Source organism: Gilvimarinus polysaccharolyticus (assembly GCF_001187555.1).
Classification (GTDB): domain Bacteria; phylum Pseudomonadota; class Gammaproteobacteria; order Pseudomonadales; family Cellvibrionaceae; genus Gilvimarinus; species Gilvimarinus polysaccharolyticus.
In genome coordinates this window covers 1,165,559-1,495,725 of record NZ_LFIJ01000002.1, presented here as the reverse complement: position 1 = coordinate 1,495,725, position 330,167 = coordinate 1,165,559, and the positions used below count along the sequence as shown (strand labels likewise).

Sequence of the window (330,167 nt, the reverse complement as noted above, 5' to 3'; positions counted from 1 at the left end):
GCGCCCTCAACACTAGGGACTAAAAATACAACTAAAGGTAGATCAATCTTCCGTTTCGATTTTAATGGTACGAATCATCGACTGACCGCGACGGTAAAAACGAATGGGGACGAGCTTGTTGGCCTCTAACTTTTTAACGACGGCTCGATATTCAGCCAAATCCTGCACTTCGTTATAACCCAGCTGAACAATCACATCACCGGGGCGTAGACCCGTGGCTGCCGCCGCCGAGTTAGGCTCTACTTGGCGCACTAAAACTCCACCTTGTAAGTTTTCACGATCACGATACGATTCGCTGAGGGGTTCTAGCTTTAAACCTAACCGATCGAGACCCGCGGCACCACTGGAGCCACCCACGCTTGCTAGGGTGCTCGGGTCAGCTTCGCGCTCACCCAAGACCACCTCAAGTGTTTTTTGCTTACCGCCACGCATCACCGTTAGCTCAATCTCTTTACCTGGCGCCATCCGCCCAACAAGTTGCGGTAAAATCCCAGAATCGAGCACCTCGACGCCATCAAACGCCACAATAATATCGCTGGGTTTAAGGCCTGCACTCTGAGCTGGGCTATCTGGCTCAACATCATTAACCAGCGCACCAATCGGTTTAGACAAGCCAAAAGATATAGCCACATCGCGACTCACATCGGTAATGGCAACACCCAGCCAGCCGCGCTGCACACTGCCTTTATCCATAAGCTGTGCCACCACCTCAGAGGCAACATCGGCGGGAATAGAAAATGATAGGCCATTGGAGCCGCCCGAGCGGCTGTAGATTTGTGAGTTTATCCCCACAACATCGCCTTTTAAATTAAACAAAGGGCCACCCGAATTGCCGGGATTGATCGCCACATCGGTCTGGATGAAAGGTACATACTGGCTGTCGTTAGCATGAATAGAACGCCCCATCGCGCTCACAATGCCGGCACTGGCCGAGTAATCGAGGCCGAACGGAGAGCCAATCGCCACCACCCATTGGCCCACTTTTAAATCATCATTTTTTGCCAAGCTCAAAATAGGCAAATCTTTAGCGTCTATTTTGAGCAGCGCCAAATCCGACAGCGGATCGACGCCGATAACCTCCGCCACCAATTCGCGCTGATCAAACAAACGCACATTGATTTCATCGGCCGCATCAACCACATGATTATTGGTTAGAATGTAACCATCAGCACTAATAATAAAACCAGACCCCATCGACTGAGATTGACGCTCGCGAGGGTTAGGCTGAGGAAACAAATGCCGGTAAGCCTCGGGCAAATCTTGCAACTGGCCGATGCTTGGATTGCCACTACTGACTGTTTTACTGGTGGTGATCTTCACCACCGCCGGCGCGCTTTTTTCAATTAAATCGGTAAAGTCTGGCAGCATCGCGGCACGCGCCGTTAACGCCAACATAGACATCACCAATACGCCCATCAATGTACGAACACTTAACACTGCTTTGTGCATTTAAACATCACCTCTGTATCTTACAATTACGACGCGCAACCAATTAAACGGTCGATTAACATAGCGGCGTTTGGACACAGTAGGAAAGCGAAAATTCCGAAGGTTTATAAAAATTTACACGCAAGCACATAAGCGGCAGGCAATCACCACGATGCCTGCAACTGAATTTAGCAAGAGTAGAGGGTGCTATTAAGATTGCGTCTCAGCGGCTGCGGGATCGTTGGATGAGGGAGAGATATTGTCGCCGCGCGCCTCGAGCGATTGCTCTTTAGGTTCAAATCGGTCGATCCGTAGCGTTACACGACGATTCTCGGCCCGTCCTGCGGCCGAACGATTAGATGCAACTGGATAGCGTTCACCGTGCCAACGCACTTGAATCAAATCTTCTGCGACGCCACGGGTTTTAAGGTAAGCCGCCACAAACTCTGCACGCTGCTTAGACAGCTCGAGGTTATCGGCACGCAACCCTTGGCCGTCAGTATGGCCATCAATAACCACCGTAGTGACATGCTGATCGGCCAGTACATACTGAATAACGTTATCCAATAACGGCTGCTGGTCTGGCTCAAACTCCGACATACCACCAGTAAACACCACACTACTGCGGTTTATTTGATCGTAGTTTACCGGCAACAAACCACCCAAACATTGCTGAAACTCAGTAAACGCCAGCCTAAACCGAATCGGCTCGAGCACCACACTAACCGGCGTGGAATCTGCGTACCAAGCGTGGTGTGAAAACAATAATTGCTGACCATTTTGCAGCTCGCCAATCAGCCTTTGTGAGGCTTGCCAATCCATACGAATTGGCTCGGCACCAGACACAACCGGCACCGAACCTAATCGGCGCTGTGCCGCACTCCCCTGCCATCGCGGTGCCTGCACCAATAACTGAGCCTCACCTTCGGCAAACTGGCGATTCTGCTCGTGCAAATAAAAACGCTGCGGCTCGCCAGCGCGACGCATAAATACCGCCTCGCCGTAACGATTAAGGGGCTGGTACAATTTACAGGCAAACACGCTGGCATCCACCTGCCAGCGGCTCAGCTCCATCGGCGCCTCAAAGGTGATCGCCCGCGCAGGACTGGCGCTGGCACAAATCGCGAGCAGCGCAAAAGGCGCGACAAAATACTGTCGGATTTTACGTGACCTAATCATACGCACTACCATCAATTACTTACCCCGATCGTCATCTCGACAGACACACAGCCAATTAGTCTCTATTGACGTCAGCTGTAAAGGTTCTGTTAGGGGTATCGGCTTAAGACGGCTGCGCTTTAGCGGCATTTTTGCTAGGATGCGAGCCTTTACAAACAAAAGCTCACACCATGACCCAAGAACTGACGATTACCCGCCCCGACGACTGGCACATACACCTACGCGATGGTGACGCATTAATGCGCACCGTACCCGATGCCGCGCGCCAATTTGCTCGCAGCATCGTAATGCCCAACTTAGTGCCGCCGGTCATGAACGCCGCCCAAGCGCTAGCGTATCGCGACAGAATTATGACGCAGGTGCCCGCAGGCCTTCAATTTGAGCCTCTTATGGTGCTGTATCTAACCGACAACACCAGCGCCACCGACATCAGCGCTGCACGCGCAGCGGGCGTTGTAGCGGGTAAACTTTACCCCGCTGGCGCCACCACCAACTCTGATTCTGGCGTCACCGATCTTGCACACCTGTATCCGGCGCTAGAGGCGATGCAACGCGAAGGCATGCACTTACTAATACATGGCGAGGTCACCGACTCGAGCATTGATATTTTTGACCGCGAAAAAATCTTCCTTGAGCGCTCGCTGGCCAAGCTGGTGACAGACTTCCCGGCTCTGAATATTATCTTAGAGCACATCACCACCGCCGATGCGGCCGAGTTTGTACAAAGTGCACCCGCTAACGTCGCCGCCACGATTACCGCCCACCACTTGCTCTACAACCGCAATCATATGTTGGCCGGTGGCATCAGGCCGCATTACTATTGCTTGCCCATTTTAAAGCGTCAAAGCCATCAACAAGCACTTATGGCTGCAGCGACCAGCGGTAACCCCAAGTTTTTTCTGGGTACCGACTCAGCCCCGCACGCCAAAAATAAAAAAGAAGCCGCTTGCGGTTGTGCCGGCAGCTACACAGCTTACAGCGCCATTGAGCTTTACGCCGAGGCTTTCGATGCAGCCGGTGCGCTCGAAAAACTAGAAGGGTTTGCCAGTCACTTTGGTCCAGACTTCTATGGCCTGCCACGCAATCAGGGCACAATAACCCTGATCAAGCAGCCTTGGCAGCTGCCCAGCTCACTGTCGTATTTAAACGAAACTATAGTTCCTTTATGCGCCGGAGAAACTCTTAACTGGCAAGTGAAACGCAACACCTAAAAGATTAGCTGCAATACCGTACCCAACTTAATCGAGCCCAATTTAAGGAATTTAAGTGAACCCCACACCTCCCGAGTTTGACCGAGATACCAGCTCCCCTATGGCCCAGCGTTTTCGCGGGTTCTTGCCTGTCGTGGTCGACGTGGAAACCGGTGGCTTTAATAGCGGGCGCGATGCACTGCTAGAAGTCGCTGCGGTCACCTTAAAAATGGACGAAAACGGTCTGCTATTACCAGATGAAACGCTGGAATATCACATTGAGCCTTTTGATGGCGCCAACATAGAGCAATCGGCGCTGGACTTTACCGGCATCGACCTAGACAGCCCTGACCGATTTGCCGATCCAGAACCCATGGCGATGATCGAACTATTACAGGGAGTAAGACGCGCGGTAAAAGAACAAGGCTGTACCCGCGCGGTAATGGTGGGCCACAACGCCCATTTTGACCTAGGGTTTATCAATGCGGCGATCTATCGCTGCGACATCAAACGCAATCCGTTTCACCCATTTTCGTGCTTTGATACAGCCACCCTGTCAGGGCTCGCCTTTGGCCATACCGTACTGGCCAAAACTTGCCAACTAGCAGGTATCGACTTCAACAATAGCGAGGCCCACTCGGCCGCTTACGACGCCGAGAAAACCGCTGAGTTGTTTTGCCAGATCGTCAATCGCTGGCAAGCGCTAGGCGGCTGGACGCCGCCGGAGCTATAAGGCTGGCCTTATTAAAGACCAGAGCGTTACAGCAATTGCACCTTCGGCAGTTCTGGCGCGGCAACTGCACCACTCTCGGCCGGAGCAATAACGTCGGCCTCACCGCGCGCCAGTAGTTTGCCGTCTTGATTGTGCACCTCGCAATCGAGCACCACTAAGCGAATGCGCGCTTTTAGCTCTTTTACTGTTAGTGTCACCACGGCGGTATCACCTACCTTAACGGGCTGCTTAAATTGTAACTGCTGCGCGCGATACACCGAACCCGGCCCCGGTAATTGCGTGGCAATCGCCGCCGACACCAGCGCACCCAACCACATACCGTGGCCTATAGGCTCACCAAAAACGGTTTCGGCCGCATACTCTGCATCTAAATGTACTGGGTTCACATCACCACTAACGACAGCAAACAGGTGAATAGTCTCTGCATTTAAACGGCGCTCAAACTGCGCTTGCTGCCCTAAAACAAGCTCATTAAAACCGGTCGAAATCAATTGTGGCATTAGCTGGCTCCTAAAAAGTCATTAAAAAGTCTATTGTATCGCAACCGAGCTTGCGCACCGCTATTCACGCGCCGACCAACTTGCTATGCTTGGCCCACTGACGGCGCGCTATTAATGAGTGCTTATCAATCACACAGAACAGTAAGATTAAGGGAAACAGCAGGAGACCCCATGTCCAAGCAGCAAATAATGTTTGTAGTAGTGGATCCCAACGACGAGCAACACGTCGCTCTGGAGCGTGTAGCGCTAACATCACAGCTGCAAGAGGTTAAACCTTTTGTCCATGTGTTTGTTGCCGTTGATGGCAATGCCGTTGACACTCGCGCGTATAATGCCAACCTAGTCCGCGATCAAGGCTGGTTTGATGAACAAATTCATAGCGTGCTCGATAACGCCGGCCTGAAACACCGAATCGAAGTTTCTTGGTCATCCGAGTGGCAAGAATCAATTATGCAGTCGGCCAAACGCGCCAATGCCGATTTGATTTATCTACCAGTGCACGCCAACACCAGCAATCGCCGCTTCTTCTTTACCGAATCAAAATGGGAGCTGCTCAAAGGTGCTGCCTGCCCAGTTGTACTGATTCGTCCTAGCGCTCACGCCGAGCGTAAAAAGATTCTAGCGGCCGTTAACTTCCAAGCGGTACGTGCAGTACAGATCGAACTGAACGAAAAAATCCTGGCTTCTGCACGTCATTTTTGCAAAGTTTATGGCGCTGAGCTTCACGTTGTAAACGGCTATATGGACTCCCTCAACTACCCTGACCGTGGCCGCTTAGCCAAAGAGACCGGTGTCCCCACCGATCGCATTCACGTAGACAACGGCTACACCTCCGATGTAGTTGCCAAAGTGGCTGAGTCTATTAACGCCGACTTAGTCATAATGGGTACGTTAGGCCAAAACGGCATGACAAAGACCCGGCGCGGCAACACCGCCGAGCGTCTTATTGATGCACTGGATACCGATGTTATGGTACTTAACCACGGTTAACAGGCACGTGACGTTAGCAAAACACAAAAAAGCCCAGCTTGATGCTGGGCTTTTTTGTGTTTCTTAGAACCTCAAACGCTGATATTTAAGCGGCCAACACCTCACGAACAAATGCCTCAATCTCAGCGTCTTGGCAATTCGCAAAAAAGCACTGCTGGAATCGCTCGCCTGTCACTGCTGTTTTAACCAACTCTGAATCGATGGCTTTTAATCCATCTAACAAACTTTTGCCGGTGGCGGCTTTAATCCCGTTTAAAATACCGGCATTTGCCACTTGCGACTCACGCCGCTCGGCGGGGTAACCTTGCCCCGTCAGCCCCGAGAAAGCCTTCTCAAAAATATAACGCACGTTAAGCTCGGCGCCCCAGCCAAAGCCTTTAGCAAATGGCAATGCTAACGCATTGCCATTATTAATTTGGGCAAATAAATAAGCGTCGGCCGGATCAATACAGTAACCACAACACACCCCAGGATACGCATTCAGCGACATCAAAGCGCCTTGGCCGGTGCCACAACCACTAACCACAAAATCTACCGCCTTTGAGTTAAGCAACAAGCTGGCGATAATACCCAAGTGAATATAGGTCAGGCGGTGATCGTTGTCACCCGACATACCAACGTTAAACACACTGTGGTTTTGCTCGGCCGCCACGGCCTCTAGTTCTTTAAGAATAATAGGATTTTTAGCCGCTTGGCTAAACTCGTTCATTAATGCGATTTTCATGGGATAACTCTACTGTCGATAAGATTCTGTGATTAATACCGGAACTAAACTCGGCGGCTTTACCAATAATTAACATTGCGCCAAAAAAACATTCTAATGGCCTTACCAATTTAGGTCAACGCCACAACCACAACGATCCTGCAACCACAAAATCTCCGCTGCCTACGTCTGACTCAAGCTAGCGCGCAGAAATAATCTCAATAATTTGCAAGTCAGACCAAAAACGGCCGATAATAGCCCCAAGAGTCGACCCTAATGTGGTGTAAGCAGCAGCAAAAGTGTTCTGCCTCCATGTTAAAAATAGGTAAATATTCTTATGAAACAAGTACTTGTAGGTGCCAAGATTTTTACTGGCACAAAATTTTTAAATAATCAGGTATTGGTTATCGACGGCGACAAACTGATTTTTACGCCCGAAAATGACAACGTTGTCCACAATGCCGAAGTTATCGACCTTGATGGCGGCATCTTGGCGCCCGGCTTTATTGACTTGCAAGTCAACGGCGGCGGCGGCGCCTTCTTTACCAATGATACCAGTATAACGGCGCTGCAAACCATGCTCGATGGCCACCGCCCAACGGGCACTACCAGCATGCTACCCACCCTAATCAGCGACACCCGAGCGACTCACCAAGCTGGCGTTAAAGCCGTAGCCGATGCGGTAGCCTCGGGTATGAGCGGAGTATTAGGCATTCATATTGAAGGCCCGTTCTTTGATATGGAAAAACGCGGCGCGCACAACGCACGTTATATTCGAGAAATGGAACCCGAAGACACCCAATGGCTTACCGAGATAAGCCGCGACTTTACAACCATGCTGACCTTGGCGCCCGAGCACACGCACACCGGGCAAATTAAAGTCTTGGTAGATGCCGGCCTGACCGTCTGCGCCGGTCACACCAACGCCCGTTACGAGCAGGTAATCGCCGGTATCAAAGAGGGCCTTAGCGGTTTTACTCATCTGTACAACGCCATGCGACCACTGGTGGGCCGTGATCCGGGGGTTGTGGGCGCCGCGCTTGAAAGCGACAACACCTGGTGCGGGATTATTTGCGACAACCACCATGTACACCCAGGTGCCGTCCGTACCGCATTAAAAGCCAAATCCAAAGGAAAACTGTATTTAGTCACCGACGCTATGTCGACCGTGGGCAGCCAGCAAAAATCGTTCTCTATTTACGGCGAAACCATTTTTGAAAAGGACGGTGCTCTGGTGAACGCCGAAGGCCGTCTAGCGGGCAGCGCTATAGGCATGATCGATGCTGTGCGTATTTGCCATACCGACGTCGGAGTTGAATTGGATGAATGCCTGCGTATGGCGTCGCTCTACCCTGCGCAATACTTAAAATTAGATAACAAACTAGGTCAGATCGCCACTGGCTGGCGCGCCGACCTAGTCCACTTTGACAGTGACTTTCAGGTACGTAATACCTGGGTTGCCGGCCAACATCAATCTCATACCTCCGTGGAGTCAGCATGAAAGTTGTCATATTAAACGATGCGGCAGCAGTGGCCGCTTACGGCGCCGATATTTTTAGCAAACAACTCAAACAAAAACCCAACTCTGTACTGGGCCTAGCCACAGGGTCAACCCCCATCGCCCTTTACCAAGAGCTTATTGCGCGCAACAAAAGCAACAAACTTTCATTTGCCCAAGCACGGAGCTTTAATTTAGATGAGTATTGGGGGCTCGCCGAAGATCATCCGCAAAGCTATCGTCACTTTATGAACATCAACTTGTTTGATCATATTGATATCGACAAAACCAACACCCAAGTGCCGCCGGGCAATGCCAAAGACCCACGCGCAGCGTGCGAACAATACGAGCGCGACATCATCAACGCCGGCGGCATTGACGTGCAACTTTTGGGTATCGGCCGCAATGGTCACATTGGCTTTAATGAGCCCTCGTCATCGTTAGCCTCGCGCACACGAATCAAAACCTTAACCAAAGAAACCACAGATGATAACTCACGCTTTTTTGCCGCCGGTGAGTTTCAACCCCAGCTTTCTGTCACCACCGGTATTGGCACCATTTTAGAATCAAAGAAAATCGTTTTATTGGCCACTGGCGCGTCCAAAGCTGAGGCGATCAAAGCCTGTGTAGAGGGCCCAATAACCGCCTCATGTCCTGCATCTGCACTGCAAATGCACCAAGATGCCGTTATCATTATTGATGAGGCCGCCGCCACACAGCTTAGCGATATCGATTTTTATAAACACATCGAGGCCGAAAACCAAAAACTTGAAAAAATGCTCGAAGCCCTCGAATAACACGCCAAGTAGCAACGTCCGTCTGCCGGCGTTGCTACTTATGCTCTTACAGCCATAAACATAGCACTACCCCCCAAGAACAATAATAGCGATGTCTATGACTCTTCCGGCGGCCAATCAACCTGCATTGCCGTTTTTGCCATGCTTTTTTATCAACAGCTAGCGGGGTAAAGCGTCTATTAACCGATGCTAAACAGTTATCTTTATGGGGTCGTAATATCCACAACCTACAACAATAAAGTATGTAACAATAATACCTATGACAGCCATTATTATCAGCCACCCCGCTTGCCTAGAGCACCTTATGCCCGAAGGACACCCCGAGTGCCCCCAACGGCTAGAGGCCATTCATAACCAACTGCTAAGCAGTGGGCTAGAGTTTGTGCTAACAGAGCGCGAGGCCACCGAGGTAACCGACGCACAACTGGCTCGTGTCCACGATACACAATACCTACAAAAACTTAATAGCCAACTACCTACCGAGGGCATTGCCAATTTAGGCGATGATATTTTTTTAAGCCCGTTAAGTTTAGTAGCGGCGCGCTACGCTGCCGGCAGCGGTGTGCAAGGCGTAGATCTAGTGATGCAAGGCACCACCAAAGTTGTGTTTTGCAACGTCCGGCCACCTGGCCACCATGCCGAGCGCGCACGGGGGATGGGCTTTTGCTTGTACAACAATATTGCAATCGCCGCTTGCCATGCACTGGATGCCTACGGGCTAAGGCGGGTTGCCATCGTCGATTTTGACGTTCACCACGGCAACGGCACCCAAGATGTATTTCTAAATGAGCCCCGCGTATTATTTTGCTCCAGCTTTCAGCACCCGTTTTACCCAGATACCGACATTGATGTAAAACGCTCAAACATCGTGAACGTCCCCCTACCCGCCACCACTAAAGGCCCAGAGTTTCAGCAAGCCATTAGTGACCACTGGCTGCCGGCACTAGAAGATTTCGCCCCTGAGTTAATTCTAGTATCAGCGGGGTTCGACGCGCATTTACTGGATGATATGTCGTCAATCAGTTTAACCGAGCAAGACTACCAATGGGTCAGCGAACAACTGCGCGCTTACGTAGACGAGCACCAACAATGTCGCGGCATCGTCTCGATGCTGGAAGGTGGGTACGATTTACCCGCCCTGGGGCGCAGCGTAGTAGCCCATGTTAAGGCGATGGCAAAGCTTTAGTGCGGCGCGCTATCAACCTGCACGGCACATGCTTTTCATAGCCATTTGGCTCGGTAACGTCTCAACCGCGCTATCGACTACGCCCTAAATGCCTCGGAGGACAGAGTCCACGCCACTTACATTTGTGTGTATCTGGCTTTCAAAAAGCTGTAAGTCTGCTATCGTTAGTGTGCAGTAGCTGTATACCGCTCATTATACGACTGCTATGGTTAACGGCGCCAAATGTAATCAACTGCCGTCCTCCTTAGGAGTTTGCAAAACGCAGGAAAGACCGATGTCTGAGCTTAAAAGAATCTTGTACGTTGAAGACGATCCAGACATTCGTGAAATTGCTATTCTTGCACTGGAGGATGTTGGCGGCCTAACGCTTAAAGCGTGCGAATCTGGCGAGCGGGCCTTACAAGAAATAGAAGGGTTTAACCCTCAAGTGATTTTACTGGACGTCATGATGCCAGAGATGGACGGCCCCAGCACATTATTCACGATGAGAGAACAAAGGCCTATTACCTGACTCTGTGTTAGTTTTATTTATGACCGCAAAAGTACAGCCTGAAGAGTTACACCGCTATAAAGCTCTAGGGGTTACACAGGTAATTGCAAAACCCTTTGACCCGATGACCCTAGCGGAGCAAGTAAGAGCCTTATGGGACGCATTCCGTGTTTGATTCTGCAGGCTATCACCCACTGATCGAGCTGTATATCACTCTACCTGCCTGATCTGGTTACCCCTAACTAACAATGCATCATACCGCGCTAAAAATGATAGGGAATTGAGTGATTGCAGGCATCGTTTAATAGCGCTTAAAAATAAGGCCGAGAAGTTTAAATGAAAACGCCCGCACATCCGATATATAAAGCACCGCGCCCACAAACCTTAAACGACTCCGGTTTACTCAGCCGCAGTGCGCTATTTTTTTATTCAGTTACAGGTTGCTAAATCATGAACAATGATTCTGACTCACTCACGCAACCTAATAAAACCTACTCCTATAAGCGCTTACTCTTTAGCCGTCGCGGCATTCCCGCCCTGCTCAGCTTTTTACTGGGTTTATTTTTCACCGGGCTAGCCACCTTTAGTTTGTATAAGCAGAATCAAACTAATGCGCAAAATCAATTTAACATTCATGTTGAACAAATCCTAAGCTCTATCGATAAACGTCTGCAGGATCATGAGCTGATTTTGCTCGGTGCCGCGGGTCTTATGAAGGTACAACAGAATGTTAGTCGCCAACAATGGCACGATTACGTGCAAGGCTTATTACTAACCCAACGCTACCCAGGAATACAGGGCGTCGGTTACGCTGAAATCTTCCCGGCCAGTGAGCTTGCCGTTCATGAAAAATCAATTCAAGCAGAAGGCTTTACTGACTATGCAATTAAACCAAAAGGCGAGCGCGAAACCTACTCGGGCATCAAATATCTTGAACCCTTTTCAGGGAGAAACCTAGCCGCTTTTGGTTACGACATGTACTCCAACCCCATCAGGCGCGATGCGATGCGGCGTGCGACGGAAGAGAATACAACCGCTATTAGCGGAAAAGTCAAACTCGTCCAGGAAACTCATGGTAAAGAACAAGCCGGTTTTTTAATGTATGTGCCCATTTACACTAAAAAATCTGCGCTTAACACCGCAAAACAACGTTGGCAGGCCATTGAAGGATATGTTTACAGCCCTTACCGAATGGATGATTTAATGGCAGGCATTTTCAATCGGGAGCATATGCTAATTGATTTTCAAGTGTTTGATGGAGAACCAAACGACGATGAAACACTTATGTATGAAAGCGGCTTGGCAAATAATAACCAGAAGTACAACCCTTTTATAGCACAGCGACAACTCGCAACCTATGGCCGCAACTGGACAATTAACGTTATTGCTCAGGACGGATTTCAAGCTCAATTTGATGGCCCACAAAAGTGGTTAGTACCTATATTAGGCGGCGGTATCAGCTTTTCTATTTTCATCATGATGTTGGTATTAACGGGGCGTAGGGAAAGCGCACAGCACCTAGCTAACCGAATGATAGAGCAATATACACATGCCCAAGAACATTTTGACCAACAGTTAAGCGATGTTTTTTCTGCCGCCTCTGAAGTAGCAATTATTGCGACAGATACCCAAGGCACAATCACCTTGTTTAACTCTGGTGCCGAACGACTGCTGGGGTACAAAGCCTGCGAATTAGTGGGTAACGCCACTCCTGCCATACTTCATGTCCCAGCCGAGATGGACGCAAGATCCGAAGAGCTGTCGGCACAGCTGGGGGAACCCATCTCTGGGTTTGATGTATTTATAACCGTTCCTGTTCGCGAAGGGTCCGAAAGCCGCGAATGGCATTATGTGACGAGTAAAGGGCAGAAAATAGCCGTTTCATTAACCACCACTGTAATTCGAAATGATTCGAATGAAATTACTGGGTTTCTGGGCATTGCTCAAGATATCAGTGAACGAAAACGTATGGAGAAAATGAAAAATGAATTTATCTCTACCGTAAGCCATGAACTGCGCACACCGTTGACATCAGTATCCGGCGCTCTTGGTTTGGTTCTGGGCGGGCACATGGGAGAAATACCGGATAAAGCAGAGAAAATTCTCACAACCGCACACCGAAACAGCAAAAGATTGGCTCTTCTTATCAACGACCTGCTGGACATCGAAAAAATCTCCGCCGGCGAATTACACTTTGATATGCAACTACAACCCATTGATCCAATTCTCGAGCAAGCATTGGAAGAAAATATAACTTATGGCGTAGAGCGCCGCGTAAGCATTACCCTCACCAATAAACTTCCCAATGCCCAAGTACAGGTTGACGGGCTAAGACTAAAGCAGGTAATGGCAAACCTTCTGTCTAATGCCATTAAGTTTTCTCCCGATGGCGGCTCGGTAACCATTGAGGCGCAGGCTGATGAGGAGCACTTAATCGTCAGTGTTAGCGATCAAGGCTGTGGTATTCCTGAAAACTTTCAGCACAAGATTTTTCAAAAATTTGCGCAAGCGGACAGCTCCGATACGCGAAAAAAAGGCGGTACAGGATTGGGGCTGGCAATCAGCCGAGAACTGATCGAACGCATGAAAGGCAGCATTGGTTTTGAATCAACCGAGGGCAAAGGTTGTCGATTTTTCTTTCAGCTTCCTCTGGTAAAAACAGCTGGGCCAAACAGCGAAAAAGAAACCCCTAAAACGGATGCCCTAGACAACACAACACACAGAATTCTTATTGTAGAAGATGACGCGGATGTGGCCAGCCTGTTAAAAATTATGCTGGAAGATGCCGGCTACCAAGCCGACATCTGTCACCGCGGCGCAGAAGCGCTGGAGGCGTTAAAAGCTCGTCATTACGATTTGATTAGTCTTGACTTGATGTTACCCGATATCAGTGGGATCGACATTATTCGGCACGTAAAAGAACAGGCCGATACCGCCGACATCCCCATTGTGGTCATTTCCGCAAGAATGGGACAAGGTCGGTTGGAGCTTAATAGCGAAACAGACAATATAGAATGGCTAGCCAAACCCGTTGACCACGAAAGATTAATAAACATGGTAAAACGCCACTTACCGGGGCATGAACACCCAAAAATACTGCATATTGAAGATGATGCAGACTTCCATGCAGCGATCAGAACAATAGCGACCGATCACATGGCTCTAGATCTGGCCCCGACATTAGAAGATGCCAGATCCTTACTAACGCAACATTCCTATGACGCAGTATTGTTGGATATTGGCCTGCCTGATGGCGAGGGCTGGGACCTGATCCCCACCATTAAAAGCGAGCAACCTGATGCGATCATCATAGTACTGACGGATACAGATGTCAGCGGCAATGCGCACCACGACGTTGAAGCGGTATTAATGAAGACACGGATAACAACCAAACAGCTGATAGACCTCATTCACAACCGCCTTAATTCACACCCGAAACGCATCAGCCGACCACCAGAGTAGTCGTACCGTATCGTCACAACGAGCTACTCACGCGCATACTTACGCCGATGTTACGCGCGGTAGTGTTTTTTCTTGTTATGCATCATTCCGCTTTAGCTAAAGTCTTGAGCATGGCTTCTACCTGCCTTTTTGAAGCAAAAAGAACTTCAGTCGGTTCGTTTCTAACTGCAGCGTTAACGTTGAGGTATATCGCGCCATAATCGATAACCATAGACGGCTCCCCATAAAGCTTACTCATGCTTTCAATTACCTCATCTTTTTCTTCAATTGGTATTAATATCCAGATCAAGTCCAATTGATCATCTTGGAAGACGAGTTCAACTTTTCTTGGTTTTCCAGCGTATAAAAGCCCAATACAGTCGATTTGCATCTGGCTTCTCTTAGCTAAGGGCGCGGTAATAGGTATGATTTCTCTTTGAGTAATCTTCTCGCATTCGCTCAGGGCTTTCTTTTTTATAGCCTCAAAGTTTTCCCCTAACTTAAAGGCTTCAGGTTTTGCAACGGAATATCGACTCGTAGAACAACCGGCTGAAAGCAATGAAAATAGAATAAAAATTAAAATTGATTTGTTCATCATAGGCCCTATAAATTAGTAGTTATATGCATAAAGAAAAGTTCACCGACAGTTTTTAAGCTGTGATTTTGTGTAATATTTTTGCGCAACAAAATCAAAAAACAGCAACTTAAAAACCATCTAGTCACGCAGTGGCGATATTGCACGACTTGCTACAAACGACGAAGCTTCTTAACAACTGACACACCCGTATCGCAGGTGACACTATGTTGGTTTATTACCGTGCATTCTTGATTTATAGCTCCCTCAACCAAAACAATATTGCTTTTGATTGTGTAATTTATTATTGGCATAGACATACTTTTTCCTTCCATACCTTGAAAAGCCACACTGAAAACATATACTTGGGCTGGCATTATAGCTCCACAAGCAGAATATTCTTCGCTTTGCCAGCGCCCCAATAAAAACGTTTTACTAATATTAGATTCTTGTGCGTATTTAGAACCACTTTTAGCTGAAGAGATAAGTTCAGATTGCTCCCTTGCCGGCGCTTTAGATCCATAATGAACGGATCCATTTTCGCTTGTCCATTTATGAACTTCATTAGCAAATATCGATATTGAAAAGATAGAAAGTGTTAACACCACAATAAATTTTATATTAGTATTATTTTTTTGTAACGCCTAAAGCAGCCGCGTATTTATGCGTCGGCTGCCTTTTTTGTTATAGGGTAACACACGATATGCTGTAGGCTAGTTATCGCAATAATCTGCCAATAAGGATTTTAGATACTTGCCCGTTTTCTAGGCGAACGAGAGTCCAACGCCCCAGAAATACGCGTCAGAACAACAGCCAACGCAACAATCAGCGCCCCAATCCAGGGGGTATCCATTAGCGACATATCCTCGACCACTAAACCTCCTATCAACGAGCCTAACGCGATACCGACGTTAAAGGCGGCAATATTCAAACCTGAGGCCACATCCACTGCATTGGGTGTGTACTTCTGAGCTAGCTGTACCACGTACACCTGCAAGCCGGGCACATTACCGAAGGCGAAAGCTCCCCAAACAAGTATCGTCAGCACGGCCAATATTGGATTGCTCGCCGTAAAGGTAAAGGCCAATAACACCAGCGTTAGAGCACTAAAAATTATGGTTAGAGCTTTTATCGGGCCTTGGGAGTCAGCAAGCTTGCCACCCCAGATATTACCGGCTGCAACAGAGACACCATATACCAGCAGTACCAGCGCAATTGCATTAGAGCTAAAGCCGCTCACCTGCTCCAGAATCGGTGCAAGATAAGTAAAGGCCGTAAAGGTACCGCCGTAGCCTAGTGCGGTGATGAGGTAGACTAACAACAGACGCGGCTCCATCAATACCTGAAGTTGTTCACGCAGTTTTGCAGGTGCGGATTGCTTTAGGTTCTTCGGGACCAACAAGGCGCTGCCAATAAACGCGATTAAACCCAGCAAGGAGACGACTAAAAAAGTCGCGCGCCAGCCAAAGTTCTGACCAATCAAGGTACCTAGGGGCACACCGGTTACCAAGGCTACAGTAAGCCCGGTAAACATAATGGCGATGGCACTGGCTTCCTTGTCCTTGCTCACTAAGCTCGTGGCAATAGTTGAGCCGATGGCGAAGAAGACCCCATGGGCTAAGCCGGTAAGGATTCTGGCAATTATCAAGCTTTCGTAACTCGGTGCCTGCCAAGCGAAGAGATTGCCAACCACAAAAAGCGCCATCAAACTTAGCAGCACCGCTTTACGCGGCCAGCGGCCGGTTAAGGCTGTGAGCACAGGGGCGCCAATAGCAACTCCCAGGGCATAGAGGCTCACCAGCAGGCCAGCCGATGGTAGAGATACACCCAGATCCTGGGCGATAGTCGGCACTAATCCGACGATTACGAACTCGGTAGTACCTATTGCAAATGCACTCAGGGTGAGTGCCCATAAAGCTAATGGCATGACATAACTCCTATATTGATTTGCGGTGGAGTATGCGGGAAGGTATTATTGCAAAAAACAACCCAATATAGAAAACACTATTACATTTATGACAAATATATCCAAAACAGATGACCTGGTCATTCTGCTGGCTGTCTTCGATCTCGGTGGCTTCACAGCAGCAGCCAAAACCCTCAACCACCCGGTTGCCAAAATCACCCGAGCCATTCAGCGGCTCGAGCAACGGCTCGATACCAACCTATTCAATCGCACCACGCGAAAAGTGGAACCCACTGAGGAATGTTTGGATTTTGTGCGGCAGGTGCGCGAGGGTCTGAAACACTTGGAGCAGGCGGAGGAAACGCTGCAATTGCAAAAACGTGCGCCGTCTGGTTGGTTGCGGGTAGATGCCGCTAGCCCATTTATGCTGCATCAAATAGCCCCCTTAATGGCAGAGTTCCAACAGCTGTATCCTCTCGTTAAATTGGAGCTGGTATCGAACGATAATGTTATCAACTTGATCGAGAAACGGACCGATGTAGCTATCCGGATTGGCAAGCTCGACGACTCCAACCTGCACGCCACCAAATTGGGCCGCAGCCCTATGCGCCTGATGGCTAGTCCCAATTACCTAAAGACGTACGGCACGCCTCAGTCCGTAAATGATCTGCAGCATCACCAGCTGATCGGCTTTTCTCGAGGTAGCTCCCTGAACAAATGGCCACTATCAGAACCGCTGGAGATAAACCCATCGATCGCTGCCAGTAGTGGGGAAACGCTGCTTCAACTGTGTCTGGGTGGCCACGGTATAGCGTTAATCTCAAATTTTATGATTGGTGAGTATTTAAAGAATGGAGCACTGATTGAAGTACTGCCTGGTGTCGTTGAGCAGAGCAGTTCACGTCATGATGTGCACGCGGTGTTTTATCGCAACACCGCCCTGTCAAAACGCATTTCAGTATTTATTGAGTTTTTAAAAACACGTTTGAGCCTATGAACTTGCAGGTAACAAAGCATAGGCCAAAATAGACGATCAAGAGTTTGGAAGGATTTCTTGATAAAACTTAGGGGCTGAGCATGTTGGCGTCTTATCACGAAGCGGCCTGAAACAGTTCGAACAATTAGCGTATTGCTTGCCCATTTTTATTAATTTTTTACAAAACAACAGTGTTTTCGGCCAAGACTTCAAAGTCCTTTGGGTATTTAGTGGCCCCCCACGGCCCTATAACGTTTGTAGCAGTTACGCGGGCTTTTTCGCGTCGACTGCCTGCGTTTGTTATGTGGATTCGTAGTTACTTTCATATTCTTCAGCGTAATCTAATAGTTTTTTTATTTCGTTAATCAGCTCTTCCCAGCTATCCACAAACAACCGCTCGCTGCCAACAGTTAGACCATACGCAACTGGATAATTTCCATTCAAGGCTTCATCGACGGCTAACTCGATAAAAGCTAGCTTACCCATCGGGTTCATAAAGTGTGACATGTAATCGTTGGTACTCTTGTGTAACTTCCACAATCTCTTTAAAACTTTACTTCTTCGCATATGCAAAGAACTTATTTCATTTTCGACAATAGTAGAATTGGCTTCAATTTTTAGATCAGCCAAACTAGTCAATGTAAGGTTTGAGTTTTTTGCTGCCCTAATTGCCCCAGATTGGAATCCAATTTCTGAGAGAAGAAAACCTCTATCAGCTCCCACATCTTGAACAATACTATAAAGGGCCATTACCTTTTCTTTCGGGATATTATGCTTCCAGTTCTTACACTCGATAACCCTTTTCACACTGATTCCATGTAGATCACCTGTAACTAGTACATCTATTTCGTGAAAACCACGTACACCAGAAACCTTAGCTTCAACTTCAGTATGAAAGCCAAGTCTATTAAAGAATTCTGATGCTTGAATTTGGTATTCTTTCCAGCTAATTGTCATTAGTAGTATTGATCACATAACGCCTAAAGCATTTGCGTTCGCCTTTTGCGCGTCAAATGCCTTTACTTGTTACATTTTGATAGTTGAAAATCAAACGATCTAGCGCTTCTGGTTTTAGATCTCTCGAAGATGCAGGGCCTTCGCCATATCTAGTTGAATATATCTTCAGCGCAGAGTAAAGATACTGAAGGTCATCAAATGATGGCCAGTTATAGCCTAGTTTTCTTGCGCTATATTCTGCACGTTGACATTCTGATATATGCTCATCGACTTCATCAAGGAAGATTTTTTGTTCTTTTGTAATAATGGCAATCCAATCACCTCCCTTTAATCCTTGATTAATAATTTCTCCAATATCGTTTTTTGCAAAAACAATTACCTCATGATGTAAATCTATACATGATTTCCCAAGCTTTTCTTCTACTCGATCTATTTCTTCGCGATATATAGAGTCAGAGTCATAATCTAAAAAAAGAGGAATAGCGTAAGTTATGACTACGAAAGCGCCTAAAGAAAAGAATATCCCAGACAAAAATGCCACAAACGCATATCTAAGATATTTCATAATTCTTCCTTAAAAATGTAACGCCCAGCACAGTGGTTCAAAAATCTGGCGTTTTTTTGTTCGGACCTTTGCACAAAAAGTGACAGGTTTTTTTGAGTCCAATGCTGCTTCTGGTTATATTTCATTACCCCAATTTCTCTCGATTATTGTGTCTTTAGTGATGTGATAATAATCATCACATGCATTCACTAGCCGATCAGATGCAGATTGAAAGGTACTAACAATTGCAGTCTTGCAACCAAAATCTTCGACACGTTTAATTGCAAAAACAAAATCAGTATCATTTGAAAATACCACTGCATATTGGCAGTTCTTGGTCGCAGCATGGTATACCAAGTCTGCAACTAATAGTGCATCTACCCCTTTTTCTTTGATAGACCCATTACCTCTCAACACAGAATGCCCAAGAACAACTCTGCAATTATCAAAAGCGTTTACACCATGAATTTCTTTAGCTTTAGCGAGTTTATCTTCTGACGTATAAAAATAGACCCGAAGTACTTGCCTAGCCCCACATGCAGTAACAGCTATTTTGTAAAAATCATTAACTTTAATTTTCTCATCATGCAACCGATTTAGTAGGTTAGAACCATCTATGAATACAATTGCTTTCTCGAATGCCTGTGGAGGATATGGCTGAGGAAAAGCAGGGCTATCTGCATTTGAAATCACTAATTAACTCTCCTTGAAATATAACGCTGCCAACATGCGCAGCTTTTTTGTGAAGGCGAAGCCGTAACGAAAAAGTTGTCGCAATGCTTGGCCTTGTTATTTGCGGGCACGGAAAATAAAGCGCTTCTGAGGTCACGAAGAAGCTGCATTAATCCGTGAACGGAACTGGAGAAAACGCGGAATGAAAGGAGTATTGATGACTCTTTCTTTACCTTAAGACTAAGTGCCTGTCCTCTGATGCAAACCACGGACTTGCACAGCGGCAGGCACTTAGTCTTAAGGTCTAAAACAGAGTAATAGGCTGTCAATTCAATTTCCAATATTTTTTCCTAATGTTGATTAGCACACTTATGCTGTTTTTATATACAGCACTATTAAAATCTTGTGCTAAGCTTAGTTTACCAACCGCGTTTTATCTGGCAAATAACAGCTAATTCATGCGACTCAGTCGCACTTTGTCCCGGCACCCTATCCCCAGTAGAGATTGGATGAGGATAGACATGGAGATTGTTAAAAACAAAAGGGAATTAGACATGTTTTGACAGCTCCTTGTCTGGGGAAAGTGCGACTGAATTTAATTTAGAGCTTAATCTAATCTTTTTTATCCCACCGCGCAAGCTCTGCTAAACTATTGAATTGTTTAGAAATAGATTATCTCGCCAAGATTATTAGCCCACTTTATTCAAGGGTTTCCCCTGAGTAATGGGTAAAAGGCCAATCGCACGATGATGTAAAGTTAATACGGCTGTACAAAAACCAAAGCTTTTGTTATCTGCACGCTATTCGTTTTGCGAAAATTCATACCGCATGGTCACAATGCCCTCTTCGCGATCATGCCGCACGGTAAAGCCGACAGCGCGAGCAAGCCCAGCCATACCACGGTTTTGCGGCATGGTTTCACCTGTCAAATAACTCAATCCGCGTTGGCGGCAGTAATCGAGTAATTTATTTAATAACCGCTTACCCAACCCTTGGCCTTTCATATCCGCGCGGACTATAACGGCAAACTCGCCTTCGATATTTTCGGGGTCCGTTAGTACTCGGGTGACGCCTAAGGTTTCCCACTCGCCATTGTCTTTTTGCGCGCTGGCGATAAAAGCCATTTCGCGGTCGTAGTCAATTTGTGTTTGTCGCGCCAGCTGTTCATGACCAAGCTTTGGCAACTCGCTAAAGTAACGGTTGTAACGGTCGAGCCCGGTGAGTTGTAAATCAAACTCACGGTGAGTGCTTTCATCTTCGGGGCGAATGGGGCGCAATAAGACCTCACGCCCAGAGGTTAATGTGTAGTGCTCCTCTAGCTCTTTAGGGTATGGGCGAATAACCAGGTTGCGGGTTTCGGGGTCGCCCAAGGTGACGTTAATATCCAGCACTGTCAGCTCACTACCGGAGGCTAATACGGGGTTAATATCCAGCTCGATGATCGCGGGGTTGTCGATAATCATTTGGTTTATTTTAGTTAACAACACCGCCAGTGCCTGACGATCAAGTGGCTGTTGCAGTTGCCTGTCACGCAATTTACCCTCGGCCAGGGCCTGAATCACTAAGTAGCGCGCCAGTGCCATATTCAGCGGCGGCAAACCGACTACCGCGTGACGCTCGGTGTCCAGCTCTGTGCCGCCTTCACCCAATAAAATGACCGGGCCAAATACCGGATCGTTTTTAACGCTAATACGCAGCTCGTGGGCACCGGCGCGGCGCGCCATATTCTGTAAAGTAAAACCATCGAGTTTGGCATTGGGATACGTATCGCGGACGCGAGCCAGCATGTTGGCGGCGGTTAACGCCACCTCATCGGCCGAGTGTAAATTGAGTACCACTCCGCCCACATCCGATTTGTGTGGAATATCCCGCGAGATAATTTTTATCGCAACTGGGTAGCCAAGCTCATCGGCCTGTCTTGCAGCTTCATCAACATCAGCTGCAATCAGTGTTGTCAGAGTGTTAATACTGTAGGCCGCTAATAAATCAGCTGCTTGTTGCGTGTTGAGATAATCAAGTTGCGACGCTCGGGCATCGTCGATGATCTGCCTTGCACCAAGGTAATCATCGGCAATACCGGCGGGAATTGACTCGGGGGTTTCCATTAATAGTTTTTGGTTGCGGCGGTACTGCACCATGTGCATAAACGCCCCCACGGCCCCCTCGGGGGTGCGAAACGAGGCAATGCCTGCCTTAGAGAATCGCTCGCGAGCGGTTAACGATGCGTTTTCACCCATCCAGGCGACCAGTAAATTGGGGACACGAGCGCTGCGCCGTTTAACCGTTTGAATCACCTTAGCGGCGTAGGTGTCGCCGCGCACCAATGCTGACGGGCTGTGCAATACCAATAAATTATCCACCTCGGGCGCGTCTAACAAAATCTCTAGTGCGTTTTGATACAGCTCGGGCGAGGCATCGCCCAGTAAATTAACCGGATTATTCGCATGCCCACCCAGTGGCACCACTGCACGTAATTTGGCTTGCGTGTCTTCCGACAATGTTTCTAGTCGGCCGCCATCGTTAATTAGCGTATCGACCGCCATCAAACTTGGCCCCACGCCATTGGTCAATATGGCCAGTCGCTCGCCTTTAATGGGTTTGCCATGGGCTAAGGTTTCTACTGCGGCAAACAGCTCGCGTAGCTCACCCACTCGCAACATGCCGGCACGTTTAAACGCTGCATCGTAAACGCCATCGGCGCCGATATCGGCACGCCGCGCTGCGGTTGCCGTTTCTAAGCTTTCTAGCGCGTGACCGGTTTTAATCACCAGAATCGGTTTATTTTTAGAGGCGGCACGTGCCGCCGACATAAACAGACGCCCCTGCCGAATGGATTCTACGTACAACAAAATGGCCGAGGTTTTGCCATCTTGACCTAAAAAATCTAACAACTCAGCGTAGCTCACATCGGCGGCATCACCCAGCGCAATAAAGTGTGAAAAGCCAATTTGGCGGCGCTCGGCCCAGTCGAGAATGGTGGTACAAACAGATGACGACTGCGAGACAAAGGCAATTTTTCCCGGTAGCGCACCGATATGCGCGTAGCTGGCGTTAAGACCAATGGCCGGCACAATGAGCCCCAAACTATTAGGCCCTAAAATACGCATTTGCCAGTGGCGGGCGTTATCGAGCATTTGCTGTTGCAGGCTGTTGCCATCTGTTTGCGAGACATGCAAACCCGCGGCAATGACTATCGCATTGCGACAGCCCTTTTCGCCCAGCTCATTAATAACCGCAGGCACTCGGTCGGCCCGCGTACAAATAATGGCTAAATCGGGAACCGCCGGCAGCGCGGCAATAGACGGATAAGCCAACACGCCATTAACGGACTGGTACTTGGGGTTAACCGGCATAATGGGGCCCGAGAACTCGGCCCGCAGCAGGTTGCGCATTACCGCATTACCCGGTCGATTGGGTCGGTTAGAGGCGCCGATAACGGCAACAGAATTGGGACGCAGTAACTGCTTGATATGATTTTGACTCATACCACGATAGTAGCCTAAGGCGTCGCTAGAGTCATTGCCAGACGACAAAAAAACGTCCCGTTAACGGGACGCTTTACGTTGATTTGTGGACACAGTCGCCGACGTGCCCACTTTAACTGAATTATTAATACAATCTGTAAATTGGCCGCGTACTAATGCGTCGATCTTACGAGCGGCCCTCTTGGTACTCAGGCAAGTTGTCGATCGCGTCCTTGCCCATCGGTGTATTCCAGACAACCTTATTACCAACAAGCTGAAGGCTCTCGGCACCGATCAATACCTCTTTGTCGCCCACACCTAAAATGCCGCCCACACTTACCACTACCTCGGTCACCCGACCATTTTTGGTGAGTACTTTATCAATCTCGCCAATTTCATCGCCATTGCGGTTTACCACCTCTAAGCCGCCAAGTTGTTCCGGCGCTACTTGGGTCGCCTCGCTGATACTTACGGTCGAATCCGCCTGTGCTTTAGCTTTTCGTTTTGTTGTTCGTTCGGCCAAATAAGGATCTGCACTGGTGTGGTTTTCAGCACCAGCGCGCACCTGTGTCTCGCTTTGCATTTGCCGCTGTTGCGCGCTGCTTTTCATTTGCGCGATGTACTGGTCTAGCAATGAGCCCAACAGTTGCTCGTATTCCGGCGGGTTTAAGCCGCCGCTGTTATTAGCGTCATAACGGCTTACCACTTGCTCATCGGTCCAGCCGTTTTTGTCTAGCTGTTGCTGAAAATAACTGCCCAACTCTTCAGCATGCAGCTCACCACTGGCATCAACGTCAACCTCGTTAAAGGTGGGCGCGTGCAGCACTTGGCTGGCTCGCTGATCTTTATCGGCCAGCTTAGCTCCACTCTCGGCCAACACCAAAGGAGATGCCGATAGCAGCCCCGCCAGCACTAAAGCCAATGGGGTATGGGGTAAAAAATTACTGACCATATTGCGTTTTATTTTGATGCTCATAATTTTATCCTCTGTACTGTGGTGTGTTTATCTTGCAAACCAACGTATCCCGCGTTATTTAAAAACGACGCACTCGACTGCGCCACTGCTTCACGAGAATCATGGGGTGATTAAAAAGTAAACTGTAAATTGGCACTGGCGTAGTCGACATCCATGTTGATATCACGACGTTGCAGCACATCTACTTCATCTCGTGAAATATCAAAATTAAAACGTTCGTATTCAATTTTAAAATCTAAATGTTCGGTCAATTGGAATTTAGTACCCACACCCCAAAAGGTTTCATCGCCATCATAATTGTCGGTAGCCTCGGCGACCTCTAGGTCCAACCGCGCATCGGCGTCCCACCACATCTGGCCACCCTTGGCATACACTGAAAATCTCTGTGTAATGGGCGCCTCAAGTACCAAGCCTAAAGTTACCCCTGTAGGGTCAAGCTCAACTTGGCCGTTACGCGCCTTATCAAAATCGATATAGGCGGTTTCAACACCGATGTATTCGTTAAACTTAACCAAAGCAAAAGCTTTTTTTGCGGCTTCGTCTTCATTAAAATCTTCATCTTTAAGTTTAGTTACGCCGTAGCCACCACCGACTGAAAACTCTGGCTGTAAGCGCCAACCATTTCCACCATCCGACTGCGCTAATACTCCAACTGCCGTAGAAGAACAAACACAAAACAGAACTGCTGATGAAATTTTCTTAACCATGATATCTCTCCGCTAGATTGAGTTGGCCATAAGTTATGGTAGCGGGTGTATCGCAACAGTCGTGCCAAACTTTAGTTAAGGTTTAATTTAACAACTGGTTCACAGTTTTTATCACAATCTCGACGAATAGCTTTAACCGGGTCACAGAGTTTTTTTGCAGATTAAAAACAGCATTATCGGCACGTAATAATTACAAGATAAATAGCGGCTTTACACATAAATAGCCTCCATTTTTTTGTAAATTATTCATGCACTGCATCTATTTCTATAGCAGCGGCGTCTTAGTCGCCATGATTGCCATCTAGCGACAATCACAACAACTAACATGTAAAGATATAAAACCGCCGAAACACAAGGACAGCAACATGAACCGTTTACTCGCAGGCCTAGGTCAATATGCGTTAGCCGCCGCACTACTGATTACAGTACAAACAAACGCTGCAGAAAAGCCCAGCACCCGGATATCACTACAAGGCATCAGCCATTTACACCTCCATGGCAACATCGAGGTTGACCTGCGACAATCTGACGAGGACAGCGCGTATATTTTGGTAGAAAAAGGTAAGCTTGAAGACGTAACAATAAAAACAGACGACGATAAACTATGGCTAGGCAATCGTGCTCGTGGCTTTTGGTCGTGGTTTAAAAACGATAACTCTAGTGTGGTTAAAGTTGAGATTAACATCTCTACACTCAACAGCATTAATGCCAACGGCAGCGTAGCTATTGCCAGCGGTGATATTACCAGCGGCCCATTAACCCTAGACTTAAGCGGTGCAAGCCAAGTTACCACGGGGGCTTTGATAGCGGACTACCTGCAACTGGACGTCTCGGGAGCCGCTAGCTTTACCGCAGCCTCGGTACAGGCCAAAACACTAATATTAGATGCATCGGGGGCATCACACACCAGCATTACCAACGGCGGCACAGTGAACACACTAACGCTGGATATCTCGGGAGCGAGTCATTATGACGGCGCCAGCGTTACTGCCGTGATCGTTAACGCTGAGATATCTGGTGCATCACAGGCAAAAGTTAAAGCCAGCCAAGAGTTGTCAGCCGACATCAGCGGTGCATCATCACTGGAATATAGCGGTGAGCCAACCGTACAACTAAACACCTCGGGGGCCAGTAACATTAAAAAGCTCTGAGTTTTTAAGGCTCGATTAGGTATGGCGGCATTGCTCGAAAACCTTTTTTAAGTGAATAATCGCGTCGTTTAACGGCCATTCGGTTATCGCCATACCTGTAGGCACACCAAGCCCAACCTCCAAGCTGCCACCAAATACAACCCGCACCAGCAGCGCGACGTGCTGCGCACTAGGCGCCTTTAAAACAGTGATCAAAGCTCAAGCAATTGGCGCGAACTTACCATCCGAAACAGCAATGCTATAATCTGCCAAAATGACATTAGTGTTTTGGTTTAGTGCGGAATTAAAACCTAGGTTAGAGTCAATCCAAACAACCAGGTCGATCGGTAACAACATATGACAACCATCATATATAACCACCAGAGCTTAGAGGTTAGCCCTGGCGAAAGTGCGCTAGATACATTATTGAGTGCCGGTGTAAATATACCGTACAGTTGCCGTGTTGGGGTGTGCCAATCCTGCTTAATAACGCTTAAGCAAGGCAATATCTCTAGCGATACCCAAGCAGGGCTTAGCGCCGAACAAAAAGCACAAGGGCTGCTGTTAAGTTGCCGCTGCTACCCCACAGAAACCATCACCCTCGAGCATTACGACCCAAGCGCAAACGGTATTAGTGCACGGTTGATCGACAAACAATTGCTTAATAACTCTGTGCTGGAGCTAACACTTGATGTCGCCTTGAAGTACCAAGCGGGGCAACACACCAACCTCTGGCGCAGCCAAGCCATAGCACGCTGCTACTCTTTAGCCAGCATACCCAGCGACCCTTACGTAAAGTTTCATATCGCCTTACAACCCAACGGACAATTCAGTCAATGGGCGAACGATTCGCTACAAGTAGGCGACCAACTCACCCTGCAACAACCTACCGGCGACTGTTACTTTCAGGCAGATCACGCCAACCAGCCGTTATTATTGGTTGGCACCGGCACCGGTATTGCGCCACTGCAAGCAATCGTTCGAGCAGCTCTGCACGCCGAGCACCAAGGTGCTATTAACCTTATTGTTGGCGCGCGCAACAGCGACGACTTATACTTTAGCGAGCAACTAAAGCAACTTGAGCAACAACACGCCAACGTGCAGTGCACCCAGCTGGTACAAAAGGTAGGCCAGAAAAACGCCGCTCACTGTCAGCAAGGCGACATCTACGCCCACTTAAAACAACATTTTAATGAACTTAATGCCTACCAAGTATATCTGTGTGGTGCCGAATCTTTCGTCCGCAAACTGCGTAAACAATGTTTCTTTGCCGGCGCAAGGCCCTGTAACGTTCACATCGATGCATTTATAGCGGCTAATTAATATTTTCGGGCGTTTACTGACCAGCCAAGCACCGCACAAAACTATCGCGTCTAAGGCTCAAATTAGGTACACTTTGGGCCCTAATTTAAACATAGAATAATATCGACTACGCAGTCGACGCACTCGTCGTCACAGCCATTAGTCGGCAATAATCACCTTAAACGATACGTAGATAACGACATGAAACCGACTATCAAAGATGTCGCAAAACTGGCTGGAGTTTCGTTTAAAACCGTATCCAGAGTTATTAATAACGAAGGAACCGTAGGTAAAGAGCTTCAAGAAAAAGTCTGGATAGCTGTTAAACAACTAAATTATCGCCCTAACCTATCGGCCTGCGTGGCGCAGCTTCATCCATCGGTTTTATTTACGACAACCCTAACAGTAACTACGTTATTGATATGCAGCGCGGTATTCTTGACGAATGCGGAAAACAAGGTTACGAGCTGGTCATTCACCCTTGCGATGCATCCAGCCGAACGATTATTCAAGAAATTCTAGAGATGATCGACCGCAGCCGTGTGGGCGGCTTGGTGCTAACACCACCGATATCCGAAAACGCTGAAATTCTTAAGGCGATCTCGGAGCGCAAGGTAAAATTTGTGCGTATTCTATCCGGCTCACAAGCGCCCGATACAACGTCACCCTGCGTATTTATTGACGATCATAATGCCGCTTATGCCATTACCGAGCACTTAATTAACTTGGGGCATAAAAATATCGCATTTCTCGGTGGCGATGAAGAGCACAAATCTAGTGGCGAGCGACTGGCAGGCTTTAACGCCGCCATGAAGAGCCACAACATAAAACCCAACCGTAAATTTATTATACCCGGCAGTTATTCATTTGAATCTGGTGTTGAGCGCACCAGCAAGCTATTAGCCAGCAAGCAGGCTCACCCCACGGCAATATTCGCCTGTAACGATGAAATAGCGGCAGGAACTTTATTTGCAGCACGAATTGCCGGCATTGATGTTCCCACCGAGCTGTCTATTGCCGGTTTTGAGGACAGCCCATTCTCTCGTCAAGCATGGCCAAACCTCACCACCGCCGCTCAGCCCACCAGTACCATTGCACAAAAGGCCACCGCGCTACTGATAAAAACAATCAAGCAACCCGCCAATGCCAACAAAGCACTGCCAAGCGAAGGTTACCATCCAAAACTGATTGTGCGAGAATCAACCTGCGCCGCACCAACATCGTAGATCATTTATTTTAATCACAAAAAAAACCGGCTATTGCCGGTTTTTTTAAGTTTGTACACTTATCGCCAAAGCACTCTTTACTATAAAGCTATGACGATATTTTTACGATCAAGCCACCAAGCAATACACCACAACACCGCCACATGGATTAACGCAAACACCAGTGATGCATTGTAGTTAGACATCCAGCGCGCCAAGAACTCAAAAAAGTACTGATACGATGACCCACCGTTAATGCTAAATAGGTAATAACTTTTAGCCCACACAATACTTAAAATATAAATAAATAGCGGGTTTTTGCCTAGCATCGTAAAGGCATTAAATACAGGCCTAACAACACTCAACCTCTCTAACTGTACCAACAGCAACAATACAGCTATTGCCGCGCCAGAACTGAGTAGCACAAACGGGCTGCTCCAAAGCGATTTATTAATAGGAAAGACTGGATGCCACAATAGCGCTGCTACAATAGCCGCAACTGACATAAGCGCTAACACTATTTGTGCTCGATGCTTATTATCACTCGCCACCAAAATACGCGCAGCTTCAAAGCCAAAAATAACATTAACCACCGCTGGCAAAGTGCTTAGTAAACCTTCAGGGTCAAACGCCATACCTTTGCCTTGCCACAAATGATCAGCGCCCAACACAAGTAAGTCTAGCTGCCGTACTAAATTATCGGCCACGGTATAGGGCTCGGGCACAAGATTGAGCAATAAATAATATCCAAGCAATAAAAAAGCAGAAACCAGCAGACGATAAACACCCGGCAGCCAGATAATAAAAGCGGCCAAACCATAAGCCAAGGCAATGCGTTGCAGTACGCCTAAAATTCTTAAATGATCGAGATCGCCAGTAAAAGGGTAGGCATTTAGCAGTAGCCCTATAACAAACAAGAGCAGGGTGCGGCGCAAAATTTTAACCGATCGGACGCTATAACTAACGCCTTGGCTGGCACGGTTAGAAAAATACATTGCCGAGCCAACAATAAACAAAAAGAAGGGAAATATAAAATCTGTGGGCGTGGCGCCATGCCAGTCGGCGTGTAGAAAAGGTGTATACACATAAGACCAAGAGCCTGGCGTATTCACCAAAACCATTAAGGCCAACGTTAGGCCTCGCATGACATCTAAAGAGATAAATCGTTGCTTAGCCATAACCTGCCCTCAATAAGCTATATTTTTTATGGGTGTGCTATTGGGCGACTGAACCCACTAAAGCGGCAAACTGAGTGCGCGCATAACGCACAGCACCAAACTCTGGCTGCCGTAATGGTACTGACATACGCTGGGCAATATCTTTATCCATCCAGTCAACAATCCGTTGCGATACACCACCTAACATCGACATACGCGGAGGATTGCTAGACCACAGACGTCGCGCCATCGCCGTCAAATAATCAGCGCCTTCACGAATAATCCGCAAAGCAACTTCGTCGCCCTGCTCGGCGGCGGCAAATACTAACGGCGCAAGTTTGGCGTAATCACTCGACTTTGCCCCGTTTAAGCGTTCGACAATCATAATGCCACGCGCCTGTAATTGCTCGGCAACGAGTTCCGTCATGATGGTTTTAGTACCCAACTCATCGGAGTCGAGTAGCACAGCTTTAATACATTCTAAGCCAATCCAAGCACCACTGCCGGCATCACCGCAAGGAAAACCGTGTGCACCTAAAATAAGCGATTGACCATCCACATGCGCAAATCCACATGAGCCAGTACCCGAAACAATAACGGCACCATCATCTTGCTCGTGAGCGGCAATGCAGGCGATGTGTAAATCGGTCGTTAAAAACTGAGCTTTAAAAGGGTGCTCCCACTGCTGAACGATTTGAAACAGGCTGGGAAGATTAACACCCGCCAAGCCTAGCCCAGCCACTAACTTAGATTTTGTATCGGGCGGTAAACCGGCATTGCTTATCGCGCTATCGGCGGCGTTAGCAATAGACTCTAGTGCCCGCGCGACACCATGGTAAGGGTTGGCGGGACCGCCATTGCCGACACCTAGTGTTTCTCCAGACTCATTAACAATAACCGCGCGGCACTTAGTGCCTCCGCCATCTATGCCTAGGTACAAGTTGTCGTTAACAACAGACTGTTGCCCCATGTAATACTCCGCTATGTTTTCTGTATCGGACGATAACCGGCGTTACGAGACAAGCAATAGTATGCCAGCCGCCAGTTAAATTTAAATTTCAATAGAGCTTACGCCCTTAAGCTATCTCCATAAGTTTTTACAGCTACTCAGTATAATTTTCTGTAAAAAAGGTGGTTGATGGCATCGAGCCATCAACCACAAGGAGAGCCATGATAGATGATACTTACGGTCCTTTCGTATCGCATGATGCAATCCCTAGCATCATGATTTAGCGAGCCTGACCAAAATGCCCATAATGAACAAACTCAACTAAATTTTTACCCTTGCTGCAGGCGGTACACACCGCCCAACAAAACACTAAGGGTTACCTGCTGTCGCCGGTTACAAGCTTACTCGCCCACAAAGACAACGTTGTCTATATGCTACACATTAGGCGCGAAGGACAACGTTGTCAATCATTTTGGCCAAAAAAATCTAACCCAGGCGAAATCAATAACCTCATGCGCTTATGCCCCACACCATTTTTAAGAAAAATTAGGCTAAATAAGCTATAAGTAAGCGTAATAATCGATATTTACGTTATTAATTTGCCCTGCTGGCGGATCAAGCCATCGCGCTAAGTACCGCCTACACGACATAACACACCACACAAACCAAGCGACAGACAATAAATCCGCCACCATTAAGCGTCACAACACCAGCGCCGTCTCTGACGGACACAGTAATAACGTTCCCTGCTGGGCTTTATTGCCAGCTTCAAGACAAAATATATTTGTCCCTCTTGCCAAGTACACACACCAAGCTCCGAGTTTATATTTATACAAGTTATCGGTGACTGCTAACGGTTTAAAGGCTACCGTCAATTGTCACTATTGAAACGGGTTAAGTGAATCCATGTCGTTTAATGATGCTCAGTTCTGCTACACTCTCGCATCGATAAAGTAGCGAACAAAGAGCTGATTATGTGGTTTAAAAATTTACGAGTCTTTCGTCTAGCCGAGCCTTTTACAACAACCGCCGAAGCCCTAGACGAAGCACTGCAAAGCAATAGCTTTGCCCCCTGTGGCAAGATGGACATGTCCCGTTACGGCTGGGTATCGCCACTGGGCCCCGACGGTCAAACCCTAACCCATGCCGCCAATGGCTATATCGCTATTACGGCAAAAAAGCAGGAAAAAATTATCCCGGCGGGAGTTATCAAAGAACAGTTAGACGAAAAAGTCCGCGCTATTCGCGCTGAAGAGGGCCGCCCCATTGGGCGTAAAGAGCGTGACAGCATGAAGGATGAGATCATTTTCACCCTACTGCCTCAAGCCTTTACCAAATCGAGTATCGACTTTGCCTACATCGACACCCGCAACGATCTGATTGTTGTTAATGCCTCAAGTGCCAACCGCGCCGAAGATATGCTCAGCGCTCTGCGTGAGGCTTTGGGCAGTTTACGGCTAGTGCCACTGAACCCCAAAGATCCAGCCATTCAAGTTATGACCCACTGGGTGCGCACGCACGAGCTGGCCAAAGATTTTGAACTGGGCGATGAGTGCGAACTTAACGCCAGTAACGATGAACGCGTGATTCGCTGTAAAAAACTCGATCTCCACGACGACCAAGTTCGCCAACATTTAGAAACTGGCATGTTTGTCAGTAAACTTGCAGTGCAGTGGAAAGAAGCCATCAGTTGTATTATTGATGATCAATTCACGTTTAAGCGTATTAAGTTTGCCGATGAGCTGCTTGAGCGTGCAGGTGATCGAGCGCCCGAAACGTTAGCCGAGCAATTTGATGCCGAATTCGCCATTATGACGCTTGAATTATCAGCGTTTATTCGTGCCGCCATCGACGCTTTTGGCGGCGAGAGCAACGAGACACTGGCAAGCGATACTGCGGCAATTTAATATACCGCTCTGCACTGATCTCACGCCAAAAATTAAGTAGGAGGCATTTTGAAACTTTACGGTAGCTACACCTCGCCTTTTGTTCGCCACTGTCGCATTGCGCTATTAGAGTCAGGGCTTGATTTTGAGCTGATCGAAACCGACAACAAAGCCAGTGCCCAACAATCACCCACGCAAAAAGTGCCGTTTTTACAAGATGGCGATACAGTCCTTACCGACTCTACCGCCATTATAAAATACATTCGAGAAAAATCCGGCCAACCTTATCTTGCCGACATTACCGAATACGATGCTTTTTGCCTGGTTAACACCTCGATGGATGCCTGCGTTAATTTATTTTTCTTAGAGCGCGACGGCATCAACGTGGAGCAAAGTAGCTATTTACAGCGTCAGCGCACCCGAGTCGACTCCACCTTGGCCGAACTTGATCAAATGCCGCTGCCCAAGCATTCACCTTACGGCGATATGGCACTACGTTTGGCTTGCTACTTGGCCTGGGGGTTATATCGCGGGCGTATATCGCTTGCCGCCTACCCCAACCTTGCTGTGTTTTTAGAGCACGCCAACCAGTACCCGGCTTTTGCTCAAACGGCGCCTCCGCCGCTGTAACATAAGCGCCTCTTTTAAACGCGCCAGAACTCTGATTAAAACAACGTTAAAGGTAGCACCGTGAATACAAAATCCGCTCGCACAACCAACACTATTGAACGTATTGTTATCGCCGGCGGCGGCACCGCAGGCTGGATGGCAGCGGCGGCACTATCGCATCACTTCGAGGTACTAACGCAACAAGGTAGCCTACCCCTCGCGCCACAGATTACCCTTGTGGAATCCGAAGCAATCGGCACTGTTGGTGTTGGCGAAGCAACCATCCCCAGTATTCGCGCCTTTAATCACTCTTTGGGGATAGACGAGCTAGAGTTTATTAAAAAAACTCACGCCACATTTAAACTTGGTATCGAGTTTCGTGACTGGCGACAACCAAACTCAACGCTTTTTCACCCTTTTGCCGATTACGGCATGCCATTAAAGGGCGTCGATTTTTATCATTATCTAAATCGCTTAAAGCTCGAAGGCGAAGCGATAGACCCGTCCGACTACTCTTTTTCTGCTCAGCTCGCCAAGCAGGGTCGCTTTGCCCAGCCTCACCCTAATCCGCCAACACCACTGGCCGATTACGGTTACGCCTACCATTTTGATGCCGGTCGCTACGCATTATTTTTACGTGAGTACGCCGAACAACGTGGCGTTATAAGACTCGAAGGGAAAATTGAACACGTCCAACTCGACCAGAGCAACGGTCATATTGAATCGATACGGCTGGATAACGGCAAGAAAATTCAAGGTGATTTATTTCTCGATTGTTCCGGGTTTCGCGGCTTACTTATCGAGCAATCGCTAAAAACCGGATACGACGACTGGCGGCAATGGCTACCTTGCGATCGTGCGATTGCCATACAAACCGAAAAAAATGGCGATCCAACCCCTTACACCCTGACCATTGCCCGAGATTCTGGCTGGCAGTGGCGCATTCCATTACAGCACCGCACCGGCAACGGTTACGTTTACTCAAGCGCCTTTTGCAACACCGATACAGCCCGAGAAACACTGCTACAAGGCTTAGACGGCGCGCCCATTAAAGAGCCTCGTTCCTTTGAGTTTGTCACTGGCACCCGCAAGAAAGTTTGGCATAAAAACTGTTACGCATTAGGGCTGGCCTCGGGGTTTTTAGAGCCATTAGAATCCACCAGCATTAGCCTTATACAAACCGGAATCAGCCGGTTACTAACGTTTTTTCCGCACCATGGCTACTGTCAAAGTAATATAGACGAAGTGAACAGGCAGCATCGTCACGAGTTTGAACGAATTCGAGACTTTATTATTTTGCATTACAAAATCACTCGCCGTTCTGACACCGAGTTCTGGCGGCACTGCCAAAACATGGCGGTACCCGATACCCTACGGCACAAGATGGAGCTTTATAAGAGCCGTGGTTATATTATGGCGCAATCGCCCGAGGCGTTTGAGCCCGATAGTTGGGCGGCTATTTATATGGGATTTCATTACGATGCCAACGATTACGATCGCCGCGCCGATGCCATTGAGCTTGGCGACCTAAAGCAACAACTGAAAAAAATACGCGACACTATTCATAATGCCGCCAGCCAGCCCACCTCGCACGCCGAGTTTATTGCCCGTCACTGTGCGGCCGAAGATTAACCCTCGGACGGGGCGGCAGTTAGCATGGTTACTACGGCGCTGCCGCCGCGCAATTTTGAGCAATAAAATCATCGTGACTTTGCACCGATGCCACGGCAGATGCGACCGATTGGCGCATCTCGCCCAAGGCCTTTTGTAAATACTCAGGGTTCATCTTGGTTACCCGCTGATCATACTGCTCGGGCAAATACTGAAACCCATCATAAATCGCCACCCAGCTCGGGCCGCCAAACATCTCAATAGGGTAACGGATCAAATCGCCTTGCGAGCGAAACGCTGCCACTTTTTTCCGCAGCATTTCTGGCAGCTCCATCTCGCGGCAATAACGCCAAAGCTCGCCGTCCTCTCGCTGATTTAACTTGTAGTGCAAAATAATAAAATCTCTGACTCGCTCATATTCCTGCGCCGTTAAATCGTTAAAATTATCAACCGCAGCGGCGGTATACCACGGCCGTTGAAACACTCGCCGAATTTTTTCAATCGCGGTTTCTATGAGCGCGATACTGGTAGACTCCAGCGGCTCTAAAAAACCCGAGGCTAGCCCTACCGCGATACAGTTTTTATTCCAAGCCAGTTTGCGTCGGCCGGGGGTAAATTTAAAGCGGCGCGGCTCGTGTAATAGCTCATCGGTTATATTACTTTTAAGTGTTGCTATCGCTTCATCTTCGCTGATATAGCGGCTGCAAAACACATGGCCATTACCCGCCCTGTGTTGCAGCGGAATACGCCACTGCCAGCCTGCCTGATGAGCGCGAGTCACCGTATAAGAGGGCGCACTGCCGGCTCTGGTGCTCTGCACCGCCACCGCACTGTCGCACTGCAGCCACTCGCTCCAATCATGGTAGCCGGTATGCAATGCCTGCTCGATAAGTAACCCCTTAAAACCCGAGCAATCAATAAATAAATCGCCGTTAATAACACGGCCATCATCTAAAACTAATGAGTCGATACCTTCCTCGCCGCAGTTAACTCCGTCAATTTTGGCATCTATACAGGTGACTCCATGGCTTTCGGCATACTCGCGCATTAATTTGGCAAACAGCCCGGCATCAAAATGCAGCGCCCAATCATAAACCGACAGCTCTGACGGCGGATTAACAGAAGGCTCAATAAACTTGTTGTTTTTGGCCAAATTAACCCCCAGTGAGTAGTCGGCCAAAGCACTGGTATCGCCCAACGATTTAAGGTGTAACCAGTAATGATGAAAATCAATACCGTTGGCTTTTTGGCCAAACAGACCAAAGGGGTGAATAAAGCTATGCCCCTGTTTATACCAATCTTGAAACTGAATACCCAGCTTACAAGTCGCCTGAGTCGCTTTCATAACGGCCATATCATCAAGGCCGAGCTCAGCATAAAAGCGCCGCAAGGTAGGTATCGTCGCCTCGCCTACACCAACGGTGCCAATAGCCGAAGACTCGACTACCGTAATGGCAACCTTAGTTTTACGAAAATGCTTACTTAAACTGGCGGCTGTCATCCAGCCGGCCGTGCCGCCACCCACAATTACAATATTACTGACATTGTGTACCGTCACAGTACCCACCTTATTGTTCATTAATCGTCATTAAAGCACTTACACAAGCTCATCATATACCGATATGTGAATATAAAAAAACCGCCGCAAAAACCTTACGGCCTTAACGACGGTTTTAATGTGCGAGACACCCTAACCGAGCGCTCGCAACATACTACAGCTTGTTCCAGTACTTAGAAGTTTACCCGAGCACCCAGTGCCCAACGAGCTTCGTAGATGTTTTGGAAAGCTTTTTGCTCAGCAAACTCAACATACGTTTGTTGGAACTCTTCGGTAATGTTCGAGCCGTTAAGGTACACAGCAACATTATCGGTAACATCCCAAGTAACGTTCAGATCAAGTTGACCGTAATCGTCTTGATACAAGCTCTGCATGCCAGTCACTGGGCTACCAGCGGAAATCAGACGTGGCGAGCGGAAGTTGTATGCCAAACGAGCTGACAAGTACTCATTCTCGAACCAACCAACCACGTTGTAGGTATCTTCAGAGTTGTTGACGAATGGCAACTCTTCGCCACCTAAACCAACAGCATCTTGCGAGCTTTCAGACAAGGTGTAGTTAACATCGAAGCCAAAGTTTGACATAAAACCATCGGTAATATCAGCAAAGGCAACTTTAGCCGCTAGCTCAACACCTTGCACTTCGCCACCAGTACCTTGTACTTGCGCTGAGAAAGGCCAAGGACCACGGAAGATACCATCGGCATCTGGCTCGTCAATCATGACGGTACCGCCAGTAACAAAGCTATCAATGTCGATGTTAAAGATTGCTGCACTCAACGCAGAGGCATTACCTACATACCACTCGGCCGATATTTCCATGTTGCTAGCACGAGTAGGATCAAGCTCAGGGTTACCGTTTAGAGCACCGCCGTTGACACGCATGCAACCACATTCTTCATTAAATACACGACCGGTAGACTTAGCACCACCCCAAGTCAGTAGATCTAAAGGCTGCATAGTTTCGCCATAAGCAAAACGCACTTTTAAATCTTCTGTAATGTCGTAGGCCAAGTTTAATGCCGGCAACACATCAGTGTAGTTGCGGGTGGTGTATACATCGCCCACATCATAGCTAACACCCGAGTGAGGTACGCTTTCACCAGTAACGTTTTGAACGATGCTCAACTCAGTTTCAACAACTTTCACACCTAAGCTACCGCTAAAATCACCTGCTTCGAAGTTAGCCTGTGCAAAATAGCTAAACTCATCTAAGCCAACACTGTAGCTTTGGCCTGGTTGACCAAACTTAGTTTGCTCGCCAAATACTTTTTCTTGATACGCAAGTGTGTCATCAAAGGCGCTAGGGTCTGCAACCCACACACCAGGAATACCTGATACACCACCAAAGTCATCCATAAATATGACGTCGTTATACTGGTCTAAGCGAATTGGCGGAACTAAGCTGTAATTTACAAACTCGCCATCAACCATCTCACCTTGTGGCAAATCAGGGTTACACTCTGACGTACCGGCAAACTGATCGTTCGCTTTCCACTGGGCAGAACAGCCAGTATCGGCAAAGTTAGCGAAGTAAGAGAAGACATTGTGATCAACCTTGCGTTCGCTTTGACGCATCCCAAAATCGATGCTGCTGATAAACGGAGTGTCATCAAACTGATAGTTCCAACGAGTACTGAAAGTGTTTAGCTCGCCATCATCATCAGAGTTGTTTTCCGATGAGATTGCACCTACACGATACGTATCGATGTTCGCCATGTAATCAGCAACAGACATTTGGCCTTGGCCGCCATCAACTATTTGATCGAAGCCGCCAAATACTGGATGTTCGCCAGAGGCATCGTACGAGATACGCCAGTCAGTGCCGGTCATGCCATCGGGAGAGTACTGGACAAAACAACCGCCATTGTCACCGCGACTGGTTCCTGGAATCACTCCATATTCGTCACAGTACTGAGATTGCAACAAACCACCAGGGCCAGTTACAAGACTGCCCTGATCAACGTTCATCATATCGCCTTCGATATAACCGTGACGCATGGATGCTGTTGCATTGGCGCGAGTTACACGAACCTGACCGGTAAGCGGGCCACCGTTATCAAAGTTTAACTCAACATTCATGTTCTCAGATTCTTCGGTGTTACGGTTAACCTGAGTAAATGACTGAACGCGGTACGGAAGCACCTCAAAGCTGTTAACTGTTTGCCAGTCGTTACCGGCTTCATCAACAAAGCTATTTTCACCAAAGTCTGCAGCGTAAGCGTAATCGGTGAATGTCTGCCAACGGTTGTTGTGTGAGAAGCCCATGCGACGGTTAAAGCGATCTTGCTTGCTGTAAAAATAATCAGCAACCAGCTCAACACTATCGGTTAATTGCGCTTGGAACGATACATTAATACCATCGCGGTTACGCTCTTCTTCTTTATTAAACGCAGCAAAACCCTGTGGCACTAAATGGTAGACATCAGCGTCTTGTGCAGGAGCACTCCAAGTGTGGTTATTATTGGTCGCACCAATACCACCGTTTTCTGATGTATCAAAATAGCCGTTGTAGTCGGTTGCCAAGTTTTTCTCGGTGGTTACCGCACTAACAACAATGCCCCAATTTTCGGCGTTATAGCCAATCAAACCACTAATGGTAGGATCGTACTCTTCACTGATAGAACCGTGATCAACTTCCGCTTGGCCGGCAAAGGTCCAACCCTCATCTAAATCGAAAGGACGGCGAGTTTTTAGATCAACAGTACCTGCTATGCCCAGTGAGCTTAAATCTGCACGAGCAGACTTGTAGACATCCGCGCCAGTGAATAGCTGTGAAGGTAGATCACCGAAATCAGCACCAGAAGAGTCAATAGTGGTAGCGCTAAGGAATGTTTCGCCATTCAAGGTAGTGGCAACATTGCCTAAACCACGAATCTGAACTGGACCACCTTCACCGGCGGTACGCTCAACCTGGATACCAGGAATACGTTGTAACGAGTCTGAGATAGTAACATCTGGAAGCTTACCGATATCTTCTGCAGAGATGGAATCCACCACCGATGCGGCATCGCGCTTAGTGTTAACCGCATTTTGTTGCGATGCGTAAACACCTGTAACCAGTACTTCTTCTAACATCGGCTCGGATTCTTGAGCATTAACATAAGCCGAGGCCAGTACGCACGATGCAATACTCGTAACCAGCAACTTCCGCTTAAACTTATTTTTTTTAGTATCCATATTGGAACTCCTCATATGTGGCAATAACTTATTTGTTGTTTCAGGCAAAATAACGCAACACTACAGCACCAGCCGAACAAACCAGCGTGTACTCGGGTGTAACCTCCGGACGCTTACAACCCTATGTTTTTTCTAATTTTGTAGCGTTACTTTTATAACGCGAGTCGTTTCCCCCTTTAAAATAAAGTTGTCGATAGACAGGCATTAAAGCTGGCGTATCAATATGACGTAAGGTAAGCCAACCTATGTTTGTTAGGCATACCCGCATATCACAAGTGTAGTTTTACCGCCCTTGGGACAACGTTGTCAATAGCACAAAAACAATGTTTTTTACGGCCAACCCTTATGGTCAAACAAACCATAATTGACAATAGTCTTACAAAACAGCAAGTTAGAAGCCAAAAAACAGTATTAACCAATGAAAAAATTTAACTTTCTTTTGCTCGGTAAAAAACACCTGACAACGTTGCTTAAAGTAACTAAAGCCCCCCGCCGACGGCAAGTATTACCGCCGGCTACGTTCTAGTTTCAGCTTGGTTTAATCGGTTGTGGTAATACGACTGGTATAAGCTCCTGCACGGGTGCGCAGTTCGAGCTTTGAAGCCTTAACCTCAACGGCGTTATAGTAGGGTAGCCATGGTGAATCAGCATCAGTGCGATACTCCACCCTCAGCCCAGGCCAAGCACTGCTGGCGTGTAACTTACCCTGTTTAAGCAGCGCGCCGGGCGGCGGCAAATGAGCATTAACATCGGCATGCTGCATTCGCGGCAACTCTTTAAGCACCAAGGTTTGACTAAAGTCGGCAAAGGCTCGGTTACGTGCCGCTAGATTGGGGTTACTGCCCTCCCAGCTTGCTTTATGCCAAGCTCGCTCGGCCACCGCCATGACTCGCGGGTAAATCATCGCCTCGAGCTGTTCGGCCGTCCTAATCGTCTCGCTCCATACCTGCCCTTGCATACCTAAAATATTGTCAGGCGTTTGCAGCTTGGGCAGCTCACGCCCGACTAGGGCCTCTAGATCACGGATAGGATCACCATTGCGGGTGAAATCGGCATTGGCGTAAAGATTGTCCGGCATAAAACCAAACACTTTAGCGACACTGGTGGCGCGTGCCGCCCAGTAATAACCGCGCTCGTCAGGGTGCACTTCGTAGGGATGATCGAAATACAGGTGGGTCGCCTGCGACATCACTACCTGATAACCATTATTGGCCAGTCGATAGGCCCGATCGGCCACACCCCACTCCCAAATATTATCCCAAGCGTTGGCGATAACCTCTTTATTAACAAACTGTGAGCGGTTGAAGGTGTTAGTGGCGTCGTACATTAAGCCATCCTCCCAGCCTCCTAACGACAAGCCTCGCGCATTAGCCAAACTGGATACCCGGCTGACAAAATACGGTTTTAAATCCGCCGGGCCTGACACACCCTGTTCACTGGCAAACAGCGCATCACACACGGGCGAAGCGCTCCAAGAGCCCTTGCCTACCTCGTCACCCCCCATATGGAAAATATCGAGTTTTAAACCAGCATCGCGGTACATTTGCTGTAACTCGTAGATAACTTTATCGACAAATGTGTAGGTTGACTCTAAACACACATTGATAGAGTTATCGGTGTAACTTTGCACCGTTATATAGTTTGACGCATCATCTGGATCAGCCAACAAATAACGTCGTGCCTCGGCCTCATCGCCCTGCTCCATTAGCCGAGCATAACGTGCATCCATAGATTTAACCGCCGCCCGAGCATGCCCCGGCATATCGATCTCGGGGATAATCTCTATATGTCTGATCGCGGCAAACTTAAGAATCTCGACAAAATCAGCGCGGGTAAAATAACCGTTACCCGAGCCAGTGGAGTGGGGGCCGGTGCCCAGCTGAGTAAGCAAGCACTCACGTTCGGCCAAATCAAAACAACGCTTAGCGCCTATGTCGGTCAGCTCAGGCAAGCCTGGAATCTGCAAACGCCAACCTTCATCTTCGGTTAAGTGCATGTGCAACTTGTTGAGTTTGTAGCGCGCCATCTGCTCGATTAGCCGCAGTGTTACCGCCTTGCCGTGAAAGTTGCGCCCCATGTCGTAGTGCATACCGCGCCAATGGGCACGCGGTGTATCGGCGATACGCAAACGCGGTAAGGTTATCGCCTCGTTTGGCTTTGGCGGCAACAACCCCAGCAAGCTCTGTACCCCATAAAACGCGCCGGCATTGTCTCGACCGTTAACCACAATACGCTGCTTATCGATGCTTAGGTTGTAGCTCTCGGCTCCTGTAGGTAGTACTAACTTACGCTCGTCCGGCAAACCCACGGCCATCACAATAACTCGGGTATCATCAGCGCTAGAACTAAGATCCGTACTTGGGCTTGCCTCTAATGCCAAGCCCGCTACATCCGCCAATTGGGCTTTAAGGTATTGCGCTTCGCTTTTTAAACGCCCGGCATAAACAATGCGCCAGGTCGTGTCCAGCTGAGCCTCTCCGCGCTGATAATCCACCATTTTAGGGGTGGGAATAACCCGCTTTAAGGCATCTACGGCACTGCCGGTTGCGGCAGGTAGAGCTTGATTGGCTTGATAGCGACTCGCGGCCGTAGCAACCAAAAACTTATCGTCGGCATTACGCATTTGCTGTTCAGGTTGGGTTATCGGGTCGACAAAGTCGCTAAACACCTCGGTGTCTGTATTGCTAAACACCTCGGGTTGCAAGCCTTTAACCACCACAAACGTGCGCGGCATAAAATCGCTATAGCTCACCATATGGGCGGCGGGGGTATAAACAACGTTTAACGTATTACCGGCCTTAAGGCCAATAAACTGGGCGGTAGGTATAACGCGATGCAAATCGCCCTGCACATGCTCAATGGCAATACCCTCGCCTGCGGTAGCCGTCACTTGGCGCACTGAGTGAAAATAAATCGACCAGTCAGATTCACCCGCAGGCAGATATTGTTCTGAGTCATTAATAACACTTAAGCGTATTTGCGTGCCTTTAGCACCGGTATTGCTCAGCACACTAAAGCGCACTTTCGCCTGGCTGGCAAAACTGTGCAGCGACTGTTGAGTAAAAGTCGCGGCCGCAGCGGTAGCGCCATAGAGGCACAACAGCCCCATCAGTAGGTATTTCATTGTTATATCCCCAACTAGATTCACTTAATATCTTGAGCGGCATGTGATTGCATCCGTCAAATGACAACGTTGTCTAGACTACACCAATAAACGCCACTGTCCAGCAGCATCACAAAACATAGTCGAGGTTAGAGTTTCTTTACATATAAACGCTTGCAGGCGCCATACTCATAAAGCGGGAATTTACAAAGGAAGATGACAACACAGAGATAAGATAAAAATACACAAACACTCTAAAAATATCTTAAAAAACACACTGATTGAGAGTAACAACAGAGTTAACACCGTGGGGAATTATAACTAGAACTACATCAATAAAGACAAAGCAAGGTACGGGCACCTTGCTTTGTCTATCGCACCGATTACAAAGGCTCGTTTGCGAAAAACTCTGACAACGCCACTCCCGGATCAGGTTGGCGCATAAAAGCTTCGCCGACCAAAAAGGCATTCACGTTTTGCGCACGCATTGCACTAACATCAGCGGGTGCCAAAATACCACTTTCGGTTACCACTAAACGATCGTCGCCAATATGGGGCAATAAGTCGTAAGTGGTTTGCAGGCTAACCTCAAAGGTATGGAGATTACGGTTATTGATGCCAATCAAACGGTTGGGCAATGCCAGCGCCAGCTCCAGCTCGGCGGCATCGTGCACCTCCACCAATACATCTAAACCTAAACTCAAAGCAAAATCGTTCAGCTCACGCAAACGCTCAACGCTTAAAGCCGACACAATCAGCAAGACGCAATCGGCGCCCATGGCGCGCGCTTCCAGCACTTGGTATTCATCGACAATAAAATCTTTGCGAATCACTGGCAGTGACACTGCCGCGCGGGCTTGACGCAGGTAGTCATCACTACCCTGAAAAAAATCCACATCGGTCAACACCGACAAACAAGCCGCGCCGCCGCGCTGGTAACTGCGAGCTAAATCGGCGGGGACAAAGTCTTCGCGAATCACGCCTTTACTGGGCGAGGCCTTTTTGATCTCAGCGATTACGCCCGACTCTCCGGCCGCGACTTTGCGCTCTAGCGCCTGCACAAAGCCCCGTACTGGGTCGGCATCTTTAGCTTGCTGCTCAAGCTGCGCCACACTAACAACGGCTTTGCGCTCGGCTATCTCTTGCCATTTACGAGAGATAATTTTTTTTAATACAGTGGGCGTATCAGTCATCGCCTTGCCTCCTATTAAGGGCCCTTATTTAAGAGCCCCTGTCTTATATCAAGCTTATTAAAAGCATTCAGTAAAAGCGACCAACTCGCGCAGTTTTTCACCCGCAAGCCCAGAGCCGAGAGTGTCTTGAGCTCGGGCTATCCCCTCCGCTAAAGTATCGGCAAGGCCACTGACATAAATAGCGGCGCCAGCATTCAGAGCGATAATATCTGAGGCTTTGTGGGCTAAATCATTGTGCTCGTTAGCGAGCGCGGCCTGAATAAGCGCCAGCGACGTTTGCGCATCGTCAACCGTTAAGCCAATCAAGCTTTGGCTGGCGATACCAAAATCTTCGGGCTTAATGGTGTACTCGGTAATGCTGCCATTTTTTAGCTCGGCCACATGGGTCTCGCGAGACAGACTTATCTCATCTAAACCATCGGCCGCGTGCACCACCATAACGTGCTCGCTGCCTAAACGCTGCAGTACTTCGGCCATGGGGCGGCAAAGTTTATCGCTAAACACACCGATCACTTGACGCTTAACCCCGGCGGGGTTGGTCATGGGGCCCAGCATGTTAAAGATCGTCCTAAGGCCCAGCTCTTTGCGCGGGCCAATGGCGTGTTTCATGGCGCTGTGATGAGCTGGCGCAAACATAAAGCCCACCCCCAACTCGGTGACACAACGGCCAACTTGCTCGGGTGTTATATTCAGGTTAATGCCCGCAGCCTCGAGTACATCGGCGCTGCCGGTCGAGCTTGAGACCGAGCGATTGCCATGTTTTGCCACATAGCCACCGGCGGCGGCCACGACAAAAGCGCTGGCCGTTGAGACATTAAATAAATTGGCGCCATCGCCACCGGTGCCACAGGTATCGACCAAGTGATCGACATCTATCTCGACGCCAGACGCCAGCTCGCGCATGACCATTGCGGCACCGGTAATTTCATCAATGGTTTCGCCCTTCATACGCAGGCCCAGCAATAAGGCGCCTATTTGCGCCTCGGTAGCAACACCGGTCATTACCTCGCGCATTACCGCGATCATCTCATCGGTGCTTAGGTCTATTTGCTCTACTATTCGCGCCAGCGCGGTTTTAGTATCCACGATATTCTCCTCGTTATTAATGCGCAGCGCCCGTATTAGCTGGGCCCGTTATAAATGTTTGCAGCAATTGATGCCCCTGCTGGGTTTTAACCGATTCGGGGTGAAACTGCACCCCTTGCACTGTGCCGCTACTGTTCTGCAAACCCATGACTTCGAGTGTTTGGCCCGGCCTATAAGTGCCTTCCGTCCAGGCGGTAACACGCAATGAGCTAGGTAAAGTATCCGGATCTACCACCAGTGAGTGATAGCGAGTGACTTCCAGCGGGTTACTTAAACCATGAAACACACCAGCATCAGAATGCCCCACCTTAGCCGTTTTACCGTGCATAACGCGGGCGGCATGAACAACACGCGCACCAAATACGCGGGCAATACACTGGTGCCCCAAGCAAACGCCAAGAATAGGAATTTTACCAGAAAAAGCGCCGATAACGGGCATAGACACCCCAGCATCTTCTGGCCGACCAGGGCCGGGCGATATCACAATATGGGAAGGCGCTAATGCGTCAATATCGGCCACGGTGATGGCATCGTTACGGCGCACTAACACCTCGCAATCTAGATCCTCAAAATAATGCACAAGGTTGTAAGTAAACGAGTCGTAATTATCAATCATTAACAGCATAGCGCAGGTAAACCGCCGGCAAATGGCCCAAAAGTGGGCCGAATGCTAGGCCTTAGCTCTAATAATATCAATAGGCTCGGGCGGCTGTGGTACGCCGCCTACGTCAAACGCCGTTAATACAAACGCCACTAAGGCGCGTTATTAGGTGAGTTGTCGGTTTTAATATCCAGTTGTGGTGCAGGTGAACCGTCAGATTTAACATCGGCTGAGGTAGCGGTATTGCTCGAGGCAAAAGTATCACTCACGTAACTGGCGGCCTTTTGCGACATCTCGCGAAACTTATCAGAGGCGCTGCTGAGTTTTTCGTCCCACTCGGGGTTGGGCGTTTGCCCCTCAATGGTTTTAAAGTACACCTCGATCATCGCGGTTACAGCCAAGGGCTCAAGCAAGGCCGCTTTGATGCTCCAAGCCAGCAATGCAGCGCTTAAGAATGACCAAACACCCACAGACCCTGGAAACAAGGTGGCGATAGCCGCCACCGGCGCCAATATGAGTAAAAAGATGACAAACGCCGATATGTACATAAACAGCATCAAGAATATGGCATTCTTTAGCATTACCTTATAGTTTTGCGCATACAAAATCAGGGCATCTTTACTGGACTGCCAAGGGTTATCACTAGCTACCTTAATGTTGTAAGCCAACATCACCTCATCGACGTAAGTTAATGAGGTGTTAATCACTCGATTAACCAAGCCCGCCAACTGTTGCAGCGCTGGTATTGGAATCATTCTAGAGATCGACATCACCATCCGGTTAAGCATACGCAAAATGCCTTTAATCAGCTGGTCTACGCCAAATAATACGGACGCCTCTTTAAAACGCTCTTTAACCACTTGTTGGCCATGATCTATTTGCCCGCGACCGGCCGGCAACTCACGTCCCTGCAGTAATTCGACCAACACCGCAATATGGCCCGCCTTGATCAAATACAGCAAATACTCCCGCGCCCAATACAAAATTCCGCTAACAATCGCAAAACCCAGCGCGCCACCAATAAAAGCGCCGCCACCATCACCGTCGCCAATAGCGGTGACGCCGTAGCCAATGCCAGCGCCAATACCGGTAATTAAGATATACCCCAGCGCAATCCCCACATACACCAACAAACGCAACACGATAAACGGTAGCGTGCGGCCCATAAGCCTGACGGCATTCATTAAACTAAAGTCCCACATAGAATGTTCCTTATTATTGTTTGACGTTAAAAGCAAAACTCTCGCCATAGTACGATAATCAGCCTAAGACGCTGGTGCAACTGCAATAATGCTTCTTGCGCCAGATGACAAACTTTTTTACTACAACCCCCTAATCGCTTACGTTATCATGACGCACAGCTTGTAAGACCCAACTCACAGACAGAGACGCATCATCAAATCCATGAAAATTATTGTTACCGGCGGCGCCGGATTTATCGGCTCTGCCGTGATTCGCCACTTGATTAACGACACCGAACATCACGTTATCAATTTGGACAAACTCACCTACGCGGGCAACCTCGCCTCTTTGAATGAAGTCGCCAATAATAGTCGCTATCAATTTGTGCAAATGGATATTTGCGATGCCAGCGCTATTGCCGATATTTTGCGCGAGCAACAACCCGACGCAATTATGCATTTGGCCGCAGAGAGCCACGTGGATCGCTCTATCGACCACGCCGGTGAGTTTATGCAAACCAATATTTTAGGCACATTTAATTTACTCGAGCAGGCGCGTCGTTATTGGGACGCTTTATCCGGTGATAAAAAAGCCAACTTTCGCTTTCATCACGTCTCGACCGATGAAGTGTATGGCGACTTAGAAGGCACAACCGATCTCTTTACCGAGACGACCTCTTACGCCCCAAGCTCGCCGTATTCGGCCAGTAAAGCCAGCTCCGATCACTTAGCCCGCGCTTGGCTGCGCACCTACGGCTTACCGGTATTAATCACCAATTGCTCCAATAACTACGGCCCGTGTCACTTTCCAGAAAAACTCATCCCGCACATGATTCTCAATGCACTGGCCGGCAAACCATTGCCTATTTACGGCGATGGCAACCAAATACGCGATTGGCTATACGTAGAAGATCACGCCCGTGCCTTGGTGCGCGTTATTACTCAAGGTAAAGTGGGCGAAACCTACAATATTGGCGGCCACAATGAAGTGCGCAACATAGAGGTAGTAAAACTTTTATGTGAGCTATTAGAAGAACTGGCAAGCGCTCGTAAACCTGCCGACGTTAAACGCTTTGAAGATTTAATCACCTACGTAAAAGATCGTCCGGGCCACGATGTACGCTACGCCATTGACGCCAGCAAAATCGCTCGCGAACTAAACTGGACCCCGCAAGAGACTTTTAGTAGCGGCCTGCGTAAAACCGTACTGTGGTATCTAAACAATGAGGCTTGGTGGCAAAACGTGTTAAGCGGCGCCTACCAGTTAGAACGCATAGGAGCAAAAACATGAAAGGCATAATCTTAGCCGGCGGAAGCGGCACACGTTTATACCCAATTACCCAAGGGGTTTCTAAACAACTGATCCCCGTGTACGACAAGCCAATGATCTACTACCCGCTGTCTATTTTAATGTTGGCGGGTATTCGTCATATTCTCATCATTACCACACCTGAGGACCAGCCCAGCTTTAAAAGGTTGCTGGGTGATGGGGCAAGCTTAGGCTTAACGTTTGAATATATTGTTCAACCCTCTCCCGACGGGCTGGCACAAGCGTTTATTTTAGGCGAAGAATTTATTGGCAATGACTCTGTCTGTTTGGTACTGGGCGACAATATTTATTACGGCCACCATTTAAGCGAAACTTTGGCTCACGCTGTGACTAACGCCGACAACAACCAAGCCACCGTATTTGGCTATCACGTACACGATCCAGAACGTTATGGCGTGGTAGATTTTGACACAAACGGCCATGCCATTAGTATCGAAGAGAAGCCGCAAAAGCCCAAATCAAATTTTGCTGTTACTGGCTTATATTTTTACCCCAACGACGTTGTCGCCAAAGCCAAACAAGTTCAGCCATCAGATCGAGGCGAGCTAGAAATCACCAGCATCAATCAGATGTACCTAGATAGTGACCGACTTAAAGTCGAGCTAATGGGGCGCGGCTATGCATGGCTCGATACCGGCACCCACGAGAGCTTGCTCGAGGCAGCGCAATTTATAGAAACCATTGAAAAACGCCAAGGTTTAAAAATTGCCTGCATAGAAGAGATCGCCTACGAGCTGGGCTATATAAGCAAACAAGATTTACACGATCTCGCCGCACCGCTGGCAAAAAATCAGTACGGCCAATACTTACTAACCCGCGCCGCCGAGGACACTCCAAGATGAAACTGACCCGCCAGGCAATAGCCGATGTTATTTTAATCGAGCCCGCCGTACACGGCGATGAGCGCGGCTATTTTTTTGAATCCTTTCGCAAAGATCAACTCGAACAAACGTTAGGTCATAGTGTTAACTTCAACCAAGATAACGAATCACTATCGTCGCGCGGCGTATTACGTGGCTTACATTATCAGCTGCCACCTCACGCACAAAGTAAACTAGTACGGGTTATAAGTGGCGAGGTTATAGATATAGCTGTTGATATTCGCGTCGGCAGCCCGACCTTTGGCCAACATGTAAAAGCGCATTTAAGTGGCAGTAATAAACATCAATTATTTGTACCCCGGGGCTTTGCTCACGGTTTTGTTGTGCTTAGCGAGCAAGCAATATTTGCCTACAAAGTAGATAACCATTACGCCCCCGAGCACGACTGCGGCATTCATTATAACGACGCCGCACTAGGCATTAACTGGCAGCTAAACACCAGCCAGCTTGTCACCTCGGCCAAAGATGCCCAACAGCCAACATTATTAACACGACAACAAACCGCCCCTGACACGTTATTTGAGTACGGTAAAAATTATTATGCCTAAGCGTCTGTGTATTTTAGTCACCGGTGCCAATGGCCAACTAGGGAGTGAGCTGGCACAACTGAGCAAACAGTATAATGCTATAGATTGGCACTTTGCCGATCGAGCCGCGCTGGATTTAACCGACCGAACCGCTATCGCGCGACAGCTAAACGAGCTACAGCCCAACATTATTATTAATTGTGGCGCTTACACCGCAGTCGATAAAGCCGAATCGGAGCCAGAACTTGCCGATGCAATCAATCACTTAGCGGTGGCACAGTTAGCCCAAAGCGCAAAAAATATTGCCGCCAGTCTTATTCACGTATCCACTGATTACGTATTTAACGGCAAGCAATATCACCCCTACCGCGAAGCTGACAGCGCAGATCCGCAAAGCGTTTACGGCCATACCAAGCTCGCTGGCGAGCAAGCATTTGCCGCAAGCGGTGCGGCTGGCATTATTGTTCGCACCAGCTGGGTTTACTCTGCATTTGGCAATAACTTTGTCACCACCATGAGCCGCTTAGGCCGCGAGCGCACAAGTTTAAACGTTGTTAGCGATCAAATTGGCAGCCCCACCTGGGCGCGCGATCTAGCCCAAGCGCTTATTGATATACTCCTCAGCGGTAAACTGGCAGACAAGCGTGCCGAGATTTATCACTACAGCAATGAAGGCGTATGCAGCTGGTACGATTTTGCCTGGAGCATCATGCAACAGCAAACACTTGATTGCGCACTGACCCCCATCACCACCGAGCAGTATCCAACGCCGGCGCAGCGCCCTCATATGAGTTTATTATGGAAGGCTAAAATCAAACAAGATTTTGACCTAACCATCCCCCACTGGCTATCCTCTTTGCAAAAAGCACTGCCAGAATTTTTAGGGTAATTAAGCATGACCATTAGCGTCTGCATGGCCACTCACAATGGTGAAGCATTTATTGTCAGCCAGCTCGACAGCATTTTAGCCGAGCTGGCGCTCGAGGATGAGCTCATTATTGTTGATGACGACTCTGCAGATAACACCGTCAGTATTATTCGAGCGCAGCAAGATGGCCGTATTAAACTCCAGCAAAATGCCCAATGCTTGGGCCATGTCGCGAGCTTTGCCAAAGCAATCTCTCAAGCTAAAGGCACAGTGATTGTCTTAGCTGATCAAGATGATGTGTGGCCAGAAAAACGCTTAGCACCCATCAAAGCGGCGCTTAACTCACCGACTTGCTTAGTTGTCGCCGGTAATTTTTCTGATATAGACCAGCATGGAAAAACAATACACCCACCCCAAAAGCGCCGTCTATATGCATCTGACAGCGGCCGTTATACAGCTAATCTCTGGGGGATATTACAGGGAACAAGACCTTACTACGGCTGCGCTATGGCTTTTCGTCAAGAATTGAAGCGGCAGATTCTACCAATCCCATCGTATGTAGAATCGCATGATTTATGGATAGCAATGGCCGGCAATATCGATCAAGCAATGACTCATTTAGACAACGATGTACTCGTTAAGCGACAACACGCAAGCAATGTATCAACGCCAACACGCCGTCCTTGGTACAAAATAGCCAAGAGTCGGCTGGGCATGTTAGCCGCACTAGCAACCCTAAGTTTACGAAAACGAAAACTTAGGCGCGAATATGATTAAACGCGCGCTTACGGGCAAGCCATGCGTAACGTAATGTCAACAACAAGGCTTTAATAGGCGAAAAGCCTTCACGTTGATGATAAATCTTCCAAAAATATGGCAATACTTTTAGCTTATTGGCCGAAACAGAATTAGCGCTAACGGTATAGATCGTCAAACTATCCGGCACCCCCAGCACCGAACACCCCGCTCGCGTAAGCTCCAGCCACAGCGCGTAATCCTCGTGCCCCACTAGCGGAAACAAGCGCTCCTCCAACACGGCAGTATCAATCATGACACTCGAGCACACTAACGTGTTTTGTTTTAACAATGATTTATAGCTTGCCTGTAATGGCGGTGTACGCACATAAGCTTTGCTCTGCGTAGCGCACACTACTTTTGTACCAGTGCAACTTATAGCCGCTTGCGAGTGCTGCATCGCGGCCAATTGCAGCTCAAGTTTATTAGCCTCCCAAGCATCGTCGGCATCGAGAAAGGCAATAAAATCGCCGCGCGCTCGTGCTAATGCCGCATTACGAGGCGCCGCAGGTGAGCCGCTATTGCTCGGCAACTGGATTAAATTGATTCGCGCATCTTGACCGGCATAGCTTGTTGCCTGCGCTACTGTCGCATCGGTCGAGGCATCATCCACCAGCCACAACTCCCAGTGAGGGTAACTCTGAGCTTGTACCGAGGCAATGGCTCGAGCTATTGTCTCCTGCGCATTAAACACTGGCATAACGATACTCACCATAGGTGAACTCGATAATTCAGCGTTACAAGCTGCAGCTTCGCTCATCGTTTAATTTAAAATACGTTGCACAGCAGGTGTCATTGCCTGAGGTGAAAAGTGAGCCTCAAGATTATTAATTCCGCCCCGCGACAAAATCCCCCAAAGCTCGGCATCTTGATACACTTTGGCAATCGCCTCGGCAAACTCTCGCGGGTCTTCAGCCACCAAAACGTCCTCTCCTGGTACCGTATGCATACCTTCTACCGCACAATTGGTAGCAACTACGGGGATTCCGTAGTTCATCGCTTCATTTACCTTGCCCTTAACGCCGGCACCGTAACGCAGCGGTGCAATAGACACACGAGCGCTCTGCAACTGAGGCTCTATATCTTCGACAAAGCCACGCATAATTAAATTATCCGACCCCAACGCCTTTATATCATCTGGCATATGGCTACCGATTACCGAGGTTTTAACCCCTGGCAGCAACTGCTCAATATGCGGCAACACCTCTTTAGCGTACCATTGCACCGCATCAATATTAGGTGGGTGACGAAATCCCCCGACAAACAAAATACCCTCTCGCTGCTCGTAGCCTGGACGCTCGGGCGAGTGAGAATGGATATTTGATACGATATCCACTGTCGCGGTAGGCGCGATTTCAGCCAGCAAGGTTTTTTCAAACTCGGACACCACCAGAGTAATGTCGCAATTATTAATAAGCTCTAGCTCTTTACGTTTTGTGATCGCAGATTGAGCCTTAAGCGCCGCATCACCCGACACTTCAAACTCGCGCTCCTCACGAACAAAATGTAAATCAACCGTATCAAAAATAAGCCGTGCTTGGGCCGCACAGGCACGGGCTAATGCCACATACTGCGAGGCTATATAGTGACGACTAATTAAAATGGCTTTCAAGCCGGCGCCGCGTTTATGTAATACTTTTCGTACCGAGCCCGCCCACTGGTTGTGTAACACCTCAATACCCGCCGCCTGTAGTTCATCAACCGGCTTTTTTCGGTACTCTAGGTTATCAGCAACAAAAGTAACGTGATAGCCTTCGGCTTTAATCAGCTTTAACAAATTCAACATTCGAATCGAGCCGGAATCTTGATCGGGCGTGATCATACAGGCTTCAATCACTAACACATTACCACGAGTGGTACGGTGCGCTTCGTTATCCGGATCAATGGCATTTTCAGCGTGATTCGCCAACACGTTCTGCCAGCGGTCAAAAAACTTTTTACTGTTAATAACCTGATACGCTTTGATCCCGCTGGTCTCATCACGGCCGTGACTAACACCTTCTAAATGATAAATTTCGGCACTGGGCTGATACAGAACACGCAGACCTTTATCACGTATACGAAACGCCAAATCAGTATCTTCATAATAGGCAGGGGCATAATAAGTATCAAAACCACCTAGCTGCAAAAACACCTCGCGCTTAATGGCGAGGGCCGCACCAGAGCAATAATCAACATCTCGGACATAATTAAATCGTGGGTCTTGCGCGTTTTGATCCCGACCATAATTCCAGCCGCTACCATCACGCCAAATAATACCGCCGGCCTCTTGCAAACTACCATCACGGTTTAATAATTTCGCCCCCACCAAACCAACATTGTCATGTTCGCTAAAGGTTGCCAACAACCGATCAAATGCACCCGGCGCTACCACTGTATCGTTATTCAACAATACCAAATACTCACCGCAGGCAAACTCGGCACCCGAGTTCATATTGCCAACAAAACCTTGATTTTCAGCAGCTGTCCAAATACGAATTCCCGTCACCATTGCCAATGCTTGCACTGCAGGTTCGGGCGAACAATCGTCGGCGACAACCACTTCAAAAGGTACGCTAGGCGGGTTCTCGGCGATACTCTTTAGACAAGCATAGGTGGTTTCATGTTGACCATATACCGGAATCACTATCGACAATACAGGCTGTTGTGAGCCCTTAAGCGTGAGCGGGGCCAACGTTATAGGCTGCTCGCTTAATAACTCCGGGTTAACATTTATTGCCGCTTGATGGCTTTGAGCTTCGGATTGAGCAATGGCCGATGCTGCTTCATGCCTTACACGCCCAAATAATCCACGCCACTGGCCTCTGCGGATTAAATTAAACAGCCTTGCATAAGAGGCCGGCCGTATAATGTGACGCGCCAACCGAGCACACACATAAGGCACCTTAATTAAACCGCGTTTTAATACTCGCAGTGGCCGAGTAATACGCCAAGAAAAACTGTTCAACAGCGCGTCACGCTCGCCAATCAACTCATTTACTTGGCCCTGTAAATTCGCAATTAGCTGCTCACTGCGATCAATATGGTCTTGTGCGTTGCGAGCTTGGTTTTGCAACTCCCTGATATTATCTTTAGCCTTGGCAAGGTTACCTTCACTCAACGCCAAGCTTTGCTCGGCACGCTTTTCGTAGGCGAGGCGCTCCTTGTGAAACTCATCAGCCAACAGTACCTGCCCTTCATGTAGCTGGCGTAGTGCGCGCATACTAGCCACTTCCGTCTCATCGTCCGGCAGTAGTGACAAACGGCGCTCCACCTCGCGCATTACGCCGCGATGATGAGTACGGCTAGCAAAATGCAATAACGATTTTATTGGGCGATCAAGCGGTAACGGTGCTTCGGGTAAAGCTCGGATACTGTCGAGTAAAGCCCGAGTGTCCACTTCAGCATTACCCGAGGCTTTAGCAACACTTTGTATGTACCAACTGACGTACTCGTCAATATTGTCATGGACTACACGTGTGGGCTCGGCACTGGCGGCGGTAGCGGCCGACAATGCCTGCAACCAAGTTTCACTGCTGGCATTTGGGGCAATAAGTCGGGCATGGGCAACACCAGCCAAGCGCTCTGTTAAGGCACCAATGTCAGAGGCAACAATAGCAACATCGCAAGCCAGCGCATGTGACAATGTAAAACAAAACGTTTCTGGTACTTGAGCAGGAAACCAAATGACATCGGGTTTTTGCTCGGCAATGAGTCGCGGTAAATCTTGCTCGGCATAATCCCCGGTCATGTTTAACGGCGCATCGACTGGATCTGTGGAAAAACCAATTAATTGAAAACTCAACGTTGGCATCTCAGTGGCCGCTAACGTTGCCACTTGCTCAACCACCTGCAAGCCTTTCTCGGGCGAGAGCGACCCTAACAACAACACTTTTTTTACATGAGGCGCCGCAATTACTCGCTGCGGATGGGCTTGATCGCAATATTGGGCGCTAGGGAAAACTCTTTTGATAGCATTTTTTATACTACTCGACGGCGCAATGATACGATCCGCACGCTCCACGATAGGCGCCATCAAGGCTTGCCACTCATCGTCTGCGACAGGCCAACTCGGGCCATCACATACAGCACCGCCATCCACTTGATGGTAGCGCGGTGAGATCAAATAATAATCGTGCAGAGTAATATCAAGCGGTAATGCCAAAGCTTCTATTAGCGCAATAACATCCGCGCTCCAACCGTGTACATGATGTAAATGTATCCGATCAAACTGAAATTGACGCAGCAGCGTAAGCCAGACCTTAATGCCGTCAGCATCAAAGCCACCCATTTTTACGGTAATCTCCTCTGCTGTATCCGAGATCAAACTAAGCTCTACGACCCCATCGCCACAACCGCGTAACACCATTACTCTGGCCGGCACAATGCTCCGCAACAGCGATACATGCTGCTCTACCCCACCGCCCCAAGCGTGAGTTATAAAAAGTAGCTTACTGCTTTTATCGCGAGCAAAGTCATCCAGTGCTTGGGCTGCTTTAGGGCTCAGCTCTACTGGGTTAACGGGTATTGATACGTCTTTCATTGATTTCTCTATCGTTAATAATTCTTGCTCGGCGGCTCTAATACGCCTGAGCGCTTGCGCTGCCGCACTGTCGGCACTCTTGATTACAGCATCAAGCCGGTCACGTAAAAATTTAACCGGATCAAGCGCCACAAACTCTTGCACTTGAGTAAAAAAATCTGGGTAGCGGCTATTGATTACAGCCTCTGCCGTTTCAGTCAGCTGAGCCTTGTCGTCGGCAAAACTCACACTTCCCTGATGAAACACAAAACAGTCGGCAGCCAATAAATGTACCCACCCGGCGTTACTGGCCTTAATGCAAAAATCGTTTTCCTCACCATAGCCCCGACCAAAGGCTGCCTCGTCGAACAAGCCAATCTCGTCCAAGCACTGCCGGCGAATATACATGCAAAAACCCACAGCGGTGGGCAACTCAACTGTTAAGCCTGGGTTTGCCGCTTGGCAATAGCGCTGCATATCGGCAACATCGCAGCCAGGCAACATTGGGTTATCATGACAAAAAAGAGGATAAGAACAGATAGTCGCATTATTAGAAAAAGGCGTTACAGTCGCAGCGAGGGAGTTGGCGAGCGCCGCAGCTTGGATTACTTCAAGCCAACCGAGGGCCACTAAGGTATCGCTATTAAGCAAAACAACATCGCGCCCCGCGGATAATGCCATCGCCCGATTAACACTGCCAACAAAACCCAGATTAACCGTATTGTGCAATACGCTAACCCGATCAATATTAGCCCATTCGTCAAAGCATGCCGACAACCGTGGCTCGGGCGAGGCATCATTAACCACAATAATATTGGCGTGCTCAGGCAATGCCGCTAACGCCGCCGCGACACAATCACATGTTGACTCGTAGCCACGGTAAACAGGGATAATGATACTAACGGTTGGGATTACATCCATAGTCGTTACCGAGCTTTTATCGGCTGGTATCTGTTCGCGCACACCGTGGTGACCTTCACTTCAACATAACCATTAAACAACATCGGCAAAACTACCTTTGGTTTTTCTAAAAAACCACAAGCCTAACGCAAATGTCAACAAGGCTACCAACATCGATGTGGTAAACATCTCTAACGTTGGCAGCGAGTGAAACGCCACAACCCCTCTTACCGCCTCGACGTAATAAGTTAAGGGATTAACAGCCAACACTATTTGAAACTGTTCCGGCACATAGTTGGTAGGAAAAAAGATAGGGCAGGTAAATAGAAACACCGTAGAAATAAAACCAATAATGTGCGTTAGATCTTTAAAAAAAACGCCCAGAACGCTCACAAGCCAAGCGACACCAGTACAAAACAATAAATACTGTAATAACAGAACGGGTAAAAATATGACGTGCCACGTCACGTGCCCGCCCATAAAGCCAGATACCAGTAAAAGAACCACAAATGAAACTAAAAAATGGAACAATGCCGATACCGACACAACCCCACCAAAAATAGTGAGAGGAAACACCACCTTCTTTACATAGTTAGCATTATCACGAACTACCGATGTAGACCGAGTTAATATATCTGAGAACATCATGTGTACTATTAAGCCGCAAAATAACAGCACAATAAAACTAGCTTCCGCATCCCCTTGCGCAGGCCAACGGGCTTGAAAGATAACGCCAAAAACAAAACCATACACAACCATCAAAAGCAAAGGGTTAATGGCTGACCAAAAAAGCCCCAACAATGAGCCTTTATAGCGCGCAGAAATGTCGCGTTTAACCATCATCGAAAATAAACTTGTATAACGGCTCAAAGCCGAAACGGTATCATTAGCAAAAAACATTAGTTCACCACATCCAATGTAAACCCAACCACCGGTGTACCAAACAACCCATGGATAATATGACTTGATTGACAACTAAACACCAAAGCATCATGAATCCAACAATGCTGAACGTGATTGGACTGGGTTCCCGATGCGATACCTAACGATATTACATATTCACCCTGGGCTAAATACGGCATTAAAAATTTCAATTTTGCAACGTATCGGTTATCACCAGAAACACTGTACCCGTCCGGCTTAAACAACAAACTATTATCGCCAAATAATACTTGGCCACGCTTATCTTTAAGCAAAAAGCCCACAATGAAATTATTTAGATCGGCCTGAACACTCATAACCACTTCAAGCTCAACTACCGCACCGCCAAACACAACTGATAGTTTTCGCCCATGTTCATCGCGCAAACAGGTATCAGCCACCTTTACCTGGCCTGTACCAAAGGACTCCGCAGCCGTGTCAAATGGGGCGATCTCTATATCATTTCTATATTTTGTACTTTTAAGCAGCTCTTCTCGCGGGTCATACCAAGCCTCTAATGCTTGCTCATATTCGACCACGTCAACAGAATCCACCTTAATGTCACCTTGAATCTCCCCATAAAGAAACTCCAAGTAAGTCTCGGTCACTTGTTTGGCACTACCTTCCAGCATAACCTTGCCTTCATGTAACCACAGCGCTTTATCACACAACTGTGAAACGGCTCCCGAGTCGTGACTAACAAAAATGATTGACCCTGTTTTTTTAAACTCGGCCAAAAAACGCATACACTTTTGAGAAAAAAGCGCATCACCAACTGCCAACGCCTCATCAATAACTAATACATCAGCATCAACATGAGCAATAATTGAGAAGGCCAATCGAACAAACATACCACTGGAATAAACCCGTACAGGGCGATCAATAAATTCACCTATTTCTGCAAACGCAATCATATTCTCGATACGCGCATCAACTTCACGTCGAGTCAGCCCATATATAGCAGCATTAAGGTAAATATTTTCGCGCCCAGTAAAATCCGGATTAAAACCCGCGCCCAACTCAAGCAACGCCGCCACTCTGCCTCGAACGTCTACGTAGCCTTCAGATGGTTTTAATGTCCCGCAAATAATCTGCAGTAAGGTAGATTTACCCGCGCCATTACGGCCAACGATTCCAAGGGTTTCGCCCGCATCAAGGCTCACAGAGACATTATCTAAGGCGCAAAAAACTTGAGCAGTACGATTGTAAGTTGGCACTAATAGCGACAACAGTCGCTTAAATGGCTGATCAATTAAGAGGTATTTTTTAGAAACCGAGTTTACTGTTAAAACAGAATTCATTGACTTTGCTCATATGGACAGGTGCTCTAAGCGAGCACCTGTTGCGCCACGGGATATCCGTATCCACAAATCGAATTACACTTACTAATATTCAGTTGATTGATAAGAATCAAACCATCAACCCTGTGATACATTTACTTAAGGTAAAGCCACCACTTGTCATCAATAGAAATCCACTTTTCAGTCAATTGAGAAGCAATTTCACCACTCGCGTATGCCGATTTATAACGAATATCAATCGTTACATTACACACACTTTCGTCGCACTGAACATTATTCACCTTGGCAAAAGTCCAGCCACTCGCGCCCAAATAGCTAGATTTATAACGATTCAAAGGGAAAGATGATCTATAGCCCGGCGTCGTGAATTTATACGCTTTTTCGTAGTCGCCCATCATCAACGCATCTACCCGTGTCTGAGCTCGGTCTGACACAGCCAGCTCTGGCGTCTTAGTAAGATTAGACGCACAACCCACAAGCATTAAGATTCCTAGAGAAGATAAACCTACTTTCAACATAACAATATAACCTTCAAATTTAAAAATTAGGATCAACTAACTTACTGCTATCAAGAGACCGCTGAAACGCTTCTAGCCCCTTCATGCGCCTGCGCATCTCTTTGGTCACATCCCGAATATCTTGATCTGTTTTCATCACATGTGGGGTAATAATAACCAACAACTCTGTACGACGCTCATTCGACGTATTACTACCAAACAAAGAGCCAATGATTGGTAAATCCTGAAAGAAAGGCAGCCCTGTCTTACCTTCGGTTTCATTATCGCTAATCAACCCACCCAGTACTACCGCCTCTCCAGAACGTACCGCAACGCGGCTCTCAATATTGCGTTCATAAAAACTCGCCTGCCCTGTTCCTTCATCAACAGACCCAATATCAGTCACCGACTGCAGTAAATCCATCGTCACTAACCCTCCGGCATTTACCGAAGGGGTAACATCAAGTTTCACACCTGTATCACGATAGCTGATTGAGTTTGAAACTCCGCCCCCCTCCAACAACGTGGAGCTGCTCCGGATTGGCTGTTGTGTACCCACATGTATAGAGGCTGAGTGATTATCCAGTACCATAATTGAGGGCGTGGATAACACTTTAACCAAACTCTTAGTAGACTCTGCTTTTAACAGGGCCTGCACTTGTTCCAGTGGATTAGAAAAAGCATAGCCAAAAGCAGGGGTGCCTCCTTCACTATCAACCCCCAAACCTACGTAACCATCACCAGTCCAGCCGCCACCAAGAACGTTATCAAAATACCACTCCAGACCATAGCTCAGCTCTCCGGTCAAAGAGACTTCTAAGATACTAGCCTCAATTAAAATTTGTGAGGGCATAACATCCAGTTGCTTTAAGGCGCGCTCTATTTTTCGATACTCGGCACCCTTGGCGTAAATCAACAAAGTATTATTAACTTCATCGGCTACAATGCGCAGATCATCGGCCAGGGAATAGCTAGATGCACCTGAACGACTGGAGCCACTAGAACGCTGGCTGTTACTGCTTGTTGTAGATGAGTTATCACCCGACGACAAATTGCTCGAGGTTAGACCGGGAGCCACACCAGAGTTTCCTCGGTTTGATGAACTGCTCCCTCCTCCCGATCCGCCAAATACATTACTAATCAGTTGAGCTAAGTGGTCTGCATCACCATTTTGTACTGAGTAAACAAATAATTGTGGCTCAGTACTTTGAGTTGGCGCTCGATCTAAACGTTCGATCCAAGTTTGCACTTGGCTCAATAATTCTTTGCGTGGCGTAACCACCATAACGGCACTTAATGACTCTAACGGCACAGTGCGAATCAAGCCACTTAACGGGCTTGATTTTTCATCGCCGGAGGTAGCCATTAAGGTTGCCAATGCCGCCTCAACTTCTTCGAGCGAGGTAAATTCGATAGGAAACACACCCACCGACATGCCGGCCAAATAATTAACATCAAAGGTTTGAATAATATCCAGCCAACCATTTAACTGAGTACTGCCGCCACCTAAAATCAATAAATTACGTATCGTATCAATCCGTACAAAGGCGCTTTCAGGGGCAACTGGCTGTAAAATTTCAGCCATTTGCGCCGCACCGATATACTGCAACGGTATAATCACATTGCTATATCCTGGCTGTAACGAGGCGCTATTTTGAAACAACGGATTAGCCGCTTTAAAGTCCTTGCTAGCGGTAACCAAGTATCGACCATCGGCCCGTTTAACCAAGGCAGCGCCGTTAGCATCTAACATACTCTCTAAAATAATCAACAACTCTTGGCGCGCTACAGGAGCTTGAGTGCGCAATGTGACAACACCCGGAATTTCACCTTCAACGACGTACTCTTGCGCCAAAATATCGCCCAAAATTCCGTGCACGACATCCTCTAGTGGAGTGCTTGCAAAATTTAAGGTGACGCCTTTACCGTCCAGCTCAACAACTGCCGTACGCTTAGGCATATCAATGGTTTTTCCCGTGCCTTGGTACACGCTTACCGGTGAGTCGCTTGGCTTGTTGTCAACTGCACTTTCTACCGCACCAAAAACCTCAGGTTTCGAGTTATTGCTGTCGAGCGTGTCCTGTAACTCTTGAGCACTCTCAGCAGTGTGCGGCGTATCGTCAACCTGCCACTGCGCGCAAGAGGTAAGCAAAGTACAAACTCCTACACACGCCAGATAGCGCCATGATTTGGACCGGACTAGCTGAACTGATTTAAATGCAGTTATCATTGTTTCTCCGATAAATTTTGCTGTTTACCCTGCCATTTAGCAGGTAACGGCTCGCGATGGTTAAGGCTAATTTCCTTAACACTAGGCTGTTCTTGCGATTCGTCCCCCTCAAAAATAAACGTTGCACTAGAGGGCGACACTCCCACTAATCGCCAATCTTGATACAGGCCATCTACCACCACTCGGTGGACATCGCCTTTTTTAATTTTAAGCACTACGCTGGACGTTAATCCTGCGGCAAAAACTCCCACCAACTCGGCGTTATCCAGCGCATCATTTACGCGTTTTGGTGCAGCTTCTGGCATTGGCTCGGCGGCACCCACATAAGGTTTACGTTCGGCCCAAAATAACGGCCGCTGGGATACTATGGCGCTATTAACCGGAGCGCTAGAGCTTAATTGCGCTGGATTTAACTGTGTCAGCTCGGGCAATTCTGTTTTAATATGCACCGGACGCTGCATAAACAACAAAACAACAAGCCCAAAAACACACACCAATACGACTAACGTCAATGTCGCGCGCTTTATTTTTTGTAACAGCATAGTGTTGGCCCCTTTAACCCGAAACTTGCATAAAGCTGCTTAACACAACAGTGACACTTAGCTCTTGCCCTTCATCAAGCTTGCGTCTCCGCCGAGGCTTAACCTCTATACTATCAATCACGACAATGGGGTTTTGATCGGCCAACATAATCAGAATATCTGTCAAGGATGTTACCCCACCCGACGCAGTCAAACGCACTCGGATACGCGTAAACTCCGTTTGTTTTACCGCGGGTAAAACTTGGCTACCACTAACAGTTAAACCGGCCTCAACAAACAACTCGCGCATACTTTGTTGCATATTGTTCGCCAAAGCACCTGGTTCCGATTGGTCAGAATACGTTAATTGCCCCAACGTATCGGCTGCCGCTTGCGCTGCTGTTGCAATATCTTGTTCGGTGGCAACCAAACCTTTTAAGCGAGCAATTTGCGGCACTAAACGCGACTTGTTTTGCTGCAACTGATAAGCCGACGCTAACAAACTAACACCCACAATACCGGTCACAGTAACGACCAGCGCCAAAGCACTAACAACCAACCACTGTGACGGATTAAAGCCTGACAAGTTAAATCGATTATTGGCGCTCATGGCTGCTCCGTTTGACTAAGAGGCAGTTGTAGTTCAAGGCGAAAACGCTCGACACCGTCGTTCCCCACTTTACGGATAGCCGACAAAGGCTTAACACCGTTAAAATACGTATTGGCGGTTAACTGCTGAATCAGAGCCGCCGCATCATTAGCGTAGCCATCTATGGTTACTTTGTTGCCCGCCTGCTCGTAGCTACCCAGCCAATTATCATCACCTAAACTCGTCGTTAATACCGCCAAAGGCGCCAAGGGTTTAGCGGCTATATTAACTTCTGTCTGGAGTATATTAATGCGAGTGTTATTGTCGGCCAACTGTGTACGCAACTGCATCGCATTGCGCGCCTCTAGCCGGCTTTGTTGTAGCTCTGTCTCTATTTTATTTAACCGATAACTTTGATACATCCAAGGTAGCGCCAACAATACCGCCACCGCCACCAGTGCCACCGCACTATAAATACTCAACCGGGTTAAGCGTTGTAGGTAGCGAGCGTTGCGCTGCGGCTCGGCAAAGCCTTCTAAAATAATTATTTTATCCTGGCTCTCGGCCCAAATTTCGTAATCGTTGGAGGCAATATCGGGATTCACGCTATGCAGCAAGCTCATGACCCCAGCGCGGCTCGCCAGCGCTAAAGACAACGCTACGGTTTTACCCCCGGCGTCATCTACCCGCTGACCAACAGCCGTATCATCGGCCAGAAATGGACTGGCGGCGGTTACCTCGGCGGCTACAATTTGGGGCAAGTTGGCAAGCGCCGCACGCGGCAAGGTTAAATGACGTGTTAATACATGGGTATCGGGCAACACCACCGCTTGGCACTTATCTGCGTCAGCTAATAACGGCGCAGCCGCGTCCGCTTGCCAGCGATGCGCCAGCACCGGCTCGTCTAATTTTTGCCTGATGGGGGAGTGATAGGTCCAAAACACATCGCGCCAGACACGACCCAACAGCCCGCCTAGCTGACTTAAATCAAACCCAAAAAGTTCCCACTGATTTTTACTGGACAATACCATCACTCTCAAAACGTAGCTGTGTTACCCGAAACGCCCGATAACGCCGGCCTAATTTACCATCGGCAGATACCCAAACACTGCGCTGCAATACCGAGCCGTCATCTAGTGCAATGCGCACATCCACGCGCGCGGCACTGGGCAGCTGTAGGCGTAAATCAACCTCTGCTGACGAATCCTGTGATGGCGCGGATGCTGCAGCCCAGACAGTATCTTCAAGCGCTGTTTGCAGTTCGGCCGATGCATACTGAGCGTTAAAACCGCCATTATTGCAACCGGCACACACGACCCATTTAAGCCGCTCAAAAATCTCACGGGTTAAGCCCGGAACCGCCATAATGTCTTCTAAAACATAGACTTCCTGCGCCACTTGCCGACGCCGTTCTTGCGTCTCGGCCGAGGTTCGCCACTCTATCACAGAATCACTTAAAGCCCGAGTTTCGGAGGCCTCAAGGTTAGCCGCCGCAAACGCTTGAGCCAACAACTCAGGGCCGGCACTTAGCACATCAACCAAACCACTGACCGGTATCACACGCACAGTGGTGTCATAGTCATCAAAGCGCAACTCACCCTGCAATGTCGAGGCGAGCCCCGGTGCCTTTTGCACCAAACCGCCGGCCACCAACAGTGCCACGCCATCACCCACCGCGCCCGCCTGAGCCTGCATTAAATACAATCTAACGCCACTCACCTCGGCCCGCGACAATCCCATTAACCCCGCCACCAACAAACTTAACGCGGCGATAAACCACAGCAACATGGCTAAGGCGACACCTCTTTGGCGGCCTCGCAGTCTCATGGCAAACTCTGGTTCATAGCAACAATAATAACGGGCCAATAGCGCCCAGCGACTTTCAGTTGCAACCGAACATGCGAGGGCATCCCCGAGTCCGGCCTACTCTCAAGACCATCCCAGTCGGCAACCCAATCGTCATAAGCATTAACGCGATACGCCACCGCAAACTCCTCGACATCGCTCAACAATACATAGCTTAGATCGCTGTCAGTCCATTCCGCCAACTGTAGGCCCGGCTGGTACTGAGCCATCAATTGCCCCTCTTGCAGCGCTAAACGCAAAGACCACAAGCCCCCCGCACGACCACTAATTGCCAGCGGCGCAACAAATTGCAGGTAGCTTTCATTGCCGTAAAAATACACCCCAGACGGCACTCCAAGCTCCAGCATAGTGACAGGCTTGGCGTCGCTTAAAGCTTGGCGCAAATAATTCGACACCAATTGCATTTGCGAGGAAGCCTCAGCTTTTTGCTCTAAACGCGCCTGCGTATTAGCCAATGTACGCATAGCTGTAACCGTCGCCAACACAATCAACGACAATATAGCGATAGAAACCACAAGTTCGATTAGCGTAAAACCGCGAGTTTTAGAAGTCACCGGACGGCGCCTCTACCGCTACCACAGAAGGCAGGTGAACCTCTCGAGGGCGTTCGTCGCCCCAGCGCACCCAAACATCTATTTTATGCAGTGCGGTTTGCTCATCATTTGGCCCCGACACAGGCTCTGATTTTACCTGCCAGTAATAACCATCATCGGTGCTGCCCTGCTGCGCTACACCTTCGGCAGGCACCGCGCTGTAATTAGCCAATAATGATTGCGCCATAGAAACCGCGTAGGCGTAATCCTCGGTGGTGCTAATGCTGCGAGTAGCGCCGCCGGCTGCCTGATACAACATACCAAGCGAGACCCCCAAAATAGCAATCGCCACCACCATTTCTAACAGTGAAAACCCACGCTGCCTAGTCCGGCCAATCACAACGCGCTCTCCAACTGCCCATCTACCGACTGCTCCACCCGGCCCAACAACCAACCTACATGCAATCGCACCCAGCGGTTATTACGACCAATATTTACCGTTCCACCGGTAGAGCTGCCATCACTGTAAAAACGGATCACGGCGGTGTCGGAATCAAGCATTAGCTCTTGTGCGGCCTCCACCTCTAGCGTGACAAAATCGGGTAAATCGCGGCTTTCACCATTGCCATAGCCGATGCGCTTTTCACGAGGGTTAATAGATACTTGCGCCGCTTGACCGCTGATCATCGCTTTATAACGCGCCGCCTCCAGCGCGCGGCGCACATCACGCACCGCCTCGCGGTATTGCATAGATTGATACATTTTATGCGAGGCAGGCACAGACACCGCCAGCAATAGCCCAGCTATACTAAACACAATAAGTAACTCTAACAGGGTAAAACCCCGCAGTTTAGCGCCTGGTGCGGCAACCATATAGTCAGCTTACCGAGTTTGCCAATTACCAATATCGGCGTTATCGCCCTCACCACCGGGGCGACCATCAGCCCCGTATGACAACACATCAAACTGACCATGCTCACCCGGAAACTTATACTGATAGTCATTCTTCCAAGGGTCTTGCGGCAACTCATCGCGACGCAAATAAGAGCCATTCCAACCCGCCACACTACCGGGATCTTTTACCAGCGCCTCTAGGCCCTGCTCGGTAGTTGGGAACTTACCGGTATCTAGCATGTAAATTTCTAGCGCCTGCTCAAAGTCGCGAATTTGCACTCCAGCGGTATCGGTTTTGGCGCCGCCCAACTGGTTAAGCACCTTAGGTCCCACCAAGCCCGCCAGCAGACCAATAATAGCCAACACCACTAACAGCTCTACCAAGGTAAAGCCCATTTGCTGTTTCTTGCTCATATATCTACCCTTCCAAAAACTCACTACATGGCCAAATCATTGACCGACAAAATACCCATTAAAATAGCAACAATAATAAACCCGATCATACCGCCCATAGCTAAAATCAAAATAGGCTCTAGCAGAGTCAAACTGCGCTTAACCCCTGCGGACACTTCATCATCATAGACCCGCGCCAGCTCTAGCAGCATAGAGCCTAGCTGACCCGACTCTTCACCTACGCGCACCATTTGCACCATCATCGGTGAAAAATCACCGCTCTCGGCCAAAGCCTGCGAGACTCGGCCGCCACGCTTTACCGCTGGAGCTAATGTTTCTAATGAGGCGCGCACCACACCGTTAGACACAGTACGGGTAGCAATATTAATAGCTTGGAGCACTGAGACCCCACTTTCGAGCAAAGTTCCAAGAGTGCGAGCAAAGCGCGCCACCTGATATTTAAATACCACTTTGCCAAACACCGGTAATTTTAACAGACGAGCATCCAGCACGGCTTTGCCTCGCGGTGTTTTTAGCCAGCGGCGCAACATGTAAACCGCAAGTCCTCCCAGCAAAATCAAATAAATTCCATTGTTTTTTATCGCCTCACCGCCGGCAATAACCAGTTCGGTTACAAGCGGTAAAGACTCACCCATATCGGCAAACAGCATCTCAAACTGCGGCACCACAAAGCCCAGCATAACCAGCACAGAAATCAGCGACACCACAGCCAAAATCGCCGGATAAATCAGCGCCGACACCACACTTGAGCGAACCTGCTTGGCGTTTTCTAGCTGCGCGGCTAGGCGAGACAAAATAGCGGCCAAATTACCACTGGCCTCGCCCGAGCGAATCATGCTGACGTAAAAGTCATCAAACAATTCGGGCTTGTCGGCCAGCGCAGCACTAAAGCCTTTACCGCCTTTTACCGTAGCTAAAATATCCTCAAACACCCCCTTTGCGGCGACGCCCTCAGACATATCAATTAATACTTTTAAGGCTTTATCGATGGGCAAACCAGCACGTAACAACACCGCCAGCTCATTGGTAAAAGACAACACTTGATTTTGCCCAAACGCCCGCCCGCCGCTGGTCGCGGCCGCTGCTGTGGTCAGCGAAATAACCACTAAGCCTTGGCTGCGCAGACGACTATTGGCTGCAAGCTCCGAGGTCGCCTCAACGACACCTTCGGCAAGGCTACCGTCACGCTTGGCCGCTTTATAAGTATATTCAGGCATAAGCTAACAACACCGTTACACATCGCGTAAAAAAGCTATGCATAGTAGCAAAATGAATGGGGCTATCTCCAACCGGGCCAAAACCGCGACTAAATGGCCTCGGCAGTCTCGGTTTGATCTTGAGTGACACGCAACACCTCGTCTAGCGACGAAACACCCGCCGCCACTTTACACAGGCCGTCTTCATACAAAGTACGCATCCCGCTCCGACGTGCCGTGGCGTGCAGCTCGGTGGCATCAGCGCCCGCCTGTACCGCTTTATGCATTGCGCCGTCCATCACAAACAACTCATGGATCGCGGTACGACCTTTATAACCACTGTGCTTACACTCCGTGCAGCCACCAGCGCGGTATAGGGTTTGCTGATCTTTGGGCATAAAAGCTTGTAAACCAATACGTTGCGCCTCTCCAGGCTCCAACGTGTAAGCAACCTTACAATGGCTGCATAAGGTTCTAACCAAGCGCTGGGCTAACACGCCGTTTACCGACGAGGTAATGAGGTAGCGCTCTATGCCCATATCCTCTAGTCGAGTAATGGCACCCGCCGCCGTATTGGTGTGCAAGGTAGATAACACCAAATGCCCCGTAAGCGCAGACTGTACGGCAATTTGTGCGGTCTCGCCATCGCGCATCTCACCAATCATAATAATGTCGGGGTCTTGACGTAAGATGGCGCGCAAAGAGCGGGCAAAGGTAAGCTCAATTTGCGCCTGCACCTGTATTTGGTTTACGCCATCTAATTGGTATTCGACCGGATCTTCTACGGTAATAATTTTTAATTCGCTAGCGTCTAGTGTCGCCAGCGAAGCATACAACGTGGTGGTTTTACCCGAGCCGGTTGGCCCAGTTACCAGCAACACGCCGTGCGGACGGTTAAGCAATGCTTGGTATCGTACTAGCGTATCATCGGCAAAGCCCATGCTTTGCAGGCTAAGCTGAATACTGTCGCGATCTAGCACCCGCATCACGATACTCTCACCGTGTACCGTGGGGATGGTAGACACCCGCAAGTCAAGCTCGTGGCCTTTAACCCGCATCATAATACGGCCATCTTGCGGCAAGCGCCGCTCGGCAATATTCATGTGGCTTAATAATTTAATCCGCGAGGCAATTGCGGGGGCCAGACGAGAGTCGGGCGTATCCGGGGCATCTTGAATTACACCATCAACCCGATACCGCAAATGCAGTTTATCGTCAAACGGCTCGACATGAATATCGGACGCGCCCACATCCAAAGCGTGATGAATAATTTGGTTCACCAAACGAATCACCGGAGCTTCACTGGCGATATCTTTTAGGTGCTCAACAAACTCTTGATCACTCTCAGCGTGGACGGTATCTAGCTCAGTATCTTCTGCATCATTGGCAACGGCTAAATGCCGCTCTAACGCCGCCGCCACATCGGCCTCTAGCCCCAAATGCACAACGGCAGGGCGGCCTAATGCCAACTCTAAGGCTTTTTGTAAATACGGATCTTGCGGCACCGCCGAGGCAAACTCGGGCAACGCCCCAGCGCTCAGAGGCACCACACCATTACCCAACAAAAAGGCATCGGCAAGCTCGGCGATTACCACCGGCTCTGGGGGGTAATCGGCAGCCAACAACAAACGCCGCTGCAGCTGGCCGGCCAGCGCCGCCATTACATCCGGCTCAGACACCAAGCCAAGCTTAACCAACACTTGCCCCAGATAACCGCCCATTTCCGCCTGAGCTAAAAGAGCACGCTCTAAATCTCTAGCGGCAAGCTTGTTGCCGGCCAGTAAAAGCTCACCAAGTTTCACAAACACCTACCTTACTTGGCCGGCTCTTGCACTGGTGGGTTAGCCGGGCTCAGACCATACTTTTGGTAAAATTTATTTAGCTCAGTCACATCGCGCTCGGCTTTAAGTGTTTCGTGCCGCAACAAACCCAACATAGTGGCTATCGTTTGCTTTGCAACCTTGTTTTGCATCTCTTGAATGAGCTCTTCGCTCACCCGCTCAAACGGTTGCTTTTTGCCGGCAAACTTTTTATTAAGCTTAATAATGTGGTAGCCAAATTGAGTTTTCACCGGCTCACTAATATCACCTGGCTCGGCAAGTTCAAAGGCAACAGCGGCAAACTCTGGCACCATTTTGCTGGCATTAAAAATGCCAAGCTCGCCGGCCGATTGAGCAGAGCCGGTATCGTCAGAATACTCTTGCGCCAAAGTATTAAAATCATCCCCGGCCGCCAACCTTTGCTGTATCAGCTTAACCTGCGCCAGAGCCTCTTCTTCGCTGCGGGTATTGGTCGCGATAAGAATGTGAGCGGCATCTATCCGGTCAGGGCTAACAAATCTTTCGGATTCGGCAATATAAGTTTCGCGCGCTAACGCCTCCCAATCACCGCCTTCAATAGCCTCGGCAATTACGGCTTTTTGCAACGCTTCGGTATACATCCGGTCGGTTTGGTACTTTAACTGCCAGGCCAACTGAGCGGCATCTGGGCCTTTTTGTTCTTGCTGAGCGCGGGCAGACAAACTTCTTACCATTAATAAGTTGCGTAGGTATTGTTCGATATTCCCTGGCTGCCCCAACGCTTTGGCGATATCTTCACCCGGCATATTAAGCGCTACATAGCGCTCCACATCATCGGCGGTGACGGTAATATCACCCAAGCGCACCAACACGGCCGCTTCATCTGCGGCGGTTTCTGCCGATGCAAAACCAGACCCTAAAGCCAGTAATAGCGCGGACATTACCCATACTTTTTTCACAAACAAAACATTCACCTTTACTTTATTAAGACAAAAAAATGGCACAAGCCAAAGCTTGCGCCATTTATACAACAACTTTCTACAATAGTTCTATCGCAAACTTACCAACCGCCAAGATTCTGCACGATAGTCTCGCAATAACTGGTATTGGTACAGCTGGTTGTATCGTTTGGGCTATAGGCAATATTAAAGTAATACTGCGTATCAGGCTCTAACTGACAGGCGGTTCTTAGTGACCGCTGCACCCAGAGCAAGGTATGATCTTGGCCAACACTTGCGCATCGGCTTTGGCCACCCAACGGTGCGCCACCCGGACATTCTGAGATCCACATTTCCCGCGTATGCTCAACCGTCGCGGTAGTGCCGCCCATATTGACCGTGCCGTTATCGACCGTATTATTTGTTGTGGTAAATGCTGCCGACCAAACCGTTGGGCGCCGGGGCAAGTAAAACTCGATAATACTACCGCCCTGGCCAAATGCCGCCACTGCAGGGTGAGTGGAGATCTCTACCCCATTTGGCACGGTACAGTTGCCAACATTTACAGCGCCGCCCACCAAGGTAACGCTAGTGGTGTCACCGCCACCGTTGACGCCGTTGGTGCCAGTGTAAGTATTTGAGTTAACCGTTATAACAGCCGTACCCGAGCTATTGCCGCTGCGGTTTAAAGTGGCCTGCCAAGTATCGGCATCTATTTGGTTAAAGCCGGTTAAGGTATGGCTGGTTGGGCTAACGCCCACATCGGTTTGGCTAAAGCCCGTTACCGCACGACTAAACTGAAAGGTAACCGTAGCGGAAGTGACGCCATCGCCCAAAGAGCTAGGGCTACTGGTAATGTTTAAGGTGGGGGGTGTTAAATCTGGAGCATCGGCTTCACAAACGCCATTGGTTAGCGTGGTATCGGTGCCACAGGTAACGGGGGCCGGAGCCTCACAAACACCTGACGTTAAGGTGGTATTGGCGCCACAGGTAACAGTGGGAACACCTACACAAAAACCATTGACCAGCGTAGTTGTAGCACCATCGCACTGAATAGTCCCGTCAGACCCCGGAAACGTGCCCTCCGTGTAAGTAGCATTCGTAATTGTAATTGCTCCGTTTGCACCGTTAACCTCCATTCCGCCGTAAGAGTACACCACAGGATCTGGGGTTACCCCGCCAGATTCAGGAAACACAATGCTCACGTTGGCGGCCATAGCACCAACAGATACACCGGCAACACCTAGCACTAACGCTAATTTTTTAAAGTTTTTCATACTACCCTCATTACAAAGTTTACAAATTCTTGTGGTCAATAACTTGGCGCTTTAGCGCAGATTGACCTTGCCTGTGCACTTGTTGCACAGCGCGCGCCAGCTTGGCGCCCTAATACTGTTTGGTTGGCTTTATTATATGCAGCCCGCTGTAAATTGCTATTACCTATTAGGCGCTTTCTACAACCACTTGTCAATTTTACACACAATGTTTAACAAACGTGCGATCGCCTGCACAGCCCTGACCATACCGAGGGTAGATACACACAAAACTAAACGGGCGAAACTAACAGGCAAAAAAAAACGCGACCCTAAGGCCGCGTTTTTTATCACGATAACAACAACCTATGGAACGGTGATGTCACGTGTGTAGCTGTGCTCAACCAACCATGCGTAGTTAGCTAAGGTGCCGCCTTCCATGCTGCCGTTGATGAACTTTTGTACAGCAAAACCAGTGATTGGCAAGCCAACAAAAGTAGTCTCAAAGCCAGGAGCTTCGTCATCTACTAACTGACGGGTAGCGCCGCCACCATCTACACTGAAGTCCAGACGTGCCCAACCGTTCTCAAAGCCAAGATCTGGCACACCGTAACGGATACGGGTAGAAGGATGTACAGCTGACGCATCACCAAAGGTCAGTACGTTTACTTCGGTACAGATAGCGAAATCATCTGGACCAGCAGCAGCTGGTGGGCGTGGAGAGAAGTCAATATCGCCAGTCAGTTCAGTTACCGCTTCTTCACGATCCCAACCTTCCAGAGACAATACTTCACAAGCCGCGCCGCCTGCCCATGCTTCGGTGAACGGAGCAACAGGAGCACCAGCACCGTTTACGTAGTTGCGCTTGGTAGGCATGGTGATAACCCAATCGGTATCAGCGTTAACAGCCATGTCCAATACGAAATCGTTAGACAGAGTGTCGTGCATAAATACAGAAGATACTGCATCCCAGCCGTCAGCGAACAAAGAGTCAACTACTTGGTTGCCGTCGATGATCTGAGCAACTGTATAAGCAGAACCCATTGAAGGCAGAACAGTACCTGGGTTGGTGTGCTGTGAGTTGTAAACACCGTCTACTTGAGCTGCACCAAAGAACTGATCCAACGCTTTAGCGTTGTAAGCAGAGCCTGAACCTTCAGCTGGGTTGATCAGTACGCCGTAACCGTAAAGGCCACCTAAGCGGTACAGAGTGTCGTGATCTGCTTGCTCAGCAAAACCCACACTTGCATCAGCCAACCAAACGCCAGTACCCGTTACGTCTGCTGGATTTTCAAAGTTAGCGCTAGTAGCGCTAGGGGTTACACCATTCGCCAACCAGTTAGCACGGATGTTGTCACAACCTGCTGGCTTACCGTTAGAATCGTGAATGATGTCTTCTTGCATATCGGTATCAATGATAGCACCCATCTCGATGATCTCGATGTAACCTTCACGAGTACGAGTTAGATCCTGAGTACCGCCATCACCTTGTAAGCTTCCAGATGGATCTGATGGATCAGGGCTTGTGCCAGCAGTGTACTGGAAGTCACGAAACTCGATACCGTCAGCGCCTGCGCCGGTAGCATCTGGACGCTGGATGTAAGGAACGGTACAAGAGTTATCACGAGTGATAATTTTTGCGCCAGTCTCGCCTACAGGAACGATTGCACCAGTCCACACATCGTGCGGAGACAGGTACAAGTTGAAATCGAGCACCTCTTGGCTGTTTTCGCCTTCAAGGAAACGTACTTTAACTGCCTTGTAGTAGTCGGTAGTGTTAGTAACGTTAACGTAGGTGTTTTGGCCGCTCTCTACAGTGTAGAAAGGATAAACCAGAGTTTCACCCAGACCGTCAGTGTTAAGGTAAACAGCTTGGGCTGTACTTGCTACACCGGCCAGTCCAGCCAGCATTGCCAAAGGTAGAAGTTTTTTCTTCATTGTCTAGCTCCTAGATTTACAAAGTATTGTATTGTTTTCTGTTTAGTAGGCTACTCAGCAGCCTTACAAACTCGATTTACCACCAGCACATGACCGGCCAGATGCTCTACGAACACCCAATCGCGCTCTAACTTACCACAGCACTCATACCTAAACAACTGGATATAAGTGCATTTTATCCGCTCATCGGGGGCAAGCCTGTGTCAGCATAAAAAGTTTGACTGCCGTCACATACACAAAGAGTTCTTTGCGCTGAACTGAGCCTACCTTTCATCGACGACCGCAGTTTACCCGTTGCCAGCAGCTTAGGGAAGCCCCGTTATGCACTTTTTTATAAGTAACATTAATAAGCCGCGTCAAGCACTTGGGCCGCTAACTCCAAGCAATATCTAATCCAACATTATCGCGGTAGATTTATGCGCCACCGGTTTGCCCGCCAATAGCTTGCAGTATTACTGATGGCTATTGTTTGCGGGTAACAGCCGCTTAATCGCGCCACGTGAATTGCATCAAGCTAACTGCACCAAACTGGCGCGGCGATAATTTACCCGTTATTAACGCTGGCAGCAATGGCGCAACGCAACTGATCTATAATATCGGCGTAATTTTCGGCGTTAAATATCTCAGAGCCCACCACAAAGGTGTCGGCGCCCGCAGCCGCTATTTGGGCTATGTTGTTCACCTTCACTCCACCATCCACCTGCAAGCGTAGGTCGGCGTTGCCGCAAGCGTCTATCATTTGTCGGGCTCGGCGTATTTTGTCCATTACATAAGCAATAAAAGCCTGCCCGCCAAAGCCTGGGTTAACCGACATAAGCAACAGCATGTCTAGCTCTGCCAGCACCTCGGATACACATGTGAGCGGGGTGGCAGGGTTAAGCACTAAGCCCACCTGGCAGCCCAGCTCTTTAACACGGTTGATCGAGCGATCTAGATGCTTCACTGACTCGGGATGAAAGCTAATACGGGTAGCCCCCGCTTTGGCAAAGTCCTCTATCAGCGGCTCCGCCTGAGCCACCATCAAGTGCACATCTATCGGGGCGTTTATGCCATAGTTACGCAATGCTTGGCACACCAGAGGGCCAACCGTCATGTTGGGTACAAACTGGTGATCCATCACATCTAGGTGCAACCAATCGCCGCCCGCACTTAATACCTGACTGGCTTCATCGCCCAAACGGGCAAAATCCGCGCTTAATATAGAAGGCGCAATAATTGGTGATTGTTTAGCCACAGTTAAACCTCTGTTAATGGTGACTGCCCCGCAGCGCAGCACTCTAAGTATTTACACGGCACCCGCTAACAGTGCTGGCGTATACCGCACGGTAAGCTAGTATACAATTTGCCGTCAGAAGGGGAACCCAAGGCACCCTTTAATTAAATTTTTGCGTGACGATAGTATATTTTTTGGTTGCGGCGGGGACGTCTCGCCACTGCCAAGGGCATGGGCATGGGCATGGGCATGGGCATGGGCATGGGCATGGGCATGGGCATGGGCACAAAAATGATCCGGCGCGCACCACAAGAGCGCAAGGCTCACCATGCAGTCATAATTCAGCGCAATTTAAAGCAAGGCCCTTTAATTCAATTGCCGCAACCGCTCGGGCGTACCGACATCGCTCCACGCCCCGCTATAAACTTGCGCGGTAAGCTGCTGCTTTTGCAGTGCGTGATTAAATACCTCGGCAAGCCCAAAGCAGTCTCGCCGCTTAGGGTAATTAAGCACCAAACTTGGATGCAGTACGCTAATGCCTGCAAAGGTGTGACCAGGCTCTTTGGCCTCTCGCGTTAACAAGTGCCCCGCTGCACTTATGGCAAAATCGCCCACAGGCTTGAAATCGGGGTTGGGCACCAACACCAAGCGCCCTAGAGCGCCCTTTGCTAATGGTGCCGCTAACAGCTGAGCAAAATCAAAGTCGGTAAAAATATCGGCGTTAAGCAGCACAAAAGGGGCTTTACCCAAAAGTTCGGCTGCATGCACTATAGCGCCACCGGTTTCTAGCGGTTCGGGCTCTTGCGAGTAAACCACTTGCACCCCCCAAGCCGTACCATCGCCAACAAACGCTTTAATTTGGTCGCCACGGTAGGCGAGATTAATAACAACCTGAGTAATACCCGCGCGGGCCAGCGCCTCTAGATGGTAGGCAATAAGTGGTTTGCCGCGCACCGGAATTAACGGCTTGGGCAAGGTGTCGGTGAGCGGACGCATACGCTTACCCAACCCCGCCGCTAAAATCATGGCTTTCATGTTAGGCCCCTTACGGTTATGTCGTACGCAGCTTGCGGCTGATACCAAGGCTGCGTTTTACAAGCCGGCGTGATGCGGGCGGCGAACCAAGCGGCAAACTCTTGTAGCCCTGGGTAGCAGGCGGCAACCTCTTGCACGTAGGCCATAACGCGGGGTAAATCTTTTAGGTAGCTCGATTTACCATCGCGCAAGTGCAACCGAGCAAAAATACCCAGTACCTTTATATGGCGCTGCAACCCCATCCAATCGAAATCTTGCAGGTAATCGGCGGCGGCAATAGCCGGCATGATGCCGGCATCTATGGCCATGTCGCCATAGGCCAGCGCCCAGCGGCGCACGGCGGCGGCAGGCAAGCGCACATAGCAATCGCGCAGCAACGATACCGCATCGTAGGTTAACGGGCCGATTACGGCATCTTGAAAGTCAATAACACCCAAGCTGGCGTCGGCCTTTATCAGTAAGTTGCGCGAGTGGTAATCGCGGTGCATCACCACCTGGGGCTGCTGTAGGGCGCGCGCAATTAATTGCTCGAAGGTGGCCTCGAGCATAGTTTGCTCGGTCGCGCTCAGTGTTAAACCTAGCAATGGCCCCACAAACCAATCATTAAACAAGGCCAGCTCGCGCGCCATAAAGGCTTGGTCAAATAACGGCAGCGACGCGGTATCAGCCGGCGCTTGGGCAATAGCGAGCAAAGTAAATAATGCCTCGCCGTACAGAGTTAGAGCGTTATCGCTGTTTAACGCGCCGCCAAACTCTTGTTGACCAAGGTTTTGCACTAACATAAAACCTTGCTGGGCATCGGCTGCGTGTATATCCGGCACCACCACTCCGGCATTACGCAACAGTTTGGCCACGGCTACAAATTGCGCGGTATTCTCAGTAGCGGGCGGCGCATCTACCGCCAATAATGTGGGGGCAGCACTCATAGCGTAGTAACACCTAAAGCCTGCATCGCCCGCACAGCGGGTTAATGTTATGGGGCATTGCAGCACCTCACTTACCCACTGCTGCAACGCGTTTTGTCGTGCCTGCTTATGACTCAACCTACCGCCCTCTTATTGTTGTTAATGACGCTGTCAATTTACCATTACCAAACGACGATTACCGAGGCTTTTTAACAGCGTTAAAAAAATGCTTACATACTGACCAATACGATAGGTGCTGTAAGGCTCATCGGTTAATTCGGTTTCCCTCTGTATGGCTTAATGCAGTAGAATGACCGGCTTAACCGTAGGGCTTGGCGGCCCAAATCCCGCGCGCAGACTAAGCGCGCCTTCTAAAGATTGTAGATACCCTTAATGGCTGTTTTAAACCATCATATTTGCCACTCTTTGCAAGGCGCCGCCACACTGCCCCACAAGGTACGGCCCAGTAAGACATATACCAGTCAAGCGCTGCCCGGCCAAAAGTCGCAAACTAAAATATTACTGCCTATAAAGGAAGCAACATTTACGCTGCTGGCGTTAACGGTGCTCACTCACAGTGGCGCACATGCCGACACAGAACCACAAGATACCTACCCACGCGACGGACAACAACCCGAACAACAATCGCGTATTGACTGGATGCCGCGCGAGCAATTGAGCGAGCAACAGCGCCAAGCACTGCCGGCCGGCTGCTGCGGTGCGTATGTTAGCCCTTACACCGCCGCTGCCGATGCGCCCCCCATAGAACAAACCGATATTGAAGCAAGTGCCGACAAAACCTCGGCCAGTGGCGGCAAGACGATTACCCTTGAGGGTGACGTCGAGCTGCGCCAAGGCGTGCGGATGTTGCGCACGCAACGGGCCGAGCTAAACAACCAAACCGGCGAACTATTGCTCGATGGCGGAGTAACCATAAGAGAAGACGGCCTGCTTATTTTGGCCGAGCGCGCGCAAATGCAACGCGATAGTGGCGATGCCAAGGTGACTAACGCTGAGTTTGTGATTCACCAAACCCGCTTACACGGCCATGCCGGCACTTTAGAAAAGTTTGGCGACCGGCTGCTACGTTTAGCCGATGGCAGCTTTACCACCTGTGAGCCCGACCATGAGTTTTGGCGCATGGAGGCCGCAGAGATTGCCATTCACTCGGATCAAAGCTACGGCACAGCTAAGCATGCACGGCTACTCATTAAAGGCGTGCCAGTATTTTACATGCCTTATATGGCGTTTCCGGTAGGCGACGAGCGCAAAAGCGGATTGTTGTTTCCCTCTATAGGTAGCGGCTCGCGCAACGGCCTTGAGGTTGCCCAACCTATTTATTGGAATATCGCGCCGCAAATGGATGCCACTATCACGCCGCGTATTATGGAAAAACGCGGCACCTTGTGGGATGCCGATGTTAGGCACTTAACGTCTTATTTTGACACCCAAGTATCGGGCGGCTTTTTAGCCAGTGATGACGGCGGCTACGATAAGCAGGCCGAGCGCGCCATTGCCTTAGGCGAAAAAACAGTAGCCGAGGCCTACCCACACTTGGGCAAAGATCGCTGGCTGATCAATCTAGAGCAAACCGGCGGCAAACGCAGCCGGCTAAAAACCCAAATAGATTACACCGACATCAGCGATGTCGATTATGTGCGCGATGTCACCAGCAGTGATATCGATGTATCGCGTCAATCACGCATTAGTAAGTTTGGCGAGATTAGCTACAGTGGCGACACTTGGGTGGTGGGTGCCAGTGCCCAAGAGGTTCGTTACTTAAATGAATCCACCCAAGAGCCTTACAAACAGGTGCCGCAGTTATTTGCCCAAAGCAATCTTCGCTTTGGCGACTGGCAAATCGACCTTGATAACCAATTTACCCGCTTTGATATTAGCGAATACTATAACCTCGCAACCGATCAGCTTGTCGTGGGCGACCGCTTAAACACCGATTACGGTATAACGTGGGACAAGCGCTGGCAGTGGGGCTTTGTTAAGCCACGCGTAGGTGTTAAAAGCCTGAGCTATCAGTTACAGCAGGCCGATTACGATCCAGATGGCAGCATTCCAGATGCCGCTATATTTGACGATTCGCCATCACTGCTGGTGCCACAAGCAAGTGTAGATATGGGGCTGTTTTTTGAGCGCTTTGGCAACCTTGGCGGCGCTGATTTTATCCAAACACTAGAGCCGCGACTGTTTTATTTTTACAGCGATTATGAAGATCACTCGGCGCTCTACTCCCCGCTTAACTCAAGCAATAAGTACCTTGAGTTTGACACTAAATACGTTAACTTTGATTACAACCAACTGTTTAGAACCACGCGGTTTTCCGGCTACGACCGAATCGATGACGCCAATCAGTTAAGCGTCGGCTTTACCAGCCGGTTTATCTCGCCGGCAACCGGCGTTGAGCACCTAGAGATAAGTGTGGGCCAGATCTACCGCTTTACACCACCGCGGGTTACCTTAGACCCTGCGCTGCAGCCCAGCACCGAAGTTTATCGGCAATCGGAGTTTGCCGGCCGCATTGCCGCCCGCGCAGGTAATTACCTGCAAGTGAGTGGCGATGTATTGTACGATCAACACCAAAACGAGGTGTCTAACGCTGGCACGACTATCGAGTACGCCGATGACGCAAACCGCCTAATCAGCCTGACGTACACTTACAAGAGTCGCGCCAGCGCACAAACCACTGTCGACCCGACTGAGCTCAGCCGCAACCAGCTGGATGTAGGTGCGTTTGTACCCGTTAGTAATAGCTGGAGTATTATTGCCCGCAGCAATTACGATTTAGCCTACCAGCAGGAACTCGACACCTTTGCTGGGTTCGAATACAGCGATTGTTGTTATCGGGTACGCTTGTTATGGCGCAAATGGCTTAACTCCGATTACAACGACGGCACCATTTTAGGTGATGTAGAAGATATTGATTACGACAAAGGCTTTTTTGTCGACATTCAGCTTAAAGGGCTGGCAAGCATTAGCGAGCGCGTCGGTAACCTACTGGATAAAACCATTCTGGGCTACCAAGAGCGCGAACAAAACTTACGATAAACAAACAGTGACCCCTATGATAAAGACCCGTTTAGCAACCCCACTGCTCCACCTGATTGGCGCTTTTAGTCTATGCAGCGCATTGGTTGCGCAAGCAGAGACCGAGATTTTAGACCGCGTGATTGTCGTGGTCGATAATGGCGTGGTATTACAAAGCGAGTTTGACGAGCGCAAAAACTCTGTTCTGCAACGACTAGAGGGGCAGTACGACCAACTGCCTCCGGCCGAGGTGCTTAACCAGCAAATTTTAGATCAGCTAATCTTAGAACAGCTGCAACTAGAAGAGGCCGGCCGCTACGGGATGGAGATCTCAGATCAGCAACTGAACCAGACCCTGCAACAGGTGATGAGCAACAACGGTTTTAGCACCCTAGACGAACTGGCGAGCGATCTTGTAAAGCAAGGTATGTCGCTCGATCAACTGCGCGAGAAACTCAACCGCGATTTACTGATCAACCAAGTGCAACAAGGCGTGGTTAATAATCGTATTCGTGTTACCGAGCAAGAAATTAACAATTTCTTGGCCTCTAGCGATGGTAAGTTTGCCACCTCACCCGATTATCACTTAGGTCATATTTTAATTAGCGTAGCATCGTCCGCCAGCCCTGACGAAGTGAAAAAAGCCGAAACCAAAGTCAACGATATTTACCAACAACTGTTGGCGGGTGAAGACTTTAGCAAAATGGCAATTGCCAACTCTAACGATCAAACCGCGCTAGAGGGCGGAGATTTAGGCTGGCGTAAACTGGCGCAACTGCCCGAGTTATTTAGCGATGTGGTGGGCGAGCTAAAAATCGGCGATGTATCAAAACCTATTCGCTCGGGCGCGGGGTTTCATTTACTTAAAAATATCGAGCAGCGCGGCGGCGGCGAGCAGCTGGTGCAACAAACCAAAGCCCGCCATATTTTAATTAAGATTTCCGAAATCATGGATGACGATACCGCCAAAGAAAAGCTGTTAAAAATAAAAGCTGAAATTGAAGATGGCGCCGATTTTGCCGAGCTGGCTCGCGAGAACTCCGAAGATATTGGCTCTATGCTTGAGGGCGGCGACCTTGGCTGGGCCAACCCCGGCATGTTTGTGCCCGCCTTTGAAAGCGCCATGGCAACGACTGAAATCGATGAAATTACCGAGCCATTTAAAAGCCAGTTTGGCTGGCATATTTTGCAGGTTACCGACCGGCGCCAAGAGGACATGAGCGATTTGGTGATCCGCAATAAAGCGGCACAAATGATGCGCGATCGGCGCTTTGATGAGGAGCTGCAAGTGTGGCTGCTAGAGCTGCGCGAAAACGCCTATCTTGATATTAAAGAACTCGACAGCGACGCTTAATGACTCACGCTATTGCACGTATTGCCGTCACGCCGGGCGAACCGGCGGGCATTGGCCCAGACCTTTTAGTGGCATTAAGCCAAACGGCTAGCCGCGCTGAACTGGTGGTAATTGCCGACCCTACTCTGCTAAAACAGCGCGCCGGTATACTGGGCCTTCAAGTTAACATTATTACTGTTAACGCCGATGACGCGGCCCGCTTGCCTGCCGCCGGTACGCTGCATGTTTTAGCCGTGCCACTTGCCGCCAACGCGGTTGCTGGCGAGCTTAATAAAGACAACGCCCACTACGTATTAAACACCCTTGATGCTGCTATAGATGGCTGCACTGCCGGCCACTTTGATGCCTTAGTTACAGGCCCCGTGCACAAGGGCATTATTAACGATGCCGGAGTAACCTTTAGCGGCCACACCGAATACCTTGCCCAGCGTACCCAGACACCACGGGTGGTCATGATGCTGGCCACAGAAGGGTTAAGAGTCGCGCTGGCAACTACTCACATTCCCTTAAGAGCGGTAGCCGATGCGATTACTCCAGCGCTGTTGCGCGAGATTATTAGCATTACCGTGCACGACCTTAAGGTAAAGTTTGGCATTGCCCAACCACGTATTTTGGTGTGTGGTTTAAACCCGCACGCCGGCGAAAGCGGCCACTTAGGCACCGAGGAGATAGACACTATCGAACCGCTGTTAGCCAACATGCGCAACGAAGGCTACGACTTAATAGGCCCTCTGCCGGCCGATACGCTTTTTACGCCGAAGTATTTAACCGGCGCCGATGCGGTACTGGCGATGTACCACGATCAAGGCCTACCGGTACTTAAATACCAAGGCTTTGGCAAAGCCGTTAATATTACTTTGGGCTTGCCTATTATTCGGACATCGGTGGATCACGGTACCGCACTTGATTTAGCCGGCACCGGCAAAGTCGATCCGGGCAGCTTGCTGACCGCCATTGATTACGCCCAAACCATGATTCACGCGCGGCGCGAGGCCGATCTATGAAGCACTCTTTTACCCCCGGCTCGCCCCATCGCGCGCGCAAACGTTTTGGCCAAAACTTTTTGGTCGATCACGGTGTAATTCATCGTATTGCCAGTGCTATTCGCCCGCGCCCAGGTGAGACTCTGGTTGAGATTGGCCCCGGCCAAGGTGCGCTTACCGAGCCGCTGGTGGCCAGTGCCGAGACACTGCATGTGATCGAGCTGGACCGTGATTTAGTGCCTTGGTTGCGCGTACGGTTTGAGAAGTTTCCGGGGTTTACCCTGCATCAAGCCGACGCCTTGAAGTTTGATTTTGCAAGCCTAGGCAGTGCCGATAAGCCTCTGCGTATTGTCGGGAACTTGCCTTACAATATTTCCACGCCGCTGATTTTTCACTTAATTAGCTTTGCCGAGCAAGTGCAGGACATGCACTTTATGTTGCAAAAAGAAGTGGTCAAACGGCTAGCGGCCAGCCCCGGCGAAAAAGCTTTTGGGCGGTTATCGGTGATGGTGCAATATTACTGCCGTGTCGAGCCCTTGTTTGATGTGCCGCCGGGATCGTTTGACCCAGCGCCTAAAGTCGACTCGGCCATTGTGCGCATCACCCCTTACCGCCAGCTGCCTCACACGGTGGGCAATATCAAAACCTTAGAAAAGCTTGTGACGGCGGCCTTTGGACAACGTCGTAAGACATTACGCAACGCGTTAAAAACTTTACTGGATGTAGCCGATATGGAAGGCTTGCCAGTTGATATATCTAAGCGTGCCGAACAATTAACCATGGCCGAGTTTATCGCCTTAAGCGACGCGGTAGATGAGCGTATCCCCGCTGCGGAAAACAACCTAAATGACTGATAGCACCACTGACATTGCAAGTAATATTGCCATAACCGTTGACACTGGGTTTCTTGCCGAACAATCGTTGCCGCAACAGCAGCGCTTTGTGTTTTGCTACACAATTACGATTTACAACCACGGCCAACAAGCAGCGCAACTGCTAAGCCGGCACTGGATTATTACCGACACTGATAATCAGGTACAAGAGGTGCAAGGCTTAGGCGTGATTGGCAAGCAACCGAATATCGCGGCTGGTGACAGCTACACTTATAGTAGCGGCGCAATACTGGCAACCCCCGCCGGCATTATGGAAGGCAGCTACGAGTTTCGCCAAGCTGACGGAGAAAAATTTAACGCACCAATCCCCGCTTTTGCGTTGGTGCAGCCCAGCGCTTTGCACTAGTATTTTTATGAGCACGCTACGAACCATTAATCACAATACGGCACGACTGTCATGAGCACCTACGCCATAGGCGACATACAAGGCTGCTTTGAACCCTTGCAACGATTACTGGATAAGATTCATTTTGATCCGGCGCACGACCGTTTGTGGATTGCTGGCGACTTGGTGAACCGCGGGCCTGGCTCGCTTGCCACGCTGCGTTATTTATACTCTTTAGGCGATGCCGTTAGTGCGGTATTGGGTAATCACGACCTGCACTTTATTGCCGTGGCCTACGGTCACAAACGCCAAAGTAATTGCGACACATTAAACTCATTATTAAAAGCCCGCGATTGCGACCAGTTGATCGATTGGCTGCGCCACTGCAAACTATTGCACCACGATCCTGGCCTTAACTACACCATGGTGCATGCTGGCATTCCGCCCATATGGACTTTAGAGCAGGCAACGGCCCATGCCCGAGAAGTTGAGGCGGTACTGCAAAGCGATTACATTAATAATTTTTTAGCTGAGATGTACGGCAACAAACCTAGCGTGTGGAAAAACAAACTGATTGGTAATGCTCGGCTGCGCTTAATTACTAATTATTTTACCCGAATGCGCTTTTGCACGGCCGATGGCGAGCTTGAGCTAGATAACAAAACCGCCACCAGTGGCAGTGGTAAGTTTTTACCTTGGTTTGCGCATAAACAGCACGCCTGTCGTAAGCACAAAATTGTATTTGGTCACTGGGCTGCATTAGAGGGACAGGCCAGCGCGGCTAATGTAGTGGCACTGGATACCGGTTGCGTTTGGGGCGGCCGTTTAACCGCATTGCGCTTAGATGACGGCAAGCTGTTTCGTACGCGCTGCCATAAAAACGGCGCTTAATATACTAATCACTGCCATCGGTGACTACGCAATTTCGACCGGCATCTTTCGCTTGGTATAACGCATCATCAGCGGCCTTAAATAATTGCTCTACGCTTTGGCTGCCGGATAATGTGGATACGCCAAAACTAGCCGTAACCGTTAACCCTCCGTCAAACTTATGCTCGGCAATCAACACGCGTAGTTTATCAGCAATATACCGCGCATAATTTATCCGCGTATTACGACACACCAACACGAACTCTTCACCGCCCCAGCGCGCAAACAAATCTGTCGAGCGTATATGCTCTTTAACCAAAGCTGAAATACCAGCCAAAATATTATCACCAACGCCGTGACCATACTGATCATTAATGCTTTTAAAGTAGTCGATATCCATCATCACAATCGACAAGGGCTGGCCACTGTGGCGCCACTCCCAAAGACCATCTTTTATGGCCGCTTCGATACCTTCTCGGTTAAACGCTCCGGTCAGTGAATCCGTCTTGGCTTTAGCCTCCAGCTCTCGCGAGCGGCTATCCAACAGTTCATTCACATCAATAAGTTCTAGTTCACGCCTTTTGCGCTCGCGCACCTCACCGCTTAACTCTAATACGCGATAGCCGAGAAACAACAGTATCAACACAGCCCAGACAATAATAATAGCCAAGTACCAATCGGCGGCATCAAATCGTTGGCCAACTAACTCAACCCGACGCAGAACAAAGTGGTGCTCGCCGGGTAAGTGCTCAGATCCCGTCTGCACATCAAAGCTGACGACGTTGCTAAACTCGGGGTGACTTAACTGGGGCGAAATATTTTTTTCACGAGCCCACCAATTGGCTACAAAAAAGTCATCAAAACTAAATTCGTAGTAATCCTGGCCTTGGCTGTAGGGGAATTCGATCTGGTTATATTTAGTGGTGGTATCGTCATTAACAATACTGTAAAGGCTATTAAAATTGCGTAAAAAAATTCGGACGTTGTTATTTGGGCCTTGGTAATCGAGCCAAATTTTAACACGCTTATAATTGCTTAAATCGATGCCTTGAGTATGGCTGCCAACCAATCGAACCTCAAAGCCACAATATGGATACTGAAACTGGGGACGTAAATCACAACGCCACTCATAACGCCCACCCTCGGTCGAAACAATCTCAGCTTGGGTATTGCCCCCCGATAGGACATCGCTATACAGCCGGTGATCAAACCCTTGTGCGGGATCAAGAACGAAGGTTTCCTGCAAAACCCATTTTTGACCGACGATCGCCAATGCTGTCAACGCAACCAATACCAGTAAAGCTTTTTCAAATCGCAGTTTGGTAGGCATAACGACTCCCCGAACAAAAGTTGCAGTGCATCACCTAGTATTAAATCCGCTTAGGTCGCGTAGATAAGGTCTGCATTACTATTATCATGCTTGGCTTTAACATAACGTACAAAAGCATCACCAGCAAGGAAAAATGTGCCATCACTGCGGTGGGGAGGTTTTAATGGGAGGGAATAAGCGGGCATGAGGCGACCAAGCCGCCTCATGAATGTATCGAATTATTACTATCCGAGATTGGGCTTTATTTAATAACCCAACTCCAGCAGGTCATCACAACCCAACTCATCCTTAAGGCGGCGACGCTCTAACCGGTCCTCGAGTTGACGTCGAAGGGTCAGTTGCCGTAGACCAGCCTCTTTTGCGGTAGCCATGGGCGAGTCAGAATCTAAGTCATCATCTAGCAAGGTATCATCTTGGTGAGCCACGGACATAAGTGTTTCCTCGTGAAAATAGCACCATCGCAAACAAACATTAATGAGTTAAATAACAATGTCTTGCCACACATTAGGAGCCAAGTTAAGCCATCATTATTCTCACAACCGGTATTTATCACAATTTTTTAACATCTCCTAGCTTTTTTCTTAACGGCCCTCAGGGATTGATTTGTACACTAATGGTTTTTAGCAAGCCGGTAGAATCACTCAAGCACGGCAACGACCTTAACTGCTATAGTTAACTATCAACGCTTAATTTTTAGCGCTTATATTTCGACGAATAAAGGATAGTAGTAACGCATGACCGATACGCACAAGAGATCTATTGGCTGGCGCGAATGGGTACATTTACCCGATTTCGGTGACATTAATATTAAAGCCAAAGTTGACACAGGCGCCAAGACTTCGGCGCTGCACGCTTTTTTTGTTGAGCCTTTCGAGCGTGACGGCGAGATATGGGTGCGGTTTGGCCTACATCCGGTGCAAAAGTCCAATGAAACAGAGCTTATTTGTGAATCTCGAGTACACGATCAGCGCGAAGTTACTGATTCCGGCGGCCACAAAGAAGTGCGCTATGTTATAGAAACAGCACTGGCCATAGGTGACCAAACGATACTCACCGAGATGACACTGACTAACCGAGACACCATGACCTTTAGGATGCTGCTTGGGCGTAACTCGTTAAACGGCAACTTCACCGTCGACCCGCAAGAATCATTTTTGTGTGGCGGCGACAAGCAACAAGCCCCTTAATTCGTGCATTGGCACCGTTTAAACGTGCCGCCACACATAAATATTCATTAGGACTCTAAATGAAAATTGCTATTTTATCTCGCAACCCTAAGCTTTACTCTACCCGCCGTTTAGTAGAGGCTTGCCAAGCTCGCGGGCACGACCCTCACGTTATTGATATTTTAAAATGCTATATGGATATCACACCGTCTAAGCCTGCCATCTGGTATCGCGGTCAAGAGATTGAAGGTTTTGATGCGATTATTCCACGCATTGGCGCATCGGTAACGCACTATGGTTTAGCCGTTATTCGTCAATTTGAAATGATGGGCGTGTATTGTCTTACTGAATCAGTCGCACTGGGCCGCTCGCGCGACAAATTACGTGCATTGCAATTATTGTCGCGTAAAGGTGTGGGCATGCCACGCACTAGTTTTGCGCACGATGTTCATAACACCAAAGAGCTGATTAAGTTAGTCGGTGGTGCGCCGCTGGTGGTTAAATTATGTGAGGGCACCCAAGGCCGAGGCGTGGTATTAGCCGAAACCGCTAAGGCGGCCGAAAGTGTGATCGAAGCGTTTCGTGTATTGCGCGCCGAATTTTTAGTGCAAGAGTTTATTAAAGAGGCCGGCGGCAGTGATATTCGCTGCTTAGTGATCGGCAATAAGATCATCGCCGCAATGCAGCGCACCGCTCCCGAAGGCGAGTTTCGCTCTAACCTACACCGTGGCGGCAGCGCGCAACTGGTTAAACTGCAACCCAATGAGCGCAGTACAGCCCTTAAAGCGGCGCAAACAATGGGGCTAAAAGTTGCGGGTGTCGATATTTTGCGCTCATCACGTGGGCCTTTGATTATGGAGGTAAATTCATCCCCAGGACTTGAAGGTATCGAGGGCGCCACCGGCAAAGATGTCGCCAATGAGATTATTAAATACATCGAAGAAAATGCTCGTCCGCACGCAAACCGCACAAAAGGTAAGGGTTAACTTTAAATGGCGTTAAATAAAACCGTTACGATAGGCGGTGAACAGGTTTTACCGGGGCAAACCAAGAGTATTGATATTCCGTTGGCCGCCATGTACACCCACACCGATGTAGGCCTTACGGTGCATGTTATTAATGGTAAACGTCCTGGACCGTGCCTGCTGTTAACCGCAGCGGTGCACGGCGATGAAATTAATGGCGTCGAGATTATTCGCCAAGTCTTAGGCAGCAAACAGATCAGTAAACTACGCGGTACGCTGCTGGCAATACCGGTGGTTAATGTGCATGGCTTTCTTAACCAGTCGCGCTATTTACCCGACGGCCGTGACCTTAACCGCAGCTTTCCCGGCAACCTAAAGGGCTCGCTTGCTGGGCGTGTTGCGCACACGTTGATAAATAAGATTCTGTGTCACGCCAGTCACTGTATCGATTTGCATACAGGTGCGCGGCACCGCACTAATTTGCCACAAATTCGTACCGACCTAAGTCAACCTGAAACACAAGAGTTGGCGCTGGCATTTGGCTCGCCGGTTATTTTAGATGCGCAACTGCGCGAGGGCTCGTTACGTCAAGCGGCCGCTGAGCGAGACATACCCTTTTTACTGTACGAGGCGGGCGAAGCGCTGCGCTTTGATGAGTTTAGTATTCGCGCCGGCACCCGTGGTGTGATTAATATTATGCGAGCACTAAACATGTTGCCTCACACGGCAAAGCCCGCCAAGCGTGCGCCAGTGGTGACCATCGCCGATGACAGCCGCTGGGTACGGGCACCTAACAGTGGCGTTATGCGCACCATGGTAAGGCTTGGCGCCCGAGTGAAAAAAGGCACGGTGCTGGCGTACATTTCTGATCCGATTGGTCTGGGGCAAGAGACGGTTATTGCTCCGGCTGAGTCGATTGTGATCGGCTTAACCAATTTACCACTGGTGCATGAGGGAGAGGCGTTATTTCACTTGGCGAATTACAGCAAAAAAATTCATCAGGTGGCCAACCAAGTGGCAACATTCCACGATACTTTTGGCAGTATCAGTGATGATGAAGAACCCTTTTTTATTGGCCAAGATGAATCACTTGAGGACTAACCACGGTCTGGCGGTGGTTTTAAAACTTTTGCGATGAGCTTGCGAAGTGTCTAGGCCAGTTAACTAGCCGATACTTAAGCTCGGCTCTTGAGCGACACCACATTAGCCGTAAACGAAAACTCGCCACTGGCGGTAAAGTGTTGTGCAAAGTTTTCGCTCGGCATCGGCTTGGCGTACAAGTAACCCTGAGCTTGTTCACAACCTTGTTCGCGCAGCCAATCGGCCTGCTCTACTTTCTCGACGCCTTCGGCAATCACAATAAGTTGCATGTTGTGTCCTAGCGCAATAATAGATTTAGCAATGGCCGCGTCATTGATACCTAGAGGTAAGTCGTGGATAAAACTACTGTCAATTTTAAGCTTGTCGATAGGAAACCGCTTTAAGTACGCCAATGATGAATAGCCTGTACCAAAATCATCTATCGCCAGAGATAACCCCATTTGATGCAACTGATTAAGCAGATTAATCGCTTCGCCGGCATGTTCCATGGCACAGCTTTCGGTTATCTCAAGCTCTAGGTATTCGGCAGGCAAGCCGGTCTCGGCTAAAATGGTTGCGACAATACCGGGAAAATCACGCTGCCGAAATTGTCTGGTGGATAAATTAACCGCCATTTGCGGCACCTGCTGGCCGGCGTCTAACCAAGCCTTTTGCTGTAGGCATGCCGCGCGCAATACCCATTCACCAAGCGGCACAATCAAGCCGGTCTCTTCTGCTAGCGGAATAAAATGCGCCGGTGAGACTAACCCGCGCTCGGGGTGCTGCCAGCGAACCAACGCCTCCACCCCTGTTAATTTTCCAGTATTAAAATCAATCTGAGGCTGGTAGTGCAGCGTTAATTGCTCAAGCTCTATGGCGCGGCGCAAGTCGTTTTCTAGCATCAAATAATTAACTGCTGTGGCGCTCATACCGGCGGCGTAAAACTGGCAATTATTTTTTCCTGCCTCTTTGGCTTTGTACATCGCGATATCGGCATTTTTTAACAACTCGTCGGTCGCCTCACCGTCCTCGGGGTATACGCTAATACCAATACTGGCAGTGATGGATATATCGTGACCGGAAACCTCAATTGGCCGCGCCAACTGTGCCAATAATTTATTGGCGACAAATCTGACATCCTCGATGTCGTTTACGCCTTCAAGTACTACAACAAACTCATCACCACCCAATCTGGCAACGGTGTCCATGTCTCGCACGCCTTCGTCCAAGCGTCCGGCTATGGTTTTTAATAAAATGTCACCGGCATCATGACCTAAACTATCGTTAACAATTTTAAAACGATCAATATCCAGTAACAGCAACGCCAACTTACTGCCAGCGCGAGCTGAACGCACCAGACCGTGAGAGATTCTATCGTAAAAAAGCGCACGGTTTGGCAACGAGGTCAGAGCATCGTGATACGCCATATAATTAAACCGTGACTGCTGTTCGAACAAAGCATTCTCGGCCAACTTACGATCGGATACATCTGTGCAAATAGTACAAAGACCAAAAATTTCGTCGTCGCGATCACTCAGCGGAAACTTCACCATTAAATAGGTGTGTACGCTGCCGTCTTTATGGGGCAAATCTATTTCTGTCTCTTGGGCTTGACCATCATCTAGCCCTGCGGCTTCTATATTTTTTAACGACTCTACCAACTGCTCGGGATAAATATCTTGGGCTTTTTTTCCCACTAACGAGTCTTCGCCAATATTGGCTAGCTGTTTGTAATGTTCACTGGCCATCACCACATTGCCATTTAAATCTTTGACCGCGATTAAAGCCGGCGAGTAGCGCAAAATAGCATTTAGGTAGGTTTCGTTGGCCCATAAGGCACGCTCGAGATGATTATTATGCTCAGACTGTTGAGCTAAGCTGCGCATATCGGCAATTTGTCGCACCATTAGTGAGCTAATCAACCAAACCGGCTCAAGCGCATTAATACACTGACGCAAAGCTTGCTCGTCGCCGGCACACTCTAAATAAAATGCTGCCAATGGCGCGTCTATGGCCTCTACGGGAACCAGCGCACAGCTAATGTTGGCATTATTAACGTCGTACTGGCATTGCTGTAGGGAAAAACTTTTGGTTATAAAATCGATAGGGAAGTTATTTAATTGTGTCAGAGCAGTATTAACAAAGTGCGTGGATGGCGTTTGGTTATTGGGGCTAAGGGCCACTGAGTCGATTTGTAATTGGCTGCCATCTTCAACCACCAATGCTGCTCGAACGATATCTGAGCGCGCGGCAATAAGCCCGACCAGCCGTTGAGAGATTTGCTTGTGATTGAGCCGCTTAAAAAGCGTCTGATACTTTCTGATCAGCTCAATGGCACTCAGTTTTTGTTGCATACAATCCCACGAATAAGGTAATGACTTGCACAACGCTAAAATGCCGTGGTCTTAAGCTGATAACACCCTTAGCCACATTAATGCATCTCATATTATATAACTAGAAGTTAGGCCCATATTACTAGCTGTAAGTTATTAGAATATAAGCACTAATGCAAGCACTGCCGTCAGCCATGCGCTACAAACCCGAGCCCGACTTGCCCGCCCAGTAAGATCGGCCATAAAAGCTACAACTTTTATAAGATACTAGTCGACGGCCAACAGAGATTCCAGCGCGGCCAACAAAACATCGGTTTGCTCATCAGTGCCCACACTGATACGTAAATAATCACTGATCCGAGCTTGTTTAAAGTAACGCACTAAAATCTTTTTCTCGCGCAACTGTGCGGCCATTGCCTCGGCGGTAACACTGGCCGGAGGCTTGGCAAAGATAAAGTTGGCCTGCGACGGCAACACACTAAACCCTAGCGCCAGCAAGGCATCGGCCATACGATTGCGGGTAGCCACTACTTTGCCACAGCACTCGTGAAAATAGTCATCATCTTGTATCGCAGCGGTAGCCGCGCGCTGCGCCAGACGATCAAGCGGGTACGAATTAAACGAATTCTTAACGCGCTCAAGGCCCTCGATTAGGTCGCGCTGCCCCAGCGCAAAACCAACCCGCAAACCGGCCAATGCACGCGATTTAGAAAACGTTTGCACCACCAACAAGTTATCGTAATGCGGTACTAAGCTGGCTGCCGTTTGGCCACCGAAGTCAATATAGGCCTCATCGACCACCACCAACGTATTGGGGCGCGCCCGTAGTAACGCTTCGATTTCCGTCAGCGCTAACCCCATACCGGTAGGCGCATTAGGATTGGGGAAAATAACACCAGCGGCCTCGCCATGATAATCCTCAAGAGCCAAACTAAAGTCAGCGCGCAGTGGGATTTTTTGCGCAGGGACACCAAACAACTGACAATAAACCGGATAAAAGCTGTAACTAATGTCGGGGTATAGCAATGTGCCTCGGCCCTGAAAAAACGCCATAAACAGCTGTGCCAGAACTTCATCGGAACCATTGCCGACAAAAACTTGGTTTGCCTCTAGCTGATAGTAATCGGCTACGGCTTGGCTCAGCTCTGTAGCACTTGGGTCAGGGTATAGACGCAGCTGATCAATAGCGTCACGATCTATCGTTTTAGCTACCTGCGGCGATGGCGGGTACGGACTTTCATTAGTGTTGAGTTTGATAAGCCCCGTTATTTTGGGCTGTTCACCCGGCACATAGGGCTCTACCTGACGAACAACATCGCTCCAGAACTTAGACATTACTGCTCCGCGTTTAAAAAATGCAATTATATCAGAGCCTTTGACTTGCGACTCTTTAATAAATGAATAGCCCCTATAGATGACTGTTTGAGCCGCCATATTCACCCTGATAAAACTTGGCGGCTCAATTTTACGGGAACTTACAAAGAACAAAAGTTAACCTGAGACATCCTTGCCTCTGTATGCATTGGCGAATGTGTTAGCACTAAAATCCATAGGTCATTGAGTTTTAAGCAATTGCCGTCTTTATTTACACTTATCGGCTAACGGATCAAAAAGTTAACAAGTAACCGTTATACGCATGGAATCGATGTTAACGACGCATGCCATATAGCCCTCTCACCACTGCTTATTTACTCGAATTTAACATCCCCCAAGCTAAGCGGTAACCGACTAAGGAAAAGCTAATAGCTATCCAGTTATTAACACCCAATAAAAAAGGCGAACCAACCGGTTCACCTTTTTTCACAACAAACAGCAGTGATGCAATAAATTAGCCCACAAACGTCCGTGCGTTTCTAAACAACCGCAACCAAGCGCCATCTTCTTGCCAATCATCTGGATGCCAAGAGTTACTTACTGTGCGGAATACTCGCTCGGGGTGAGGCATCATAATGGTCGCGCGTCCATCTTTACTGGTCACACTGGTAATGCCACTGGGCGAACCATTGGGGTTGGCTGGGTACTGGGAGGCAATGTTTAGGTTGTTGTCCATAAAGCGCATCGACACCAAACCGCTAGTGTCGCAACCAGTTAGAGCCGCACTATCGGCAAACTCGGCGCGGCCTTCACCGTGGGCGATTGCCACTGGCAAGTGTGAACCGGCCATGCCTTTAAACAGCACAGAGGGCGACTCTTGTATTTGTACTAACGAGAAGCGCGCTTCAAATTGCTCGGACAAGTTACGCACAAAACGCGGCCAGTGTTCGGCGCCGGGGATCAGATCTTTTAGATTGGACATCATCTGACAACCGTTACAAACACCTAAACTAAAGGTGTCGTTGCGATGAAAGAAATGTTCAAACTGATCGCGCACCTGTGAGTTAAACAACACAGTTTTAGCCCAGCCCTCACCGGCGCCCAAGACATCACCGTAAGAGAAGCCACCACAACTAACCAGCCCCTTAAAACTCTCGAGGTTGGCACGGCCGGCTAGTAAATCGCTCATATGTACATCAACTGCACTAAAACCTGCGCGGTCAAACGCCGCAGCCATTTCGACATGACCATTCACGCCCTGCTCGCGCAGTACCGCAATACGCGGCTTACTACCGGTGTTAACAAATGGTGCGGCGACATCTTCATTAACATCAAAGCTAAGCTTAACTGACAACCCCGGATCGTTGGCCATCAATGCGTCAAACTCTTGCTGTGCGCACTCGGGATTATCCCGCAGCGATTGCATTTGGTAGCTGGTTTCGCTCCATAAACTTTGCAAAATCACGCGGGATTGATCAAACAACAGCTCATCGGCTTGCGAGATACGCAGCCAATCTTCGTCGTTAAGCGTACCCACATTATGAGTGCAGGCGGCAAGACCGGCTGCCGCATACAAAGCTTTAACCTGCTCGGTGTGCTCGCGCTTAACCTGCAGCACAGCGCCTAGCTCCTCGTTGAACAGTGCCGTTAACGGACAGTCACCCAGACCGTTAATGTCGATATCAATACCGCAGTGACCGGCAAACGCCATCTCGGCTAACGTGGTAAATAAACCACCGTCCGAGCGGTCGTGATAGGCCAGCACCCAGCCTTCGGCCAAGGCTTTTTGGGTCGCCGTAAAAAAGCCTTTTAGTTGCGCGGCATCATCTACATCCGGTGGAGTCTCGCCCAAACTGTTGTAAGTTTGCGCCAAAATTGAGCCGCCCAAACGGTTTTTACCGGCGCCTAAATCGATTAACAATAAATCGCTCGGGCCTTTATCGGTACGCAGCTGAGGGGTCACCGCTAAACGCACATCGGTAACGGGAGTAAAAGCGGTAATTACCAGCGACAGGGGCGCTGTCACGGCTTTATCTTTACCATTTTCTTGCCACGCGGTGCGCATCGACATAGAGTCTTTACCCACTGGGATAGTAATACCCAGTGCCGGGCACAGCTCCATTCCCACAGCTTCAACGGTGCGATAAAGTTTTTCGTCTTCGCCTTTATGGCCTGCGGCACACATCCAGTTAGCCGACAATTTAATGTCTTTAATATCGGCGATAGGCGCACAGGCAATATTGGTAAGTGCCTCGCCAATGGCCATACGACCAGAGGCCGGGCCATCCAGCAGCGCCAGCGGCGTGCGCTCGCCAATGCTCATGGCTTCGCCTTTGGTGGAATCGTAGCTCACGGTGGTGATGGCGCAATCGGCCACTGGCACCTGCCAAGGGCCGACCATTTGGTCGCGCGCGACTTGTCCGGTAACCGAGCGGTCGCCAATGGTGATCAAAAAGCTTTTACTGGCAACACTTGGGTGCTTCAGTACACGCTCAGCCGCTTCGTTAATATGAATATCGGCGGTGGCGAATGAATCGGTGGTGGGCGTGTAACGGCTCGCCTCGCGATGCATTTTAGGGGCTTTGCCAAACAGCAGCGACATGGGCAAATCAACCGGCTTGGCATCAAAGTGGGTGTCGTTAACCACCAATTGTTGCTCGCTGGTAGCCTCACCCACAACGGCGTAAGGGCAGCGCTCGCGCTCGCATAAAGATTCAAAGCGGGCGAGATCTTCGGGTTTGATGGCTAACACGTAGCGTTCTTGCGACTCGTTACACCAGATCGCCAGCGGGCTCATGCTCGGCTCGTCGTTAGGCACATTGCGCAACTCAAATGTGCCGCCACCGCAATCGCCATCTTTAACCAACTCAGGGAAGGCGTTAGACAAACCACCGGCGCCCACGTCGTGAATAAAGGCAATGGGATTTTGCTCGCCCTGCTGCCAGCAGCGGTCGATCACCTCTTGGCAACGGCGCTCGATCTCGGGGTTTTGACGCTGCACTGAGGCAAAGTCTAAATCTTCTGATGAACTGCCAGAGTCCATCGACGAAGCCGCACCACCGCCCAAGCCAATTAGCATCGCCGGTCCACCTAGCACAACAAGCTTACAACCGGCTTCAAACGGCGGTTTGTCGACGTGATCGGTGCGAATGTTGCCGTAACCACCGGCCAACATAATGGGCTTGTGGTAACCGCGACGTTCACCGTCGTGATCTTCTTCAAAGGTGCGGAAATAACCACAGATATTAGGCCGGCCAAATTCGTTGTTAAACGCCGCACCACCAATGGGACCTTCCAGCATGATGTCCAAGGCACTGCAAATGCGCTCGGGCTTGCCGTAAGCTTGCTCCCACGGCTGAATATAAGACGGGATGTTTAAGTTAGATACAGCAAAACCGGTCAAGCCCACTTTCGGCTTAGAGCCACGCCCGACCGCGCCCTCATCGCGAATCTCACCACCAGCACCGGTGCCGGCACCCGAGAACGGTGAGATAGCCGTGGGGTGGTTGTGAGTTTCAACCTTCATTAATAAGTTGACCTGCTCCGATGAGTAACGGTATTCGCAGGTCTCTGGGTCGGGGTAAAAGCGTCCGGCTACGGGGCCGGCCACTACCGCAGCGTTATCTGAGTAAGCGGATAAGACGTTCTCGCCGCCCAGCTCATTAGTGTTTTTAATCATTTTAAACAGGCTGAGCGGTTGCTCTTCCCCGTCTAGGGTCCAAGAGGCGTTAAATATTTTGTGTCGGCAGTGCTCGGAGTTGGCCTGCGCAAACATCATCAATTCAACGTCGACCGGATTGCGGCCCAACGCTTGAAAGTTTTCGACCAAGTAATCGATTTCGTCTTCCGCCAGCGCTAAACCCAACTCGCGATTGGCTTTAACCAGTGCGTCGCGGCCACCGCCGAGAATATCGACACTAGCTTGCGGGGCCGGCTCGGCATGATCAAACAAACCACCGGCCGCCTCTAGGCTGGTGAACACCGCCTCGACCATACGGTCGTGTAGCAACGCTTTAATGGCGACGCGCTCGGCATCGTTAAAGTCGCCCTGTACGTGATAACTCACCCCGCGCTCCAGGCGGTTCACCTCAAACAAGCCACTATTGCGAGCGATGTCTGTGGCTTTAGACGACCAAGGCGATATGGTGCCTAAGCGTGGCAACACCAAGAACAAGACTCCTTCATGGGAGACCTCATCCATGCGAGGACCATAGGTTAACAGCTGTGCCAGCACTTGCTGGTCGCGCTCACTCAAAGGTGCCGAGAGATCAGCAAAATGGGTAAACTCGGCCGCGACCGAGGTAACACCGGGCGCTGCGGCCTGCAAATTGGCGAGCAACTTTTGTGTGCGAAACGGTGAAAGTGCCGGGGCACCAGGCAATATGAGCATAGTAGGCTGCAACCTCAAGCTTGCGGGGTTGGGATTAAATGTCTTACCACCTAATACTGCGAGTTGGGTTAACCCACTACTTCGCAAAGCACCAAATTTAGGCGGTACTGAGAGGGCCGGTATTGTACTGCAATTGATCACCCTTAGCAGCACTCGGGTGGCAAATATTGACCAATTCAGGCGCACACCGCACAATGACCTAAAGCGCACGCCAAATGGACGTCAGCGCAAATGCAGACTATTATTTAACCAAGCAAGGAGGCCGCTTTATACGACATGCGGGTGGCACATCACATTCAGAATCGTTAAAATCGCGCGAAATTTGTGCGGCTGACTTGCTCTAGGGGGCTCCCCCAGATCGCGGCACCGACCACAGACCGGCCACGCCGGAGAGGTAGGCCTTAATGTTGAGCAAACTCGGACAATATGTACGGCGATTGCCAAAGCGCTTCTCGATCAAGCGCACATTGTTTAGCGTACTGCTAATAGCAGTTTGCGCTACCATTACATCTAGTCGCCCACCCACAACCCTAGAGCAAGTACTCACTAACGGCACATTGGTTGCCATCTCTCGCAACGGTCCCACCACCTACTACGAAGGCCTAGATGGCACCACCGGCTTTGAGTACGCTTTACTGCAAGGCTTTGCCGATTCACTCGGGGTAACTTTAGAGATTCGCGAGCAAGAAAGCCTCAGCGTCATGCTCGATATGGTGGCAGCGGGCGATGCCCAACTGGCGGCGGCGGGCCTTACTATTACCCCGCAGCGACAAGCCCGCGTGCACTTTACCGCCCCCTACCTAGAGGTAACCCAGCAACTCATTTACAACCGCGGCGAAAATAAGCCCGAGTCTATCGAAGATGTTATCGGCGGCGACTTGCTGCTGATGACCGGCTCCTCTCATGTCGAGCGCTTGCAGCAATTAAAGGCAGACCATCCAGAGCTTGAGTGGCGCGAAGAATCCAATCTAGAAATGATCGACCTGCTGGAAATGGTCCACCGAGGCGAGGTAGATTACGCTATTGTCGACTCCAACGCTTATCACATTAACGCCCAAACCTTCCCGCGGGCACGACTCGCCTTCGATGTTGGCGAGCCCGATGCACTTGGTTGGGCTTTTCCGCAGCGAACCGACACCAGCCTGTACGACCGAGCTCAAGCTTACTTAACCGATATTAAAAAAAGCGGTACGCTCGACACGCTGATCGCCGAATTTTTTAGTAATGACGACCCAGTCAGTACCGGCGGCGCCTTACTCTTTACCCATCGCTTAGAGAATCGCCTGCCGCAGTGGCAAGAGCTGATACAAAAAGTAGCCGATGAAGTTGGGCTTAGCTGGCAACTATTGGCGGCTGTGAGCTATCAAGAATCGCACTGGGACTCAAAAGCCCGCTCGCACACTGGGGTACGAGGATTGATGATGCTGACTCGTGCTACGGCCAAAGAGCTTGGCGTCAAAAATCGCCTCGACCCAGAACAAAGTATGCGCGGCGGCGCCACCTATCTTAAAAGTTTATACGACCGCTTACCCGAACGGATCCAAGAACCCGACCGTACGCTGCTGGCGCTAGCGGCCTATAACACCGGCATGGGCCACTTAGAGGATGCGCGAGTACTGACTCAGCGCCACGGCGACAACGCCGACCTATGGCAAGATGTTGAAAAATACCTGCCACTACTGGCGAAACGTAAATACTACCGAACGGTTAAGCACGGCTACGCTCGCGGCTGGGAGCCGGTGCATTACGTTAATAATATATTGCGTTTTCGCGACATCATTGTTTGGCATGACCAACAAGAACAGCGCCGTTTGGCGATGGCCACTAGCACCGAAGAAGACACCGACGAAAGCACGGACGAACAAAAAACGCGGAACGATAACGGCATCATGCCCATGTCGGTACTTTAATGCGGACAGAGCGTATCTAAAGTTAAACCAAACAAAACCTCATGCCTATAAACTCAAAAAAATATTAAAACCGACAGGAGCTAAGAATGATCACCTACCTCTACTGGGGCGCAATTATTGCGTTGGCAATGATATTGCTGATCGGGCTGGGGAAATACAATTTTTGGAAGGCGGCATTACTCTGCTCGCTTGCGGTGCTGTTAGTCGGTTGGGCGGCCTACTATTTTCATTTTCAGCAAGTGTTTGTCAAAAAGTATGGCGGTGTAATGAGCATTACCGTTCCAGACGGGCAGCTGCACATTGCCGCCACATGGAAAGACGAAAACCTATGGATAGAAAACTACGACCCAAAAACCAACAGCTGCCACTTTAACGAGTATTCAAAAGGTAACGTACTGCAAGGTAAAGTGACTATTAAAAACTGCAATCCGCTGCGAACCAACAACAGCTCTCAGGCTCCAATAACCGCGGCTGGCAACAAATTGCAATAAAATCACTCCCCAGCGTTATTAGAGCCTTCACGCAGCTGTTTTTTCTCATGCCGGCGGCGCTTAAAAAAATCACTTAACTGTTGCTGGCACGCTTCGCGCTCGACACCACCGGTAATTTGAATCGAGTGATTGAAATACGGCGCATCCAACAACTGCGCCTGGCTCACAATAACACCCGCTTTAGGCTCGGTGGTGCCGTACACTAATCGCCCGACTCGCGCATGCACCATTGCACCGACACACATCGTGCACGGCTCTAGCGTCACGTACAAAGTACAATCGGTAAGACGATAATTGCCCAGTTTGCGAGCCGCATCGCGCAGCGCCATTAACTCGGCATGGGCGGTAGGGTCACAACCACCAATAGGACGATTGTAACCTCGACCAACGACCTGCCCTTGCCGTACCACTACCGCGCCAACCGGCACTTCATTATTATCGGCAGCTTGAGCGGCAAGCTCACGGGCTTCGCGCATCCACTGTATATCTTCGTTACTGGCCGCAACCTGAACGCTGCCACCATGAGCCAAACGATCCGTCTCTGCCACACTCATCGGCGCCACAAACGCAAAACGCGCAACCGTTTCGCCATCGCACTCGATTGTTTCAGTAAACATAGACAGCGGCCTTACCCACCAAGAAAAATCGCCGTACAAACAGCGGTATACCACTAAGGGCTCGCGGGTTTCACTGTGGGTTGCAATACGGTAAACGTAGTACTCGCCACCTTTGTAGTGACGATATAAGCCTGAGGGGATTTGCATAGAAAGCGTCCAAACACTTAAACATATTATAGTATCGCTAATTTAAGCATCTGTGAAATCAAGTTTGATAAGCGCCAAGCCTAATATTCAAACTAAAGCCGATAAAAGTCTTAAAAACAGTATCGGCTATCACTCAAAAACGGTTTAAACCTTATTTACATTCGCTGCATAAGCATAAAACTCATTAATCCATTGTCGCTGCGGGGTTAACGACTCGGCCAATGACGTCATTGCTTGAAAATGCTCCGCCACTTTAACCTTAACAAACTCATCGTATTCGGCGTTATTTTCGAGTGCTTTGGTAGGGTAGTTCATACCATATAAAATAGCCAAAAAGCTTTCGCGCTGAAAAAACTCTATATCTGCTGAAAAATCGTAATGTGTTGGTATAAAGTTTTTCCAAAGCAACAGCCTCTCGCGAAGCAAGTCAGACATTTTAGTAGGTGCAGTACAGTCTCGCCAAAAAGCACTATCTTGGCGATCAGAAATTAGATAGTGCAGTTGTACAAAATCAATAACTCTTTCCCAAATGTATTCAACTCGCCGGTTTACTTGCTGGGCACGAGCCTCCAAATGATCTCGATGATCTGGTAGAAGTTTAGCTATCAAAGACGCACAATAATCAGTAATAACAATCGAGGTGGACTCTAACGGCTCGACAAAGCCTTGAGCCAAACCAAGTGACGTGCAATTTTTTAACCAGAACTTCTCTCTATAGCCGGTCTTTAGAGGTATCTTTCTAACTTTGCTCTGACAAAAGTTAGCGCCATGATAAAGCTCAAACTCTGCCATGGCTTGTTGCTCTGTCATGTGGGCTGAAGAATACACAAACCCAGTACCTCGTCGTGTTGTTAGCGGAATATCCCAAATCCATCCTGCCGTGTGTGCTGTAGCTGTTGTGTAAGGCGCTATTTCATCATCCGAACTTGTGGCAACCTGTAAAACCAATGCTTGATCTGGAGCAATCTGATCACTTTTATCAACCAACCCAACACCCAGTGCTTTCTCCATAAGTAAGGCACTAAACCCACTACAATCAACAAAAAAATCAAACCCTTCCGTCTCGCCATCATCATAATTTAAAGACTCAATAAAGCCATTGTCATCGAGATTAGCAGACAACACCGTTTTTTGTTTGTATAAAACATCAAACCTACGCTTTGCATTGTCGGCCAACAATTCAGAAAACTTTTTAGCGTCAAAGTGATAGGCGTAATTAACCACGCCCTGATAAGGCGGAGAGTTACGTAATTTTGGGCATAGATTGCCCTCTGCGGCCAGATACGTCTTAGCTAACTCAGAAAACTCATAAAATGAACCAGTCGGTTTATTAGACAGCCAATAATCAGTGGCATCAACACCTAAAGGATATGGCGCATCAAAAGGATGGTAGTAAAAATTATCTTTTTTAGGTGCCATCCAGTTTACAAACTTAATGCCCATCTTAAACGTAGCATCGCAACGCAATAATAATTCGGCTTCACTAACCCCAAGCTTTTCTAGGCTTTTTCTAATGACGGCAACGGTTCCCTCACCAACGCCAATGGTAGGAACATCTTTAGATTCTACCACCGTAACACTAAAACCCTCCCTCGCGCTAAGCTCAAGTCCCAAATGATTTGCCGCCAGCCAGCCCGCTGTGCCACCGCCCACAATCGCCACTTTTTTTATTTTCATATCAGTAACATCTCTTGCATGCAAATTTACAGCGTACCGTCAAAGAAAAAACGTAAAATAATAAAAAGCGCGCAGCATTTCTGCTGCGCGCTTTATCAACCATTTTACTAGCACGCTTTACTAAAAGGTTGCTCTAAGGCTTAACGCATAACGACGGTCGGTCATGAAGTTAAGCGCCTCAGTTTTATCACCTTCTTGGTTCAACTGATAGCGAGTTTCAGTCTCGGTACCCAACAAGTTGCTGGCCTCGATGCCCACTTTCCAGTTGTCATTGATAGTGTAATAAAAACTGGAATCCATCATGCCTTGTGGCTTGGCGTAAGCAGGTACAAACTCCTCAGACTCACGCAAGGTCAACAAGTACTCCGAACGCCAAGTGTATGCCAAGCGGAACGATACATCTCCGTACTCATACATACCCACGACATTCAAGTTCTCATCAGAATAACCTTGCAGAGGCAAATCACTAAACACACGGAAGGAGTTGCGGCTATCATTAAGCCGGCTACCGTCTTCTAAGAAGCCAAGGCCACCCGAGCCAACTACAGGCTCATTGGGATCTTCCAAACCTTGCTGGTCGATGTAGGTAAAGTTAAATTGCATACCTAAACCGCTTAGAGCACCCGGCAAGAAATCGTAGAACTGCGAGTAAGAGAACTCCACACCACGAATAGTGCCCGAGCCAGTATTATCTGGGCCATAAGCAGAAACATCATAGTCTACACCGCCGTTTTCGACAGGCAGATCAAACTGCTTATTGCGGATAATATTATCCAACTCTTTGTGAAACAGGCCAACCGTTAAGGAACCCGCAGGGGCGAAATACCACTCGGCAGTCAAATCCAAGTTGGTTGACTCTTCAGGCTCCAGATAAGGGTTACTCGCATACGCTGTATAATTAACACCATCAAGAGCGACAACCGGGTTGGTTATATCGTCCTGAGGCGAGTCTGGGTCTTGCAAGCGTCTGGTGTAGTCCACGCTCAAAACGGTAATATTTCGTGTGTCGACCAAGCTTGGAAAGTACAACCCTTGCGATGCCGCAAAACGTACTACCACGTCTTCAGCCACACCAAAACTTAAGTTTAAGCTTGGCAGTACTGTGTCGTAATCGGTGCCTTGAACTGTACTCAGCGCAGACTCACCCGTGGCGATGTCATACAATGCAGGGTAATCGTTCTGCATTACATCATTGAGTGAGGTGCCTGGTTCGCCTCGAGTTTGCAGACTAGGATGCACAAACGCACCGGTAGACTCCAGCTCGTAACTTACATAACGTAAACCTACGTTACCTTTAATGGGCACGGCTAGGTCATCAAACTCAAAATCACCACGCACATAAAACTCGGTACGTTGCTCGTTAGACGAGCTGATATTATGAGCTGCAAATGGCCCGTCTACCCGATTAGGCTTGTCGGTATAAGGCACATAAACACCGTCACAAACACCACCATTAGCCGCGCTGCTGGTGGCATTGTGCCAACCATCGGCACAGCCTTGGCGCAGTGAATCGGCATAGTTTTTAACAAGCTCTGCATCAGGGAACAAGAAGCTGTTAACCGGCCCTTGCAACACTTCACCATCGTAATAACCAGAGAAATCAACAGCCTCAAACAACTCAGGACTTAGATACGATGAAGCGGCCACGCGGTCTGCTTCGATCCAAGGTGTACCGATAGCAGACCAACCTTCGTAGTTGGTATCGCGAACGGTTAAGTCTTTATCTGAGAAGTAAACACCGGCTTTAATACCGGTAAATACGCCATCAAACTGATAATCAACGTCAATTTTAAAACTATCGGCTTTGGCGGTATTATGCTGCTCTTGCTCCATACCCGAACCTAAGAACAGGTTTGGCTCAACTCCTACAAGCGCATTGCCGTCTGCGTCTCTGGCCCAACCAGGGCTCTGAACTGCATCACTCAAGTATTCAACGGTAGGACGATCGCCACGTAAATCAACAAAGTAAGGCGATACATTGGCAACAGGACCACCCCGAGTCTGCGCGGAGATGCCGTAGTTATGGACGATTTGCTCTGAGTCTACGTGTTGGTAATCCAGCCCAACCGTTAAACGATCGGTTGGCGTCAGCGTCACATTAAGGGAGGTGTCTTCAACCGTATTTTCGTTGTAGTTCCAACGAGTACGATAGTTCATAGGCACTTCAATGTTATTACCCAACGCAACACCTGAGGTTAAAAAACCATCTTCATCAAAGGTGCGTGGATAACCATTTTCGGCATCATCTACCCAATCATGTGAGCTTGCCATAAAGCCTTTAAAGCCCTGCGCTGCCTGGCCAATTTGGCGCTCTGTGTACTCAAGAGAAGCTTTAGAGTTGATGTGCTCTAAGGTCGCCACAATGGTTTCATCATTGTTGGCGTACTGCAAAGAGGTAGTAAAACCTGTACGCTCACGATCATTGTCCGCGGTGCTCATGTGAATTGCCGCAGGGGTATATAGTGAAGTACCTTCTAATTGGCCTTCAATCGCTGAGCCTTCATACGGTGAAACATGAGCATCCTCTGGAGGGATAACATTAGCGGTAGGCCCCGTACAACTAGCGTCCCACTGCCAAGCGTTATTGCCATTATAGTCCATACATGGGCTATCCCACTGGCCAACCACTTTACCAGGCTGACCGACAAGCCCACCCCAATGATCCCAACTTGCAGGCGGAGTCGTGTCTACACCACGCTCGTGGAAATTACCCAAACCAACACCATCACCTCGGGTTTTGTACTCTGAGAAAGCGCCGGAGATCAAGAAGCCAAACTTACCCGCATCGGTTTCCCAGCTATCTGAAAACAACGCTGAAAACGAAGGCGTAGTTTCTTCACGATAATCACCGTAGCTTGCCTTGGCCGAAAACGACAACAACTGCTCATCGGAATCAAAAGGTTTGCGAGTAATTAGGTTAACCGTACCGGCTATACCACCAGAGATAAGATCGGCCGTTTGGTTTTTAACAACCTCTACCGCGCCTAACAACTCGGCTGGAAAGTCTTCATAACTTAAACCACCCCAAGGGTTAGCGCTAAAGGCGTCACGACCGTTAATTTCTGAGCGCACACGATCGAGACCACGTACCAACACCCCTGTCCCCTCATCCGCGTAGTGCTTAGGGTCGCTGGAAGAGGCAAACCGTTCAATCGTTACACCGGGAATTCGCTGCAGCGCTTCGGTCACACTTTTATCGGGCAGAGCGCCAATATCAGAGGCGGTAATAACGTCTTTAACCGTATCTGCAAAACGCTTAATATCCTGCGCGTTTTCAATGCTTACGCGCATACCACGAACCACGACTTCTTCTAGGACCTCTACAGAGTCTGCGCTCTGATCCTGCGCCATCGCGGGTAACGCCACTCCGGCTGTTGCTGCACAGACTGCAATACTGAGTAATTTTTTATGAAATTGCATAGCCACCTAACCTCTATTTATATTATTTTTGTTGATGGACCGAAACACTCACTGCACTTGCGCTGTTAGCCTACTAATGAATACCGCTTACCCTAGCTAAAATTCGCACCGCGCTCCGTCCGTAAAGTACGCCAAGAATGTTAGTAAATATCACACTTTTAGACAAGCTAAGATAGAAGTTTTACTCACCCAGGACAACGTTGTCAAGCGTATGTAAATAACTCGAGACTCTGCCACCGCTACAGCCTTTAAAGCTGATCGATTATTGGCTTTACTTTCAATTGGTTAGGGCTATTTTGCAGACTTGATCGATTTGCCGTGAGGATTGTTGGCAGCCGTTATAAAGCCGCCCGGTTTAAGGCAAATACAGAAGGATCGCTCTTTGAATTTAAGGCGAATAAGTTATGGCTATCTCTGTTTACACAACACCGTCTTGACGCAGCTGAGCTATAGCGGCGGGAGTTAACCCCAGTAAATCCTGTAAAACAGCAGCGGTATGGCTACCCACCTCAGCTCCGGGCCAGTCGGTACGCCCCGGGGTATCGGTCAACCTTGGCACGATGGCAGGGATATCCAGCGCCTTACCATTAACTTCTACCCGCTCAAACATTCCACGGGCTTTAAAGTGCTCGTCGGTAAACATATCGGCAACGCTATAAATAGGACCAGACGGTACACGGGCCGCTTCTAGCTCGGCCAACACTGCAGCGCTGTCTTTGCCCGCACACCAGCTCGCCAAGGCACGGTCGATCTCCTCTTCGCACTTAACCCTTCCGGCGTTATCGACCATACGCGGATCAGCCGCCATATCAGGACGCCCGGCGGCCGTCATTAAACGCTGAAAAATCGAATCTCCGTTACCGCCAATAACGACATACTTGCCATCGAAACAGCGATAGGTATTGGTAGGGACAATGCCGGTAACGGTACTGCCCGAGGGCTCGCGCACGATACCTGCCCCAGAGTATTCGGGAATGACTCCCTCCATTAAATTAAACATAGACTCATACAGTGCTACGTCGACCACCTGACCGACTTCAGCGTTGCTGCGTTTGCGTCCAAGCAATGCCAACACCACACCAAAGGCCGCATGCAATCCGGCGATAGAATCACCAATACTTAAGTTGGGCCTCACTGGTGCATCACCGGGGTGGCCATTCACGTAACGAAAACCACTAACCCCCTCACACACCGAGGCAAACCCAGGCTTGGCCGCGTAAGGGCCCGTTTGGCCATAGCCGGATATGCGCGTGTACACCAACGCAGGATTTAGTGCTTTAACATCATCGGGGCCCAAACCCCACGACTCCATCACACTTGGGCGGAAGTTTTCGATCACCACATCGGCGTCACGCATTAAATCCAACGCCAGCTCACGGCCCCGCTCTGATTTAAGATCGAGAGTAATACTCTTTTTATTGCGACCAATGCTGCGCCACCAAAACGAGGTACCATCGTCTAGCGCGCGCCAACCACGAATCGGATCACCTTTACCGGGCGGTTCAACTTTAATAACCTCGGCGCCAAAATAAGCCAGTAAACAACCGGCAAAAGGGCCGGCAATTAATTGGCCGAACTCAATAACCCGAATGCCAGCCAACGGGCGGGGGTCAGATTGACTCATAAAACTTCCCTATTGTTCTTTATTATTAAGACTGTGCCGGGTTAGCCAAGAAGAGAGTAGCGCATCATAGGGTCAGCACAATTTTGCCGACATGACGGCTAGACTCCATCAGTTCGTGAGCCTGATTCGCCTCGGCTAGCGCAAACTCTGCCGCCATCACTGGGGTCACAACAGCCCGATTTAAAAGCGGCCAAACATGTTGCTCCAGCTCTTTGGCAAGTGCGGCTTTCACCTCATCCGAGCGCGCCCGAAGAGTCGAGCCCGTTAGGGTTAAACGCTTAAGCATCACCGACATAAAATCCAGCTCAACCCGACTGCCCGACAAATAAGCGATATTGACAATACGCCCATCGACTGCCGCCGCTTTAATATTGCGGGCAATATAATCGCCGCCCACCATATCGAGAATAACATCGGCGCCACCCTCTGCTTTTACCCGCGCGACAAAATCATCGCGGCGATAATTAATAGCAATGTCAGCACCTATGGCTTGCGCTTTTTGGCATTTTTCATCGCTACCGGCCGTGCATATTACCCGCGCATCAAACGCGCGGGCCAACATAATGGCAGTGGTACCTATACCACTGGTACCGCCATGCACCAATAAAGTTTCACCCGCCTGTAGCGCTCCGCGTTGAAACACATTGTGCCAAACGGTAAAAAACGTTTCGGGCAGTGCCGCGCCCTGCTCCCAACTAAACCCCTGTGGCACCGGCAACACTTGACCGACCGGTGCGACACAGTATTCGGCGTAGCCACCACCGTTAACCAACGCACACACCCGATCACCGATTTTCCAGCGGCTAACACCTGCACCGCATTCGACGACCGTGCCCGCAACCTCTAACCCAGGTAATTCTGAAGCGCCCTCTGGGGCTGGGTATAAACCTTGGCGCTGCATCACATCGGGGCGATTTACCCCTGCCGCGGCAACGCGAATCAGCACCTGTCCGGCAGCTGCGCGCGGGCACTCCAGCGTTTGCAGCTGCAACTGGCGATGAACAATAACCTGTGCTTGCATCGCTGTAGGTAATGTCATAACAGTGTTAATCGCACCTTTATCTATTACACGTTTTATGGCGCGAGTCGATCAATTCGCCATTCGCCAGAGTCTTGCTGGGAGTAACGAAAACTGTCGTGCAGGCGATGCGCGCCGCCTTGCCAAAACTCTACCTCGGTAGGCACGATTCGGTAACCACCCCAATGTTGCGGCAGCGGTATCGGCCGGTTAGCGTAACGCGCCGTAAGAGCCTCAAAATCCGCCATCAGTGCGGCGCGCGATTCAATCACCTCACTCTGTTGTGAGGCTAAAGCTGCTAGCTGACTTTCACGAGGACGCGAGGCAAAGTAAGCCTCCGCATCATCTTGCCCTAATACCTCAACCCGTCCCGCTACTTTGACCTGTCGATCCAGCGGGTGCCAAGGGAACAACAAGCTTGCTAACCCACTGTGCGCCAATTCGCCACCTTTGCGACTCGCCCGATTGCTGTAAAACACAAAGCCTCGTTCGTCTAGACGCTTAAGCAGTACGATACGTTGCGACGGCTGACCACTCTCGGCAACCGTTGCCAACACCATGGCCGTAGGGTCGCCAAGTTCGGCCGCCACGGCCTCATCAAACCAGCGCTGAAACTGCGCCAGTGGGTCACCGGTTAAATCATCACGACGCAAACCACCTCGTGTGTACTCGCGCCGCATCTGTTCAAGTTTTTGCTGCTGCTTAGGGTCTTGATTCATTACCGAGCCTTTCTTGGTCTAACCGCTTTTAATTGAGTTGTTATTATACGCGCCGAGTACCGATAAAGTTTAGACGATTGTTTCGCAAGCAAAAAAATACCCGCTGCCAAAGGCGGCGGGTATCCTCAACGAGCAAAACAAATGTGCGCCTTAGGCGTTAAGTGCCGCCTGCACCTGAGCACCGTATTCAGTATCGCAACGGCTAATCAAGGCCACCATACGCTCTTGCACTGAATCGTCGGCCTGACTCAAGCCGCCGACAATGTTGCCCACCAGCTGCTGCTTTTGATCATCGCTCATCAAACGGTACAAGTCGCCCGCCTGAGTATAGTGATCATCGTCCGAGGTATCATAGTGTGTCGCCGCGGCACCCGACAAAGCCAATGGCGGCTCGGGTACGTGATTGCTCACATCCGGCGCACCTTCTGCGGCACGATCGTTAGGATAAAAGTTTGCCCCAGAGCCTTGCACGCTACCACCGCTATAAGGACAGCCGGTCATTTGGCCGTCGCGCTGATAATTGTTAACCGGGCAACGCGGGCTATTCACCGGTAACTGGTTATGGTTTACCCCGACACGATAGCGCTGCGCATCTTGATACGCCAACAACCGCGCTTGCAACATTTTGTCTGGTGAGGCGCCTATGCCTGGTACCAAGTTGCTCGGCGCAAATGCCGCCTGCTCTGTTTCGGCAAAATAGTTTTGTACATTGCGATTCAACTCCAGCGTGCCCACCTCTTGCAAAGGAAAATCTTTATGCGGCCAAATCTTGGTCAAATCAAACGGATTGATACGATAACTCTCGGCCTGCGCCTCGGTCATAATTTGCAGTTTCACCGCCCAGCTTGGGTAATCGCCGCGATCAATCGCCTCGACTAAATCCTGTTGCGCACCAAACGCCGGAAGCTTCATGGCCTGATCATCGGTTAAGGTTTTAATCCCCTGGTTCGATTTAAAATGCCATTTAACCCACACGCGCTCACCCTTAGCATTCCAAAAACTTAAGGTGTGTGAGCTGAAACCATGCATATGACGGTAGCTGGCGGGAATACCCCGGTCACTCATCAAAATTGTCATTTGATGCAACGATTGCGGGTGGTTGGCCCAAAACTCAAACACAGCCTGCGGATCGGGTAAGTTAGTGCGCGGGTTTTTCTTTTGTGAGTGAATAAAGTCGGGAAACTTTATTGGGTCACGTAAAAAGAACACCGGCGTATTGTTACCCACCACATCAAAGTTGCCCTGATTAGTGTAGAACTTAACCGCAAAACCGCGCGGATCGCGAGCGTAATCGCTAGAATCCTGCCCACCCCCGACGGTAGAAAAGCGCACAAAAACGTCGGTCTGCTCACCGACTTTCTGTAAAAAGCTGGCAATGGTGTGATCCTGCAAACTGCTATTTAACGTAAAGGTTCCATAGGCTCCCGTGCCACGGGCATGGACAACCCGCTCAGGAATTCGCTCACGATTAAAATGTGCCAGTTTTTCAAATAAATAATGATTATCGAATGTAAGCGGCCCGCGTTCACCCGCACTAATGCTATTGTTGTCGTCAGTGACGGGGGCGCCGGCGGAGGTTGTTAATGTCGTTTTATTCATGGTTGCGTTTTCCTTACGAGGTTTAGCAGTAACACGCTGAATCTATGATAGAAACTCAATTCAACACAATGACCTTAGTATAAGCACCACACCGCATTAGTAAAATTAATTGTAAGAATGAAATCAATAGCATTAATTTATAGGCCAATGGAGCCGTAAGACCGATAGCCGCTCTATACTTATAGCAGCACTGGACGAATTGTGAATTCACAGGTACAAATGGCTACCGCGCAACGATTAGCCACCGTATAATTGGCGCTTATTTCTACAAATTCGAGGTATCATGAGCCAGCCGCAAAAACCTGTAGGTGTCCTTCTGGCCGGCGGCCTTGCGCGCCGCATGGGTGGTGGTGACAAATGCTTACTGCCCTTGGGCGACAAAACCTTATTAGCCCACAGCGTCGAGCGCTCACGCGATCAAGTCAGCGAACTGTTACTCAGTGCTAATGGTAATGCCTTGCGCTTTGCCCGCACTAAGCTGCCAGTGGTGCCCGATGTGTTTGCCGACAACCCCGGCCCCATGGCTGGCATTCACGCGGCTATGAGTTGGATGAGCACAAACAGTGACAGCGAGTGGCTGGCCAGTTTTGCCTGCGATACACCATTTTTCCCCACCAATTTAATCGAACAGCTCGCCGCCGCCAGCAGCGATGAGACAAAAATTATCGTGGCAAGCTCCGGCGGTCGTATGCAGCCCGTTTTTGCCCTGTGGCATAAGAGTCTACTATCGGATTTTGCCGCGACCCTTGGCAGCGGCGACGATATTCCGTGGTTACAACACTGGATCGCCGAGCGTCCGCACGCGGTCGTCGAGTTTACCTCTGAGGCCTGCGACCCATTTTTAAACATCAATGTGCCCGCCGATTTGTATCTCGCCCAAGAACTACTGGGCAAAATTGGCTAACATCCCCAGCGCGACAAAAGTCGCCCTTTTTGCTACACTGCGGCGCTTTATTGAGCAACCCAGATAGACAGCCGTCTTTAAAATACAATGACTCACTTGTTAATACGCACCTTATTAGAACCTATGGCGACGATCACTCCACCATAGGCGTATGCCCGCCTAACTGTCTGTTTCGCGTGTTAACCGTAAACTGCCTCTCGTCGAGTTACCTTTACACGCTTTGATCACCTGATTTTTATACGAACATTTAAGCAATGCGATAGGCGTGCCTAAGCACTGCCTAGCATTGACTGATTGGATACCCAAAACATGATGAACCATTTACGCCAACACTGGCTTAGCAATATTCGCGGCGATGTACTCTCCGGCTCTGTCGTCGCACTCGCTCTCATTCCAGAGGCTATCGCTTTTTCTATTATTGCCGGTGTCGATCCCAAGGTGGGCTTATACGCCTCTTTTTGTATTGCCTTTGTGACTGCATTTACGGGTGGTCGTCCGGCTATGATTTCGGCCGCCACTGGCGCCATGGCACTGCTAATGGTCACCTTGGTAAAAGACCACGGATTGCAATACCTGCTGGCCGCCTCGGTCCTGTGCGGGGTGTTTCAGATTATTGCCGGGTTATTTAAGTTGGGCGGGCTGATGCGCTTTGTCTCACGCTCGGTTGTGACCGGTTTTGTTAACGCTTTGGCAATTTTGATCTTTTTAGCACAATTGCCCGAGATCACCGGCGCCAATGCCACCTTGTCCGTCTTTGCTTTGCTGGCCGCAGGTCTGGGTATTATTTATTTACTGCCCTATATCACTCGCGCAGTACCTTCACCTCTGGTGTGTATTGTCAGCCTAACCATTGTCGCCATCTATTTTGGCATCGATGTCCGCACCGTGGGCGACATGGGTGAGCTGCCCGACAGCCTGCCAATATTTTTACTGCCCGATATCCCGCTTAACTTTGAGACACTGCAAATCATCTTTCCCTACGCCATCACTATGGCCGTCGTGGGGCTGCTTGAGTCGATGATGACAGCGACCATTGTCGACGATTTAACCGACACCGAAAGTAATAAAAACCGTGAATGTGTCGGTCAAGGCACCGCCAACATCGCCTCGGGCTTTTTGGGCGGCATGGCCGGTTGCGCCATGATCGGACAGTCGGTTATCAACGTTAAATCCGGCGGCCGCACCCGCTTATCGACCTTAATTGCCGGCGTATTTTTGCTGATATTGGTGGTGTTTTTAGGCGACTGGGTAGCACAAATTCCTATGGCCGCGCTGGTAGCGGTGATGATTATGGTATCCATTGGTACCTTTAGCTGGTCATCTGTCGCGGCCTTGCGCAGTAACCCTAAAAGCTCCTCCATTGTGATGGTAAGTACTGTCGCCGTGGTGGTTGCCACCCATAACTTGGCCTTAGGCGTACTGTTAGGTGTACTGCTTAGCGCCTTGTTTTTTGCCCGCAAAGTGGGCGACATTCTCTACATTGGCAGCACGATTGACGAAGCCGGTGAGCACCGCAGCTATCAAGTCATCGGCCAAGTATTCTTCACCTCGGCCGAGCAGTTCATCGCAGGCTTTAATTTCAAAGAAGCGGTGGATAAAGTTACCATCGATTTGCACCGCGCTCATTTTTGGGACATTACCGCTATTAGCTCACTGGATAAGGTGGTACTTAAGTTTCGTCGCGATGGCACCGAAGTCGAACTGATCGGTCTCAATGAAGCCAGCGCCACGTTAGTCGATCGCTTTGCGGTACACGACAAACCCGAAGCAATCGACCAACTTATGGGTCACTAACCGCTAATGGCCAATAAAAAGGATACTCCAATGCGCAATAAAGTTATCGCTTGCATCGACGATTCACAATATGCCCAAGCCATCTGTGATTACGCGGCTTGGTCTGCCAAACAAATGGGCGCCCCTTTAAGCCTGCTGCATGTGCTGGCCAATTTACCGCACCCAAGCAATACCAACTTAAGTGGCACCATTGGTCTAGGCTCACAAGAAGCGCTGCTAGAAGAGCTGGCCGGCCTTGACGAGCGCCGCAGCAAGATCGCTATGGAGCAAGGTAAAGCCATGTTACAAGCGGCGCGTGAGCGCGTGAGCAACCACGGCATTGCCGAGCTAGAATCGCGCCAGCGGCACGGCGAACTGCTCGATACCCTAAAAGATTTAGAAGATGAAACCCGCATGCTGGTGGTGGGCAAACGTGGCGCTGATACCGCCAGCGCCCACGGTCATATCGGCAGCCACCTAGAAGGCATTATTCGCACCATGAACTGCCCGGTGCTTATCGCGCAGCAAAGCTTTACCGTCCCCAGCCAAATCATGATCGCCTTTGATGGCAGTGCCACCGGATTTAAATGTATCGAGATGGTAGCCGCAAGCCCGCTGTTTAAAGGTATCAGCTGCCATCTAGTCATGGCCGGTAGCGACACCCCAGACAACCAGGCAGCACTCGCCAAAGCTCAAGCCACCCTCAAGGCTGCCGGCTTTGACAGCAATACCGCCTTAGTCGCGGGCGACGCAGAAAAAGCTCTGGCCGATTACCAGCAGCAACAAAATATCGACTTACTGATTATGGGGGCCTACGGCCACTCACGAATTCGTCACTTTATTGTTGGCTCAACCACCACCGCGATGATCCGCCGTACGCGGATCTCACTGCTGGTATTACGCTAATGAAAATCTGCCTTCGCACGTGGCGTATGCTGTGCGTCGCGCAGTTTTTTGTCATGCTTGTCAGCTATATCGGTTTTGGCGTAGCCAAAAACCCGGGAGCCGCAATTGGCGACTATAACGATTTACTGATGCACTTTAGTGGATACGTTGCGGCGGGAGTCTCTATAGGCTTTGCCTTTGGCAAACGCTCAAGCCTATGGCGTTTTATGGTTCTGTTTTTATTTTCTACGGCTATCGAGTGCATCCAATACACCCTACCTTGGCGCAGCTTTGACGTGCGCGATATTGCGGCCAATACTGCAGGAATTTTGTTGGGATTGTTGGTGTGGTGGTTGGCGGGGTTGGTTGTTAGCCGGCTGGAAAAATAAGTGTTATAGAACTAGCTTACATTACAAGTCTTCGACTTAAGCACGTGTCATTATCCTGTATAAATGCACACAAAACTTGCGAGAGAAAGTACTGGTGAGCGGCTGGATTTAAACTGGATACGCGTTAGTGCACTCAGATAAACGGGGCGTAAGCGCCGCTTTAGAATACCGGACGGGCAAAGAGCGTGACATTCTTACTGCATTAAAATGATCTGGGATTTAGAACAACGGCGAGCGGCAGGTCATTAAAGACCCTACGGTAACAGCCTGCTGCCGTAGGATCTTTAATATAATAAGATTACTGGGGTTGGACATCACCGCAATCGCTGTCTAGCCATTCGCCTTGATGAGCGACGGTCATTTTCTGAAGTTTACCCTGCAGCTCGACATCGGCACTAGACTCGCCTGAGTAACGAGTATCGCCATCAAGCGTGATTGTGCCCTCCGAACGAGTTTCGCCACTACAGGCAAAAGTAATCGTCGTGCTATCGCCACTGCTGCTACGAGCGGTTTCTTCGCAATCGTTATTTTCCATTAACGCTAGGTTGCCCTCGGCGGCTTTTTCTGGGGTGAGGCAGGTTTTAAATGTTTGGTTCTGGAAGTCAAAATCGACGCCCTGCGACTTCATCATGTTCTGCATCATCTCGCGTTGCGCGGCAGGCATAGCTTGCATCTGCTCGCGTAATTGCTGCATCATCCGCTCAAACTCACCCGTCTCGCTGGTGAACTGTAACTGGTGCTGCCATAAGCCGGGTTTCATGTTGGAGTCTGCCGCCTGGGTAGCGCTTACACTAAGCGCCAAAACACCAATAGTACTGAAGGCCATAACGTGTTTAAGCAATTTCATAGGTTCGTCCTTTTAGCCAATAAATAGTGTTTGAAGTCTGCCCCAGTCCGCGCACCAATTCAACCGCTGCCGCGTTAAGCCCTAATAGGTTTTAAACAACACCACGATTAAGAGCATCACGCCCCATAAGCGATGTAATATTTTGGATGTTAATCCGAGGGCTACGCTTAGCCTTCCACTCGCTCTGCTAAACCAAGTCCAACTGATAACTCACCAATATTACTAGAGTAAGTCAACGAAGAAAAAGATCCGTCGTGATTAAGTGACAGCATTCATAAAAATACTATAAACGCCTAAAAATCAGGACTCTATCTGGGCAATGAATATTTAATAGTTGTATATGCCTGCTAACTGAGCTCTAAAATAATTCTAATTATTATTGTTTTTATTGACTCTCAACTTTGCCTTTAACGTAGTCAATTTTGGGGGCTTTAAAACCCATTGCAGCCCACGAGGCAAGTAACTTCCACATAAACCAAGCGGTATGTTTTTTGGGGCTTGGTATATCATCTGTGAACTCAACACCAGGGCTTCGATGCCCTGTCATCGTACGCAGTTCAATCTTTGGTTGGTCAATTGCTGCGAAACGATTTTTGTATATTGACAGCCAGTGCCCGCTTTTAAATTCAACAAACATAGCCGAGTTACAGCAAATAGCCACCACCCTCCGGGTTGGCGCTTGTGGGGTTAGCCGGTGTTCGCGTAACAAGTCGTGGCCTTGCTGGCAGCGCACACGGTCTTTACGGTACATCATATACTCGGTGCTATCGTCCGCAGCCATAATGGCCGATGCTTTAGGCCGAGCCTCTAATTGGTGGCCCGCGACTCTGCAGCTATTGCAACAACACGCAACGGTCATAATGGGGGCTCCGCTAACAGCAAACGACACGCTCCCACATTGGCAGCTCGCTATAACCTTATGATTGTCCACGCTAGCCTCTGTTTGATGTTAATCGTATTTTTATTGTTACCCACAATGTTAAGCGCCTCAAGCACCAAGCAACGGCAGGTGCTTTACGCTATGGTACGTTAGGGCCAACTGCAAGCAGTGGCCCAACGGGCTATCCTGGATGCTGCAGTTCAACGGGATAACCACAGCTCTATTGCCCTCGTAATCAAACTCGCTGGGGTAAACCTCTTTAAAGGTTTCAACCAGTCGAGTCTGACAATGAAAAAACACTTTGATGACGTCGGGATCTTTTGGCTTCCAGTCCATTCGTATGGTACTGCCACCTTTTACTTGGTAACTGGCTTCATTCCACTTAAGGGCTTCTGTAACCGTATTCAGGTTGTTCTCTTTTGCCACCAAAAATATAAGTTGGCGCACACATTGAAGCTGCTTTTGTGCGGCGGCTGGATAGCTTGAAAATTTAGCGTTTATGTCAAGTTTCACGCAGCCACTCTTGTTGTAATGCGCAACGCGTTATTAATGTAAGCCACTATATACTTGCCTCATGTAGGGATCGAAAAAAGCAGCGCTACTCACCTTTCAGGTTATTTATCGTCTAGCATCTTACCCAACGCGGTGCCTATTGAGGCCGCCCCGCCCAACTGCCAACCTCCGTCTACCGGAATCACCGCGCCGGTAATAAAGCTGGCTAAATCGGAGCTTAAAAACAAACAGGCATCGGCAATATCGCGCGGCTGGCCCATGCGTTTAAGTGGAACGGTTTGAATGATTTTGGCGCGCATCTGCTCGCCCGGCGCCAAGCGCTCCATTCCCTCGGTACCCTCGATAGGGCCGGGAATAATCGAGTTGATCCGCACGCCTTCGGCGCCCCATTCGAGACTTAAAGTACGGGTGATCATATCCACCCCAGCTTTAGCGGCACAAACGTGAATTTGCCCAGCCATGGCAAGCTGAGCTTGCGGCGCCGAGATATTGACAATGGCCGCACCGGGTTTACGCAAATAAGGGTAGACCGCACTCATGACATGCCAAGTTCCTTTCAGATCGATATCCACCACCGCGCTAAAACCATTATCGGATAACTGCCGAGCCAGTGCGGGGAAGTTACCAGCCGCACCTGAAATGACGATATCCAGCGCCCCCCAGCGAGTGTGCAACTGGCCCACAGCATCACGTACAGCATCACCATCGCGCACATCAGCACTGTAACCACAGGCGTCTTCTGCACCCAGCTCGTGAAGCGCCTTTACCGTTGCATCAATTTTATCCTGCGATCGGCTAATCACGCACACCTTGGCACCACAGCTGGCGTAACGCTCGGCAATACCTCGACAAATACCGCTGGTACCACCAACGACTAATACGATTTTTCCTGCACAATCAATAGTTACAGCCACAGCCCTACTCCTTATCACCGGAAGTCTTATTCGCAGACATCAATTTTTGTACTGCCGCGCGGCATTCGTCGCCGCTCAAGCATTGAGAGAACTCCACCAGTTCCGCCTCGATAACCGCCTCAAGGTCCAGCTGATCACGCGCGCGCAACAGCTGTTTGGTCACCGCCAAGGCGTGCGGCGGCCGGCTTGCCAGCTCGCGGCAGACCCAATCCACTTCGCCCACCAAGCGTTCATCACTGTAAACTTCGTTAATCAAACCAAACCGATAAGCCGCCGAGGCGGTTACAGGCTCGCCCAGCATAAGCATCCCGCGCGCCCGCGCGACACCGACCCGATCGGCCAGCAGAGCGCTTGCGCCAAACTCGGGGCACAGGCCCAGCTTGACAAACGGCAGCTGAAAAAACGCATCTTCGCAGGCGTACACCAAATCACAATGCAGCAATAAGGTCGTGCCAATACCTACGGCAGCGCCATTTACCTCAGCCACTAACGGTTTTTGCAGCCCCATCACCGCACGCATAAATTGACGCGCAGGGTGTGCCTCTGTCAACTCGGGCGCCGCCAGAAAATCGGCCAAATCATTACCCGAGGTAAAACTATCGCCACTGCCGGTTATGCGCACTACCCGCACCTCGGCGGCGGTTTGCGCCCACCCGAGTGCATCGGCCAGCGATTGGTACATGGCCAACGACAGGGCATTTTTCTGGGCTGGACGGTTAATCTGAATTTTTAACACCGAGTTAATGCACTCGGCGTGAATTTGTTCACACAGTTGCAATGGCAGACTCACGCTCACCTCCAAGGTTAGATGTACCCATTGAGTGTAGCCCTTCCATCGCCAAGCTGAAACCTGCGCAGCTCACATCTTTTAACCTAACCGTTTTGCACCACTCACCGCCCCCTAGGCAGATGACACTCTCGCGCCCGACCGGTACAATTGCGCCTCACACCATAAAGACCTGAGTACTATGAACATCCGCGAACAGCTTACCACTCGAATCCAAACAGCCATGACCTTAGCTGGCATCCCTGCCGAGTGCCGCCCTATGGTGGCAGCCGCTAAAAAAGCAGGCTTTGGCGACTACCAAGCCAACGGCGCCATGGGAGCTGCCAAAAAAATGGGCAGTAACCCACGTGAGTTGGCAGCTAAAATTGTCGAACTGGCCGAGCTAGACGATATCGCCGACAAGCTGGAAATCGCCGGTCCCGGATTTATCAATATCCATTTAAAGCCCGCATGGCTCGCCGAGTGCGTCGCCGAGGCCGAACAGGACAAAGCGCTTGCGATTAACCCCGCGGCCGAGCCCAAAACGATTGTGATCGATTACTCGTCGCCCAACCTTGCCAAAGAGATGCACGTAGGGCATTTGCGCTCGAGTATTATTGGCGATGCACTGGTACGCATACTCAGCCGTTTAGGCCACAAAGTGATTCGCCAAAACCATGTGGGCGACTGGGGGACTCAGTTTGGCATGCTGATCGCCGAGCTTGAGGAAACCCTACAAACTGATGCCAGTGCCGCGATGGCGCTGAAAGACTTGGAAGTTTTCTACCAGCAGTCGAAGGCGCACTTTGATGCCGATCCAGCCTTTGCCGACAAAGCCCGCGAATATGTGGTTAAACTGCAATCGGGCGACGCAAATATTTTAAAATTGTGGGAGCAATTCAAACAGATATCACTGGAGCACAGCACCGATATTTATCGCAAACTCAACGTTACGCTTACCGACGCTGACGTGTGTGGCGAGAGCTTTTACAACGATGATTTAGCCCCACTACTGCAAGAGCTAAAAGATCAGCAATTAGCCGTAGAAGACCAAGGCGCACAAGTGGTATTTTTGGCTGAGCTGGCCGACAAAGAAGGCAACCCCTCGCCGGTTATTATTCAAAAGAAAGGCGGCGGCTTTTTATACGCCACCACCGATTTAGCCGCTATTCGCTATCGCGCCGGCACCTTAGGCGCCGACCGAATTTTGTACTTTATCGATGCGCGGCAGTCGCTGCACATGCAACAAGTGTTTACTCTAGCCCGCAAAGCCGGCTTTGTAGCTGCCGAGGTAAGCTTAGAGCACCACCCCTTTGGCACCATGATGGGCGCCGATGGCAAACCCTTTAAAACCCGCTCAGGCGGCACCGTTAAATTATCGGCCTTGCTGGATGAAGCTGTTGAACGCGCCGCTGCCGTGGTTACGGCAAAGAACCCAGAACTGAAAGGCGCCGATGAGATTGCCCGCAAGGTAGGTATTGGCGCGGTTAAGTACGCCGACTTATCCAAAACCCGCACCAACGACTACGTCTTTAACTGGGACACCATGCTCAGCTTTGAGGGCAACACCGCACCTTATTTGCAATACGCTTACACCCGGATCCAAAGTATCTTTCGCAAGGCCGATATAGACCCGAACGACTTAACCGGCACGATTGTGCTAGGCTGCGAACAAGAAAAATCGCTGGCGATAAAACTACTGCAACTGGGCGAAGTGTTAGAACAAGTAGCGCAAGATGCCATGCCGCATTTACTGTGTACTTACCTGTACGACCTGGCCAGCTTATATATGCGCTTTTACGAAGCCTGCCCGATTTTAAAATCGGACGTGGCCGCCGATGTTCGCGCCAGTCGTTTACGCTTATGTCACGCCGTATCACGCACCTTGGCAACCGGCTTAGATATGCTAGGGATTGAAGTTAGCGAAAGAATGTAAGCTAACGTCAGCATCATAAAAAACCGCCCGATTATTATGAATAACCGGGCGGTTTTTTTATGGCTAAGGTTTACTTAGTCTAGGCTATAAACACTCAGACAATATGACTAACATACACTATTGCTGTCGACAGTAGAGTAGCGCTCTAAGTATATAACTCACACTAACCGCACTGCTATTGCATCAGCGAAAACTGATAAACGGTGCGAGAGGAAAAAGTCTCGCCCGCTTTTAACGTCGTGCGCGGAAAATGCGGCTGATTGGGCGAATCGGGGAAATGCTGCGGCTCTAACGCAACCCCGGCGTGTTTGCTGTAAGCGAATCCGTCTTTGCCCAGCGCATTCGCACTTAGGTGATTACCGGTGTAAACCTGTAAACCAGGCTCTGTGGTTAATACTTGCAATTGGCGGCCGCTGACGGGGTCTGTTAGAGTCGCCGCCAGAACTAAATCGTCGGCAAATTTGCCGGCACGCAACACCCAGTTTTGATCGAACCCAAGCGCCGCTTTTAACATTGCATTGTCGGCCTTAATGTCCCGCCCTAGGGCTTTTTTCTGGGTAAAATCAAACGGTGTATTGTCCACCGATAAAATCTCGCCGGTAGGAATTCCATTGCCATCAACAGGGGTATAAAAATCTGCATTAACTTGTAATTGCTGCGCTAGAACATCGCCCGATGTGTGCCCAGACAAATTAAAGTAACTGTGATGGGTTAAGTTAATAACGGTAGCAGCATCGGAGTTCGCTTGGTAATCAATCTGCAGCGCGTTATCGGCGGTTAACCGATAAGTAACGGCCACCTGTAAATTTCCCGGATAACCTTCATCGCCGTCTTCACTCAGCAAAGTAAAGCGCGCCGCGGGCTCATCGGAGTTATCCAGCACCTCGCCCCGCCACAAACGTTTGTCAAAACCCACCGCTCCGCCATGTAAATGATTGGGCGGATTGTTATTAGCCAGCTGATAGGTTTGGCCGTTTAAGCTAAAACGGCCACTGGCGATACGATTAGCATAACGGCCAATTGTCGCGCCAAAGAAAGGGCTGTCGGTCAAATACTGCTGAGCTGTATCAAAACCCAACACCACATCGGCGTAATCACCATTGCGATCAGGAACCTTCAGGCTCACCAACAACGCCCCTAGATTGGTGAGCTCGGCACTACTGCCTTGGGCGTTAGTTAAACGGTACAAGTGGCTAGTGCGATTATTGTCGAGTGCACCAAACTCGCTGACCACAACATCGGCAAATACCGGCAGGATTAACATAGTTAACAGTGAGAATAAAGTAATACGACGAGCAGATAATAGGGACATCACAGCCTCTCTTGTAGTCTTTATGACAATTACATTAAGTGCGATTGTCTCCCAGCCTCGCGGCGCTGTCTATCCCCCCGCCCCATCTAGCGAAATAACGGCGGTATTATGGCTATTGTTCGCCACTATCTGCGCTGGTACGTTACACTTTACAAAACCCCGCAACAGACCAATAAACCCATATGAAGAATCAGGATTCTCGCCAAACAATGGCGTTGCCGCGCTATTTTTTACTGTATCTAGGCGCTCTTGTAGCCTTGGGACCAGTGGCTATGGATGCCTATTTACCGGCGCTGCCATCTATGGCGCAAGCGCTCAATGTCCCCATTGCCACGCTCAACGCCTCAATCAGTACTTTTTTGGTGGGGTTTGCTTTAGGCCAGCTGATGGGCGGCCCTATTTCAGATCAGGTGGGGCGCAAAACAGTCTGTGTAATCGGGACGGGTTTATTTATTATCGCCAGTGGCGCCATCGCCCTGTCAGATTCCGCGAACGTGATTAATCTGTGGCGTTTATTGCAAGCCTTTGGCGGCGGTTTTGCGACCATAACCGCCATGGCGCAGGTGCGAGATTCCTATCCTGCCGAACAAATCGGCCAGCGTTTTGCCACGGTAATGATGGTTATGATGATAGCGCCGGTGGTGGCGCCATTAATAGGAACAGGCCTGCTACAGTTTGGTTGGCGCAGTATTTTTATTTTTCAGGTGTTATACGCCATTGCTATGTTTACCATTATGCTGCGCATGATTCCTGAAACATTAATCGAGCCTAAGCAGCAATTATCGTTAAAACATATTGTCTCGCAGTACCGCGCGATTTTATTACACCGACACCAAGGTCAGTTACTCGCCCTGCGCTTTGCACTGTGTATTGGCTCGGCCGCAGGCGTGTTACTTATTTTCGTTACCCACGCCTCATTTATGTATATGACGTACTTTGGGGTAAACGAAACAACTTTTTCGATTTTATTTGGCCTGAACGCAGTGGGATTAATTGCCGCCAATTCGTTAAGCGCAAGATTGTTAAGCGTAATGGACCCCATGAAGCTTTTTTGCATCAGCATTAGCGTACAAACAATACTGGTTGTCTTAATGGCCATCCTGACGTGGACCGAAACTTTAACACTGACGCTGGCGGTACCATTAGTGATACTTAGCGTGGGCTGTGTCGGGGTGAGCAATCCCGCCGGCATGACGCGCTTTATGGCTATGTTTCCGCCGCATCGCGGTGGCAGTGCTGCAGCCATACAAACGGTGTCTATGTTTGCATTGGGCTCAGGTATGGGAGCGTTAGGCAGTGTTTTTTACGATGGCAGTTTAAAACCGGTATTGGCGGTTATGTTAATCTCTGTCGCTATAAGTATGACGCTGCTAACAACACTGCGTCCACTGTATCAAACTAGTGATTCATAAATAACAACACCAGCAGTAACAACAGCCCCAGAAAGCCCAGCGCCATAGTCAGGGCCACAGAGTAAAACGCGCGATAATCAGTCGGGCCATCGCGGGCAATAATAGCGCGCGCATAACGCGCGTGCCGAACGGACGCACCCACCGCGGCAACCACGCCCAGTAAAATAAACGCCAAACCCAAGATGATGGTAAACGTTTGATCGGCGGTTGATGCCACAGCAAACACACGCATCAATAAACCGGCGCGCTCTAACACAAAACCAAAACCAATTAAGCCAAGCGCCGTGCGGCTCCAAGCCAACAAAGTACGCTCGGCGGCCAATAACACCCGTGGATCTTGCATACCGGAACCTCTAGCTCGCAGCCAAAAAGTTTACAGCGCCTATTGTGCGCGCGCAGCATCCAAACTTTGACGCAGCGCCCGCGTCCAGCTGCGCAAATAACGATTAGTGTCGGCCATATTAGTGGCGCGGTTAGTAGGCTCTAATTGCATATTATTAAAGTCTTCTTTTGTATCTGTTACTCGAGCAATCACTTCACCACTGGCACCATCGTAGGCTTCGAGTAATAACGTCATTTCACCTGACGACATCGTATAACTGCGGGTAATCCCTGGCTCGTTAATATCGGGGGCGGTTAAATCTACCTCGACGAGACTGGGGCGTAACTCTAAGACCGTTTCACTGTCGGCGTTCTCGCCATCTGCTATGATTTTATAAGCGGGTGGGCGCGCCAATGCTTTTTTAAAATGCTCGTCACACGAGCCGGCCAAACGATCAGATATTTTCTGCATATCTTTGTTAGAGATTCGCGCCCGCCCTAATGCGCGGTTTGAGTTTTGATTGCGCAGCCAGTTAGCTTTAAAAGCTACCGTACAAGGCTGTAAACGTATCGCGGTATATTGAGCTAACGAGACATCCGGCCTCAGATACACTTCATCAAAGGGTTGCGCCACAACAAGATGCAGGCCCCCTGATACCGCCGGTGGTGGCGTTGTCGCACAGCCAATTAGCAACCATACACTGACAATACCAATACCCTGCAGCGAACGGGCGATAAAATTTGTCATAAAGATGCCTTTATTATTGATGACTAAGCAACGTATCAATCCGCTGCAACTGAACCACTACCGCAGAACCGTCGACAACCTGTGGTTTAAAATATTCATCGGCCATTGGCGCAATAGCACAGTTAACTGGCAATGGCGCACGCTCGTCGATTAACAACTGCATTTGCGGCAAAAACATAAACTGTAGCCACTGCGTGAAGGTCAGCGTGTCTACCGCAAAAGGCGCCGTACTGGCGAGCGCTTCGGCTGGTGGCAGATCTAACTGCCAAAGCTGTAAATCACGCAACGCCGCTTCTAGATCAATCAATATGTCAGCGGCGGCGATGTGTATATCATTCATATCTTACGCAGTTTCGTCTTTAAGTATCTATTTTACGAGTAAACGGCGGCAGCGAATCGAGTATCGCTTTACCGTACCGCTTAGTCACAACTCGCCGATCCAACAAGGTAATACGACCGGTGTCACCTTCGGTGCGCAATAACCGGCCGCAAGCTTGTATCAGCTTTAATGAGGCATCGGGAATAGTAATTTGCATAAAAGCGTTGCCACCGCCCTGCTCGATCCACTCGGCCACCGACGCTTCGATGGGATCATCGGGTACCGCAAATGGCAGCTTGGCAATCACTACATGGGCACAATAGTCACCGGGCAAATCCACACCTTCGGCAAAACTGGCTAAGCCAAACAACACACTGCCCTCGCCCTTATCGACTTTTTTACGATGCGCCAGCAACATTTCTTGTTTAGAGTTTTCGCCTTGCAACAAGATTTTACTTTGCCAAATTGCGGGCAACTCATCGTAGACGTCTTGCATTTGTCGGCGCGATGAAAACAACACTAACGAACCCTCATCGGGCTGCAACAACTCGGGCAACTGCGTCACCAACGCCGCTGTGTGTGCACGGCTGTCACCGGCATCAACCGCATCTTTGGGAACGTGCAAAATGCCGTTGGCAAAATCAAATGGGCTGGGCACTACCGCGTAACGGCTGTCATCGGGCGTACCGGTACGCATTTTCAAACGATCAAATTTACCTAGCGCAGTGAGCGTCGCCGAGGTAAGCACCGCGCCATAAGCGCGATTCCATAAGCTGAACTCTAAGGTGCGTGCCGCTAAAATAGGGCTTGAGCACACCTCTATGTCGTAGTTGCCATTAAAGTCGATCAGCGTTAACCAGCGAGCTTTAGGGACACTTTTGTCACCATCGACACGGGCATAACTTAACCATAGACCAGCGTTCGCCTCGGCACGCGCTTGCCATGTACCAATGATCGGGTAATTGGTTTCTAGATCTACTTTCGGGACACGGCAGTGCGCGTCTTCCATTGCCTCGTTCAACTCGCTGGCAATTTTGCTTAATAAATCGGTTAGCCGATTAAAACTTGAATGCAATTGCTCAGCTTGGCTGACAATATTGTCAGGCACGATGCCTTTTTCAAATCGGTAGTGATTGGTTTTCCAGTCGCGTGAGTTTTCTGCTAACGATTGGATTCGCTCATCCAAAATCGGATACAGCATATCCAGCTCGCGCTTACACTCGATCAGCTGTCCAGGCAGTTGCTCGGCGTAGTCATCGACTCGGCCAGCTCCGCTAATCTGGCCCAGAATAGCACCCAAGCCTTTGTTACATTGCTCCAACCAACGACTGGTCGATAACATCCGGCTGTGGTGAGCAAAGTGATTAAGGGCTTTATCCGGCAGGTGATGGCCCTCATCAAACACATAGATAGTGTCTTCGGGGTCCGGCAATATCGCGCCACCGCCCAACGCTAGATCTGCCAACACCATGTCGTGATTGGTGACAATGCAATCGGCGGTGTGCAGCGCATCGCGCGCTTTAAAGAAACTACAAGCCGATACGTTAGAGCAGCGCCGGCCGGTGCATTGGCGGTGATCGGTGGTGACCCGAGCCCAATCGTTAGGTTCTAAGCGGGTACTCCAAGAGTCTCGTTCGCCATCCCATTTATTGCTCGCCAAAGCGTCCATCATCGACTCGTAGAGCTTTACGCCTTCGGCATCGACACTGGGCAACTCATCTTCGTATAGGGCGCGAGTCGGGTCTATAGCTGAAGAAAACTCGCTCATTAAGTTATCGAGCTTGGACAAACACACATAACGGCCGCGACCTTTGGCCAGTGCAAAACTAAAGGATAAATCGGTGTGGTTGCGCAGCTCGGGTAAATCCTTGTGCACGATCTGCTCTTGCAGTGCTACGGTAGCGGTAGACACTACCAGCTTTTTACCCAATGCTTTGGCGACAATAATGGTCGGCAACAAATAAGCAATTGTTTTACCCGTGCCAGTGCCGGCCTCTACTACGCACACATGGCCGCCACTGTTGCGCACGCCTTCGGCATCGGATTCAATCGAGCCGAGAGTGCGGGCAATTTCTGCGATCATCAGCTTTTGCCCATGGCGCGGCCCCAACTCGCGACTTTGCAAAAATGCCGAGTAGGTTTTTTGGATCTTTTGCTTTAGCTCATCGGTTAACATCCGCTCAAGCTACCACAGCCGGTTGCCGCTAATTTGTGGCGCACCGGATTAGCATACATGGCGATAACAATATCGCGATAGTCGGCCGGCACCGCTTGCAAACGGGCCTCAAAATTGGCCCGAGCTGCAATCAAGTTGTTGGGCTCGTAAGGGACAGATTTGTCCGAGTAAGGCAGCAAGCGCGCCTCTTCCCCGATTTGATCAAAGGCCATGCAATTACTGGAATGCAGAACGTAGTTGCTCCAAATTTGGCGGTCGATCTCGGCGGTTACCGCATCGGTATCGGCAAAATCGTCACTTAATACATCACCAAAAGCGACATGCACATGGCCTTTTTGACCCGTGATACCGCGCGCGATACTTTGCACGTCTTCTTGGTCGCCTTTTTGGTAGGTTCCCGAGGTTCGCTGTTGATGCAACTCACGCGCTTTAGCGGTATCACAAGGATCCAGTTCATACGAGATAGATACAGGGACAATCGCCAGCTCGCGGATGTAATCGGCATAGCTCTGGGCTTTAGGGCGGTTGAGTGTCAGCATACCCACGACTGCCGAGTTGGTGAGATCATTGCCATCTTTGGCGCGACCTTCACGTTGTGCGATCCAAACATTAGAGTTTTCTAGCGTTAATGAATGGTGTATATACGCGGATAGTTTTTTCGCCGCCTTAAGTTTTTCACGCGGAGCCTTGGCCGCACGGTTAACAATAAAGCTTTTATTAAGGCGCATTAGATCGGACACGTAGGCTTTAGTCAGCAAGTTGTCCCCAATCGCTATACGCTGAGTTTTAAAGCCCCCGCGAAATAAGCTCCAGTTTACAAACGCTGGGTCCATCGCAATATCGCGGTGGTTGCTGACAAATAGGTAAGCCCGATTCGGGTCAAGCTTATCAAGCCCAGAGTGTGTCGTTTCAGTGGTGGTGCTCTCAATCATACGGCGCATGTATTTCTCAATCACCGATTGAAACTTGTAGACGCTATCGACACCCGCTAACTCGCGGCGCATAACTTGAGTCACCAATGGACGCAAAATAAACCCCAAAGGGCCTGCCAGACGCGGGAACTTTAAACGCGTTACGGCTTCAGCCAACTCGGGATCAGCCAAAATTCGGTCGAGTACTGGGCGCACTTCACTGTCATTATAAGGGCGTATATCGTCAAAATCAGTCATGGGCAATTATCGGATGATCAGTCATCATAGAGAAAAAGAAATAAGCGGGTTGTTGTTTGCAATGCTCGGCCAACAATGTAGCCTAAAAAACTCAATAGTGGCGAACGACAGGGCCACCCCTAAATAGCTACAGCTACCCGCTCACCATACAAGTAGGTACTACACGTCGTTAAAATAAGTCGCACAACATACCCAAAAGAGGTGCAAAATGCCACTTACCGTGAATAAATACTGCCCTTGTGGCTCGGGTAAATACCCCGTAGATTGCTGTACAACTTTAATACTACACGGCGCCCAAGCGCAAACCGCCGAACAACTGATGCGTTCGCGCTACACGGCCCACGTGATGCTGGCTGTAGATTACCTCTGGCGCACCTGGAGCCCGACGGTACGGCAACACAGCTCACCCGAGGCGATAGCCGCGTGGGCAAGTAGTTGCGAGTGGCTAGGGCTTGATATCTTAGCGTGCGAGCGCGGCGGTATAGAGGACAACGAAGGGACTGTCACTTTCTGTGCCCATTACCGGCGAGAAGGGCAAAAGCAGCAACATTTAGAGAAATCGCTGTTTAAGCGTGAGGCCGGTTTATGGCGCTACATCGACCATATAACTTAAGCTCTTATCACTTAGCGCCTATTTGCCATAAAGCATTTGCAGACTGTGACACACTATGATGCTTTCGGCGCCACAAATCGTTACACTTAACACCTTGATCACCAGCATAAGCACACAGGTACTCTGGATTATCGAATGAAAATTCTGTTGGTTGAAGACAGCGCGACTTTGCGTCATGCGATGAGCCAGTACATTACTGACGCTGGGCACACACCGCTGCTTGCCGAAAGTGGAGAGGCGGCATTGCAGTTGCTAGAAGACACGCCCGTTGACATGATCATCATGGATGTTGAGATGCCTGGCTTAAATGGCTTTGAGACTACCGCGCTGATTCGTGAATGGCTCGGCAGCCACTGGATTCCGATTATTTTTGTCACCGGAATGAGTGACGACGACGACTACCGCCAAGGAATTGAAGCCGGTGGCGACGACTACTTGATCAAACCCGTCAGCAAAATGATCATCAACGCCAAAATTCGGGCGATGGAACGCATCTCGCGGATGCGCGATCAACTCAACAAGCTAAATGCCGAGCTCGAAACGCTAAGTCAGCTGGACAGTCTGACGCAATTGCTCAACCGTCGCACCTTTAACGAGTACGCTCACAAACAATGGCTGCTCGCCGGTCGCCAATCAACCCACACTTGTGTGCTGATGCTAGACGTCGATCACTTTAAGCTCTACAACGATCATTACGGCCACCCCGCTGGCGACGACTGCTTAGTACAGGTGGCAAATGCGATAAAAAGCTGTCTTAAGCGCCCTTATGATTTACTTGGTCGTTACGGCGGGGAGGAGTTTATCGTGCTGCTTCCCGATACCGACTGCAACGGCGCGACCCGAGTCGGCGAATCTATTCGCAAAACCGTAGCGCGCTTGGCGGTGCCTCACGAAGCTTCAACAACAAGCAAACACGTCACCGTTTCTATCGGTGGCGCCAGTTGTTCGCAGACCAATGGCTATTCGCTAGAGGATGTTATTAAAACGGCTGACCGAGCACTGTATCGCGCCAAGCACTCGGGACGCGATTGCTTCGAGATAGATGAGATGACCGCTCACCGCACGGCGATAGTGGCCTACCCCGACGCCGAGATACAACAGCAAGTCTGCCAAGTGCTGCGGCCACGGTACAATTTGATTACCGCCGATAATACCGATGAGGCTCTGGAGCTTTCGTTAAATATCCGGCCCGATATAATCGTCTTAAGCCCAGCGATGACTGATGCCAAAGGTCGCACCCTGACTGAGCGTCTGGCTCAGGCACCACGCACCCAAGCCACTCCGTTGTTATTTGTTTTGAGTGACGACAGTATCTTTGATACTCCCCCAGGCACGGCATCGCTGTCACTGCCTAGCGAGCTGCAACAGCTGCCCGCTATGGCCAGCCGCCTGATTGACGGCGAATAACGACAGATTACAGAGTGCGCGAAGAGTTGTACCAATTCACATCGCGAGCGCACTTATCTACCTGATCGACCACATCCAGCACCAATGCAAACAGTGCCATACGCACCAACACACCGTTATCGGCTTGCCGAAATATAGCAAGGTTGGGGTTTTGGTTTAAATCGTTGTCCAGCTCGTTAGCACCAGCCCGCGAGTCGCGCGGCAGTGGGTGCATAATCACGGTATTGGGCTCGCAGTACTGGGTGTAAATCGCCTGATTCAAACGAAATCTACCACGGTACACATCGGCCTCCTCTTTGCTGGCAAAGCGCTCTTCTTGTATCCGTGTGGAGTAAGCGATATCAACACTGGAAATACTCTGAGGTAAATCATCGGTGACTACCACGGTGTGACCTGCTTCGCGCATTTGTGCAACGATCGATTCGGGCATCGCCAGCTCTAACGGCGACACCAAAGTAATATGAACATTGTTAAACAAGCACAGTAATTTGCACAGCGAGTGGACGGTACGGCCGTGCTTTAAGTCGCCAATAAGGGCAATTCTTAGTCCGTCAATCTGGCGCCCCTTGGAGGCCAGTTCTTTACGGATCGTGTACAAATCGAGCAGCGCCTGACTGGGGTGCTCATTAGCGCCATCGCCGCCATTAAGCACGGGCACTCGACTCGCATCGGCAAATTCAGCCACCGAGCCCTCTTGCGGGTGACGCATACAAATAACATCCGAAAAGCCCGACAACACTCGAGCCGTATCGTACAGAGATTCGCCCTTAGTAATCGCCGAGTTTTCAAAACCAGTGGTTTCGCGCACCTCGCCACCCAATAGGTTAAAAGCACAACCAAAGCTAACACGAGTACGGGTGCTCGGCTCAAAAAACATATTGCCAAGAATCGCTCCCTCTAAGACCCGCGTCACACGGCGACGCAAGGCATAAGGCGCCATAGCATCGGCCACCTCAAAGATGCGCTGTATATCGGCGCGATCAAACTGTGCAATAGAGAGAATATGAGAGCCGGTAAATATCACGTTAAATCCTCAGGACGGGGCCACTAGTGGGAAGGAGACGATTGCCGCGGCTATTTTAACGTCCAATGCCACTATAGCAAACGACAAAACCAAGAGATTTTGCAAAAAGTGAATAATGTGTCTTGCCGGCACAGAATAGCTTTTGAATAATACTGCAATCATCCTAATCTGCACGGCAATTAGGACTGAATAGCACTAAACAACAGTGGCACATCAACCGACTTACGCGGTGTCATTTAGCACACAGCCAATGACTGCCCGCTTTTATTGCTATAATGTGCTTTAGCGCGCCAAGAAAAAGACTTTATAAAAACTTTTCTCGGCCGATAATGGCTATACAGGATGACGCCTGGAGTGTTCCCAACATCCCGCAACGATCATTAAAGGACAAGCTGTGCCCGAGCAACACGATACACTGGCAAAATACTGCCCAGCACCTATGGCGCTCGCCATTATCGAAACCCAGACATTACGCTGGAGTGCTCCGGCGCTGTTTGCCGATCCATTTGAGCTAAATCACCGTACTACGCTGGCTTTTGACCCCCATTCGTTACTCGACAGCGTGATTCGTGCAGCCTGCGGAATGATTTTTGCGCGCGATGTTCCCCGCGGTACATCACCGCTGTCTACCGTAATTCGCCGCTGGCGCGATGAAGAGCGCTTTGGCTCACCAGAGGAGGCCGAAGAAGCCCTACACGAGCTCATGGCTCGCATGGTTGACCAGCGCCAAAACGCTATTGATGAAATGTTAAGTGACTGGCGCCAGTACACCCGCGCCCTCAGAATTTGTTCGTTTAGCACCCGCGCCGACAACCTACTCGCGTGGCAACATTATGCCGACTGTCATCGCGGCGCGGTGCTGAAGTTTGCCTGCGGTGAACACACCTCACTGCCGCATCCTAAGCCGGTCAGTTACAACCCTATACGGCCCGAAATCTCTAGCCTAAAAGATCAGCTCAATGCGGTGCTACACAACGAACCACTACACCCCCAAGATAACTTTGAGAGCAAGTTTTTAAGTAAACCACCAACAGCCAAAGGGGAGAAAGAATGGCGCTGTTTTACCGAGGCAAGCGAAGAGGATGGCTTGCGCGACAACGATGAACAACATTGGTTTATTGATAAGCCCTTTGCACAAGATGAGCTTAAAGCCGTTTATCTAGGTGCTTTTATGCCCATCACCGACAAAAAAGCATTACTCGATGCGGTAAAAAAACACAATCCAGACACCAAGGTGTTTCAAGCGCTAGCCGTGGCCGGTAAATACGAAGTCGAGTTTGTTGGCGTCTAACTATTGCCCGGCGCACAACATTAAAAACGCCGCCGAGCGCTATACACCCCAATCAATAACAACAGCGCCAAGATCACCGATGGGCCACTACCCCAGCGCATAAACGGGGTTTGGCCATAAGCGGGATAGACCACACCGGTCAAGGTTGTCGCGACAAACTGATGAGTTTTAACGACTACCGCACCATGCGGGTCAACAATAGCGCTGACGCCATTGTTGGTACTGCGAATCATATAGCGACCCGTCTCTAAGGCTCGCATCTGCGCCATCTGCAAATGTTGTAACGGGCCAATTGAATCGGCAAACCAGGCATCATTGCTGACCGTCATTAATACATTGTTATTGTGAGCGCTGTTCGCCACCAATGACGGATACACCACCTCATAACAAATGCTCGGCGCTATCGCGATACCATTAACCACTAAACCGCTTTGCTGTTCTGGGCCGATACTGATGTACGACGTTGGCAAATCAAAAAACTCTATCAAGCCGCGCAACCACTGCTCGAGCGGTACATATTCACCAAACGGCACCAGACGACGCTTGTGATAAATACCCAGGGCATCACCCAAACCCACCAGCGAATTATAATAACGCTGGCTTTGCTGATCATCGTAAATAATACCGCTAATCAAACCGGTGTTGGTTTCGCTCGCACGGCGACTGACAACATTCAAAAAATCCAAAGCCCGATGATACGTTAAAGGCACGGCGGCCTCGGGCCAAATTAACCAATCGGCATCCCAAAGCGGTTCACTCAAGTGCTGCAATAATTCTAGCGTCGGCTGTGCATGCGCAGGATCCCATTTTACCTCTTGAGCGACATTGGGTTGTACCATCGCCACTTTAATAGGCGCATCGTGATTCACCCGAGCCCACTGCACGTCTTGCAGTTGCCAGCCGGTAAACCAAATGCCCAGCACCATCACACTGGCGACAATTAAATTACCTGACGGCCGCACAAAAAAACACCAGCCGGCGACAGTGGCGGCACTAAATGTGGCCAGATAACCCACACCGATAACACCCAGCAACGGTGCCCAGCCTGCCAGTGGCGTTTCAATATGTCCGTAACCGGTGTACAGCCAAGGAAACCCCGTCAACAACCAAGAGCGCAACCATTCGCCCAACACACAACAAGCGGGAAACACCAATAAAATGCCCAGGCGGCCATAGCCCAACAACTTACTGCTAAGAATAAACGGCAGAGCGTAAATCGCCGCCATTGCTACGACAAACAGCAGTGTCAGTAAGCCGCCCAACACCATCGAGGCGCCGCCAAACTGATGTATGGCAACGTAAATCCAAGAGGCGCCAACGCCATACAGGCCAACGCCAAAACACCCCGCCACCAAAGTGGCCCGGCGGCGAGTGACCTTAAATAATAAAAGAGAGAAAATACCAAGACCAAACAGCGCCAGTGGCCAGAGATTAAATGGCGCCAACGCCAATGGCTGTAAAGCGCCGGCCACCAAAGCGGCGGCGGCCGCATTATAGCTGCGCAGCCGATTAAGCCTCTGCCTGACATGGCCGGTTATAATCGTTTCCGTGCTAATCAAGTGTTAGTCGCGTCAATGGTTAAACGTACCAAGTGGATTTGCCGATTGTCGGCGTAGAGTACCCGAAAGGTAAAGCCATCCACTTCTGTCACTTCATTGCGCTTGGGCAGGTGGCCAAACGACTGCATCAAAATGCCACCGATAGTGTCAAAGTCTTCGTCGCTTAGACCGGCATTGAAGTAATCATTAAAATCATCAATCGGTGTCAACGCCTTAATAACGTAGTCGGTATCACTAACACGTTTGATCAGCTCATCGCTGACCTCTTCGTCCGTTTCATCTTCAATATTGCCAACGATCTCTTCGAGAATATCTTCAATCGTAATCAGTCCCGAAATACCGCCGTATTCGTCAATCACCAGCGCCATGTGATAGCGCTGCTCGCGAAATTCACGCAGCAATACGTTAACGCGCTTACTCTCGGGAACAATATTGGCTGTGCGGATAATGCTATCCAAACTAAAATCGGTAGTGCCTTCCAGCATCATGCGCAGCAAGTCTTTAGCGAGTAAAATACCTTTAATGTCATCGATTGAATCGCCAATAACGGGAAACCGTGAGTGACCGGATTCAATGATTTTAGGCAAAAATTCCTGAGGCTTATCGTCGAGCTTAACCGCCACAATTTGCGTGCGCGGAATCATGATCTCACGAGCTTGCAAGATGGATACATCTAGCGCCCCCTCAATAATATTGAGCGCCTCTTGATCCAGCAGTTTATTTTCAGCTGCGTCTTTAATGATTTCCAGCAAATCATCGCGTGATTTGGGTTCATTAGAGAACGAATGCAACATTCGCTCTAACCAAGAGCGCTCTTGAGTACGCGTTGCGCTGCTACTCGATGGGTCGTCCGTCATGGCACTGTAGGTTCCTGTGTAGGCGATATTGATAGTGATATGGATGAGTTTGCTTTGTGACTCGACCGAGTCATTTGATCTGACATGATTTCGGCGTAGGGCGGCGCAAAACCAAGCGCAGTTACGATCGTCGTTTCGAGTGCCTCCATGGCCTCGGCCTCAAGATCGTCTATGTGGTCGTAACCCAATAAATGCAAGGTGCCGTGTACCAGCATATGGGCCCAGTGAGCTTGCGCTTGTTTGCCTTGCTCAGCGGCTTCGCGCGCAACAACCTCAGCGCATACCACTAAGTCGCCCAACAGCGGCAGGTTTAATTCGGGGGGTAAATCGGCCGGAAACGACAGTACATTGGTGGGGTAATTTTTACCGCGATAGCGGTTATTTAGATCGGCACTGGTGGCCGCATCGACGATACAAACACTGACCTCGGCCACCTCACGCTCGTCACGTAAAGCAGCCGTGATCCATCGGTGTACATCCTCGTCACTGGGCACAACCTCAGTGTCGACTTGTATGTCTACGTCTACCTGCACACTCATAGTATTAGAGCTCATAATATTAGCGTTCATCGCCCGTCGGGTTAGCCTGCTCATGCGCCTCATAAGCCAATACAATACGCTGCACAAGTGGATGACGCACGACATCTTTTGCCTCGAAGTGGGTAAAGCTAATACCTTCGACGCCATCTAGCACGCCAAGCACATGCTTTAATCCCGACTTTTGTCCACGCGGTAAATCAACCTGCGACGGGTCACCGGTAATTACGGCCGTAGAACCAAAACCGAGTCGGGTCAGAAACATCTTCATTTGCTCGCAAGTGGTGTTTTGGCTTTCATCCAATATCACATACGAGTTATTTAAGGTGCGACCGCGCATATAGGCAAGTGGCGCCACCTCGATAACGCCACGCTCCAATAATTTACCCACGGTCTCAAAGCCAAGCATTTCAAACAATGCATCATACAGAGGCCGTAGATACGGATCGACTTTTTGCGCTAAATCACCGGGCAAGAAGCCGAGCTTTTCACCCGCCTCGACCGCAGGGCGTACCAACAAAATACGCTCGACATCATCACGCAACAACGACTCTACTGCGCAGGCTACGGCCAAATACGTTTTACCGGTACCAGCGGGCCCAACACCAAAGTTAATATCGTGCGTTTGCACTGCACGCACGTAGCGCTGCTGATTAAGGCCGCGAGGTTTAATGGTCGCTTTTTTAGTGCGAATCAGTACTGTACCGGCGGGAACTGGCTGGCCGTCATCCATTTCGCTATTAGGTGTCTCAGATACACTCTGTTGCTGCATAAGCTCCTCTATACCTGCACTTTGCAAAGCGAGGTGGATTTCATCGGGGGTTAGCTCGCCACTACCGGTATCGTCATACAACTGGCGCAATACCGTAGCCGCAGCATTAGTGATAGCGCGATCGCCCACCAACGCAAAGCGATTACCTCGGTTGCGAATTTCAATATTTAGGCGATTTTCGATCTGACGCAAGTGTCGGTCAAACTGACCACACAAGCTGGCGAGACGGCGGTTATCGTTAGGTTCCAAAGTCACCTCGCAGGTAATCGGCGAGGGCTCGGGGGTGACATGTTTATTCAAGGATGTATCAGCACTCTTTTTTGGCAATTGTTAAACAAAGCGTAAACCATTAACGTCGCTGGGGGAAGGTAAGTAACCGGCCATTTGCTTATTAATAAGCTCCGTTAAAAAACTGCCGGTTATACCCCATGCACACACCAATCAAATCGCTAGGGCTTAATCGTCCAGCTCAGAGCCAACTAAAGTACCTCGCAGCGAATTGGGCAGAGCGACCTCTATGAGAATATCGGCAAACTTGCCAATCAGTGCCGGGTTATCGGCCCTAAAGTTAACGACTCGGTTATTTTCGGTACGCCCAGATAATTGGCCGGGATCTTTTTTGCTGTAACCACTCACCAATACTCGCTCGGTGTTACCCACCATTTGCCGGCTAATTTGTTGCGCCTGCTGGGTAATACGATCTTGCAGTATTTTTAAGCGCTGTTTTTTTAACTCCATCGGGGTGTCATCGCTCAAATCGGCCGCCGGCGTACCGGGGCGGGCGCTGTAGATAAAGCTAAATGAAGAGTCAAAGCCAATATCAGCAATCAGCTGCATGGTTTTTTCAAAGTCAGCCTCCGTCTCGCCAGGAAAACCGATAATAAAGTCAGATGAAAAACTAATATTAGGCCGCAGCGCACGAATCCGGCGCATTTTAGATTTGTACTCGAGAGCTGTATGGCCGCGTTTCATGGCCATTAAGATACGATCCGAACCACTTTGTACCGGCAGGTGTAAATGGCTTACCAGCTCTGGCACTTCGGCATAGACATCTATCAAGGCATCGCTAAACTCCACCGGATGCGAGGTGGTAAAACGAATGCGATCAATCCCATCCACAGCCGCAACGTAGGTAATCAACTCGGCCAAATCGACAATGCCACCATCGGACTCACCGCGGTAGGCATTCACATTTTGCCCTAACAAATTAACCTCTCGCACTCCCTGTTCGGCCAAATGGACAATCTCGGCCATGACATCGGCCACCGGCCGGCTCACTTCTTCGCCTCGGGTGTAGGGCACCACACAAAAGGTGCAGTATTTAGAGCAGCCTTCCATAATCGAGACAAACGCACTCACGCCATCGGCGTCGGGTTTGGGCAAGTTGTCAAATTTCTCGATCTCAGGAAAGCTAATGTCCACGACTACCGCGCCATTCTCACGGGGCCGCTCCATCATTTCAGGCAAGCGATGCAGGGTTTGTGGGCCAAAAATCAAGTCGACAAAGGGCGCGCGCTCGGCGATAGTTTCACCTTCTTGGCTTGCAACACATCCGCCCACACCGATGATCATATCGGGGTTTTTCTCTTTTAGTTTTTTCCAGCGACCCAGCTGATGAAACAACTTATCGGCCGCTTTCTCGCGAATCGAGCAGGTGTTGATCAGCAGCACATCAGCCTCCTCGGGGTTTTCGGTCGCCACCATTTGGTGCGACTCACCCAAAAGATCACGCATGCGCGATGAATCGTATTCGTTCATCTGACAGCCGTGGGTTTTGATGTAAAGCTTTTTAACCGGTGTCTCGGTTGCTGACATTCGCTGAAGACCTTTGCGGGACGATAAAATTGGCTGCGCATTATAGCCATCTCACCAGTTAAATCACAGGGCTACGCGGCAACGATAGGCTACTTTTTGTGCAAATTTGTTGGCATTTAGTCAGAATATGCTATTCTTCGCGCCCCCTGGTGACTGGTGACAGCTGCCAGCACCCAGTTTAGGTATATCATCGAGGCACTATGATCGGCAAACCCATTTATAAGGTCATCTTTCACAATCAAGAACAGGTGTACGAAATCTTCGCCCGCGCTATTTATCAAAGCGAGATGTACGGCTTTATCGAAATAGAAGAGCTTGTTTTTGGCGAGCGTAGCCAACTGCTGGTAGACCCTGGCGAAGAAAAGCTCAAAAGCGAGTTTTCGGGTGTTAAGCGCTCATATATTCCTATGCACGCCATCATTCGTATCGACGAGGTCGAAAAAGAAGGCGAAGCCAAGGTGCACGAATCAAAAGGCGCGAACGTAACCCCCTTTCCTTACGGCGGCATGATTCCCAGCGGCGATTAACGCTAAGCAACACCGTTTAAATTGCAAGGACATCGTTAAATAGTGGGTGTTTTTACCCAGCCCAGCGCTGTTTTAATGCTCATCTCATAGCTAAATTCAGGTTTTACCCGCCGGTGATTTACTCGCCGGCGCCTTTGCCTTAGTCTCTTCTATTGACATAACAACTGTGGAGACAGCCGTGCAAACAAGCCCCATGAATTACGACATTGCCATTATAGGTGCCGGCATCAGTGGCGCGGGTGTGGCGCAAGCGGCAGCAGCGGCGGGCTATAAAGTTTTGCTGCTCGAGCAGACGGCGATTGCCTGCGCCACCTCACGCAGCTCCAGTAAATTAATTCATGGCGGTTTACGCTACCTCGAAAGTGCGCAGTTCTCGCTAGTGCGAGAATCGCTACACGAGCGCGCCTTACTGTTAAAGTTAGCGCCAGAGCTGGTCAAACTCGCACCTCTGCACATTCCTGTGTATCAAGATTCACAGCGCTCGCCGCTTATGATTACCGCGGGCCTAAGTCTGTACCGGCTACTGAGCGGCTTTGATGCCAGTACACGCTTCTCTCGCCTAACCAAAAGCCAATGGCCAGAGCTTGACGGTATTAGAACCGACCACCTGAAAACAGTGTTTCGCTACCAAGAAGCACAAACCGATGACCGCGCGCTAACCGCTGCAGTGGTGCAATCGGCCACACAATTAGGTGCTGAGCTTGCCATGCCGGCCACTTTTATCGGCGCCGAAACCGCCCCCGACTACTGCGACCTACGCTATCGGCTTAACGGCCGCGAACAACAAGCGCGGGTGGCCATGTTAGTTAACTGCGCTGGCCCCTGGGCGAGTGATCTAAACCGCCTGATAACCCCCACCCCCACACTACCCGAGGTAGAGCTAATCCAAGGGGCGCACTTATTATTGCCGCCAGTATTACAGCACCACTACTACCTAGAGTCACCCAGTGATGGCCGCGCCGTATTTGCCCTACCCTGGCAAGGCAAGTTGCTACTGGGCACGACCGAGACACCTCACACAGGAGATCCAAACGAGGCACACTGCCATCCCCACGAGGCGCACTACTTATTAAACGTACTTAAACATTACTTTCCCGAACTGCATGTTTTGCCCAGCAGCGCCGATAGCTTTGCCGGCTTACGGGTGCTGCCTAGCGCCAGCGGAAATGCCTTTGGCCGCAGCCGAGAATCCATTATGGAACTTGGCCCAAATCAACATAACCGCGTATTAACCTTAATGGGCGGCAAACTGACCACCTACCGTGCCACCGCCGAGCAGGCACTGCGGCGCATGATGCCACAATTGCCGGAGCGCAAGCCGCAGGCAGACACCCGCACGCTAACACTTACCCCCGCAAACTGACGCTAGCAGCGTCAGTTGCAATTTGCGCCTTGGTGCCCAGACAGATCTCGCACATTGCGGTATGATTATCGTCCAATGCAGCTCGGCCATAACCAAGCGTATGGCCTTTAATCGCATAAAAATAAATGTCCGATAACACAGAATATCCAACAACGGTTCAAGCTTCTGTTATGCGCTCACTCCTAAAACACCACCTTACCCATATTTATTTATTGTTGCTGCTGGTCGTATCGGCCGCTGTTTACGTTACCGGCTACGGCCAACCCAACGCTCTCTTTTGGGATGAGAATTACCATATCGCATCAGCCGAAAAGTATATCGACGGGGTGATGTATATGGAACCGCACCCACCGCTGGGCAAATTGCTTATGGCCGCCAGCGAACAGTTATTGGGGGCAAACGCCGATAAAGACAAATCAAAATTCACCCACACCGATTATGTCCGCGATAACGACATGCCTGACGGCGGCATCAGTTATTATGGTTTCCGCCTGCCCTCCACCGTGCTGATGGCGCTATCGGTGCTGTTTATGTTTGGCATTATTAGGCGCACCAGCAAAAACCCTCATATTGCGTTAGCTTTTTGCTGCTTTTTGATTTTTGACAACGCCTTGGTGATTCACGCTCGCTCGGCCATGCTTGAGGGAATTCAATTATTTTTTATTTTGGCGGCCATTTATTACACTGTCCGCATTGTCACCACCAAACCGCGCATAACACTTACTCAGTACGCATTATTGGGCACATTAATCGGCCTTGCTGTCGCCGTTAAAATCAATGCACTGGTATTACTGTTGCTGTTTGTTTTGGTTTACGGTGTCGATCAGTGGCAAGCGATTAAAACCTTTAATATTGCCGCGCTGCTTAAGCGTTTAGCCACAACAGTACCCTCGGGTGTTGTACCACTTGGAGTTAGTTTTTTGGCCGTGTTTTATATCCATATTGGTCTTGGGCAAACAATATCACCTCACAAAAATTACAGTGCTAGCAGTGAATACCAACAACTCATTAAAGACGGCCGCAGCTGGGCACCCAGTACTTTTTTCGTAGCTCTGCAAGACAACCTAAAATATATGTCTAATTATGCCGATGGCGTGCCGCGTTTAGATGTGTGCAAAGCTGGCGAGAACGGCAGCGCCGCCATCGGTTGGCCACTAGCGTCCAAAACCATTAATTACCGTTGGTCTAAGCGCACGGTCGATGACACAACCTATGTACGCTACCACAACTTAGTGGCTAACCCCGTAGTATGGTTTGGCGTACTGGCCGGTATCATTTTATCTATCGGGTTAATCATCAGCCGTTTTATTTACAACAACCCCGTCAAAGACACCGCTTTGTTTTACTGGATTTGCGGATTTACCAGTCTGTATGTCAGCTACATGGTCGCCATTTTACAAATTGAGCGGGTCATGTACATGTATCACTATTTGGTGCCACTGGTGTTCGGCATCATTAACCTTGCCCTGGTGTTTAGTTATATTTTTCGCGAGCAACTACTGGCATCCAGCCGCCACACCTACATCAATTTAGGCGTGTTAGTGGCATTTACTATTGGTGTTTTTTATGTCTTCGCGCCTTTCACCTATAGCTGGGAATTAACCGAGGCGCAGTTTGAAATACGAGACTGGTTTGATTACTGGAAATTGCAGGTGGTGCGCTAATGCTAAAAAATACGATTTTCTCCTGCATTCTGATGGCGCTGATCATACTTACTGTCAATAAGTTAATTCCGCCATCGGTCGAGCCGATACTGGCTCTCACACTCAGCAAAAGTGCAGACAAAATTGATCAGATTGATCAGCCCCGAAAAATCTCCGACACCCGAACGCGACTAATCGATCGGGTCGAGCTTAATGCCGGTAATCGGTTTAAACATCCAGTCCTAGGCGTGCTAGGTTGGAGTGAATACTTCTACGCCGACATTAACAGCCAATTTGAGGTCGCTAAAACGTCTCGCTATCGCTTTGAAGTCGGCAGCGACGACGGTTTTCAGTTAGAAATTGATGGCAAAATAATCTGCGAATACAAACGCGACCGCCCATTTCAACACAATACCTGTATGCGCCGACTGACAGATGGCCGACACCAATTAACCCTGCGTTACTTTCAAGGCTATGGCAATGCTGGGCTGACGCTTAAAGCGGCTCCAGACGGGGAGAGCAAATTGAAGTTTTGGGGCGAGCAGATTAAGGGCATTACCTATCAGGCGCCACAGCAATAGCGCCGTGTTAATGTTTTTAACAAATTACAACTGGCTTAAGAGCGTCACTCTGGTTACTTTAAGATCATCGCAAAGCAACCCAAAACCCTCGGAGTGAACTCATGTCCAATCAACTTTTTGCCCGCACAAGCCTTTGCCTAAGCATAAGCGGTGCATTACTCGCGGCAGGCTGCGGCGGCAGTGACAACAATGATCAAGCTCCCGCTGCCCCCACGGCCAGTGCAAATGTAACCCCTCAAACGCTAAGCCTAAGCTGGAACAACGCCAGCCGTGCCGATTATTATCGCGTATTGCAAGACCCTAGCGGCAGCGCTGGCTTTACCGACATCAGCGGCCAGCTACAAACCACAGAATTTACTGCGCCATTGGCGGCTCATCTCACCAACTGGATTGATGGGCGCTTGGTTGTAGAAGCCTGTAATAACAACGGTTGTACCGCCAGTACCGACATTTACTTAGACGATCAGGTGACCGATGCCATCGGCTACTTGAAAGCCGGCTCCGCACAACAAAACGCCACCTTTGGTTTTGCCATGGCAACATCCGCCGACGGTAAGACACTGGCGGTGGGCTCCCCACGTTTTGATATTGCCGAGGACGCCGGCACTAACAGTGGCGCTGTTTTTATTTATCAAGCAAGCGATACAGGCTGGCAACTAAGCCAAACGCTGAACAATCCCGCTCCCGATTTGGGCGAAGGAGATCTATTCGGCTACTCACTCGCGCTCTCCGATGACGGCTTAACTTTAGCTATTGGTGCGCCCTATGAAGACAGTGCTGCAGACTCCTCGGCTGCCGACAACTCAGTCTCCGATGCTGGTGCTGTTTATGTTTATAGCAACACGAACAGCAACTGGCAGCAGCAAGCACTGATCAAAGCTTCCAATGCCGAACAACAAGACTATTTGGGCGTTCGTGTTGCACTATCAGCCGATGGCTCGCGCCTTGCAGCCAGCGCACCTTACGAAGACAGCAATGCATCAGGGGTAAATGGTGATCAAGCTGACAACAGCATTGAACTGGCCGGTGCCGTTTATACCTATCAGCGTAACGGCAGCAACTGGAGCCAACAAGCCTATATCAAACCTAGCACTCCATCTTGGCCCGAATCGGGCTGCTTTGATCCGCGCCCACCAGGCATCGAGTGCTTTTCGGCGACCCCCGCACGCTTTGGTTACGCATTAGCATTTGCCGACGATGGCAATATGCTAGCGGTCGGCTCGCCCGGCGACAACTCAAGCGATGGCGGCATCAATGGTGACGAGACAGATTTTAAAGCCCGCAGCTCTGGCGCTGTGTATATCTTGCGTTACACCGAGGCAGGTTGGGCCCACAACGACTACATCAAGGCTGCCACACCCGGCATCAGTGATGAATTTGGTTTAAGCCTTTCTCTCTCCACCGACGGTACGCGACTGGCTGTTGGCGCACCTTACGAAGATGGTGCCGGCGAGGGGCTGGCCGCCGATGCGACAATTACCGGCGAGACCGACTCGGGAGCGGCTTACCTATTTACTTTTGATGGTCAGTGGCAACAACAGCAATATATAAAAGCCGAGAAAAACGACGAGGACAATCTATTTGGCTGGCAAGTGGCTTTATCTGGCGATGGCAATATTTTAGTGGCCGGAGCCCCTCGAGACGACTCAGATGCACGAGCTATTGGTACCGACTGGGACAACAATCAAGCCCCCAGCGCCGGCGCAGCTTACCTTTATCAGTTCAATGGCAACAGCTGGCAACTAGGCAATTACATTAAAGCCCACAATGCCGCGGCCAACGATACTTTTGGCCGAACCTTAGCGCTGGCGCGAGACGGTCAAACGCTCGCCATTACGGCATCGGGGGAAGACGGCAACGGAACCGGAGTAAACGGCGACAGCAGTAACAACAGCGTCACCGACAGTGGTGCGGTTTATTTATATTAAAACCAATAGTTTATCGAGTATTAACCCAGAGCCCTCTAGGGCTCTGGCAGCCCCTCCCGACATCCTCAACCGGTAACAATTCCGCCCACAAAGCGGTGTTAGCACCACCAAAAACGAAACCGAAGAATTACCCTACAGGTTATCTCAGCGAGCAGATCACGAGCCCTCCGGAACCGACCAACAACAGAGCGGTCATAAGCTCGCTTTTATGGGATACTAGCGGCCTTATTACTACAACGTTTAATCCCGCCTTTACATTGACACATCTGTCAGGGCCGGACAGAATCCCCGCACACGATAAACTTCAGGACTATTGAATGAGTTACGAGCTTCTACACGCGGTTAAAAAACTTAGCCTATTACCTTGTCTACTGGGCGCTTTGGTCTTGGTAGGCTGTGGTAGCGACGACGATGACAACCAATCTGCCAGCTCTAGCAGCTCCAGTAGTAGCTCCAGCAGCAGTTCTAGCAGCAGCTCCAGTAGCGTTATTGGCGTATGGCCAGATATCAATATAGAAGGTGCCGGTGCCGGTACTTTACGTATTTACTGGGACGCAGTAGCCGATGCCAGCTTTTACCGTCTTTATAAAGACCCCGACGGCGCCAGTGGCTTTACTCAGGTGGGCGACAATCTAACCAGCCCCGAGGCATCTGACTCTATCAGTGCTCATTTAGCTCGCTGGCCCGAGGCACGCTACATGGTCGAGGCCTGCAGCGACGCCGACAATTGCAGTAGCTCTAATGAAGCAACCGCAGTAAACGCCATGCTGAGCAGCATCGGCTATCTTAAGGCGTCCAATACCGAAACCAATGACTGGTTTGGCTGGAGTGTCGACTTATCGGATGACGGCAGTACACTGGCTGTGGGTTCGCCCCAAGAAGATTCACAAGCCCAAGGGGCAAATGGCGATCAAACCGACAACAACACTTTTGCCGCAGGAGCCGTCTATGTCTTTGCCCAAACCAATGGCAACTGGCAACAACAAGCTTACCTCAAGGCATCCAATACCGAAGCGCCGTACGAAGATGACAGCGGCAACACCCTAGTACGCGGCCAAGATCGTTTTGGCTATGCAGTATCACTATCGGCCGACGGCAATACCCTCGCCGTAAGCTCTCTGCGCGAGGACAGTAACGCTACCGGCATTAATGGTGATGGGGCCGACAATAGTGCTCTTGACGCCGGTGCGGTGTACTTATTTGAACGCACAAATGGCAACTGGACCCCCACAGATTATGTGAAGGCCTCCAATACCCCAGAGCAAGAGGCGCTCTCTAGCAGCAGTTCTTCTTCCAGCTCGAGCAGTTCGAGCTCATCCAGCAGCACTACCACTACTGCCGGCGATCGCTTTGGCTTTAGCCTCACCTTATCGGGTGATGGCAACACTCTTGCCGTAGGCGCTATAGGTGAAGACAGCAGCGCTGGCGGTATTAATGGTGATGAGAGCATTGATGATCTTACCGCATCTGGCTCATCTGGCGCGGTGTATGTGTTTACTAAAGGCGATGCTAATTGGGCACAACAAGCTTACATTAAAGCCGAAACTCCAGCGGCCGCAGATCAATTTGGCTTCTCAGTGGCTCTCGATTATAACGGCAATACTTTAGCCGTTGGCGCCAGCACCGAAGATCAAGCCGGCAACGGTGTCAACCAAGAGATTCCTTCGACTGATGACGTCCGTCGGAAAGGCGACTCCGGCGCGGTCTTTTTGTTTACCCGCAGCGCCACCACTTGGTCACAATCAGCCTACATCAAGCCCGACTATTCGGTGCGCATTTTTAATATTTCAAGCTATACCACTGACTATAGTCAGCTTCTGTTTGGCACAAGCGTTAGCTTATCGGCCGACGGCAAGCGCCTAGCCGTAGGCGCACCGGGCGACGGCAGCCGCGCCACGGGCATCAATGGCGACCCGGCCGACTACACCGAGGCAGATCCAAACTACTCTAGCGACATGGTGTCTTACTTTAACTCGGGAGCGGCTTACATTTTTGACAACCTGGCCGATGGATGGACCCAAACCACCTATATCAAAGCCTCTAACCCCGACCCCAGTGATGCCTTTGGCAGCACCGTTCGGCTATCGGGTGATGGTCGCTACCTCGCCGTAGGCGCCTACCTCGAAGACAGTGCAAGTCTTGGCATAAACGGCGATGGCAGCAATAACAATATGCTCAACAGCGGTGCCGTGTACCTATTTAATCAAGACGCCGCCGGCGAGTGGGCACAGCTAAGTTACGTCAAAGCACCCGAGAGTGACCCGCAAGACCGTTTGGGACGCTCCCTCGCACTGTCTCATGACGGCTCTCGATTGGCCGCTGGCGCTCATCGCGAATCTGGCGCAGGCACGGGCACAGAAGCAGATCCTAGCGATAACAGCGCTAACGCTGCCGGCGCAGTACGCATTTACTAGTTAAAATAACCGCCCATAAAAAAACCGAGCTTAGGCTCGGTTTTTTTATGGCTGTCTCTGCAGCAAGTAACTTAGAGCGCGGCGAATAATTAACTTTCTAGCCACACATCTCGCACCCAATGCCACACCGACTGCCAAGTCTCATCACCAATCTCGCCATCGCGCCAAAACTGCACCTCGCCTTCAGGGTCTACACAGTAATAATGTCCATTTACCTCACACAATGGCACCAAATGTCGTGGCATACCGCAAGACCAAGCAACTGCGGCCACCTCCGGCAAATAGCTATGAGAGTACGGATCGGCAGCGGTTACCGGCTCCAAAGAGCCGTAGACCACATCGCTGCCATGCAGCAGGTAATCGCGCAGATCCCGCGGCAACGACAGCAGCAGCTCCTCCTCGACGACCACCAAACTGTCTTCATCCGGCAGCTCAAGCGGTACCGGCACGGGGATGTTTTTCTCTCGCAACTCGTCTAAAACTTCTTCCATTGTTATCTCTTTGCTATGGCTTTTTTACGAATCGGCAAGCGGTCAATGCTACCGCCGTTACTCTCACCCGACAAGTGCAAAATGACATACTATATTTAAGAACTAACAACACGTTTATCGCGCCTTAAAGTATTACACTAATCATAATCTACTTAGCATAAAGCACGTCAGGAGTGCCCTATGAAACTTATTATCTGTATTTTGCTGCTCGGCCTACTAACTGCCTGTGGTGGAGCCGCTGATGACGCAGGTGGAGGCAGCTCAGGCGGCAACACCCAAAGCAGCGCAGAAAGCAGTAATCAAGTGAGCAGCCAAGCTAGCCTGCCAGATACAGCCAGCAGTACAAGCAGTGTTAGCAGCCCTACCAATGCCAGTAGCAGCTCGTCATCACAAGCAAGCTCAGTATCCAGCACTGTCGCAAGCAGTAGCTCAAGCACAGCATCTGTCAGCTCATCGACCAGCAGCAGCTTAGTGAGCTCGTCATCTGCGGTTAACAGCAGTCAGTCTAGTTCTAGTATGAGTTCCACTCCTAGCTCTAGCATTGCCTCAAGCTCCACGTCTAGCTCAAGTTCCACATCTAGCTCTAGCTCCACGTCTAGCTCAAGTAGTGGGGGCGCAGCTCCTAACAACATTAAGGCGGGGGGCGGCGACCAACAAGTCCTGCTCGACTGGCAAATCGTAACCGACGCCGATAGCTACCGAGTGTTTTTTGCATCAGAACCCAATATCGACCCACTTAATATTGCCGCCTATGACGATGGCGATTGGCAAACCGCCCCAGCACCGCCTTTTACGGTGAGCGGGCTGACTAACGGCAAAACCTACTATTTTGTAATCGCTGCCATGCAAGCGGGCAATGAAAGCGAGGCCAGCACCGAAGTCCAAGCTACCCCATCGCAACCTGCTACATCACTTAGCGCCAGCGTAGCTGAGACCTTAATGGTCGAGCTGGTCAATCGCGCTCGATTTGACCCCCCGGCTGAAGCCGCGCGTTTTAATATAGACCTCAACGATGACCTCCCCGCAGGAACCCTAACCGGCGAGCAACGGCCACCGCTGGCCTTTAATGAATTGCTGATGAATGCCGCCCGCAGCCACAGCCAATGGATGCTCGACACCAACACGTTCTCGCACACAGGGGCTGGAGGCAATAGCCTTACAGACCGAATATCCGCCGCCGGTTATAGTCTTACGGGGAGCTGGACTGCGGGTGAAAACATCTCGGTAACCGGTTCGATCCCTGCACCAAACCTTGTGAATGCCGCCGTAAGCCAACACCAAGGATTGTTTAAATCGGCCGATCATCGCAAAAATATTCTTAACGCCAGCTTCCGAGAGCTTGGCATTGGTCAACGTGAGGGCGATTTTACGTTTGACTCTGGCACCTACCCCAGCTCGATGATCACGCAAAACTTTGCGCGCCATGGCAGTGGTTATTTTATCTCGGGGGTAGTGTATCGTGATAGCGACAACAACGGCCGTTACAGCGCTGGCGAAGGTCTTGGCGGCATCACCGTTAGCGCTGGTAACGCAAGTGCGGTTACCAGTAACGCCGGTGCCTATAGTATTGCCCGCACTAACGGCAATTATGTCGTCGCCGCATTCGGCACAGGGCTTGATTTGGTAACCAATACGGTCACGGTTGGCAGCGCCAATAAGAAAGTCGATATCGTCGTCACGGGTTCGACCGGCCAACTCAATCAGTGGTGAGACGCAAATATTAACCGAACAGCGACATTTGCTGATCGGTTATCGCCGCCAGCGAATCATCTAGAAAATATAAAATCGAATCGGCCACTGGCGCCAGCTGCCGAGTGCGGTAATGTTCGTAATCTAACTCACTGCGGCGGCCCGACACAGGCTCGGGCCCCTGCACTGTAATAACATAGCTAATCCAGTCACCGCGTTTTAATTCGCCCAGCCCCCACTCTTTTTGTTTTCGTGCCGCCTGCACATGAGGCGGAATATTTTTTTGATAATCATCCAGGCGTCGACGCAAACGTTTCTTATACACCAACTGATCATCACACTGGCCCAGCATTAATGCTTGCACGCACTCTTGTACATAAACCTGATACGGCTCGTCGGCAAAGATACGACGATACAACTCGTTCTGAAAATCGCGCGCCAACCGCGTCCAATCAGTGCGCACCGACTCCAAACCTTTAAACACTAACTTCTCTGCCCCCGCTGGCCCCACTAAACCGGCGTAACGCTTTTTACTGCCTTCATCGGAACCGCGTACGGTGGGCATCAAAAACTTTTTATAATGTATTTCAAACTCGATCTCTAATGCACTTGCTATATCAAACTCGCGCTTTAATTTCTCTTGCCACCAAATATTTAAACCTTGCGCCAAATGCCGGCCAATTGCCGTTACCTTGTCGTCGGCTACCGGAGTATCGGCACAAAGCCACACAAACACCGAATCGGTATCACCGTAAATAACTTTGTAACCCTGCTCCTCGATCCAGCGCTTGCTTGATTGAATAATGTCATGGCCGCGCAAGGTAATAGAGCTGGCCACCCTTGGGTCAAAAAAACGGCAGCCAGTAGAACCTAACACACCATAAAAAGAATTCATGATGATCTTTATGGCGTATGACAACGGCTTATTGTTATCGGCTTTAGCCCGGTCGCGCGCAAGCCACAGCGACTCGATCATATCCGGTAAAATCGCTTTATCACGATCAAACAATGCACCGTTAAAACCATCCACCAATCGTCGCTTGGTCGTCGACTGTTCGGCACACCAAAACGCACAGGGGTCGATATAAAACGTACGGATAATACTTGGGTACAGGCTTTTAAAATCTAACACCAAAACATGATCGTAAATGCCGGGGTCAGAATCCATCACAAAGCCACCGGGACTAACAATATCCGATTTCAACTCACCTAAATTAGGTGCAATAAAACCATTGCGATGCAAGCGCGGCAAATAACTATACTCAAATGCCGCCACCGAACCGCCCATCCGATCAAGTAACAGACCGGTAAGCTGACTGCGCTCTACGGCAAACTCCAGTAATGCTTGGCGTGCAAAAATATCCCACACCAACTGACAGTCTTTTAAATTGTAACGTGCAAGCGCGGCTTTATCCTCTTTAAACAACCGAGTAATATCTTCACCACGGCCCGCGCCGTGCAACAACTTGCCTTCGCCCAAAAGTTTGGCGGCAACATTATCAAGAGCAAAACTATCAAACTGATAGTTCGCTTGCTTTAACAGCTCGATGCCATCAAGAGCTACTCGCCCAGGAATCGACACAAAACGCCGGCCGCCCTCGCCTTTTTCTTGACGCCAATAAGCTCGGGCACCACCACGGCCTAAATCGAGCACTAATTTTAAGCGCGCCGCAATATCGCACAGCACCCATAAATCAAATTGCACCAAGTTCCAGCCAATTAAACCGTCTGGATCTTCACGTTTCAGCCAAGCCATAAAAGCTTGCAGGCAGGCTTTTTCATCGGCGCATTCGACGAGGGTCGTGCCGTCTTCTAACTGCTGACTATGCGCCCGCTCGGCCACCATAAACACGCAGCGCGTTTGAGCGGAGTAAACTCCTATCGAGTAAAGAGTCTTGGCGTCCATGGTAGTTTCGATATCAATCGACGCAAGACGCAAGTTAGGGCGATAATCTGCGGGGATGATTTTAGGGTTATACAGCGAGCGTCGGCTACCGGGAGTCGTATCAATACAAGCGCCGGCCGTGATAAAGCGCTCCATTAAAAATCGCTCTGGGGGGCGAACATCAGCTTCCCAGCAGGGAATGGCATGAGATGTTAAACGCTTTTCGGCTTCGCGAGCACCAGCTATAGTGCGAAAGTAAAACGCCGTAACCGGCTTACCTTCACGGGTTTTAAGCGATAAATCTCGATGACGCCAACCGGTTAGTTGACGCAAAATATCTTGCGCTTGCGAGGACTTTCGGGTGGCCACAAAAAACACAGCTTCTTGTTCGCTAAAGCGGGTGCACACAGCACCCGAGTCAGTCGCCCAATAAAACTCTAGCTCTAGTCCCTGAGGCGTATCACGCCAGCCGCGCGTTAATAAAAAAGCGTTAAGCATCGCGCGCCAAACACAAAATCAACCTTGTTCAAGCAATTCCCTAAGATTAATAATCGCGGCATTAGCGCGCGAAATATACGACGCCATAACCAGCGAATGATTAGCCAGCATGCCAAAGCCACTGCCATTTAAAATCATCGGACTATAAACCGTGCTCTGCGTCGCTTCTAATTCGCGAATAATTTGCCGCAAGCTAACCAATGCATTTTTCTTAACCAAAATATCAGAGAAATCTTGCTCTACTGCTCGTAAAAAATGAATTAATGCCCAAGATGTACCACGCGCCTCATAATACACATCGTCAATCTCTAACCACGGGGTTTTAACATATTCATCGCTCGGCTTCGGGGTCGAAGCACTGGCGGCACTATCACCGGCCAAGTCGGTATTTAACCGCTGCTGACCAACACTGGCGCTTAAGCGTTGAGATAAATTCCCCAGCCGTGTTTCAACCGTTGACAACCAATAGCGAAGGTTATCGGCGCGGGCAAAAAACTGCGCGTCTTTATTAGCCGGATCAAGCAATCGATCTAAGTAGGCCTGCAAGTGCGAGATACCTTGACGATATTGTTTTTCAGTTGCGGGAAACATCCAGCTGTCGTTATTAAAGTTAAAACGCGACTCCGCCAAGGCTAAATCTTGATCCTCTAACGATTGCGATTGCGAACGACTAAATGCCTCGCGCATGGCTTTATTCATATCTCGCACTTGAATCAATACGCCGTATTCCCAGTTGGGCATATTATCTAGCCACCAGCTAGGAGGCGTGACATCGTTACTCAAGTAACCACCGGGTTTATCAAGCAACGTTTCGGCGACACTCATTAACGCGATGGTTGTCACCGCCCCCACTACCGGCGGACGTTGCATTTGTTCAAGCTTAGCCTCGGTGCGAGCACTGACGTTAAAGGTAGGCTGCATTAAGCTCCAATACCATCCCAGCGCTAAAAAAATCAACAATACCAGCACTATCGGCAATAAAAACCAGCCCCAGCGAGATGAGTCAGACTCGTCATTCGACTGAACACTCGCATCGCGGCGCGTCACTTTGTTCCACGTTTTTGCAAAACCTTCCATTCCCAATAAACCTCTATGGTCGATGCCAAATGTCAATGATGGTGCGAATGATCAACGTCATCGTAACGGCTAGTTACGGCAACTTGCACCTCTTGTGTGGCGCCATCGGCAAACTCAAAAGTGAGCGCCACAATGTCGCCACTGGTAAGTGTACGCTGCACATCAAGCAACATAATGTGGTTGCCACCGGACTCAAACACCAACGTTTGACCCGGCGCTATACTGAGCGATTCGAGCGGCCGCATACGCATCATGCCATCCACTTTAGTGTGTGAATGTAGTTGCGCTTTAGCCGCGGCACTGGTGCTAACGCCCACTAAGGTTAAAGGCGCCGCACCGGTATTGGTAAGCCGTAAAAAAACAGCGCTGTTGTGGGTGCCGGGTATCGGCAACTGCAATACTGCATCAGTTACCGATACCGTAACGACAGTAGCTGATGCTTTTTCGGGTGCTGCACCAGCGTGGGCAGGGATGGCTAAAAAGCCACATAAAATGACAAAAAAAGACATAATTCGTAACATCTGAGTCTCTCTGTTGTGGCCGCGCAATGATTAGAATTGACTGTAAACTTAGCGATTTCATTAAAACTTAGACGATTAACGTAACCCTATGGCGGCGATAAAAACTCAACCCGAGCAGGCGAGCCCACCTTAATATCACCGCGCAACAAATACCCTTTTACCGCTTCACGCATAGTTTGATACACCCAGCGTCCCTGACCATCAGTGCCGGTGACAATTAATACCATCTCGTCATTATTCCGCGCCCGCTGAGCTAATTCAGCCAACTGAACTTTGATGGTTTCGCTGCGAGCCTGTAGCGCGCCGGCATTAAGCAGTACAGCGTTATCAGCCACGACGGGCGTTTGTGGCTCGACGGTTTGTTTACGCTGCTCGGCAATCATAGCGCCTACTGCAGCGTTATCGGGCAGCACCGTTGCCGCCCGATCAAGGTAGCCGTGCGCCTCTTGGTAACGGCTGCGCTGCGCCGCATCACGAGCCATATCTAAATAGCGCAACACAATCGCTTGCAAACCAAGCTCGGCGGCTTGGTTGTGCTTATCCAGCTGTAGCACACTCGCATAGCGGTCATAGGCATTGTCATAAGCGGGCATCAATAACCGATCTCGGGCCAATGCTCGTTCAGCGCGCGACAACAACCGCGCAATCATACGTGCACGCTGTTGCTCGGGGCTTATTTTGGGCGTTACCGCTTTCGGCTCATCCGGTTGTCTTGGCAGGTTGTGCGTCGTAGTTGAGCACCCTACCATCACCAACAAGGCACACATTACTGCCAAGCCACTACTACACTTCATTACCGTTGGATCTCCGCTGCCGCACCTAAAAAATTTACATCTCTAAACTGTATCACACCGAAGCGCAGTGTAGCGGCTCATCCCCCGGGCGGCAACGCGTCGGAACTGGCCAGCACAGCTGCGGTCAGATGTTTATTGCCACGGCCGGCTTCAAGATGTTTGTAAAACATCGCTACCAGCGCGAGAATAGCCAAATAACTTAGCTGACCCACCCATATGAGCATCTACAACGTAATGATCACCACCCTAAAGCGCCGCCAACTTTTAACAACCATCCGCCAGCTATTATTGCTACTAATGCTATCTCTCTCGGCACTTACTTACGGCAGCAATGCCATTGAATTGGTGCCGCCCAAATCGGCCAACCCCGCTGCGGGTATGTCTTTGGCTGGACCGCAAGCTAGTGCCGAGCCCGAGTTTTTACCCGTCACCGAAGCTTACATGCTTAGTGCTTGGGTACGCGATGGCGCGCTGATTTTGCACTGGGATATTGAGCCCGGCTACTACCTATATCAAGAACGCTTTGAACTCACCACGGACGACGGCGCAGTACTAACCCCCGAGTTTTCACCTAGCGTCGAGCAATATGACGAATACTTTGACAAAAACATGGCGCTGCACTTTAGCTCGGCAACACTTACCCTTGCCTTGAGCGCAGACTTACCGCCATTTAACCTAAAGGTGCAATCGCAAGGCTGCGCCGCAGCAGGCTTATGCTACCCACCTTACGACGACTACTTACGCATTAACCCCAGCGCTAGCAGCGCCGACCGTATTGATGTCGATAGCTTTAAAAGCAACGCAACCTCTCCCGCCAACGCCTTAGCAAGTAACGGTGGCGCCCACAGCGCCATGGGGCTGTGGGCGATCTTGGCTCTGGCCCTGGCTGGCGGCGTTATTCTTAATCTTATGCCCTGCGTTTTCCCAGTACTGTCTATTAAAGTATTAAGTCTAACTAACACTGGCGAGCAACACGCGCACCACCATGGCTGGGCTTACACTTTAGGCATTCTGGTCAGCTTTATCGGCTTTGCCACGCTGCTATTGATAGCTCGTGCCAGTGGTGAAGCCGCCGGCTGGGGGTTTCAACTGCAATCGCCTCTGGTCATCGCCGCGCTGATTTATTTGTTTGTGCTAATGGGGCTGGTGTTGTCTGGGCTGGTCGACCTGGGCAGCAGCCTGATGGGGGCGGGCCAACGATTAACCCAAAGCCGCGGCTTAACCGGCTCATTTTTTACTGGGGTATTAGCTGCCGTGGTCGCCAGCCCCTGTACCGCACCGTTCATGGGGGTAGCTCTTGGTTACGCCCTGACTCAGCCGGCCGCCACAGCACTGCTAGTCTTTATTGCCTTAGGTTTTGGTATGGCACTGCCGCTATTATTACTGTGCTACATCCCTGCGCTAATTCGGCATCTGCCTGCGCCAGGACCTTGGATGGACACTTTAAAGCAGCTGCTTGCGTTTCCGATTTATCTCACGGCGTTATGGCTACTATGGGTGCTGGGCCACCAAGCCGGTAGCGATGCTATTGTTACATTGCTGCTTGGCGCTTTACTGTTTGGTTTTGCCCTGTGGTTGCGCCAGCATAAACCGGCGGGTACAGTGGCGCGCACTGCCATCAACATTGTGGCGACGATCGCCGTCGTGCTAGCCTTGGCACTGCCCTTTAGCGTCGTTAAATCTAATGCTAACCGCAATACCAACACCGACCACTGGCAAGCTTATAGCGCTGCAACACTGACGCAGTTGCGCGCCGATGGTCGCGGCGTATTTATCAACTTAACCGCCGACTGGTGCGTAACCTGCCTAACCAATGAAGCAGTCGTACTAAGCACCAACGAGATAGAGCAAGCCTTTAAAACCTATAATATCGCCACTCTAAAAGGCGATTGGACCAATGGTGATCCAGCAATTACCGAACTGTTACAGCAATATCAACGCAGCGGCGTACCACTCTACCTTTGGTTTGCACCAAACAACACAGACCGCGCCGTTATCTTGCCGCAACTATTACGCAAAAAACACTTGCTGGACGAATTTAAGCGTGCCTACCCAGACAAAACCTAACGTTAATAACTGTTGACCTCACGTTTGAAGATTTTAGGCGACTTTCTGCAACTTAACGTCAAGTGGTGCACAACCCGCCGCCAAATGCTCTCATCTTGCATAAAGCGGCCACAACCACTTACAAACTTATAGTTAGCTGTAGACAAAAACCTACTAACGGTGGCAAACGTGTCGACATTTTTCGGGAATTAGAGAAAAATACCGACACAATATGGACACATCCGCTTTTTTGCGGCAAACTCGCGCCTTATACGCAACTGGAGCAACGACTCCGGTCAATCAACCGCACAGACCGTGAAGGATTTCCCATGGCGAGCATACTGGTGTTACACGGCCCCAATTTAAACCTTTTGGGTACTCGTGAGCCGGGCGTCTACGGGGCCGACACACTCAGTGATATCAATTGCCGCTTAAGCGATCTCTGTCAGCAGCAAGGCCATCACCTGCTAAGCTTGCAAAGCAATGCGGAGTACGAACTGATTGATCGTATTCATGAGGCGCGTTCAGAAGGGGTCGATTTTATTATCTTCAACCCCGCCGCTTTTACCCACACCAGTGTCGCCTTGCGCGACGCACTATTAGCCGTGGGCATTCCATTTATAGAGGTGCATATCTCTAACGTTTACAAACGTGAAGAGTTTCGCCACCGCTCGTATTTTTCTGATATTGCCGAGGGCGTAATTTGCGGCCTTGGCGCACTGGGCTATGAGTTAGCGCTATCTGCCGCGCTGGCTCATAACTCTCGTAACGCTATTGTTTAAATTGAATCCCGTACATTAAGAGAGGGCTACATGGATATTCGTAAAATTAAAAAACTGATCGAGCTGCTAGAAGAATCTGACATCGGCGAACTGGAAATTAAAGAAGGTGAAGAGTCTGTGCGCATTAGCCGCAACTCTACCCACGCCGCGGTTGCTCAGCAACAAATGTACGCACCTGCGCCCGCGCCTGTTGCCCCAGCACCCGTAGCCCCGGCTGCAGCGCCCGCCGCCGCTGCCGAGCCCGAAACCCCTTCTGGCCACTTGCTGAAATCGCCCATGGTAGGCACATTTTACCGCTCGCCTAGCCCCAGCTCACCCGCGTTTGCTGAAGTAGGCCAACACGTTAAAGTCGGCGACGTTATTTGTATCGTCGAAGCCATGAAGATGATGAATCAAATCGAAGCCGACAAAGCCGGTGTGATCGAAGCTATTCTTGTGGATGACGGCGAACCCGTCGAATTTGACCAACCCTTGGTAACCATCGTTTAAGTATACGACAGGTAAACACAGCTGCGAGACGCAGCTGTAAAGCGCGGCTGCGAACACGATAATGCCGATAAAATCCGAGGAGTTGGTGTATGTTTAAGAAAATTTTGATTGCGAACCGCGGTGAAATAGCCCTGCGGATTTTGCGCGCCTGTAAAGAGATGGGCATTAAGACCGTGGCGGTACATTCGCAGGTCGATCGCGACTTAAAACACGTACGTCTGGCCGATGAGTCCGTCTGCATCGGACCCAACCCATCACCACAAAGCTACCTAAACATCCCCGCTATTATTAGCGCGATGGAGGTAACCGACTCAATAGCGGTTCACCCAGGTTACGGTTTTTTAGCCGAGAACGCCGACTTTGCCGAGCAAGTGCAAAAAAGTGGTTTTGTGTTTATTGGCCCTGATCCAGATGTTATCCGCACCATGGGCGACAAGGTGGCCGCTATTGCCGCCATGAAAAGAGCTGGCGTACCCACTGTACCCGGCTCAGACGGCCCACTGCCCACCGATGATCGCGACAAGTGCCAAGCAATTGCCAAGCGCATCGGCTACCCCATTATCATTAAAGCTGCCGCCGGTGGCGGCGGTCGTGGTATGCGAGTGGTACATACCGAAGCCTCATTAATGAGCTCGATTCATGTTACCCAAAGCGAAGCCAAGGGTGCTTTTGGTGATGACACGGTTTACATGGAGAAATTCCTGCAGAATCCACGTCACGTCGAGATTCAGATATTATCCGACGGCCAAGGCAACGCCATTCACTTGGGCGACCGCGACTGCTCTTTGCAGCGTCGCCACCAAAAAGTACTAGAAGAAGCTCCGGCACCCGGCATTCCCGACGACATTCGCGAATCAACTGCAGCGGCCTGCGTTAAAGCATGTATTGATATCGGCTATAAAGGTGCCGGCACCTTTGAGTTTTTGTACGAAGACGGCGGCTTTTATTTTATCGAGATGAACACCCGCGTACAGGTCGAACACCCAGTTACCGAGATGGTTACGGGTATCGATATTATTCGCGAGCAAATCCGAGTCTGTGCTGGCGAGAAACTCTCAATCAAACAAGAAGACGTTGTTATTCGCGGTCACGCCTTTGAGTGTCGTGTAAACGCCGAAGACCCAATAACCTTTATGCCCTGCCCCGGCACCATTAATAACTTCCATGCTCCGGGAGGCTTTGGCGTTCGGGTCGACTCTCATCTATACAGTGGCTACACAGTACCACCGAACTATGATTCGATGATTGCTAAAATCATCACTCATGGTGAAGACCGTACGATCGCCCTAAATCGCATGCGCAACGCGCTGGATGAAACCGTTATTGACGGTATTCGCACCAACATTCCGCTGCAACAGCGTTTAGTACGTGATCCGGCCTTCCGCGAAGGTGGCGTTAACATTCATTACCTCGAGAAAAAACTCGAAGGTTAAACCCGCAGGGTCCGGTATTCGCCGGACCTTTAGCTTTCGGATTCCCATGCCCTGGCTTCAAATAAAACTTAATACCGTACGTGATCACGCCGCTAAACTCGAAGACGCGCTACTCGATGCTGGCGCTGTTTCCGTGACGCTGCAAGACAATGCCGACCAACCGATTTTAGAGCCGGGACTCGGCGAAACACCGCTGTGGGATCAAGTGTGTATTACCGGGCTATTCGACGCTGACATCAATACCGGCGCCAGCAGCGACTTGATCGCGGCACGCTACGGTCAAGAATTGCCAGAACACCAATGGGAGCAGTTAGAAGACAAGGACTGGGAGCGGGAGTGGATGAGCAACTACCACCCCATTTGCTGTGGTGAACGCCTGTGGATTTGCCCCAGCTGGATCGAGCCACCGGCGCCCGACAAAATTAATATTTTGCTCGACCCAGGCTTAGCGTTTGGCACCGGCACCCACCCCACTACTTTTTTATGCATGCAGTGGCTGGACGGCCAAGTGCTGGACGATTTAACACTAGTCGATTACGGTTGTGGCTCTGGCATTTTAGGTATCGCAGCACTTAAACTCGGCGCCCGCAAAGTCATCGGGGTCGACATCGATCCACAAGCGCTGCTCGCCACCTGCGACAACGCTCAACGCAACCAATTAGCCGCTGACGCCATGCCGGTTTTTTTGCCACCAAAGGCACCCAGCGAGTCAGTTGATATAGTGCTGGCCAACATCTTGGCTGGACCACTGGCCGAGCTCGCACCACAACTATCAGCCCTGACCCGCCGCGGCGGCAAGATTTGCCTCTCCGGTATTTTAGCGACTCAAGCCGATGCCGTTATGGCCGCCTACAGCGATGACTTTACGTTTGATCCGGTCGCTCAAAAAGACGAGTGGGTTCGCATTACTGGCACAAAAATACGCTAAACTACGGCGCATTTACCCGCGCACACTTTACGACTAAACTGCCTCTAAAGTGTGCACTCGGGAAGGCCCTCCTGCGACAGCAAGGAAAACACGTTTGCTATGACCCAATTGGTTACCCGCTGCCCTCAGTGCAGCACGTCGTTTAGGATTACGCCCGCGCAAATTCAAAAAGCTCGTGGCGCGGTGCGCTGTGGCTCTTGTTTACATATTTTTAATGCCGAACAAAACCTTATTGAGGGGCGCAACCCAAAACCTGCAGCTCCGCGCGTAAAAACCACAAAACGTGCACCACAAACGCCAGCACCCACTCAAACTCAACTGCCTATTACTAGCGAGCCGGACGCAGCAGTTCCATCTACAGCGCCATCGGCTGCAATCAGCCCGACACCTAAGCAAGCGAGCATAAAGCCCCAGGCCCAAACGCGCCCAGCGGTTACTCCAGCCGCAGCCAAGCCAGACAACCTTAATAAGAGCGACAATATTCGACCAGCAGCTACCGTCGCACAAACTGCACCAACTAAGGCTGCAATTAACACCCCTAAGCCAGAAAATCGTCGTGTAAGTGCGCCCAAATCTGACTCGAACTCAGCACCCAAACCTGTCAGCAACGCTAGCAAAATCATAGAAAACCCCAAGCCGGTCGAGCCAAGTGCCACCGCCGATGGATTACTGAAGTTCGACCAGTCACAAATAGACCTTGAAAGCGAACTGCACGATGATGTGCTGATCAGTGACGACATGGACAATCCGGCACCGAAGGCGGCTGACCCAGATTTATACATAGCGCCTCGCGACAGCGGCCACTCTTTGTTTGAGCGCAAGCTTGAGCCACAGACCGAAGAGTTTGTCGATGCCAGCGATGAATCTTGGGCCGATGAGCTGTTGGACAATGAGCCAACACCCCAAACACAAACCGCTAGCGACTTCGACAACCCGCTCAGCATCACCCGCGACGGCCCATCGACCGCAAGTGAAATAGACAATTTCACTGAGACTGGCGAACAGACTAACGATTTTAGTGCCAACTTAACCGAAGACATTAAACCTTCAAAGCGTGATAACCCAACACCTGCAAGCACTCAAAAGCCGGCAGCAACACCGTCCTTTGAATTGCGTGCTGATCGCTCCGACAACGATGAAGACAGCCACGCGGTCGATGATTTTCATGGACGTCTACGCGCCTACGATAGCGAGCGCAGCGCTTTAATACTGGGCATCCACCCCGAACCAGTCGAAATGGCAGCCGCCCATGAGCGCCCTTGGCACAAGCGATTGCTGTGGGGAGCGCTAAGTCTATTAGCAATCGTCGCGCTGGTGCTACAAGTTGCTTGGCTACAATTTGACCGCTACAGCCGCATTGAACCTTACCGGGGTTATTATCAAAGTGCCTGCAACCTGATTGGCTGCCAAATGCCCACGTTGCGCGACACCAGTAAAATTCGCACCTTTAACCTTGTGGTGCGCCAACACGCAGAACACAGCAATGCGTTAATGGTGGATGCCATCATTCTTAATACCGCTATGTTCGAGCAACCGTACCCAGCTTTGCAGCTAACCTTTAGCGATATCAATAACAGGCCAGTGGCATCGCGCCTGTTTACACCCAAAGAATACTTACGCGGCGAACTGACCGGCCGCACGATTATGCCGTCTAACCAGCCGGTGCATTTAAGCCTAGAGCTGGTCGACCCGGGCCCAGATGCAGTCAATTACAACTTAGTTATCCCCTAGCTCACTTAAACTGCAAGCTTAAACTGTCATATTTGCTTAAAAAAAAGCCAATCTGTGTGAAATCTGCGTTCCCAATTCGACTCCAAGAAGGTATCATAGCCAGCCTTTTTCGACCGGCCCCGCCGCTAGAAATTAACGGGTCATTTTAGATAAAACCGTCGGCAAGGTAAGTTGATAATGCTTCAGATTGGCCCCTATCAGATCGACGTGCCGGTAGTACTGGCGCCAATGGCTGGCGTTACCGATCGCCCCTTTCGCCAACTTTGTCGGCAACAGGGGGCGGGGCTTGCGATTTCAGAAATGGTGACTTGTGACGCCACACTCTGGGACAGTCGCAAGAGCCGTCAGCGTCTTGACCACCGTGGCGAAACAGGCCCAATAGCGGTGCAAATAGCCGGCTCCGATCCAGCAATGATGGCCGAGGCGGCCCGCTTCAATGTAGACAATGGCGCCCAAATTATCGACATCAATATGGGGTGTCCGGCAAAAAAAGTGTTAAAAAAAGCCGCCGGCTCTGCGTTATTACGCGATGAAGCCTTAGTGGCCAATATATTACAGGCGGTAGTATCTGCCGTAGATGCACCTGTAACATTAAAAATACGCACCGGTTGGTGCCCCGAGCAGCGCAACGCGGTTGCCATTGCCAAGCTCGCCGAAGATTGCGGCATACAAGCCTTAGCGATACATGGCCGCCCCCGCGCCTGCCGTTTTAACGGTCTGGCCGAGTACGACACCATTGCCGAGGTAGTACAAAACGTTAACATTCCGGTGCTGTGCAACGGCGATATCGACAGCGCGTCAAAAGCACATTATGTGCTGCAACAAACCGGCGCACAGGCCGTTATGATCGGGCGCGCCGCACAGGGGCGCCCTTGGATTTTTAAACAGATTGACCACTATTTACGTACTGGCCAACTGTTACCAGAACCATCTCTGAGTGAAATCAGAGATATTCTTTGTACCCACCTGGGAGAACTGAGCGAATTTTATGGACCTGTCATGGGGCCGCGCATCTCGCGTAAGCACCTCGGCTGGTACCTACAAACTCTGCCCGATAGCGGGCCGTTTCGCGCCACGTTTAACCAGTTAGAAAACGCCCAAGATCAATATGCAAGGGTTCGAGATTACTTCGAACAACTGCTAGAACAAGAGGAAAAAGCGGCATGAATTCAGTAGAAACTTTTATCACCGATGCGTCCATCGCGCCCAAAGAGACCTTGAGCACGCAAGCGCCACAACCGGCACCTGCCACTCAAGCGCAATCATTGCGAGGCAGCGTCGAACAGGCCATGGAAAATTATTTCCAACACTTAGACGGACAGCCTGTCAGTAACGTCTACGATATGGTAATGGCCGAAGTCGAAGCGCCGTTGCTTGAGGTGGTATTAAAATACACCCGCCACAATCAAACTCGAGCCGCGCAAGCACTGGGTTTAAACCGTGGCACATTACGCAAAAAACTGAAGCAATATGGCTTGTTGTAAGTAAAAGCGTAAATGCTTATAACGCCTAAGGGTGGCTGAATGCCACCTTTTCTATTTTTAAACGTTTGTTCTTATTGACTCCCGAGCTAACAAACTACTGGAAGCATCCCAATGACTACCGACCTCGCGCCCGTAAAACGCGCCCTGATCAGCGTCTCTGATAAAACAGGCATTGTAGATTTTGCCCGTGCCTTACACCAACAAGGGGTAGAAATCCTTTCGACTGGCGGCACTTACCGCCTGCTCAAAGACAGCGACATCCCCGCCATAGAAGTCTCGGACTACACCGGCTTCCCCGAGATGATGGACGGCCGCGTTAAAACGTTGCACCCTAAAGTTCACGGAGGCATTTTGGCCCGTCGCGGTCAAGATGATGCGGTAATGAACGAGCATGGTATTGGCGGCATCGACATGGTGGTGGTCAATCTTTACCCGTTTGAAAACACCGTCGCCAACCCCGACTGCAGCCTAGAGGACGCCATCGAGAATATCGATATCGGCGGCCCAACAATGGTACGCGCTGCGGCTAAAAATCACGCTTGGGTCAACATTGTGGTTAACGCCGCCGACTACGGCAAAATATTGGCCGAGATGTCAGCCAATAAAGGCGCCACTACTTACCAAACTCGTTTTGATTTAGCCATTCAAGCATACGAGCACACCGCCGCCTACGATGGCGCCATCGCCAATTACTTTGGCCGTATGGTTAAAGGTGGCAGTGAAGATTTTCCACGCACGTTTAACACCCAGTTTCATCAGGTGCAAACCCTGCGTTACGGCGAGAACTCGCATCAAAAGAGTGCCTTTTTTGTCGAGAAGAATCCTGCTGTCGGCACCATCGCAACCGCCAAACAGTTGCAAGGCAAAGAGCTGTCTTACAACAACATTGCCGATACCGATGCCGCATTAGAAACCGTAAAGCTATTTGATGCGCCTACCTGCGTTATCGTCAAGCACGCCAATCCTTGTGGCGTAGCCAGCGCCGACACATTACAGGCCGCTTACGAACGTGCTTTTGCCACCGATCCCGAGTCATCCTTTGGCGGCATTATCGCTTTCAACCGCCCACTCGATGCAGCCACCGCAAAAGTCATTGTCGATCAACAATTTGTTGAAGTGATTATTGCCCCAAGTATCGAGTCGGCTGCCGTTGAGATTGTCAGTGCCAAGAAAAATGTACGCTTATTAGAGTGTGGCCAGTGGGGCGCAAGTGCTGCCGGTTATGATTACAAGCGTGTGTCAGGCGGCTTGTTAGTACAAGATCGCGACAACGGCACCGTGGCAGAATCTGATTTAAAAGTGGTTACCAAAAAAGTACCCAGCGAAGATCAGATGCGCGATTTATTATTCACCTGGAAAGTCGCAAAAATGGTTAAATCCAACGCCATTGTTTACGGTAAAGGCGGCGCCACCGTCGGTGTGGGTGCCGGTCAAATGAGCCGCGTAAACTCGGCCCGTATCGCCGGCATTAAAGCTGAGCATGCAGGCCTTGCGGTGCCCGGCTCGGTTATGGCTTCGGATGCGTTCTTCCCGTTCCGCGACGGCATAGACAACGCCGCTGCGGCAGGTATTGCCGCTGTAATTCAGCCTGGCGGCTCTATGCGCGACGATGAAGTGATCGCCGCTGCCGACGAAGCTGGAATCGCCATGGTATTTACCGGAATGCGTCACTTTAAACACTAAGCGCGCTACGCGGTCAACTAAGCAGTATCTATATAAGGACTTAGCTGGCCGCCGCTTATGACCCTTAATTTGCCAATAGGAGCTATGGTGAATCGAGCGCTATTGTATAAGCGCCGTTATAGCCATACAAAACCATGAACATTTTAATTATTGGCGGCGGTGGCCGCGAGCATGCACTGGCCTGGAAGGCGGCGCAGAGCCAACAAGTAGAAACCGTTTACTTAGCACCCGGTAACGCCGGGACTGCGTTAGACGACAAATTAAAAAACGTCAATATTGATGTGCTCGACTTTGCTGCGCTAGCTGAATTTGCCAAGGCAGAAGAAGTTGCACTGACCATTGTCGGACCCGAAGTGCCTTTGGTTGAAGGGGTCGTGGATTACTTTAACGAGCGCAACCTCGCGTGTTTTGGCCCCACCAAGGGCGCAGCGCAACTAGAAGGCTCTAAGGCTTTTACCAAAGACTTTTTAGAGCGCCACAAAATTCCTACCGGCGCCTACCAAAACTTCACCGAAGTTGCGCCGGCACTCGCCTACCTACGCGAAAAAGGCGCGCCGATTGTCGTAAAAGCCGATGGTCTTGCCGCCGGTAAAGGTGTAATAGTCGCCGAAACACTCGAGCAAGCCGAAGATGCCGTACGCGATATGTTGTCGGGCAACGCCTTTGGCGACGCCGGGTGTCGTGTGGTGATCGAAGAGTTTCTTAACGGTGAAGAAGCCAGCTTTATCGTCATGGTAGATGGCGAAAACGTTTTACCAATGGCCACCAGTCAAGACCACAAGCGCGCGGGCAATGGCGACACCGGCCCCAACACCGGCGGCATGGGTGCTTACTCACCGGCGCCCGTGGTTACCGATGAAATTCACCAGCGCATTATGGATGAGGTGATCTACCCTACGGTTAAAGGCATGGCCGCCGAAGGCAACCGCTACACCGGCTTTTTATACGCCGGCCTGATGATCGACGCCAGCGGTACACCTAAAGTTATCGAATACAATTGCCGCTTTGGCGACCCCGAAACACAGCCCATTATGCTGCGACTGCAATCCGATATTGTTGCCCTGTGTCTGTCAGCTCTAAACGGCGAGTTAGACAAAGCCACTATCCAATGGGACCCTCGGCCAGCCGTTGGCGTAGTACTCGCCGCCGGTGGCTACCCGGCAAGTTACAACAAGGGTGATGCGATTACCGGGTTGCCCAGCACCGAAACCGCAGGTGAGAAAGTCTTTCACGCAGGAACCGCACAGCAAGGCCACGAGATCGTTACTAACGGCGGTCGTGTTCTGTGTGCAACAGCACTAGGCAATACCGTTAAAGATGCGCAGGAACGCGCCTACAAGCTCGCCCACGGTATTAAGTGGGACGGCGTCAACTACCGCAGCGATATTGCTTATCGGGCTATTGCTCGCGAGCAACAAAGCTAACCCAAGACGTTGTCACTCAACATCAAAAAAGCCCCGATTATCGGGGCTTTTTTGTGTATCTGCATAATCAAATAAACATTGTTGTTAAGACCTATCGGACCACGTTCAGAAAGGCTTATTCGTAAAGGGCTTTGTTACATCGCTGGCATTTAATCTAAGAATTTTTGCTCAAAAGTAAATTGTGAGAATGCGTAACTTTTATATCTAATAGCAACCCAGCAACAGCTTTACGCTAGTTCTTCCATTTAATATTACAACCTAAGCTCGGTCGCTGCTCGGTCGGCAATGGCTGCTGTTGCACTAATGCCTGAGCTGCCGCCAGCAAATCATGGCCATCAACTGGAGCATCGTTACCGGGCCGTGAGTCGTCTATCTGGCCGCGATAAACAAGTTTTTTATTACCATCAAACAGATAGAAATCTGGCGTACAGGCTGCGTCAAAGGCTTTTGCCACCGCTTGAGACTCATCGTACAAATACGGAAAAGGAAAGTTGTGCTGAGCCGCAAATGCCACCATTTTGTCTGGAGCATCCTCAGGGTGATTCACAATATCGTTAGAGCTAATGGCAACGCAACCAATCCCTTGCTCTCCAAGCTGACGCGCCATAGGGGCAAGAAAGTCAGCAATGTGCAAGACAAATGGGCAGTGATTACAAATAAACATCACTAACACACCATTTTCTTCTACATTCCCTGCGATATTACAAAGATCGCCGGTGCCGTCGGGCAACTCAACATCGGGTAACGTGGTTCCCAGTGGCAACATGCTGGAGTGGGTACGGGCCATACAAAACTTCCTTCTGTGTTGATATCTGCTCATTAAAACGCGTACAGCCACCAATGTAAAACCAACCCATAAAAAGGGCCTTTATAGGACCCAGACAGTGCGAACTAATCATCCAGGCACAAAAAAACGGCCGAAGCCGCTTTTTTAATATTTTCTTAGTGAACACTAGCTAACGTAAATCGGCCCCATACCCGAACTCCAGACGATGACTGTCGTGATCATCACCACCACCGCCAACACCAAACCTACGGTGATAACCGAGCTGGCATAAATAAAACCGCGTTCTTTAGGAATGTTCATGATAATTGGAATGCCTTGGTATATTAAATAAGTGGAATAGCAGGCAGCGACAATAAAGACCCCTGCCACAAGCCACAGCTCAGGCCACAGCAATATCAAGCCTGCCAGCATCATAGGTATTGCAGAATAAACAGCCAGTGCCGTACCTTTATAATGGCGCTTACGGGCCTCTCCCTCGACACCAAAGCTCTGACTCATCCAGTTGATGTACCAACCCAGTACATGCACGGCTGCTAATTCTGCCAAGTAGGCGGCCACACATAATATTAAAGCGCTGTCTGGCGTCAGTCGAACCACGCTACCGCTGCCGATACTCCAGCCTTGGTAGGTAACACCAAAATACGCACAAACAACTGGAATCAAGGCCAACAATGGCACATGCGTCCAATAAACCTTATAAAAACTGTGGTCTTCGTCGCGAATCCGTTGCCATTCACGAGCTGGATTAATAAACATGCCTAAGGTGTGCTGAAGCTTCGCCATATGCTTATCCTAACTAAGTATTTTTATTATTTAGAAAATCTGTTACGCAATAACTTAACCAACACTAATAATATACGGTAAACGCCCTACTTTACCACCCGTAAACTCGGACGCTTACTTTCACTGTCATCACCACCTGATGGCGGCAAGGGTTGTGGCGGCTCAGCTTCGGCCTCAAACACCATACCCTGACCATTTTCTCGAGCATAAATGCCCTGTACAGCATAGCTGGGGATAAATAAGCGGCGCGGCACGCCACCAAATCGAGCGCTAAAAGATATGCTGTCGTCGAGCATATCTAAATCAACCACAGAGGCGGGGGCAATATTGAGGATGATCTGGCCATCTTTATTAACGTGCTCTTGAGGCACTTCAACACCGCTGGCGTGGGCATTTACTAATAGGTAGGGAGTACAGTTGTTATCCACGATCCACTCGTAAAATGCGCGAATCATGTAGGGACGTCTAGAGGTCATTGTCATGGAGTATCTCCTCGGCGCGGAAGGTTAGCCTCGACCAGCAGAGTGGTCGAGGCTATGGAGCACAATAGCATTGCGCTCCATAGCGACGATTTAAGCCGGCTGCATTTCTCGCTCAAACTCGGTCAAACTCATTTGGAATGACTCACGAGCAAACAGCCGCTCCATATATTGTTTAAGCGGCTGACTTTGACGAGTGTTAGGAAGTTCAATACCCAACGAGTGCAAGCGCCATAAAATTGGCCCTAAGCAGCAATCGACAATGGTAAATTCTTCACTCATAAAAAACGGCATTTCAGCAAAGATAGGCGCGATAGTCAGCAAACTATCTTTCAAGTCTTTACGAGCCTTTTCTACTACGTCCTTATCATCGCTCGCCCGGATCAGATCCACCAGTGGCGCCCAATCGCGCTCTAAACGGTACATCCACAAGCGGCTTTGAGCTCGCGCCACAGGGTAGACTGGCAATAATGGTGGATGTGGAAAACGCTCATCCAAATACTCCATCATCACTTTTGATTCATACAGCGACAGGTCACGATCCACCAACGTCGGTAGTGAGTTATAGGGGTTTAAATCCGCCAACTCCTGCGGCTTGTTATCGACATCGACATCCACTAAGTCAACAGATACACCTTTTTCAGCTAACACGATACGCACCCGATGACTGTAATGGTCATAGGGGTCAGAGAAAAAAGTCATGGATGAGCGCTTGGTAACAACACCCATTGGGGCACCTCAATAGTTATACAACATAGGAAGCGAGCGACACACTATCGCCCGCTTATAAAAAGCTTAGTGAATACCTTTCCAGTACTCACGATTTAGCAGATAAGCAAAGATAAAAAACACGCACAAAAACAACAGCACATAAACACCGATGCGCTCACTTTGCATACGTGAAGGCTCAGCAACATACTCTAGAAAGTTCACTAAGTCGTAGATCGTACGATCAAATTCATCAGCCGATAAACTACCCTTAATATCACCCTCAACCAATGCGCCGCAGTGCTCATCAATAACCGTATTGCCTAGATTGTCGCGCTCAGCATGGCCGTGATCATTAAGCTTAGGACCCGCGCCACACTCGTGTAAGCCTTGTAGCTCGAGCATTACATGAGGCATACCCACATTCGCAAAAACGCGGTTATTAACCCCTAACGGGCGCGACTCATCTTTATAGAAGTTGCGCAGATAAGTGTACAGCCACTCAGGTGAGCGCGCACGCGCCACCAAAGTCAAATCTGGCGGTGTTGCGCCAAACCACTGCTTCGCCAAATCTGGCCGCATGCTGATTTCCATCAGCTGACCAATACGCTTATCAGAAAACACCATGTTTTCTAGCATCAGCTCATGAGGAATATCCAAATCGTCTGCCACGCGCTCAAAGCGCGAGAACTTAGCCGAGTGACAACCCATGCAGTAGTTTACAAAGCTTTTAGCACCGCGCTGCAATGAGGCTTTATCAGACAGATCTGTCTCGATCTCATCACAGGGAATAGAACCACAAGCAAAATGGCTCTCGGCACCCACTGCTTTAATGGGAACAACTACCAGTATGGCAAACAATACAAAACCCGCAGCCACTAAATAGCCGGGCAAGCCTTTACTGGTTACGCGCGCAGGTTCCGGAGAGGTTTTCTCTCTAGTAGTCCAGAACGGCATAGCAAAGAAGTACAAAAAGTACAAAACCGTACAGACTTGCGCCAAAATCGTGCGACCAGGAGTCGGAGCTTTTACCCCCAAGTAACCCAAGACCACAAAAGCGGCGGCAAATACAATCAAAGCGATGCGACTAATATTACCTTTGTAGCGCATTGATTTAACCGGACTACGGTCAAGCCATGGCAATACAAACAAGACAGCTATCGCCGCACCCATGGCTACCAAGCCTAAAAACTTATCAGGCACCGCACGCAAAATCGCGTAGAACGGAGTGAAATACCATACAGGCGCAATATGCTCTGGAGTTTTAAGGTTATTCGCCTCTTCGAAGTTGGCGTATTCTAAAAAGAAACCACCCATCTCCGGCATAAAGAAAATCACAAAACAGAACACAAACAAGAAAACCGCGATCCCCACCAAATCGTGCACGGTGTAGAACGGGTGGAAAGGCACGCCGTCTTTAGGAATACCATTTTCGTCTTTGTTCTTTTTGATCTCGATGCCGTCAGGGTTGTTAGAGCCAACCTCGTGCAGCGCCAGTAGATGCAATACCACCAAGGCCAACAGCACGATCGGCAAAGCAACCACGTGCAAAGCAAAAAAGCGATTTAGAGTAATACCAGAAATCAGGTAATCGCCACGGATCCACTCTACTAAGCCATCGCCAATAACAGGAATCGCACCAAACAGTGAAACAATAACCTGTGCACCCCAATAGGACATTTGGCCCCACGGCAGTACATACCCCATAAAGGCTTCGGCCATCAGCACAAGATAAATCGTCATGCCGAAGATCCACACTAGCTCGCGTGGCGCTTTATAAGAGCCGTACATTAAACCGCGAAACATGTGTAAATACACCACCACAAAAAATGCCGAGGCACCCGTGGAATGCATATAACGCAGTAACCAGCCATAATCGACATCGCGCATGATGTATTCGACCGAGGCAAAAGCACCATCGGCGCTTGGGGTGTAATTCATGGTTAGCCAAATACCGGTCAACAACTGATTGACCAATACCAACAGTGACAAAACACCAAAGAAATACCAAAAATTAAAGTTTTTAGGGGCGTAGTACTTGCCCATATGGGTATCCCACGCACGCTGTACCGGCAAGCGCGCGTCGACCCAATTCCACAGACCTTTCATCCAGTTCATGTTATGCCTCCTGATCCACACCGATGGTCACCACAGCATCGCTATCGTACTTATGCGGTGGTACCAGAAGGTTAATTGGTGCTGGAACGCCTTTAAACACACGTCCAGCCAAATCGAATTTAGAGCCGTGACAAGGACAAAAGAAACCGCCCTGCCAAGTGCCGCCATCAAGATCCACCGAGTCTAGCTCGGGGCGAAACAACGGCGCGCAACCCAAATGGGTACATAAGCCTACCAAGATCAGGTAATCAGGCTTAATCGACCGAGTTGGATTTTGTGCGTAGGTAGGTTGTTGTTGTGAATTTTCGGAGGCGGGGTCGCGCAACAGCTCATCATTACCCTGCAAAGTACTCAGAGACTGCTCTGTGCGACGAACGACATAAACCGGCTGACCGCGCCACTCGGCGGTAATCATGGCGCCTGGCTCAATCTTACTGACATTCACTTTTACCGGTGCCCCTGCCGCTTTGGCTTTAGCACTTGGATTCCAAGAACCCACAAACGGTATTGCTGCACCTACCGCACCTACCGCACCTACCACTGTGGTGGCAGCGGTGAGTACGCGGCGACGCGTTTTATTGACAACGTCATTGGTCATGACGACTTCTCCCCTAACAGCTTCAACGGCCAGTAAATCACTGAAATTCAACGATTTAGAATAGTATTATTGTCTTGTAAAAATTGGCCAATCTTAAAGAACTTATGCGTCTGTTACAAGAATAACCACGCGAGACCCCGTAGCGTAAGGGCTGCAGCGACACCTACCGAGCTGGGCAGCAGCTAAGTTAGACGGTAAACGGGCAACAAAACAACACTCCACAAACGAAAAAACGCCCAGGGGTAACCCTGAGCGCTTTTAAAAGCCAGCTGCTGCCAGTTGCCTGGCAAGCAAGGCAAAACCGAATTAACGCTTGGAAAATTGCGGTTTCTTACGCGCTTTGCGCAGACCAACTTTCTTACGCTCAACCGCACGCGAGTCACGGGTAACGTAACCTGCTCCACGCAGCGATTGACGCAAAGTCTCGTCGTATTCCATAAGAGCACGAGTCAGACCATGACGAATAGCACCGGCTTGGCCGAAACTACCACCACCAGCAACGGTGGCGTTAATGTCAAACTTATCGGTCAGATCGACAAGCTCTAGAGGCTGGCGCACGACCATGCGTGCAACTTCGCGTCCAAAGTACTCGTCTAACGAACGATCATTAATCGTAACTTTACCGGTGCCGGGAGTAAGAAACACTCGAGCGGTCGAGGTCTTACGTCGGCCGGTACCGTAATATTGAGTAACTGCCATAATCAGCTTTCCGTTTAAAGAGTAAGTTCTTGCGGCTGCTGAGCAGTGTGCGGATGCTCACTACCTGCGTACACTTTCAACTTGTTGAACATAGTCCGACCAAGTGGGCCACGGGGCAACATGCCTTTAACAGCACTTTGTATAACGCGCTCCGGGGCTTTCTCGATCAACTTCTCAAAGCTGATTGACTTGATACCACCAACATAGCCAGTATGACGGTAATATATCTTATCAGTCGCTTTTTTGCCGGTAACGCGAACTTTCTCTGCGTTAATAACTACAATGTAGTCGCCGGTGTCAACATGGGGAGTGTACTCAGGTTTGTGCTTACCGCGCAGACGAGTAGCGATCTCCGCAGCCATGCGGCCCAGAGTCTTACCATCTGCATCAATTACGAACCAATCGCGGACAACTGATTCTGCTTTAGCACTATATGTCTTCATGTTATACCTGCTTACTAGGTGGTTCTTCCCACAAAAAGAGCGCGAATACTACTCAAAGTGACACGGCAATTCAAGCCCTTTGTGATGTTTTTTAGCATTTTGTTCGTGGCGCAACCTAACACAGTGCCCCCGCCAAACTAAGGCTGATGCTCGCGAGCCAAATACTCATGGCTCTGCATTTCGAGCAGCCTGCTTTCGGTGCGAGCAAACTCAAACAACAGCCTACCACCACTGTAAATCTCATTGAGCGGGGCCGCAGCCGACACGACCAGCTTCACCCCTCGATCATAAAACTCATCCACCAAATTAATAAAACGCCGAGCCTGATCGTCCTTGTCGCCCCCCAACACCGGGATATCACTCACCAGCACCGCATGAAACTCGCGCGCCAACTCGATGTAATCGTTCTGTGAGCGAGGGCCATCACACAGCGCCGCAAAATCAAACCAGGCGACATCCTCAGCTAACTTGCGCACCCGTATAGGCCGCTGCTCAATATCGATTTCCAGCACTTCTTGCACTGGCGCACCGGGCGACAATAACCGCCCAAAGGCCCCCTCCAATCCCGCTTCTGCCGCCTCACCCAGCGGCGAGTAATACAGCTCTGCCTGGGTTAATGCTCGCAAGCGGTAATCGACACCACCATCAATATTAACCACCTCGGTGTGCTGTTGCAGCAGCGCAATGGCAGGCAAAAAGCGTTCGCGCTGCAAGCCATTGCGATAAAGGCCCGCAGGCTCAATGTTAGACGTCGCAACTAGGCTCACACCTCGAGCAAACAACTCGCGTAACAGGCCGGCCAGAATCATCGCATCGGTAATGTCACTCACAAAAAACTCATCAAAACAAATGACTCGCGCCTCAGCCGCAATACCTTCGGCCACCTGCTCGAGCGGGTTTTTACGCCCACTTAAACGCTTTAGGTCGGTATGCACACGACGCATAAAACGATGAAAGTGAACTCGCATCTTTTGCTCAAAGGGCAAGCTTTCATAAAAGCTGTCCATCAGGTAGGTTTTACCGCGCCCTACCCCGCCCCAAAAATACAGACCTCGGACAGGCTCAATATCCGTCTCGCCCATTATCCGCTGCCAAAAACCAAGCGGCTTTGGTGGCTGCAACAAACGCTGGTAAAGCGATTGCAACTTTGCCACTGCCGCCGCCTGGGTGGCATCAGCGACAAAGCCCGTGCGCTGTAAATCCTGCTGATAACGATGTTCCGGACTCAATCGCTCCAAACCCACAGCATTATCCATTACTTAAACCCACTACTTTTAACCCCGTTATAATGTCAGTTACCGCCTGCTTTAACGGCCCCAGTGCGCCATGAAAAAAGTGGCCCGTAGTCGCAAACTCTCGGTAGCCAACAACACCCTCAAGCGCATCGGCCCAGCGCGCCACATCAGCCGCCACAACCTGCTCATCCAGCCCGCCCTGCAAAATACTCACAGGCATTGCCATTGTTTTAATATCACCCAAAGCATAACGCGGCACCGGTGGCGCCACTAACATCAAATGCTTTACTGGCTTAACACCTGCACAGGCATTGGCAATCACTGCGGCACCAAACGAAAAGCCCGCCAAAAACAAAGGCGCGGCTGGCCGCAGGCGATGCACTTCGGCCACCACCGCGAGCAAGTCATCCACCTCACCAACACCTTCGGCATAATCACCACCACTGCCCCCAACACCTCGGAAGTTAAACCGCACCACGGCCACACCAAGATCACGATAGGCGCGCATTAAGGTGCTCACCACCTTGTTATCCATATTGCCACCGTGCAGTGGGTGCGGATGACAAACAACTGCAACCGCCCTCATAGCCGCCATCACTCCGGCTGGCTTCGCAGCACTAATGGCCACCTCTAACACACCGGCAGGGCCATTCAATCGAAGCGGCTGATCGCACTCAAATACGTCTCTTCGCATGCTTTAAATCACCTAATTCAAGACTAGCCCACAACTTTTTTGCAGCCACTCCACCGAGCGCCTCACGCTGCAGACTAAAAGGCCGTATAATACCGGCTGTAAGCTGGGCTTTCACACTAAACCCGTGATTCTTTTATTTATTTGGCAAGTTCAGGAGAGCTGTTGTGTTTTCACTCACCACCGTCATCATAAGTGCCTTTATTGCACTTCTTATAGGCTGCCTTGTTGGCGTTATCTTCTCGCGCGGCCGCCCTGGTGCCTCGCGCAATGCCGATATTGAGAAACGTCTAGTTGATGCCGAGGACGCACTTAATAATTATCAGCGCGACGTTACCGATCATTTTGCTCGCACCACCGAGCTGGTAAATAGCTTAAATGAAAGCTATCGCGATATGCATGCCCACCTAGCCAGTAGCGCGTTAAAATTAAGCACCCCCGAAATTGGCAGACAACTACTGGGCGATGCCGAACAGCAACTGCCCAGCGGCACAACACACGAATTGCAAGAGCCACACATTCAAGCACCGCGCGACTGGGCCCCCAAGCGCCAAGGCCACAAGCCTACCTTAAGCGAAGAGTACGGCTTGGACGAACAGGGCAATAGCACCCCCAACAATGAGACCACCGAACCCGAGCCCGCCTCAGAGCGTTAACATGAAGGTGGCACACCTAAACACCTCAAAGGAATATTTATGCCCGCAAGCCGCCTGCTAAGTTTTTTTGCCTGGCCGGCAGTAGTCGGCTTGCTGGTCGCTCTAATTCTGCTGCTAACCGTGCCAGAATTACGCCCCGATACTCGCTCACATCAAACCTCAAGCGGACACGAAGACGAACACTCCTTTGCCAACTTGTCTTACGCCCACGCGGTGGATCAGGCCGCCTCATCAGTCGTCAATATATATTCGCGCAAGGTTATCGAGACTCGCAACCACCCTCTTGCCAACCATCCTTTATATGAAAAACTATTTCGCAACTCGGGCCAACAAGAGCGAGTTAAATCGGCGCTGGGCTCCGGCGTTATTGTCAGCCCCGAAGGCTACCTATTAACCAATAATCACGTTATTGAAGGCGCCGATGAAATTTTAGTGCTACTGCACGATGGACGTCGCGCCAGCGCCACTTTTATTGGCAACGATCCCGGCAGTGATCTGGCTGTATTAAAAATCGAGCTCGCCAACCTCACCCCCATCACTATCGGTAAACCCGAGCAAGCCCGAGTAGGCGATGTGGTACTTGCCATTGGCAATCCTTTTGGGGTCGGCCAAACCGTCACTCAAGGTATTATCAGCGCACTGAGCCGATACGGCCTTGGCATCAGCAGTTACGAGAACTACATACAAACCGATGCCGCGATTAACCCCGGCAACTCCGGTGGCGCGCTTATTGATACTCACGGTCACTTACTTGGAATTAATGCCGCGATTATTTTTGACACGGTAGGCATCGGCTTTGCTGTGCCCGCCGACGACGCCATGAAATCGCTCAAAGATATTATTAAGTATGGCCGCGTCGTACGTGGCTGGCTGGGGCTAGACGCCGAACGCCTAACACCAGCAGCCATCAAAGCATTAGGCCTGCAAAACGTCACGGGGTTACGAATAACCAACATTTTTTTAAATAATCCGGCACACATAGCAGGCTTGCGCCCCAACGATGTGATCACGCATATTAATAATCAGCCGATTGGCAATGAACGACAGGGACTAAGAGAGGTGGCCGACTTGGCGCCGGGCACAGAAGTTACAGTACGGATACTGCGCCCGCACACCAACGGCTCACTGCCAGAAGAGCTGGAAATAAAAGTGACCGTTGGTGAGCGCCCCGACAACCTCGAAGTAAATCACACCTAGCAACCCGAGAACGATTGCTAGGGTCTACCTAGACGCCAAACACCCCTTAACGCGCGCGATACTCGGCTGACAAAGCGTGGGCCTCTAAATCTTCGCTGCGCGCTAAAGTCGAGGCGGTTTTGGCCAGTACTGAGGCTCCCTCGGGCGAGCAGTAAATAATAGAGCTGCGTTTTTGAAAGTCGTAAACCCCTAGGGGCGACGAGAACCGTGCAGTACCAGAGGTAGGCAGCACATGATTGGGGCCCGCGCAGTAATCACCTAACGCCTCGGGAGTGTGACGCCCCATAAAGATTGCGCCCGCGTGACGAATGCTTGGTAGTAGCGCCTCGGGGTCGGCAACCGATAACTCTAAATGCTCTGGCGCGATACGGTTAGACAAAACAATAGCCTCATCCATATCGGCGACTTTAATTAACGCCCCACGATTAGCCAACGATGGACGGATAATCGCCTCGCGCCCCATAGTTGGCAATAAACGCTCCATTGCCACTGCAACCTTATCAAGATAATCCGCATCTGGGCAGACCAAGATCGACTGCGCTTGTTCGTCGTGCTCGGCCTGACTAAATAGATCCATGGCAATCCAATCTGGATCGGTCTGACCATCGCACAACACTAAAATTTCTGACGGCCCAGCGATCATATCGATTGCCACTTGACCAAACACAGCACGCTTGGCTGTCGCGACAAAAATATTGCCAGGCCCAACTATTTTATCAACCCGCGTGATGGTCTCGGTGCCGTAAGCAAGCGCCGCAACAGCCTGCGCGCCGCCCACCGTAATGACACGATCAACACCCGCAATCGCCGCTGCAGCCAACACCATATCATTAAGCACGCCGTCGGGGGCGGGCACGACCATCGTCAACTCATCGACGCCCGCCACTTTGGCCGGTATTGCGTTCATAAGGACAGAGGACGGGTAAGATGCTTTGCCGCCCGGAACATAAAGCCCGACACGTTGCATTGCGGTAATTTGCTGCCCCAATACAGTGCCATCCGCCTCAGTGTAACGCCAAGAAGCCTGCTGTTGATGCTCGTGATACGCCCGCACTCGCGCGGCAGCAGCCTCTAACGCCTCACGCTGGAGTGGCGATATACTCGCCAATGCCGCAGCGATTCGCTCGGCGGGGACAACCAACTCGGCCATAGAGCTCACACTGCGCCGATCAAACCGGTTGGTGTACTCGATAACCGCCGCATCACCACGAGCTTTTACCGCCGCAATAATCTCGGCAACAATATCGCCAACCTCGCTATCGGACACGGAATCCCAAGCCAGCAGTTTATCTAGCTGCGACGCAAAGCCTTTATCTGATGCATCAAGGCGGGCTATCAAAGTATTGCTCGTCATAGTGATCTCTGTTAATTCTTGCCGGCATCGACCGCTTGGGCAATGCCATCAATAATGGCCTGAATACGCACGTGCTTCATTTTCATCGAGGCTTTATTCACAATCAGGCGCGAGCTAATATCAGCAATAAATTCACGCGCCTCTAAACCATTGGCCCTGAGGGTATTGCCAGTATCTACAATATCCACAATTTCATCGGCCAGACCCATAATAGGCGCCAATTCCATTGCGCCATACAGCTTAATAATATCGCTCTGACGGCCTTGGGCGGCGTAATACTGCTTGGCAATATTAACGTACTTAGTGGCCACCCGAATACGGCCCGCCTTGGGGCTAGAACCTTTAATAGCCGCCGTCATTAGCTGGCAACTGGCAATACGCAAATCTAACGGCTCGTATAAACCTTCCGCGCCATTCTCCATCAGCGTATCTTTGCCCGAAATCCCCATATCCGCCGCGCCAAACTGCACGTAGGTAGGCACATCGGCGCCGCGCAACACCAACAGTTGCACATCGCTTTGATTGGTGGCAAACACCAATTTACGGCTTTTGCTGATGTCTTCTTCGGGCTCGATATTAGCCGCTGCCAACAACGGCAGCGTCTCTTCTAAAATGCGCCCCTTAGTCAGGGCAATGGTAATCATGTCACTCATAAGTCAACCTAGTTGGGAACTCGACGAATACTAGCGCCCAGCATTTGCAACTTTTCCTCAATGCATTCGTAACCGCGATCAATATGATAGATACGATCCACCAAAGTCGCGCCCTCGGCCACAAGACCCGCAATAACCAAACTGGCAGAAGCCCGTAAATCAGTCGCCATCACCGGGGCCCCTTTCAATCGCTCAACACCGCGGATCATTGCCGTATTACCCTGCAAGGTAATGTCTGCCCCCATGCGATTAAGCTCGTGAACCTGAATCAAGCGATTTTCAAAAATCGTCTCGGTCACAGTGCTTGAGCCCTCGGCAACCGCATTCATGGCGGTAAACTGCGCTTGCATATCGGTCGGAAACGCCGGATACGGTGCGGTTTTTAAACTAACCGCGCGCGGGCGATTGCCCTTCATATCGATGCTAATCCAGTCACTTCCTGTGGATATATGAGCGCCAGCCTCTTCCAGCTTTAACAACACCCCCTCTAGAATGTCTTCTCGGGTGTCTTTAACACGAATGCTGCCACGAGTTGCAGCCGCGGCCACTAAGTAAGTGCCGGTCTCGATCCGATCGGGCATAACTTTGTAGTGGCAACCACTCAAGCGCTCAACCCCATTAATAACTAAAGTCGCCGTGCCAATGCCTTCAATTTGAGCCCCCATAGCGACTAAGCAATGGGCCAAATCTACCACTTCAGGTTCGCGCGCGGCGTTTTCTAGCACGGTGCGACCATCAGCCAATACCGCTGCCATCAGTAAGTTCTCGGTGCCGCCAACGGTGACAGTATCCATCAAAATGTGCGCACCTTTTAAACGGCCATTGGTCCGAGCGCGAATATAGCCTTCATCGACTTCGATAATCGCCCCCATGGCCTCAAGGCCACGTAGGTGAATATCTACCGGCCGCGAGCCAATGGCGCAACCGCCGGGAAACGACACATTTGCCACCCCGTGACGAGCCAGCATAGGCCCCAACACTAAAATAGAGGCGCGCATGGTTTTAACCAGCTCATAAGGAGCGGTGAAATCATTGATCGCGTTGGCGTCGATCTCGACCGACATACGCTCATCTACAGTTACACCCACCCCCATACAGCGCAACAACGCCAACATAGTGGTGATGTCATTTAAGTGGGGTAAATTCGATATTTGAATCGGCGTATCGGCCAGCAGTGTTGCAGCAAGAATAGGCAGCGCCGAGTTTTTTGACCCGGAGATACGAATCTCGCCGGCCAGTGGGCCTGCGCCCTGAATCATCAGTTTATCCATACGGGCTACCTATTAGCTGGACTGGAGAGAATACTCTTCGGGAGTCAGCGTTTTCATATGAACGGCGTGAATGACACCGCTGGCGATTTGCTCAGTCAACAGGGCATATACCATCTGCTGCTTTTTGACAGGACTAAGTCCGGCAAAAGCCGGGCTCACCACAATTAGGTGCACATGGCTCCCCTCAACGGTCACTTGTACCTGACTGTCGGCAATGTGGCTTTCAATGAGCGTTTGAATCTCTGCAGCTTGCATAGCTCTCCCATAGGGCCGGGCCGACCACTGCATTTTATGCGGGCCGACTAATTGAAAATCTTAAGGCGGGAATATTACCGGATTGTAACGCCCTGCGCACCTTTCAGGCGCACAGAGATTATTAATGAGGCATCAATTTAGTCTTCAGCAGCATCCCAATGGCTAATGACCTGATCGACATCACCTTGGTATTTATTGGCTAACTGTTTAAATTGGCTGCTAAATGAGCGCCCTAGATTTATTCCGTTGAGCACAACATTGAGCAACTTCCATTCACCATCGCGATTTTTGCCCATGGTATAAGACAGCTTGTGGCTTGACCCCTCGTGACTCACCTCCTGCTCAACCGTGGCGCGTCGCGCATCACCAATTGGTTTCGCCGGAGCCATCAGCTTAATATTGCTATCGGCGTAAGTGGCAATGCCTTTGGCGTAGGTACTTACTAAATCAGCCTGAAACTTTTCAGCAAAGGCGCGCCTTTGTTCGCCACTAGCCTCGGCGTAATAATCGCCCATCACGACCCGCGCAATATAATCGAAAGCCACTACAGGCTCTAGCGCCGCCATCACTTGTCCATCAAAGCTCGCCTGATCACCGCCGTCATTGTGCGCTTGCGCCGCACTGACCAACTTATCGGTCACTTGTTGCACCAACTGGTGCGGATCAGCGCCATCGGCCCGAGCCATAACAGCCACAAACATACAAAACACAACCGCAACCTGTAACGGCTTTAACAACACTCGGATCATCCTCGCACTCCTTAACGAATAAATTACAATAATCGTTTGCTTAATTCGAGATTAAACTAAAGCAAGCGTAAATATAGTACGTACCACCAAACCGACCAGACTACATTGCGCTAAATATACCTCAAGCCAATCGTAGGCAATTGCTGTAGGGCACGTAACACTATACCATTTAGCCCCGCACCAGCCTACAGACCGCTTCACAGTAAAATGGTGCCCGCCAACCCAAACACTACCTTGCAGTATACCGAGATCACTTTATGGCCCAGCTTTGGTTTCCCGCACTCCTAGTGCTCATTGGCTTCATCGGCCTGATATGGAGCGCAGATAAATTTGTTGCCGGCAGCGCCGCTATGGCAAACACTTTTGGCATTTCTAAACTAATCATTGGGCTTACCATTGTCGCCTTTGGCACCTCGGCACCCGAAGTCGTGGTGTCACTCAACGCGGCTCTACGTGGCGCCGGAGACCTAGCCGTAGGCAATGCGCTCGGCTCCAACTTGGCCAATATTGGCTTAGTCCTTGGCGTTACCGCTTTTATCGCCGTACTGCCGGTGCAAGATCATTTACTGAAAATAGAGCTGCCCATTTTACTGTTTGTGACCGCCTTAGCCGGATGGTTTCTGAGTGATGCCAATTTGTCTCATCAAGAGGGCTGGATCCTATTAGCGCTGCTGCCGTGCGTCATGGGCTTAATTATCTGGAGCAAGCGCCATCATCCAGAAGAAGTCGAAGATGAAATTCCCGTCATGAGTCGCGGCGCCGCCATCGCTTGGTTTATGTTGGGCCTTATTATTTTGATTATCAGCTCTGATTTACTGGTACGCGGCGCCAGCGAATTGGCATTAGCCTTTGGTGTAAGCCCACTGGTTATTGGTTTAACCGTTGTAGCGGTAGGTACTAGCCTGCCGGAATTAGCCGCATCAGTCACCAGCGCGATTAAGGGCCATTATGATATCGCCATTGGCAATGTCATCGGCTCTAACTTGTTTAATATTTTGGCCGTTATGGCAATACCCGGCATCATCGCGCCACTCGATATGGAGCACGCCGTTTTTAACCGCGACTTTTTGGCCATGGGCGCCTTAACCCTGATTCTCGCCATCGCCCTGTATGTCAGTTTACTAGCCCGTCGCAATAAAACCCGCGGCGCGGCGCTAGGCAAGCCAATTGGTGCACTGCTACTGGCGCTATACGCCGGCTACTATGTTCTATTGCTGGGCTGATGTATTAGTGATCTGAATTTTGGCTGCCATCTAAGCCGCCACCATAATGATTGAAGGTCACATGCTTTATACTGACCCCCTAAAGGCATTAGGAATCACGTAATACTATGACGGAATTTGACTTCAGTCAGTCAGCACTGCGCACTATCGAGCTGGAAACACAGGCTGTCGCCGAGCTGCGCAACCATATTGACGAGCAATTTAACGTGGCTTGTCGCCAAATTTTACAATGCAGCGGCCGCGTTATCGTCTCGGGCATGGGCAAATCTGGCCATATGGGCAAAAAAATAGCGGCGACACTGGTCAGCACCGGCACCCCCGCATTTTTTATGCATCCAGGCGAGGCCAGTCACGGCGACCTGGGCATGCTAACGCGCGACGATCTACTGATTGCCATATCTTACTCAGGCAACTCGCCTGAACTACTGACGCTTTTACCGCTAATTAAGCGCTTAGGCGTACCCATGATCAGTATGACCGGCGAGCCTAAATCGGTATTGGCACAAGCCGCCGATGCCCACCTCAGTATTGCCGTCGAACGCGAGGCCTGCCCGCTAGCGCTAGCGCCAACATCCAGTGCCACCGTCACTACGGTGCTGGGCGACGCACTTGCCATCGCCCTATTAGAAGCGCGCGGCTTTACCGCCGAAGACTTTGCTTTTTCTCACCCAGGAGGCTCACTGGGGCGCAAGCTGTTACTGCGCGTGAGCGATATAATGCACGGCGATGACAAACTGCCGGTAGTTAAAAAGTACGACACCTTGGCGCGAGCATTATTAGAAATGAGCACCAAAGGCTTTGGCATGACCACAGTATGTGAGACAGACGGTACTCTGGCCGGCATTTTCACCGATGGCGACTTACGCCGTAGCATTGATCGTGGTGTAGACATTCACTCGGCACAAATGCACGACATTATGAACCACACCCCCACCACCATCAGTCCCGACACACTTGCCGCCGAGGCACTCAACCAAATGGAAAGTCGCAAAATCACCACTCTGGTTATCACAGATACCAATCGCATTGCCATCGGCGTTATCCATATGCACGACCTCTTGCGTGCTGGCGTTATTTAACGGCCCCTATTAAACAAACTCTCAAATACAGTTACTCACTATGACAGAAGAAACACTAACCCGCGCACGCCGTATTAAACTATTACTGTTAGACGTAGACGGCGTACTGACCGACTGCAAGCTGTATTTTGATAACGCCGGCAATGAACTAAAAGCGTTTAATACACTCGATGGACAAGGTATTAAATTACTGCAAAAATCCGGCGTTAAGGTGGGCATTATCACCGGCCGCAGCAGCGCATTGGTTGCGCGCCGCGCACGTGACCTGGGTATCGAGCTAATAATTCAAGGCCGCGAAGACAAATGGCAAGCACTGCAAGAGATGATCGAGGGCATGGATATCGCGCTCAATGAAATTGCCCACATGGGGGATGACTGGCCCGACTTATCCATTATGGCCCGCGTAGGCTTAGCGTTGTCGGTACCCAACGGCCACAGCGCCGTTACCGAACGCGCTCACTGGATTAGCCACAACCGAGGCGGCAACGGCGCCGTGCGTGATGCCTGCGACCTAATAATGCAGGCCCAAGGCACGTATGCCGCCATGTTAGCCCCCTTTATTGCAACAGAGGATTAAATCCGTGCGAGCCCGGCAACCTAAGTCTTGGATACTGCTTATATCATTGTGCTGTGCGCTCATTTACGCGGCGCTACAGTACTCGCCTCGCGATATGGCGCTAATCAACGCCGACACTAAAATACATAAGCAATTTCCGCAATCGTATATGAAAGGTATAGTCGATCGCACCTACGACAACGCCGGCAAACTCAAGCACAAAATGATTGCCCGCTCAGCCCAATCCTTTAGCGACGGTACTGTCAGCAACAACAAAGTCGAGCAGCCAGAAGTCACCATCTACCGTCAAGCCAATGCCGCACCATGGCAACTATCCGCCAAACAAGGCACAAGTTACGCGGGCACAATCACACTGCAAGATGATGTTTTGGCGCGCAATGAACAAGACCGATACGGCTTGATCACTCTCACTACCGCCAAGCTAACAATCGACACCGAACAGCAATTCGCGCACACCGACAAACCTGTTACCATGCGCAGCGAACGCGGCACCACTCGTGCGGTAGGCCTTAACGCCGAACTAGACAACGGACGTATCGAATTATTATCCGAGGTAAAAGCCACCTATGCGCCCTAATCACCTAATCAGACTCTTTAGCAAGAGCCGCGGCACTCAACTCTCAGCTTTGCTGTTAAGTGCGACCATAATGCTGCTGAGCACAAGCGCCCAAGCACTACCCGATGATCACGACCAAGACTTTCAACTACAGGCCGACAACCAGCTGTTTGATCAAAAAAATGGCCTGGTAACTTACACCGGTAATGCCCGCCTGCAACAGGGCTCACTGGTTATTGATGCCGAGCGTATTGTCGTTCACTTTGATGGCGACAACGCGGTGGTGAAAATTGAGGCCTCCGGCTCGCCGGCGCATTTTCAGCAACAACCCCAAGCCAGTAAAGGCAAAGTGCTGGCCGAGGCGGATGCCATTATATACAGCCATGCCGAGCGTACCGTAACCCTTAGCGAAAATGCCAAAATTGAACAAGACGGCGCCATGATGCAGGGACACAGTATTCACTACGACTTAACCCGCGAACTGATCAACGCCCAGAGTGACGCAAGCTCAAACGAGCGTATTAAAATGGTTATTCCTGCAGGAACTGTCGACAAATAATATGGCTACATTAACAGCGCACAATCTCGCCAAAAGTTACAAGCGCCGGCAAGTCGTTGCCGATGTCTCTATCTCGGTTAATAGCGGAGAAATTGTCGGCCTACTCGGCCCCAACGGAGCAGGCAAAACCACCTGTTTTTATATGATTGCGGGGCTGGTTAAAGCCGATAAAGGCCGAGTCACCCTAGATGATCTAGACCTAACGCGACTGCCGATACACGGCCGAGCACGTGCCGGTATCGGATATTTACCGCAAGAGGCTTCGGTGTTTCGCAAGCTGTCGGTAGCGGACAATATTTTGGCCATTTTAGAGACTCGCCGCGACCTCAAGCGGAAACAGCGCTTGGAACAACTCGAGCAATTACTGCAAGAGTTTCATATCACCCATATCCGCGACAATCTTGGCATGTCGCTCTCAGGTGGCGAGCGCCGGCGGGTCGAAATCGCCCGCGCGCTGGCAACCGACCCTGCATTTATTTTACTCGACGAGCCCTTTGCCGGCGTTGACCCAATCTCGGTGAGCGATATTCAGCATATCGTACGTCACCTAAAAGATCGCGGTATTGGTATTTTAATTACCGATCATAATGTCCGCGAAACCTTGGGTATCTGCGAAAAAGCCTACATCGTCAGCGAAGGCCATATCATTGCCGAGGGCAGCTCGGCCCAAGTCCTTGCCAACCAAAAAGTCCGTAAAGTGTATCTAGGCGATAATTTCATGCTGTAACAGCGCAAGACTGCACGCCTCACTTGACAATTTTGATTTGTTGGTCTTCAGGCACAAAGATTGCTTAATGCTATTGCTAGGCTCTTGGTTGATGACTAAACTCTACAGTGACAGCAACTATTTTCACGACCTAATCTGAGAGCCATTGCCAACATCATGAAGCAATCCCTACAGCTTAAAATGGGTCAACAGCTCACCATGACGCCGCAACTGCAGCAGGCCATCCGCCTGTTGCAACTGTCGACGCTGGACCTACAACAAGAAATCCAAGAAGCGCTAGACTCAAACCCCATGCTCGAAGTAGAAGAGAGCGTGGAGGACGGCGGAGACCGCGAGCAAAAAGACAACACCGCAGACGACAAAAATGATCGTCGCGACAACAACTCCGATGAGCAGCACAACTCAGAAGCCTCAAGCGCCAACACCACCGAAGCCGATGAATCCACCGCCGACGGTGAGTGGAACGAATCAATCCCACAAGACCTACCCGTCGACACCAGCTGGGATGATATTTACGAGAGCTCAGCCTCAACCTTGCCGGCCAGTAACTACGACGGTGATGATAGCGACTTTGAAAGCCGTCGAGGCAATACCGAATCGCTCTACGATCATTTAATGTGGCAGCTTAACTTGACGCCCATGTCCGAGCGGGATGAGATTATTGCCATGGCGATTATCGACTCGGTCGAGCCTTCTGGGTTGCTTAGCAATACCATCGAAGATATCTACGAGGGTCTCACCGCCAACTGGGACGACCTTGAACTGGACGAGGTACAAGCTGTTCAGCACCGTCTGCAACAATTTGACCCGTGTGGCGCCTGCAGTATCGACTTGGTCGATTGCCTATTGGTGCAGCTTGCTCAGTTCGATAAAGACACGCCTTTTTTAGAAGCGGCAAAATTGATCGTCCGCCTCCACCTGCCACTGCTCGGCAGCCGTGATTACCGCCAACTGATGCGTAAAACCCGACTTAAAGAGCCTGAGCTGGCTCAGGCCGTAGCGCTTATTAAAACCCTCAACCCACACCCCGGCGATGGCATCAGTACTAGTGAAACCGAATATGTGGTGCCCGATGTATTTGTCGATAAAAAAGAAGGGCGCTGGACCGTTGAGCTAAATCCTGACATTGCCCCTAAGATACGTATTAATAGCGGCTATGCCTCGATGGTAAAACGCGCCGACTCGAGCCGCGACAACACTTTCTTAAAAGATAATCTACAAGAAGCGCGCTGGTTTTTAAAAAGCCTGCAAAGCCGCAACGAGACCTTATTAAAAGTCTCGACCTGTATTGTCGAAAAGCAGCGTGGGTTTTTAGAGTACGGTGCCGAGGCCATGAAGCCTCTGGTGCTGCACGATATAGCCGAACTGGTCGAGATGCACGAATCAACCATCTCTCGGGTGACCACCCAAAAATACATGCACACACCGCAGGGGATCTTCGAGCTTAAATACTTTTTCTCAAGCCACGTAAGTACAGATTCTGGCGGCGAGTGCTCATCCACCGCAATACGAGCTATTATTAAAAAACTAGTAGCGGCCGAAAACCCGAAAAAACCACTGAGCGACAGCAAGATCACCGACATGCTATCGGATCAAGGGATTCGCGTTGCTCGCCGAACCATTGCCAAATATCGCGAATCACTAAACATCCCCCCCTCTAACGAGCGCAAGGGATTAGGCGATTAAATGACAGAACGAGTAAACCTTGCTATGTTGAGGTTTACTGGCGCAGTGTTTTAAGATCACTCTGCGTTTTTAGTCATGCAACAGTAGCAACACAGTATTAAAAATACAGATATGAGGAACGGTCTATGCAAGTAACCATCAGCGGCCATCACGTAGATGTCACCGAGGCGATTCATCAACACATAGAATCTAAGCTAGAACGACTGACTCATCACAATGATTTAATTACGACCATCAACGTCACCGTATCGGTAGAAAAACAAGCACAAAAAGCCGAGGCCAATATTCATGTCAACGGTAAAGATATTTTTGCTGAAGCCGAAGCCGACGATCTCTACACCGCGATTGATGCCATGACCGATAAACTCGATCGGCAATTAATCAAACATAAAGAAAAACTTCGCAGCCACCGCTGATCACTTTAAATACGTCAAATATTATGCAAATTGCACAGATTTTATCGCCTGAACGCACCCTGAGCCTTATTGAAGGTGTCAGCAAAAAGCGCGCACTCGAGATCTTGGCCAACACCATCGCCGATAGTTCTCCAGGCTTAAGCGCCGACGAGATTTTTCGTCGCTTAGTGGCGCGTGAAAAGCTCGGCTCAACTGGCATCGGCCACGGCATCGCCATCCCGCACAGCCGCCTCCCCGGCTGTGAAACAACGATAGCGACGCTGATCACACTAAAGGAGCCTATCGATTTCGACGCGATAGACGGCGAGCCCGTAGACGTAATATTTGCCATCCTAGTGCCTGACCAAGCCAACGATGAACATCTACATACCTTGGCAGCGCTGGCCAGCGCACTTAACGAAAGCACCTACCGACAAACACTGCGCGATGCCGACACCAGCCAAGCCTTATACGCTGCCGCCATCGCTCACGACAATTAAGTAGGCGGGCTCGTATGCACCTTGTCATTGTCAGCGGATTGTCGGGCTCGGGTAAAAGTACTGCGCTTAATGCGCTGGAAGACTCGGGCTATAATTGTATCGACAATCTACCCATTAGCCTGCTACCCACGCTGGTCGATCAAATACAACTGCACAAAGACGCCGAAAACCAAAACTTTGCAATTGGCATTGATATTCGTGATGCCTGGCAAGACTTGGCCATGTTTCCCTCGGCCATTGAGCCGCTACGCAATGCAGGCCTGCCGTTTACGGTGGTTTTTTTGGATGCCGATGCGAACAAAATTGTTCAGCGGTTTAGTGAAACTCGGCGCAAACACCCATTGAGCGATAAGCACACCAATTTAATTGAGGCGATTGAAACCGAACAGCAGCTGTTGCTCCCTATGCGTGACAGCGCCGACTGGGTAGTCGATACCAGTACGTTAAACATGCACCAACTGCGCGACTTAGTCAGAGAACGAGTCGCCGAACCTAACGTCGAGGGCATGGCGGTATTGTTCGAATCATTTGGCTTTAAGCATGGCCCGCCAAACAATGCCGACCTAGTCTTTGATGCTCGCTGTCTGCCTAACCCTCACTGGGATCCAAATTTGCGCAGCCAAACTGGGCTTAATCCAGATGTTGCAAAATTTCTTGATGAGCAACCACTGGTGCAAGATATGTTGTTAGACATACAAGGGTTTTTAACTCGCTGGTGGCCGCATTACCAAGCGAACAATCGCAGCTACACTACGATTGCCATAGGCTGCACCGGCGGCCAACACCGCTCGGTTTACTTATGCGAAAAGCTGCAAGCTCACTTTGCCACACAATTAGACAATGTTCAGGTTCGGCATCGCGAGCTTGGTCACGCAACCAAAGAGCGTCATTAAATGCCCGAAAAGCTTGTCACTATCGTCAACCGTAAAGGATTACACGCCCGCTCTGCTGCCAAACTAGTGGCTCTGGGCAAAGAGTATCCGTGCCAAATCCAACTGCAAGTGGCCGATAAAACAGCCGATTGTGCCAGCATGATGGCACTGATGATGCTGGCGGCCGGCATTGGCACAGATTTATGGGTACGCGCCGATGGCCCCCAAGAAGAGCAAGCCTTAGCGGCAATTTGCGCATTAATTGAATCCGGCTTTGACGAGCAAGACGAATAACCAACGGCCTCCTGCGCCAGTTAGCACGAGCTGCTATAATCGCCTACCCACCCAACACGAGCCAAGCGCAACACCATGACCACAGATTTTGAATCAGAAGCCGAAGAGTTTGACGAAGGTCCGAGTAAATCTCAACGCAAGCGGGATATGCACGTACTGCAAGATCTCGGACGAGAGTTAACCGAGCTCAAAGCCTCACAACTTGCAGGCATTGAACTGCCCGACGAGTTACGTGAAGCGATCATTGAGATTGAGCGGATTCGGCAGCGTGAAGCCAAACGCCGTCAGTTGCAGCGTATCGGCCGATTAATGCAGTTGGTGGATGGTGACGATATTGCCGCGCAGCTTACCGCGATCAAATCCCAGGGTACTCTTAGCGTCCAGCGGCAACACGTGATTGAGCGCTGGCGCGATGAATTATTAAGTGATGACAATGACGCTTTGAGTCGCTTTATTACCGAATACCCCGACACCGATATTCAACATTTGCGTCAGCTTATTCGCCAAGCAAACAAAAAGCAGCCACATGAAAAAGCAACTACCAACTCCCGTAAGCTGTTTCGTTATATTCGCGACACACTGGCGCAAAACGATTAGCCATAAAAGGCTTCGGCCTTAAGGCGAGGCCGTCCTAACGCCTCTGGATTCGCGACACTATTCGACTTCAGCTGCGCGGTCGAACGCCGTCACCGGATCATCCCAATCTCCGGTGATGCTATACGAGATACTCGTCATCTTATTCATTTGTTCTTCAAACAACTTACTGATAACAAAAACCCCAGCCGCAGCCGGCAGACCAGCCGCCAACGCGGCAATAACCGTTAAATTGCCCCCCATCGGCAGCGTAGCCACCAGCCGCGTATCGAGTGTTTGATCCACCAAGTTAACCGCCCCGGTTAATTGCATGCGGCTCGACGGGCTGCGCAGCAACACCGGTTCCGCAACAGCCATCTGGCCTCGAGAGAAATGTACCGCCCCGGTTATCTCATCAAAGGTTAAGCCGCTTTTGTACAGATCAGAAAAGTCGAGCCGTAACCTGCGCGCTAACGAATCAAAATTGAATAACCCCATCAGCCGCAATAATCCTTCACCCTCAATCGCGGAGTCGCGAATAAAACGGCCCGAGCCGATATTAACCTCAACATCACCCTCAATGGCGACAAGCTCAAAGGCCGCCGGGCCGCCGGGCCAGTTTAAGTTCAGCTTATAATCGGCCGACTCACTTTCAATACTTTGCGGTGCGTTCCATTGCTGCATTACCTCAGCCATATCCGTGGCGCTCACCCGCGCAATTAATTGTGTACGCTCTGGGGCAAGCTGCCAATCTAAGATGGCGCCATCAGTGTCACGCCCAGTTATCGTTAAGCCCCGCACCTCGCCCTGTACATCCGTCAGCAATAGCGCATCGGGAGCGGGTTGGAGATTGAATTGCCAGCGGCCGTAACTTTCATCGCCCCATTTAAACTGTTCAATAGTGACTTGTACCGGCCGCAACTGATCGAGCAACTCTGACGTTAAGCGCGGCTTTAAAGCCACACTAAGCTCAGCATTATTTATCGTCCCGGCATCTTCTGCGGGCGGCTTAGGAAGCCGCAGGTGTGACAGATTAAGACGCGCGGGTGTGTTTTTATTCAGCGGCCAATTGAGTTCGCCGGTTAGCGTATCACTGGTCACTATAAAATCCCACGCATCCGGCAACTGACGCAATTGCAACCGCAAGTCTTGAATATTCATACCGCCCAACGACTGCTCGGCGATCTGCAGATCGGCTGAAAGCGGCACTGCCAGCGAGGCCAAAGCACCTACGTCCGATGGGGCAACAGACTCATTTTGTGATTGACTAGAGTAATCAGCGTAGCGTTGCCATACCTGTTGCCAACTTGCTACATCAATAGTATCTAGCTTGCCAGTGAAGTGTAATGCTGGGCTCGTCAACAGCGTAGGCTCTTCCCCTAAAGCGATCGCGCCACCGAGCAAACGCTGACTCTCGGGCTCTAGGTATACCATAGCCCGCAGCTGATCTAAGTAATGCACATCTGCCAGAGCTGTCTGTTTGCCTAAAATATAATTCATTACCAGCTGACCGGGCACAGAGGATTTTTTACCCAATGGTGCAGGTAAATTAACCTTAACGTTTTCAAGATCGGCGGTGATCGCAACGGCGGCGATTAAATCATCCTGCGGTTCATGCAGGCTTTTATCATCAATCAAAAACTCATCGGGCTGACTGCTTAGCGCATTTGAATCCTCGCCATGATCCAGCTCAACATGAACATTTAAGGCAACCTCACCTTCAGCAAAAAGCAACCCAGGCTGATTACTCCAGCGAGCCAACTGCTTAACACTCGCGCGGGTATCAACATCAATTAGTGTTCCGCTTTGTCGCTGCTCGGTAAATTGCGTAGTTAAATTAATCGCAGCATTATGACCAAACAATTGTCCCTGCAATTGCTCCGAACGCAATCCGGTATCGCTGTTATAAAAAATTTTACCGCTGAAGTCGGCCAACTCTAAATCGTAGTTATCCAGGGCAAACATTGAAGCATCAACATCAATATTCAAGTTATGATAACTGCCAGCGGCACCCGAGGTTAACGGAATAGTCAAATCCACCACCGCATCTAAATCACCATGCAGATACCAACTATCCATACTGTCGCCAACGTAATGGCGCAGTACGCTTTGACGTAGGATACGCAAGCCATCACTCGCGATACCGTCTAACTGACCGGTAACAGCCAATACTTTACCTTCATCCACGGGATTATCTTTTAGCGTTACGCTGGCATTGATCACATCGCTGTTGTAGATCTGCCCCCGGGTAAAACGGGTGTACAAATCGGTGTCATCTAACAGCAGATGGCCCTCTAAGTTACGCACCGCGGGCCATTCTGGGTGGTAGTTAAAATATCCATCAGTAACATCTAACGCGAGCGCTACACTATGATCTGCGAGCTCAGAACTATTGATTGCCCCACGATAAATAAACGCCGCGCGAGTTGCCTCGCCCGGGTTATCCTCACCAATACCGTGCGCCAAGTAACGTCTTAATTCATCAGGCACAATCGTTGGCAAATATTTGCGATATTGATTAGCGGACATATTCTCGGCACTGGTGTAAACCGTCAGATCTATCAATCCAGCATCAGACTGCCAAGGTATCTCCAGATGAAAATAGCCCTCTGCCCGCTCATCACCATCGGATACGACTAATGGCCCGCTGTTCACATAAATACGATGCGCATCGGGGCGCAAATGCCAAGCCACCTGGCCGCGTGCCTGATCGAAATGTAATGGCTGCCGATACACCCCAGGAAACGCCATACTAAATTCATTACGCGAATCAAGCTGGACACTTCCACCCTGCGCATTGGCTTCAACATAAGCTGATACATGGGTAAATGCTGGCACGCCATTCCAGCTGCCCACACTGACATTATCCACATTAGTCGCTAAGCGCCAGGCAGACCAATCACTTGGTGCCGCTGACAGCTCTAGCGATTGAACCTCGCCTTTGGCATCCAGACTATCAACCAGTTTTCTTAACGCAGGGTGTGTTGCCAACAATTCATTATTCTGTAAAAAGTCTGTCAGCTCAGCTAAATCTAACCGCGATACCAACACGCTTAACGGTGCGTCGGCGCGGGCGCGACTCGCCACTATATCCAATGCAAGCTGAGTATCTTTATCCGACACCCAATGTGACTGCTGCAGCGCCAAATGCCAGCGGTCGAGTCCAGCCAGTTGGCCACTAACATCGGCGGTTAGTCCCTCAAACGACAAATCGGTCTCTGCCAAAGGAATGCTAACATCCGTTACGCTAATATCCCCCACAACACTGACACTAGGATTATCGGCTTTGCGACCAAACCAAAGATTGGCACTGACCTCGCCGCTAGATTTTATTGTTTTAGTCTCAGCATCTGCGGTGAGCTGAACAGCTTGAGCCGGTGTAGCTTCCTGGGGTTGGGGTTGTGTTTCTGTTTGCCGTGTTATTCCGGCATGCTGCAGCAACCCATCGATCAACTTATTAGCGGGTACGTTTTTTAATTGTAAATAAGCATCAGCAGTAAATCGTTTGTCTCGCGGATCACCGCGCCCTTCAAGTAAAAAGTACAACGTGTTGTTATGCTCAGCAACATCCAAACGTAACACTAAACGATGAAAGTTGCCGCTATTTTCCAGAAGTAACGATGGCGAGTTAAGACGCAACTGCTCGCCATTATAGAAATGAAAATCTAGATGGGCTTTATTAAAGGCAATGCGTCGCGAGGCCAATAAAACATCAAGAATAGTATCGTGCAAGTTGCCATTAGTCGGGCTGCCATCATTGCTCACCCCCTGCAGTTTCCAGCGGCCTTGCTGGTCTTGGCGCAACGACATAACGCCCCCAGACAACTCGACATTGCCCCACACGGGGCGCCAGGCCAGCACAGAGTCAATGATGTCCAAGCGCAAACGAGCGCTATCCATCGCAAGCAATCGCTCACCGGTAAGCGCATCAACCTCGATCCCTTGCACATCGAGCACTGGCTGCAAGCCACTCCAGTCGGCACTGATTTGCTTTAACCTAACCTCAACTCCCGATTGCTGCGACAAGAGTCTCTCAAGCTGAGGGCGATAATCGGACAATAAATATGAAAAACTGCGGCCAATCTGTACCAAGACCGCCAGTGTAATAACCGTCACAGCCAGTATTAAAAAAAACTTTCGCAGTACGTAGCTCAGCGCCCGCAACATTCGTTATTCCTCAACGCTCTGCATGACAGTTGGCTACCCGCCAGCCGCCGTGCGCGTTAGACCAGTACAATGTCATACTGCTCCTGAGTAAATAAAGGCTCTACTTGAAATTCGATTGTACGGCCGATAAAAGCTTCAAGATCGGCGACATAAGCGGCGTCTTCATCAAGTAAACGATCGACCACTACTGATGAGGCTAGCACCAAGAACTTCTCGTTGTCATAGGCGCGCGCTTCACGCAAAATTTCGCGAAACACTTCATAACAAACTGTTTCAGCCGACTTGACCTGACCTCGACCGCGACACACTGAGCAGCTCTCGCAGAGCATTTGGCCCAGCGACTCGCGCGTACGCTTACGAGTCATTTCGACCAAACCCAACTCGGACACACCAGTGATATTGGTTTTAGAGTGGTCGCGCTCGAGGGCTTTCTCAAGTGTGCGCAATACTTGCCGCTGATGCTCTGGATCTTGCATATCAATAAAATCCAACACGATAATACCGCCGATATTTCGCACCCGCAATTGTCGAGCAATAGCACTTGCGGCTTCCATGTTGGTTTTAAAAATAGTTTCTTCGAGGTTACGTCGCCCTACAAAAGCACCGGTGTTAACATCCACCGTGGTCATAGCTTCGGTCTGCTCGATGATCAAGTAACCGTTAGATTTAAGCCCGACTCGTGGGTCTAATGCTCGCGCGATTTCGTCCTCTACGCCATATAAGTCCAACAGTGGCCGCTCGCCCTGATAACACTCGATAATATTGATCAGCTGGGGGCAGTACTCATGGGCAAACTCACGCATTTGAGTCCAACTCTGGCGAGAGTCGACCCGTATTTTTTCGATTGGTTGACGGGCTAAATCTCGGAGTGAGCGCAGCGTTAGTGGCATATCTTGGTGAATAACAGCTGGGGCGACAGCTGCCGACAAACGATCTGTCAGCCCCTGCCAAAGCTTTTGCAAGAACGGAATATCACCTACGACTGCATCCGCCGGGATACCTTCGGCAACAGTCCGCACAATAAAGCCACCACTAATATCTTGCTCTAAAACACTGGCAGCAACCGCATCGCGTAAACGTTTGCGCTCGACATCATCATCAATGCGAATCGATACACCAATATGTGCACTATTGGGCATATAAACTAAATAACGCGATGACAAGGTAATATGAGAGGTAAGACGCGCACCTTTGGTACTGATTGGATCTTTACTGACCTGCACAACAAGCGCCTGCCCCTCTCGGACCAATGTGCGAATGTCGGGTAGTTCGGTAGGCCGCGCTTCGCCTTCAAGCGGCTCTGGCGTCAACTCTTGGGCGTGAATAAAACCCGTGCGCTCAAGCCCAATATCGACAAAAGCCGCTTGCATGCCAGGCAGCACACGCACCACCTTGCCCTTATAAATATTACCCACAAAACCACGACCATGACTGCGCTCAATATGCAGTTCTTGAAGCACGCCGTTATCCACCAGTGCCACGCGGGTTTCCACTGGGGATACGTTGATCAGAATTTCTTCGCTCACGGTGCGCTCACTCTCGGCCTAGCCAAAAAGGAACATTGTACTTGCTCAACAGGGGTGCTGTCGTCTCCAATGGCAAACCAACCACATTAGAATAACTACCGTGAATTTCCCGCACAAACACCGCGCCCAACCCTTGGATACCATACCCTCCAGCTTTATCAATGGGCTCTCCGGTAGACCAATAGGCATTTATTTCTGTATCGGTGAGTTCACGAAACCACACCTCGGTACAGGCCAGAGCTACATCGAGCTGAGTGCCATCAGTAAGCGCCACCGCCGTTATCACCGTATGCGCACGGTTAGACATCGCGCGCAACAATTCGGCCGCATGCTTTTTATCTCGTGGTTTCTCTAGCAGCTGGCCATCCAAAACACCTAGGGTATCGGCGCCAAGCACAACCTGTTGCTCTTGATGCAGGCCGCGTGGCAAAGCTCGCCAACCAGCCTCTGCCTTGGTGCGTGCCAAACGGCGGACGTAGTGTTCGGGAGCTTCACCCGCTTCCGGCATCTCCGGCACATCGATGCTGACAGGCAAAAAATCTACACCAATTTGGCGCAACAACTCGGCGCGTCTTGGCGATCCTGACGCTAGAAACAGTTGGGCAGACACGACGGGCATAAGACGCTCCAGCAAGGACTAAACTTGTCGCGAGATACGATATAGACGGCGCAGCCTATCGAACAATATGGCGATAACCGGCCAACAGCACGCGCTGGCAACTGATGGTAATAAAAACCCAAAGCCCTCCATCTGGCGCCCACTCAAAGACTGTACCCAATAAGCGATTAATTGGGCGCAAGCCACTAGCAATAAAATCCACAATGACTCTTGCCAGTGGGTAAAATGACGCACTCTGCGATAACTGCGCAAACATAGATAGCTCGTCACCACCAAAACCAGCGGGTGCTGCCCCAATGGTGAGCCAACGGTAACATCCAACAATACGCCCAGTATGATTAATGCCGCCATACTGCAGCTTTGGGGGAGGACATAAACCCAGTAAATGACCACTAACAAAACAAACTGCGGGCGAAAAATCCTATGCTCCAACGCCAACGGATAAACGTCCAGCAGTATCGCGACGAATAGTGTCAACACGATCAAAACAAGTGCGGGCAGGCGATCGAGCCACATAATAAGCTAATCGACCTGAGGTGTATCAAACACCAACAATACGTTACGGGTACGATCCATCTGAGCCATAGGACGCGCCGTGATTTTTGCAAAAGGTTGGCCTGGGTCGCGCTCAATCTTCTCTACCACCGCAACAGGGTAACCGGCGGGAAACCGTTGCCCAAGGCCCGAACTTACCAGCAAATCGCCGATCCGAATATCGGTAGTATTGGATACATGTCGCAGCGTTAAACTTGCTAACGAGCCCGCCCCCTCGGCAATACTGCGAATACCGTTGCGATTAACTTGCACCGGCAGTGCGTGGGATGGATCGGTTAGCAGCAGCACCCGCGCGCTATCGGGTCCGGTCTCGATCACCTGCCCCATCAAGCCTTTTGCATCTAGTACGGGTTGGCCGACATAAACACCGTCATCACTGCCGCGATTCAGCACCAAGGTGTGACTGAGCGGATTAGGCGAAACACCAATCAGCTCAGCCACGAGGACATCATCCTCTAGAATTTCTGTCGCGTTGAGCAACTGGCGTAAACGCCCATTTTCGGCGGCAAGTGCGGCCATTTGCTGCAATTTCCGCTTGTGGATAAGCAGCTCGGAAGCAAGCCGTTGTTTTTCTTGCAGCAGCTCGGTCCGCGACACAAAGGTCTCGTCGCTCCAGCGGCTAATACGACGGGGAACATCGGTAATCTGATAGAAGGGCTTGGCCAAGGTGCTTAACTCGCGCCGCACGGGGTCGAGCCAATCGGTATATACACTTACCAACACCAAAGCCAAAGATATCGCGCCAAAAAAGACAAAGCGAGAACTTACAGCGGGGCCTTTTGTAAACAGTGTTTTAATGGCGAGATCTCCGGACGCAACGCTCTATGTCGTTTTTAGGCGCGAACACTCTTAATAGACCAAAGTGCAGGCGTTAGGTGCCGCGCAATCAATACTCTGGCAAGCTACGAAGACAGTAAGTCTATATTGCGCTTGTCATTCATCTCCATTGCCATGCCGCCACCACGAGCCACACAGGTCAATGGGTCTTCGGCCACAACAAACGGCAAGCCTGTCTCATGAGTAAGTAGACGATCGATATCGCGTAGTAACGCGCCACCACCGGTTAGCACCACACCGCTCTCGGCTATGTCAGAGGCCAGCTCTGGCGGTGATTGTTCGAGTGCACTTTTCACGGACTGAACGATACCAGCCAACGGTTCTTGTAATGCTTCTAGAATTTCATCGCTGTTTAGAGTAAAGCTGCGGGGAACCCCCTCGGCCAAATTGCGCCCACGGACATCGATTTCGCGCACCTCACTGCTGGCATAAGCACAACCGATCTCTTGTTTAATACGCTCGGCAGTAGCATCGCCAATAATGCTGCCATAGTGACGACGCACATAATTAACAATAGCCTCATCAAAACGGTCGCCGCCAATACGGACCGAGTCGGAATACACAACACCGTTAAGTGAGATAACCGCGATCTCGGTAGTACCGCCACCGATATCGACCACCATCGAACCATTGGCCTCGGCTACTTTTAAGCCCGCGCCAATAGCCGCAGCCATTGGCTCTTCAATCAAACGAACCTCTAACGCACCCGCACCCAGCGCCGATTCACGAATTGCGCGTTTTTCGACCTCGGTCGATAAGCAGGGAACACTAATTAATACTCGTGGGCTAGGTGCAAACCAGCTGTTTTCATGCACTTTACGGATAAAATGCTGCAACATTTTCTCGGTCACTTGGAAATCGGCAATCACACCGTCTTTTAATGGACGAATCGCGGTAATATTACCTGGCGTCCGGCCCAACATTCGCTTCGCTTCCATACCAACGGCCTCAACGATTTTTTGACCGTTGTGGTGACGAATGGCAACCACAGAAGGCTCGTCGAGGACAACGCCTCGCCCCCGCACGTAAATCAGGGTGTTAGCTGTGCCTAAGTCGATAGAAAGATCATTAGAAAAAGCGCCGCGAAGATATTTAAACATGAGTGTTGATGGCCTTAAGATACTGGTAGTGGCAATTCGCCCCAACGCAGGCGAGCCGAGCTCTAATTAACGGTAATGGACTAATACAAACAACGGCGTAGGCGCTACTGCGCCCGCCGAAAACATTCAACGAGTCCCAAAAATGCTGTGCTTAATAGCCCTTGTGCCGACTTTGCTACAGCCGTCTTGGCTGCGTCAGCGAGAGCCACTAACCACAGGCCCCTTGGGGGATGTTGGCACTCTATCAACGGCAGGGATTTAGGGCAAGGCACAAATGTGATAACTTTACCGACTTTTGGGGCAAAGCCGGTATTTTTTTCACTAATGATGGCCGCAATTGACCTTTTACCCGTAAAATTGCCTAATTCGACGATTTGTACGCCGCGTTGACCTCTTGTATGTGTCAACGCCTCACACGGAGCAACCCATGGCTGTAAACAAAAACGATATTGAAAAGCTGGCCGAACTGTCGCGCATCGACATCTCGGACGAGGCAGCCGCCAATGTGGCGCAAAGTATCTCGGAGGTGCTCGGATTAGTCGACCAACTCCAAGCGGTCGACACTACCGGCGTGCGCCCCATGGCTCACCCGTTAGACGCCGTACAACGCTTACGTCGCGACGAAGTTACCGAGTGCGACCAGCGGGAACAATTACAAGCTATGGCTCCTGCCACTGAAGACGGCCTGTATCTAGTGCCGCGTGTCATCGAGTAATCAATAGCATTGTCATACCGCCATAATTCACGTGCGCTACATATCGCGCCACAGGCCAGCCTTTCCAAAGGATAGAGTCCATGCACACCAAAACCATTGCTCAGCTCGCCGACGCGCTGCGCAGTAAAGAAATCACCAGTGTCGAGCTAACCCAGCACTTTCTTGACCGAATTGCGGCGCTCGATTCGCACTACAACAGCTTTATTACGGTCACACCCGATATCGCTCTCGCGCAGGCGCGTGCCGCCGACGAACGTTTGGCGGCGGGCGACACCTCACCCCTGTGCGGCATCCCGATCGCCCATAAAGATATCTTTTGCACCCAAGATGTACGCACAAGCTGCGGCTCTAAGATGCTCGACACTTTTATTGCGCCGTATAACGCCACCATTGTCGAAAATTACTTAAAAGCTGGGGCGGTCATGTTGGGCAAAACCAACATGGATGAGTTTGCCATGGGCTCTTCCAACGAAACCAGCTATTACGGCCCGGTTAAAAACCCCTGGAACACCAACTGTGTACCGGGCGGCTCCTCTGGCGGCTCTGCGGCTGCCGTAGCGGCATTGTTAGCTCCCGGCGCTACTGCCAGCGACACAGGCGGCTCAATCCGCCAACCTGCAGCTTTGTGCGGCCTAACAGGTATCAAGCCGACCTACGGCCGAGTATCGCGCTGGGGGATGATTGCTTTTGCCTCGAGTCTTGACCAAGCCGGCACCCTGACTCGCAGCGCCGAAGACGCCGCGCTGATGCTCAACGTGATGGCCAGTTTTGACGACAAAGACTCTACCTGTGTAGACCAACCACTGGAAGACTACACTGCAACACTCAATGATTCGCTGACTGGACTCACCATTGGTATCCCTGAGGAATACTTCAGCGAGGGCCTCCACCCAGACACGGCCAAAGCCGTTCAGGCCGCAATCAAAACTTACGAGTCACTGGGCGCTAAAACCCGCTCGATCAGCTTGCCGCACACACACTTGGCGGTACCGGCTTACTACGTTATCGCGCCGGCAGAGTGCTCGGCCAACTTGTCACGCTTTGACGGTGTGCGCTACGGCCATCGCTGCGACGCGCCAAAAGATCTGACCGATCTTTATAAGCGCTCACGCAGTGAAGGTTTTGGCGATGAAGTAAAGCGCCGCATTTTAGTCGGCACTTACGCTTTGTCGGCTGGGTATTACGATGCTTACTACAACAAAGCGCAGCAAGTACGCCGCCTCATCAAACAAGATTTTGTCGATGCATTTAAAGACGTCGACGTTATTCTTGGCCCCACCTCGCCCTCACCGGCATTTGAGTTTGGTTCCAAGACTCAAGATCCAGTGGCTATGTACTTAGAAGATATTTACACCATCGCCACCAATTTGGCCGGACTGCCGGGGCTGTCTATCCCCTGTGGTTTAGTTGACAACAAACCCGTCGGCCTGCAATTAATCGGCAACTATTTTGCCGAAGGCAAGCTCCTCAACGTCGCACATCAGTTTCAACTCGCGACCGACTTTCACCAGCAGCTGGCACCAGCCACCGCCTAAGAGGACAACACGATGGAATGGGAAACTGTTATCGGGCTGGAAATTCACGTCCAGCTCGCCACTAAATCAAAAATATTTTCCGGCGCTAGCACCGCATTTGGCGCCGCGGCCAACACACAGGCCTGCGCGATAGATCTAGCCATGCCGGGCACCTTGCCAGTCGCCAACGAAGAAGCCTTTCGCTTTGCCGTTATGTTTGGCCTTGCCATGAACTCCGAAATCGGCAAGCGCTCGGTATTTGAGCGCAAAAACTATTTCTACCCCGATCTACCCAAAGGCTACCAAACTACTCAACTGGAAGAGCCTATTGTCGGCCCCGGCGTAACCAATATCGAGTTGGCAGACGGCAGCCAGCGGGCCGTGCGTTTGCATCACGCTCACTTAGAGGAAGACGCTGGAAAATCGCTGCACGAAGATTACCAAGGCATGAGCGGTATCGATTTAAACCGCGCAGGTACACCGCTGATAGAAATCGTCTCTGAGCCCGATATGCGCTCTGCCGAAGAGGCCGTTGCTTACCTTAAAAAAATCCACTCGATCATCACCTATCTGGGCATTTCAGACGGCGAGATGTCGCAGGGCTCGATGCGCTGCGACGCCAACGTCTCGGTACGTTTAAAAGGCGAAGAAAAGCTTGGCAATCGCTGCGAAATTAAAAACATCAACTCATTTAAGTTTGTCGAGAAAGCCATCAAAGTGGAGGCCGAACGTCAAATCGAAATTATCGAAGACGGCGGCAAAATCGCTCAAGAAACCCGCTTGTACGACGCCGACAAAAATGAAACTCGCTCCATGCGCAGCAAAGAGGTAGCCAACGATTACCGCTACTTCCCCTGCCCCGATCTGTTGCCGGTCATCTTAGATGACGACTATATCGAAACTATCCGACGCACCCTACCAGAACTGCCAGACGCCAAACTGAATCGTTTTGTGAGCGAGTACGATTTATCTAGCTATGATGCAGCCGTACTCACGACCGACCGTGTTACCGCCGATTTTTTTGAGACCGCGGCAAAAGTCTCAAACGAACCTAAGCTCGCGGCCAACTGGGTAATGGTGGATTTAGCCGGCTATTTAAATAAGTCAGACACCAAGCTCGGCGAATGCCCCTTTACGGCTGAGCAACTAGCCGGCCTGATTGTCCGCATTAAAGATGGCACAATCTCCGGGAAAATTGCCAAACAAGTGTTTGAGGGCATGTGCAATGGCGAAGGTGATGCCGACAGCATTATTGAGGCGCGAGGCCTTAAGCAGGTCAGCGACACTGGCGCACTAGAAAAACTGGTGAACGACGTTATCGCCAACAATCCAGCACAGGTGCAAAACTACGTAAGCGCCGACGACTCAAAACGCCCCAAAATGCTTGGATTTTTTGTCGGCCAGATCATGAAGGCCAGTAAAGGCCAGGCCAACCCTCAAGCCGTAAATGAAATTCTACTGAAAAAGTTGAACGAACAATGACACTAAAAAAAGACAAACAGAAAGTTTTAGGTGAAATTTTTGATAACGAGCGCATTGAAGGCTTTTTACAATACCCCGCCCCCGAGGGGGTCAGCCGCGATTTCCACTTACTGGAAAAAGCTTACCGAGGCATGCGCGAAGAAAATTTTGCAACGTTCCTGACGTTCTTCAAACAGGCCGGCTACGACCTAAATGCCAAGGGGCCCAACGACCAAACGTTTTTGCAAACGATTAAAAGTCATCGTATTGCCGACGACTATGTCACCTCTTTGGAGCAAGCAGGCGCCCACTAGGGCTTGCTTGCAACAAGATGAAAGGCAACCCAGCAGATGCCCTACGACACTTAAGCCAAGGAGCACAACTACTTGTCGCGCCGGGGCTTAAGCGTTTTATTATTGTGCCGCTGCTGGCCAATATCCTGGTATTTATATTTACCACCATTGCGCTCATGCATCTATTTAGCGATTTTTTAACGCTGCTAATGGGATGGCTCCCCGGCTGGTTAGAGTTTTTAGCATGGCTCTTGTGGGCCATTTTTGCCTGCGTTGTACTGTTTGTTTACGGCTACAGCTTTAATCTCATCACCAACCTAATTGCCGCGCCATTTTACGGAATTTTAGCCGAAAAAATTGAGCAAAAGCTAACCGGCATAACACCCAAAGATGAAAGCTGGGCCGAACTTATCCCGCGCACGCTAGGCCGCGAATTAATTAAGATTTGGTATTTTATTACTCGTGGACTACTGATTTTGGGGCTGGTATTAGTAAGCTGGTTTATACCCGGATTGAACCTAGCGGTATTACTGATTGGTGCCTTGTGGTCGGCTTGGTGTATGGCAGTGCAATACATCGACTACCCCGCCGACAACCATCAAACCCCTTTTGTTCGGCTGCGGCAATTACTGGGACGGGCCCCTCTAACCAGCTATTCATTTGGCGGCATGGTTATGCTCGCCAGCATGATCCCAATTATCAATGTCTTTGCCATGCCTATCGCCGTAGCCGGCGCTACGGTTTACTGGGTAGAGTCGCTGCGGCACATTGACAGTGTCCCGTAACTCACAGCGACAAAACACTTTAATCAACGGATTTAGCCGCGGGGCATTAAGCTCAAAATTCAAAGCCATCCCGTATATTTTCTCACAGAAGTAGCTGCCGTATAGCTCAACACCACCGCTCAGAAATCCCAGTTGCCGCAATAAACTTAATCGCGGAAATTGCTGTACTGCAGCGGCATCTCTAAATCTGAGGCGCGCAAAAAAGCGATAACTTCTTGCAAATCATCGCGTTTTTTGGCCGTGACTCGCAACTGATCGCCCTGAATTTGCGCCTGCACCTTAAGCTTTTTCTCTTTGATCATTTTCACGATTTTTTTTGCCAACTCCGACTCGACCCCAGTTCGCACCACAACATCTTGAACCACCACTTTACCGCTGGCACGGACCGGCTTAACCTCTAAGCAGGCGATATCGATCTTGTTTTTAAGCAGCGCACTTTGCAACATATCGAGCATCTGCTGCAATTGAAAATCGGCCTCTGCGGTCATAGTTACCACAAAATCTTTTAACGAGAAATCGGCATCAACGCCTTTAAAATCGTAACGCGTAAGGATAACGCGCTTAACCTGATCGACCGCATTGGTCAGATCATGTTTTTCTACTTCAGAAACCACATCAAACGATGGCATACTTACTCCTATCAAGGGGCTTAAGCCCTAAATTAATAACGTCACGAGAGCTACAGCAAATACCCACAGTAACAATGCTCGCGAAAACATCCTTGGCATCGACTCAACTAAGTACAACGAATAGCTCGGCTCGATACGAGCTGTAGTCTGCGGCCTGCATGTATCGCCACGCTTAGACCAGTCCCCCTCTTCGCCCATAGCGCCAAGCAACACCGACACCAAAAACACCGGTGTTAAAGTGCGCAGTGACATCCATAAGTTCCGCCAGCGCACCATACAAAACTCAAAATGCCCAACCAACGCCCAACTTAAACCCAGCAGTCGCGCCGCAGGCCATTCTATTAAAGTCAGTGCGCGGGTCATTACAGCGGCGCGCGCATCATTAACCTCAAGCAGGTGCACCCACAACAACACACTAAGACGATACGCCAATGCCCCAGGAGCACCGGCCAGCAAAAACCAAAATATAACCGCAAACATTCGCTCAAAACCGCGATAGGTAAACACTCGAAGCGCCTCTCGGTTAAGTGCAACCCAATCGGTATTATTCCTACCGCATCGCAGATCAGGGTCAAGATTCATAACATCCAGCACTGTAATCGCTTTGACAGAATCGCCAGAATGGGCCGCATCGGTATAATTGTGCACGCTTCCCGAGAAGTCACCACGCCCTAGGCTGTACAATAAAACCGGAATATTAAGCAGAATCAACCAGTTATCCGAGAAATAAACGGTAGCGATAATAACAACCGCCAATACCGCAATAACCGGCACCGCAACAGCAACCAAGCATAACCAAGGGGAACTACCCGAGTGTTTACTGGTGCGGTGTAATAGCCGCCATCCGTTAAAAAACCACTGGTCACGATGCAGCGGTTTACCCGAGCCCCACCACTGCACCAGTAATAACACGATCACCAAACTAATAAATGTCACGGGCGAACCTGCCTTAGTTAAACGTTACTTGTGAAAAATATTTATCCCAATCAAACGATTCACCGGGGTCTGTTTTACGTCCTGGCGCGATATCGCAATGGCCAGTAATACGCTGGGGAGTCAGTGCCGGAAAGTAACCCAACAGCGCTTCGGTAACAGCCGCTAAGGTTTGATACTGCTCCTCGGTGTAGCTAAGCGTATCGGTGCCCTCAAGCTCAATCCCAACACTGTAGTCATTACACTCATCTACCCCGGCAAAACACGAACGGCCGGCGTGCCATGCACGGTCTTTAAACGAGACAAATTGTACCAACTCACCCGTGCGGGTAATCAGTACATGCGACGACACCTGCAGCGAAGCTATCGTGGCAAAATAAGGGTGTGCATCGGACTCAAGTCGATTCGTGAAAAACTTCTCGATCCAGCCATTGCCAAATTGGCCCGGAGGTAAACTGATATTATGCACCACCAACAAACTGACATCGACGCCCTCTGGCCGCGGGCCAAAGTTAGGCGAACAACAATGCCGCGCTGACGTCAGCCAGCCGGATGCATCAATATTAAGACTCTGCGGAGTGTCTAACACAAGTAAACTCTATCGACTCTAAATGCCCAGTATAATCAATGACATCTTAAATGTTAGACCTAATGCTTACCAGAGCCTCAGAAAGCCTCCGCAACACCCCCAGCAGCATTGGTTTTGTGTTGCCCTCACCCTGCAAAATAGCTAAACAATCAAACGCTTTGTTGCAAACGCTTATCGCGGGCACGATACAGCCCACAAACGACAACGGGCAAACCCTAAGGCTTGCCCGTTGTACTTAACACTGCTAGCTAAAACCTAGCTAACCACGGTTAGTACCCCGCGGTTGACGTAAACTACCAATAACAGACTCAAGCGCTCGGTCAAACAACATACCGTCGTCCAGCACCCGAATACGCCCTTCTTTTAAGGCACAAGCCAAGCTCGACTTATCCTCCTCGGCGACCTTCATACCGGTACGGTTAACAAAGATGTACTTACCCGTAGGCTTAATTATGGCAGCCAATCGACAACGATAGGTTTCACCGGCAGACGATGAAATCTCGAACCAACTACCCTGAGTCAGGCCAGATACCAACGCCAAATGCTCGTCATCAAAATCATCACCTTCCGCCATACCTAAATCAGGTACGTTATTCTCAGGTATCTCCGCGATATCATCGGTAAATGCCGCAGGCTGAGCAGCCTGGTCTAGCACTGCCGGCTGAGGGGCAATAGGCTTAGCACTAGCCACCGACTGCTCAGTTGCAGCTGCCTTGGCTGCCGATTCAAGCTCTGCTACTTGCGGCTCAGGCACTTGCGGTGCCGCCACTTTAGCCTCAGCAGCCACCGCCACCTTGGGTTCCGCTATAGCAGGCTTGGTTACCACTGGGGCAGTTATTGTGGCGGGTTCGGCCACTATAGGCTTAGCCACTTCAGGCTCAGGCTTTACTTGCGCAGCTGCCGTTAATGTGGGCCGAGCAACATCAGGGGCAGCAGGGGCCGCACTAACAGGTCTGTGCTTACTACGCAAAATCTCTAAGTGAAGCTTCTCTAGTGCTTTAAATAACTGCCCCATCTGATATGGATTAAACGCAATGTCTTCTAAGCCGCTACGTAGCTGCCCCAACAACCTAGGCACCAATTTAAGTAACCTCTGGCGGTTATCACCACGCATAGTAGTTGTCGCACTCCAAACCAACTCGCGAGCAGTCTGTAATTGTTTTGCGAAGGTTTCACTCTCGGGGCCTTGCTTTAAGCAAGTAATAAACAACACATTAGACCAAGCGCTGGCCAACAACTCGGCGGCGGCACTTGGCAGCTCTACTCCTGCCGTAATTTCCTCTAGTGCCGCATCTACATCGGCACGCGCACGCTGCGACTTTGCCTTACCGTCTTCGGCATCAATCGTACGCTGCTCAAGAATTTTGGCTCGACGCTTCTCTTTGTCCTGAAACGCACGAAATTCCAACTGCAAAGCATCAAAAATGCCGATATCTTTGCTGAAATCACTCAAAACCTTACTAACTGTACGGTCGATTTGACGATACAGTACATCTTTAGAACGGTTCTCTTCGCCCGTATCCTGCCAACCTAAGGCCGCTGTCGCCATCTCATTTAACAAGCGCCGAGCTGGATGCCCACCTTTACCAAAAAATGACTTGTCGGCAATGGCCACTTTGATCATAGGGATCTGCAGTCGCGCTAATAACGCCTTCATGGGCGGCGCCAAACTGCGGTCGTCGAGAATAAATTCAAACATCATGCTGACAAGGTTAATGACATCCTCATCGACATCATTAATTTGTCGCTCACCAGCGCCGCCACGAGCCAACAAATGACCCACTTGTGCTTTGATATCTTCAGCGCTTACCGTATGGGCTTGCTCAGCTTGAGGCGCCGAGCGCTGTTGCGCCAACGTTAAAATACTCAACAAATCTTGTGATGATAAACTCGGCCCCACCGGCGGCGCCGGGGTTTGGGAGGCCGCGCCACCCTGAGCACTTAATAGCTCACGCAAAGTGCCAAGCAATTGCTCTGCATTTTCATCTACAGGAATCGTATCAGCACGAGAGGAATTAGACTCTGACGAATAGGGTTCTGGCCGCGCAGCTGCGGGCTTAGCGCCACGGGCACCGCCACGCAACGAAGGCAAAATATTAGCTTCTATTAAGTGCTGGTTGAGTTGGTCATACAAACCACCAAGCTGGCACATAACTAAACGATCAAACAATTTAAGCAGCACCAACCGTGCTTTAACATCGATATCGATATCGCCGCTGGCCTCAATAAACGCTGCGCAAATAACATCGCCACCGATAGGGTTATTTTTTTGATAAACCTTAACGGGCACCAATTGATCGATACGCAGCGTCAAATGCTGCACCCGCTCGGCAAACTGCTCATTGGCGCGGTTGATCATGGTCTCGCTGGCGACCATCTCTTCTAGCTCGTCATTTTCTACCAGTGAGAGATTATCGAGCGTTACGTCTTTGTCGACCGCATCTGGAGTAGGAAAGGAGGCAGAATCTAACAGGCGCGCAAAACTAACATCTACAAGGTAAAAGAATGCCGCTTCGGTTTCTTTGCGACGCAGACGAACCTGACGCATGGAATCAAAATAGAGGTTTTGCTCGTGATTATTAGTGGCTTGGTCTGCCAACTCGAACAGGGCATCATCGGCTTTATCAAATAAATTACGCAACAAGCCCTGCAACGTCTGGCGTGCTTTTTCACGCAACTGGTGCATTGCCGCAGGCATACGCGCCAACACCGCCTGAGGCTCGCGCCCTGAGGAGGCTTTTGGCTCGCGTCCAGCTCTTAGCGACACGACATTTTCAGGTTTAGATGATTCAGACATGATATAAACCCATAAAGGAGGATTTCACACTTGTCAGTATATGCCTCTAAGCGCAAACACCCAATGACAAACATCAGTAATGCGCTGTCCATCACAGACTGAGCTAAAAACACCCACCAACTATAACCTTATCGACCAGTCAAAATAAAACATGACTTTTTAGTTATAAGCGGCGGCGTCAAAAACAACAACTCGCGCCAAGGTCGCTCATCGAGCGAAGATGCTTTGGTACAGACTCACCACAAAGCACAAAACCGCCTCCCACAACCGTCAGCAATTCGCATACAATAACCGCTCTTATCATAACGAGGCCGCAACCATGCTCGCCAAATATGCCGATAACATCCCCCAGCTACACGGCGACATCATTAAAAATGTCGCCGCGGCCCTCGAAGAAGACATAGGCAGTGGTGATATCACCGCACTTTTGATACCTGCCGAGCAAACCGCGACAGCGCATGTCATTACCCGCGAAGACTGTACCTTTTGCGGCAAAGACTGGGTAAATGAAACCTTCCGCCAGCTAGACCCCGACGTTAAGGTTATTTGGCATATTGAAGATGGCCAGCAAGCCCGCGCTAACAACACTCTATTTGAGCTAGAGGGCCGCGCCCGCAGCTTACTCACCGGAGAGCGTACAGCGCTGAACTTTGTCCAATTGCTATCTGGCGTCGCCACTACCGCCCGCCAATACGCCGACCTAGTTAAAGATTTGCCCATCAAAATCCTCGACACTCGCAAAACCATTCCTGGCTTACGCAGCGCACAGAAATACGCGGTTGCCTGCGGTGGTTGCCACAACCACCGCATCGGTCTTTACGATGCGTTTTTGATTAAAGAGAATCACATTGCGGCGGCTGGGAGTATTAGCGCTGCGGTAACAAGCGCACGCATTATCGCCTCAAACAAACTCTTAGAGGTAGAGGTCGAAACCTTAGATGAACTGGACGAAGCGCTGCAAAGCGGCGCGGATGTTGTGATGCTGGATGAGATGGACCTAAACGAGGTGAATGAATATTTAAATGGCAAACAGTTACACGCACAGTTAGAACTATCGGGCGGGGTGGATATTGCACTAATCAATCAGCAAAAAGAGCTATTGAAGTATATTAATCGAATCTCGGTGGGCGCACTGACAAAGCACAGTCAAGCCGTGGACTTATCGATGCGGATAGAAAGCTAAACACTAAAAGCCGCACATGCTACGTGCAAAAGCTAATACTTGTTAGCTTGCCAAGCTTTTAGTAGCTAGTAGCACCTCAAACAACTGTCGATAAGCATAACTCACCTTGCTCCGTCAACTCAGTTCTGCCATGATCTAACATTAATAAACAAGCGAAAATTCAAAGAGTTACCTATGCTGGCCATTAAGCCCGAACCGTTCAAAGAGCTGCAAAACCGTCTAAAAAGCGGGGATTTTCACGTTGGTATTTATGGACTTGGTTATGTGGGTCTTCCGCTTGCGTTGCGCTTTGCCGATGTTGGCATAAAAGTCACGGGCTTTGATATCGACCAGCACAAGGTCGAACAACTCAACTCCGGAAAGAGCTACATTAAATGCATAACCGGCAAGCACATCCAAACTGCGTTAAGTAATGGTTTTACCGCCACCACAGATTTCTCTCAAAGCAGTAAGGTAGACGCACAGATTATTTGTGTTCCCACACCACTTGATCAACACCATCAACCTGACTTGTCTTTTGTAACCGACACAATAGATGCCATTCTGCCTTATTTTCGCAGCGGACAAATAATGTGCTTAGAAAGCACCACTTGGCCAGGCACCACTGAAGAGCTGATACAACCGAGACTTGAACATCTGGGGTTTAACCCCGGTAGCAACTGTGCGCTTGTATACTCCCCCGAGCGCGAGGACCCTGGCAACCTCAGCTATTCTACAGCGACCATACCCAAAGTCATTGGCGGCATCACTCCAAGCTGCCTAAAGCTAGGCCAAGCACTTTACTCCCGTGCCATCGATACTTTAGTACCGGTCAGTAACACACGTGTCGCCGAGATGACAAAACTGTTAGAAAACATTCACCGCGCCGTTAATATTGGCCTGGTGAATGAAATGAAAATTGTCGCAGATAAAATGGGGATTAATATTCACGAAGTAATACAGGCCGCCGCCACCAAACCTTTTGGCTTTGTACCCTACTCCCCTGGCCCCGGCTTAGGTGGCCACTGTATCCCAATCGATCCATTTTATTTAACTTGGAAAGCAAAAGAATACGGCATAAACACTCGGTTTATCGAGCTGGCTGGAGAGATAAATCACCAAATGCCCTCATGGGTAGTACAAAAAGTAGCCGATGCGCTTAACCTGTATAGCAAAGCCATTAATGGCAGCCGTATTTTGGTGTTAGGCTTAGCCTACAAAAAGAATATTGACGACTCTCGCGAGTCTCCGGCAGTAGAAATAATGGCACAATTACGAGATAAAGGTGCAACTATCGACTACTCCGACCCATTTGTTCCGGTATTCCCCAACAAGCGCGACTACCATTTTGACCTAAAAAGTGTCGCACTAACCAGTGAAACGATTAGCTCTTACGACTGCATTATACTGGCTACGGACCACGATGACTTTGATTATGAGCTACTACAAAAAAATGCTTCGCTCATCGTCGACACCCGTGGTAGATACAAAAACGTGGCTCAAAATATCATAAACGCGTAACTTGCAACGCAACTAAACATCTACACCACTAACACTCAGAGCTTCTTATGATACTCATCCCTATTGGCACCAAGGCACAACTCATCAAAATGGCACCAGTAATACTGGAGATAAGAAAGCAGGGGTTAAAGTTTGACTTTGTACTTACCGGCCAGCACCAAGAAACCATGTCAGATCTAATTGAGGGGTTTGGGTTACCGGAACCAGCGTATACCTTAGCGCCTATAGAAGAAGCCAACACATCAAAAAAACTACTCGGATGGCTGATAAAAACACTAAAAAACAACTTGAAATCTAACTGTGAGATTGCCAAACGAAAATATAAAATTTGTTTAGTACATGGCGACACCATGTCAACCTTAATTGGCGCACTGCTCGCCAAACGACATGGAATAGCTGTCGCACATGTAGAAGCTGGCCTGCGGTCCCATAGCTTACTTCACCCCTTCCCAGAAGAGCTGACCCGCCGGATCGTTAGTAAAATCGCTTCAATCTACTACTGCAGTGGCACAATGGCGATTAACAATATAAAAAAAACTAAAAAAAATGCTGACATTGTCGACACTGGGCAAAACACATTACTTGACTCTGTTAGATTTTCTTTAGCCCACGCTCAAGATCACCAAAAAGTCAGCACTCAAAATTACTGTGTCGCGTCTATTCACAGATTTGAAAACATCTCAAATCGAGCTCGTTTCCGTTTTATCTTAGATACGATTTTTCAATTCTCACAGGAAATAAATGTAAAATTTGTTCTTCATTCCGCCACTCGACATAAGCTTAGCAGCTATGGATGGATGGAAGAACTAGAGGCCAACCCCAAAATTGAACTTCTTCCTAGAATGAATTACTTCAAATTTACCGACCTTATTAGCAAAGCAAATTTTATAATGACAGACGGAGGAAGCAATCAGGAGGAGTGCTCATACTTAAACATACCCAACCTCCTAATGCGCCAACACACAGAAAGGGACGAGGGTTTAGGCTCTAATAGCGTTTTAAGTAAATACGATTCAGACATCATAAATGCTTTCTTCAATGAGAAAAAAAACCACAACCCCACAATCACAACGCACTTACCTCTCCATCAAGAAAAACCATCATTGACAATTGCTCTGGATTTAAAAAAACGAATCGAGAAAAGTTAACAAGGCAGCAAGGCGACAACCTAAACAGTAATATTAAAAAACATTTAGAGGGGACCATGCGGCAGAGAAACCACACTAAAAACAAAAAGAAACAACTTTTCAAGCGCCTTAGCTTACATCAATTGGAGCTAAACGCCTTAACAACCAACGACCGATGTGTATAAAAAAATCCAACCGAAAAAATACTCGCCATAAAAATCTGAAGCAATCTATCAACAATCAAAATTGCTAACATCGGGGCCTCAGGAATCCCCAACCCCAGCCCGATCCCGACAAAAGTTAACTCTTTAGCCCCTAAGTTTCCAGGGGTTACGGACAGTACAAAAACCACACTGGCGACAGACGAAAGAAAAATGGCATCCACCAATTTGATGGGCACATCAACGCCAGCTAAAAAAACCATTGTAATAATCGAACCCACCACAACTTGAATAGCCAACAAAGCAACACAAGAAAGAATCAGCTTGACAGAAAGTATGGGAATCAAAACTTCGAGCTTACTCAATCTTCCTCTAACAAACTTAAGGCCGCCAGCTAACCACAAGATCATCCCCACTCCGAAAAGGGCCAGTAGAAAAAATATAATGGGCACAATATATTCTTTATATAACGTAGAGCCATCCAATAAAAACACAGTAACTAAAAACAAAAAAGCAGAAACAATGAGCGACAGGAGGGAAATCAAGAAAAATATAACCGCCGAAGATGAAACCGGCATTCCAGACAGCAACCGCACCAAGACAGCCTTAACAGCAAATTGCCCCACCCGAAAAGGTGCAACATAATTAAACAATGAAGACAGTTGATTCACACCTAAACTATCAAGCAAAGACAGCCTATGCCCCATAGCAGACATGAACAGCATTAAAGTTTTTGCATTGGCAATATAAAAAACCAAATAAAAGGCCAAGACTACCAGCAATGTCCGAAAAGAAACCTTAGCAAAAACCGAAAAAAGCTCAGAAAAATCAACCAAGAAAAAGACTAAAGCAAATAACCCCCCCAACAACAGAGAGATCTTTATTGTTTTTTGCATATAAGTTCACGCACAAACCTAAAAAATGGCTTAGGGTCACTCATCCGCCAGTAAGCAAGAACCCGCCCACCGCTAAAAAGGCAGCGAACAACCTTAATAAAATCAAACTTCGTCAGAAAAATTGAAAACAAGAACCCTTCATGCAACCAAACAGCTTTTTTATACTTAAACTCAACATCTTGACAAGAACGCCCCAAACAAAGGTTCGTATAAAGCACGGCTATATTGACTCCCAGCGCATTAAAAATTTCATGCTGAAGCCAAAATCTAGGATTGAACTCTAAAAACCAAAGACGCTCCTTATAAAAAATAAACTCAATTTCAAAAACCCCGCTATAAACCACTTCCGAAATGATCTTTTCTGCCTCGGCCAAAGCCGTATCATAGAGGCAACCTGCATTATTAGAGGGCACAACCAAAGTAGCTGTACCTCCGGGAGATGGATACTCCAACACTTTGTGAGTCAGACCGCCAAAAATGACCTGCCCCTGAAGGGCAACCCCTGAAAACGAATAATGATTGAGAATATTCATTGACAAGCGCTCTTGCACAACAAAATCTTGACTTGACTCAGAACAATCCCGAAACCCCTTCTTAACGACAAGTTCATCCAAAAAAGATCGCCTTGGCTTTAATATATAATCTTTATTTTTAGAAAACTCCGCCTTCCGAGAGGCAAGAACAGTTTCAGGCATAAGAACCTTCTCACCGAATTTCTGATAAAGAAAGAATTTATCCAAAATGACATCAATAGACTCTTTGGGAGCTATCAGAAAATAAAACCCTCTTGATCTTAAGTACTCTTCATTTTCAGCTAAAAAACTAGCCCAAAAATCATTTGTAGCATACACGACTTTAATTATTTCTTGACTATACTGCCCTAACGCACTTAAAACTTCACTAGAGCTTTCAAAAAATGAATAGCGATCAACAAACTTAGAGACCTTGCAGATATGACTAGAACATGTACTTATAACATGCCGCTCACACTCAAACTCAGACAAAGAACGCGCCACAGATAGCGCATTCAACCTTCCGCCAAGTATGATCCCGATCATTTTCTAACAACCATAACGATTTCGTTAGCCAAGAATTTTCTATTCACCCAACTAAACGAAGACAACACAGTATGCAAACGTTTGAAATTACGTTTTAAAAAATTCATTAATGCATTATCAAAAAAATAGATTTCGGCATCCAGCCCCATACGGCTAGCCATATCAAGAAGCTCCTCCTCCCGATACCGCCTATAATTAAATATGTCTTTTTTTTGTATTTTTGTTTTATAGAACGACGCAAACTTATCGACCCAACTCAGATCATTATGAGCAAAAACAAATGCTATTTTTTTAGTTGTTCTAATTTGCTCCTGCACAATCAAAAAGGCATCTTCATTATTAAAACAAATAATTAAGCCTGAATGATAAGTCAAATCAAATGCAGAATCTTTGAACGGCAAACAAAATGCATCACAAGACAACGCATTAACACCTTGCGCCGACAAATAACCAGCCACACCAACATCTAAATCACTAGCACAGAAGAATCCATTTAACACAGACGCTTTAATGTGCCTTATATCTTTACCACTAAAAGCACCTTGCTCGTGGAATGTTTCCACTTTCAACTGGGGGCAATGCACTTTTAAATACTCAAGAATAAATTTAGCTCGCTTAGGTCTAGAGCGGCGGTAAAGTTCTTCATTTTCGCCTAAAAGTTCAGACCAATCCTTACTAGGAGATTTAGCATCTTTTGTCACTCCATTACCCCACCAATCCGAACAAAACATTACTTCTCAATTAAGTTTCGCAAAGGAACCACTTGCCCCCCAAGACCAAGCCACACCTTAATGATAGCGGACAATCGGTCCAAACCGTGACGACCAACAAGGCACGGATGATCATAAAGAACCGCATCACCCTGCATAAAGCTTTTCTTTACCTTAATCGCCACATCATCTGGAAATAAAACACTGGCCATCGAATTTTCGACATATCCGACCGCCCCTGGCTGGCCCAACATAGTCGTATTTATACGCTTAAAGTCTTTAACTCTCAGACTAGGAGAAATTAGCTTTGCTCCTTCTAGGTGATCATCGGCAAGCGCCAAAAATCCGAGTTCTGCTAGCACCACTTCAAGATCGGGATGAGTTGTAAAACCAGGAGAACAAAATAAGTTTGGCGCCGGGAGTCCAATCTGGGTCATGGCATTAAACCCCCACTCCACCTCCTCCTTCAACTTAGTCTTTCCCCATGACCTGGCATTGTGTTGCCATGTCCCATGGTTTTTACCCCCATGTAAGCCTAAATCATGCCCCTCTCGTACAATTTTATGTAACATCTGCGGATGGCTTAGCCCTACTTTCGAGTTAAATAACAGTGTTTTTAACACCCCCCCAAAACCCAACTTATCCACAGAAGATAACTTAACAACTTGATTATCTTTATTGCTTTTACTGACAAGCTTTCGAATAATTGCACTATAACTAATTGCACGCCCCATATTGACAAAGAATGAAAATTTAACATCATTCTCTCTCGCCAAAGACAACAAGCCATCCACCCCCGGATGCATGCATGCAATTGTATCTATATCCAACCTAACAACTAGCCTCGGGCTACTCATCCAGGTAAATCCTCGCTGACGGATTGAGAGGGAAACTCTAAGCACTGCAATGTTTTCGATACAGTAGACACTCCCAGAAAGCCTAGCGTGTGAGCTCAAGCCAGGGAGTGAAATTAAACATCTAGTCTACCCTCACTTACGAAGGCATTACTCGTCTTGACGTACGGAATCAGCTATCCCTTATCTTTATACATCAATGCTGTCACCTGCTCAGACACTAACCCCATCAAAAACACAAGAATAGAGGTAGTAAACAATAAGGCCCCCATATTAGTGAACCTACCATCGGTTAGGTAAGTATAGGCGTAATAGATGACTCCCCCTCCACCCAGCGCTAACGAGATAGGAAAAAATAATTTTAGCGGTGAAAAAAGAGTGCCAACCTTAAAAATAATTAAAAGAAAGCGAACACCATCTTTCCAAAGGTTGATGTGACTTTTCGACCCTTCCGCCCGCCTTAAAACGGTAATAGGAACATACCCAACCGAATACCCTGCGCGGAAAAAGCTCATAGTGATGGTCGTGGGATATGAGAACTTATTAGGTAACAAGCTAATAAACTCCAGAAACTTTTTACGCTTTACTGCCCGAAACCCCGAGGTTAAATCCTCTACCTTATGCCCTACCATCCAGCTGGCAAATTTATTGTAAAAGCCATTAGCCATTGAGCGATGCAAGCCCGCCTGGCCTTCTCGGTTACGCGCACCTACCACCATATCGTATCCGGCTTCTAATTTTTGTTGCAACGGCACGATATCCTCAGGTCGATGCTGTCCATCGGCATCCATACAGACAACGACCTCATTGCTGGCAGCACGTAACCCGGCTTTAATAGCCGCACCATTCCCTTTACTATAAGGTTGCCGTATTACTTGAGCTCCTGCCGCTTCGGCAATTACCGCAGTGTCATCAACAGAACCATCATCGACCACTATCAACTCAGCATTTGGGTAATACTTGCGAATACCACGAATAGTATCACCAATAGCAATGGCTTCATTTTTTGCCGGAAGCACAATAGAAATACTCACAACACCTCCTCCTCTTCAGACCGTTGGCGTACTTGTATTAAGCGGTCCACCCAGTCCTGCCGCCCAGCAGCCACCAGCTCGCCTAACATTTTTTGAATGACTGGGTCACCCGGAGGAGAAAGCTCTACTGCCTTCTGCAAATAAGCAAGAGCTCGAATAGGAACATGTGTTTCATTAAAAACATAGGCACCTAATCGCAAGTACTCCGCTGGCTGTAATGTCGCTTTAGCAGCCATAATATCAATAGTCTCCAAAATTCCTTTCTCGTTTTTCAAAACTCCTTTTTCCGCATTCTGGAGAGTCACCCAAAGTATGCCTTTATTTTGAATATTCATTGGCGCGTTTTGTAACCGCAGAAGAAAGCGTGCCCAATCATCGTCAGCCTCATCGCCCTTAACAGCACGATAAATCAACACATTGTGCATCAAAACAGTTGATTGAGAGAGGTGTTCAGCTCCTTTTTGACAAGTATTAATTGCAAGATCAAGGTGCAACTCCCTGTCTTTTTGCTGATTACTTAGCTCAAAATGAGTCGTGCAGAGCATCAGCCAAGCACGCTCTGAATCTTGCTCCAATCGCAGGTGCTCCTGAGTCAAACGCAACCCATCGCCCCATATGTATGCTCGAAACAATGTGGCAGAACTAACAAGAATGACAAGGGACACCACGAATGCACCAATCAAACCTTTTGTTAACCTCCAGCGCTGAAACGCTACGGCCAGCAAATCCCCCAAAGCAAGCAATACCCCCATTGACGGGAGGTGGTTACGATGCTCAAAAGCCAATTCCAAGCCGATAATATTACTTGTCATGACGTGTCCCGCAAAAAACAAAAGGACACCAAACGAAAATACAGGACGAGCGCGACGCCAATACAAAGCCCACACCAAAAGAGCTCCAAGCAATAAAATAGCCGGCACAGTGGTCCACGGCTGCCATAGGCTGCGCGAAACAGGAAGTGTGTCATACAGAAACGTTAAATGACTAGGATAAGGAAGTACTATCTGCCACAGGTACATCACCAGCACTCGCCCCTGGGTCAATAACCGCTCCACGCTCGAGAAATCCCTGCCCGGATACGCATCCCAGTGCCAGAAATAAGGAATAACAACAAAACAATAAACTGCTGCACCCAACAAAACCAGAAGCCCATACACCATGCGCAGACGCTGAGCCTCACGAAACTGCAAGACAGTCAACTCCAAACCTAGCAAGTACAACGGTATTAATGCGGCATCTTCTTTACTCGCAAATGCCAGCACGCCTGACAGCACAGCTAAAATCCCATATAACTGACCGCGCTCCCCTGCTATTTGCAGGGCACGCATTCGCACATAAGAAAATAATGTCAACAACACAAAAAGCGTTGCCAGAGTTTGCATACGCTGTACGACATACAATACCGAAGACACTTGTAGCGGATGAATAGCCCACAATAATGCCAGCAGCAAAGCCATATTCGCGGCACGTTTAGACGACCAATTTGCCAACATAAAGACTTGACGTAAAAACAGCGCCAATACAAAACTCGTCACACCATGAATAACCAAATTAGTCACTTTAAAAGCGACTGGATCTAGCCCCGCCCGCCAAAAGTCCAACGCAAAGCTGAGCATAGCCAGCGGCCGTGAACTACCTCCAACCTCAAAGCTGTAGGCGGCGTACAGAAGGTCATCAAGGTTATTAATTTCTTTCAGGTGCAGGGCAGGATTTCTAACTATATTAGGCCAATCATCAAACAAAAACCCACCACCAAGTCCTGGAAGAAAAAGCAGCACGGCCAACACAGAAAATATAATCGAACAAACAAGAAAAGATCGACAAAAAAAACGTTCAATAATATTCAAGTGTATTTTCCTTTAGACAGCTTAATGGAGATATTTAATGCGAGATCGACGAGTTAAAGCGGCCTCTCTACGGCGGCAATATTACCACTCATTTAACCGCCTCCTTGGAAGCATCTATACGCTCTAGCTGCGCAGCCAACTCTTTATGACCTTCATTCAATAGCTCACCGATGATTCGATGTAAATTAGCATCGCCTTTCGGAGCACTCTCTGCAAAGGCAATAAAAAAAGGATTGGCCTCCTCTGGTCGACCATTTTTGTACACAAACACTGCCAACCGCAAAAACTCCAAATCACTTAAAGAAGCCTTATCAACCATAATGTTAATAGCTTTTATCACGCGCTGCGCATCTACATCAAAACCGCGATTCACATTATTCATCAAAGTCCAAACCACAAACTTGTTCTGCCAGCCGTGTGGTGCATTGCGCAAAACATCCAAAAACTTCTGCCAATCTGCGTCCTCTACCGTACCCAGTAGAGACTTATAAATAACTAAATTGGAGGCCAAGGAGGGCTCCTCCACCTGCAGTAAACCCGCTGCATACACATCGATAGCTCGCTGCAAATGGCTATCGTCCTGCGTGGTTTGATATCGATCAAAATGGGCCCGCCCCAACTCCTTCCAAGCTCGGGCAGAGTCTGGCAACAACCTTATAAGCTGCTCACCATGACGCACAGAATCGCCCCAAGTATATGCTCGAACCAGAGTCGCCGCCCCCAGTATGATCACTACAAGCCCACCACATGCCACCACGCCCCTAACTCCAACGTGCCAGCGCTGCCACGCAAACACCAACAAATCCCCCAACGCTAACACAGCGCCAATCAACGGGAAATGGTTACGATGCTCAAACACCAGCTCTAGCGAGAGTATATTACTGGCAATAAAATGACCCGAAAAGAAAAGTAATACGCCAGCCGAAAACAGTGGCCGGTAAGCTCGCCAGCGCCACGCCCAAGCCAGTAGCGCTACGATCAAAAAAATAGACGGCAAAGTCGTTAGCGGTTGCCATAAGCTTCGTGACACAGACACCTTGTCATAGATAAATGTCATGGAGTCCGGCCAAGGAAATATTATTTGACCCAAGTACATTATCAGCACACGCGCTTGAGTCATTAGCCGTTCTAAGGAAGAAAAATCTCTATTAGGGTAAGCGTCCCAGTGCCAGTAGTGCGGCACTACCACAAAGACGTAGACTAACAGCGCCAACAGAGTTAACACCCCAAAGCTTTGGCGTAAACCTTTGGTTATATTTAGCTGCGCTGCACGAAACTGCAAAACCGTCAACTCCAGAGCCAACACATAGGCAAACAGCAAAACGGCGTCTTCCTTACAGGCTAACGCCAGCGCTCCAAACACCAGCACCAAGACACCCATCCCGCGACCACGCCCAGTGTCATTTATTTGCACCTGACGCATAGCCAAATAAGCCCATAGCGCCAAGACCACAAACAACGTCGACATAGTCTGCATACGCTGCACTATATACATTACCGACGACACCTGAAGAGCGTGAACAGCCCAAACAAAAGCAAGCGCCAGTGCCCCCCAAGCGGCACGCTGTGGCGCGCAACCGGCCAACAACAACAGCCGACGGAAAAAGAAAGCGAGAAAAAAGGTGGTTAAACCGTGAATTACTAAATTAGTCGTTTTAAAGGTGGTCGCGTCCATAGCGCCAGCTCGCCAGTAGTCCAGCGCAAAGCTAAGCATGGGCAAAGGGCGCGAGCCATTACCGGCATGAAAACTCAACGTTGCATTTGCCAACTCAGCTGCACTTAACGTGTCTATGTACAGCAAGCGGTTTTGCAGGATATTAAAACTATCATCCAATACAAACCCGCCATTTAATGCGGGCAGAAAAAAAACAGCTGCTAAACAGGACATCAGCAGAGAAAAGAGCGCAAAATAACGAACTGAAGGACTCAAGGTGCCACCAGAGAACAAAAAGAGGTTTATTTGAAATAACTAACGGCCAAAAAAACAAAAAGCGCCGCAAGGCGCTTTTTGTTTTAGCAACGATCGAACAATCTGTCGCTTACGGAACTAAATTACAAGAACCGTTGCCGGCATCACAGCGGGTATCTTGTTTAATGGTCGCATTACCTTGCGTGGTGGCAACAAAAGTCAAGGATGCTGCGCCATTATAATGTGCAACTGTCATGTCTACACCAGACTCACAAGCACTTGCAACAAATGCGCTTGGCGTGCGGTTATCAGCGGCATCAGATACGGCTGCACCCATGTACGCTTTAGCTTCGGCCAAGCACGCACCGTTAGCAGAGCGCTGAGTGTAGTCGCGATACTGCGGCAGAGCGATAGCAGCAAGAATACCGATAATCGCTACCACGATCATCAATTCAATCAATGTAAAGCCTTGTTGTTTTTTCATAAGAGCCTCCAAAAATGCCCAATTAAAATAATGTGTATACGTAGAGCCCTAATAGGACCTACTCTACTCAGAAGCAAAATACAGACCAACACCAAAAACTAGGCCTAAGCGCTTAAATATTGCAAGCCATTCCGCACACAAGTGCCATAACAGGTGACAACATGACAAATAACGTCACCCCAGCCACAAAAATGCACGCAAAGATTGCCAACGGGCCTAACAGTTCGTAAAGTAAAGCAATTACAATAATCGCCACATAAATAAAGGCGTTACAACAACAACCTAAACAACTACTCGAACAAAAGCATTTAAGCCTATGGCAGCACTCAACGGATTAGCAAAACGGCTGGTTAATGACGGCCTACTCGATGAAGCCCTAGCTGCTAGTGGCTTGGCCGAAGCCAACAAACAAAGGCTGCCTTTTGTGGTGTACCTAGTGCAAAACGGGGTCTTAGATGCGAAAACTTTGGCTCAAGTCGCCGCAGATGAGTTTGGCACCCCGGTATTTGACCTAAAGGCCATCAACCCGCAAGCCCTACCCAGCAAGTTAGTTGATCCAAAACTGATCGAAAAACATCGCGCACTGCCTCTAATGCGCCGCGGCAACCGACTATTTGTAGGTGTGGTAGACCCAACCAACCTACATGCTTTGGATGAAATCAAATTCAACACCGGCATTAATATCGAAGCTGTACTGGTAGAGGCTGACAAGCTAACCGCAGCCATAACAGCCTACATAAGCGCCAATGAAGAAAGCCTGAGTGATGCGCTAGGCGGCCTAGATGATGATGCCTTAGAAGGGATTGATACAACCTCGGCCGAGCCCGAAGATGACTCCAACAATGAAGCCGATGAAGCTCCCATTGTGCGGTTTATCAACAAAATACTACTCGATGCGATTAAAACCGGGGCTTCGGACATTCACTTTGAACCCTACGAAAAAGCCTTTCGAGTGAGATTTCGCACTGACGGTATTTTGCAAGAGGTCTCAAAACCACCGATTAATTTAGCCTCTCGGATCGCTGCGCGCTTAAAAGTAATGTCACAAATGGACATATCTGAGCGCAGAATGCCCCAAGATGGCCGAATAAAGATGAAGATATCCAAAACCCGCGCCATCGATTTCAGGGTAAACTCGCTGCCCACCCTGTTTGGCGAGAAAATAGTATTGCGGATTTTGGATCCTAGCTCGGCCAAACTAGGGATTGATGCACTGGGCTACGAAGACGACCAAAAACAAATGTTTATGGCGGCACTAGACCAACCCCAAGGCATGATCTTAGTAACTGGGCCTACCGGTAGTGGTAAAACCGTATCCTTGTATACCGGCCTTAACATTCTTAACACCGAAGAGCGTAATATTTCTACCGCCGAAGACCCGGTAGAAATTAACCTTGAGGGCATTAACCAAGTACAAATGCACGCCAAAGTAGGCCTGACCTTTGCTGAGGCATTACGCTCTTTTTTACGCCAAGACCCAGACATTGTCATGGTTGGTGAGATTCGCGATCTAGAAACCGCGGAAATCGCCATTAAAGCGGCGCAAACAGGCCACTTGGTACTCTCCACCTTGCACACCAACAGCGCGGCAGAAACATTAACGCGACTAATGAATATGGGCGTGCCTGCTTTTAACGTGGCGACCAGTGTTAGCTTAATTATTGCCCAACGCTTAGCACGACGACTGTGCACAAAATGTAAAAAACCTGCGACGGATATACCCGCAGAGATACTTACTGAAGAAGGATTTGACGAAATCGGTATCCCACGTGAAGAATTTGAGCTTTACCACCCTGTAGGCTGCGATGCCTGCCTAAAAGGTTATAAAGGCCGTGTCGGGGTCTATGAAGTGGTTCGCATCACCCCGAAGATCGCAAGCCTTATAATGGAAGGGGGAAATTCTCTGCAAATTGCCAAAGCTGCTCATGCAGCTGGATTTAACAATTTGCGGATTTCAGCATTAAGGAAAGCTGCACAAGGCTTAACCAGCCTAGAAGAAGCCAACCGAGTCACCAAGGACTAATTTATGGCCACTGCAACTGCGCAAAAAAACACGCCAGCAAAACGTAAACCGAGCGTGTCTACCAATCAAACTTATGTGTATAGGGCCGCCGATAAAAAAGGGAAGCCCTTAAAGGGAGAAATGGCAGGAGCCAGCCCTGCTCTCATTCGGGTTCAACTACAAAAGCAAGGCTTAGTGGTTAAATCTGTTAAAAAAAAGCCTAAGCCCTTATTTGAGGGCGGTAAAAAGGCAATCAAAGCCTCTGATATCGCAGTATTTTCTCGCCAAATGGCCACCATGATGAAAGCTGGTGTGCCGCTCGTACAATCGTTTGAGATTGTTGCCGACGGACTTGAACACAAGTCAATGAAAGAGCTAATTTATAAAATACGTGACGATGTCGCGGCCGGCGGAGGCTTTGCGCCAGCGCTGCGTAAGCATCCACGCTATTTTGACGATTTGTTTTGCAATCTGGTAGAGGCTGGCGAGCAAGCCGGTGCACTCGAGACCATGCTAGCGCGTATTGCGACCTACAAAGAAAAAACCGAAACACTAAAAAGGAAAATTAAAAAAGCTCTGACTTACCCCATCGCCGTTGTTTTAGTGGCTATTGTGGTAACCGCCATTTTGCTAATCAAGGTGGTTCCTTCGTTTGTCGAGACCTTTAGCAGCTTTGGCGCAGACCTGCCATCCTTTACTTTGTTTGTAATGCATTTATCCGAGCTTGCTCAAGCGTATTGGATTCACACACTTATAGCTGTATTTGTTTTCGGCTTCGCCTTCAAAGAGCTTAAACTACGGAGCACTAAATTTGCTTACGCGGTAGACCGGACATCTTTAAAAATACCCGTAATTGGAGGTATTTTATACTTAGCTATTCTGGCGCGTTTTGCCCGCACTCTATCGACGACCTTTGCTGCGGGTGTTCCCTTGATTGACGCACTAACATCTGTTGCTGGAGCAGCAGGCAACCGAATATACCGCGACGCCATTCTTAAAGTTCGCGAAGACGTCTCTACTGGCATCCAACTTAATGCCGCGATCCGTAATCAAAATATCTTCCCGCCACTTTTGATTCAAATGACCGCAATTGGTGAGGAATCTGGCGCTCTGGATGATATGTTGGACAAAGCAGCAGGCTACTACGAAGAAGAAGTGGACAACAAGGTTGATAACCTAGCGTCCCTGCTAGAGCCAATAATCATGTCTGTGCTGGGCATTTTGGTCGGTGGCTTATTGATCGCCATGTATCTACCGATATTCCAGCTCGGTAATGTTGTTTAAACCCAAGGCTTTAATATGTCAGAAATACCACTGTGGTTTGTGTACCTATTTATAAGCCTGCTCGGTTTAGCACTCGGAAGCTTCTTCAACGTGCTTATTCTACGCCTCCCCAAGATCATGGAGGCGTCTTGGCGCGAGCAATGCTGTGAATTGTTAGAACAACCAGGCGATGCGCCAAAAGAAAGTTTTGGTCTGGCTTTTCCCGCATCTCACTGCCCAAAGTGCAAAACTCCCATAATGCCTTGGCAAAATATTCCTGTTATTAGCTATTTGCTACTAAAAGGCAAATGCGCCAGCTGTAAGGTTCGCATATCACCGCGCTACCCCGTTATCGAGTTGGTGACAGCGTTATTGTCATTGGCGATTGTGGTGCAATTCGGCCTAACAGCTGCCACCGGCCCGTTATTAGTACTTACGTGGGCACTGCTGGTATTAACGGTTATTGATATTGATACCCAATTGTTGCCCGATAACATCACCTTGCCATTGGTTTGGTTAGGGCTAATCGTGAATTACTTTGGCTTGGTCACCGATTTACACAGCGCATTGTGGGGCGCTGTTTTTGGTTATCTATCTTTATGGTTAGTGTTTTGGGCCTTTAAGCTGTTAACCGGCAAAGAGGGCATGGGCTACGGCGATTTTAAATTGCTGGCTGCTCTGGGCGCTTGGATGGGCTGGCAAATGCTGCCGCTGATTATTATTCTGTCCTCACTGGTGGGAGCGGTGATTGGCATTGGCATGATTGTGATTAAAGGTCGCGATAAAAATATCCCCATTCCTTTTGGCCCTTATTTGGCCATTGCCGGCTGGATCGCGTTGCTATGGGGCGACGAAATAGTGCAGCGCTATCTACAATTGGCCAATATTGGCTAGCACGTATTAATGCCTGCCACTGCGGCTAACAAACCACTGGTTATCGGCCTTACCGGCGGTATTGGCAGTGGCAAAAGCGCGGCCTCCGAGTATTTTGCACGACTTGGTATTGATATTGTCGATGCCGACATTGTCGCTCGTGAGGTCGTCGAGCCGGGCTCTGATGCACTGCTCAGTATTGCTCAATATTTTGGGCCTAAGATACTGCTAGCCGACGGTTCGCTCGATCGCGTGCAGCTTAGAAATATTATCTTTTCTGCCCCAAAAGAAAAAACTTGGCTAGAATCGCTACTGCACCCGTTAATCAACCAACGCTTACGTGAGCAGCTAATTAGCGCCACCTCCGCGTACGTTGTATTCTCTTCTCCACTGCTACTAGAAACACCACAACACCAACTTACGGACCGTATCGTCGTAGTCGACTGCACACCTGAGATTCAGATACAGCGTGCGGCCGCTCGCGACAACATGAAGCGATACCAAGTCGAAGCTATAATGGCAACGCAAATAAATCGCGCCGAGCGATTAAGCAGGGCCGACGATATTTTAATGAATCAAGGTAGCCTGCAAGAACTTGCAACTCAGGTACTAAAACTTCATCAGCAATACCTTGCGGCAGCCACAAAGTCGAGTGATAATCCACGCCATGACTAATGACCAAACAATAAAACTCCTGTGCCCTACCTGCCAAGCGACTGTCTTTTGGAGTGAGGCTTACCCGCACCGCCCCTTTTGCTCGGAGCGCTGTAAGCTTATTGATTTAGGTGAGTGGGCTTCCGAGAACCATAGAATCCCCGGTGATGATGCCTTGCCGCAAAATGACGATGAATATTAAGACTAAACCTTTTCGTTCAACCTACCTGATGGCTAAGCATCCCGATTAAGGCATGGGCGTTGATTAATAAATCAACTTAACGAATCGGGCGTTGCAACGCGCTAATAATAGGGTAATTAGCGGCGGGGAAATCGTAATGATCAAGCTCGTCTACAGTAACCCAACAAAGCGGCTGACCTTCTTTGCCAATGGGCTTGCCGGTAAATGTTACGACTCGATACACATCCAGCAATACCTGCTTATCGCCGTAATCGTGAGATACTTGGATGACCGATAAAAACTCACTGCAATGAACGTCCAACTCTTCGTACAGCTCGCGAGTAAGCGTCTGCTGCACGCTTTCACCTTGTTCGACCTTCCCGCCAGGAAACTCCCACAAGCCACCCTGATGAGTGGCCTGTGGGCGCTTGGCGATTAAGATCTTACCGCTCGGGTCGGTCAACACTCCGACAGCCACATGGACTTGCTTCATAAATTCAAGCTACCTTAACTTAGGTACGATAATCGGCGTTAATACGCACGTACTCGTAAGACAAGTCTGTGGTCCAAAGCGTCTCTCGGCTATCGCCCCGACCTAAGTCGATAGCGATAGTAATACGATCGCCATTCATCACCTGCTGACCTTGCGCTTCGGTATAAGTCGCAGCACGGCCACCATGTTCAACAATCAGCACGTCATTTAAATGTACCCGAACAGCGGTATCATCTAAGTTTTGTACACCGGCATATCCAATAGCGGCAACAATACGCCCCCAGTTAGGATCACTGGCAAACAATGCCGTTTTAATCAAAGGCGAGTGCGCCACCGCATAAGCAACCTTTAGGCACTCGTCGCGATCAGCACCACCAGTTACGTCAATAGTGACGAACTTAGTCGCGCCTTCGCCATCGGCAACAATTGCCTGCGCCAATGATGTTGCAACCTCTACCACGGCACTGCGCAATATCGCATAGCCGCTTGATTGAACATCTGCAATAGTCGTATTGCTCGCCTGTCCCGATGCCATCAACATACAGGCGTCGTTGGTCGATGTGTCGCCATCAATCGTAATGCGATTAAATGATAGGTCGGCCGACTCTCGTGCCAACTGTTGCAGAGCATCGGCCGTAATCGTTGCGTCGGTCGCAATATAGCCCAACATCGTCGCCATATTGGGGTTGATCATTCCCGCCCCCTTAGCGATACCGTTGACGGTCACCGTCACACCATCAATCTGCACTTGGCGAGTCACGCCCTTAGGGCGAGTATCTGTGGTCATAATGGCGCGCGCCGCACGCTCCCAAGCGTCTTCTTGAGCGTTTTGGCAAAGCTCAGGAATTACCGCAATAATTTTTTCTACAGGCAACGGCTCACCGATAACGCCGGTGGAAAAGGGTAATACCTGCGCTCGTGCAACAGCCGCTTGCTGGGCCACACTCGCGCACACAGTTAGCGCATTTTGGTAACCCAAGTCGCCGGTGCATGCATTAGCATTACCAGAGTTGACGATCAAATATCGCGCATTGGCTTGAGCTAAATGCTCACGGCACACCTTAACGGGGGCCGCGCAAAATGCATTTTGCGTAAACACTCCGGCCACCGTGCTGCCGGGAGCCAGAGCAAACAACAACACATCATCGCGCCCGGGCTTTTTAATTCCAGCACCCGCGGTGGCAATAGCAACGCCTGCCACTGGCGGCATAGATGGAAACGGGTAATCACCTACAGCCATATTATTAATTCGCTCTTAAGTCAGCTTACCGTGACATTGTTTAAACTTCTTGCCTGAACCACAAGGACACGGATCATTACGACCCACTTTACGACCTTCACGGGTCACAGGTGTGGCACCGGCTTGACCGGCCTCCGGACGTTGCCCACTTTCAGCCGCTAACGCCGATGCTTGGTCGTGGCTCAGTTGCATTTTTTGTCGCGCCTGGGCCTCAGCCTCTATGCGACGACGCTCCATTTCTTCCATTTGCTCGCGGCTAACGGGCTCTACACGTGCCAGCATCGTAATCGACTCGCGCTTTACCGTCTCGAGCATTTCTTGAAACAAATAAAATGCTTCACGTTTATATTCTTGCTTGGGGTTGCGCTGTGCGTACGAACGTAAGTTAATACCTTGACGCAGATGATCCATGCTGGACAACTGCTCTTTCCAAGAATTATCCAAGACCTGTAGCATTACTTGCCGCTCGATCTCGTACATCACGTCGCCAATTCGCTGACACTTATCTTGATACGACTGCTGCACCTGCTGCTGAATACGCAGACGCAGATTCTCTGCGTGCAAGTTATCATCTTCATTAAGCCACTGCTGCACCGGTAAACGTAAACCAAAATCGGCTTCTAATTGCTTTTCAAGCCCAGCAACATCCCACTGCTCTTCAATTGTCTGCGGCGGCACATGGGCAGCCACTAAGTCACTCACCACGTCTTCACGTATGTTATTAACGGTGTCGGAGATATCCTCAGCCTCTAACAACTCATTACGCTGCTGATAAACAATTTGCCGCTGGTCATTGGCCACATCATCGTACTCTAGCAATTGCTTACGAATATCAAAGTTACGCCCCTCTACTTTACGCTGGGCTTTTTCGATAGCGTTGTTCACCATCCGATGTTCAATCGCCTCGCCTTTCTCCATCCCCAGCGCCTGCATTAAATTACGCACGCGATCCGAGGCAAAGATGCGCATCAGGTTATCTTCTAGCGACAAATAAAAGCAGGTAAGCCCTGGATCACCTTGACGCCCAGCACGTCCACGCAGCTGGTTATCAATACGGCGCGATTCGTGCCGCTCAGTACCAATAATATGTAAACCACCGGCCTCAATCACTTGTTGATGGCGAACCTTCCAGGCACTTTTAATAGCTTCAATTTGCGCATCACTAGGGTTAGAAAGCGCGTTTATTTCTGCCTCCCAACTACCGCCCAACACAATATCGGTACCACGACCAGCCATATTCGTTGCAATGGTAACTGTGCCTGGACGTCCCGCTTGCGCAATAATTTCGGCTTCTTTTTCGTGAAACTTAGCGTTTAACACTCGGTGCGGAATGCTGGCGGCTTTTAAACGCTTAGACATTTCTTCAGAAGTTTCAATAGATGCAGTGCCCACTAAGATAGGGGCATTCTTTTTGCGATACTCTTCAATGTCGTGAACAATAGCGTCAAATTTTTCAGGAATCGACAAGTACACTAAATCGTTTTTATCAATCCGCTGGGTCGGGCGGTTAGTCGGAATAACCACCACATCCAAGTCGTAAATATCACGAAACTCAAACGCTTCGGTGTCGGCGGTACCCGTCATCCCCGAAAGCGTCGGATACAAACGGAAGTAGTTCTGAAAGGTGGTCGAGGCTAAAGTCTGGCTTTCACTCTGAATTTGCACGCCCTCTTTTGCTTCAATCGCCTGGTGCAAACCCTCTGACAAACGACGCCCGGCCATGGTGCGGCCGGTATGCTCATCAATCAACACCACTTCATTGTCTTGCACAATGTATTCAACATCGCGATGAAACAGCGCATGAGCTCGCAGCGCCGAGTTGACATGATGCAACAGCCCCAAGTTAGCAGCCGAATACAAGGTGTCAGACTCTGACAACATTTGCGCATCAATCAATAACTGCTCGACATGTTGATGGCCTTTTTCTGTCAACTCTACCTGCCGAGTTTTTTCATCGACATAGTAATCTTCATCGCCGTCCTCTTCTTGCTGACGAATTAAACTACCGATCAGTTTGTTCATACGCTGATACATTTCAGCGCTATTCTGTGTCGGGCCTGAAATAATTAACGGCGTACGCGACTCATCAATCAGAATAGAATCGACCTCATCAACCACCGCGAAGTGCAATTCACGCTGCACCTTATCGTCTTTGCGCATCGCCATATTGTCGCGCAAGTAATCAAAACCAAATTCGTTATTAGTACCGTAAGTAATGTCAGCGGCATAAGCAGCTCGCTTTGTCTCGGTATCTTGCCCCGATTGAATAACACCAACACTAAGCCCCATAAACTCATACAATGGCTGCATCCATGCGGCATCGCGGCTGGCAAGATAGTCGTTGACCGTAACAATATGCACACCACCACCGGTAATAGCACGCAGGTAGCTTGGCAGTGTTGCCATCAGGGTTTTACCTTCACCCGTACGCATTTCGGCAATACAACCTTCGTGTAGAGCCATACCGCCAATCATCTGTACATCAAAGTGCCGCATGCCCATCACCCGATGGCTTGCTTCACGCACCGCGGCAAAAGCCTCTGGCAATAATGCATCGACTGTTTCACCAGCACTAAAACGCTGTTTTAGCTCGGCGGTTTTTGCCTGAAGATCAACATCAGACAAGGCTTGCATCTGCGACTCGAGCTCATTAATACGCACAACTGTTTTACGCATACGCTTTAGTACACGATCATTTTTGGAGCCTAAGACCCACTTGGTAACTTTAGCTAACATGAAATAAATCCATAAAATCAAGAAACATCAACACCGCTACTCAATGGTAAACAGCGCTATCGCCTGCTGGCATTGGCACAAAAAACAGGCACAAAAACAGACGGAGAAAGAGTAAAAAAGGGAGAGGGTTATCGCAACGTGCGATTTATATAAGCTGCGGGATCAACCGAACGGCCATTTTTGTACACCTCAAAGTGTACGTGGGGACCTGTCGAGCGACCCGTTGACCCCATCAAGGCAATGACTTGGCCTTTTTTAACAACGTCGCCAACCTTAACGGTGTTAGTTTTGTTGTGGGCATAGCGGGTAGAAAAACCACCGCCATGATTGACCTCGACCAGATGGCCATAGCCCGCACGATCGGCCGACCAGGTAACGACACCCGCGGCAACGGCGATAACATTGGCACCTTCTTTACCGGCAAAATCGCCCCCGCCGTGCCACGTTATTTTCCCCGTAAACGGATCTGTACGACGTCCGTAACGCGATGACATCCAACCTTTTTCGATCGGTCGCCCCGCGACAAAAATATCTTCTTTTAAACGGCGGTTAACCAGCAAGGCATCGAGTGTTTCAAGCTGCTGCTCGCGGTTAGCGATTTGACGGGACAGCTCATCGATAGCGTCAAGAAAGCTTGGCGGCGAATAAGCCTCGCCCAGCTCCGCGTCCTCGGGCCCCCCTAAGGCCGGCAGCTGACTGAAATCAAACTCCCCAGAATCCAATTTGGCAATGCTCGTTAAACGTTCACCCAGTGCATCTAAGCGAACCAATCTAGCTTGCAGCTCCGCCACTTTTAAGGTTAGTGCTGCAACATCTGAGCGAGCCTGCTGTCGACTTTCGAGTACTTGATTCTGCTGTTCAGCCAGTGCGGTATCCCACGCACGACGAGATTCTGCGGTAAACATATCGGTGCTGTTTTGCGCCACCCACAGGTGATAACCCAACGCTCCAGCAACCGCAGGTAAACCCAAAATACACACTGATAATAGCGCACGCGTCCAGCCGCCCAGCGTAATGCTGCGCGCGTGACCGTGACGCTTACTGACCAGAATGATTTTCATTTTAAGGTGTTTATGATCTACCTAATGTTTGCGTAATATAAAAAACTCCGCGTTAGTAAGCACTCACAACATCTAAGGCGACCACATACAAAGGCGTGAAGCAATAAAACTTAAAAATATCGCTATATCTAATGACCCATGATATTACGATTTAATTTTTTACGCTGCAAATTTTGCTAACTATATAAAAAAGGCCCGCAGAGTACAATCTGCGGGCCTTGGTTTTTAACACCGATGCAGTACCGATGAACCGCCTAGCATCATTAATTGAGTACTAGACTAGCAGCAACGGCTTCATATAAGAGATCGGGGCCGCCGTTTCATCTTCAAAAGTGACGACCTCCCAAGCATCTTTTTGGGCAATCAACTGGCGCAGCGACTTATTATTAAGTGCATGTCCCGACTTATGGGCCTTAAACTCGCCAATTAAGCTATTACCTAAAAGATATAGGTCGCCAATAGCGTCCAAAACCTTATGCTTAACAAACTCATCTTCATAGCGTAGGCCGTCTTCATTCAAAATTCGGTATTCGTCCACCACAATGGCGTTATCGACGCTACCGCCTTTGGCCAATCCTTTCGAGCGCAAATATTCGATCTCGTGCATAAAGCCAAAGGTCCGTGCGCGACTCACCTCTTTGACAAATGAGGTGCTCGAAAAATCTACCGAAGTCTCTAATGCTCGCCCCTTAAACACAGGGTGATCAAATTCAATAGAAAATGACACTTTAAATCCGTCAAAGGGAATGAAGCTGGCGGTTTTATCACCATCTTGCACCGTAACAGGGCGTTTAATTCGGATAAACTTCTTCGCCGCAGCCTGCTCCTGAATTCCAGCAGACTGAATTAAAAATACAAATGGACCGGCACTGCCGTCCATAATTGGCACTTCAGGGGCACTAACTTCGACAATCGCGTTGTCAATACCAAGCCCGGCCATGGCCGACAACAAATGCTCGACTGTCGAGACTTTAACATCACCTTTAACTAGGCTGGTCGACAGAGTAGTATCACCGACGTTTTCGGCTTTGGCTTCAATCTCAACCACAGGATCAAGGTCGACACGACGAAAAACGATTCCGCGATCTATTTCTGCAGGCAACAAGGTAAGATAAACTTTTTGACCGGTATGAAGGCCTACACCGGTGGCACGAATAGCATTTTTTAGGGTACGCTGTCTGATCATTGTTGGGTATGGCTCTATATAGAGGGTGTAAACAAACATCCCGTGTAGGCGTTATATTCAATCGCACAGATAGCGGTTAATTGGCGACAATTAACAACAATAACCCGAATTTTACCGGTAGTTTTGGCCCATAATTAAACTCCAGGCCCCAACAAAACCACGGCACAGCGACATCGCCCATCTTTTATGGCTGCGTAAATCGGCAAATTATAGCAAAATAAAGCCGAATCCACCAGCAATTGCCAAACTGCCGCACACATCTGGTGCGGCAGCTATCACACTCTCAATTTCGCTATTAAGCTTGTTTGAGGTCATAGACTAATCGGCCTGACGACGAAGAAATGCCGGAATGTCCAAATATTCCATATCCTTATCTACCGCCGGAGCAGCTGACGCAGCTTGACCACCAGCTTTGCGCAATACCGTTGGACGGTCTAGAGCAGAGTAATCTAGCTGACCATCAGCACGTCGAGTGTTATCGATAACCACTTTAGTTGGCGCTTTGGCAGCTTGCTCTGCAACGCCAAGGCCGGTCGCTACAACAGTCACTCGCAACTCGTCTTTCAGCTCGGGGTCAATCACAGTACCCACCACGATCGTCGCATCATCGGATGAGAACTCAGCAATGGTTTCACCCACCTCACCGTACTCGCCCAAAGATAGATCCATGCCAGCGGTAATATTAACCAAAATACCACGTGCTCCCTGCAAATTAACATCTTCGAGCAGCGGGCTACGTATGGCTGCTTCAGCCGCTTCACGTGCTCGATTCTCACCCGTAGCGTGGGCTGTTCCCATCATCGCCATGCCCATTTCAGACATAACCGTTTTAACATCGGCAAAGTCGACGTTGATCATGCCGGGACGAATAATCAAATCGGCAATACCTTGCACTGCACCTTGCAACACACTATTGGCAGCCTTGAAGGCATCCAGCAGGCTGGTCGACTTGCCCAGCACCGACAACAGCTTTTCATTAGGAATCGTGATTAACGAGTCCACTCGCTCTTGTAGCTCTTTAATTCCGGCTTCGGCGATTTGCATACGCTTACGACCTTCAAACGGAAATGGTTTTGTCACTACCGCAACAGTCAAGATATCCATTTCCCGCGCCACCTCAGCAACAATAGGCGCAGCACCGGTGCCGGTGCCTCCGCCCATACCAGCGGCAATAAAGACCATGTCAGCGCCTTTTAGAATTTCGGCAATACGTTCACGATCTTCCATTGCGGCATGACGACCAATCTCAGGGTTAGCACCGGCCCCCAAACCTTTAGTCATACTGCTACCCAATTGCAGGGCAACGCGGGCATCGACATCTTTAAGTGCTTGAGCATCCGTGTTAGCACAGACAAACTCTACACCCTCAACGTTGTTAGCCATCATATGCTTAACAGCATTACCGCCGCCGCCGCCAACACCGATTACTTTGATTACTGCATTTTGTGGCGCGTTTTCTACGAGCTCGAACATAATTATTTCCTCTCTGCCATAAATTTAAATTTTAAAAACTAAAAATTACAATTCGCCTTGAAACATTTTTTTCAATTTTGTAAAAAAACTAGGTTCGCTGTCAGCCGCGGCTGTCGTATGGTGATCACCTAAATGTTGCTTTAGTGCATACAGCAAAAGACCAACACCCGTTGAATAAATTGGGTTGTTTACAATATCCGACAGCCCGGCAATATTTTGCGGTGCCCCTAGGCGCACCGGCATATGAAATATTTCCTCAGCCAGCTCAACAACGCCTTCCATTTTTGCCGTGCCACCGGTTAAGACGATGCCACCTGGCAACATGTCTTCAAATCCACTGCGGCGCAGTTCGGCCTGCACCAGCGTAAACAGCTCGTCATAACGCGGTTCAACCACTTCGGCTAAAGCTTGGCGAGATAAATTACGCGCCGCTCGATCCCCAACACTTGGCACTTTAATCGTCTCATCAGGACCGGTCAGCTTGGCCAATGCACAAGCGTATTTAATTTTTATTTCTTCGGCTTTCTGAGTTGGCGTGCGCAGCGCCATCGCAATATCATTAGTCACCTGATCACCCGCAATCGGGATAACACCGGTATGACGAATTGCTCCCTCGGTAAAAATAGCTATATCGGTGGTACCGCCACCAATATCCACGATGCATACACCTAAATCTCGCTCATCATCGGTTAATACCGAATAGCTCGAGGCTAGCTGTTCAAGAATCACATCCTCTACTTCCAAGCCACAACGCTTAATACATTTCTCGATGTTTTGCGCCGCGTTAACCGCACAAGTAACCAGATGCACCTTGGCTTCAAGTCGTACACCCGACATCCCTAACGGCTCTTTAACACCTTCTTGATCATCAATTAAAAATTCTTGTGGCAATATGTGCAGAATTTTTTGATCGGCAGGAATAGCAACCGCTTGCGCCGCATCAATAACTCGTTCGACATCTTGCGCAAAAACTTCTCGGTCTCTAATCGCGACGATACCGTGCGAATTCAAGCTGCGAATATGGCTGCCCGCAATGCCCGCATAAACTGAGTGTATCTGGCAACCTGCCATCAACTCGGCCTCTTCAATGGCACGCTGAATGGAGTGAACTGTAGACTCAATATTCACTACCACACCCTTCTTCAGGCCATTAGAGCGACACGAGCCAATTCCGACTATTTCTAGTCCTCCTTCGGGCGTAATGGCGCCAACAATGGCCACCACTTTGGACGTGCCAATATCCAAGCCCACTATCATTTTGTTGTCGTTTGAGCCCGCCATTTAAATGGACCTCTTCCCCAAAACTAAAAGTGTGTGAGTTAACTGGTTTTTTGTACCAGCACTTCATATTCATCAGACCAAGCTACTGCTAAGCCATTGGTATAGCGCAAATCTATCCGCACTACCGCCTCAAACTGTTGGATCAAATGCTCATCGTAGACCAACAAAAAACGTTGTATTTTTTCTACTAAATCATCTTTCCCTAGCACCAACTCGACGCCTCGGGCCAGAGTAATTCGCCAAGTGCTCAACTCATCGACCCATAATCGCGCAATACTTAAATTACGTGAACGCAGCAATCTTGATAGATCTTGATACTGCTGCATGATGCGAGCTGATTGCTGCTCGCGGCCATTGAGTTCAGGCAAATCATCTAAAAATTGTGTTTCTGCGGTATAAACCACCTCGCCACGCTGGTTTAAAAAACCAATATCGCCCCAGCGTGCAATTGGCACCTGTTCTTCTAGGGTTATGATCAATGCACTAGGTAAACTGCGGGTTATTACCGCGCGTTCAACCCAACTGTGCTGTTCAATTTTTTGTTTCAGCTGGGCAATATCTAAATCGACAAACTTATTGTCAATCGCCGAGCTGATTAAATCCGTTGCGGCTTCGCGGCTAACAAAATGAAACGGCCCTTCGACTCGAACCTCATCTACCGGATGCTGCAACACACGAGTAACCGCGGCACCACCATAGTAATAAGTCGAAAAGCCAATGCCGCCTATCAATACAACCAACGCGACCCGCGACATAAGCTTTAGCAGGCGCGCCACAACAGCCGCGCTCGATGAACGACTCGCACCTCGCGGTGTCGCCTGGCGATAACCTTTAGCCCGAACCGCGCGCTGGCTCACCGATTTAAACTTTCCGATAAAATTGCCAAAATCAATTCAGAAAACTCAATACCTGCCGCTTTAGCCGCCATAGGCACCAGCGAATGATCAGTCATCCCCGGTACTGTATTAACCTCAAGCATCTGAAATACTCCAGCGGTATCGCGCATAACATCTACCCGCCCCCAACCCCGGCAACCAATATCGCGAAACGCCCGCAATGCTTGCGCTTGCAACTCGAGTTCTGTTTCTGCATCTAACTCGCAAGGACACAAATAACGAGTGTCATCAGCCAAATATTTTGCATCGTAATCGTAAAAACTATGCTCAGTTTCAAGCTTTATCGCAGGCAATGCTCGATCACCTAAAATTGCCACGGTGTACTCTGAACCGCGAACCAAACGCTCGGCGATAACCACAGCATCAAACTTAGCCGCTTCGGCATAAGCCGCCTTAAGAGTCTCGGCGCAACTTACCCGCGCCATACCAATGCTCGACCCTTCATGCGCAGGCTTAACCATAACCTCGCCGCCCAGTGACGCTAAAACCTGAGCCCAATCACAATGCTCATTGAGCAGCGTAAAATCTGGAGTATTAACACCAATACCACGCCATAGCTGTTTAGTGCGCAGCTTGTCCATGCCAATAGCCGATGCCTGAACATCACTACCGGTATATGGAATCTCTAAATACTCCAACACCGCTTGAATTCGACCGTCTTCACCACCTGGGCCATGCAACGCGATAAACGCTCGATCAATACCGGCCTTTTGAAGGTGATCAATGCTGTGATTACCAATATCAATTGCCACATGATCGATACCCAGCGCGGCCAATGCCGAGACCACCGCCGCACCACTTTGCAGTGATATATCACGCTCGGCTGAACGACCGCCGAACAAAACACCGACTCGCCCAAACTGTGTACTTAACGGACTATTTTCAGCTTTCATGCTTTACTAACCTACGCCTGAATCAACTGGCGTTTAGCGAGATCTACCGCTAACGCACCTACGTTACCCGCGCCTTGGGTAATCACAATATCCCCAGCGCGAACGATATCTTTAATAACGGCGGGAACCCCTTCAACCCCTTCGACAAAAATGGGATCTACTTGCCCGCGGTTACGAATGCTGCGTGACAACTGTCGACCATCGGCACCAGGAATTGGCTCTTCGCCCGCACTGTAAACTTCCAGCAATACCAGAGCGTCAACTCCCGACAGCACATCAACAAAATCTTCAAATAAATCGCGGGTACGTGTATAGCGATGCGGTTGGTACACCATCACCAAACGACGTTCAGGCCAACCGTCACGAATCGCTTTAATAGTGGCGCCCACTTCACGCGGGTGATGGCCATAGTCATCCACCAACATTGCGGTCGCGTCTTCGACAGGGAAGTCACCGTATACCTGGAAGCGGCGCCCCACACCGGCAAAATTACCCAACCCCGCTACAATCGCCTTGTCGCTTACGCCTTCGTCTCGGGCTACGGCAATAACCGCCAGCGCATTTAATATATTGTGTACCCCAGGAATATTTAGGCGCACCGATAACGTCTCAGCGTGGCCGCGATGCACCACATCAAACTCACTAAATATTTTATCTTGGCGGATATTAGTTGCATGTAAATCACAATTCTCATCCAACCCATAAGTAATCACGGGACGCGCCACTTCGGGCAAAATATCTCGCACAACTGGATCGTCACCACACATCACGGCCAAACCGTAAAAGGGCAAGTTATGCAAAAAATCAATAAAGGTTTGCTTCAACTTAGAGAAGTCACCCTCATAGGTGTCCATATGGTCTGCATCAATATTAGTGACAATTGCGACCATTGGCTGCAAATGTAAAAACGATGCGTCGCTTTCATCCGCCTCAGCGACTAAATAACGGCTCTCTCCCAGCTGCGCATTACTACCGGCACTATTAACCAACCCACCGATAATAAAAGTCGGATGTCTGTCGGCAGCTGCCAACACCGATGCTAGCAAGCTGGTGGTGGTAGTTTTGCCATGGGTGCCAGCAACGGCAATGCCATGCCGGTAACGCATCAATTCACCTAGCATTTCAGCGCGGCGTACTACCGGCACTCGTGCATCACGTGCTGCTTGCATTTCTGGGTTAGCCTCACCCACTGCGCTGGAGTTAACCACCACATCGGCACCCACAATGTTCTCGGCACTGTGACCAAAAAATATTTTGGCTCCGAGTTTGACCAAGCGCCGAGTTACATTGGATTCTTTTAAGTCCGAACCAGAGATGTCATAACCTTGGTTAATCAACACCTCGGCAATACCACTCATACCCGCACCACCAATACCAATAAAGTGGATTCGGCGAATACGGCGCATTTCGGGCACTTCGTAATACTGCATAACTTTATTCATTGATAAGCTCCCGAGTGACCTGAGCCACGGCACCTGCGGCATCGTCTTTATGCAAGCTGCGCGCAGCTACTGCCATTTTTGTAAGCGTGCTGCGCTCGGACAATCGCTCAGTCAGCAATCGCGCCAAACTTTCAGCGTTCAACTCCGCCTCTGGAATACTGATAGCTGCACCAGCGCCAACCATAACCGCGGCATTATGTGTTTGGTGGTCATCTATCGCACTGGGCAAAGGAATAAACAACGCCCCTAGACCTGCCGCTGCCAATTCGGCGACTGTCAGTGCGCCGGCCCGACAAATAACAATATCGGCCCACTTGTAAGCCGATGCCATATCGGTAATAAAAGGCTCAACTCGCGCATTCACCTGATAAGCCAAATAATTTGCCACTGTTGGCTCTTCATGTCGGTTGCCACACTGATGCCAAACATTAAATACTTGGCTCGGTTTGCAGCTTGCTAATGCGGCCGGCACAAGCTCGTTAATCGCACGCGCGCCCAAACTACCGCCCAACACCAACAAGTGCAGCGGTTGATCTTGGCGCGAAGCAAAACGCTCAACCGGTGGCGCTAAATTTACAATCTCATCGCGCACCGGATTGCCCACCCAGCGGCAACCGGGTAAAACATCAGCAAAACCCGATACAATTACCCGAGCAAATCTCGCTAAAATTTTGTTCGTGGTTCCAGCAACGGCATTCTGTTCGTGAATAACCACAGGGATTCTCAACAGCCAAGCGGCCAAACCGCCTGGACCTGAAGCAAAACCACCAAATCCTATAACCACATCGGGCCGCTTACTCCGTAAAACCCTAATGGCCTGCCAAAGCGCTGCGACAATTAAAAATGGGGCTTTTAACAGCCCTAGCGCACCGCGACCGCGAACGCCTTCGATACGAATATAATCAATATCAATTTTGGCTTCAGGTACGACTCTCGACTCTATGCCTTTGCGTGTACCCAACCAAGATACTTGTACATCATCGATCATTAAACGACGCGCCAACGCCAACGCTGGGAATACATGTCCGCCAGTACCACCAGCCATTATCAGCACGCGGCTCATACTGGCTCTCCTACTGCGTCGGGCACCGAGTGACGAACCCTCGATGAATTGGTCACCGAGATTTTTTTCTCAGGAACTTCACGCATTTCAACGTCTGCTCGAACCACAAAAGCCATAAGTGCACAACTGACTATCAAACTACTGCCGCCATAACTAATAAAAGGCAGAGTCAACCCTTTGGTGGGCAGCAAACCTGAAGCAACACCCACATTAATAAATATCTGCAATGAAAAGAGCACCGCAATACCAAATACAGCAAAGGCTAAGAAATGATTGCCGCGTCCCAGACAAGTGCGATAGACAGTTAAAATACGTAATATCAGCGCACCAAATAACCCAATCAACAATGCCCCACCCAGCATGCCAAACTCTTCGGCATAAATAGCAAAAATAAAATCTGTATGGGCTTCGGGCAAATAAAATAACTTTTGTAAACTATTACCTAACCCTGTGCCAAACCACTCACCGCGACCAAAAGCAATCAGCGACTGAGTCAACTGATAACCGGCATTAAATTGATCTGCCCAAGGGTCTCTAAAAGTTGCCAAACGCTTTAGTCGATACGGGCTCATAATCGCGATGGCCGCCATAACCATCACTGCACCTAACACCAGCGGAAAAAAGTAACGAAGCTTAAGTCCGGCAATAAACATTACCGCTATTGCAGTAGTCGCAATCACTACTGTACTGCCAAAATCCGGCTCTAATACCAACAACAGCAACACCAAACCCAGCAATATCAATAACCTGCCAAACTCGCGCCAACCACTAAGCCCCTGAGGGTAACGTTTAGCAAAATAATTGGCCCAAAATATTAATACTGCAAACTTTGCTACCTCTGAGATTTGCACCGCAAAAAAACCAAAATTAATCCAACGTTGCGAACCGTTCACTTGTTTACCAACACCTGGAATCAAAACCGCCGCTAACAAGACAATGGTTGCGATTAGTAATGGCAGACTAAAGCGACGCCAGAGAGCGCTAGGCAACAACAAAACAACAGCAGAGCCCACCGCACTTATCACCAAAAACACTAAGTGACGTTTTAAAAAATACCAACTGTCATCGTAAAACGCGCTGGCAAATGCTATCGAGGCCGACGCAACCATGATCAAGCCTACCGATAACAGAGCCAGCCATAGACAAATCAACAGTCCATCGACTGAAGTTCGCGAATAAATAGCTAGTGGCTGCAGTCTCATTGCAAGCCTCGTACAGCTTGGCAAAATGCATCACCACGAGCCTGATAATGGTCAAACATATCAAAACTCGCGCAGGCGGGGCTTAACAGCACTGTATCGCCCCTTTCTGCTTGCAACTTAGCCTTGGCAACCGCATCAACCATTGAATTAGCGTACTGATAATTCACTTCGCCCTCTAACAGAGCGGCAATTAATTCAGCATCTTTGCCTATCAGTACGCAGCCTCGCGCCTGAGATTTAAGAGCCGGTAGCAGCGCAGTAAAAACTTGATCTTTTGCCTCGCCGCCAAGAATTACAACTAGCTTGCCGTGGGTATTGGCCAAACCGTTAATTGCCGCGAGGGTTGCTCCAACATTAGTCCCTTTAGAGTCGTTGTAATAACTAACGTCCGCAATATCAGCCACCCATTCACAGCGATGCGCAAGACCACGAAACGATACGAGTACCGCAAGCATTACTTCGATCGGAATTCCGGCAGCTTTGCCTATTGCCAAGGCCGCTAAAGCGTTATCAATATTGTGTCGTCCAGGCAATTTTAAATCGGACGCTTTGATCAACGGGGTTAAACCATCGCACAGCCAGCTTTCACCAGCTTGCTCACGCAACCCCATGTTTTTAAATTCGGCATCGCCGGCAAATGAGCTGCGTCCCACCGCATCAGCCAAAGGTGGGCGCGTTAATGGGTCATTACGATTGACCACAACGTGTCGCGCGCCGTAATACACTCGTTGTTTTGCGGCGTGGTAAGCTGGCATACCCGCGTAACGATCCAAATGGTCCGCACTCACATTTAAAATGCACGCCACCTCGGCACCAAGCTTGGTAACGGTTTCTAACTGAAAGCTGGATAACTCCAACACATACAGCTGCATATCTTCAGCCAGTAAATCCAGTACTGGGGTGCCTAAATTTCCACCCACTGCGACTTTCATACCAGCAGCTTTGGCCATTTCGCCGACCAGAGTGGTCACGGTGCTTTTACCATTCGAGCCGGTAATCGCCACAATCGGTGCTTTGGCATGGCGTACAAACAGCTCAACATCGCCAATCACCGATACGCCCGATTCTCGTGCGGCAACAATTGCCGGCATGCTTAATGGCAAGCCTGGACTTAAAATAATTTCGTCCGCGCTTTGCAGTAGTTCCTCATCCCACACTCCAAACTGGCAGTGAACGCCAGGAAACTCGCGGGCGATTAGCGCTTGCGCAGGAGGGTTCTCTCTGGTATCGAACAGAACAAACGGCACATTTTTATCGCGCAAAAATCGCGCCGTAGATAAACCGGAAACTCCGGTACCTACGACGGCGGTCATTCTGCTTGATGCGATTAAATTGCTCACGTTTATAAGAACCTATTTACTTAGCGTAACTTCAATGTCGCCAACCCAAACAATACGAGCATGACGGTGATAATCCAAAAACGCACAATAACCCGAGGCTCGGGCCAGCCTTTCAATTCAAAATGATGATGCAAGGGAGCCATCCTGAATATCCGCCGGCCAGTTAGCTTGTAAGAGCCCACCTGTAAAATCACCGAGACAGTCTCCATAACAAAGACCCCGCCCATAATAAAAAACACGACTTCGTGGCGAACAATAACGGCAATAATCCCAAGTGCAGCGCCGAGCGATAAAGCTCCCACATCCCCCATAAAAACTTGTGCTGGGTATGTGTTAAACCACAAAAAACCAAGCCCCGCGCCACACAATGCCGCGCAGAATACCGCCAGCTCACCACTGCCTGGCACATGACCAATATGCAGATACTGAGCAAACTCATAATGCCCCGTAACATAGGCAATAATACCGAGCGCTCCGGCAACCATCACCGACGGCATAATCGCCAGGCCGTCGAGACCATCGGTTAAATTAACAGCGTTACTTGCACCCACCACAACTAGGTAGGTAAGTAAGATGTAAAAAACTCCAAGCGGTAACGCAAAGTTTTTTAAGAATGGTAAAAACAGCTGCGTCTCTACGGGTAGAGTAGCCGTCATATACAGATAAATAGCCGCACCCAAGCCACCTAAAGACTGCCAAAAGTATTTCCAGCGCGCGGGTAATCCACGGGAGTTTTTCTTGACCACTTTACGGTAATCATCAACCCAACCTACCGCACCAAATATTGCAGTAACCGCCATAACCACCCAAACATAGCGATTACTTAAATCCGCCCAAAGTAAACAGCTAATAAAAATAGCCGCCAAAATTAAAGTGCCACCCATAGTTGGGGTGCCAGATTTACTCAAATGCGATTGTGGCCCGTCATCACGTATCGATTGGCCTATTTGCAACTGATTCAACTTGCGAATCATCCAAGGACCCAACAACAATGAAATCCCAAGTGCGGTTAAAACACTTAAAATGGCACGTAGCGTTAGATACTGAACCACATAAAAACCGCGGAAATATTCCTGTAACTGTTCGGCAATCCATAACAGCATTTATTGTGTCTCCTCGTCAGTTAAAGCTCGGACCACAATATCCATCTGGGTACTACGCGAACCTTTAATTAACACCGTGCAGCCTGCACCTAGCGTTACCGCCTGTAAATGTGCAATCAAATCTTTATGTGTTGAAAAATGCTTGCTTACGCCCACAAAGTTGTCGCTGACAACCTGGGCCAACTCACCACAACTGAATACTGCATCAAGTTTTTTGCTTGCGGCATAAACGCCGAGCTCGGCGTGCAACAAATGCGCATCCGCTCCTAGCTCGCCCATATCGCCAATCACTAAAATTCTATCGCCTGGCATATCGGCCAATACATCAATAGCCGCCCGCATTGAGCCCGGATTGGCGTTATAACTATCGTCAATAACACGCACACCGTTCAAACCCGACTTAATGTTCATGCGTCCCGGTACGGGTGAAAATGTATTTAGACCAAAAGTTATAGCGGCATCACTCGCGCCAACAGCATGAGCGCAAGATGCTGCAGCCAATGCATTAGATACATTGTGCAAACCAACTGCCGGCAAGCTGATGGCCAGCACGCGGCCACGCAAGTGCAAATTAAAATAAGTGGTTAAACCACGAGACTCAACATCGCTGGCATAACAGTCGGCACTAGCATTGGTTAAAGAAAAACTAATATGGCTGCGATTGTGTAGTTGCGCCAACCACCCAGCGGCAAACGGATCATCAAGATTTATTACGCAACAACCATCTAAGGCTACGCCTTGGTAAATTTCAGCTTTGGCATCGGCCACTCCAGTTAGCGAACCAAATCCTTCTAAGTGCGCCGACATGACGTTATTAATCAGCGCCACATCGGGTCGCGCCAGCTCACACAAATACGCAATTTCACCTATGGCGCTGGCGCCCATCTCGATGACGGCACACTCTTCATCCCCGTTAAGGCGCAACAGCGTCAAGGGCACACCAATGTGATTATTAAAGTTTCCCTGGGTTGATAAGACCGCACGATCGTGCTCACCGCGTAAAATTCCGGTAACCATGGTGCGTACCGTAGTCTTTCCGCTAGAGCCGGTAATCGCCACCACTGGGCCAGTAAAACGCTCGCGATTTAAGCGCGCCAGCTCGCCCAAACCTAATGTCGTGTCGGCAACTTGCAACTGTGCAAGCGAGCACGCTGGCTCATAGCTATCAACCAGCGCGCCTATGGCGCCGGCACGTTGGGCGTCGGCCAAATATTGATGTCCGTCAAAGTGAGGGCCGCGCAATGCAACAAACAAGTCGCCAGCATTAACAGCGCGCGAGTCCGTACACACACAATTAAAACTGTGCGACTCACCGTTTGCGATCGCCTTTAATTGGGGGGCCATATCTTGCTGCAGCTGGGCGATTGTCATAGAACCGATCATGCCCGCCCCTCCTGCGCAACTTTTGCCAAGCGTTTAACAAGAGCTGCACGAGCTTGCTGCACATCGCTAAAAGGTAATTGGCGATCGGCAAAAACCTGTACCGCCTCGTGACCTTTACCCGCCAACAATACCGTGTCTCCGGCGCGCGCTTGCTGCACAGCCAGATCTATCGCTTTATCGCGCTCGGCAATCACTAAGCAACGTTCTGGACGATGCATGCCGCGTACAACTTCGCTGGCAATACTTGCAGGATCTTCGCCGCGCGGATTATCGTTTGTAACAATAGTGTGGTCAGCTGATTTTTCAGCCACTCGGCCCATGGCCGGGCGCTTTTCTCGATCGCGCTCACCGCCACAACCGAACACGCACCACAAGCTACCTTCGGTATGACGCCGCAATGCGCGCAGAGTTTTTTCTAGTGCATCTGGGGTGTGCGCATAGTCCACCACGACCTGTACGCCTTGCTCAGCACTTACGCTAATTTGCTCCATGCGTCCCGGCGCTGGCTGCAATGTAGGTATTGCCGCCGCGATTTTATCCAGCGAGTAACCCGCCGATACCGCAACAGCAATAGCGGCCAAAATATTACTCGCGTTGAAGTCGCCTATTAATAGTGAACTCAGCTCGGCTTTGCCCGCCGGCGTTATAACCGTACCAACAATGCCCGCCGATGAGTACTCAAGATTTTCAAAGTAGATGTCAGCTTCTTTTGATGCCAGCGAATAGCTCAACACCTGCGTTAATGCTTTAGTCCTAGCTTTACCTAGCAACGATTTACACCAGCTGTCATCACGGTTAATGATGGCGCACTGCAAATCTCGGGCACGCAACAGGCGCGCCTTGGCTTTGCCATAAGCTTTTAAATCGCCGTGATAATCCAAGTGATCGTGCGATAAATTAGTAAATACCGCCGTCGACATGCGCACGGCTTTAACGCGATCCTGCACTAAGGCATGCGAGGATACCTCTATCGCAACCGTTTTAATCTGCTGCTCGGCCAAATCACGCAACAACGCTTGACTCGCAATAGCATCCGGGGTGGTAAAGCCCGTCGCCTGCATTGCCTTACCCACGCGGCCGTAACCTAACGTCCCAACCACAGCCGTGCGCTGCCCTAGCGCCTCAAATAATTGCGCGATAAGGACACTGCACGTAGTTTTTCCGTTGGTACCGGTCACACCAATAACATTCAACTCTGCACTGGGATCAGCGTAGGCACGAGCGGCAATCGCGCTCATATTGGCACTTAAGTCAGTTACCGAAATAAGTGGTACAGCACCAAGAAATTGCACCTCTGGTGCCTTGCCGTCAGCATCGATCACAATAGCGCTGGCGCCACGATTAATGGCGTCACTAATGTAATCGCGCCCGTCTGCGGTGGCGCCTTGCAGCGCCACAAATACGTGGCCCGGCATAACCCGCCGACTATCAGCTTGCAGTGCAGACCAGCGTACGGAATCTAGCGCATCTAACGACGCATCATCCAGCAGCTGCGCTAATGTCATAGCGCGCTCAGTTGCGCGGACAGCTATCACAGCAACACCTCGGCGTTTTGCGCCAAAGCGGGTACCGGCTCAAGCTTTCGCACACTGAGGCGCGCGCCTTCACTTTCGGGCGGCTCTTGCAATAAGCGCAGAGCGCCACCGGTAATACTAGAAAAAATTGGCGCCGCAACTTGACCGCCGTGATACTTATCATCGCGTGGCTCATCGATCATTACGGCCACAACAATGACTGGATCTTGCGCCGGAGCAACGCCCACGAACGAACCCACATAACGATTCTCTGAGTATCCGCCCGCATCCGCTTTATGCGCAGTGCCTGTTTTGCCCGCCACGCTGTAAGAATCGACATTGGCGCGCGTCCCAGTACCGCCAGTCGCCACCACTTTACGCAACATCTTCATAACCGCACGGGTGTACTGTTCATCCACTATCGATTCGCCAGAGACCTCCTCAGCGTTTTTGCGCAACAAAGAAACCGGATGTTTAATACCGCCGCTGGCCAACACGCTATAAGCTTGCGCCAATTGCACCATCGTAAGGTTTAGGCCGTAACCAAAGGCGTAAGTCGCTTGCTGAATTGGTTTCCAGTTAGTGTAATTAGGCAGCACACCAACCGCCTCGCCGGGAAACCCTGTGCCGCTGCCTTGTCCTAAACCAAAACGATAATACATATCGCGAATAATATTCGGCTCAAGCTTAAGCGCGAGCTTAGTCATACCAACCTGGCTGGACTTGGAGATAATGTGACTTAAATCGAGCTTGCCGTAATCGACCGGATCATAAAGCGCTTTACGCCCCACTTGAACATATCCGGGAGTCGTATCAATAACCGTGTAGGGCTGAAACTTACCCGTCTCAAGTGCCGCCACCATGGCCAGAGGCTTCAAAGTCGAGCCAGGCTCAAACACATCGGTTAGGGCGCGATTGCGTAAACTAGCGGTATTAACACTGGTGCGATCGTTGGGGTTATAAGCGGGTTGATTCACCATCGCCAACACCTCGCCAGTGTGAACATCCAGCACCACTACTGAGCCCGCTTTTGCTCCAAATTCTTGCACCGCTTTTTTTAACTCGCGATGGGCCAAGTACTGCAAACGTAAATCAATGCTTAACGCCAAAGGCCGCCCACTGCGGGCGGCCTTTGTTAAACCTAAATCTTTTACCGTGCGTCCGCGTAAATCTTTTATCACCTGCTTGGCACCGCTTTCACCGGTAAGCCAAGCATCGTAAGCCAGCTCCATCCCCTCCTGGCCACGGTCATCGACATCGGTAATCCCCACCAACTGTGCCGTCACTTCGCCCGCAGGGTAAAAGCGACGATACTCGCGCTGAGCGTAAACGCCATCCACCCCCAGCGCCAATATTGCCTGCGCCTCTTGCGGCGGGAGGTGACGTTCCAAATACATAAATTCTTTATTAGAGAAACGTGATAAGCGCGACTCCAGCTCGGCCTGGCTCCAGCCTAACTTTTGCGACAGTGCCGCCCATTGCTGCGGTTTTTGTAACAACACCTGAGGGTTGGCCCAAATAGATTCTACCGGCGTACTCACCGCCAACGGCTCGCCATTGCGATCGGTGATTACGCCGCGATATGCGCTGATTGGCTCACTGCGCAAAGTGCGAGCATTGCCTTGACCTTGCAAAAACTCAAAGCCACGATCAGCATCCGGCAATACTTGCAGTGACGCTATTCGCCCAAGCAAGGCGACAGCCAGCACTAGTAGAACTAGTACCACGCTGTAAAAACGCCAAGACTTTAGGGTGAGCTGCGACACTTAACGCTCCTTCTCAATTAATATTATTTGACCGGCATCAGGCACTTTCATATCCAATCTCTCACCGGCCTGCTTTTCCACTCGCGCGTATGAAGCCCAAGTGCTTTGCTCTAACAAATACTGCCCCCACTGAACCTCTAAGTCGGCCGATTCACGGCGCAGGGTTTCAAGCTGGTTAGTGTCGCGCCGCACCTGCTGGGTAACCGCCACCACCGCTAACGCCGAAACAATGTTGGCGAGCCACAAACCCGTGACCAACACCCAGCGTCCCGTGCTAGCGCTACCTGATTGCCTGCGACTCACAGCCGTTACGCAAGCTTTTCGGCGACGCGCATCACCGCACTGCGGGCGCGCACATTGCGCCCTAACTCATCGCTGCCAGCCTTGACGGCTTTTGCGCGACTGCGCAACCGCCGATTTAATTGCGACTCCATTAACGGCACGCCACGCGGCACCGGATCGCCCTTTTCATGGCGACGGATAAAGCGTTTCACCAAGCGATCCTCGAGGGAATGAAAACTAATCACCACCAAGCGACCACCCACTGCCAACATCTCTAACGCTTGATCCAGCACACTTTCAATATCGCCAAGTTCATTATTGATATGAATGCGAATTCCCTGAAAAGCACGAGTTGCAGGGTGCTTGCCCTTCTCCCACGCAGGGTTCGCTTCTTTTAATATGTGCGCCAAGCGACCAGTGCGTAAAATAGGTGATAGCTCACGCTCGCGCACCACAGCATTGGCCATACGTTTAGCAAAACGCTCTTCGCCAAACTCTTTCATCACTCGCGCCAGCTCTGACTCGGCCACAGTATTAACCCAATCGGCGGCACTAATACCGCGCGTTTGATCCATACGCATATCGAGCGGACCGTCGTTTAAAAAACTAAACCCGCGCTCGGCATCGTCCAGCTGCGGCGACGACACTCCCAAATCTAATAAAATACCATCCACCTTACCGACCCTATCGCGCTCACCCACAAGGCGGGCTAACTCGGCAAAGCTGGTGTGCTCTATAACAAATCGTGAATCATCGCCAAAACGCAGATTCGCCTCTGATATTGCACTGGCATCTTTGTCAATCGCCATCAACTGGCCATCGGCATTTAATCGCTCTAAAATTCTACCGCTGTGGCCACCACGGCCAAACGTGCCATCGACATAAAACCCAGACGCGTTATCCACCAACGCGTCCACGGCCTCATCGAGCAGCACTGCGATATGAGACGGCTCACCCATGTTGATCCCTATAGCACCAATGATTGCAATTCTGCAGGTAAGTCGTCGTCGCCAGGCTCTTCCATTTGGGCAAACCAGCTACCTTCATCCCACAACTCAAGCTTGTCACCAAGCCCTGTAAGCATCAGTTTCTTATCTAAGTTGGCGTATGAACGCAGCGTAGGCGGCACCAAAATACGGCCGTTGGCGTCCAACTCTAACGGGCAAGCGTAGCCGATCAGTAAACGCTGAACCCGGCGTGACGCCTTATTCATAGTGGGTAAATTTTGAATCTTAGGCAGAATCTCCTGCCATTTTGGTTCGGGAAACACCAACAAACAGCGATCTTCTGTGTGGGCAGTCACCACCAAACGTCCGGCACACGACGCCACCAACCCTTCGCGTACGCGAGTCGGTATTGCCATACGCCCCTTGGCGTCCATATTGATGGAGTGACTACCAGTAAACACTTTTCACCATTTATTAGAGGTTTGATTCCACAAAAAACCACTTTTACCCACTTTTTTCCACATTGCACACTATAAATCCGACAGGATCAAAGTCAAGCAAGCTCGAATGGAAATGCGGGTAAAATTCACAAAAATGGAGAGAAAAAACGACAACTGGTAGACATCTAACGAGGCTAAACGATGGCGAGCGCGATCAATACCTTTAAATTACAAGCAGATAGAAGCAACTCTTAAGAAGTTACTTTAAGTGTGGGACTGTTTAGACTTAAGCCAAGCGTAAAACTAGACGATTGCGACATATACAAATACGCACAACCCAAAGAAAAGGTTCGGAGCCGGCCTGTAAGCCGGGTTCTGTCGAGGACAGTCATTCATCTGGGATGCGCGTCACCACGCACCTCATGCAACCTACCCGAATCCAGTGCGGGCCACACCAATGGATTCCTATTTGGTCTTGCTCCGAGCGGGGTTTACCATGCCACGGACTGTTACCAGCCGCGCGGTGCGCTCTTACCGCACCCTTTCACCCTTACCGGCAACCGAAATTGCTTAGGCGGTCTACTCTCTGCTGCACTTTCCGTAAGCTCACACTTCCCAGGCGTTACCTGGCGCTCTGCCCTATGGAGCCCGGACTTTCCTCCACCCGCTAAAAGCGAGCAGCGACTGCCGAGCCGACTCCGAGCCGACACCTTAGCCTAGCACCATAAAAAGTCAAGCTCGTTAAAGTGCCGGGCGTGGGTAGCGCGCAAGGCTCTCGGCACATCACTGCCGTTGCGCTAACGCCCATTGATATAGCTCGTTCTTCTTGCCGCCGGTTAACTTAGCGCCCAATGCAGCGGCTTGCTTTACCGGCAACTCTTCCAGCAGTAGTGTCATCACCCGCTCAACCTCGGCACTCATACCCGCCTTGCGCTCTGGCGCGCCATGCACCAACAGCACTATTTCACCGCGCTCTTGGTTGCTGTCAGCGGCAATCCACTCGACCATTTGCGCCGCCGTGGCGGTATGAATCGTCTCAAAGGTTTTGGTGATTTCACGGGCAATCACAAGCTCGCGTTCGGAGCCAAAAGCCTGCTCCATATCTTTTACGCAGGCCAACACTCGGTGCGGAGCCTCGTAAAAAATAAGTGTCCGCGGCTCATCGGCCAACGCTGCAAGCGCCGCTTGTCGTGCGCCGGCCTTGGCGGGCAAAAAACCCTCAAAGGTAAAACGGTTGGACGGCAACCCCGCCGCACTCAGTGCGGCAACAAAAGCGCAGGCCCCAGGGATCGGCACCACTCGGATACCGTTGTGACGCGCCGCGCGCACCAAGCGATAACCCGGATCAGACACCAGAGGCGTGCCTGCATCACTAATCAAAGCCACCTCCTCGCCAGCCTGTAATTGCGCTAAAATCTGCTCGGTACGTTTATCATCACTGTGATCGTGGTAGGCGACACAGCGACTCGTTATAGCAAAATGTTCCAGCAAACGAGCACTGTGGCGAGTATCCTCACAGGCGATTAACGCAACGGACTGGAGCACATGCACCGCGCGCGGTACCATATCCCCCAAGTTCCCTATGGGTGTAGCGACAACATAAAGTGTACCGGACGACTGCGACATGACTGCCCCTGCTAATAAAAGGTGCAGTTTAACACCGCAAGCCGGTCACCGCTGCCCATCTCAACACTCATGCAACAAGAGCCAAACCATGCACAACAACCTAACACGAGTTTTGTTTGCTTTAAGTCTGGGCCTGATACTGACAGCCTGTGCGCCACAATCGCCCCGTCAGAACAATGCCGGTGAAGCTGGCATGAGCAGCCAAGCGCTCGAAAACCAAATTAATCAGCTGGTCGATCAAGCTCGCCAAGCAGGCCCTAACGAGCGTACCGATTACTTACTACAAGCGGCTGAGCTACTGCGACAGCAGGGACAAATCGAGTGGGCCTATTCGCTGCTGCAACCGCTCGCACCGCACACCATGAGCGATGCGATGTACCTTAAATACCTGCAAAGCTACAGCGCTATTGCCTATGCTGGCGATTATTTTTTTGAAGCCCGCGATGCACTAACCAGTGCGCGACTAGAGCAGCTGTGGCGCGGCCTGCAACCCGACTTGCAATACACACTGCTTGCACGACGCGCGCAACTCAGCTCTCTTCTGGGTGACTATCAAGCCAGCCTCGCCACTCGTGTCGAGCTTGGCTACCTGCTCCGGCGCGATGAGCTCTACCTTAACAACGAAAGCATTTGGCAAGATTTAATGAGCCTGTCGACATCCGAGCTGGCCGAACTGGCTATCAATACCGATAACCCGACGTTAAGCAGCTGGGCCAAACTTGCCCAAGTTACGCGCGACAGCGCCGCCAACCTTAACCGCCAGCTCGATCGTGTCGAGCTATGGCGCATGCAGCACCCAAACCACCCAGCCAACATAGAGCTGCCCAGCGACCTGCAATTATTGGAGCAGTTAATTGCTCGCCAGCCAAAATCTATCGCTCTATTGCTGCCACAACGCGGACGCTTGGCCAGTGCCGCCAGTGCCGTGCGCGATGGCTTTTTAGCGGCCTATTTTGCCGAGCGCAGCGCCGAACAAAATCCCACGATTCGCCAATACGACACCGACTCGACAGACATCAACCAGCTGTATGAGCAGGCCGTGGCCGAGGGTGCCGAGCTGATTATCGGCCCACTGACAAAAGAAAATGTCGATGCACTCGCCATGCGCCCCAACTTAAGTGTGCCCATATTGGCGCTTAACTATCGCGAACAAATATCCAACAAAGCTGGCGCAGCCAACCCAGATGGCAGCTCGGTCGTTAATATCGGCGACTTGAAAATACCGCCCCTACAACTCAACCTGCCGGGCGCTATCCCTTTAAGCGCCGACACAGCAACCCCCACTCGCAACTACTCAAACAGCGGCACCAATCACTCGCTGTTTGCCCCAGCCTTATATCAGTTTGGCTTGGCGGCCGAAGATGAAGCTCGCCAAATCGCTCGCCATGCTCACTTACAGGGTCACCGCCGAGCCATGATTATCGCCCCCGACATCGACTGGGCCGAGCGCAGCGTTGATGCTTTTATTCAGCAGTGGCAACAACTCGATGGCGAGATTATCGCCCTCAGCCGCTACATTGGCGCAGGTGATTACTCCGAGGTAATTAAGCGCGCGCTACTGGTCGACGACAGCGAACAACGCCACGACCAATTGCGCAAAATTATTTTTACCAACAGCCACTTTGAACCGCGCCGACGTAAAGATGTTGAGATGATTTTCTTAATCGCCAACCCACCTCAGGCACGACAAATTAAACCCACCCTAGCGTTCCACTACGCCGGTGACGTTCCCGTGTTTGCCACCAGCCAAATATACAATGGCACTGACAACCCCAAAAGCGATCGTGACTTAAACGGCATTCGCTTTAATACTCTGCCGTGGCTATTTGCCGACAACCCAGAAACTCAAGCAATCAAGGCCAACACCGATGCGCCGCCAGCCTACGAGCGGCTGCACGCCATGGGCGCCGACGCCTATCACCTGTACCCGCGTTTGCCGCAATTAAAACACCTGCCGCAAACTCGAGTTCTGGGCGCCACCGGCACTTTAAGCATGCAGCCCGACGGGCGAATTGTTCGCGAGCAGATTTGGGCTGAATTTAGCGATGGCATTGCCAAACCCATCACCAGCAGTGTCATCCAGCGCGCCAGCAGCACACCATGATCAAACGTATGCTGCGCACACTAAAGCCATCACTTAACTCTGGGCAACAAGCCGAACTTATCGCCCGTGAATATTTAGTGCGCGCGGGATTAACGTTTATCGCGGCCAATACCAGTGGCGGTGGTGGTGAAATTGACCTTATTATGCGCGACCAAAGCACACTGGTATTTGTCGAGGTGAGGCTACGGCGCAACCAGCATTTTGCCAGCGCCAGCGAAAGCGTTAACAACAGCAAGCAGCGCAAACTCATTCGCGCTGCGCAGCACTACCTACAGCGCGAAGATCTCACCGACAAAGTCGCCTGTCGATTTGATGTGGTAGCATTGCAATCACTGGACTCGGAGCAGCAGCCCGAGTGGATTAAAAACGCCTTTGGCACCGCTTAAATGCCTGACGATAACGAGAACATTATGGACCAGCGGGTTATAACCCTCTTTCACGAAAGCATCGAAGCCAAAATGCAATCGGGCGAACAACTTGCCCCGCTTATTGCCCACAGCAGTGAACTGATCGTCGAGACCTTGCTCAACGAAGGCAAGATCATCACCTGCGGCAACGGTGCAAGTGGCGCTATTGCACAAATTTTCACCGCGAGCTTGATCAACCGCTTTGAGCATGAGCGTCCAAGCCTACCAGCCATTAATATCGGTGCCGATATCATTACCCAATCGGCCATTGCCCAGGATTACACTTACAACGAGATCTACGCCAAACAAATACGTGCGCTCGGCCAACCGGGTGACGTTTTAGTGTTGCTTAGCGCCTCGGGCAGTGCCAGTAATTTGTTGCAGGCAATCAGTGCCGCGCACGACCGCGACATTACCGTTATCGCTTTAACTGGGAGTGACAGCGACGATGTGATGGCACTGCTGGACAATCGTGATGTCGAACTGCGAGCGCCCGATACAAGCTTTGCCCGCATCCACGAAATCCACCTGCTGACACTGTTTTGTTTGTGCGATTTAATTGAACAGCAATTGTTTGGGAGTCACGAATAATGTCTCACACGTTTTTTCGCTGCTTGCTACTCGGGGCCGTTGTCGCCCTCAGCAACGGTTGCACCAGTATTATTAGCGCCACCACGAATGAACCCATCCAGATCGATCCGGGCAAACGCTCACTCGGAGTCAAAATAGACGATAGCCAGATCGAAACCATCGCCTCGGTAAACATCGACAAGGCCAGCAGCGTACTCGACAACGCCCCGATCAGTGTGCACAGCTTTAATGCCGTAGTACTTTTAATCGGCCAAGTGCCCACTAACGAAGCGCGCGAACTGGCAGGCAATACGGTGCGAAAAATGCCTACGGTGCGTCAGGTACACAACGAGCTACAAGTGCAAGCGCCCATATCCTTACTCGCCGGCGCTAACGATAGCTGGCTAAGTACTAAGATTCGCTCTAAGCTACTGACCCATCGCGACATCGAAAGCAGCCGCATACAAGTGGTGACCGAAAACAACACCGTTTATTTAATGGGGTTGGTCACCCGCGCTGAGGCAGAAACCGTGACCAACATCGCCCGCCATACCGGTGGTGTACAAAAAGTTGTCCGAGTATTTGAATACATCGACTAACGGCTTAAAAGGATTACTCCATGAGCATAAGCACAATTGTTGTACTTGTTATTCTCGCCGCACTGGTGCTGTACGTTATCAGCGTTTACAACCAGCTCGTTGCACTTAAAAACCGCTTTCAAAACTCTTTTGCACAAATTGAGGTGCAACTAAAACGGCGTTACGACTTGATCCCCAATTTAGTCGAAACCGCTAAAGCCTACATTACCCATGAACGCGAAACCCTGGAGGCCGTCACTCAGGCGCGCAATCAAGCCATGTCGGGCTTACAAGCTGCCTCTGCCGCCCCCGGCAACGCCACCGCCATGAGCGAGCTGGCCGGCGCGGAAGGCGCTTTAGGTAGCGCACTAGGACGCTTAAATGTCGTCATGGAAGCGTATCCCGACTTAAAAGCCTCGGCCAATATGCAGCAGGTATCCGAGGAGCTCACCAGCACCGAAAACCGTATCGCGTTTGCCCGCCAAGCGTTTAACGACTCGGTGATGAACTACAACACTTACAAGCAAGGGTTTCCCGCCGTGGCCCTAGCCGGCTTTTTTGGCCACAGCCAAGACGCCAGCTTGCTAGAATTTGCCGACAGCGAAGCAATCGCCGAAGCGCCTAAAGTATCGTTTTAACGTGCTAACTCAGGCGTAACCGCCCATGAACTTTTTTCAGCAACAAGACATCGCTAGACGCAACACCAAGCGTCTAGTGGTGTTACTCATTCTCGCCGTCCTTTCTCTTATTGCCGTTACCACCGCAATGTTTGCCGGTACGATGTTTTACCTGCAGACCGGCAATAGCGCCTACCATATGAACACCGCAGGAATGGGCTTTTGGTCAAGTCTTGCCACCTTGCTCGACTGGCAAACCGTCTTCGGTATCTCGATGCTGGTAATGACGGTTGTGCTGTTCGGCGGACTGTTTAAATACCAACAGTTGCGCCGCGGCGGCCGGGTTGTAGCCGAGTCTTTGGGTGGCCGCTTACTGAATGCCGATACCCGTGATTTAAACGAGCGCAAACTGCTGAACATTGTCGAGGAAATGGCAATCGCCTCGGGCTCACCAGTGCCACCGGTGTACTTGCTCGACGAGCCCGCCATAAATGCTTTTGCCGCGGGGCACACGCCACAAGATGCCGTTATCGGTGTCACTCGCGGCTGTATAGAATTACTCAATCGCGATGAATTACAGGGCGTTATCGCACACGAGTTTAGCCATATTTTTCATGGCGACATGCGCCTTAATATGCGATTGGTGGCCCTATTAAATGGTATTTTGTTACTCGGACTTATCGGCCACTTTGTCGTGCGCGGCGGCGCCTATAGCAGTATAGGACGCTCCAGTCGCGGCAATAATCGCGACAACAATGGCGGCGCCATTATGGCGGCTGGTATTGGTTTAATAATTATTGGTTACGCCGGCACATTTTTTGGCAACATCATTAAGGCGGCGGTCAGTCGTCAGCGAGAATTTCTTGCCGATGCTTCCGCGGTGCAATTTACCCGCGACAACAGCGGTATTGCCGGCGCATTAAAAAAGATTGGGGGCGTGAGTGTTGGCAGCAAACTCAAGGCCGCCCATAGCGCTGAATTTAGTCATATGTTTTTTGGCCAAGGGGTAAATACCGCGTTTAACAGTTTAATGGCCACCCACCCGCCACTTACCGATCGTATAAAGCGCTTAGATCCCAGTTGGGATGGCAAATTTATCGCCGCCGCTCAAACCGAGACCAAACCTGACGCGGCAACAAATAGCAACGAGCAACAGAGCAGCCATCGCGAGCGCTTTTTTCAAGCCAGTGTGCTGGCGGCGGCCGTCGATCAAATGGGCCAAACCAGCTCCGATGCACTGTCGCAAGCGCGCGATCAACTGGAACAAATTGGCAGCTCGCTGCGCGATGCTGCGCACAGCCCAAGCAGTGCTTGCGCCATTGTTATCGGTTTACTGCTCGACAATAACAACGCTCAAATGCGCACGCAACAGTGGCAGTCGCTCACAACTTATTACAGTAAAAGCACACTAATGCAATGGCGCGACATCGTTAAACAAGCCGCTCGCATAGATGAGCTTGATCGCCTAGCGCTATTAGAGCTGTGTTTACCGGCACTTAAATCACTCAGCGAGTCACAAAGCCAAACACTGCAACAGGCGATGGACACCCTAATTGCCGCCGACCACAAAACCGATTTACACGAGTGGAGCTTACGACGCATTGTCACACACCATTTAGGTGAGCCTAACTTTCATAGCCAGCACAAACAATTACGTCAAATGCGCGATAGCTGCCAATTTGTATTGTCGTATCTCGCTCACGCAGGAACCAGCAATACCACCCAGGCGAGCGAGGCATTTAACCAAGCCATCGCATCATTACGCATGACTGAGGTGCCCCTGTTAGCAGCTACACAGCTAAACATTAAGGCCCTAGATAACGCCCTAAGCGAGCTTAATCGCGCCCGCCCGCTGCAAAAGCCCATGCTGCTTAAAGCCATGATGCGGACAATAGAGTTTGACGGAAAAGTTACCACCGCCGAAGCCGAATTGTTTCGCGCAATTGCCGACAGTTTAAACTGCCCAGTACCACCGCTTGCGCGCTAACTAGCGCGCCGAGCTTTAATCCACTTTTCCACGTCACGCTACTGCACTAAGTCGCGCTGCGCTTTACCGCACGCCGCTCTATAGTATAATGACGCCCCTTGCGCTTATTGCGCCCCGCAACCAACTATTGAGGTGACCCCTTGCAACTGGATCAAGCCACTGTCGAACAACTGCGTGAATGGGAAGCTGAACTGGCCGGGCAATATCAAACTATTGTCGCCAAACAGCTCAACCTTGATGTCACTCGCGGCAAGCCCTCGGCCGAACAGCTATCGCTGTCGGACGCTTTGGACGGATCGTTGGACGGCAACTACCTAACCGACAACGGCACCGATACTCGCAACTACGGCGGCCTTGACGGTATTGCCGAGGCCAAGCGCTTAGGCTCAGATCTAATGGGCGTACCCGCCAGCCAGATATTAGTCGGCGGCAACGCCAGCCTTACCCTCATGTATCAAACCGTGCTTACGGCTTATCAGTTTGGTCTAACCGGCCCAGATAGCGCATGGAAGAACACCGACAAACCTAAAGTTATTTGCCCTGTTCCCGGCTACGACCGTCACTTTACCGTATGCGAGCAACTCGGCATTGAGATGATCACCGCCCCCATGACCGCCGACGGCCCCGATATGGACGCCGTAGAAGCGCTCATTAAAGCCGACAGCAGCATTCGTGGCATGTGGTGTGTACCCAAATACTCCAACCCTACCGGCGTGGGTTACTCTGATGCAACCGTCGAGCGCATCGCGCAGCTGGGTAATATTGCCCACCCCGACTTTAGAGTATTTTGGGATAACGCCTATGCCGTGCACGACTTAAACAGCAACGCGCCCGCATTGGCATCAATTTTTGAGCTGTGCGCCAAACACGGCACCGACAACAGCGTGCTGCAGTTTGCCTCGACATCTAAAATCACTCATGCCGGTGCCGGCGTTGCATTTATGGCCGCCAGCGATGCCAACTTAACGGGCATCAAGAAGTTCTTGGGGGCATCGACCATTGGCCCCGACAAGGTCAACCAGCTGCGTCACGCACGTTTTTTACCTAACCGCGATGCACTAATGGCACACATGAAAAAGCACGCCGAGCTACTACAGCCTCGCTTTGACGCTGTGCTTAGCGCGCTCGACAGTGCGTTTGCCGGCACTGACTTAGGCCGCTGGGAGACCCCACAAGGCGGTTACTTTGTCTCGTTTGACACTCGCCCTAACTGCGCCAAAGAAACCGTTCGATTGGCCGCCGAAGCCGGCGTCAAATTAACCCCAGCCGGCGCGACCTTTCCTTACGGGCAAGACCCTAACGATTGCAATATCCGTATTGCACCGTCAGTCCCGTCGGTTGCCGAGGTTGTCGGTGCCATGGAAGTGTTTGTTACCTGCGTTAAACTCGCCTCTGTGCGTCAAGCGCTTAGCTAGCAGTAACAAACTTAAATTACCCCCGCCAATCTTCTCTGCGGCGGGGGTAAGTTTCGCGAGATAAAGCCGCATGGCGGCTCTTATGAAGGCCGTAAAGTTACTCGGACAACGAACAAGAGCAAACTGAAGGCATAAAAAAACCACCCGAAGGTGGTTTTTTTATGCCTGATTAATCAGCGGTTTAGTTGTCATCGACAGGAACTAATACCACCGCAGGTGCTTTGGCTGCTTTAGCGGCATCGGCCACCGCCACATAAACACCAGAATCAGCTTTTTTGTTGGCCTGGATAATCACAGATGCTTTGGGCAAATTAGCCCGCATTTGTGTGATATTTGAGCGTACAGACGACTCATCAATACGACGACGACCGCTCTCGCCCATCACCCAAATCTGGTTATCAGCAGTAATCTGCACCAAGATATTAGGGTCGGCGTTTGGTGGTGGTGGCTCATCGTTCTTTTCAGGAACATTCACATCAAGACCGATTTCTTTTACAAATGATGCGGTCACGATAAAGAAGATCAGCATGATAAATACGACGTCGAGCATCGGCGTCAAATCAATCTCATTGCTTTCTTCAGAGTTACGGCTCTTTTTTCTACGACTCACCGTACACACTCCCCGTTATTATGCTAATGGATGGCAGATATTTAGGCCGTAATACTACCAGCTTGTTTTAACCCTGACTAACCATTTACCGCAAATTTCTACGCAAATATTCGTAAACCAAGCGGATTGGTTGGTTTTTAATCATGTCTTAAGGCTAATAAGGTTGGATTATGACACATTAGTACTACTAACACAGAGAATAGTAACGGATTCAGAACCCAGCAAGCTGGGCTAACACCACACCAGGCGACTCTTACTTTTACAACCCAATCTCGCGTTTAAGCAGCTCTTGCTTACGCTTAACCCCCCAGCGATAGCCCGATAGGCTACCATCACTGCGTATGACTCTGTGGCACGGAATAACAACGGCCAGAGTGTTCGCACCACAGGCATTGGCTACCGCACGCGCGGCAGTGGGCCGGCCTAATAACTGAGCCAAGCCGCTGTAAGTGACGGTGTGACCTGCTTTAACGCTTTGCAGCGCCTGCCATACTTGGCGTTGAAACTCGGTGCCTTTAATATCCAAGGGCAGTGTAGGCAGGGGCAAGCTTGGTTGCTCGATTAGTGTCGTAACCTGTTGCACATGACTCGCAAAACGGCCCGCAGGCTTAACTTGTCGAGGATTGACAAAAACCCGTTGTAAATCAATGGTCAGTTGATCGGCACTGTCACCCAATGCGATAGCGCAAATCCCCTGTTCGCTGCGCGCGACCAACAGCTCGCCTAACTCACACGTCGTCACAGCGTACTCAATATCCATTATCTTACCTCGCTATTAATAAACGCCAACGGCCCCTCACTCACAACTTAAATCCTATAGTGCCAGCCCGCGAGTTTAACCCAGTGCTGTAGAGTATCGCTGTACAACCATTGCCTTACCATCTAAAAGTCTATGTAACACAAGGAAATCGAAGCTTTGTGAACTCAATTATGTTGGCAAACTTTAAGACGAGGCAAAAAATAATGCTGAGCCTGTAGTAAGATACTTAGCATCGAGTCATGCATCAGCCAGATGGCAACTCACGTCATCACTTAAGGAGAGTTATTTGACCCCTCACGACTATCTTAATATTGGCGCTGCCATCTGGCTATTGGTTTGCTGGGCCGGTTACGCGCGCTTTGCTCGCAAGCGCGCGCGTACCGATCACTGTCTAGCCTCGGTACTGCATGTTTACCGTAAAAGTTGGATGATAGAAATGCTCAACCGGCAAAATCGCATTGCCGATACAGCTCTGATTGCCGGCCTAGAGCGTAACGTGTCTTTTTTAGCCTCGACCTCTATTCTGATCATTGCCGGTTTTGTAACGATTATGGCCTCGATCGACAAGGTCTATATCACTATCACCGCGCTGCCTTTTGTCAACGAGACCATGTCGCCATACCAGCTGCAACTTAAGATCGTGTTGCTACTTATTATTTACGTGTATGCATTTTTCACTCTGACATGGGCGATGCGTCAATACGGCTTTGGTTCTATTTTATTAGGTGCGGCACCGGCACACGACGCTAACATTTCAGAAGCTGAACGCCAACGCTATGCGACCAGTATCGCAAAAATTATCGATCAAGCAGGTCACAGTTATAACTACGGTTTACGTGCTTATTATTTCTCGCTCGCCGTATTACCTTGGTTTTTTAATACCTGGCTGTTTATCGCAGCAGTAGCGATGGTCGTCGGCGTACTCTACCGACGTGAATTTCACTCGACTACATTGCGCGCGCTAGTGCAGGAGCTAAACACCACTGATACCGACAAAGAACAACTGTAGTCTACGAGCGGGTATCGCTAAAAAGCACGCGCTGACATACCCCCGAGTAACTCAATAGAAATTCATGAAATCAGTTATCAAGCATTAAAGTTAAGCGGCGAGTGCTTCCGAACAAGCCCCGCTAATTGCGCAATTTTTTCATTAGAGAGCTGACGATAATCTAGATACGGCGACACAATAAGTCGCTGCTGAGTGTTTATTGCAAAGTGCATATCCAACCAGGCAAGCCCCTTAAGATTTAACTCGGCGGCATAAGTTTTACCGGCTACGATATGCACCGCGTTGCGAGCAACGTCCGGTTTATTGAAAAGCAATGCCACCCCGCTACCGGCCTGCAACAAGCGATGATCGCGGTAGTCCTGCCAGCGCTCTGGCCAACCCGGCTGTCCTCCCAGTGCGTACAAGAACTTAGCGTACACACTGAATAACTTCCGCCAGTGATTACTCGTGTTGGCAACTATATGTTGCAGCTCACCCGGCACTAATGGAGTTAGGCAATTAAGCGCCGGATAAGCATCCAGCGCAGGACGATTAGCCACACAAAATGCCAAATGATAATTTGGATCTCCCAGCCCTACCGCACACGTAGGTTCACAATCTACCAAGGTAGCTGCTGCCCATTGGAGTGCCAAAAGGTGCCCGTGTTAGTTAGGTTTAGCTCGTCGATGCGGGTCATTAATCGTTCAGCGGCTTGATCGGGAGTAATGTCCCCGTGCCCGCCGATCATCTCGGTGCCGACCAAGCCAGGATGTAAAATCGCCACGGCAACGCCGCGCGGCTTTAAATCACACGCCAATGACATACCGGCCGCATTTAATGCCGCCTTAGACATACGGTAACCGTAGCGGCCTCCGCTGGTGTTGTCGGTTATAGAGCCCATACGGCTGGTAATTAATGCCACCTTTGCATCACCCGTTAAACGATCAGCCAACACCTCGGTGGCTCGCAGTGGCGCTAACGCATTAATTTCAAACTGGGTTCGAATAGTATCGAGATTAAGCTGCCCTAAACTTTCGTCGCGCAAGATACCGGCGTTGTTAATCAACAGGTCAATAGAGACATTTTGCAACGCTTGATCGAGCTTGTTGATGCCCTCATCGGTACCGACATCTACGCCATCAATCACATTGGCACCGCTGCCATCAAGCTCAGCCGATGTCGTGCGACAAACCGCATATACGGTATAACCACGTGCCAGATACAACTGTGCAAACGACAAACCAATACCACGATTGGCACCGGTAATAACTACTGTATTAGACATATACCACCTCTGCTTACTCTATTAAAATGCTACGCGGGGCAATATTTTCACCCGGCTCACCAAGCGCAGCACCATACCAGTTAATCGTGTTATTCCCCACCTTCTGCGCCGATAAAAACAAGCACCACAAGCGCAGACATAATGCACAGTTTTAGTTTACCCGGTAAATATGTAACTTATGTGCAAGGAACAAGATGTTTAAAAATTAAGCAACGATATAACTCTAGGGGGTTTGGCCGTTAAATTAACGGGCTAAACAAGTGAGTAATGTTCTCAAAAAATCGTGCAACCCCACTGCGTTTACGCCAAGTATTTAGACTTAATGCATCGGCGTCGGCACGATAGCCATCAAGTAATCCGCCCAACTCGGCCGCGGTGGCGCGATCATAAATAATCATGGTCATTTCAAAATTGAGCCACAGCGAGCGCAAATCGAGATTAACCGTACCAAAAAATGCGAGCGCCGAATCTATCACCACGGCTTTAGTGTGCAGCAGACCGGCGCTGTAGGTGTAGACCTCGACTCCTGACTCAAGCAAACCAGAAAAGTACGAATGACTGGCATGCCGCACTAAAAATGAATCCACTTTTGCGGGTACGATTAATCGTACTGTTACCCCCCGCCGCGCCGCAATTTTTAAGGCCTGCTCTAACGCCTCACCCGGAACAAAATACGGCGTGACGATATCCACGGAATCTACTGCGGCATAAATAGCCTGCAACAACGCACTTAAAATACTTTCTTTAGCTGCATCTGGCCCGGAGGGGGCAACTTGTAATAATGCCGGCGAGTCGTGACATTCAATATCACGATCCAGCAATGGCAACTCTTCGCCTGTTTCAACATTCCAATACCAGCGAAATACACCATCAAACATCGGCACGGTTGGCCCTTCAATACGCGCCATCATATCGATCCACTGGCCTACGCCAGCGGTTACCTTAAAATGTGCTGGGTCAACTAAATTAAAGCTGCCCATATAAGCAACACGATTGTCGATAATAACGGTTTTACGGTGGTTACGTAGATCGTAGCGGGCCAGCTGCCAGGGCATAAACCGAATCGGGCAAGCTTTTGTTATGGCGATATTGGGCACTTGTAAGCGATTAATATCAGATGATGAAAAGAATCCCGAACTGCCAACCGCATCGAGCATAATACGACACTGAACGCCACGCGCTGCAGCGGCCAAAAGCGCCTCGACCACTCGATCAACCAAACCGCCCGACTGCCAAATATAAAACTCTAAATGACAAAACTGTTTAGCGTGCTTTATATCAGCCACTAACGCTGCAATAATATTGGGGGCACATTGCAAAAAATCTACACGGTTGCCACCCAGCGGTGGAATCCCCGACGTATGGTACTCAAGGCGTGCTAAAGCTCGGCTGGCAGGATGGTGGTTATGCCAATTTTGTCGCTGATTATCTAGGCCATTACGGCGAGTATGAAGGTACGCTTGCTTTAACCTAACAGTACGACCGGCGCGTTTAACCCCTAAAAAGCGTTCGCCAAACAAGAGGTATAACCCCACACCCACGTAAGGCAATAACACCAGCACCAAAAGCCAAGCTAGCGATACCCCAACGGGCAAACGTCGCATAATAACCCGCACCGCAAACACAACAACCAATAATAGGTGCCCCCATATCAGCAGCTGTTGCAGCAAACTCCAAACGAATGAAAGTGTAAACTCCATATAAGGTGCTCGCGATTGGTGAACCGTGCTTTTAGCCGGTAGTGGCCACGTCAGTGTAGCATGCCAAGATCTTCTTACTTGGCTGCCGTTTTAGCGCCACGGCAAACCAATGCAGAACAAGGTTGTTACGTGTGTTAAATAATGACTAGCAACTGCCAAAATTAGCCTTAGCTTATAAGGTCATTGACCAATGGGAGCCTGAAGATATAAAACCGGATTGATCCAGTTGGTGTGATCACAGGCCGTATTGTCTCCCGCAAATGTCGCCAAACGAATACTCTGCCGTCCGCTAATATTAACTAACGCAACATCCAACTCGCCGTGAACTAGCGGGGCGCTCGCGTATATTTCGCGCCCGTCGACAGTCAGTACTTTAAAAACCGCACCATCACCACAAACAGACTCATCATCTAAACCAAAGCTAACAAAAAGCGTCGTATAGTCACGATCTAAGGCAATCTTATAATCGCTCGCGGCATGCACACCAAAACCAAAACTATAAATGTTATCAGCAACTCGTATAGGACCACCCGTCACATTGCGATTAATGTGCAACTTACCCCAACCTTGCCGCCCCGAAACCTTAAGCTCTGACAATAACGTCACATTCTCGCCAGCGACAAAAACATCAGCCGCTGTTGTCGAGCGCAATACGTTATCGCTGTAAACTTCAAAGGTTACTCGATTTACCCCTGGATTAAAGCGCGCGGCAGCCACTTGATATACGGTTTTTCCCTCAACCGACGCAACAGCTTCAACAGTTTCACTTTTAACAGGAACATAAGACTCGACAGTGATCTCTGTAGTAACACCTTCGGTATCGCCCAACAACTTGTACACCAAAGGCTCGCCTTCAACAATACGGCTTGTCTCTAATACCACGCGGACGTTATCAAACTTACCGGCGGGGTAAATACGGTTGTTTTTTAACAACGCCTCGTTGTGCATTAACACTTCAATATCACGACGAAAACTGGCCAGCGGTACATCATGGAGCACAGCCAAATCATCGTCCGGCATTAAATTGTGCTGCTCCAACGGGTCTTGGTTAAGATCAAACAACAACTCTTTAGCTGTTTTTAAATGTTTAGCGTATTTATAAGGATATCTAACAGAAGCTAGATATGTGCCATCAAAAGGTTGAATTAACGGTACAAAATAATCCTCTTCCGGCGAACTAAAAACACTCTTACCTACGAAGTGGTTGTCTGTATCCACACCAAGCAGGTCGAGAATGGTTGGCGCCACATCCAGTTGCGAGCGAGCAGTATCGGTCAGCACCTTAGGCGCCACATGACCAGGCCACCAAACCATAAGCGGGGTTTTAAAAAGTTCGTTATAGACCGTTTTGGAGTTGTGGTAATTATTATGCTGACCCATCGGGAAACCATTATCACCAAATACTAACACCAAGCTATTTTTTAGATAATCGCGCTGCGATAACTCTTGGAAGAATACCTTTAAATACTGATCCGTCAAATACATGGAGTTGGCATAATTGTCTCGATGAGATGCCGGCTCTGCATGAATATAGCGATGCTCGGGGGGAATTCCATCAAACATCATATGATTAGTGACGCTCATCGTCATCACAAAAAATGGATCGGAATTTTGAGCCTCACCGTGCAATTCATCTAGATATTTAAAGGTTTTTTGATAAAAAATATCATCCCTGACACCCCAACCTATTTTGTATTTTTCACGCTCGGCAGCAGTAACAAATTGTCCATCCATGCCATGTACATAATCAAAACCATTAGCTGAAATAAAACTTCCAGTATTCTCAAACGTTAAATCATGGTACGCCTTCATAAAGACATTGATATAGCCACGTTCTTTTAAGATGTGTGACAAACAACGAAAATTATTGTCCGGGTAGCTGCGAAATACATTAGTCTTATAGCTCGGATACACAGAACAAAGTGTTGCAAACTGCCCCTTACTGGTTTCTACCGAGCCACTAAAAAAGTTATTAAGATAAAAACCTTCCTTTTTTAACTGGTTAAAAAACGGGGTTACCTGCCTCCCACCTTCAGCTTTATCAATATAATCAGCACTAAATGACTCTAGCATTACCACAAATACATTAGGGACGTCTTTTAAATCAACATCAGAATTATTGTTGTGTGCTTTAGTAAGATAAGGATAAGGGTTGCTGTGATCCCAACGCGGCGCTTCACTTTTAAAGTACTGATACACTGAGGCGCCAAACTCGACAAACTCATTTCTCGATGACGAAAAAGCCACCACAGAGATAACACTTAGCAGCAATAAAGTCACTAACGCAGCGACCTTTGCAGGATACCTTAATGGGGTTGCCACCAAATCGTATCTATTAAGTACCCACACCAACAGAGTTACTACCACTACCAGTGTAAGCCAGCCAAGAGGTGACGCGTTACTCCACAAATAACCTAGCGCCTCCCAAGCAAATAGATCAGCCCCATTTTTATACACAATTAAAAATGTAAGTGGCTCATGCCGCAACCAATGATAAATCAGCAACAACACGTAAACAGCTATCATTAATTTAGTGGCGATAGCTGCCCAACGATAAGGGATACGTGAAAATACAGAACACCACAACAGAAAAAAAACGACAACAGAGAATGCAGAAACTACAGATGAGCTTACCAGAGACAACCACGACCAATCTTGTTGCAACGCAACCTTAGCCATTAAAACGACTTGCAGCAACGCCAGCAGGGCAAACAATCCATAACGTTTGAATAATGGCAAAGTGCCGATGGTAGCTTTACTCATAAGTAACAGCTTGGGGTTGTGGCGTTAAAATATACAAGGACTGTACAGACATACACCTAAATAAATTTTTATCAACTTACTAGGATAAGAGGTAAGAGCGATTGAATCTATTAATACAACATTGGGGCTGACGAAACACGCCAACCCCAACCTTTAAGTGCGACGACTACAGTTACTCAGAAAACGGGTGACGCAACACAATAGTTTCGACCCGGTCTGGACCGGTAGAAATAATATGCACAGGGGTATCTAGGATTTCTTCTAAACGCTTGATGTAGTTGCGAGCATTTTGCGGCAACTCTTCTAACGTATGAGCGCCAAAGGTCGACTCACTCCAACCAGGCACCTCTTCGTATATTGGCTGCACACTGCTCCAGCCATCTGCATCAAACGGAACCGGCATTGGGTTACCATCTAGATCCTGGTAACCAATACAGATTTTAACGGTTTCTAAGCCATCCAATACGTCGAGTTTGGTTAAGCAAATACCCGTCACACTATTAATACGGTTGGCGTGATGCACCGCAACCGCATCAAACCATCCACAGCGACGCTGGCGACCGGTGGTAGCACCAAACTCATGGCCTTTTTCACCTAAGTACTCACCCACCTTACAGTCGAGCTCAGTAGGGAAAGGCCCAGAGCCTACACGCGTAGTATAAGCTTTGGTGATGCCTAAAACGTAATCGAGATACAACGGACCAAAACCGGAACCGGTAGCAGTACCACCAGCGGTGGTGTTAGAGCTGGTGACAAACGGGTAAGTACCGTGGTCAATATCCAATAGCGAGCCCTGCGCGCCTTCAAATAAAATGCTGCGGCCCTCTTCACGTGCGGTGTGTAAAATATCGGTCACATCAGCAATCATCGGCTCAAGCTCTACGGCCCAAGCTTTTACTTGCGCCAAAGTCGCATCGTAATCTACCGCATCTACTTTATAGTATTGGGTCAGCGAGAAGTTATGATACTCCATCACTTCGCGCAGCTTTTCGGCAAAGGTTTCCATATTTAACAGGTCGCCCAAGCGCAGCCCACGACGAGCCACCTTATCTTCATAGGCGGGACCAATACCTCGGCCGGTGGTGCCAATTTTATCTTTCCCAAGCTTTAGCTCACGAGCCTGATCTAGGGCAATATGATAAGGCAGAATTAACGGACAAGCCGGCGATAAACGCAAGCGCTCACGCACTGGTACACCGCTCGCTTCAAGCTCAGCCAGCTCGGCAAATAAAGCCTCGGGCGAAAGCACCACACCATTACCAATTAAGCAGGTTACGCCCTCACGCAAAACGCCAGAGGGAATCAGGTGTAATACGGTTTTTTTACCGTCAATCACAAGTGTGTGACCGGCGTTATGACCGCCCTGAAAACGAGAAACCAGTGACACTTGATCGGTCAGTAGGTCGACGATTTTACCTTTGCCTTCGTCACCCCACTGGGTGCCTAGTACTACGACATTTTTGCCCATGTTTTGCCTTACTCTTTTAAACGAAACGTGAATTCAATGACCTATTAAACCGCAGCTTGAAACGCTACCGTTTGGTATTGCTCGCCTTTTTTTACCAATTCTTGATCGCAACCAAGCTCTACTAATGCAGCGCGCGATTCGGCGCTAACAACACGCTCGCCTTTTTCCCGCAAGACGCCAATAGCCGCCCATTGCTCGGCGCTGCCGTCGTTAACCACTCCAACCAACTGGCTGGGCGCGGCGCTCAACAACCCTAACTTGGATAAAGCGGTAATATCGACCGCAAAACCTGTGGCTGGGCGGCGACGGCCAAACACCTCACCAATATGATCATAGCGTCCACCGCTGGCGATGGGGTTGCCATAACCTGGCGCAAATGCAGCAAAGACTAAACCGGTTAAATAGTGGTAACCGCGCAGCTCTCCCAAGTCAAAATATAACTCAACTTCGGGATAACGCTGCTCGATAACATCGGCGATACCCGCCAACTGATCTACCGCAGTAACGGCATCGCTAGCGACAGCGGCAAACAACTCCCGCGCGCGCGCAAGAACCTCGCGGCCCCCAGCCAAGCTCGGCAATGCCAACAGCACTTTGGCAATAGCCGGCGCGTTGATGTTATCGGCCACCCACTGTTCGATCTCGGCCACGGCTTTGCGTTGCAGCATGGCAAAAAACGCTTCTTTTAGCTCCGGCGCCACATCGACTTTAGCCATTAACGCGCGATAAATACCCACGTGGCCTAAATCAATATGTAAACGTGGCAGACCCGCAGTACGCAGCGATTCGGCCAGCAGCGACACCACCTCGGCATCGGCCGGTAAACCCGGCTCACCGTACAGCTCTACCCCAGCTTGTATCGGGGTGCGAGTCGCGAGCGGATTTTTAGGCTTGGTGTGCACCACGTGGCCGGCATAACACAACCGACTGGCACCTTCACGCTTATAGCTATGGGCATCCATTCGGGCTATTTGCGGGGTGATATCGGCGCGTATCCCTAAGGTGCGACCACTGAGTTGATCGGTGACTTTAAACGTCAGCAAATCTACGTCGCGGCCCAAGCCAATAAGCAATGAATCGGTGTATTCCAAAAGCGGCGGAATCACCATGTCGTAACCCCAGGTGCGGTAAAGCTCCAGCAACCTGCGGCGCAATAGTTCTATAGGCCGAGCCTCAGCAGGGAGAATTTCTTCCACCCCATCAGGCAACAGCCAGCGATCGGCGTAAGTCATAACAGACTCTGTCGGTTCGTTTTACGTTCAGCCAACGGCTTTTACAAGCGAGTAGGCAAAAGGTTTATGCAGATGAGACAGCGGTAACGGGTAAAAGCACCTAACGCACCGCGCTTATCAGGTTATAGATGTAAAGCTACCATCCTGACGCAAAAAAACCGGGCCTTTCGGCCCGGCTGGGGGATTTTACCATCTTTCTGTGGCAAATGTTGAGCGATAAATCGCCTATTTTTTGCCTTGCGGATCTTTTAAGTATCGAAAGAATTCGCTTTCTGGGTCAACCACCATTAAGTCGCTCTTATTGGTAAACGAGTTCTTATAAGCCGTTAAAGAACGCACAAATGCGTAAAAATCGGCATCTTGCTGATATGCCTCGGCAAAGGTAGCCGCCGCGGTGGCATCACCCTTACCACGAATCTTCTCAGCCTCGCGATAGGCGTTAGCTTCAAGTACAGACACTTGGCGATCAGCGTCGGCACGAATCACCTCAGCTTGCTCGGCACCTTTTGCGCGGTATTCACGGGCTTCTTTTTCGCGGTCAGCAGACATCCGATCAAATACCGATTGGCTCACGTCTACAGGTAGATCGATACGCTTAACACGAATATCCAGCACCTCAATACCTAATAACTCGTGGGCGATGCTGTTTAGCTCTGCGGTTAAGTCAAGCATTAACTCGTCGCGCTTACCCGAGACTACCTCGTGTAACGTACGGCTACCCACTTGGTTGCGCAGCTCATTCGCCACCCGGTTAGCCAACAGATTAGCCGCAGCCGCCTCATCACCACCAGAGGCTTTGTAGTACTTTTGTACATCGTGAATACGCCACTTAGAGTAAGAATCGACAATCAAACGCTTATTCTCAATGGTGTAAAAGCTTTCGGGTTTAGCATCTGTGGTCAAAATACGACCATCAAACTTACGCAGCTTATCGGCAAACGGCACCTTTACGTGCAACCCAGGGGCTACATCGGGATTAATCAGCTTACCAAAGCGCAGCACCACAGCACGCTCGTATTCCGAAACGATATACACGCTGTTAGCACCAACTGCGAACAGGATAATAATGGCGATCAAGCCTAAAAATGAACGATTAGACATTAGCGCACCCCCTGACGAGCATTGTTGTCGCGGCCAAGCTGGCGTGACACATAATCACTGATCTGACGCAATTGATCTTGGGTCAGTGTCGCGCGCGCTGGATTACTCGCACTGGCACCCTCTTGTACCATTTTATCCAACGGCAAATACATCATGTTATTGCCGCCTTCAACATCCACCAACACCTTGGAGGAGTTGGTCATTACCTGCTCTAACGTCTCGATATACAAGCGCTCACGGGTAACTTTGGGGGCTTTTTTGTACTCGGCCAAGAGATTCAAGAAGCGTGAGGTTTCACCTTCGGCGCGGCTTGTCACCTCAGCGCGGTAGGCCTCGGCCTCTTCTAGCAAACGTTGCGAGCGACCGCGAGCACCAGGCACTACGCTATTAGCATAGGCTTGCGCTTCATTTTTTAGCCGCTCTTCATCTTCTTTGGCTTTAATAACATCATCAAAGGCGGCACGAACTTCCTCGGGTGGGCGCCCTTCTTGAATGATAACGCCACGCACCAGAATACCGGTACCGTAACTATCAAGATAATCCTGCAGACGCTTTTTTACTTCAATGGCGATCTTGTTACGACCTTCCGACAACACTTGCTCCAGCTCGGTCGAGCCCACCACATGACGTAAAGCTGAATCGGCTGCATGACGTAAGCTCTCTTCAGGAGAGCGTACATTAAGCACATACGACTGAACATCGTTGACGTTGTACTGCACAGTAATAGGCAACTCAACAATACTTTCATCCTCGGTCAGCATCAGCCCACGACTCGGATACTGACGTTCTTCGGTGACGTTAACGACAAAGACTTCAGTCACCAAGGGCGCGTTCCAGCTTAACCCTGGCTGCTTGATTTCGTGAAAGGCACCAAAACGCAGCACCACAGCACGCTCTTTTTCATCGACCTGATAAAAACCGGCAAACGCGTACAGCAAGCTACCCACAATGAGCGCAGCAACAATAAGAACGACAAAACTGCCGCCACTGCCACCACCGTTGCTACCATTGTTTTTATTCGAGCCGCCAAATAGGCCGCCGAGCTTTTCTTGCAGTTTTTTTAAGGCTTCATCAAGATCTGGTGGACCATCATTTTTATTTCTGTTGCGGTTGCCCCAAGGGTCTTTATCACCGCCTCCCGGTTCATTCCAGGCCATAGGTTTACTCCAGTCATTAAAATAAAAGGTAAGCACAAGGAGCTAATCCGCCCTTTGCGCTTACCTGAAGATTCGGTTTTTAAGTCTGCTATTGAATTCTAGCAAATACTAGGCGTCGCAGGTGAACTTGCAACGTAAAACTTACACACCACTAAAAGTTACTAACCAACTGCTGCGGTAGCTCGACGTCAGCCACCCAATTTAACTCGGTAAACGACACTTTTACGGCACTTAAAATACGCAATAAATCGCTTGCTGGAATACGCAAATCAACAACACTCGAGCCATCATCACGATAACGCTCATCGCTAATGGCATTTTGTTCAAACAAACGCGCACGCAAGCGACCATCGGCGGGAGTCAAAATCAACTCACCCTGAACAATCTCCTCGCCCAACAGCTCCGATATCGCCTGTTGCAGCAACTCACAGCCCGCTCCGGTTTGCGCCGAGAGCCATACCGCAACGGGGCTGCCGGCATCGTCACGATCAATACGTGGCTCCAACCCCATTAAATCGATTTTGTTGTAAACCCGTATTTGCGGCAACTCCGAGGCGCCAATTTCCTCCAGCACATCGTCGACTTGCTCGATATTGTGTAGGCGCTCCTCGGCTGGCGCATCAATGACATGCAACAGCAGATTAGAGCTAGCCGCCTCTTCCAGCGTTGCCCTAAACGCCTCGACCAACTTGTGCGGCAAGTGACTGATAAAGCCCACAGTATCGGCCAAGATCATCGCGCCGATGTCATCCAACTCAACCCGGCGCATGGTCGGATCGAGTGTCGCAAACAGCTGGTTTTCGGCGTAGACCTCAGCGCCCGTAATACGGTTAAACAGCGTCGACTTACCGGCGTTGGTATAACCCACCAGCGATACTGTAGGGATGGCGGCACGCTGACGTGCACGCCGGCCCTGCTCGCGCTGAGTGCGTACTTTAGCTAAGCGTTTTTCGATTGTGCTGAGCCGGCCACGCAATAATCGGCGGTCGGTTTCAAGCTGAGTTTCACCTGGGCCACGTAAGCCGATACCACCTTTTTGGCGCTCAAGGTGAGTCCAGCCACGCACAAGGCGAGTCGACATATGCCTAAGCTGCGCCAGCTCGACCTGCAATTTACCTTCAAAGGTGCGGGCTCGCTGGGCAAAAATGTCCAGAATTAGACCTGTGCGGTCTAACACGCGACACTCTAACGCCTGCTCTAGGTTACGCTCTTGGGACGGGCTGAGCGTATGATTAAAGATAACCAACTCAGCCTCGTGCTCAATCACCAGCTCCTGCAGCTCAGCCAGCTTGCCCGTACCCACAAAATATTTAGCATGGGGACGCGCACGCGAGCCAAACACCATGGTGATCGGATCACCACCGGCGGACAGGACTAGCTCTTCAAATTCGCGGGGGTCTTCGGGCTCTTGGCCACTAGAGATATCCAGGTGAACCAGCACCGCCAGTTCACCTGAATCGGGACGATCAAAAAACAATGACTTACCTCAAAGGTTAGTTATTCGTCATGCCCTTCATCGCCTTCACCCTCGCCTTCGGCAGGGTTAAGCAGTGGCACACGAACAGCACGTGACGGCACAACCGTAGAAATGGCGTGCTTATACACCATTTGGCTGACCGTATTTTTCAGCAACACCACAAACTGGTCAAATGATTCGACCTGGCCTTGCAACTTGATACCATTAACTAGGTAAATTGATACTGGAACACGCTCTTTACGCAGCACGTTCAAGTAAGGGTCTTGTAAGCTGTGCCCTTTTGACATCTTTTTCTCCTTTAAATAATAAAGATACGCCTAAGTCTTTCAGGTTGCCCAGAAAGGGGGCGAGGATAAGTATGAAAACTGACTAGGATTTTCACAGTTATATTATATGGCCCCCGATGGCATGTAATTCAAGCTAAATCGTACTATTTCTTCACGAGAATAGGTTTTTCCTGCAATATTTTGACTGAATAGCCAATTTGCCCCCTCCCAACCACGTAACCATGTGAATTGACGCTTAGCTAACTGGCGGGTAGCGATCACTCCGCGCTCAATCATTTCATCGTAAGATAAACGCCCTTCGAGGTAATCCCACACCTGACGATAACCCACCGCGCGAATCGCAGGAAGATCACTGTGCAGATCGCCGCGATGATACAAAGCCTCGACCTCGGCCACCAAACCGGCGGCAATCATCGCGCTAAAACGCTGCTCAATGCGTCCATGTAATACGCTGCGCTCGCGCGGAGCGATCACTAATTGCGTTAAATTAAAGCGATCGGTAAATAACGGGCCCCGGCTGCGCGCCTGCTGCTCGCGCAGCTCGGTCATTGTTTGCCCAGAACTCAAGTACACCTCAAGCGCGCGCGATAACCGTTGAGAGTGGTTCGGGTGAATCTCGGCGGCCATCTTAGGGTCAACCTCGGCCAGTCGACGATGCACCCACTCCCAGCCATGTTCGCTGGCATCTTGCTCAATCCGCTCGCGTACCGCCGAGTCGGCTGCCGGCATAGGCGCCAAGCCATCTAACAGAGCCTTAAAGTACAGCATGGTGCCACCAACCAACAGCGGAATCCGCCCCGCAGCGTGAATATCGGCAACTTCGCGCTCGGCATCACTGACAAAATCGGCAGCCGAATAGGGTTCGGCCGGATCGCGAATATCTATTAAGCGATGTGGTGCGGCCGCTTGCTCGGCCGCGCTCGGTTTCGCCGTGCCGATATCCATACCTCGGTACACCAAGGTCGAATCAACACTTACCAGCTCGACCGGCAAGTGCTCGCGCAAGCCAATCGCTAGATCTGTTTTACCCGAGGCAGTAGGCCCCATTAAAAATATCACCTGGGGTTTGTAATCGCTCACTATTATTGCCCGCGCATAAACAGCTTATCCAACTCATCGAGCGACTGCAGCGCCCAAGTAGGCCGGCCGTGATTACACTGGCCACTGCGCTCGGTGGCCTCCATATCACGCAATAACGCGTTCATCTCGGGGATGGTAAGGCGACGGTTGGCTCGCACCGACCCATGACACGCCATGGTCGAGAGAATTTCATTCACATGTTGCCCCAAGCGCTCACTCGCACCGTGCTCAATTAAATCACTCAGTACATCGCGCACTAATTGATCCACCTTAGCGCCGTGCAAAATAGAGGGCATCTGGCGAATCAACAACGACTCTGGCCCGGCACGCTGCAACTCAAAACCCAGGGCGGCAAAGGTGTCTGGATGGTCTTCGGCGCACGCAGCTTCTTTTTCGCTGACCGCCAAGGTTGCCGGCACCAACAACGGTTGCGCCTGAATTCGGCCTTCGGCAAATGAAGTTTTCATTCGCTCGTAAGTAATACGCTCGTGGGCCGCATGCATATCGACAATAATTAACCCCTGAGCATTCTCGGCCAAGATGTAAATGCCTTTTAGCTGAGCAATAGCAAACCCCAATGGCGGTACTTCACCATCGACATCGCCAATATCTGCCAAGCGATTCATCGATGTCGAGGCCGTGGTGCCACCACCGGCCGCAGGCGCATAACCCTGAGGTTGCGTTTGGGCCACGCCGGCAGAGCCATCGCCCATCGCCGCAGGGAAATAATTAGCGCGCCAATCACCCTCTGGACGCGGCGACTCAAATGCGCGTCCCGACAACGCCATAGCCGATTGCTGTGACATTTGTCCGGCGGCGTTATCCGGTGCTTTTTCGGCCTCGACCCGCTCGCGTTCGAGCATGGCGCCGGGCGTAACCTCGGCCAATGCGTGATGCAGTGAGCTAAAGATAAAATTGTGTACGGTGCGGCCATCGCGAAAGCGCACCTCGTGCTTGGTGGGGTGCACATTCACATCCACCGTCGCCGGATCTACCTCTAAATATAAAACGTACGCCGGATGGCGGCCGTGGTACAAAACATCTTGATACGCTTGGCGCACCGCGTGGCTCACCAGCTTATCGCGGATCGAACGTCCATTAACGTAAAAATGCTGTAAGTCGGCTTGTGAACGCGAGAAAGTCGGCAGCGCCACCCACCCCCACAACCGCAACCCTGCGCGCTCGATATCCAAGTGCACGGCGTTTTCCATAAACGCTGGGCCGCACACCTGGGCAACGCGGCGCTCACAGTCAGCCTGACCGGTGCCAGGACGCCAGTTGTGAATTGCACGGCCGTTATGGCGCAAGCTAAAAGCAACATCAAACCGCGACAACGCCAAACGTTTAACCACATCTTCTAAGTGATTGTATTCAGTTTTTTCGGTGCGCAAAAATTTGCGTCGTGCGGGAGTGTTAAAAAATAAATCTCGCACTTCTACCGTAGCACCGCGCGGGTGCGGCGCAGGCGAAAGCTCAGCTTCCATATCGCGGCCCTCGGCCACCACTTGCCAGCCAGCACCCGATTCATCGGTCGCGCTGGTTAACGCCAAGCGCGCCACCGAGCTAATACTCGCCAGCGCCTCACCACGAAACCCCAAGGTTGCTACGGCTTCAAGATCGTCCAAGTCGGTGATTTTACTGGTGGCGTGACGCGACAACGCCATAGCGAGGTCTTCTTTATCAACACCCGAGCCATTGTCGCGTACGCGCATTAATTTAACGCCGCCGTCTTCAACCTCGACATCTAAGCGGGTAGCGCCAGCATCTAGACTGTTCTCTAACAACTCTTTAACCACAGACGAAGGTCGCTCGACCACCTCACCGGCGGCTATCTGGTTAGCAAGGCGGGGGCTTAACAGCTTAATTTTAGCCATAATAAAAAGGGTTACTGCCAGTTAAGAGGTGGGGATACGTAGAGTTTGCCCGACCTTGATGGTTTGCGAATTAAGGTTGTTCAGTTGCTGCAGTTGACTCACGCTTATATTAAAACGCTTAGCGATTTCACTTAAGGTATCGCCGCGAGCAATCGTGTACTCGGTCACTCCGCCATTACCGCCAAATTTTTTATTGGCCAAGTAAGTGCCGGGAGGCGGAAACTGATTAAAATATTGCTCGATACCTTTAAGCAATTGCGCGGCTAAACGTGTGCGGTAGCCGCTGTTGGCAAGATTCTTTGCCTCTGCGGGGTTTGAAATAAAACCTGTCTCGACCAAAATAGACGGTACATCTGGAGATTTAAGCACCGCAAAACCCGCTTGCTCAACCTGATGTTTATGCAAGTGCGCCACCTGTCCCATAGATTTTAAAACGTAATCACCTACCTGCAGGCTTGCGCCTAAGGTGGCCGTCATGGATAAGTCCACCAACACCCCAGCTAAGACTTCATCTTTATCTTCCAAGCTAACGCTGCCCACGCCACCGATCAAATCCGATTCGTTTTCACTTTGCGCCAAAAAGCGCGCCATCTCACTGGTGGCACCACTGCGCGACAACGCAAATACCGAGGCGCCTTTGGCCGAGGGTTTGGTAAACGCATCGGCGTGAATCGAAATAAATAAGTCGGCCTGCATTTTCCGCGCAATATTACGCCGCTCGCGCAGCGGGACATAATAATCGCCCGTGCGCACTAACTTGGCGACATAACCCCGCCGCCCATTAACCGCTTTTGCTAACTCTTGCGCGATTTTAAGGACGACATCCTTTTCTCGCAGCCGATTGGGACCAGAGGCGCCAGGGTCTTCACCGCCGTGCCCTGCGTCGATAGCAATAATAATATCGCGCATACCGCTACTGGCTATATCGGGGGGCTGAGCAACCGGCGGCGGTGGACCGGCAGTGGTAGGCGCGCGATCTTTTAAATCAACCACCAATCGATCACCGGTACCCGCTTGGCGCGGCAAGAAGAAGCTGTTGGGATTAACCGCTGTGGATAGATCTAAAACCACCCGTAAATTACCGCCGTCACGTGGCGCGTAGCGGATTTCTTTAATGGGCGTTTCGTCTAAATTCAGTGCCTCTAAGTCGGCATGGAATTGAGTATTACTCACATCAATCACTACGCGATTAGGATCACTTAAAGTAAACAGCGTATGCTCGACGGGGCCCGACAAGTCAAATACCAGACGGGTGTGATCGGGCGCGCGCCACAACCTAACACTATCGACATCGGCCGCGTGTGCCAACAACGGCAAGCACAAAACGCAAGCTAACCATAGCAACGCCGAGCGCAACCTGCGGGTGGAACTCGGTAATGTCAAAACAGTTTGCGGCATAAAACCTTTTTATGTGTCAGTGTTTTAAGTAAAAGCCTCGGCATCAAACGCCGCTGCACAACTTGTCCAATACCGCCGTGCCCGTAGCTGTAAAGGCCTTCAGCATAGCAAGACGCCCTCCCGCTTGCACCTTAAGCGCCACCACGACATCCGGCTCGGGCAAAATTCCCGTACCACGCATCGGCCATTCGATTAGACAAAGGCTATTATCACTAAAATAATCGCGAATCCCCATGTACTCTAATTCTTCCGGGTCGCCTAAACGGTACAAATCAAAATGATAAACCGTGCGCTCCGGCAGCTCATAGCCTTCAACCAAAGTATAAGTTGGGCTTTTAACGGCGCCCTGATGACCAAAGTAGCGCAACACACCACGGGTTAAGGTGGTTTTTCCCGCACCTAAATCACCCTCTAGATGTACGTTAACACAGCCCGAGCATTGCGCGAGCTGGCCACCCAAATGCTCACCAAATGCCACCGTCGCGGCTTCATCGGCCAGCCAAGTAGACCGCTCAGTCACCTAAAAGCTCCCCCACGTAAGCCAAAATATCGGTCGCCAACAAACTCACCTGTCCGCCATCGGCGGCCGCTAAATCAGCCGCATGAGCGTGCACACTGGCACCAAGGTTAGCGGCATCATATGAACTTAAGCCCTGCGCCAACAGCGCGCCCAATAAACCACTTAATACATCACCCATGCCACCACTGGCCATGCCGGGGTTACCTGCGGCAATAATATTAATCGGGCGATCGGCTCCAACCACTAAAGTGCCCGCCCCCTTTAACAAGGCAACGCCACCATATTGCAGTTGCAGCTGTTGCACGCTGGCAAAGCGATCAGCTTGTATCTCGGCCGTACTGCAATCGAGCAATCTTGCCGCCTCGCCAGGGTGCGGTGTTAGCAGCCAATTATCACGCTTTTTACCCGCTGGCCACAGGCGGCCTTTAGCGACTAAATTAAGGGCATCGGCATCCAGTACTAGCGGTAAATCAGTCGCCAGTGCCTGCTGCAACATTTGCTCAGACCAAGGCGATTGCCCCAAGCCCGGCCCCACCACCAATACCGTAGGTCGCACCAACCACGGCTCTAACTCTTGGCCCGAGATTACACCACAGGCCATGACCTCGGGCTGACGGGCCAACATGGCAGCTACATGTTCCGGCCTTGTTGCCAAACTCACCAAACCAGCACCGCCACGCGCAGCGGCCTCGGCGGCCATCATCGCGGCGCCACCGCGGCCAACATCACCGCCAATTACCATCACATGACCAAAGTCACCTTTATGTGCATCGGCTTGACGCGCTGGTAAAGCGGCTCGCAAATTGGCAAAGCTCTGCCGCTTAACCTCAGCCTCGACTGTCTCGTAGATATCAGCAGGCGCGGCCAAATCATCCAACAGCAACTCGCCGGCAAGGGCCGGGCCACGGCCGGTAAACAGACCGCGCTTGTTAGCGATAAAGGTGATGGTTATGTCCGCTTTAACCGCCACACCCAATTCAGCACCGGTATCGGCACACAAGCCCGAAGGCATATCTAACGACAACACAGGTAAGCCAGCACTGTTAATTTGCTCAATTACTTTGCGGTACTCGGGTCGCACCTCCCCGCTAACACCAATACCCAACAAGCTATCGACAATCACACCGCGGGTGGGCGCGGGCCCCGGCGGCATCATAATAACGCCTTCTTGACGGGCATAATCATAGGCGGCGCGCGCGGCTTCGCCGAGTTTTTCTGGGTCACCCAGCAACACCACGGTAACTGGCAACCGGCGCGCAGCGGCTAATGCCGCTACCACAAAGCCATCACCGGCGTTGTTACCACCCCCAGCAAATACGGTGATTTCGCTCAGCTCATCAAAGCGCTCACATAAAAGCTCAAACGCCGAGCGACCAGCGCGCTTCATAAGCGCCGCTGCTGGCACGCCGGAAGCGATAAAAGCGTTGTCGAGCGCACGCACTTGGGCGGCGGTATAAAGCACACTAGAAGAGCTGTTGGCAGTCATAAAATACGGAAACTCGCAAAAGTTGGGTCAAAAATCAGTACAATACGCTGACAAAATACCCGCCAGCATCGCAAAAGCGCCATTATAGGGGATGCACGCGGCCAACACTATGTAGTGGTGACTAGGCGCCGCCGACTTAGCGGCCAACACAACAGATGAGAACGCTTTTGACCACTGTATTCGACTGGGATCAACTTGCCCGCGATATTAAACGCTGGGGCCGCGAACTAGGCTTTCAGCAGGTCGGCATTACCGATACCGATCTCGCGCAACAAGAGCGAGCACTGCAAGCGTGGCTGGCAAAAGGCTATCAAGGTGATATGCAGTGGATGGGCGAGCACGGCAATAAACGCACGCGGCCGAGCGACTTAATACCGGGCACCCTGCGAGTAATATCGGCGCGGATGGATTACTTACCCGGCGACACACAACTTATTAAGATCTTAAAAAGCCCGACAAAAGCTTACTTCTCTAGGTACGCGCTGGGACGCGATTACCACAAACTGATTCGTAAACGCTTGGCCACACTCGGGCAAAAAATCGAAGCCGCCCTGCCCGACGAACTAAAACCCCAAGGTGAGCAGCAAATGCGTGCCTTTACCGATAGCGCCCCCGTTGCCGAAAAACCACTGGCGGCCAAAGCCGGTCTTGGCTGGACCGGCAAGCACACCTTAATCCTCAACGATAAAGCCGGCAGCTGGTTTTTTTTGGGTGAGCTTTACAGCTACTTGCCGCTGCCCATTGATGTCAGCCAGCAACCCAACCGCTGCGGCGACTGCACTGCCTGCTTAAAAGTGTGCCCCACCGATGCCTTCCCCGAGCCTTACACACTAGACGCTCGGCGCTGCATCTCGTATTTAACCATCGAGCATAAAGGCGCAATCGCTGAAGAGTTTCGTGAGCCCATGGGCAACCGTGTGTTTGGCTGCGATGACTGCCAGGCCATCTGCCCCTGGAACAAATACGCGCAAGCCACCGTCGAGACAGATTTTTTACCTCGCCACGGACTGGACAACCCCGACCTGCTCGCCTTGTTTGAATGGGACGAGACGACTTTTTTAAAAAACACCGAGGGCTCGGCGATTCGCCGTATCGGATTTGAACGCTGGCAGCGCAATCTCGCCATAGGCCTTGGCAATGCGCCCACGCAGCCGGACATCATCGCCGCGCTCACTCGCGCTTTAGGCCAAGTTAGCCCGATGGTCGACGAGCATATTCACTGGGCTCTGCAGCAACAGGCCAACCCCACTCGGCGCCGGCGGCGCAAAATCAAACAACCGATCTCGTAACCCATTTCATGGCCACTACAAGCTACAACTATTGGTGTTATAACCAATAAAAATAGGGGACTTACGAGCAAATGGTTATATTTTCGGGTACAATTGCCGCCCTCTGTGACCCAGCCGCAAATGCCCATGTTGTTCCTGGCGGCGCTAACTGGTTACACAGCTATCTTATTCTAACCACTGAAAAGTACGGTCCGCTATGAAAACACTGTCTGATATCGGTTTGGTCGGTCTCGCTGTTATGGGTGAGAACCTTATCCTCAATATGGAAAGCAAAGGCTTCACAGTTACGGCGTATAACCGCTCTGTGGAAAAGGTCACCAACTTTATTGAAGGTCGCGCAGCCGGCAAAAATATTCGCGGCGCTAAATCGATTGAAGAGCTGGTGGCGTCGTTAGCAAAACCCCGCAAAGTCATGCTAATGGTTAAAGCCGGACAGCCTGTCGATGATTTTATCGAGCAGCTGATCCCACACCTTGAAGAAGGTGACATCATCATCGACGGCGGCAACACCCACTACCCCGACACCGATCGTCGCACCGCCTACCTAGAAAGCAAAGGCTTGCTGTTTATCGGCACCGGCGTTTCTGGTGGCGAAGAAGGCGCGCTTACTGGCCCTTCAATCATGCCCGGCGGTTCACCGGCCGCATGGCCATTTGTCAAAGACATCTTCCAAGGCATCTCGGCCAAAGTAGAAGATGGCAGCCCTTGCTGCGATTGGGTTGGCGAGAACGGCGCTGGCCACTTTGTGAAAATGGTACACAACGGTATCGAATACGGCGACATGCAACTGATTTGTGAAGCCTACCAAATCATGAAAGAAGTACTGGGCATGAGCCCAGACGAAATGCACGAAGTGTTTGCCGAGTGGAACACCGGCGTACTGGACAGCTACCTGACCGAAATCACTCGCGACATCTTGGCGTTTAAAGATGAAGACGGCGAGCCGCTGGTAGAAAAAATTCTCGACACCGCCGGCCAAAAAGGCACCGGCAAATGGACTGGCGTTATCGCCTTGGATTTGGGCGTACCACTAACCCTAATCTCTGAAGCGGTATTTGCCCGCTGCTTGTCTGCCAAAAAAGAAGAGCGCGTAGAAGCCTCTAAAGTTATCAATGGCCCCGCAGTAAACTTTACCGGCGACAAAAAACAACTGATCGACGATCTGCGCGACGCATTGTTTGCCTCTAAAATTATCTCTTACGCGCAAGGCTACCTGTTAATGCGCGAAGCGGCTAAAGAGTACAACTGGAAGCTCAACTACGGCGGCATCGCCATGATGTGGCGCGGTGGCTGTATTATTCGCTCATCGTTCTTGGGTAACATCAAAGAAGCCTTTGATAACAACCCAGAGCTGCAAAACCTGTTGCTCGACGACTACTTCCGCACCACCGTCGAAAACGCCCAAGCCGGTTGGCGTCGTGTTGCCGCAGCGGCTATTAGCAACGGCATCCCAGCACCGACTATTACCTCGGCGCTGACTTACTTTGACGGCTACCGCACCGCTCGCCTGCCAGCCAACTTGCTGCAAGCACAGCGCGATTACTTTGGCGCACACACCTACGAGCGTTTAGACAAACCACGCGGTGAGTTCTTCCACACCAACTGGACCGGTCGCGGTGGCTCCACCTCCTCTACTACTTACGATGTGTAAGTAGTAGAGGACACAGTAGCTGCGATTTTAAACAGCGACTGGAATTAAAAACGGGGAGCCTTGGGCTCCCCGTTTTTATATTGGCCACCAGCTCGCCACATTACATAAACCTTGGATCGACACAGATAACGGATCACTTAAAAGTAATATGCAAAGCGACTCTTTAAACTATTTAATTTGCCGCACCACAGTCGCACTTATATGGCTGTATCACGGATTAGTACCCAAATTATTAGGCCCTCACGCCGATGAGCTCGGCATGAATATGGCCATCGGGCTCAATGAATACCAAGCTACCGTTCTTTCTTATATCGCTGGCGTTAGCGAATTGATATTTGGCACTTTAGTGTTATTACTTTGGCGCAAACAATGGCCCCTACTTGCCAGCGCTATTTTAATGGTGGGATTACTAGGCTTTGCAATGGTATTTCAGCCGGCACTATCACTCGCGGCATTTAACCCAGTGACCACGAACATCAGCGTGCTCGCACTATCCATAGTCGCCTACCGGTTAAACTCTACCGTTAAAGCCTAACCTCCATAACAGTAATCAAGAGGTTATAAAGTCGGCATCAAGGCTCGCCGACTTAAATTTATATATAAATGCCTCGGTCATGCTTAATGGTTCTATGCAAATCCTTGCGCCAACTGATGGAGCATCTACAATTTAGCGGGGCATTCGCCCGCATCAAATAGTCTTAGCGCTGAACAACTGGAGGTTTAGGCATGACGCTCTCACGCATACTCATCATAATGACCCTGGCAACCCTTTTAGGGGGGTGTAATAACAACACAAGTACTACATCCGCAACACCAACCACACCGCTCCTTAACGCCACCGCTACCGACGGCTCTTTGGGGGCAGCTTGTCTCGCTGAATTAAGTTGGATCACTAACCCCAATCCGCCCAATGAAATTCCCGGCGGCGGCAACAATTTCTGTCAATTTTATCAATTCTCTTGGCAGTGGTTCTTTTATCTGATGTCACCGTCAGAATCCGATCCAAGCCTGCGTAACTTTCAAGTTGCCGCCAACTACCCGGTATTGGAAATTGACGGCAACTCTTGCACTAACACGTCAAACAAACCGGTATTTTTTGTTCGTATGGTCAAAGATAAAGCCGCCGATACCAGCTTTACCTTGCCCGAACGTATCGGCCAAGCCGGTGGCGGTGCGACCATTTACGATCAAGATAAAAACGTAGTATTTTATAGCATCTCATTTGGTCGCAGCTTGTGTGACGCTCCCGACTCGGGTGATTTACCAGCCGACACCACCGAGTTAAAACTCGCCTGGCGTGTCATTGACAGCAGTGATGCCAACCGATTTTTTTCGATTAACGCCGACGTCATCCCAGAACAGGGAGCACCCATCGACGAAACACTCGGACTGATCGGCATTCACCTAGTGCGCGGTACCCCCCAGCACCGAGAGCTGGTATGGGCAAGCTTTGAGCATAAAGACAACGCACCCAACTGCCAAAACCCCGCAACCGCACCGGCACAAGGTTGGTCTTTTCTCTCTAACAGCTGCCAAACCTGCTTAAACAACCCCTCCGATAGCTGCATGAAAAGCTGTGGCTTAAATGTCGCCGAAAAAGCCAGCAGCCTAACGGGCAACGCATCGGAAATCTGCCGCGTATTCCCCGAGGGCACTGCGCCCGGAGACCACAATGCCGATGAGAATATCACCGATGTGCAATCACTCAATCGACAAATACAAACGCTACTGGCCAGCCCTGCTGTGCCATCAGACATGGCAATATGGAAGCACTACTTCAACATCGGCGCACTGTGGGTAAGCGACCCATCCAAACCTGCCACCACCGACAACCAACGCGGCTCCATGCAACTGGCCAACCCAGTGATGGAAACCACCTTCCAAGGCACTGTGAGCAACAGCGGCGGAACCATCACAACATCCACTAACGGTGTCGTAAATTGTTTTGCTTGCCACGGCTACACGCCAGGCAGCACAGCCACTACTGGCTTAAGCCATATTTTTGATGACATTCAGAACCAAAAAGATATGTAGGTTGAAAAGAAACACAAAAATGGGGAGCCTCGGGCTCCCCATTTTTGTGTCTTGATTGCGTTTATATGTCTACAATTCCAAACGCCGAACCAAGCAGTCTCGAACCAACTCCGCATACCCCACAAAACAACCAGACAATTCTTGATAAAGGTCCAAATGATGCCCAGGCAAGCTGGAGCCTTTAAACGGCCGCTCCAAAAAATTTAAATTTTCAGGCAACAAAGGAGAGTGCTTTGTTGTTACAAAATCACATGAAAAATTATAAACTCGCCTTCTTTTATCTAACCCTGACCACGAAGCCTTAACCATAATCCGGTCAACGAAGCCTTCGAAATCAGAAAGCTTGCCTGCTTTATGTACAATTATATTTCTAAATTCAGACAGCACTAAGACTGCAACATCCAAATCTATATCGATACATGCCTTCTTCAAAAGAAGATTAAAATCTGGGCTTTGATGTAATCGAGAAGCCAACTGATCGAACATGCTTTTTCGACCAATCTTATCTCCACACTCTTCACATAAACGAGTATGTCTTCCGCTATTCGTTATATTAGGACCAGCTAAGATGTACGGCTTAAGAGATTTCAAATACTTATTAAAAAATTCATAACAATCGACAATAAGCCAGCGATACATTGAATTTTGTTGCTCCGACAAAATTGACTGGTACTCCGTCTCGCTGTCAATTCCGTGCGCACTATAGCTTGTTTTTTTTCCATCATAAGGGCTACGATATATAGGAGACCACTTTCCCGTCACCCAAGTTGAAACCCGCCTCTTTTCTTGCCTCTCATGCTGAATGAGCAACTGACGGAAGTGTAAATTCCCTATCTCACGCCTTAATTGATCAAACTTACTATTCAAAAAATCAATATCATCAATCAAGCATCACCCCTATCGTCCTTAATTAAACCAGTTCAACCACAAGTTCTGCCCCCTTAAGTCCAACATTCATCTATTTTAGAAAAACGAAGAAAAAGTATATGTCCATACCGTTCAGAACGCAGAAAGACCAAATGGTCGAATGTATTGGGCGTACCTTTTGAATCTTTCTCGTCGCGCCACGAAAAATATTTCACAACGTCTCATAACTCGAGTCCAATCCATGCGACGATAGTGCCCATCACCCCAAATTAATAAACTCCTCCCGATAATGCGCCAACTCGGCAATCGAGTCTTTAATATCGTCCATCGCCAAATGCGCGCCGGTTTTTTTAACGCCGGCTAACACCTCGGGCTTCCAGCGGCGCGCCAGCTCTTTTAGGGTGCTAACGTCTAGGTTGCGGTAGTGAAAGTAACGCTCAAGCGTGGGCATACCGCGAACTAAAAAGCGACGATCTTGGCAGATGGAGTTGCCACACATGGGAGATTTACCGGCGGGTACCCATTGCTGCAAAAACTCGATGGTCTCGGCCTCAGCTTGGGCGGCACTGACTGTAGAGTTTTGCACCCGCTCGACCAAGCCGGACTTGCCGTGCTGGCGGGTGTTCCACTCGTCCATACCCTCTAAAAAACTCTGCGCTTGGTATACGGCGTGTACGGGGCCTTCGGCCAAAATGTTTAGCTGGGCATCGGTGACAATAGTGGCGATTTCGATAATAACGTCGCTGTCGGGGTCAAGGCCGGTCATTTCTAGGTCGATCCAGATCAGATTGTCATCGTTGGTGGTAGGGGTCATAGTGTGTTTTCCTTTACAATGTTGTTTCCAGTATCTTACCACCACCGACCGAGACGTGCCTTTGAGCAAGCGTAAACTAACAAGACGTCAATCATGGCGGATTGACAAGATCCAAAAAGAGCGCGAAAAACGCGTCTCGCGGCGCGATGACACCACCGATGCCAAGCTAAGCGAGAGTGATTTAGGCCCTGAGCAAGACGGCTTGATTGTGACCCATTACGGCACTCAGGTAATGATCGAAGATGCCAACTTGATGCGTAAGCGCTGCCATTTTCGCAGTAATTTGGGCGGTTTGGTTACCGGCGATAAAGTCGTCTGGCGCGATGGCAACCCTTACGGCGTGGTGGTCGCTAAGCGCGATCGTGAGTCGGCCCTGAGCCGCCCCGACGCTAACGGCGATATGAAGACAGTAGCGGCCAACATTGACCGTATTGTGATTGTGATTGCCCCTTACCCCGAGCCGCACTTTAACCTTATCGACCGCTATTTAGTGGCCGCTGAGGCGATAGGTATTGAGCCGGCACTGGTAATCAATAAAGTCGATTTAATTGATGACGATCAGCGCGCCAAGGTCGAGGCGATTGCAACGCTATACAACAGCCTTGGTTACCAGGTGCTGCACGCCTCGGCCAAAAATGATGAAGGCTTAGAACCGCTTAAGGCGTACTTAGCCAACTTTACCAGCGTGCTGGTGGGACAATCGGGGGTGGGTAAATCATCCCTCGTCAATGCGCTACTGCCCGACAGCAATATTCGGGTCGGCGAGCTCAGCGAGCGCCAAACCGGCACCCATACCACCACCAGTGCACAGTTGTTACACATCCCCACCGGAGGCAGCTTGATCGACTCCCCCGGGATTCGTGAGTTTGGCCTGTGGCACATAGCACCTGATGATGTGTTGGCCGGCTTTAAAGAGTTTCGGCCCTACATTGGCTACTGTAAATTCCGCGACTGTTCACATACCCACGAGCCGGGCTGTGCTATTTTGAAAGCTCTAGAAGCGGGCGAAGTTAGCCCTGGCCGACTGGCCGGATACCGCCATATTTTGGCCGATTTGCATCCGGGCCGAGGTGGCTATTAAGCTGCCCCTTAAGCCGATAACCGCAACCGTCATTAAAAGGATAGCCGTATGTCCAGCCTCCCGTTAATCGTCGAACCTGCCGAGCTTTTGCCGTTGTTGGGTGAGTCAAACACACCTCTGATTGTGGATTTATCCAGCGAGGCGAATTACCGCCGTGGCCATATACCGGGCGCCGTGCATGTACCGCCACAAATGCTACTGTGCAATCGTCCACCCGCACCGGGGCGCATTGCGCCGGTCGAGCAGCTCAACCGTTTATTTACTTATTTAGGGCTAACACCCGACACTCACGTTATCGTGTACGACGACGAGGGCGGCGGCTGGGCCGGGCGTTTTATTTGGACGCTGGATATGATTGGCCACTCGCGCTACAGCTATTTAAACGGTGGCCTGCACGCGTGGTTAAGCGCTGAGCTGCCGGTTACCTCAGAGGTTGAAGACCCTCAATCCAAGCCCATCGAGGTGGAAATAAGCCCTAAACGATTGGTGGAAATTCCCGATATTTTAGCGGGACTCGAGAGCGACTCGATACAGATTTTAGATGCTCGCAGCCCCGCCGAGTACAGCGGCGAGAAAGTACTCACACAAAAAGCCGGGCATATCCCTGGGGCTATTAATGTTGAGTGGACGGAATTGATGGATCGCCACAACAGTTTGCGTATTCGCGCCGATGCCAGCGACTATTTAGCCAGCCGTGGTATTACCGGTGCCAAACGTATTGTCACCCACTGCCAAAGCCATCATCGCTCAGGCTTTACTTATTTAGTCGGTAAATCACTGGGGTTTGATATCGATGCTTATCATGGCTCTTGGTCTGAGTGGGGCAACCACCCAGACACCCCCGTCGAAGTATAGCGAGCGTCAGACAGGCTTACTGTTACGCTTTTAAAGGTTCGCAGTTACAACCTAACCTCTGGGGCTTTATTCGTCAGTATTTTGGTGTTTATCGCCACGCAACGGTGGCGCATCAGCTTTACACCGTTAACCGTATCGTCTATTACTTTTTAATTATGATGGGCGCTATAGGCGCGCTATCCGTGCTGGGGTTTCAACTCGACAAACTGGTTATTATCGGCAGTGCGCTCGGCATTGGCATCGGCCTTGGGCTGCAATCAATTGTTAATAATTTTGTCTCGGGCATTATTATTTTGTTAGAAAAATCCATTAAGGTGGGCGATTTTATCGAACTAGAATCGGGCCTGATGGGTGAGGTACAAGAGATAAAATTGCGCTCGACATTAATTCGCACCGCCGACAACGTCGATATTTTAATTCCCAGCTCCGAGTTTATCAGTGGTCATTTAATTAACTGGACGATGGAAGAAAATATTCGTCGTTTTCGTATCCCGCTTGGAGTGGCTTACGGCTCTAACAAAACCTTGGTGCGCGATTGTGTACTAAAAGCCGCCGCCAGTGTGAGCTATACCCTGAATGACGAAAAGCACAAGCCGGTGGTTTGGATGAGCGGCTTTGGCGACAGCAGTTTGAATTTTATGTTGGGTGTTTGGGTAGAACCGGCCGCGGTTAAACGGCCCACCCAGGTGACTTCCGATTACCTCTGGGCGATTGACGATGCCCTGCGCGAGGCCGGCATAGAGATTCCTTTTCCGCAGCGAGACTTACACCTTCGTTCAAGCGCGATTAGCTTTACACACGATACCGACACCAAGCCGCCCGCATCAAACTGAGCCGCGCATTTGCTCGGCAACAATTTGTAGTGAGTTAAGCTTATCTTGCGGTGCAAAGAAGCTGCTGGCAAAAATAAACTCATCGGCGCCAGTCTCTGCCGCCAACGCTTGCAATTTATTTTTAACCGTACTGGGGCTGCCCACAACGGCAACTTGATGAAAGTCGCGCACATGCTGCGCCTCTATCGGGCTCCACAAATCTTCCATCGATGCAACCGGCGGCCGTAATCGCAAGTGCTCGCCGCGCAACAACGCCAAAATACTTTGTTGTGCCGTGGTAAATAAATGCGCGGCCTGAGCATCGGTTGAGGCGGCAGCCACCGGCACCCCTATCGCGGCATAAGGTTTATCTAACACATCAGAAGGCTGAAACCCCGCGCGGTAAACGTGCAACGCCTCCATCATTAAACGCGGCGCAAAGTGCGAGGCAAAGGCAAACGGCAAACCTCGTTTAGCGGCCAGTTGCGCGCTGTACAAACTGGAGCCGAGTAGCCAAATGGGTACGTGACTACCCTGCCCTGGCACCGCAATAACATTTTGATTGGGCCGTGCATCGTCTAAAAAATACTGTAGCTCGGCCAACTGCTCGGGAAAATCATCGACTCCGCTGGTTAGATCGCGGCGCAGTGCTCGCATCGTTGCGCCATCGCTGCCGGGGGCGCGACCCACACCTAAATCAATACGGTCGGGATAAAGCGCCGCTAGTGTGCCAAAGTGTTCGGCGATAATAATAGGAGCGTGATTGGGCAGCATAATGCCGCCGGCCCCAACCCGAATTCGCTTGGTTGCGCCGGCAATATGGCCTATTAGCACGCTGGTAGCAGAGCTACCGATGCCGTCCATACTGTGGTGCTCGGCCAGCCAGTAACGTTGGTAGCCAAGTGCGTCGGCATGGCGTGCACTATCGACCATACCGGCATAGGCATCGCCATAACTGGCATCAATACGCGCATGGGCTAAATCCAGAACGGAATAAGCAATATCATTCAGGGACATAAAAGACTCCGACGTACAACTTTCGAGGGGCGCTCAGCATAACGCGCTATTACCAATGCTGGGTAAAAGATTCGTAAAGCGGATGACCTTTTTAGTCACCCGCAAACCGTGGTGGTACATGCATTAGGCTTTGGCTACATGGCTTCAGTGGCGGACAAACTTTACACTTAACCGAGCGCCACTCGTTATGCTTTTTATAGCCTCTTAGCCTTTAGACTTTTTTGACTTAATTCGATCGCCTTTCCAAACCATACGATACAAATCGTGTCGGCGATCTTTTAAGTTTTGCACAGTCCCGCTGTTGCGCGCCATCAAAAGTGACTCGGGGCGTAAGTCGGCAAACGCGACTGTCTCGACATTGGGTGTGGTATCAGCGGCAATACCATCGCGGGCAAAAGCAAAGTCGCAAGGGGTTAGAATACAACTTTGAGCGTACTGTATATCCATGTTGGCCACATTAGGTAAATTGCCAACATTACCCGACATAACCACATAAAATTGGTTTTCTACCGCGCGCGCTTGGCACGAGTAACGCACCCGTAAATAGCTTTGCCGCTCGTCGGTACAAAACGGGACAAACAAAAACTGCACACCTTGGTCTGCCAAGTGGCGTGCCAGCTCGGGGAACTCTGCGTCATAACAAATTAATACACCAATCGGGCCGCAATCGGTATCAATCGCCTCTAAGGTACTACCTCCTTCAATATTCCACCAATACACCTCGTTGGGCGTAGGGTGAATTTTGGGTTGTTCAAAGGTGCGGCCGTCGCGCAAAAATACGTAAGCGATGTTTTCAATGCGGCCGTTCTCTACTCGCGTTGGGTGCGAACCGGCAATAATATTAACGTTGTGATGCAACGCCATATCACGAAACGCTTCTTTTAAGCGCGGTGTGTATTTGGTTAGAGCCTCGATCGACTCGTGGGGCGATAGTTCCTGATCTTCAATCGACAAAAGCTGTAAAGTCATCAGCTCTGGAAATACAACAAAATCACTTTTGTAGTCGGCGACAACATCGACAAAATATTCTACGTATTTAATAAATTCATTAAACGAGCTAACCCGCCGCTGCATGTACTGCACTGTAGCCACACGCACGACATCGGGCATGCGCACGCCAAATTGTTTGGTGGGCAGATCATCGGCACCCGGCACATTAGGGTTTTCCCACTTCATGTGCGCCGCGTAACCCAGCGACTGGAGATCTTCGTCAAGGTAGTTAGGGATCACACCTATCAGCTCAAAACCATTGCGCAGCTGAAACGATAAGACCGGATCTTTGGCCTTTTTTTGCATCACCTGTTCGATGTAGTTTTCGGCTGTTTTAAACTTTTTCAAGCGCCGCCCTAAATTGGGTAAACGGCCAGCGAACACCACGCCTTGTAAGCCCAAAGATTGGCACAGCTTTTTACGCTCGTTATACAAGCGCTGACCAATACGATAACCGCGGTAATCATTGTCGATACACACCTCCATCCCATACAACCAGTCGCCGTTTATATCGTGCCGCGAGGCGTAGCCATTACCGGTAATCTCGACCCAGGTATGAGGCTTGAGGGCGATCTTGCCAGAGATACGGAACGTTGCGCTATAGCCCACAAGGACATCGCCAACCATGACGACGATCTGCCCCTGAGAGAAGTTGTTTATTTGCCCAACAATCGCCGAGCGAGGGTAAGCCCCCATACCCATTGGCGTATAAACTCGATCAGACAACTCTACGATCGAATCGACATCGGCCAAGGTGGCATTACGCACAGTAAGGTGCGCTTTGGGATCATCCAGTTTATTACTATGAGTGTTCGCCATGATTTACTATTACCTTGAGTGAACAATGCCGTGAATCTACATTGCGACACTTTAGAACAAAGTCCCTGTGTTATGCTACGGCGATTATCGTTTAGGTGTCGTCTTTTACGTATCGTCACTTGAGTCTTGCCAGCCAACCAGCATCACTGTAGCCGGAACCTTGCCATGCTCTCTCGCCGTTTAATTATCCTGACAACCTTATTGGTGGTTGGCTGCGCAACTATCGGCGCCTCTGGGCTGAACAAACACTTTGGCACACCTGAGCCACGCGAGGTCACAGCCGGCGCAGATACCGATCAGTATCAAACTCACATCCGGCCCTTGCTCGAAAAGCGCTGTACGGTTTGTCACGGTTGCTACGATGCGCCTTGCCAGCTAAAACTGGATTCTTACGAGGGCCTGCTACGCGGCGCCAATAAAAGTAAGGTGTACGATGGCACGCGCTTGCTAGGGGCCAATCTAACCCGCCTGTTTGAAGACGCCCAAACCACCAGCGCTTGGCGCAGTAAAGACTTCTTTCCTGTTATTAATGAGCGCATCAACACCCCCGAGGCAAACTTAAGCGCCGGTGTTATGGCGCGCACGCTAAGCCTTAAAAGCGCTCACCCACTACCGCTGACTCAAGTGTTGCCCGACACCTTTGATTTTTCGACCAAACGCAACCAACAGTGCCCCAAAATCGAGAGCTTTGATCGCTTTGCTGCCGACTACCCGCTGTGGGGTATGCCTTACGGCCTGCCAGGATTAGCCCAAAACGAACATAAACAGTTGATGGATTGGCTGGCACACGGCGCCGAGGGTGGGCCTGCGCGAGCAGTATCAGCCGATGTACTAGACGATATTGAGCGCTGGGAGACACTACTAAACGGTAATAGTCCGAAGCTGCGGTTGTTTGCGCGCTATATTTACGAGCATCTATTTATTGCCTCGGTACACCTTGGCGACAATACCGACGATTTATTCCGATTAGTGCGCTCATCGACCGCACCGGGCGAGCCGATCAAGCGTATCAGCACCCGCCGCCCCTTCGATGACCCAGCTGTGGCACGTGTGTACTACCGTTTTTGGCACGACCCTTCCAGCCGGTTAGCCAAAACCTACCTGCCCTATCAACTTGATGACGCCCGAATGCAGCGCTGGCGCGAGTGGTTTATTGCCGCCGACTACCAAGTAACGCAATTGCCAGGTTACAGCCCCGAAGTGTCGGCCAACCCATTTGTCAGTTTCCGGCAGATTCCGGTGCAATCGCGCTACAACTTTTTACTAGATGAAGCGCAATTTACCATCATGAATTTTATTAAAGGGCCGGTTTGCCGTGGGCAGGTGGCTTTAAACGTAATTCAAGATCATTTTTGGGTATTTTTTATTGCGCCAGAAGCCAGTAGTGTCGAGAGTGAAGGTGAATTTTTAGCCGATAACGGTGAGTTTTTACAAATGCCCGCCGAAGCCGGCAACACCTTGCTGCCATTAAATAATTGGTTAAAGTACGCCGGCTTACAGCAAGAATATTTAAAACGACGCGCCGAGCATATCAACGAGGTCATTGACGAGCACGGCACCGTAACGCTCGACAGTGTATGGGACGGCGACGGCCGCAACGACAACGCCGCATTAACCATCTTCCGCCACAATGACAGCGCCTCTGTGGTAAAGGGCTTAGTGGGACAACAACCTAAAACCGCCTGGCTAATTAACTACTCGCTGCTAGAGCGAATACACTATTTACTGGTGGCGGGGTTTGATGTCTATGGCAACGTTTCTCACCAACTATTAAGCCGCTTGTATATGGACTTTTTACGCATTGAAGGCGAAATGAACTTTGTCGCCTTTTTGCCGAAAAACTCGCAAGATGACGTTATCGACTATTGGTATCGTGGCGCCGAAGGTGAGATTAGTCACTTTCTAGATAACTACCTCAACCGCTTGCCGCCAGCTAAAGGGGTCGACTATCACAGCGACCAGCCAAAATCTGAGCTGCTTAGCCTGCTCGCGCAGCGGGTCGCTCCCGCCTACAAAAACAGCACGGCCTACCAACAATTAATGTGGCCTAAAGAGCAAACCCTCGCGTTTAACAAGTTGCAAAATATTACCGGTAAAGCCGCCAGCATTATGCCCGAGGCGAGTATTATTTTAACACCACAGGGCGAGCTTTTTAGCCTGCTACGCAACAGCGCCCACAGCAGCTTGACGTCTTTGTTGCGCGAGGACGCACACCGCCTACCCGGTGAAGATGGCTTAACCGTCACCGCCGGTATTATTGGCGCCTACCCCAATAGCTTTTGGCTGGTCGAGCACGATCAATTAAGCGAGTTTGTCACCGCTATTGGCAAGCTTAACGATATCAACGACTACCAACAGCTAAAAAGCCGTTATGGCATTAGCCGCTCTGACCCTAACTTTTGGCAAATTAGCGACCAAATTCTTGCGCTGTATCATCGTGATCAGCCGCAATCGGCCGGTTTGTTAGATTACAACCGGCTGGAAAACCGCTAACCTCGTGCAGCAATATATAATGCCTCAAGCAGTCACAGTGCATAAGCGTAGCGGAAGCTGGTAGCCGCTAAGCTCAGCCGGTAAAAGCCCCTACAAACACGCCCCCGAACAATGCTAAAGTGCACCCTATGACCTCGACACTACTGCCCGAAAAACCGCTATTGCTCTCGCCCTCTTTAGCCGCCACCATTGGCCTAGAAGAGGCGATTATGTTGTGTGCGCTGGGTGAGCTGGTGCTGCCTGGACAGGCACAAGATACCGTTTGCTTAAACGCCGCTGGTGCCGCCGAACGACTGGGCTTTTGGCGCCCCGAAGACGTACAACGGATTAGCAAAAACCTCCAGGAGCAAGGTTTAATCGAGCTGTTAAGCCCGCCGTTCACCTCAAGCGGTGAATTGCGGGTACGCTTAGCGGCCGGGGTAATCGCCGCACCAAGCGCCGCCGTTAACGCACCGATTGCGGCGCGGCGCCCAGCCCCCAGCCCGGCACTGCGCCAAAGTAATACCATTGGTGCCCAATGGCAGCCCGATTCCGAACTAATGGCACAAATTGCCCAATACAACATTCCCGATTATTTTATTCGGCAACAGCTGCCAGAGTTTGTTACTTATTGGCGTGAGCGCGGCGAATCCCATCACGCTTGGGGAGCCAAGTTTCTTAAGCATGTGGTGCGCCAGTGGCGTGAACACGAAACCGGCTTATTTAAGCGCGACCAAGACGTCGCGCTACAAGACAACTGGCGTCCATCGCCCGATGCCATGCAACTTTTGGTACGCAACGCCAATATCAACCAAGCGTTTGTAGAAGATGCCATACCCGAATTTGTATTGTATTGGCGCGAGCGTGGCGATGTAGGACGCACTTGGAACAGCAAGTTTATTCAACACGTAAAACGCCAATGGGCGCGTTACACCAGCGCACTGGAGCACGATACCGCGCCACAACGGATCGCCCCCGACTGGCAACCCAGCCGCGATGTTTACGATGTGCTCAAGCTGGCCAATATTAATTTAGATTTTGCTCGACAACAGGTCCCCGAGTTTGTTTTATTCTGGCGCGACAGTAACCAGCTTAACGCCTCTTGGAACACCAAATTCTTACAACACGTTAAACATCACTGGGCGCGTCAACACGCACTCAATGCTCAGCCGACACAGGTACATAACCATGCAGGACAGCAACAAACTACTGCAACAAGCGCAACGCGAGATCGAAGCCTCATCCAAGACCTCACCGACCGCAGCTGGGCCAGCTGAGAGCCACGCCGCGCCCAGTGATGCTCACATTGATGCACTCAATGAGGTGTTTGCGCTGTTTCGTATTAATTATCACAACCAGTACTACAAAGCTTACAGCGATGGTGCGGTACTTGGCCAAATCAAAAAACTGTGGCTAGAGTCACTGCAACGCTTTGAGCCAGATACCATCCGCCGTGGCGCACGCGAGGTGATAGAAACCTCCGAGTACCTTCCCACTTTAAATAAAATGATGGTGGCCTGTCAGGGTGACCCGCGTAAGCACGGTTTAAAAGATCCCCACGCCGCTTATGTCGAAGCCTGCCAAGCACCCTCACCCAAAACCACGTTTGCTTGGAGTCACCCAGCGGTGTATTACGCCGGTCGCGCCAGCGATTGGTACTTTCTAAGTAGCAGTACCGAACGGGCTGCCTTTCCGGTTTTTGAACAGCACTATAAACGTCTATGTGAGCGCGTTATTAATGGCGAAGAACTAGCCGCACCCGATACCCCAGCGCTACCCGAGAATATTGAGACACCTCTTAGCCGCGAAGAAAACCAGCTCCGTATGCAAGCTCTACGCGATTCATTAGATCTTTAATTAATAGCAACTAAATCACCTAGCAGCCTCGAGGTCGCGATGCCCCAGCAACGTAAATTTCAGCTACTGGCTGGCGCGCTGGCCCTTTATGCTTTGGCCACACTGTCGCTGGTTATGTTTTTCTCTCACAGCACTTACACCCCCACCGAACTGGGCAGCATTGAGGGCAGTACTTTATTGCCTAACATGCAGGACATTGCCGACATTCCCACTCGCAAGCAAACTTTTATTCAGTTAATTACCCCCATGATTGCACAAAAAAACAGCGCGCTATTAGAGGTGCGCAAGCTTGTGCTTGAGATGCAGGCAAGGCTCGCTCGCGGCGAAACCTTGACCCACGTGCAAAAAGGTCAACTGCAGCGTTTAGTGTTGCACTACAAGATTAAAAACAAAAAAAATGACAGCCAAAATGATTTGCAACAAGCATTAACAACGGCACAAAAAATTGAACAATTACTGTTGCGAATCGATGTAATTCCCGCCTCTATGGTGATCGCCCAAGCAGCGGCGGAATCGGGCTGGGGAACCTCTCGCTTTGCCCAACAGGCACAAAATTTATTTGGTCAGTGGTGCTACACCAAAGGCTGCGGCTTAATCCCCAAGCGCCGCTCAAAAGGTGCCGCACACGAGGTACGGAAATTTTCCAGCCTAGAACAAGCGGTTAACGCCTATTATCGCAATATTAACACCCATCGCACATACCGCGATGTACGCACACGCCGCGCGGCATTACGCCAAGCAGATAAGCGCATTGGCGGTCTGGCATTAATTCCTGGGTTAACGGGTTATTCTAGCCGCGGACAAGTTTACGTAGACGAGATCTCTGAGCTTATTAAATACAATAAACTCGACTCATTGGACACAGACTATTAACAGAAAGACGCTCTATAGACGACTAAAAAGACGAGCCGGGCTGCTGTAAAAAATCCAGCTCCGCTTTACTACTGGTTCGCCCCAGAATATCGTTACGATGCGGGTAGCGACCAAAACGCTTAATAATATCGCGATGCTGATGTTCAAATTTAAGATTATTGGCAAACCCCAATGCCGTAAAAAGTGTCACCGCATCATCGTGCACGGCTAGTTCTTCGCTGTGCATATATGGCATATATAAAAACATCCGTTGCTGGGCGGGCAGTTGTTGATCCCGTCCTTGCGCCACCAACTGCTGCGCCAAACACAATGCTTTAGCATCAAAGGCAAATGCTTGTGCCTTATCACGATATATATTACGTGAGAATTGATCTAACACGATTACCACCGCCAGCGCCTCACTGGTGCTTAACGTCGCCGCATCCAAAGGCTCATTCGCCAAACGTAGATGCAGCGATGCAAACCTTTGCGTAATATCAGCATCAAGCGTAGCACTTTTACGAAACCAATCAGCGGGCTTAAGGGTGTCAAACCAATAGGTTAATACAGAATCTAACTCTCGTGCTGCCATTGCCCTTGCTCTCCAGTAACAAACCACGGCTGCGAAAACCAATAATACCGACCATCGTCTGCCCGCGCCGTGCAATTGTAACGCGAGCGCCCAAACCTTAATACCTGCACCGGCTTAACGGTGACGATTTTATTGGCAACTGTTACAGGTAACTTATCCCCACCGTGATAACAGCTAAGGCGCATTGCCAATGCTGCATCGGCAAGTGTCAACTGCAACTGTGGTCGAGTACCGGCAGCCACGGTTGCCTCTGATAGCCGCTGCCCGTCGTCACCGATAAGCTGACGGCGCTTAATGGGTAATGCGCGCGCTTGCACTTTGGTTATAAAACTATCCATCTCGCCATAGTTGCCGCCCATAGGAAAGCGCGGCAGCGCTAATACATCTGAGTCGGGCCCCACGGCTCCTGAGTGCTGCCCAAAACCAATGTAGCCGAGCTGTTGTACCAAGCGCTCAAGTTTGGCATCGAACTCACCGTAGGGGTAAGCCAGTAATTTAACCGATTGGCCGGTATGGGCCTCAATTGCCTCTTCGGCACCGATGATCTCAGCCGCCATACGCTCACGCCACTCGGCTTCGGTTTCACCCTGCAATAAACGCTGCATAAAAGGATGAGTCACCGTGTGGTTGGCAATGGTAGCGCCCGCCTGTGTCATTTTTTTCAGCTCAGGCCACGTAACAAACTCTTGAAAATCACGATCAATAGGCGCGCTATTCACAAATACGGTAAAAGCAAAGCCGTATTCGCGTAACAACGCAAAGGCCGTGTCATACACCGAGCGATAACCATCATCAAAGGTAATGACAACTGTTTTGTCGTTGAGTGTTTTGCCATTTTTTAATCGAGCAATCAACTCGGGCAGTGCGATAACATCAAACTGATGCTCGGAGAGATAACTTAAATGCTGCTTAAAGCGCTCGACACTGGTCGATGTGGAGCTGGGGGCCTGATCGCTAACATGGTGATACTGTAAAATAACCGCGGCCATTACCGGCACGCTTAGCAGCCAACCGATGTTGGCGAGCAGCATGATGCGAAGTAGCTTTACAAGCATAACAACACCCCAATATTAGATTTAGTGTGCAGCGCCTATAACGATGGGCAGGCCGACATTTTCACATCCACACTGGTTTCGCAGTGCCATTCTATTAAGGTAAAGCCTTTACTAATCTCTGGCGTTAACTCAATAAACTGCCCAGCCGAAAACTTTCCGGCATTTAATTCGGCGTAAATAACACCGGGAGCTTGCATCTGTAACGCCGACAAGTAAGCGCTGCTTTGCACTGTCTCGGAGGTGATTCCGAGTACACTGATCGATGCCGGCATCACTCCGCGCATCTGATAATATTCGGCCACCATCGTTTTCACGATGCTAAGCTCGCTTAATGCTGCAACAAAATTTGTTTGGCGTAATAGCTGCTGTTCTGCCCAGTTCGTCGCTGTTGGCGACGGCTGCGGCGCAGATGATGGCGCATTATTGTCAGCGGGAATTGTATCGCGATTTATCGCCAAAGCTTGACGTAAATGATCGTCATTTAAGGCATTAGCCGCTGCTGCCATAAAGCTCTCTCGCATAACCGACTGTAAATTCACATCCATATTTATTTGGGTCGCCGCAGAGCCTTCGGTAATAATGGAGAATAATGGCTCGCCATTTGGTGTATCACTTAACTGCCAACGCACTTTAAGCCAGCCATTGGCAATTTTAAATTTAGGCATCATCATTTCTTTTAGCTCTGACGAGCTACTACTGGATGCACCATCAGCGCGGCAAGTGGCAATATCAAAATCTATTATTTGTGCGCGCAAATACCGCGCCGCGGTGGCATCAACGTTGGCACCCGTATAGTGTCCTGCACGATACAAGCTCGTGTGCCCTAACCTACGAATTGCACGAAACATATCTACCTGCAGCTGTTCCGGCGTACGTACAACACTTGGCAAACGTGTAAACAAAGCCTCTAAACGCAATGCCGTAGGTGATACACAGTCGCCACCAAAGTAAAACCGAGCGGCCGATTTTGAATTGTTAAGCAGCGCCTCGCTGTACTCAAACTGCGCGACGATTAACGGATAAAGAGGTGGCACAAAAAGTGCCGGTTTGGCTGTCTCGATCATCTTCGGGGCTGGCATTGTGCCAACATCTATCGACTGTAAAACAGCGTTTTTATCTGTAGCTTGATCGGAGTAATGAACTCGGCCATTAGCATCCGTCCAGCTATAGATTTGCGCTTGAGCCACGGAGGCATTCAATAATGCGATCAACAATCCCAAACCAATCCAAATACGCACAGGATCCCCTTATTATTCTGTCACGACAAAACGCAAGCCAATACCCTCAGGTTCGGCGCGTACGACCTCCATCTCAAGGATTGGGGCATCGTCCATCAATCCCTGAACCTGCCCGGTGACGAAAGAGCCAATCGGAGGTGCCTGGGCTGGGTCGAGCAGCACAAAAACCCCGCCATCCGATAGATCGCGAGTTTTTACCAGCATTTCGCCAAGCTCAGCGTGAACAATTTTAATTCTGCAAGCTATTGGCGTACGTAAATGTTCTCGTTTATCACTCACTGTCAGCTCCCAGTGTTTTCTTATTCTTGTTAAGGGTAGTGTTATTCACTACTGCTTTTCACTAACCGCTAAGCGATCTACCTTTTGAAATCCGCGCGGCAATTTATTGCCGCGGCGTCCACGCTCACCTCGGTAATGCTCTAGGTCTGACGGCTTTAAAGTGAGATGTCGTTTGCCCGAGTAAACCGTCAACGACTGCTCTGCCGATAAAGTTACAATCCCCAAAGCAAACTCCTCACGCGCCTGTACACGAGCGGCGGGAATATTAATAATTTTATTACCCTTGCCCCGCGCTAAACGGGGCAGCTCAACAACAGGAAACAACAGTAACCGCCCTTCGTTGCTCACTGCGGCTACCCAATCATTTTCAGGATCAAGCACCACCGATGGCGCTAACACTTCTGCGCCTTTAGGTAAGGTTATCGCGTTTTTACCGGCACGATTTTTACTGTACAGATCGGAAAGTGAAGCAATAAAACCATAACCGCCATCACTGGCCAATAAGATAGACTGATCATCTCCGCCCATCAGCAGGCCTTCAAAAGTTGCACCGTTAGGAGGGTTTAAACGGCCACTAAGTGGATCCCCCTGTCCCCGAGCTGAAGGCAAAGTGTGCGCGGCTATGGCGTAGCTGCGCCCTGTTGAATCCAACAAAATAACTTGCTGATTAGACTTACCTAACACCACTAATTTAAAGTGGTCTCCGGCTTTATAGTTGAGTGATTCGGGGTCAATGTCGTGACCTTTAGCTGCGCGAATCCATCCTTTATCCGACACCACAACAGTGACAGGATCGGCCCCCACCAACTCGGACTCACTAAACGCTTGAGCTTCTTTACGCGTCACAATGGGGGCGCGGCGGTCATCGCCAAACTCATCAGCCACCTGCTTTAACTCTTTGCGAATTAAGGTTTTTAAGCGGGCCGATGACGCCAAGATTTTTTCAAGCTCGGCACGCTCTTTTTCGAGCTTTTGCTGCTCCTCAAGAATCCGCATTTCTTCTAGTCGTGCCAGCTGGCGCAACTTAGTTTCTAGAATATACTCGGCTTGCATCTCGACCAAATTAAAACGCTCGATCAAAACCGCTTTAGGGCGGTCTTCTTCACGAATAATCCGGATCACTTCATCGACGTTAAGATACACGATCATCAATGCCGCCAACCGCAATAGACGCTCTTCGACCTTTTGCAACCGGTACTCTAAACGCCTGCGCACAGTATCCGTACGAAAGGCGAGCCATTCGGATAGAATTTTTTGCAGATTTTTAACTTGTGGTCGACCATCAACACCGATCATATTCATATTAATACGATAGGTTTTTTCGAGATCGGTAGAGGCAAACAAGTGCTGCATTAGCTGCTCACAATCAACTCGATTAGAGCGCGGCGTAATGATTAGTCGAGTCGGGTTTTCGTGATCAGATTCATCGCGCAAATCGGCCACCATAGGCAGTTTTTTAGCCTGCATTTGCGCCGCTATTTGCTCTAAAATTTTTGCTCCGCTGACCTGATGTGGCAAGGCCGTGACGACCACATCACCAGTGTCTTTTTCTCGCGTGTAAATCGCGCGCATACGCAAACTGCCACGCCCGGTGCGATACATCGTTTTAATGTCGTCTCGCGAGGTAATAATTTCTGCCTCGGTAGGCATATCTGGACCGTGTACAAACTCACACAGCTCGGCGACATCGGCCTTCGGATTGTCCAACAAATGAATACAAGCGGCCACCACCTCGCGTAAATTGTGCGGTGGTATATCGGTAGCCATCCCCACAGCTATGCCGGTGGTGCCGTTAAGTAAAATATTGGGCACACGTGCAGGGAAAACCTCGGGCTCTTCCATAGTGCCGTCAAAATTGGGCCGCCAATTTACGGTGCCTTGGCCTAACTCTTCCAGTAAAACATCGGCGTAGCGCGTTAATTTTGATTCTGTGTAACGCATGGCCGCGAATGATTTTGGATCGTCTGGAGCACCCCAGTTGCCCTGCCCGTCAACCAACGGATAGCGGTATGTGAATGGCTGGGCCATAATCACCATCGCCTCGTAGGCGGCCGAGTCACCGTGCGGGTGAAACTTACCAATAACGTCACCGACCGTACGCGCCGATTTTTTATACTTGGCGGTAGACTTAAGACCCAGCTCACTCATGGCATAAATAATACGCCGTTGCACAGGCTTTAAGCCGTCGCCTACATGAGGTAACGCACGGTCGAGAATAACGTACATGGAGTAATCGAGATATGCTTTCTCGGCGTACTCTTTGAGGGAGATAAACTCTTCTGCCTCAGAAAATTGAGTGTGTTCAGACATTTTTTATCCTGATTAATCGCGCATTAAACATTAGTTTAAGGCTGCGCCTACATCGATTCAAACTTCACCTCTCCCGACTCATTAAGACGAATCGAGGGGGTATAATGGCCAGTATCAAGCTTGGCAGAAAACTCATACGCAACGACTTGACCTGCGCCGTTGCGCTGCAGCGAATGAGCTAACCGCACTAGCGCCACAATATTGGCAGACAACTCCAGCTCTAATGGCGTATCACTATATGCTTTAAGTACCGGAACGTTGGCGCTTACGCCATTTAACAAATCATAGCCTTGCAAGGCTAAATTGTACGACATACCGGTAATAATTAAGTCGTCAGGGTTGGGGTTGGTCACCCGTAAACGCAAGCCTAAACGCGGGGCCAACTCACCCGCCGCCGCAGGCAACAAGCGCAATCCGGTGATATTAACCTGCGGCGGGGTAAAGCCCGGCCGCAAACTGGCACAACTGGCCAGTAGCAACAAACTTATAATACTCAGCAGACGAGCAAAGCCAAGGGGGCGAACAATAATGGCCATTCAGTGGCTCCTAGGTGCAGACTAGTCAATATCAGCTAGACTACAGGTATTATTAATACGGCTTAGTCATCGCGCCGCCTGTGGCATTATGATTAAATCGACGCTGGAATCAAGGCAAACCCAATAAGGCGACGGTAGCAGACTAAAGTGCCACTCAAAGCTTTTTGTGACGGGCGTCACACTAGCGAACTACCCACCTATGATGTAATCGAGACTTAATATTTTAACAAAGCCAACGCAGAGAATTTTATGTCGCAACACAACACTCACCATAAAACACTATTGGGCACCCGAGAGTTGCGTTTCCACAACCGACAAGAGTCGATCTACCCTAATTTAATGCGTTTTTGTCTCGATTTTAAATTTAAAGTATTGCAGCTGCTTTTTAGCCCACCCGATAGTAACGCGGCCCCCATAAAAGTCGTTATTATGACTCGCGCCGATTACAGTGGCGACCCCAGCAGCGCCATTACCCCAGCCTTTACCAGCCTCGACCAGCTAGAGCGCTACATGGCCGCCCATCAAGTAGATATTCTGCACGATTACCTGTTTGACGTGGACAATCTCAATGGCAGCCAACAACAGGCAGGCTAACAGCTTACTTTTAACACATTTTAGCCAAGCTCTTGTTCGAACTCTGCTAACAAGTCTAGCGGCTCCCACTCCTCGCCTTCCATCGCCTCGTTCCAGTTGATGCCAACCAAGGTGACATCTTCGTGCATTCCGGGCAACCAATCCTCTAGCAGCTCTTCTAGGGCGATAGGCAGCGCTTGGTAACTTTGCCACTCATCCACGCAGTGCAGCGCGGCCAGCTCTCGTGACGACCACAGTGGCATCACATCAATATCGTCGCGTTTTTCAGAGCCGCACAGAGCCCAACCGTCGGGGCCCTCTAGCCCCCAAACGCACCCTGTTGCGATTGCCTCAACAATAAAGCGATCTGCGTTCTCTTCAAAATCGTCCGATAATGGTTCCATGGTGTTTATCTCTCGTAAGGCGGTAATATCAGGCGGTGACCCTCGTCGCGTAGCCAAGTACGCAAACGTTGGTAATCTGGGCAAATAGTATGAACGTGAAGCCAAAACGCGCGACTATGATTATGGTGACGCAAATGACTAACCTCGTGAGCTACAAGATAATCCACCACAGGCGCAGGAGCCAGCACTATTTGCCAGTTGTACTGGATGCGCCCATCAAAGGTGCAGTGCCCCCACTTTGAACGTGTGGCACGGACACTCACGCTGTGACAAACAAGCCCCGTAGAGTCACATAACTGCTGAGTTTTTGCGGTCAATACGCGCAGCGCCTCGTGCCGATACCACTGATTAACAGCCTGGGCAGCTTGCTCCGCAACGCTTTTATCACTACGTGCCGACCAACACACCTGCAATGTTGCGCCCTCGCGCCTACAACTGGCTCGCACACCTTGCGTCACTTCGAGTATTAACTCTGCGCCCAAGTAAGGTAGGCACTCACCGGCTTGGTACTGGTAGCGCGGACGCGCAGCTATACGTTGTTGCTGTTGGAGTAGCTTGGCGTCTATCCAAGTACGCTTAGCCTGCAGCATCGCCAGTAAATCTCGACGAGCAACGCCTTTAGGAGCGAGCACACGTACCTGCCCCTCGCGCACCTCAATACTCACCGTACGACGCCGTGCACTCAACTGGTAAGCTACAGGCCAAGGCAAGACAGATCGATCAGCCAAAGTTTTTATCCGCCACAAAAGGGTTGTGGGCACGCTCGTGAGCAAAAGTCGACATTGGCCCATGCCCCGGAACAAAACGAATGTCATCACCTAACGGCCAAAGCTTAGTGGTGATCGATCGCACCAACGTAGCGTGATCGCCACGGGGAAAGTCCGAACGCCCTACCGCACCTTTAAACAACACGTCCCCCACAAAGGCCAAACGAGCTTCGCTGTCGACCAAGACAACATGACCAGGAGTGTGACCGGGGCAGTGATGCACCTGAAGCGAGCAGTGCCCGACGCTTATCACATCGTCTTCGGTCAGAAACTGAGTAGGCGTGACTGTTTGCGGCACCTGATCAAAACCCATCATTTGGGCTTGTCTATCCAGTATCTCAAGCCAAAAAGTATCGTCGACGTGAGGGCCGACTATAGGCACCTGATAATACTCTGCCAGAGCTGTTGCCGCGCCTACGTGATCCAGATGACCGTGAGTAAGCAAAATCTTTGTGACTCGAACCCCCGCTTGCGCCACAACCAGCTTAATACGCTCCGGTTCACCGCCTGGGTCAACCAGTGCGGCCTCGCGTGTTTGATCGCACCAGATTAACGAGCAATTTTGCTGATAATGCGTTACGGGAATAATTTGAAACTGAAGCACACAAACCTCAACATTGATAATAAAAGCGATAATAGCCGCGACCAACAAAGGCAGCAGTTTAACAGCCAGTGACCAACGGGAGAACGCCGCAACAGTAAATCTCTGGTAGCATACACCTGCGCGATTTAGCCGCACGTGAGCCCACAGGAAAAACCATATGAATGATAAGTTATTTACCAGCCTGCAATACCTTGTTCCCCAGCACGCCTTATCTCGGCTGGCTGGCAGGCTGGCAAGTTGCCACAATAAAACCATTAAAAATACATTTATTCAGTGGTTTATTAAACGCTATAACGTCGATATGTCACAGGCATTGAATGAAGACCCTGCCAGTTACGCATGTTTTAACGATTTTTTTACCCGCGCCTTAAAAGCCGATGCCCGCCCTATAGATACCGCAGACAACAGCGTGGTATGCCCCGCCGACGGCAGCATTAGCCAGCTGGGCAATATCGAGGACGGCCGTATATTTCAAGCCAAAGGGCAGCTTTACAGCGCCTGCGAGCTACTTGGCGGCGATGAAGCGCTCGCTTCAGAGTTTGCCGGCGGCAGCTTTGCCACCGTTTACTTATCACCTAAAGATTACCATCGCGTGCACATGCCATTGACAGGGCGCTTGCGGCAGATGATCGTTATTCCCGGTGACTTATTTTCTGTTAATAGCGCTACTGCCCGCGAAGTACCGCGGTTATTTGCTCGCAATGAGCGCGCCGTGTGTATTTTTGATACCGATGCAGGCCCCATGGCTGTAGTGTTGGTTGGCGCTATGATCGTAGCGGGCATCGAGACGGTGTGGGCCGGCGAGGTGGCTCCATTTAAACGACGAGTTGCCACCACTCACTACAACGTTAACTCAAGCAATCCCATTACACTGCTAAAGGGTGCTGAAATGGGCCGCTTTAAGCTAGGCTCCACGGCAATAGTGTTATTTGGCAAAGGTCACGTTGAATGGAGTGATAATTTTAGCGCAGAAACCATGACACGCATGGGCGAAGCGATGGGCAAGACGATAACTAGAAAGAATTAAGCAAATCCTCAAGACCCGTAATGGAGGCTAAAACTACAAGCCGAAAGCTTGGGGGCTAACGTTTAAAGCGCCCAAGCAAAGCCAGCAAACCTTTTTTCTCAGTGGCGAGTAGGTAGTTATCACGTATAGCGATAATATCCACATCAAAACTGCCGGGCTCTAAGTCGCGCGCTATCTCAACCTTTTGCACGTCCTCTAGCGATACCTTACCTGAATCAATCAATGATTGTTTGGTGCGATCATCAATCGCCAAGTCCAGCAATTTGGGGGTTTTTAATGGCTGCTTTAGCGCATCAATCACGATCATCACTTTGGGCTTTAAACGCCGGTCAAAGTTTTGCTCAACCACCACCCCAACTTCGCCAGTATTTAGCTCGACTAACGTACCCGTTGGGTATAGGCCAATTGCGCGAATAAACTCGACCACAAGATCTTCTTGAAACTGCACATTGCGCAGCTCGTAAAGCCGTGCAACCGCTTTAGACGGTGCAATAGGCACACTCGCCCCACGAGGCGTAATCACCGTATCGTAAAACGTTACAATACCGGCAATTTTTCCGAGCAATGGAATTTTATCACCCACCAAATGCTGCGGAAAACCGCTGCCGTTTAAACGTTCACAATGGGTGCGCACCACACTAACCACACGTGGCTCCATCCCCTCGGCACTTTTCAGTAGCGCAACACCAAGCTCGACAAAAGATTCATACTGCTCTTGCTCATCGGGACTGCGGTCACTCTTAATAATCAGTTCGTGTGGCAGCTTAGTTTTACCTACATCTTTAAGCAAAACCCCCATGGCCAGAATATCCAGCTCACGTTTTTCTAGCCCAATATGACGACCAAATAATATTGCCCAAACAGACGAGCGCAACGCATGGCTATAGGTATATTCATCCGCCTCCTGCACCCGTGACAACCAAGTAAAAGCATCGGGGTTGCGCAGTACGCTATCGACCATATCACTGGCTAAGCGTCGGGTTTCGGCTACTGGGATATCGTAGAATTTTTCAGCATCTAGTTGGGAAAGTACGTCTGCCACAGCCGAGTAGACTTTTTGATGTAAGTCTCGGGCTTTTTTAACCTCCCCCCCCAGCGGTTTAATATCAGGATGTAGATTGCGCCGAACTTTAATGGGCTTAACGGGCACATTTACTGGCGCGGTAGCAACATGGCGTGCCGATGAGCCCTTACCTCCACCTGTGACACCATCGTAACTTCGCAGCTTAGTAGCCACTGGGGAGCGGCCTTTAACCACATCGATATAAACATGATTGCACAGACTTTTGAGTCTTTTCAGCTCATCGATATCACGAATGTAAAAGCCTTGTAGTGGGAATGGCGTTTGCGTCCACGGACGATCCAACCCCGACACATACATGCCGATAGTTAGCTCGTTTACGCTTAACTTAACCTGTTTTATTCCCACGTTGCACCCTCACAGCCCATTTCGGGGCCTGCTGCTCACCATACACAAATCAAGCGGCGCCAAAGAATTGCTAGGACGCCGCTTGATTAACACCTAATAAACCACCGGTGCTCCTGACATGATACACATGACTGTTACCGATAACGCAGTGTACTCAATAATAACAAGTGGCGCCAGATGCAGCGTATTAAGCGTGATACTGTTGCGATAAATCGTGAACTGCTCGTATAAATGCACCTGCGTGCTCTGGATCCACCTCGGGAGTGATGCCGTGCCCCAAATTAAAGATATGACCGGGGCCTGAACCGTACGACTGCAATATCGCGCCCACCTCCGCACGAATTCGGTCGGGCTTAGCGTATAAGATCGTAGGGTCCATATTGCCCTGCAGCGCCACCTGTGAGCCCACCCGCGCACGCGCAGCGCCTATATCGGTCGTCCAATCCAGCCCCAGAGCATCAGCGCCTGTGTCGGCCATAGCTTCAAGCCACTGGCCGCCTCCTTTGGTAAACAAGATAACTGGCACGCGACGCCCTTCTCGCTCGCGGATCAGGCCTTTTACAATTTTATCCAAATAATTAAGCGAGAACTCTTGATAAGCGCTATGAGACAGCGCACCGCCCCATGTATCAAATATTTGCACAGCTTGCGCGCCCGCCTCAATTTGAGCGTTTAAATAAACGATCACCGACTCGGCGAGCGTATTGAGCAGCTGATGCATCAGTTCGGGCTGGTTATACAACATTTGCTTAGCGCGCCGAAAATCGCGGCTAGAGCCACCCTCAATCATGTAGGTTGCAAGCGTCCAAGGGCTGCCAGAAAAGCCAATTAACGGCACGCGGCCATTAAGCTCTCGACGAATCAGCTTCACCGCATCGGTGACATAAGGTAAGTCTTGCGCCGGATCAATCACCTGCAGAGCGTTAATATCCGCCTCAGTGCGTACCGGTTTTTTAAACTTGGGACCTTCGCCGACCTCAAAATAAAGCCCCAACCCCATGGCGTCGGGAATTGTCAGGATATCCGAGAACAAGATAGCAGCGTCTAGTGGGTAGCGTTCAAGCGGCTGCAGGGTAACCTCACAGGCCATCTCGGGATTACCACACAGCCCCATGAAATTACCGGCACGCTCACGGCTGGCACGGTACTCGGGCAAATAACGACCCGCCTGGCGCATCATCCATACTGGCGTTACATCGACGGGCTCGCGCAGCAGCGCACGCAAAAAACGATCGTTCTTAAGTTGGCTCATGATCTATTGGGTATCCACTGAGGCGTTTATCTTGGTATCTAGCAAGCAGTCTTGGACGAGGCCTCACTTCACTCATCCCGCTACATTCGGCCTAGGGATGATACCCCAATTACAAAAAAGCCGATCCAAAGACCGGCTTTTACACTTAAACGTTAAGGTAGTCCAGTATCCCTTCGGCTGCTTCACGCCCCTCCCAGATGGCGGTAACCACCAAATCAGAGCCTCGCACCATATCGCCACCGGCAAAAATCTTAGAGTTGCTGGTCTGAAACTTAAACGCTTGTTGCTCGGGTGCGACAATGCCTCCCCAGCTATTCACATCGACTTGCTGCTCTGCCAACCACTCAGGTGGACTGGGCCTAAAACCAAAAGCTACCAGTACCACATCGGCCGGTAAAATCTCTTCACTGCCGGCAATAGGTTCTGGGCGACGGCGACCGTTTTCATCGGGCTCACCCAACTGAGTCGTCACCACTTTTACGCCTTCAACTTTACCTTCGCCGACAATCGCTACCGGTTGGCGGTTGAATAAAAACTCAACCCCCTCTTCACGCGCGTTTAACACCTCGCGCTTAGAGCCGGGCATATTTTCTTCGTCGCGCCGATAGGCACAAAATACTGACTGAGCACCCTGACGAATCGAGGTGCGGTTACAATCCATCGCAGTATCACCGCCACCGAGCACAACTACGCGCTTACCGGTTACACTAATAAAGTCATCTGGGCTTTTTTCAAACCCTAGGTTACGATTAACGCTCGACACCAAGAACGGTAGCGCATCGTAAACACCCGGCAAATCTTCACCGGGGAACCCACCTTTCATGTAATTGTATGTGCCCATGCCCATAAATACAGCGTCATATTCCGCCATAAGCTCAGCAATGGTAATGTCGGTACCCACATTCGTATTAAGCCGAAACTCAATACCCATCTCAGTAAATACTTCACGGCGACGCGTCATCACCGATTTTTCTAATTTAAACTCGGGAATGCCAAACGTCAGCAAGCCACCGATTTCGGGATAGCGATCAAACACCACCGGCTTAACACCGTTGCGCACCAAAACATCGGCACAACCTAACCCGGCAGGGCCTGCGCCAATAACCGCAACTTTTTTATCGGTCCACTTCACCTGTGACATGTCTGGGCGCCAGCCCATAGCAAAGGCGGTATCCGTAATATATTTTTCGGCGTTGCCAATTGTTACCGCACCAAAATCATCATTGAGTGTGCAAGCACCCTCGCACAGACGATCTTGCGGGCACACCCGGCCACACACTTCGGGTAAGGTGTTGGTTTGGTGGCTGAGCTCGGCCGCCTCAAAAATATTACCCTCTGAGATTAACTTTAACCAATTAGGAATAAAGTTATGCACGGGGCACTTCCATTCACAGTAAGGGTTACCGCACTCTAGACAGCGGTGTGCTTGGCCCGCCACCTCGTATTTACTGTATGGCTCATAAATTTCAACAAACTGATTTTTACGAGTTTGAATCGCTTTTTTTGCCGGCTCTTGACGGCCCACATACAAAAACTGAAAATCATTACTTAAACGGTCGGCCATCATTAATGCCTCTAAACTGTTAAACCCTACGGGGTTATTCGCCGCGCGTCTTAACGCTTTCTAGCAGATGCCTTACGCTGGCAGCCTTGGGCTTTACTAACCAAAACTTGCCAACGTAATCTTCAAAGTTATCCAGGATTTTCTTACCCCAAGCGCTTCGGGTTTCCTGGACAAACTCTTCAATAACACTCCGCAGGTGGTGTCGATGTGCTTCTAGCTGCTCGGTATTAACGCGGTGAATTTCAACCAACTCGTTGTTGTAGCGATCAACAAACTGGTTGGCTTCATCCAGCACATAAGCAAAACCACCGGTCATACCCGCACCAAAGTTAACGCCGGTTTTACCTAGCACCGTCACAACACCGCCAGTCATATACTCACAGCAATGATCGCCAGCGCCCTCGACAACAACCTGAGCGCCCGAGTTGCGCACCGCAAACCGCTCGCCAGCAGTACCGGCGGCAAACAACTTACCCCCGGTAGCACCGTACAAACATGTGTTACCCATAATACTGGTAACGTTGGATGCAAACTCTGAGCCCGCAGGAGGACGAATAACAATCTTACCGCCCGCCATGCCTTTGCCCACGTAATCATTTGCATCGCCATCAAGATACAATTCAAGACCACCCGCATTCCAGACACCAAAGCTCTGCCCGGCAATACCGGTCAAATTAAGCTTAACGGGTTGCTTTGCCATTCCCTGATTGCCATAACGCTTGGCAATTTCGCCACTTAAACGCGCGCCAATCGAACGATCGCAGTTGGTCAAGTGAAACGCAAATTCACCACCGGTTTTAGCTTCAATGGTGGGCAAGACTTCCTTCACCATGGCCTCGGCCAGCTCGCCTTTATCAAACGGAGTATTACGCTCAACAGCGCACAGCTGAGGCTTTGTCTCTAAGAATTTATCGGTGTGAATAATCGGACTCAAATCCAGCTGTTGCTGCTTAGCTGTAGTACCTTCAATTAAGGCCAGTAAATCTACCCGACCAACTAGCTCAGCTAAGGTTTTAACGCCTAAGTCGGCCATCATTAAACGTACATCTTGGGCCACAAAGCGGAAAAAGTTTTTCGCCATTTCGACTGTGCCGATGTAATGCTCACTGCGCAGCGTTTCATTCTGGGTGGCAACACCTGTGGCACAATTATTTAAGTGACAAATACGTAAGTACTTGCAACCCAGCGCCACCATCGGTGCGGTACCAAAACCAAAGCTCTCGGCACCCAGCATAGCGGCTTTAATAACATCTAAGCCAGTTTTTAGACCGCCGTCTGTTTGCACACGCACCTTGTCGCGCAAATCGTTAGCACGCAAAGTTTGATGCGTTTCAGACAGGCCCAGCTCCCACGGCGATCCGGCATGATGAATGGATGTTAAAGGACTTGCAGCGGTGCCACCGTCGTAACCCGAAATAGTAATAAGATCGGCATAAGCTTTTGCCACACCTGCAGCAATGGTCCCCACGCCGGGGCGAGACACCAACTTAACCGATACCAGCGCATCGGGGTTGACCTGTTTTAAGTCATAAATAAGTTGGGCTAAATCTTCAATCGAATAAATATCGTGATGCGGTGGCGGTGAAATTAACGTCACACCCGGTACCGAGTAACGCAACCGAGCAATCAGTGCATTTACTTTACCACCTGGCAACTGACCGCCCTCACCAGGCTTAGCGCCCTGTGCAACTTTAATTTGCAGCACTTCGGCGTTCACCAAATAATGCGGCGTAACGCCAAAACGGCCCGAGGCAATCTGCTTAATCTTAGACACTTTATTAGTGCCGTAGCGAACAGGGTCTTCACCGCCCTCACCACTATTAGAACGACCGCCCAACGAGTTCATCGCTTCGGCTAACGCCTCGTGCGCCTCGGGCGATAGCGCCCCCAACGACATGCCGGCCGAATCGAAGCGCTTGATAATACTCTCGATAGGCTCAACATCATCCAGCGCAACTGGCTTATTAATATCGTTACGCACTTTTATTAAGTCACGCAATGTGGCGACAGGACGATTATTAACAAGCTCAGAATATTTTTGCCACAGTTTCCAATCGCCCGACTGTACGGCTTGTTGCAGGGCTTGCACCACGTCGGGGTTAAACGCGTGATACTCCTGACCGTGAACGTACTTAAGCAACCCGCCCTGAGAAATTGGCTTGCGATCTAACCAAGCACTTTTTGCTAAGGCTTTTTGATCGTTTTCTATATCTTCAAAGCGCGCGCCTTTGATTCGCGATGGCGTACCAACAAAGCAAGTATCGATAACTTCTTCGGCCAAGCCTACAGATTCAAAAAGTTGCGCACCGCGATACGACGCAACCGTAGAAATTCCCATTTTAGAAAGAATTTTTAGCAAGCCTTTGTCGATGCCTTTACGGTAATTTTTATACGCGTAATCGATATCGGTTAACAGCTCTCCTTTGCTTAGCAAATCGTTTAACACGTAGTAGCTTAAATACGGATACACCGCCGTCGCGCCGTAGCTAATTAACGCGGCAACTTGGTGCGAGTCACGTGCAGTGCCGGTCTCGACAATGATATTAGAGTCGCAGCGCAAACCATTTTTAATTAGGTAATGATGCACCGCTCCGGTTGCCATCAATGCCGGTATCGGCAACTGACCTTGACTGAGCTTGATATCACTCAGCACCACCAACACGGTGCCCGCTCGCACAGCCTGGGCCACTTGCTCACAGACATCATTAATAGCCTGCTGCAACCCCTTCGCTTGCGGATCGTACGCCAGCGAGAAAGTGCTAGACTTATAATCACTGCGATTCAAATTCGTCAGCGACCGAAACTTAGCCGGAGACAATACCGGCGAGGCAAGAATTACACGGTTGGCATGCGCGGCGGTTTCTTCGTACACCGATAATTCACGCCCCACGCAAGTCTCAAGCGACATAACGATTGTTTCACGCAGCGGATCGATTGGTGGATTGGTTACCTGCGCAAACTGCTGCCTAAAATAATCATAGATCGAACGTTGTTTACTAGACAATACCGCCATTGGTGTGTCGTCGCCCATCGAACCTACGGCTTCTTGACCGCCTTCGGCGAGCGGACGCAACACTTGGTCACGCTCCTCAAAACTCACCTGGTACATTTTCATAAACGCCTTCATATTGGCGTCAGATAGCTCGCTCTCAGCCACATCGGCCTCAAGTGTCGACTCGATACGCACAGCACTTTCTCTTAACCAGCGTTTGTAAGGCTGAGTCTTTTTAAGCTGAGCATCAACGTCTTGCGTATGGAACAACTCGCCGGTCAAGGTATCTACCGACAAAATTTGGCCCGGCCCTAAGCGACCTTTAGCCACCACGTCCTCAGGTTTATAGCCGTACACACCAACTTCCGAAGCCACGGTAATCATATCGTCTTTAGTAATTACCCAGCGTGAAGGCCGCAAACCATTTCGATCGAGCGTACAAACCGCGTAGCGGCCATCGGTAATTACCAGCCCCGCTGGACCATCCCAAGGCTCGACATGCATCGAGTTGTATTCGTAAAACGCCCGCAGATCTGGATCCATATGCTCGACATTTTGCCACGCAGGCGGCACCAACATACGCACAGCGCGGTGCAACTCCATACCGCCAACTAACAACACCTCGAGCATATTATCTAAGCTGGATGAGTCAGAGCCGGTACGATTGACCAGTGGCGCCACATCGGCAATATTAGGCAGCAACGGCGTCGAGAATTTATCCGTACGCGCCACAGACCAATTGCGATTGCCCATAACGGTATTAATTTCACCATTGTGCGCCAGCATCCGAAACGGCTGCGCTAGCGGCCACTGAGGGGTAGTGTTAGTAGAAAAGCGCTGGTGAAACACGCAAATAGCCGTTTCTAGACGCTCATCGGCCAAGTCGGTGAAAAACTGCGGTAAATCCACAGGCATCATCAAGCCTTTATAGGACAATACCGTGGTGCTTAGGCTCGCAATATAAAATGCCGGATCATTTTGTAAGGCAATTTCAGTATAGCGGCGTGCCATTAACAACTTAGCGCCCACCTCAGCATTGCTCAGGCCATCAGGACTATTGATAAACACATGATTAAAAACTGGCAGCGATGTCAGAGCGATTGGCCCTAGACAGCTCGGATCCACCGGCACGTCACGCCAACCGGCCACACTCAAACCTTGATCTGTAATTGCCTGGGTAAAAGCACTGCGCGCTGCATCAGCTTGAGTAGCATCTTGGCTTAGCATTACCGAGCCCACACCGTAAATATCTGTTAGCGGGGCAGTAAATGACTCGGCCGCTACCGCGCGCATAAAGGCGTCGGGCTTTTGCAGCAACAGGCCGCAACCGTCACCGGTCTTACCATCGGCGGCAATACCACCTCGGTGAGTCATACACGTCAGAGCTTCGATCGCCGTCTCGAGCAAGCGATGGCTAGTCTTACCTTTTAAGTGGGCAATAAGACCGAAACCACAGTTGTCTTTAAATTCATCTAACCGGTACAGGCCAGTGGTCATAGTCGCCTCTCAATATCAGTAACTGTAACAGCGACTGACATGCCAAAAACACACATAAACAGTACGCCGACAAAAAAGCCCCTACGCAAGAGGGGCTTTTTTTTATTTGGGCGAAGGATACTACTCGCCTAAAAACGACTAGGCAACTAAAAAATGACATATATGCGCCGCAACAGTCATTAGCAAAGCGCTAAAAAAAGACAGATCAATTATCAACGCAAGTGAGAATTTACTCGCAGAACCATCAACAATCGCCTGAAAACAAAAGAATTTTATGAAAATGTGCCATTATTCCTCTTTTTCGCCTAATTGGGCCTTTATCCTGCTCGCGATTTACGCTAATTTAGGCGATACAACTAAATATTAAGGGCCTTATTCTCTATAAAGCCCACGCTTAAGTGTGCAGCACCCCGTCATTGGCGGTATATGCGGCGCTGCAGCGGCCATAAAAACACAACGCCGGCAATCAGGAATTCAACATGCGGATAAAACAACTTGGGTCAACGACACTACAGTTAACCTCAGCGCTTGCCCTTTGCATGGGCCTTGCAGCCTGTGGTGGCGGCAGCAGCGGAACAGCTCTCGATAACGTCGGCGGTGGAGGCTCTGGTGGCGGCACCGGCAACACCGTTGCGCAAATAGGCAACGGCTCAGGCGACTCGTTTGTTGCCGGCGAAATTGGCACAGAGATTGGTGATAGCGCCCTCTCCGCTGGTGGCAGCGCGGTATTGACAGTGAATATCGTTGAGGCCGGCTCACTCATTATCGATAGCGCGCAAGTCACCTTCAACTCCCCCTGCATAGCGTCGGGCGAATCTCTAATCGAGCCGATAAACGGTTTAGACAACACCGACGATACCGCCAGCAATGTCGTTGCGACCAATAACGGCCAAGCAAACGTGCGCTACACAGCCAATGGCTGTATCGGCGAAGACAGCATTACAGCATCAACCACCTTTGGTGGTGGCCTTATTAGTGCCTCCACCAGTCTCAACATCGAAGCCGACACGGTAACAAGTATCTCTTTTACCGACGCATCGCCTAACTACATTGCATTAAAAGGTACCGGCGGTAACGAGATCTCAATCGTTCGCTTTAAAATACTCGGAACCACTGGAGCTGCGGTAAAAGGCGTTGGAGTAAACTTTCAGCTCAACACTACCGCCGGCGGCTTAAAACTAGTAAACGACAGCGATATCTCCGGCAGTGATGGCTACGTAAGCGCCACGGTACAATCGGGCACCGCCCCCACCAGCGTACGGATTACTGCCACTACGGACACTGGGGTAAGCAGCCAATCTAACGAACTTGTGGTGTCAACAGGCCTTCCTGAGCAAAAGGGAATAAGCATCGCAGCAACCGATCTTTACCCTGTCGCTTGGAACACCAATAATATCGAATCAGAAATTACGGTCGATTTATCCGATGCGTTTAGCAATCCCGTACCCAATAGAACCCCCGTTTACTTCACCTCTAAGGGAGGCACAATAGCACCCGTTTGCTTTACCGGCATTGTGATAAATAACGAAGGTGAAGAGGCTTTTGGTACCCCAGGCATGTGCTCAGTTACTTGGAGAAGCTCTGGCCAAATCTACGCCGAGGATCAAGTGACATTTGATGAGGACCTTTGGGCGTTTGTATGCCCCAATGGCGATATCGCAGGCGACGACAGCGACTGCCGCAATGGCCGTGTAATCATTATGGCCTCCACCCTAGGTAACGAATCATTTGTCGACTTAAACCAAAACGGCCTGTACGACCACGACACCGACCTTTTCTACACCGCCGATAGCCCAAATCGTGAAGCAGTCTGTCAATGGGCCACCCCCCTCTCTGGGGCAGCAAGTAGAACGTTCGGCTGTGACGATCTAGGCTCAGCCTATTTTGATCGAAACTTTGACGGACAGCGCGACGTTACCGAAGAGGTTATCTCGATCAACAATACCGGCACTGGCAACTACGAGCCCGGCAATGGTATCTATGATGGCAGCTTATGCCGTGAAGTAGACGCCCAGGCGGGCCTTTGCAGCCGCGACAGCGTGCTTATCAGAACCGACATGCGGTTGATTATGACAAGCTATGCACAATCGCCCTTCACCATGCCAGACGGACGCCTACCAGGCCAACCCAGCGGCAAAGTCAGCATGACAAATATCAAAACACAGTCCTTTACCATGATGCTGGCAGACACCAATGGTAATGGCCTTCCTAGCGGCACCAAAATTAGCACAGGGACAAATAATGACCTAATTACCGCCAGCGTTACCCCTGAAGCAGCTGGTGGCACAAATGAAGGTACCACAGTAACGCTAACCATTACGGTAAGCGACACAAAATCAACTTTTGGCTCAGCTTGGCTCAACGTAGAAATACCTAACTCTGACGCGACGGCCACTGCCACATATACCGTGGGAGCAGTAGAAGTAGAGTCTTTCGTTTACATCCCTTAAACCTAAAAAGGCACCAAAGAGTAATTCTTTGGTGCCTTTTTTACCTCACTCGTCATGCACTCTCTTCTAGCTCACCTTTATTAATTAGCTCGAATCTCTTGCTGCAACGACTCCACCTTTCTTGGCCATGGCCCAGCTTGTATTTGCGCAGCAGGTAAATTTAATACAGCCTGCTTTGCTTTAGCTATTGAATCGTATCGCCCTGCTAGCACAATGTACCAAGGCTTGCCCGAGCGCTGCGTTGCCATAATACGTAAATACGCTTTGTTTTCTTGCCGCTGCACATAAGCTTTAGCGGCATCTCGGTTAGACACACCCAGTATTTGCAATGAGTAAGCCGATGATGGCCACGATAAAATTTCTGCCTCATCATTGGCCCAAACTGGCGCCACAGGGGCTTTACTGCTTGAAGCTGCCCGTGTGGCTGAGCTTGCACCCAAACCGCTGCTATCCGTATTTTTAGCGCTTGCAAGTGGCGTTAAGACAGGAGCTTGCGCCACCGCGTCCGCCTGCCGCTCAACAACTGGCTTAGTTTCGACAGACAATATCTGGGGTACACTGGCGGCAGGCGGTTTTACTGCGGCACTACTGCGGACTGTCTCAAGCCTCTCTGGCGGCACAAGCACCTCATTGTCGCGGGGGGCAAGCGCTGCTGTCACGGGCTGGGGATTAACTGTAGGCGAAGCAACAGATGCCGGCCTTTGCGCAGGCGTAACGAGCCGTTTTGTCACTATCGCCGGAGTATCCGAATCATCACCTTGATACAAAAACACCAACCCCAACGCCGCCAATAGCCCCGCCACAGCAGTAATATGAATAACCGGCAAGCCGCCTTTGTGCACAGGTGCGCTAGCGGTATCCGCATCTTCAGCCCGATCTTGAATATCTATACGCGCCAAATTAAGCATTTTATCTACGTGGCCATCGGCCTCTTGCCACAGGGGCTTAACTTGCCGCTGGCTGAACAACGGCTGACCTAAAAAGCCTGCCGACTCCATTCGGTAATTTAACATGGTCGCGGCATCAGTGGCGGACATAACCGGAAACGCCATATCTTGCACTGCAACATCGGGCATCTGAAACTGATCTAACCGCGTCGCCAATTCTAACTCTGAAAACAACACAAAACTGAAAGGCCGATGATGACCATTCGGCACCTGCAACAAACTGACTAACGCCGCCAAAGTATCGTCAGCCAACAGTTGTGCATTATCTAGCACTACAGTAACGGCAAAAGCTTCATTAACGTTATTAATAATGGTGCGCAATTGCGCTAACAGCTCACCCATGGTCGATTCGGCAGACACTGGCAACGCTAAAAAGTCGGCCAACTGCAACAACAGCGTTTGGGCCGAACTGGCAACCGCCACATCCAATAAAATACATTCTTGAGTGGCAATTAACTGACTATAAAAGAATTTGGCAAAAGCTGTTTTCCCCGTCCCGCGCGGGCCACAGACAACCACAAAGCCCGCACTAAATTGGCTCGCGTGGGTAATCTGGTCGGCCAACTGCTCAAGCTCTGCGGTTATGTAAAAAGCCTGGCTGGCAAACGGGTCTTCATTAAGGCCAAAGCGTTCACAATAATCCGATATCATGCGGGTTCTCCTGCCCGCCTAACGGCAGGCACTAATGGTCTGACTGAGTAGACTTTTATCTATCTCAGAGGTGACAAACGCCTGCCCTAACTGCTGTACAAGCACCAGCCGCAAGCGTCCGTCTTGTACTTTTTTATCCACTGACATTAGCTCAATAAATTGCGCCTCAGTCATATCTTTAGGCGCCGCTACCGGCAAGTTAGCACGCTTAATAAGATCAACCGCCCGGGTTAAATCGGACTTATCAATCAGTCCCATACGCCAGGATAAATCCAGCGCCATTACCATACCCGCACCTACCGCTTCGCCATGCAACCAATTCCCATAACCTTGTGCGGTTTCAATAGCGTGACCAAAAGTATGACCAAGATTCAAGATGGCCCTAACGCCACCTTCGCGCTCATCTTGGGCTACGACTCGGGCTTTGTTATCACAAGAGCGCTCAATACAATACGTTAGCGCTTCGGCATCACCTGCCACTAGACGATCGATATTAGTCTCTAACCACACAAAGAAATCGTAATCACAAATAATGCCGTACTTTATAACCTCGGCCAAACCCGCCGATACCTCACGCGGCGGCAACGTTTGCAGCGCGGCGACATCGGCTAATACGGCCTGTGGCTGATAAAACGCGCCTATCATGTTTTTACCTAACGGGTGATTAACTCCCGTTTTCCCCCCCACCGATGAATCAACCATCGACAACAGCGTGGTTGGTATCTGGATAAAATTAACCCCTCGCTGATAACAGGCGGCAGCAAACCCAGCCATATCACCCACGACCCCACCACCTAAAGCAATGATGGTAACGGTTCGGCTAAAATGCTTTTGCAGCAAGGCATCAAAAATTTGATTGAGCGTCTCTAGGCTTTTATATTGCTCACCATCAGGTAGCACCACCGACTCAATCTCAAGCTTACTATCACTTAGCGCCTGCTTAAGCTTTGGCAAGTAAATCTTAGCCACGGTGGTGTTGGTTACGATGCAAACCTGCTTGCCGACGATATACTCCGCCAGCAATTCGGCGCGATCTATTAGCCCTGCAGCAACAAAAATAGGGTAGCTGCGCTCCCCAAGATTAACGGTTAAGGTCTTCATAATTGGCGTCTTTGATAATCCGGTGAATGATCTAATAAGAGCGTACTTTAGCACACAGATGTTGAGCTGGCAGGAGTTTGGCCGCAACCTAAATCTACCAAAAGGTGGGCTTAAGAGAATTAAAATCAGTAATTAAAGTAAGAGGAATAAGCTTGTAGGTAATAATTTTAACGAACGAACTGCGCAACCAAATACAGCGGCCTAGCTAAGGCAGTTGCGCCAAGATCTCGGCAACGGCCGCCTTAGGAGAAAAGCGATCGGTATTAAGGCTGACGTCGGCCACACCACGATACAATTCGTCGCGTGCGGCAAGAATTTCTATGATTTTTTCACGAGGATTCTCAACCTGCAGCAGTGGACGTTTTTTATCGCGCGAAGTTCGCTCCACCAACTGCTCGACCGAGGCGGTCAGATAGCACACTAATCCTTGCGCCATTAGTTCACAATTTTTCGGCTGAGTCACAATACCGCCACCGGTTGCGATCACGCAAGGAGGCTCGGCTATTAAATCTTGCAGTACACCTGTCTCACGCAACCGGAACCCTGCCTCACCTTCCATATCGAATATCCAAGGAATATCCGCACCGGTGCGGTTTTCAATCACACGGTCGGTATCATAAAAAGGGACATTCAACTCGGAGGCGAGAACTCTACCGATGGTCGACTTGCCGACCCCCATGGGGCCGACAAGAAATACGTGCCGATCTAGCATAGTATTATTCGGTCAAGCTCTCAGCCATGATGCGCGGGGTAATAAAGATCAGCAATTCACTTTTCTCTGAGCTTTTAACATCACGACGGAATAGGCGCCCCAAGAAAGGTATATCGCCCAAGAACGGGACCTTATCCACCCCGTTAAGTTGCTGCATCTCGAATATACCACCTAGAACAATGGTCTGCCCATCGGACACCAGCACCTTAGTGTTTAACCGAGTGATATCAATAATAGGTACACCAAACTCTTGGTTAAACTCGGCCAGCAAGTCCTTCTTGATCGATAATTCCATAATGATATTGTTATCGGGCGTGATTTGTGGCGTTACGTCCAACTCCAACACAACCTCTTTAAACGAAGCCGCTGTCGCACCACTGGCAGAAGCTTCTTGATATGGAATCTCACTACCGGTCGAAATCATCGCGCGCTGTTTATCGCCAGTGATCACTTTAGGTTGCGAAACAATCTCGGCGTAACCGTTATATTCCAATGCTGACAGCTCAAGATCCAAAAAGGCGTTATCAGTCAGCAGACCAAAAGCGATGCTTCCAACCGGGTTAGTAACCCCCAAGTCCACCATCATGTTTTCATTAAGGTCTGCACTACCGCCACCATAGATAAAGTCAGCAGGTGACCCTGGGGATGAGTCTAATGCGCTAGTCGACCCCCCCACCTCTAACAATGAATTGGATGATAGATTGGCGCCAGCACCACCCCATCGTATGCCCAACTCCTCACGGAAATCTTTGTTAGCAATGACCAGACGCGCTTCAATCATTACCTGACGAATAGGTATATCAATTTCTTCAATCAAACGCTTAAAGGCATCAATACGATCCGCTGTATCGGTGACAATAATAGAGTTAGTACGCTCATCGACAACAGCCTGACCACGACCGGACAAGACACTACCGGTCGAGCGACTAGCCGGGCCATCATCGGCACCCGAAGCCCCACCAGCCTCACCGCTAAACAACTCAAAGATCTCTTTAGCGCTGGCGTAACGTATACGCAGGTATTCAGTGCGCAACGGCGCAAGCTCTTCCAATTGACGCTTAGTCGACAGCTCTTGACGTTCACGCTCAGCGATTTCAGCAGCAGGGGCCACCATCAGCACATTGCCCACTTGACGCTTATCAAGACCTTTGGTTTTTAACACCATTTCTAACGCTTGATCCCAAGGAACATTGTCCAGCCGTAGAGTTATACGGCCTTGCACCGTGTCGGAGGCAACCAAGTTTAAATCGGTAAAATCGGCGATGATTTGCAGCACCGCACGCACTTCAATGTCTTGAAAGTTAAAAGATAAACGCGAACCGGTATACTCAAACAGACGCTCTTGCTCGGCTTTTTCAGATGGCGTTAGCGGCTTAACACTAATAACGTATTGAGTGTCGGTCTGATAAGCCAAGTAATCGTAATCGCCATTAGCCGATACGTCTAACACTACGTCATCACCGTCATTGCCAGCTGAGATAACTGCAACAGGGGTGGCAAAATCAAGCACATCTAAACGGCGACGCAGCTCGCTTGGCAAGCTAGTATTGGCAAAAGTTATACGTAAACCATCTGAAGTATCACGCATATCAGCGCTAATACGATCAGTGGATAGATCGACAACTATACGGCCTTCACCGGCATCTCCACGACGAAAATCAATACCGCTGATCTCACGATTAGCCTTGGCACGCGAGTGAGACTCAGAGCTGGCAATCGATGCGGGATTACTGACCGCCACTTGCCGGCCGCCAGTACCTCCCACCTCAATAACGTAAGATTTACCATCGATACGCGAACTATAATCAGTCAGGCTCGCGAGATGCAAAATCAGACGAGTACGCCCGTCCGAACTTAGCACCATAGCGCTCTCGCCGTTATCAAACGCTAACGGAAAATGTCGCTCTTTAAGGCTGCTCTCGACTCCAGGAAAGTCCAGTACAATTCGAGCAGGCTCTTCAATCGTGTAGCCTTGAGGCTCCGGAGGCACATCGTCAAAATTTAAACGCACCTCAAAACGCTGATTAGGCAGCTCCGCAAACCGGATGTCATCTAGGCTTGCCGCCCCCACGAGTGGAGACAGCAAACAAACCAAGAGTAACGCGACTGTTTTTCTCATTTTAAACCCCATTAAGAACAAAGCACGCATGACTGCCTATTCCTTTTCTTCTAATTTAATAATACGTGGACGCTCAACCCAGCCATCGTCACCATCAGAGACGATTTCCATCAGTTCAAGCTGATTGGGTGTAGCAGACATAATTTTGCCGTGATTGCGACCCATATAGTTGCCAACTTTTACCGGCTCGACGCTTCGCTGAGCGCCGGGGCCAGTATCAATAAGTGCCCACATGGTAGTATTGCCAGTGTCTGAGCCTACCGTAAAGGTTCCCACCATCGTCATATTGGCGATATTGAAACCTTCAAGATATTCTTTTGCTCGAGTCATGTCAGGCTTAACTGATTTACCACCTTGAGCTCGGGCCATCTCTTCAATAGGTTTTTCAAACGGACTGCGCAACGTCATCGCCGCATAACTAAAAGGCGGCAATGGACGAAACACCGGCAAAGGCTCTATCTGCTGGCCAGTTTGAGCTTTCGTTTTTTCGATGTAGTCTCTCAAACTGCTCAGATCACCGCCACCACAACCGGTCAAACCAATCATTACACCCAGAAGTCCACCCAATATTAACTTATTACTGTTCATTGGCTTCCCCCTCCGGCTGATAGTGATAGGTCTTAGCGTCAATCTGCATCACCAAGTCGCCACTTTCTTCTATATTTTCGATTGAGAAATCATGCAGCGTAACAATCCGAGGCATACCTGCCACACCGCTGACAAAATTACCAAAGTCATGATAGCTGCCAGTGACATTGATCTTGATCGGTAGTTCGGTGTAATACTCAGCCGCGCGCTGAGCCTCAAGTTCAATACTTTGGATGCTAGAGCCACTCTCGACGCTGCGGGCATCAATGTCTTCTAGTAATCCTGGCACCTGTGTATCGGTAGGGAGGCGCGCAAGCAACGATTCAAAGGAGCGCTGCATCTCTTCCATCTGGGCGCGATAAGCCTCTAAATTTGCTGCTTGAGCACTTTTAGTTTGAAACGATTTTCTTAGTGTTTGCTCTTCGGCTTTTACCCGCACCAAGTCGCTTTCAATATCTTTAATTTTGACATAGTAAGCAGCAGCCAGTAGCGCCGCCACAATTAAGACACATACCAAAATTTTGGTAGGCAATGGCCAAATGCCTATCTTGGAAGAGTCACTGTAGTCGAAGTCTCGAGCCTGCTCGAAGTATTCCTGCAAAGACATTATTGCTCCTCCTGATCTTGTAAGGCTTGTTGCGCCTTAGATACAACTGTTTTTACAGTCATGGAGAATGCATTTGCCTGACCACCCTGACTAGGTGCCGCGTCCACCGATGCTAAATTTGGCTCCGCGTACCACTCAGAAGCATCTAAATTACGCATAAAGCTCGACACCCTGTTGTTTGATTCAGCGAAGCCTTCGATGCTCATCACTGCACCTTCTCGCTTAACCGACACGAGATATACGCCATCAGGCAAAGCCCGCACCAGCTCATCAAAGTGATGCACAATTACCGAGCGTGTTCCCTCTAGATCACGAATCAGCTTCATCAAAGCTAGTAAGTCATCCCGACGCTGCTGTAAATCGTTTAACTCGGACACTTTGCTTTCAAGTGAGGCGATTTCTGTCTTAAGTATTTGATTGCGCTGGGTCTGGTGATCTACCTTACCCTGAGCATGAGAGATCCAAAGATAAGCGACAACCGCAGTAACTATCGCCACACCCACCATAATCGTAATAAAATCTTTCTTTTTCTTCTCTCGGTCTTTAACGCGCCAAGGAAGTAAGTTGATATGCGCCATTAGTCAAAGCTCCTCATTGCCAGGCCGGTTGCCACCATCAATGAGGGTGCATCATTTGCCAGCGCCGCCGCATTAACCCGCGACGCCACAGACATGGAGGCAAACGGGTTAGCCACCATAGCCTGAGTGCCTAGCTTTTCTTCGATAAGCTCTATCAAACCTTCCATAGAAGCAACACCGCCGGCCAACACAATGTAATCCACATCATTGTATTCGCTGGCAGAAAAGAAAAACTGTAATGACCGGGTAATCTGCTGCACCACAGATTCTCTAAAGGGTTGCAAAACCTCAGACTGATAATCATCTGGTAAGCCGCCTTGCTTTTTAGCAAGTCCAGCCTCTTCCATTGATAACCCATAGCGCCGCTGGATTTCTTCCGTTAACTGCCGCCCACCAAACAACTGCTCGCGGGTGTAAACCGTTTTACCGTCTACTAACACACTCAGCGTAGTCATGGTTGCGCCTATATCAAGTACCGCCACCACTTGGTTGTCTTGATCTTCGAGTTGCTCAAGCACTAACTCAAAAGCACGTTCCATCGCATAGGCTTCCACGTCGACTACCTCCTCCATTAACCCTGCCAGTTGCAGGGTCGAAACTCGAGACTCAACGTTTTCAGTGCGACATGCCGCCAACAGCACCTCCACCTGATCTGGGTCATTGGGTGATTCACCCTGAACCTCAAAATCAATGGAGACCTCGTCGATCGGGAAAGGAATGTATTGGTCAGCTTCGATATAAATGCGGTTTTCGAGGTCATCTTCTGACAACCCCGCCGGCATCTCAATAACCTTAGTGATCACAGCAGAGCCTGCAACGGAGACCGCCACATGCTTGATCTTGGTTTTCGATTGCTTGACCAGCGTTCGAATGACCTCGGCCACCGCCGCTTCGTCGTTGATATTTTTCTCAACAACAGCATTGGCAGGCAATGGCCTTACCGCGTAGGTTTCTACTCGGTAACGATCGCCACTACGGCTCAGCTCTAAGAGTTTTACAGACGTGGAACTTATGTCTAACCCTATTACTGGCTGTGTCTTTTTTTCTAAGAATCCGAAAATACCCATTTTTCTATCTATATCCGTGACTTAGACGTTGTTTATGTTATAGCACTTTAACTTAAGCCTGCAACAAGATCATGCATATGTAAATAGGTAAAAACCCCGTATAATACAAGATCCTAACGGCCAAAGCCGCTAACTACCTAATTCGCTTAGAAAAAATGCCTAAAAAATATTCTTATATTATAGTACTTTTCTGGTTGCTCATCGCAGGTGGTGGCGCTACCTGCGTTACCTTTGCCGGACTCTACTTGTATTTAAACCCAAAGCTGCCCGATGTACAGAGCTTGCGGCAGGTAAAATTGCAGACTCCGCTGCGGATTTATTCAAGCGATAATCGATTGATTGGTGAGTTTGGTGAACAACGCCGCACCCCCATTAATTTCGATCAAATTCCGCCGCTATATGTCCAAGCGTTATTATCAGCAGAAGATGCTCAATTCTACGATCATAACGGCGTCTCCATTAGAGGACTTTTGCGAGCCGCATCACAATTATTAAAAACAGGTCAGATTCAGTCGGGCGGCAGCACCATTACGATGCAACTTGCACGTAATTTCTTCCTTACCTTCCAGCAGACTTTTGCCCGTAAATTCAATGAGATCCTGCTGGCACTTCAAATAGAACGTGAACTTAGTAAAGAGGAGATTCTGGCACTTTACAACAATAAAATTTACTTCGGTAACCGTGCTTACGGAATTCAAGCGGCCGCTAACGTTTATTACGGCAAAAACATGGACGAGCTCACATTAGCGCAGTGGGCAATGATCGCCGGCCTGCCCAAAGCCCCTTCGGCTTACAATCCGCTCGCCAACCCCGAGCGCGCCATGATTCGCCGCAACTGGATTTTAGGCCGCATGCTGGAGCTTGGGCATATAGACCAGGCCACCTGGAAAACAGCAACCGAAGCTCCCGCAACCGCAAAATACCACGGTTTAACGCCCGAGCTATACGCGCCTTATGTGGCTGAGATGGCCCGTCAAGAGGCCATATCTCGCTTTGGGTCCGCAGCTTACACCGACGGTTACAGCGTCTACACAACCGTAAACGCTCACCTTCAAGAAGTCGCGCAAAACGCCGTGATAGACGGCCTAATTACTTACGACAGCCGTCATGGGTATCGCGGCCCCGAGCAGCAACTCGCTCCAGATGCGAACACCGAACAATGGCTCGATACGCTCAAGCATATTCCCACCTATGGCGGCCTAACCCCAGCAGTGGTCAGCCAGGTAGACGTGCAATCGGCCACACTCTTGCTGCCCGATGGCTCAGAAGCCCAGCTAGACTGGGAGCAAGGCCTCTCTGACGCCCGCCCCTACTTAAGCGAAAACTATCGCGGTGACAAACCCACCCAAGCCGCCGATATACTCACCCCCGGCGACGTCATTCGATTGCGTCACACCTCCGACGGCATCGTCTTGGCACAACTGCCTAGCGCCGAGGCCGCACTGGTATCACTTGACCCACTAGACGGCGCGATTATCTCGCTGGCGGGCGGATTTGATTTTGAGCAAAGCCACTTTAATCGAGTAACTCAAGCCACGCGCCAACCCGGCTCGTCATTCAAACCGTTTATCTATACCACCGCCCTTGAGCACGGCTACACTCCGGCCACGATAATCAATGACGCCCCCATCGTAATCGAAGACGCCAGCCTAGAAGGCACTTGGCGCCCAGAAAACGACGGCGGCAGTTTTTTAGGCCCCATGCGCATGCGCACCGCCTTATACCGCTCTCGCAACTTAGTCTCGATTCGGATTTTACGTTCGCTAGGGATGGACACCGCCCATCAAAGCTTGGCGCGCTTTGGCTTTGATAAAAACGCTTTGCCGCGCGACTTATCTTTAGCACTTGGCAGCCACGACGTAACGCCTCTCGATTTAGCTCGCGGCTATACCACTTTTGCCAACGGTGGCTTTGCCGTACAACCGTACCTTGTTAAACGAATCGAAGCGGTAGACGGCAGCGCCGTATTTACGGCCACCCCTGACACTGTATGCCGCAATTGCGACAACAAACCCGCCGTCGTCGCCACCGAAGCTCGCACCCTCGAGGAGCTTATGGCAGAGCAAAGCCCACCTCAAGCGACCGATGCCTTGCCACAGGCCAAACGTATTGTCGATGCGCAAACAGCTTTTATCGCTGACTCTATGCTGCGTGATGTTATTGCTCGCGGCACCGGCAAGCGCGCCCGCGTCTTAGAGCGCGACGATATTGCAGGCAAAACCGGCACCACCAACGGCCCTCGAGACGCCTGGTTCGCCGGCTACAACCCCGACATTGTCACCATCACTTGGCTCGGGTTTGACAACAACACCCCGCTCGGCAATCGTGAATACGGCGGCTCTGCCGCGCTGCCAATCTGGATTAACTACATGCGAGCAGCGCTTGAGGGTAAGCCCGAACACCCGGCACAACGTCCAAACGGTATCGTCACTGTGCGGATCGACCCAGAAACAGGTAAACGTGCCGGCCCCCAAGACCCTGACGCTATTTTTGAAATATTCCGTGTCGAGGACGTACCCGAACAAGCCGAGGGCGGTGATAGCGGAAACGGCAGCCAAGGCGCACCCAACGTGCTGCCAGAAGAGTTATTTTAATCAGCTAAACTCGGCGCGCCCTCCCCAGAGAGCGACTTACCAGACACAAAAAAGCCCGCTCAGCTTGCTGGCGGGCTTTTAGTGCTAGAGGGCTAGCCCTCTGCAGGGCAGCAAAAATTTACTTTTTAGGGCTGATACGGCCGCCAAAACGCTTGTTGAAGCGATCGATACGACCACCGGTATCAACAGTTTTCTGCTTGCCGGTATAAAATGGGTGACACTCAGAGCAGACGTCGATATGGAAATCTTCGCTCAAAGTAGACCGGGTTTTAATGCTGTTGCCGCAGCTGCAAGTTGCAGTTACGTCGTTATACTGGGGATGGATTTCTGCTTGCATGGTATTCGCCTATGTTGTGTGTACCGCCACCCGATCACTTGCCGAGCACGGAACCTCAGGGTTAAAGCAACTAATTTTTAAGAGCGGCGATACTAACAGAACAAATAACGAAAGCAAGTAAAAAAGTGCAATTTGCTCTGCGCCACAGACTTAACACTATACGCTCATCACAAGCGCCCACAACAAAGCGTAAATCCAGTAAGCTATGGGGATATTAATTTTCATACGCAGGCTCGCTTTCCCCCACATGACCACCGTACCCTTTGTACTTGTTGCGCTACCCGTGCCGCTGCGCACACTGTTTCACTACCTAGCGCCCGTGCCACTGCCCGCACCAGGCACTCGGGTTAGTGTCACATTTGGTGGCCGCCAACTGGTGGGGATCGTGATTGCCGGCACGGACCAGTGCGACTTTGACACCAATAAGATTAAACCTCTCGATAACGTCATCGATTCCCAACCACTCATTAGCGGCCAGCTCTTAAAATTTATTCGCTGGGCGGCCAATTATTATCACGCCCCTCTGGGCGAGGCCCTACAAGCGGCGTTGCCTGCAGCGCTGCGCCAAGGTGATGCTGCGCAATATAAAGCCGACACCGGCACGCAACTGTGGGAGCTTACCGAGGAGGGCCGCGGCCTGCCAGCCGGCGCCCTTGGCCGCGCACGTCAACAAGCGAGCATTATTAAACAGTTACAGCAACACGGCGCCTGCCGCTGGGCCGAGCTAAAAAACGCAGGTTGCAGCCGCGAGGCCTTACGCGCCTTAAGCGAGAAAAAACTTATCCGCCCCACAAGTAATTTAGCCGCCCCCTTTAACGCGCAATCACCGCTAAACTTAAATCCCGAGCAACAGGCTGCACTGGGTGCCATTGCCCCTCACGGGTTTGGCGTCTACCTGCTGGACGGCACCACTGGCAGTGGCAAAACCGAAGTATACCTACAGGCGATTGCCCAAGCGCTGGCCGCCAACCCACAAGCTCAGGCGCTGGTTTTAGTGCCCGAAATTGGCTTAACCCCGCAAACCTTAGCGCGCTTTCGACACCGTTTTGGCCCCAGCGTGTGTGCTGTACATTCAGGCCTAAACGATACCGAGCGCCTTAATAGTTGGGTGCGTGCCGCAGAGGGCGATGCGCGTATTATCATCGGCACCCGCTCAGCTATTTTTACCCCAATGGCAAACCCTGCGCTGATCATCATCGATGAAGAACACGATGGCTCATTTAAGCAACAAGATGGCTTTCGCTACTCGGCGCGCGATTTAGCCGCAGTGCGCGCACGCATGCTTAATATCCCTCTAATTTTGGGGTCAGCAACACCCTCTCTGGAAGTGCTGCAAAACGCCCATGATGGACGCTATCGACACCTGCGCTTAACGCAGCGCGCCACGGCCAACCAAGCCACACCTATCGAAGTTATCAACAGCCAACCGGCCGCAGAGCAGCACGGCATTACCAGTGAAGCGCTCACCGCACTGGCGCAACATACCGGCGCGGGCAACCAAGCACTGGTTTTTTTAAACCGCCGAGGCTTTGCGCCAGTTCTGCAATGCCGTGATTGCGGTCATCAGCTAAGCTGCCCTCATTGTGATGCACGCCTTACTCTGCACCGCAGCCCTTATCATCTGCACTGCCACCACTGTGATTACCAGCGCCCGCCGGCCAAGCATTGTGAGTCTTGCCAAGGCCACCGGCTTGAGCCCTTGGGTGCCGGCACAGAGCGCAGCGAGGAGTATTTAAATCAAGTATTTCCCGACACCCCGGTAATTCGCATCGACCGCGATTCAACCCGCAACAAAGGTGCACTGGACGCTCTGATCAATAAAGTCCACGAGGGCGAACCGTGTATTTTGGTGGGCACGCAAATGCTCGCCAAAGGGCACCACTTTCCCAAAGTAACACTGGTTATTATTTTGGATGTCGATAGCGGCTTGTTTAGTGCTGATTTTCGAGGCCCCGAACGCATGGGTCAACTCATCACCCAAGTAGCCGGACGCGCTGGGCGCGCCGACCAACCCGGACAAGTATTACTACAAAGCCAACACGGCGATCACCCGCTGCTGCAATTACTGCTAAACCAAGGTTACGGCCAATTTGCCCAAGCCTTGCTCGATGAGCGCGCACTCACGTTAATGCCGCCATCAGCGTTTTTAGTGTTACTGCGTGCCGATGCCCCCAACCCCGCTGCCGCCATGCAGTTCTTACAACAAGCACGGCTACTCGCCGAGTCAATTCAAACCGACCAACAAGTTCAAATACTAGGCCCCATGCCCGCACTGATGGAAAAACGTGGACAGCGGTTTCGTTATTTATTGCAATTTAAAGCCCTCAATCGCCGTACACTTAATGCCTATGCAGGCAAACTGAT

At 50.0% G+C, this 330,167-nt stretch carries 283 protein-coding genes, 1 other RNA gene and 1 pseudogene (1 of these 285 cut by a window edge); 108 read left to right on the top strand and 177 right to left on the bottom strand.

Annotated elements, in window-relative coordinates; all coding sequences use genetic code 11:
* Positions 1 to 42 precede the first annotated feature (42 nt).
* Entirely contained in the window at positions 43 to 1,449 is a 1,407-nt protein-coding gene (locus GILYN3_RS15065; RefSeq protein ID WP_049723762.1) for a Do family serine endopeptidase, read from the bottom strand.
* 189 nt (positions 1,450 to 1,638) lie between these two features.
* The gene (locus GILYN3_RS15060) at positions 1,639 to 2,607 is read right to left on the bottom strand and encodes a flagellar protein MotY (protein WP_198147372.1); all 969 of its coding nucleotides are present in this window, start codon (positions 2,605 to 2,607) and stop codon (positions 1,639 to 1,641) included.
* A gap of 170 nt (positions 2,608 to 2,777) precedes the next feature.
* On the opposite strand from GILYN3_RS15060, the gene pyrC reads away from it, so the two are divergent.
* Both pyrC and rnt read left to right on the top strand, forming a co-directional pair.
* Positions 2,778 to 3,818: a dihydroorotase gene (pyrC, locus tag GILYN3_RS15055; RefSeq protein WP_049723760.1), complete on the top strand. Its 1,041-nt coding sequence runs from the start codon at positions 2,778 to 2,780 to the stop codon at positions 3,816 to 3,818.
* 100 nt (positions 3,819 to 3,918) lie between these two features.
* The gene (rnt, locus tag GILYN3_RS15050) at positions 3,919 to 4,530 is read left to right on the top strand and encodes a ribonuclease T (RefSeq protein ID WP_049723989.1); all 612 of its coding nucleotides are present in this window, start codon (positions 3,919 to 3,921) and stop codon (positions 4,528 to 4,530) included.
* A 26-nt stretch (positions 4,531 to 4,556) separates the two neighbouring features.
* Here rnt and GILYN3_RS15045 read toward each other — a convergent pair whose 3' ends face one another.
* Positions 4,557 to 5,030, bottom strand: coding sequence for a MaoC/PaaZ C-terminal domain-containing protein (locus GILYN3_RS15045; protein ID WP_049723759.1), 474 nt, complete (start codon positions 5,028 to 5,030; stop codon positions 4,557 to 4,559).
* A 171-nt stretch (positions 5,031 to 5,201) separates the two neighbouring features.
* Here GILYN3_RS15045 and GILYN3_RS15040 point away from each other — a divergent pair, with 171 nt between their 5' ends.
* Positions 5,202 to 6,020: a universal stress protein gene (locus tag GILYN3_RS15040; protein ID WP_049723758.1), complete on the top strand. Its 819-nt coding sequence runs from the start codon at positions 5,202 to 5,204 to the stop codon at positions 6,018 to 6,020.
* Positions 6,021 to 6,105: 85 nt separating this feature from the next.
* On the opposite strand, the gene GILYN3_RS15035 is transcribed toward GILYN3_RS15040, so the two are convergent.
* Positions 6,106 to 6,744 carry an RpiB/LacA/LacB family sugar-phosphate isomerase gene (locus tag GILYN3_RS15035; RefSeq protein ID WP_049723757.1) on the bottom strand — a complete coding sequence of 213 codons (639 nt, stop codon included), beginning with the start codon at positions 6,742 to 6,744 and terminating at the stop codon, positions 6,106 to 6,108.
* Between the two features lie 316 nt (positions 6,745 to 7,060).
* Between GILYN3_RS15035 and nagA the strand changes: the two genes are divergently transcribed.
* From nagA to GILYN3_RS15010, 5 genes are all read left to right on the top strand, one after another.
* The gene (nagA, locus tag GILYN3_RS15030; RefSeq protein WP_049723756.1) at positions 7,061 to 8,224 is read left to right on the top strand and encodes an N-acetylglucosamine-6-phosphate deacetylase; all 1,164 of its coding nucleotides are present in this window, start codon (positions 7,061 to 7,063) and stop codon (positions 8,222 to 8,224) included.
* A complete protein-coding gene (gene nagB / locus GILYN3_RS15025; RefSeq protein ID WP_049723755.1) occupies positions 8,221 to 9,018 on the top strand; it encodes a glucosamine-6-phosphate deaminase in 798 nt (265 codons plus the stop codon). The genes nagA and nagB overlap by 4 nt, the downstream gene beginning before the upstream one ends.
* A gap of 259 nt (positions 9,019 to 9,277) precedes the next feature.
* Positions 9,278 to 10,204 (top strand): histone deacetylase family protein, encoded by a 927-nt coding sequence (locus tag GILYN3_RS15020; RefSeq protein WP_049723754.1) that lies wholly within the window; start codon positions 9,278 to 9,280, stop codon positions 10,202 to 10,204.
* Between the two features lie 274 nt (positions 10,205 to 10,478).
* The gene (locus GILYN3_RS16925) at positions 10,479 to 10,715 is read left to right on the top strand and encodes a response regulator (protein ID WP_232305610.1); all 237 of its coding nucleotides are present in this window, start codon (positions 10,479 to 10,481) and stop codon (positions 10,713 to 10,715) included.
* Between the two features lie 429 nt (positions 10,716 to 11,144).
* The gene (locus GILYN3_RS15010) at positions 11,145 to 14,156 is read left to right on the top strand and encodes a CHASE domain-containing protein (protein ID WP_049723753.1); all 3,012 of its coding nucleotides are present in this window, start codon (positions 11,145 to 11,147) and stop codon (positions 14,154 to 14,156) included.
* Between the two features lie 82 nt (positions 14,157 to 14,238).
* Here GILYN3_RS15010 and GILYN3_RS15005 read toward each other — a convergent pair whose 3' ends face one another.
* The 3 genes from GILYN3_RS15005 to GILYN3_RS14990 all read right to left on the bottom strand — a co-directional run bounded on the left by GILYN3_RS15005 (position 14,239) and on the right by GILYN3_RS14990 (position 16,636).
* Positions 14,239 to 14,730, bottom strand: a complete 492-nt coding sequence (locus tag GILYN3_RS15005; RefSeq protein ID WP_049723752.1) for a hypothetical protein — start codon at positions 14,728 to 14,730, stop codon at positions 14,239 to 14,241.
* A 152-nt stretch (positions 14,731 to 14,882) separates the two neighbouring features.
* Positions 14,883 to 15,317: a DUF4124 domain-containing protein gene (locus tag GILYN3_RS16675; RefSeq protein ID WP_198147371.1), complete on the bottom strand. Its 435-nt coding sequence runs from the start codon at positions 15,315 to 15,317 to the stop codon at positions 14,883 to 14,885.
* Between the two features lie 137 nt (positions 15,318 to 15,454).
* Positions 15,455 to 16,636, bottom strand: a complete 1,182-nt coding sequence (locus GILYN3_RS14990; protein WP_049723749.1) for an MFS transporter — start codon at positions 16,634 to 16,636, stop codon at positions 15,455 to 15,457.
* Between the two features lie 88 nt (positions 16,637 to 16,724).
* Between GILYN3_RS14990 and GILYN3_RS14985 the strand changes: the two genes are divergently transcribed.
* Positions 16,725 to 17,612, top strand: a complete 888-nt coding sequence (locus GILYN3_RS14985) for a LysR family transcriptional regulator (protein ID WP_049723748.1) — start codon at positions 16,725 to 16,727, stop codon at positions 17,610 to 17,612.
* A gap of 279 nt (positions 17,613 to 17,891) precedes the next feature.
* Here GILYN3_RS14985 and GILYN3_RS14980 read toward each other — a convergent pair whose 3' ends face one another.
* The 6 genes from GILYN3_RS14980 to GILYN3_RS14955 all read right to left on the bottom strand — a co-directional run bounded on the left by GILYN3_RS14980 (position 17,892) and on the right by GILYN3_RS14955 (position 24,911).
* Positions 17,892 to 18,548, bottom strand: a complete 657-nt coding sequence (locus tag GILYN3_RS14980) for a restriction endonuclease (protein WP_049723747.1) — start codon at positions 18,546 to 18,548, stop codon at positions 17,892 to 17,894.
* A gap of 52 nt (positions 18,549 to 18,600) precedes the next feature.
* Complete coding sequence (locus GILYN3_RS14975; RefSeq protein WP_049723746.1) at positions 18,601 to 19,113, bottom strand: hypothetical protein; 513 nt, start codon at positions 19,111 to 19,113, stop codon at positions 18,601 to 18,603.
* Positions 19,114 to 19,227: 114 nt separating this feature from the next.
* A complete protein-coding gene (locus tag GILYN3_RS14970) occupies positions 19,228 to 19,785 on the bottom strand; it encodes an NYN domain-containing protein (protein ID WP_049723745.1) in 558 nt (185 codons plus the stop codon).
* Between the two features lie 779 nt (positions 19,786 to 20,564).
* Complete coding sequence (locus GILYN3_RS14965; RefSeq protein ID WP_232305609.1) at positions 20,565 to 23,297, bottom strand: bifunctional acetate--CoA ligase family protein/GNAT family N-acetyltransferase; 2,733 nt, start codon at positions 23,295 to 23,297, stop codon at positions 20,565 to 20,567.
* Between the two features lie 118 nt (positions 23,298 to 23,415).
* Positions 23,416 to 24,204, bottom strand: coding sequence for a PRC-barrel domain-containing protein (locus GILYN3_RS14960; protein WP_049723743.1), 789 nt, complete (start codon positions 24,202 to 24,204; stop codon positions 23,416 to 23,418).
* A gap of 110 nt (positions 24,205 to 24,314) precedes the next feature.
* Complete coding sequence (locus tag GILYN3_RS14955) at positions 24,315 to 24,911, bottom strand: outer membrane beta-barrel protein (RefSeq protein WP_049723742.1); 597 nt, start codon at positions 24,909 to 24,911, stop codon at positions 24,315 to 24,317.
* A gap of 365 nt (positions 24,912 to 25,276) precedes the next feature.
* On the opposite strand from GILYN3_RS14955, the gene GILYN3_RS14950 reads away from it, so the two are divergent.
* The gene (locus GILYN3_RS14950) at positions 25,277 to 26,062 is read left to right on the top strand and encodes a GIN domain-containing protein (protein ID WP_049723741.1); all 786 of its coding nucleotides are present in this window, start codon (positions 25,277 to 25,279) and stop codon (positions 26,060 to 26,062) included.
* Positions 26,063 to 26,077: 15 nt separating this feature from the next.
* Here the strand turns inward: GILYN3_RS14950 and GILYN3_RS14945 are convergent, their stop codons facing one another.
* On the bottom strand, positions 26,078 to 26,257 hold the full coding sequence (locus GILYN3_RS14945; protein ID WP_049723740.1) for a hypothetical protein: 180 nt from the start codon (positions 26,255 to 26,257) through the stop codon (positions 26,078 to 26,080).
* A gap of 141 nt (positions 26,258 to 26,398) precedes the next feature.
* Here GILYN3_RS14945 and GILYN3_RS14940 point away from each other — a divergent pair, with 141 nt between their 5' ends.
* Positions 26,399 to 27,364, top strand: coding sequence for a 2Fe-2S iron-sulfur cluster-binding protein (locus GILYN3_RS14940; protein ID WP_049723739.1), 966 nt, complete (start codon positions 26,399 to 26,401; stop codon positions 27,362 to 27,364).
* 180 nt (positions 27,365 to 27,544) lie between these two features.
* A pseudogene (locus GILYN3_RS14935) lies at positions 27,545 to 28,569 on the top strand (LacI family DNA-binding transcriptional regulator).
* An 80-nt stretch (positions 28,570 to 28,649) separates the two neighbouring features.
* Here the strand turns inward: GILYN3_RS14935 and GILYN3_RS14930 are convergent.
* The gene (locus tag GILYN3_RS14930; protein ID WP_049723738.1) at positions 28,650 to 29,726 is read right to left on the bottom strand and encodes an acyltransferase family protein; all 1,077 of its coding nucleotides are present in this window, start codon (positions 29,724 to 29,726) and stop codon (positions 28,650 to 28,652) included.
* Positions 29,727 to 29,763: 37 nt separating this feature from the next.
* Positions 29,764 to 30,675, bottom strand: a complete 912-nt coding sequence (gene nagK / locus GILYN3_RS14925) for an N-acetylglucosamine kinase (RefSeq protein WP_049723737.1) — start codon at positions 30,673 to 30,675, stop codon at positions 29,764 to 29,766.
* A 953-nt stretch (positions 30,676 to 31,628) separates the two neighbouring features.
* Here nagK and rdgC point away from each other — a divergent pair.
* From rdgC to GILYN3_RS14910, 3 genes are read left to right on the top strand one after another with little or no spacing between them, the layout of a single operon-like run.
* On the top strand, positions 31,629 to 32,561 hold the full coding sequence (gene rdgC / locus GILYN3_RS14920; protein ID WP_049723736.1) for a recombination-associated protein RdgC: 933 nt from the start codon (positions 31,629 to 31,631) through the stop codon (positions 32,559 to 32,561).
* A 48-nt stretch (positions 32,562 to 32,609) separates the two neighbouring features.
* Entirely contained in the window at positions 32,610 to 33,170 is a 561-nt protein-coding gene (locus GILYN3_RS14915) for a glutathione S-transferase family protein (protein ID WP_049723735.1), read from the top strand.
* A gap of 60 nt (positions 33,171 to 33,230) precedes the next feature.
* A complete protein-coding gene (locus tag GILYN3_RS14910) occupies positions 33,231 to 34,781 on the top strand; it encodes a tryptophan halogenase family protein (RefSeq protein WP_232305608.1) in 1,551 nt (516 codons plus the stop codon).
* Between the two features lie 31 nt (positions 34,782 to 34,812).
* On the opposite strand, the gene GILYN3_RS14905 is transcribed toward GILYN3_RS14910, so the two are convergent.
* The 7 genes from GILYN3_RS14905 to GILYN3_RS14875 form a co-directional block, all read right to left on the bottom strand.
* Entirely contained in the window at positions 34,813 to 36,318 is a 1,506-nt protein-coding gene (locus tag GILYN3_RS14905; RefSeq protein ID WP_157484964.1) for a tryptophan halogenase family protein, read from the bottom strand.
* A gap of 173 nt (positions 36,319 to 36,491) precedes the next feature.
* Positions 36,492 to 39,497 (bottom strand): TonB-dependent receptor, encoded by a 3,006-nt coding sequence (locus tag GILYN3_RS14900; RefSeq protein WP_049723733.1) that lies wholly within the window; start codon positions 39,495 to 39,497, stop codon positions 36,492 to 36,494.
* A 538-nt stretch (positions 39,498 to 40,035) separates the two neighbouring features.
* Complete coding sequence (locus GILYN3_RS14895) at positions 40,036 to 42,621, bottom strand: family 20 glycosylhydrolase (RefSeq protein WP_157484946.1); 2,586 nt, start codon at positions 42,619 to 42,621, stop codon at positions 40,036 to 40,038.
* A 362-nt stretch (positions 42,622 to 42,983) separates the two neighbouring features.
* Complete coding sequence (gene trpC, locus GILYN3_RS14890; protein ID WP_049723732.1) at positions 42,984 to 43,793, bottom strand: indole-3-glycerol phosphate synthase TrpC; 810 nt, start codon at positions 43,791 to 43,793, stop codon at positions 42,984 to 42,986.
* A gap of 57 nt (positions 43,794 to 43,850) precedes the next feature.
* A complete protein-coding gene (gene trpD, locus GILYN3_RS14885; protein WP_049723731.1) occupies positions 43,851 to 44,879 on the bottom strand; it encodes an anthranilate phosphoribosyltransferase in 1,029 nt (342 codons plus the stop codon).
* Positions 44,880 to 44,895: 16 nt separating this feature from the next.
* Positions 44,896 to 45,504 (bottom strand): anthranilate synthase component II, encoded by a 609-nt coding sequence (locus GILYN3_RS14880; protein WP_049723730.1) that lies wholly within the window; start codon positions 45,502 to 45,504, stop codon positions 44,896 to 44,898.
* Between the two features lie 128 nt (positions 45,505 to 45,632).
* On the bottom strand, positions 45,633 to 46,682 hold the full coding sequence (locus tag GILYN3_RS14875; RefSeq protein WP_198147370.1) for a hypothetical protein: 1,050 nt from the start codon (positions 46,680 to 46,682) through the stop codon (positions 45,633 to 45,635).
* Positions 46,683 to 46,884: 202 nt separating this feature from the next.
* Here GILYN3_RS14875 and rfbB point away from each other — a divergent pair, with 202 nt between their 5' ends.
* Genes rfbB through GILYN3_RS14850 form a run of 5 tightly spaced genes read left to right on the top strand, consistent with a single transcriptional unit; the run spans position 46,885 to position 51,044 of the window.
* Entirely contained in the window at positions 46,885 to 47,952 is a 1,068-nt protein-coding gene (rfbB, locus tag GILYN3_RS14870) for a dTDP-glucose 4,6-dehydratase (protein WP_049723729.1), read from the top strand.
* On the top strand, positions 47,949 to 48,833 hold the full coding sequence (rfbA, locus tag GILYN3_RS14865) for a glucose-1-phosphate thymidylyltransferase RfbA (protein WP_049723728.1): 885 nt from the start codon (positions 47,949 to 47,951) through the stop codon (positions 48,831 to 48,833). The genes rfbB and rfbA overlap by 4 nt, the downstream gene beginning before the upstream one ends.
* Positions 48,830 to 49,420 carry a dTDP-4-dehydrorhamnose 3,5-epimerase gene (gene rfbC, locus GILYN3_RS14860; RefSeq protein WP_049723727.1) on the top strand — a complete coding sequence of 197 codons (591 nt, stop codon included), beginning with the start codon at positions 48,830 to 48,832 and terminating at the stop codon, positions 49,418 to 49,420. The genes rfbA and rfbC overlap by 4 nt, the downstream gene beginning before the upstream one ends.
* On the top strand, positions 49,413 to 50,288 hold the full coding sequence (gene rfbD, locus GILYN3_RS14855; RefSeq protein ID WP_198147369.1) for a dTDP-4-dehydrorhamnose reductase: 876 nt from the start codon (positions 49,413 to 49,415) through the stop codon (positions 50,286 to 50,288). The genes rfbC and rfbD overlap by 8 nt, the downstream gene beginning before the upstream one ends.
* Before the next feature lie 6 nt (positions 50,289 to 50,294).
* On the top strand, positions 50,295 to 51,044 hold the full coding sequence (locus tag GILYN3_RS14850; RefSeq protein ID WP_084005485.1) for a glycosyltransferase: 750 nt from the start codon (positions 50,295 to 50,297) through the stop codon (positions 51,042 to 51,044).
* Here the strand turns inward: GILYN3_RS14850 and GILYN3_RS14845 are convergent.
* The 22 genes from GILYN3_RS14845 to GILYN3_RS14735 form a co-directional block, all read right to left on the bottom strand.
* A complete protein-coding gene (locus GILYN3_RS14845; protein ID WP_198147368.1) occupies positions 51,025 to 51,777 on the bottom strand; it encodes a glycosyltransferase family 2 protein in 753 nt (250 codons plus the stop codon). The two genes, GILYN3_RS14850 and GILYN3_RS14845, sit on opposite strands and share 20 nt — an antisense overlap.
* Before the next feature lie 48 nt (positions 51,778 to 51,825).
* On the bottom strand, positions 51,826 to 56,526 hold the full coding sequence (locus GILYN3_RS14840) for a glycosyltransferase (RefSeq protein ID WP_049723724.1): 4,701 nt from the start codon (positions 56,524 to 56,526) through the stop codon (positions 51,826 to 51,828).
* Between the two features lie 30 nt (positions 56,527 to 56,556).
* A complete protein-coding gene (locus GILYN3_RS14835) occupies positions 56,557 to 57,363 on the bottom strand; it encodes an ABC transporter permease (RefSeq protein ID WP_049723723.1) in 807 nt (268 codons plus the stop codon).
* A complete protein-coding gene (locus tag GILYN3_RS14830) occupies positions 57,363 to 58,685 on the bottom strand; it encodes an ABC transporter ATP-binding protein (protein ID WP_049723722.1) in 1,323 nt (440 codons plus the stop codon). The genes GILYN3_RS14835 and GILYN3_RS14830 overlap by 1 nt, the downstream gene beginning before the upstream one ends.
* A gap of 134 nt (positions 58,686 to 58,819) precedes the next feature.
* Positions 58,820 to 59,203, bottom strand: coding sequence for a hypothetical protein (locus GILYN3_RS14825; protein ID WP_157484945.1), 384 nt, complete (start codon positions 59,201 to 59,203; stop codon positions 58,820 to 58,822).
* A gap of 19 nt (positions 59,204 to 59,222) precedes the next feature.
* Positions 59,223 to 61,334, bottom strand: a complete 2,112-nt coding sequence (gene gspD / locus GILYN3_RS14820) for a type II secretion system secretin GspD (RefSeq protein ID WP_049723720.1) — start codon at positions 61,332 to 61,334, stop codon at positions 59,223 to 59,225.
* A gap of 74 nt (positions 61,335 to 61,408) precedes the next feature.
* Positions 61,409 to 61,954, bottom strand: coding sequence for a hypothetical protein (locus tag GILYN3_RS14815; RefSeq protein ID WP_049723719.1), 546 nt, complete (start codon positions 61,952 to 61,954; stop codon positions 61,409 to 61,411).
* 13 nt (positions 61,955 to 61,967) lie between these two features.
* Entirely contained in the window at positions 61,968 to 62,543 is a 576-nt protein-coding gene (gene gspM / locus GILYN3_RS14810) for a type II secretion system protein GspM (protein WP_049723718.1), read from the bottom strand.
* Positions 62,540 to 63,547: a PilN domain-containing protein gene (locus GILYN3_RS14805; protein WP_198147367.1), complete on the bottom strand. Its 1,008-nt coding sequence runs from the start codon at positions 63,545 to 63,547 to the stop codon at positions 62,540 to 62,542. The genes gspM and GILYN3_RS14805 overlap by 4 nt, the downstream gene beginning before the upstream one ends.
* Positions 63,537 to 64,349: a hypothetical protein gene (locus GILYN3_RS14800; RefSeq protein WP_049723716.1), complete on the bottom strand. Its 813-nt coding sequence runs from the start codon at positions 64,347 to 64,349 to the stop codon at positions 63,537 to 63,539. Before GILYN3_RS14800 ends, GILYN3_RS14805 begins: the two co-directional genes overlap by 11 nt.
* Entirely contained in the window at positions 64,346 to 64,942 is a 597-nt protein-coding gene (locus GILYN3_RS14795) for a prepilin-type N-terminal cleavage/methylation domain-containing protein (RefSeq protein ID WP_049723715.1), read from the bottom strand. Before GILYN3_RS14795 ends, GILYN3_RS14800 begins: the two co-directional genes overlap by 4 nt.
* Entirely contained in the window at positions 64,932 to 65,321 is a 390-nt protein-coding gene (locus GILYN3_RS14790) for a type II secretion system protein (RefSeq protein ID WP_232305607.1), read from the bottom strand. Before GILYN3_RS14790 ends, GILYN3_RS14795 begins: the two co-directional genes overlap by 11 nt.
* On the bottom strand, positions 65,318 to 65,794 hold the full coding sequence (locus GILYN3_RS14785; protein WP_049723714.1) for a GspH/FimT family pseudopilin: 477 nt from the start codon (positions 65,792 to 65,794) through the stop codon (positions 65,318 to 65,320). The genes GILYN3_RS14790 and GILYN3_RS14785 overlap by 4 nt, the downstream gene beginning before the upstream one ends.
* Before the next feature lie 9 nt (positions 65,795 to 65,803).
* Positions 65,804 to 66,229: a type II secretion system major pseudopilin GspG gene (gene gspG / locus GILYN3_RS14780; RefSeq protein ID WP_049723713.1), complete on the bottom strand. Its 426-nt coding sequence runs from the start codon at positions 66,227 to 66,229 to the stop codon at positions 65,804 to 65,806.
* Positions 66,230 to 66,252: 23 nt separating this feature from the next.
* Positions 66,253 to 67,446, bottom strand: a complete 1,194-nt coding sequence (locus GILYN3_RS14775; RefSeq protein WP_049723712.1) for a type II secretion system F family protein — start codon at positions 67,444 to 67,446, stop codon at positions 66,253 to 66,255.
* 89 nt (positions 67,447 to 67,535) lie between these two features.
* Entirely contained in the window at positions 67,536 to 69,227 is a 1,692-nt protein-coding gene (locus GILYN3_RS14770; RefSeq protein WP_232305606.1) for a GspE/PulE family protein, read from the bottom strand.
* A gap of 11 nt (positions 69,228 to 69,238) precedes the next feature.
* Positions 69,239 to 70,183 carry a peptidylprolyl isomerase gene (locus GILYN3_RS14765; RefSeq protein WP_157484943.1) on the bottom strand — a complete coding sequence of 315 codons (945 nt, stop codon included), beginning with the start codon at positions 70,181 to 70,183 and terminating at the stop codon, positions 69,239 to 69,241.
* Between the two features lie 101 nt (positions 70,184 to 70,284).
* A complete protein-coding gene (locus GILYN3_RS14760) occupies positions 70,285 to 71,439 on the bottom strand; it encodes an Ig-like domain-containing protein (protein WP_049723709.1) in 1,155 nt (384 codons plus the stop codon).
* A 342-nt stretch (positions 71,440 to 71,781) separates the two neighbouring features.
* Positions 71,782 to 73,353, bottom strand: a complete 1,572-nt coding sequence (locus tag GILYN3_RS14750) for a hypothetical protein (RefSeq protein WP_049723707.1) — start codon at positions 73,351 to 73,353, stop codon at positions 71,782 to 71,784.
* Between the two features lie 544 nt (positions 73,354 to 73,897).
* Positions 73,898 to 74,587, bottom strand: a complete 690-nt coding sequence (rpe, locus tag GILYN3_RS14745) for a ribulose-phosphate 3-epimerase (RefSeq protein WP_049723984.1) — start codon at positions 74,585 to 74,587, stop codon at positions 73,898 to 73,900.
* 345 nt (positions 74,588 to 74,932) lie between these two features.
* Positions 74,933 to 75,601, bottom strand: coding sequence for an N-acetylmuramate alpha-1-phosphate uridylyltransferase MurU (gene murU / locus GILYN3_RS14740; protein WP_049723706.1), 669 nt, complete (start codon positions 75,599 to 75,601; stop codon positions 74,933 to 74,935).
* Positions 75,598 to 76,644: an aminoglycoside phosphotransferase family protein gene (locus GILYN3_RS14735; RefSeq protein ID WP_049723705.1), complete on the bottom strand. Its 1,047-nt coding sequence runs from the start codon at positions 76,642 to 76,644 to the stop codon at positions 75,598 to 75,600. The genes murU and GILYN3_RS14735 overlap by 4 nt, the downstream gene beginning before the upstream one ends.
* Before the next feature lie 255 nt (positions 76,645 to 76,899).
* Between GILYN3_RS14735 and GILYN3_RS14730 the strand changes: the two genes are divergently transcribed.
* From GILYN3_RS14730 to GILYN3_RS14705, 6 genes are read left to right on the top strand one after another with little or no spacing between them, the layout of a single operon-like run.
* Positions 76,900 to 79,566 carry an LPS-assembly protein LptD gene (locus GILYN3_RS14730; RefSeq protein WP_049723704.1) on the top strand — a complete coding sequence of 889 codons (2,667 nt, stop codon included), beginning with the start codon at positions 76,900 to 76,902 and terminating at the stop codon, positions 79,564 to 79,566.
* A gap of 16 nt (positions 79,567 to 79,582) precedes the next feature.
* Positions 79,583 to 80,899, top strand: a complete 1,317-nt coding sequence (locus GILYN3_RS14725; protein WP_049723703.1) for a peptidylprolyl isomerase — start codon at positions 79,583 to 79,585, stop codon at positions 80,897 to 80,899.
* On the top strand, positions 80,899 to 81,903 hold the full coding sequence (gene pdxA, locus GILYN3_RS14720; protein ID WP_049723702.1) for a 4-hydroxythreonine-4-phosphate dehydrogenase PdxA: 1,005 nt from the start codon (positions 80,899 to 80,901) through the stop codon (positions 81,901 to 81,903). The genes GILYN3_RS14725 and pdxA overlap by 1 nt, the downstream gene beginning before the upstream one ends.
* A complete protein-coding gene (gene rsmA / locus GILYN3_RS14715; RefSeq protein WP_049723701.1) occupies positions 81,900 to 82,736 on the top strand; it encodes a 16S rRNA (adenine(1518)-N(6)/adenine(1519)-N(6))-dimethyltransferase RsmA in 837 nt (278 codons plus the stop codon). Before pdxA ends, rsmA begins: the two co-directional genes overlap by 4 nt.
* Positions 82,729 to 83,121: a Co2+/Mg2+ efflux protein ApaG gene (gene apaG / locus GILYN3_RS14710; RefSeq protein ID WP_049723700.1), complete on the top strand. Its 393-nt coding sequence runs from the start codon at positions 82,729 to 82,731 to the stop codon at positions 83,119 to 83,121. Before rsmA ends, apaG begins: the two co-directional genes overlap by 8 nt.
* 51 nt (positions 83,122 to 83,172) lie before the next feature.
* Positions 83,173 to 83,991, top strand: a complete 819-nt coding sequence (locus GILYN3_RS14705) for a symmetrical bis(5'-nucleosyl)-tetraphosphatase (protein ID WP_049723699.1) — start codon at positions 83,173 to 83,175, stop codon at positions 83,989 to 83,991.
* A 4-nt stretch (positions 83,992 to 83,995) separates the two neighbouring features.
* On the opposite strand, the gene GILYN3_RS14700 is transcribed toward GILYN3_RS14705, so the two are convergent.
* Both GILYN3_RS14700 and GILYN3_RS14695 read right to left on the bottom strand, forming a co-directional pair.
* A complete protein-coding gene (locus GILYN3_RS14700) occupies positions 83,996 to 85,300 on the bottom strand; it encodes a GGDEF domain-containing protein (protein ID WP_049723698.1) in 1,305 nt (434 codons plus the stop codon).
* Positions 85,301 to 85,545: 245 nt separating this feature from the next.
* Positions 85,546 to 85,731, bottom strand: coding sequence for a PA3496 family putative envelope integrity protein (locus tag GILYN3_RS14695; protein ID WP_049723697.1), 186 nt, complete (start codon positions 85,729 to 85,731; stop codon positions 85,546 to 85,548).
* A 303-nt stretch (positions 85,732 to 86,034) separates the two neighbouring features.
* Between GILYN3_RS14695 and GILYN3_RS14690 the strand changes: the two genes are divergently transcribed.
* From GILYN3_RS14690 to GILYN3_RS14680, 3 genes are read left to right on the top strand one after another with little or no spacing between them, the layout of a single operon-like run.
* On the top strand, positions 86,035 to 86,487 hold the full coding sequence (locus GILYN3_RS14690) for an ATP-dependent zinc protease family protein (protein ID WP_049723696.1): 453 nt from the start codon (positions 86,035 to 86,037) through the stop codon (positions 86,485 to 86,487).
* A gap of 59 nt (positions 86,488 to 86,546) precedes the next feature.
* Complete coding sequence (rimK, locus tag GILYN3_RS14685) at positions 86,547 to 87,452, top strand: 30S ribosomal protein S6--L-glutamate ligase (RefSeq protein WP_049723695.1); 906 nt, start codon at positions 86,547 to 86,549, stop codon at positions 87,450 to 87,452.
* Positions 87,453 to 87,458: 6 nt separating this feature from the next.
* Positions 87,459 to 88,532, top strand: coding sequence for a succinylglutamate desuccinylase/aspartoacylase family protein (locus GILYN3_RS14680; RefSeq protein ID WP_049723694.1), 1,074 nt, complete (start codon positions 87,459 to 87,461; stop codon positions 88,530 to 88,532).
* Between the two features lie 74 nt (positions 88,533 to 88,606).
* On the opposite strand, the gene GILYN3_RS14675 is transcribed toward GILYN3_RS14680, so the two are convergent.
* From GILYN3_RS14675 to purL, 3 genes are all read right to left on the bottom strand, one after another.
* The gene (locus tag GILYN3_RS14675) at positions 88,607 to 90,865 is read right to left on the bottom strand and encodes a putative bifunctional diguanylate cyclase/phosphodiesterase (RefSeq protein WP_049723693.1); all 2,259 of its coding nucleotides are present in this window, start codon (positions 90,863 to 90,865) and stop codon (positions 88,607 to 88,609) included.
* Between the two features lie 246 nt (positions 90,866 to 91,111).
* Complete coding sequence (gene hisC / locus GILYN3_RS14670; protein ID WP_049723983.1) at positions 91,112 to 92,179, bottom strand: histidinol-phosphate transaminase; 1,068 nt, start codon at positions 92,177 to 92,179, stop codon at positions 91,112 to 91,114.
* 493 nt (positions 92,180 to 92,672) lie between these two features.
* Positions 92,673 to 96,548, bottom strand: a complete 3,876-nt coding sequence (purL, locus tag GILYN3_RS14665; RefSeq protein ID WP_084005477.1) for a phosphoribosylformylglycinamidine synthase — start codon at positions 96,546 to 96,548, stop codon at positions 92,673 to 92,675.
* Between the two features lie 404 nt (positions 96,549 to 96,952).
* Between purL and mltF the strand changes: the two genes are divergently transcribed.
* A complete protein-coding gene (gene mltF, locus GILYN3_RS14660; protein ID WP_049723692.1) occupies positions 96,953 to 98,458 on the top strand; it encodes a membrane-bound lytic murein transglycosylase MltF in 1,506 nt (501 codons plus the stop codon).
* Between the two features lie 86 nt (positions 98,459 to 98,544).
* Positions 98,545 to 98,949 carry a hypothetical protein gene (locus GILYN3_RS14655; RefSeq protein WP_049723691.1) on the top strand — a complete coding sequence of 135 codons (405 nt, stop codon included), beginning with the start codon at positions 98,545 to 98,547 and terminating at the stop codon, positions 98,947 to 98,949.
* 2 nt (positions 98,950 to 98,951) lie between these two features.
* Here the strand turns inward: GILYN3_RS14655 and tadA are convergent, their stop codons facing one another.
* From tadA to GILYN3_RS14620, 7 genes are all read right to left on the bottom strand, one after another.
* Positions 98,952 to 99,713, bottom strand: a complete 762-nt coding sequence (tadA, locus tag GILYN3_RS14650) for a tRNA adenosine(34) deaminase TadA (RefSeq protein ID WP_084005475.1) — start codon at positions 99,711 to 99,713, stop codon at positions 98,952 to 98,954.
* Between the two features lie 144 nt (positions 99,714 to 99,857).
* Positions 99,858 to 101,390 (bottom strand): tryptophan halogenase family protein, encoded by a 1,533-nt coding sequence (locus tag GILYN3_RS14645; RefSeq protein WP_049723690.1) that lies wholly within the window; start codon positions 101,388 to 101,390, stop codon positions 99,858 to 99,860.
* A 120-nt stretch (positions 101,391 to 101,510) separates the two neighbouring features.
* The gene (locus GILYN3_RS14640) at positions 101,511 to 104,810 is read right to left on the bottom strand and encodes a TonB-dependent receptor (RefSeq protein WP_049723689.1); all 3,300 of its coding nucleotides are present in this window, start codon (positions 104,808 to 104,810) and stop codon (positions 101,511 to 101,513) included.
* A 418-nt stretch (positions 104,811 to 105,228) separates the two neighbouring features.
* A complete protein-coding gene (locus tag GILYN3_RS14635; protein WP_049723688.1) occupies positions 105,229 to 106,434 on the bottom strand; it encodes a CaiB/BaiF CoA transferase family protein in 1,206 nt (401 codons plus the stop codon).
* A 64-nt stretch (positions 106,435 to 106,498) separates the two neighbouring features.
* Entirely contained in the window at positions 106,499 to 107,473 is a 975-nt protein-coding gene (locus GILYN3_RS14630; protein WP_084005473.1) for an NAD(P)H-quinone oxidoreductase, read from the bottom strand.
* Positions 107,474 to 107,508: 35 nt separating this feature from the next.
* Positions 107,509 to 108,171 carry a pyridoxamine 5'-phosphate oxidase gene (pdxH, locus tag GILYN3_RS14625; protein WP_049723686.1) on the bottom strand — a complete coding sequence of 221 codons (663 nt, stop codon included), beginning with the start codon at positions 108,169 to 108,171 and terminating at the stop codon, positions 107,509 to 107,511.
* Between the two features lie 150 nt (positions 108,172 to 108,321).
* The gene (locus tag GILYN3_RS14620; protein ID WP_049723685.1) at positions 108,322 to 109,770 is read right to left on the bottom strand and encodes a catalase; all 1,449 of its coding nucleotides are present in this window, start codon (positions 109,768 to 109,770) and stop codon (positions 108,322 to 108,324) included.
* 283 nt (positions 109,771 to 110,053) lie between these two features.
* On the opposite strand from GILYN3_RS14620, the gene mobA reads away from it, so the two are divergent.
* From mobA to GILYN3_RS14600, 4 genes are all read left to right on the top strand, one after another.
* Entirely contained in the window at positions 110,054 to 110,674 is a 621-nt protein-coding gene (gene mobA, locus GILYN3_RS14615; protein ID WP_084005471.1) for a molybdenum cofactor guanylyltransferase MobA, read from the top strand.
* Between the two features lie 309 nt (positions 110,675 to 110,983).
* Positions 110,984 to 112,468 carry a SulP family inorganic anion transporter gene (locus GILYN3_RS14610; protein WP_049723684.1) on the top strand — a complete coding sequence of 495 codons (1,485 nt, stop codon included), beginning with the start codon at positions 110,984 to 110,986 and terminating at the stop codon, positions 112,466 to 112,468.
* A gap of 30 nt (positions 112,469 to 112,498) precedes the next feature.
* Positions 112,499 to 113,353: a universal stress protein gene (locus tag GILYN3_RS14605; protein WP_049723683.1), complete on the top strand. Its 855-nt coding sequence runs from the start codon at positions 112,499 to 112,501 to the stop codon at positions 113,351 to 113,353.
* Entirely contained in the window at positions 113,353 to 113,721 is a 369-nt protein-coding gene (locus GILYN3_RS14600; RefSeq protein ID WP_049723682.1) for a VanZ family protein, read from the top strand. The genes GILYN3_RS14605 and GILYN3_RS14600 overlap by 1 nt, the downstream gene beginning before the upstream one ends.
* Positions 113,722 to 114,019: 298 nt before the next feature.
* Here GILYN3_RS14600 and GILYN3_RS14595 read toward each other — a convergent pair whose 3' ends face one another.
* The 5 genes from GILYN3_RS14595 to GILYN3_RS14575 form a co-directional block, all read right to left on the bottom strand.
* Positions 114,020 to 114,568: a DUF3617 domain-containing protein gene (locus tag GILYN3_RS14595; protein WP_049723681.1), complete on the bottom strand. Its 549-nt coding sequence runs from the start codon at positions 114,566 to 114,568 to the stop codon at positions 114,020 to 114,022.
* A 385-nt stretch (positions 114,569 to 114,953) separates the two neighbouring features.
* The gene (locus GILYN3_RS16745) at positions 114,954 to 115,205 is read right to left on the bottom strand and encodes a hypothetical protein (RefSeq protein ID WP_198147366.1); all 252 of its coding nucleotides are present in this window, start codon (positions 115,203 to 115,205) and stop codon (positions 114,954 to 114,956) included.
* 351 nt (positions 115,206 to 115,556) lie between these two features.
* The gene (locus GILYN3_RS14585) at positions 115,557 to 115,961 is read right to left on the bottom strand and encodes a hypothetical protein (RefSeq protein WP_049723679.1); all 405 of its coding nucleotides are present in this window, start codon (positions 115,959 to 115,961) and stop codon (positions 115,557 to 115,559) included.
* Between the two features lie 101 nt (positions 115,962 to 116,062).
* Positions 116,063 to 116,875 carry an SDR family oxidoreductase gene (locus GILYN3_RS14580; protein ID WP_049723678.1) on the bottom strand — a complete coding sequence of 271 codons (813 nt, stop codon included), beginning with the start codon at positions 116,873 to 116,875 and terminating at the stop codon, positions 116,063 to 116,065.
* 4 nt (positions 116,876 to 116,879) lie between these two features.
* On the bottom strand, positions 116,880 to 117,665 hold the full coding sequence (locus GILYN3_RS14575; protein ID WP_049723677.1) for an enoyl-CoA hydratase: 786 nt from the start codon (positions 117,663 to 117,665) through the stop codon (positions 116,880 to 116,882).
* 178 nt (positions 117,666 to 117,843) lie between these two features.
* On the opposite strand from GILYN3_RS14575, the gene argS reads away from it, so the two are divergent.
* Positions 117,844 to 119,577, top strand: a complete 1,734-nt coding sequence (gene argS, locus GILYN3_RS14570; protein WP_049723676.1) for an arginine--tRNA ligase — start codon at positions 117,844 to 117,846, stop codon at positions 119,575 to 119,577.
* A gap of 175 nt (positions 119,578 to 119,752) precedes the next feature.
* Here argS and GILYN3_RS14565 read toward each other — a convergent pair whose 3' ends face one another.
* Positions 119,753 to 120,889: an aldose epimerase family protein gene (locus GILYN3_RS14565; RefSeq protein ID WP_049723675.1), complete on the bottom strand. Its 1,137-nt coding sequence runs from the start codon at positions 120,887 to 120,889 to the stop codon at positions 119,753 to 119,755.
* Positions 120,890 to 121,071: 182 nt separating this feature from the next.
* On the opposite strand from GILYN3_RS14565, the gene GILYN3_RS14560 reads away from it, so the two are divergent.
* Positions 121,072 to 122,301, top strand: coding sequence for a multidrug effflux MFS transporter (locus tag GILYN3_RS14560; RefSeq protein ID WP_084005467.1), 1,230 nt, complete (start codon positions 121,072 to 121,074; stop codon positions 122,299 to 122,301).
* Here GILYN3_RS14560 and GILYN3_RS14555 read toward each other — a convergent pair.
* The 5 genes from GILYN3_RS14555 to GILYN3_RS14535 are packed head-to-tail and all read right to left on the bottom strand — an operon-like array spanning position 122,288 to position 127,034.
* Positions 122,288 to 122,644 (bottom strand): YidH family protein, encoded by a 357-nt coding sequence (locus GILYN3_RS14555; protein ID WP_049723673.1) that lies wholly within the window; start codon positions 122,642 to 122,644, stop codon positions 122,288 to 122,290. The two genes, GILYN3_RS14560 and GILYN3_RS14555, sit on opposite strands and share 14 nt — an antisense overlap.
* A gap of 39 nt (positions 122,645 to 122,683) precedes the next feature.
* Positions 122,684 to 123,370 (bottom strand): DUF3313 family protein, encoded by a 687-nt coding sequence (locus GILYN3_RS14550; protein ID WP_049723672.1) that lies wholly within the window; start codon positions 123,368 to 123,370, stop codon positions 122,684 to 122,686.
* Positions 123,371 to 123,383: 13 nt separating this feature from the next.
* The gene (locus GILYN3_RS14545; protein WP_049723671.1) at positions 123,384 to 123,710 is read right to left on the bottom strand and encodes a YqcC family protein; all 327 of its coding nucleotides are present in this window, start codon (positions 123,708 to 123,710) and stop codon (positions 123,384 to 123,386) included.
* Positions 123,711 to 123,729: 19 nt separating this feature from the next.
* Positions 123,730 to 125,865, bottom strand: coding sequence for an ATP-dependent DNA helicase DinG (gene dinG / locus GILYN3_RS14540; protein ID WP_049723670.1), 2,136 nt, complete (start codon positions 125,863 to 125,865; stop codon positions 123,730 to 123,732).
* Positions 125,859 to 127,034, bottom strand: a complete 1,176-nt coding sequence (locus GILYN3_RS14535; protein ID WP_049723669.1) for a 1-acyl-sn-glycerol-3-phosphate acyltransferase — start codon at positions 127,032 to 127,034, stop codon at positions 125,859 to 125,861. The genes dinG and GILYN3_RS14535 overlap by 7 nt, the downstream gene beginning before the upstream one ends.
* A 208-nt stretch (positions 127,035 to 127,242) precedes the next feature.
* Here GILYN3_RS14535 and GILYN3_RS14530 point away from each other — a divergent pair, with 208 nt between their 5' ends.
* Together GILYN3_RS14530 and GILYN3_RS14525 are read left to right on the top strand one after the other, a co-directional pair.
* Positions 127,243 to 127,647 (top strand): YchJ family protein, encoded by a 405-nt coding sequence (locus GILYN3_RS14530; protein WP_049723668.1) that lies wholly within the window; start codon positions 127,243 to 127,245, stop codon positions 127,645 to 127,647.
* A gap of 135 nt (positions 127,648 to 127,782) precedes the next feature.
* A complete protein-coding gene (locus GILYN3_RS14525) occupies positions 127,783 to 129,054 on the top strand; it encodes a diguanylate cyclase domain-containing protein (protein ID WP_049723667.1) in 1,272 nt (423 codons plus the stop codon).
* Between the two features lie 7 nt (positions 129,055 to 129,061).
* Here the strand turns inward: GILYN3_RS14525 and GILYN3_RS14520 are convergent, their stop codons facing one another.
* Complete coding sequence (locus tag GILYN3_RS14520; protein ID WP_049723666.1) at positions 129,062 to 130,078, bottom strand: aspartate carbamoyltransferase; 1,017 nt, start codon at positions 130,076 to 130,078, stop codon at positions 129,062 to 129,064.
* Between the two features lie 394 nt (positions 130,079 to 130,472).
* Here GILYN3_RS14520 and GILYN3_RS14515 point away from each other — a divergent pair, with 394 nt between their 5' ends.
* Positions 130,473 to 131,369, top strand: a complete 897-nt coding sequence (locus GILYN3_RS14515; RefSeq protein ID WP_049723665.1) for a DUF2971 domain-containing protein — start codon at positions 130,473 to 130,475, stop codon at positions 131,367 to 131,369.
* Between the two features lie 20 nt (positions 131,370 to 131,389).
* On the opposite strand, the gene lnt is transcribed toward GILYN3_RS14515, so the two are convergent.
* From lnt to miaB, 5 genes are all read right to left on the bottom strand, one after another.
* On the bottom strand, positions 131,390 to 132,928 hold the full coding sequence (gene lnt / locus GILYN3_RS14510; protein ID WP_049723664.1) for an apolipoprotein N-acyltransferase: 1,539 nt from the start codon (positions 132,926 to 132,928) through the stop codon (positions 131,390 to 131,392).
* Positions 132,925 to 133,785 carry an HlyC/CorC family transporter gene (locus GILYN3_RS14505; RefSeq protein WP_198147365.1) on the bottom strand — a complete coding sequence of 287 codons (861 nt, stop codon included), beginning with the start codon at positions 133,783 to 133,785 and terminating at the stop codon, positions 132,925 to 132,927. The genes lnt and GILYN3_RS14505 overlap by 4 nt, the downstream gene beginning before the upstream one ends.
* Positions 133,782 to 134,324, bottom strand: coding sequence for an rRNA maturation RNase YbeY (gene ybeY / locus GILYN3_RS14500; RefSeq protein WP_198147390.1), 543 nt, complete (start codon positions 134,322 to 134,324; stop codon positions 133,782 to 133,784). The genes GILYN3_RS14505 and ybeY overlap by 4 nt, the downstream gene beginning before the upstream one ends.
* Before the next feature lie 19 nt (positions 134,325 to 134,343).
* Complete coding sequence (locus tag GILYN3_RS14495; protein ID WP_084005465.1) at positions 134,344 to 135,393, bottom strand: PhoH family protein; 1,050 nt, start codon at positions 135,391 to 135,393, stop codon at positions 134,344 to 134,346.
* Positions 135,394 to 135,549: 156 nt separating this feature from the next.
* On the bottom strand, positions 135,550 to 136,908 hold the full coding sequence (gene miaB / locus GILYN3_RS14490) for a tRNA (N6-isopentenyl adenosine(37)-C2)-methylthiotransferase MiaB (protein ID WP_049723663.1): 1,359 nt from the start codon (positions 136,906 to 136,908) through the stop codon (positions 135,550 to 135,552).
* Between the two features lie 200 nt (positions 136,909 to 137,108).
* Between miaB and GILYN3_RS14485 the strand changes: the two genes are divergently transcribed.
* The 6 genes from GILYN3_RS14485 (at position 137,109) to GILYN3_RS14460 (ending at position 145,364) form a co-directional block, all read left to right on the top strand.
* Positions 137,109 to 137,435 carry a DUF1820 family protein gene (locus GILYN3_RS14485; protein WP_198147364.1) on the top strand — a complete coding sequence of 109 codons (327 nt, stop codon included), beginning with the start codon at positions 137,109 to 137,111 and terminating at the stop codon, positions 137,433 to 137,435.
* 178 nt (positions 137,436 to 137,613) lie between these two features.
* Entirely contained in the window at positions 137,614 to 138,798 is a 1,185-nt protein-coding gene (locus GILYN3_RS14480; RefSeq protein WP_232305605.1) for a glycerol-3-phosphate dehydrogenase/oxidase, read from the top strand.
* 170 nt (positions 138,799 to 138,968) lie between these two features.
* Positions 138,969 to 140,462, top strand: a complete 1,494-nt coding sequence (locus tag GILYN3_RS14475; protein WP_049723661.1) for a phospholipid carrier-dependent glycosyltransferase — start codon at positions 138,969 to 138,971, stop codon at positions 140,460 to 140,462.
* Positions 140,462 to 141,022, top strand: coding sequence for a PA14 domain-containing protein (locus GILYN3_RS14470; protein WP_049723660.1), 561 nt, complete (start codon positions 140,462 to 140,464; stop codon positions 141,020 to 141,022). Before GILYN3_RS14475 ends, GILYN3_RS14470 begins: the two co-directional genes overlap by 1 nt.
* Before the next feature lie 101 nt (positions 141,023 to 141,123).
* Positions 141,124 to 142,950: a hypothetical protein gene (locus GILYN3_RS14465; protein WP_049723659.1), complete on the top strand. Its 1,827-nt coding sequence runs from the start codon at positions 141,124 to 141,126 to the stop codon at positions 142,948 to 142,950.
* 317 nt (positions 142,951 to 143,267) lie between these two features.
* Complete coding sequence (locus GILYN3_RS14460; RefSeq protein ID WP_049723658.1) at positions 143,268 to 145,364, top strand: FG-GAP repeat protein; 2,097 nt, start codon at positions 143,268 to 143,270, stop codon at positions 145,362 to 145,364.
* An 89-nt stretch (positions 145,365 to 145,453) separates the two neighbouring features.
* Here the strand turns inward: GILYN3_RS14460 and GILYN3_RS14455 are convergent, their stop codons facing one another.
* Positions 145,454 to 145,855, bottom strand: a complete 402-nt coding sequence (locus GILYN3_RS14455) for an SMI1/KNR4 family protein (protein ID WP_049723657.1) — start codon at positions 145,853 to 145,855, stop codon at positions 145,454 to 145,456.
* A gap of 180 nt (positions 145,856 to 146,035) precedes the next feature.
* On the opposite strand from GILYN3_RS14455, the gene GILYN3_RS14450 reads away from it, so the two are divergent.
* Positions 146,036 to 147,565: a CAP domain-containing protein gene (locus GILYN3_RS14450; protein WP_049723656.1), complete on the top strand. Its 1,530-nt coding sequence runs from the start codon at positions 146,036 to 146,038 to the stop codon at positions 147,563 to 147,565.
* Between the two features lie 10 nt (positions 147,566 to 147,575).
* Here GILYN3_RS14450 and GILYN3_RS14445 read toward each other — a convergent pair whose 3' ends face one another.
* From GILYN3_RS14445 to GILYN3_RS14430, 4 genes are all read right to left on the bottom strand, one after another.
* Complete coding sequence (locus GILYN3_RS14445; RefSeq protein ID WP_049723655.1) at positions 147,576 to 149,927, bottom strand: DNA polymerase II; 2,352 nt, start codon at positions 149,925 to 149,927, stop codon at positions 147,576 to 147,578.
* A gap of 18 nt (positions 149,928 to 149,945) precedes the next feature.
* The gene (locus GILYN3_RS14440; protein ID WP_049723654.1) at positions 149,946 to 151,004 is read right to left on the bottom strand and encodes a DUF2333 family protein; all 1,059 of its coding nucleotides are present in this window, start codon (positions 151,002 to 151,004) and stop codon (positions 149,946 to 149,948) included.
* 32 nt (positions 151,005 to 151,036) lie between these two features.
* Positions 151,037 to 151,525: a copper chaperone PCu(A)C gene (locus GILYN3_RS14435; protein WP_049723653.1), complete on the bottom strand. Its 489-nt coding sequence runs from the start codon at positions 151,523 to 151,525 to the stop codon at positions 151,037 to 151,039.
* Between the two features lie 86 nt (positions 151,526 to 151,611).
* A complete protein-coding gene (locus tag GILYN3_RS14430) occupies positions 151,612 to 152,319 on the bottom strand; it encodes a hypothetical protein (protein ID WP_049723652.1) in 708 nt (235 codons plus the stop codon).
* 216 nt (positions 152,320 to 152,535) lie between these two features.
* Here GILYN3_RS14430 and GILYN3_RS14425 point away from each other — a divergent pair, with 216 nt between their 5' ends.
* From GILYN3_RS14425 to purD, 10 genes are all read left to right on the top strand, one after another.
* On the top strand, positions 152,536 to 154,386 hold the full coding sequence (locus tag GILYN3_RS14425; protein ID WP_049723651.1) for a protein-disulfide reductase DsbD family protein: 1,851 nt from the start codon (positions 152,536 to 152,538) through the stop codon (positions 154,384 to 154,386).
* Between the two features lie 308 nt (positions 154,387 to 154,694).
* Positions 154,695 to 155,147 (top strand): type II 3-dehydroquinate dehydratase, encoded by a 453-nt coding sequence (gene aroQ / locus GILYN3_RS14420; RefSeq protein WP_049723650.1) that lies wholly within the window; start codon positions 154,695 to 154,697, stop codon positions 155,145 to 155,147.
* Between the two features lie 30 nt (positions 155,148 to 155,177).
* Entirely contained in the window at positions 155,178 to 155,636 is a 459-nt protein-coding gene (gene accB / locus GILYN3_RS14415; RefSeq protein WP_049723649.1) for an acetyl-CoA carboxylase biotin carboxyl carrier protein, read from the top strand.
* Positions 155,637 to 155,725: 89 nt separating this feature from the next.
* Entirely contained in the window at positions 155,726 to 157,069 is a 1,344-nt protein-coding gene (accC, locus tag GILYN3_RS14410) for an acetyl-CoA carboxylase biotin carboxylase subunit (RefSeq protein ID WP_049723648.1), read from the top strand.
* Positions 157,070 to 157,115: 46 nt separating this feature from the next.
* Entirely contained in the window at positions 157,116 to 157,997 is an 882-nt protein-coding gene (gene prmA / locus GILYN3_RS14405) for a 50S ribosomal protein L11 methyltransferase (protein WP_049723647.1), read from the top strand.
* 99 nt (positions 157,998 to 158,096) lie between these two features.
* Positions 158,097 to 159,728 carry a DUF3426 domain-containing protein gene (locus GILYN3_RS14400; protein WP_049723646.1) on the top strand — a complete coding sequence of 544 codons (1,632 nt, stop codon included), beginning with the start codon at positions 158,097 to 158,099 and terminating at the stop codon, positions 159,726 to 159,728.
* Between the two features lie 177 nt (positions 159,729 to 159,905).
* Positions 159,906 to 160,895: a tRNA dihydrouridine synthase DusB gene (dusB, locus tag GILYN3_RS14395; protein WP_084005463.1), complete on the top strand. Its 990-nt coding sequence runs from the start codon at positions 159,906 to 159,908 to the stop codon at positions 160,893 to 160,895.
* On the top strand, positions 160,892 to 161,212 hold the full coding sequence (fis, locus tag GILYN3_RS14390; protein WP_049723644.1) for a DNA-binding transcriptional regulator Fis: 321 nt from the start codon (positions 160,892 to 160,894) through the stop codon (positions 161,210 to 161,212). The genes dusB and fis overlap by 4 nt, the downstream gene beginning before the upstream one ends.
* Positions 161,213 to 161,323: 111 nt before the next feature.
* Positions 161,324 to 162,895 carry a bifunctional phosphoribosylaminoimidazolecarboxamide formyltransferase/IMP cyclohydrolase gene (gene purH / locus GILYN3_RS14385; RefSeq protein ID WP_049723643.1) on the top strand — a complete coding sequence of 524 codons (1,572 nt, stop codon included), beginning with the start codon at positions 161,324 to 161,326 and terminating at the stop codon, positions 162,893 to 162,895.
* Positions 162,896 to 163,029: 134 nt separating this feature from the next.
* Positions 163,030 to 164,319, top strand: a complete 1,290-nt coding sequence (gene purD, locus GILYN3_RS14380) for a phosphoribosylamine--glycine ligase (RefSeq protein ID WP_049723642.1) — start codon at positions 163,030 to 163,032, stop codon at positions 164,317 to 164,319.
* A 232-nt stretch (positions 164,320 to 164,551) separates the two neighbouring features.
* On the opposite strand, the gene GILYN3_RS14375 is transcribed toward purD, so the two are convergent.
* The 10 genes from GILYN3_RS14375 to GILYN3_RS14330 form a co-directional block, all read right to left on the bottom strand.
* Complete coding sequence (locus GILYN3_RS14375; RefSeq protein ID WP_049723641.1) at positions 164,552 to 165,106, bottom strand: thioredoxin family protein; 555 nt, start codon at positions 165,104 to 165,106, stop codon at positions 164,552 to 164,554.
* Between the two features lie 165 nt (positions 165,107 to 165,271).
* On the bottom strand, positions 165,272 to 165,889 hold the full coding sequence (locus GILYN3_RS14370) for a Yip1 family protein (RefSeq protein WP_049723640.1): 618 nt from the start codon (positions 165,887 to 165,889) through the stop codon (positions 165,272 to 165,274).
* Positions 165,890 to 165,975: 86 nt separating this feature from the next.
* Positions 165,976 to 166,371, bottom strand: coding sequence for a ClpXP protease specificity-enhancing factor (locus tag GILYN3_RS14365; RefSeq protein WP_049723639.1), 396 nt, complete (start codon positions 166,369 to 166,371; stop codon positions 165,976 to 165,978).
* 90 nt (positions 166,372 to 166,461) lie between these two features.
* Positions 166,462 to 167,097 (bottom strand): stringent starvation protein SspA, encoded by a 636-nt coding sequence (gene sspA / locus GILYN3_RS14360; protein ID WP_049723638.1) that lies wholly within the window; start codon positions 167,095 to 167,097, stop codon positions 166,462 to 166,464.
* 66 nt (positions 167,098 to 167,163) lie between these two features.
* Positions 167,164 to 169,194: a ubiquinol-cytochrome c reductase gene (locus tag GILYN3_RS14355; protein WP_049723637.1), complete on the bottom strand. Its 2,031-nt coding sequence runs from the start codon at positions 169,192 to 169,194 to the stop codon at positions 167,164 to 167,166.
* Between the two features lies 1 nt (position 169,195).
* Positions 169,196 to 169,792 (bottom strand): ubiquinol-cytochrome c reductase iron-sulfur subunit, encoded by a 597-nt coding sequence (gene petA, locus GILYN3_RS14350; protein ID WP_049723636.1) that lies wholly within the window; start codon positions 169,790 to 169,792, stop codon positions 169,196 to 169,198.
* 306 nt (positions 169,793 to 170,098) lie between these two features.
* Entirely contained in the window at positions 170,099 to 170,491 is a 393-nt protein-coding gene (rpsI, locus tag GILYN3_RS14345; RefSeq protein ID WP_049723635.1) for a 30S ribosomal protein S9, read from the bottom strand.
* 14 nt (positions 170,492 to 170,505) lie between these two features.
* On the bottom strand, positions 170,506 to 170,934 hold the full coding sequence (gene rplM, locus GILYN3_RS14340; protein WP_049723634.1) for a 50S ribosomal protein L13: 429 nt from the start codon (positions 170,932 to 170,934) through the stop codon (positions 170,506 to 170,508).
* Positions 170,935 to 171,071: 137 nt separating this feature from the next.
* Entirely contained in the window at positions 171,072 to 172,190 is a 1,119-nt protein-coding gene (gene zapE / locus GILYN3_RS14335) for a cell division protein ZapE (RefSeq protein WP_049723633.1), read from the bottom strand.
* A complete protein-coding gene (locus tag GILYN3_RS14330) occupies positions 172,183 to 172,863 on the bottom strand; it encodes an alpha/beta hydrolase (protein WP_049723632.1) in 681 nt (226 codons plus the stop codon). Before GILYN3_RS14330 ends, zapE begins: the two co-directional genes overlap by 8 nt.
* 164 nt (positions 172,864 to 173,027) lie before the next feature.
* Here GILYN3_RS14330 and GILYN3_RS14325 point away from each other — a divergent pair, with 164 nt between their 5' ends.
* Positions 173,028 to 173,516 (top strand): YhcB family protein, encoded by a 489-nt coding sequence (locus GILYN3_RS14325; RefSeq protein WP_049723631.1) that lies wholly within the window; start codon positions 173,028 to 173,030, stop codon positions 173,514 to 173,516.
* A gap of 39 nt (positions 173,517 to 173,555) precedes the next feature.
* On the top strand, positions 173,556 to 174,713 hold the full coding sequence (locus GILYN3_RS14320) for a trypsin-like peptidase domain-containing protein (protein WP_049723630.1): 1,158 nt from the start codon (positions 173,556 to 173,558) through the stop codon (positions 174,711 to 174,713).
* A 46-nt stretch (positions 174,714 to 174,759) separates the two neighbouring features.
* Here the strand turns inward: GILYN3_RS14320 and hisD are convergent, their stop codons facing one another.
* The 5 genes from hisD to GILYN3_RS14295 all read right to left on the bottom strand — a co-directional run bounded on the left by hisD (position 174,760) and on the right by GILYN3_RS14295 (position 178,995).
* The gene (gene hisD / locus GILYN3_RS14315; RefSeq protein ID WP_049723629.1) at positions 174,760 to 176,067 is read right to left on the bottom strand and encodes a histidinol dehydrogenase; all 1,308 of its coding nucleotides are present in this window, start codon (positions 176,065 to 176,067) and stop codon (positions 174,760 to 174,762) included.
* A gap of 11 nt (positions 176,068 to 176,078) precedes the next feature.
* Positions 176,079 to 176,720 carry an ATP phosphoribosyltransferase gene (gene hisG / locus GILYN3_RS14310; protein WP_049723628.1) on the bottom strand — a complete coding sequence of 214 codons (642 nt, stop codon included), beginning with the start codon at positions 176,718 to 176,720 and terminating at the stop codon, positions 176,079 to 176,081.
* Between the two features lie 8 nt (positions 176,721 to 176,728).
* On the bottom strand, positions 176,729 to 177,991 hold the full coding sequence (gene murA / locus GILYN3_RS14305) for a UDP-N-acetylglucosamine 1-carboxyvinyltransferase (protein WP_049723627.1): 1,263 nt from the start codon (positions 177,989 to 177,991) through the stop codon (positions 176,729 to 176,731).
* Between the two features lie 12 nt (positions 177,992 to 178,003).
* Entirely contained in the window at positions 178,004 to 178,246 is a 243-nt protein-coding gene (locus GILYN3_RS14300) for a BolA family protein (RefSeq protein ID WP_049723976.1), read from the bottom strand.
* Positions 178,247 to 178,383: 137 nt separating this feature from the next.
* A complete protein-coding gene (locus GILYN3_RS14295; RefSeq protein WP_049723626.1) occupies positions 178,384 to 178,995 on the bottom strand; it encodes an MlaC/ttg2D family ABC transporter substrate-binding protein in 612 nt (203 codons plus the stop codon).
* 257 nt (positions 178,996 to 179,252) lie between these two features.
* Between GILYN3_RS14295 and GILYN3_RS14290 the strand changes: the two genes are divergently transcribed.
* From GILYN3_RS14290 to yjgA, 12 genes are all read left to right on the top strand, one after another.
* A complete protein-coding gene (locus tag GILYN3_RS14290; protein WP_049723625.1) occupies positions 179,253 to 180,218 on the top strand; it encodes a calcium/sodium antiporter in 966 nt (321 codons plus the stop codon).
* Between the two features lie 107 nt (positions 180,219 to 180,325).
* Positions 180,326 to 181,297 carry a KpsF/GutQ family sugar-phosphate isomerase gene (locus GILYN3_RS14285; protein WP_049723624.1) on the top strand — a complete coding sequence of 324 codons (972 nt, stop codon included), beginning with the start codon at positions 180,326 to 180,328 and terminating at the stop codon, positions 181,295 to 181,297.
* A 40-nt stretch (positions 181,298 to 181,337) separates the two neighbouring features.
* Positions 181,338 to 181,874 carry a KdsC family phosphatase gene (locus tag GILYN3_RS14280; RefSeq protein WP_198147363.1) on the top strand — a complete coding sequence of 179 codons (537 nt, stop codon included), beginning with the start codon at positions 181,338 to 181,340 and terminating at the stop codon, positions 181,872 to 181,874.
* Between the two features lie 4 nt (positions 181,875 to 181,878).
* Complete coding sequence (lptC, locus tag GILYN3_RS14275; protein WP_049723622.1) at positions 181,879 to 182,451, top strand: LPS export ABC transporter periplasmic protein LptC; 573 nt, start codon at positions 181,879 to 181,881, stop codon at positions 182,449 to 182,451.
* Positions 182,452 to 182,521: 70 nt separating this feature from the next.
* Positions 182,522 to 182,989 (top strand): lipopolysaccharide transport periplasmic protein LptA, encoded by a 468-nt coding sequence (gene lptA / locus GILYN3_RS14270; protein ID WP_198147362.1) that lies wholly within the window; start codon positions 182,522 to 182,524, stop codon positions 182,987 to 182,989.
* A 1-nt stretch (position 182,990) separates the two neighbouring features.
* Positions 182,991 to 183,716 carry an LPS export ABC transporter ATP-binding protein gene (lptB, locus tag GILYN3_RS14265; protein ID WP_049723620.1) on the top strand — a complete coding sequence of 242 codons (726 nt, stop codon included), beginning with the start codon at positions 182,991 to 182,993 and terminating at the stop codon, positions 183,714 to 183,716.
* A gap of 156 nt (positions 183,717 to 183,872) precedes the next feature.
* The gene (locus tag GILYN3_RS14260; RefSeq protein ID WP_049723619.1) at positions 183,873 to 185,402 is read left to right on the top strand and encodes an RNA polymerase factor sigma-54; all 1,530 of its coding nucleotides are present in this window, start codon (positions 183,873 to 183,875) and stop codon (positions 185,400 to 185,402) included.
* 125 nt (positions 185,403 to 185,527) lie between these two features.
* Positions 185,528 to 185,818 (top strand): ribosome hibernation-promoting factor, HPF/YfiA family, encoded by a 291-nt coding sequence (hpf, locus tag GILYN3_RS14255; protein WP_049723618.1) that lies wholly within the window; start codon positions 185,528 to 185,530, stop codon positions 185,816 to 185,818.
* A gap of 23 nt (positions 185,819 to 185,841) precedes the next feature.
* Complete coding sequence (gene ptsN, locus GILYN3_RS14250) at positions 185,842 to 186,297, top strand: PTS IIA-like nitrogen regulatory protein PtsN (protein ID WP_198147361.1); 456 nt, start codon at positions 185,842 to 185,844, stop codon at positions 186,295 to 186,297.
* A gap of 14 nt (positions 186,298 to 186,311) precedes the next feature.
* Positions 186,312 to 187,190 carry an RNase adapter RapZ gene (rapZ, locus tag GILYN3_RS14245; RefSeq protein WP_049723616.1) on the top strand — a complete coding sequence of 293 codons (879 nt, stop codon included), beginning with the start codon at positions 186,312 to 186,314 and terminating at the stop codon, positions 187,188 to 187,190.
* Complete coding sequence (locus GILYN3_RS14240) at positions 187,191 to 187,463, top strand: HPr family phosphocarrier protein (protein ID WP_049723615.1); 273 nt, start codon at positions 187,191 to 187,193, stop codon at positions 187,461 to 187,463.
* 75 nt (positions 187,464 to 187,538) lie between these two features.
* A complete protein-coding gene (gene yjgA / locus GILYN3_RS14235) occupies positions 187,539 to 188,060 on the top strand; it encodes a ribosome biogenesis factor YjgA (protein WP_049723614.1) in 522 nt (173 codons plus the stop codon).
* Between the two features lie 57 nt (positions 188,061 to 188,117).
* Here the strand turns inward: yjgA and GILYN3_RS14230 are convergent, their stop codons facing one another.
* The 6 genes from GILYN3_RS14230 to GILYN3_RS14205 all read right to left on the bottom strand — a co-directional run bounded on the left by GILYN3_RS14230 (position 188,118) and on the right by GILYN3_RS14205 (position 196,840).
* Positions 188,118 to 192,203, bottom strand: coding sequence for a YhdP family protein (locus GILYN3_RS14230; protein WP_049723613.1), 4,086 nt, complete (start codon positions 192,201 to 192,203; stop codon positions 188,118 to 188,120).
* Positions 192,204 to 192,259: 56 nt separating this feature from the next.
* A complete protein-coding gene (rng, locus tag GILYN3_RS14225; RefSeq protein WP_049723612.1) occupies positions 192,260 to 193,729 on the bottom strand; it encodes a ribonuclease G in 1,470 nt (489 codons plus the stop codon).
* A 7-nt stretch (positions 193,730 to 193,736) separates the two neighbouring features.
* Entirely contained in the window at positions 193,737 to 194,348 is a 612-nt protein-coding gene (locus GILYN3_RS14220) for a Maf family protein (RefSeq protein ID WP_049723611.1), read from the bottom strand.
* An 18-nt stretch (positions 194,349 to 194,366) separates the two neighbouring features.
* A complete protein-coding gene (gene mreD, locus GILYN3_RS14215; protein WP_049723610.1) occupies positions 194,367 to 194,864 on the bottom strand; it encodes a rod shape-determining protein MreD in 498 nt (165 codons plus the stop codon).
* 6 nt (positions 194,865 to 194,870) lie between these two features.
* Positions 194,871 to 195,641 (bottom strand): rod shape-determining protein MreC, encoded by a 771-nt coding sequence (gene mreC / locus GILYN3_RS14210; protein ID WP_269745945.1) that lies wholly within the window; start codon positions 195,639 to 195,641, stop codon positions 194,871 to 194,873.
* Positions 195,642 to 195,805: 164 nt separating this feature from the next.
* The gene (locus GILYN3_RS14205; protein ID WP_049723608.1) at positions 195,806 to 196,840 is read right to left on the bottom strand and encodes a rod shape-determining protein; all 1,035 of its coding nucleotides are present in this window, start codon (positions 196,838 to 196,840) and stop codon (positions 195,806 to 195,808) included.
* A gap of 427 nt (positions 196,841 to 197,267) precedes the next feature.
* On the opposite strand from GILYN3_RS14205, the gene gatC reads away from it, so the two are divergent.
* From gatC to cysZ, 5 genes are all read left to right on the top strand, one after another.
* On the top strand, positions 197,268 to 197,555 hold the full coding sequence (gene gatC / locus GILYN3_RS14200) for an Asp-tRNA(Asn)/Glu-tRNA(Gln) amidotransferase subunit GatC (protein WP_049723607.1): 288 nt from the start codon (positions 197,268 to 197,270) through the stop codon (positions 197,553 to 197,555).
* Between the two features lie 80 nt (positions 197,556 to 197,635).
* Complete coding sequence (gatA, locus tag GILYN3_RS14195) at positions 197,636 to 199,090, top strand: Asp-tRNA(Asn)/Glu-tRNA(Gln) amidotransferase subunit GatA (RefSeq protein WP_049723606.1); 1,455 nt, start codon at positions 197,636 to 197,638, stop codon at positions 199,088 to 199,090.
* Between the two features lie 12 nt (positions 199,091 to 199,102).
* A complete protein-coding gene (gatB, locus tag GILYN3_RS14190) occupies positions 199,103 to 200,551 on the top strand; it encodes an Asp-tRNA(Asn)/Glu-tRNA(Gln) amidotransferase subunit GatB (RefSeq protein ID WP_049723605.1) in 1,449 nt (482 codons plus the stop codon).
* Complete coding sequence (locus GILYN3_RS14185) at positions 200,548 to 200,844, top strand: PA4642 family protein (RefSeq protein WP_049723604.1); 297 nt, start codon at positions 200,548 to 200,550, stop codon at positions 200,842 to 200,844. Before gatB ends, GILYN3_RS14185 begins: the two co-directional genes overlap by 4 nt.
* 17 nt (positions 200,845 to 200,861) lie before the next feature.
* A complete protein-coding gene (cysZ, locus tag GILYN3_RS14180; protein ID WP_049723603.1) occupies positions 200,862 to 201,608 on the top strand; it encodes a sulfate transporter CysZ in 747 nt (248 codons plus the stop codon).
* 146 nt (positions 201,609 to 201,754) lie between these two features.
* Here cysZ and GILYN3_RS14175 read toward each other — a convergent pair whose 3' ends face one another.
* From GILYN3_RS14175 to GILYN3_RS14160, 4 genes are all read right to left on the bottom strand, one after another.
* Positions 201,755 to 202,237, bottom strand: coding sequence for a YajQ family cyclic di-GMP-binding protein (locus GILYN3_RS14175; RefSeq protein ID WP_049723602.1), 483 nt, complete (start codon positions 202,235 to 202,237; stop codon positions 201,755 to 201,757).
* Positions 202,238 to 202,264: 27 nt separating this feature from the next.
* A complete protein-coding gene (ampE, locus tag GILYN3_RS14170; RefSeq protein ID WP_049723601.1) occupies positions 202,265 to 203,173 on the bottom strand; it encodes a regulatory signaling modulator protein AmpE in 909 nt (302 codons plus the stop codon).
* A 13-nt stretch (positions 203,174 to 203,186) separates the two neighbouring features.
* Positions 203,187 to 203,759: a 1,6-anhydro-N-acetylmuramyl-L-alanine amidase AmpD gene (gene ampD, locus GILYN3_RS14165; RefSeq protein ID WP_049723600.1), complete on the bottom strand. Its 573-nt coding sequence runs from the start codon at positions 203,757 to 203,759 to the stop codon at positions 203,187 to 203,189.
* A gap of 259 nt (positions 203,760 to 204,018) precedes the next feature.
* Positions 204,019 to 206,556 (bottom strand): DUF1631 domain-containing protein, encoded by a 2,538-nt coding sequence (locus tag GILYN3_RS14160; RefSeq protein ID WP_049723599.1) that lies wholly within the window; start codon positions 206,554 to 206,556, stop codon positions 204,019 to 204,021.
* A gap of 319 nt (positions 206,557 to 206,875) precedes the next feature.
* Between GILYN3_RS14160 and nadC the strand changes: the two genes are divergently transcribed.
* From nadC to GILYN3_RS14145, 3 genes are all read left to right on the top strand, one after another.
* Positions 206,876 to 207,739 carry a carboxylating nicotinate-nucleotide diphosphorylase gene (gene nadC / locus GILYN3_RS14155; RefSeq protein WP_049723975.1) on the top strand — a complete coding sequence of 288 codons (864 nt, stop codon included), beginning with the start codon at positions 206,876 to 206,878 and terminating at the stop codon, positions 207,737 to 207,739.
* Between the two features lie 174 nt (positions 207,740 to 207,913).
* The gene (locus GILYN3_RS14150; protein WP_084005456.1) at positions 207,914 to 209,239 is read left to right on the top strand and encodes a nucleotide sugar dehydrogenase; all 1,326 of its coding nucleotides are present in this window, start codon (positions 207,914 to 207,916) and stop codon (positions 209,237 to 209,239) included.
* 47 nt (positions 209,240 to 209,286) lie between these two features.
* Positions 209,287 to 210,387, top strand: a complete 1,101-nt coding sequence (locus GILYN3_RS14145; RefSeq protein WP_049723598.1) for a UDP-N-acetylglucosamine 2-epimerase — start codon at positions 209,287 to 209,289, stop codon at positions 210,385 to 210,387.
* Between the two features lie 118 nt (positions 210,388 to 210,505).
* Here GILYN3_RS14145 and GILYN3_RS14140 read toward each other — a convergent pair whose 3' ends face one another.
* The 8 genes from GILYN3_RS14140 to GILYN3_RS17025 form a co-directional block, all read right to left on the bottom strand.
* A complete protein-coding gene (locus GILYN3_RS14140) occupies positions 210,506 to 211,423 on the bottom strand; it encodes a lysylphosphatidylglycerol synthase transmembrane domain-containing protein (protein ID WP_049723597.1) in 918 nt (305 codons plus the stop codon).
* Positions 211,408 to 212,481, bottom strand: coding sequence for a hypothetical protein (locus tag GILYN3_RS14135; RefSeq protein ID WP_049723596.1), 1,074 nt, complete (start codon positions 212,479 to 212,481; stop codon positions 211,408 to 211,410). Before GILYN3_RS14135 ends, GILYN3_RS14140 begins: the two co-directional genes overlap by 16 nt.
* Positions 212,478 to 213,182 carry a hypothetical protein gene (locus tag GILYN3_RS14130; protein ID WP_157484941.1) on the bottom strand — a complete coding sequence of 235 codons (705 nt, stop codon included), beginning with the start codon at positions 213,180 to 213,182 and terminating at the stop codon, positions 212,478 to 212,480. Before GILYN3_RS14130 ends, GILYN3_RS14135 begins: the two co-directional genes overlap by 4 nt.
* A gap of 29 nt (positions 213,183 to 213,211) precedes the next feature.
* Positions 213,212 to 214,021 (bottom strand): polysaccharide deacetylase family protein, encoded by an 810-nt coding sequence (locus GILYN3_RS14125; protein ID WP_198147360.1) that lies wholly within the window; start codon positions 214,019 to 214,021, stop codon positions 213,212 to 213,214.
* 200 nt (positions 214,022 to 214,221) lie between these two features.
* On the bottom strand, positions 214,222 to 215,079 hold the full coding sequence (locus GILYN3_RS14120; protein WP_049723593.1) for a glycosyltransferase family 2 protein: 858 nt from the start codon (positions 215,077 to 215,079) through the stop codon (positions 214,222 to 214,224).
* Positions 215,076 to 216,926, bottom strand: a complete 1,851-nt coding sequence (locus GILYN3_RS14115; protein ID WP_049723592.1) for a hypothetical protein — start codon at positions 216,924 to 216,926, stop codon at positions 215,076 to 215,078. The genes GILYN3_RS14120 and GILYN3_RS14115 overlap by 4 nt, the downstream gene beginning before the upstream one ends.
* Before the next feature lie 88 nt (positions 216,927 to 217,014).
* A complete protein-coding gene (locus GILYN3_RS14110) occupies positions 217,015 to 218,760 on the bottom strand; it encodes a hypothetical protein (protein WP_198147359.1) in 1,746 nt (581 codons plus the stop codon).
* A 205-nt stretch (positions 218,761 to 218,965) separates the two neighbouring features.
* Entirely contained in the window at positions 218,966 to 219,319 is a 354-nt protein-coding gene (locus GILYN3_RS17025) for a pilin (protein ID WP_049723590.1), read from the bottom strand.
* 316 nt (positions 219,320 to 219,635) lie between these two features.
* On the opposite strand from GILYN3_RS17025, the gene pilB reads away from it, so the two are divergent.
* The 5 genes from pilB to yacG are packed head-to-tail and all read left to right on the top strand — an operon-like array spanning position 219,636 to position 224,313.
* Positions 219,636 to 221,342, top strand: a complete 1,707-nt coding sequence (pilB, locus tag GILYN3_RS14100) for a type IV-A pilus assembly ATPase PilB (protein WP_049723589.1) — start codon at positions 219,636 to 219,638, stop codon at positions 221,340 to 221,342.
* A gap of 3 nt (positions 221,343 to 221,345) precedes the next feature.
* Positions 221,346 to 222,605 (top strand): type II secretion system F family protein, encoded by a 1,260-nt coding sequence (locus tag GILYN3_RS14095; protein WP_049723588.1) that lies wholly within the window; start codon positions 221,346 to 221,348, stop codon positions 222,603 to 222,605.
* A gap of 15 nt (positions 222,606 to 222,620) precedes the next feature.
* The gene (locus GILYN3_RS14090; protein WP_049723587.1) at positions 222,621 to 223,478 is read left to right on the top strand and encodes a prepilin peptidase; all 858 of its coding nucleotides are present in this window, start codon (positions 222,621 to 222,623) and stop codon (positions 223,476 to 223,478) included.
* Between the two features lie 9 nt (positions 223,479 to 223,487).
* Positions 223,488 to 224,132 (top strand): dephospho-CoA kinase, encoded by a 645-nt coding sequence (coaE, locus tag GILYN3_RS14085; protein ID WP_049723586.1) that lies wholly within the window; start codon positions 223,488 to 223,490, stop codon positions 224,130 to 224,132.
* Positions 224,125 to 224,313 carry a DNA gyrase inhibitor YacG gene (yacG, locus tag GILYN3_RS16565; RefSeq protein ID WP_084005454.1) on the top strand — a complete coding sequence of 63 codons (189 nt, stop codon included), beginning with the start codon at positions 224,125 to 224,127 and terminating at the stop codon, positions 224,311 to 224,313. The genes coaE and yacG overlap by 8 nt, the downstream gene beginning before the upstream one ends.
* 76 nt (positions 224,314 to 224,389) lie before the next feature.
* Here yacG and mutT read toward each other — a convergent pair whose 3' ends face one another.
* The 22 genes from mutT to rsmI all read right to left on the bottom strand — a co-directional run bounded on the left by mutT (position 224,390) and on the right by rsmI (position 249,659).
* Positions 224,390 to 224,785 carry an 8-oxo-dGTP diphosphatase MutT gene (gene mutT, locus GILYN3_RS14080; protein WP_049723585.1) on the bottom strand — a complete coding sequence of 132 codons (396 nt, stop codon included), beginning with the start codon at positions 224,783 to 224,785 and terminating at the stop codon, positions 224,390 to 224,392.
* Between the two features lie 19 nt (positions 224,786 to 224,804).
* Positions 224,805 to 226,025 carry a bifunctional glutamate N-acetyltransferase/amino-acid acetyltransferase ArgJ gene (gene argJ / locus GILYN3_RS14075; RefSeq protein WP_049723584.1) on the bottom strand — a complete coding sequence of 407 codons (1,221 nt, stop codon included), beginning with the start codon at positions 226,023 to 226,025 and terminating at the stop codon, positions 224,805 to 224,807.
* A gap of 15 nt (positions 226,026 to 226,040) precedes the next feature.
* Positions 226,041 to 228,761, bottom strand: coding sequence for a preprotein translocase subunit SecA (gene secA / locus GILYN3_RS14070; RefSeq protein ID WP_049723583.1), 2,721 nt, complete (start codon positions 228,759 to 228,761; stop codon positions 226,041 to 226,043).
* A 128-nt stretch (positions 228,762 to 228,889) separates the two neighbouring features.
* The gene (locus GILYN3_RS14065; protein ID WP_049723582.1) at positions 228,890 to 229,822 is read right to left on the bottom strand and encodes a M23 family metallopeptidase; all 933 of its coding nucleotides are present in this window, start codon (positions 229,820 to 229,822) and stop codon (positions 228,890 to 228,892) included.
* A gap of 274 nt (positions 229,823 to 230,096) precedes the next feature.
* Complete coding sequence (gene lpxC / locus GILYN3_RS14060) at positions 230,097 to 231,008, bottom strand: UDP-3-O-acyl-N-acetylglucosamine deacetylase (protein ID WP_049723581.1); 912 nt, start codon at positions 231,006 to 231,008, stop codon at positions 230,097 to 230,099.
* Positions 231,009 to 231,326: 318 nt separating this feature from the next.
* Positions 231,327 to 232,481, bottom strand: coding sequence for a cell division protein FtsZ (gene ftsZ, locus GILYN3_RS14055; protein ID WP_049723580.1), 1,155 nt, complete (start codon positions 232,479 to 232,481; stop codon positions 231,327 to 231,329).
* A 45-nt stretch (positions 232,482 to 232,526) separates the two neighbouring features.
* The gene (gene ftsA, locus GILYN3_RS14050) at positions 232,527 to 233,762 is read right to left on the bottom strand and encodes a cell division protein FtsA (protein WP_049723579.1); all 1,236 of its coding nucleotides are present in this window, start codon (positions 233,760 to 233,762) and stop codon (positions 232,527 to 232,529) included.
* 38 nt (positions 233,763 to 233,800) lie between these two features.
* A complete protein-coding gene (locus GILYN3_RS14045) occupies positions 233,801 to 234,619 on the bottom strand; it encodes a cell division protein FtsQ/DivIB (protein WP_049723578.1) in 819 nt (272 codons plus the stop codon).
* The gene (locus tag GILYN3_RS14040; protein ID WP_049723577.1) at positions 234,616 to 235,551 is read right to left on the bottom strand and encodes a D-alanine--D-alanine ligase; all 936 of its coding nucleotides are present in this window, start codon (positions 235,549 to 235,551) and stop codon (positions 234,616 to 234,618) included. Before GILYN3_RS14040 ends, GILYN3_RS14045 begins: the two co-directional genes overlap by 4 nt.
* Before the next feature lie 11 nt (positions 235,552 to 235,562).
* Positions 235,563 to 236,993, bottom strand: coding sequence for a UDP-N-acetylmuramate--L-alanine ligase (gene murC / locus GILYN3_RS14035; protein ID WP_157484940.1), 1,431 nt, complete (start codon positions 236,991 to 236,993; stop codon positions 235,563 to 235,565).
* On the bottom strand, positions 236,986 to 238,056 hold the full coding sequence (murG, locus tag GILYN3_RS14030; RefSeq protein ID WP_049723576.1) for an undecaprenyldiphospho-muramoylpentapeptide beta-N-acetylglucosaminyltransferase: 1,071 nt from the start codon (positions 238,054 to 238,056) through the stop codon (positions 236,986 to 236,988). The genes murC and murG overlap by 8 nt, the downstream gene beginning before the upstream one ends.
* Positions 238,053 to 239,258, bottom strand: a complete 1,206-nt coding sequence (ftsW, locus tag GILYN3_RS14025) for a putative lipid II flippase FtsW (protein ID WP_049723575.1) — start codon at positions 239,256 to 239,258, stop codon at positions 238,053 to 238,055. Before ftsW ends, murG begins: the two co-directional genes overlap by 4 nt.
* On the bottom strand, positions 239,255 to 240,598 hold the full coding sequence (murD, locus tag GILYN3_RS14020) for a UDP-N-acetylmuramoyl-L-alanine--D-glutamate ligase (RefSeq protein ID WP_232305604.1): 1,344 nt from the start codon (positions 240,596 to 240,598) through the stop codon (positions 239,255 to 239,257). Before murD ends, ftsW begins: the two co-directional genes overlap by 4 nt.
* A 20-nt stretch (positions 240,599 to 240,618) precedes the next feature.
* Entirely contained in the window at positions 240,619 to 241,701 is a 1,083-nt protein-coding gene (gene mraY, locus GILYN3_RS14015) for a phospho-N-acetylmuramoyl-pentapeptide-transferase (RefSeq protein WP_049723573.1), read from the bottom strand.
* Complete coding sequence (locus tag GILYN3_RS14010; RefSeq protein ID WP_049723572.1) at positions 241,702 to 243,084, bottom strand: UDP-N-acetylmuramoyl-tripeptide--D-alanyl-D-alanine ligase; 1,383 nt, start codon at positions 243,082 to 243,084, stop codon at positions 241,702 to 241,704.
* Positions 243,081 to 244,619, bottom strand: coding sequence for a UDP-N-acetylmuramoyl-L-alanyl-D-glutamate--2,6-diaminopimelate ligase (locus GILYN3_RS14005; RefSeq protein WP_232305603.1), 1,539 nt, complete (start codon positions 244,617 to 244,619; stop codon positions 243,081 to 243,083). Before GILYN3_RS14005 ends, GILYN3_RS14010 begins: the two co-directional genes overlap by 4 nt.
* Positions 244,616 to 246,364: a peptidoglycan D,D-transpeptidase FtsI family protein gene (locus tag GILYN3_RS14000; RefSeq protein ID WP_049723571.1), complete on the bottom strand. Its 1,749-nt coding sequence runs from the start codon at positions 246,362 to 246,364 to the stop codon at positions 244,616 to 244,618. Before GILYN3_RS14000 ends, GILYN3_RS14005 begins: the two co-directional genes overlap by 4 nt.
* The gene (gene ftsL, locus GILYN3_RS13995) at positions 246,365 to 246,667 is read right to left on the bottom strand and encodes a cell division protein FtsL (RefSeq protein ID WP_049723570.1); all 303 of its coding nucleotides are present in this window, start codon (positions 246,665 to 246,667) and stop codon (positions 246,365 to 246,367) included.
* A gap of 5 nt (positions 246,668 to 246,672) precedes the next feature.
* Positions 246,673 to 247,605 carry a 16S rRNA (cytosine(1402)-N(4))-methyltransferase RsmH gene (gene rsmH, locus GILYN3_RS13990; protein ID WP_049723569.1) on the bottom strand — a complete coding sequence of 311 codons (933 nt, stop codon included), beginning with the start codon at positions 247,603 to 247,605 and terminating at the stop codon, positions 246,673 to 246,675.
* Between the two features lie 8 nt (positions 247,606 to 247,613).
* Positions 247,614 to 248,054: a division/cell wall cluster transcriptional repressor MraZ gene (gene mraZ, locus GILYN3_RS13985; RefSeq protein ID WP_049723568.1), complete on the bottom strand. Its 441-nt coding sequence runs from the start codon at positions 248,052 to 248,054 to the stop codon at positions 247,614 to 247,616.
* Between the two features lie 327 nt (positions 248,055 to 248,381).
* Positions 248,382 to 248,733, bottom strand: an RNA gene (rnpB, locus tag GILYN3_RS16400) — RNase P RNA component class A.
* A gap of 83 nt (positions 248,734 to 248,816) precedes the next feature.
* A complete protein-coding gene (gene rsmI, locus GILYN3_RS13980) occupies positions 248,817 to 249,659 on the bottom strand; it encodes a 16S rRNA (cytidine(1402)-2'-O)-methyltransferase (protein WP_049723567.1) in 843 nt (280 codons plus the stop codon).
* A gap of 88 nt (positions 249,660 to 249,747) precedes the next feature.
* On the opposite strand from rsmI, the gene GILYN3_RS13975 reads away from it, so the two are divergent.
* The 7 genes from GILYN3_RS13975 (at position 249,748) to GILYN3_RS13945 (ending at position 257,337) form a co-directional block, all read left to right on the top strand.
* Positions 249,748 to 251,763 carry a penicillin-binding protein activator gene (locus tag GILYN3_RS13975; RefSeq protein ID WP_049723566.1) on the top strand — a complete coding sequence of 672 codons (2,016 nt, stop codon included), beginning with the start codon at positions 249,748 to 249,750 and terminating at the stop codon, positions 251,761 to 251,763.
* Positions 251,760 to 252,149 (top strand): YraN family protein, encoded by a 390-nt coding sequence (locus GILYN3_RS13970; protein ID WP_232305602.1) that lies wholly within the window; start codon positions 251,760 to 251,762, stop codon positions 252,147 to 252,149. The genes GILYN3_RS13975 and GILYN3_RS13970 overlap by 4 nt, the downstream gene beginning before the upstream one ends.
* A 24-nt stretch (positions 252,150 to 252,173) precedes the next feature.
* The gene (locus tag GILYN3_RS13965; protein WP_049723970.1) at positions 252,174 to 252,761 is read left to right on the top strand and encodes an SIS domain-containing protein; all 588 of its coding nucleotides are present in this window, start codon (positions 252,174 to 252,176) and stop codon (positions 252,759 to 252,761) included.
* Entirely contained in the window at positions 252,761 to 253,339 is a 579-nt protein-coding gene (locus GILYN3_RS13960; protein WP_049723565.1) for a BON domain-containing protein, read from the top strand. The genes GILYN3_RS13965 and GILYN3_RS13960 overlap by 1 nt, the downstream gene beginning before the upstream one ends.
* A gap of 20 nt (positions 253,340 to 253,359) precedes the next feature.
* Positions 253,360 to 253,956 carry a LemA family protein gene (locus GILYN3_RS13955; protein ID WP_049723564.1) on the top strand — a complete coding sequence of 199 codons (597 nt, stop codon included), beginning with the start codon at positions 253,360 to 253,362 and terminating at the stop codon, positions 253,954 to 253,956.
* 25 nt (positions 253,957 to 253,981) lie between these two features.
* Positions 253,982 to 255,922, top strand: coding sequence for a M48 family metallopeptidase (locus GILYN3_RS13950; RefSeq protein ID WP_049723563.1), 1,941 nt, complete (start codon positions 253,982 to 253,984; stop codon positions 255,920 to 255,922).
* Positions 255,923 to 256,062: 140 nt separating this feature from the next.
* Positions 256,063 to 257,337 (top strand): aminotransferase class I/II-fold pyridoxal phosphate-dependent enzyme, encoded by a 1,275-nt coding sequence (locus GILYN3_RS13945; RefSeq protein ID WP_049723562.1) that lies wholly within the window; start codon positions 256,063 to 256,065, stop codon positions 257,335 to 257,337.
* A gap of 181 nt (positions 257,338 to 257,518) precedes the next feature.
* Here GILYN3_RS13945 and GILYN3_RS13940 read toward each other — a convergent pair whose 3' ends face one another.
* Both GILYN3_RS13940 and GILYN3_RS13935 read right to left on the bottom strand, forming a co-directional pair.
* Positions 257,519 to 257,947, bottom strand: coding sequence for an ExbD/TolR family protein (locus tag GILYN3_RS13940; RefSeq protein ID WP_049723561.1), 429 nt, complete (start codon positions 257,945 to 257,947; stop codon positions 257,519 to 257,521).
* A gap of 259 nt (positions 257,948 to 258,206) precedes the next feature.
* The gene (locus GILYN3_RS13935; RefSeq protein ID WP_049723560.1) at positions 258,207 to 258,707 is read right to left on the bottom strand and encodes a methylated-DNA--[protein]-cysteine S-methyltransferase; all 501 of its coding nucleotides are present in this window, start codon (positions 258,705 to 258,707) and stop codon (positions 258,207 to 258,209) included.
* Positions 258,708 to 258,993: 286 nt separating this feature from the next.
* On the opposite strand from GILYN3_RS13935, the gene GILYN3_RS13930 reads away from it, so the two are divergent.
* Entirely contained in the window at positions 258,994 to 259,716 is a 723-nt protein-coding gene (locus tag GILYN3_RS13930) for a DUF599 domain-containing protein (protein ID WP_049723559.1), read from the top strand.
* A 77-nt stretch (positions 259,717 to 259,793) separates the two neighbouring features.
* On the opposite strand, the gene GILYN3_RS13925 is transcribed toward GILYN3_RS13930, so the two are convergent.
* The 15 genes from GILYN3_RS13925 to GILYN3_RS13855 form a co-directional block, all read right to left on the bottom strand.
* Entirely contained in the window at positions 259,794 to 260,321 is a 528-nt protein-coding gene (locus GILYN3_RS13925; RefSeq protein ID WP_049723558.1) for a DUF6942 family protein, read from the bottom strand.
* Positions 260,315 to 260,980, bottom strand: a complete 666-nt coding sequence (locus tag GILYN3_RS13920; RefSeq protein WP_049723557.1) for an SDR family oxidoreductase — start codon at positions 260,978 to 260,980, stop codon at positions 260,315 to 260,317. The genes GILYN3_RS13925 and GILYN3_RS13920 overlap by 7 nt, the downstream gene beginning before the upstream one ends.
* A 239-nt stretch (positions 260,981 to 261,219) precedes the next feature.
* Complete coding sequence (gene cls, locus GILYN3_RS13915; RefSeq protein WP_049723556.1) at positions 261,220 to 262,680, bottom strand: cardiolipin synthase; 1,461 nt, start codon at positions 262,678 to 262,680, stop codon at positions 261,220 to 261,222.
* Between the two features lie 180 nt (positions 262,681 to 262,860).
* Positions 262,861 to 265,443, bottom strand: a complete 2,583-nt coding sequence (locus GILYN3_RS13910) for a sulfatase-like hydrolase/transferase (RefSeq protein ID WP_049723555.1) — start codon at positions 265,441 to 265,443, stop codon at positions 262,861 to 262,863.
* Positions 265,444 to 265,615: 172 nt separating this feature from the next.
* Positions 265,616 to 266,911 (bottom strand): adenylosuccinate synthase, encoded by a 1,296-nt coding sequence (locus GILYN3_RS13905; RefSeq protein ID WP_049723554.1) that lies wholly within the window; start codon positions 266,909 to 266,911, stop codon positions 265,616 to 265,618.
* A 44-nt stretch (positions 266,912 to 266,955) separates the two neighbouring features.
* Complete coding sequence (locus GILYN3_RS13900) at positions 266,956 to 268,143, bottom strand: ATP phosphoribosyltransferase regulatory subunit (RefSeq protein WP_049723553.1); 1,188 nt, start codon at positions 268,141 to 268,143, stop codon at positions 266,956 to 266,958.
* A 225-nt stretch (positions 268,144 to 268,368) separates the two neighbouring features.
* Complete coding sequence (gene hflC, locus GILYN3_RS13895) at positions 268,369 to 269,244, bottom strand: protease modulator HflC (protein ID WP_049723552.1); 876 nt, start codon at positions 269,242 to 269,244, stop codon at positions 268,369 to 268,371.
* A complete protein-coding gene (hflK, locus tag GILYN3_RS13890; protein WP_049723551.1) occupies positions 269,244 to 270,401 on the bottom strand; it encodes an FtsH protease activity modulator HflK in 1,158 nt (385 codons plus the stop codon). The genes hflC and hflK overlap by 1 nt, the downstream gene beginning before the upstream one ends.
* Before the next feature lie 151 nt (positions 270,402 to 270,552).
* Positions 270,553 to 271,878, bottom strand: coding sequence for a ribosome rescue GTPase HflX (gene hflX, locus GILYN3_RS13885; protein ID WP_049723550.1), 1,326 nt, complete (start codon positions 271,876 to 271,878; stop codon positions 270,553 to 270,555).
* 20 nt (positions 271,879 to 271,898) lie between these two features.
* Positions 271,899 to 272,165 (bottom strand): RNA chaperone Hfq, encoded by a 267-nt coding sequence (gene hfq / locus GILYN3_RS13880; protein ID WP_049723549.1) that lies wholly within the window; start codon positions 272,163 to 272,165, stop codon positions 271,899 to 271,901.
* A gap of 102 nt (positions 272,166 to 272,267) precedes the next feature.
* Complete coding sequence (miaA, locus tag GILYN3_RS13875; protein WP_049723969.1) at positions 272,268 to 273,212, bottom strand: tRNA (adenosine(37)-N6)-dimethylallyltransferase MiaA; 945 nt, start codon at positions 273,210 to 273,212, stop codon at positions 272,268 to 272,270.
* Positions 273,213 to 273,247: 35 nt separating this feature from the next.
* Complete coding sequence (gene mutL, locus GILYN3_RS13870) at positions 273,248 to 275,119, bottom strand: DNA mismatch repair endonuclease MutL (RefSeq protein WP_049723548.1); 1,872 nt, start codon at positions 275,117 to 275,119, stop codon at positions 273,248 to 273,250.
* Positions 275,120 to 275,140: 21 nt separating this feature from the next.
* The gene (locus tag GILYN3_RS13865; RefSeq protein WP_049723547.1) at positions 275,141 to 276,517 is read right to left on the bottom strand and encodes an N-acetylmuramoyl-L-alanine amidase; all 1,377 of its coding nucleotides are present in this window, start codon (positions 276,515 to 276,517) and stop codon (positions 275,141 to 275,143) included.
* Between the two features lie 43 nt (positions 276,518 to 276,560).
* Complete coding sequence (tsaE, locus tag GILYN3_RS13860; protein WP_049723546.1) at positions 276,561 to 277,037, bottom strand: tRNA (adenosine(37)-N6)-threonylcarbamoyltransferase complex ATPase subunit type 1 TsaE; 477 nt, start codon at positions 277,035 to 277,037, stop codon at positions 276,561 to 276,563.
* Complete coding sequence (locus GILYN3_RS13855; RefSeq protein WP_049723545.1) at positions 277,030 to 278,523, bottom strand: bifunctional ADP-dependent NAD(P)H-hydrate dehydratase/NAD(P)H-hydrate epimerase; 1,494 nt, start codon at positions 278,521 to 278,523, stop codon at positions 277,030 to 277,032. Before GILYN3_RS13855 ends, tsaE begins: the two co-directional genes overlap by 8 nt.
* Positions 278,524 to 278,690: 167 nt before the next feature.
* Between GILYN3_RS13855 and queG the strand changes: the two genes are divergently transcribed.
* From queG to GILYN3_RS13835, 4 genes are all read left to right on the top strand, one after another.
* A complete protein-coding gene (gene queG / locus GILYN3_RS13850) occupies positions 278,691 to 279,812 on the top strand; it encodes a tRNA epoxyqueuosine(34) reductase QueG (protein ID WP_232305600.1) in 1,122 nt (373 codons plus the stop codon).
* 196 nt (positions 279,813 to 280,008) lie between these two features.
* Complete coding sequence (gene gnd / locus GILYN3_RS13845) at positions 280,009 to 281,463, top strand: decarboxylating NADP(+)-dependent phosphogluconate dehydrogenase (protein ID WP_049723543.1); 1,455 nt, start codon at positions 280,009 to 280,011, stop codon at positions 281,461 to 281,463.
* A 148-nt stretch (positions 281,464 to 281,611) separates the two neighbouring features.
* The gene (locus GILYN3_RS13840; RefSeq protein WP_049723542.1) at positions 281,612 to 281,998 is read left to right on the top strand and encodes a DoxX-like family protein; all 387 of its coding nucleotides are present in this window, start codon (positions 281,612 to 281,614) and stop codon (positions 281,996 to 281,998) included.
* 191 nt (positions 281,999 to 282,189) lie between these two features.
* Positions 282,190 to 283,497 (top strand): hypothetical protein, encoded by a 1,308-nt coding sequence (locus GILYN3_RS13835; protein ID WP_157484939.1) that lies wholly within the window; start codon positions 282,190 to 282,192, stop codon positions 283,495 to 283,497.
* Positions 283,498 to 283,566: 69 nt separating this feature from the next.
* Here the strand turns inward: GILYN3_RS13835 and GILYN3_RS13830 are convergent, their stop codons facing one another.
* Entirely contained in the window at positions 283,567 to 284,385 is an 819-nt protein-coding gene (locus GILYN3_RS13830; protein WP_049723540.1) for a hypothetical protein, read from the bottom strand.
* A 238-nt stretch (positions 284,386 to 284,623) separates the two neighbouring features.
* Positions 284,624 to 285,178, bottom strand: a complete 555-nt coding sequence (orn, locus tag GILYN3_RS13825; protein ID WP_049723539.1) for an oligoribonuclease — start codon at positions 285,176 to 285,178, stop codon at positions 284,624 to 284,626.
* 61 nt (positions 285,179 to 285,239) lie between these two features.
* On the opposite strand from orn, the gene rsgA reads away from it, so the two are divergent.
* The 3 genes from rsgA to GILYN3_RS13810 all read left to right on the top strand — a co-directional run bounded on the left by rsgA (position 285,240) and on the right by GILYN3_RS13810 (position 287,947).
* The gene (gene rsgA, locus GILYN3_RS13820) at positions 285,240 to 286,259 is read left to right on the top strand and encodes a small ribosomal subunit biogenesis GTPase RsgA (protein WP_049723968.1); all 1,020 of its coding nucleotides are present in this window, start codon (positions 285,240 to 285,242) and stop codon (positions 286,257 to 286,259) included.
* Between the two features lie 48 nt (positions 286,260 to 286,307).
* Positions 286,308 to 287,114 carry a sulfurtransferase gene (locus GILYN3_RS13815; RefSeq protein WP_049723538.1) on the top strand — a complete coding sequence of 269 codons (807 nt, stop codon included), beginning with the start codon at positions 286,308 to 286,310 and terminating at the stop codon, positions 287,112 to 287,114.
* Positions 287,115 to 287,218: 104 nt separating this feature from the next.
* Positions 287,219 to 287,947, top strand: a complete 729-nt coding sequence (locus GILYN3_RS13810) for a mechanosensitive ion channel family protein (protein WP_049723537.1) — start codon at positions 287,219 to 287,221, stop codon at positions 287,945 to 287,947.
* Here the strand turns inward: GILYN3_RS13810 and GILYN3_RS13805 are convergent.
* Both GILYN3_RS13805 and GILYN3_RS13800 read right to left on the bottom strand, forming a co-directional pair.
* Positions 287,939 to 288,943 (bottom strand): LLM class flavin-dependent oxidoreductase, encoded by a 1,005-nt coding sequence (locus GILYN3_RS13805; protein WP_049723536.1) that lies wholly within the window; start codon positions 288,941 to 288,943, stop codon positions 287,939 to 287,941. The two genes, GILYN3_RS13810 and GILYN3_RS13805, sit on opposite strands and share 9 nt — an antisense overlap.
* A 204-nt stretch (positions 288,944 to 289,147) precedes the next feature.
* Entirely contained in the window at positions 289,148 to 290,752 is a 1,605-nt protein-coding gene (locus GILYN3_RS13800) for a carbon-nitrogen hydrolase family protein (protein WP_049723535.1), read from the bottom strand.
* Positions 290,753 to 290,917: 165 nt separating this feature from the next.
* On the opposite strand from GILYN3_RS13800, the gene GILYN3_RS13795 reads away from it, so the two are divergent.
* The 4 genes from GILYN3_RS13795 (at position 290,918) to GILYN3_RS13780 (ending at position 295,954) form a co-directional block, all read left to right on the top strand.
* The gene (locus GILYN3_RS13795; RefSeq protein ID WP_049723534.1) at positions 290,918 to 293,245 is read left to right on the top strand and encodes a fatty acid cis/trans isomerase; all 2,328 of its coding nucleotides are present in this window, start codon (positions 290,918 to 290,920) and stop codon (positions 293,243 to 293,245) included.
* Positions 293,246 to 293,373: 128 nt separating this feature from the next.
* A complete protein-coding gene (locus GILYN3_RS13790; RefSeq protein WP_049723533.1) occupies positions 293,374 to 294,501 on the top strand; it encodes a DnaT-like ssDNA-binding domain-containing protein in 1,128 nt (375 codons plus the stop codon).
* Positions 294,413 to 295,081, top strand: coding sequence for a replication protein P (locus tag GILYN3_RS13785; protein ID WP_049723532.1), 669 nt, complete (start codon positions 294,413 to 294,415; stop codon positions 295,079 to 295,081). Before GILYN3_RS13790 ends, GILYN3_RS13785 begins: the two co-directional genes overlap by 89 nt.
* 39 nt (positions 295,082 to 295,120) lie before the next feature.
* Positions 295,121 to 295,954, top strand: a complete 834-nt coding sequence (locus GILYN3_RS13780; protein ID WP_049723531.1) for a glucosaminidase domain-containing protein — start codon at positions 295,121 to 295,123, stop codon at positions 295,952 to 295,954.
* A gap of 22 nt (positions 295,955 to 295,976) precedes the next feature.
* Here the strand turns inward: GILYN3_RS13780 and GILYN3_RS13775 are convergent, their stop codons facing one another.
* Genes GILYN3_RS13775 through GILYN3_RS13750 form a run of 6 tightly spaced genes read right to left on the bottom strand, consistent with a single transcriptional unit; the run spans position 295,977 to position 301,943 of the window.
* Positions 295,977 to 296,525: a DUF924 family protein gene (locus tag GILYN3_RS13775; protein WP_049723530.1), complete on the bottom strand. Its 549-nt coding sequence runs from the start codon at positions 296,523 to 296,525 to the stop codon at positions 295,977 to 295,979.
* On the bottom strand, positions 296,507 to 297,580 hold the full coding sequence (locus tag GILYN3_RS13770) for a polysaccharide deacetylase family protein (protein ID WP_049723529.1): 1,074 nt from the start codon (positions 297,578 to 297,580) through the stop codon (positions 296,507 to 296,509). The genes GILYN3_RS13775 and GILYN3_RS13770 overlap by 19 nt, the downstream gene beginning before the upstream one ends.
* Before the next feature lie 35 nt (positions 297,581 to 297,615).
* The gene (locus GILYN3_RS13765) at positions 297,616 to 298,818 is read right to left on the bottom strand and encodes a DUF4124 domain-containing protein (RefSeq protein ID WP_049723528.1); all 1,203 of its coding nucleotides are present in this window, start codon (positions 298,816 to 298,818) and stop codon (positions 297,616 to 297,618) included.
* A 12-nt stretch (positions 298,819 to 298,830) separates the two neighbouring features.
* On the bottom strand, positions 298,831 to 299,097 hold the full coding sequence (locus tag GILYN3_RS13760; RefSeq protein ID WP_049723527.1) for a PilZ domain-containing protein: 267 nt from the start codon (positions 299,095 to 299,097) through the stop codon (positions 298,831 to 298,833).
* A 48-nt stretch (positions 299,098 to 299,145) separates the two neighbouring features.
* Positions 299,146 to 301,407, bottom strand: a complete 2,262-nt coding sequence (gene parC / locus GILYN3_RS13755; RefSeq protein ID WP_049723526.1) for a DNA topoisomerase IV subunit A — start codon at positions 301,405 to 301,407, stop codon at positions 299,146 to 299,148.
* A gap of 47 nt (positions 301,408 to 301,454) precedes the next feature.
* Positions 301,455 to 301,943 (bottom strand): LEA type 2 family protein, encoded by a 489-nt coding sequence (locus GILYN3_RS13750; protein ID WP_049723525.1) that lies wholly within the window; start codon positions 301,941 to 301,943, stop codon positions 301,455 to 301,457.
* 249 nt (positions 301,944 to 302,192) lie between these two features.
* Between GILYN3_RS13750 and GILYN3_RS13745 the strand changes: the two genes are divergently transcribed.
* Entirely contained in the window at positions 302,193 to 302,537 is a 345-nt protein-coding gene (locus tag GILYN3_RS13745; RefSeq protein ID WP_049723524.1) for a hypothetical protein, read from the top strand.
* Between the two features lie 20 nt (positions 302,538 to 302,557).
* Here GILYN3_RS13745 and GILYN3_RS13740 read toward each other — a convergent pair whose 3' ends face one another.
* From GILYN3_RS13740 to GILYN3_RS13730, 3 genes are read right to left on the bottom strand one after another with little or no spacing between them, the layout of a single operon-like run.
* A complete protein-coding gene (locus GILYN3_RS13740; RefSeq protein ID WP_049723523.1) occupies positions 302,558 to 302,920 on the bottom strand; it encodes a DUF2750 domain-containing protein in 363 nt (120 codons plus the stop codon).
* 5 nt (positions 302,921 to 302,925) lie between these two features.
* The gene (locus tag GILYN3_RS13735) at positions 302,926 to 303,648 is read right to left on the bottom strand and encodes a M48 family metallopeptidase (protein ID WP_232305599.1); all 723 of its coding nucleotides are present in this window, start codon (positions 303,646 to 303,648) and stop codon (positions 302,926 to 302,928) included.
* Positions 303,641 to 304,291 (bottom strand): MBL fold metallo-hydrolase, encoded by a 651-nt coding sequence (locus GILYN3_RS13730; RefSeq protein ID WP_049723967.1) that lies wholly within the window; start codon positions 304,289 to 304,291, stop codon positions 303,641 to 303,643. Before GILYN3_RS13730 ends, GILYN3_RS13735 begins: the two co-directional genes overlap by 8 nt.
* A gap of 157 nt (positions 304,292 to 304,448) precedes the next feature.
* Here GILYN3_RS13730 and asd point away from each other — a divergent pair, with 157 nt between their 5' ends.
* Positions 304,449 to 305,318 (top strand): archaetidylserine decarboxylase, encoded by an 870-nt coding sequence (gene asd / locus GILYN3_RS13725; RefSeq protein WP_049723521.1) that lies wholly within the window; start codon positions 304,449 to 304,451, stop codon positions 305,316 to 305,318.
* Between the two features lie 55 nt (positions 305,319 to 305,373).
* Here the strand turns inward: asd and GILYN3_RS13720 are convergent, their stop codons facing one another.
* From GILYN3_RS13720 to gltB, 4 genes are all read right to left on the bottom strand, one after another.
* Positions 305,374 to 306,747, bottom strand: a complete 1,374-nt coding sequence (locus GILYN3_RS13720; RefSeq protein WP_049723520.1) for an HD-GYP domain-containing protein — start codon at positions 306,745 to 306,747, stop codon at positions 305,374 to 305,376.
* Positions 306,748 to 306,934: 187 nt separating this feature from the next.
* Positions 306,935 to 307,999 (bottom strand): uroporphyrinogen decarboxylase, encoded by a 1,065-nt coding sequence (gene hemE / locus GILYN3_RS13715; RefSeq protein ID WP_049723519.1) that lies wholly within the window; start codon positions 307,997 to 307,999, stop codon positions 306,935 to 306,937.
* Between the two features lie 145 nt (positions 308,000 to 308,144).
* Positions 308,145 to 309,563, bottom strand: coding sequence for an FAD-dependent oxidoreductase (locus GILYN3_RS13710; protein WP_049723518.1), 1,419 nt, complete (start codon positions 309,561 to 309,563; stop codon positions 308,145 to 308,147).
* Positions 309,564 to 309,597: 34 nt separating this feature from the next.
* On the bottom strand, positions 309,598 to 314,052 hold the full coding sequence (gene gltB / locus GILYN3_RS13705) for a glutamate synthase large subunit (protein ID WP_049723517.1): 4,455 nt from the start codon (positions 314,050 to 314,052) through the stop codon (positions 309,598 to 309,600).
* A gap of 479 nt (positions 314,053 to 314,531) precedes the next feature.
* On the opposite strand from gltB, the gene GILYN3_RS13700 reads away from it, so the two are divergent.
* On the top strand, positions 314,532 to 316,502 hold the full coding sequence (locus tag GILYN3_RS13700) for a hypothetical protein (protein WP_049723516.1): 1,971 nt from the start codon (positions 314,532 to 314,534) through the stop codon (positions 316,500 to 316,502).
* A gap of 80 nt (positions 316,503 to 316,582) precedes the next feature.
* Here GILYN3_RS13700 and GILYN3_RS13695 read toward each other — a convergent pair whose 3' ends face one another.
* The 8 genes from GILYN3_RS13695 to GILYN3_RS13660 all read right to left on the bottom strand — a co-directional run bounded on the left by GILYN3_RS13695 (position 316,583) and on the right by GILYN3_RS13660 (position 324,872).
* Positions 316,583 to 318,100: an SPOR domain-containing protein gene (locus GILYN3_RS13695; RefSeq protein WP_049723515.1), complete on the bottom strand. Its 1,518-nt coding sequence runs from the start codon at positions 318,098 to 318,100 to the stop codon at positions 316,583 to 316,585.
* 18 nt (positions 318,101 to 318,118) lie between these two features.
* Entirely contained in the window at positions 318,119 to 319,201 is a 1,083-nt protein-coding gene (aroB, locus tag GILYN3_RS13690; RefSeq protein WP_049723514.1) for a 3-dehydroquinate synthase, read from the bottom strand.
* Positions 319,202 to 319,406: 205 nt separating this feature from the next.
* Entirely contained in the window at positions 319,407 to 319,913 is a 507-nt protein-coding gene (locus GILYN3_RS13685) for a shikimate kinase (RefSeq protein WP_084005448.1), read from the bottom strand.
* A gap of 4 nt (positions 319,914 to 319,917) precedes the next feature.
* Positions 319,918 to 322,032 (bottom strand): type IV pilus secretin PilQ family protein, encoded by a 2,115-nt coding sequence (gene pilQ, locus GILYN3_RS13680; RefSeq protein WP_232305598.1) that lies wholly within the window; start codon positions 322,030 to 322,032, stop codon positions 319,918 to 319,920.
* 36 nt (positions 322,033 to 322,068) lie between these two features.
* Positions 322,069 to 322,620: a pilus assembly protein PilP gene (locus GILYN3_RS13675; protein ID WP_049723511.1), complete on the bottom strand. Its 552-nt coding sequence runs from the start codon at positions 322,618 to 322,620 to the stop codon at positions 322,069 to 322,071.
* Positions 322,610 to 323,227: a type IV pilus inner membrane component PilO gene (locus GILYN3_RS13670; protein WP_049723510.1), complete on the bottom strand. Its 618-nt coding sequence runs from the start codon at positions 323,225 to 323,227 to the stop codon at positions 322,610 to 322,612. The genes GILYN3_RS13675 and GILYN3_RS13670 overlap by 11 nt, the downstream gene beginning before the upstream one ends.
* Positions 323,227 to 323,805, bottom strand: coding sequence for a PilN domain-containing protein (locus GILYN3_RS13665; protein ID WP_049723509.1), 579 nt, complete (start codon positions 323,803 to 323,805; stop codon positions 323,227 to 323,229). The genes GILYN3_RS13670 and GILYN3_RS13665 overlap by 1 nt, the downstream gene beginning before the upstream one ends.
* On the bottom strand, positions 323,805 to 324,872 hold the full coding sequence (locus tag GILYN3_RS13660; RefSeq protein WP_049723508.1) for a pilus assembly protein PilM: 1,068 nt from the start codon (positions 324,870 to 324,872) through the stop codon (positions 323,805 to 323,807). The genes GILYN3_RS13665 and GILYN3_RS13660 overlap by 1 nt, the downstream gene beginning before the upstream one ends.
* Before the next feature lie 155 nt (positions 324,873 to 325,027).
* Between GILYN3_RS13660 and GILYN3_RS13655 the strand changes: the two genes are divergently transcribed.
* Complete coding sequence (locus tag GILYN3_RS13655; RefSeq protein WP_049723507.1) at positions 325,028 to 327,466, top strand: penicillin-binding protein 1A; 2,439 nt, start codon at positions 325,028 to 325,030, stop codon at positions 327,464 to 327,466.
* A gap of 118 nt (positions 327,467 to 327,584) precedes the next feature.
* Here the strand turns inward: GILYN3_RS13655 and rpmE are convergent, their stop codons facing one another.
* A complete protein-coding gene (gene rpmE / locus GILYN3_RS13650; RefSeq protein WP_049723506.1) occupies positions 327,585 to 327,803 on the bottom strand; it encodes a 50S ribosomal protein L31 in 219 nt (72 codons plus the stop codon).
* A 247-nt stretch (positions 327,804 to 328,050) separates the two neighbouring features.
* On the opposite strand from rpmE, the gene GILYN3_RS13645 reads away from it, so the two are divergent.
* Positions 328,051 to 330,167, top strand: the 5' portion of a protein-coding gene (locus GILYN3_RS13645; protein ID WP_049723505.1) for a primosomal protein N'. Its footprint extends 76 nt past the window's final position; 2,117 of the gene's 2,193 nt are visible here — the first part of the coding sequence; it begins with the start codon at positions 328,051 to 328,053; its stop codon lies off the right edge, out of view.

What these genes read in the sequence shown, in the direction of transcription:
- GILYN3_RS14980 (WP_049723747.1), bottom strand. Translation starts at nt 18,548, where the DNA reads ATGACAATTAGCTGGAAAGAATACCAAATTCAAGCATCAGAATTCTTT.
- gspG (WP_049723713.1), bottom strand. Translation starts at nt 66,229, where the DNA reads ATGAGCAAGAAACAGCAAATGGGCTTTACCTTGGTAGAGCTGTTAGTG.
- GILYN3_RS14595 (WP_049723681.1), bottom strand. Translation starts at nt 114,568, where the DNA reads ATGAAATTGCTTAAACACGTTATGGCCTTCAGTACTATTGGTGTTTTG.
- hflK (WP_049723551.1), bottom strand. Translation starts at nt 270,401, where the DNA reads ATGGCCTGGAATGAACCGGGAGGCGGTGATAAAGACCCTTGGGGCAAC.
- apaG (WP_049723700.1), top strand. Translation starts at nt 82,729, where the DNA reads ATGACTGATAGCACCACTGACATTGCAAGTAATATTGCCATAACCGTT.
- GILYN3_RS14605 (WP_049723683.1), top strand. Translation starts at nt 112,499, where the DNA reads ATGCGCAATAAAGTTATCGCTTGCATCGACGATTCACAATATGCCCAA.
- hisC (WP_049723983.1), bottom strand. Translation starts at nt 92,179, where the DNA reads ATGTCTAAGTTCTGGAGCGATGTTGTTCGTCAGGTAGAGCCCTATGTG.
- GILYN3_RS14635 (WP_049723688.1), bottom strand. Translation starts at nt 106,434, where the DNA reads ATGAGTCAATCTGACCCCCGCCCGTTGGCTGGCATTCGGGTTATTGAG.
- GILYN3_RS14640 (WP_049723689.1), bottom strand. Translation starts at nt 104,810, where the DNA reads ATGCAATTTCATAAAAAATTACTCAGTATTGCAGTCTGTGCAGCAACA.
- mraY (WP_049723573.1), bottom strand. Translation starts at nt 241,701, where the DNA reads ATGCTGTTATGGATTGCCGAACAGTTACAGGAATATTTCCGCGGTTTT.
- mobA (WP_084005471.1), top strand. Translation starts at nt 110,054, where the DNA reads ATGAGCCAGCCGCAAAAACCTGTAGGTGTCCTTCTGGCCGGCGGCCTT.
- ftsW (WP_049723575.1), bottom strand. Translation starts at nt 239,258, where the DNA reads ATGAGACTGCAGCCACTAGCTATTTATTCGCGAACTTCAGTCGATGGA.
- GILYN3_RS17025 (WP_049723590.1), bottom strand. Translation starts at nt 219,319, where the DNA reads ATGAAAAAACAACAAGGCTTTACATTGATTGAATTGATGATCGTGGTA.
- GILYN3_RS13675 (WP_049723511.1), bottom strand. Translation starts at nt 322,620, where the DNA reads ATGAACAGTAATAAGTTAATATTGGGTGGACTTCTGGGTGTAATGATT.
- GILYN3_RS13710 (WP_049723518.1), bottom strand. Translation starts at nt 309,563, where the DNA reads ATGGCCGACCGTTTAAGTAATGATTTTCAGTTTTTGTATGTGGGCCGT.
- GILYN3_RS14705 (WP_049723699.1), top strand. Translation starts at nt 83,173, where the DNA reads ATGAGCACCTACGCCATAGGCGACATACAAGGCTGCTTTGAACCCTTG.
- GILYN3_RS14750 (WP_049723707.1), bottom strand. Translation starts at nt 73,353, where the DNA reads ATGAAGAAAAAACTTCTACCTTTGGCAATGCTGGCTGGACTGGCCGGT.
- GILYN3_RS14230 (WP_049723613.1), bottom strand. Translation starts at nt 192,203, where the DNA reads ATGTTGCGGGCGCTGAGCTACGTACTGCGAAAGTTTTTTTTAATACTG.
- GILYN3_RS14850 (WP_084005485.1), top strand. Translation starts at nt 50,295, where the DNA reads ATGACCATTAGCGTCTGCATGGCCACTCACAATGGTGAAGCATTTATT.
- GILYN3_RS13745 (WP_049723524.1), top strand. Translation starts at nt 302,193, where the DNA reads ATGTCGCAACACAACACTCACCATAAAACACTATTGGGCACCCGAGAG.
- rdgC (WP_049723736.1), top strand. Translation starts at nt 31,629, where the DNA reads ATGTGGTTTAAAAATTTACGAGTCTTTCGTCTAGCCGAGCCTTTTACA.
- rpsI (WP_049723635.1), bottom strand. Translation starts at nt 170,491, where the DNA reads ATGGCAGTTACTCAATATTACGGTACCGGCCGACGTAAGACCTCGACC.
- GILYN3_RS13665 (WP_049723509.1), bottom strand. Translation starts at nt 323,805, where the DNA reads ATGGCGCATATCAACTTACTTCCTTGGCGCGTTAAAGACCGAGAGAAG.
- GILYN3_RS14875 (WP_198147370.1), bottom strand. Translation starts at nt 46,682, where the DNA reads ATGTGGGACTTTAGTTTAATGAATGCCGTCAGGCTTATGGGCCGCACG.
- GILYN3_RS14555 (WP_049723673.1), bottom strand. Translation starts at nt 122,644, where the DNA reads ATGCAAGATCCACGGGTGTTATTGGCCGCCGAGCGTACTTTGTTGGCT.
- GILYN3_RS14830 (WP_049723722.1), bottom strand. Translation starts at nt 58,685, where the DNA reads ATGAATTCTGTTTTAACAGTAAACTCGGTTTCTAAAAAATACCTCTTA.
- GILYN3_RS14065 (WP_049723582.1), bottom strand. Translation starts at nt 229,822, where the DNA reads ATGAAAATCATTCTGGTCAGTAAGCGTCACGGTCACGCGCGCAGCATT.
- GILYN3_RS14425 (WP_049723651.1), top strand. Translation starts at nt 152,536, where the DNA reads ATGAGCATCTACAACGTAATGATCACCACCCTAAAGCGCCGCCAACTT.
- GILYN3_RS13790 (WP_049723533.1), top strand. Translation starts at nt 293,374, where the DNA reads ATGACCTCGACACTACTGCCCGAAAAACCGCTATTGCTCTCGCCCTCT.
- mutT (WP_049723585.1), bottom strand. Translation starts at nt 224,785, where the DNA reads ATGAAGCAAGTCCATGTGGCTGTCGGAGTGTTGACCGACCCGAGCGGT.
- GILYN3_RS13775 (WP_049723530.1), bottom strand. Translation starts at nt 296,525, where the DNA reads ATGGCAGCACGAGAGTTAGATTCTGTATTAACCTATTGGTTTGACACC.
- GILYN3_RS14040 (WP_049723577.1), bottom strand. Translation starts at nt 235,551, where the DNA reads ATGAAAGCTGAAAATAGTCCGTTAAGTACACAGTTTGGGCGAGTCGGT.
- GILYN3_RS13750 (WP_049723525.1), bottom strand. Translation starts at nt 301,943, where the DNA reads ATGGCCATTATTGTTCGCCCCCTTGGCTTTGCTCGTCTGCTGAGTATT.
- GILYN3_RS15045 (WP_049723759.1), bottom strand. Translation starts at nt 5,030, where the DNA reads ATGCCACAATTGATTTCGACCGGTTTTAATGAGCTTGTTTTAGGGCAG.
- GILYN3_RS14320 (WP_049723630.1), top strand. Translation starts at nt 173,556, where the DNA reads ATGCCCGCAAGCCGCCTGCTAAGTTTTTTTGCCTGGCCGGCAGTAGTC.
- GILYN3_RS14160 (WP_049723599.1), bottom strand. Translation starts at nt 206,556, where the DNA reads ATGTCTGAATCATCTAAACCTGAAAATGTCGTGTCGCTAAGAGCTGGA.
- aroB (WP_049723514.1), bottom strand. Translation starts at nt 319,201, where the DNA reads ATGAAGACCTTAACCGTTAATCTTGGGGAGCGCAGCTACCCTATTTTT.
- GILYN3_RS14300 (WP_049723976.1), bottom strand. Translation starts at nt 178,246, where the DNA reads ATGCAAGCTGCAGAGATTCAAACGCTCATTGAAAGCCACATTGCCGAC.
- GILYN3_RS14205 (WP_049723608.1), bottom strand. Translation starts at nt 196,840, where the DNA reads ATGTTTAAATATCTTCGCGGCGCTTTTTCTAATGATCTTTCTATCGAC.
- petA (WP_049723636.1), bottom strand. Translation starts at nt 169,792, where the DNA reads ATGACCAATGACGTTGTCAATAAAACGCGTCGCCGCGTACTCACCGCT.
- GILYN3_RS14465 (WP_049723659.1), top strand. Translation starts at nt 141,124, where the DNA reads ATGTCCAATCAACTTTTTGCCCGCACAAGCCTTTGCCTAAGCATAAGC.
- GILYN3_RS13910 (WP_049723555.1), bottom strand. Translation starts at nt 265,443, where the DNA reads ATGAGTAAAGCTACCATCGGCACTTTGCCATTATTCAAACGTTATGGA.
- GILYN3_RS13840 (WP_049723542.1), top strand. Translation starts at nt 281,612, where the DNA reads ATGCAAAGCGACTCTTTAAACTATTTAATTTGCCGCACCACAGTCGCA.
- GILYN3_RS13920 (WP_049723557.1), bottom strand. Translation starts at nt 260,980, where the DNA reads ATGTCTAATACAGTAGTTATTACCGGTGCCAATCGTGGTATTGGTTTG.
- nagA (WP_049723756.1), top strand. Translation starts at nt 7,061, where the DNA reads ATGAAACAAGTACTTGTAGGTGCCAAGATTTTTACTGGCACAAAATTT.
- ftsA (WP_049723579.1), bottom strand. Translation starts at nt 233,762, where the DNA reads ATGGCGGGCTCAAACGACAACAAAATGATAGTGGGCTTGGATATTGGC.
- GILYN3_RS14530 (WP_049723668.1), top strand. Translation starts at nt 127,243, where the DNA reads ATGCCACTTACCGTGAATAAATACTGCCCTTGTGGCTCGGGTAAATAC.
- parC (WP_049723526.1), bottom strand. Translation starts at nt 301,407, where the DNA reads ATGTCTGAACACACTCAATTTTCTGAGGCAGAAGAGTTTATCTCCCTC.
- GILYN3_RS14145 (WP_049723598.1), top strand. Translation starts at nt 209,287, where the DNA reads ATGATACTCATCCCTATTGGCACCAAGGCACAACTCATCAAAATGGCA.
- GILYN3_RS14730 (WP_049723704.1), top strand. Translation starts at nt 76,900, where the DNA reads ATGGCTGTTTTAAACCATCATATTTGCCACTCTTTGCAAGGCGCCGCC.
- GILYN3_RS13965 (WP_049723970.1), top strand. Translation starts at nt 252,174, where the DNA reads ATGGACCAGCGGGTTATAACCCTCTTTCACGAAAGCATCGAAGCCAAA.
- fis (WP_049723644.1), top strand. Translation starts at nt 160,892, where the DNA reads ATGAATTCAGTAGAAACTTTTATCACCGATGCGTCCATCGCGCCCAAA.
- GILYN3_RS14550 (WP_049723672.1), bottom strand. Translation starts at nt 123,370, where the DNA reads ATGACAAATTTTATCGCCCGTTCGCTGCAGGGTATTGGTATTGTCAGT.
- gatC (WP_049723607.1), top strand. Translation starts at nt 197,268, where the DNA reads ATGGCTGTAAACAAAAACGATATTGAAAAGCTGGCCGAACTGTCGCGC.
- GILYN3_RS13960 (WP_049723565.1), top strand. Translation starts at nt 252,761, where the DNA reads ATGTCTCACACGTTTTTTCGCTGCTTGCTACTCGGGGCCGTTGTCGCC.
- GILYN3_RS14445 (WP_049723655.1), bottom strand. Translation starts at nt 149,927, where the DNA reads ATGCTTAACGCTTTTTTATTAACGCGCGGCTGGCGTGATACGCCTCAG.
- pyrC (WP_049723760.1), top strand. Translation starts at nt 2,778, where the DNA reads ATGACCCAAGAACTGACGATTACCCGCCCCGACGACTGGCACATACAC.
- pdxH (WP_049723686.1), bottom strand. Translation starts at nt 108,171, where the DNA reads ATGAATCAAGACCCTAAGCAGCAGCAAAAACTTGAACAGATGCGGCGC.
- murG (WP_049723576.1), bottom strand. Translation starts at nt 238,056, where the DNA reads ATGAGCCGCGTGCTGATAATGGCTGGTGGTACTGGCGGACATGTATTC.
- GILYN3_RS14260 (WP_049723619.1), top strand. Translation starts at nt 183,873, where the DNA reads ATGAAGCAATCCCTACAGCTTAAAATGGGTCAACAGCTCACCATGACG.
- GILYN3_RS14560 (WP_084005467.1), top strand. Translation starts at nt 121,072, where the DNA reads ATGAAGAATCAGGATTCTCGCCAAACAATGGCGTTGCCGCGCTATTTT.
- GILYN3_RS14985 (WP_049723748.1), top strand. Translation starts at nt 16,725, where the DNA reads ATGACAAATATATCCAAAACAGATGACCTGGTCATTCTGCTGGCTGTC.
- gnd (WP_049723543.1), top strand. Translation starts at nt 280,009, where the DNA reads ATGAAAACACTGTCTGATATCGGTTTGGTCGGTCTCGCTGTTATGGGT.
- GILYN3_RS13695 (WP_049723515.1), bottom strand. Translation starts at nt 318,100, where the DNA reads ATGATATCGGATTATTGTGAACGCTTTGGCCTTAATGAAGACCCGTTT.
- pilQ (WP_232305598.1), bottom strand. Translation starts at nt 322,032, where the DNA reads ATGAGAAAAACAGTCGCGTTACTCTTGGTTTGTTTGCTGTCTCCACTC.
- GILYN3_RS14290 (WP_049723625.1), top strand. Translation starts at nt 179,253, where the DNA reads ATGGCCCAGCTTTGGTTTCCCGCACTCCTAGTGCTCATTGGCTTCATC.
- nagK (WP_049723737.1), bottom strand. Translation starts at nt 30,675, where the DNA reads ATGGGGCAACAGTCTGTTGTTAACGACAACTTGTACCTAGGCATAGAT.
- GILYN3_RS14285 (WP_049723624.1), top strand. Translation starts at nt 180,326, where the DNA reads ATGACGGAATTTGACTTCAGTCAGTCAGCACTGCGCACTATCGAGCTG.
- GILYN3_RS13900 (WP_049723553.1), bottom strand. Translation starts at nt 268,143, where the DNA reads ATGACTTACGCCGATCGCTGGCTGTTGCCTGATGGGGTGGAAGAAATT.
- lpxC (WP_049723581.1), bottom strand. Translation starts at nt 231,008, where the DNA reads ATGATCAGACAGCGTACCCTAAAAAATGCTATTCGTGCCACCGGTGTA.
- mreD (WP_049723610.1), bottom strand. Translation starts at nt 194,864, where the DNA reads ATGTGGCTCGATCGCCTGCCCGCACTTGTTTTGATCGTGTTGACACTA.
- GILYN3_RS15060 (WP_198147372.1), bottom strand. Translation starts at nt 2,607, where the DNA reads ATGATTAGGTCACGTAAAATCCGACAGTATTTTGTCGCGCCTTTTGCG.
- GILYN3_RS14655 (WP_049723691.1), top strand. Translation starts at nt 98,545, where the DNA reads ATGATCACCTACCTCTACTGGGGCGCAATTATTGCGTTGGCAATGATA.
- GILYN3_RS14295 (WP_049723626.1), bottom strand. Translation starts at nt 178,995, where the DNA reads ATGATCCGAGTGTTGTTAAAGCCGTTACAGGTTGCGGTTGTGTTTTGT.
- murA (WP_049723627.1), bottom strand. Translation starts at nt 177,991, where the DNA reads ATGGATAAACTGATGATTCAGGGCGCAGGCCCACTGGCCGGCGAGATT.
- GILYN3_RS14675 (WP_049723693.1), bottom strand. Translation starts at nt 90,865, where the DNA reads ATGCAACAAAAACTGAGTGCCATTGAGCTGATCAGAAAGTATCAGACG.
- GILYN3_RS14545 (WP_049723671.1), bottom strand. Translation starts at nt 123,710, where the DNA reads ATGAATGATATACACATCGCCGCCGCTGACATATTGATTGATCTAGAA.
- GILYN3_RS14330 (WP_049723632.1), bottom strand. Translation starts at nt 172,863, where the DNA reads ATGCGAAGAGACGTATTTGAGTGCGATCAGCCGCTTCGATTGAATGGC.
- GILYN3_RS14785 (WP_049723714.1), bottom strand. Translation starts at nt 65,794, where the DNA reads ATGGTTGCCGCACCAGGCGCTAAACTGCGGGGTTTTACCCTGTTAGAG.
- GILYN3_RS14620 (WP_049723685.1), bottom strand. Translation starts at nt 109,770, where the DNA reads ATGAATAAAACGACATTAACAACCTCCGCCGGCGCCCCCGTCACTGAC.
- GILYN3_RS13805 (WP_049723536.1), bottom strand. Translation starts at nt 288,943, where the DNA reads ATGTCCCTGAATGATATTGCTTATTCCGTTCTGGATTTAGCCCATGCG.
- zapE (WP_049723633.1), bottom strand. Translation starts at nt 172,190, where the DNA reads ATGGATAATGCTGTGGGTTTGGAGCGATTGAGTCCGGAACATCGTTAT.
- asd (WP_049723521.1), top strand. Translation starts at nt 304,449, where the DNA reads ATGAATGATAAGTTATTTACCAGCCTGCAATACCTTGTTCCCCAGCAC.
- GILYN3_RS14175 (WP_049723602.1), bottom strand. Translation starts at nt 202,237, where the DNA reads ATGCCATCGTTTGATGTGGTTTCTGAAGTAGAAAAACATGATCTGACC.
- GILYN3_RS14815 (WP_049723719.1), bottom strand. Translation starts at nt 61,954, where the DNA reads ATGCTGTTACAAAAAATAAAGCGCGCGACATTGACGTTAGTCGTATTG.
- gatA (WP_049723606.1), top strand. Translation starts at nt 197,636, where the DNA reads ATGCACACCAAAACCATTGCTCAGCTCGCCGACGCGCTGCGCAGTAAA.
- GILYN3_RS14525 (WP_049723667.1), top strand. Translation starts at nt 127,783, where the DNA reads ATGAAAATTCTGTTGGTTGAAGACAGCGCGACTTTGCGTCATGCGATG.
- GILYN3_RS14470 (WP_049723660.1), top strand. Translation starts at nt 140,462, where the DNA reads ATGCTAAAAAATACGATTTTCTCCTGCATTCTGATGGCGCTGATCATA.
- GILYN3_RS14900 (WP_049723733.1), bottom strand. Translation starts at nt 39,497, where the DNA reads ATGGATACTAAAAAAAATAAGTTTAAGCGGAAGTTGCTGGTTACGAGT.
- ftsZ (WP_049723580.1), bottom strand. Translation starts at nt 232,481, where the DNA reads ATGTTCGAGCTCGTAGAAAACGCGCCACAAAATGCAGTAATCAAAGTA.
- dusB (WP_084005463.1), top strand. Translation starts at nt 159,906, where the DNA reads ATGCTTCAGATTGGCCCCTATCAGATCGACGTGCCGGTAGTACTGGCG.
- rplM (WP_049723634.1), bottom strand. Translation starts at nt 170,934, where the DNA reads ATGAAGACATATAGTGCTAAAGCAGAATCAGTTGTCCGCGATTGGTTC.
- GILYN3_RS14280 (WP_198147363.1), top strand. Translation starts at nt 181,338, where the DNA reads ATGACAGAAGAAACACTAACCCGCGCACGCCGTATTAAACTATTACTG.
- GILYN3_RS13660 (WP_049723508.1), bottom strand. Translation starts at nt 324,872, where the DNA reads ATGGGTATTTTCGGATTCTTAGAAAAAAAGACACAGCCAGTAATAGGG.
- GILYN3_RS14775 (WP_049723712.1), bottom strand. Translation starts at nt 67,446, where the DNA reads ATGCCTGAATATACTTATAAAGCGGCCAAGCGTGACGGTAGCCTTGCC.
- rimK (WP_049723695.1), top strand. Translation starts at nt 86,547, where the DNA reads ATGAAAATTGCTATTTTATCTCGCAACCCTAAGCTTTACTCTACCCGC.
- hisD (WP_049723629.1), bottom strand. Translation starts at nt 176,067, where the DNA reads ATGACGAGCAATACTTTGATAGCCCGCCTTGATGCATCAGATAAAGGC.
- GILYN3_RS14435 (WP_049723653.1), bottom strand. Translation starts at nt 151,525, where the DNA reads ATGTTACGAATTATGTCTTTTTTTGTCATTTTATGTGGCTTTTTAGCC.
- GILYN3_RS14440 (WP_049723654.1), bottom strand. Translation starts at nt 151,004, where the DNA reads ATGGAAGGTTTTGCAAAAACGTGGAACAAAGTGACGCGCCGCGATGCG.
- ptsN (WP_198147361.1), top strand. Translation starts at nt 185,842, where the DNA reads ATGCAAATTGCACAGATTTTATCGCCTGAACGCACCCTGAGCCTTATT.
- GILYN3_RS13685 (WP_084005448.1), bottom strand. Translation starts at nt 319,913, where the DNA reads ATGCTAGATCGGCACGTATTTCTTGTCGGCCCCATGGGGGTCGGCAAG.
- GILYN3_RS14960 (WP_049723743.1), bottom strand. Translation starts at nt 24,204, where the DNA reads ATGAGCATCAAAATAAAACGCAATATGGTCAGTAATTTTTTACCCCAT.
- GILYN3_RS15010 (WP_049723753.1), top strand. Translation starts at nt 11,145, where the DNA reads ATGAACAATGATTCTGACTCACTCACGCAACCTAATAAAACCTACTCC.
- rpmE (WP_049723506.1), bottom strand. Translation starts at nt 327,803, where the DNA reads ATGCAAGCAGAAATCCATCCCCAGTATAACGACGTAACTGCAACTTGC.
- GILYN3_RS13975 (WP_049723566.1), top strand. Translation starts at nt 249,748, where the DNA reads ATGCACAACAACCTAACACGAGTTTTGTTTGCTTTAAGTCTGGGCCTG.
- rsmH (WP_049723569.1), bottom strand. Translation starts at nt 247,605, where the DNA reads ATGGGTGAGCCGTCTCATATCGCAGTGCTGCTCGATGAGGCCGTGGAC.
- rfbD (WP_198147369.1), top strand. Translation starts at nt 49,413, where the DNA reads ATGCCTAAGCGTCTGTGTATTTTAGTCACCGGTGCCAATGGCCAACTA.
- tadA (WP_084005475.1), bottom strand. Translation starts at nt 99,713, where the DNA reads ATGCAAATCCCCTCAGGCTTATATCGTCACTACAAAGGTGGCGAGTAC.
- miaA (WP_049723969.1), bottom strand. Translation starts at nt 273,212, where the DNA reads ATGGGGCCTACTGCCTCGGGTAAAACAGATCTAGCGATTGGCTTGCGC.
- accC (WP_049723648.1), top strand. Translation starts at nt 155,726, where the DNA reads ATGTTTAAGAAAATTTTGATTGCGAACCGCGGTGAAATAGCCCTGCGG.
- GILYN3_RS13795 (WP_049723534.1), top strand. Translation starts at nt 290,918, where the DNA reads ATGCTCTCTCGCCGTTTAATTATCCTGACAACCTTATTGGTGGTTGGC.
- pilB (WP_049723589.1), top strand. Translation starts at nt 219,636, where the DNA reads ATGGCAGCACTCAACGGATTAGCAAAACGGCTGGTTAATGACGGCCTA.
- mutL (WP_049723548.1), bottom strand. Translation starts at nt 275,119, where the DNA reads ATGGCTAAAATTAAGCTGTTAAGCCCCCGCCTTGCTAACCAGATAGCC.
- GILYN3_RS14355 (WP_049723637.1), bottom strand. Translation starts at nt 169,194, where the DNA reads ATGAACTGGATGAAAGGTCTGTGGAATTGGGTCGACGCGCGCTTGCCG.
- GILYN3_RS14975 (WP_049723746.1), bottom strand. Translation starts at nt 19,113, where the DNA reads ATGAAATATCTTAGATATGCGTTTGTGGCATTTTTGTCTGGGATATTC.
- GILYN3_RS14460 (WP_049723658.1), top strand. Translation starts at nt 143,268, where the DNA reads ATGAGTTACGAGCTTCTACACGCGGTTAAAAAACTTAGCCTATTACCT.
- GILYN3_RS13905 (WP_049723554.1), bottom strand. Translation starts at nt 266,911, where the DNA reads ATGGGCAAAAATGTCGTAGTACTAGGCACCCAGTGGGGTGACGAAGGC.
- GILYN3_RS13655 (WP_049723507.1), top strand. Translation starts at nt 325,028, where the DNA reads ATGCCTAAAAAATATTCTTATATTATAGTACTTTTCTGGTTGCTCATC.
- GILYN3_RS14760 (WP_049723709.1), bottom strand. Translation starts at nt 71,439, where the DNA reads ATGAAAAACTTTAAAAAATTAGCGTTAGTGCTAGGTGTTGCCGGTGTA.
- coaE (WP_049723586.1), top strand. Translation starts at nt 223,488, where the DNA reads ATGCCTGCCACTGCGGCTAACAAACCACTGGTTATCGGCCTTACCGGC.
- GILYN3_RS14450 (WP_049723656.1), top strand. Translation starts at nt 146,036, where the DNA reads ATGAAACTTATTATCTGTATTTTGCTGCTCGGCCTACTAACTGCCTGT.
- GILYN3_RS14535 (WP_049723669.1), bottom strand. Translation starts at nt 127,034, where the DNA reads ATGACTGATTTTGACGATATACGCCCTTATAATGACAGTGAAGTGCGC.
- lptA (WP_198147362.1), top strand. Translation starts at nt 182,522, where the DNA reads ATGCTGCTGAGCACAAGCGCCCAAGCACTACCCGATGATCACGACCAA.
- GILYN3_RS14135 (WP_049723596.1), bottom strand. Translation starts at nt 212,481, where the DNA reads ATGATCGGGATCATACTTGGCGGAAGGTTGAATGCGCTATCTGTGGCG.
- GILYN3_RS14725 (WP_049723703.1), top strand. Translation starts at nt 79,583, where the DNA reads ATGATAAAGACCCGTTTAGCAACCCCACTGCTCCACCTGATTGGCGCT.
- GILYN3_RS13950 (WP_049723563.1), top strand. Translation starts at nt 253,982, where the DNA reads ATGAACTTTTTTCAGCAACAAGACATCGCTAGACGCAACACCAAGCGT.
- miaB (WP_049723663.1), bottom strand. Translation starts at nt 136,908, where the DNA reads ATGTCAGCAACCGAGACACCGGTTAAAAAGCTTTACATCAAAACCCAC.
- rfbA (WP_049723728.1), top strand. Translation starts at nt 47,949, where the DNA reads ATGAAAGGCATAATCTTAGCCGGCGGAAGCGGCACACGTTTATACCCA.
- GILYN3_RS15005 (WP_049723752.1), bottom strand. Translation starts at nt 14,730, where the DNA reads ATGAACAAATCAATTTTAATTTTTATTCTATTTTCATTGCTTTCAGCC.
- GILYN3_RS13855 (WP_049723545.1), bottom strand. Translation starts at nt 278,523, where the DNA reads ATGACTGCCAACAGCTCTTCTAGTGTGCTTTATACCGCCGCCCAAGTG.
- rsmA (WP_049723701.1), top strand. Translation starts at nt 81,900, where the DNA reads ATGAAGCACTCTTTTACCCCCGGCTCGCCCCATCGCGCGCGCAAACGT.
- hisG (WP_049723628.1), bottom strand. Translation starts at nt 176,720, where the DNA reads ATGAGTGACATGATTACCATTGCCCTGACTAAGGGGCGCATTTTAGAA.
- GILYN3_RS14955 (WP_049723742.1), bottom strand. Translation starts at nt 24,911, where the DNA reads ATGGTTAAGAAAATTTCATCAGCAGTTCTGTTTTGTGTTTGTTCTTCT.
- aroQ (WP_049723650.1), top strand. Translation starts at nt 154,695, where the DNA reads ATGGCGAGCATACTGGTGTTACACGGCCCCAATTTAAACCTTTTGGGT.
- ybeY (WP_198147390.1), bottom strand. Translation starts at nt 134,324, where the DNA reads ATGAGTGTGCAGGTAGACGTAGACATACAAGTCGACACTGAGGTTGTG.
- purD (WP_049723642.1), top strand. Translation starts at nt 163,030, where the DNA reads ATGAACATTTTAATTATTGGCGGCGGTGGCCGCGAGCATGCACTGGCC.
- GILYN3_RS13700 (WP_049723516.1), top strand. Translation starts at nt 314,532, where the DNA reads ATGCGGATAAAACAACTTGGGTCAACGACACTACAGTTAACCTCAGCG.
- GILYN3_RS14090 (WP_049723587.1), top strand. Translation starts at nt 222,621, where the DNA reads ATGTCAGAAATACCACTGTGGTTTGTGTACCTATTTATAAGCCTGCTC.
- rsmI (WP_049723567.1), bottom strand. Translation starts at nt 249,659, where the DNA reads ATGTCGCAGTCGTCCGGTACACTTTATGTTGTCGCTACACCCATAGGG.
- hpf (WP_049723618.1), top strand. Translation starts at nt 185,528, where the DNA reads ATGCAAGTAACCATCAGCGGCCATCACGTAGATGTCACCGAGGCGATT.
- argJ (WP_049723584.1), bottom strand. Translation starts at nt 226,025, where the DNA reads ATGGCTGTAGGTGATTACCCGTTTCCATCTATGCCGCCAGTGGCAGGC.
- GILYN3_RS14690 (WP_049723696.1), top strand. Translation starts at nt 86,035, where the DNA reads ATGACCGATACGCACAAGAGATCTATTGGCTGGCGCGAATGGGTACAT.
- purL (WP_084005477.1), bottom strand. Translation starts at nt 96,548, where the DNA reads ATGCTCATATTGCCTGGTGCCCCGGCACTTTCACCGTTTCGCACACAA.
- hemE (WP_049723519.1), bottom strand. Translation starts at nt 307,999, where the DNA reads ATGAGCCAACTTAAGAACGATCGTTTTTTGCGTGCGCTGCTGCGCGAG.
- GILYN3_RS14825 (WP_157484945.1), bottom strand. Translation starts at nt 59,203, where the DNA reads ATGTTGAAAGTAGGTTTATCTTCTCTAGGAATCTTAATGCTTGTGGGT.
- gltB (WP_049723517.1), bottom strand. Translation starts at nt 314,052, where the DNA reads ATGACCACTGGCCTGTACCGGTTAGATGAATTTAAAGACAACTGTGGT.
- nadC (WP_049723975.1), top strand. Translation starts at nt 206,876, where the DNA reads ATGCTCGCCAAATATGCCGATAACATCCCCCAGCTACACGGCGACATC.
- rfbC (WP_049723727.1), top strand. Translation starts at nt 48,830, where the DNA reads ATGAAACTGACCCGCCAGGCAATAGCCGATGTTATTTTAATCGAGCCC.
- GILYN3_RS13740 (WP_049723523.1), bottom strand. Translation starts at nt 302,920, where the DNA reads ATGGAACCATTATCGGACGATTTTGAAGAGAACGCAGATCGCTTTATT.
- mltF (WP_049723692.1), top strand. Translation starts at nt 96,953, where the DNA reads ATGTTGAGCAAACTCGGACAATATGTACGGCGATTGCCAAAGCGCTTC.
- GILYN3_RS14895 (WP_157484946.1), bottom strand. Translation starts at nt 42,621, where the DNA reads ATGAAATACCTACTGATGGGGCTGTTGTGCCTCTATGGCGCTACCGCT.
- GILYN3_RS13800 (WP_049723535.1), bottom strand. Translation starts at nt 290,752, where the DNA reads ATGGCGAACACTCATAGTAATAAACTGGATGATCCCAAAGCGCACCTT.
- GILYN3_RS13785 (WP_049723532.1), top strand. Translation starts at nt 294,413, where the DNA reads ATGCAGGACAGCAACAAACTACTGCAACAAGCGCAACGCGAGATCGAA.
- murC (WP_157484940.1), bottom strand. Translation starts at nt 236,993, where the DNA reads ATGAATAAAGTTATGCAGTATTACGAAGTGCCCGAAATGCGCCGTATT.
- GILYN3_RS14505 (WP_198147365.1), bottom strand. Translation starts at nt 133,785, where the DNA reads ATGACGGACGACCCATCGAGTAGCAGCGCAACGCGTACTCAAGAGCGC.
- GILYN3_RS16745 (WP_198147366.1), bottom strand. Translation starts at nt 115,205, where the DNA reads ATGTTTGTTGAATTTAAAAGCGGGCACTGGCTGTCAATATACAAAAAT.
- GILYN3_RS14610 (WP_049723684.1), top strand. Translation starts at nt 110,984, where the DNA reads ATGATGAACCATTTACGCCAACACTGGCTTAGCAATATTCGCGGCGAT.
- trpC (WP_049723732.1), bottom strand. Translation starts at nt 43,793, where the DNA reads ATGACTGATACGCCCACTGTATTAAAAAAAATTATCTCTCGTAAATGG.
- GILYN3_RS14700 (WP_049723698.1), bottom strand. Translation starts at nt 85,300, where the DNA reads ATGCCTACCAAACTGCGATTTGAAAAAGCTTTACTGGTATTGGTTGCG.
- hflC (WP_049723552.1), bottom strand. Translation starts at nt 269,244, where the DNA reads ATGTCTAATCGTTCATTTTTAGGCTTGATCGCCATTATTATCCTGTTC.
- GILYN3_RS14400 (WP_049723646.1), top strand. Translation starts at nt 158,097, where the DNA reads ATGACCCAATTGGTTACCCGCTGCCCTCAGTGCAGCACGTCGTTTAGG.
- GILYN3_RS14365 (WP_049723639.1), bottom strand. Translation starts at nt 166,371, where the DNA reads ATGACAATGACCTCTAGACGTCCCTACATGATTCGCGCATTTTACGAG.
- rfbB (WP_049723729.1), top strand. Translation starts at nt 46,885, where the DNA reads ATGAAAATTATTGTTACCGGCGGCGCCGGATTTATCGGCTCTGCCGTG.
- argS (WP_049723676.1), top strand. Translation starts at nt 117,844, where the DNA reads ATGAACATCCGCGAACAGCTTACCACTCGAATCCAAACAGCCATGACC.
- rapZ (WP_049723616.1), top strand. Translation starts at nt 186,312, where the DNA reads ATGCACCTTGTCATTGTCAGCGGATTGTCGGGCTCGGGTAAAAGTACT.
- hfq (WP_049723549.1), bottom strand. Translation starts at nt 272,165, where the DNA reads ATGTCAAAAGGGCACAGCTTACAAGACCCTTACTTGAACGTGCTGCGT.
- lptB (WP_049723620.1), top strand. Translation starts at nt 182,991, where the DNA reads ATGGCTACATTAACAGCGCACAATCTCGCCAAAAGTTACAAGCGCCGG.
- GILYN3_RS13815 (WP_049723538.1), top strand. Translation starts at nt 286,308, where the DNA reads ATGTCCAGCCTCCCGTTAATCGTCGAACCTGCCGAGCTTTTGCCGTTG.
- nagB (WP_049723755.1), top strand. Translation starts at nt 8,221, where the DNA reads ATGAAAGTTGTCATATTAAACGATGCGGCAGCAGTGGCCGCTTACGGC.
- GILYN3_RS14475 (WP_049723661.1), top strand. Translation starts at nt 138,969, where the DNA reads ATGCGCTCACTCCTAAAACACCACCTTACCCATATTTATTTATTGTTG.
- GILYN3_RS14375 (WP_049723641.1), bottom strand. Translation starts at nt 165,106, where the DNA reads ATGGCCCGTACCCACTCCAGCATGTTGCCACTGGGAACCACGTTACCC.
- GILYN3_RS14185 (WP_049723604.1), top strand. Translation starts at nt 200,548, where the DNA reads ATGACACTAAAAAAAGACAAACAGAAAGTTTTAGGTGAAATTTTTGAT.
- GILYN3_RS14990 (WP_049723749.1), bottom strand. Translation starts at nt 16,636, where the DNA reads ATGCCATTAGCTTTATGGGCACTCACCCTGAGTGCATTTGCAATAGGT.
- accB (WP_049723649.1), top strand. Translation starts at nt 155,178, where the DNA reads ATGGATATTCGTAAAATTAAAAAACTGATCGAGCTGCTAGAAGAATCT.
- GILYN3_RS14150 (WP_084005456.1), top strand. Translation starts at nt 207,914, where the DNA reads ATGCTGGCCATTAAGCCCGAACCGTTCAAAGAGCTGCAAAACCGTCTA.
- sspA (WP_049723638.1), bottom strand. Translation starts at nt 167,097, where the DNA reads ATGGGTGTTGTTACCAAGCGCTCATCCATGACTTTTTTCTCTGACCCC.
- GILYN3_RS13970 (WP_232305602.1), top strand. Translation starts at nt 251,760, where the DNA reads ATGATCAAACGTATGCTGCGCACACTAAAGCCATCACTTAACTCTGGG.
- GILYN3_RS13955 (WP_049723564.1), top strand. Translation starts at nt 253,360, where the DNA reads ATGAGCATAAGCACAATTGTTGTACTTGTTATTCTCGCCGCACTGGTG.
- GILYN3_RS13835 (WP_157484939.1), top strand. Translation starts at nt 282,190, where the DNA reads ATGACGCTCTCACGCATACTCATCATAATGACCCTGGCAACCCTTTTA.
- GILYN3_RS14630 (WP_084005473.1), bottom strand. Translation starts at nt 107,473, where the DNA reads ATGACATTACCTACAGCGATGCAAGCACAGGTTATTGTTCATCGCCAG.
- GILYN3_RS14010 (WP_049723572.1), bottom strand. Translation starts at nt 243,084, where the DNA reads ATGATCGGTTCTATGACAATCGCCCAGCTGCAGCAAGATATGGCCCCC.
- GILYN3_RS14370 (WP_049723640.1), bottom strand. Translation starts at nt 165,889, where the DNA reads ATGGCGAAGCTTCAGCACACCTTAGGCATGTTTATTAATCCAGCTCGT.
- GILYN3_RS14695 (WP_049723697.1), bottom strand. Translation starts at nt 85,731, where the DNA reads ATGTCCGTGGCTCACCAAGATGATACCTTGCTAGATGATGACTTAGAT.
- GILYN3_RS14095 (WP_049723588.1), top strand. Translation starts at nt 221,346, where the DNA reads ATGGCCACTGCAACTGCGCAAAAAAACACGCCAGCAAAACGTAAACCG.
- GILYN3_RS15040 (WP_049723758.1), top strand. Translation starts at nt 5,202, where the DNA reads ATGTCCAAGCAGCAAATAATGTTTGTAGTAGTGGATCCCAACGACGAG.
- dinG (WP_049723670.1), bottom strand. Translation starts at nt 125,865, where the DNA reads ATGTTAACCGATGAGCTAAAGCAAAAGATCCAAAAAACCTACTCGGCA.
- gspM (WP_049723718.1), bottom strand. Translation starts at nt 62,543, where the DNA reads ATGAGCGCCAATAATCGATTTAACTTGTCAGGCTTTAATCCGTCACAG.
- yacG (WP_084005454.1), top strand. Translation starts at nt 224,125, where the DNA reads ATGACTAATGACCAAACAATAAAACTCCTGTGCCCTACCTGCCAAGCG.
- yjgA (WP_049723614.1), top strand. Translation starts at nt 187,539, where the DNA reads ATGACCACAGATTTTGAATCAGAAGCCGAAGAGTTTGACGAAGGTCCG.
- GILYN3_RS14140 (WP_049723597.1), bottom strand. Translation starts at nt 211,423, where the DNA reads ATGCAAAAAACAATAAAGATCTCTCTGTTGTTGGGGGGGTTATTTGCT.
- GILYN3_RS14485 (WP_198147364.1), top strand. Translation starts at nt 137,109, where the DNA reads ATGATCGGCAAACCCATTTATAAGGTCATCTTTCACAATCAAGAACAG.
- murU (WP_049723706.1), bottom strand. Translation starts at nt 75,601, where the DNA reads ATGAAAGCCATGATTTTAGCGGCGGGGTTGGGTAAGCGTATGCGTCCG.
- GILYN3_RS15020 (WP_049723754.1), top strand. Translation starts at nt 9,278, where the DNA reads ATGACAGCCATTATTATCAGCCACCCCGCTTGCCTAGAGCACCTTATG.
- GILYN3_RS14220 (WP_049723611.1), bottom strand. Translation starts at nt 194,348, where the DNA reads ATGCCCGTCGTGTCTGCCCAACTGTTTCTAGCGTCAGGATCGCCAAGA.
- GILYN3_RS14880 (WP_049723730.1), bottom strand. Translation starts at nt 45,504, where the DNA reads ATGCTGTTAATGATTGATAATTACGACTCGTTTACTTACAACCTTGTG.
- GILYN3_RS14240 (WP_049723615.1), top strand. Translation starts at nt 187,191, where the DNA reads ATGCCCGAAAAGCTTGTCACTATCGTCAACCGTAAAGGATTACACGCC.
- GILYN3_RS14565 (WP_049723675.1), bottom strand. Translation starts at nt 120,889, where the DNA reads ATGTCCCTATTATCTGCTCGTCGTATTACTTTATTCTCACTGTTAACT.
- purH (WP_049723643.1), top strand. Translation starts at nt 161,324, where the DNA reads ATGACTACCGACCTCGCGCCCGTAAAACGCGCCCTGATCAGCGTCTCT.
- cls (WP_049723556.1), bottom strand. Translation starts at nt 262,680, where the DNA reads ATGGAGTTTACACTTTCATTCGTTTGGAGTTTGCTGCAACAGCTGCTG.
- GILYN3_RS14930 (WP_049723738.1), bottom strand. Translation starts at nt 29,726, where the DNA reads ATGGCTAAGCAACGATTTATCTCTTTAGATGTCATGCGAGGCCTAACG.
- GILYN3_RS14800 (WP_049723716.1), bottom strand. Translation starts at nt 64,349, where the DNA reads ATGAGACTGCGAGGCCGCCAAAGAGGTGTCGCCTTAGCCATGTTGCTG.
- gatB (WP_049723605.1), top strand. Translation starts at nt 199,103, where the DNA reads ATGGAATGGGAAACTGTTATCGGGCTGGAAATTCACGTCCAGCTCGCC.
- GILYN3_RS14455 (WP_049723657.1), bottom strand. Translation starts at nt 145,855, where the DNA reads ATGGAAGAAGTTTTAGACGAGTTGCGAGAGAAAAACATCCCCGTGCCG.
- prmA (WP_049723647.1), top strand. Translation starts at nt 157,116, where the DNA reads ATGCCCTGGCTTCAAATAAAACTTAATACCGTACGTGATCACGCCGCT.
- GILYN3_RS14845 (WP_198147368.1), bottom strand. Translation starts at nt 51,777, where the DNA reads ATGGTGAGTATCGTTATGCCAGTGTTTAATGCGCAGGAGACAATAGCT.
- GILYN3_RS16925 (WP_232305610.1), top strand. Translation starts at nt 10,479, where the DNA reads ATGTCTGAGCTTAAAAGAATCTTGTACGTTGAAGACGATCCAGACATT.
- orn (WP_049723539.1), bottom strand. Translation starts at nt 285,178, where the DNA reads ATGACCCCTACCACCAACGATGACAATCTGATCTGGATCGACCTAGAA.
- GILYN3_RS13935 (WP_049723560.1), bottom strand. Translation starts at nt 258,707, where the DNA reads ATGGATATTGAGTACGCTGTGACGACGTGTGAGTTAGGCGAGCTGTTG.
- GILYN3_RS14645 (WP_049723690.1), bottom strand. Translation starts at nt 101,390, where the DNA reads ATGAAAATAAAAAAAGTGGCGATTGTGGGCGGTGGCACAGCGGGCTGG.
- GILYN3_RS13780 (WP_049723531.1), top strand. Translation starts at nt 295,121, where the DNA reads ATGCCCCAGCAACGTAAATTTCAGCTACTGGCTGGCGCGCTGGCCCTT.
- GILYN3_RS14950 (WP_049723741.1), top strand. Translation starts at nt 25,277, where the DNA reads ATGAACCGTTTACTCGCAGGCCTAGGTCAATATGCGTTAGCCGCCGCA.
- GILYN3_RS14430 (WP_049723652.1), bottom strand. Translation starts at nt 152,319, where the DNA reads ATGAAGTGTAGTAGTGGCTTGGCAGTAATGTGTGCCTTGTTGGTGATG.
- GILYN3_RS13670 (WP_049723510.1), bottom strand. Translation starts at nt 323,227, where the DNA reads ATGTCTTTGCAGGAATACTTCGAGCAGGCTCGAGACTTCGACTACAGT.
- GILYN3_RS14940 (WP_049723739.1), top strand. Translation starts at nt 26,399, where the DNA reads ATGACAACCATCATATATAACCACCAGAGCTTAGAGGTTAGCCCTGGC.
- GILYN3_RS13770 (WP_049723529.1), bottom strand. Translation starts at nt 297,580, where the DNA reads ATGCTTGTAAAGCTACTTCGCATCATGCTGCTCGCCAACATCGGTTGG.
- GILYN3_RS14680 (WP_049723694.1), top strand. Translation starts at nt 87,459, where the DNA reads ATGGCGTTAAATAAAACCGTTACGATAGGCGGTGAACAGGTTTTACCG.
- rnt (WP_049723989.1), top strand. Translation starts at nt 3,919, where the DNA reads ATGGCCCAGCGTTTTCGCGGGTTCTTGCCTGTCGTGGTCGACGTGGAA.
- GILYN3_RS14835 (WP_049723723.1), bottom strand. Translation starts at nt 57,363, where the DNA reads ATGTTTTTTGCTAATGATACCGTTTCGGCTTTGAGCCGTTATACAAGT.
- secA (WP_049723583.1), bottom strand. Translation starts at nt 228,761, where the DNA reads ATGTTAGCTAAAGTTACCAAGTGGGTCTTAGGCTCCAAAAATGATCGT.
- GILYN3_RS15035 (WP_049723757.1), bottom strand. Translation starts at nt 6,744, where the DNA reads ATGAAAATCGCATTAATGAACGAGTTTAGCCAAGCGGCTAAAAATCCT.
- GILYN3_RS13865 (WP_049723547.1), bottom strand. Translation starts at nt 276,517, where the DNA reads ATGCCGCAAACTGTTTTGACATTACCGAGTTCCACCCGCAGGTTGCGC.
- cysZ (WP_049723603.1), top strand. Translation starts at nt 200,862, where the DNA reads ATGAAAGGCAACCCAGCAGATGCCCTACGACACTTAAGCCAAGGAGCA.
- GILYN3_RS15065 (WP_049723762.1), bottom strand. Translation starts at nt 1,449, where the DNA reads ATGCACAAAGCAGTGTTAAGTGTTCGTACATTGATGGGCGTATTGGTG.
- pdxA (WP_049723702.1), top strand. Translation starts at nt 80,899, where the DNA reads ATGACTCACGCTATTGCACGTATTGCCGTCACGCCGGGCGAACCGGCG.
- GILYN3_RS14600 (WP_049723682.1), top strand. Translation starts at nt 113,353, where the DNA reads ATGAAAATCTGCCTTCGCACGTGGCGTATGCTGTGCGTCGCGCAGTTT.